Raw genomic sequence first — 461,373 nt, forward strand, 5'->3', positions numbered from 1 at the left:
GGCGAGACCAAGCAGGTCAGCGCCGAGACGACGTTCGACGTCGACATCAAGGACCTGGCGACCCTGCGCGAACAGGTGCGGCGGATCGCGGAGGGCGCGCACAAACGGCTGGTCAAGGCCGAGCGGGTGGCCCGCACGGTGGTGATCAAGCTGCGGCACACCGACATGCACACGGTCACCCGCTCCGAGACGATCTCCGCGCCGACGGACGACCTGGCCGAGCTGTCCGCGACGGCGGAGCGGCTCCTGCTGGACCCGGCGGAGTTCGGCGGCATCCGCCTGGCGGGCGTCGCCTACAGCGGCCTTTCGGTACCGCACCAGGACGCGCTCTTCACCCTGGCCGCCCCTTCGGCGGTCTCGACGTCGACTGTGGTTCCCGCGGCTGCCCCGCCACCACCGCCCTCAACGTGGCGCCAGGGCGACGACGTCGTCCACAAGGAGCACGGCACGGGCTGGGTCCAGGGCGCCGGCCACGGCCGGGTGACAGTCCGCTTCGAGCACCGCACCTCAGGTCCGGGCGCCGCCCGTACGTTCCCCCAGGACGACCCGGCCCTCCGCCGCGGCGACCCCGGCGACTGCCTGCTGTAGCTGTCCGTGAAGGCCACATTGAGGGACTCAGAGTCCCTCAATGTGGCCTTCACGGACTGGGGACCTACTCGGCTGAGCAGCCTTGGAGTTTGGCGATTTCCTGGCCGGCTAGGAGGAAGGCGCCTACGCCGTAGGCGGCGGTGTCGTTCGGACGGGCCGTGGCGGGGCGGTCGCCGACGCCCTGGACGTAGCCCACCAGGCCGCTCGGCTGCAGGGCCTTCGTCGAAAGGGCCGTCCAAGCCTTGTCGACCACCGGGCGGTAGTGCTTGGCGTCGAGGATGCCCGCGTTGACGCCCCAGCCGATGCCGTAGGCGAAGAACGCCGTGCCGCTGCTCTCCGGGCCGCCGTGGTCGAACGGGTTCAGCAGGTCCGAGTTCCAGAAGCCGTCACGCCGCTGCAGCAGGGACAGCGAGAACGCCATCTTCTTGTACACCCGCAGGTATTCCGCGCGGTGCGGGTCCGTGGCGGGCAGGGCCTGCAGCACCTTCGTCAGCGCCGCCAGGGCCCAGCCGTTGCCGCGGGACCAGAACACACCCGAGCCGGTGAACCGCGCGTCGCGGTACCACAGACCGGTGAACTCGTTGAACAGCTTGTGCTCCGACGACTTGAACAGCTTGTCCATCGCGTCCACATAGGACGGATCCTGATCGATGACGCTCATCCGCGCGAACGACGGCATCGCCATGTTCAGCGCGTCGACGTAGTTCCAGTAGTCCTTGTGCCCAGCGTTCACCGAAGCGACCTCGTCCTTGATCCGGGTGCGGATCGAGTCGAGCGAGATCTCCGGGTGGAAGTACGTGTAGAGGTCCAGGTACGCCTCGCCGGCGGCTTGATCGTCCGGGAAGAACGGCCGGTTCGGGTCCTGCGGCAGCTGGTAGTTCGCCGCCTCCGCCCAGGGGAGCGTCTTGTGGTTGGACTGGCCGGTGGTCCGGACCAAGGCGAGGTTGCCGACGTGGAACGTCGCGTTCTGCCAGTCGATCGCGTCGAGGTTCGTGCCGTTGGCGACCCAGTAGTTGCCGGCGGAGACCATCTGGTCCGCGACGGCGCAGTCCGCGGCGGCCGCGGTGGCGGCCGGCGCCGTCAGCAGCCCGCCGGTCAGCGCCACGGCCGCGAGCACGCCGAAGCCACGAATTCCCGGGAAACGCATGGAAGCGTCCTCCTCAGCAGGTCATGGCGGCGGGTGGGTCGCAGCGAGTGTTCAGGGTTCCCGCTGGACGTGTCAAGGTGCCGGTGAGCGGTACGGCGCAACGGTTTGCAGCAGCCGGCGCGACGCGGCTTCGGCCCCGTCGGCGTTCTTCGCCAGCACCAGCGTGAGCACGCGGGAGTGCGCGACGAGCTCCAGCGGCTCGCCGTGCGCCCGCAGCGCCGCGACGACGGGCACCTGCAGCTGCGCGATGAGCGCGTTGCCGGAAGCGCGGATCAAGGCCGCGTGGAACTCCGAGTCGGCGTCGTGGAAGGCCGCGGTGTCCTGGCGTTCCACCGCGTCCGCCATCAGCTCGTAGGCCGCGGCCATGGCCGAGAGCTCGCCCGGGCGCCGGTGGTGCGCGGCCAGCCGGGCCGCCTGCGGCTCGATGGTCAGCCGCAGCTCCAGCAGCTCGTGCAGGTGCTCGCGGCCGTCGGGCCCGTTGACGCGCCACGCGATGACGTCCGGGTCGATCGCGTCCCACGACTCGGGTGGCAGCGTCCACGTGCCGACGCGCGGCCGTGCGGTCACCATGCCCTTCGACTCCAGCACGCGCAGCGCTTCGCGGACCACCGTCCGGGATGCGGAGAAGCGGCGTCCGAGCTCCTCGGGGACGAGCGGCTGCCCGTCCCCGAGGACGCCTTCGACGATGAGCCTGCCCAGCTCGTCCACTATCCGGGCGTGGAGGTTCACCGCTATTCGGGCAGGCCGACGCGGCGCTCTCCGCTGCGCAGCTGCTGCAGCACGACCGCGATCACCAGCAGGGCGCCGTGGGCGACGTTCTGCCAGAACGGGTTGATGCCCAGCCCGGACATGCCGTTGTCGAGCACACCCAGGATGATCACCGCGAGCACGGTGGAGATGATCGACCCGCGCCCGCCCTTGAGCATCGTGCCGCCCAGCGCGGCGCCGGTGACGGCCTGCAGCTCCAGGCCCTCGGACCCGGACACCGGCTGGCCCGAGCCGGTGCGCGCGGTGATCAGGACACCCGCGACCGCCGCGACCACGCCGGCCAGGGCGTAGACGCCGATGATGTACCGGTTGATGTTGATGCCGGCCAGCCGCGCGGCGGTGTCGTTGCCGCCGATCGCGTAGACGTTGCGGCCGATGTCGGTGTACTTCAGCAGGAAGTGCAGGATCGCCGCGACGATCAGGAACACCCACACCAGCGACGGCAGGCCGGCGATCGCGCCCTTGGCCAGGAAGATGAACAGGTCGTCACCGCCGGTGTAGCCCTGCGACTTGCCGTCCGAGATGACCTGCGCGATGCCCTTGTACGTGGCCAGCATGGCCAGCGTCGCGACCACCGGGTTGACCCGGCCGAAGATGATGATCATGCCGTTGACCAGGCCGCAGAGGATGCCGACGCCGACCGCGGCGAGGATGCCGACCTCCGCGTTGCCGCTGGAGGTGAACACCATCGCCGAGACGACCGAGGCGAGCCCGGCCATCGAGCCGACCGAGATGTCCAGCGCGCCCAGGATGATCACCAGGGTCTGCACCAGCGCGAGCAGCCCCATGATGGTGATCGCGCTGCCGATCAGCAGCAGGTTGTTGGTGCGCAGGAAGTTGTCGTTCAGGATGCTCAGCAGGATGATCAACGCGATCAGCGTGATGATCAGGCTCGAGTTCTGCACGCCGATGCCGGTCAGCACCCGGCGGACCACCGAAGGCTGCTGCGGCGCCGCGGGCTCCGAGGACATGGCTTTCTCCTGCGTCGGGGTACTCATGCGCCGATCTCCTGCTGCTCTTCTACTGCGGGTTCGGTTTCGGGGATGGCGAGGGTCAGCACGGCTTCCTCGGTCGCGTCGGCACTGGCGATCTCGCCGGCCAGCCGCCCGGCGCGCATCACGAGGATGCGGTCGGCCAGCGTCAGCACCTCGGGCAGGTCGGACGAGATGACCAGCAGCGCGATGCCCTCCGCGGCGAGGCCGTCGATGATCCGGTAGATCTCGGCCTTCGCGCCGACGTCGACACCGCGGGTCGGCTCGTCGAGGATGAGCAGCTTCGGCCGCCGCGCGAGCCACCGCGCGAGGACGGCCTTCTGCTGGTTGCCGCCGGAGAGCTTGCGGATCTCCTGCTCCATCGACGGCGTCCGCACGCGCAGCTCGCGGATGTACTCCTCGACGAGCGCACGCTCCTTCGCGCGCTTCACGACGCGGAAGCGGCGAAGGCGGTCGAGGACCGAGATGGAGATGTTGTCGCGGACGGATCGCTGCATCAGCAACGCGTCCGTCTTGCGCTCTTCGGGAGCGAAGCCGATGCCCGCCTTGACGGCGACGCCGGGATTGCCCGCGCGCAGCCGTTTCCCGGCCAGCTCGACGGTCCCGGAGCGGATCGGCAGGTCACCGACGATCGCGCGGGCCAGCTCGGAGCGCCCGGCGCCGACCAGCCCGGCCAGGCAGACGACCTCGCCCGCGCGGACCTGCAGCGAGATGCCGGTGACGTCGTCGGTCGTGACGTCGTCCAGCTTCAGCACGACGTCGCCGGTGTCCTGGGTGACCCGGCGTTCGAGCGCCGAGAGGTCGCGGCCGATCATCATCCGGACCAGGCTGGCCTCGTCGGTCTCCGCGGCCTGCTGGACGCCGACGAGCTTCCCGTCGCGCAGCACCGCGACGCGGTCGGCGAGCCGGAAGATCTCCTTCATCCGGTGCGAGACGTAGACGACCGCGACGCCGTTGTCGCGCAGCCGCCCGATCAGCCGGAACAGCGCGTCCACCTCGTGCTCGGACAGCGACGACGTCGGCTCGTCGAAGGCGATCACCTTCGGCGGGGTGGCCGCGGTGAGCACCCGGAGGATCTCGACGATCTGCCGTTGCGCGGCCGAGAGCGCGACGCCGAGCGTCGCCGGGTTGAGCACGCCTTCGAAGCCGTACTCGGCGAGCGCGTCCTGGGTCGCCTTCAGCAGCGTGCGGCGGTTGAAGACCCGTGCCTTGGCCGGGAGCTCACCGACGAAGACGTTCTCCGCGACGGAGACGTGCGGGATGATTTCGGGTTCCTGGTAGATCACGCGCACCCCGGCGGCCATCGCCGCGCGCGGGGTGTCGAAGGTGATCTCGGTGCCGTCGAGCAGCATGCGGCCGTCGTCGGGGCCCTGGTCGCCGGAGAGCACACGCAGGAGCGTCGACTTGCCGGCGCCGTTCTCGCCCATCAGCGCGAGCACCTCGCCGGAGCGGAACTCCAGGGAGACGTCGTCGAGGGCGGTGACCCCGGAGAAGCGCTTGCCGATGCCCTCGACGGCGAGCGCGGGAGCAGAGCTGGACATGATCGCCCTTCGAGCGGTGGAACCCGCGTCCGGCACTTTCACGTGAAAGTGCCGGACGCGGGAGTTCGGTCAGGTGCAGTTGACGCCGGCCTGCTTGTAGTTGTCCTTGTTGACGATCGTGGTCTTCGCGATCGTCTCCGCGGGCAGCGCCTTGCCGTTCTTCACCTTGTCCACCAGCACCTGGATCGCCGAGCGGCCGACCTCGGCGCCGGAGATGTAGAGCGCGGACTTGTTGCCGGTGTCCTTGCCGGCCGCCCAGTCCTTGCAGGTGAGGTACGCGCCGAGCCCGACGCCGATGATGTTGTTCGCCGCGACGCCGGAGTTGGCCAGCGCGGTCACGACACCGGTCTCGTTCTCGTCGTTGCAGCCCCAGACCACCCAGTGCTTGACACCCGGGTTGGAGCCGATCACCGCGCCGGAGCGGTTCTGCGCGTCGACCGGCGAGTTGTCGGTGCCGACGTCGATCACCGGGATCTCGGCGCCCGCGGCCTTGGCGAACGCCGTCTTCGCGGCGCCGACGCGGTCGGTGCAGACGGTGAGGTCCTGCTTGTAGGCGCTGATGATCTTCGTGTCGGCGGCGGCCCAGCCGGCGGCCTTGAACAGCTTCCCGGCCTCGGTGCCGACCGAGTCGCCCATCTGGCTGCCGTTGAAGCCGACGAACGGGGCCGGCGCGCCGCTGCCGTCCTTGATGATGTCGTCGGAGGCGATGATCGGGATGCCCGCGCCCTTCGCCTTGTCGATCACCTGCGGGCCGATGGCCTGGTCGGGGACGACGATGGCGACGCCGTTGGCGCCCTGCGCGACCGCGGCGTCCAGCTCGGTGATCGCCTTGTTGGCGTCCTGGCCGAGGTTGACGACCTTGAGCTCGACGCCGAGCTCCTTCGCCTTCTCCTGCGCCCCCTGCGCCTGCTCGACGAAGTACTGCTGGTCACCCTGTTTCTGCAGGTAGTAGAGGGTGATCTTGCCGTTGGCCGGCGCCTGCTGCGAGGCGGGTGCTTCGGTCTTGCCGGAGGAGCAGGCGGCCAACATGACACCAGCAATCAAACAACAACCAACAACGCTCCAGGTCCGTGACCTGTGCGGGTATGTGGACATCGAGTGCTCCCATGGGGGCCGTGGATGAGTGTTGCGGGCGCGTGAACGCCGTGTGACTGGTATTACAAGACACTCGTTCGTGGGACGTCAAGGAGGTTCTGCCAGGCAGTTAGCGGAGCGAGATCTACTCTGTGTGATCGACCGACTCCGGGGACTCCGCCATTTATCGTATTATTTAGCGTCCAACCTGGGCGTTGACCGGTTTCTGTCTTGTGCGAGTGCGCTGATCGGTGTTGTCGACTGTTGCGCTGGTTCCTGTGTATCGGCGCCCGCGTAATGCCGGATTCGCCCGACTGGGAGGATGGCCCGACGACGACCACTTGGGGGATCGATGTCGCGTACGAGCCGCAGCGCCGCCGCGCTCGCCGGTGCCGCTCTACTGCTGGCCGCCTGCAGCAACCCGCCGCAGCAGGGCCCGGCGCCGACGCCGTTCCCGGAGTCTTCGGACGCGTCGAGCGCCGCGCCGGCCCCCGACGGCTCGTTCACGGTCGTCGCGACCGGCGACGTCCTGATCCACCCGGCGCTGTCGGACCAGGCCGAGGCCGACGGGCACGGCAAGTTCGACTACCGTCCGTTGCTGGCCGGGATCAAGCCCCTCATCTCCGGCGCCGACCTCGGCATCTGCCACCTCGAGACGCCGCTGGCGCCCGAGGGCGGGCCGTACAGCGGGTACCCGTCGTTCAGCGCGCCGCCGGAGATCGCGGCCGCGATCAAGGACACCGGCTACGACACCTGCTCGACGGCGTCCAACCACACGATCGACCAGGGTGCCGACGGCGTGAAGCGGACGCTGGACGCGCTCGACGCGAACGGCCTCGAGCACACCGGCTCGGCCCGGTCGGCCGGCGAGGCGGCGAAACCGCTGATCCTGGACGTCCACGGCGTCAAGGTCGCGCAGATCTCCTACGCGTTCGGCTTCAACGGGATCAAGGTGCCGTCCGGGAAACCGTGGCTGGCCAACCAGATCGACGTCGACGACGTGCTGGCGGCGGCGCACAAGGCCCGCGAGGCCGGCGCGCAGGTCGTGATCGCGAGCCTGCACTGGGGCGTCGAGTACCAGCACGACGCGACGGCCGAGCAGCGCAGTCAGGCCAAGAAGCTGCTGGGGTCGGCGGACATCGACCTGATCGTCGGGCACCACGCGCACGTGGTGCAGCCGTTCGAGAAGGTGGGGGACAAGTGGGTGGCCTACGGCCTCGGCAACAGCGTCGCCCGCCACTCCGACCCGCGCGGTGACACGGAGGAGGGCGCGGCGGCCCGGTTCCGCTTCGTCCGCGACGGCGACCGCTGGAAGGTCGACAAGGCCGAGTACGTCCCGACCCTGATCAAGCTGGACGCCCCGATCCGCCTTCTCGACTTGTCGACATCCCCGGCGTCAGCGCAGGTCACCAAGGCCCTGTCCGACACGGACAAGAACGTCCTGGCCCTGGGCGCCGACAAGGACGGCCTCACCCGCCCCGGAAAACCGTGATCAGAGGGTCGACACGCGTGATTGAGGAGTCGACACGCGTGATTGGAGGGTCGACACGGGCCATGGGCATCGTGTCGACTCTCCAATCACGTGAGTTGGCGTTCTGATCACGCGAGCTGACCCTTCAATCACACCCTCAGTGGGTGCGTGTGGTGACCAGGCGGGCCAGGGTGGTGAGTTCGGCGGCCGGGCGCGGGGCCGGGTTCACCGCGGACAGGTCGCGCAGCGCCTTGGCCAGCAGGGCTTCCGCTTGGGCTTGGCTCCACTGGCGGCCGCCGGCCTCGTCGACGAGGAAGGCCGCGCGGGCCAGTGAAGTCTCGTCGAGCGGGTCTTTTCCGGCGTAGAGCTGGAACAGCTCGGCGCCGGCGGGCGTGCCGGAGCACAGGGCCGTCACCACCGGCAGGGACTTCTTGCGGTTCTGCAGGTCCGAGAACACCGGCTTGCCGGTGACGGCCGGGTCGCCCCAGATGCCGAGCAGGTCGTCGATGTGCTGAAACGCCAGGCCGATCGACCGGCCGAACGCGCCGAACCGCTCCGCGACGTCCGGCTCGCTGCCCGCCGACAACGCCCCCAGCGCGCACGCCGCGCCCAGCAGCGCCGCCGTCTTGCCCTCCGCCATCCGGACGCACTCGCCGGGGGTGACGTCGTCGCGCTGCTCGAAGTCGAGGTCCGCGGCCTGGCCGTCGAGCAGGTCGAGCACCCCGGCCGACAGCAGCCGGGTGCTCGGCGGCCCGCTCGGCGCGAGGAGCTCGAACGCCAGTGACAGCAGCGCGTCCCCGGCGAGCACGGCGGCGCCGGTGCCGAACACCGTCCACGCCGTCGGGCGGTGCCGCCGGGTCGTGTCGCCGTCCATGACGTCGTCGTGCAGCAGCGAGAAGTTGTGCACCAGCTCGACCGCGACGGCGGCGGCGACCGCGTCCGCGGGGTCACCGCCCGCCGCCTCCGCGCACAGCAGCACGAGCGCCGGCCGCAGCGTCTTGCCGCCGTCGGCCTCGATCGGCTCGCCGTTCTCGTCCCACCAGCCGTAGTGGTACCCGGCGATCCGGCGCATCGACTCCGGCAGCCGCTCGGCCGCCGTCCGCGTCGCCGGGTCGACGAGCCCCTTGCTCCAGGCCAGGACGTCCGTGAGAGACCGGGCCGCTGTCCGCGTGTCCAAGGTCGTCATCAGCGCCCGACCTCGACGTCGCCGAGCACGCCGAGCGCGTCCGGCACCAGCACGGCCGCCGAGTGGTACGCGCTGACCAGGTACGACGTCACCGCGCGTTCGTTGATGCCGAGGAACCGCACGTTCAGGCCCGGCTGGTACTCGTCCGGCAGCGACGCCGGGCGCAGCCCGATCACGCCGGCGTCGTCCTCGCCGGTGCGCATCCCGATGATCGACGTCGTCCCGGCTTCGGTGACCGGGATCTTGTCGCTCGGCAGGATCGGCACACCGCGCCACGCGCTCACGCGCCGGCCGTCGAGGACCGTCGTCGCCGGGTAGATCCCGCGGGCGGTGCACTCACGGCCGAACGCCGCGATCGCGCGCGGGTGCGCCAGGAAGAACCGGGTCTTGCGGCGCCGCGTGAGCAGCTCGTCCAGGTCGTCCGGGGTGGGCGGCCCGGTGCGGGTGGTGATCCGCTGCTTGAGGTCCGCGCTGTGCAGCAGCCCGAACTCGGTGCTGTTGATCAGCTCGTGCTCCTGCCGCTCCCGCAACGCCTCCACGGTGAGCCGCAGCTGCTGCTCCAGCTGGTTCATCGGCTGGTTGTAGAGGTCGGTGACGCGGTTGCTGACGCGCAGGATCGTCTGCGCCACGGCGAGGTCGTACTCCCGCGGCGACGGGTCGTAGTCGACGTAGGTGCCGGAGAGGATCGGCTCGCCGTCGTGGCCCGCGGACAGGTCGATGCTCGCCTCACCCCGGGCGTTCTGGGGTTTCTTCTCCTGCCGTGACGACTCGGCGACGTGCGCTCGCAGCGACTCGGAGCGGCCGTTGAGCCGGGCGTACGCGGCCGCCGGGAGGATCAGCGCGATGACGCGGGTCTTGGCGCGGGCGGTGAACTTCCACGTCGTGTCGTCGCGGGCGAGCAGGTCGGCGCCGAAGTGGTCGCCGTCGGTGGCGGTGCCCAGCAGCGTCTCGTCGCCGTACTCGCCGCGGCCGTGCTGGGTCACCTTGCCGTGCGCGATGAGCACCAGCGTGTCGAGCGGCTCACCGGCGGTGGTGATCGTCGCGCCCGGCTCGTACTCGCGTTGCTCGAAGGCGTCGGCCAACGCGGACAAAGCCTGCTCGTCGGCGAACCCGCGCAGCAGCTCGAGCTCGGTCAGTTCCGCGGGCACGACCTGGACGCGCGCGCCGGTGTTGAAGAAGCTGAGCTTGCCGTCGCCGATCGTGTAGGTCAGGCGGCGGTTGACGCGGTAGCTGCCGGCCGGGACCTCGACCCACGGCAGCTGCGAGAGCAGCCACCGCGGGGTGATGCCGCGCATCTGCGGGAGCGACTTGGTGGTCGTGCTGAGCGTGCGGGCCGCTTTGGTGCCGAGTGACAGCTGCGGCGGCGCCGGTTCTTCCGTGACGGTCAAGGTTTCACGCGCCGTTCGGGTTCGGGAGCTTCAGGGGGACGGACGCCCGCGAGCTTCGGCACGATCCGGGCGGCGGCCGTGCCCAGGCCCGTCGGGCCGAAGGCCGACGGGGGGAGGCCGGAGCCCGGACGCGGGGGCTCCGCGTCCGGCTTCCGGGGTGGCGTGGCGGGTTCGGGCATCAGCCCTCCCGGCCGATCTCGGCGCTCTCCAGCACGGCGAGCGCGTCCGGCACGAGGACGGCGGCGGAGTAGTAGGCGGACACGAGGTAGGAGATGATCGCCTGCTCCGAGACGCCCATGAAGCGGACGTTCAGGCCCGGCTGGTACTCGTCCGGCAGCCCGGTCTGGTGCAGCCCGACGACGCCCTGGGCCTGCTCGCCGGTGCGCATCAGCAGGATCGAGCTGGTGCGGGTCTCGGTGACGGGGATCTTGTTGCACGGCAGGATCGGGATCCCGCGCCACGCCGGCACCTGGTGCCCGCCCATGTCGACGGCGTCCGGGTAGATCCCGGCCTTGCTGCACTCGCGGCCGAACGCGGCGATCGTCTTCGGGTGGGCCAGGAAGAACCCGGGGTCCTTCCACACCAGCGAAAGCAGGTCGTCGAGGTCGTCCGGGGTCGGCGGGCCGGTGCGGGTCGGGACGCGCTGGGCGAAGTCGGCGTTGTGCAGCAACCCGAAGTCGGTGTTGTTGATCAGCTCGTGTTCCTGGCGCTCCCGCAGGGCTTCCACGGTCAGGCGCAGCTGCTGCTCGATCTGGTTCATCGGCTGGTTGTAGAGGTCCGCGACGCGGGAGTGCACCCGCAGCACGGTCTGCGCGACGCTGAGCTCGTACTCCCGCGGCGCGCTGTCGTAGTCGACGAACGTGCCGGGCAGGGCCGGCTCGCCGTCGTGGCCGGCGGAGAGCGTGATCTCGGCTTCACCGTGGTCGTTGCGGGCCGAGGCGCCACCGGCGACGAAGGCGTCCAGGTGCGCCTGCAGGGTTTCCGAGCGGTCCCGGATCTCCTGGAACGCCTGCCGCGGCAGGCTCAGCACGGTGCACCGGGTGACGGCCTTCGCCGTGAACTCCCAGATCCCGTCGCCGCTGATCAGCGTGCCTTCACCGAAGTAGTCGCCGTCGGCCATCGTGCCGAGCACCGTCTGGTCGCCGTAGGCGCCGGTGCCGACCTTGGTGATCTTGCCGTGGGCGATGAGGAAGACGTGGTCGGCCTGGCTGCCGAACTCGACGAGCGCGTCACCCGGCTCGTACTCGTGCTGGCCGAAGCGGCCCGCCAGCTCGTTGAGGACCTCTTCGTCGTCGTACCCGCGCAGCGGCGCCAGTTCGCCGAGCTCCGGCGGGATCACGCGGACCTCGGCGCCGGTCGTGGTGAACGTGACCCGTCCGTCGCCGACCGAGTAGCTCAGCCGCCGGTTGACGCGGTACGCGCCGCCGGAGACCTCGACCCACGGCAGCAGCTTCAGCAGCCACCGCGACGAGATGCCCTGCATCTGCGGGACGGACTTCGTCGTCGTCGCCAGGGTCCGGGCCGCGGCCCGGCCGAGGCTCAGAGGTGCCTGTTCCGCGGTCGCGGAGTCCACCGGGTCGGTGACAGTCACAGCGAGAACCACCCAATCGTTCGGAGTCGGTGCGCGTCCGCCAGGGGGCGCGCGGAGTTGTGACCTGCGATTTCTCGTTAATGTGCGGGTTGATGGCGCCGCGAAATCAACATAGCAACCGGGCGGTGCCACACAATGACACGATCGGGTCACCGGGATATTCACCGGGCCGCTGTCCGCCCATTCCGGACATCGCCTGCCACGCCTGGTCACGGCGGGTGCCCGCGCGTCACTCGGTCGGGAAAGTTCCCTGCTCGTCAGGGGAATTCGCAGTAGCCCGGCGAGGTTGTGGTACTCGCCGCAGACGCGGTCCACTGGGCCGAACCGGCGATATTCGGAGGCCGGGTGCGGCCACCCGGATGATTCTCACAATGCTAAGTTGTCCGCCCGGAAATGGGTGACTAACTTGAGCGGGTCCCGGTCGCGGAATTCACCGGGTGGCTCGTCCCGCGTTCGGCGGGTGAAAGGACTCGGATGAACATCTTCCTGGCCGGCAGTCTGTGGGTGGTCGGCGCGGCGCTCGTCGGTGCCGTGATCGGGTACCTGGTCCGGCGCTTCGGCTGGGACGAAGGGCGGGCCGACAACAACGACGCGGCCGGCCAGGTGTTCACCATCGTCGGCGGGCTGCACGCGGTGCTCATGGCCTTCGTGCTCATCTCGCTCTACGACTCGGTCGGCGGCGCGGCCCAGGACGCGCAGACCGAGGCCGACAGCGTCGTGGCGGCGACCTGGGCGGCCGACGCGCTCCCGGCCGACACCGCGGACCGCGTCCGCCAGCTCGCCGTCGCCTACTCGCAGACGGTCGAGAAGGAGGAGTGGCCGCGCCTGGCCGACGGCGGCGAGATCCCGGCCACCGGCTGGTCGCAGCTGGACCAGATGCGCAAGGCCGTCGCGGCCGCCGAGGTCGACGGCGACTGGCAGATCGACCGCAAGACCGAGGCGAGCAACCAGCTCTGGTCGGTGTACCAGTCCCGCACCCAGCGGCTGAACAACGCCGGTGGCGGCGGGGTCGGCGCGGTCGTCTGGTTCGCGCTCATCCTCGGCAGCATCATCACGGCGATCCTGCTGCCCAACCTCTTCGGCGGCACCCGGCTCGCCGCGCACATCATCATCGTGTCCACCCTGGCCGGCACGATCACGTTGCTGCTGTTCGCGATCTACCAGCTGCAGAACCCGTTCAGCGGCGGCGCGAGCATCCCGCCGGACGCGTTCACCGCGGCGCTGAAAAGGCTGGCTTGACCGGCGGGAGGGCCCGCTGGGCGGCGATGCTCGGCGTCGCCGCGGTGGTTTCGGCTTTGCTCGCGGCGACGGGGTGGCTCGCGCCCGCGTCGCCGAAGCGCCCAGTGGCCCAGGAGCGGAACGGCTGCACGATCCTGCAGGCCGAGAACCAGCGCAGCGGCGCGCCGACGACCCTGCGGCTGCTGTCCCTGCCCGACGGCCTGACGAAACGGCTGACCGAGGTCGGGTACTGGATCAACGCGATGGGGTACTCGGCCGCGCAGGACGCCGTGTACGGCGTCGCCGACGGCACCCGCGCCGGCCGCTACCACGACGGTGCGCACGCGGTGCGCATCAGCCGTGACGGCGCGGTCACCGACCTCGGCGTGGTCGGCAAGGCGGGCCCGCGGCGTCCGGTGTGGAGCCAGGTCACCGGCGCCACCGCCGGGGCGATCGCCGGGAACCACTGGTACGTCCGGCAGAACAGCGATCTGTACACAGTGGACATCGACCCGGAGAGCGACGACTACGTGCGCGTCGTGCACCGGACGTCGCTGCGGCCGGTGGCGCTGGCGAACGGCGTCGACGACTTCGCCTACGACCCGGCGGACGGGCTGTTCTACGGCGTCTCGACGTCGTCGCGCGGTGACAACTCGGTGGTCACGCTCGACCCGGCGACGGGGAAGGTCGCGGTGGTCCCGGGGTTGAGCTTCCCGGACGGCGGGGCGTACGGCTCGGTGGTCCTCGGCCCCGGCGTGATCTACGCGACGGCCAACCGCGCCGGGCGCCGGAGCGTGACCTACCGCCTGCCGCGCGACGGCTCGGGACCGGCCGTCGAGCTCTCGAGCGGACCCGCGCTGGCCAGCGGCGACGCGGCCGGGTGCTACTCCGAAGCGACCCCGCCTCCGCCACCCCCGCCACCCCCTCCGCCGCCTCCGCCGACGACCTCGACCACGCCACCCCCGCCGACCACCACCCCGACGACTCCGACGCCGACTCCTACTCCGGAACCGACGCCAACCCCGACTCCGACGCCTCCGGCACCCGAGCCGCCGCCCCCGTCGCAGCCGCCGCCGGTGGAGGAGCCGGTCGCCGTGGCTCCGGCACCGATCCCGCCCCCGACGCCCCGGGACGAGCCCACGCCGGCCGCGCCGCCGCCGACCACGCCGCACGCGCGGCCGACGGAGAAGCCGAAACCGGTGGCGCAGGACACCGGGCTGAGGACGGAGGAGAAACGCCGCTGGGGCCTCACGACGCTGATCCTGGTGCTCGGCGCCGGAGCAGTGGCCGCGGCCCGACGACACCGCTAGGGAACCTGCCGTGTCGACCCCCGAATCACGAGTGTCGACGCTGCGATCACGTGTCGACTTCCCAGTCACGCGTGTCGATTCCCCAGTCACGGGTGTCGACCTCCCAGTCACGGGTGTCGACTCCCCAGTCACGCGTGTCGACCTCCTAGTCACGCGTGTCGACCCGGGGATCACGCGTGGCGACCTCCGGATCACGGGGGTCGGCCCTGTACTCACGTGTCGACCTCGCAGCCCGCGTGTCGACCCGGGGATCACGGGTGTCGACGCTGCGATCACGTGTCGACCTCGCAGTCACGCGAGTCGACCCGGGGATCACGCGAGCCGACTCCGCACTCACGCGTGCCGGTCCTTCAACCACGTGAAGGCCGGGCAGGCACGGCCGGCACGAACCGGCCGTGGTCGTGAGTGGCGATGAGGGTCAGAACACTCGTCACCACTCACGACCGGCCGCCGCGGCAGGCCACCCAGCCGCACCGTTAACGCCACGGCCTCCTCGAAGACGGGCATTGTCCACTTCGGCCACGAAGACTCCTCCTCCGGCGCAGTCACGCGCCGGAGGAGGAGAAACCGATGAAGCGGGTACGAATCGCCCTGGTGGCCACGGTCCTGGCGCTGCCACTGGCCGCCGCCGGGCCGGCGGCGGCGGCGTCGGCGTCGGCGCACGAGCACGGGCCGCGGGCGAAGGACGACCACTACCGCGTCCGCGCGGGGCACGCCCTGCAGGACACCGTGCTGGGCAACGACCACGACGCCACCGCCGTGGTGCGGCACACCGCGGCCGCGCACGGCACCGTCACGATCGGCGCCGACGGCACGTTCCACTACACCCCGGCGCCCGGCTTCCACGGCCGTGATTCCTTCACCTACACCGTTTCCGACGCCGTGAAGCTCTACCCGACGAACCTCAAGCCGCTCGCCACGATCGGCGGCGTCCCGATCAAGGGTGGCGCCTACGGCTCCGCGCTGACCCCGGTCCCCGGCGAGCGGGACGAGTTCTACGGCCTCACCGACCGCGGCCCGAACGTCGACGCGCCCGACGGCGGCAAGATCGAGCCGCTGCCCGCGTTCACCCCGGCCATCGGGAAGTTCCGGCTCCGTGACGGGAAAGCCGTGCTGGAGCGGACGATCCCGTTGCGCGCCAAGGACGGCACGCCCTACAACGGCCAGGTCAGTCCGCAGGCCGACACCGGCGAGAAGATCGTCGACCTGAACGGGAACGTCCTGCCGAAGTCGGCGAACGGGTACGACTCCGAAGGCCTCGTGGCGCAGAAGGACGGCACGTTCTGGGTGTCCGACGAGTACGGCCCGTTCATCACGCACTTCGGCCGCGACGGCCGGGCGATCGAGCGGCTCTCGCCGTACGACGGTTCGCTGCCCGCCGAGCTGAAGTACCGCGTGCCGAACAAGGGCATGGAGGGTCTCGCGCTGACCCCGGACGGCCGGACGCTCGTCGGCGTCATGCAGTCCGCGCTGCAGCAGCCGGACCTGACGAAGAAGCCGGGCAACGTCACGACGCTGCGGATCGTCACCGTCGACCTGCGGACCCGCGCCACGCACGAGTACCTGTACCTGCTGGACGACCCGGACACGACGGGCACCGCGGTCAGCGAGATCACCGCGCTGTCGGCCACCCGCTTCCTGGTCGACGAGCGGGACGGCGCGCTGGAGCCGGGCGCGTTCAAGAAGCTCTTCGAGATCGACCTGTCCGGCGCCACCGACGTCGGCCCGCGGGCCGCGGGTTACGACGCCGTCAAGGGCGGGGTGCTCGTCGGCGGCAAGAGCATCGACGCCTACGTCGGCAAGGACACCACGGCCGAGGCGACCAAGGACCTCGCCGCGGCGGGGATCACGCCGGTGAGCAAGAAGCTGCACCTGGACCTCGGCGCGCTGGTCACCACGCTGGACCCGAGCGGCGGCTTCTTCGGGCACGACAAGGTCGAGGGGGTCGCCACCACCGACGGCGGCCGGACCCTGGTGATCAGCAACGACAACGACTTCGGCATCGACGGCGTCACCAACGCGGGGCCGCCGTACGCGCTGCACGTCAAGACGCTGCCGGCCGGCCGCCAGGACGACGGCGAGTACCTCGCGGTCGACACGACCCGGCTCCCGGCGGTGACCAGCACCGCGACGGTCACCATCGACGTGCGGTAGTGCTCAGTACTTGAACTGGTCGACGTTGTCGGCGGTGATGAGCAGCGGATCGCCCAGCAGGACGGTCTTCGACGTGACGTCGTACTTCACCGCCGGCAACTCCAGGCTCACCTTGTTGACCGGGCTCAGCGGCTTGCCGTCGGCGACCTGCTTCGCCGTCCAGGCGGTCAGCCAGCCGAGCGACTCGACGTTCCACAGCACCGACTGGGAGCACGAGCCGTCGAGCAGGTACGGCTTGATCGACTGCGGCGTGCCGACGCCGACGGTGAAGACCTGGCCGATCTTCGCCGCGTCCTTAACGGCCTTCGCGACGCCGGGAGCCGACGTCGTGCATTCGCCGACCAGGCCGGTCAGGTCGGGGTGGCGGGCCATCAGCTCCCTGGCCATCGTCGTCGCGGTGGCCTCGTCCTCCCCGGCGTAGACGGTCTCGACGAGCTGGGCCTTGGGGTAGTGCGCGGCCGCGTACTCCTTCTGGACCGAGATCCAGGTGTTGAGGTTCGCCGCGGCCGGGCCGCACGACACGATCGCGTACTTGCCGGTGCCGCCGGTCTTCGCCATCAGCGCGTCGGTGACCGCGGCGCCGATGCCCTCGGCGGTGGCCTGGTTGACGAACACCTCACGCTGCGTGCCGGGCGCGTCGGTGTCGGCGGTGAGCACGTGGATGCCCTTCGCCCGGGCTTCGGCGATCACCGGCGCCAGCGCGGCGGGGTCGTTCGGGGCGACGACGATGACGTCGACCTTCTGGGTGATCAGGGAGCGCAGGATCGTCACCTGCGCGGCCGGGTCGACGGTCTTCGGGGCGCTTGTCGTCCACTGCACGCCCAGCTGCTTCGCCGCCTCCGCGCCGCCGCTGGTCATCGCCTGGAAGTAGGGGATGCCGTCGATCTTGGGCACGAACGCGATCCGCGTCGGCGCGGCCGCGGGGGAGTCGCCCAGCTGTTCCGAGCAGCCGCCGAGCGCGAGCGCCGCACCCAGCAGCAACGTCGCGACCAGCCGGAACGTCTTCGTCGGCCCTCGCATCCCCACCCATTCCTCACGGCTCTCGAACGGTCTGCGCACGGTGGAGACCCACGGCGAACGTAGGGCTCCGCGTAACTGTGGTCAACGGGATGTGCGCAAAGGGTTACGGAAGTGAGTTCTACATTGTGGGTTTCCGGCGGGAAGACACCGGGTGGTTGCGGCCCGCCCGGGTGTGACCGGTATGACTGGCCGTACGTACCCCCCAGGGGTATGGTCGCTGGCATGAGCGAACAGCACGGGGCTTCGTGGGCGACCGCGGTTCAAGCGACGTTGCACTGCCTGACCGGCTGTGCCATCGGTGAGGTGCTCGGCATGGTCCTGGGCACGGCGTTCGGCCTGCACAACGCGGCGACGGTGGTCCTGTCGATCGTGCTGGCCTTCGTCTTCGGCTACGGCCTGACGATGCGCGGCGTGCTCAGGTCGGGCCTGGACCTGGCGGCGGCGTTCAAGGTGGCGCTGGCCGCGGACACGGTGTCGATCGCCGTCATGGAGGTCATCGACAACACGGTGGTCGTGGCGATCCCGGGGGCGATGGACGCGGGGCTGGCCAGCGCGCTCTTCTGGCTGTCGCTGGTGCTCTCGCTGGCGATCGCGTTCGTGGTCACGGTGCCGGTGAACAAGTGGATGATCGGCCGCGGGCTCGGGCACGCGAAGGTGCACGCCCACCACCAGCACTGACGCACTCGGGGAGGTGGCGGCCTCCCCGGTCGTGCGGCTACAGGCTGGACAGGTCGACCGCGCGGTCGACCTTGGCCCGGTCGAGCACCCGCAGGACGCCTTCCAGCAGGTAGTAGTCGGCGTACGGGAGCGAGATCTCGACGCCGTCCTCGGCCGGGCGGTTGCGGGTGCAGCGCGCGACACTCGCTTCGGCCCGCGTCGACTTCGTCGTCAGGCACGTCCGGGACGTCGCGGCCAGGATCCGCAGCGCGCTGTCGCGGTACTGCGTGCGGTGCGTCTGCTCGGCCAGGTCGAGCAGGCCGCACGCCATGATCACGCCGGCGGAGGCGTCCTTGACGTCGTTCGGCGCCTGCGGGGCGAGGTAGTCCCACACCGGCACGTTGTCCGGCGTGAGCTTGGACAGCGCGTAGTCCGCGAGCCGCCGGGCCGTCGTCAGGAACTCCTTGTCACCCGTGCGCCGGTAGATCGTGGTGAACCCGTAGACACCCCACGCCTGCCCGCGCGACCAGCACGAGGTCGGGCTGTAGCCCTGCACGGTGTTCGGCCCGATCGGCGCGCCGGTGACGGGGTCGAAGTCGAACACGTGCGGCGTCGAGCCGTCCGGGCGCACGAAGTTGTTCTGCGCCGTCTTCGCGTGCGCGATGGCGATGTCGAGGTACTGCCGGTCCCCGGTCTGCTTGCTCGCGAAGGCCAGCAGGTCGAGGTTCATCATCGTGTCCATGATGACGCGGCCGGCGTCCTTGGGATCGGTCAGCGCGCCCCAGGCACGGATGAACTTCCCGGCCGGGTTGTAGCGCTTGATCAGCGACGCCGCGGCCTGAACCGCACCCGCCTTCCACTTCTCGTCGCCGGTGAGCCGCCACGCGGTGACCCACGACGGGTAGAAGAGGAAACCGAGGTCGTGTGTTCCGGTGTCGAACTGGCGCGGCGCGAGTTTGTCCGCGGACGCCAGCGCGAGCGTCTTGAATTGTTCGTCACCGCTGTGCAGGTACGCGAGCCACAACTGACCGGGCCAGAATCCGCCGACCCAGTCGCCATTCTGCGAATAAGCCCATTTCTCGAACTTCGTCCCGGTCGGAAACGCGGTGACCCCGGGGGCCACCGCGCGGAGTTTGGCCACCGCGTAATCGGCCGCTTGGCGGAGCGTCCGGGTGACGGATGCCTGGTCGGAGACATCAAGGGCGGCCGCGTTCGCGGCCGTGGAGGTGCTGGCGCTCACCGCCACCGCGGCACCGGCCGCGGTGGTCAGCAGGGTTCTCCGGGTAACGCTCACAGGTGCCCGCCATTCCGTGTGGGGAAATGCTCCAGGTGCCGGAAGTTTTACACAACGGACACGTGGTTGTACACCCGGCGGATAGTCGTTCACGGTTGTGAATTGATGTCCCGGAGAGCGGAATACATTAGGCCGTTCACGACGGTGGCAGGTGCCAGGGGAACCCGTCCGGATCTGCGAGCGCCCGTGCGGTGAGGGCCTCGTCGTCGTGGCCGTGGACGTCGTCCAGGAACGGGAAGTCGTGCGGGGTCACGGTGAACTTGGCGGCCGGCCGCACCGGCGCCGGGCTGGCGGCCTGCACCGACCGGACCTCGCCGTTCGGAGGCTCCAGCGCGAAGGTGCCGGACGGCAGCAGGTACACCGTGCCGGTCCGCCACGGCCGCCGCGCCAGCGCGGGCGCGCTGATCGAGAAGTGGTACCGCGCGCCGCTGTCCGTGTGCACACACCCGTTGCACATCGAGAGGCGCACGTGCTCGCGGTCGAGGATCGCGTAGAAGATCGGCCAGAGCCCGTCGGCCGCCGCGTACACCGCGTGCTGGGCCCCGAATTCGGTCAGGTCCCGCGGGCTGCGGGGCGTGAACTCGGTGATGCCCGGATTGCCCGAACCGTGCAGCACGTGGTCGCCGCGATCGGCGACGTGGCAGAGGAACTGCCAGATCGGTGCGTCGAGGCGGTACTCGGCGGGGCGGTCCGGACCGTGCGCGAGGGCGCGCTCCAGGACGTCGTCGAACTGGTCGCGCAAGGCCGCCGGCGTCGGCACGCTCGGCCGCGGCAGCCAGTAGTCGAGGTCCACCGTTTCGACCTTAACGGCTGGGGAAAACGGCGAAGGCCCGGCGGGGGAGGCCGGGCCTTCGCGTTATCGCGGGGATGAGGGCAGTCAACCACGCGATGATCAGGGCTCTCTCGAGCCGCGGTGTGCGCTCAGCAGAGCGGGGCGACCGGGCTGTCGGAGCCGGTCTGCAGGTAGGTGTCCGACACGTAGTGGCCGGGGCCGATGCGGTCCCAGATGTTGCTGGTGCCGAACTTGCCGGTGACGGTGTCGCCCGTGACGTAGCACTCGATGGTCACCTTGGCGTAGTTCGCCGCGAGGCCCTTGATCGCCGCCGACGTGCTCGCGCTCGCCCGGACGTTCATCGGGTCGCCCGCCGTGCTGACCACGCCGGTCGGGCCGGAGCCGGTCCACAGGTAGGTGACGTTCACGTAGCCGTTGTCGGACATGCCGAGGCCGTCCCAGAAGACGCCGTCGGCGAGGTCGATGCCGGCCGGGTTCTGCACGGTGCGGCCGGAGTCGTCCTTCTTGCCGTTGTAGCCGTCGAGGTAGGCGGCCTGCGCTTCGGGCTTGCCCTGCGGCAGGTCCTTGAACTCCGAGCGGACCGACGCCGGGTTCCAGTAGTCGTCACGTTCGTTCCACGGACCGATCTCCCACACCGGCGCGTACTCGCACTTGCTGCCGTCGGTGCGGCACACCCGCGCGGTGTAGTTGCCGGTTCCCTTGGGGGACACGGACTTCCCCGACGGGAACGAGACGAAGTGGTCGTGGCTCACGATCTTGTGGCCGTTGGCGGTCGTGCCGCCGACCAGGCCCTCGCGGGTGCCGTAGACCTTGTAGGTCGACGCCGTCGTCGCGGCCAGCGCGTTGACCTGCGGGGCGGAGTCCGCGCTGAGCGCGACGTTCCGGACCGCCGGGCGCACGCCGTCCGTGGTGCTGTGCAGGCTGATCCGCACCTGGACCGAGCCGACGGTCGCCCCCAGCGTCGTGCCCGCGGGTGTCCACTCCGTCCAGTCGTTCACGCCGGTCCGGCCGCGGACGTCGACCTCGACGCTCGTGCCCTTCGGGGTGTCGGCGGTCAGCGCCGCGCTGACGCGGTTGGCCGGGGCGCCCAGCGCGTGCTCCGCGAGGAGCAGGCTGCCTTCACTGCCCGCGAACACCCGCGCGGTTCTGTGCCACGCCGCGTCGGCCAGCGTGAGCGTCCCGCCCGCGCCGGTGACGTTGACGTCGTCGCTGTCCACAGTGGACAAGTCGGCGGTCCAGCTTCCCGTCGCCGCGGCCGTCGCGGCCTGGGCGGGGGCTCCGGCCAGCGCCGTGACCGCACCCGCGGCCAGAACCACCGCGGTCACGCGGCCGGTCTTCCTGATCCGGATCATCGCCGGACTCCCTTCGCACTCGTTCACTCGAACGTGGCGAAGACTGCCGGGGCGCCATACATGATCCGTACAAAACCGCTCAAGCCCGAGCCGCGAACGCCATGAGGGGCACCCTCAGGGACAAACAAGCCCTGAAGGTGCCCCTCATGGCGTTCGCCGGGAGCTCAGGCGGAGACGGTGTGCGGCGGCTCCGAAGACGGCGCGGCCGGCGCGGCGGTGTCCGTGGGACGCGCGGACAGTTCGCGCCAGATCGCCAGCGCGCGTTCCGAATACGTCCGCGACCGCTCCGGCTGCGCCAGCGCCCGGTGCAGCTCGCCGAGCAGCTGGGACACCTCCGCCTCCGAGCGGCGGTCGCCGTTGCGGCGGTGCACCGACAGCGAGTTCACCAGCAGCAGCTGCGCGTGCGCGAAATCGCCGCTGTGCAGGCACAGCTCGCCGAGGTTCTGGTTCGCGTAGCCGACGCAGTGGTCGTCGCCCAGCTCGGTGAAGATCGCGATGGCCTGGTCGACGTGCTCGCGGGCCGCCGCCAGGTCGCCCTGGTGCTGGTGGAGCAGGCCAAGCCGCTTGAACGCGTGGGCCTCGCGGTGCCGGTCGCCGATCGCGGCCGCCAGCTCGAGTGCGTCGGTGAACCAGCGCTTCGCCGCCGCGTAGCAGCCGCGCGACATCCAGACCGCGCCCGCGCTGATCCGGGCCACGGCCTCGCCGTGCGGGTCGTCCGCCTCGGCGAACAGCTTCAGCGCCTCGTGACAGTGGTCGAGCGCGCGGTCGTCCGCACCCTCGATGCGCAGGATCGTGGCGAGCCCGGTCAGCGCGATGCCGACCCCCTGGGCGTCGCCGACCCGCTCGAACAGCGCCCTCGACTCCTCGAACGCGACCCGGGACTCGGCGTATTCGTCCTGGTAGAGCAGGTACTGGCCGAGGTTGCGCTGGACGATCGCCTCGGCGCGCAGCGAGCCGGTGCGCCGGGCCGACGCGAGGGCGATGGTGTGCGTGCTGTGCCAGTCGTCCTGGTGGCCGCGCAGGTCGAAGTACGGCGTCAGCGCGGACGCCAGCTGCCAGGCCAGGTCGTCGAACCCGTGCTCGGCGGCCAGCGAGACCGCCGCGACGCTGGTGTGCCGTTCGGCCGCGAACCACGCCGCGGTCTCGTCCGGCAGGACGTCGGCGGGCAGCTGCGGCCGGGGCAGCTCGTCGTCGCAGTACATGCCGAAGAAGTGGAGCGGCATCCGCCGCGCCGCTTCGAGGGCGAGCGCGAGGTAGCCCTCCAGCACCCGCCGGAGCCCGGCGCGCGTCTTCGCGGCGTCACTCTGCTCCGCGAGCTCCACGGCGTACACGCGCAGCAGGTCGTGCAGCCGGTAGCGCGGCTGCCCGGCGGAGTCGGACCCGACCAGCTCGACGAGGTGGCCGTCGACCAGGACGTCGAGCACGTCGTCGGCTTCCCGGCGGCCCAGCACCGCGGCGACCGCCCACGCCGGGAACTGCACCGGCCCCAGCAGCCCGAGCCCGCGGAACGCCGTCGCCGCCGACATCGGCAGCAGGTCGTAGGACAGGGTCACGCTCGCGCGGACGGCGAGGTCGCCGACGCGCAGCTCGTCGAGGCGCCGGCGCTCGTCGCGCAGCCGGTCGGCCAGCAGCCGCAGCGTCCAGCCCGGCCGGTGGGTGAGCTTCGCGCCGGCCACCCGGATGGCCAGCGGCAGGTGCCCGCACTGGCGCAGGATCGCCGCGGCGCTCTCCGGCTCGGCGGCCACGCGCTCGGCGCCGACGATGCCCTCCAGCAGCCGCGCGCCCTCGGCCTCGGGCAGCAGGTCGACGTCCACCGGCTTCGCCCCGGCGAGCCCGGGCAGCCGGAGGCGGCTGGTCACCAGCACCGCGCACGCTCCGGCGCCGGGCAGCAGCGGGCGCACCTGGGCGGCGCTGCCGGCGTCGTCGAGCACGACGCACATCCGGCGCCCGGCCAGCCGGGAACGCAGCAGCGCGGCGCGTTCGGCCAGCTCGCGCGGCAGGCCGGCGTCCGGGATGCCCAGTGCGTGCAGCAGTTCGGCGAGCACGCCCATCGGCGCCCGCGGCGACGACGACGTGCCGGCCAGGTCGACGTGCAGCTGCCCGCCGGGGAAGTCGTCGCGCACGGCGTGGGCGACGCGGACCGCGACCGCCGACTTGCCGACGCCGGGGGCGCCGGACAGCACGATCACCGCGGGATTGCCCGAGTCCGCCCGCTCCCGCATCAGCGCGACGACCTCGCGGATGACGTCGTCGCGGCCGGTGAAGTCCGGCAGGTCGAGGGGCAGCTGGCAGACCGGGGCGACGTCCGCGGGGCGCGTGGCCGGCCCGCTCTCGGACACCACCAGCGTCGCGCGCAGCTCCCGCAGCCGGGCGCCGGGTTCGGCGCCGAGCTCCTCGCGCAGCACCCGCTCGGCCGATTCGTACGCCTCGACGGCGTCGGCGGTCCGGCCCGCGGCGCGCAGCGCGACGATCAGCTGCGCCCACAGCTCTTCCCGCAGCGGGTGTTCGGTGACCAGGCCGCGCAGCTCGGCGACGGCCTCGCCGCAGCGGCCGAGGTCGATCCGCGCGCGCAACCGCTGTTCCTGCACGGAAAGCCGCAGCTCGGCGAGCCGGGCGACGGTCGCGCCCCAGCTATGGTCGTGGGGGAGTCCTTCGAGGACTTCGCCGCGCCACAGGGCATCGGCGCGGTCGAGCACCTTGAGCGCGCTCTCGGCGTCCCCGCGGTCGAGCGCTTCCTGCGCCTCGCCCGCCGACGCGGTGAACGCGAGGTGGTCCAGTTCGGCGGGCGACGCGGTCAGCAGGTAGCCGGAGGCCCGGCTGCTGATCCGCTCGCCGAGGTCGGGGTCGATCTCGGCGAACCGTCTTCGCAGCGAATGGACGTACGTCCGGATGTTCGCCGCGGCCGAGCGCGGCGCCGAATCCGGCCACAGGACCTCCACCAGCACGTCGGTCGACACGACGACGTTCGGCTGCAGCGCCAGGGCGGCCAGCAGCAGCCGGGGCTTCGGCCCGCCGAGCGGGATCACCCGCCCGGCGGCGGTGACCTCCAGCGGACCGAGGACGCGGATGGTAAGCGAGGTGGCCTCAACCTGCCCGATGAGTTCCCCCATGCCCGGATGTTATTTCTCCACCACCTCGGCCGATAGATCCATTCGGAGTGTCTGTACGCAGGTCCAGGCCTTTGTACGAGACGTGTACGGCCCGAAGTCACGCTGCCGCCATGAAGCGTTTGAACCTCCGGCGTAGCGCCGGGATCGGGGTCGTCCTCGCGGCGGTCGCCACGCTCGCGGTCGGCGGTGCGGTGGAGGCGTCCGCCGCGGCGACCGGCACCGTCAAGACCGCGGGTGACCCGCTGAACGTCCGCCGGGCGCCCACCGCGAGCGCCACGGCCGTCAAGACCGTCGCGAACGGCGCGTCGGTGACCATCGACTGCCAGACCGTCGGCGCGTCCGTGACCGGGACCTACGGCACGAGCACGTTGTGGGACTACGTGCCCGCGCTCGGCGGCTACATCTCGGACACCTACGTCTACACCGGCTCCGACACGCGGATCGCGCCCGACTGCGGCACCGGCACGGGCAGCGGCCAGTGCGCCGACGCCTGCGCCGGCGAGGGCGTGTACCGCTCGTCCGACTCGCACTTCCTGGTCTACGACACCGACGCCGACGGTTACTCCGCGGTCGTCACGTACTGGCTCAAGGGCGGCGCCGGCCCGTTCTACGTCTGGAACTCCGGCGGTGAGGGCACGACGGTCGACAAGGCCGTGACCGTCGCGAAGGGCGGCTGGGTCTTCTACAAGGTCTGCGTCGCGAACTACACCACCGGCAAGCCGGACCTGAAGTCCTGCAGCGACGGCATCACCGACTTCGCGGCCTGAGCGCGTCTTCCCCTCCCGAAAGGACTTCCGACATGAGTCAGGTCAACCGGCGCCGGGTGCTCCTCGGCGGGCTCGCCGCAGTCACCGCCACCGCGGCTTCGGCGGCGCTGCCGTCGTGGGCGAACGCCCGCACCACCGCGGCCGCGCCCGCCGTCCACGATCCGTTCCAGCTCGGGGTCGCCTCCGGCGATCCGCTGCCCGACAGCGTGGTGCTGTGGACGAGACTCGCGCCCGCGCCGCTCAACGCCGACGGCTTCGGCGGTATGCCCGACGCGACGTACGCGGTCGACTGGGAGATCGCGAACGACGCCGCGTTCAGCTCGATCGTGCAGAGCGGCTCGGTAAACGCGGTCCGCGCGTCCGCGCACAGCGTCCACATCGAACCCGTCGGCCTGCAGCCCGCCCGCGAGTACTTCTACCGCTTCAAGACCTCCGGTTACATCTCGCCGGTCGGCCGGACGCGCACCGCGCCCGCCGCCGGCGCCGCCGTCAACCAGCTCAAGTACTGCTTCACCTCCTGCCAGCACTGGGAGGAGGGCTACTACCACGCGTACAAGGGCGTCGTGGCCGACGACCCGGACCTGGTGCTGTTCCTCGGCGACTACATCTACGAGAAGAAGTCGGGCCGCGCCGCGGCGGAGCGCAACCCGCGCAGCCTGGCCGTCCCCGAGGACACGACCACGCTCGCGCTGTACCGCGCCCGCCACGGCCAGCACAAGACCGACGCCGACCTGCAGGCCGCGCACGCGATCGCGCCGTGGATGGTGGTGTTCGACGACCACGAGGTGATGAACAACTGGAACGGCACCACCTCGCCCGCGTCCACGGCCCGCAAGTCCGCCGGCTTCCAGGCCTTCTACGAGCACACCCCGATCCGGTCCACGGCGAAGCCGAACGGCGCGTCGATCCAGCTGTACCGCCAGTTCGTCTGGGGCAACCTCGCCCGCTTCCACATGCTCGACACCCGGCAGTTCCGCAACGCCCAGGTCGCGGACCCGTCCGGCTCGACCGGGCCGGCGTGCACCGACATGCGCAGCACCTCCCGCAGCATCCTCGGCACCGCGCAGGAGGCGTGGCTGCTCAAGCAGTTCGAGTCGCACCCGACGACGTGGGACTTCCTCGGCCAGCAGGTCTTCTTCGCCACGCGCGACGGCGACGGCAACAAGGCCACCTGCGAGAGCCCCGACTCCTGGCAGGGTTACGAGGCTTCACGCGACCGGATCGCCAAGGGCTGGGTCGACCGGAAGGTGGCCAACCCGGTCGTGCTGACCGGCGACGTCCACCGGCACTGGGCCGCCGACCTGCGCCTGGACTACTTCGACCACAGCGACCCGATCATCGGCTCGGAGCTGGTGACGACGTCGGTGACGAGCAACAGCGACACCGCGACCCCGCCCACCGCGGCGTGGCTGGCGAACAACCCGCACGTCAAGTACTGCAAGGGCGAGCGCGGCTACGTCCGCGTCACGACCACGCCCTCGCAGACGCGGGCGGACTTCATGACGACGTCCGACACCAGCGTCTACGACCCCGCGAAGGTCGTCATCAAGAACGACGCCAGCTACGTAGTGCAAGCGGGGACGCCTGGCCTGCGGAAGGTCTGAGGTCCGGCGCTACGCTGAGTGACGTGACCGATGAACTGGGCCTGCGGGAGCGCAAGAAGCTCCGCACGCGGGCGGCGATCTCGACGGCGGCGATCACGCTCTTCCTGGAGCGCGGGTTCGACGCCGTCGGGGTCGCCGAGGTGGCGCGGGTGGCCGAGGTGTCCAAGCGGACCCTCTTCGCCTACTTCCCGACCAAGGAGGACCTGGTGCTGCACCGGTTCGCCGACCACGAGACGGACGCGGCCGACGTCGTCCGCGCGCGCCGTCCCGGGCAGGGTGCGCTGGCGGCGCTGCGGGAGGCGTTCCTCCGGGGCCTCGAAGAGCGCGAACCGGTGACCGGCCTGTGCGACGCCCCCGAGGTCGTCGCGGTGTTCCGGCTGGTCACCGGCACCCCGGCGCTGGTGGCGCGGCTGGCGGAGTTCAGCTCGGCGGGGGAGGCCGCGCTGGCCGCCGCGCTGGCCGAGGCGGGCGTGCCGGCCCCGGACGCCGAGCTGGCGGCGGCGCAGATCGCGGCCGTCCGCCGGCTGCTGGCGACGGCGAACATGGACGCGGTCGCGGCCGGGATCCCGGCCGGAGAGCGCCATCCGGACGCGGTCGCCGCCGCCGATCGGGCGTTCGTCCTGCTGTCGTCCGGCGTAGGGTTCGCCTAGTGCCCGATTCACGCTGTGGACCATGAAAAATGCACGTTTGCCCGGGACGTCGTAAAGGTAGACTGCGAAAATCCTGACAGGACACCGGAGTCGGCAGGCTCTTCGGTGTCCGTCCCGGTCCGCCGCCGCGGAAACCGGAGCACCTGCCACACCGAACCTCGGGGGACCCGCACCCGGCTGGGGGTGGTGCGGGTCCCCCGGGCATGCCTTGTCCAGCAAGAGGGAAAACGCTTTCCGGTGCCGGGCGGCCCGCCCACCCGCCCCCGACGCGGCTGGGCGGGCCGCCCGTCAGTCTTGTCGGCCTTGTCGGCCCTGTGTGTCCTTTGTGGACATCAGGTCCACGGTCAGCGCCGCGGTCCAGCCGAACGACCGGGCGCCGTGGCCGGTGCCGGTGAACGGGTCCGCGTACTCGGCGAAGCCGGTGCCCGTGGCGGTTGCGACGAGGTCGTCGCGCAGCCACGCGGCCAGCGCGTGCTCACCGTGGTGCAGCAGGCCTTGCCGGACCAGCCAGCCGACGTTGAACCACGACGGCCCGCGCCAGTAGCGGCCCGGGTCGAAGTCCGCCGCGGTCAGGTCGTAGCTCGGCACGCCGTGGACCTGGCCGAGCCGGAAGCGCGGCCCGGTGGCGGTGGCCAGCAGGGCGGGCGCGACGGCCAGGTCCGGCAGCACGAGCGGCAGCAGCCCGGCGCAGGTGTACTCGCGGGTGCGCTCGCCGGTGCGGACGTCGCGGGCGAAGAAGAAGCCGGACGCGCTGTCCCACAACGTTTCCTGCAGCGCCTTGGCGACCCGGGCCGCGCTGTCGCGGTGCGTGGCGGCGGCCGCGGGCAGGCCGAGCACGTCGGCGATCTCGGCCAGCGCCAGCTCGGCGTCGGCCAGCAGCGCGTTGAGGCCCGGGTCTTCGACGGTGAAGCCGCCGTCGACGTCGGCCCAGCGCTCGTCGAGGTAACCGCAGTCGCGGTAGGCCGAGGCCAGCCGGACGTACCGGCCGTAGTCCTCGTCGCTCGGGCGGTCGGCGGCGTGGCCGTGCTGCAGGTCGCGGCGGACGAACCCGGCCGGGTCGGCGGGCGTGACGCGCGAAAGCGGGCCGTCCCACGCCGGGCTGTTGTCCATCCCCGATTCCCACGGGTGCACGATCGAGGCGAGCCCGCGCCCGCCCGCGTCGCGGTAGGTCCGCAGGTATCCGTGCCAGGCCTTGAGCTTCGGGTAGAGCGTGGCGAGGAAGGTCTCGGCGCCGGACCCCGCCGGGTCGGCGCGGTGCACGGCCAGCACAGCACGCGCGTGCACCGGCGGCTGGACCAGCCCGGACGTCCGCCCGGCGCGCCAGAACGCGGGGCCGGGGAAGTACGCCTCGGGCGGGGTGTCCGGGTTGAAGAGGATGTGCGGGACGCGGCCGTCGCGCCACTGCGCGGAGAACAGCGTCACCAGCTCACGCCGGGCGCGCTCGGGCGCCAGGTGGCGCAGGCCGAAGGCGATGAAGGCCGAGTCCCAGCTCCACTGGTGCGGGTAGAGCCCGCGGGACGGCACGGTCGACGCGCCGATCCAGTTGTCGGCCAGGACGGCCTCGGCGGACCCCCATGTTACGTCCATGTGTCCAATCTATCTCCTACTTATGTCTTGTCAATGGACAAAAGTACGTCCTGGGATGATGCGGGCCACAGCGAAGGGGGCCCGGGATGACGACGCCGACCAGCGCCGGAGAGCTGTTGCGGCTGGTCCGGACCGGCCAGGCGACCACGCGGAAAGCCCTGCTCACGCGCAGCGGGCTGTCCCGCTCGACGCTGACCGCGCGGCTGGACCTGCTCCAGTCGGCGGGCCTGCTGGCCGAGGGTGGGCAGGAGGACTCCACCGGTGGCCGCCCGGCGCGGAACCTGAGGTTCGACGACCGGCACGCCGTCGTCCTCGCCGCCAGCGTCGACACGATGCACGCCGAGGTCGCGCTCACCGACCTGTCCGGACGGCGGCTCGCGCACCGCGAGGGCCCGCTGCGGGTCGCCGACGGCCCGGAACCCGTGCTCGGCCGGATCGCGAAGTGGTTCGAGGAGATGCTGGCCGAGGCCGACGTCCCGGTCTGCGGCGTGGGGATCTCCGTGCCGGGGCCGGTCGAGCCGGGCCAGGCGCGGGTCACGCAGCCGCCGATCATGCCCGGCTGGGACTGCTACCCGATCGACGAGTACCTCGGTGAGCGCTTCGGCGCCCCGGTGCTGGTCGACAACGACGCCAACCTGATGGCCCTGGGCGAGCACCGCGCGAGGCACCCGGAGTCGCGCGCGCTGGTCGTGGTCAAGGTGTCCACCGGGATCGGCGCCGGCCTGGTCATCGGCGGCGAGGTGTACCGCGGCGTCGACGGCGGGGCCGGCGACATCGGGCACATCCGGCTGCCGGGCTTCCCCGAGGCCCGCTGCATGTGCGGCTCCGTGGGCTGCCTGGCGGCGGTCGCCAGCGGCGGCGCGCTGGCCGCACGCCTGACCGAACAGGGCCTGCCGACGACGTCGGGCTCGGGCGTCCGCGACCGCATCCTGGCGGGCGAGCCGGCGGCGGTCCGGCTGGCCGAGTTCGCCGGCCGCCAGGTGGGGGAGGTGCTCGCGACGCTGGTGTCGGTGGTCAACCCGGGAGTCCTGGTGATCGCGGGAGACCTGGCCGAGCCGCATTTCGTCGCGGGGGTCCGCGAGGTGCTGTACCGGCGAGCGTTGCCGCGGGCGACGCAGAGCCTGAAGGTGGAGATCGGCGGCACGGGGCTCGCGGTGGCCGGCGCGGTGGCGATGGTGGTGGAGTCGGTGTTTTCCCCGGTGGAAGTGGATCGTCGGCTGGCGGCGCAGGTCTGACGCCTGGTCGGCCGCGCGTTTGGTGGCCGGGTCCGCGAGGTGCTGTACCGCCGGGCGTTGCCGCGCGCGACGCAGAGCCTGAAGGTGGAGATCGGCGGCACGGGGCTCGCGGTGGCCGGTGCGGTGGCGATGGTGGTGGAGTCGGTGTTTTCCCCGGTGGAAGTGGATCGTCGGCTGGCGGCGCAGGTCTGACGCCTGGTCGCCCGCGCGTTTGGTGGCCGGGGTCCGCGAGGTGCTGTACCGCCGCGCGCGACCCAACCCGGCGACAGGCGTCCTGGTGATCGCGGCGACCTGGCCGAGCCGCATTACGTGGCCGTGGTCCGCGAGGTGCTGTACCGTCGCGCCCTGCCGCGCGCGACCCAACCCGGCGACGGCCTAAGTGCCGTCACGGCCGGACTGTCCGGAGTGGACGGAGCGACCGACTTTCGTAGGTGGCGAACGCCCCACCGGCGTGGTCCGTAATACGGCCACGAACCGGACTTACCGCGCATCCGGGATCAATCCTCGCGTATTTCGCAAGACAAATCGGATTTCCGTACCACGGCCCTGACCCCGTGAATTCGCGACCAGATAACGGTTCCGCAAGTACTTCCCCGGAAGCGGAACCCCGATCTAGTCTCGTCCGGTGTTCCAGGTCCTTTACTGGGGGCCGATTCAAAAGAGGGAGATTTCTGTGCGAAGAAGCTCCACCCTGCTCCTTTCGCTCGCGGTGGTGGGTGGTCTCACCGCAGCCATGCCCGCGGCGGCGTCGGCGCAGGGGCGTCAGGACATTCCGCAGTCGCACCCGTTGTGGGCGAACGCGCAGGCGAAGGTCGCCGACACGGCGCCCGCGGCGAAGCTGAGCTTCCGCGTCTACCTGAACCAGCGCGACAACGCCGGTGCCGAGGCGCTGGCCCAGGCCGTGTCCGACCCGGACAGCAAGACCTACCGCCAGTTCCTGAGCACCGACCAGGTGCGGGACCGCTTCGCCGCCAGCGATGCGACTGTCAACGCCGTCAAGGCGTGGCTGACCGGCAGCGGCTTCAGCATCGGTGACATCCCGTCGAACCGCGCCTACGTCGAGGCCACCGGCACCGCCGACCAGACGCAGAACGCGTTCGGCGTCAAGCTGGGCAAGTACAAGGTCAAGGGCCAGACCCTCCGCGCCGCCGACAAGAACCTCTCGGTGCCCGCGAACCTGGCGAGCGACGTGCTCGGCGTCGTCGGCGTGGACCAGGCGACCAACCTGTTCAAGCCGGACCACGCCACCGGCTCCGGGACGCCGTCCGACGTCGCGCCCGGCCCCGGCTTCCGCAACGCGAAGCCGTGCAGCGCCTACTACGGCGAGAAGGTCGACACCACCGACCCCGCCTACAACGGCAAGCACCTGCCGTACGCCCCGTGCGGCTACACCCCGGCGCAGCTGCGGTCGGCCTACGGCGTCGACAAGGTCGGCGCGGACGGCAAGGGCACCACGATCGCCATCGTCGACGCGTTCGCCTCGCCGACCATCTACGCCGACGCGAGCACCTACGCGAAGAAGAACGACCCGCAGCACCCGCTGAAGCAGAGCCAGTTCTCGCAGCACGTCTTCCCGGCGAACCCGGTTCTCGAGCCGCCGGACCAGTGTGACGCGGCGGGCTGGTACGGCGAGGAGACCCTCGACGTCGAGGCCGCCCACGGTCTCGCGCCGGGCGCGAACATCCTCTACGTCGGTGGCGAGTCCTGCGAGGACAACGCCCTCGACGAGGCGCTGAACTACGTGATCGCCGGCCACAAGGCCGACATCGTGTCGAACTCCTACGGCGACACCGGCGAGGACATCCCGGCCGACGAGGTCAAGGTCTTCAACCAGATCTCGCTGCAGGCGGTGCTCGAGGGCATCGGCGTCTACTTCTCCTCGGGCGACAACGGTGACGAGGTCGCGCGCCTCGGCACGCCGTCGCCGGACTTCTCCGCCTCCGCTCCGTGGATCACCGCGGTCGGTGGCACGTCCATCGCGATCGGCAAGGACGGCAAGCGGATCTTCGAGACCGGCTGGGAGACCAGCAAGTCCTCGCTGACCAACGGCGTCTACGGCCCGGCGGCCTACACCAGCGGTTCCGGTGGCGGCACGAGCCGGCTGTTCGCGCAGCCCTTCTACCAGAAGGGTGTCGTGCCGGACGCGCTGGCGAAGAAGAACCAGACCGGGAACGCCAAGGGCCGCGTCGTGCCGGACATCTCGGCGATCGGTGACCCGAACACCGGCTTCCTGGTCGGCCAGACGCAGACCTTCCCGGACGGCGCCTACTACGACCAGTACCGGATCGGCGGCACGAGCCTCGCGTCGCCGGTGTTCGCCGGCATCATGGCGGTGGCCGACAGCTTCGACCACTTCCACCACGGCTTCATCAACCCCGTGATCTACAAGCTGACCTCCCGCACCCCGGCGATCAGCGACGTGAAGCACGTGGACGCCGCAGTGGAGCGTGTCGACTACGCGAACTCGGTCGACGCTTCGGACGGCCTGCTCACCTCGGTGCGCACGCTCGACTACCAGGGTCTGACCATCCACACGACCCCGGGCTACGACGACGTGACGGGTCTCGGCACGCCCAACGGGCTGCTGTTCCTGCTGCTCGTCTAGTCAACTCTCGGTGAAAGGCCCCCTCGCCAGCCTGGCGAGGGGGCCTTTTCATATCGCGGCCCCGAGGTTGCGCAGCATGCCGAGGTCGTCGCGCACGGCCCAGCGTTCGGCGATCTTCCCGTTTTCCAGGCGGTACATCACGGTGAATCCGCGCGCGTAGTCGCCTTCGGGGCATTCGACGCCGAGCAGGCTCCCGCCCGGCCAGTACCCGCCGCGGACGCCGAACCAGACGACGTGATCGCCCTCCGCGACGACCGTCTTCTCGGGCCAGTGCTGCACCGCGAAGTGGCTTTTCCCCTGACTGCTCAGGAATTCCCGGGTGCCCGCGAGCCCGGCGGGCCGGTCCGCCGCGAGGGCGTGGTTGACCAGGTCCGGCGTGCACAGCTCGTCCAGCAGGTCCAGCTCCTGCGTGACGATCAGCGCTTCGAAGCGTTCGACGACCTTCTTGTTCTCCTCGACGCCCATGGCGGTCCTCCGAGATTTGGTGAGAGTGCTACTGTCACCAATATGACCGAGCCTGTCAAGCGGCGGTACGACAACTCGCGACGCCGGGAGCAGGTCCGCGCGACCCGCGCGGCGGTCGTCGAAGCCGCCCACGGGGTTTTCGTGGCCCGCGGTTACCCGGCGGCCACGGTGGACGCCGTCGCGTCGGCGGCCGGCGTGCCGGTGGCCACCGTGTACCGGCAGTTCGGCTCGAAGCGCGGCATCCTCAAGGCGGTGCTCGACGTCGCCTTCGGCGGGGACGACGAGCCGGTCGAGTTCCAGCACCGGCCCGAGGTCCAGGCCGCCTTGACCGACCCCGATCCGGGCGCGCTGCTGGACGCCTTCGCGCGCATCCACACCGGCGTGATGGCGCGCTCGGCGGCGATTCAGCGTGTCCTCGTGGAAGCGGCGTCGATCGACTCGGAGGCGGCGGAGCTGCTGGCCACCGCCCGCGCCCAGCGGCACACGGGACAGTCCCGGATCGCCCGGCGGCTCGCGGACCGCGGCGCACTCGGGATCCCCGAAGAGGAGGCGGCCGACGTCGTGTACCTGCTGATGTCGCCGGACACCCACCGGGTGCTCACGGTCGAGCGCGGCTGGACGGCCGAGCGGTTCGAGGGGTGGCTGGCGCGGGCGTTGCGGGCGCAGCTGCTCAGCCGGCCAGGGGGATGACGGCGCACACCGTCGTGCCCCCGCTGCCGCTGTCGACGCTCAGCTCGCCGCCCAGGGCCTGGACGCGGTCGCGCAGCCCGGCCAGGCCCGAGCCCTGGTCCGCGGACGCGCCTCCGACGCCGTGGTCGGTCACCTCGACCCGCAGCCGGCCGCCGTCCACCGCGATGCGGACGTCCACGTGGTCGGTCCGGGCGTGTTTCAACGTGTTCGTCAGGGCTTCCGACGTCACGTAGTAGGCCGTCGCCTCCACCGCGGCGTCGAGGCGGGGGACCGGGTCCGCCGAGAGCGTCACCCGCATCGGGATCCGGTCGGTCAGCGACCGGACGGCCGCGCCGAGTCCGGCCTCGGTCAGGATCGCCGGCCGGATGCCGCGGGCCAGTTCGCGCAGCTCGGTGATCGCGGTCTGCAGCTCGTCGACCGTGCTCTTCAGCAGCGTGCGGACGTCCGGCGGCAGCTCCGCGCGGCGGTCGGCCAGCCGCAGCAGCAGCACGACGCTGACCAGCCGCTGCTGGGCGCCGTCGTGGAGGTCACGCTCCAGGCGGCGGCGCTCGTCGTCGCCGGCCGCGACGAGCCGGGCCCGCGACGCGCGTACCTCCGCGAGGCGCTGCTCGAGCTCGGCGGTGAGCCGCTGGTTGTCCAGCACCAGCCCGGCGGCCGCGTTGAGCGCGTCGATCGACCGGCTGTCCTTCCACACCTCGTCGTCCTGCACCAGCGCGGCCAGCCCGGTGCCGTCGCGCTCCAGCAGCAGCCGGATCATCTCGGCGTTGCCGACGCGGGCGCGCAGCACGCCGGCCAGGAACGCCAGCGGCCACAGGCAGAACGAGACCCGGTAGATCTGCAGCAGCGGCTCCGAAAGCGGCTGCCCGTCGCCGAGTGCCGTGCCCGCCGCCGACGTCAGCGCGCCGAGCAGGGCGATCGTGATCACCGGGGACAGCAGCCGCCGCTGCGGCAGCCGGCCGGTCAGCCACCGGTACAGCAGCACGACGACCACGCCGGCGCTGATCACCGCGGCCGCCAGGCCGAGGACACGGTCGGCGACGCCGCGGCCGTTGTGGTCGGCGGAGATCGCCAGCAGGTCGCGCGGGTCGTCGCTGAACAGCAGCCCGAGCACGCCCAGCGCGAGCACGACCAGGTACGAGGAGGCCACGAGCAGCCGCTCCCACCGCGACCGCAGCCTGCCGTGCGGGAACGCGAGCACCAGGTGCGCGATCACCGGGCTGGACGCGGCCCGCAGCGGCACGGCGATCGTGTACAGCACCGGGTTCCCGGTGAACTGCAGGTCTTCCAGGAACAACGCGACCCCGACGAGCGCGATGAGCACACCGATCGGATTGGCCGGCCGCCGCACGTGCGCGACCGCGCCCGCCAGCAGGAACAGGAACCCGGTGGTGGTGCTGAGGGCGGTGTCGAGCGCGGCGTGGCTGCCCTCGGCGACCTTGAGCGCCAGCGCGGTAACGCCGAGCCCGAACCCGGCGGTGAGCAGACCGGTCATCACGACGGTCCGGGGGTGCTGCACCACGCGAACCCCTCCCCGGCCGGCTAATCGCTGATTCGCCCGTTCGGGCCGTCGCGTTACACCGAGCGGATGCGCCTTTCGGGTGATCACGACGCCGCCCTCGCGGTGGGGTGGCGGCGCGCTCGTGGCCGGCAGCCGGACGGCCGGTGTGGTGGCGCGCAATCGGACATCGCCCCGCGCTGCTCTTCGCGAGGTGGGTCACCGCGGTGTGGCCGCGCTCGTGGCCGACAGCCGGTCGGCCGCGCCTTGCGGCGGCGTGCGTTGTGGCGCAATCGGACATCGCCCCGCGCTGCACCTCGCGGCAATGGCCCGCCGCGGTGTGGCCGCGCTCGTGGCCGACAGCCGGTCGGCCGCGCCTTGCGGCGGCGTGCATTGCGGCGCGCAATCGGACATCGCCCTGCGCTGCCCCTCGCGGCCGTGCTCGCCGTGATGTGGCGTGCACTCGTGATCGGTGTTCCTGCGCTGGCGCCTGTTGGTCGCTCGCGTCCTGAGGTGGCGTGTGCAGTGACGCAATCGGACATCGCCCTGCGCTGCCCCTCGCGGCCGTGCTCGCCGTGGGGCGGCGGCGTGCACTCGTGATCGGTGATCGTGCGCCGGCGCCTGCTGGTCGGTCGCGTCCTGAGGTGGTGGCGCGCAATCGGACATCGCCCCGCGCTGCTCCCCGCAGCCGTGCCCGCCGCGGTGTGGCGGCGCGCACTCACGGCCGTCACCAGGGCGTCCGCGCCCTAGGGTTGCCTCGATCAGCCGAGTGGAGGCAGGACATGAGCGGACGCGGTCTCGACGCCGAGGTCTTCGGCGGGCGGATGCCCGCCGGGGGTTCGGACCTGGCGATCGAAACCCACGGCATCACCCCGGTCCCGGAGGGCAACCGGTTCGGGCGGCCGTGGCGGCAGTTCAGCGTGTGGTTCGCGCCGAACCTGACGATGACCGCGGTCTTCACCGGCACCCTCGCCGCGTCGCTCGGCCTCGGCTTCTGGACGGGCCTGGTCGCGATGCTCGCCGGCACCGTGCTCGGCTCGCTGCCGGTGGCGTACCTGTCGACCTGGGGCCCGCGCACCGGCACCGGCCAGCTGCCCCTCGCGCGCCTGCCGTTCGGCGGTGGCGTGGTGCTGCCCGGCCTGGTGCAGTGGCTCGGCTCGATCGCCTGGGACGCGCTGGTCGGGCTGTTCGGCGGCGAGGCGCTGGCCGAGCTGACCGGGCTGCCGTTCTGGGCCGCGGTGCTGATCGTGCTGGTGCTGCAGTGCGCCCTCGGCGTGTTCGGCTACGCGCTCATCCACCGCGTGCAGGCCGTGATGAGCGTGCTGCTGGTGCTCGCGTTCGCCGCGCTCGCCGTGAAGGTCCTTTCCGGGCACCCCATCGCGACGGCCGACACCGCGACCGGCGGCGACCACACCGGCGCCGTCGTGCTGTTCTCGACGATCGCGTTGTCGCTGGCGATCTCCTGGGCGCCGTACGCCTCGGACTTCAGCCGCTACCTGCCGGCGGAGACGTCGTCGCGCGGGGTCTTCTGGTTCACGCTCCTCGGGCTGACGGCGTCGTACGCGATCGGCGAAGGTCTCGGGCTCGCACTCGGGACGTCGCTCGGCGACCAGACGGCGACGGGTGTCGCGGCGCTGCTCGGCGGCGGGTTCCTCGGGTCGCTGGCGCTCGCGGTGATCGCGCTCGCGGCGGTGTCGTCCAACGCGATGAACGACTACAGCGGTTCGCTCGCGCTGCAGACCGTCGGCGTCCGGCTGCGGCGCCCGGTGTCGGCGGTGCTCGTCACGGTGCTCGCGTTCGCGCTGATCCTCTGGATGCACAGCGGCGAGCTGGCGGCGAAGTTCCAGAACGTGCTGCTGTTCGTCAGCTACTGGATCCCGCCGTTCCTCGGCGTCGTGCTGCCGGACTGGCTGCGGCGGACCCGCGGTGGCGAGCGCGTCGACGTCCGGGCCGCGACGACTGCGCGTCCCTGGGCCGCCGTCGTGGCGTTCGTCGCAGGCTTCGCGGCGGCGGTGCCGTTCATGAACACCTCGCTCTACACCGGCCCGGTCGCGGCGGTGCTGCACGGCGCCGATCTCGCGTACTACGTCGGGCTCGTCGTTTCGCTGGCAGCGTATTTGCTGCTGCGCGGCCGTCACACCGTTGACCTCAAGTAATGTAGAGGTTCAACGATGGTGTGGTACCCCTGCAAGGAGGAACCATGCCAGTCGCACTGATCACCGGCGCCTCGGCGGGGCTGGGGAAGGCCCTCGCCGCGGCACTGGTGAGTCGCAAGTGGACGGTCATCGGCGACGGCCGGGACGCTTCCGCGTTGACCGCCGCCGCCCGGGAAGCCGGGTTCACACCCGTCCCGGGCGACGTCGCCGACCCGGCCCACCGCGCCGACCTCGCCGCCGCGGCCGGGCCCTCGCTCGACCTGCTCGTCAACAACGCCAGCACCCTCGGCGTCAGCCCGCTGCCGCCACTGCGCCGCTATCCGTTGGCGCAGCTGGAAGACGTCTACCGCGTGAACGTCTTCGCGCCGCTCGCGCTCACCCAGCTGCTGCTGCCCGCCCTGACGAAGACCGGCGGCACGATCGTCGGCGTCAGCTCGGACGCGGCCGTCGAAGCCTACGAAGGCTGGGGCGGTTACGGCTCCGCGAAGGCCGCGCTCGACCAGCTCACCGCCGTGCTCGGCGCGGAACACCCGGACCTGGCCGTGTACGCGGTCGACCCCGGCGACATGCGAACCGCGATGCACCAGCTCGCCTTCCCGGGTGAGGACATCTCCGACCGGCCGCTGCCCGGGACGTCCGTCCCGGCGTTCCTGCGGCTGCTCGACGAACGCCCGGCCAGCGGCCGTTACCGCGCCGCCGACCTGCTGGTGCCCGCATGAGCGTCCGGTTCGACCTGCCCGACGAGCTCTCGGCGTCGGCGCCCCCGGAGGCCCGCGGCCTGGCCCGCGACGAGGTCCGCCTGCTGGTCGCGGACCCGGCCGGGGTGCACCACACCGTCTTCAATGAGCTGGGTGAGCACCTGCGGGCCGGCGACCTGCTGGTCGTCAACACGTCCGGGACGCTGCCCGCGGCGATCGACGCCCGCCGAGGCCGGCAGCAGGTCGTCGTCCACTTCTCGACCGAGCTGGACGACGGCGCGTGGGTGGTCGAGCTGCGCGCGCCCGGCGGCCCGCTGCTCGACGGCCGGCCGGGGGAGCGGCTGGCGCTGCCCGGTGGCGCGTCGCTGACGTTGCTGGCCGGGTACGTGCCGGGGCAGGCGCGGCTGTGGCGGGCTTCGGTGTCCGTCCCGGTGCCCGGGTTGCTGGCCGCGAGCGGACGCCCGATCCGCTACGGCTACGTCCCGCGCGCCTGGCCGCTGGCCGACTACCAGACGGTGTTCGCCCGCGAGCCGGGCAGCGCGGAGATGCCGTCGGCGGCCCGGCCGTTCACCGACGCGCTGGTCACGCGCCTGGTGACCGACGGGGTGCTGTTCGCGCCGCTGCTGCTGCACACCGGGGTGTCGTCGCTGGAGACGGGCGAGCCGCCGCAGGCCGAGCGCTTCCACGTGCCCGCGTCGACCGCGGCGCTGGTCGCGTGGGTCCGGGCCCGCGGCGGCCGGGTGGTCGCGGTGGGCACGACGGCGGCCCGCGCCCTGGAGTCGGCCGCCGACGGACCCACCGAAGGTTGGACGGACCTGGTCCTGAGCCCGGACCGCCCGGCCCGGGTCGTCGACGGCATCGTCACCGGCCTGCACGCGCCGGACGCGTCCCACCTGCTGCTCCTGGAGGCCGTGGCCGGCCCGGAGCTGGTCCAGCGCGCCTACGACGCGGCGGTGGAGCGCCGCTACCTGTGGCACGAGTTCGGCGACGTCTCCCTGCTCCTGCGCCGCTGAAAAGCCGTGAAGGCCACCTTGAGGGACTCTGAGTCCCTCAAGGTGGCCTTCACGGCATTGAACTACTGGCGCGCCGGTTCGCGGGCGTCGTCCTGGCGGCGGGCCCGGTAGAGGCCGGCCACGGCGACGACCGTGATCCCCAGCCCGACGCCGCTGACGATCGAGGCCACCAGGCTCGCCGTGCCGGTCGCCAGGCCGAAGAGCCCGGCCAGGTAGACCGGGATGCACAGGCTCACCGGCAGCCACGTCCGCAGCGCGAACGCGCGGTCCGACGCCAGCCACAGCACCAGCGTCACGGCCGCCGCGGTGACGACCGGGATCGCCCAGACGACCAGGCTCGTCACGGCGTCCATGCCGAGTGACCGGAGCCACTCGAACGACGCCTGGCCCAGCCCGACGAAGAGCACGACCAGCGCCACGCGGATGGTGGCCCCCTGGCCGGTGCGGTGTGCGGTGCTCGTCATGTCATCCCTCCGAATCCGTGGTCACCTCTACCACGTTCGGATGACGCGACCGGTTGCCCGCATTTCGCAATCGGACGATGAGCAGCAGAAACGCCATCGCCGCCGGGACCGAAACGAAGATCAACACGAACAGGTGACCCCGGGACGCCGAGCCGGTGACCAGGCCGGTCAGGCCGAGCACGCTCGTCGGAAGGCACACCCACAGCGGCAGGAACCGCAGCCAGGCGGGCCGCCCCCGTCCGGTGAGCAGCCAGAACAGGCCACCGGCCAGCAGGACGCCGATCGGGACCGTGGCCACCACCCACACCGCGGCCCACTCGCCCAGACCGGCCGTGGTCAGCCAGTCGGCCCCGATCGGCGAGAGCGTCATTAGTGCCCACGCCAAGAGCACCGAGACGATGACGGCCCGGACCTCGTTCGCTGTCTTCATCGGCTCCCCCTCGAAGTCGTCGAGAGCACACGCGCGAGCACCCCCGTCGGTTGCACCTAGGCCCCCGAATCACCGATGTCAAGAAATCTCACCGGATTTCCCGGGATGCGGATGGCTATGCGCCCGGGTGGGTGACCGTGCGAACCTCGCCCCCGACATCGACCCCGCGAAAGGCGACGCTGACGTGCGCACCCACCACAGAACCCGCTTCCTGGCCTCGGCGCTCGTCGCCCTGACCGTCGTGGGCGTGCTCGCCGGCTGTTCCCGTGCCGCGGAGACCGCTGCCCCCGCCGCCAACGCGGGCGCCGCCACCGAGGTCCGCCTCGGGTTCTTCCCGAACGTCACGCACGCCCCGGCGCTGATCGGCGTCAAGAAGGACTTCTTCAAGCAGGAGCTGGGCTCGACCAAGCTCACCACCCAGACGTTCAACGCGGGCCCCGAAGAGGTCAACGCGCTGCTGGGCAACTCGCTCGACATCGCCTACATCGGCTCCGGCCCGGCGATCAACGCCTTCACCAAGTCCAAGGGCACCATCCAGCTGATCTCCGGCGCCGTCTCCGGTGGCGCGCAGCTGGTCGTCAAGCCGGACATCGCGAGCGTCGACGCGCTCAAGGGCAAGAACATCGCCACCCCGCAGCTGGCCAACACCCAGGACGTCGCGCTCAAGAAGTTCGTCGCGGGCAAGAACCTGACCGGCCAGGTCAAGATCACCAACCTGGACAACTCGAAGACGCTCGACGCGTTCAAGAAGGGCGAGGTCGACGGCGGCTGGCTGCCCGAGCCGTGGTCGTCACGGCTGGTCCTCGACGCCGGTGCGAAGGTCCTGGTCGACGAGAAGGACCTGTGGCCCGGCGGCCGGTTCCCGACCACCGTCATCATCGTGCGCAGCCAGTTCCTGCAGGAGCACCCGGACACCGTCCGCGCGATCCTGAAGGGGCAGCTGGCCGCGATCGACTGGGCGAAGGCCAACCCGGCGGACGCGAAGACCGTGGTCAACGGAGCGCTGAAGGAGCTGGCCGGCAGCAGCTTGAGCCAGGCCGTCATCGACCGCGCGTTCTCGAACATCGAGCTCACCAACGACCCGATCCCCGCCGAGTTCCCGCAGCTCGCGCAGGACTCGGTGACGGCGGGCGTGGTGAAATCGGCGGTCGCCCTGAAGGGCTTCGCGGACTTCGGCCCGCTGAACGACGTCCTCAAGGCCCAGAACCAGCCCGCCGTGAACGCCCCCGAACTCGTGAAGTGATCCGGAGAGGCAGCCAACGATGACCACCACCCTCCCGACCGGCCGGAGCAACTACACCGGCGCGACCGCGGTGCGTCTCGACGGCGTCCGCAAGGTGTTCGGCCCGGCCGGCCGGGCGGTGGTCGCGCTGGACGGGGTCGACCTGACGGTCGCGCCCGGCGAGTTCGTCTGCCTGCTCGGCGCGTCCGGCTGCGGCAAGACGACCCTGCTGAACCTGGTCGCGGGCCTGGACGCGCCGTCGGCGGGGGAGATCACGCTCAACACGTCCCGGCCGGCGGTGATGTTCCAGGAGGCCGCGCTGATGCCGTGGCTGACCGCCGCGCGCAACGTCGAGCTGCCGCTGCGGCTGGCCGGGTTCGGCCGGGCCGAGCGCCGGGAAAAGGCCGCCGAGCTGCTGGAACTCGTCCGGCTGACCGGCGCGGGCGCCAAGCGGCCGCACGAGCTGTCCGGCGGCATGCGCCAGCGCGTCGCCCTGGCCCGCGCGCTGGCCGCGACCCTGCGGGTCGGCGGTGATCCGGAGCAGGCGCTGCTGCTGATGGACGAGCCGTTCGCCGCGCTCGACGCCATCACCCGCGACGTCCTGCAGGGTGAGCTGCTGCGCGTCTACCGCAGTACCGGCACGTCGGTGCTGTTCGTGACCCACGACGTGCGCGAGGCGGTCCGGCTCGGGCAGCGCGTGGTGCTCCTGTCGTCGCGGCCCGGGCGGGTCGTGCGCGAATGGACGGACGTGCCGCTGGCCGACGCCGAGGAACTGACCGAAGAGATCACCGGGCACCTGCGAGAGGTGATCAGCACCCATGCCGCAGCTTGACCGGCCGGCCGACGTCGAAGGTCTGGACGCGGTCGGCGCCGGACTGGACTCGCTCGACGCCCCGGTCGGCGACCGCCGTCCGAGCTTCTGGAAGCGGTTCGCCTGGGGGTTCCTGCCGCCGGTGCTCGCGCTGGTCCTGCTGATCGTCGTCTGGCAGCTGCTGTGGGCCGCGGCGTTCTGGCCGGAGGCCCAGCTGCCCGCGCCGCTCGCGGTGTGGGACGAGTTCTGGAGCCGCGTCGTCACCGGCGAGGTGTTCGGGTTCGTCTGGACGTCGGTGCACCGCGCGGCCCTCGGGTTCCTCGCGGGGGTCGTCCTCGGCACGCCGCTGGGCCTGCTCGTCGCGAAGGTCCGCGTGGTACGGGCCGCGATCGGGCCGCTGCTGACCGGGCTGCAGAGCCTCCCGTCGGTGGCGTGGGTGCCGGCCGCGATCCTGTGGTTCGGCATCAACGACGGCGCGATCTACTTCGTCGTGCTGCTCGGCTCGGTGCCGTCGATCGCGAACGGCCTGGTCTCGGGCATCGACCAGATCCCGCCGATCCTGCCGCGCGTCGGCCAGGTGATGGGCGCGGGACGGCTGTCGTCGGCCCGGCACATCCTGCTGCCCGCCGCGCTGCCCGGCTTCCTCGCCGGGCTCAAGCAGGGCTGGGCGTTCTCGTGGCGTTCGCTGATGGCGGCCGAGCTGATCGCGCTGTCCCCGCAGCTCGGCGTCGGCCTCGGCGCGTACCTGAACCAGGGGTCCTCGCTCAACAGCATCGAGACGGTGATCGCGGCGATCTTCCTGATCCTGCTGGTCGGCGTCGGGATCGAGCTGATCGTGTTCCGCCCGCTGGAGCGCTCGGTGCTGCGGGCCCGCGGGCTGACGTCGTCGCTCTAGAAAGTTTTTCGCCCGGCATGTCGAAGCGCCGCTGACGGCGTCGACGTCCCCTTCGCAAGCAGGTCTTGAGCGAAGGAGATGGCGATGGGTGTCGTGGCTGTGCTGGTGGCCTCCGTGGCGGGGTTCGTGGTGAGTTCCGCCTGGTACATGACGTTCGGCAAGGTCTGGGCCGGCCTGAGCACGGCGGCGCTCGAGCGGCCGGCGCCGTGGAAGATGGCCGCGGAGTTCGTCCGGACGCTGCTGCTGGTGACCGTGTTCGCCGGGTTGCTGACCGCGGTGGGCGTCGACGGCGTCACGGGCGCGCTCGGCCTGGCGCTGGTGCTCTGGGCGGGGTTCCCGGTGCTGATCCTGGCCGGATCGGTGCTGCACGAGAACGTGCCGGTGCGGCTGGCCGCCTTGCACGCGGGCGACTGGCTGGTCAAGATCCTGGTCGTGGCCGTGATCGCAGGAGTGTGGCGATGACCGGGGTGCTGCTCGACGGGATCGCGTTCGGCGAGTCCCCGCGCTGGCACGACGGCCGGCTGTGGTTCGCCGACTGGCTGGCCCACGAGATCGTCGCGGTCACGCCGGCGGGGGAGCGTGAGGTCGTGTTCCGCGCGGACTTCCCGACGATGCCGATGTGCTTCGACTTCTCCGGCGGCGACCCCCTGATCATCTCGTCGTCGGAAGGCCTGCTGCTGCGGTTGTCCGAGGACGGCTCCCTGTCCATCCACGCCGAGCTGGGCGGCACGGGCTTCAACGAGATCGTGGTGGCTTCGGACGGCGGCTGCTACGTCAACGGCGGCGGCTCCGACCTGATGGCGCGGGAGGCCTTCCGGCCGGGGGTGATCAAGTACGTCTCCCCGTCCGGCGAGACTCGCGAGGTCGCGGACGGCATCGCGTTCGGCAACGGCATGGCCCTGACCCCGGACGGCGCGACGCTGGTGGTGGCCGAGTCGTACGCGAACCGCCTGACGGCGTTCACCGTGTCCCCGGACGGCTCGCTGACCGACCGCCGCGTGTGGGCGGACCTGGGCGACGGCGTCCCGGACGGCATTGCCCTGGACCCCTCCGGCGCGATCTGGGTGGCGGACGTCCCGGGCAAGTCGTGCACGCGGGTCCGTGAAGGCGGCGAAGTCCTGGACCGGGTGACGCTGGACAGCGGGTGCTTCGCGTGCGCGCTGAGCGAGGACACGCTGTACCTGGTGACCCAGGAATGGCACGGCCTGGACGGCGTCGGGACGGGCCCGCGAACGGGCCGGATCCTGACGGTGCCTATTCCTCGGTAGCCACTTCGAGCGGGAGCTGCTGCAGGGCCTCGAGCACGTCGGGCCGGGCCTCGTCTTCCTCGTAGGCCTCGACGATCTTGACGAACCCCATGAGCAGCCCGCGCATGACGGCCTCCTGCCGGTGCGCCAGCTGGTCGACGGCCTGGTTCACGATCTGCTGAACCTCGGCGATGTGCTCCTCGGGGAGGGTGAAGTCCGCCGTCATGGTGAAGTCGAGCGCCCCTTCGAGCAGCTCGGGATACCCGCTGGCGCCGGGCTCGCCGGTCCCGTCCCGCAGGTTCTGCCGAAGACGGTAGACCGACGCCAGCAGCCCGATGCCGGTCTGCACCAGTTCCGTGTCCTCCATGCGGGGAGCATGACACGCGCTGCCGCCCCACGCCGGACCGGCGAGGGCTACCGGCAGAACACGACCCCGGGCACGCGGCCCGGGGTCGTGTTGTCAGCTGGGAGTACCGCGATCAGCGGCCTCGGCGCCCGCCTGCGCGGGTGCCCGAGCCGCCGGAACGGCCGGCTGCCGAGAACGCGGAGATCGCTTCCTGGCACCGACGCTGATCATGTTGTGGGGAACCGCCCGAAACGAACACGACCCCGGGCACGCGGCCCGGGGTCGTGTTGTCAGCTGGGAGTACCGCGATCAGCGGCCCCGTCGCCCACCCGCACGGGTGCCCGACGAGAACGCCGCCGCGCCGCCGCTGGAACGGCCGGCTCCCGCGGCGGGAGCTCCGCCACGACCGCGGCCGCCGCCGGACTTGCCCGCCGCCGCTGCGGCCGGAGCGCCCGAACGGCGTGCGCCGCCCGAGCCACCGGAACCGCCCGAACCAGCGGGAGCGCCGGAGCGGCGGCCGCCGCCGGAGGTGCGTCGATCAGAGCGAGGCTGCTGGTCGTCGCGGCGTGACTGGGCTGCTGCCGCGCGGGAACGCTCGCCGCCGCGGTTGTCCTTCGGGGTGGCCGGGGCGCCGCGGCGGCCGCGGCCGCCACCGGGTGCCGCGCCCGAGGCCGTGACCTTCTTCGGGCGGTTGTCCACCGGCGGCCGCTGCGGGGACGCCGTGAACGACCGCTCGCCCGGGGCCAGCTCCGCCAGCAGCGGGTGACCCGGGCCGAGCTGGGTGGTGGTCGGCTTGATGCCGGCCTTGCGGGTCAGGTCGCGGACGTCGCGGACCTGCGCGTCGGTCATCAGCGTCACCACCGTGCCGGACGCGCCGGCGCGCGCCGTGCGGCCGGAGCGGTGCAGGTACGCCTTGTGCTCGACGGGCGGGTCGGCGTGGATGACCAGCCGGACGTCGTCGACGTGGATGCCGCGGGCCGCGATGTCGGTCGCGACCAGCGTCTTGGCCGCGCCCGAGGAGAACGCCTCGAGGTTGCGGGTGCGCGCGTTCTGGCCGAGGTTGCCGTGCAGCTCGACGGCCGGGACACCGGACGCCACCAGCTTGCGGGTCAGGGCCTTCGCGCGGCTCTTCGTCCGGGTGAACACCAGCGTGCGGCCCGGCGCCGCGGTGAGGTCGACCAGCACCGGCAGCCGGTGGGTCTCCTCGAGGTGCAGCACGTGGTGCTCCATCGTCGAGACCGGCGACTGCGCCGAGTCGACGCTGTGCGTGATCGGATCGCTCATGAAGCGCTTGACCAGCACGTCGACGCCGTTGTCGAGGGTCGCGGAGAACAGCATCCGCTGCCCGCGCGACGGCGTCGCGTCCATGATCCGCCGCACCTCGGGCAGGAAGCCCAGGTCGGCCATGTGGTCGGCCTCGTCGAGCACGGTGATCTCGATGGCGTCGAGCTTCACGTGCCCGGAGCGCATGTGGTCGGCGAGCCGGCCGGGGCAGGCGACGACGATGTCGACGCCGTCACGCAGCCGGGTGATCTGCGGGTTGGCCGAGACGCCGCCGAAGATGGTGGTCGTCTTCAGGCCGAGCGGCTTGGCCAGCGGCAGGATGGACGCTTCGATCTGCGTCGCGAGCTCACGGGTCGGCGCCAGGATCAGCGCGCGCGGACGGCCGGGCTTGCGCCGCGTCGGGCCCGCCGAGAGGCGCGCCAGCATGGGCAGCACGAAGCCGTAGGTCTTGCCGGAGCCGGTCCGGCCGCGGCCGAGCACGTCACGCCCGGCGAGGGTGTGCGGCAGGGTCGCCGCCTGGATCGGGAAGGGCTCGGTGACGCCCTGTGCGGCCAGCGCGTCCACGATGGTGGTGGGCAGGCCGAGTTCAGCGAAACTGGTCATAAGTGCATGCGGGCGCAGGGGCGCCCTGGTCTCCGTTACCTGAGAAGGGTTGTCCTGCCCGGCGCAGACCGGTCAACGGCCGCGGCGCGTGGTAGTCGACAACAGCAGCGGGCCGAGGCAGAACTGAGCGGCCCGCAAGATCAGTGTACCCAACCGGAGTGACGTACCCCTAGTGAGATTGCCCGCACTCGTGCGCACTTGCTAAGTTACCGGTCGGTAATCAAGGAGGCTCACCCATGCTGCTGAACCCGCACGAGTACGACCCGGCCCACTTCGACGCCGAGACGCGCCGGCTGCTCCGGGCCACCATCGACTGGTTCGAGCAGCGAGGCAAGGCGAAACTGGCCGAGGACTACCACGCGCGGACCTTCTACGCGGACTTCATCGAGTTCGCCGGCAAGGAGGGCCTCTTTTCGACCTTCCTGACCCCGGCCGCGAACGCCGACGGCAACCCGGACAAGCGCTGGGACACCAGCCGCGTCGCCGCGCTGTCGGAAATCCTCGGGTTCTACGGCCTGAACTACTGGTACCCCTGGCAGGTCACGATCCTCGGCCTCGGCCCGGTGTGGCAGAGCGGCAACGACGTCGCCCGCAAGCGCGCCGCGGACGCCCTGGACGCCGGTGGCGTCGGCGCGTTCGGACTGTCCGAAAAGGATCACGGCGCCGACATCTACTCCTCCGACCTGGTGCTCACCAAGGACGGCGACGGCTACCGCGCCACCGGCTCGAAGTACTACATCGGCAACGGCAACGTCGCCCGCACGGTCGCCGTCTTCGGCCGGATCGACGGTGCCGAGGGCCCGGACCAGTACGTCTTCTTCTACGCCGATTCCGAGCACCCGAACTACCACGTGGTGAAGAACGTCGTGCCGTCGCAGATGTACGTCGCCGAGTTCCGGCTCGAGGACTACCCGGTGCACGCCGAGGACATCCTGCACGTCGGCGCCGAAGCCTTCAGCGCCGCGCTGAACACCGTCAACATCGGCAAGTTCAACCTCTGCTTCGGCGGCATCGGCATGGCGACGCACTCGCTGTACGAGGCCATCACCCACGCGCACAACCGCGTCCTGTACGGCAACCCCGTCACCGACTTCCCGCACGTGCGCCGCGAGTTCGTCGAGGCCTACGCGCGGCTGACCGCGATGAAGCTGTTCTCCGACCGCGCCGTGGACTACTTCCGCAGCGCGAACGCCGAGGACCGCCGCTACCTGCTCTACAACCCGATCACCAAGATGAAGGTGACCACCGAGGCGCAGAAGGTGATCGGCCTGGTCGCCGACGTCGTCGCGGCCAAGGGCTTCGAGGCCGACACCTACCTCGCGATGGCGAAGAACGACATCGACGGCCTGCCGAAGCTCGAGGGCACGGTCGCGGTGAACCTCGCGCTGATCGCGAAGTTCATGCCCGCGTACCTGTTCGCGCCGCAGGAGTACGCCCCGGTGCCGACCCGCACCGACGCGGCGGACGACGAGTTCCTCTTCCGCCAGGGCCCGGCGCGCGGCCTGTCGAAGGTCCGGTTCCACGACTGGAAGGCCGCGTACGCGCAGGCGTCGCACATCCCGAACGTCGCGCTGTTCACCGAGCAGGCCGGCGGGCTGCTGGAGCTGCTGACCAAGGCCGCGCCGGACGAGGCCCAGCAGGCCGACCTCGACTTCGGGCTCGCGCTCACCGAGCTGTTCACGCTCGTCGTCTACGGCCAGCTGATCCTGGAGCAGGCCGGTATCACCGGGCTCGACAGCCACGTCGTCGACCAGATCTTCGCGGTCCTGGTGCAGGACTTCAGCGTCGCGGCCGTCGACCTCAACGGGAAGTCGAGCTCGACCGAGGCCCAGCAGGCCATCGCGCTGGCGGCGCTGCGCAAGCCGGTCGTCGACGCCGAGCGCTTCGACGGCGTTTGGGCGCGTGTGCGCGACCTCTCCGGGGCCTACGCTATGCACCCATGATGGCCAGGGAGTACCGGCTGGGAACGCTGCGGAAGACCGTCAACGCGCTGGTGAAGCCGCTGCTCGCGCGCGGCGTGCCGGCCGCGGGCAAGGGCGGCGTCCTGCTGACGACGAAGGGCCGCAAGAGCGGTCTCGAGCGCACGACCCCGGTGAACGTCGTCGAGGTCGGCGGCGAGCGGTGGCTCGTCGCGCCCTACGGCGCCGTCGCCTGGGTGCACAACCTGCGGGCCGACGCCGTCGCCCGGCTCAGCCGTGGCCGCAAGACCGAGACGTGGGAGGTCGAGGAGGCCGACGCCGCGACCGCGGCGCCGGTGCTCCAGGCCTACGTGCGCCAGATCCCGGTCACCGCGCCCTACTTCGACGCCAAGGGCAGCGGCCCGGCCGAAGCGTTCGAGGCGGAAGCCGATCGACACCCGGTGTTCCGGTTGGCAAGATCACGAGCGTGACGCACGAGCTGGCGGCGGAGCTGATCTGGGACGCGTGGCGGACCGGCACACGGCTGGACGGCCTGCCGGAGGCCGCCCGCCCGCGTGACGCGGCGCAGGGGATGGCCGCCCAGGCGGCGCTGGCCGAGCTGGCCGGCCCGGTGAGCGGCTGGAAGATCGCCGCGACCACGGCGTACGCCCAGCAGTACCTCGGCGTGCCCGGCCCGTTGCCGGGCGCGCTGTTCGAGCGGTTCCACCAGCTCGAGGGCACCCCGGTGCCCGCCGACACGATGACGATGGGCGTCGCCGAGCCGGAGTTCGCCTTCCGCATGAAGGCCGACCCCGGCCCGGGGCCGTCGCTGGGCGGGGTGCTCGACGCGGTGGACACGATGTTCCTCGCGCTCGAAATGCCGGACAGCCGCTACACCGACCACCAGCACGCGGGCGGCCCGCAGCTGCTGGCCGACGTCGCGTGCGCGGGCCGGTTCGTCGAAGGGCGGGCGGTCCCGGGCTGGCGCGACCTCGACCTGCCGGGCCACGCGGTGGTCCTGCACGCCGACGGCGCGGAGTTCGCCCGCGGCCACGGCGGCCTGGTCCTCGGCGACCCGCGGCTGGCCCTGCACTGGCTCGCGACGGAGCTGGCCCGCACCGGCCACCGCCTCCGCCCGGGCGACGTGGTGACCACGGGCACGGCGACCACCCCCTGCCCGATCCACGCGGGCGGCCACGTCGTCGCCGACTTCGGCGCGCTGGGCAGCGTCGAAGCGCACTTCGTGTGACGCCGGGGGAGGGTAATTCGCGGGTTCCGGCGCTATCGTCGGCGCGTGGGCGAGCGCGGCAGGCCACGGCACCCCGACCGGCTGACCCCCGCCGAGTGGCGGGTGGTCGATGCGGTGCGCCACGGCCTGACGAACCGTGAGATCGCGCGCCGCCGCGGCACCAGCCCGGACGCGGTCAAGTTCCACGTCGGCAACGCCGTGCGCAAGCTCGGCCTGACCGGGCGCGCGGACCTGCGCGCCTGGCGGGGAGCGCCGGCGGACAGCGCGCTCGCTGGCCGGAGCACCGAGGAGGCAGCCGTGCTGGGACCGATCGGGCAGGTTTCGCGGACCGTTTCCGACCTCGGCCGCGCGAAGGTCTTCTACGGCGACGTGCTCGGGCTGCCGCACCTCTACACGTACGGGGACCTGGCGTTCTACGACTGCGACGGCGTCCGGCTGTTCTTGACGTCGGGCGAGCCGCAGGGCGGGGAGTCGGTGCTGTACTTCGGCGTCCCGGACATCAACGCCGCCTACGACACCCTTCGCGAGCGCGGCGTCGAGTTCCTGGGCGCGCCGCACCTGATCTTCCGGCACGAGTCCGGCGTCGAAGAGTGGATGGCGTTCTTCACCGACCCGGACGGTCACACCACCGCGATCATGGCGCGGGCCGATTCTCGCTAGGGTGATCGGGTGCTGACGATCCGTGCCGGGTTCCTCGTGCTCGCCGTGGTCGTCGGGGCGCTCGACGCGGGGTTCTGGCTGTTCACCCGCGCCCAGCACCAGACGAGCGCGCGGATCGGGTTCCTCGTCGCGTTCGTCCTGCTGCTGGCCCTGCTCGCGGCGAGCGCGGGCCTGGTGCGCTGGGAGGTCGCGGCGCCGCTCGGCGCGGCTTCGACGTCGGGCCTGTTCTTCGTCGGTGCGGCATCGATCTTCAGTGTGGGCATCGGATTCCTGCTGACGGCGGTCGTCGAAGCGGCGCTCGTGCGCGGGATGGTGCTCGACGCGGCGCCGATGGGCTGGCGCGGCGGCACCGGGCTGATCAGCCTGTCGGCGGCCGTGGTCCCGGCGGGGCTGTTCGTGGTGGGTCTGGTCGCGCTGAAGTGAGCCGGAACGCCGACGGGCTCTCCCCGAACTCGGCGCGGAACACCCGGCTGAAGTGCGCGGCGTCGACGAAGCACCAGCGCGCCGCGATCGCCGCGACACTTCTGTTGGCCAGCAACGGATCCCGCAGGTCCCGGCGGACGGCGTCCAGGCGCAGCCGGCGGATGTGGTCGGTGACGGTGTGCGGCTCGTCTTCGAACAGCCGGTTCAGCGTCCGCGGTGACATCCCGTGCGCGGCGGCGACGGTCGCCCGGGACAGCCTCGGGTCGTCGAGGTGGTGCTGGACGTAAGCGAGCACACGGGTGCGCAGCGCGTCCGGGATCTCGTCGACGCTGACGTGCTCGGTGAGCGTGCCGGCCAGCAGGCTGAGCCCGGCGTCGCCGAGGCGGCTCGCCGCGGCTTCGTAGAGGTGGCTGCCCTGGGCGACCGACGCCGAGACGAAGTCGGCGAACACCGCGCCGGGTCCGCTGGTGGCGGTGAAGGCGTGTTCCATCGCGCGGGTGGTGGGCAGGTGCAGGACGTCGCGCGGGAAGGCCATCACCGCGGAGATCCACTCACCCTCGAGCCGCAGCGCGTACGGGCGGCCGGTGTCGTAGAGCGCGAGCTGCCCGGGTTCGACGACGATCTCGCGGTCGCCCTGCACGACCGTCGCGCGGCCGCGGACCTGGACGCACACCTTGAGCAGGTCCGACGGGTTCTGCCGGATCGTCCCGCGCGAGCGGCGGACGACCTGCGGGGTGCCCGCGACGGTGTACACGTGGACGTCGCCGAGCGGGGTCGTGACGACGTCACCCGAAGGCTCGGAACTGTCGAGGCGCTCGGGGAACAGCTCGCTGAACGCGCCGCCGAGCCGCTCCCGCCAGGCCTCGCCGCGGTGGTACACGGGGAAGGTCATGGTGCCGCCCGGGGTCGTCGCTGACCTGATCAGGCTAACACCGTGACCCGCAGAATCAACGCGCTCGCCGTTCGCGTGACCAGGCTGGAAGCTCTGTCGGAACGCGGGAGGAACACATGCTGGACGACGTCGACTGGCGCGGGAAGATCTTTTCGGGCGGCTGGGTGCCGGCCCACGGCGGGACGCTCCCGGTGACCGAACCGGCCACCGGCGACGTGCTCGCCGAGGTCGGGCTGGCCGACGCCCAGGACATCGACAACGCCGTGACGCGGGCTCTTGGGGCCCAGCCCGCCTGGGCGGCGACGCCGGGTCCGGAGCGGGCAGCGCTGCTCCGCAAGGCCGCGCGGGTCCTGGAGGACAACCGCGCCGAGTTCGAGCACTGGCTCGTGCGCGAAGGCGGCGCGATCCCGCCGAAGGCGGCGTTCGAGGTCGACCTGGTGCTGGCCGAGCTGTGGGAAGCGGCGGCGTTGCCGACGCAGCCGTGGGGCCACCTGCTGCCGACCAGCGAGGCCGGGCGCGAGAGCATCGCGCGGCGCATCCCGCTGGGCGTGGTCGGCGTGATCAGCCCGTGGAACTTCCCGCAGATCCTGTCGGTGCGCGCGGTCGCGCCGGCGCTGGCGCTCGGCAACGCCGTGGTGCTCAAGCCGGACGTCAACACGGCGGTCGCCGGCGGCACGCTGATCGCGCGTCTCTTCGAAGCGGCGGGCCTGCCCGACGGCCTGCTGCACGTCCTGGCGGGTGACGCCGAGCCGGGCGCGGCGCTGACGGAGCACCCGGGCGTCGCGGCGATCTCGTTCACCGGCTCGACGGCGGTGGGCCGGCGCGTGGGCGAAGCGGCGGGCCGGACGTTGAAGCGGGTCAGCCTGGAGCTGGGCGGCAACAACGCCCTGGTGATCCTGGACGACGCGGACCTGGACGTCGCCAGCTCGGCCGGCGCGTGGGGCGCGTTCCTGCACCAGGGCCAGGTCTGCATGACGGCCGGGCGGCACATCGTCATGGAGTCGGTGGCGGACGAGTATCTCGATCGTCTGGCGGCCCGCGCGGCGAAGCTCCCGGTGGGCGACCCGTTCACCGGCCAGGTCGCGCTGGGCCCGCTGATCAACGAAAAGCAGCTGTCCAATGTGGACCGGATCGTCACGGAAACGGTGGCCGCAGGCGCTTCCGTTCGTGCCGGCGGCTCTTTCGAGAAGCTGTTCTACGAGCCGACGGTCCTGGCCGGCGTGACGACGTCGATGCCGGCGTTCCGCGAGGAGATCTTCGGCCCGGTGGCCCCGGTGATCGTGGTCCGCGACGAGGACGAAGCGGTAGCGGTCGCGAACGACACGGAGTACGGCCTGGTGGCCGCGATCCAGACGGGCTCGGTGGACCGCGGCCGGGCGGTGGCGGACCGCCTGCGCACGGGCATCGTCCACGTCAACGACCAGACGCTGAACAACGACGCTTACGCGCCCTTCGGCGGCACGGGCGCTTCCGGCAACGGAAGCCGCTTCGGCTCGGGGCACAGCTGGGACGAGTTCACGCAGTGGCAGTGGGTGACCCTGCGGGAACAGGCCCACGGCTTCCCCTTCTGACAGGCTATCGACGTCCATAGCGGTGGAAGTGGTACGGGAGCCACATCTCGAGGAAGGAGGAAAACGGTACGAGAGCGGGGCAGGCACGCATGCTGAACCCCGAAATTCGCACCATACCCGAGCTCGGGCTGCCGAACCGGTCGAACATCGCGATCGTCAGGTCGAAGACGTGGCGCCGCTTCGCCGCGACGACGCCCGCGTGCACAGCGCCGGAGTCGAGAGCTTCCGCGGGAATGCCCCTGTGGATCAGCTCCCCGGCGATGGCCGGAACCACGTTGTTACAGAGGACCGTGATGAGCTTGGGGTTCGGATACAAGTGTGTGTCGGCGCCGGTCCTGCTGACGAACGCCTCCGTGAACGGCAGCAGGACTCGTGGTGTTCCCCACTCGCTCAGCAACTTGGCGAGCGGTTTCGCCGAAGCGCCGGTGAAGTGCAGGTGGGTGGCCAGCAACGCCGACCGCAGGCGTGGCATCGCCACCAGATCTCCGGCCACCTCGTACTCTTTCGTGGTGAAGGGGTACTTGCCGAGCATGTACAGCGCGGAAAACTCCCGGGCTTCGGCTGTCGTGAGGAGCACCGGCGAGCTGTCGGTGCGGGCGCCGGATGGCGGCTGTTCCACCTGGTGCCGCCCGGGAGTTCGGAGCTCAGTCCTTTCGTAGAAGTCGCGTAGCAGATCGGATGCCCGGAGAATGGAGTCGGTTCGCCCCCGGCTCCATTCTCCGACCAAACCCTCCCAATCCTGTGCCAGTAGGCTCATGGCCCTGCGGCAGGCCTGCGAAGGGCCGATCGAACTCGAGAACCTGTCGACGGTGCGTAGCAAGTAGTCCGCCGGTGAATGCGGGGTTGTGGCGCCTCGCGCTCGCGCGAGCGCTGCTTCTTCGCTCCGCGCGGAATCGACCGCGAAGTACTCGTCCAACGTTCGATGACCGGCCGCACCGAAGAACACGGCGGTCGTCCTAGTCCGTTCGGCTGCTTCCCAGTACACCGTCCGCAGCTGCGACTCGGTCAGTTCTCCGAATTCGTGTTGCGCACCGGCGGGCGCGGACCACGCCGCTTCTTCGGTGACGAGGGCACGGACGAACCGGTCGTTCGCGCGGAGGCGATCCCGAGGGGGACTGCGAAACCGCAGCTCCGAGGAGATCTTCGCCGTCTGGGCTTCTTCGTTCACCCACTGCAGATACTCGTCGAGCCCGTTATGGTTCAAGGTCATGCGTGCTCGACCGCAGGGCTGCCCGCGACAAGAACCAGATACTGCCGGCGGAGTCGCGCGGCGAGCCGCCACCCGGCATCGCCGAGGGTGAACCAGCCCGCTGCCAGCGCGGCAGCGAGCAGTGCGAACGCGGTGGCGGTGAGCACGCTGTCCGGGTCCGTGTCGTCCAGCCAGCTCGCCGTGATCCCGAGGTCCCCGACGAACGGGGACAACGACCTGTTGACCACCTCGTCCGTTGAGCCCGGGAACTCATCGCCGCTGCCGGACAGTGGCGCTTCGGACATGGGCGCCTTGGACAGCAAGCGGCCGAGGTCGAGTAGGCAGGAGCGGAGATCCGCTACGGCGGTGCCGATTGCCGGCCCGTCAGGCGCACTGCCGGCACGCGGCGAGTACAGATTTGCCGTCTTGACGACCTTCGAGACGTTCTCGGGTGACATCTCCCGGATCCAGATCCGCGCCCGCCTTCTCCGGGTCTCCCGCAGATCGGAGAAGAACGGCATGTTGAGCGGACCTTGCAGGTCGTGCAGCAGGCGCTGAACGAGCCAGTCGTGCGTGGCGCCGGTCCGACCCGGATGCTGGGCCATCCTCGACGACCGCAGCCCATTGAGCGTCACGCCCCGGTGCTGCCGTGCGTACCAGTCGTCGCGTGCCGCGCCTTTCAGCGAGTGCCGGCGGGCGTCCACGACGAGGTCCGGCTGTTCCGCCAGCCGGTCCATCGCGGCGGCGATGTGGTCCTTTTCTGCGGCCACGGCCGCCATGAATGCTTCTCGTGAGCCGCCGGTCAGGAGAAACCTGTGGAGGGGCGAGAAAGGAGACTCCGTCGAGTGCAGGAGTTCGCCGCCGTCCTCGACCCGGTGGAAGGTGGCCATCAACGAGCTTCTGGGGGACCCGTCCGCCGTCCGGTAGCGGTGGTGGACCACCCGGCTCGCCGAGAAGATCGTGCTGCACGGCCCGTCGAGACCCGCCAGATGCACCACCGTGGGCTCGGCCTCGGCGAGGATCGCGGCTTGTGCTTCGAGTACTTCGTCGACGCGGGCCCCGGTCGGGAAGATGCAGGCGTCTTCGTCACTCCAGACGGATCCGTCCGGTTCCACGAAGCAGTTCCTGAACAGCTTGTTCGTGCCCGGCAGATAGGTCAGCCCCTGGCCGGACGGGCCCTTCACCGTACCGAGAGTCCAGGTGGCGACCACCTTGTACTCGTCGATGAACGGACTATTGTCCAGGTGCAGCGTGTTGTCGCGAGCGACGACATCAAGGGGCTGAGTGTCTTTCGAGCGCAGATCGATGATCTTGACCGGTCCGCCTAGCGCGTACGCGACCACCACGACGTAAAGCGGATGCGCGATGGTTTCCCAGAGGCCGGGACTCCTCATCAGCGGTGTCGACGAGGTGATGTTCAGGTAGCTGTGCAGCGGGCCCCGGCTCCCCTTTGCCTGCATTTCGCCGTCGTACACCCGCCGGAATCGATCGAAGTCCGTCGGCGGGGTGAGGCCGGTCAAGCTGACGGCACCCTCCGCGGCGATGGTCCGGCTCAGCGCGGTCAAGGACTCGCCCGGGAAGAGGCCAGCCAGTTCGGTGCGGAAGTCCTCGTCTGCGCCTGGGCGTGCCAGCTGCCGGTACGACCGCGGCGCGGCCAGCTGGTCGGACGGCACGAGTGGGGTATGACGCAGGGACATCCGCCGTCACCGTCTCATCTTGGGTCGTCCATGTCGATGAAGTGGTCGAGTTCGACCAGCGCGCGGTGGACCTCCGCGACGGAGCTTTCGTCTCCGGCCTGCTGGTAGGCATCTTCGAGCTGCTGCAGGATCACGCGAACCGAGCGCGAGTTGCCCAGCGCTTCCTCTGCACGCCACGCGCGCTCGAGCCAGGTGCAGCCGGTCTCGAGGTTCCCGGATCGCACGCCGATTGTGCCGAGCACGCGCAGGGCGAGCGCACGACCGTAGGCGTTGGCTTCCTCTTCGCAGATCGCCAGGCTCCGCACGCCGAGGGTTTCCGCCCAGGTGAAGTGGTCCAGCTCGACGAGGGCACGAGCCGCGTCGTACAGCCCACGCGCTTCGCGAACAGTGTTTCCGCGGCGCCGGGATTCCTTCGCTGCGCGGAATCCCCATCCGAGGGCTTCGAGGGGTTCGTCCGAGCGAAGGCACAGTTCGGCCATGGCGTGCTGGGTCGACGCCGCCTGGCTCGTGTCACCCAGGGACGTTTCCCGGTTCAGCGCCGCGAGAAGTTCTTCCTTCGCCCGGCCGAGCTGACCGACGTCGGCCAGCGCCCGGCCCAGGCCGCGCCGACACTGGGCCTCCATCGATGGGTCGCCTTCGATCGCGGCCCGGAGCGCGCGTTCTTGGACGGCGAGCGTCTTCGAGACGTCCTGCCGCCAATAGAGGTAGGTGTTGACACACCAAGCGAACCGGGTCGCGAAGGCGTGGTCGCGGGCGTCGAAAGCCTCATCCATCAGGCGAACCATGGACGGGGTGATCGCGCTGAACCAGGCGAGCGCTTCCGGGACCGTGAACCTGATTTCGTTCGCGATGGTCTCCGGTACCTCACCCACGTCGATCGGGTGCCGGTTGGGGTCGATCGTCCGGTCGGCGGCGAAGCAGAGCGCGAGGTAGGTGGTGCGAACCTGCTGGGCGATCCCGGCCAGCAGGTCGTCGTCGAGCACCTGCGCGCGGGTTTCGGTCAGGTACGCCCGGATGATGTCGTGCATACGGTAGTGCCCCGGGCGGACCTCGTCGATCAGGGAAACGAGGCTGAGAGCCCGAAGGTACCGGTCGCAGGTGTACTCGTCGTGGCCGAGGACGAGCCGGAGTACGAGGCTGGACAGCTCGGTTGTCGGCAGCATCGAGGCGACGTAGAGCACGTATTTCGTCTCGGCGTCGAGGTCCTCGACCGACCATGAGACGACCTTCCCGATTTCTATCCCGAGTTCGGCGTCGTCGATGAACCGGAGGGGGGTGTCGCCCGCCTGGATGCCCCGGAGCACGTCCCCGAGGTCCCAGGTGGTGTGCAGCGCGAGCTTGGCCGCGACGATGGCCAGCGCCAGGGGGTGCCCCTCCAGCAGCTCGACGATCCTGGCCGCGGTTCGCGAATCCTTTCCGACGCGGACGAACCCCACTCGTTCTGCGAGGAGTTCGACTCCTTCTTCGACGCTGAGCAGGGGTAGTTTCAGGACGTGGGCCTGGTGATGGACGATCATTTCGGGGATGGCTCTGCGGCTCGTGACGATCAGGCTGGCTCCCATGCCGGGGATCAGTTCTTGGATGTCATCGTAGGACGACACGTTGTCGACGATCACGATGGTTCTCTTCCCGGCTGTCGCGCCGCGAAATGCGTTTCCCCAGCCGGTCTCGTCCGAGAGGTCGGAACCACCGCTTCCGGCCGCCGCTAGGAAGGCGCGCAAGGCGTCCCGGGGTTCCACGTGCGGCGCGTTCGAATAAGCCCGCATGTCGACGAAGAACCGACCGTCGGGATAGTCGTCGAGCCGGGCGTTCGCCCAGGCCAAGGCCAGGGTGGTCTTGCCGGATCCGGCCAGGCCCCAAAGCATGCAGCACCGGGAGCTGTCGGCGGCCATGGCGTCGTCCATCGCCTGGAGTAGGTGGGATCGGCCGATCAGCCTGCCGATTCCACCCGGGAGCATGTGGGGCGGGTCCGGGCGGTTCGCCGCCGAATGGACGTAGATGGGCCCGGACGACCCTACCTGGAGGAGTTGGTTCGCGGCCAGGCGTTTCGCGATATTGCGCGACGTGCTTTCGCCTTCGGAAGTCAAATGGTGATCCCTCCCGCACACGGAGCGAGCGCGGCCGGGTAGACGTCCTCCGCCACGGATCACCGTCCCTTCCCGAAGAAAGCAGACCAAACCGGAGAGGGCGTGTCAACCTGCCGTTCTTCAAGATTTGCACCGGCACCGGTCCCTGGCGGGGCTTGACACCCAATGCCACGAAATGCCACGTCGAGGACTTCGAGTGCCTCGACGTGGCATTTACGGCCTTCGCGTGAGTCCTACTTGCCGAACCCGGCCCGGCGAAGCGCGTCCGCCATCGAGCCACTGCCGCCCGACGACGAGCCGGAGTTGCCACCCCGGCCGCCACCGCCACCGGAGCCTCCACGCTGGCCGCCGCCACCGGAACCGCCCCGGCGCTGGCCGCCACCGCCGCCGCCCTGCTGACCCCGGTCACGACCGCCACCGCCGCCGCCGCGGTTGCCGGACTGAGCGCCCGGCTCGTCGTCCAGGCGCAGCGTCAGCGAGATCCGCTTTCGCGGCACGTCGACCTCGAGCACCTTCACCTTCACGATGTCCCCGGGCTTGACGACCTCGCGCGGGTCCTTCACGAAGTTCTTCGACAGCGCCGAAACGTGGGCCAAGCCGTCCTGGTGCACACCCACGTCGATGAACGCGCCGAACGCCGCCACGTTCGTGACGACACCCTCCAGGCGCATCCCCGGCTTCAGGTCGCCGATCTTGTCGACACCCTCGGCGAACGTCGCCGTCTTGAACGCGGGTCGCGGGTCGCGGCCCGGCTTGTCCAGCTCGGCCAGGATGTCCGTCACCGTCGGGAGGCCGAACGTCTCGTCCACGAAGTCGGCCGGACGAAGTGACGACAAAGTCCGCGTGTTGCCGATCAGCGCGCGCAGGTCCGTGCCCGTCGTGGTCAGGATCCGGCGGACCACCGGGTACGCCTCCGGGTGGACCGACGACGAGTCGAGCGGGTCGTCGCCGTCCGGGATGCGGAGGAAGCCCGCGCACTGCTCGAACGCCTTGGGGCCGAGCCGCGCGACTTCCTTCAGCGCCGTCCGCGAACGGAACGGGCCGTTCGTGTCGCGGTGGGAGACGATGTTCTCCGCCAGCCCGGTCGTGATGCCCGAAACCCGGGTCAGCAGCGGCGCGGACGCCGTGTTGACGTCGACGCCGACCGCGTTCACGCAGTCCTCGACCACCGCGTCGAGCGAGCGGGACAGCGAGACCTCGGACAGGTCGTGCTGGTACTGGCCGACGCCGATCGACTTCGGGTCGATCTTCACCAGCTCGGCCAGCGGGTCCTGCAGCCGCCGGGCGATCGAGACCGCGCCGCGCAGCGAGACGTCCATGTTCGGCAGCTCCGCCGAGGCGAACGCCGACGCCGAGTACACCGACGCGCCCGCCTCGGACACGATCGCCTTGGTCAGCTTCAGCTCCGGGTGCTTCTTGATCAGCTCCTGGGTGAGCTTGTCCGTCTCGCGCGACGCCGTGCCGTTGCCGATCGAGACCAGGTCGACGTGGTGGCGGGCGCACAGCGCCGCCAGCTCGGCGATCGACTGGTCCCACTTGTTGGCCGGCTGGTGCGGGTAGATGACGTGGGTGTCGACGACCTTGCCGGTCGCGTCCACGACGGCCACCTTGACGCCGGTGCGGAAGCCCGGGTCGAGGCCCATCGTGGCGCGGGTGCCGGCCGGGGCGGCGAGCAGCAGGTCGCGCAGGTTGGACGCGAACACGCGCACGGCGTCGTCCTCGGCCGCCTGGCGCAGCCGCATCCGCAGGTCGATGCCCAGGTGCAGGAGGATCTTGGTGCGCCACGCCCAGCGCACGGTGTCGTTGAGCCACTTGTCGCCCGGGCGGCCCTCGTTGGTGACGCCGAACTTCGCGGCGATGCGCGTCTCGAACTGGGTCGGCCCGACCTGCGGCTCGTCGGTGGGCTCGTCCGGCGACATCGTGAGGTCGAGGACCTCCTCCTTCTCGCCGCGCAGCATCGCGAGGATCCGGTGCGAGGGGAGCTTGGTGTAGGGCTCGGAGAAGTCGAAGTAGTCGGAGAACTTCGCCCCTTCCTCCTCCTTGCCGGAGCGGACCTTGGCCACCAGGTGGCCCTGGCCCCACATCTTCTCGCGCAGGTCACCGATCAGGTCGGCGTCCTCGGCGAAGCGCTCGACGAGGATCGAGCGGGCGCCGTCGAGGGCGGCCTGCGCGTCCGGGACGCCCTTGTCGGCGTCGACGAACACCGCGGCCGCGGCCTGCGGGTCCGTGGTCGGGTCGTTCAGCAGGCCGTCGGCCAGCGGCTCGAGGCCCGCCTCACGCGCGATCATCGCCTTCGTGCGGCGCTTCGGCTTGAACGGGAGGTAGATGTCCTCCAGCCGCGACTTCGTGTCCGCGGCGAGGATGGAGGCTTCGAGGGCCTCGTCCAGCTTGCCCTGGCTGCGGATGGACTCGAGCACCGCGAGCCGCCGCTCGTCGAGTTCCCGCAGGTAGCGCAGCCGCTCTTCGAGCGTGCGCAGCTGCGCGTCGTCGAGCATGCCGGTGACTTCCTTGCGGTACCGCGCGATGAACGGGACGGTCGAACCGCCGTCGAGCAGCTCGACGGTGGCCTTGACCTGTCCTTCGCGCACGCCCAGTTCTTCGGCGATCCTCTGCTCGACCGACACGCTCACTGCAACACGCTCCTGCTTCGCCTTCGGTGGATCCGATCCTCACATTCTGCCGTTCCGACCACCCCGACTTTCGGATGGGGCTCCTTGACAACGAGATTGGTCTAGTCCATTTTGTGGTGACCTGCCTCACGACCAGTGGAGGTCGCCCCGTGGTCCCCAAAGCCCGTCTAGCCCTTTTGTCGTTACTTTCCGCGGTCGCGCTGTGTCTCGGCGTGACGTTCGTGCTCGCCGGCAGCGCTTCGGCGGCCAACATCCTCGCCAACCCCGGCTTCGAGTCCGGCACCTCGGGGTGGACGTGCACCGCCGTCCCGACCGCGGTGAGCACCCCGGTCCACAGCGGCAGCCGGGCCCTGAGCGCGACGCCGACGTCGTCGGACAACGCCCAGTGCTCGCAGACGCTCACCGTCTCGGCCAACACCGCCTACAAGCTGTCCGCCTGGGTGCAGGGCAGCTACGTCTACCTGGGCGTTTCCGGATCCGCGACCACCAGCACGTGGACGCCCGGCACCAGCGGCTACTCGCAGCTCTCGCTGAACTTCACGACCGGCGCCAGCACGTCGCTGACGGTCTACCTGCACGGCTGGTACGGCCAGCCGACCTACTTCGCCGACGACGTGAACCTCGACGGCCCGGGCACCCCGCCGCCGACGACGCCCACGACGCCGACCACCCCGACGACCCCCACCACCCCGCCGACCACCACGACTCCGCCGACGACGACCACGCCGCCGCCGACCCAGGGTGACCTGCCCAAGCACGTCCTCACCGGCTACTGGCAGAACTTCTACAACGGCGCGAAGGCCCTCAAGCTGGCCGACGTCCCGACGAAGTACAACATCATCGCGGTGTCCTTCGCGGACGCCACCGGCACGCCGGGCGCGGTGAGCTTCACGCTCGACTCCGGCCTGTCGTCGCAGCTCGGCGGCTACACCGACGCGCAGTTCAAGGCCGACATCCGGACCGTGCAGGCGCGCGGCCAGAAGGTCATCATCTCCGTCGGCGGCCAGAACGGCACGATCAGCGTCGGCGACTCGAACTCGGCGAACAACTTCGCCAACTCGATCAAGTCGCAGATCACGAACTACGGCTTCGACGGGGTCGACATCGACCTGGAGAACGGCGTCAACGCCACCTACATGGGCCAGGCGCTGCGCAGCATCTACAACGGCGGCGGCAAGGTCATCACGATGGCGCCGCAGACGATCGACATGCAGTCCACCGGCGGTGGCTACTTCCAGCTCGCGCTGAACATCAAGGACATCCTGACGATCGTGAACATGCAGTACTACAACTCGGGCACCATGCTCGGCTGCAACGGCAGCGTCTACGCGCAGGGCACGGTCGACTTCCTGACCGCGCTGGCCTGCATCCAGCTGCAGGGCGGGCTGCGGGCCGACCAGGTCGGGCTCGGGCTGCCGGCGTCGTCCCAGGCGGCCGGCGGTGGTTACCAGGCCCCGGCCAACACGGTCTCGGCGCTGAACTGCCTGGCCAAGGGCACGTCGTGCGGCTCGTTCAAGCCGTCGGCGACGTACCCGACGATCCGCGGCGCGATGACGTGGTCGATCAACTGGGACGCGACCGCCGGGTACGCGTTCTCGAACACGGTGTCGGCCGGGCTCGCCGGCCTGCCGTGATGCGAACGCCATGAAGGGGCCCTTCCGGACCTGGTCCGGAAGGGCCCCTTCATGACACCCCCAGCCGCACGCGCAGACCCCCCGGCCGCGCGCCCGTGGCCCCTACACTGCAGGACAGCGTGTGCAGGTTCGTTGCGGAAACGTGGAATCCGCAGGTCGGGGCAGATCCGGGAGGGAGCGCGGTGGTGCGGTTCGGCGTACTCGGCACCCTCGAAGCCGAATCCGGCGGGGCCGCTCTCGACATCGGCCACGCGCGCCAGCGGTACGTGCTGGCGGCGCTGCTGGCCGACCCGAACCGGCCGGTGCCGCCGGACCAGCTCGTCACCCGCGTCTGGGGCGGGAACCCGCCGCACCGCGCGACGGCGACCCTGCGGAGCTACCTTTCACGGCTGCGGGCCGCCGGGTGCGCGATCGACCGCACCGCGCACGGCTACGTGCTGCGGGCCGATCCGGCGTCGGTCGACCTGCACCGGTTCCGGGCGAAGGTGGCCCGGGCGCGGACGGCGGCCGACGACGTCACGGCGGCGGAGCTGTTCGACGAAGCACTGGCGCTGTGGCGCGGGGAGCCGTTCGCCGGTCTGGACTCGCCGTGGCTGGCCGGCGTCCGCGAGGGGCTGGAAGCCGAGCGGCACGCGGCGCGGCTGGACCGCCACGACGTCTCGCTGCGGCTGGGCCGGCACGCGGACCTGCTGGCGACGCTGCCGCAGCTGGCCGCGGCGCACCCGTTCGACGAGCGGCTCGCCGGGCAGCTGATCCTCGCCTACTACCGCAGCGGGCGGCAGGCCGACGCGCTCGCGCACTTCGAAGGCGTCCGACGCCGGCTGGTCGAGTACCTGGGCGCCGACCCCGGGCCGCGTCTGCGTGAGCTGCACCGGCGGATCCTCGCGGGTGACCCGGGGCTGGAGCCGCCGCTCGCCGCACGGCCGGAGGTTCGGACGGGGTCGCTCATGGAGCTGGCCGCCATCCGCGCCGTCGCGACGTTGCTGATCGTGGCGCGCGAAGGGGACTTCGAGGCCGCGGCCTGGCGGGTGCGCAGCACGGCGGACGCGCTGGAGAAGGAGATCGGCGAGCTGGCGGCCGAGATCGGCGGGCCGCTGGTGGTACTCGACGACGGCGACGTCCGGCTGACGGAGCTGGGGGAGCGGCTGCGGACGGGTGCCCGCGCGGGCGTGGCGGAGCTGGCGGCGATCTTCGCCGAGACCCGCGTGTCCGGGCGCCGGATCGCCGGCAGGCTGCGCGTCGGTTACGTCGCGAGCCTCGGCGGCGACCTGGTGAACCGGCTGACGGCGGAGTTCGAGCGCCGGCACCCGGCGTGCCGCGTCAGCCTGACCCCGATCCGCATCGGCGCCCGCTGGAACGAGCACGACCTGCTCGAGGAGGGTGACCTCGACCTGGTGCTGCACTGGGCCCCGGGCGGCGACACGCGGTCGTTCGACCTGCCGAACCTGCGCACGGGCCCGCCGCTGCTGTCCCTGCCCCGGGGCCTGCTGATGCCCGAGGACCACCCGCTGGCGTCCCGCACGACGGTGACCCTCGAGGACATCGCGGACTACCGCCTGCTGGACCCGAGCAAGTCCCTGAACCCGGTGGCCCGCGACGGATGGGCCCCGCCGCGGACGCCGTCGGGCCGCCCCATCCCCCGCACGGACGACGACGTCCCCCAGCTCATCGGCCGCACCCGCATCGGCCCCGAGGACATGCTTTCCCTGGTGGCGCGTGGAATCGGCCTGCACATCACGGTGCTGTCCCTGCTGGAGCGCTACCCGTTCCCGGGCCTGACGGTGGTCCCGGTGACGGACATCCCGCCGATGATCGCGGTCCCGGTGTGGCGAGCGTCGGAGGAGAACGAAGCGATCCGCGAGTACGTCACGGTGACGACGGAGCTGACGGCCGAAACTGTCGGTGACCCCGGATAAACTGGCGACATCGGGGGAGCCGCACGCCCGCCCGCGCTGGTGAACCGGCCTGTCAGGTCACTTGGGCACCAGTGGCAGCCGCAGCGCGCCCGGTGCGTCCGCGGGCACCACGGGACTGCGAGGCGCCACCGCCGCCACCCGCTGGTACTCCGCACCCAGCGAAGGCCGCGGATCCGCGTCACCGTGGTTCGGCCAGAAGGCCATCGCCCGCTCCGCCTGGGCCGTGATCGTCAGCGACGGGTTCACGCCCAGGTTCGCCGAGATCGCCGAGCCGTCCACCACGTGCAACCCCGGATACCCGTACAGCCGCTGGTACGGATCGACCACCCCGGTGGAAGGCGAGTCGCCGATCGCGCAGCCGCCGATGAAGTGGCCCGTGATCGGGATGTTCGCCAGGTCCGTCCACGCGCCCTGCGGGAGGCCGCCGATCTTCTCCGCGACCCGGCGCGTCACCTCGTGGCCCGCCGGGATCCATGAAGGGCTTGGGTCCCCGGCGCCCTGCTTGGTCGTCATGCGCCGGCCGAACAGGCCGCGTTTGGTGTACGTCGTCACGGAGTTGTCGAGCGTCTGCATCACCAGCAGCCCGATCATCCGCTCCGACCAGCGCCGCGGGTTGTGCAGCTTGACGACGTTCCGCCGTTGCCGCCACAGCTCGCGCGCCCCCAGTACCCACCGCCGCTTACCGGTCTGAGCGTCCACCAGGACCGTCGTCATCAGGCCCATGAAGTTGCTGCCGCGCCCGTACCGCACCGGCTCCACGTGCGTCACGGCGTCCGGGTGGATCGACGACGTGATCGCGATACCACGCGTGTAGTCCGTGTCGTCCCGCAGCGACCGCGCGGCCAGGACCGCCTCGGAGTTTGTCCGCGCCAGCAGTCCGAGACGCGGCGACAGCTCAGGCAACGTCCCGTTGTCGCGCAGGCGATGCAGCAGCCGTTGCGTGCCCAGGGAGGCCGCGGAGAACACCACCTGTGACGCGGTGAACGTCCGGCGAGCCCGGCGTCCGGTGCGCACGGTGTCGACCGCGTACCCGCCCTCGATCGGCCGGACGGAAACGGCCGTGGTCAGGGGATGCACCACGGCACCCGCCTTCTCGGCCAGGTAGAGGTAGTTCTTGACGGTCGTGTTCTTCGCGCCGACGCGGCAGCCGGTCATGCACTCGCCGCACAGCGTGCACTTCTGCCGCAAAGGGCCGGCGCCGCCGAAGAACGGGTCCACTCCGGACTGTCCGAAGTAGACTCCGACGGGCGTTCGCTGATAGGTGTGCCCGATGCCCATGTCCTCGGCCACCGACTGCAGCACCCGGTCCGCGGCCGTCGTCGCCGGGTTCTCGACCACGCCGAGCATCCGCTTCGCCTGGTCGTAGTACGGCGCCAGCTCGTCCTTCCAGTCCGTGATGTGCGCCCACTGCGGGTCGGCGTAGAACTTGTCCGGCGGCTCGTACAGCGTGTTCGCGTACACCAGCGAACCACCGCCGACACCCGAGCCGCTCATCACAAAGGTGTTCTTCAGCAGCGTCAGCCGCTGGATGCCGAAACAGCCGAGTTTCGGGGCCCACAGGTACTTCCGCAGCCGCCACGACGTCTTGGCGAACTCGTCGTCGGCGAACCGTCGGCCGGTCTCCAGCACGCCGACGCGGTAGCCCTTCTCGGTCAGCCGCAGGGCGGTGACGCTGCCGCCGAACCCGGAACCGATCACGAGCACGTCGTAGTCCATCACGCCACCACCCGGAAGTCCGCGGGGTCGAGCCGCCGGGTCCGGCGGTCGTATTCGGTGACCAGGCCCGGCCAGTTGGTCGTGACCCGGCCGTCGGCCTGGCGGTACCAGCTCGTGCACGCGCTCCACACGCTGTGGCCCAGCCGCGCCTGCACCTCGTCGTCGTAACGCGCTTCGACCTCGGGATGAACGTCCAGATAGGACACTCCAGGACGCGCCAGTTGCTCCACGGCCTGGCGGATGTACCGGGCCTGCCGCTCGATCATGTAGATGATGGAGCCGGCGCCGAGGTTCGTGTTCGGCCCGTAGACGCAGAACATGTTGGGGAACCCGGGCACGGTGATCCCCAGGTAGGCCCGCGCGCCCCCCGCCCAGGCGTCCTTCAGTGGCCGGCCGTCCAGCCCGCGCACGTCGATCTGCCCGAGGAAGTCGGTCGCGGCGAACCCGGTGCCGTAGACGATGACGTCCGCCTCGTGCTCGACGCCGTCCTCGGTCCGGACGCCGGCCTCGGTGATCTCACTGATCCGCGCCGTCTCGACGCCGACGTTCGGCTGCGCGAGCGCGGGCAGGTATTCGTTGGTGAAGAGGATCCGCTTGCAGCCCAACGGGTAGTCCGGGGTCAGCTTGCCGCGCAGCGCCGGGTCCTTGATGTGCCGGCGGCGCAGCTGCGCGGTCCGGAGCTCGAACATCTTCGCCAGCACGGGGTGGCGCGTCATCGCGTACGTCGCGTACTCGGCGAGCAGGAAGATCCGCAGCCGGCCGAGCAGCTGCGTCGGCGGCAGGTGCTCGAACAGCCAGTGCTGCCAGCCGTGGTAGGTCGGATCCGACTTCGCCAGGACGTACGGCGGCGTCCGCTGGAAGACCGTCACGTGCTTCGCCCGCTTGCGCAGCTCGGGGACGAACTGGACGGCGCTGGCCCCGGTCCCGATCACGGCGACGCGCTTCCCGCGCAGGTCGACGTCGTGGTCCCAGCGCGCCGAGTGGAAGGCGGCTCCCGCGAACCGGTCCCGCCCGGGGATGGCAGGCAGGACCGGCCGCGACAGCTGCCCGACGGCCGGGACGAACACGTCGGCCTCGAACGTCTCGCCGGTCTTGGTCTCGACGCGCCAGACGCCGCCCTCGAACGCGGCCCCGGTGACCTCGGTGCCGTACCGGATGTGCGGCTCGAGGCCGTACTTCGTGATGACACCGCGCAGGTAGGCCAGGATGTCCGGCTGGTACGAGAACCGCTTGGGCCAGCGCGGGTTCGGTTCGAAGGAGAACGAGTAGAGCGGCGACGGGATGTCGCAGGCGGCACCCGGGTAGGTGTTGTCCCGCCAGACCCCACCGGGCTCGGCCGCGCTCTCCAGGATGGTGAAGTCGGTGAACCCGGCGCGCTTGAGCTCGATGGCGGTGCCGATGCCGCCGAACCCGGTGCCCACGATCAGCACCGACGGCCCCTTCGCCGAACCAGTCATGCTGAAGAAAGCTACCCATCCGGGGCCTGTGACAACAGGACACGAACGGTCACGCGATCGAGATTTCCGGCCACGCGAGGTCGCGTCCGGACGCATCACGCCAGTACGCGCACCTCGTGCGTCTCCGCGCCCGGCTCCGCCCAGCTCAGCAGCCGCGCCGCCGCGCTTTCCAAGGCCTCCAGATCCCGCTTCGGCAGCTTCTCGAACGGCGTCAGTTCCACCACCGCCGCCTTGCGGTCCTTCCGCAGTTCCCACAGGCCGCGGACGTACCCACCCGCTAGAAGCGTTCCCTTGACCAGTCCGTTCTGCGTGATGACGCGCTTGCGGTGCTCGTCGCTGATCACCCGGGTGCGGTCGGCGTACGACAGGATCGTCTGGTCGAACGGCCCCAGCAGCCGCGGCGGCGCCGGGACGTCCTCGTCCGGCACCGTCAGTTCCGGCAGGTCGATCAGTTCGCGGCCGTCCGGGTCGCGGTAGTGGCGCAGGTCCATCTCCGCCGCGACCTCGCCCAGCCGGGTGATGCCCGCCCACGCCTGGACGTCCGCCACCGACGCCGGGCCGAACGCGCGCAGGTACCGCGCGATCAGCGAAGCGGGTGACGGCGCGGGCAGAGGAGCGCCCACCCACTCGTCGAGGCAGGCGTACGTCGTCTGCCCGGCCTTGCCCCAGATCGCCCGCGGCGGGACCTGCACCAGCGGCAGCCGTCCCCGGGCGAGGTGGGTGAGGGACGCCGTCGCGACGTCCGGCCACCGCCGCGCCAGCTCGGCGCCCAGCGCGGTGCTCGACAGCGGTGACTCGGCGAGCAACTCCCGCGCGGCCGCGGCGACGACGTCGTGGTCCAGCCCGGTCAGGGCCGCCGCGTGCAGGGTGTTCTGCTTGAGGTCGCGGTCGTAGAGCCCCTGCACCACCGGCCGCCACGCCAGCGCGTCCGCCGCGGTCACCAGGTGGACCGTGCCGCGCATCAGCGCGATCCGGACCACCCGCCGGCTCTCCAGCAGCTCGGCCAGCTCCTGTGGCTTGAAGCCGTGCAGCCGCGCCCACAGCGCGTAGTACGGCGGGAACGGCGCCTGCGCCTGCAGCCCGGCGAGGTGCTCCACCGCCTCGTAGGCGGACATCTTCGCGCGGCGCAGCAGCAGCTGGCGCTCCAGTGTCGCGCGGTTCAGCGCCCGTCGGCTCAACGTCGTCACAGCGTCACCCTAACGATCACCCCGGACAGTTCCGGTCCTCGATTCGACGCGCCGGAGGCCGTGATCCATACTTCCGGCCATGGCCGAGCTCGCAGCACCCGCCGTCGGGGACTGGGACTTCCCGCGCGGCACCGCGAGCATCGAGCTGATGACCCGGTTCGCCGCCGACCGCGGCCTGGCCGCCGGGCGCCTGCTCTCGGCGACGTCGCTGTCCCCGGACCTGCTCGCCGACCCCGCCGCGCAGGTCGACGCGCGCCAGGAGCTCGCCGTCGTCCGCGCTCTGGCCGCTTTGGACGGTTCGGACGCGGCGGCACTCGAGCTCGGGCGCCGGTACCGCGTCACCACCTTCGGCATCTTCGGGTTCGCCTGCATCAGTAGTCCCACCCTGCGCGACGCGATGCTGTTCGCGCTGCGCTACTTCGACCTGAGCTTCGCGTTCTGCATCCCGCACGTCGTCACCGAGGGCGACCGGATCATCCTGGAGCTGGACGACCGCCGGGTGCCCGCCGACGTCGCCCGGTTCCTGGTGCTGCGCGACCTGTCCGCGATCTTCGCCGTGATGCGCGACCTGCTGCCCGAGATCGCGCTGGACGACCTGAGCTTCCGCCACGAAGCGTCCACAGTGGACGCCTACGTGACGGCGTTCGGGATCGAGCCCCGGTTCGGCGCCGACGCCTGCCGCGCCACCCTCGACCTGGCGTTCCTCTCGCTCCCGCTCCCGCAGGCCAACGAGCAGACCGTCGCGCTCTGCGCCGCGCAGTGCGAGGTCCTCGTCGCCCGCAAGCGGCAGCGGTCCGGGATTTCCCAGCAGGTGCGCGAACGCCTGGTGCGCCTCGGTGGCGTCGACGCCGGGATGGACGAGATCGCCCGCCAGCTCACGCTCAGCACCCGCACCCTGCGCCGGCGCCTGGCCGAGGCCGGGACGAACTACCGCGCGCTGGTCGACGAGGTCCGCCAGGCGCTCGCCGAAGAGCTGCTCGACACCGGCGTGCTGTCCGTCGAGGACGTCGCGTACCGGCTCGGGTACGCCGAGGCTTCGAGCTTCATCTACGCGTTCAAGCGCTGGACCGGGATGACGCCCGCGGCGTTCGCCCGCCGCTTCCGCGCCGCTCGTCAAGCACCGCCGGGTAGGTGAGCTTCAGCAGGTTGAGGATCGAATCGGTGAGGAACACACGCAACGCCGTCCGGTCCAATGTGCCGCGGATGAGCCATTCCCGCGACGCCGCCCGCAGCATCCCGCCGAACGACCGGATCATCGCGCGCAGCTCTTCGCGGCCTTCGGTCACGTCCGTCATCAACGCGGCTTCGAGCACCCGGTCGGCGGCGATCTCGTCGGCCTCCAGCATGATCCGCTCGATCTCCGGGTCGCGGCCCGCCGACTCCGGCCCGATGGCGGTCAGCCAGGCGTCGCGGTTGCGGTCCACGACGTCGATCCAGCGTTCGACGCCGATCGCCAGCCGCTGCTCCATGGTGGTGTCCGGCAGCGCCTCGGTGACCGGCGCCGGCACGATCATCATCTGCCGCACCACTTCCAGGTACAGCTCGCGCTTCCCGCCGAAGTAGTGGTTGATCAGCGGGCGCGCCACCCCGGCCGCGGCGGCGATGTCCGAAGTGGACACCGACGCGTAGCTGCCGGCACCGAAGAGCCGGCGGGCGGCGGCGAGGATCTCGGCGCGCCGCTCGGCCGGTTCGAGCCGACGTCTCCGTGGCCGCGTTCCGCTGGTCATCCGCTCAGCCTCGCCGGGGAGCGGCACGCTGTCAACACGTAGTTGACTTCTCGTCAAGAGAGTGACTCCGGTTGCGGGCAACCGAAGTTTCGCGTCAACGACTGTCGTTACGCAACCGGAACAACCCGCCGGTAACTTCCCGGCGCCGGGACGCGACGAGACGGCAGGGGGTCCGTGTGACCGGGGGTAGGAACAGATGACCGAAGACGGCGCGCCGATCCGGCCGGCCGGACGCTGGGTGAGCGTCCGCCTGCAGCATCGTCACGTCAGCTTCGACGACGCCTTCGAGCCCGACGAGCCGCTGCCCGACGGCGACTGCGCGGACGAGGCTTCCGTGTCCTACTCCGGCATCGTGATCGCCAGCTACGACGAGGGCGCGAAGATCGCCGAGCGCTGGATCCCGCTCGGCGTCGACCCGTCCGAAGCCGACGACGAAGAACTCATCGAGCAGTTGCGGGAAGCCCTTCTCTGGCAAGCGGGGCGCCCGCCCCAGGAAGCGGCCGGCGAGTGACCTAGGACTCCGTGCGCAGGCCTTCGAACGCCACCTTGCACACCGCGTCCGCCACTTCGGTCGCCGACGAGCCGCGCCGCGGTCGGTACCACTCGATCAGCGAGTTGACCATGCCGAAGATGAGCCGCGCGGTCACCGCCGGGTCGACGTCCGGGCGGATGTCGCCCTCGGTTTCCGCCTGCTTCACGAGGTCCGTCACCAGAAGGTCGAATTCGCGCCGTCGGGCCAGCGCGGCGCGCTCCACCTTCGTGTTGCCGCGCACCCGCAGCAGCAGCGTGACGAACGGCAGCCGGTCGGCCAGCACCAGCACGCTGCCGCGCACCAGGTGCTCCAGCCGGTCGACGGCCCGTCCGTCCAGTTCGGTGGCCTCCGCGGCGACGGCGAACAGCCCGTCCAGGGCCCGGTCCACCGACAGCCGCAGCAGTTCTTCCTTGCTGGGCACGTGGTGGTAAATGGCCGACTTCGTGATGCCGAGCTTGCGGGAGAGGTCCTCCATGCTCGTGCCGTCGTACCCGCGTTCGTTGAACAGCTTCACCGCCACCTGCAGCAGTGATTCGAGGTCGTAACCGGGACGCCCGCGCCGGGGTGCCGTCACGGTGTTTCCCGCTGGTCGACGATCCGCCGCATCTTGCCCATCGACCGCTCGAGCGTGTCCGGGTCGACGACGTCCACCGACACCGTCACGCCGACTCCGTCCTTGACGCCCGCGACCAGCGAAGCAGCGGCCTGCTCGCGCGCGGAAGCCGAAGCGTCGTGCCGGGCTTCGACCAGCACGGTCAGGTGGTCGAGGCGCCCGCGGGTGGACCGGACGAGCTGGAAGTGCGGGCTCAGCGCCTCGGTGCGCAGCACGATCTCCTCGATCTGCGTCGGGAAGACGTTGACCCCGCGCAGGATGATCAGGTCGTCGGTGCGCCCGGTGACCTTGTCCATCCGCCGGAACGCCGGCCGCGCGGTGCCCGGGTTCAACGCCGTCAGGTCGCGGGTGCGGTAGCGGATGATCGGCAGCGCCTGCTTGGTCAGCGACGTGAAAATCAGCTCACCGGTTTCACCGCTGCCCAGCACGTTCTCCTCGAAGGGGTCGATCACCTCGGGGAAGAAGTGGTCCTCCCAGATGTGCAGGCCGTCCTTCGTCTCGACGCACTCCTGCGCGACACCCGGGCCCATCACCTCGGACAGCCCGTAGATGTCCACGGCGTCGATCGCGAACCGCTCTTCGATCTCCGCGCGCATCTGCTCGGTCCACGGCTCGGCGCCGAAGATCCCGACCTGCAGGGAACTCGCGCGCGGGTCGACACCCTGGCGCTCGAACTCGTCGAGCAGCGTCAGCATGTACGACGGCGTCACCATGATGATCTCGGGCCGGAAGTCGGTGATCAGCTGCACCTGCCGCGCCGTCATCCCGCCGGACGCCGGAATCACCGTGCAGCCCAGCTTTTCCGCGCCGTAGTGCGCGCCGAGCCCGCCGGTGAACAGGCCGTAACCGTACGCGTTGTGCAGTTTGTGGCCCGGACGGCCGCCCGCCGCGTGGATCGAGCGGGCCATCACCGTCGCCCAGGTGTCGATGTCCTGCTCGGTGTAGCCGACGACGGTCGCCTTGCCGGTCGTGCCGCTGGAGGCGTGGATGCGGCGCACCTGGTCCTGCGGCACGGCGAACATCCCGAACGGGTAGTTCTCGCGCAGGTCCTGCTTGGTGGTGAACGGGAACTTCGCGAGGTCGGAGAGTTCCTTGCAGTCGTCCGGGTGGACGCCAGCCTCGTCGAACTTCTTCGTGTACGCGGGCACGTTCGTGTAGGCGTGCCTGAGTGTCCACTGCAGACGTTCGAGCTGCAGCGCGGCCAGCTCGTCGGCGGAGAGGTTCGCCTCGATCATGCTTCGTCCCGTTTCCCGGAGATGACGCGGCTGCGGCCGCGGAATTCGGCGACGATCTCCGGCCCGGCGGGGGTCTCCCGGTGCACCGTGACGTCGTAGATGCCGTTGCGGCCGTAGCAGGTGCGCTCGGTGGCCGTCGCGACGAGGTGGTCGCCGAGCCGGCCGGCGGCGACGAAGTTGATTTCGGCGCCCGCGGCGACGGTGACCGGGCCGTGGGTGTTGCAGGCGCAGGCGAAGGCGGTGTCGGCGAGCAGGAAGACGTAACCGCCGTGGGCGATGTCGTGGCCGTTGACCATCGACGCGGTGATCGTCATCGTCGCCACCGCGCGCCCGTCGCCCGCCTCGACGAGGTCGATGCCCAGCGCGCGGGACGCCTCGTCGGCAGCGAACATGGTGTGCGCGGCGTTGGTCAATGCACCCTCCGAATTGACTGACCGAATGGACGGTCACCTGGTGGTGCGGCTCAGTAAAGGCAGAGGTCCGGGCCGGTGTCAAGCGCCGGGCCTTCCGATCTCGGCGGCCAGCGGCTACGATGGGAATTACTGAACGTCCGGTAGGTAATTCGGTGGAGAGGTCGGACTCGATGGGTTTGCTGCGCAGCTACGTCTCGGGCGAGTGGCACACGGCGGCGGAAGACGGTGTCCCGCTGCACGACGCCACGACCGGCGAAGAGGTCGCCCGGGTCTCGTCGGCGGGCGTCGACTTCGCGGGTGCCCTGGAGTACGGCCGCCGCGTCGGTGGCCCGGCGCTGCGCGAGCTGACGTTCCACCAGCGTGCCGCGCTGCTCAAGGCGCTGGCGTCGCACCTGCGCGAGCACCGCGAGGAGCTGTACGCACTCTCCGCGAAGACCGGCTCCACGCTGGGTGACTCCAAGTTCGACATCGACGGCGGCATCGGCGTCCTGTTCAGCTACGCCTCCAAGGGCAAGCGCGAGCTGCCGAACGACACCGTCTACGTCGAGGGCAACGTCGAGCCGCTGAGCAAGGGCGGCACCTTCGTCGCCCAGCACATCGCCACTCCGCTGCGGGGTGTCGCGGTCCAGATCAACGCGTTCAACTTCCCCGTCTGGGGCCCGCTGGAGAAGTTCGCCCCGGCGTTCCTCGCGGGCGTCCCGAGCCTGGTCAAGCCCGCGAGCCAGACGGCCTACCTGACCGCGCGGCTGGTCGAGCTGATCGTCGAGTCGGGCATCCTGCCGGAGGGCTCGCTGCAGTTCGTCGCCGGCAGCGTCGGCGACCTGCTCGACCACGTGACCGCGCAGGACCTGGTGTCGTTCACCGGCTCGGCGTCGACCGCGCAGAAGCTGCGCGCGCACCCGGCGATCATCCGCAACGCCGTCCGCTTCAACGCCGAGGCCGACTCGCTGAACTGCTCGATCCTCGGCCCGGACGCGCGTCCCGGCACCACCGAGTTCGACCTCTACGTCAAGCAGCTGACCTCGGAGATGACGGTCAAGGCGGGCCAGAAGTGCACCGCGATCCGCCGCGCGTTCGTGCCCGCCGACCTGCTCGATGACGTCGCGGCGGCCGCGTCCGCGCGGCTCGCGAAGGTGACCGTCGGCAACCCGACGGCCGAGGGTGTCCGGATGGGCGCGCTGGCCAGCCTGGAGCAGCGCGAAGAGGTCCGGCGCTCGCTCAAGGCCCTGCTCGACGCGGGCAGCGTCGTGTTCGGCGACCCGGAGAAGGTCGACGTCGTCGACGCGGACGCCGAGCGTGGCGCGTTCCTCTCGCCGGTGCTGCTGAAGGCCGACCCGGAGCGCTCCGAGCCGCACGAGGTCGAGGCGTTCGGCCCGGTCTCGACGCTGCTGCCGTACACCTCGACCGAGCAGGTCATCGAGCTGGCGGCGCGCGGTGGCGGCAGCCTGGCCGGCTCGATCGTCAGTGCCGACAAGGAGTTCGTGCGTGACGTCGTTCTCGGCGCGGCGCCGTACCACGGCCGGCTGCTGGTCCTGGACGCCGACGACGCCAAGGAGTCCACCGGGCACGGTTCGCCGATGCCGCAGCTGGTCCACGGCGGCCCCGGCCGCGCGGGCGGCGGCGAGGAGATGGGCGGCATCCGCGGCGTGCTGCACCACATGCAGCGCACGGCCGTGCAGGGTTCGCCCGCCGTGTTGAGCGCCGTCACCGGCCGCTGGGTCACCGGCGCGCCGCGCACCGAAGGTGACGTCCACCCGTTCCGCAAGTCCCTGGCCGAGCTGAAGATCGGCGACTCGGTGGTCGCCGGGCCGCGCACGGTCCTGCAGTCCGACGTCGACCACTTCGCCGAGTTCACCGGCGACACGTTCTACGCGCACACCGACCCCGAGGCCGCGGCCGCGAACCCGCTGTTCGGCGGGATCGTCGCGCACGGCTACCTGGTCGTTTCGTTCGCGGCCGGTCTGTTCGTCTCACCCGAGCCCGGCCCGGTCCTGGCCAACTACGGCCTGGAGAACCTGCGGTTCCTGACGCCGGTCAAGGTGGACGACGCGCTGACCGTGACCCTGACCGCCAAGCAGATCACGCCGCGTATCGACCAGGAGTACGGCGAGGTCCGCTGGGACGCCGACGTGACCAACCAGGACGGCGACTCCGTCGCGAAGTACGACGTCCTGACCCTCGTGTCGAAGGAGCAGCCGTGACCGCTGTTGAATCGCTTGAAGAGCAGTTCGAGGCCGTCATCGAGCGCGACCAGCGCATCGAGCCGCGCGACTGGGTGCCCGAGGGCTACCGCAAGACGATGGTCCGGCAGATCGCGCAGCACGCGCACTCGGAGATCATCGGCATGCAGCCCGAAGGCCGCTGGATCACGCGCGCGCCTTCGTTGCGCCGCAAGGCGATCCTGCTGGCCAAGGTGCAGGACGAGGCCGGCCACGGGCTCTACCTGTACTCGGCCGCGGCGACGCTCGGCGCCGACCGCGCGGACCTGACCGACAAGCTGATCACCGGCAAGCAGAAGTACTCGTCGATCTTCAACTACCCGACGCTGACCTTCGCCGACGTCGGCGTGATCGGCTGGCTGGTCGACGGCGCGGCGATCTGCAACCAGGTGCCGCTGTGCCGCAGCTCTTACGGGCCGTACGCGCGGGCGATGATCCGCATCTGCAAGGAAGAATCGTTCCACCAGCGGCAGGGGTACGAGCTGCTGATGACGATGATGAAGGGCACCCAGCAGCAGCGGGACATGGTCCAGGAGGCCGTGAACCGCTGGTGGTGGCCGTCGCTGATGATGTTCGGCCCGCCGGACGCCGACTCGCCGAACACCGCGCAGTCGATGGCGTGGAAGGTCAAGCGCCACACCAACGACGAGCTGCGGCAACGTTTCGTCGACATGTCGGTGCCGCAGGCTTCCGCACTCGGCGTCACGTTCCCGGACCCCGGCTTGAAGTGGAATTCCGAGCGGGAGCACTACGACTTCGGCGCCGTGGACTGGGACGAGTTCAAGAACGTGCTGAAGGGCAACGGCCCGTGCAACACCTCGCGGGTCGCCCACCGGCGTCGCGCCCACGACGACGGCGCGTGGGTCCGGGAAGCCGCCGTGGCGCACGCCGAAAAGAAGGGTTCGCGATGAAGCACGACTGGCCGTTGTACGAGGTGTTCGTCCGGGGCAAGCGCGGGCTGAACCACGTGCACGTCGGCTCGCTGCACGCGGCCGACGACGAGATGGCGCTGCACCACGCGCGTGACCTGTACACGCGGCGCAACGAAGGCGTGTCGATCTGGGTCGTGCGCGCCTCCGACATCACGGCGTCCTCGCCGGACGAGAAGGACCCGTTCTTCGCGCCGAGCGGCGACAAGGTCTACCGGCACCCGACGTTCTACGACATCCCCGAGGAGGTGCCGCACATATGAGTTTCGACAACGTCTACGAGTCGCTGACCGAAGAGAACGACGCCCGCTGGGCGTTCGGCACCGGCTTCGAGGACCCGCTGTCCGGAGTGGACACTTCGGTGCCGTCCGGTGTGGACGGTGCGCAGCTCGCGGCGTACTGCCTGATGCTGGGTGACGACGCGCTGATCTTCTCGCACCGGCTGCAGGAGTGGTGCACGAACGCGCCCGAGCTGGAGGACGAGGTCGCGATCGCGAACATTGGCCTCGACCTGCTCGGCCAGGCGCGGCTGCTGCTGGCGCGCGCCGGCAAGGCCGACGGCTCTTCGCGTTCGGAGGACTCGTTCGCGTTCGACCGCGTCGAAAACGAGTTCCGCAACGTCCGGCTCGCGGAGCTGGGCGGCGGCCACTTCGGCCACCTGATCGCGCGGCTGTTCGTGTTCTCGACGTGGCGCCTGGCGCTGCTGCAGCGGCTGGTGTCGTCGGTGGACCCGGTGCTGGCGGCGATCGCGGACAAGGGCGTCAAGGAAGTCACCTATCACCGCGACTACGCGGGGCAGTGGCTGGTCCGGCTCGGCGACGGCACCCCGCTGTCGCGCGAGCGGATGCAGGAAGGCCTCGACGCGGTCTGGCCGTACGTCGGCGAGCTGTTCCGCACCCACCCGCTCGAGCTGGTGGACGCGGCTTCGCTGCGCCCGGAGTTCGATCTTGTCCTGGACCAGGTGCTTTCCGCGGCGACACTGACTCGGCCTTCTTCCGGTGACATCGCCGGTGTCTCGGGCCGGACGGGCCGCGACGGCGTCCACACCGAACAGCTGGGGTTCCTGCTGGCGGAGCTGCAGAGCGTGGCCCGGGCGATGCCGGACGCGAAATGGTGACCGCCTCTTTGGTCGCTGCCACGGTCACCGACCCCGAGCTGCCGATGCTCACGCTGGCCGACCTGGGCGTGCTGCGCTCGGTGTCCGAAGAGGACGGCCGCGTGGTCGTCGCGATCACGCCGACGTACACCGGCTGCCCGGCGATGGACACCATGCGCGACGACCTGGAGCACGCGCTGGTCGGCGCGGGTTACGCGGACGTCGAGATCCGGACGCAGCTTTCGCCGTCGTGGTCGTCGGACTGGATCACGTCGGAAGGCCGTCGCAAGCTGGCCGAAGCGGGGATCGCGCCGCCGGGCGCGGCACCGCGACGGTCGGGCCCGATCCCGCTGACGTTGTCGGCGCCGGTGTCGGCGGTGCCGTGCCCGCTGTGCGGGTCCGCGGACACGGAGGAGCAGTCCCGCTTCGGCGCGACGGCGTGCAAGGCGCTGCGGCGCTGCCGGTCGTGCCAGGAGCCCTTCGAGCACGTCAAGGAGATCTAGGTGGCGTTTCACCCCTTGAAGGTCGCGGGCATCGCGCGCCTGTGCGACGACGCGGTCGCCGTGACGTTCGACGTGCCCTCCTCGCTGGCCTCGGACTTCGACTTCAAACCCGGCCAGTCGCTGACGCTGCGGCGTTCCGTGGACGGCCGCGACGAGCGCCGTTCGTACTCGATCTGCGCGGCGGCGGGCACGGCGCCGCGAGTGGGCGTCCGCCTGGTCCCGGGCGGGCTGTTCTCGTCGTGGCTGCTGAACGACGTCCGCGCGGGCGACACGATCGAGGTCGCCCCGCCGACGGGTTCGTTCACCCCGGATCTGTCCGAGGGCGGCCACCACGTCCTGATCGCGGCGGGCTCGGGCATCACGCCGGTGCTGTCGATCGTGTCGTCGCTGCTGGCCACGCCGGACGCGACGGTGACGGTGCTGTACGGAAACCGCCGCACGGACACGGTGATGTTCGCGGACGAGCTGGCGGACCTGAAGGACCGCGCGCCGTCGCGCTTGGAGCTGATCCACGTGCTGTCCCGCGAGCCGCGCGAGGCGGAGCTGTTCACCGGCCGCCTGGACGTCCCGAAGCTGCGGCAGCTGTTCGGCTCGCTGGTTCCGGTGTCCGAAGTGGACCACTGGTGGCTGTGCGGCCCGTTCGAGATGGTGACGGGCGCGCAGGAGCTGCTGACCTCGCTCGACGTGCCGCGGTCACGGATCCACCAGGAACTGTTCTACGTCGACACCCCACCGGCGCCGGTGACCCACGACGACCCGGCGGTGGCCGGCGAATCGTCCGAGGTCCGCATCGTCCTGGACGGCCGCTCGTCGACGGTGACGCTGCCCCGTTCGACGTCCGTCCTGGACGGCGCGCAGAAGTTCCGCCCGGACCTCCCGTTCGCCTGCAAGGGCGGCGTCTGCGGCACGTGCCGGGCCCGGGTCACGGAGGGCAAGGTGGACCTGCGCCGCAACTTCGCCCTGGAGGACGCCGAAGTGGCGGCGGGTTTCGTGCTGACGTGCCAGTCCTACCCGGTCTCGGAGACGGTCACGGTGGACTACGACGCCTGAGACCTCCCTGGCTGTCCACAGGCGTCCTCACTTGTGGACAACTCGGCCTTCCAGGCCCGTTTCCCCGGTTCCAGACGGTGGGCGCCAGTAGACTGGACCTGGGGACGCCCCCCTGGGAGTGGCGGGGGAGTTTCGGCGGGGTTCTCGGCGGTGGGCCCAAAAGCATGCGGCGCCTGTCGACGTGGGAGGGGCGCTCGGCCTCGGTGGCGCTGCCGACAGTCGCGTCGGCCAGGACATCGGCTCTGTGGAGAGCGGCCGAAGTGCGCCCAAGCTGTGTGCGGCAGGGCGGTATGGGCGAAACCAGGACCGTCGTCCCGAAGGCCGGCGTCAGAGCATGCGGCGCCGTCGGCGTCGGCGAGCAGGGCCGGGGTCGGCCGGCTCGATCGCGGGGGCCGGCTCCGTGAGGCCCAGCATCTCCGCCGCCAGCTGCTGGGAGCTCGCGAAGGCGCCCGTCGGGACCTCGCGCGCCCGGCGCAGCGCCGACGGGCGGAGGCGGTTGTAGCCGCGGACCGTCACCGGGCGGCGCTGGCGCAGCTCGTACGCCGGCTCTCCTGCCAGCTCCGTCGCCAGCTCGCGGTCGATCAGGATCGTGCCCGGGCGGGCCACCGACGTCAGGCGGGCCGCCAGGTTGACCACCGAGCCGTAGACGTCGCCGAAGCGGTTCAGGACGCGGCCGGACGCCATGCCCGCGCGGACGGCCGGGATGCTCTCGTCCGCGGACGTGCGCTCGGTCAGGGCCAGCGCGATCTCCGCCGCGGCCACCGCCGTGTCGGCGACGAACAGGACCTCGTCGCCGATCATCTTGACCACCCGGCCGTGGTGCTCGGCGATCGTCTCCGTCGCGAGCAGCTCGAACGCGTCGAGCACCCGGCTCAGCTCGTCCTCGTCGATCTGGCGCGTCAGGCGCGTGTAGCCGACCATGTCCACGAAACCGACCACCTGGGTGCGCGTCTCGAGGTTCTCGTCCGGCGCCGCGAACGCCCGGCCGGCGTACGCCGCCAGGTGCCGGCGCCAGACGAAGTTCTGCACCTGCTCGAGCTCCGGCAGCAGCCGGTCGACGAGCCGGGCCACCTGGCGCTCGCTGCGGCCCAGCTCCGGCTGCTCCTTGATCAGCTCGAACAGCATGTCGACCTGCCACTCGGCCAGCCGCGACAGGTGCTGGCCGAGCGCGCGCGTCACCGCCACCTCGATGCTCGGGTCGATCAGCCCCGACTGCACCAGCTGGTCCGCCGTCCGCATCGCTTCGACGTCGGCGTCGGTGAAGACCACCTCGTCGTCGGCGACCGTCGCGAACCCCAGCGCACGCCAGAGCCGGCGCGACCGGTCGTCGGGCACGCCGGCCTTCTCGGCCACTTCGAGCCGGGTGTACTTCCGCCTGCCGCCGAGCAGGATGCGCTCGAGCCGCTGCTGAAGTTCTTCACTCGGATCGGTCACGCTCAGGTCGTGTGGACGATCAGCACGTCCACACCGGACTTGCGCGCCACCTCCGACGGCACCGAGCCGAGGATCCGGCCCGCGATCGTGTTCAGCCCGCGGTTGCCGACCACCAGCAGGTCCGCCTCGCGCTCGTGCACGACCTTGCGCAGCGAGTCGACCGGGTCGCCCTTCACCGCGATGGTGTCGATCTTCTCGGCACCCGCGCGCACCGCCCGGTCCCGCGCGGACTGCAGCGTGTCCTCGGCCGGCGCCGAGCCGACGACCTGGTAGGCCTCGTCACCCAGGACGTCCTGGGCCTTGTCGACGTCGGTCTTGCTGGCCGGGTAGAACGCGCACGCGATGACGAGCGTCGCGCCCGCGTCGCCGGCCACCGCCGCCGCGCGGTCCACCGCCGCGAACGACGACTCCGAGCCGTCCGTGCCCACCACCACGGTCCGATATGCCGCACCCATGCGCAAAACCTCCAGGTGATCCCGCGTGAGCAGGGACGACAGCCGGTCGGAGTCGACCGCGCAGGTTCGTCCGCGCTCGTGTCGGGTGGAAGGTTACTCGCCAGTCGCTTTCTGCGCTCCGCTTGGCCGCGGACTGGGCTTCGGGGCGGGCTTGGGCGTGGGCTTCGCGGCGGGCTTCGGCTTGGGAACGTCCGAGGCCCGGATCCGGATGGTCTCCTCGACGTCGCCCACCGGCTTCGTTTTCCCGGTGTCGGATTCGGCCGCCTGGCGGTCCGGTTTCAGGTCCGCGGCCTTCAGATCGGTCGTGACCTCCGCCGGCACCTTCACGTCGTCGCCCAGGACGGTGTGCGCCTCGGCGAGCACCGCCCGCGCCGCGCGGACCTGCTCGGCCAGCCCGCCACGCACCTTGCGCAGCGAGTCGACACGTTCGTTCGCCTGGGTGATCCGCCGGTTCGACTCCTCGGTCGCCGTCGTGACGCGGCGGCGCGCCTCGTCGGCGGCCTCCGCGAGCCGGGCGTTCGCCTCGTTGAGCGAGTCCTGACGGCGCTTGTTCGCGTCCGCGACCGACTCCCGCTGACGGCGTTCGATCTCGGCCTTCGTGGAGGTCTCCTCCTCGAGGATCTTCGCGCGGATGTCGGCGGCGTCCTGGGTGGCCTCCTGGACGCGGCGCGCGGCCTCGGCCTTGCTCGCGGCCTCCTGCTCGGCCAGCACGCGCATCGCCTCGGTGCGGCGCGAAGCCATCGCGATCTCGAAGTCCTCTTCGACCTTCGTCCGCCGGTCCGACGACTCGGTGTCGAGCTTCGTGCGCGCGGCCTCGGCCTTGTCGGTGATCTCCGTGGCCTCGGCGCGGGCGTCCTCGAGCACCTTGCGGTGCTCCGCCTCCATCTCCTTGCGGCGCAGGTCGAGCTCGGTGAGCAGCTGCTCGTAGCGGGCGCGCATGGCGCTCGCGTCCGTCTCGGCCTTGGCCCGGATGTGGCCGGCCTCGGCCTCGGCACGGGCCCGCGTGTCCGCGGACTCGTCCTGGGCAAGGCGCAGCATCCGCTGCAGCCGCTCCGAGAGGCCTTCGACGCTGGTGGGCGGCTGGGCCAGCCGGTCGACCTGCCCGCGCAGGTCCGCGATCTCGCCGCGCGCGATCTCCAGCTGCCGGGCCAGGTCGCCGGCCTGCGCGATGGCGGCGTCCCGATCCGCGGTGAGCATCTTCAGGTCGGCGTCCAGCCGTTCGAGGTGCTCGTCGACCTGTGCTCGGCTGTACCCGCGCTTCGCCACGTCGAAGCCGGCTCCCAGCGGCACAAGCTCCCGTTCATCGCCAAGGCTCATGCGCCTACCGTAGTCGCAGCCGGGTCACGGAAGGGTGAGCACCCGGGGCCTGCGCCGAAAGTGCCGCCCGATGCGGCGAAAGGATCTTGCCGGATCGGGCCGGATCCGGGTGGATCCCGACGCCGCGATCCGGCTCCCTTCCGTTCAGGCGCCGCGAAAGGCGTTGATCCCGTCGAGGTGCTTCGCGCGCTTCTCCTCGTCGCGGACGCCGAGGCCTTCCTGCGGTGCGAGCGCGAGCACGCCGACCTTGCCCTGGTGCGCGTTGCGGTGGACGTCCAGCGCGGCCTGCCCGGTCTCCTCGAGCGAGTACGTCTTCGACAGCGTCGGGTGGATCAGGCCCTTGGCGATCAGCCGGTTCGCCTCCCAGGACTCGCGGTAGTTCGCGAAGTGGGAGCCGATGATCCGCTTCAGGTTCATCCACAGGTAGCGGTTGTCGTACTGGTGCATGTATCCCGAGGTCGACGCGCAGGTGACGATCGTGCCGCCCTTGCGCGCGGCGTAGACGGACGCGCCGAACGTCTCCCGGCCCGGGTGCTCGAACACGATGTCCGGGTCCTCGCCGCCGGTCAGCTCGCGGATCTTCGCGCCGAGGCGCTGCCACTCCTTTGGGTCCTGCTCGGTGTCGCTCTTCCAGAACTTGTACGCCTCGGCGCTGCGGTCGATGATCAGCTCGGCGCCGAGCTTCCGGCAGATCGCGGCCTTCTCCGGGCTGGACACGACGCACACCGGGATGGCGCCGCCGTTCAGCGCGTACTGCGTCGCGTAGGAGCCGAGGCCGCCCGAGGCGCCCCAGATCAGGACGACGTCACCCTGCTTCATGTCCGCGCCGTTGCGCGAGACGAGCTGGCGGTAGGCGGTGGAGTTGACCAGCCCGGGGGAGGCGGCCTCCTCCCAGGTGAGGTGGTCCGGCTTCGGCATCAGCTGGTTCGCCTTGACCAGCGCGACTTCGGCTAGCCCGCCGAAGTTCGTCTCGAAGCCCCAGATCCGCTGCTCGGTGTCGAGCATCGTGTCGTTGTGCCCGTCCGGGCTCTCCAGCTCGACGTTCAGGCAGTGCGCGACGACCTCGTCGCCCGGCTTCCAGTTGTGCACCCCGACGCCGGTGCGCAGCACGACGCCGGACAGGTCCGAGCCGACCACGTGGTAGGGCAGGTCGTGCCGCTTCGCCAGGGGCGAGAGCTTGCCGTACTTCTTGAGGAACTTGAACGTGGGGATCGGCTCGAAGATCGACGTCCACACGGTGTTGTAGTTGATCGCGCTCGCCATCACGGCGACCAGCGCCTCGCCGGGGCCCAGCTCCGGGACGGGCACCTCGTCCACGTGCAGCGACTTGCGCGGGTCCTTGTCCCGGCTTTCGAGGCCTTCGAACATGTCGACCTCGTCCTCGTGGACGGTCACCCCCCGGTAGCTCTCGGGCACGGGCAGCGAGCCGACCGCGGCGGACTCGCCGTTCAGGATGGCCTGCTGGATCTCGCCGAGCTGCGTCATCGGTTCCTCCGGAAATGGGGGTCAACGGCGTTGGCGGCAGAAATTACTCGCCGGTAACTCTGGCCTGCAACTGTACGAGACGAGCAGCACGATTACACCCTCAACTGTGACGGACCAATCTTGACCGGCTGGCCAGTCAAAGCGGATGATCGAGGTAGGGAACACATCCCGACCAGCAGGATCACCTACGGAGGTGAGCACGAATGAGTGAAGTCTCTACGCGCGCATGGACCCGGCCCCACGACTGGGCCGAGGTCGTCATCGGGGTCGTCGCCGCTCTTTCACCCCTTTGGCTGAGCACGGACAGCACCGTGATGTGGACGATGGTCGTCCTGGGAGCGCTGATCGCCCTCGACGGCCTGGTTTCCCTCGGGGTGCCCGGGGCCGTCTACGGCGAAGGCATCCAGATCGCACTCGGCGTGCTGCTCTTCATCGCGCCGTGGGTGATGGGATACACCGAGTTCAACGGCGCGTCCTGGACGTCCTGGATCGCCGGGGTGCTGACGGTCGTCGCCGGCGCGGCAGCGATGCCGGTCGCGAGCGCCGCGCACCGCACGGCAGGCCAGCACTGAGCGACCAGGAGGCACCGGAATGACCGAGGATTCGGCGAAGGAGCGCATTCTCTGCGCAGCCGAGGCACTCTTCGCCGAATCCGGCTTCGACGCCACCCCGACCTCCCGCATCGCGGAGCGGGCCGGGGTGCCGAAGGGGCTGGTGCACTACTACTTCCGGCACAAGGCGGACCTGCTGACGGCGCTGGTCGAGCGTCTCCCGGACGAACGCATCGAGCCGGCGGTGGTCGTCGTCCCCGGCGACCTGGCCGGCAGCCTGCGGCGGCTCGTCCGCGAACTGGACCACCGCTTCAGCCGGTCACTCGGGCTCTCGCACCTGCTGTGGCGCGAGGCCGACACCCACCACGTCGTCCGCGACGCCCTCCACGAGCGCTTCCAGGTACTGGTGCGCCAGGTCCGCTCGGTGATCCTGGCGGCCACCGGCGGCCGGTTGCCGGTCGTCGACGTGGACCGCGCGTCAGGCCTCCTCGCCCGCGCGGTCAGCCACCGGCACGCGACGGCGAGGCACGCGGAGAACGACCTCCCCGCCGAGTTCGACGGCGAGCTCACCTTCATCGCGGAATCGCTGGCCGCCAAGGTCGCGCCCGCTTAGGGCCGGTGCCGCCGATGGCGACGGCCGGCCCCGAGTTCGGTGGCGTGGGGCGGACGGGCGTGCGCCGACGAACCTTCGCGCCCGGCGTAGCCGCTGCGGTGGCCACCGGCCGCGGTGGCGGCTGACCGGCGGTGCGGGTCACGCTTCCCCGCCCCGCCCCGCCCCGCCCCGCCCCGCCCCGCTTGTGTCACGCGCGCGCAGAGCTTTTCGCGCCGAACCTGTTGTGCCGGAACGGGTGCGCTCAGTGCGCGGAGCCGTCCTTGGCCGGTTCCACCAGTTCGACGAGCACGCCGCCCGCGTCCTTGGGGTGGACGAAGTTCACCCGGCTGTTGGACGTGCCGCGCTTCGCGTCCTGGTACAGCAGGCGCAGGCCCTGGCTGCGCAGGGCGGCCGCCGCCGCGTCCACATCGGACACGCGGTACGCCAGCTGCTGCAGCCCCGGACCGCTCTTCGCCAGGAACTTGCCGATCGCCGAGTCGTCGCGCAGCGGGGCCAGCAGCTGGATCTGCGTCTCCGTGCCCGCCGTGCCGGGCGCGCGCAGCATCGCCTCGCGCACTCCCTGCTCTTCGTTCACCTCCTCGTGCGCCACTTCGAGGCCGAAGTGCGCGCGGTGGAACTCGATGGCCGCGTCGAGGTCCGGGACCGCGATGCCGACGTGGTCGATGGCCGTCACGAACGGCCGCAGGGCGTCATTCATGGAGGCAGGATAGGGGGCCGCGGCCTCGCGGCGAGGCGGAATCGTCGCGTGCCCCGCCTCACACTGGCTCCATCAAGAAGGCACTGCCCCGGGTATGGTCGAACGAACTGCCCATGCGCCGAAGCTTGGAGGACGCCGTGTCCGGTTCCGTGATCCTGGGTGCCGCCCGTACACCGATCGGGCGCCTGCTGGGGTCCCTCAAGGACTTCACGGGCGCACAGCTGGGCGGGGTCGCCATCAAGGCCGCCCTCGAACGCGCCGGGGTCGCCCCGGACGCGGTGCAGTACACGATCATGGGCCAGGTGCTGACCGCCGGCGCCGGCCAGATCCCGGCCCGCCAGGCCGCGGTCGCGGCGGGCATCCCGATGAGCGTGCCCGCGCTGACGATCAACAAGGTCTGCCTCTCCGGCCTCGACGCCATCGCGCTGGCCGACCAGCTGATCCGCGCCGGCGAGTTCGACATCGTGGTCGCCGGCGGCCAGGAGTCGATGACCCAGGCGCCGCACCTGCTGCCCAAGTCCCGCTCCGGCTTCAAGTACGGCGACACGACCCTCGTCGACCACATGGCCTACGACGGCCTCTTCTGCGCCTTCGACCAGGTCGCCATGGGCGCCTCGACGGAGAAGTACAACTCCCGCTACGGCGTCACCCGTGAACAGCAGGACGCGTTCTCGGCGCGCTCCCACCAGCGGGCGGCGGACGCCATCAAGAACGGTTACTTCGCCGACGAGATCGCGGCGGTCTCCATCCCGCAGCGCAAGGGCGACCCGGTCGTCTTCGACACCGACGAGGGTGTCCGCGCCGACACCACGGCCGAGGGCCTCGCGAGGCTGCGCCCCGCCTTCGCCTCCGACGGCACCATCACCGCCGGCTCGGCGTCGCAGATCTCCGACGGCGCCGCCGCCGTGGTCGTCGCCAGCAAGGCCAAGGCCGAGGAGCTGGGCCTGACGGCGATCGCCGAGATCGGCGCGCACGGGGTCGTCGCCGGGCCGGACGCGAGCCTGCACGAGCAGCCGTCGAACGCCATCCTCGCCGCGCTGGCGAAGGAGAAGCTCGCCGCCGACGCGCTCGACCTGATCGAGATCAACGAGGCGTTCGCCGCCGTCGGCCTGGTGTCGACCGACAAGCTCGGCGTCGACCCGGAGAAGGTCAACGTCAACGGCGGTGCCATCGCACTCGGCCACCCCATCGGGGCGTCCGGGGCGCGGCTGGCCGTGCACCTGATCCACGAGCTGCGCCGCCGCGGCGGCGGGCTCGGTGCCGCCGCGCTGTGCGGTGGCGGCGGCCAGGGCGACGCCCTGCTGCTGCGGGTGCCGACCGCGTAGGTGACCGCACCACTCGACCTCGACGACCTGGTCGGCCGCGCGCGGGACGGGCAGCCCCGTGCCGTCGCGCGGCTGCTCTCGCTCGTCGAGGACGCCCACCCCCGCGTCGCGGAGATCGCGCGGGCGCTGACCCCGTACACCGGGCGGGCCCGGATCGTCGGGCTCACCGGACCACCCGGCGTCGGCAAGTCGACTTCGACCTCGGCCCTGCTCACCGCGTTGCGCGCGGAGGGCAAGCGGGTCGGGGTGCTCGCGATCGACCCGTCTTCGCCGTTTTCGGGCGGGGCGCTGCTCGGTGACCGGATCCGGATGACCGAGCACGCCACCGACCCCGGCGTGTTCATCCGGTCGATGGCCACGCGCGGCCACCTCGGCGGGCTCTCGTGGGCCACGCCGCAGGCGGTGCGCGTGCTCGACGCGGCAGGCTTCGACGTGGTGCTGATCGAGACCGTCGGGGTCGGGCAGTCCGAAGTGGACGTCGTGAAGCTGGCCGACACCACCGTGGTCCTGCTCGCGCCGGGCATGGGCGACGGGATCCAGGCCGCGAAGGCCGGGGTGCTGGAGATCGCCGACGTCTTCGTCGTCAACAAGGCCGACCGCGACGGCGCGGACGCCACCGTGCACGACCTCAAGCAGATGATCTCGCTGGCGCGCCGGGAGATCCGGGGACCGAGCTGGCGCCAGCCGATCGTCCGGACGGTCGCGGCCAAGGGGGAAGGTGTCGACGACGTGGTCCGCGCGCTCGCCGACCACCACGCCTGGCTGGTCGCGCACGACGAGCTGGGCCGCCGCCGGGTGGCGCGGGCTCGCGACGAGGTCGAGGCCATCGCGCTGCGGCGGCTGCGCGCCGAGCTGGCCGACCTGCGCGGTGGCGGCCGGTTGGCGGGGGTGGCCGAGCGGGTCGTGGCCCGGGAACTGGATCCCTTCGCCGCGGTCGACGAGCTGATCGCGGACCTGCGCGGCTGACACTCGGCGTCTCTCCCCGCGGATCCGCCGCTCGCGGGCCAAGTCGCCGACGAGTCGGCGGAGCACCGTTAATACTCCTTGCCGCGGAACACTTCTGTGTGTCGTCATGATTCTCCCTTCGCCGTGCGGCGCTTTGCCGCGTGATCGACATCGTGCTCAGGGGGTCCGACAATTTCCGGGGGTCGTTGCCGCGGTTCACCCGACCGGATGACATGGACGACTTTCGCCGGTTATTCCTGTCGGTGCCGCGCCCTAGACTGCGGGACGCTCCGGAACCGGGCGATCACTGGGAGGGCGTGCAGGATGAAGAAAGCACTGGTCACCGCGCTGGCGGTCGGCGCGTTGTTCGCGGCCGGGAGCGGCGTCGCCGCCGCGGACGACACCCCGCCACCGCCGAAGACCACACACGGCCCCTGCGAGTACACCGAGACGCCGGACGAGCCGGCTTCACGGCCGGTGCCGCTGCCGCCCGACCCGCGGCACACCCCGAACCACGGCAAGGTGGACGTCGCGGTCCCGACCAGCCAGGGCGCGCTCCCGCTGCGGCTGGACCGCGCGGAGGCGCCCTGCACCGTGCAGAGCTTCCTGCACCTCGCGCAACACCGGTTCTACGACCACACGGTGTGCCACCGGCTGACCTCGTACCCGACGCTGAAGGTTCTGCAGTGCGGCGACCCGAGCGCGACCGGGGAGGGCGGGCCGGGCTACAAGTACAAGGACGAGCTGCCGGTGGACCTGCCGCCGGCGCCGACCGACCCGACCGGCGCCCGTCGCGTCTACGCGCGAGGGTTGCTGGCCATGGCCAACGCGGGCCCGGCGACGAACGGCTCGCAGTTCTTCGTCGTGTACGGCGATTCCGCGCTGCGACCGGACTACACGGTGTTCGGCACGGTCGGCGCCGCCGGGTTGAAGACGCTCGACAAGGTCGCCGCCGGCGGCATCCAGCCGACCGCCGAGGACCCGGCGCCGGTGGACGGGACGCCGGTCCTGAAGACGGAACTGCTCCGGGTGCGGCCCGACTGCTGGTTCTGACGGGTACCGCGGGCCACCTCGGACGGGGTGGCCCGCGGGCTCGGGACGGGATTGGCCTGGGTGGGCTGGAAGTCGTGCGGTTGGGGTCGGGACTGATGTGGTCGGGGCCGGATGTCGTGTGATGGGGCGCGCGATTGGTGTGATGGGCTGGGAGTCGCGTGATGGGGCGTGGGACTGATGTGGTCGGGGCCGGACGTCGTGTGATGGGCGCCGGATTGGCGTGATGGGGGCCGGAAGCCGCGTGATGGGGCGCGCGACCTGCTTGATGAGGCCCGGAAGTTGTGATGGTGCGCGGGACTGGCTTGGTGAGGCGCGGAAGTTGTGATTGGGCGCGGGATTGGCTGATGGGGGCCGAAACTTGCGTGATGGGGTGCGGGACTGGGTGTGGTCGGGGCCAGGGCGCGTGGTAGGCCGGATTGGCGTGCTGGAGGCCGAGAGTCGCGTGGTTGGGCGCGGGATTGGCTTGCTGGAGGCCGGAAGTCGCGTGATCGGGGCCGGAAGTCGTGTGAGTAGGGGCGGAACTCGCGCGTGGCGGCGGGATTGGCGTGCTCGAAGAGGTATCACGCGTGATTGAACCGGCATCACGTGTGATTGGAGAGGCATCACGTGTGATTGGAGGGTCGACTCGCGTGCTTGGAAGGACGACACGCGTATCTGGGTGGACGACACGTGTGCCTGGAGGGTCGACTCGCGTGCTTGGAAGGACGACACGCGTATCTGGAAGGACGACACGCGTACCTGGGTGGACGACTCGCGTGCTTGGAGGGTCGGGTTGCGTACCTGGGGGGTCGACTCGCGTGCTTGGAGGGTCGGGTTGCGTACCTGGGGGGTCGGCTTGCGTGCCTGGAGGGTCGGGTTGCGTGCCTCGGGAGTCGGGTGGGTGTGGGTGCCTGGGGAGTTGGGGGCGGGGTTAGGTGTTGATTTCCCAGAGGGCCTCTATCAGGGTTTGGACTGCGCTCGCGAAGGCGTGCTTGGGCGGGGCGGCGTAGCCGACTATCAGGCCTCCTGGGCGGTTGGTGTCCATCCAGTAGGTGCCTAGTCCTTCGATGCCGATCGCGCGGCGGCGGCAGGCCGCCAGGGCCTCGGTTTCGGTGGGGCCGTCGGACGGGAGCATCAGCAGGAGGTGCAGGCCCGCCGCTATGCCGTGGGGGCGTACGGAGTCCGGTAGGGCCGTCAGGAGGCGGGCGCGGCGGGAGCGGTACTCCGCGCGGCTGCGGCGGACGTGCTGGTCGTAGCCGCCCGAGTCGATCAACTCCGCTAAAGCCAGCTGGTTCAGGATTGCCGGGCGGGAACCGCTGTCCGCCATGGCTGCGCGGACCGGTTCGACCAAGGCACGAGGCAGGACCAGCCAGGCCAGGCGGAGTGCGGGGGCGAGGGTTTTGCTGGCTGTACCTGCGTAGACGACTCGTTCTGGGGCCAGGGCCTGCAGCGCACCGACCTGCTGGTGGTCGAAGCGGAACTCGCCGTCGTAGTCGTCCTCCACGATCAGGGCGCCCGAGCGGGCCAGCTGTGTGCGGCGGTGCGGGGCCAGCGTGACACCGGTGGGGTACTGGTGCGCCGCGGTGACGACCACTGCCGGACTGTCCAAAGCGGACACGTTGATGCCGTGTTCGTCGACGTCGACGCCGATGACGCGGGAGCCCTGTGCCGCGGCGATGTCGCGGTACATGTGCAGGGACGGGTTTTCGAAGGCCATCTCGTTGACGCCGAGGCCGGACAGCGCCCGCGCCAGGACGGCGATCGCGTGGGAATAGCCGTGGCACACCACGATCCGGGCCGGGTCCGCGACCACTCCGCGGCTGCGCGCCAGGTACGCGGCCAGCGTGTCGCGCAGTTCCGGGGCGCCCAGCTCGGACTCGTAGCCGAACGCCGCCGCGGGGGTGCGCAGCAGCGCGCGGCGGGTCGCGGTGATCCAGGCTTGGCGGGGGAACGCCGTCAGGTCCGGGCGGCCCGGCCGCAGGTCCCAGCGCGGGGCCGGGTCGCGGGGCGCCTGCCGCGGCGCGGACTGGGGGAGCGCGCCCGCCGTCGCGACCCGGGTCGGCGCGCCCTGGGCCGTGCGCAGGTAGCCCTCGGCGGCCAGGTCGGCGTAGACGCGGGTGACCGTGCCGCGGGCGACACCCAGGTCCTGGGCCAGTGCCCGGGTCGACGGCACCGCCGCTCCCGGCTGCCAGCGGCCTTCGCGGATGGCCGCCCGGATCGCCGCGGCCAGGCCGGTGCGCCCGGTCTCCGGCTGCCAGTCGAGGTGGACGTCGAGGCCCGAACTGGTCCACGAATCTGCCATACGACTGGACCATACCCGTGGGCCAGTTCGAGCTAGCGTGGACACCATGACGAAGCGAATCGGACTCGGGCACGCGCCCGAGATCTACAAGGCGATGGCGAACGTGCAGGCCGAGGTGGACAAGGCCGGCGCGAACGCGGGGGTCGACCACAAGCTGATGGAGCTGGTGAAGATGCGCGCGTCGCAGCTCAACGGCTGCGCGTTCTGCCTCGACATGCACAGCCGCGACGCCCTCGAGTCGGGTGAGTCGCCGCGGCGGCTGTTCGTGCTCGACGGCTGGCGCGAGACGACCCTGTTCACCGAGCAGGAGCAGGCCGCCCTCGCCCTCACCGAGGCGATGACCAGGCTGGCCGCGACCCAGAGCGTCCCCGACGACGTCTACGACGAGGCCGTGCGGGTGTTCACCGAGGACCAGTACCGCGCCGTCGCGTGGCAGGTCATCGCGATCAACAGCTGGAACCGGGTGGCCGTCACCAGCCACTCGCCGCTGCCGAAGCGCGACGCGTGAGCGCCGCCGCCTTCAAGGCCCTGCACGTCCCGGGCCAGCCCGTGGTCCTGCCGAACGCCTGGGACGCCGACACCGCGAAGGTCGTCGAGGCGGCCGGGTTCCCGGCGATCGCGACCAGCTCGGTCGCCGTCGCGGCCGCGCTCGGCTTCCCCGACGGTGAGAAGGCGCCGGCCGACGAGATGTTCGCCGCCGCCGCGCGGATCGTGAAGGCCGTCAGCGTGCCCGTCACGGTGGACGCCGAGTCCGGCTACGGCCTGAACGGCGCCGAGCTGGCCGCCCGGCTCCTGGACGCCGGCGCCGTCGGCCTCAACTTCGAGGACACCGACAGCGCCACCGGGCAGGTCCGGCCGGTCGCCGTGCAGGCGGAGCGCATCGCCGCCCTGCGCGAGGCAGCCGGTGACGGCCTGGTGATCAACGCCCGCGTCGACTCCTTCCGCGGCCCGGGCGACCCCCGCGACGCGCTGGCCGGGAACGTCGCCAGGGCGAAGGCGTACTTCGAGGCGGGCGCCGACTGCGTCTACCCGATCTTCCTGCGGACGCCGGACGTGCTCGCGGAGTTCGTGCAGGCGGTCGGCGGTGCGGTCAACGCGCCCGCGTGGCCGGGCAGCCCGGGCATCGCCGGGCTCGCGGAGCTGGGCGTGGCGCGGATTTCGCTGGGTGGCGGCCTGTGGGGCCACACCCGGAAGTTCCTGGCCGACACGCTGGCCGAGGTCGCCAAGGGCCACCTGCCGTACTGACCGGGGAATGGCCGAAGGCCGCCGCGAGGGGATCGGGAACACCCTCGCGACGGCCTTCGGTGTCGGGTGGAGCTAGTGCGAGACGGCCTTCTCGGCACCCGCGCCGGTGAGGGAGCGGACCTCCATCTCGGCGTACTTCTTCTCGTTGTGCTCCTTCGACAGCACCGTGCCCAGCCACCCGAGGAAGAACGCGATCGGGATCGAGACCAGGCCCGGGTTGTCGAGCGGGAACCAGTGGAAGTCGACACCCTGGATCATCGACGCGCTCTTGCCCGTCTTGGCGTCCACCGGCTTCCCCGAAACCGCGGGGGAGAACACGATCAGGATGATCGTGATGGCCAGGCCGCCGTAGATCGACCACAGCGCGCCCTGGGTGTTGAACCGCTTCCAGAACAGCGAGTAGAGGATCGTCGGCAGGTTCGCCGACGCCGCCACCGCGAACGCCAGCGCGACCAGGAACGCCACGTTCTGGCCGTTGGCCAGGATGCCGCCGAGGATCGCGACCGCGCCGATCACCACCGCGGTGATCCGGGCGACCTTGACCTCCGAACCCGGTGTCGCCTTGCCCTTCTTGAGGACGTTGGCGTAGACGTCGTGGGCGAAGGACGCCGACGCCGTGATCGTCAGGCCCGCCACCACGGCGAGGATCGTGGCGAACGCGACCGCCGCGATCAGGCCGAGCAGAACCGGGCCGCCCAGTTCGAGCGCGAGCAGCGGGGCCGCCGAGTTCGCGGCACCCGGCGCGGCCTTGATCTTGTCCGGGCCGACCAGCGCGCCCGCGCCGTAGCCCAGCACCAGCGTGAACAGGTAGAACACGCCGATCAGCACGATCGCCCAGACCACCGAACGACGCGCGTCGCGCGCGGTCGGCACGGTGTAGAAGCGCATCAGCACGTGCGGCAGGCCCGCGGTGCCCAGCACCAGCGCGATGCCGAGGGAGAAGAAGTCCAGTTTGGACGTTCCCGTGGCGCCGTACTGCTTGCCCGGGCCGAGCAGCGCCTCACCGGTCTTGCCGCCCTTGTCGACGGCGGCCTGCAGCAGCGAGGAGAAGTTGAAGCCGTACTTGCCGAGCACCCACAGCGTCATCACCAGCGCGCCGATGATCAGCAGCGCGGCCTTGATGATCTGGACCCAGGTGGTGCCCTTCATCCCGCCGATGAGCACGTAGGCGATCATGATCACGCCGACGATGACGATCACCAGCGACTGGCCGGTCTTGCCTTCGATGCCCAGCAGCAGCGCGACCAGGCCGCCCGCGCCGGCCATCTGGGCCAACAGGTAGAAGAACGACACCACGAGCGTGGACGTCGCGGCCGCGGCCCGCACCGGGCGCTGCTTCATCCGGAACGCCAGCACGTCGCCCATCGTGAACTTGCCGGTGTTGCGCAGCAGTTCCGCCACCAGCAGCAACGCGACCAGCCAGGCCACCAGGAAGCCGATGGAGTAGAGGAAGCCGTCGTAGCCGTAGATGGCGATCGCGCCCGCGATGCCGAGGAACGACGCCGCGGACAGGTAGTCACCCGAGATCGCGATGCCGTTCTGCGGGCCGGTGAACGCGCGGCCGGCGGCGTAGTAGTCCGACGCCGTCTTGCTGTTGCGGCTGGCCCGGAACACGATCACCAGCGTGATGATCACGAACACGCCGAAGATGCTGATGTTCAGGAGCGGGTTGCTGCCTTCGACTCCCGCGGCGAGCGTCTTCATTCCCGCTCCTCCTTTTCGATGTCCTCGCGGATCTTCTCCGCGATCGGGTCGAGACGGCGGTTCGCGTAGCGGACGTAGAGCCCGGTGATCACGAACGTCGAGACGAACTGCAGGAGACCGAAGATCAGGCCGACGTTGACGTTGCCGAACACCTTCGTGCTCATGAAGCCGTGCGCGTAGTCGGCGAGCAGGACGTACAGCAGGTACCAGACCAGGAACAGGGCCGCCATCGGGAAGACGAACCGGCGCAGGCGGCTGCGCAGCTCGCGGAACTCGGTGCTGTTGTGCGCGCGTTCCCAGACGGCGTCAGCCGTTTCCGGGGGTCCGCCCGGTTCCGTCGTGCTCATGGTGCTCCTCGCGGCGTTGCGGAATGTGGTCCGGGTCACCGTAGGGAGGCGTGAGGCTCGCGTGAAGAATCAGCGGTTCAACAGCCTCGCGAGACGACGAACGGTTGACGAACGGTCGCGCGGCCTGGCCGAACGGGGTTCGTCCAGGTGCAGACGGAGCATCGCGGACGTCGCCCAGAGCGGGGGCCGTCCGCGCAGGGAGACCAACGCCATTACGCCGAACGCCAGCGGTACCGACCAGGGTGCCGGTTGCTGCACCAAGATCGCCACCCAGCCGTGCAACTGCGGGCCGGCGAGGGCGAACAGGATCGAGCCGGACGACGCGACGAGCCCGGTCAGCACGCCCGCGATCCCGCCGGCCGCGGTCAGCCGCGGCCACCAGATGCCGAGCACCAGCAGCGGGCAGAACGTCGACGCGGCGACGGTGAAGCCCCACGTGACGAGCACCCCGGCGTCCAGCTCGGCCGAACGCAGCGCCAGCAGCACCATCACCGCGGCGACGCCGAACACCGCGAACCGCAGCCGGCGCAGGCCGCCAGGCACGAGGTCGTGGGCCAGCGCCCCGGACATCACCAGCAGCAGTCCGAGCGACGTTGCCAGGAAGGCGGCGAACGCGCCCGCGGTCAGCAATGCCGTGAACAGGCCTCCGGCCCAGCCACTGTCCACTTGGTACGGCAGGGCGACGACGACGGTGTCGGTCGCGCCCGACAAGTACAGCCCGGGGACCAGGACCCGGCCGAGGACGCCGTAAACGCCGGGGAAGAGGTAGAAGATCCCCAGCAGGGCCACGGTGATCGCGGCGGTGCGGCGCGCGGCGCGGCCGTCCGGGCTGGTGTGGAACCGCATGAGCACGTGCGGCAGGCCCATCGTGCCGAGCATGGTCGCGATGAGCACGGACCACGTGCCCAGCAGCGGATACCCCTGGTCGCCGAGGTCGAGCAGCGGGCGCCGCCAGTCCGGGCCGCCGAGCGGGGCGCCGCCGCGGACCGCCGGGACCGCCGTGCCCTCGCCGAACACGACGACGTCCTGGCTGTGCGCGGTGAATTCCCCCGGTTGCAACGTTTCCGCGAGGTTGTTGCGCCGGACCGCGGTCGGCTCGCGGATGACCATGGTGACGTCGACCTCGAACTTCACCGACGTCTCGCGGGTGAAGTGGGTGAACTCGACGGGGTTCAGCGCGTCGGCCCGGTTGACCGCGCCCGCCTGCAGCACCAGCCAGATCGCCGGGATCAGGAACAGCAGCAGCTTCAGCACGAACTGGAACGCCTGCACGTACGTCGCCGCGCGCATCCCGCCCAGCGCCAGGGTGACGCTGACCGCGGCGCCGGCCAGCACCACGCCGACCCAGTACTGCGTGCCGCCGACCGCGGTGAGCACCAGGCCGGCGGTGCGGAACTGCGGGACGACGTAGATCGTGCCGATCACCAGCACCACCACCGCGGCGAGGCGGCGCAGGGCGGGGGAGTTGAGCCGGGCCTCGGCGAAGTCGGGCACGGTCAGCGCGCCCGAGCGTCGCATCGGCGCCGCGACCAGCACGAGCATCGCGATGTAGCCGGCGGTGAAGCCGACCGGGTACCAGAGCGCGCCGATGCCGTCCTTGACGACGAGCCCGGCGACGCCGAGGAACGACGCCGCCGACAGGTACTCGCCGGACACCGCGGCGGAGTTGACCAGCGGCGAGATCCGCCGGGACGCCACCAGGAAGTCCGACGTCGTGCGCATCGCGGCGACCCCGCGGACGCCGATCAGCAGCGTCACGAGCACGACCGGCGCGACGGCGAGCGCGACCCCCACTAGTCGTCGTCCTCGAGACGCTCGGCCCGGCGCAGCTGCCAGCGCGCCAGCAGGGCCATCGACGGGTACGGCAGGACCGCGATCATCAGCCAGGACAGCGGGATCCCCAGCAACCGCACCGAATCCAGGCCGGGGAAGATCGCGAACACGCCCGGCAGGCCCAGCAGCAGCGCGAACATCAGGACCAGCGCGGGAAGGCCGCTACGGCGTTGCGCCCGGTACAACGCCGTGGCGCGCTGGGTTTCCGCCGGTGGCAAGCGCGGGACCCGCCAGCGGCCGCGCGACCGGCGTCGTGCGTGGGCCAGGCGGGTCTGCGGGCTGGTGACGGCCACCCGCCGGATCCGGCTCATCGCGCGCCCGGCCCGAGCTGGCCGCGCTGGGCGGCTTCGAGCAGCCTGTCGCGCAGGTCGCGGGCGTGGCGCCGGCTGACCGGGACGTCGCCCGCCTCGGTGTGCGCGAGCAGGCCGCCCGCGCTGTCGCTGCGCAGCTCCAGCACCGCGCCGACGGCGAGGAGGAACCCGCGGTGCACGCGGCTGAACCCGGTGCCCTCCCAGTACTCCTCGAGCCGCGAGATCGGCATCCGCACCAGGTGCACGCCGCCGCGCGTGTGCAGCCGGACGTAGTCGCCGTGCGCCTCGACGAAGAGGACGTCGTCGCGGCGGACGTAGCGGGTGCGCCCGCCGGACTCGACCGGGAGCGCGGCCATCGCGTCCGGGGTCGGGCGGCCCGCCGGCGTCGCCATCCGGCCGACCTTCGCGAGCGCCGCGGCCAGCCGTTCGGCACGGACCGGCTTGAGCAGGTAGTCGACCGCGCCGATGCCGTACGCGGTGACGGCGTGGCCGTCGTGCGCCGTGACGAACACGATCACCGGCGGCTCGCTCAGCTTCGCCAGCAGGGACGCCAGTTCGAGCCCGTCGAGGCCGGGCATCGAGATGTCGAGGAACACGGCGTCGAACCGGTCGGCTTGAAGCAGCCTCAACGCCTTCAGCGCGTCACCCGCGCCGACGACTTCGCCGACTTCGGGGGCTTCGCGCAGCATCGTGCACAGCTCGTCCAACGCCGGCGGCAGGTCGTCGACGGCGAGCACCCGCAGGCCCGTCACGGCAGCACCCCCGGCTGGAACCGCGGCACCCGCACGATCACCCGGGTGCCGGCGCCGACTTCGGTCTCGACGGTCAGGCCGTACCAGGCGCCGTAGACGTCCCGCAGCCGTCTGTCCACATTGGCCAGTCCGAGCCCGGCCGGGTCGTCGTCGCCGAGCCGCCCGGCGAGCAGGTCCGCCGCCCGCTTCGGATCCATGCCGACCCCGTCGTCCTCGACGAAGATCACGCAGTCGTTCCCTTCCGCCTGGCCGTGCACCTGGACCAGCCCGGCCTCCGGGCGCGGCTCGATGCCGTGCCGGATCGCGTTCTCCACCAACGGTTCCAGCACGAGGTAGGGCACGGCGACGGCGAGGATCTCCGGCGCCACCCGCACCTGGACGCGCAGCCGTTCGCCGAGCACCGCCCGCTGCAGCGCCAGGTACGTCTCGATCGCGCGGAACTCCTCGGCGACGACGGTGTACTCGCCGTGCCGGGACAGGCTGTAGCGCGTGTAGTCGGCGAAGTCGAGCATCAGGTCGCGAGCGCGGTCGGGGTCCGAGCGCACCAGCGACGCGATGACGGTGAGCGCGTTGTAGACGAAGTGCGGCGACATCTCCGCCCGCAGCGCGCGCAGCTCGGCCTGGGCGGCCTGCTCCGCCGACGCCTCGAGCCGGCCGCGCTCCAGCGCCCGCACGACCAGGTCCGCGGCCTGGCCCGCCACCGAGTCCCGGACGTCGCCGACGACCAGCAGCGCTCCGGCGAGCTCGTCGTGGACGTGCAGCGGCAGCACCAGGACGTCGTCGGCGGAGCCCGGTTCTTCGCTGTGCAGCACGCTGTCGAGCACCGTCGCGACGACCTCGTCCGGCCCGGGACGGCCCGACCACAGCAGCACCCCGGACAGGTCGGTGAGGCCGAGGCCGGGGAAGCCGAACAGCCGCCGCAGGCCGTGGGAGGCGCGGCGGGCGCGGGTGCCGGACAGGCCGTCGCGCAGGTCGTCGGTGATCCGGCGGGCCGCGGCGAGCACCGGCTGCGGGTCGGCGCGCGACGCCGCCCCCAGGCGCAGCACGGTCATCGGGCCTCCCCTCGGCGACGGTGTCCAGGGCAGTAGATCCTACGGTGCCGCCTCCGGGCTAGAGGCTCTCGTCCTGGTCGGCGAGCACCTTGGCGTGCCGCCGGAAGCGGCGCCACGTGCTGTATTCGCCGCTCGCGGGGGCCGGCACCTCGGCCAGGCGGCTCGGGAAGGGCCGGTCCGGCAGCGAGATCCAGCCCGTCGTGCGGGTCTCCTTCACCGCCACCCGCACCGGCCGGAACGTCGTCGGGTCAAGGTCGTCGCTGTGCCGGACGACCTCGTCGTAGAACCAGGCCGACGTGATCAGCGCGAGCACTCCCCGCGACGTCCTGAGCGCCTTCTTCAGCGGAGGTGCCTCCAGCAGCCGGAACGAGTGGTTGATCGCCGGCGCGGTGACGCCGTTGTCGTCGTAGGCGACCTCGCCCGCGTGCAGCGCCATCCGGAGCCGGATCCGCGCCTCGGCGTGGTGGGTCCGGTTGTGGCGGTGCAGCGCCACCGCGAGCGCGTTCGGCAGGAACTCGACGAACGGTCCCTTGGGGATCTCCGGCGGGGCCAGGACGAAGACGCCGTCGCCGCAGTCGTCGGTCCGGCAGCCCGCCCACGGGACACCGGCGTCGTCGAAGGCCCGGCGCAGCGCCCGGTAGAGACCCTCGCGCAGCGCCAGACGGTGGGGCGTGGTCCGGCGCGGGTCGCCGTACCCCTCGACGTCCACCGCGAAGATCGTCCGGTGCACAGCCGGCCGTTCGTACCTCATCGCACCCCTCCCGGCGACTCATGCATGTGCCGATGCATGTGCAGCCACTGTGACGCAAGGCGACCGTCCGGGGGAATGGGTGATGCGGTGAGCGGTTCCCCTGCCACGGTGACCGGCAAGGAGGAGAAAGCCCAGCTCAGAGGCCCCGTGAGAGGTGCGCACACCTCTCACGGGGCCTCTGACGGACCGGACGGTCAGCAGCTCTGCTTGTAGAAGTACTGGGAGTTGGCGTCCATGTCGTCCTTGGTGATCGAGTGCAGCTGGGCGGTGAGGTTCCGCGTCACCGGCTTGCCCTCGAGCGCCGCGACGGCCTGGTCGACACCCTGGGTGCCGATCGCCGCCGGGTCCTGCGCGATGAGGGCCTGGTACTGGCCGTTCTTGAGGCCCTCGACCTCGGACGGGCTGGCGTCGAAGCCGATCAGGTTGACCGCGCCGACCTTGCCCGCGTTGCGCAGGCCGGTCGCCGCGCCCTCGCCCGCGTTGAGGTTGGTCGCGAAGACGCCGATGAGGTCCGGGTTCGACGCCAGCGCCGCGGTCACCTTCGACGCCGCCTGGTCGGGCTCGTTCTGGGTGAACTGGCTGCCGATCGACTTCAGGTTCGGCGTGTTCTTCAGCTCGTCTTCGAAGCCCTTGACGCGGGCGGCCGTCGTCGACGTGCCGGCGATCGTGTCGAGCACCAGCACCGAACCGCTCTTGCCGGCGGCCAGCTTGGCCATGGTCTGGGCGGCGAGCTTGCCGCCCGCGGCGTTGTCGGAGGAGACGGACGACTCCGCGACGCTCGTGTCCTTGAGCGAGGTGTCGACCTCGACGATCTTCGTGCCGCGGGCCTTGACCTGCTGGATCGGCGCGAGCATCGCCGTGTCGTCGGTCGGGGCGATGAGCAGCGCGGCCGGCGGGTTCGTGCCGAGCGCGTTGACGAGCTGGGTCTGCAGCGGCGCGTCGAACTTCTGGGGCGCCTGCGTGGTCAGCTCGTAACCGAGCTTCTTGGCTTCGGCCTGCGCGCCGCACTGCAGCGAGATGTAGAACGGCTCGGCCTGCACGCCCGGGATCAGCGCGAGCTTCTTGGCGTTGGCCGAGTTGGCCTGGCTGCTGCCGCCGCCGGTGTCGCCCACCGTGCCGGAACCGCACGCGGTGAGCAGGGCCGCCGCCGAGGCGAGCGCCCCGGCCGCGACGAGCGTCTTGGTCAAGTTCATCGGAAGCACCTCTTTGTACTCGGGGGAACTCGGGAGTCAGCGGGAGTTGCGTTGACGACGGCGTCGCTGGTCGAACCAGACGGCCGCGATCAGCACCGCGCCGACCGCGATCATCTGCCAGAAGTCCGGGACGCCGGTGATGTTGAAGCCCTTCTTCAGCACCGCCGGGATGAACACGCCGATCACGGTGCCGAGCACCGAGCCGACGCCGCCGAAGAGGCTCGTCCCGCCCATCACCGTGGCCGCGATGGCGTTGAGGTTGTCGCTGGTGTGCCCGGTGATGGTCGTCGAGTTGTAGTAGGCCAGCGACAGGAATCCGGCGAGCCCGGCCAGGACACCGGTCAGCGTGTACACCTTCATCAGGTGCGCGGTGACGCCGATGCCCGCCCGGCGCGCGCCTTCGGCGTTGGAACCGATGGCGAAGGTGTAGCGGCCGAACTTCGTGGTGTGCAGCAGCCACGCGCCGATCAGGGTGATCACCACGGCGATCAGCACCAGGTTCGGGACGACGCCGAACGACGTGCCGTACCCGAGCTGCTTGTTCAGCACGACCGGGACCGTGCGGACGTCGCTGCCGTTGTTGAGCAGCAGTGACGCGCCGAGCGCCGCGCCCATCGTGCCGAGCGTGACGATCAGCGGCGGGATGCCCGCCACCGCGATGAGGAAGCCGTTGACCAGCCCCCACACCGTCCCGGCCAGGATCGCGACGACCAGCCCGACGATGATCACGCCCCAGCCCGCGCCGGCGGCGTCACCACCGGACATCGCCTCCATCGTCTTGCCGCTGACCATGCCGGCGAAGATGAGCACCGAGCCCACCGACAGGTCGATGCCGGACGTGATGATCACGAACGTCATGCCGACCGAGAGCACCAGCAGCACGGCCGTCTCGATGAGCAGCAGCTGGAAGTTGTACACCGTCGGGAACGCGTCCGGCGCGAGCACGCTGAACACGATGATCAGCGCCACCAGCACCAGCGCGATCCAGAACGTGTTGGCGGCGACGAGGCGTTTCCCCAAGGGGCGCTTGGTGAATCCTTCCTCCACAGAGGACTGGATCTCGGGCGCGCTCACGCGGCCTCCTCCTGCACGAGGGCACCGGTCATCGCCGCGACCAGGTCTTCCAGCTTCGTGTCGGGACCGGTGAACCGGGCCACGCGCTTGCCGAGCCGGAGCACCTCGACGCGGTCGGCGACCGACAGCACCTCGGGCATGTTGTGGCTGATCAGCACGACGGCGATGCCCTTGTCGCGCACCTTCTTGATGACGTCGAGCACGCGCTCGCGCTGCACGACGCCCAGTGCGGCCGTCGGCTCGTCCATGAACACGACCTTCGACGCCCAGACGACCGAGCGCGCCACCGCGACGCTTTGGCGCTGCCCGCCGGACAGCGAGCCGATCGGGACGTCGGTGCTCTGCAACGTCACACCGAGGCGCTGGAACTCCTCGATCGCCTGGCGGCGCATCTCGGCCTTGTCCAGCATGCCCAGCTTGCCGAGGAAACCCTTGCGGTGGATTTCCCGGCCCAGGAACAGGTTCGCGGCCGGATCCAGCTCGGGGGCGACGGCCAGGTCCTGGTAGACGGTCTCGATGCCCAGGCGCCGGGCCGTGGTCGGCGAGTCGAAGTGCGCCTCCGCGCCGTCCAAGAGGATCTTGCCCGACGTCGGCTGCTCCGCGCCGGAGAGGCACTTGACCAGGGTGGACTTGCCGGCGCCGTTGTCGCCGATCAGCGCCGTCACCTCACCCGCACGGGCCTGGAACGACGCGCCGCGCAGCGCCTCGACCGACCCGTAGTGCTTCGTCAGGTCGATCGCGTCCAGCAGGATTTCGCTCATCCGGTCCGCCCTTCGAGGGCCGGCGGGCGGCAGCGGATCACCGTCGCGGTGCCGGACAGTTCGGTCTGGCCCGCGTCGAACGGGACGACGAACGTGTCGCCCTTGGCCAGCGCGTGCTCACCGCCGTGCTCGGTGCGCAGGGTGCCCTCGCCGTCGAGGACGACCAGCACCGCGAACGACGGGTCGAGTGACAACGTTGTCATGTTGTTCGTCCGAAGCTGCTCCGCTTGGAAGAACCGCTCCGAGCCGGTGGCCAGCAGATCGACGGTGTCGGCGGTGTCGCCGGCGGTCCGCTTGATGATGGTCTCGAGGCGCTCGGCGTCCCAGCCGGACGTGTCCAGCGCCTCGATCGCGGTGTCGAAGCCGAGCCCGAGGTGGCCCTTCTCCGGCGACGCGAGGAAGTCACGCCACTCGATGGTCAGCGAGAAGTCCGTCGGCTGCTGGAGCTCGACGACGAACACGCCCTCGCCGATCGCGTGCGGCAGGCCGGACGGGATGTAGACGGTGTCGCCCGCGGTCACCGGGACGCTGTTCAGCGCGCCCAGCATCGACGGCACGTCCTGCTCCCGCGTCCACTCGGACACCGTCTGCTTGGAGAGCGTCTCCTTGAAGCCGGGGTAGACGCGCGGGTCGTCGCCGTAGGTGCCGACCACGATCCACGCCTCGGTCTTGCCGAAGTGCGAGTCGAAGTGCTGCTTCGCGAACGCGTCGTCCGGGTGGAAGTGGACGGGCAGCCGCTGGCCCGCGTCGAGGAGCTTGACCAGCAGGCCGGTCGACGTCCCGAGCGCTTCGACGTGCTTCGCGCCGAGCCACGCCGGGGCGTCGGCCTCGACGGCGTCGCGTAGCCAGGCGCCGTTCGGGAGCCGGGTCAGGCCGTTGGTCTCCTGGCCGAACATGGTGCTGACCGAGGCGACCCAGTCCTCCGGGCCGAACTTCTTGTCGGATGAGGCGCCGCGCAGCGCCGCGATGGCGTCGCCCCCGCGGTAGAACTGCGGCGGCTGGTTGGCCGGAAGCCGGATCGGTTCGAGGGTCACGGGGCGACCTCACCGGAACCACGGGCGACGAGATGCACGGGCAGGACTACCTTTCTCGGCGGGGACTGATCTCCTTGGACACGGGCGAAGAGCAGCTCGGCCGCGGCGTGGCCCAGCGCGCTCACGTCGTGCGCGATCACGGTGACGGGCGGGTCCAGCAGGTCCGCCAGCTCGAAGTCGTCGAAGCCGACCATCGCCGGGCGGTACTCGGCGTGGGCCAGCGCGCGCAGCAGGTGCACGGCGACCCGGTTGTTGCCCGCGATCACGGCGGTGGCGGCGTCGGGCCCGTGCAGCAGGCGCTTGACGGCGTCACCGATGAACTCCTGCGTCGGGGTGTGCATGGAGACCAGCGACTCGTCGTAGGAGATCCCGTTGCGCACGCAGCCTTCGCGGAACCCGCGCAGGCGCTCGGCCGCGGTGAAGATGTCCGGGCTGTCGCCGAGGAATGCGATCCGCCGGTGGCCGTGCTTGGCCAGGTGGGTGACGGCTTCGATGGTGCCGCCGAGGTTGTCCACGAGCACGGTGTCGGCGACGATGTCGCCCGCCGGCCGGTCGATGAACACCACGGGCGTGCCCGCGCGCATCTCCGGCACCAGGTAGCCGTGCTGCAGGCCGGCCGGGACGACGAGGATGCCGTCCACCCGCCGCGCGCAGAACTCCAGCACGAGCTCGCGCTCGCGGTCGGAGTTCTCCTCGGACGAGCCGGTGAGCACCTGCCGGCCGAACGACGTCGCGATGCGTTCCACCGCGCGGTTCAGCTCGGAGTAGAAGGGGTTGCCGACGTCCTCGACGATCAGCCCGATGGTCCCGGTGGTCGACCCGCGGCGCAGGTTGCGCGCGCCGAGGTTGCGCCGGAACCCCAGCTGCTCGATGGCCGCCATGACCCGCTCGGCGGTGTCCGGGTGCACCGCCGGTTCGTCGTTGACCACGCGCGAGACGGTCTTGATCGACACGCCCGCCAGCCTGGCCACATCGCTCATCGTGGCCCGGCGGCTTGCGGTGCGCGTGCTGCCGTCCCGGTCCCGGCCGGGTGGAGACAACGTTGTCATAGTGCACGGGATTGAACGCCACGGTCCGGGTGCTTGTCAACGCCCCGGGTGCGGATTGTGCCGATTCGGCTACTGAAGTTGTAGGTCAGACGGCTGATCAGCTTGTCCGGAAGTGGACAGGTGTTGACAGCTCTCTTGACTGTCTCGTGAGCCGCTGCCCAAGGTGGCCCGGTTCGACCGAGCGCGCGACAAGGTTGTCATTCACCGTCCTGGTCGCGCCGATGAGGTGAGAGGCGATGGCGATGGCGCGAGCGCGCTGGAGAGCCGGTTTAACGTTCCTGAGCTTGGCGGTTGTCGCTGCGGTGGCACCCGCGATGCCCGCCGCCGCGGCTCAGGCGACCGATTTCGCGAAGTGGGTCAACCCGTTCGTCGGCACCCGGCCCGGCGGCGAGGACCACGGCACCGGGGGCGGTGCCGGCAACACGTTCCCGGGTGCGGTGGCGCCGTTCGGCATGGTGCAGTGGAGCCCCGACACGGTGAAGTCCCAGCCCGGCGGGTACTTCTACGACGACAACGCGCTGAACGGCTTCAGCCTGACGCACCTTTCGGGAGCGGGCTGTTCGACCTATCAGGACATTCCGTTCATTCCGTACGTCGGTGAGGTGTCGACGTCCCCGGCGACCGACCCTGGGCACTACACGTCGAAGTTCTCGCACGCCAACGAACACGCGACCGCGGGCGCCTACGACGTCACCCTCGACAGCGGCGCGAAGGTCGAGCTGAGCGCGACCCAGCGCACCGGCTCCGCGCGCCTGACCTACCCGGCCGGCGCGTCCTCGACGCTGCTGGTCAACACCTCCGGCTCGGTCAACGGCACCGACGACGCGTCGATCACCATCGGCAAGGACACCATCAGCGGCTGGGCCACCAGCGGCCGCTTCTGCGGCGCGCAGAACAGCTACCGCGTCTACTTCTCGGCCAAGTTCGACACGCCGTTCGAGTCGATCGGCACCTGGAAGAACGGCGCCGTGACACCCGGCAAGTCCGCCGAAACCGGTGGTGCCAAGGCGAAGGTCGCGCAGCCCAACGGCGTCAACGCCTCGATCGCGCGCCCGGCCAAGGCCAAGCAGCAGGACACCACGGTGTCCGGCCCGGGCAGCGGCGGGTACGTCACCTTCGCCAACCTCAACGGCGCGCAGGTGAACGTCCAGGTCGGACTGTCCTTTGTGTCCGTCGACGGCGCGAAGGCCAACCTCAAGGCCGAGAACACCAAGAAGTCGTTCGACACCGTGGCCGCGGCCGCGCGGAAGGCGTGGAACGACCAGCTCGGCAAGATCGCCGTCACCGGCGGCTCCGACGCCGACATGACGACGTTCTACACCTCGCTGTACCACTCGCTGATCCAGCCGAACGTCTTCTCCGACGTGGACGGCCAGTACCCGGGCTTCGACGGGCGGATCCACAAGGCCGACAAGGGCCACGCGATGTACACGAACTTCTCCGGCTGGGACATCTACCGCTCGGAGGTCCCGCTCCTGGCGACGATCGACCCGAAGGAGACCTCGGACATCGTCCGGTCGATGATGGCCTACGCCGAGCAGGGCGGGTCGTGGGACCGCTGGACGGTGGCCAACGACTACACCGGCGTGATGAACGGCGACCCGTACCACATCATCGTGTCCAGCGCGTACGCGTTCGGCGCGCGTGACTTCGACGCCCAGAAGGCGTTGCTGCTCATGATCAAGGGCGCCACCCAGCCGACGCAGGGCTACACCGAGCGGCCGGGCCTGGAGGACTACCAGAAGCTCGGTTACGTGCCGGGTGCCGGCGCGGACACGCTCGAGTACACCAGCGCCGACTTCTCCATCGCCGAGTTCGCGAAGCGGCTCGGGGACAGCGCGACGTACACGACGTTCATGAAGCGCGCGCAGAACTGGCAGAACCTCTACAACCCGGGTACCGGTCACCTGCAGCCGCGCAACGCGGACGGCTCGTTCGCCGGCACCTACGACCCCGCCAGCTCACAGGGCTGGGTCGAGGGCAACGGCGCGCAGTACGAGTGGATGGTGCCCTACGACCTCGGCGGCGTCGTGACGGCGTTCGGCGGGAACACCGCGACCCAGTCCCGGCTGGACACCTTCTTCACCCAGCTGAACGCGGGCACGCAGGAGCCGTACGCCTTCATGGGCAACGAGCCGAACTCCAACGCGCCGTACGTCTACTCGTACGCGGGTGCCCCGGCCAAGACCCAGTCGATCGTGCACCGCTCGATGGACGAGCTGTACAACCCGAACCCCGAAGGCCTGATCGGCAACGACGACCTCGGCCAGATGTCGGCCTGGTACGTCTGGTCCGCGCTCGGTATCTACCCGGAGATCCCGGGCCGCGCCGAGACGCTGCTCGTCACCCCGCGCTTCGAGCACACCGTGCTCACCACCGGCGGTGGCAAGAAGATCACGATCAACGCGCCGGGCACCGGTGACTACGTGGGCAGCCTGAAGGTCAACGGTGGCGCGGCTTCGAAGGCGTGGCTGCCGGAGTCGCTCATCTCCAGCGGCGGCACGCTCGACTACACCCGCTCCGCCACGGCCACCTCGTGGGGCAGCGCCGCGGCCGACGCACCGCCGTCGTTCCGCGAGCAGGAGAAGCCGAGCCTGTCCTTTGTGGACCCGGCCCGCGCGGTGACCCCCGCGGGGTCGACGTCGCAGGCCTCGGTCGGTGTCCAGGACCTCTCCGGGACCGCCCGGACCTGGACCTACAGCGCGGGCAGCGTCGACGGGATCACCTTGACCCCGGCGTCGGGCAGCATCGCCGTGCCGGCGGGCGGCAAGGCGCACGCCGACCTGACGGTGACCGTCCCGGCCGGCCTGGCCGACGGCGCCCGCCGCATCCCGGTGACGTTCTCGTCGCCGGGGGTGGCTTCGACGCAGGCGGTGCTCACGGTGCTGGTCGCGCAGCCGAACAGCTGGCTGGCCACCGTGAACAACGCGGGCATCTCGCCGGACTCCGACTCGTCGGCGGCCAACTTCGACGGCGGCGGCTGGAGCTACTCGGCCGACGCGCTGGCCGCGGCCGGCGCCACCCCGGGTGGCACGGTGACCAGTGACGGCATCAAGTTCACCTGGCCGTCGTTCCCGGCCGGCGACCCCGACAACGCGGTCGCCAACGGCCAGACGGTCAACGTCACCGGCACGGGCACCCGGCTCGCGCTGCTCGGCGCCGGCTCGAACGGCAACGCGCAGGGCACGCTGACCATCAATTACACCGATGGCAGCAAGTCGACGGCGACGATCGGGACGTCCGACTGGACGCTCGGTGGCGGCGGCGCCCAGCCGTCGTTCGGCAACCGGATCGTGCTGTCCACGCCGTACCGCAACGCCGCGGGCAGTGACCCGCAGCCGATCCGCACGATGATCTTCGGCACGGCGCCGATCACGCTCGACGCGGGCAAGACGGTGGCCAGCGTGACACTGCCGTCGAACGTCAGTGGCGGCGTGCTGCACGTCTTCGCCATCGGCATCGGCTGATAGTTCAAAGCCGTGAATGGCCCATTGAGGGACTCTAAGTCTCTCAATGGGCCATTCACGGCTTTTCGTCGTTTCAGGGAGGAAGCTCGATGAGGAGCAAGGTCCTGGCGGGCGCGTTGACGCTCGCCGTCGTGGCGACGGGGGTGAGTCCTGTCGTCGCTTCGGCCTCCGGTGGGGATGCCCTCGACGCCGTGAACACTTTCATCGGCACGCAGGACGAGGGCAACACGTTCCCCGGCGCGTCGGCGCCGTTCGGGATGACGCAGGTCAGCCCCATCACCTCGCACTACGCCGGTTACCGCTACACCGACACCGCGATCCGCGGCTTCGGCCACTTCTTCCTGTCCGGCGCGGGCTGCTGGGAGCAGGGCGGGCTCGTCTCGACGCTGCCGACGACCGGCGAGATCGGGCCCGGCAAGGCGTTCGACACGACCAACCCGGCGACCTTCGACCAGACGAAGTACGCGGCGCCGTTCACCCACGACGGCGAGGTCGGCAAGCCCGGCTACTACAAGGTCCACCTGACCGGCTACGGCGGCGTCGACGTCGAGACGACGGCGGCGACCCGGGCCGGTGCCGAGCGGTACACGTTCGCGAAACCCGGTGACAACAACGTCTTCGTCAACGTCGGGCAGGCCAACGACAAGGAACCGGTGACGGGCAGCAGCATCCGCGTCGTCGACGACCGGACCGTCGAAGGAACCGTGGAGTCGCAGGCGTTCTGCGGCGGCAAGGCCTACACGACGTACTTCACGACGAAGTTCGACAAGCCGTTCAAGGCGTCCGGCACGTGGTCGCCGACCGGCGGCACGCCGGGTTCGCGCGAATCGAGCGGCGGCGCGGGTCTGCGCGGCGCGTGGCTGACGTTCGGCGGCGCGGGCCAGGTCACCGCGACCACGGCGATCTCCCAGGTGGACGCGCAGGGCGCGCGGGTCAACCTGGCCGCCGAGCACATCCGGTCGTTCGACGCGGCGAAGGCCGACGCCCAGCGCACCTGGCGGCGTGAACTGTCCAGTGTGGACATCAAGGGCGGCACGACCGACGACCGGACCGTGTTCTACACCTCGCTGTACCACGCGCTGCTGCAGCCGCTGACGGCGAACGACGCCGACGGCCGCTACTACGGTTTCGACAAGAAGGTCCACCGTGCGGTCGGGTGGACGTACTACGACTTCTTCTCGCTGTGGGACACCTACCGCACGCAGAACCAGCTCCTGGCGCTGCTGAAGCCGGACCGCGCGAAGGACATCGCGAAGAGCATCCTGGCCATCCACGACCAGGGCGGCTGGCTGCCGCGGTGGGCGTACGCGAGCCAGGAGACGAACACGATGACCGGTGACCCGGTCACGCCGTTCCTGGTGGACCTCTGGCGGTTCGGTGCGTTGTCGGGCAACGAAATGCGCGCCTACCAGGCGTTGCTGCAGAACTCGACGCAGATCCCGCCCGCGTCGTCGCCGTTCCAGGGCCGCTCGGGCAACGCGAGCTACCAGCAGGACGGGTTCGTCCAGTACGACCCGGACTTCCCGAAGAAGGGCCAGGACACCGACCCGAACCACGGCGCGTCGGCCACCCTGGAGTACGCGCTCGGTGACTGCTCGCTGTCGATCATGGCGGCGTCGCTCGGCAAGAAGGCCGACGCGGCGGCGCTGGCCGAGAAGGGCCGGACCTACCAGACGCTCTGGGACGAGTCGCAGAGCGACCGCGGCTTCACCGGCTTCTTCCGGCCGAAGGTCGCGGGCGGCGCCTGGTTCACCCCCGCCACCGGGCCGTACACGCCGGAGGGCGAGGACGGCTTCCACGAGGGCACGGCGTGGCAGTACCAGTGGCTGGTCCAGCAGGACGTGCCCGGCCTGGTGCAGCGGATGGGCGGCCCGGCGGCCACCGGACAGCGCCTGGACGACTTCTTCGCCTACGACCACCTGGTGCAGGACCCGGCCAAGGCGGTCCGCGAGGACTGGGTGGTCGGGCCCTACAGCTACTACAACGCCTTCCGCTACAACCCGAACAACGAGCCCGACCTGCATTCGCCGTGGATGTACGCGCTCACCGGGCAGCCGGCGAAGACGTCCGGGGTCGTGCGGGCGGCGCACACGCTGTTCACCAACGCGCCCAACGGCGTCACCGGGAACGACGACCTCGGCACGATGTCGGCCTGGTACGTCTTCAGCGCGCTCGGGCTCTACCCGGCCGTCCCAGGGACTGGGAATTTCGTGCTGAACGCGCCCCGGTTCTCCCGCTCCGTGCTGCACCTGGAGAACGGCCGCGACGTCACGATCAAGGCGCCCGGCGCGGACGGCTCGAAGCTCCAGTACGTCTCGGGGCTCGAGGTCGGCTCGAAGCCGAGTGACCAGGTGTACGTCGGCTTCGAACAGCTGAAGCGTGGCACCACGCTCGACTTCGGCATCACGGAGGACGCCGCGAAGACGACGTGGGCGACGTCACCGTCGTCGGCACCGCCTGCACCCTGCGGGAAGTAGACAGAACGGCCCTCACGACCGTGGTCCAGACCACAGTGGACCACGGTCGTGAGCAGGGTCACGGGCCCCGGTGTTCCGGTGAGGGCCGTCACGCCTCACACTGGTCTCAGCACGTCCGACAGCGCCGTTGACGTCCACAGGCAGTCCGCCTTGGACGGTGCGTCGGACGTTTGTCATGTCACGACCACAGTGTTGTGAAACGACCGCAGTGGTGAGACCCCACAGGAGGAAGAAGTGTCCAGCAAGGCCGCTCTAGTGTTCCGCGTGGCCGCAGTCGCCGAAGCCCTTTCCTGGGCGGCGCTGCTTGTCGGGATGTTCCTCAAGTACGTCGTGCACTCCTCCGGTGAGGGCGGCGTGCCCGTCATCGGCATGGTGCACGGCGTGATCTTCGCCCTCTACGTGGTCGTCTCCCTGTCCGTGGCGAAGCCGCTCGGCTGGCGCCCGAAGACGCTGATCCTCGCGCTGCTCGCGAGCATCCCGCCGCTGTTCACGTGGCTGTTCGAGAAGTGGGCGCTGCGCAACGGCAAGCTCGACGGCCCGCAGCGGCTGACCCACGGTGGTGTCGGCCTGTTCCAGGTCCAGGAACCCGTAGCTGCCTGATCCCGGCATGTGAGAAAGGCCCGCACTTCGGTGCGGGCCTTTCTGTTGTCGGGCGCAGTTGTTATTCGGTGAAGTCGCCAGTCGCTCGGCGCACCTTCGTCAGCAGGTCGGTCAGCTGCTCGGTCTGCCGGTCGGTCAGCCCGCTCAGCCCGAAGTCGATCTCGGTGACCGCCACGGTCGCGGTCTCACGGCGCTTGCGGCCCTCGTCGGTGATCTCGACGAGCGTGGTGCGTCGGTCGGTCGGGTGCGGGACCCGCTTCACGAGCCCGTCGCGCTCCAGCCGGTCGACTATGTTGGTGACACTGGTGGGGTGCAGCTGGAGCCGCTCGCCCATCACCCGCATCGGCAGGCTGGCGCTGCGGGCGAAGGTGAGCAGCACCAGTGCTTCGTACCGGGCGAAGGTCAGGCCGTGCGGCTTGAGCGCGCCGTCCACCGCGGACTGGATGATCTGCTGGACCCGCATCACGCCGGTGACCGCGGCCATGGTGCCGGAAGGCCCGATCCGGGCCTCCCAGAGCTGTGCCGCGCGGGCGATCGGGTCGAACGGCAGCGGACGGTTCATGACACGCGAAGTTACCAGCGGGTACCGGCGAGTGTCGCACGACCGGCGGAAAGAGCAACGAAGAAGGGACTTCCGAGCATGATCGTCGCGTTCAGTGTCAGCCCGTCCGGCGGGGAGCCCGACGGCGGAGTCAGCGAGGCCGTCGCCCGCGCGGTGAAGGTGGTCCGCGAGTCCGGGCTGCCCAACTCGACCAACGCCATGTTCACCAACGTCGAGGGCGAGTGGGACGAGGTGATGGACGTCGTCAAGCGCGCGGTCGAAGCGGCGGGGGAGGGCTCGGCGCGTGTCGGGCTCGTCCTCAAGGCCGACATCCGGCCAGGCTTCGCCGACCAGCTCGAGGCCAAGGTGGACCGGATCGAAGCCCACCTGCGCGAGTCCTGAGGCGACCGGCTAGGGGAGCGGCGGGGTGAAGGCCACGGTCCAGCGGCCTTCCTCGGTCGTCACCGTCAGCGGGTAGCTGAACGGCCGGCCGTCGGCGAGGACACCGTCGACCGTCGCGCGGGTCGGGTCCCGGTCGTCCGGGGCCAGGCGGACCGTGACGGCGTGGACACCGTTGCCGGCCAGCACCGCGACGTAGTCCTTGGCGAAGTCGTCCGCGCCGGAACCGGGGTAGTCGAGCAGGCCGGCCAGGGCGTCGGCGTCGTGCCCGGCGAGCGCGGTGGCGAGCCGGTCGCGCAGCTCGGCGGGGGAGGACGCGCCCGGATCCGGCTCGTGCACGATCAGCAGCGTCACCGCGCCGATCCAGGCGACGGCGGCGGCGACGGACAGTCCCACTTTGATGTCACGCCGGATGTGCACCCGCCGAGCGTGCCGCAGGTGGGCGTTCCTGCCAAGCGGACGGGCCGGGCCACCCGGTGAAACGCTCCGGCGCGCGTGCCAGGATGGAAGCGTGACACAACCACGCGGATCTGCAGCGAAGTCAGCGGCCCTGTCCGCCGCCCTGTCCGGCGCGGTCGACCTGTCCGCGCTCAAGGCCCGCGCCGAAACGGCGCGCCCGCAGCCGGCCACGCCCGCCGGCCCGGCCGGCCCCGGCGGCGAGGGCCCGCCGCCGCGCGCCCCGTCCTCGTCCGAGGCCGTGATCGATGTCACCGAGGCCACGTTCCAGACCGAGGTCGTGGAGCGGTCGCTGCACCAGCTGGTGATCGTCGACCTGTGGGCCGAGTGGTGCGGCCCGTGCAAGCAGCTGTCCCCGGTGCTGGAGCGGATGGCGGGCGAGTCCGGCGGCGCCTGGGTCGTCGCGAAGGTCGACGTCGACGCCAACCCGAGGATCGCCCAGCTGTTCGGCGCGCAGTCGATCCCGACGATCGTCGCCATCGGCGGCGGCCAGCCGGTGGACGCCTTCTCCGGCGCGCTGCCCGAGCCCGAGATCCGCAAGTGGATCAACGCCCTGCTCGAGGCCCTGCGCGACAAGCTCCCGGCGATCCGCGAGGCGGAGGCGGGGGGCGCCGGCCCGGTGGAGGAGCCCGAGGACCCGCGTTTCACGGAGGCGGAAGAGGCCTTCGAGCGGGGCGACTTCGCCGCCGCGCAGGCTGCTTACGAGCGCATCCTGGACGTCGAGCCGGCCAACGAGCTGGCGAAGAACGCGCTGGCCCAGGTCAAGTTCACGGCGCGCGCGGAGGCTGCGGACCCTTCGGCGCGTACGAAGGCCGACGCCGATCCTTCGGATCTGGACGCGCAGCTTGCGGCGGCCGACCTGGACATCGCGGAGAACGAGGTGGAGGCGGGCTTCAAGCGCCTGATCGATGTGGTCCGCCGGACTGCTGGTGATGACCGCAACAAGGCGCGGGAGCACCTGGTGGCGCTGTTCGATCTTTTTGACCCGGCTGATGATCGGGTCATGAAGGCGCGGCGGGATCTGGCTTCCGCCCTGTTCTGAGCCGCCGCTCTGAGCTGCCGTTCTGAGCCGGTGCCGTGAGGGGCACCTTCAGGGACTTAAGAGCCATGAGGGTGCCCCTCACGGCATTCGAGCACTACGCGAAAGGCCCCCACCGCCGGTGGGGGCCTTTTGTGCGATGGCGGGGGCGCGAGTGGACCGTTCGTGCCGCTGGCGTGACGAACGGTCCGTTGGCACCGCGCCAAGGAGGCTGGTCGGGCCGGGGTGCGGGAGGGCGCGAGTGGACCGTTCGCGCCGCGGGGAGCACGAGTGGCCCGTTGGTGCGGGCGCGCGAGGGCACGAGTGGACCGTTGGTGCCGAGGAGAGCGCGAACGGCCCGTTGGTGCCGCGGGGAGCGCGAGTGGACCGTTCGTGCAGGGGCGGGCGAGGGCACGAACGGACCGTTCGTGCGGGGCGCGAGTGGGCCGTTCGCGCCGCGAAGAGCACGAGCGGACCGTTCGCGCCGAAGCGACCAACCGAGCCCCCCCAGACACGAAAAGGCCCCCACCGCACAAGTGGGGGCCTTTCCCAAAGGCGAACCTCAGCCGTACTGCTTCGAGCAGACCGACGACCCCTCGAGATACCCGCGACGCAGCGACTCGACCCGGTCGAAACCGCTGTCCGGGCGCTTGCCGTTGACGTCCGCGGACACCAGGCTCTCCGGCTGCAGCAGGTCCGCGATCGCCTCATCCAGGTCACCCGCCGACAGCCGCAGGTCACCAGGCCGGTTCGTGAACGCCGCCCACGCTCCCACCAGGCATGACGTCCGCAACCCGGCGTTCGGGTTGTCGATCGACGCCCCCACGCCCTTCTGGATGCCCAGCGCGTACCGCGAAGCCACCTCCGAGAACGCCGCGAAGTCGCCCATGCCGCCGGGGTCCTCGCCCTTCATCTCGGCGTCGCGGTCGATCGGCTGGGCCAGCTCGGCCAGCTTGGCGAGGTCGATGCTCACCGTGTTGTCGCCCGGGCAGTACGAAGCCGGGGCCGTCGTGTTGCAGCTGCCGCCGTCGTTGATCTCCGGGGCCGCCACGCCCGCGCCCTTGAAGGCCTCGTCCAGGCTCTTCTTCAGCAGCTCGATGGCCTGGTCGTTGAACTTCGCGTCGCCCTTGCCGGTGTCGCCCTTGTCGAACGGGCGCTCGGTGAGCCGGGACTTGATGTTGTCGGCGTTCATCGCCGCGCACTCCTTCGGGCCCTTCTCGAACCCGGCCTGGAACGCGAACGTGCGGTCGAACGCCGTGCCGTGCGCGCCGCGGTCGGCGGCGCTGGTGCCCGCCTGGTCGCGGATCAGGAACATCGACGCCATCACCTGGTTCAAGCCCTCGGACGTCGACACCTGGTAGTACTTGCTCTTGTCCTCGGCGACCCAGCGGAAGTAGCCGCCGGCGAAGCAGTCGGCCTGCTGCTCCTTCACGACGGTCGGGGTGCTCTTGGTGATCCCGGCCTTGTCGCCGAGCCGGTACTGGACGGCGTGACCGAACTCGTGCGCGAGCACGACGACGACCGACATCGGGCCGAACCGCTTGCGCAGCATCGGCAGCAGCACCCCGCGGTCCCACGCCACCGAGTCGTCGGTCGGGCAGTAGAACGCGTTCACGAGCTTCTTCACGCTGCCGCAGCCGGTCTCCTCGGTGTCGGTCTGCGCGTCGTAGGACAGCAGCGACTTCACCGGCTCGAACTGCACGCCGAAGTCCGACTGCAGCATCTGGCCCCAGTACGTCTGGACGTCGTCGATCGCGGCGGTGGCGAGCTTGTCGTCCTCCCCGCCGTCGGCGTTGCGGACGTCGAGGCTCGGGGTCGGCGCGTCCGGCTTGAGGCCGCTCTCGAAGTGCGTCACCGGCAGCCCGGCGACCGAGCCGGCACCGGTGTCCGCGACCGGCCCGGAGCCACCGCTCTTGCTGCTGCACCCGCTCACGGCGACCGCCGCGACGGCGAGCAGGGCGACCAGCCCGCGTCCCCCTCGGATCATCTTCACGTGCTCCACTCCCGACCTGCGCGTACCCGACGGCCAGGACCATACCCAGGGCTTACGGGGCGTGTGCGCGTAATCCCCGAAGTACTCCCCGAGCAGCGCCGGCGGCGGCCCGATATCGTCGCTGTCCATGCGTGCAGTCCGCCGGTTCACCGTCCGCGCCAGCCTGCCGGAGTCGCTGTCGGGACTCGGTGCGCTCGCCACCAACCTGCGCTGGACGTGGCACCCGCCGACGCGCGACCTCTTCGCGTCGATGGACGCCGAGCTGTTCAACGCCGTCCGCGACCCGCTGCGGATGCTCACCGCACTGCCGCCGGCCCGCCTCGACGAGCTCGCGGTCGACGGCGACTTCCTCGAACGCGCCCGCGTCGCGGCCGTCGACCTGGAGAACTACCTGTCCGAGCCGCGCTGGTACCAGCAGCGTGACGACGCGGACCTGCCGCCCGCGGTCGCCTACTTCTCGATGGAGTTCGGCGTCACCGAAGCCCTGCCGAACTATTCCGGCGGCCTCGGCGTGCTGGCCGGCGACCACCTCAAGGCCGCGTCCGACCTGGGCGTGCCGATGGTCGGCGTCGGGCTGCTCTACCGCAACGGCTACTTCCGGCAGTCGCTGTCGCTCGACGGCTGGCAGGTCGAGCACTACCCGGTGATCGACCCGAACGCCTTCCCGCTGGAGCTGCTGACCGTGGGCGGGCGGCCGGTGCTGATCGGCGTCGCGATGCCGGGCGGGCGCGAGCTGTGCGCGCAGATCTGGCAGGCCCGCGTCGGCCGGGTGCCGCTGCTGCTGCTCGACACCGACACCGAGGCCAACGACGAAGACCTGCGCGGTGTCACCGACCGGCTCTACGGCGGCGACGCCGACCACCGGCTGCGGCAGGAGATCCTCGCCGGGATCGGCGGTTTCCGCGCCGTCCGCAAGTACTGCGAGATCACCGGCCACCCGCAGCCGATGGTGTTCCACACCAACGAGGGCCACGCCGGGTTCCTCGGGCTGGAGCGGGCCCGCGAGATCGTGCAGGCCGACGGCCTCGCGTTCGACGAGGCCATGCCCGCGGTCCGCGCCGGGACGCTGTTCACCACGCACACCCCGGTCAGCGCGGGCATCGACCGGTTCCCGGTGGACCTGGTGCAGCGCTACTTCAGCGACGGGCGCCTGGTGCCCGACATCGACCCGCGGCGGGTGCTCGCGCTCGGCGCCGAGGACAACCCGGGCCTGTTCAACATGGCGCACATGGGCCTGCGGCTGGCGCAGCGCGCGAACGGCGTCTCCCAGCTGCACGGCCGCGTCACGCGCAAGATGTTCTCCCGGTTGTGGCCCGGCTTCGACCACGACGAGGTGCCGATCTCGTCGGTGACCAACGGCGTCCACGGCCCGACGTGGGTGGCGCGCGAGTTGAGCACGCTGCTCGGCCGCGAGTGGGGGCTCGACACCGGCGAAGGGCCGCTGCGCGACGGCGTCTCGGACGCCCAGCTGTGGGCGCTGCGGCGGGAGCTGCGCGAAAAGCTGGTGTTCGAGGTGCGGCGCCGGGTGCGCGCGGCGTGGCTGCAGCGCGGCGCGTCCCCGCTGGAGCTGGGCTGGGTGGACTCCGTGTTCGACCCGGACGTGCTGACCGTCGGGTTCGCCCGCCGCGTCCCGACGTACAAGCGGCTCACGCTGATGCTGCGCGACTCGGACCGGCTGCGCACGCTGCTGCTCGACGAACGACGGCCGATCCAGGTCGTCGTCGCCGGGAAGTCGCACCCGGCCGACGAAAACGGCAAGCAGCTGATCCAGCAGATCGTCCGGTTCGTCGACGGCGCGGACGTGCGGCACCGGATCGTCTTCCTGCCGGACTACGACATGTCGATGGCCCGGTACCTCTACCGCGGCTGCGACGTCTGGCTGAACAACCCGGTGCGGCCGCTGGAGGCGTGCGGGACGTCGGGGATGAAGTCGGCGCTCAACGGCGGGCTCAACCTGTCCATCCGCGACGGCTGGTGGGACGAGTGCTACGACGGCAGCAACGGCTGGGCCATCCCGACCGCGGACGGCGTCGCCGACCCGCTGCGCCGCGACGACCTCGAGGCCGCGGCCCTCTACGACCTGCTCGGCCAGCAGATCGCGCCGCTGTTCTACGACGGTGACGCGGGCGGCGTCCCGTCCGGCTGGCTGTCGATGGTGTGGCACACGCTGGAGACGCTCGGCCCGCGGGTCCAGGCGTCGCGGATGGTCCGCGAGTACGTCGACCACGGCTACCTGCCCGCGTCCCGGACGGTCGCGGCGGCCACCGGTGACGGCTACCGCGGCGCCCTGTCGCTGGCGGACTACCGCACGAAGCTCGAGGTGTCGTGGCCACGGCTGCGGATCTTCGACTCGGAGCTGCAGATCGAGGCGGCCGAGCCGCTGGTGGTGGGCACCGAGGTGACGATCCGCGCGCGCATCGACCTGGCCGGTCTCGATCCGTCCGAAGTGGACATCCAGGCGGTGGTCGGCCGGGTGGGCGACGACGACGAGCTGCGCGACCCGGTCACGGTCCCGATGACCGGCGACGGCATCGGCGCGTTCGCGGCCCGGCTGAAGCTGCCGCAACCGGGCGCGATCGGGTACACGGTGCGTGTCCTGCCGAAGCACGGCCTGCTGGCGACCCCGGCGGAGCTGGCCCGGGTCGTCCTGGCCTGAGCCGTCTGACCTGGAGTTACTCCAGGTCGGGCGAGCCGAAAACCACACCGCGCCGTGGCGCCGCCCGCGTTAGGTTGGGGGCATGCGCTTCGGACTCTTCGTCCCGCAGGGCTGGCGGCTGGACCTGGCCGGCATCGACCCCGCGGACCACTGGAAGACCATGCTCGGCCTCGCGAAGCACGCGGAGGCCGGGCCCTTCGAATCGATCTGGGTCTACGACCACTTCCACACCGTGCCGGTGCCGACCGAGGAGGCCACGCACGAGGCGTGGTCGCTGATCTCGGCCTTCGCCGCCGCGACCGACACCATCCGGCTCGGGCAGATGTGCACCTGCATGGGCTACCGCAACCCCGCCTACCTGGCGAAGGTCGCCGCGACCGCCGACACCATCGCCGGCGGCCGCGTCGAGATGGGCATCGGCGCCGGCTGGTACGAGCACGAGTGGCGGGCCTACGGCTACGGCTTCCCGGGCGCCGGCGAGCGGCTCGGGCAGCTCGACGAGGGCGTCCGGATCATGCGGGACCTCTGGACCACCGGGACGTCCACACTGGACGGCAAGCACTACCAGACCGACGGCGCGATCCTGCGCCCGCTGCCGCCGCAGGAAGGCGGGATCCCGCTGTGGATCGCCGGCGGCGGTGAGAAGAAGACCCTGCGGATCGCGGCGAAGTACGCGAAGTACACCAACTTCGCCGGCGACCCGGAGACGTTCACCCGCAAGTCGGACATCCTCGCGCAGCACTGCAAGGACGTCGGCACCGACTACGACGCGATCGTGCGCTCGGTCAACCACAACGTCGTGATCGGGGAGACCGAGAAGGACGTCCAGGACAAGCTGGCCTGGCTGAAGTCCCACCTCGACAAGTACGCCCCGGCGGAGGCCGCCGAACGCTGGCACGGCAACTTCGTGAACAGCCCGACCACCGGCACGCCGGAGCAGGTCACCGAGAAGCTCGCCGAGATGGGCGCGCTGGGGATGTCGTACGCGATCTTCAACTTCCCCGAAGCCGCCTACGACCGCGCCGGCATCGACCTGTTCACCTCGCAGGTCGCGCCCGCGCTCGCCTGACCGGCGAACCTAGGGAATCGCCGGGCTTCCGCCGGTCTGCACGGGCAGGCCGGCGGACGCCCAGGCTCGGAAACCGCCGTCGAGGTCGGTCGCGCGCGGCAGGCCCAGCCGTTGCAGGTCGGCCGCCGCCAGGCTCGACGAGTAACCCTCGTTGCACAGCACGATCACCGTCGAGTCCGGTGTCACCGCGGGCAGCCGCCACTCGCTGTCCGGCGCCAGCCGCCACTCCAGGTGGATCCGCTCGACGATCACCGCGCCGGGGATCTCCCCCTCGGCCTGCCGGTTCGCGTGCGGCCGGATGTCGACGAGCAGCGCGCCCGCCTCCTGCAGCTCGCGGGCCCGGGCCGGGGCGACCCGGTCCAGGCCGGACCGGGCCTTCTCCAGGAACGAGTCGATGGCGGTCATCGCTGGACGATAGCGGGCAGCGGCGGGATTTCGGCCGGGACGTCGGCGAGCGTCGCGTACTCCCGGGTCGGCACCAGCGGCGGCGAGTACGCGTGGACCGTCGCGGCCGGAGCGTCACCGATCCCGGTGACCTGGTGCGCGCGCCCGGCGCCGAAGCCGAGGCCCTCGCCCGCGGCGTGCGTGCGGCGCCGGACCGGGCCGCCGGGGTAGCGGTACTCCTCGCCGACCTCGCCCTGCAGCACGGTGAACGAACCGGACGCGCCGCCGTGGTCGTGCGGCTTCGTCTGCTGGCCGGGCAGCCACGACAGCAGCCACAGCTCGACGCCGTCGGTCAGGGCCAGCCGGGCCCACCAGCGCTGGTCCTCGTCGAACCGCAGGATGCCCCGCAGGCCCGCGGTCAGCTCGGTGGTCACGGTGGCGGTCAGCTCCGCCAGCTCACGCGGTGTCCAGAGCAGCCGCGACGGGTGCAGCAGCTCGGGCAGCAGCGGGTCGGTCAGCTGCGGGTGGATCTCGACGGCGGGACGGACGATCGAAGTGGTCAACGCGGGTGCTCCTCGGACGCGAAGTGATCGGGACGCGGGGACAGCACGGCACCGGCCGCACGCGTCCGGAATGAGGACGCGACGAGTCAGCGGGGCCGTGCCGGGGTACACCCGGCCGAAGCGACGAGAAGCAGGTCGATCGCGCGGCGGCGCCAGAACGAGCCCCGGGTGACCGGGGGCACGGGCGCGTCTGCCGACATGCTTCGATCCTGCCACAACGGCGCCGGGACCTACACTTCCGGACTGCGCCGTTCCACGTCGTGGACGTCTCCGACCTGCCGGTTCGCCGTCTCACCCGGGCGGGTGCGCACGCGCGCGCGACGGCAGACAGAATGGGGTTCGTGAGCGAGCCGATCCAGCCCAGCGAACTTGACGACCTCGTGGTCCGGATGGCCGGTGTCGGCGTCCGCCGCGGGACCAACGACCTCCTCGCCGGCCTCGACTGGAACGTCGAACTGGACGAACGCTGGGTGGTGCTCGGCCCGAACGGCGCGGGCAAGACCACCCTGCTGCGCCTGGCCGCGGCCGAACTGCACCCGAGTACCGGCGAACTCGACCTGCTCGGCGAGCGCATCGGCAAGGTCAACATCTTCGAGCTGCGCCCCCGCATCGGCTTCACCTCCGCCGCGATCGCCCAGCGCGTCCCGGGCGACGAGCTGGTGAAGGACGTCGTGGTGAGCGCCGGCTACGCGGTCGTCGGCCGGTGGCGCGAGGAGTACGACAAGCTCGACACCGAGCGCGCGACCGAGCTGCTGGGCGCGATGGGCATCGGGCACCTCGCCGACCGCACGTTCGGCACGCTGTCCGAGGGCGAGCGCAAGCGGGCCCTGATCGCCCGCTCCCTGATGACCGACCCGGAGATGCTGCTGCTCGACGAGCCCGCGGCCGGGCTGGACCTCGGCGGCCGCGAGGACCTCGTCGCGCGGCTGTCCGCGCTGGCCCTCGACCCGGACGCCCCGGCCATGGTGCTCGTCACCCACCACGTGGAGGAGATCCCGCCGGGGTTCACCCACGCGCTGCTTCTCCGCGACGGTCACGCGGTCGTGTCCGGCCTCGTCGACGACGTCGTGACCAGCGAGAACCTCTCCAAGACGTTCGACCAGGACCTGGTTCTCGAACGCTCCGGGGATCGCTTCTTCGCCCGCCGTCGCTAGGCTGTCCTTACCCGCCGGTAGCGTGCTGGCAGATCGTCAACGAGGAGGATGGGCGTGGGAGAGTTCGTATCGCTGGAGGTCAAGGACGGCGTCGGCACGATCCGGCTCGACCGGCCGCCGGTCAACGCCCTGAACGCCCAGGTCACCGCCGAGCTGGCGGAGCTGGCCAAAGAGGTCTCCGAACGTGACGACGTCCGCGCGGTGATCCTCTACGGCGGCGAGAAGACCTTCGCCGGCGGCGCGGACATCAAGGAGATGGCCACCCGCACCTACCCGGAGATCGCCAAGTTCGGCGCCACCCTCACCGGCACTCTCGCCGCGATCGCGAACATCCCGAAGCCGGTCGTCGCCGCGATCACCGGGTACGCCCTCGGCGGCGGCCTCGAGCTCGCGCTGACCGCGGACCGCCGCGTCGCCGGCGACAACGTCAAGGTCGGCCAGCCGGAGATCCAGCTCGGTGTCATCCCCGGCGCGGGCGGCACCCAGCGCCTGGCCCGGCTGATCGGGCCGAGCAAGACCAAGGACATCGTCTTCACCGGCCGGTTCGTGAAGGCCGAAGAGGCGCTGGCGCTGGGGATCGTCGACGAGGTCGTCGCCCCCGACGACGTCTACGCCGTCGCCCACCAGTGGGCGTCCCGGTTCGCGAACGGGCCGGCTGTCGCGCTGCGCGCGGCCAAGGCGGCCATCGACGGCGGCCTCGACACCGACCTCGCGAACGGGCTCAAGCTCGAATCGCACCTGTTCGCCGCGCTCTGGGCGACCGAAGACCAGCAGAACGGCATGAAGTCGTTCATCGAGAACGGCCCCGGCAAGGCCACTTTCGAAGGGAAATGACGCCTTGACCGACGTGAACGACCCGGCACCGCACCCGCACGCCACCGCGGAGGAGGTCCAGGCCGCCTGGGCCGACCCCAAGCTCGCGAACGTGCTGTACCACGACTGGGAAGCCGGCACCTACGACGAGAAGTGGTCCATCTCCTACGACGAGCGCTGCATCTCGTACGCGACGGACGTGTTCAACGCCGTCGCGGGTGATGACGGCCAGCCGTACCAGCACGCGATGGAGCTGGGCAGCGGCACCGGTTTCTTCCTGCTGAACCTGATGCAGGGCGGCGTCGCCAAGAAGGGCTCGGTCACCGACCTCTCGCCCGGCATGGTGCAGGTCGCGCTGCGCAATGCCGAGAGCCTCGGCCTCGACGTCGACGGCCGGGTCGCCGACGCCGAGCGGATCCCTTACGAGGACAACACGTTCGACCTGGTGGTCGGGCACGCGGTGCTGCACCACATCCCGGACGTCCAGGCGGCGTTCCGCGAGGTGCTGCGCGTGCTCAAGCCGGGCGGCCGGTTCGTGTTCGCCGGTGAGCCGACCAAGATCGGCGACTTCTACGCCCGCAAGCTCGGCCAGTTCACCTGGTTCCTGACGACCCGGGTGACGAAGCTGCCCGCGCTGAGCGGCTGGCGGCGTCCGCAGGAGGAGCTCGACGAGTCCTCGCGCGCCGCCGCCCTCGAAGCCGTCGTGGACATCCACACCTTCGACCCGTCGGAGCTGGAGTCGATGGCTCGCGGCGCCGGCGCCCAGGACGTCCGCGCGGTCACCGAGGAGTTCGCCGCGGCGCTGGCCGGCTGGCCGATCCGGACGTTCGAAGCCGCGGTGCCGCAGGAGAAGCTGACCGTCCGGTGGCGGCTGTTCGCCTACAAGCTGTGGCTGCGGCTGTCCGCTGTGGACAAGAACCTGCTGGCGAAGGTGCTGCCGCGCGAGCTGTTCTACAACGTGATGATCACCGGGACCAAGCGGCCGTCCTGAGTGGCCTATTCGTTCACCCTCGGCGACGTCGCCTACCTGCGCTCCGGCGCGGGTGAGGCGGCGCTCGCCGAGGTCGCGGCGCGGCCGCTGACCGACCACATCGCCGACGTGGCTGCAGTGCGCCGTCTTATCGGCGAGGAGCACGCGGCCGCGGTGCTGGAAACCGTGCTGCTGCGCCGGAAAGCCGCCGGGAAACTGTCCGGTGTGGACTGGCTGTTCACCTCGGACGCGCTTCAGCAGGCGAGCGCTTCGTTGGTTGCGCGGCACCGGGCTGGGCGTTTGGCCGGCCTCGACGTCCACGACGTCACCTGCTCGGTCGGGGCCGACCTGGTCGAGATCGCCCGGGTGGCGAAGCGCGCGCTCGGGTCCGATGTGGACCCGGTGCGGCTGGCGATGGCCCGGCACAACGGCGCTTCCGCGGGTGTCTCGTTCGGGCTCGCGCAAGCCGACGCGCTGCGGCCGGTGAGCCGCGACGGTGTCGTCGTCGCGGATCCGGCTCGCCGTGATTCGGCCGGACGCCGGGCCTGGAAGCCCGCCGACTTCACCCCGCCCCTCGACGGCCTGGTCGAGGCGTACCCGGGACGCCCGCTGTCCGTGAAGTGCGCGCCCGGCCTCGACTTCGCGATCGCGCCGTGGGCGGACGAGGTCGAGCTGGTGTCCCTCGACGGCCAGGTGCGCGAGTCCTGCCTGTGGCGCGGCCTGGGCACGGGCGTCACCCGGCGGGCGAGCGTGCTGCGCTCGGACGGGACACAGTGGACGGTCACCGACGCCGAACCCGACGAGCTGCCCACGCGGGCGCCGGGAGAGTGGATCGTCGACCCGGACGGCGCCGTCGTGCGGGCCGGGCTCGTCCGTCACTACGCGGCGCGGCACGGGTTGTGGCAGCTGGACGAGCGCATCGCCTACCTGACCGGGGACACGCCACCACCGGGTGTGCGCGCGTTCCGTGTGCTGGAGCAGGGTCCGTACAGCGAAAAGGCGTTGAAGGCCGTCCTCAAGCGACACGACGTCGGACGGCTGGAGATCCTGATCCGCGGCCTGGACGTCGATCCGGACGCGTTGCGTCGCAGGCTGAAACCACGCGGTTCGGCGGAAGCTTCGGTGGTGTTGACGCGGATCGGCCGCGCGCCGGTGGCTTTTGTGTGCCGCGCCGAGCGGGTCTAGGTGAACAGGAACCAACGTAGGGTGGAACTCCGGGTGAACGTGACGTAGGTTCCCTCCGTCGTCACGTCTTCACTGGAGGGTCGCCCGTGTCCGGAAAATGGTCAGGTCTCGTCAAGCTCGCCGCCGCCGCGGCGATCGGTGCCACCGTCGCTTCGGGGGCCACCGCGCTGGCCGGCTCGGACGACGCCACCGCCGCCCGCGCCAAGGAACCGGCCAACATCGGCCAGGTCAAGAACGACGTCAAGGCCTACTACGGCGACTACCTCGACGCCGCCGGCAAGCACCACTACTCCGACACGAGCCGGTTCGTGAAGGACACCAAGAACGTCGTCGCCGACGCGAAGCGGTACCTGCAGCAGCAGCTGGGCCGGGTGAAGAACCCGGCGATCGTGCTGGACGTCGACGACACCTCCGAGGTCACCTACGGCTGGGAGGCCGACAACGACTTCGGCTTCGACCCGGTCAAGCAGCAGCAGGCCATCGACAACGGCACGTTCGAGGTGAACAAGCCGGTGCTGGAGCTGACCAACTGGGCTGCCCAGCACGGCGTGAAGGTGTACTTCCTGACCGGCCGCAACGAGCTGCAGGGCCCGCAGTCGCTCAAGAACCTCGCGAACGAGGGCTACCCGGCGCCGGCCGGCGCGTTCTTCAAGCCGAAGGTGACCGCGCCCGACTACCTGCCGTGCGGCCTGACCTGCAACACCGTCCAGTACAAGTCCGGCACGCGGGCGCACATCGAGGCGACCGGTGCGAAGATCGTGCTGAACGTCGGTGACCAGTTCAGCGACCTCGAAGGCGGCCACGCGCTGCGGCCGATCAAGCTGCCGAACCCGATGTACTACCTGCCCTGACCCGGAATAACGGCCGGGTCCCGGGTGCTGCTCCCAGTACGCGACTTTTCGAGGAGCTGACATGCCGGAGAAGAAGGTGCTGGTCCCGGGCCCGGACCACCCGATCACCGTCGAGCCGACCAAGGCCCGCGTGGTGGTCAAGGCGGGCGGGCGCGTGGTGGCGGACAGCCGCAACGCGCTGACGCTGCAGGAGTCGAACTACCCGGCGGCGCAGTACATCCCGCGGGCGGACGTCGACTTCAGCGTGCTGGAGCGGACCGACCACGAGACGTACTGCCCGTACAAGGGCGACAGCAGCTACTACAGCTTGAACGTCGGTGACGTGAAGGCGGAAAACGCGATCTGGACGTACGAGAAGCCGTACGACGCGGTCGCGCCGATCAAGGACCACGTCGCGTTCTACCCGAACGTCGTGGACTCGATCGAGCTGATCGAGGACTGAGCTGGACCTCGACCTGCTGCGCACGTTCCTCGCGGTTCACCGCGCGGGCTCGCTGACCGGTGCGGCACCGTCGCTGGGCTTGTCCCAGCCGACGGTGACCGCGCAGGTCAGGGCCCTGGAGGAGCAACTCGGGCAGCAGCTGTTCGTGCGGCGCGCGCGGGGCGTGACGCCGACTTCGGTGGCCGACGAACTCGCGGCCCGCATCGCCCCGCACGTCGACGCGCTTTCTTCGCTGACCGTCGGCGAGGCCGACCCCTTCGCCGCGCCGGTCCACCTGGCCGGACCGGCCGAGCTGACGACGGCTCGGGTCCTGCCCGCTTTGGCGGGGCTGGTGTCCGGCGGCCTGAAACTGCGGGTGAGCTTCGGACTGGCCGACGACCTCCTGGCCGGGCTGGTGCAGCGCCGCTACGACCTGGTGATTTCGACGATCCGGCCCCGTGGCCGCTTCACGGCGACTCCGCTGACCGACGAGGAGTTCGTCCTGGTCGGCCCACGCGGCTTCACCGGCGACCCGCGGACGGCGCCCCTCGTGGCGTACGCCGAGGACCTGCCGATCATCCGCCGCTACTGGCGGTCGGTGCTGGGTGTGCGCCCGCCGCCCGGGCCCGCGGTGGTCGTCCCGGACCTGCGCGGTGTGCTGGCGTGCGTGCTCGCCGGGTTCGGCGTCAGCGTGCTACCGCGGTACCTGTGCGCTGCGGAACTGGCGTCGGGTGCGCTGGTCGCCCTGCTGGACCCGGCCGAGCCGCCGATCAACACGCTCTTCGTGGTGACTCGGGTGGAACCCTGCCGGGCCGGGCCCGCGGCAGTGCGGGACGCAGTGCTCGCGGACGCCGCCCGGTGGTGACTCAGCCGGTGTAACCCGCGAAGATCTTCGCGAACTCGTACTTCGCCTGCGGCACGTTGGTGCACTTGTACAGCGCGCCGGTGCACGCGTTGGCGTCGCGGCCGGCTTCCCAGAACGACAGCATGCCCAGGTGGACCGTCTTGGCGAACGCCACCAGCGCCTTCGCGTCCTTCTGGTAGAAGATCTCGTTCTGCGAGTCGTTGACGCCGATCATCGGGGTGACGCCGACCTTCTTCCACGCCGCCGCGTCGCTCAGGCCGTACAGCGACTTCAGCTGCGCCTGCGTGGCCTTGGCCGCGGAAATCGCCTTCGCGCCCTGGTCGCCCGCGCCCTGGTAGTAGTCCATCGCCATGATGTTGACCAGGTCGAGGTTCACCCCGGCGTCCTTGGCGGCCTTGACGACGTTGAGCCCGTTCGCGTCGAGGCCGGTCGGCAGCGCCGGCAGGGTCAGCGAGATCTTCAGCCCCGGGTTGTTGTTCTGCAGCGTCTTCAGCGCCTGCGAGCGGCGCGTGATCGACGTCGGGTCGGCGACGGCCGCGCCCTCGATGTCGAAGTCGGCGTACTTCAGGCCGTACGCCTTGACGACCGCGTCGTACTCGGCCGCGACCTGGGCGGACGTGCTGCACGCCTGGGCCAGCTCGATGCCGGACGCGCCGCCGAAGGAGATCTTGACGTCGCCGCCGGCGTTGCGGATCTTGGTGATCTCGTCCTTCTGCCACGCCGTGCGCGGGTCGTAGGCGCCGAACCAGCTGGCCTTGCAGCCGTAGGAGTTGACGAAGGCGAGCGTGAAGCTCTTGACGCCGCTCGCGGCGGACATCGCCGACAGGCTGGGTGACGGCCACGCCCCCATGTCGACGTAGGGGCCGACCGGGATGGGCGAGCCGGCCGCGGCGCCGGCGGGTGCCGCGAACCCGGTGGCCAGCACGGCCAAACCGCCCAGGGCGGCCAGGATCGGACGGAGACGGGGGAGACGCATGGGGGACCTCCACGACGACGAACGCGGCGGCGGGAATTCCTGTCCTGATTGGTATAGACCATTAATGTGGTCCGGACCATAGGCCGTTCGGGGGCATGACCGCCGGTGACGGGCGGAACCGGCGCCGGAGACCGGTTCCGCCCGTGCTCACGCCGGCGACGTCACGCGCTTGCGGCCCCGGCCGCGCTCCAGCCACCACTGGGCGATCAGGAAGGGGATCACCCAGCCCGTCCACGTCGTGACCCCGGCGATCGCCTGGCCCATCGCCAGCTCGCTGCCGCCGAACGTCGTGTCCAGCTGCGGCGCGAACACGATCGCCCACAGCACGCCCCAGATCCGGTTGCTGATGATGGACATGCACAGCACGAAGCTGCGGATCATCCAGCGCCGGTGGTCGCCGAAGCGCCGGGCCCGCGCCATCCGGTAGCCCTGCACGGTGCAGCCGAACCAGAGCGTCGCGAGCAGGACGTTCGACACCGCCCCGACCGGCCCGAACGCCGCGGCGACCGCGATCGCGAACCCCGCGACGGACGCCGGGATGGCGCCCGCGAAGACGTACACGCGGCCGACGCGGCGGTGCAGCACCGGGTGCTTCTGCCGCAGCCACGGCCAGATCTGCAGCGAGCAGGTCACCATCGCGATGGTCGCGAAGCCGATGTGCGTGACCAGCACCGGGTAGTACCAGCCGATCCCCTCCGGCGGCGGGATCCGCGACTCCGCCGGGTCCAGCCCGAGGTAGGGCGGGAGCGAGTACACCAGGAACACGGTGACCAGCAGCCCCAGCGGGAACACCCACGGGCGCCGCCACCACGGTGTGGCGCGCCGGGCCTCCCCGATCGACGCCGGCTTCTCGGTCGTGGTCATGCCGTCCCCCTGTCTCTTACGGTGTATCCGCACCGTATTGACCAGCGGGAAGCCACGACAATCCTTGCTGTCGACAATGGGGGAGTACCCTGAAACCGTTCTAGGTGTGCGGGGGAAGTGTTCTAGTACGGATCGGGGTGTTCGTGGCCGAACAGGCGCCGTACCTGCGGATCGCGGCGGACCTGCGCCGCCGGATCACCGCCGGTGAGCTGCGGCCCGGCGAGCGGGTGCCGTCCACCCGGTCCCTGGTCCGCGAGTGGGGCGTGGCCATGGCGACCGCGGCCAAGGCGCTGACCGTGCTGGGCGAGCAGGGCTGGGTGCGCGCGGTGCCGGGCAGCGGCACGGTGGTGAGCGACCGGACCCCGCGGAAACCCCCGCTGGGCCGCGCGCGGCTCGTCCGCGCGGCCATCGCGCTGGCGGACGCCGAGGGCCGCGGGGCGCTGTCGATGCGCCGGCTCGCGGCCGAGCTCGGGGTCGGCCCGATGGCGCTGTACCGGCACGTCCCGGACAAGGAAGAGCTGGTGCGGCTGATGGCCGACACCGCGCTCGGCGCCGAGGAGCTGTCCGAACCGGGGCCGGCCGAGTGGCGCCCGCGGCTGGAGCTGGCCGCGAGGACGCAGTGGCGCGCGTACCGGCGGCACCCGTGGCTGGCGCCGGTGATGCTGCACTCGCTGGTGCGGCCGCCGATCGTCGCGAGCGGGCTGCGGCTGGTCGACTGGATGCTGCGGGCGCTGGCCGGCACCGGGCTGCACCGCCGCACGAAGCTGCAGGTGATCATGACGCTCAACGGCTGGGTCGGCGGCCTCGCCGTGAGCCACGCGCTCGAGGTCGAGGCCGAGCTGGACACCGGCATCACCGGCTCCCAGCGGCTCGAGGCCGACATGGCCGCGCTGGTCGGGCACCTGGAGTCGGGCCGGTTCCCGGCGCTCACCGAGACGATCACCGGGCTGAGCGACATCGACCTCGACGAGGCGTTCGAGTTCGGCCTGCGAGTGCAGCTCGACGGGATCGCCGTGCTGCTCAAGCAGTCCTAGACTCGGCGCGATGCGCATCACCACGGAACGGCTCACGCTGCGCCCCTGGTCCGAGGACTTCTTCGACGACCTGTTCGCACTGGCCCAGGTGCCCGAGACGGTCCGGTACGTCGGCACCGGCGAACCGTGGACCCGCGAGTACACCCTCGCCAAGCACCGCGCGGCGCTCGAGCACTGGGCCGAGCACGGCTTCGGCTGGTTCGCCGTGTCGGCGGCACCCGGCTCGTTCGACGGCGTGGTCGCGCTGGTGTGCCGCGACGACGTCGAGTCGGGCATCGGGCATCCGGCGGTGGAGATGGGCTGGTGGATCGCGCGGCCGTGCTGGGGCCGCGGTTACGCGACGGAGGCGACGAAAGCGGTGCGTGACCACGTCTTCGCGTCCGGTTTCGCGGACCGGCTGCTGGCGGTCTACGAGCCGGCGAACGAGGCGTCGGGCCGGGTCGTGGAGAAGCTCGGGTTCACGACGCACAGCACGTTCACCCTCGAGGGACGGCGGGAGCGGCGGGCGGTGCTGGACCGCCCGCGCTGACCCGTCCTACGCCGTCGCGGGAACCGGAACGTCGCCGACCCAGCGGTGGATCGCCTCCGCGAGTCCGGTGTCGTCCGAGCCGGTCGCCAGCCAGGCGACGTGCCCGTCCGGTCGTAGCAGCAGCGCCCGGACGTCCGAAGTGGACCGTGCGGCGACGACGTCGATTCCCGGTGACCACGCGGCGAAGCGTTCGTCTTCGGTCAGATCGAGGAGCACCGGACGTCCCGGGTGCAGCAGGGCGGCGAGGTGCGTTTCGGGGCCCCGCAACGGGATGTCCGGCGCGAGGCGGCCGAGCCACGGGTGATCCCCGGGCTCGTAGCGGGCGTCGAGCCCGGTGATGATCTCGGCCAGCGCGCGGTTGCCGCCCGGGTGCGCGGCGACACGGCGCATCAGGTCGGCCAGCGGTTCCGGCCCCGCCTCTTCGAGCGCGACCTGCGCGCGGGTGTTGGCCAGGATGCGTTCCCCCGCCGGGTGCCGCTCGGTGTGATAGCTGTCGAGCAGGCAGTCCGGCGCGGTCCCTCGCACCGTCGCGGCGAGCTTCCAGCCGAGGTTGAACGCGTCGTCGAGCGCGACGTTGACACCGATCGCGCCGGCCGGCGGGTGGATGTGCGCGGCGTCGCCGGCCAGCAGGACGCGGCCCTCGCGGTAGCGCTCGGCCAGCCGCGCCGCGTCGCCGAACCGCGTCAGCCAGCGCGGGGCGCGCAGCTCGACGTGCCGGCCGAGCACGCTGTCCACTTGGGACTGGAGCCGGTCGAGCGTGACCGGGGTGTCCTTGTCCGCGGGCGGGTCGTCCTCCCGCACGACGATCCGGACGTACCCCGGCCGCGGGATGACGAACAGCGTCCGGCCGTCCGGCCCGGCCGAAACTCCGTACGGCAGCTCGCATTCGACGTCGCCGAGCAGCGCGAACCAGCGGGCGTCGACGCCGGGGAAGCCGATCCCGGCCTGCTTGCGCACGGTGCTGCGCCCGCCGTCGCACCCCACGAGGTACCGCGCGCGGATTGTCCATCCATTGTGGATGACGACGGTGACGCCGTCCTCGTCCTGCGTGAAGCTCTTCAGTTCGTGACCGGGCAGCAGGTCCGCGCCGAGTTCGCGGGCCCGCGCCTCCAGGACCTCCTCGACGCGGGTCTGCGGAATGCCGAGCGAGAACGGGTGGTCGGTGGCGGCGCCGTCGAGCAGCAGCGGCCCCGGCATCCCGGTGGCCGGGGCGTGCGGCACCCGGTGGCCCTCGGCGACCAAGCCCTCGGCCAGCCCGCGCCGGGCCAGCAGGTCGAGCGAGCGCGAGTTCAGGTTGAAACCACGGCAATAGGGCGGCTTTTCCGGGTTCCGTTCGACGATGGTGGTGCGCACGCCGGCGAGCGCGAGCTCCGCGGCGAGCAGCAGGCCGGCGGGTCCGGCGCCGGCGACGAGGACGTCGGTTTCGAGTTCGGGCACGGTCTTCCCCTCAGGAGTGTTCGGGCCAGGGCAGGGAGCCACTGCGGATTTCGGCGGCGGTGTGGCGCGCCCAATGGAGTTCGGCCTGCCACGCGTGCTTGACGTACTCGACCTCGATCATGAACAACCGCGGCGCCCCCTGTCCGACCGTGTCCGCCAGCGCCGTCTCCGCGCCTTCGACCCGTTCGGCGAGGTGGCGGGCGCGTTCCTCCAGGGCGTCGGCGGCCCGCTCCGGGCCGAGCGCGCCGAGGTAGGCCACGGCCGCGACGAACTTCGGGTACTCGTCGACCGGGACGCGCACCAGCTCGTCGAGCCACGCGACGAACTCCTGCCGGCCGAGCTCGGTGTGGGCGTAGACGGTCCGTTCCGGCCGGTTGCCCTCGCGAACCGTCTCGACGGGCTCGATCCAGCGGTGCTTGGCCAGCGACTCCACGGTGTCGTAGAGCGAACCGGGGTTGATCTTGAAGCTGGTGTCCTTGTTGCGTTCGCGCAGCGTGGACGCCATTTCGTACGGATGCATCGGTCGTTCCAGCAGCAGGCCCAGCAGGGCGAGCGCCAGGGTGTTGCGGATCTTGCGGGCTGCCATGGTCTTCAGTCGCTCCCTATTAGTCGGTTCCGACTATACGGGTACGGTCAAGTCAGGACACCGACGTCAAGGAGAACGCATGGCGACCACGACGATCGACACCGAGGCGAAGCTGACGACCCTGATCAACGTCTTCACGGTCGAGCCCGCCCGGCAGCGCGAGCTGGTGGACCTGCTGGCCGAGGCGACCGAAGCGACGATGCGGCACCAGCCGGGCTTCGTCTCGGCGAACATCCACGCCGCCGCCGACGGCACCCGCGTCGTCAACTACGCGCAGTGGGAGAGCGCCGACGCGTTCCGCGCGATGCTCGCCGACCCCGCGTGCCAGGAGCACATGAAGACGGCGCTGGACATCGCGCGGGCCGACCCGCAGCTGTACACCGTCGAGTCGGTGCACCACGCCTGACGTCAGCGCACGTCGAGCGCCGTCACCCCGGAGACGTACCGGCCGCCCTTGACGTCGCCCAGCGGGACGAGCCGCGGCAGCGCGAGCGCGACGCCGTCCTCCACAGTGGACAGCAGCAGCGGACGGCCGCCGGTGGACTCCTCGGCGAGCGTGACCGCGGCGCCGTACCCGTCGTCGCCGACCGCGACCACCGTGGTGTCCGGCCGCGGCAGGACCCCGGCGACCAGCAGGACCAGCCGGAGCGACGGTCCGGTTTCGGTGTGCGTCTGCTGGCCGGTGCCCGAGGAGAAGGTCGCGGTCACGGTGCGGGAGGGCAGCAGCGTCAGCAGCGACGGCGGCAGCGTGACGGACCGGTGCGCGGTCGTGATCCGCACCGCCCGCTCGGCCAACCCGGCGTTGGACACGGCGACCCGCACCGACCGGACGTCGTCCACACGGCGGCTGCGGTCCCGGTCGCCGGGGACGACCAGGTCGACGTCGCGGCCGGTGGTGAGAACGGCCGGGTGGTTGCCGAAGGCCGGGTCGAGCTCCGCGAGGGCGAAGGTGACCGAGCGGTGCGCGGCGCCGGTGACCGTCACGGTCACGCGCAGCGCGGTGTTCTTGCCCGGCGGCAGGACGGGCGCCGCGGCGGTGACCACCTTGGTCAGGTCGACGCCGGTGACCTGCGGATACGTCGTCTCGCCGAGCGCCTTCAGCTGGGCCGTGGTGTAGGACGCCGGAGTCGTCACCGCGCCGTCGACGGTGAGCGTCCGGGTCGACGCCTCGGCGGCGGCGGTCGTCGTCCCGGCGAGCAGCACGGTCGTCAGGGCGAGTACGCGGAACAGCATCCGACCTCCCAGATCCCGCAGATGCGGAGCGAACGCCGCAGTTTAGCCGCTTTCGAGCCATTCCTTGGCGAGCCGTTTCGGCGCCCGGCACAACCACGCTTCGGTCAGCACCTCGTCGAGCGTCGCCACGTCGATGCGGTCGAGCTCGACGAGGATCGCCGGGAAGCCGTTGAAGTGCGGAGTCGTGAAGAACACGGCCGGGTCGTCGGCGATCAGCACGTCCTTCACGCCGACGTCCGGCACGTACGCGCAGAGGACCGGCCCGGCGGGCGCGCGCTCGCCGAGCGCTTCGAGATCGCCCTTGCGCAGCGGGCGTTCCCAGGCGAAACCCTTCTTCCCGACCGACCAGGCCAGGTACCCGCGGCCGTTCTCCTCGGTCACGTCGGGGAGCCCGCGCGCGATCCGGCCGACGTCTTCCCAGCTCGCCACGGACGTCAGGATAATCCGTAGGGTGGCCGCATGACGGGGGAGCTGAGGCGCGCCCGGCTGGGGGTCTCGGTCGTGTTCGCGGTCTGCGGCGCGGCGTTCGCGACCTGGCTGGCCCGGGTGCCGGCGGTGCAGGCGCAGCTGGGGTTGAGCACCGGGCAGCTGGCGACGGGGTTGTTCGGGCTGGCCGCCGGCTCGGTGCTGGCGCTGCTCGGTGCCGGGGCGCTGCTCGCCCGGATCGGCAGCCGCGCGGCCGTCGTGCTCGGTGCGGTCGTGCTGTGCGGCGGCCTGCCGCTGGTCGCGTTCGCCTGGTCGGCGCCGGTGTTCGTCGCCGCGCTGGTCGTGCTCGGCGTCGGCAACAGCCTGCTCGACGTCGCGATGAACGCGCACGCGGCGCGGGTCGAGGAAGGGTACGGCCGGCCGATCTTCGCCGGGTTCCACGCCTTCTGGAACATCGGCGGACTCGCTGGCTCCGGCGTGGACGCGCTGATGGAGGCCACCCACGTCCCGGTGTCGGTGCACTTCCCGATCGCCGGCGTGGTGCTGCTGGCTCTCGCGCTCTGGGCCGCGCGCACGCGGTTCCTCACCGGCGCGGACCGCGGGCAGGGTGAGGCGGCGTTCGCGTGGCCGAGCCGCGCGCTGGTGCCGCTCGGCGTGATCGCGTTCTGCGGGTTCGTCGCCGAAGGCGCGGTCAACAGCTGGAGCGCGGTGTACCTCGCCGACGTCACGGGCGCGGCACCCGCGTTGGCGTCGCTGGGCTATTTCGCGTTCTCGACGACCATGATCGCGATCCGGCTGGTCGCCGACCGGATCGTCGCGCGGACGGGCGCGGTGCGGTTCGCCCGCGTGGCGACGGTGGTCGCGGTGCTCGGGTTCGCCGTGGTCCTGCTCGCGCCGTGGCCGGTCGCGGTGGTGCTGGGCTTCGCGGTGGTCGGGCTCGGCGTGGCCGGGATCGTGCCGATCGCGTGGAGCGTGGCGAGCCGCAAGCAGGCGGACAAGCCGGGCCAGGCCGTGGCCGCGGTGGCCGCCTGCGGTTACCTCGGGTTCCTTGTCGAGCCGGTGCTGGTCGGGGCGCTGGCGACGCGGGTCGGGCTGCACTGGGCGTTGTCGTCGGCCGTCGTGGTGACGCTCGGGATCTTCTTGCTCGCCCCCTCGCTGAGGGAGGCCAGCCGCCGCAGCCCTTCGGCCGACGAAGTGCCCGGCGCCGCGGTGTAGACGAGCAGCCGGTGTTCGTGGCCCGGGACCGCGAGGATCTCGCAGTCCAGCTCCAGCGCCCCGGCCACCGGGTGGACGGTCCGCTTGGTCAGCGTCCGCTGCACCGCGACCTCCCGTTCGGCCCACAGCCGGGCGAACTCCGGGCTCGTCTCCCGCAGTTCGTCCACCAGGGACCGGACCGCCGGATCGGCCGGGTACCGCCCGCCGGCGCGCAGGTCCGCGACGCACAGCCGGGCCAGGTCCAGCCGGTTGCCGGTGATCGTGTCGCCGGTGTCGAACAGCCGCCGCAGCCGGTTGCGGCGGCGCGGCGGCCACGCGGCCGGGTCACCGATCAGCGCGACCAGCATCCGGTTCCAGGCGACCATGTCGAAACCGGCGTCGATCACCATCGCCGGCACGTCGCCGAGGCGATCGAGCAGCCGCAGGACGTTGGCGGGCACCTCGCGCGGCGGGGGCACCGGCGCCGGGCGGGCCAGCCGCCGGAGGTAGGCGTGCTCGTCGCCGGTCAGCCGCAGCGCCCGCCCGAGCGCGGTCAGGACCTGCTCCGACGGCCGTGGCCCGCGCCCCTGCTCGAGCCGCACGTAGTAGTCGACGGAGATCCCGGCCAGCAGCGCGACCTCCGCGCGCCGCAACCCCGGCGTCTGCCGCCGCGGGCCGGGCACCAGCCCGACGTCGGCCGGCCGCAGCCGGTCCCGGCGGCTGCGCAGGAAACTGCTCAGTTCCACACTGTCCACGGTTCCATCATCACCCCGGCCCGGGGTGGTACCGGTTGGCCTACCCCGGCCGGCCGGATCGGGACGAGCCTGGGACGCATGACGATTCTGGTGACCGGAGCCCGCGGGAACGTCGCCCGCGCGCTGGTGGAACAGCTGCTCGACGCGGGGCAGGACGTACGGGCGGCCGGGCGGGACCCGGGCCGCGCCCGGCTGCCCGGCGGTGTCGAGGTGGTCGCGGCCGACCTGTCCCGGCCCGAAAGCTGGGAGGCGGCGCTGAAGGGCGTCACGAAGGTGTTCCTCTACGCCGGGACGGCCGGGCTCGGCGGGTTCCTCGCCCACGCGGGCGGCCTGGCGCAGGTGGTCCTGCTGTCCGCGGCGGGCGCCGATCCGGCGTCGGCGGACGCCATCACCCGCGCCCACGGCGAAGCCGAACAGGCCGTGCGCGACGCGGGGATCCCGGGGACCTTCCTGCGCCCGGTCGGGTTCGCGGCCAACCGGCTGCTGTGGGCCGAGGCGATCCGGTCGGCCGGCGTGGTGCGCGACCCGTTCCCGGACTCGCATTCCGCGTTGATCCACGAAGCGGACATCGCCGCTGTCGCCGCGTGCGCGCTGACGTCGTCCGGGCACCTCGGCGCGGAGTACACGCTGACCGGGCCCGAATCGCTGACCGTGCGGCGCCACGTCGAGCTGATCGGGCTCGCCATCGGCCGTCCGGTGCGTGTCGAACGCCAGGACCTCGACGACTACCGCCGCGAGCTGACGACGGCGTTCGAGGTCCGGGGCCTGGGCACGGTCGGCTCGGCGGATGTCATCGAATCGCGGATCCGGCGGCTGGCGGCGCTGGTGGACCGGCCGCAGCCGACCACGGAAACGGTCCTGGAGGTGACCGGCCGGCCGGCTCGCGGCTTCGACGCCTGGGCCGCGGACCACGCCGCCGATTTCGCCTGAGCGTTCAGGCTTCGTGCTCGCGCAGCAGCCTGAGGACGGCTTTCCTGCTGCCCTCGATCGTCAGGTGACCACTGGCGATGGCGGCGTCGAGATCGGCCGGGTTCTCGAGGAGGGCGTTCAACGTGACCGGATCGGTCCGGACGACGGCGTCCGGCTCCGCGGGTTCGCCCGGCTCGACCGTCAGCCGGCCGGGTTCGGTGCGGACCGTCCACACGCGACTGTCCAGTTCGACGCGGTAGCAAGCGGAACCGCGCGGGCGGGCGGAACCGCGGAGGAACAGCAGCACCGACGTCGCGCCGAGCGTCGCGGGCTCGGGGAGCGGGACGTGCGCGGCCCACGCGCCCAGCGCGAGCACGATCGGCTCCAGCTCGCGGCCCCACGCGGTCAGCTCGTAGACCGTCGAACCCGCGGGCGGCGGCAGTGTCCGGCGGCTCACGACGCCCCGGCCCTCGAGCTCCCGGAGCCGGTCGGTGACCAGGTTCGAACTGGCGCCCGGCAGCGCGCGGCGGACGTCGGAGAACCGTTGCGGCCCCAGCAGAAGCTCGCGCACGACGAGCAGGGCCCACCGCTCTCCGACGACGTCGAGCGCGCGGGCGGTGGCGCACGCGTCCCCGTAGGTGCGGCTGGTCGGCATAGAGCTAATTTACAACGCCGAGGTTGTTTTTAACAACTAGGTTGGCCTACGGTGAGGCTCCGGACGTCGAACGGAAGGACCCGGCCATGGCCGCCCCTGTCGTGCACTTCGAGATCATCGGCACCGACCCGGCGCGCCTGCGCGGGTACTACGGCGAGCTGTTCGGCTGGGAGTACGACACGTCCGGCCCGGTGTCGGACCAGGTGTCCGAGCCGGGCGACTACGGCTTCGTCGAGACGGGCGGCATCCCCGGCGGAGTGGGCGGCGGCACGTCTTTCGCCCGGCAAACCGTGTTCTACGTGGGCGTCCCCGACGTCGCGGCGGCGCTGGAGCAGGCCGAACGCCTCGGCGGCAAGCGCCGCATGGGCCCGGACCGCGCGCCCGGCCGCGACCTGGTCGTCGCCCACTTCACCGACCCGGAGGGCAACCTGATCGGCCTCGCCGGTCCGGCCTGACCGAGGGGCTCAGCGCTCCTCGGCCGTGCCCTGGACGTCGGCGCGGCACGCCTCCAGGAACCGTTCGCCCGCTTCGCTGATCCCGGTCAGCACCCGGTCGAGACTTTCCTTGCGCACCGGCGTTTCCTCGTCGTCCGGTTCGGCGTCCAGTTCGGCGAGCACGGCGTTCACGCCGTTGCGGGCCGCCTTCCACAGCTCCTTGCCGCGGCGGCGGGGTTCGTCGGTGCCGAAGAGCTCCACCTGGTTGTACGCCTTGCGAAGCTCGCCACGGCGTTCGCGCCACCGGGCCTCGACCGTCTCCCGGTTCTTCCGCAGCTCGGGGAACTCCGACCGGATCAGCTGGAACGCTTCCTCGCTCGCCGTCGAGAGGCCCGCGTACGCCTTGACGCGCTCGTCTCGCAGCCAGTTGGCTTGGTCCGCCGCGCGCTTCCGAGCTTCGGTCCGCTCGGTCGCCTTCAGCTTGCGACCCTCCACGAACGTGGTGGTCAGCAGGGTCAGCACCACCCCGCCGAGTGTCGCGCCCACGGTGATCAGCTGCGTGGTCGTCCCCGAGTCCATGCCGGGATCATCCCAGGGCGTCGTACACCGCCTGGACGTACGTGCCGCTGCGGTCGGAGCCGATGATGCCCGGGCCCATCCGGTTCATCATGTACGAGATCGTCAGGCGCCGGTCGAGGTCCGTGATGATCATCGAACCGCCCCAGCCGCCCCAGAAGCAGATGCGGCCGTCCGGGATCCACGGCACCGTCTCGTGCAGCGGCAACCCGTAACCGATGCCCCAGCGCAGCGGGATGCCGAGCCCGAGGTCGACGCCGTTGGCCTGCTCCTCGAAGATCAGGCCGATCGTGTCCGGGCCGAGCAGGCGGACGCCGTCCACCGTGCCGCCCAGCGCGAGTGCCGAGAGGATCCGCGCGACCGAGCGCGCGTTGCCGTGCCCGTTCACCGCGCCGAGTTCCGCGCGGCGCCACGCGGGTGTGTTGGCGACGCTCGCGTCGATGGCCGGGCCGGTCAGCGTCTTGACGATCACGCTGTCCGCGCCCAGCGCTTCGAGGTCGAACTGCGCCGGCGGCGGCGGGACGACGTCGGCGATCCGGCCCCAGTCCGCTTCGGCGGCACCGATCCCGAAGTCCGCGCCCAGCGGCCCGGCGATCTCCTCGGCGACGAACGCCTTCAGCGGCTTCCCGCTCACCCGGCGGACGACCTCGCCGACCAGGTGCCCGAAGTTCGACGCGTGGTAGCCCGAAGCCGTGCCCGGCGTCCACCACGGTGCCTGCGCGGCCAGCCGGGCCGTCGACGTCTCCAGGTCGTAGAGGTCCTCGACGACCGCGGGCTGGTCGAGGCCGGAGACGCCGGACGTGTGCGAGAGCAGGTGCCGGACCTCCACGCCCTCCTTGCCGTTGGCGGCGAACTCCGGCCAGTACCGCGCGACCGGCGCGTGGACGTCGAGGTCACCGCGGTCGACGAGCATCAGGGCGGCCAGGCTGGTCACGGTCTTCGTCGTCGACCAGACGTTGGTGATGGTGTGCTCGTCCCACGCGACGGTGCGGGCCTGGTCGCGGAAGCCGCCCCAGAGATCGGCGACGACCTCGCCGTCGAGGTCGATGACGAGGGACGCGCCCAGCTCGTCGCCGGAGGCCACGTTCTTCTCGAGCGCGGCGCGGACGTCGTCGAAGCGGCTGTCGTGCTTTCCGTGGATTTCGGTCATGCGCCACGCTAATCCCTGACGTCGATGTCAGGGGCAAGCGTGCGAACCGGTTCTACGCGGCGGGCCTGTCGAGCCGGCCGCGACCGCATCGGCGACCTGACGTCGACCCGGGACCGTCTGGAGACGATCATCACGATGTCCCTGGCCGCGGGAAAGCCCTGCGCTATTCCGGGCTGACGTCACGCGCCCGGTCGATGGCCGCCATGTTCTCCTCGGCCCAGTTCCGCAACGCGGCGAGCGGCACTTCGAGCGACCGGCCCAGGTCGGTCAGCCGGTAGTGCACCTTCGGCGGCACCGTCGGCTCCACCCGGCGCGCGACCAAGCCGTCGTCGGTGAGGCTTCGCAGCGTCACCGACAGCATCTTCTGGGAGACCCCCGGCATCCGCCGTTGCAGCTCGGCGAACCGCACCTCGGCCGGGCCGGCCTCGGCCAGCACCTTCACCGCCATCGACGTCCACTTCGTGCCGATCCGGTCCAGCAGCCGCCGCGTCGGGCACTTCGGGTCGAACAGGTCGCCTCGGCCGGAGGGGGTCACCTGGAGCTCACCACCTGTCGTGAAAGTGCCGTCTTGGCTCTTCGGAAGCTGTTACCTACCGTTTGCGGGTAACCAATGGTAACCACCCAGGAGGCAGCGTGCGCGAGTATCGGGTCGAGGCGAACGGCATCAAGATCGCCGTGGCCGACGTCGGCGAAGGGCCCGCGGTCCTCCTGCTGCACGGCTTCCCGCACACCTGGCGGCTCTGGTCCGCGGTCATCCCGCACCTGGCCCGCGACCATCGCGTCCTCGCGCCGGACCTGCGTGGTCTCGGCGCGACCACGCGCGCCACCGGCGGCTACGACGCCGGGAACCTGGCCGCGGACGCCGAAGCGCTCCTCGACGCGCTGGACGTGCCGACGGCGTCCGTCGTCGGCATCGACGCGGGCACCCCGCCCGCGTTCCTGCTGGCGATGCGACGTCCCGAGCGCGTCCGGCGGCTCGTGCTGATGGAGTCGTTGCTGGGCCGCCTGCCCGGTGCCGAAGACTTCCTCGCCGGCGGGCCGCCGTGGTGGTTCGGCTTCCACGCCGTGCCGGGGCTCGCCGAGACGGTGCTGGCCGGGCACGAGGCCGAGTACCTCGGCTGGTTCCTCGACGCGGGCACCCAGGGCCGCGGGGTGCCACCGGAGATCCGCGAGCACTTCGTCGCCGCCTACAGCGGCCGCGAGTCCCTGCGGTGCGCGTTCGACCACTACCGGGCCATGCCCGCCAGCGCCGCGCAGATCGCGGACGCCGTCGCGGCCGGCCGGCTCACGGTGCCGACCCTGGCGATCGGCGCCCACCCGGTCGGCGACACCCTGGCGCGCCAGCTCCGGCCGATCGCCGACGACCTCACGACACGCCTCGTCGAGGACTGCGGTCACATCGTCCCGCTGGACCGTCCGGACGCCCTGGCGCCGCTGCTGACGTCGTTCCTTGACCTCGACCATGCTGGAGCTTCGAGACTGGCCCCATGACGATCTGGATCTGCGGAACCTGCGGGGTCGAGCACCCCGACACCGAACAGCCCCCAGCTGGCACGTGCGAAATCTGCGCGGACGAACGGCAATGGGTACCCGCCACCGGTCAGGTGTGGACGACGCTGGAGAAACTCGCGGCCGACGGGCACGAAGTGGTGCACCAGGAACCGGAACCCGGCCTGCACCGGTTCAACCGCGAACCGCGCTTCGGCATCGGCCAGTGGACGCACCTCGTGCCGACGTCCGAAGGCAACCTGCTGTGGGACCCGCCGAACCACCTCGACCCGAGGCTGGCCGCGAAGATCGAGGAATTGGGTGGCGCGGCCGTGATCGTGGCCAGCCACCCGCACATGTACGGCTCGCAGGTCAGCTGGAGCCACCGGCTCGGGCGCGTCCCCGTGCTGGTGCACGCCGCCGACCGGCGGTGGGTGCGGCGCGAGGACCCGGTGCTGCGGGAGTGGTCCGGCACCGAGCGGATCCTGCCCGGGGTGACGCTCGTCGAGGCGGGCGGCCATTTCCCCGGCGCCGCGGTGGCCCACGTCGAAAACGACACCGGCAACCTGCTGCTGACCGGGGACACGATCGTGCCCGTGGCCGATTCGCGGTGGGTGACGTTCATGCGCAGCTACCCGAACATGATCCCGCTTTCCGCGGGCCTGGTGCGGCGGATCAACGACCGGCTCGAACCGTACGACTTCGACCGCGTGTACGGGCTGCTGGGCGGTGTGGTCCCCGAAGACGCCAAGGGCGCGGTACGCCGCTCCGCGGAGCGCTACATCGCCTGGGTGAGCGGGGTGAACGACCACCTCGCCTGAATGACTATTTCTCCGCCCCCTTCAATTTATAGCCGACCCCGGGGCTTGCGGCAAGGCCGGGGTGATGCCGCAGAATTGCCCGCCGTAAGCCGGAAACAGGGGAAATGGGGATTCTGCGGTGCGTGTTTTGCTGACGACGTGGGGATCACGCGGGGACGTCGAACCGCTGGTGGGGCTCGCGGTGGCGGTGCGGGAGCTGGGTGCGGAGGCGGTGGTGGCCGCGCCACCGGACGAGGATTTCGTGAAACTGCTGGACCGGGCCGGCGTGCCGCTGGTGCCGCTCGGCCCGACGGTGCATTCGGTGGTCGCCGGCCCGAAGCCGCCGACGGGGGAAGACGCGTTCAAGCTCGCTCCGGCACTGGTCGCCGCGCGGTTCGAAACGCTCGGTGCGGCAGCCGAGGAATGTGACGTCTTGGTGGCGACCGGCCTGCTGCCGGCCGGTGCCAGGGACGTGGCCGAAAAGCGGGGCATCCCGTACGTCTATGCGTGTTTCCACATCTTCGGGCTGCCGTCGCGGCGGTTCGCCCCGGGGATGCGGCCGGGCACGCCGCCCGCGGGGGAGGAGACCAGCATCGAGGAACGGTGGGAGCAGGACGCCAAGGCCGTGAACGGGTTGTACGGCCCGGCGCTCAACACCCACCGGGCGGCGATCGGCCTGCCGCCGGTGGACAACGTCCGCGACCACGTCTTCACCGAGCGGCCGTGGCTGGCGGCGGACCCGGCGCTGTGCCCGTCCGAGGGCATGACGAACTTCGACCTCGTGCAGACCGGGGCGTGGATCCTGCCCGACGACCGGCCGCTGCCGGACGGCCTGGAGGCGTTCCTGGACGCCGGCGAACCGCCGGTGTACGTGGGCTTCGGCAGCATGGCCGCGTACGCCCCGGCTGGCATCGCCCGCGAAGCCACCGAGGCGGCCCGCGCGCAGGGCCGCCGGGTCGTGCTCGGCCGCGGCTGGGCCGGGCTGGAGGCGATCGACGACGCCGACGACTGCTTCGTCGTCGGCGAGGTCAACCAGCAGGCGCTGTTCCGCCGGGTGGCCGCGGTGGTCCACCACGGCGGCGCGGGCACCACGACGACGGCCGCCCGAGCCGGCGTGCCCCAGGTCGTGGTGCCCCGGATCGCGGACCAGCCGTACTGGGCCTCCCGGGTGGCCGAGCTGGGCATCGGCGTCGCACACCAGGACCCGGCACCGACCGCCGAGTCCCTGTCGGCCGCGTTCGCCACGGCCCTGGCCCCCGAGACCCGCACGAGGGCCCAGGCCGTGGCCGGCACGATCCGCGACGACGGGGCGACGATGGCCGCGAAGCTGCTTCTGGACTTCGCGGGCTCCTGACCAGATGAGCCGTACCGCGCGCCGGTGGTAGCGCCTGGATCGCGGACCAGCCGTACTGGGCCTCCCGAGTGGCCGAGCAGGGCATCGGCGTGGCGCCTGAGGCGCCCACGCTGACCGCCGATTTCCCGACGGCCGCGTTCGCCACGGCCCAGGCGGTGGCCGGCACGATCCGCGACGACGGGGCGACGATGGCCGCGAAGCTGCTTCTCGACGTCGCGGGTTCCTGACCAGATGAGCCGTACCGCGCGCCGCACCCAGCGGCGCGCGGTACCCGCTCAGACGGGCTCGCCGAACCACCGGGCGAGGTGGTCGTCCAGGCCTCGCTGATCGTCGCCGATCCAGGCGACGTGACCGTCCGGGCGCAGCAGGACACCCGGAACGTCCAGCGCCGCGGTGGGATCCGCGAGGTGGTCGACCCGGTCCGACCAACCGCCGACCGTCAGACGTTCGGTGCGGTCCAGCAGCAGACCACGGCCGCGGTGCAGCAGGTCGTAGAGACGGCCCTGCTTCACGTCGATGTCGCGCAGACGTCGCCCGAGCAGATCGGGGCCTTCGCCGAGTTCGTAACGGATGTCGATCGAAGTGATCTTTTCGATCAAATAGCGGTTCACCTCGTCGAAGTCCATCAGTTCGGTGAGCAGCCTGCGCACGGCCTGCGCGCCCGGTTCGGCGGACATCAGCTCCATCTGGGCCCGAGTGTTGTCCAAGACGTCCGCGGCGACCGGATGACGTTCGGCCTCGTAGGTGTCCAGCAGCGTTTCCGGGGCCCAGCCGCGGACCTGCGCGGCCAGCTTCCAGCCGAGGTTGAAGGCGTCCTGGACGCCCAGGTTGAGGCCCTGCCCGCCGGTCGGCGGATGGATGTGCGCCGCGTCGCCGGCCAGCAGCACCCGCCCGACCCGGTACCGCTCGGCCAGCCGGGTGGCGTCCCCGAAACGCGACAACCAGCGCGGCGAATGCACGCCGAAGTCCGTCCCGGCGATGGCGCGCAGCTGCTGCTTGAAGTCGTCGAGGGTGGGCGGTTCCGCACGGTCGCTGACACCAGCCGCGGGGACCACGACGCTGTAGATCCCTTCACCGAAGGGCCTGAGCCAGAACGGCTTATGGGTCTCGCTGATTTCGGCCACCTTGGCGGCGATTTCCTCCGGCGGCGCCTCCGCTTTCAGTTCGCCCATCAGCGTGTCGGTCCGCGAGGGCTCGCCGGGGAATCCGACGCCGAGCAGTTTGCGCACGGTGCTGCGCGCCCCGTCACAGCCGACGAGATAGCGCGAACGCAGCTGCTCGCCGGTGTCCAGCTCGACGGTCACACCGTCATCGTCCTGCTCGAACCCGGTCACCGCGCACCCGCGCCGGACCTGTGCGCCGAGTTCGATCGCGTGTTCTTCGAGGAGCCGGACGATGACCGGCTGCGGGATGCCCAGCAGGTAGGCGTGCGCGGAATCCAGGCCCGGTGGTACGGGCTTGCCGATGGCCGCGAAGAAACCGGCGGCCGGACGCTTTCTTCCGTGCTCGAGCAGGCCGTCCAGCAGCCCGCGCATGGCCATCAGCTCGAGGCTGCGGATGTGCAGGCCGACGATGCGGACGAACGAAACGGGCTCGGTTTCCTTCTCCAGAACGAGTACCCGTACGTCGTGCAGCCGCAGTTCGGCGGCCAGCATCGCGCCGGCCGGCCCGCACCCGGCGATGATCACGTCGAACACGAGGGGCGAAGAGTCCATGGTGGTGCCTTTCGGGAGTGCCTGGTGGCGGCGCTCCCGGCGACACCTGCGTCAGTCGCCCGGCCGTGACGGCAGAGGGAGCACCCACATCGCTGCTGCGTTCATGGGTCTCACCTCCTCGGGCGGTGTCACGGACGAGTGCAAGCTACCGCCCGAACCACACGCCGTCCAACGCTTTACCGGCCGCGGTGGATCAGGCGGTCGGGCGGCCCGCTCCGGCGTAGTCGTCGCCGTCCTTGCGGTAGGTGTGGACCTGCACGGCCTGCCCGGTCTGCGGCGCGTCGATCATCTGCTGGTTGCCGATGTACAGCCCGACGTGGTGGATCTTCGTCGTCGGCTCGCCGTAGAAGATCAGGTCGCCCAGCTGCGGCTCGGTCACGTGCGAGACGCTGCGGTACTGCGTGTCGGCCGTCCGCATCAGCTTGACGCCCGCGCTCGCGTACGCCGCCGTCGTCAGGCCCGAGCAGTCGAAGCCCGGGTCGTTGCCGCCGGTGCCGTTGCCGCCCCAGATGTAGGGGAGGCCGATCTTGTCGATGGCGAAGTTGACCGCGCTCAGCACCGCCGCGTTCGGCGCGGCCGAGCCCTGGCCGACCGTGCCGTAGACGTTGACCGTCGCCAGCGTCCGGTGCAGGAACAACGGCGCCGACTGCAGCGCGCTCACCGAGTCCCACCAGGTCTGGCCCTGGGAGAGGTCGTGGCCGTCGGCGCACAGCGCGCGGCCGGTGGTCAGCGCGGCGTCGTCGATGTTCTGCACGTCCGGGCTGCTGCCGTTCGCGCTCGCCTTGTACTTGCCCCAGATCGACGGCGACAGCTGCATCGGCCCGGCGGCGTTCGCCGTCGAGACGACCTTGTTGTAGAAGTCGCGCACCTCGACCGTGCCGAGCGCCTGGTCCATCGCGCCGGTCTCGGCGATGTGCCTGCCTTGCGCGCGGCCGTGGTCGGAGGTGACCTTCCCGACCGCCGCCAGCGTCACCCACGACAGGTGGCAGCCCGGGACCTCCTTGGTGAGCGTCACCGTGGCCTTGGCGTAACCGGTCATCGCGCGCAGCGGGATGTCGAGCCACTGGCTGGTCTTGGACGCCCACTCGTCGAACTCGCTCGCCTGCGGCACCTTCGGCTGGGTCGGCGGCGGCGTGGTCGTCTTCGGGACAACCGTCGTGGACGGCGTCGGCGCGGCCGTCGCGGCGGCGTTTTCGGTCGTCTCCTGCTTGGGCGCGAACTGGATGGCGACCACGAGCGCGACCGCGATCACGACCACCGCGGCCACCACGATCCCGGCCTTCCGGCGGTGGGGCGGCCTCGCTTCGATGTCCTTCGGGTCCTCTGTGTCCTCCGGGACGACCACGGGCTCGTCGCTCACCGCGCGGCCCCGGTCAGCCGGTCGAGCACGAAGCCGCGGAGGCCGTCGAGGTCGGTGTCCATCGCGACGTCGATCAGCCGGCCGGGGGAGAACTGCGGATCCTCTTCGCCGAGCCGCCGCCGGTCGACCAGGGTCTGGCCGCGCGCCGGGCCCAGCCCGCAGTCGACGTCGACGCGGTAGGTCTCGGTGTGCAGGATCCCGGGCGAGATCGCCTCGGCGACGGCGACGGCGTCGTGCATGACCATCCGGTCCTCACCGAAGACCCGCGTGTAGTGCCGGCGGTAGGTGGAGGTGAGCCCTTCGAGCGTCGCGCCGACCGTCCCGGACGCGGCGAGCTTCGCCAGCCACTCGGCGTCGACGGCGCAGCGGTGCGTGAGGTCCAGCGGCACCAGCACCACCGGGACGTCCTCCTCGACCAGCACCCGCCGCGCCGCTTCGGGGTCGCTCCAGATGTTGAACTCGGCCGCCGTCGTGCTGTTGCCGAAAGTGACACCACCGCCCATGATCACCAGCCGCGCGATCTTCTCCCGCGCGCCCGGGTGGGCGGCCAGCAGCGCGGCGATGTTCGTCAGCGGGCCGATCGGCGCGATCGTCACGGGCTCGTCGGCCGCCTCGAGCAGCGCGAGCATCAGGCTGACGGCGTCGCGTTCGTCGAGCGGCCGGGTCGCCTCGGGCAGCGTGGCGCCGTGGCCGGACAGGCCGTCGCCGCCGTGGACCTCTTTCGCGTCACGTGGCTTCGAATACACCAGCGGGCGGGCCGCGCCGGCCGCGACCGGCACGTCGGTGCGGCCGAACAGCTCCAGCAGCCGCCGGGCGTTCGCCGTGGTCTTGTCCAGGGGCACGTTGCCGAACACGGTCGTCACGCCCAGCAGGTCGACGTCCGGCGAGACCGCGGCGAGCGCGATCGCCAGCGCGTCGTCGACGCCCGGGTCGGTGTCGATGATCAGCTTCGTGCCCATCCAGCTCCCCTTGCCTGTGAACCCGTCCCGTACACAGGTTACGGTCACCGGCATGACGTCGATGTGGGGTGCGCCCGCTCTTTCGCGGGTGCGGGCCTGGCGGCAGGCACGCCGCGACCCGCGGCAGGCGAAGTTCCTGACCGCCGACTCGCTGCGCTGGGTACTGCGCAACCACGCGTACACGCCCTGGTACCTGGTCCGGTACTACCGGCTGCTCAAGTTCCGCCTCGCCAACCCGCACATCATCCTGCGCGGGATGCTGTTCCTCGGGAAGGACGTCGAGATCCACTGCCGCCCCGGCTACGGGCGACTGGAGATCGGCCGCTGGGTGCACATCGGCGACGGCAACGCCATCCGCTGCCACGAGGGTTCGCTGCGGATCGGCGACAAGTCCGTGTTCGGCCGCCAGAACGTCATCAACTGCTACCTCGACATCGAGCTCGGCGCGGCCACGCTGGTCGCCGACTGGGTGTACATCTGTGACTTCGACCACGTCATTTCGGACATCCACGTCCCGATCAAGGACCAGGGCATCGTGAAGACGCCGGTCCGCATCGGCCCGGACACGTGGCTCGGCACCAAGGTCAGCGTGCTGAAGGGCACCCGCATCGGCCGTGGTTGTGTGCTCGGCGCCCACGCGGTCGTCCGTGGTGACATCCCGGACTACTCGATCGCCGTCGGCATGCCGGCCCGCGTGGTGCGTAACCGCGAAGACGACTACGCCGCCGACACCGCGCGCCGCGAGGCCGTCGCGGACATGGCCCGCAAGGCGAACAAGGCCCTGCAGAAAACTCTCGGCGAGCAGTAGATCCACTCAGGTCGGTCGTCGCCGATCCGGCGATACTGGCCGGGTGGGGGAAGTCCGTACGCTCTGGGCCTCGGTCGTCTTGGCGCTGTGCGCCGTGGGGCTGCTGCTCGTCGTCCCGTTCCTGGTGTTGCAGGGTTCCTGGCGAGCTTTCCGGTGTTCGGCACGAGCTCGTACGAGGGCGACGGCTACCTGACCTGGGCAGCCTGGCTCGGCACGGGACTGCCGCTGATCGGCGTCGTCGTGGCGGCTCTCGGGCGGCGCCGCGGGTGGACGTGGTTCTTCGCGATCTGCCTGGTCGTGGCCGGTGCGAGGTGGGTGGACGACGTCCGCCACGCCCCGCCGCCGTCACCCTCGCCGGAGCCGAGCCACTGCGTCGAACGCAGCGGCGGCGGCAACGAATGCCCGGGCGGCTGACTACTCCTCGAACGTCATCTCGGGCGGCGGCCGGCGGAAGCCGCGGGTGATCGCCGCCAGCACGACGATCCCGATCGCCAGCCAGACCAGGCCGAAGATCAGCGCGATGCCGTCCAGGTTGATCAGCAGCCAAAGATCGACCACGGCGCCGATAGCCGGGAAGACCACCCAGGTCAGCGCACGTTTCCCGGACCGGTCACGCAACCACGTCGCGATCACGCTGACGTTGACGAACGTGAACGCGGTGAACGCGCCGAAGTTGATGAACGACGTCGACGTGCTGACGTCCAAGGCCAGCGCGACCAGCCCGACGAGCCCGGTCAGGACGATGCCGAACACCGGCGTCGCGAACTTCGGCTGCAGCTTGCCGAAGACCCGCGGCAGGACGCCGTCGCGGCCCATCGCGAACATCAGCCGCGACGCGCTCGCCTGCGCGGCGATTCCCGACGCGAACTGAGCCACGACCAGACCGGCGAGGAAGAACGACGCGAAGAGGTTGCCGCCGATCGTGGTCGCGATTTCGAACGCGGCCGACGACTCGTCGGTGAACGAACTGCCCGGGTGCGCGAGCTGGGTGAAGTACGCCAGCACGATGAAGATGCCACCGCCGATCAACGCGGTGAGCAGGATGGCCCGGGGAATCGTCTTGCGCGGCTCGATCGTCTCTTCGGTCAACGTCGTCACGGCGTCGAACCCGAGGAAGGAGTACGTCGCGAGCGCGGCACCGCCGGAGATCGTGCCGAGCGTGGCGCCGGGGTGGAAGAACGGCTGCGTGCTGGCCAGCGGATCCCCGACGTGCAGTACCTGCTTGATCGAAAGAACGACGAAGAAGCCGATCACCAGGATCTGGAACGCCATCAGCACGAAGTTCGCCTTTTCGGCGATCTTGATGCCGAGGACGTTGAGGATCGTCGTCAGCAGGATAAAAGTGATCAACCAGAGCCAATTGGGCACGCCCGGGAACTCGGCCGAGAGGTAGGCGCCGCCGATCAGCCAGATCACCATCGGCAGGAAGAAGTAGTCGAGCAGCACCGCCCAGCCGACGAGGAACCCGGCGCGCGCGTCGACCGCTTTCCGGACGTAGGTGTACGCCGAGCCGGCGACGGGGTGGGTGGCGGCCATCTTCCCGTAGCTGGCCGCGGTGAACAGCATCGCGACCAGGGCGAGCAGGTACGCCGAGGGCACGGTGCCCTCGGTCGTCGTCGCGACGATGCCGAAGGTGCCGAGCACGATCAGCGGCGCCATGTAGGCGAGCCCGAACAGGACGACGCCGGGCAGGCCGAGCCGGCGCTGCAGGGCGGCCGGGGCCGCGGCCGTGGAGGTCATCGGTCGTCTCCTTCGCGTGGACGCCAGCGGTCCGGGTCGATCCGGCCCTGGTAGAGCGGCAGGGGCAGCGGCGCGTCGGCCGGGGTGAACTGCTCCCACATCCGGTTGGTGCCCGCGGTGCCCTCACGGCGAACACGCGCCACCTCGTCGAGGTCGATCGTGTGCGCGAGGACGCCCTCGCCAGGCCCAGACAGCGCGCCGAGGACGTCCCCCTCCGGCCCGACGAGCAGGCTGTCGCCCATGCCGAACGGCCCCGCCGTGTTCACGCTGGCGACGAACACCTGGTTGACGATCGCGTTCGCCCGGGCCAGCACCAGTTCCTGGGCACGGTCGGGGGTAGTGGTCTGGACGGGGTTGAGCACGACCTCGGCCCCCATCCAGGCAAGGTGCCGTGTCACCTCGGGGAACCACGCGTCGTAGCAGATCGAGAAGCCCACTCGCCCCGCGTCGGCCAGATCGGCGACGACGAACTCCTTGCCGGGGTCGTACGGCTCGTGCGGCCGCCACGGGAAGACCTTGCGGTACCAGCCCGCCAGCTCGCCTTGAGGAGAAAAGACCAGGGCCGTGTTGAACAGCTCGCCGTGGTCACCTTCTTCGCAAACGGTGCCCGGCGCGAGCCAGATCCCGAGGTCACCGGCCAGTTCGCCGAGCTGCTTGGTCCGCGGCCCGTGCAGCGGTTCGGCGGCGGCCCGCAGCTGCTCGGTGCGTTTGCCCCCCTCACCGTCGACGCCGCAGAGGTGCAGCTCAGGGAACGCGACGAGGCGCGTGTCCGGAAACCGGCGAAGCACGGTCTCGACCTCGCCCGCGTACTCGGCCAGGGCGCCTCCGGCTGGCCTCGGCGGCGCTTGCACCAGAGCGATGGGCAGTGGTCGCGACATGGACGGAAAATAGTCCATCTTGAACACTTAAACAAGAGTGATCAGGATGAGCAATTTGTGCGGTACGGTCGGTTCATGGCCACGGCAGACCTGGACGCTCCCGCCCTGACCGGCATCCGGCGGCTGTCGGCGCTGGACACGGTCCGCGCCCGGATCGCCCTCGCCGTCGACCTGCGCCTGCTGAAGCCGGGGGAGCGCCTGCCGCCGAACGGCGACATCGCCCGAGCCCTCGGCGTCGCCGAGATCACGGTCCGCCGCGCCCTGGAGACGTTGGCCGAAGACGGCCTGATCGAGCGACGCCGCGGCCGCGGCGGCGGCACCCTGGTCGCCGAGCACCCCCCGGGGAAGCGGGTCAACGAGGTCGTCGCCTACTTCGAGTCGGCCGCCGAGGTCCGCGAGCTGATCGACCACCGCCTGGTGCTGGAGACGGGCTTGGTCCAGCTGGTAGCCAGACGCCGCCTGGACGTCGAGCGCCTCCGGGAGCTGGTCGCCCGGATGGACACGGCGACAGGCTGGGCGGAGTTCCACGAGCTGGACGCGGAGTTCCACCGGACGGTCGCCGCACCCGGCCCGCCGGCCGCGGTCCGCCAATACGAGGCGGTGCTGGTGGAGCTGTACCGGTTCTACTTGCCGTACCCGATGCAGAAGCTGCGCGAGTCCAACGGCGAGCACGCGAAGCTGGTGAAGGCCCTGGCCTCAGGAAACCGCGAGGCGGCGACCCGCATAACCCGCGACCACGTCGGAGGACTGCACCAGACGATGTTCGTCGGCCTGTCCTGACCTGCGTTTTCACCCGTGGTCGAGTGCCGACCACGGGTTCGGGCCGGAAGCGAGCAGGATCGACCCCAGCAGGGCTGTCACCTTCTTCGACACGGGCAAACGAGGGTCAGCGGTTGCGCAGCTGCTCCCGGACCTCCATCAGCGCGAACCCGAGCAGGTTCAGCCCACGCCAGTAGTCCGGCTTGTCCGCGTTCTTCTCCTCGCGCGCGAGGCCGCTGCCCCAGACCAGGTCCTTCTTCGACGCCTCGACGAGCACGGCGTCACCGGTGCCGAGGAGGAAGCGGCGCAGGTCGCGGTGCGCGCCGAACTTGGCGAGGTTGCCGTCCACGACGATGTCGTAGCGGTGCCGCTCCCACGTCTCGTTGTCGTACCCGGAGACCTCGCGGCCGAGCACCTTCGCCGTCTTCGGGTCGGGTGCCTGCCGGATCAGCTCGGCCTTCTCGTGGTCGCCGAACAGCTCGGCCTTGCCCGCCATCATGTAGTGCTCGGCGGACGGGTAGCGGACACCGTCGACCTCGAACGGGTCCACCCACCACTGGCTCAGGCAGCTGGCCGTCGCCCGCCCCGTCTTGGACGGCGCGTGGCCGTAGAACAGCAGGTACTCGGGCTCCGCACCCTCGTGGACCTTTTCGCACAACGCTTCGACACTGCGGACTCCGTCGACCTTCACAACCATCCGCCTAGTGGACCACAGCGCTCACAGCAGGAAGTGGAAGAGGGGGCTCCCGGGCTCGATCCGCTCCACCTGCAGCGGGCTCGCGTCCATCCGGGCGAGCAGTCCGGGCAGGTCGGCCGAGCGCGGGATTTCGATGCCGACCAGCGCCGGGCCCATCTCGCGGTTGGTGCGCTTGACGTACTCGAAGCGCGTGATGTCGTCTTCAGGACCGAGTACCTGCTCCAGGAACCGCCGCAGCGCGCCCGGCTCCTGCGGGAACCCGACCAGGAAGTAGTGCTTCAGTCCTTCGTGCATCAATGAGCGTTCGAGGATCTCGCTGTAGCGGCTGACGTCGTTGTTGCCGCCGGAGACCACGACCACCACGGTCTGGCCGGGCTCGACGTCGACGACCGAGCCGAGAGCGGCCGCGGCGAGCGCGCCCGCGGGCTCGGCGATGATGCCGTCCGACTGGTACATCGCCAGCATCTCGGTGCAGATCGCGCCCTCGACGACCGACGTCAGCTCGGCGCCGCTCTCGCGGATCAGCGGGTAGGTGACGCTGCCGGCGATGCGCACCGCGGCGCCGTCGACGAACGAGTCGAGCTCGGGCAGCCGCACCGGGTGCCCGGCGGAAAGGGCCGCCGCCATGCAGGCCGCGCCCGCCGGCTCGACGCCGACGATCCGGACCTCGGGGTGCCGCTCCCGCAGGAAGCTGCCGACGCCCGCGAGCAGCCCGCCGCCGCCGACTGGCACGACCACGACGTCGGGCACGAAGCCGAGCTGCTCGATCACCTCCAGCGCGACCGTGCCCTGGCCGGCGACGGTCCGGACGTCGTCGAACGCGGGCACCAGCGTCGCGCCGGTGCGCTGGGCGTCCTCGTTGGCGGCCGCGAAGGCGTCTTCGTACGTCTCGCCGACGACGATGACCTCGATGTGCGCGCCGCCGAGCGTCGCGATGCGCTCGCGCTTCTGCCGCGGCGTGGTCCCCGGGACGTACACGCGCCCGTTCGCGCCGAGCCGGCGGCACGCGTACGCGACGCCCTGCGCGTGGTTGCCGGCGCTCGCGCAGACGACGCCGAGCGCGCGCGTCGGGGCGTCGAGCTGGACGATGAAGTTGTAGGCGCCGCGGATCTTGTACGACCGGACGGTCTGCAGGTCCTCGCGCTTCACCCAGACCTGGGCGTCCACCCGGGAAGACAGCCGCGCGCTCGGCTCCAGCGGCGTGCGGGTCACCACCCCGGCCAGCCGCTCGGCGGCCTTTTCGATGGTCGCTGCGGTCACCGTGTCGATGTCGTGCACCTGGGTGAATCTACGACTCCGGCGCCGTACCCGATCCGGCTACCCCTTGGGCACCGCCGGGTACGGCACGAACGTGCTGGTGTTCTCGTCGACCGTGAGCTGCTTGCCGATCGTCGGGAACGCGCGCTGCGAGCAGGCGGGGCGTTCGCAGACTTTGCAGCCCATCCCGATCGGGGTAGCCGCCGCGGGCTCGTCCAGGTCCAGGCCCGTCGAATAAACGAGCCGTCCCGCGTGCCGCAGTTCGCAGCCCAGGCCGACCGTGAACGTCTTTCCCGGGCTGCCGTAACCGCCGATGTTGCGCGACACCGTCCGTGCGATCCAGAAGTAGCTCTTGCCGTCGGGCAGTGTCGCGATCTGCGTCAGGATCTTCCCCGGCTGGGTGAACGCCTCGTAGATGTTCCACAGTGGACAGGCGCCGCCGACGCGGGAGAAGTGGAACCCCGCCGCGGACTGCCGCTTCGACATGTTCCCGGCCCGGTCCACACGCACGAAGGAGAACGGCACCGCGCGGTGCTTCGGACGCTGCAACGTAGACAGCCGGTGGCAGACGGTCTCGAAGCCGACGCCGTAGTGGTCGCACAGCCGCTCGATGTCGTACCGGAAGCTTTCGGCCGTGGCCAGGAACGGTCCATAGGGGAGGATCAGCGCCCCGGCGAAGTAGTTCGCCAGGCCGACGCGGGCCAAGGACCTCGCCGCGGTGCCGGAAAACGCCCACGAGTCCGCCAGTTCGGTGATCAGGTCGTCGTACTCGAGCAGGGCGATCTGTGAGGCCATCCGGAACGCCTGCTGCCCGACGCGCAGGCTCGGCGCGAGCCGCAACGTCCGGCTCAGCGGCTCGTAGCGGTGCTGCTGACCTGCTGCTTCGTCGATGCCGGCGCTGGTCACCTCGACGCCGTAGCGCTGGGAAAGGCAGTCCTTCAACGCCCCGAGTACCTGGCCGCGCCGCAGCGGGATGTCGGCCGCCATCTTCTCGGCGCGTTCGTCCAGCTCGGCGACGTAGTTCTCGCGCTCGTAGAAGAAGTCGCGAACCTCCTCGTGCGGCAACGCCGAGGCCGCGCTGCCGTGCAGGCCCAGGCCGTTTTCGGTGGTCAGCGCGGCGGTGTTCTCGACGGCGTGGCGGTAGCTGCGGTGCAGCTTGACCAGGGCCTGGGCGATCGCCGGCAGGTTCGTCGCCAGCTCGTTGAGCTCGCTCGTGGTCACGTCGACGCCGAGGGACTCGTCGAGCAGCGCCTCCTTGACGTCGGCCACCAGCCGGGACGTGTCGTTGTTGGCGAAGAACTCGGTGTCCACGCCGAACGCCTGCGTGATCCGCATCAGGACGGGCACGGTCAACGGGCGCGAGTTGTGCTCGATCTGGTTGAGGTAGCTCGGTGAGATCTCCAGCACACGGGCGAGGTCGGCCTGGCTCATCGCCCGGCTTTCGCGGAGGTGCCGCAGCCGCGCTCCGGCGAAAGTCTTCTCCATCCGAGGCCGCCTTTCCGGAAGGTTTCCGGTCCTGAACGGTTACGTGAACGGTCAAGAACGCGGATTTTCGTGGCCGTTGCGAACCGGCGATTCGCAACCTTTGCAAGGAGCGTACGTATCCTTCGCACAAATTGGCAAATTGGACGACTGGATCGGATTTCCCCTGGCGTGCAGTGTTCAGGCCAAGCAAGGCGAGCAATCGCAAACTTCGCAACACCGGGAGAGTCCGATGACCGAACAGGCCAAGCAGGCGGCCGCGGAGCTGACCGCGAAGTGGGCGAACGACCCCCGCTGGGCGGGCGTGCAGCGCTCCTACTCGGCCGAGGACGTCGTCAAGCTGCGCGGCAGCGTCGTCGAAGAGCACACCCTGGCCCGCCGCGGCGCGGAGAAGCTGTGGGACCTCCTGCACACCGAGGACTACATCCACGCGCTGGGCGCGCTCACCGGCAACCAGGCCGTCCAGCAGGTCCGCGCCGGCCTGCAGGCGATCTACCTGTCCGGCTGGCAGGTCGCGGCCGACGCCAACCTGGCCGGCCAGACCTACCCCGACCAGAGCCTCTACCCGGCCAACTCCGTGCCGGCCGTGGTCCGCCGGATCAACAACGCGCTGGGCCGCGCCGACCAGATCAACTGGGCCGAGGGCAACACGGACATCGACTGGTACGCCCCGATCGTCGCCGACGCGGAGGCCGGCTTCGGTGGCCCGCTCAACGCGTTCGAGCTGATGAAGGGCATGATCGCGGCCGGCGCCGCGGGTGTGCACTGGGAAGACCAGCTCGCGTCCGAGAAGAAGTGCGGCCATCTCGGCGGCAAGGTGCTGATCCCGACCAAGCAGCACGAGCGCACGCTGAACGCCGCGCGCCTCGCCGCCGACGTCCTCGACGTGCCGACCCTCGTGGTCGCCCGCACCGACGCGCAGGCCGCGACGCTGCTGACCAGCGACGTCGACGAGCGTGATCAGCAGTTCCTCACCGGCGGCCGCACCGCCGAGGGCTTCTACGAGGTCACCAACGGCATCGACCCGTGCATCGAGCGCGGCCTGGCCTACGCCCAGTACGCCGACCTGCTCTGGATGGAGACCTCGAAGCCCGACCTCGAGGTGGCGCGCAAGTACGCCGAGGCGATCAAGGCGAAGTTCCCGGACCAGATGCTGGCCTACAACTGCTCGCCGTCGTTCAACTGGAAGAAGCACCTGGACGACGCCACGATCGCGAAGTTCCAGCGCGAGCTCGGCCACATGGGCTACAAGTTCCAGTTCATCACGCTGGCCGGCTTCCACGCCCTGAACTACTCGATGTTCGACCTGGCGCACGGTTACGCCCGCGAGGGCATGACCGCCTACGTCGACCTGCAGGAGCGCGAGTTCGCGTCGGAGGCCCGTGGTTACACCGCCACGAAGCACCAGCGCGAGGTCGGCACCGGTTTCTTCGACCAGGTCGCGACCGCCCTGAACCCGACCAGCTCCACCACGGCGCTGAAGGGTTCCACGGAGGAAGCCCAGTTCTGACGCACTTCGCGGGCCGGCGGCGACCCCCTGCGCCGCCGGCCCGCGACCCCCACTTCCCTTCCCTGCACAGCTCTGCTCGCGGAGGCACCCCATGGTTGATCGACTGAACTACCGCATCGAGGTCACCGGGCCGGTCGAGGGCCGGTTCGCCGAAATCCTCACCCCGGCGGCACTCGACTTCCTGGCCAAGCTCGACAACACGTTCGCCGGCCGCCGGCGCGAGCTGCTCGACGCCCGCCGCGTGCGCCGCGAGGAGCTGCAGTCGGGGGAGAAGCCGCTCGGTTTCCTGCCCGAGACCCGCCGGATCCGCGACGACGAGTCGTGGAACGTCGCGCCGACCGCGCCGGGGCTGGAGGACCGCCGCGTCGAGATCACCGGCCCGACCGACCGCAAGATGACGGTCAACGCGCTGAACTCCGGCGCGAAGGTGTGGCTGGCGGACTTCGAGGACGCGACGTCGCCGACGTGGAACAACGTGATCGACGGCCAGCTGAACCTGTTCGACGCGATCCGCCGCAACATCGACTTCACCACCGAGGCCGGCAAGCAGTACACGATCGGGGACGACCCGGCGACGATCGTCGCGCGTCCCCGCGGCTGGCACCTGGTGGAGAAGCACATCCGCATCGACGGCCGTCCGGTGTCGGCGAGCCTGGTCGATTTCGGGCTGTTCTTCTTCCACAACGCCCGCCAGCTGCTCGCCCGCGGCGTCGGCCCGTACTTCTACCTGCCGAAGCTCGAGAACCACCTCGAAGCGCGGCTGTGGAACGACGTCTTCCTGCTGGCCCAGCGCGAGCTCGGCATCCCGCGTGGCACGATCCGCGCCACCGTGCTGATCGAGACGATCACCGCCGCGTTCGAGATGGACGAGATCCTCTACGAACTGCGCGAGCACGCCGCGGGCCTCAACGCCGGGCGCTGGGACTACATCTTCAGCATGATCAAGAACTTCGCCGCGCACGGCGCCGACTTCGTGCTGCCGGACCGCGCGCAGGTCACGATGACCGTGCCGTTCATGCGCGCCTACACCGAGCTGCTGGTGCGGACCTGCCACAAGCGCGGCGCGCACGCCATCGGCGGCATGGCCGCGTTCATCCCGAGCAAGGACCCGGAGATCAACGCGAACGCGCTCGATAAGGTCCGCGCCGACAAGGAACGCGAGGCCGGCGACGGTTTCGACGGCTCCTGGGTCGCGCACCCCGGCTTGGTCCCGGTCTGCCGTGAGGTGTTCGACGGCGTGCTCGGCGGCTGGCCGAACCAGCTCGGCAAGCTCCGCGAGGACGTCGACGTCACGGCCGAAGACCTGCTGGACGTCGCCAGCGCCGGCGGCGAGGTCACCGAAGCGGGTGTCCGCGCGAACATCAACGTCGCGCTGCGCTACGTCGACGCGTGGCTGCGCGGCACCGGCGCGGCGGCGATCCACAACCTGATGGAGGACGCGGCCACCGCGGAGATCGCGCGCTGCCAGATCTGGCAGTGGATCCGCAACGGCACGAAGCTCGAGGACGGCACCGCGCTCACCCGCGAGCTCACGGTCGAGTTCCTCGACGACGAGCTGGCGTCGGTCCGCGCCGAACTCGGCGACGGCAACCGCCTCGGCGACGCGTACGAGATCTTCACCGAGACCGCGCTCGGCGAGAAGCTGCCGAGCTTCCTCACCACGGGTGCCTACGCGCGGTACCTCACAGACGCCCGGTAGCAGGGCTCCGACCGTCCCTACCTGACGAGGGGCGGTCGGCACCACACCCTTGTTGGGATGGTGTGGTCCGGAACCGGTCCGACGGCGGTGGCTCCCCGCCGTCGGACCGGTTTCGTTTATTTCGGCGTACCTTCCCGGCATGAGCCTGAGCTTCCCGGGCGAGTCGCCCGAGTACCGCGTCGCGCGCGACAGCCTGCTGGAACGAGAAGTCGCGTTGCGGCGCGAACTCGAGGCGATCGCCGAGCAACGCCGCGACCTGCCGCCTGGCGGTCCGGTGCCCGAGGACTATGTCCTCCAGAGCGACAACGGCGAAGTGCGACTGTCCGATTTGTTCTCTCCGGGCAACGACACTCTGGTCGTCTACCACTACATGTTCCCGCGCGACCCCACCGACGACCGGCCCGGTCCGGCATCGGGAGAAAGCGCGCGGCTGACCCTCGCGCAAGGCCCGTGCCCGTCCTGCACGGCGTTGCTCGACCAGCTCGACGGCGCGATGGAGCATTTTTCGCCACACGCCGACTTCGCCGTCGTCGCGCGAGCGCCCATCGACCACCTGCTGACGTTCGCCGCCGAACGAGGCTGGCGCCGGCTGCGGCTGTTCTCGTGCGCGGGCACCACGTTCAGCCGGGACTACCACGGCGAAGAGACCGACGGCAGCCCGCGGCCGATGCTCAACGTCTTCCACCGCGGCGACGACGGGATCCGCCACTTCTGGGGCTCCGAACTGCTGTACGAGCCGGCCGAACCGGGCCAGGACCCGCGCCACGTCGGGACGATCGAGCCGGTGTGGAACCTGTTCGACCTCACCCCGCACGGCCGTGGTCCGGATTGGGACGAGCAGCTCAGCTACTGCCACGAGTGAGCGGTGCGACCGGCCCGGTCGCACCGCTCACGACGTCACTTCACCGCGTACGCCCGGAGCACGGTCTGCCGCACCGTGTTCCCGCCGTCGTCGGACGCCGTGGCCCGAAGCGAGACGAAACCCTTCGCCGGGTTCCGCACGCAGACCGTCCAGTGGTCACCCGTGCGCGTGACCGCGGCGGGCTGCCACGTGCGGCCGTCGTCGGCGGACGTCTCGACGGTCAGCTTCGTCCCCGTGCCGCCGCCCTGTCGCTCGACGTAGGCCGGGAACGTGAACAGCCGGCCGCCCGGCGTCGTGTTCCGCAGGTCGACAGCGGGGTCGAACCGCGCGGTCAGCAGCGGCAGGGCTTGGCCGTCCGATGCCGACGAGGAGCGGAACGTCCACTCCGCCGAGACGTCCGTCGACAGCGGCCACCAGTCCGCGTGCCGGTGGGCTTCGGCGGTGAGCCGGTACGCGCCGTCGGCGTCCGGCACCGGGATCATCGCCAGCGTCGGTTCGCCCGAAGGCTCCACCGGCACCGCGGCGCCGTCCCGCCACAGACTCACCGAACCGGTGTCCCCGACGAAGGACTCCGGCTTGCGCGGCCGTCCGGCACTGTCGCCGAAAAACGGCAACCACATGTCGAAGACGCCGTCCTTCCGCCACGCCCACGGCCGCGGCGCCTCCCCTGACTGGGTGACGGTCAGGCCGCGCAACGTGGGCCCGGCCACCGCTTTGTTCCAGGCCAGCTGGTACTTCCGGCCCGCCGCCAGGTCGAGTTCCTGGGACAGCTCACCGCGGAGACCGGCCGTCCACACCGATTCCCACTTGCCGGGGGAGTAGTACTCGGACCGCTCCTGCTGCGCGGCGACGGGCTCGGTGTAGCCGTACCCGACCATGCGGCCGAAGAACTCCCGGCCGGCGACGTACCGGACCTCCCCGGGCGCGTTGTCGTAGTAGGACGCGCGCACCTCGGCGAGGTCACGCGTCTTGGGCCGCAGCACCCGCGGCGTCGTGACCTGCCGCTCGACGCCGTCGCCGAGTTCGTAGCGGAAATTCGGCGACGGACGGCTGACCACCGTCGCCGTCGCCCCGCCGGTCTTCGCGAGCGCCGTGAACCGCCGGCCGGTGACGCTCTGCGCGCTCCAGATCGTCGGCAGGGTCAGCGCCGGCAGGCCGCCGCCGAGCACGCTCGCCGCGGTCGTCCCGTCGGACAGCTCGACCATGCCGAGCTTCGCACCGGCGTGCTCGACGTTCGCGAGCCGCTGGTATACCTCGCCGATCGTCACGGTCAGCGGCAGGTGGAGGACGACGAGCTTGCCGTGGGCGTCGATCTTCGCCAGGTCCTCGGGGGTGCCTTCGCCGCCGAACACCACCGGCAGCGTGCTGCGCCCGGCCGGCGCGGCGGACTCCAGCCACACACCCCGGACGTCGAACGGCGTTCCGTCGTCGGCCGACAGCTCCAGCTCCGGCTCGGTGGCGCGCCGCTCCTGGCTGAAGGCGAACGTGCCGGACGACGTGCCCGGCACGGTCGCGGCGAACGCCTGGTCGAAGCGCGGGTCGAGGTCGAACCCGTCGGAGAAGACGCACGAGCAGCTCGTGATCCGGCTCAGCTGCTCGACGGACTGGGTGCCGCCGCGCGCCGCCGGGTTGTCCGGCTCGAGCGACACCGGTTTACCCTCGCGTGCGTCGAAGGTCTGCGTGACGTCGTGGTCGAGGACGAGTTCGGGGTAGCTGATGAAGCTGTGGCTCGGCTCCTGCCCGGGCCGTGGCGTCTCGATGACGGTGTTGACGGCGTAGCGGCCACGCGGCAGCCGGTAGGTGCCCGGGTCAGCCTGGGTGAGTGTGCCGGTGTCGAGGTCGATGAGCGAGATCGGCGGGTAGCCGGTCGGCACCCACGGCTTGCCGTCCCGGTCGGCGAGCCCGATGGTCAGGTTGTACATCTCGTCCTCCTGGCGCACCGACAACGCCGTGCGCGTGGTGACGTCGCCGGCTCGCGCGGTGAGGATCCCGGAGTAGGTGCCGGGGTGGCCGTCCCGCGCCGTCGCGGTCAGCTCGACCGGGGCGCTGCCGCCCGCGGGCACCGTGACCGTGGCCGGGAAAGTGACCAGGCCGTCGGGCACGCCGGCGAGCGAGAGCGCCAGCGTGACCGGCGTGGTGTCGGAGTTGTACCAGGTGACGGTGCTCTTCCCGGTCGTCCCGTGGTTCGGCCACGGCAGGTAGACCGACGCGCCGCCGGTGGCGGTGACCGGCGTGGTCGTCGCGCGGGCGACGTCGACCCGGCCGCTGCCGACCGCCGTGGGCGCGGCGCCGACGTCCTTCGCGGTGCTGGTCAGCGCCGCCTTGAGCCGGTCGCTGGCCCAGTCCGGGTGCTGCTGGGCCAGGATCGCGGCCGACCCGGCGACGTGCGGCGTCGCCATCGAGGTGCCGTCCAGCGTCTGGTAGTAGTCGCCGACGGGCTCGCCCAGCGGCGGGACGCCGGCCGGTCGCGCCGCGGTGATCGACTCGCCGGGCGCGGCGACGTCCGGCTTGACCGCGCCGTCGCCGATCCGCGGACCACGGCTGGAGAACGGGCTGAGAACGTCCTGCTTGGAAACGCTGGCGACGGCGAGCGCCGCGTCGGCGGCGGCCGGGCTCGAGACGGACTCGTCCTGACCGAAGTTGCCCGCGGCGACGACGAAGAGCGTCCCGTACTGGCGCGTCAGCGTGTTCACCGCTTCGGACACCGGGTCGGTGCCGTCGGACGGGCCGCCGCCGAGGCTCATGTTGACGACGCGGGCGTGCGCGTCGGCCGTGGCCCACTGCATGCCGGCCAGCACCTCGTCGAACGTGCCGTTGCCGTCGTCGTCGAGCACCTTCCCGACGGCGAGCGCCGCGTCCGGTGCGACGCCCTTGTACCGCCCGCCGGAGGCCGCGCCGGAGCCGGAGATCGTCGACGCGACGTGCGTGCCGTGCCCGGAACCGTCCGCGACGCTGCCCTTGCCGGTGAAGTCGCGGCTCTGCGCGATCCGGCCGGCCAGGTCGGGGTGCGTGCCGTCGACGCCGGTGTCGAGGATCGCGACCGGCACGTCGCGGCCGGTCAGGCCCGCCTGCCACGCGATGGGCGCGCCGATCTGCGGCACGCTCTGGTCGAGCGTGGCGTGCACCTTGGCGTTCAGCCACACCTTCGCCGCGCCCGCGGACAGCGTCGCGGGAGCGGTGGTGAGCTGGTTCCAGAACGTCGTGGCGTCCGACTTCGGCTCGTCGAGCGCGGTGTAGCCGAGCGTGGTCCGTTTGGCGGCCACGCCGGTGCGGGCGGCGACGGCCGGGCCGGCCTGGCGCACCAGCAGCGGCACGTGCGGGGTGTGCGCGTCGTCGTAGCCCTGACGCAGCAGGCCGGTGACGTTGAAGAGCTGCTCGTCGAGCCGCCCGGCCCGGACAAGCTCGGCAGCGTCGCCCGGGACGACGTACTGGTCGCCGCGGCGGGTGTACTGCCGGATCGGCACCGGACGGCCGCGCCGCGCGGGCAGCACCCGCACGTCCGGGCCACTGACCAGCACCTGGTCGCCGGTGAGCAACGTGATCTTGACCGGTGTCGCGGCCGCGACACCGTCCGGTGCGGCCTCGGCGGCGGGTGCGCCGAGCACGCCCGCGGCCAGCGTCACCGCGAGCACCGCGGTGATCGGTTTTCTCATCGGATCAATCCTCGCTGTCGATGGACTTTCCGCCTTCTGGAACCGGGCCGGCACGAGCGGAAGTTGCCCGCTGACGGAATTAGCGGCCATCCGGGGCAACCCCACCGGCGGCCGACCCGGTTGGACAGAGTGGAAGGCGACGAGGAGGACGAGTGAAACGTTCGGACGAAACGGGGTACCGCGACTACGTCACGGCCCGGATGGAGGTCCTGCGGCGCACCGCGTACCTGCTCTGCCGGGACTGGCACCTCGCGGACGACCTGGTGTCGATCACGATCGGGAAGCTGTACCGGCACTGGCCGCGGGCCCGGCAGATGGAGTTCCTCGACGCCTACGTGCGCCGCATCCTCGTGCGGACGTGGCTGGACGAGAAGGGCCGGGCGTGGCGGCGGGAAGAGCCGTCCGAGACCGTGCCCGAGCCCGCGGTGCTGCCGAGCGACGACGTCGTGGCCCGGCTCGGCCTGCTCGAACTGCTCGACGCGCTGCCGCCGCGGCGCCGGGCGGCCGTGGTGCTGCGCTACTACTGCGATCTCTCCATCGAGGAGACGGCCGAGATCCTCGACTGCTCCGCCGGGACGGTCAAGAGCCAGACCGCGCGCGGGCTCGACACCCTGCGCGTGCTGATCGCCGCGAGCCGGAACTGAGGGAGGGCACATGAGCAAGGAACTGTTCGACGAGGCGATCGGCACCATCCCGCCGTCCACCGTGGACGTCGACGCGGTGCTGGACCGGGAACGCCGCCGCGCGTGGGTCCGCCGGGTGGCGAACCCGTGGACCGCGGCCGCCGCGGGCGTGGCGGCGGTGGCCGTCGGCGCGGCGCTGCTGTTCGTGCCCGGCGGCTCCGGTGGGACGGCAGTGGCGCCCGGTGCGAACGGCACGCCCTCGGCGCCGCCGACCCCCGAATCGTGTGGGATGGACCCGCGGCCGACCGGGCCGCCGCTGGCCCAGAACCCGGCCGTGGTCGCCGCCCGGCTCTCGCCGGTGCTGAAGGCGGCCGTCCAGCAGCGGGTCGCCGCGGGGACACAGCTGACCGCGCACGCCGACGGCGAATACCCGAAGGGGACCCAGCACGGGCCGCTGACCTTCTACCACGTGTTCTCCACTCCGGTGCTGGAAGACGGCGGCGTGTGCAGCGGCGGTGAGGACTACTTCATGGCCGCGGCGACGACGTCCGATGGGCCGCGCAGGGGCAACGTCTGGGCCATGGTGACCCGGCTCGGTGGCGTCAACGGCCCCCCGACCGAGTGTTCCAACCCGCCGAACGACATGACGGGGTCGTGTTCCAAGACGACCGGGCCGCACGGCGAGATCGTCGTCGAATCGACGATGACGAGCCCCGGCGGTCCCACGGTCGACCGCTCGACAGTCACCAAGCCCGACGGGACCGGGGTCATCGTGGAGGCACAGAACGTCGCCGGAAGCGCGAAGCAGGTCGGCGAGCCCGAGATGCCGGCGCCGCCGCTGAGCCTCGCTCAGCTGACGGAGGTGGCGCTCGACCCGGCGCTGACGCTCTACCCCTGAGCGGCCAGGAGGACCTTCGCGGCCGCACGGGCCGTGCTCGCCTCGCCCGGGTCACCGGTGATCGCGGCGAGCACGGTCGCGCCCTCCACCAGCGAGAACAGCTGGTCGGCGACGCCGTGGTCAGGAACCAGACCACGCAGGTAGGCCCGCAGCTCGTCCTTGTGCTTGCGGATCGCGGCGGCGATCCCGGGCGCCGGTTCGCCGAACTCGCCGAACGAGTTGACGAACGCGCAGCCGCGGAAGCCGGGCTCGCGGAACCAGTCGTGCAGCCAGTCGAACACGGCCAGCGGGTCGTCGCCCCGGGCGTGGACGAATTCGCGCAACGACCGCCGCCAGCGTTCGTCGCGGCGCAGGAGGTAGGCCTCGACCAAGTCGTTCTTGGCCGGGAAGCACTGGTAGAGCCGTTTGAGCGAGACGCCGGACCGCGCGCGGACGGCGTCCATCCCGACGGCCTGCACGCCGTGGGCGTAGAAGAGCTCCTCGGCGGCTTCCAGTAGCCGGTCGGTCGCCTCCGTGGGATTCATGTCACCTGCCTCTGGTGCGGAGAATGAGCGTTCTCTACTCTAGCGGCAGGCTGAGAGAACGGCCGTTCTCTCGGTTCCGGTCTCGGAAGGAGCCGTCCATGACCCCGCGCCCGCCGTTCCCGCCGTTCGACGAGGACACCGCCCGCCAGAAGGTCCAGGCCGCCGAGGACGCGTGGAACACCCGCGACCCGGAGCGGGTCTCGCTGGCGTACACGGAGGATTCGGTGTGGCGCAATCGCGACCAGCACGTCGTCGGCCGCGCGCGGATCGTCGAATTCCTGACCGCGAAGTGGGAGCGCGAACTGGACTACGCCCTGCGCAAGGAGCTGTGGGGGTTTCGCGGCAACCGCATCGGCGTCCGCTTCCAGTACGAGTCCCGCAACGCCGACGGCCAGTGGTTCCGCAGCTACGGCAACGAGCTGTGGGAGTTCAGCGACGAGGGCCTGATGCGCCGCCGCGAGGCGAGCATCAACGACGTCCCGATCGCCGAGGCCGACCGCCGCATCTTCGGCCCGCGCCCCGAGTCCGAGCACGGCGTCCTGCTGCCGGTCTTCTAGCCGCTTCCGCCCGCAGCGGAACCACACCCGCCCGCCAGTTTCCGTCGGCATCCTCGGGGTCATGACGGCACCGGCGTTCGGCGGCGAAGTGAGCGAGTACTACCAGCGGTTCCGCCGCGGCTACCCGCCCGAGGTCGCGGACGCCCTGGTCAGCGCGTGTGGTCTCACACGCGACGACGTCGTGCTCGACCTCGGCTGCGGCAGCGGCCAGCTCACCCGGGTCCTGGCGCCGCGAGCCGGTGCCGTGCTGGGCATGGACCCGGAACCGGACATGCTGGCCGAGGCCCGCCGGGCGACGGCCGAGCCCAACGTCACCTGGCTCCTGGGCGCGGACACCGATGTCCCCGCGCTGACCACAGCCCTCGGCCCCGGCCGGCTGGGCGCGGTGACCGTGGCGCAGGCGTTGCACTGGATGGACCACGAGCGGCTGTTCGCGGCGGTGCGCCCGCTCCTACGCCCCGGCGGCGGTGTCGCGGTGGTGACCAACGGCGAGCCGCTGTGGCTGCAGGACACCGCGTGGTCGGCCGCGCTACGACAGGTCCTGTCCGACCACCTCGGCGTACCGCTGCACCGGACGTGCGGCACCGACACGGCGAGCCAGGAGCGCTACCGAGACGCTCTCTCGGCTGCCGGATACGCCGTGGACCTGCGGGTTGTCGAATACTCGGCCACACTCACCGTCGAGGAGATCGTCGGTGGCGTGTTTTCGGCCATGAGCCCGGACCAGCTCCCGGCCCCCGACGCGAGGCCCGAGTTCACCGAGCGCGTCCGGCGCGCGGTCGAGCCCTGCGGCCCGCTGCGTGAACACGTCCAGGTCCGGATTTTGACCGGGGTCCGCTGACGGGCGAATCGGTCACGGTAGGCGATTACGTAGCCGCCCGTGGTGTTCTCCCTATTGTTTCGCCGGGAGGGGGCGCGGATGCTCGCTGCGTGGTGCCCGTCGCGCCACTGCTCCCCGAGGAGTCCCGATGACCAGCAAGTTGAGCGCTGTGCTTGTTTCGCTTGTCGCCCTTTTCGCCTGCGCATCCGTCGCTGCCGCGGCCACGGCCACCCCGTCTGCGCACCCGGACCGCGTCCAGGTCCGCCACTTCTGAGCCGCCCGGTACCTACAGTTCCGGGACGCCGGCCGCGACCGGTTCGAACGCGTTGCCGGTGGCGATCTTCGGCCGGGGCAGTTCCACCGGTTCACCCGGCTTCGCGCGCCGGTAGACCGCGGCGGTCGCCTCGGCGATCCGGCCCCAGTCGAAGTCGGCGGCCAGCCGGGCCTGCGCCGCCTGAGCCCGCCGCGCCGCGGCGTCCGCGTCGTTCAGTACCGCTGTCACCGCGTCGGCCAGGGCACTGACGTCACCTGGGCCGAACGCCAGCCCGGTCTCGCCGTGGACCACGACCTCACCCAGCCCGCCGGCGGTCGACGCCACCAGTGGCGCCTTCGCGGCCGCGGCCTCCAGGGCGACGATCCCGAACGGCTCGTACCGGCTGGGCAGGACCACGGCGTCGGCCGCGGCCAGCGCCGCACGCAGGTCCCGGTCGGACAGGTGTCCGACGAAGTCGACCGCACGCCGCACCCGCAGCTTCCGCGACTGCTCGACGAGCTCGTCGAAGTGCCGTCCTTTTCCGGCCACGACCACTCGCGTGCCGGGGTGGCGCCGCCGGATGCGGGGGAGCGCGGCCAGCAGGTCCTGGACACCCTTCTCCCACTCGAGTCGTCCGAAATAGAGCAACAGCGGCGCCCCGGCCGGGCTGTAGACCTCGCGGGCGTGGGCGATTTCGTCGGCCGGCACCTGCCAGCCGCGTTCCTCGATGCCGTTGTGGATCACCGTGACGTCGTCGGCCTCGAGCTCGAAGAGGTGCGCGACCTCGCGGCGCATGGCCTGCGAGCACGTGATCAGGGCGTCGGCCCGGTTGGCCAGCCACCACTCGACCGAGTGAACTTGCTGGTTCAGCGGGTGCGACAGCCAGCCGGAGTGCCGTCCGGCTTCCGTGGCGTGGATCGTGCCGACGAGCGGCACCCGCGCGGCCTCGGCGATCGCGATGGCCGGATGCGCGACCAGCCAGTCGTGCGCGTGGACGACGTCCGGCTGCCAGCTCCGCAGCAGGTCCTGCGCGGCGCGGACCATGGCGTGCCCCATGGCCAGCGTCCAGGCGACGAGGTCCCGTTCGAAGGTCACGTGCATCGGGTCTTCGGCGACCCGGATGATCCGCACGCCCTCGACGACGCGGTCGGTGCGCGGGTGCGTCCCGGCGTCGGTGCCGGCGGCGTGCCGGCACAGGACGACGACCTCGTGACCCTGCCGGACCAGGTGGCAGGCGAGCGCGTGCACGTGCCTGGCCAGGCCACCGATGGCCACTGGCGGGTACTCCCAGGACAGCATCAGCACACGCATGCGGAGAGGTTACTCGCGAGTCGGAAGTGCCCGGCGGCACCCGGGGAAGCCGACTCACGAGGGATGTCGCTAATGTGACGACGATCACTGGCCGGGTCCGGGATCTCTGCCACCATCGGCCAGGATGACTCCTTCTGAAGACACCGGCTGGCGGCGGCTCGACCCCGTCCTGCCCACCCCGTGGTCCGCCGACGTCGGCCCGGACAACGCGCTGCCCGAGTACCCGCGGCCTCAACTGACCCGGCCTCGCTGGCTGAACCTCAACGGCGTCTGGGAGTACGCGGGCTGGCCGGCGGCCGCGGACGAGCCCCGGCCGTCCGGCTACGCCGAGCGGATCCTGGTGCCGTTCCCGCCGGAGTCGGCGTTGTCCGGAATCGGACGACGCGACGAGGTTCTCTGGTACCGCCGCCTCGTCGAGATCCCGGACGACTGGCGCGGCGACCGCATCCTGCTGCACTTCGGCGCGGTCGACCAGAAGGCCCAGGTCTGGGTCAACAACCAGCTCGTCGTGACGCACGAAGGCGGCTACACGGCGTTCAGCGCGGACATCACCGACGTCCTGCGGTCATCGGACCCGCAGGAGCTGACCGTCCGAGTCGAGGACCGCACGGACATCGAGCCTTTCCCGGTCGGAAAACAGCGCAACACTCCTGGCGGAATTTGCTACACGGCGTCGTCGGGCATCTGGCAGACGGTCTGGCTCGAGCCGGTGCCCGCGGCTCGCGTCGAACGGCTGGACCTGACCCCGGACCTCACCGGCGTGACGGTCTTCCCGCAGGTCACAGGCGGCGACGAGGTCGTGGTCGTCCTTTCGACCACCGAGGGCGAGGTGGCGCGCGGCTCAGGCGGAGCTGGCACGTCGGTGCGTGTGGACGTTCCCGAACCACACCTCTGGACCCCCGACGACCCGCACCTCTACACCCTGGAAGTCCGGCTGCTCGACCATCACGGCGCGGTCCTGGATGAGGTCGGCAGCTACACGGGCCTCCGGACCATCGGCCTGATCCCCGACGCCGACGGCCGCCCGCGGATCGCACTCAACGGCCGGATCACCTTCCTCCACGGCCCGCTCGACCAGGGCTACTGGCCCGACGGCATCTCGACCGCGCCGACCGACGACGCCCTGCGGTTCGACCTCGAAAAGACGAAGGAGCTGGGCTTCAACTTCGTCCGCAAACACGTCAAGGTCGAGCCGGCCCGCTGGTACTTCTGGGCCGACACGCTGGGCCTGGTCGTCTGGCAGGACATGCCGTCCCTGACGGTGTCGTTCGACGGCCCGCCCGGCATCGCGCCGGACCCGGTTCCGCAGGCGCGCGAGCGGTTCGAAGCAGAATTGATCAAAATGATCACGCAGCTACGTGCGGTCCCGTCGATCGTCGGCTGGGTGCCGTTCAACGAGGGCTGGGGCGAGTACGACACGGCCCGTGTCGCGGAATTGGTCAAGTCGCTCGACCCGACCCGGCTGGTGATCGCCAACAGCGGCGTCAACTGCTGCTTCTCCCGCCCCGACGCGGGTGCGGGTGACGTCTACGACGACCACACGTACGTCGGCCCCGGAGAACCGGCGGTCCGCGACGGCCGCGCGATCGTCGACGGTGAGTACGGCGGCCTCGGCCTGGTCCTGGACGACCACCGCTGGCCCGGGCCGCCGAACGCGTACGAGATGACCTCGACGTCGGAACGGCTCACCGAGCGCTACGCGGAGGTGAGCGCCCGCTTGGAGAGAGTGATCGCGGAGCGCGGCCTGTCCGGCGCCGTCTACACCCAGACGACGGATGTCGAAAACGAGGTCAACGGTCTGCTGACGTACGACCGCGAGGTCATGAAGGTCGACCCGGCGATCGTGGCGAAGTGCGCCCGCGCGGTGATCGACGCGGGCTCCGGCTGACTTCGGCAACGTCCCGACGCAGGGTTGCTGCCAGGCTGTCGTCGGACTTCGGCAACGACCAGAGACTCCGCGACCGGTTTGGCAACCTCTGGCCGTGGCTAGGTTTCGGCAACCGCGGCGAGCAGGGCAGCGCGACCGTGGTCGAGTGCCGACAACAACGCGCCTCGCAGCGCTGCCGAGTCCGTCACCGCGCCCGCCTCCACCCGGACCGGGCCCGGCGTCGCCGCGGTGACCGTCTGCCGGATCTCGGCCACCAGTTCCGGACGGCTCCCGGCCGGGCCACCCAGCAGGACCACGTCCGGGTCGACGATGGTGCAGATCGCGGCCACGGCCCGGCCGAGCGTCGCGCCCAGCTGCCGTAGTCGCGAAGCGGCGGCGGCGTCGCCCTCGGCCGCGCGTGAGAGCGTGGTCAGAATCGCGTCCACGTCCAGCGACGGCGCGTCCGACCTGCCGAAACCCTGGCCTGCCAGTGCCTCGGCGAGCGTCGCGCCCGAGCTGTCCAGGTAACCGATCTCGCCTGCCAGACCGTGTGCCCCGCGGACGAGCTGGTCGCCGACGTAGAGACTCACACCGAGCCCAGCGCCGACATAGACGTAGACGAAGCTCTTCGCGTCCCGCGCCGCGCCTTCCCTGCGTTCGGCGAGCGCCGAGAAGTTGACGTCGTTGTCGAGCAGGACGTCCCGGCCGACTTCGCCGGCCCGGATCGTGCCCTCGGGGAACGGCGACCCGGGGAGCGCGACGACCTCGTGCGTCACCGGGTCGACCGGGTTGGCGACCGAGACCGCCGTCGCGCGGATCGGCCCCGGCCCGCCGCTGCTGGCGGCGGCGACGGCGGCACGGACCGCCGTGGTCATCGGGTGACCATCCGGCGCGTGGTGGTCGGCGGCCAGGACCGTGCCGGTCAGGTCGGTCGTCACCGTGCGGATGCCCTGCTGGTTGACCTCCACGGCGACGACCCGGCCGGCGTCCGCGGCCAGTTCGTAGAACGTCGCGATCCGGCCGCGGCGGCCGGTCTGGTCGGTGCCGGTGGCCTGCAGCGCGCCCGCCGTCTCGAGCCGCCGGACGGACTCGGAGATCGTCGGCTTCGAGATCCCGGTGGTCGCGGCCAGCTCGGCGCGCGTGGTCCGGTTGTGGACGAAGACGTGGTCGAGCACCGCGCGGTCGGTCATGGCCCGCAGCATCGCCAGGCGCGGGAGCGGCCGGTCGGGGTCGGACATCGCACCTCTTGTGGCTGGGGACGGACGGGGTTACCGTAGCGAGGACATTCTAGTAAGGAGTCCTAACCAAAAGATCGCGGAGGACACCGATGACCACCACAGAACTGCCGGCGAACATGGCCGAAGCCGTCACGCGGACCAAGAGCGAACTGCGCGCCCGGGTTGGCGACGTCGCCGGCGCGTTCGCCGAAGTCCGGGAGTGGATGCGGCGGGAGGTCGACGCCGTTGCCGCCGACCAGGACGCTTTCCCCGTGGTCCGATTCCACGACATCGCCGACGGGACCGTGCCCCAGCGGACCGTGGACGCCGTCCGGCGGCGAGGCTGTGCCGTCGTCAAGGGCACCTTCGCGCGCGAAACAGCCGAAGGCTGGGACGCCGGGCTCGCTGCCTACCTGGCCGACAACGACTTCGCGGGGACCTACCAAGGCCCGGCCGACGACGTCTTCGCCGGGCTCGCCTCCGGTCAGCCGCAGATCTACCCGGTCTACTGGTCGAAGCCGCAGATCCAGGCGCGCCAGCACGAGAACATGGTCGCCGTCCGGCGATTCCTCAACTCCTTCTGGCGGCACGAGTCCGAGGGTCGCGTCTGGTTCGACCCCGATCGCGACACGGCCTACCCCGACCGCATCCGGCGTCGCGCTCCCGGGTCGGCATCGCTCGGGCTGTCCGCGCACACCGACTCCGGCTCGGTCGAACGCTGGCTGCTGCCCGCGTACCAGCAGGTGTTCCGGCACGTCTTCGCCGGAAACTGGCAGAACTACGACCCGTGGGACGGCGCCCGCCGCACCGACGTGGACGAATTCCCGTCCACCGTCATGTGCTCGGCCTTCCGCACGTTCCAGGGCTGGACGGCGTTGTCGGAAATGCGACCGGGCGACGGCGTCCTGCAGGTGGTGCCGATCCCGTCCGCGATCGCGTACGTCCTGCTTCGCGCGCTCCAGGACGACATCCCCGACGACGACCTCTGCGGCGCCGCCAACGGTCAGGCCCTGCCGGTCAGCGACAAGTACCACGACGACCTGCTGCCGGCACTGACCTCGATTCCCGCCGTCGAACCGGGCGACACGGTCTGGTGGCACGGCGACGTCATCCACGCCGTCGCCGACGGCACCAATCCGGACCGCTGGGGAAACGTCATGTACATCCCGGCGAGCCCGCACTGCGCGAAGAACGCCGCGTACGCCGAAAAATGCGGTCGGGCATTCCTAGCTGGCAAGAGCCCGGGCGATTTCGCGCCGGAAGACTACGAGGTGAACTGGACCGGACGCGCCACCGTCGACGACCTCAACGACGTCGGACGCGCTCAACTCGGCCTGTGAACGTGCCGGGGCGGGAGGCCACCGCCCCGGCACGGCGGAGCCGGGATCTACAGGTGCAACCAGAGTCCCAGGTGGAGACCCAGGATGTTGATGTGCCCGTGGTGATGGTGGTGGCCGACGCACAGCAGGCAGTGGCGAGCCTGGCCGGCCACGTCGGACTGCGGCGCGGCCGAGGCCGTACCCACCGCCGGTCCGGCCAGCAGCAGCCCGAGTGCCACGGGGAACGCGGCCAGCGCGGCCCGGCGTCTGGAGGTGCTCATCGGTGATCCCTTCTCGCACGCTACGACGCCGGAGTGGCGTCGTGAAAAGTATTCGGTGCGGAGCGGGGAAAACGGCAGGCTGATCACCCGCGGTTCGACCGTCCGGATCACGAAAACCGTTTTCAGGCGTGTTTCCGTGATACCCGAACGGCCGCTGGAACCCGTCGATCCGGTGAAATCCGGGGACACCGGGGGAGCGCGCCCCGAACCGCTGTCACGCGGGAAGGGCCGCCTCAATGGCCTTGACGACCGTCTCGTCCTCGGGCTCGGTGCGCGGCCGGAACCGCGCGAGGACCTCGCCGTCGGCGCTGACGAGGAACTTCTCGAAGTTCCACTGGACGTCGCCGGACGCGCCCTCGGCGTCCTCCGTCTTGGTCAGCTCCGAGTACAGCGGGTGCCGCTCGTCGCCGTTGACGTCGATCTTCTCGAACAGCGGGAAGGTGACGCCGTAAGTCGTGGAGCAGAACGTCTGGATCTCCTCCGCGCTGCCCGGTTCCTGCCCGGCGAACTGGTTGCACGGAAAACCGACCACGGAGAAGCCCCGGGCGCCGAATTGCTCCTGCAGCCGCTCCAGGCCGGAGTACTGCGGGGTCAGGCCGCATTTCGACGCGACGTTGACCACCAGCAGCGCCTTGCCGGCCAGCGCACCCAGCGAGCTGTCCTGCCCGTCGAGCGTCTTGACCGGAATTTCGTGGATCCCCATCCGATGGGTCCTCTCTCTAGTATTTGAGCGCCCGGGCGTCGAGGTGCCCGAACGGTCCGTCTTCGACGCGGTAGGCCGCGGCCAGTTCTTCACCCCGCGCGCGGTCGCCGCGGCGCAGCGCCCCGGCCAGCGCGTCGAAGCGTTCGGTGTGCACCGCGGCCCGGCGCCGCGCGTAGTCGGCGGCGGAGTCCTTGGTGACCATGAACGCCCAGTCGCTTTCCAGCGCCAGCATCGCCTCGGCGACGGCCTGGTCGGCGACGGCGTCACGAGCCGTGGTCGGCAGATCGGCGACGAGGTCCAGCAGCCGTTTCTGCAGCGCCGTGTTGGCCTCGACCATGTCCTGGACCTGCTCGCCGTCCCAGACGCGCCAGTCCTTGCCCGACCCCCACGACGACGCGGGCAGGTCGATCGGCGGGCCGACGTGCCCGGCTTCGAGCGCGCCCTTCAGCGTCGTCACGCGGACCCCGGCCTCGGGCAGTGCGCGCAGCACACCCTCCAGCCAGGCCGGTCCTTCGTGCCACCAGTGCCCGAACAGCTCCGTGTCGTACGCGGCGACCACGAGCGACTCGCGACCGTGTTGCCGTTTCAACGACCGCAGCCGCGTGACCACGGTGTCGACGAAGTCCTTGACGTGCAGGCCCAGCACGTCCGCGGCGAGTGCCGGGTCGTACGGCGCCTTGTCCTGCGGCTCGATGGTCTTGCCCGTGACGCGCGACGCCTTGAGGCCGACCTCGTGCGCCCAGGTGTGGAAGTCGCGGTACGCGGCGTGGCCGGGGTAGCCGGCTTTCGGCGACCAGACGCGGTAGGTGACTTCGAGATCGCGGCCGAAGGCGAGGACGTCGCTGTCGCCGACCGGCCGGGCGGCCCAGGTCTCCCCGCGCAGCGACGGGCCGTCGACCATGAACCGCTGCACGCCCGCGGCCGCGTAGTCGTTTTCCAGACCAGGCGCGTAGCCGCACTCCGGCGCCCAAATTCCTTCGGGTCGGGAACCGAGCCGCAACGCCGTGTCGGTGAGCCCGGCGTTCAGCGCGAACTCCCGCACCCGCGGGTCCAGCAGCGGTTGGAACGGGTGGGCCAGCGGCCCGCCCAGCACCTCGATGGTCGAGTTGTCGACCAGGGACCGCAGGATGGGGGAGAAGCCGTGCCGCCAGCGCGTCCCGAGCTCCGCGGCCGCGCGGACCGCAGTTCGGTGCTCGGCCGCGGCCAGCTCACGCAGGATCGGGTCGTCGCGCCACAGCGTCGACGCGTGCTGGGCGCGAAGCTGCCAATGGCCGAGCCAGTCGTGGCAGGCGTGGATGCTGTACGGGTCGTCGAGCTGCGCGGCGAGCACCGGCGTCATGCCGAGTGTCAGCACGTCCCGGCGGCCTTCGGCGGCGAACCGTTCGAGCAGGTCGACCATCGGCAGGTACGAATGCGCCCACGCCTGGTACAGCCATTCCTCGCCGACCGGCCAGGTCCCGTGGTGCGGCAGCCACGGCAGGTGGCTGTGCAGGACGAGACAGAACGTGCCCTCGTAGTCGTCGGTCATCGGCGCACCGCCACGGCGACCAGGTCCAGGCTCGCGTCGAGGTCGTCGCCGTGGATGTCGAAGCCGGTCGCCTCGATCGCGGCGACGTCGGCGAGCAGCGCCTCCGGCCAGACGGCCTGCCCGGGCAGCTCGCCCATGACGACGTCCAGCTGCGCGTCGATGATCGAGCCGCCGTGCCGCTCGTCGAGCGCGCGGACGGCCTTGCCGTGGTGCAGGCCGTGCAGCGTCTCGACCTCGAAACCGGCGTCGGACAGGAGCCCGGCCAGCTCGGACGGTGCCAGCTCGCGGGTGTGGTACGGATTCAGCGGCGTGTCGCTGTCCGGGGTGAAGGTGAGCCGGTTCGGGGTCGTGACCAGCAGTTTTCCTCCTGGCGACAACACCCGCCGGCACTCGGCGAGGAACCCCGCCTGGTCCCAGAGGTGCTCGATGACCTGGAAATTGGCCACGACGTCCACCGAGGCGTCCCGCAGCGGCAGGTACGCCAGGTTCGCCCGCGCGACGGCGACCTCCGGGTAGCGGCGGGCGACGTGCTCGGTCGTCGGCACGTCGTAGTCCAGCGCGAGCACCCGGCGGGCCTTAGTCGCGACGAGCCCCGCGCCGTAACCCTCGCCGCAGCCGGCTTCGAGCACCGTTGCGTCCGCGCAATGGGGGAGCAGCGCGACGTACGCGGCCTCGTGGCGCCTGAACCAATAATTCTCGACGGCGATGCCGGGCACGGTCCGTTCGCCGGTCAGGTGCAGCGCCTCGGCCCGGGTGGCTGGGGTGGTCACGTCCGCGACCCTAGCGGTGTCACGTCCGGCACGGCTGTCTCGTTCCGTCGTCATGCAACGGACCATCACCCGCGTACTCCTCGTGTTCTTCGGCGTCGTCGAGGCCGTGACCGGAATCTGGCCACTCGTCACCCCGGCCGGCTTCTACCAGGACTTTCCCGGCTTCCGCGCCGGCTGGGTCTCGATGGACGGGCCCTTCAACGAGCACCTCCTGCGCGACTTCGGCGGCCTCAACCTGGCCCTCGCGGCCCTGCTGATCGGCGCCGCCGTGATCGGCACCACAGCCGTGGCGCGGCTGGCCGGCGTGGCGGCGCTGCTGTTCGGCCTGCCGCACTTCCTCTACCACCTCGGCCACGTGTCGCATTTCGATCAAATTGATCAGGTTCTCATCATCGCGACGACCGGTCTCGGCGCCGTGGTGCCGATCGTGCTGCTGCTGATCCCCGCACGCCGGGTCAGTCCACCGGCGACACCGTGATGCCGAGCGCGCCCGGGCCGAGGTGCGCGCCGATGACCGTGCTCGCTTCGACGACCATGCTCTCGGCCATCCCGGACACGCGACGCTCGATCTGCCGGCCGATCTCGAGTTCGTGATCGCTGGCGCCGAACCGCGTCACGGCGATGTCGACGCGGAAGCCGCCCGACTTCCGCACCGCGAGGTCGACCATCTTGGCCAGCGCCCGCCGCGTGCCGGGGACGCGGGAGAGTGGCGCGACCTCGCCGTCCTTGACCGTGAGCAGCGGCTTGATGGAGAACGCGGTGCCGACCATCGCCTGCGCGGCGCCGATCCGCCCGCCTCGCCGGAGGTACTCCAGCGTGTCGACGTAGATGAACTCGGTGCTCGTGAAGCACCGGCGTTCGGCGGCTTCGATGACCCGGGCGGCGTCCCCGCCGACGGCGGCCGCCCGGGCCGCGGCGATGGCCGCGAAGCCGAGGCTCATCCCGGTGGTGCGGCTGTCGAGGACGTGCACGGGGATGCGGACCTGCTGGGCGGCCTCCCGGGCCGCGCGGACGGTGTCGGACATCCGGCCGGAGAGGTGGATGCTGACGATGGCGGTGGCGCCCGAGGCGGCGGCCTCTTGGTAGGTCCAGAAGAACGCCCCCGGGTCCGGGGGCGACGTGGTGATCACCTGGCCGGCTCTCATGGTGTCGATGACCTTGCCGCGGTCGAAGCGGTTTTCGTCGTCGAAGTGGCTTCCCATGTTGAGCTGGATCTGCACGACGCCGATGGCCCAGCGGGCGGCGACGAGGTCGGGAAGGCACGAGCTGGAGTCGGTGATGACGGCGATGCGCGCTGGCATGGTGCCGGAGGTTAACCCCTAACGGCCTACTGCGAGTAGGCCGCGGTTGGTCCGATCGGACGAACGGCGGTTCAGGTGGGGTAACCGGTCGACTACCGGGACGATAGTCCCACTAGATTGCGCATCCAGGTGAATGGCGTCACCTCGGCGGGTCCTGGCGGCGGAATGGCCCTAATCTACCGGCCAGTAGAGCACTGACCCGTGGTGCGTCCGCGGGCCACAACCGGGAGGTCGAAGAAGACCCATGACCAACATCGTTGTCCTGGTCAAGCAGGTACCGGACACCTACTCGGAGCGCAAGCTCAGCGGGGCCGACCACACCCTTGACCGTGAATCCGCCGACGCCGTGCTCGATGAGATCAACGAGAAGGCCGTCGAAGAAGCTCTGAAGATCAAGGAAGCCGGCGAGGGCGAGGTCACCGTGATCTCGGTGGGCCCCGACCGCGCGACCGACGCGATCCGCAAGGCGCTGTCCATGGGTGCCGACAAGGCCATCCACGTCTCCGACGAGGCACTGCACGGCTCCGACGCCATCGCCACCGCGAAGGTCATCGCCGCCGCGATCGGCAAGGTCGAGGGCTACGACCTGATCATCGCCGGCAACGAGTCCTCCGACGGCCGCGGCGGTGCTGTCCCGGCGATCCTCGCCGAGCTGCTCGGCCTGCCGCAGGTCACCTACGCGCGTGAGGTCACCGTCGACGGCACGACCATCAAGGCCGTCCGCGAGACCGAGGACGGCCTCACGCACCTCGAGGCGAACCTGCCCGCGGTGGTCAGCGTCGGCGAGAAGATCAACGAGCCGCGCTACCCGTCCTTCAAGGGCATCATGGCCGCCAAGAAGAAGCCGGTCGAGACCTTCACCATCGCCGACCTGGGTGTCGACGCGGGCGAGGTCGGCCTGGCCAACGCCTGGTCCACGGTCACCGAAGCCACGCCGAAGCCGCCGCGTACCGCCGGCGAGAAGGTCGAGGACGAGGGCGACGGCGGCACCAAGGTCGCCGAGTACCTGGTCGGCCAGAAGCTCATCTGACAAGGGTTCGAGGAGGAAGTAGAACAATGGCTGAAGTACTCGTCCTCGTCGACCACGTCGACGGTGAGGTCAAGAAGGTCACGCTGGAGCTGCTGACCGCGGCCCGCGCGCTCGGTGAGCCGTCGGCCGTCGTCGTCGGCCCGACCGGCACCGCGGCCAAGGCCAAGGAGTCGCTGGCCGCGCACGGCGCCGCCAAGGTGTATGTCGCCGAAGGCGACGACGCCGCGAACTACCTGGTCACGCCGAAGGTGGACGTCCTCGCCGCGCTGGCGCAGCAGGCGTCCCCGGCCGCCGTGCTCGTCACCGCCAGCGGTGAGGGCAAGGAGGTGGCCGCGCGCCTGGCCGTCCGGCTCGGCTCCGGCCTGATCTACGACGCCGTCGGCGTCAACGGCGACGGCGTGATCGACCAGTCGATCTTCGGTGGCGCGTTCTCGGTGAAGTCCAAGGCGTCGAAGGGTGTCCCGGTCGTCTCGATCCGCCCGGGTGCCGTGGAGGCCGAGCCCGCCGAGGGCGCGGCGGCCGAGGAGACCGTCGAGATTCCCGCAACCGACGCGGCGAAGGCCACCAAGATCACCGGCATCGAGCCGGTGACCGGCGGTGACCGTCCGGAGCTGACCGAGGCCTCGATCGTGGTCTCCGGTGGCCGTGGTGTCGGTTCGGCGGAGAAGTTCGACGTCGTCGAGAAGCTGGCCGACTCGCTCGGTGCGGCCGTCGGCGCGTCGCGTGCCGCCGTCGACTCCGGCTACTACCCGGCGCAGTTCCAGGTGGGCCAGACGGGCAAGACCGTGTCGCCGCAGCTGTACATCGCGCTCGGCATCTCCGGCGCGATCCAGCACCGCGCCGGCATGCAGACGTCGAAGACGATCATCGCCGTCAACAAGGACGCCGAGGCGCCGATCTTCGAGATCGCCGACTTCGGCATCGTCGGCGACCTGTTCAACGTCGCGCCGCAGCTGACCGAAGCGGTCGAGAAGCGCAAGGGCTGATTCTCGGTCCTGAAGGGCCTTCCGGGACGTCCCGGAAGGCCCTTTGCGCGTCTCCAGGACCTGAGAAGAGCCTGAGAACCCGCAATTAACTGAACGTGCACTAATCGGTCATCGGATGGCACTCTCCGCGGTTTCCTACGCCCGGGTACACCTTGACCATGACGACGTCACAGCTCCTCGTCAGCACTGATCAGGCGGGTTCCGAGCTTCCCGCGGACGCCCCCCGCTACTCCCTTCTCGTCGCCCACGCGAACGACGAAGTGGTCGCGGCGCAGCGGCTGCGGCACCAGGTTTTCGCGGAGGAGATGGGCGCGAAGCTCCATTCCCCGCGCCCCGGTCTCGACGTCGACGAGTTCGACGAGTTCTGCGACCACCTCGTCGTCCGCGACGACAACACGGGCGACATCGTCGGCTGCTACCGGATGCTGCCGCCGGACCGCGCCGTCCAGGCCGGGAAGCTCTACGCCGACAGCGAGTTCGACCTGAGCGCGCTCGACACCCTGCGGCCGTCCCTGGTCGAAACCGGCCGTTCGTGCGTGCACCCCGACCACCGCAGCGGCGCCGTCGTCAGCCTGGTCTGGGCCGGGATCGCCCGGTACATGCTGCTGTCGGGCCACCGCTACCTCGCCGGCTGCGCGTCGGTTCCGCTGGTGGACGGCGGCTCGTTCGCCGCGGGCGTCTGGGACGTCCTGCGCACCAAGCACTACTCGGACGAGGCGACCCGCGTCTCGCCGCTGATCCCGTGGGACACGTCCGCGATCGAGCGCCCGGCGCGGGCCACGCTGCCGCCGCTGATCAAGGGTTACATCCGGCTCGGCGCCAAGGTCCACGGCCCGCCGGCGCTCGACGTGGACTTCGGCGTCGCAGACTTCTTCGTGGTGCTCGACCTGCACAACGTCGACGAGCGCTACCTGAAGTTCTTCCTCGGGGTCCAGGCATGAGCCACTCCTGGATGCCGACGTCGCCCTGTGGCGACGACTGCCTCACCGGCGGCGACCCGTTCGTCGGCCTCCCGCGACGGGTGCTGCGGTTCGTCTCGGCGATCGTGGTCGTCTTTTCGGCGATGCTGGCTTCGCCGCTGCTCCTCGTCGCCCGCGGCCGGGGCCGCGAGCGGCTGGTCCGGCTGATCTTCCACGGCGTGCTGCGCGCCTTCGGCGTCCGGCTGGACATCCGCGGCGGCGACGACTTCCGCACCGCGGCCGCCGGCCGTGGCGCGCTGGTGGTCAACAACCACATCTCCTGGCTGGACATCGTCGCGATCAACGCCCTCCGGCCGATGCGCGCGCTGGCCAAGAAGGAGATCGCGGGCTGGCCGGTGCTGGGTGGCCTGGTCCGCCGCGGCGGCAGCATCTTCCTCGACCGCGAGCGGCTGAAGACGCTGCCCGCCACGATGGCCGAGCTGGCCGACGCACTGCGCTCGGGCTCGCTGGTGAGCGTCACCCCCGAAGGCACCACGTGGTGTGGCCTGGCGTCCGGCCGGTTCACGACCGCTACGTTCCAGGCGGCCATCGACGGCGGTGTCCCGGTACGCCCGATCGCGCTGCGCTACCGCCTCGCCGACGGCCGCGAGACCAGCCGCCCCGCGTTCATCGGGCCGGAGTCGCTGATCGCGTCCCTGCGCCGGGTCGCCGCGCTGCGCGGCCTGGTGCTCGAGGTCCACATCTGCCCGGAGATCGCGCCGGGCCGCGCGGAGACCCGCCACGAACTGGCCGCGCTGGCGGAGGCGGCCGTCCATTCCGCGCTGGGAACGGTCAAGATCCCGGGCCAGCAGCGTCGGCGCACTCCGCGTCCGCAGGCCGCGCCTTCAGCTCCAGCCGCGTCGTCCGATGTGGTGGTTCCCCGGGCCGCAGCCACTCACGCCGCACCCTCCCTGGCTTCGCCTCCCGCGAAGTGATCCGGGGTCTGCCGCCGCGATCCGGCGGCAGGCCCTGGTCGGCTTGCGGACGGGCCTGTTGCCGATATCCGGCGACAGGCCCGTCTCGCGTTCAGCTGACAGCCAGCGTCAGCTTCCCGCCGGGGTGCCCGCCTTCGCTTTCCGTCTGGGCCGCGGCTGCCTCGTCAAGCGGGTAGCTCTTGCCGTGTGCGATGGTGACGCCACGATCGGTCACCCAGCCGGCGACACGTTCCAGGACCTCACGCGACTGCTCACCGCCGCTGGAGAACGTCAGCCCCAGCTCGAACGCCGCGACGTCGGCGATCGTGATGATCCGCTCCTTGGAGCCCAGCAACTCGACCGAATCCGGCAGGACGCCGTGCCCGGACGTGTCGAAGACGGCGTCGACCGAGCCCGACGCGGCTTCGCGGACCCGCTCCACCCAGCCGTCGCCGTAGAGGATCGGGATGACGCCGAGGGACTTCAGGTCGTCGAGGCTCCGGCTACCGCCGGTGCCCAGGACGGTCAGCCCCTTCGCCATGGCGACCTGCGCCGCGAACCGGCCCACGGTGCCGCTGGCACCGTGGATCAGCAGCGTCTCGCCTTCGCGGACCTCGAGCAGGTCCAGGACGCGAAGGGACGTCTCACCGGCGACCGGCAGTGCTACGGCGTCGGCCCACGAAAGGCTCGCGGGCTTCGGCGCAAGCGTTTTCCCCAGGGCATATTCGGCGTAGGACCCGGTCTCGGACCAGCCGAAGACCTCGTCGCCCACGGCGAGGTCGGCGCCGTCACCGACGGCGTCGACAACCCCGGCGACCTCGAACCCGGGGGTGTGGGGGAAGTCGACGGGGAAGTTCTGGGCCATCCCACCGCCGCGGATCTTCCAGTCGAGCGGGTTGATCCCGGCGGCCCGCACAGCCACCCGTACCTGCCCGGGACCGGGCTCCGGCGTCGGAACTTCCGACAGATTCAGGACGTCCGGCCCGCCGTACTCGGCGAAGGTGATAGCTCGCATGGTGTCGTCTGCGCTCCTCGATTCGGGACCTTCGGTGTTCGAATGTCCTCTCCGCAGAGTCAACTCGCCCGGCGGGCACACCGAACCACTCGGACGAGCAGTGTTCACTAGCCGGACGAGCAGGCAGCCGACGTGTGAGCGCGCCTACGTTGGAGCCATGGACGCTTCCTGGTCGGATCCGCGACACGTGCTCGACGTCGTCGAACGGCTGTTGTCGGCGCCGCGCCCCCAGCTGCTCACCCAGTTCTCCATCGAGCTGGGAAGGCTGGTCCCGCACCGGGCCGCGGCGATGCAGACAGGGGACTGCCCGCGCAGCCCGCTCAAGGTCGTCGGCGACCCGGCGATCGCCCAGGCGGTGACGAGCGTCGAGCTGCAGCGGCTGGTCGATCGAGCCGAACCGGGCGCGGCCCTGGTGGTCGACGGCGTCCTGGGCGGTGTCGAACGCCGTCTCGTCCTGTTCGCGTCGTCGCCGCCGGTCGGCCAGGGCGCGGTACTGGTCGTGGTGCCCTCGTCCTCCGAACCGCCGGCCGCCGAGCTGGAGCTGGCCGCCCGGCTGTGGCACATCCTCAGCACGGACGCGGGCCAGCGCGCCACCGACCCGGGCCCTGAGGTCCTGGCCAGCAACCTCGCCGCGGCCGGCGCCCGAGCTCAGGCGATCACCGACCTCGGCCAGACCCACGCGACGACCCTGACGACCCTCCTGGCGGTGCTCCGGTCCGGCCGCCTGCCCGACGCTGCCGCCCGCCGGACCGCGGTCGACCTGGCGGCCGACGCGCTGCTCGAGCTCAAGGGCGTCGTCGACCGCGACCAGGCCTTGTCCGTGGAGCCGGCGGACACGGCGTTCGCCATGCTCAAGGACCAGCTCGCGGACCTGGTCCGGCACACGGACGTCGACATCGACCTGGTCGGCCCGGTCGGCGACGGCTCACTCGCCCAGGACATCGCCCACACCGCCCGGACGTTGACCCGTGGCCTGGTGCTCACGGCCCTGGACCGTCCGGCGACCACGCGCCTGCGGGCGTCCTGGCGCCTGGACGGCTCGGTCGTCCGCATCACGGTCCGCGACGACAACCCCGAGGTCGCCACCGCGGTCCCCGCCGGCGGCCTGACGGAACGCCTCACGACGCTGGGCGGCCACTGGGAGGTCGACGCGGTCCCGGGCTGGGGCACGACGGTCACCGCGGTGCTGCCCCTCGGTGTGGCCGAACCGCCGGAGCTACGCCCGCTCGACCGGCTCAACCCGCGCGAGCTCGAGGTCTTGTCGGGAATCTCCCAGGGCCTGCGTAACCGGCAGATCGCCGAGCAGCTGCAGCTCAGCGAGCACACGGTGAAGTTCCACGTCCGCAACATCCTCGACAAGCTGGACGTCACCTCCCGCGGCGAGGCCGCTGCCCTCGCACGCGACCTGCGCCTGGAGCCGCCGACGCGGTACTCCGCCTGAAATCGGCTTGACCTCCAGGGGGCTGGAGGTTGCAGGCTGCTGATCATGACCTCGACCGTCGACCCCGCACCCGTTCGCCGCAGCGTGCTCTGGAGCGCCGACCACCGGCTGACCACCATCGCGCTGCTCCTCGTGGTCACCCTGGTCGCTTTCGAGAACATGGGCGTCGCGACGGCAATGCCGACCCTGGTCGCCGACCTGCACGGACAGTCGCTGTACTCGTGGCCGTTCACGAGCTTCCTGATCTCGAGTGTGGTCGCCACGGTCCTGTCGGGCCGGATCGGCGATCGCCGAGGCCCAGCACCGGCCCTGCTCGCAGGCCCGGCGCTGTTCGCAGCCGGCCTGCTCGTCGCGGGTACGGCGACCGGCATGCCGACGCTGCTGCTCGGCCGCGCCCTCCAGGGCTTCGGCGCAGGGCTGCTCCTGGTCTCGGTCTCGCTCCTGATCGCGCTGACGTTCACCGACCGCGAGCGTCCGGTGATTTACGCCGCGAACGCCGCCGCCTGGGTTTTGCCTGCGGTCATCGGCCCGTCCGTGGCCGGGTTCCTGACGGTCAGCGTCGGCTGGCGCTGGGTGTTCCTCGGGCTCGTCCCGCTCGTGGTCATCGGCGCGACCATGCTGACGGTGGTCGTCCGCCGTCTGCCCGCGCACGTCCCCGCCACGGGCGGCCCTCGCGCGGGCGTGGTCCAGGCGATCATCGCTGCCCTCGGCGTCGCAGCCCTGACCTGGGCCGCTCAGCACCAGTCACTCCTCGCGCTCGGCTACGGCACGGCCGGGCTGATCGCCCTCGGCTATGCCCTCCGCAACCTGCTGCCGGCGGGGACGCTCACCTCCCGCCGAGGCCTCCCGACGGTGGTCGCCTCCCGGGCGTTGATCGCCGGTGCGTACGCCGGGATGGAGGCATACCTGCCTCTGACGATGAGCGCGGTCCACGGCTACAACCCGGCCCTCGCCGGCCTGCCCCTGACGATCACGGCGCTGGGCTGGTCCGCGGCATCGGCAGCCCAGGGCCGGTACCTCAACTGGTCGAGAGAGGCATCCCTGCGCACCGGCTTCTGGCTCGTCGCCGCCGGCCTGGTCTGCTTCGGTCTGGTCTCGCAGCCCTGGTTCCCAGGCTGGACGGCCTTCGTGGCCTGCGCGGTCGGCGGCGCGGGCATGGGAATCGCGATGCCCGCGATCTCGGTCCTCCTGCTCCGTTACTCGCCCGAGGGCGAACGCGGATTCAACACCTCGGCGATGCAGCTCGCGGACTGGGTCGGCTCCGCGCTGCTTATCGGCCTGGGCGGCGTCCTGCTCGGCTTGGTGGGGTCGGTCGTCAACCCATCGCCGGCGATGGCGCTGCTCACGGTCGCCTTGGTGGGGCTCGCTCTGGTGGGCGTCCGGCTGACCGGGCGCTGGCCGTCGAAGGTGTGACAGCCCACTTCAGGGTCCAGGGTGGGCATCGTCACGCGCTGGAGCGGACTACCCTGAAGGAGCGATGACCTATCTCGACCACGCGGCGACCACTCCGATGTTGCCCGAAGCCATAGCGGCGATGACCGAGGCGCTGTCCACCGTGGGCAACGCCTCAGCGCTGCATTCCTCGGGCCGCCGCGCTCGCCGGATGGTCGAGGAAGCCCGCGAGACGATCGCCGACGCCTTGGGAGCGCGTCCCTCCGAGGTGATCTTCACCGGCGGCGGCACCGAGAGCGACAACCTCGCCCTCAAGGGCATCTATTGGGCCCGCCACGACGAGCAGGAGCAGCGCCGCCGCATCCTGTGCGGTGCCGCCGAGCACCACGCCGTGCTCGACACCGTGGAGTGGCTCGAAGCTCACTGCGGCGCCGAGATCACCCTGCTAAACGTGGACGGACAGGGGCGTGTGTCGCCCGACGTGCTCCGTACCGCTATCGCCACGGAGCCCGAAAGCGTGGCCTTGGCGACTGTGATGTGGGCCAACAACGAGGTCGGCACGATCAACCCGATCCCGGAGTTGGCCGCGATCTGCGCCGAGTTCGACATCCCGCTGCACACCGACGCTGTCCAGGCGGTCGGCGCGGTGCCGGTCGACTTCACCGCCAGCGGTGCTGCCGCGCTCACATTGACCGGCCACAAGCTCGGTGGCCCCTTCGGCGTGGGCGCCCTCCTCCTCGGCCGCGATGTGACCTGCGTGCCCCTGTTGCACGGTGGCGGCCAGGAACGCAGCGTTCGCTCCGGCACCTTGGATGTCCCCGCGATCGTCGGTTTCGCAGCCGCGGTCCGATCCAGCAGCGCTACTCGGGCCGAATACGCGAAGCGTGTCGAGGAACTGCGCGACGGGCTGATCGAGGCGATCCATCGCGAGGTACCCGACGCCGTCCTGAATGGGGGAGAGGGCGAGAGGCTTCCCAGCCACGTCCATTTCACTTTTCCCGGATGCGCCGGCGACAGCCTGCTGATGCTGCTCGATGCCAAGGGCATCGAGTGCTCGACGGGATCCGCTTGCACGGCCGGCGTAGCGCAGCCGAGCCACGTGTTACTCGCCATGGGCGCAGATCCAGCAGCCGCCCGTGGCTCGCTCAGGTTCTCTCTGGGCCACACGTCCACCGCCGCCGACATCGAGGCAGTTGCAGCCGAGATCGGCGGTGTCGTCACACGCGCACGGCAGGCCGGACTCGCCGGAATGCGCAAGCAGACCCAGAAGCAAGAGGTGTAAGGCAATGCGGGTTTTGGCCGCGATGAGCGGAGGAGTGGATTCGGCGGTCGCCGCGGCGCGCGCGGTCGACGCCGGGCACGACGTCGTCGGCGTGCACTTGGCGTTGTCCGCTAAGCCCGGCACTCTGCGAACCGGTTCGCGCGGGTGTTGCACGATCGAAGATTCGCACGACGCCAGGCGTGCTGCGGACATCCTCGGGATCCCCTTCTATATCTGGGATTTCGCGGAGCGGTTCACCGAAGAAGTCGTGGAGACTTTCGTCGGCGAATATGCCGCCGGCCGCACCCCGAATCCCTGCGTCACCTGCAACGAGAAGATCAAGTTCGAAGCTCTCCTCGAAAAGGCGATGGCCCTCGGCTTCGACGCGGTCGCGACTGGTCACTATGCACGCCTGTCCGTGGTGGACGGCGTGCCTGAGCTGCGTCGCAGCGCGGACAGTGGCAAAGACCAGTCCTACGTTCTCGCTTCTCTTACTCCGGAGCAGCTCAGCCACGCGATGTTCCCCCTCGGCGACTCGTGGAAGACCGACGTGCGGGCCGAGGCGGAGCAGCGGGGCCTCTCCGTCGCGAACAAGCCCGACAGCCACGACATCTGCTTCATCCCGGACGGCGACACCAAGAAGTTCCTGGAGAACCGGCTGGGGCAGCGACCCGGCGAGCTCGTCGACGCGGAAACCGGCGCAGTGCTTGGCCAGCACACTGGCGTGCACGGGTTCACCGTCGGTCAGCGTAAGGGGCTTGGTATCGACGCCCCGGCGCCCGACGGCCGTCCTCGCTACGTCCTGTCCCTGGAGCCGGTGTCCGGTTCAGTCAAGGTAGGTTCCGTCGCCGGCCTCGGTATCAATGTGATCGAGGCGGACCGGGCGATCTGGCCCAGCGGTCGTCCGCTGACGGAGCCGACTGAGTGCGTGGTCCAGGTGCGGGCTCACGGTGGAATCGCCGATGCCGTCGCCGACGTGGACTCGGACACCATGACCCTGCAGCTTCGCGAACCTCTGCGTGGGGTCGCTCCTGGTCAGGTTGCCGTGCTTTACCGGCCGGATGCCGAGGGTGGCGACATCGTCCTGGGTAGCGCGAAGATCTCGGGTACGCGCTGAGCTCTGGTCACGTCCTCGGCTTCTTGTGGGATCGACTCGCTCGTCGACGGGTCGGATGCATCGACGGTGGCGTTGTCGAGCGAACGCGGCCGGTCGGTGTCGCGACTTTCACCGTGCCGTCGTGGGCGACCTCGTAGTTCCAACCGGGCTGATCCTTCAGCTTGCGATGACGGGAGCAGAAGGTGACCGGCTGGTACGCGACTACCTCGGCCTCACCTGGTGCTTGAGTCGGTTCGATCCCGCAGCTCTGGGCAGGGCGTGTGCAACCGGGCTGCCGGCACTCTTGGTCCCGGACGCGGATGAACTCGTCGTGGGCCGGATCGAGCGGGTAGCGCGTCGGTGACAGCTCGATCACCTGACCGGTACGCGGGTCGGTGAGAACCCGTCTCAGCGTCGTGCTGGGCCCGCTGATGATGCGACGGGCGACCGATGCCGCGATCGGGCCACGGCCAGCCAACGTTGCCGGTAGGTCGTTCAGGCTCAGGTAGGTGGCCAGATCGACGTGCAAGAACACTTCGGTCCGCGCGGTCGGCCCACCCGTGCCGCTGAGCAACAGGTCCAAGGCGACGTCGGCTCGGAGCTGGTCCAGCGTTCGCGTCTCTCCGGGCGTCTTCAGGGCTCGGGCAGCCTCGTCGATGCGGGCGTAGACGGCGGTCGCCTTCTCGGTCGGAGCGTTGTTGATCGACAAGTGAGTCACGGCGGCGTCTTGGTGGTGCAGACTGAACCGCCGTTCCATGAGTTTCTGCTCAGTGCGGCTCGCGGCGCCCTGCGGGTCGGCTTTCGCGGCGGCGTAGGCCGCTGCCCGGCGGACTTGGGTGGCGTTCCGCCCAGGAACCCGGTCTTCGAGCGCTTCATCGACGACGCGCACGAAGTCGCCGGAAAGCCAAGCCGTGGCGTCCGTGACCTTCATGGCGCGATAGAGGTCCAGCCTGCCGTCGTCCATCAGGTTGAGCATGCGGGGAAGCCGGGCGATCAGCGCGTTGGCTGCGGAAACAATGGCGCTGGCCCGGTGTTCCGTTATGGACAATGCCAACGCCACCTCGGAAGCTGTGCTGGGCGCCCGTCTCCGACGCACGCTGAGGTCGGCGATGGCTCTTAGCTGCAGTGCTTGAAGCTTGGAGATCTCGGCGTCGGTGTTGCGAATCAGGTCGACAACTTGGTCGTCCTTCATGTGTTGCAACGTATCCGGGTCTGCGCGAACGGACCTCAGAACCAACGGAAGGTTGTCGTCGGCGTTCTGGGAATCGGCCGCAGAGTTGAGCTTGCGAAGTGGCTGCGAAGGTGACATGAGTGCGACCGTACGGCAATTTTCAAGGAAATTACCGCGGAGGGCACGAACGGTCCTTTCGCGCCCTCCGTGGCTTGACATGCCTGGGCCAGTTCGGGAATGGTCGGCGTGTGTGGATCGGTTCCGCCCCGCATTGGGGAGTGCAATGACCGACCAATGTCCTATTCGGACAATCAAGCTGAGGGGTCGTTCAGAGCTTCAGCTTGAACCCGGTGTGGGTCGGTTCGAAACCAAGGCGCTCGTAGAATCGGTGTGCCTGTGTCCTGGAGGTGTCCGACGTGAGCTGAACAAGAGCGCACCCGCGTCGCCGCGATTCGTCGATCGCCCACTGGATGAGGTCGGCGCCGAGGCCGGATCCCCGATGATCCGCGCGGATCCGCACCGCCTCGATCTGGCCGCGAAGGGCACCGCGCCTCGCCAAGCCTGGAATCATGGTGAGTTGCAGCGTTCCGACGGCTTGGTCATCAGACACGACGACGACCAGGAGCTGGTTCGGATCCGCGTCGATGTCGTCGAATGCTTGCAAGTACGGGACAAGGTCGGCGGGATCGTCGCGGGCCGCGCCGAGCTGGTCGTCCGCCAGCATGTGCACTATCGCCTCGACGTCGTCGCGCCGTGCTTTGCGGATGGTGTGGTCGGTCACGGCGCCAGTATCACAGTGCGCGGGTGAACCCTTGATAGCTGTGTTCGAACCCGAAGCGCGCGTAGAAGTCTCGCAGGTCGGCGCGGGCGAGGCCCGAGTCCAGGTGGAGGCGGGTACAGCCGCGTCGGCGGGCTTCGTCGATGCCCCAGCTCAAAAGCGCGCTCGTCACTCCTCGGCGGGCGGCGCGGATACCTTCCAGGTGGCCACGGGTCGAGCCGTCCCAGGCCAGCCCGCGCGTCACCGTCAGTTGCGCGGTGCCGACGACGCCGGTGTCGTCCTCCGCTACGACCAGCGTGACGTGCGGGGTGCTCGTGAGTTCGCGAAGTGCGGCTGCCAGCGGTCCACCTGGTGCGTCGAACAGGCGCGCGAGTGCCTCGATGTCCGTCGCCCTCGCGCGTCTGATGACATCCATTGCGCCCAGTATGCAGGAAGTCCTCAGGGCACCGTGTAGTGCCGGACTCCGTCGACCGTCTGCGCGTTCAGTTTGCCTTGCGAAACCAACAGGTCGAGGTGAGCCGCGGTTTCCAGGACGGCGAGCGTCTGGTTGAACGAGTCCATTTCGGACAGCTTGCGGTTGCGGCGGGTCCATCCGGTCCGGTCGGCGGCCTCGAACGCGGTGCTCGCGCCGGCAGCGATCTGCCCGCCCATGGTCTCGAGGCGTTCACGGTGGTGTTCCAGTAGTTCGTCGACCCGTGTGTGCACGCTCTCGGACACCGGACCGTGGGCGGGAAGCATGCGACGGTCAGGCATGGAGCGCACCAGGCGCAGCGAATCCATGAAGTCGTTCAGGGGCAACTCGGCCGGCACCGGCTGGAACCCGATGGACGGGGTGATGTGTGGCAGCACGTGGTCGCCGGAGAACAACAGATCGGCCGTGTCGTCGACGAAGACGACATGTCCGCTCGTGTGCCCCGGGGTGGCGACGATGTCGAACTCGCGTCCAGGCATGATCGATCGGCGGCCTGGTGTCAGCCACTCGTCGGGTGCTTCCCACAGATCGGCTTCCCTGTGGCGCCGATCCGTGCCGAACTCGCGGCCCAGGGCATCGACGACGCCGGCGGCGCCGGCCTGGAACAGGAGGTCGATCTGGGCTTCCATCGGCAGCCGGTCGGGGTTGCCCGAAACCTTCAGTGACGGTTCTTCGTCTTGACCGAGGGCGATCTTCGAACCGAACTCACGGCGGAGCACGACCGCCTGCGAGTAGTGGTCGCGGTGGACGTGCGTCACGAGGAACTCGCTGACGTCGGCGAGCTCGGCACCGATCCCGCCGAGGGCGTCCGCCAGCTGTTGACGGGCCACGTCCAGCGCCCAGCCGGAATCGACCAGGACCAGCTTCTTGCCGTCCGTGACCGCGTAGACGTTCACCGCACGAAGGCCGTCGTTGGGCAGCGGCAACGGGATTCGGTAGACGCCCGCCGACACCTCGTAGATCCCGGGTTCGGTCCAGATCCGGTCGCTGCTTTCCGGCAACGGTTCCACGGTGACCTCCGTCCCGGCGAGACCCCGGCGTCCCGGCCTTTTCTTCACCCTGAGCCGTGCCGGGCCCGCTGTCCACCGGGAGGAGATGAGACGCCGGTCACTAGGTCAGTCGGTGTCCTGCTTCAGGGCGGTGTCGATCGTGAGGGCCGCGGCGACCACCATGCTGGCGAGCGGATCCGGCAGGGGGTGGGGGATCTCGACGACGTAGTTGTCGGCCGTGGTGAAGGCGGCCTTGATGAACCCGCCCCAGGTCTTGGTCACCCGGGCGACCTCGGTGTCGGCGTGGTCCCGGATGGAGAAGTTCCAGGCCCGCCAGTTCTCGGCGAAGATTCCGCCGACCGGACGGCCGTCGACGACGAAGCCGAAGCGGATCTTCCCGAACACGTTCTCCTGGACGATCTCGCCGATCGGGGTCTCGTCGGCTCGGGTGACGAGGAACCGGGACTTGAACACCTTGGCCGGCCGGGTCACCTTCAGCACCGTGCTGTGGTTGGCGTCGCGGACCTCGAACTTGTGTGTCAGGAACTGGTCGTAGTTGGTCAGGAGCCGGATCGCCTTCTTCAGCGTGCTCTGGCCGACCTCGACTACCCCGCCGATGCGGGTGCCGTTCTGGTCGAAGACGCCGAACTCGTTGGCCATCTCGATCAGCTTGGCACGCTGGTTCACCACCAGGACCGGCTCGGTGAACAGCGTCCCGCCGCCGGTCCGCGCACCACCGCGGCCGCGGGTGGCGCGGCCGACCTGGCTCTGGATGCGCGACGGGTCGTGGGCTCGCTCGATGTCCAGCTCGATCGGCTCGGAGTCGCTCGGCGGAGCCTGGTTGGCCGGACGTGTGTTGGCGGTCCAGGCCTGGCCGTCCCACCAGCGATGCAGCCGCGGGTCCCGCGAGTCGGGGTACCAGCCCGGTTGCGGTGGCGAACTCGTCATGACCGGGCAGCCTATCCGCGTGGGCGCGCTCGCGGGCCGGGGAAAGAGAAATGCGTCGAATGTCCGCCTCTACGAGATCCGGTGCGGTGGCCCGGTCGGCGTCGGTGGGTGGTGGTCGACCACAATCCGGGTTGTGAGCGAACGACTTTGGCCCAGCGGGGCCGCGACGGCGATCGGCTCGATGCCCGGCACGGACCCGGCGGAGGCGGCGGCGATCGTGTTCGGCGAGCTGCCGGACTTCCCGCACGTGCCGGAGTTGCCCGCCCGTGGCGTCGGCGCGGACATGCTCGGGCGGACGGCGGCGCTGCTGGTGGACCTGGCCGTCGAGGTCGTACCCAGCGGCTACCGCGTCGCGGCACGGCCGGGGCACGACCACCGCCGAGCAGTCGACCTGCTTCGCTGGGATCTGGACGCGGTGCAGGAAGCCCGCGAGAAGGCCGGGGTCACGCCGCCGGTCTTCAAGGTCCAGCTCGCCGGGCCGTGGACGCTCGGCGCGGGGATCGAGCTGCCCCGCGGCCACCGGGTCCTCACCGACCGCGGCGCGCTGCGTGACTTCACGGCATCCCTGCTCGACGGACTCGCCGAGCACGTCGGGGAGGTCCGGTCCAGGACCGGCGCACCCGTGGTCGTCCAGTTCGACGAGCCGTCGCTGCCCACGGTTCTGGCCGGAGGGCTGTCGACGCCGTCCGGGTACGGGAACGTCGCGGCAGTGCCGGGGCCCGAGGCCCGTGACCTGCTCGCCACCGTCATCGAAGGCGCGCGCACGATCACCGGTCAGCCGGTGATCGTGCACTGCTGCGCCGCGGAACCGCCGCTCGGTCTGCTGCGTGAGGCCGGCGCAGACGCGCTGGCGTTCGACCTCAGGGCACTCGATGGCGCGTCCGCCGCGTTCCTCGACGAGATCGGCGAGGTGTGGGACAGCGGCGCGACGCTGTTCATGGGCGCGATTCCGACAACGGCCCCGTCGGCTCCGTTGAGCTTGAAGGACGTCGGCGAAGCGCCGTTCCGGCTGGCGAGCCGGCTCGGCTTCAACCACAGCGTTCTGGCCGAACGCGCCGTGCCGACCCCCGCCTGCGGTCTCGCCGGTGCGACGCCGGACTGGATGCGCCGGGCTCTCGCGCTGTCCCGCGACCTCGGCAAGGCCTTCGTGGAGCCACCGGAAGGGTGGTGACGGAATCCGGCGACTCGCCGACGTCGGCGTGGCACGCCAAGTAGCGTGGCGGGGAAGCCGACCGAACGAGGATCACCGATAGCCATGCGCCTGTTCCGCCGCAAGAGCACCGCCACCGACCCGCCCGACCCGCGCACCGCGTGGCCGGAGCAGCATGTGCCGGAAGACCCGGCCGTCGCCGCGGAGACGTTCTGGCAAGGCTGGTACGACCTGCTCCCGATGGTCAGCGCGGCGCTCGGCGAGGGCGAGCCGCACCGGGTCGAACACGAGCTCTGCCAGCTGGTCGAGGCTCTGCACCCCCGGCTGCACTTCTCGCTCGAACGTGGTCGCCGGTCGATCTACGCCCTGGTCGTGACCGGCCAGGAGGACCCGGAACTGCGGCCGTTCACCGACGCGTGGCGCGCCGCCGCGCCGCCGGACGACGCCATCTGGGAGTACCACGACTCGGTTCCGCCGGTGCCCGATCCGACCGAGGTGACCGTCAATCTCGGCGAGCACCGGATCTCGCTGGCCGACGTCCGGGTCGTCGCCCAGGTGGAGGACGACGTCGTCGACGTCGCCGTCTTCCACCCCGGCTTCCGGGACCTCGATGAAGCCGCCCGCCAGACCATGACGTTCTTGCCCCTCGACGCCACATTGGGTGAACGACTGGCCGCCGAACGACTACGGCGTGTCGAGACCGCGGAGACCGAGCCGGCGGGTGCGATCACCCTTTTGGAGTTCCGCGAACTGGTTCGCGGGCTCGGCGGCGGGACATCCGAAAATGTCGGTGCCGCCGACTAGGGTTACCACCCGTGAGCAGCACAGACCTTCCCCAGGACCAGATCGCGGCGGTGGACGCCCCGGAGGCCGCCGAGGACGTCACCGACGTCCCGGCCGACGTGCGCGAGCGCCACAGCGCGCTCGCCGAGGAACTGCGCAACCACCAGTTCCGCTACTACGTCCTGGACTCGCCGATCGTCTCCGACGGGCAGTTCGACGAACTGCTCGGCGAACTGCAGGCGATCGAAGACGCGCACCCCGCGCTGGTCACGCCCGAATCGCCGACCCAGCGGGTCGGGGGCACGTTCTCGACCGAGTTCATCGCGCACGACCACCTCGAGCGCATGCTCAGCCTGGACAACGTCTTCGACCAGGACGAGTTCCTGGCGTGGGTGGAGCGTGTCAAGAAGGAGGTCGGCCGGACCGAGTTCCTCGCCGAGCTGAAGATCGACGGCCTGGCGATCAACCTGTTGTACGAAAACGGCCACCTCACCCGGGCGCTCACGCGGGGTGACGGCCGCACAGGCGAGGACGTGACGCTGAACATGCGCACGCTGGAGCAGGTGCCGGAGACGCTCACAGCCACCGAGCAGTTCCCGGTGCCCGCCCTGGTCGAGGTGCGCGGCGAGGTCTTCTTCCGCGTCGAGGACTTCCTCGAGCTGAACGCGAAGATGGTCGAAGCAGGCAAGCCGCCATACGCGAACCCGCGCAACACCGCGGCCGGGTCGTTGCGGCAGAAGGACCCCAAGATCACGAAGGAACGCCGGCTGCGGCTGATCTGCCACGGGCTCGGCAAGCGCGCGGGTTTCGAGCCGCAGCGTCAGTCCGAGGCGTACGACGCGCTGGCCGCGTGGGGCCTGCCGGTCTCGCCGCACAGCAAGGTCCTGACGACAGCCGACGAGCTGACCGAGCACATCGCGTACTGGGGCGAGCACCGCCACGACGCCGAGCACGAGATCGACGGCGTCGTCATCAAGGTCGACCAAGTGGCGCTGCAGCGGCGGCTGGGCACGACGTCGCGCGCGCCACGGTGGGCGATCGCGTACAAGTACCCGCCCGAAGAGGCGATCACCACGCTGCTGGACATCCAGGTCGGCGTCGGCCGCACCGGGCGTGTGACGCCGTTCGCGGTCACCGAGCCGGTCACGGTCGCGGGGTCGACCGTCGCCAGGGCCACCCTCCACAACGGGGAGGAGGTCAAGCGCAAGGGCGTGCTGATCGGCGACCGGATCGTCATCCGCAAGGCGGGCGACGTCATCCCCGAGGTCCTCGGGCCGGTGGTGGACGCGCGCAAGGGCGACGAGCGGGAGTTCGTCATGCCCACCCACTGCCCGGAATGCGGCACGGAGCTCGCCTACCAGAAGGAAGGCGACAAGGACATCCGCTGCCCGAACACCCGGTTCTGTCCGGCGCAGCTGCGGGAGCGGCTCTTCCACCTGGCCGGCCGCGGCGCTTTCGACATCGAGGTCCTCGGTTACGAGGCGGCTGTCGCGCTTCTGGACGCGAGGGTGGTCGCCGACGAGGGTGACGTCTTCGACCTGGACGAGGACAGCCTGGCCGAGGTCGAGCTGTTCCGCACGAAGGCCGGGGAGTTGTCCGCCAACGCGCGAAAGCTGCTCGCCAACCTCGACGTGGCGAAGGAGCGGCCGCTGTGGAAGGTGCTGGTCGCGCTGTCCATCCGGCACGTCGGGCCGACGGCGGCGCAGGCGCTGGCCCGCGAGTTCGGCTCGGTCGAGCGGATCGAGCAGGCCACCGAAGAGGAGCTCGCGGACGTCGACGGCGTCGGCCCGACCATCGCGCGCGCCACCCTGGAGTGGTTCGAAGTCGACTGGCACCGCGAGATCGTCGAAAAGTGGCGACGCTCCGGCGTGCGGATGGAGGAGGAGCGCGACGAGTCGACCCCGCGCAACCTCGAAGGCTTGTCGATCGTGGTGACGGGCTCGCTCGACGGGTTCTCCCGCGACGAGGCCAAGGAGTTCATCATGGCCCGCGGAGGCAAGGCGGCCGGGTCGGTGTCGAAGAAGACGGCGTTCGTCGTCGTCGGGGACGCGCCTGGTTCGAAATACGACAAGGCGGTCCAGCTGAAGGTGCCGGTGCTCGACGAGTCCGGTTTCCGCGTCCTGTTGGAGCGCGGGCCCGAGGCGGCGCAGGAGGTGGCGCTGCCCGCCGGCGACGAGACCGCCGAAGACGAGTCTGGGGAGACGGATGAGTGATGTCGAGATCCGGCCGCCGCGGCCGGAGGAGTACGGCGCGGCGGGCGAGGTCACGGTTCAGGCCTATGACGTCGACGGTCACCTGGCCGGAGACGTCGGGTACGACGCGGAGCTGCGGGACGTCGCGCGCCGGGTCGAGCTGGCCGAGGTGCTCGTCGCCGTCGGCGGGGCGGGGGAGGTGCTCGGCTGTGTGACCATCGTGCAGCCGGGCTCGGCGTACGCCGAGATCTCACGCGCGGGTGAGCTGGAGTTCCGGATGCTCGCGGTGGCGCCGTCCGCGCGTGGCCGCGGTGTCGGGGAGGCGCTGACGAAAGCCGTGCTCGATCGCGCGCGGGCGTCGGGACTCCGGAAGGTGGTGCTGAGCAGCCTCGACGGCATGCACGCCGCGCACCGGCTCTACGAGCGCCTCGGGTTCACGCGCCTGCCCGAGCGTGACTGGCGGCCGTTCCCGCACATCACGCTGATCGCGTACCAAATCGACGTCTGAGCGTGTAGTCGTCGAAAACTGACCGCGGGCTCGGGGTCCTGGTGAATGCGTCGTCGTTTTCGGGCTACGGCGCTCAGCCGTCCAGGACGACCGCGACGATCCCCGCCAGGTGAGCGAGCCGGGCGACCTCGGCGGCGCGGAAGTTCGGCCCGCCGGGGCGGGCCACCAGCAGTGCCTTGCCCGGCTTGCCGAGGGGGGTGGCGGCCAGCTCGGTGCCGAGCTCCTTCCACGTCTCCGGGATCCAGGCCTCCTCGCTGTCGAGCACCGTCGCGCGCTCGAGCGGCAGCCAGGGCAGGTCGGTGATCGGCGTCTCGGGAGCCGCGCTCGACGACGCCAGCCGGACCGCGCCGGTCTCGGCGTGTTCGACGACCATCGCCCAGCCGGCGCGCACGATGCGGGGCACGCCCTCGGCGAGGATGTCGAGACCGGTCTTCGGCCGCGCGGCGATCTCTTCGACGAGTTCGAGCTCACGATGGGTGTCGAGCACACCCGCGTACGGGCGGACCGCGTCCACCTCGACACCTTCGACGCTCTCCGCCGCCGTGATCAGCGCGTCGGGGAGACGGCCCGAGGGGAGCTCGACGACCAGGTCGTCCACGGCCAGGCCGGTACCGCGTTCGACGACGTCCACGCTGAGAATGTCGGCGCCTACCGTGCCGAGGGCCGTGGCGACCGCGCCGAGGGTCCCCGGGCTGTCCGGAAGGAGGACCCGGATCAGGAACGACACCACGCGCCCCTCTCACCTCTGGCGTCCCAGCCTTGCCGTGGGACGCTCGATGCCGGTCGCCGATTGTGACAGACCCACCCGGCCCGCGGGACCCACTGTCCGCCGGGCGGGACGTCGGTGTCGCCGGACGGCACTCGGTTTGCGCCGGGCGTAACCCAGTCGAGTCCGCCCACGCCGCCACCATAGACTTGCAGCTTCCGAGACAACCCGCACAGCACAACCCGGGAGTCACCCGCGTGCCCAACATTTCCCGAGACGAGGTCGCGCACCTCGCGAAGCTGGCCAGGCTGGCCGTGACCGACGACGAGATCGACGTCTTCGCCGGCCAGCTCGACCAGATCCTGGACTCGGTGGCCAAGGTGAGCGAGGTCGCCGCCGAGGACGTGCCGCCGACGTCGCACGCCGTGCCGCTGACGAACGTCTTCCGGCAGGACGTCGTCCGTCCCGGGCTCACGCAGCAGCAGGCCCTGGCCGGCGCGCCGGCCGCCGAAGAGGGCCGGTTCCGGGTGCCGCGGATTCTGGGGGAAGAGCAGTGACCGAGCTGATCAAGCTGACCGCCGCGGAGCTGGCGGAGAAGATCCACACGCGCGAGGTGTCCGCGGTCGAGGTCACCCAGGCCCACCTGGACCGGATCGCTGAGGTGGACGACCACGTCCACGCGTTCCTGCACGTCGACACCGAGGGCGCGCTGGCCGCGGCCAAGGCCGTCGACGAGGGCATCGCCGCAGGTCAGGCACCCGCGTCGCCGCTGGCCGGCGTGCCGCTCGCGCTGAAGGACGTCCTCACCACCGAGGGCATCCCGACGACCTGCGGGTCGAAGACGCTCGAGGGCTGGATCCCGCCGTACGACGCGACCGTGACGCGCAAGCTGCGCGAAGCCGGTGTCGTGATTCTCGGCAAGACCAACATGGACGAGTTCGCCATGGGGTCGTCGACCGAGAACTCGGCGTACGGCCCGACGCACAACCCGTGGGACCACGCCCGCATCCCGGGCGGCTCCGGCGGTGGCTCGTCGGCGTCGATCGCGGCCTTTGAGGCTGCCCTCGCCATCGGCACCGACACCGGTGGCTCGATCCGGCAGCCCGGCTCGGTCACCGGCACCGTCGGCGTCAAGCCGACCTACGGCGGCGTGTCGCGCTACGGGCTCGTCGCTTTTTCGTCGTCGCTCGACCAGGCCGGGCCCTGCGCCCGCACGGTGCTGGACGCCGCGCTGCTGCACGAGGTCATCGCCGGGCACGACCCGATGGACTCGACGTCCATCGACGCGCCGGTTCCGCCGGTCGTCGCCGCGGCCCGGCAGGGTGCCAACGGCGACCTGTCCGGCGTCCGCGTCGGCGTCGTGAAGGAGTTCGGCGGCGACGGCTACCAGCCGGGCGTCCTGCGGTCCTTCGAAGCCGCGGTCGAGCAGCTGCGCGCGCTCGGTGCCGAGGTCGTCGAGGTGTCCTGCCCGCACTTCACCTACGCGCTGCCGGCGTACTACCTGATCGCGCCGAGCGAGTGCTCCTCGAACCTCGCCCGGTTCGACGCCATGCGCTACGGCCTGCGCGTCGCCGACGACGGCACGCACAGCGCCGAAGAGGTCATGTCGCTGACTCGCGAGAAGGGCTTCGGCGCCGAGGTCAAGCGCCGGATCATGCTCGGCACGTACGCGTTGTCGTCGGGCTACTACGACGCGTACTACGGCTCGGCGCAGAAGGTGCGCACGCTGATCACGCGTGACTTCGCTTCGGCGTTTGAGAAGGTCGATGTCCTCGTTTCGCCCACGACGCCGACCACGGCGTTCAAGATCGGCGAGCGCGTCGACGACCCGATGGCGATGTACCTCGCCGACCTGTGCACCATCCCGTCGAACCTGGCCGGCAACGCCGCGATGAGCGTGCCGAGCGGGCTGTCCGACGAGGACGGCCTGCCGGTCGGCCTGCAGATCATGGCCCCGGCGCTCGCCGACGACCGGCTCTACCGGGTCGGCGCCGCCTACGAGGCCGCCCGCGACGCCGCCGCTAGTGGCTCGCTGGTCCACAAGATCCCGGAGCTGGGAGGAACGAAGTGACTGCCGTGGCCGAGTTGATGGACTACGCCGACGTCATCGAACGCTTCGACCCGGTGCTCGGGCTCGAAGTGCACGTCGAGCTGAACACGAACACGAAGATGTTCTGCGGTTGCGCCAACGAGTTCGGCGGCGAGCCGAACACGAAGGTCTGCCCGACCTGCCTCGGCATGCCGGGTGCGCTGCCGGTGGTCAACGGCAAGGCCGTCGAGGGTGCGATCCGGATCGGCCTCGCGCTGAACTGCGAGATCGCCGAGTGGTGCCGGTTCGCCCGGAAGAACTACTTCTACCCGGACATGCCGAAGAACTTCCAGACGTCGCAGTACGACGAACCGATCGCGTTCAACGGCTACCTCGACGTCACGCTCGACGACGGCGAGATCGTGCGCGTCGAGATCGAGCGCGCGCACATGGAGGAGGACACCGGCAAGTCGCTGCACGTCGGTGGCGCCACCGGCCGGATCCACGGTGCCGAGCACTCGCTGCTCGACTACAACCGGGCCGGCGTGCCGCTGATCGAGATCGTCACCAAGACGATCGAGGGCACCGGCGAGCGGGCTCCCGAGGTCGCGCGTGCGTACGTGTCCGCGCTGCGGGACCTGCTGAGCGCGCTCGACGTGTCCGACGTCCGGATGGACCAGGGCTCGCTGCGCTGCGACGCGAACATCTCGCTGATGGCGAAGGACGCGACCGAGTTCGGCACCCGCACCGAGACGAAGAACGTCAACTCGCTGCGCAGCGTCGAGCGCGCGGTGCGCTACGAGATGACGCGGCAGGCGGCGATCCTCGCCGACGGCGGCACGATCAAGCAGGAGACCCGGCACTTCCAGGAGGCCGACGGCTCGACATCGGCCGGCCGCACCAAGGAGACCGCCGAGGACTACCGGTACTTCCCGGAGCCCGATCTGGTCCCGATCGCGCCGTCGCGCGAGTGGGTCGAGGAGCTGCGCGGGACGCTGCCGGAGATGCCGTCCGAGCGTCGCAAGCGGATCCAGCAGGAGTGGTCGCTTTCCGACGAAGCCCTGCGTGACCTGCTGAACGTCGGCGCGGTGGACCTCGTAGCGGCCACGGTCGAGGCCGGCGCGACGCCGGACGAGGCCCGCGGCTGGTGGGTCAACACGCTCGCCCAGGAGGCCAACACCCGCGAGGTCGAACTGGCCGATCTGGCCATCAGCCCGGCGCAGGTGGCCGAGGTCATCGGGCTGGTGACGTCCGGCGAGCTGACGAACAAGCTCGCCAAGGAGGTCGTCCAGGGCGTGCTCGCCGGCGAAGGTTCGCCGCGAGAGGTCGTCGAGAAGCGCGGGCTGAAGGTCGTCTCGGACGACTCGGCGCTGCTCGCGGCGATCGACGAGGCCCTGGCCGGGCAGCCGGACGTCGCGGAGAAGATCCGCGGCGGCAAGGTGGCCGCGGCGGGCGCGATCGTCGGCGCGGTCATGAAGGCGACCAAGGGGCAGGCCGACGCCAAGCGGGTCCGCGAGTTGATCATCGAGCGCGTCGGTTCCTGACCGCTTTCATGACACAGCCGTTTTCCGTCAAAAGCGTCACCTGGCGCGAGTGGCTCGGCCTGGCGGCCGGGCTGCTCGCGCTGGGTTCGACGTTCCTGCCGTGGACCACGCTCAGCACCAACAAGCCGGACATCGAGGACATCCTCTCGACGCTGCCGCACAACGAGGTCGTCCGCGACGCGTGGGACTCGAGCTTCTTCGCCTGGTGCCCGCCACTGCCGTTGCTGCTGGCCGGGTTGGTCGTTGTCGTTTTCGGGCGAGTCCGGAGGGTGCGGATCAGCGGCCTGCCGCACCTGTGGCTGGTCGTCGCCGCGGCGTCGGTGCTGCTGATGGTGATCGGGTGGCTCACGCTGGACTGGGAGTTCGACGCTGACCAGCGCGGCATCTTCGACGCCGCCGGCATCGCCATCGGCCCAGGCTTCGGCCGGTTCCTCGGGATGTTCGCCGCGGTCGCGTCCGGCGTGGTTGCCTTTCTGGACATGCGGGCGATGCGCGCCGAAAGCCGGCAGCCGCGGAAACGTAGTCTGCGCGACAAGAGCCGCTGAACGGCCGAGGTGCCTTCTCGCGGGTAACCGCCGCTGACGCTCGATGAGACGGACCGTGGCGGCTGGCTCGATGACCCGCCAGGGCCCGAGAGGTCGGCTCGTGGGATACCGCGAGTGTGGCTGTACGCACGAGCCGGGAGTCCAGCCAGCACGACAAGAGCCGGCGGCTCGGCCTTTCCATGCCCGTGGACGTCCTTATGGCCCGCGAAACGCCTTGCGCGGCGAGAGCCGGTGATCTCCGGACACAGCTTCTGCGGCAAGTGCCTGGGCCGCCGCGGCCGGTGGATCACGCTCGGGTCAGGTCTCGTCCGTTCCGGTTGTGCGCCAGGCGCTGACAACGTTGACAGTGTAGGGGGCTGTTGCATGAGAAAGCGCTTTCTGCGACGGTCGAAGGGCCCGCGCTGCGGGGAGCGTGGAGTTGTCTGCCGGACGTCGTCGCCGAGGGAGGAGGTCCGGGGTGCCCAACGGAAAGCGCTTACGCGTCGCCGTCGTCGGTGCTGGTGGGATTGCGAAAAGTCACTGGGCTGCTTACGAAGCTCACCGTGACGACGTCGATGTGGTGGCCGTCGCGGATGTTGACGAAACGCGCGCCGCCGCGTTCTGTGCCGAGGCCGTGGGCGCTGCGCCTTATCAGGACCTCGACACCCTGCTTGCCGAGCAGGAGCCCGACCTCGTCTCCGTCTGTACTCCGCCCGGGCTGCACGTCGAGCAGGTCAGAAAGGTGCTCGAGAGCGGGGCCTGGGCGTGGTGTGAGAAACCGCCTTGCCGGTCGCTTGCGGAGTACGACGAGATCGTCGCTGCCGAACGGGAAGGTGGGCCATACGCCGCTTTCGTGTTCCAGCACCGGTTCGGGTCCGCCGCTGGGCACTTCCGGACGTTGCTCGCGGACGGGGAGCTTGGCCGGCCGCTCGTCGCGCACTGCCAGACGACCTGGTACCGCGACGCCGCTTACTACGCCGTGCCGTGGCGGGGGAAGTGGGCGACCGAGGGCGGCGGTCCGGCGATGGGCCACGGGATCCACCAGATGGATCTGCTGCTCCACCTGCTCGGCGACTGGGCCGAGGTGCGGGCGATGACCGCGAGGCTGGCGCACGACGTCGAGACCGAGGACGTCTCCACCGCGCTCGTCCGGTTCGAGTCGGGCGCGCTGGCGACCGTGGTCAACAGCGTGCTGTCCCCGGACGAGGTGAGCCGGATCCGGATCGACTGCGAAAACGCGACGGTCGAGCTCACCCACCTCTACGGCTACCGCGGCAAGGACTGGCGCTACACCCCGGCGCCGCACGTGGTCGCCGATCGGACGACGCGCTGGTCCAGCCCGCCTGACGACGTCGCCAGTTCGCACACCGCCGCATTGGCGCCGGTCCTGGCCGCCTACCGGGCCGGGCGGCGGCCGCCATGTAGCGGAGCGGACGGCCGGCAGGTGCTGGAGCTCGTCGCGGCGCTCTACAAGTCGGCTTTCACCGGAACCGGGGTGCGCCGGGGCGAGATCGTGCCAGGTGATCCCTTCTACCGGTCGATGGCCGGCATCGGTCAACAAGTCGAGAGGGAAGGAGCGCGGGTGTGAGTGCGGCGATCATCGTCACCCATCGGCACGGCGACCACGTCGCCGTCGAAGCCGGCGGGGTCCAGCTGATGTCCTATGTGTACAAGCCCGACCCCGTGGCCTACGAGTCCCGCAAGCCCTACACCCACCCGCTGCGCACCCTGGGCGGGCGGCGCGTCAGCGGGTATCGCCCCGCCGACCACCGCTGGCACAAGGGCCTGCAGATGACGTCGAGTCACCTGTCCGGGCAGAACTTCTGGGGCGGCCACACCTACGTGCCCGGCGATTGGTACCAGGACCTGCCGGAACGCGTCGGCTCGATGCGGCACGACGGGTTCGCCGGCTTCACCGTAGACGGCGATCGGCTGACCTTCACCGAGCAGCTCACCTGGGTCGCCAACAGCGGCGAGGAGTGGGCTCGGGAGCGACGCGACATCGTTGTCCACTCGGTCGAGCCGGACGAGGGAGCCTGGGCGATCGACTGGGCGATCGAGCTGACCAACATCCGCGACACCCCGCTCGAGTTCGGCAGCCCGACCACCGCCGGCCGCGAGATGGCCGGGTACACCGGGCTGCACTGGCGCGGGCCGCGCGACTTCAGCGGCGGCCGCATCCTCGGTCCGGGCGAGCTGGGCGGCGAGGAGATGATGGGCCGGCAGGCGCCCTGGCTGGCGTTTGTCGGTGAACACGACGACGTCGACGCGCATTCGACGCTCGTGTTCGCGCACGCGCCCGAGAACGACGCCGCCATCCACGAATCGCACTGGTTCGTCCGTTCCCGGGACACGCCGACCGTGGCGATCTCGTGGGCCTTCTTCGAGGAATTCGCCCTGCCGCCGGGGGAGAGCTTCGCCTACCGATACCGGGTCGTCGTCGCCGACGGCGCCTGGGATCGCGACCGCGTCACCGGCTATCTCGACACCCACGGGTTCTGAAAGGCAGTCATGGACGAATTCCCCCTTCCGGGTGGTATCGGCGTCTCCCACCTGCGGGCCTACGACTGGGCGGCCGAAGACGGCGTCTGCGGTGGCAGTCCGCACCTGCACCTCGCGTGCACCGAGGCGTACGTCGTCACAGGTGGGCGTGGCGCGGTGCAGACGCTGAGCGTCGGCGGCTACGACGAGACGGCGCTGGAGCCCGGGGTGATCGCGTGGTTCGCGCCGGGCACCGTGCACCGGATGGTGCAGGGCGGGGACCTGCGCGTCACCGTGCTCATGCAGAACAGCGGCCTGCCCGAGGCCGGCGACGCCGTGTTCACCTTTCCGCCCACGGTGCTCGCCGACCCCGCCGCCTACGCCGAGGCCGCGATGTTGCCGAAAACCGACGACGCGGCTCGGCGACGCCGTGACCTGGCGATCCGTGGCTACTTGCCGCTGCGGGAGGCGCTGCTGGACGGCGACTCGGAGCCGTTGCGGGCGTTCCATCGAGCGGCCGTGGCGCTCGTCGCGCCGAAGATCGGGGAGTGGGTGCCGAGGTGGCAGGCCGGGGCGCTGAAGGCGGCCGAACTGACCGGCGCGCACCTCAAGGCGCTCGCCGACGGCGACGGGAGCCACCTCGAACAGTCGGGGGTCCGGGTCGCGACGCCGTCCAATCCCGACGGCTACGGCATGTGCGGCCGGCGCGCCGAATACGACATACCCGGTGTGACCGCGCCGTACGGCGGGGACCCAGCCATCGACGTGGAAGGCCGTAGTTGATGAACCAGACCATCGGAGTGCTGCTCAACGGGGTCACCGGCCGGATGGGGTACCGGCAGCACCTGCTGCGATCGGTACTGGCGATCCGCGAACAGGGCGGGGTGGCGCTGCCGGACGGCACCCGGGTGCAGCTCGAGCCGATCCTCGCCGGGCGCACCGCCGCCAAGGTCAAGGAGCTCGCCGACCGGCACGGCCTGACGGCGTGGACCACCGACGTCGGCTCGGCACTCGACGACGTGCAGATCTACTTCGACGCGCAGCTGACGTCGGCGCGTGAGCCGTCGGTGCGCGCGGCGATCGCCGCGGGCAAGCACGTCTACGCCGAGAAGCCGTTGGCCGAGACGTTGCCGGCGGCGCTGGAACTGGCTGGGCTGGCGCGGGACGCCGGGATCTGTCACGGCGTCGTGCACGACAAACTGTTCCTGCCCGGGCTGCGGAAGTTGCGGCGACTGGTGGATGGCGGCTTTTTCGGGCGGATTCTTTCCGTTCGCGGCGATTTCGGCTACTGGGTGTTCGAAGGCGACTGGCAAGATGCACAGAGGCCCAGTTGGAACTATCGCGCCGAAGACGGCGGCGGGATCGTGCTCGACATGTTCTGCCACTGGAACTACGTGCTGGAGAACCTCTTCGGCCGGGTTGCGGCCGTGACCGCGAAAGCGACCACGCACATCCCGCGCCGGTGGGACGAGCAGGGCGAGGAGTACGCGGCGACCGCGGACGACGCCGCGTACGGCATCTTCGAGCTCGAATCGGGGGCGATCGCGCAGATCAACTCGTCGTGGTCGACGCGGGTGTTTCGGGACGAGCTGGTCGAGTTCCAGGTCGACGGCACCGAGGGAAGCGCGGTTGCCGGGCTGCGGCGGTGCCGGGTGCAGCACCGTTCGGCGACGCCCAAGCCGGTGTGGAATCCGGATCTGCCCGCGACCGAGACGTTCCGCGAGCAGTGGGCCGAGGTGCCGGACAACGTGGAGTTCGACAACGGGTTCAAGGTGCAGTGGGAGGAGTTCGTGCGTGACGTGGTCGCCGGAAGGCAACATCGCTACGACTTCTTCTCGGCCGCGCGTGGGTTGCAGCTCGCCGAGGCCGGGTTGACGTCGTCGGCGGAGGGACGACGGGTCGAGCTGAAGCCGCTGGCCTGACCGGTCGGTGGGGACTGTGCGCCCGTCTCCGGTGAAGCCGGGACCGGCCGTGGCCCGGCGCGGTTGGCGACGTTGTCGTCGAGACGACGACGGGCGTGAACGGGTTGGCGACCACAGGCTGGAACCGGCCGATCGCAAGGTCGGAGGCGTTGTCGGGGAAGTGACGACAACCGCGACTCGCGTCGCCCAGATCAGTCCTTGCCGTTGCCGCCGCCGGAGGTGGACGGCGTGATCAGGACCACCCGGTCGTCGCTCGAGACCGGGGAGCCGCCGTCCTTGTTGACCGTTCCCGCCACGGCCATCTGCGGGTTGATCATGCTGATCCCCGCGAGGCGGCCGTACGTGACCGGCGGTTTGCCCGTCTTGCCGTCGAGGCTGATCGTCGGCTTGCCGCTGACCGCGCCGTCGGCCGTCACCGGAAGGTTCTGGAGGTTGCCGGCCAGGGACGTGCCCACCGAGACCGAGCCGTTGGCGTCGACGAAATCCGCACAACCCGCCACGCCCGGCTTGTCCGTCCACGTCCACGCCGGGGCCGTGAGCGGCCGGCCGGCCTGGACCCGGTACAGGGCGTCCTTGTCGGCGAGCCGGTCGGTGACCCAGACACGGCCGCCGTCGGCCGAGGCGCAGAGGCCGCCGGGGGCGTGGAGGCCCGCGGCCACCGCCAAAGCTCCGCTGGGGTTGCCCGCCGCGGCCTTGCCGGACGTGTCGATCCGCAGGACCTTGCCCGCCAGCGACGCCGGGTCGGCCGCCGCGTTCGGGTTGCCCGCGTCGCCCGTCGCGACCAGGAGAGCACCGCGGTTGTCCGTCGCCAGCGTGCCGCGGTTGCCGGTCGCGCCCTTCGGGATGCCCGTGAGCACCGGCTTCGGCGCCTGGCCCTTCGCGAAGCGGACGACGCGGTTGTCCGCCGCCGTCGTCACGTAAGCGAACACGAGCTGGTCCTCGACGTACGACGGCGAAAGGGCGAGGCCCGTCAGACCGCCGTCGCCGTCCGCCTGGACGTCGAGCTTCGCGAACTCCGTGGCGTCCTTGCCGGCGGTGGCCAGCATGACGCGGCCGCTCTTGCGCTCGCCCGCGAGGGCGCTCGGCGTGGAACCGTCACCCGGCAGGCCGGCCACGGCGGCCACCGTGTCCAGGCAGGTCGCGATCACCGTCTCGTCGAAATCCTTGCAACCCTGCGGCGGCGGGATCGTCGCGGACGGCTGGCCAGGGCGGCTCTGCCTGCCGTCGCCGCCGGAGTCCGCGCCCGGGCCCTGGACCTCGGGGGGTGATTCGGGGCTGGCCACGGGGGCGGGGCTGAACGTCTGGCCCGCCGCGGTGTCGTCGAACCGCGCACAACTGGCGGGCAGCAGGGCGCCACAAGCCAGGATCGCCAGCAGAGCCGACCGGTACGGGGTTCGCATGATCCCCAAGCCTAGGTGCCGGTGCGTGAACCATGGGTGAGTACTCCTCGATTACCGTGGCGATCATGACGCTGACCGTGCTGGTGCCCGACGACGAAGGGCTGTCTGTGCTGGCCGAGGTGCCGCGCGTGCTCCCGGTTCGCTATCAGTGGGGCGAGCCGGTGCCGCCGGAGGCCGGGAAGGCCGAGGTGCTCATCCCCGGCAAGCACCGCGCCGGCGACGAGCTGTGGCGCACGCTGCCGAACCTGAAGCTGATCCAGCTGCTGTCCGCCGGTGCCGAGGACTGGATCGGCAACGTGCCCGACGGCGTCCTGCTCTCCACCTGCCGGGGCGCGCACGGCGGCAGCACCGCCGAATGGGTCGTCGCCGCGCTGTTGTCGATTTATCGCAAGTTCGACGTCTTCGCCGACGCCCGCCGCGAAGGGCGCTGGGCGCGGCAGACGGCCGACACGCTGCAGGGCAAACGCGTGCTCGTCATCGGGGCCGGCGACCTCGGGCAGCACCTGCGGCGCCGGCTGGAGCCGTTCGACGCGCGCTGCACCATGGTCGGGCTGACCGCCCGGGAGGGCGTGCACGGCGTCCAGGAGCTGCCCGGGCTGCTCGGGCTCCACGACGCCGTCGTGCTGATGGTGCCGCTGACCTCGCGCACCCGCGGGATGGTGGACGCCGCGTTCCTGGCCGAGATGCGGGACGGCGCGGTGCTGGTCAACGTCGCGCGGGGCAGCGTCGTGGTCACCGACGCCCTGGTCGCCGAACTGACCACGGGCCGGTTGCGGGCCGCGCTCGACGTCACGGACCCGGAGCCGCCGCCCGCCGGGCACCCGCTGTGGACCGTGCCGGGGCTGCTGCTGACTCCGCACATCGGCGGGACCGTGCGCGGTGTGCGGGGGCGGTCCTACGCCGTCGCCGCGGCCGAGATCGCGCGGTATGCCGGTGGTGAGCTGCCGGACAACCTGGTGCACGGGGAGTACTGAGCGCGGCGCGCTGCCTCGCCAGGCCAGCGCGGATCCCCTACCCTTCGCGCGTGACCAGTGCAGACGACTTCTCGCAGCAGCCCACCAGCCTCCTGTCGGACGTCGAGGACAACGGGCCGGCCAACGATGGTCCCCGCCAGGGCGGGCTGGGGCTCGGCCTGCTGATCCTGCGGCTGGCGCTCGGCGTGACCATGGGCGCGCACGGTCTGCAGCACCTGTTCGGCCTGTTCGGCGGGCCGGGCATCGGCGGGTTCGCGCGGATGCTCGAGACGTTCGGCTACCACAAGCAGACGACCCTGCTGTCATGGATCACCGGCATCACCGAACTCGGCGGTGGGGTGCTCGTGGTCGTCGGGCTGTTCACGCCGCTGGCGGCGGCCGGCCTGCTGGGAGTGGCCGCGAACGCCGTATACGCGAAGTTTCACGGTGGATTCTTCGAGGGACAGGGCCAGGGCTTCGAACTCGAGCTGGTGCTGGGTCTCAGTGCGTTGAGCCTGCTGTTCACCGGGTCCGGGCCGATTTCGCTGGAGCGGAACACGCCGTGGCGTCGACGGCCGCTGCCACTGGGGCTGGTGAGCCTGCTGCTGGCCGCCGCGGCTTCGGTCGTGGTCATCGTGCTGACCCGATAGGGGCTGTGGACAAGTCCTGGTCGCGATCGCGGGCTGTGGACAACTCGGCTGCTGGGCGCGGATTCGTCGGTGGCGGCCGGTAGCGTGGAAAACGGGGGTCCCCCCAGCGCTGGGCTGGGAATTCGGCGGGGAGGGCGCCCGGGGCGTGAGGGGTGGCCGCCCGCGGAACGCGCGAACCCGGCGGGTGAGTAGTCGGTCAGCCGGTGGTCGTGGCCGGTGATGCCGAAGGAGGTCGCGGCGGCGGGACCGGCGATGCCGAAGGTCGCGGCGCCGGGGTCGGCGGCCGCGAAGTCGACTTGATCGAGGAACAAGCCCGGATACTGCGAAGGCCGGTCCCGTTGACCAGGGACGGCCGGCGGCGGGCAGCTCGGCCGCGCGGCTCCGGCGTGGTCCGGAAAGCGCGAAGACCCGCCTCCGTTGGCAAAGGACCGGCGGCTCCGACGTGGTCCAGAAAGGGCGAAGGCCACCCCCCGTTGACCAGGGGCAGCTGGCTGCGCGGCTCCGGCGGGGTCCAGAAAGCGCGAAGGCCGCCCCAGCGGAACCGGGACGGCCTTCGCGCAGCTGAGGGCTTACTTGTTCGGGTCGCGGACCGCGCCCGTGTCGGCCGAGGTGGCCATGCGGGCGTAGGCGCGCAGGGCCGCCGTGATCGGGCGTTCGCGCTCCTTCGGCTGCCAGGGGCGCTCGGAGGTCTCCATCTTCGAGCGGCGCTCCGCCAGGATTTCCGGGTCCACCAGCAGTTCCAAGCGGCGCTCGTGGACGTCCAGGACGATCCTGTCGCCGTTTTCGACCAAGGCGATCAGGCCGCCTGCCGCGGCCTCCGGGGAGATGTGGCCGACCGAGATGCCGGATGAGCCGCCCGAGAAGCGGCCGTCCGTGATCAGGGCGCACTTCTTGCCCAGGCCCGAGCCCTTGAGGAACGCCGTCGGGTGCAGCATTTCCTGCATGCCCGGGCCGCCCGCGGGGCCTTCGTAGCGGATGACCAGGACCTCGCCCGGCTGGATCTCCTTCTTGAGGATCGCCGACACAGCTTCCTCCTGGCTCTCCAGCACCCGCGCCGGGCCTTCGAAGTGCCACAGCTCTTCGTCGATGCCCGCGGACTTGATCACCGCGCCGTTCTCGGCGAGGTTGCCGCGCAGGATGGCCAGGCCGCCGTCCTTCGTGTACGCGTGCTCGACGTCGCGGATGCAGCCGCCCGCCGCGTCCGTGTCCAGGGACGACCAGCGGTTCTCCGTCGAGAACGCCTGCGTCGTGCGGACTCCGCCGGGCGCGGCGTGGAACAGCTCCACGGCAACGTCGGAAGGCGACGAAGCCCGGATGTCCCACGAACCCAGCCAGGATTCGAGGTCGGGGGAGTGCACCGAACGGACGTCGGTGTTGAGCAGGCCGCCGCGGTACAGCTCGCCCAGGATCGCCGGGATTCCGCCGGCCCGGTGGACGTCTTCCATGTGGTAGTCGGAGTTCGGCGCCACCTTGGAGAGGCAGGGGACACGGCGGCCGATCGCGTCGATGTCGTCGATCGTGAAGTCGACCTCGCCCTCCTGGGCGGCGGCGAGGATGTGCAGCACCGTGTTGGTCGAGCCGCCCATCGCCATGTCGAGGGCCATCGCGTTCTCGAACGCCGCCTTCGACGCGATCGAGCGGGGCAGCACCGAGGCGTCGTCGTTTTCGTACCAGGTGCGGCACAGCTCGACGATCGTGCGGCCGGCTTCCTCGAACAGCGCGCGGCGCGCGGCGTGCGTGGCCAGCGTCGAACCGTTGCCCGGCAGCGACAGGCCCAGAGCCTCGGTCAGGCAGTTCATCGAATTCGCGGTGAACATGCCGGAGCACGAACCGCACGTCGGGCAGGCCGAACGTTCGACGATGTCGAGCCCGTCCTCGTCGACCTCGGGGCTCGCCGACGCGGCGATCGCGGTGATCAGGTCGGTCGGGGCCTGCGCGACGCCGCCCACGACGACGGCCTTGCCGGCCTCCATCGGCCCGCCGGAGACGAACACGACCGGGATGTTCAGCCGCATCGCGGCGTTGAGCATGCCCGGGGTGATCTTGTCGCAGTTGGAGATGCAGACGAGCGCGTCGGCCTGGTGCGCGTTGACCATGTACTCGACGGAGTCGGCGATGATCTCGCGCGAGGGCAGCGAGTAGAGCATGCCGGAGTGGCCCATCGCGATGCCGTCGTCGACGGCGATCGTGTGGAACTCGCGCGCGACGCCGCCGGCTTCCTTGACCGCGCCGGCGACGATCTCGCCGAGGTCCTTGAGGTGCACGTGGCCGGGCACGAACTGCGTGTAGGAGTTGGCGATCGCCACGATCGGCTTGCCGAAGTCGCTGTCGGTCATGCCGGTGGCGCGCCAGAGCGAGCGCGCGCCCGCCGCGTTGCGGCCGTGGGTGGTGGTCCGGGAACGGAGAGGCGGCACGGCGAACTCCCAGGTCGGATGGTGGGCCAGGCGGAGGTCGGGGACGCTCCGCAGAAACTGGTCCTACCAATTTAGACCTTCCAGCGAGGCCGCCTCGCCGTGGGGTTACTCGCTGGGTGACGTCTGGGGCTTGGCGGGCTCGACGTCCTGCGCGTCCAGCAGCCCGCTCGGGTCGGCGACCAGGCCCTCGCTCACCAGCGACAACACCGGCAGGTGCCGGGTGCGGACCGTCGGCAGCGGCACCTTCGTGTCGTCCGTCAGCACGGCCTGAACGCGCGCCCGCTTCGTGATCGCCAGGCCCTTCAACGCCGACCACGGCACGTCGCGGTGGCCGAACATCGTGCGTGTCTCCAGGCCCTTGCGGGTCGCGACGGTGCGGGTGCGGATCACGAACACCGCCAGCGCGATCGGGAAGATGTAGAGCCACTGCAGGTACGGGATCTCCCCGAGCGCGATCGGCGTCACGCAGATGGTGAGGAGCGCGATCGCCATGAACGACGTGCGGGGGATGCGGAAGACGGCCTTCCGGCCTTCGTCCTGCTCTTTTTCGGCCACGCCGAAATGGTGCACCGCCCGGCGCGAGCACCGGGAACCGGGTCGGCGCGGACGTGACACGCGCCGCGCCGGTGTCCACCATGCGGACTCACCATCCCGCAGAGTTGACACTTGAGAGACCTTCGGACTAGCGTCACCAGCGTGACACCGCTGACCGGCCTCGTACTTCCCAAGCGCGTCGACGCTTAGGGAAGACTTTCCGCTGCGTCGACGCGCGACCCTCGTGCGACCTTACGGTCGGCGAGGGTTTTTTGTTGCCCGAGGCAAGAGATTCCTGGCCCCACCGCACAAAACCGACCCGAACGAGTGACACCGAGACCCACGAGGCAGACCCGATGACCAGTGCCACAAATCCGACGAAGCCGGGCCCCACGCCCGGCGCGCCCGGAGCACGTCCGAAGCCGGCGCCACCGGCGGGAACCCCGGTGCGCGTCACCGGCGCGCAGTCCCTCGTGCGCTCGCTCGAGGCGGTCGGCGCCGAGGTGGTCTTCGGCATTCCGGGCGGCACCATCCTGCCGGCCTACGACCCACTGCTGGACTCGACGAAGGTCCGCCACATCCTGGTCCGCCACGAGCAGGGCGCCGGCCACGCGGCCACCGGCTACGCGCAGGCCACCGGCAAGGTCGGCGTCTGCATGGCCACCTCCGGTCCCGGCGCGACCAACCTGGTCACCCCGCTGGCCGACGCGAACATGGACTCCGTCCCGGTCGTGGCCATCACCGGCCAGCAGAGCCGGGCGCTGATCGGCACCGACGCGTTCCAGGAAGCCGACATCTGCGGCATCACCATGCCGATCACCAAGCACAACTTCCTCGTCACGGACCCCGCGGACATCCCGCGGACCATCGCCGAGGCGTTCCACCTGGCGTCCACGGGCCGACCCGGCCCGGTCCTGGTGGACATCCCCAAGGACGTGCTGCAGGAGATGACCTCGTTCTCCTGGCCGACCGAGCTGCGGCTGCCGGGCTACCGCCCGACGCTGCGCCCGCACGGCAAGCAGGTCCGCGAAGCCGCGAAGCTCATCGCGAAGTCGCGCCGCCCGGTGCTGTACGTCGGCGGCGGCGTGATCAAGGCCGAAGCGCACGAGCAGCTGAAGGAGCTCGCCGAGCTGACCGGCATCCCGGTCGTCACGACGCTGATGGCGCGCGGCGCGTTCCCCGACTCGCACCCGCAGCACCTCGGCATGCCGGGCATGCACGGCACGGTCGCCGCGGTCGCCGCGATGCAGCGCGCCGACCTGCTGATCGCGCTCGGTGCCCGGTTCGACGACCGCGTCACCGGCCAGTTGTCGTCCTTCGCGCCGGACGCCGCGATCGTGCACGCCGACATCGACCCCGCCGAGATCTCCAAGAACCGCAAGGCGGACGTCCCGATCGTGGGCGACTGCAAGGAGATCATCGGCGAGCTGATCACCGCCGTGCAGTCGGAATTCGACCACGGCGGCAAGCCCGACCTCACCGACTGGTGGACCCAGGCCGAGGACTGGCGCACCAACTACCCGGCCGGCTACGAGTGGCCGGACGACGGGTCGCTGTCGCCGCAGTACGTCATCGAGCGGATCGGCCAGCTCGTCGGCCCGGACGCGGTGTACGCCGCCGGCGTCGGGCAGCACCAGATGTGGGCCGCGCAGTTCGTCAAGTACGAGAACCCGCGCACCTGGATCAACTCCGGCGGCCTCGGCACCATGGGCTACGCGGTGCCCGCGGCGATGGGCGCGCAGTTCGGCGTCCCCGGCACCCCGGTGTGGGCGATCGACGGCGACGGCTGCTTCCAGATGACCAACCAGGAGCTGGCCACCTGCGCCATCGAGGGCGCGCCGATCAAGGTCGCCGTCATCAACAACGGCAACCTGGGCATGGTGCGGCAGTGGCAGAACCTCTTCTACTCGGAGCGGTACTCCAACACCGACCTCGGCACGCACAAGCACCGCATCCCGGACTTCGTGCTGCTGGCCGAGGCGCTGGGCTGCGCCGGCCTGCGCTGCGAGACGAAGGAAGACGTCGACGCGACCATCCGCCGCGCGATGGAGATCAACGACCGCCCCGTCGTGATCGACTTCGTCGTGGGGAAGGATGCCCAGGTGTGGCCGATGGTCGCGGCCGGCACCGGCAACGACGAGATCATGGCGGTCCGGGGCATCCGGCCGCTTTTCGACGACGACGAGGTTTCGGTGGAGACGACCGAGGCCGCCGCCGAAGCCGCTGGGGAAGGTGAGCGCTGAGATGAGCGTCCACACGCTGAGTGTCCTGGTCGAGAACAAGCCGGGTGTGCTCGCGCGCGTCTCGGGCCTGTTCTCCCGACGCGGTTTCAACATCGAGTCCCTCGCCGTCGGGCCCACGGAGAACCCCGAGGTGTCCCGCATGACGATCGTGGTCGCCGTCGAAGAGCTACCGCTCGAGCAGGTGACCAAGCAGCTCAACAAATTGGTCAATGTGATCAAAATAGTCGAGCTGGAGCAGTCGACCGCCGTGCAGCGCGAACTGCTGCTGGTCAAGGTGCGCGCCGACAACACCGTGCGCAGCCAGGTCCTCGAAACCGTCCAGCTCTTCCGGGCCAAGGTGGTGGACGTCTCCCCGGAGGCACTCACCGTCGAAGCCACGGGGACGTCCGACAAGATCGGTGCGCTGCTGCGGATGCTGGAGCCGTATGGCATCCGCGAGCTGGTGCAGTCAGGCATGGTCGCGGTGGGGCGGGGCGCCCGTTCCATCACCGCCACATCACCGCGTTAAAGAAGTAAGTCAGGAAAGGAAGCAGTAACCCCCATGGCAGTGGAAATCTTCTACGACGACGACGCCGACCTCTCGATCATCCAGGGGCGCAAGGTCGCTGTCATCGGCTACGGCAGCCAGGGCCACGCCCACTCGCTGAGCCTGCGCGACTCCGGCGTCGACGTCCGCATCGGCCTGCCCGAGGGGTCCAAGTCGCGGGCGAAGGCCGAGGAGCAGGGCCTGCGTGTGCTCACCCCGGCCGAGGCGTCGGCCGAGGCCGACCTGATCATGATCCTGGCGCCGGACACGAAGCAGCGCTTCATCTACGAGCAGGACATCGCGCCGAACCTCAAGGACGGCGACGCGATCTTCTTCGGCCACGGCTTCAACATCCGCTACGACCTGATCAAGCCGCCGGCGAACGTCGACGTCGCGATGGTCGCCCCGAAGGGCCCGGGCCACCTGGTCCGCCGCCAGTTCGTCGACGGCAAGGGCGTCCCGGCGCTCATCGCGGTCGAGCAGGACGCCACCGGCAACGCGCAGGCGCTCGCCCTGTCCTACGCCGCGGCCATCGGTGGCGCGCGTGCGGGCGTCATCAAGACGACCTTCACCGAGGAGACCGAGACCGACCTCTTCGGCGAGCAGGCCGTGCTCTGCGGTGGCGCGTCCGCGCTGGTGCAGACCGGTTTCGAGGTGCTCACCGAGGCCGGTTACGCCCCGGAGATCGCCTACTTCGAGGTGCTGCACGAGCTGAAGCTGATCGTCGACCTCATGTACGAGGGCGGCATCGCGCGCCAGCGCTACTCGATCTCCGACACCGCCGAGTACGGCGACCTGACCCGCGGCCCGCGTGTCATCTCGCCGGCGGTCAAGGAAGAGATGAAGAAGATCCTCGGCGAGATCCAGGACGGCACGTTCGCCCGCGAATGGGTCGCCGAGGACGAGGCCGGCCGGCCGAACTTCACCAAGCTCGAGGAGCAGGGAAACCAGCACCCGATCGAGGCGACCGGCAAGAAGCTGCGCGACCTGATGTCGTGGGTGGACCGGCCGATCACCGAGACCGCCTGATTTTCACACCGTGAAGGGGACGTCCGGGCCGGGCGTCCCCTTCACTGCGTTCGGTGCCCGGGTGGTTACGCTGGTGGCATGAGTGAGCAGCCGGCCGACGACAAGGCGCACATCCGGCACCACCTGGACTTCACCAAGGCCGAGTGGATCCGCGCCGAGCCCGAAGGCGTCACTCTCGACGAGGTCGTCGAGTACGCGTTCATCCCGCACACCGACGGCGTCACCTACGTCGCGATGCGGAAGTCGACGGAACCGGACGGCACGGTGCTCGTCTTCACCCCTTCGGAGTGGGAGGCGTTCGTGCTGGGCGTCCGCGACGGCGAGTTCGAGCTGCCGGACGCCTAGGAACTCAGGCGCGAGGCCAGCTCCGGGATCTGCCCGGTGTCGCCGGCGATGCCGAGGTGGTCGCCGTAGTCGCGGGATTCGACGATCAGGCCGTCGCGGATCCGCAGGACGAAGATGTTCGCGATCCGCACCGGCCGGCCCGCGTGTTCACCCTGGTAGGCGAACTCGCCGATCAGCACCTCCGGGTCCGTGGTCCGGTAGGTGACCAGGTCCGCCACCGAGAAGCCGGGGTTGAGCTTCTTGCCCGCCTCGAAGTGCTCGCGCAGCTCGTCGCGCGTCCGCACCACGCCCGAGCCCGGCAGGAACGGGTGTGTCACGTGGGTTTCCTCGGCGTAGAGCTCCGGCAGCTCGTCCCACCGCGCGCCCGCGACGCCGAAGACGAGCCGCTCGAACACGCTGTTCGCGCTCTCCGGGGTGACCGGGGAGAGCTCGCGCGGCGGCGCCTGTTCGTAGGCCTTCGGCAGCTGGCCGACGCCGTCGCGGATGGCGGCGAGCCGCAGGTAGTCGTGGTAGTCGCGGGAGTGGATGATCAGGCCGTCGCGGATCCGCAGGACCTGGATGTTGGCCGTGACGTCGGTCTTGCCGGTTTCCGCCGACTCGGCGTCGTAGTCGTATTCGGCGACGATCACCTCGGGGTCCGTGGTCTCGTGGACGACCACGTTCTTGCGCTTGAGCCGGACCATCCCGGCTTGGGGGCCGGTGAACCGCTCGTGGACGGCCGCGCGGCCGGTGATGCGCGTCGGCCGCGGCACGGCCTGGGGATGCTCGACGACGGTGTCCTCGGCGTAGAGCGCGGAAAGCTCGCTGAACCGTCCTTCGGCGATGCCGTCGGACAGCGCGGCGAACACGTCGCGGGGTGTGGTCACAAGGTCCTCCCAGTGGACAAAACGGAGTCTGTAGTCCGTCTTGACGATACGGACTACAGACTCCGGTTGTCTACAGGGAGCGGAGGAGGTCTCGCGCCGCCGGCTCGTCGCAGACCTCCGCCCACTTCTCCGGGGTGCTGTCGAAGAGCGCGTCACGGGCCCCGAGGTCGGCGCCGTTCTCGACCAGGACGCGGATGACGTCGAGCCGGCCGGACTGGGCGGCCAGGTGCAGGGCCGTGACGCCCTCGCCGTGCTGCGGGCCGCCGAACGTGCCGACGTGGTTCACGTCGGCGCCGAGCTCCAGCAGCGTCCGGACGGCGGCGACCCGGCCGCGCGTCGCCGCCCAGGTCAGGGCCGTGCCGCGGTAGACGTCGGCGTCGACCTGGGCGCCGTGCTCGACGAGGGTGCGCAGGGCCTCCGTCCGGTTGCTGCGCGCCGCCCACGAAAGGGCTTCGTTCCTGACCTCGGCGGGGTCGTCGGCCGGGCGCCAGGCCGGGAAACCGCTGTGCGGACGGTAGAAACCCCGGTGCGCGCCGGCGGCCGGATGGCCCGGTTCGAGGAGCTCACCGAGGAGCTCCGCGTCGCCGAGCCCGGCCGCGACGCGCAGGTTGCCCGGCGCCCGGCTGTGCGCGGCCAGCTTGTCCGCGACCTTGCGGTTGCCCCAGAACAGCGCGACGACCAGGGGGGTACCGCCGTCGCCTCGCGCGGACACGTCCGTCGGGGCGCCCGCTTCGAGCAGCATGTCGAGCAGCAGCGGGAGGTTGCTGTAGGTGGCCTGGTGCAGCGGCGTCCAGCCGTGGACGTTGCCGCGCGCGGGGTCGGCGCCGTGGTCGAGGAGGATGCGGCTGAGCCGCTCGTCGCCGGTCGCGCCGGCCATGCCGAGCAGGTCGTTGCCGTTGGTGCCGCGCGCGGTGACGAGGCCGGGAAACTCGCCGAGGAGCCGCTCGAGGGCCTCGGGATCCTTCGCCTCGACCGCGCGGTACGCCCGTGCGAAGGGTTCGCCACTGTCCACAAGTGACTTGACGTGCTCGCGGAGTGCCTTCCAGGAAACGAAACCGTGCTCGCGGGCGACGACCACGCGGGCGCCGTCCCGGGTCAGTGGCTGGCTCCAGCGGTCGAACGGCTCGCGCGCGCCGGGCGTCTCGTCCTCGGCGGACGCGAGCAGGCCGATCGCGCGCCCGGCGTAGTACTCGACGTCCTGGTGGTACGGGTGCTGCAGCGTTTCGCCGTGCTCGGTGACGCGCCGGACGTACGCCTGCAGCTTCGGCCAGCTCGGGAAGCCGTGCTCTCGTGCGATCCGGAACTGCGCTTCGGACAGCTTCACGGCTTCGGCGCGCGCGAGGTCCTTCGCGCGTTTGCGCAGCTGGTCCAGGCTGGGTTTGGCGGGCAAGGTGCCCATGGTGCCTTCCTTCCCTCGTCGCCCGTGGTCCGCCGGCACCGGGCAGGAAAGAAGGTGCGGAGCTGGTGGTGCGGTGCTGCGGGGGTGGGCTCGGCCCTTTCCGCGGACGGGACGCGGCCCTCACCGCGTCCCGCCAGCGTACCCGGCCGGACGACACGCGCACCCCGATGGACGACACGCGTACTCAGGCGGACGACACGCGTACTCGGGCGGACGACACCGCCGATGGCCCGCCGGGCGCCGTGTCGTCCACTCCGGTGCGCGTGTCGTCCAACCCGGTTACGGGAGGAGGTCGGCCAGCCGGCGGTAGGACTTTTCCGTGCGGGCCAGGACCTGGACGCAGACGTGGTCGGCGCCGGCGTCGAGGTGGGCCCGGATCCGGTCGGCCGCGGCCTGCTCGCCGGTCGCGACCAGGGCGTCGACCAGGCGGTCGCTGCCGCCGTCGGCCAGGTCCTCGTCGGTGAAGCCGAGCCGGCGGAGGTTCGACCGGTGGTGCGCGGCGAGCTTCACGTACCCGGCGACGTGCTCGCGGGCCACCTCCCGGGAGCCGTCCAGGACCACGGCCTGCTCGACGGCCAGGTACTTGCCCGGGCCGAGCCGCTCCCGGGCCAGCGCCGTGTGCTCCGGCGGGACGAAGTACGGGTGGGCGCCGTCCGCCCGCTCGGCCGACAGGTCGAGAGCGCGGGGGCCGAGCGCCGCGAGCAGCCTGAGCGGCCGGGGTGACGGCTGCGGCTGCCCGGGCAGCTCGGCCGCGTCCATGCCGTCCAGGTAGTCGCGGATCGCGGCCAGCGGCCGCGGGCCCGGGCGGTGCCCGCCGATGCCCGCGATGAACCGGCCTGGATAGGCCTCGCCCAGCGCCCGGACGGCGCCTTCCGCGGCGAGCGGGGAACGCTGGTCGAACCGGGCGATCCCGGTGGCCACCACGAGGGTCGACGTCGCCGCGAGCAGCAGCGCGGCCTGGGTGAACGCCTCCCGCCCGGCGTACTCGCCGAACCACAGCTGCGTGAAGCCCAGCTCTTCGACCTCGGCGGCCGTCTCGCGCGCGACGCCGATCGGGTCGCCGTCGAAGAACTGCCAGATCCCGACGCTCACCGGACCACCGCCGGCGCCAGCTCGGCCAGGATGTCCACAGTGGAGTCGAACGTGGCCGCGGACGGCGTCAGCAGCACGTGGTCCGCGCCCGCGTCGAGCAGCTCGTCCAGGCGTTTCGCGATGGTTCCCGCGTCACCCCACAGGACGAGGTCGTCGACGAACCGGTCGCTCGGGCCGTTGATGTCGGCGTCGGTGTAACCGAGCCGTTTCCAGCCAGCGAGGTAGGCCTCGATGCGGTGCTCCCGCGAGAGCGCCACCCGCTTCCGGACGCTTTCGCGGGCGTCCTCGCGGGTGCCGAGCAGCACCGTCTGCTGCGGGATCAGCAGCTTGTCCGGCCCGAGGATCTCCCGGGCGTACGGCGTGTGGCTGACGGGCTGGGCGAACGGGTGCGCGCCGTCGGCGTGGTCACGGGACAGCTCCAGCATCTTCGGCCCGACGGCGGCCAGCACCCGCGGAAACGCCACCGGGGAAGGGTTTTCCGCGGCGGCGGCGTCCATTTCGGACAGGTAGGCGCGCATCCGGTCGAGCGGCCGGTACTCCTCGCCGAGCTTCGTGGCCTGGAACCGGTGCCCGACGCCGATGCCGAGCACGAACCGGCCCGGGTGGGCCTGGGCGAGCGTGGCGCCGCCCTTCTCGGCGGTCACCCCGGGCCGGGCCCAGAGGTTGGCGATGCCGGTGCCGAGCACGACGTCCGGCACCGACGCGAGCAGGTCGCCGAAGTGGGCGAACACCTCGCGGCCGCCGGGGCCTTCGCCGCTCCAGACCGAGCGGTAGCCGAGCTCGGCGAGCCGGCGGGTGGCCGCGCGCTCGACGTCGGGCGGCGGGGCCAGCGGGGCACTCGGCAGCCAGGCGCCGATGGCGCCGAGCCGTGCCCGGGTGTCTTCGATCAGGGTCATCCTCGTTCCCTCCAGTAATATGAGGCTGCCTCCGGTTAATATACGGAGGCTACCTCCGATTGGCTACCCGGTAGGCTCGGAAGGGCGATGACTGAAGTCAAGCCGATGCGCGCGGATGCCCGCCGCAACTACGAACGCCTCCTGGAGGAGGCGCAGCGAGCCTTCGCCGAACACGGCGTCGAGGCGTCGCTGGAAGACATCGCCCGCCGGGCCGGCGTCGGCATCGGCACGCTCTACCGGCACTTCCCGACCCGGGACGCCCTGCTCGAGACCCTCCTGCGGGCCCGGTTCGACGGTCAGGCCGAACGGGCGCGTGAGCTGCTCACCGATCCGGCGCCGCTCGAGGCGCTGCAGGCGTGGCTGCTCGGGCTCGGCGACACCACCGGCACCTTCCGCGGCCTGGCCGAGCTGACCGCCGACGCGCTCAACGACGAGACGTCCCGCTTGTACGCTTCGTGCCACGCCATGCGGGACGCGGCGTCCCAGCTGGTGGAACGTGCGAAGGCGGCGGGGGAGCTGCGCGCCGACGTCACCACGCACGAGCTGCTTCTGTTGCTGCACGCGGCATCCTGGGCGGGGCCGCACCTGCCCGGCGACGCGGGCATGCAGCGCCTCCTGGCTCTTGTTTTCGAGGGATTACGGGCGAGTTAACACCATGGGAAGCCAGGACGCGGTCCTGCGCGTTAAACTCCCGCTCGACCGGGGCACAACGACGTGCTGAGACCGTCTGTCACCACAGAGCGTCCTGGAAATGACCAGATAGTGGGAGCCGCATCGTGAGCAAGCCCAGCAAGCCCGTCGTCCTCATCGCGGAGAAGCTCGCCCCCTCCGTGCTGAGTGTGTTCGGTGACGAGGTGGAGGTCCGGCACGTCGACGGCACGGACCGATCCGCGCTGCTGGAGGCGGTGAAGAGCGCCGACGCGCTCCTGGTCCGGTCCGCGACCAAGGTCGACGCCGAGGTCTTCGCCGCCACGACCCAGCTCAAGGTCGTCGCCCGCGCCGGCGTCGGCCTGGACAACGTCGAGGTGCCCGCGGGCACCGAGCGCGGTGTCCTCGTCGTGAACGCCCCGACGTCGAACATCGTCTCCGCCGCCGAGCACGCCGTGGCGCTGCTGCTCTCGGTCGCGCGCCGCATCCCGGCCGCCGACCAGAGCCTGCGCGGCGGCGAGTGGAAGCGCAGCTCGTTCTCCGGCGTCGAGCTGCAGGGCAAGACCGTCGGCGTGGTCGGCCTCGGCAAGATCGGCCAGCTGTTCGCCCAGCGCCTCGCCGCGTTCGACACCAAGCTCATCGCGTACGACCCCTACGTCTCGGCCGCGCGCGCCGCGCAGCTGGGCATCGAGCTCGTCACCCTCGACGAGCTGCTGACCCGCGCCGACGCGATCTCCATCCACCTGCCGAAGACCCCGGAGACCAAGGGCCTCATCGACGCCGAGGCGCTGAAGAAGACCAAGCCGGGTGTCATCATCGTGAACGCCGCCCGCGGCGGGCTGATCGTCGAGCAGGACCTGGCCGACGCGCTGCGCTCGGGTCACGTCGGCGGCGCCGGTGTCGACGTCTTCGTCACCGAGCCGACCACGTCCAGCCCGCTGTTCGAGCTGGAGAACGTCGTCGTCACCCCGCACCTGGGCGCCTCCACAGCCGAGGCGCAGGACCGCGCGGGCACCGACGTCGCCAAGTCGGTGCTGCTGGCCCTGCGCGGCGACTTCGTGCCGGACGCGGTGAACGTCTCCGGCGGCGGCGCGGTCGGCGAGCACGTCCGCCCGTACCTCTCGCTCGTGCAGAAGCTCGGCATGCTGCTCACCGCGCTGAACCCGAAGGCGCCGAGCACGGTCGACGTCGTGGTCAAGGGCGAGATCTCCAGCGAGGACACCGGGGTGCTGCAGCTCGCCGCCCTGCGTGGGGTATTCACCGGCGTGGTCGAGGACCAGGTCACGTTCGTCAACGCGCCGCAGCTCGCCGAGAAGCTCGGCGTCCAGGTGCAGCTGACGACCGAGCCGGAGAGCCCCAAGTTCCGCAGCCTGGTCACCGTCCGCGCGGCGTACGCCGACGGCGCTGCGCTGACCGTGTCCGGTTCGGTCACCGGCCTGGACGAGGTCGAGAAGCTCGTCGAGGTCAACGGCCGCGGCTTCGACCTGCGCGCCGAGGGCACCGTCCTGCTGGTCGAGTACCCGGACCGCCCGGGCGTGATGGGTCGCGTCGGCACGCTGCTCGGCGAGGCCGGCATCAACATCGAGGCCGCGCAGATCAGCCAGACGACCGACGGGTCCGACGCCGTGATGCTGCTGCGCGTCGACCGCCACATCGACGCGCACCTGCTGGAGCCGATCGGCGCCTCGGTGGGCGCGCACACGATCCGCGCCGTCGACCTCGGCTGACGCGCAACGCTCTTTCGAAGGCCCTCTCGTCGGTCCGGCGAGGGGGCCTTCGTGCGTCCGAAGTGGGCAATCACATTCACATAACGGACTCCTTTGCCTACCTAAGTAGGTGTTTTGGGGCATTAGGTTCTCCCCGCGAGGTTGAACCACGCGCCGTCGAGGGCACGGCGCGGTCGCCGTGCTTCACCGTCGGGGGTGCTAGGAGCGGCTGGCAGGTTCGGGTCCAGACCTCGAGTAAGGGGCCGACTCATGAGCAGATCCCGCTTACCCGCCCGCGCCACGACGGCGGCCTTCGCCGTGGTGCTGGCCGCCGCGCTCGGCGCGCCGGTGGCGAGTGCGGCCGACGCACCTCTCGCCGACGGCGTGAGCCCGGCGAAGATCGACGACGCGAAGCTGCAGGGCAAGGTCGCGCCGCGCCTGGCCGCCGCGCAGGGCCGGGTCACGGCGTTCGTCGAGCTGGCCAAGAAGCCCGCCGTCGACGCGTTCACCGACGCGCAGCCGCGGGGCAAGGAACAGGCGAAGCGGGCCGCTCGCGCCGCGAAGGACGACACCGCCGCCGCGGTGACCTCCGTGCTCGGCCAGCTGCGCTCGGCCGGCGCCCAGCCGCAGACCGTCACCCAGACCGCCAACGCCGTCCCCGGCGTGGTCGTCACCGCGGACGCCGCGAAGCTGCGTGAGGTCGCGAAGCGCGCGGACGTCGTTTCGGTGCGCACGGTCGTGCCGAAGACCCGCACCAACGCCAGCGCCGAGCAGCTGACCAACACGCTCGCCGCGTGGCAGCAGACCGGCAAGTTCGGTGACGGTGTCCGCGTCGGCGTCATCGACGACGGCATCGACTACACCCACGCCGACTTCGGCGGCCCCGGCACTCAAGCGGCCTACAAGAGCGTCGACAGCACCAAGCCGACGCCGCTGTTCCCGAGCGCCAAGGTGGTCGGCGGCACCGACCTCGTCGGCGACGACTACGACGCCGCGACGCCCGGCAAGACCACCCCGGCCCCGGACCCGAACCCGCTGGCCTGCGGTGAGCACGGCACGCACGTCGCCGGCACCATCGGCGGCTTCGGCGTCACCGCCGACGGCAAGACCTTCAAGGGCGACTACAAGAAGCTGGACGCCAAGAAGGTCGACGCGATGCAGATCGGCCCGGGCACGGCGCCGAAGTCGCTCCTCTACGCCATCAAGGTGTTCGGCTGCGCGGGCTCGACGAACGTCACCTCGCAGGCCCTCGACTGGGCGCTCGACCCGGACGGCGACGGCGACTTCACCGACCACCTCGACATCGTCAACCTGTCGCTGGGCTCCGACTTCGGGGCGCCGGACGACCCGGACTCGCTGTTCGTGCGCAAGCTCGCCGCGAACAACGTGCTCCCGGTGATCTCCGCGGGCAACGGCGGCGACATCAACGACATCGCCGGCTCGCCCGGCAACACGCCCGAGGCGCTCACCGTCGCCAGCACGCGGGACGCGGGTGTCCTGCGCGACGCCGCGGAGGTCACCGCGCCGGCCGCGGCCAAGGGCCAGAAGACCGGCCAGTACAGCCAGAGCTACACCGGCTACGACACGCTGAACCTGACGGCTCCGGTCGTCACGCTGTCCGCGGCGAACAACGCGGGCTGCGCGGCGTACTCCGCGGCGGACAAGGCGAAGGCGGCCGGCAAGTTCGTCTGGCTCGAATGGGACGACAACGACTCGACCCGCGCGTGCGGGTCGGCCGTCCGGGCCAACAACGCCCAGGCCGCCGGCGCGAAGGGCGTGCTCCTGTCGTCCACTTTGGAGCACTTCAGCGCGGGTATCGCGGGCAACGCGGCGATCCCGATGTTCCAGTTCACCGGCTCCGCGACCGCGCCGCTGCGCGCGTCGCTGACCGCGGGCACGCTGCAGGTGCGCCTGTACGGCACCGGTCGCGCGTCGATCCAGACGTACGACAAGAAGATCGTCGACACCCCGAGCTCGTTCACCTCGCGCGGTACCCGCGGCCCGGCGCTCAAGCCGGACGTGGCCGCCCCCGGTGACACGATCACCTCGGCGTTCCGCGGCAGCGGCAACGGCCGGACCGTGCTGTCCGGCACGTCGATGGCGGCCCCGCACACGACGGGCATCACGGCGCTGGTCCGCCAGTCCCACCCGGACTGGTCGGTCGAGGAGGTCAAGGCGTCGGTGATCGACACCGCCGGCCACGACGTCACCGACGGCGCCGGCCACACCTTCGCGCCGCAGCGCGTCGGCAGCGGCCGGATCGACGCCAAGGCGGCGCTGGACAACCAGGTGCTCGCCTACGTCCAGGACGACCCGGGCGCGGTCAGCGTCAGCTTCGGCACGGTCGAGGCCGGTGGCCCGGTCACGCTGTCGAAGACGATCAAGCTGGTCAACAAGGGTGTCACGCCGGTCGAGTACTCGGTGGCCTACCAGGCGGTCAACGCGCTGCCGGGCGTCGAGTACACAGTGGACACGCCGTCGGTGAAGCTCACGCCGCGCGGCACCGCCAAGGTCAAGGTGACGCTGAAGATCACCGACCCGAAGGCCCTGCGTAAGGTCATGGACCCGACCATGCAGGCCGTCCAGGCCGGGCTCGCCCGCCAGTTCGTCGCGGACGCCTCCGGCCGCGTCGCCTTCACCCCGAAGAGCGGGGCCAAGGTGCCGCTGCGGGTTTCGGTCTACGCGGCGCCGAAGCCGGTGTCGGCGATTTCGACGCCGGCGTCGGTCAAGTTCGCCCCGGACGCCACCCAGGCCGTGCTGAACCTGAGCGGCCGCGGTGTGGACCAGGGGACGGGCGCGCAGCGCTACCGCTCGCTGATCAGCGTGCTCGAGCTGCAGGCGGAGTCCCCGCAGCTGCCCGAGTGCGACGCGGACGTGGTCACCGACTGCACGGTGAACAAGACCGCCAAGGGCGGCGACCTCCGCTACGTCGGCGCGGCGTCCACCGCACCGCTGGCGAAGGCGCAGGGTGAGCCGGAGAACGCGATCCTCGCGTTCGGCCTGTCCACCTGGGGCGACTGGGCGAACATCGGCAGCAACACCTCGCCGTTCGTCGACATCGACACCACCGGGGACGGGCAGCCGGACTTCGAGACCTACGTGACCAAGGCGACGGCGACCGACGTCCTGATCGCGGTCACGGTCGCGCTGACCCCGGGCTTCCCGACCGTCGACATCCAGGCCGTCAACGGGCAGCTCGGCGACGTGGACACGAACGTCTTCGACACGAACGTGATCACGCTGCCGGTTTCGCTGGCCGCGCTGGGCATCGACGCGAACGCCGACACCCACCGGATCTCCTACACGGTGGGCGTCAGCGGCTACTACGTCGCTCCGGGCACGACGAACGGGCTGATCGACTACGTCGGCACGCCGCTGTCGTTCGACGCGCTCGCGCCGGGCTACGCGGTGCAGGGCGGCGGCGACGCCGCGCTGGGCTACGTCGCCAAGCCGGGCACGGCGCTGGTCGTCACCCGGAACGCGGCCTCGGCCGCGGCCGACGGCGCGCTCGGGCTGCTCGCCATCGAACACCACAACGCCGCGGGGAACCGGGCGAACGTGGTCAAGGTGGACGCGGCCCAGGGTGCTCGGCCGGGGAACGAGCGTCAGCCGATCGGGTCGGGCCGCTCGTAGCGGGCCGCAAGATCGATCTGTGCAGGTTCAGGGGCGTCTCCGGCGGGTATCCGCCGGAGGCGCCCCGCTGCTGTTCACCCAATCGGGTGTCTCACCCTGCGGGAGGATGCGGCATAAGGGTGGTGCGGCTACGGCCGTTTGTCTACGGCCGGTAACCTTCCGGCTGCTGGCGTTTTGTTGCGGTGGGCCATCGGTGCGGCCGGTGGCCTGGTCGACGGAGGTGTGTGGATGCGGCTCGCTGTGATCCCAGGAGACGGGATCGGGCCCGAGGTGGTCTCCGAGGCGTTGAAGGTGCTCGGTGAAGTGGCACCGACAGCGGAGATCACGAACTACGACCTCGGCGCCGCCCGATGGCACTCGACGGGCGAGCTGCTCCCGGAGTCGGTGCTCGGCGAACTGCGGCAGCACGACGCGATCCTGCTGGGCGCGGTCGGCGACCCGACGGTGCCGAGCGGCATCCTGGAGCGCGGCCTGCTGCTGCGCCTGCGGTTCGAAATGGACCACCACGTCAACCTGCGCCCGGCGCGGCTGTACCCGGGTGTCCGGGGACCGCTGGCCGACGCCGGTGACGTCGACATGGTCGTCGTGCGCGAAGGCACCGAAGGCCCGTACGCGGGTACCGGCGGCCTGATCCGCAAGGACACCGAGCACGAGATCGCGACGGAGGTCAGCGTCAACACGGCGTTCGGCGTCCGCCGTGTCGTCGCGGACGCGTTCAACCGGGCCGAGGCCCGGCCGCGCAAGCACCTGACGCTCGTGCACAAGACCAACGTGCTCTCGTTCGCCGGGTCGCTGTGGTCGCGGATCGTCGAAGAGGTCTCGCTGGAGCACCCGGAGGTGACGGTCGCCTACTCCCATGTGGACGCGGCGACGATCCACCTGGTGACCGACCCGTCCCGGTTCGACGTCATCGTGACGGACAACCTGTTCGGCGACATCATCACCGACCTCGCGGCGGCGGTCACGGGCGGAATCGGCCTCGCGGCGAGCGGCAATCTGGACATGACGCGCCGCAACCCGAGCATGTTCGAGCCGGTCCACGGTTCGGCGCCGGACATCGCGGGCCAGGGCCTGGCCGACCCGACAGCCGCGGTGCTGTCGGTCTCGCTGCTGCTGGACCACCTGGGCCAGAAGGAAGCGGCGCGGCGCATCGAGGCTTCGGTGGCGTTCGATCTGGCGACCCGGGACCAGGCGTCCCCGGGTGCGACGACGGCGATCGGTGACCGGCTGGCGGCGCTCGTGTCGTCCAACGTGCGCACCGGCTGATAGCTGCGTTCTGCTTGACGGGGAGCCCCGCACCGCTGTTCGGTGCGGGGCTTCTTCGTGCCTGGGGGTGCGAGTGGTGTTCTTGGCTGCGCGAGTGGCCCTCTCGCGCGGGTTTGGTCGCGAGCGGTCCGTTGGTGCTGTTTGTGGTGCGAACGGGCCGTTGGTGCGGGTTGGGGCGCGAGCGGCACCGTTGGTGCTGTCGGCCGCGCGGGTGGCCCTCTCGTGCGGGTTTGGTTGCGTGTGGCCCGTTCGTGCGGTGCTGGGTGTTGCGAGCGGTCCGTTGGTGCTGTTTGTGGTGTGAGCGGGCCGTTGGTGCGGGTTGCGGCGCGAGTGGCCCCTTGGTGCTGTCGGCCGCGCGGGTGGCCCTCTCGTGCGGGTTTAGGTTGTGAGTGGCCCGTTCGTGCGGTGGTGAGTGTTGCGAGTGGTCCGTTGGTGCTGTTTGTGGTGTGAGCGGGGTCGTTGGTGCTGTTCGTGGTGCGAGGGCCGTTGGTGCGGGTTGGGGCGCGAGCGGCACCGTTGGTGCTGTCGGCCGCGCGGGTGGCCCTCTCGTGCGGGTTCGGTTGCGTGTGGCCCGTTGGTGCGGTGCTGGGTGTCGCGAGCGGTCCGTTGGTGCTGTTTGTGGTGTGCGCGGGCCACTGGTGCGGGTTGCGGCGCGAGTGGCCCCTTGGTGCTGTCGGCCGCGCGGGTGGCCCTCTCGTGCGGGTTCGGTTGCGAGTGGCCCGTTCGTACGGTGCGGGGCGTCGCGAACGGTCCGTTCGTGCTGCTTCTGTCGCGAACGGCCCGCCGGTACAGGTCGGGGTGCGAGTGGCCCGCCGGTGCTCTTCGCCGCACGACTGGCCCACTCGCACGGACCTGGCCACGAACGGTCCGTTCGCGACCCTCGTGCCGGTGCGGAACCGCCGGTTGCAAGTTGTCCACAGCACCGCCGTGATGTGGACAACCCCGCCGCAGAACGGTCTTCCGGGCGGTCGTGTCCGTGGGCGCCGATAAACTGGGTGCGGGGCCGGCCCCCAGGGAGTGGCGGGGGATGGTTGCGGGCCGCGTCCCGGATGGTGGGAGCTTGACCCAGGTTGTGGACTTCGGCCGAAACCCTGTGGCATGATGCGACCGTGACCAACTTCGCGATCATTATCGCCGAGCGCGCCGGACGATAGCTCTGCAAGAGCTCCCGGCGCGCAACCTCTCGCACCCCTGCGGGAGGTTTTTTTGTTGCCCAGAAACGACTTGAACCGGCCCGAGGAGAACACCGTGACCCGCAAGGAGCCCGCCGATACCCCCCTCGGCGACGCCTTCCACCTCTACGACACGACCCTGCGCGACGGTGCGCAGCGCGAGGGCATCTCCTACTCCGTCCAGGACAAGCTGGCCGTCGCGCGGCTGCTGGACGAGCTGGGTGTCGGGTTCGTCGAGGGTGGCTGGCCGGGCGCGCTCCCCAAGGACACCGAGTTCTTCGCCCGCGCGGCGAAAGGCGAGCTGAAGCTCAAGCACGCGGCGCTCGTCGCGTTCGGCGCCACCCGCAAGGCCGGCACCACCGCCGACGTCGATCCGCAGGTGCGGGCGCTTCTCGACAGCGAAGCGCCGGTCATCACCCTCGTCGCGAAGTCCGACCTGCGCCACATCGAACGCGCCCTGCGGGTCGACGTCGACGAGGCCTGCGCGATGGTGCGCGACACCGTCCAATTCCTCGTCAAGGAAGGCCGGCGGGTCTTCCTCGACGCCGAGCACTTCTTCGACGGCTACGCGTATTCACCCGAAACCTCACTGAGGATCCTCGAGGCCGCCGGGAACGCGGGCGCCGACGTGCTCGTGCTCTGCGACACCAACGGCGGCCAGCTGCCGCTGGGCCTGGCCGAAACGGTCAGGACCATCAAGGAAAAGACCGGGTTCCGGCTCGGGATCCACTGTCAGGACGACACTTCCTGCGCCGTGGCGAACTCCGTCGCCGCGGTGCAGGCCGGCGTGACGCACGTCCAGTGCACCGCCAACGGTTACGGGGAGCGGGCCGGCAACGCCGACCTCTTCGCCGTGACGGGAAACCTGGTGACCAAGCTCGGCATGGACGTCCTCCCGACCGGAGGCGCCGCCGAACTCACCCGGGTCTCCCATGCCCTTGCCGAAATCGCCAACCTCGCCCCCTACTCCCACCAGGCTTACGTAGGGGCGTCGGCTTTCGCTCACAAGGCGGGACTGCACGCGAGCGCGATCAAGGTGGATCCGTTGTTGTACAACCACATCGATCCGTCTTCCGTCGGCAACGACATGCGGGTACTGGTCACCGAGATGGCCGGCAGGGCCAGCCTCGAGCTCAAGGGACGTGAGCTCGGGGTCGACCTTGCCGGCCGGCCCGAAGCGCTGACGAGCGCCATCACGAAGGTCAAGCGCCTCGAAGCCGAGGGCTGGTCCTTCGAAGCCGCCGACGCCTCCCTCGAACTCCTGCTGCGGGAGGAGGCCGACATCCCGGCCGAGGCGCCGTTCGAGCTCGAGTCCTACCGCGTGGTGCTCGACCACCGCGCCGACGCCGAGGTCGTCTCCGAGGCGACGGTCAAGGTGCACGTCGGCGGCCAGCGCGTCATCGCCACCGCCGAGGGCATCGGCCCGGTCCACGCCCTCGACGCCGCGCTGCGCAAGGCCCTGAGCCCGCACCTGTCCTGGTTGGACAGTGTGGACCTGGCCGACTACAAGGTCCGGATCCTGCAGGGCCACCCCGGCACCGACGCGGTGACCCGCGTGCTGGTCGAGAGCACCGACGGCGAACGCGAATGGACGACGGTCGGGGTGCACGGGAACATCGTCGAGGCCAGCTGGCTGGCCCTCTGCGACGCGCTCGTGCACAAGAGCACGACCGTGGCCTGAGTCACCGGCTGGGCGCACGTAGACTGACCACGTGCGCCTAGCCCGTATTGCTCATCCCGGTGGAGTCGCGTTCGCTTCGGTCGAAGGGGACGGTGACGACGCCCAGGTCCTGGAGATCGCCGAGCACCCGTTCGGCCAGCCCAACTTCACCGGCAAGCGGTGGCCGCTGGCCGACGTCCGGCTGCTCGCGCCGATCCTGCCGTCCAAGGTGATCGCCGTTGGCCGCAACTACGCGAAGCACGCGGCCGAGTTCGGCAACGAGGTGCCCAGCGCCCCGATGCTGTTCCTCAAGCCGTCGACCACGGTCATCGGCCCGAACGCGGCCATCCGCCGCCCGTCCGGCGTCGGCCGCGTCGACTTCGAGGGCGAGCTGGCCATCGTGATCGGCCAGCCGGTGAAGAACGTGCCGGCCGCGCGCGCCGCGAGCGCCATCCTCGGCTACACCGTGGCCAACGACGTCAGCGCCCGCGACCTGCAGAAGTCCGACGGCCAGTGGGGCCGCGCCAAGGGCTTCGACACCTTCTGCCCGCTCGGGCCGTGGATCGAGACGTCGCTCGACGCCTCCGACCTGGCGCTGCGCTCCGAGGTCGACGGCGAGCTCAAGCAGGACGGCCGCACCTCCGACCTGGTGCACAAGATCCCCGAGCTGGTCGAGTTCGTCTCCGGCGTGATGACGCTGCTGCCCGGCGACGTCATCCTCACCGGCACCCCGGAGGGCGTCGGCCCGATCGAGGGCGGCCAGAGCGTCTCGATCACGATCGACGGCATCGGCACCCTGACCAACCCGGTCGAGAGCATTTAACTGCGCCGTTGGTTACTGATCCGACCACAGTCACGGCCGGATGGCTTTCGTGGCAAAGGCCCGTACCGCTGAAGGGCCGGCCTCCTTCTGGTCGGATCAGTAACTGCGAGAAGCCGGCTCCATCGCCCGCCGGGCGAAGGCCGGTGCGTGCTCCGGGCGCAGGCCCAGGCCCAGCAGCCGGGCCGGGACGTACGAAAGCCGCGGGAACCGCGCGAACAGCTTGATCATGGCGGCGGGCGGGCCGTTGCGCCTGCCCGCCATGACCTGCCGGACCACGGTCCCGTGCAGCACCCGCTGCAGCCCCTGCACCAGCAGCGTGGGCAGCAACCGCCGCGCGCGCACCTTCGCCAGGTCGGCCTCGCGGGGGCGGCCGCGCCGCAGCGGCTCGGCCAGCAGCGTCGCCGCCGCGACCGCGTCCTGCACCGCCAGGTTGATGCCGACGCCGCCGACCGGCGACATCGCGTGGGCCGCGTCGCCGATGCAGAGCAGCCCGTCGACGTGCCACTTCTTCAGCAGGTTCAGCCGCACGTCGAGGAACTTGACGTCGTCCATCGTCTTCAGCTCGGGCACCCGGCCGGCGAACCCGGGCAGGATCTCCCGGACGTTCTCCCGGAACGCCTCGATGCCCTGCTTCCGCAGGTCGTCACCCTTCGGGCCGAGGTAGGCGATCTGGAAGAAGTCCGGCCGGGGGAGCGGGATGGCGAAGCGGCGGTCCCGCATCTGCGGCAGCAGCATGCTGTCGACGTCGCCCTCCTCGCGGGAGAGCCGGAACCACCAGACGTCGAACGGGCAGTCGTACTCCCGCGGCACGAGACCGGCCTCGCGGCGAGCCACCGACCACCGGCCGTCCGCGGCGATCACCAGGTCAGCGCGGATTTCCCCGGTCTCCCCGGCCGCCGTGCGGTAGGTGACGCCGACGACGCGGCCCCGCTCGCGGACCAGGCCGGTGCACTCGGTCTCCATCCGCTGGACGAACGTCGGCTCCTTGCGCGCGCTCTCGGCCAGCAGGTCGAGGAAGTCCCACTGCGGCACCATCGCGACGTAGGGGTGCGCCACCTTCAGCCGGCCGAAGTCGGCCAGCTTCATCACCTCGCCGTTCTCCTGCGGGAACCCCGCCGAGCGCATCTCGCTGTGCGGCAGCGCGTCGAACTTCTCGCCGAGCCCCAGCTCGTCGAGCAGCGTGAGCGTCGACGGGTGGACCGTGTCGCCGCGGAAGTCCCGCAGGAAGTCGGCGTGCTTCTCCAGCACCGTCACCTCGACGCCGGCCCGGGCCAGCAGTAGCCCGGTGACCATCCCGGCCGGCCCGCCGCCGATGACGACGCAGCCCGTGCGCTCGGTCATCTCCACCATCTCCCCATCTATTTCATCACCTGTTGAATAAGACGAGGATGCACCCGGCCCGGTCCGTGCGTCAAGCGATGTGGCGACGGATACGCTGATCGGGCTATGAGTGAGACATCGGTGGTTCGCGCGCGCTTCTGTCCTTCGCCGACCGGCACCCCGCACGTCGGGTTGATCCGCACGGCGTTGTTCAACTGGGCCTTCGCCCGGCACAACCAGGGTCAGCTGGTGTTCCGGATCGAGGACACCGACGCCGCGCGTGACTCGCAGGAGTCGTACGAGCAGCTGCTCGACGGGCTGCGCTGGCTCGGCATCGACTGGGACGAGGGTCCCGAGGCCGGTGGCGAGTACGGGCCGTACCGCCAGAGCGAGCGCCGCGCGATCTACGCCGACGTCGCGGCGAAGCTCCTCGAAGCGGGGGAGCTGTACGAGGCGTTCTCGACCAACGAAGAGGTGGAGGCCCGGCGCAAGGCGGCCGGCCTGGACCCGAAGCTCGGCTACGACAACTTCGACCGCGATCTGACCGACGAGCAGCGTGCCGCCTACCGCGCCGAGGGCCGCGCGCCCGTGCTGCGGCTGCGCATGCCGGCCATCGACCTCGCCTGGACCGACCTGGTGCGCGGCGACATCAGCTTCCCGGCCGGCACCATCCCGGACCCGGTGCTGGTGCGGGCCAACGGCGAACCGCTCTACACGCTGACCAACCCGGTCGACGACGCCCTGATGAAGATCACGCACGTGCTCCGCGGCGAGGACCTGCTGCCCTCGACGCCGCGGCAGATCGCGCTGTACGAGGCGCTGCAGCGCGTCGGCGTGGCGGAGTTCACGCCGCAGTTCGGCCATTTGCCGTACGTGATGGGCGAGGGCAACAAGAAACTGTCCAAACGCGACCCTTCGTCGAATCTCTTCAACTACCGCGACCGCGGCTTCATCCGCGAGGGCCTGCTGAACTACCTGGCCCTGCTGGGCTGGTCCATCGCCGACGACCGCGACGTGTTCTCGGTCGAGGAGCTGGTCGAGGCCTTCGACGTCACGAAGGTCAGCGCCAACCCGGCGCGCTTCGACGTCAAGAAGGCCGAAGCCATCAACGGCCAGCACGTGCGGGCCTTGCCCGCGGCCGAGTTCGTGAGCCGTGTCACGCCTTACCTGGTCACCGCGGGGGTTCTGCCGGACTCGCCCAGCGACGAGCAGCTGGCCCGATTGAGCGCGATCGCGCCGCTGGTGCAGGAGCGCGTCACGGTGCTTTCGGACGCGCCTCCCATGGTGCGCTTCCTGTTCGCCGACGAGGAGACGTTCGCGCCGGAAGAGGACGCGGCGGCGAAGAACCTCGGCGAGCCCGCGCAGCCCGTGATCACGGCCGCGCTGTCGGCGCTCGAGGCGCTGCCGTCGTGGGAGACCGCGGCCATCGAGCAGGCGCTGAAAGACGCGCTTGTGGACGGTCTGGGTCTCAAGCCCCGCAAGGCTTTCGCGCCGGTGCGCGTCGCCATCACCGGGCGGACCGTTTCCCCGCCGCTGTACGAATCGATGGAGCTGCTCGGCCGCGACGTCTCATTGGGACGGCTGCGCCGGGCAGTGGTCGGATAACCGAAAGAAGACGGTTCGCCAACTGGGAGTAGAGCGAAAGGGCCGGAACAGGCGAGTCGCAATCACCTCTTTGGCAGCGTCGCGAACGCTGCGGTTGCCCTAGCCTCACTGGGTGGATTTCGCTTTGGCACCCCGGACCCCGTCGCGAACCGCCCCCGCCGAGGCGGCGCCCGAGCCCTGGGCGCCGCCGGCGCTCCGGCTGGTGTGCCTGGACATCGACGACACCCTGATCGACTGCACCGCCGCGATCCGCCGCGTCCTCCACATCCTCACCGGCCGCGGCGATCTCTGGCCGCTGTGGGACCTGATCACCGAAGAGCACGTCGCGCTCGTCGTCGCCGGTGAGATCGACTACCCGACCATGCACGAGCGCCGCACCGGCTGTTTCCTCGCCGAGCTCGGCATCCTCGCCGACACCGAGCAGGTGCTGTCCTTCGAACGGCGCCGCCGGGAACTGCTCGACACCTCATGGCAGCTGTTCGACGACGTTCTCGAGTGCCTGGAGTGGTTGCGCGCCGCCGGTCTCGTGCTCGCCGCGGTGACGAACGCGTCGGGTGTCCACCAGCGTAAGAAAATCGCCGATCTCGGCCTGGCGCCGTTCTTCGACCACGTCGCCATCGCCGGCGAGCTGGGGGTGGCGAAACCCGATCCGGTGATGTTCCACACGGTCTGCCTCGGCCTGGGCTGCGCACCTGCCCAGGCCGTTCACGTCGGGGACAAACTCGACACGGACGCGATCGGCGCCCGCGACGCCGGACTCGGCGCGGTCTGGCTCGACCGCGACGGCATCGCCGAACGCGCCCCGGAAGGCGTCCACACGGTCGCCGGGCTGGCGGAGCTGCCTGAGCTGCTGGTTTCGGAGTACGCGACGATCGGCGTCCCCGCCCAGCGTCGAACTGACACCCCCGCGTTCACCGTCCGGAACGGCGTGCTCTAGTATTTCCTCTCGTGCGGTGCTGAACCGGCCTGGTTGGTCTGGTCGGCGAAGTACCTCACTGGGGTATGGTGTAATTGGCAGCACGACTGGTTCTGGTCCAGTTAGTCTAGGTTCGAGTCCTGGTACCCCAGCTGCGGAGAGTGACCCCCCTGCAGAGCGAGTAATCGCCTCTGGTAAGTTCTCTCCAGCAAGAAAAACAGAAAAGCCCCTGGGAAACCAGGGAAGTTCCTAAGCCCCCGTCGTCTAGCGGCCTAGGACGCCGGCCTCTCACGCCGGTAGCGTGGGTTCGAATCCCATCGGGGGTACTAGCAGTTACCACGCAAGCCTCGTTGACCATTGGTCAACGAGGCTTTTTGCGTCGGTGACGTCGAGGCGGGGTTCGCTGCCAGGTGGAGGAGCGCCTCCGGCTGATCGAAGCCGGCCGGAGAACTTCGCCGCATCGCTGTTTTCGGGATCCTGCCCCGCAAAGCGGCCCGGCCGCCGGCTCGTACCGGCCGATCGTCAGAAGCATTCTCGCGTACAGACACAAGCGACGTCCACGCGAAGATCGTTCGCGTGCTGGGCCTGGCTCGCGACGAGTTGACCTTGGCGGAGTTCGAGAAGCACGGGCGGACACAGCCGCGGGCAGGCCCGGAACCATTCCCCGGGCCCGCCCGCGGCCGGCGGTCAGGTCAGCCAGCCGCGCTGGGCCGCGCGCATGCCTGCTTCGAAGCGGCTCTTCGCCGCCAGGCGGTCCATCAGGTCGGCCATCATGCGGCGGACCGTTCTCAGCGACAAGCCCAAGCGGCGGGCGGCCACCTCGTCGGTCATGCCGTGGGACAGCAACGACAACAGTGCTCGCTCCTGGCCCGTCAGGCCTTCGTCGTCCCGGGTGCGGCCGGCGCCGAACGGCGACGCGCTGTACCAGAGCTGCTCGAAGTACGCCCTCATCAGCGCGACGATGCCCGGCGTGGTGATCTGGATCGCGCCCTGGCGGGTGTTGTCCGCGTCGAGCGGGACCAGGGCGGTTTCCCGGTCGACCAGCAGCAGCCGGGCGGGCAGAGTCGGCTGGGTGCGGACCTCACCGCCGTGCTCCACGAGCCAGTCGACGTACTTCTGCGTGCGCGCGTCGTTGCGCGCGCTGTCCAGATAAACGGTCCGGATGGCCACCCCGCGTGATAGCGCGGCTTGGTTGAGCGGCATTCCGGCATTGATGCTCGCCTCGGACTGGGCGCCGCCGGGCATGAAGGAAAGGCATTCCTTGCTGGCCCGGCTCGCCAATACCTCGATACGGCGCTGGATCTCGTCGATTCCGACCAATTCGTCCGGTCCGAGAGACGGCGCGGTCTCCTGGAGTCCGGCGATCAGGTCCGAGACCGCGGCGTGACTTTCGGCCAGTTCCAGCTGGCTGCGTTGCAGTTGTGCCTGGCGCATTTGCACCAGGGAAAGCAGCCCGAACTCGGGATCGACGGCGCGCAGCGCGTCGGGGTTCTCCCGGGAGGGCCGGACCAGTGCGAGATCGGCCAAACGGTCAAGTGTCGTGCGTACTTGTTCTTCGGACAGACCCAGCGACGCGACCAGATCAGCGACACCCCAATCACGGTGCGCGACCATGGTTCGGTAGACCAATTCGCCGGTTGCGTCCACCCCCAGTGGCTTCAGCATGGAAAGCTGCGACCCCCAGTCTCTGCTCCCTGCTCTGTAACCCCCTCCGGGTTGGAGCGTACACGGTGGTTAACACCCCGACCAGTGACGTACCCGGTGGTCGGAGGCTGTTCGGGGCCGCTCTGGCACCAAGGTGCGAGGTCATTTGGTGCCACCCCGGACCCCTTCCGGGACACCCGCGGCCCGAGCCAAGCTGTTGTCAGCGAAAGCCGAACAACACACTGGGGATGCATCATGAACGTTCAAGAAATCGCACAGCCGGCCGAGACTCCCGACGGTTTCGACTGGGACACCATCAAGAACATCATCAGCGGGCTGGCCTTCGGCTGCCCCTAGTCATGGAGACTGCCCGTGTACATGGCAAGCGTCACACTTGCCGCGTCGGGCGAGGCCACACACCGTGAGTTGGACCCGCACCTGCTGGTGGACCTGCTCTGGGCGCTCGCCGAACCAGGGCTGGGAATCGAACACATGCGTGTCGCCACCAGCCCGGGTCGCATAGAAGTCGTTTTCTTCTCCACCGCACCGGACGCACATTCGGTCGCGGTCACCGGAATTCATCTCTGCGAAACCGCCACGTCATCCGCCCCGCAATTACGGGGCTGGTTCGTCGTGCCGCTCGCCGGGAATGAGGGGCCTGGTCTGCAATGAAGTTCGTCCACCATCGAGCCGAAATGTCCATTTTAGGAGAAATGTACGACGGTGTCGTGCAGGGCAGGGGCCGGGTCGCCCTCATCGGCGGCCCGGTCGCCAGCGGGAAGACCAGCCTGCTCGGCAGGCTGGCCGACCACGCCCTGGACTCCGGCGCCGTCGTCCTGCAGGCCATCGCGTCCGACTCCGAGCGGGACCTCCCGTTCGGGGTGCTCGGGCAGCTGGTGCAGAGCCCGGCGGTCCCGGCCGGGATGGCCGACGAGTTCGCCGCCCTCCTCGAGAACGGCGTAACCACCCTCGCGGGTGATCCGAACGCGGCGCGGCAGCACACGTCACGGGCGGTGGCCACCGCGGTGCTCAAGCTGTCCCGCACGGCGCCGGTGGTGCTGGTCGTCGACGACCTGCACCACGCCGACGAGGACTCGCTGCACTGCCTGCTCTTCCTGATGCTGCGCATCCGGACCGCCCGGATCCTGGTCGCTCTGGGGGAGCGCACCAGCGACCGGTCGGTCGGCCCGGCGTTCCACGCCGAGCTGGTGCGGCTGCCGCACTGCCGCCGCATCCGGCTGACCACCCTGCCCGCGGACGGTGTGGTCGAGCTGGTCACCGGGGAGCTGGGCATCGACGCCGCCCGGTTGCTGGCGCCCGGCTACCACGAGCTCACCGGCGGCAACCTGCTGCTGGTGCACGCCCTGCTGGAGGACCACCGCACCGCGGGCGGCCCGGCCGAGCCGTCGCCGGGCTTCGCCTTCCGCAACGCGGTCCTGAGCTGCCTGCGCAGCAGTGATCCGCTAGCGCTGGACCTGGCCGCGGCGGTCGCCGTGCTGGGCGACGCCGGACGGGCCGCCGACCTGGCCGGGGCCGGCGCGGACGAAGCGGTCCGCGTGCTCGGCGACCTCGAATCCGCCGGCATCCTGAGCGGCGGCCGGTTCCGGCACCCGGCCGGCGCGGCCGCGGTGCTGGAGGCGATCGAACCGGGCCGGCGGGCCCAGCTGCGCCGCCGGGCCGCCCGGCTGCTCTACGAAGAAGGCGCCGACAGCCGCAGCGTCGCGGAAATGCTGGTCGCCTCCGAAGACCTCGACGAGCCGTGGGTCGCCACCGTGCTCCGCACCGCCGCGGAGCAGGCGCTGGCCGAGGACGACGTCGAAAAGGTCGTCCGCTACCTCGAACCGGTGAGCCGGCTGGGCGACGACGCCCAGCGGGTCGCCGTCACGACTTTGCTCGCCGACGCCGAATGGCGGGTCTCGCCGGTCGCGGCCGAACGCCGGATCCGCGCGCTGACCGCCGACCTCGGGGTCGCCGCGAGCGCCCCCGGGCCACTGCGTCACCTGCTGTGGCACGGCGAAGCCGAGGAAGCGGTCGAGGGGTTCGGCAAGCAGATCGAAAACACCGGCATGTCGCTCGACGCCGAGGCGCTGTGCCTGTCGGTCGCGTGCACCCATCCGGCACTGGCGAAGCGGCTGCCGGTCCCGGCCCGGCCCGCCGGCACCCGCCCGGTGCCCAGCGGCACGGTCGTCGACACGCAGTGGCGCTCGGCCCGCATCCTGAGGGCGGTCCTGCGTGGCCGTTTCGGGGACAACGTCGTCGTCGCGGTCGAGCAGATCCTGCAGAGCACCCGGCTGTCGGACGCCACGGTCCAGCCGTTGACCTTCGCACTGCGGGCCCTGATGTACGCGGGCAGCACCGACCGCGCTCTGCCGTGGTGCGAACGACTGCTGGAAGAGGCGGCCAAGCGGCGCGCCCCGGCGTGGCAGGCGGTGTTCAGCGCGCTGCGGGCGGAGATCGCCGTGCGGCAGGGTGGTCTCCCGGCCGCCTTGGAGCACGGCGCGAAGGCCCTCGCGCTGATCTCCGCGCCGAGCTGGGGCGTGGCGATCGGGTCACCGCTGGCGAGCCTGATCCTGGCGCGCACCGAGATGGGTGCGCACGAGGAGGCCGAGGCGCTGCTCGCCCAGCCCGTGCCGGCCGCGATGATGCGGACCGTGCACGCGCTGCCGTACCTCTACGCCCGCGGCCGGCACCACTTGGCCACGGACCAGGTGTACGCGGCGCTGCGGGACTTCATGGCGGCCGGTGAGCTGATGACGGCGTGGGGCATCGACCTGCCTTCGCTGGTCCCGTGGCGGGCCGGCTGCGCCGAGGCGTACCAGCGGATCGGCGACCGGGCGAAGGCCGCCGAACTGGTGGACGCCCAGCTCAACCTGGTCAGCGACAGCAACGCCGCCGCACTCGGGGCGACGCTGCGGGTACTGGCGAACACCCACGAGCTGGCCGACCGGCCGCCGATGCTCAAGAAGGCCGTCGACGAGATCCAGGCCGGCGGCGACCGGCTGGAGCTGGCGAAGGTGCTGGCGGACCTGGGCCGCACGCACCACGAGCTGAACGAGACCAGCCGCGCCCGGATGGTGGTCCGCCGCGCCTGGCACGTCGCCCAGGACTGCCGGGCCGACGCCGTGTGCCGGGAGCTGCAGCCGCACATGTCCGCCGAGGACCTCAAGCCGGCGGCCGAACCCGGCGACACGGACCGGCTCGCGCTGCTGACCTCGGCCGAGTACCGCACCGCCGCACTGGCGCGGCACGGCTACACCAACCGCGAGATCGCGCGGAAGCTGTTCATCACGGTGTCCACTGTGGAGCAGCACCTGACCCGCACCTACCGGAAGCTGAAGGTCGGCAACCGCGCCGACCTGCCCGCGGGGCTCGAGCCGTCCATCGCCGGTACGGCTTGACCGTGGCCCACCGCCACCACCCGAAAGTCCGTGAAGGCCACATCGAGGGACATAGAGTCCCTCGATGTGGCCTTCACGGCTTTGAGCGGTCGGCGGGTGGAGTGTCAGCGGGACGCGGTTTCGGCGTACGTCTCCAGCTTGTCCGCGGCGGTCCGGGTACCCCCGGCTTCACGGACACGGTGGCTCTCCGCGCGCAGCCGCGCGTGCAGCGCGTCGTCGGCCAGCACGGCTTCGACGGCCTCGCGCAGGCTCTCCGGCGTGACCTCGTCGCGGTCCAGGGCCCGGCCGAGGCCCAGCTCGGCGATCCGCCGCGCCACGACGTCCTGCTCGGGCATCTGCGGCACCGCGACCAGCGGCGTGCCGAAGTACAGCGACTCCATCGTGCTGCCCATCCCGGCGTGGCAGACGAACGCCGACGCGTGGCGCAGCACGGAAAGCTGCGGGACCCGGGCGTGCACCTCGACGTTCGGCGGCAGCTCGCCGAGCTCGGACACCGGCACGCGGTCGCCGATCGCCATCACGACGTGCACCGGCCGGCCGGCGAAGGCGGCCACGCAGGCGCGGAAGAAGCCGGGACGCAGGTTGTGGGCCGTGCCGAGCGAGACGTAGACGATCGGCAGCTCGGTCTCCGGCGGCGTCCAGTCACCCTGGAACCCACGCTCGGACAGGCACGGCCCGACGAAGCCGAAGCGCTCGTCGAAGGTGTCGCCGGCGTACTGGAACTCGCGGGTCAGGAAGACCAGCCGCGGCTCGTCCGGCTCGCCGCGCGTGATGTCCTCGGGGGTGACGTCCTCGAAACCGTTGTGGGACAGGAAGTCGGTGAACTCGGCGCGGAACGCGGCGGTGGCCGGGTGCTCGGCGGCCACGCCGGCGATGCGCTCGGCCTCTTCGGCCACGGAGTACTCGGTGTTGGCGGCGAAGGTCGGGAACAGCTCCAGCGTCGGCCGGTCCCAGCGGCGGCCGAGCATCCGGGCGAGCGGGTACATCGTGACGTCGTAGGCGATGACGTCCGGCAGGTCACCGTCGAAGTGCGCCAGCAGCGCCGGCGCCAGCTGCGCGCTCTCGCGCAGCAGGATCAGCGGCAGCCAGGCGACGTCGTCGGCGGTGACCTTCTTGCCGGGGTGGGTCGAGGTGAGCGTGGTGTCGACGACGAGGACGTCGGCGCCGGCGGCCCGCAGGGCGGGCGCGAACTCGGCGGTGGCGGCGTAGGTGACCCGGTGGCCACGGCCGACGAGCTCGGCCACGACCGCGATGGTGGGGTTGACGTGCCCGTGGGCGGGGATGGTGACGAACGCGAAATGGCGGGACATGGTCTGCTTCCTTTTCGGAGGTTTCGTCCGGATCACCGGCGGGCGGGGCGGGGTGGTTCAGGCGGCGACGGCGCCGGTCGCGGCGCTCTTCTTCTTGTCGCCGATCAGGCCGGTGCGCTGGCCGTAGACCTGGCCGAAGATCTGCAGGCCGATGAAGAGCACGGCGTACTGCGCGCCACCGAGGCCCGGGACCAGGTCGACCGGCAGGGTGTAGGCCATGACGCCGCGGACCACGGCGTCGAGCACGAGCGCGATGCCCCAGGCGGCGGTGACGACGCGCATGCCGTGGCGGAAGCTCTCCGAGGTGGCGAAGCGGTGGGTCCAGGTGTCTTCCGGCGTCTTCGCCTTGGCGTCGGCGATCGGCCGCGCGGCCTCGTAGATGAACGGGCGGTTCGTGCGGAGTGTGCCGAGCAGCCAGAGGCCGGCGACGGCGGTCAGCCAGCCGTCCTTGGCCAGCAGGAACCGCTCGCTGCCGGTGAGGAACGACGCGGCGACGCTCAGCACCAGGATGGTCAGGGTGAACAGCGCCAGGCCGCCGACCTTGCGGGTCCGCACGACCTGCCAGATCACGTGGAGCAGGGGCGCGGCGCCGCCGGCGAGCAGGGCGAGCAGCTGGTCGACGCCGGCGGCGCGGAGGCCGTAGTAGAGGGCGATCGGGGCGACCAGGTCGACGACCAGGTTGGTCACGATCGCGCCGGCTGCGCTGGTCTTCGGGGCGGTGGTGGTCATCGGGTTCTCCCAGGTCGTCGGTGGTGTGTTTCCAACGTAGAAGCCAGTGGATCTCGTAAGAACCCCTCTTCTACCCCGACCGGGGTGGAGTTTTCTTTATGCGGGCAGGGGTGGTATCCGTCTCCGCCCGGACACACTCCGTGAGTCAGACTGACCGGGTGGGCACGCCCGGAGGAGGTACCGACATGAGTGACACGGCGGTCGCCGTGGGCGCACCCGTGGCCACCCGGCTGCGGCAGGCGCCGCGGGACCTCGCGCGCGGCGCGGCGCTCGGCCTGCTCAACGTGGGGGAGGCGGCGCTCGCGGTCGCCACCCTGCTTTCGCTGGTGCTGTGGTTCGGGCTCGGCATGTTCCCGCTGTTCCTGCTGGTCACGGTGCTGATCCGGCGGATCGCGAACACCGCGCGCGAGCTGTCCGGACGCTGGTCCGGGGTGCCCGTGGCGGTGCCGTACCGGCCGCGGCCGCGGCTCGAGCGCACCGAGCACGGCTGGTACTGGAGCGGGAAGGACTACCACAAGCGCCGCTGGTTCGCGGCGGTCTCGCTGCGCGTCCGCTGGATCTGGGGTGACCCGGCGACCTGGCGCGACCTGGCCTGGCTGCTGGCCGACCCGGTGGTCGGCGGCGCGCTCGCGCTGTTCCCGGTGCTGCTGGTGCTGGCCGGGCTGACCGCGGTGGTGCTGGCCGTGGGCCAGGCGGCGGGGATCGTCGGCGAGCTCTCGTGGCTGGGTGGCACCGAGGTGCCACTGCAGATCGCCGTCGGGCTGGCGTGCGTCGCGGCCGGGGTGGCCTTCGCCGGCCCGCTGCTGCGGCTGCGCGGCGAATGGACGTCCCTGCTGCTCAAGCCGGGACGCCGTGGGAAGCTCAACGACCGCGTCCAGCAGCTGACCCGCACCCGCGCGGACGCGCTGGCCACGCAGGCCGCCGAGCTGCGCCGCATCGAGCGCGATCTGCACGACGGCGCCCAGGCGCGGCTGGTCGCGATGCGGATGAAGCTGGCCGCGCTGTCCCAGTTCATCGACCGCGACCCGAGCCGGGCCAAGGAGCTGGTGACCGAGCTGCGGGACTCCTCGAGCAAGGCCCTGCAGGAGCTGCGGGACCTGGTGCACGGCATCCACCCGCCGGTGCTCGCCGAGCGCGGGCTCCGCGACGCGCTGCGGGCGTTCGTGCTGGACCTGCCGCTGGACGCGACCATGGACATCGAGCTGCCCGGCCGGTTCGAGCCGGCGGTGGAGGCGGCGGTGTACTTCAGCGTGTGCGAGGCGCTGGCCAACGTCGTCAAGCACGCCGAAACCCGGGACGTCACCGTGCGGCTGCGGTTCGCCGACGGGCTGCTGACCGGCGCGGTGATCGACGAGGGCCGCGGCGGTGCCGATCTTGCCGCCGGGTCCGGGCTGCGCGGGATCACCCAAAGGCTCGAAGCCTTCGACGGTAGTCTGAGCGTCGTCAGCCGGCCCGGCGGACCGACCCGCGTGAGTTTGGAGATCCCGTGCGCGTTGTGCTCGCCGAAGACCTCGCTCTCCTAAGGGACGGCTTGACACTGCTGCTGCAGTCGCACGGTTTCGACATCGTCGCCGCGGTGGAGACCGGGCCCGAGCTGCTGAAGGCGCTGCTGGAGCACCGCCCGGACGTGGCCGTGGTCGACGTCCGGCTGCCGCCGAGCTTCACCGACGAAGGCCTGCAGGCCGCGCTGGCCGCGCGCAAGCAGGTGCCCGGGCTGCCGGTGCTGGTGCTGTCCCAGCACGTGGAACAGTTGTACGCCAACGAACTCCTGCAGGACGGCGCCGGTGGCGTCGGCTACCTGCTGAAGGACCGCGTCGGCGACGCCGAGGAGTTCGTCGAGGCGGTGCGGCGGGTCGCGGCCGGCGGCACGGCGATGGACGCGACGGTGATCGCGAAGCTGCTGGCGCGCCAGGCGCGCAACGAGCCCTTCGAGACGCTCAGCCCGCGCGAGCGCGAGGTGCTGGAGATGATGGCCGAGGGCCGGTCCAACGCCGGCATCGCGCAGAGCCTCAACTTCAGCGACGGCACGGTCGGCAAGCACATCTCGAACATCTTCACGAAGCTGAACCTGCCACCGTCCAACGACGACAACCGTCGGGTGCTCGCGGTGCTGACCTACCTCAACCGCGGCAAGGCCGTCTGACCCAGCCTTCCTCCTCGAGGGTTCGGTGCCAGTTCCATGCCGTGAGGGGCACCTTCAGGGCATTGCGCTGGGGCGGGAGCGCGGTGACGGCGAGCGCTGTCAACGGACCTCGAGGTTTGTCGATGGAGCTTTCTGGACATCCAGCGTCCCGAATCCTCCATCGACACAACTTCAACGCGGCAAGGCCGTCTGACTCAGTTTCCCCTCGGGGTTCAATGCCGTGAAGGGCACCTTCAGGGACTGGACGTCCATGAGGGGCACCTTCAGGGCGTTACGCCGGAGCGCGAGCGCCTTCCGCCCTCGGGGTTCGAGGGTGTTTTCCCTTGTCCCGCAGGGTGACGTGCAGGGTGCCTAGGGGCCCCGCTAGGGGTTTCTGGCCTGGTCAGGGCTCAGTAGCGTTTTGCCTGTTCACGACGAACGTCGGGCGTTCGCACGCCGCGTGACGGGCTCGTCGCGGCAGCTCCCGCCCGTCCGCGATCTGTGGAGGACTCGCCTTGTCCAAGCTTGAGTTCGGCATCGCGATCGTCGGAATGGCCTGCCGCCTGCCCGCCGCGCCGGGACCGGGGGCGTACTGGGACCTGCTGCGCCACGGCCGGCACGCGGTCACCGAGACCCCGCCCGAGCGCTGGACCGGGCCGGACGATGCTCCGGGCACCGGCTTCGGCGCCTTCCTCGACGACGTGGACGGCTTCGACGCCGCCTTCTTCGGGATTTCCCCGCGCGAGGCCGCGGTGATGGACCCGCAGCAGCGGCTGATGCTGGAACTGAGCTGGGAGGCCCTGGAGGACGCCGGCCTGCCGCCGTCCCGGCTCGACGGCGAGAACGCGGGCGTCTTCTTCGGCGCCATCTGGGACGACTACGCCCACCTGCTCACCGAGCACGGCGTCAGCACCCAGCACTCGCTGACCGGCTCGCACCGCGGCGTGATCGCCAACCGCGTCTCCTACACCCTCGGCCTGCGCGGGCCGAGCCTCGTTGTCGACAGTGGACAGTCGTCGTCGCTGGTCGCGGTCCACCTGGCCTGCGAAAGCCTGCGCCGCGGCGAATCCGCGGTGGCGCTCGCGGGCGGGGTCAACCTGAACCTGATCGCCGACAGCGCGGTCGGCGCGTCCCGCTTCGGCGGACTGTCGCCGGACGGCCGCTGCTTCACCTTCGACGCCCGCGCCAACGGGTACGTGCGCGGTGAAGGCGGCGGCCTGGTCGTGCTGCGCCCGCTCGCCGACGCCCTCGCCGACGGCGACCGCGTCTACGGCGTCATCCGCGGCACGGCCGTCAACAACGGCGGCACCGCGGAAACCCTGACCACACCGAGTGAATCCGCGCAGCGCGAGGTGCTGCGGCTGGCGCACGAACGGGCCGGCACCGAGCCGGGTGACGTCGAGTACGTCGAGCTGCACGGCACCGGCACACGCGTCGGCGACCCGATCGAGGCCGCCGCGCTCGGCGCGGTGATCGGCACGGCCCGCGCGGACGGCACACCGCTGCTCGTCGGTTCGGCCAAGACCAACGTCGGCCACCTGGAAGGCGCCGCGGGCATCACCGGGCTGCTGAAGGCGGCGCTGTGCCTGTGGCACGGCGAGATCACGCCGAGCCTCAACTTCGCGACGCCCAACCCGGACATCCCCCTCGACGCGCTGAACCTGCGCGTGACGACCGAGCCGACGTCGTGGACCGGCCCGCACCGGCTGGCCGGGGTCAGCTCGTTCGGCATGGGCGGCACCAACTGTCACGTCGTTCTCGCCGCGGCCCCGGCACCGGTGCGCCGGGCCACCGGCGGGGACCCGCTGCCGCTGGTACTGTCCGCCCGGTCGCCGGAAGCGCTTGCCGCGCAGGCGAAATCGCTGTGGGACGAGCTGGCCGCGCACGATCCGGTCGACGTCGGGTACTCCCTGGTGACGACGCGCGCGTCCCTCGAGCACCGCGCGGTGGTCGTGCCGGACGGCGATCTCGCGGGAGCGCTCGACGTCCTCGCCGCGGGCGGTTCGTCACGGTCGGTCGTCCGAGGGTCCACCCGCGACGCGCGTCCGGTGGCGTTCCTGTTCTCCGGTCAGGGCAGCCAGCGAACCGGTGCGGGACAAGGGCTTTACGCGACCGAGCCGGTCTTCGCCGCCGCGCTGGACGACGTCTGCGCCCGCCTCGACCGCCACCTCGACGTGCCGCTGCGCGACGTCCTGTTCGAGCCCACGGAACTCCTCGACCGGACCCGGTACACGCAATCGGCGTTGTTCGCCCTCGAAGTCGCGTTGTTCCGGCTGATGGAAAGCCGCGGTGTGCGTCCGTCCGTCCTCATCGGACACTCCGTCGGCGAGTTGGCCGCGGCCCACGTCGCCGGGGTGCTGTCCCTCGACGACGCGGCCGAACTGGTGGCCGCACGCGGGCGCTTGATGGACGCGTTGCCGGGCGGGGGAGCGATGCTCGCCGTCGAGGCCACCGAAGCGGACGCGCTTTCCGTCCTGACTCCCGCGGTGTCGATCGCCGCGGTCAACGGGCCGCAGGCGGTCGTGCTGTCCGGAGACGCGGATGCCATCAATGCGCTGGCTAACCACTTCGCCGGGCTGGGACGCAAGACCAAACGTCTCACGGTGAGCCACGCGTTCCACTCGCCGCACATGGACGCGATGCTCGACGATTTCTTTGCGGTCGCCGAGACGATGACCTATCAAGAGCCGCGGATCCCGATCGTCTCCGGCCTCACCGGCCGCATCGCCACCGCCGAACAGCTCGCCGACCCGGGTTACTGGACGCGGCACGTGCGCGAGGCGGTCCGTTTCGCCGACGCCGTAGTCACGGTCGGCGACGCCGTGTTCGTCGAGCTGGGCCCGGACGGCGTGCTGTGCGCGATGGCCCGCGAGAGCGTCTCCGGCACCTTCGCCGCCGCGCTGCGCCGGGACCGCGACGAGACGTTCACCTTCCACCACGCCCTGGCGCAGCTGCACGTCCACGGCGCCGACGTCGACTGGACCGCGGTCTACGGCGACCGCGGCAACCGTGTCGACCTGCCGACCTACCCGTTCCAGCGCGTCCGGCACTGGTTCGACGGCCCCGCACGCACCGCGGCCCCCGCTGCCGAGCGGTCGTGGGCGCAGAGCGTCGCGGACCTGCCCGCCGCCGAACGCGACCGCCGGCTCGGCGACGTCGTCCGCGCGGGTGTCGCGCTGGTGCTCGACTACGCCGGGGCGAACGACGTCGACGCGGACCGGACGTTCAAGGAGCTCGGCATCGACTCGCTCACCGCGGTCGAGCTGCGCGACCACCTCGGCCAGGTGACCGGCCTCCGGCTCGGCAGCGGCGTGCTGTTCGACCACCCGACACCGGCCGCGCTCGCCCGGCACCTCGAAACCGAGCTGTCCGGCGCTCCCGAGGCCGCCGCGGAGACTGTGGCCACGAGCGACGAGCCGATCGCCATCGTGGCGATGAGCTGCCGTTACCCCGGCGGCGTCCGGACCCCCGAAGACCTGTGGCGGCTGGTCACCGAGGGTGTCGACGCGATCGGTGACTTCCCGGCGGACCGCGGCTGGGACCTCGACGCGCTCTACGACCCCGACCCGGAACACGCCGGCACGACCTACGCCCGCGGCGGCGGGTTCCTCGACGGTGTCGCGGACTTCGATCCGGCTTTCTTCGGCATTTCGCCGCGAGAGGCCGTCGCGATGGACCCGCAGCAGCGGGTGCTGCTGGAGCTGACCTGGGAGGCGTTCGAACGCGCCGGCCTCGACCCGGCCGCGCTGCGCGGCACGTCCACCGGGGTTTTTGTCGGCGCGATGGCGACCGACTACGGCCCGCGGCTGCACGAGGCGGCCGGCGGCGCCGACGGTTACCTGCTCACCGGTACCACCGGCAGCGTCGTCTCGGGCCGGCTGGCCTACACGTTCGGCCTCGAAGGACCTGCCGTCACCGTCGACACGGCGTGCTCGTCGTCGCTGGTCGCGCTGCACTGGGCGGCCCAGGCCCTGCGCGCCGGCGAGTGCTCGCTGGCCCTGGCCGCCGGGGCCGCGGTGATGTCGCGGCCCGGCATGTTCATCGAGTTCTCGCGCCAGCGCGGCCTGTCCGCCGACGGCCGCTGCAAGGCGTTCTCCGCTGCCGCGGACGGCACCGGCTGGGCCGAGGGCGCCGGAGTCCTGGTGCTGGAACGGCTTTCCGACGCCCAGCGCCACGGCCACCAGATCCTGGCCGTGCTGCGCGGTTCTGCGGTCAACTCGGACGGCGCGTCCAACGGTCTCACCGCCCCCAACGGCCCTTCGCAGCAACGGGTCATCCGCCGTGCGCTCGCCGCTTCTGGACTGTCCACTTCGGATGTCGACGCCGTCGAGGCGCACGGCACCGGGACGACACTGGGCGACCCGATCGAGGCCGACGCGCTGATCGCGACGTACGGCCGAGACCGCGAGACGCCGCTGTGGCTGGGGTCGTTGAAGTCCAACATCGGGCACACACAGGCGGCCGCGGGCATCGGCGGCGTGATCAAGATGGTCCAGGCCCTACGCCACGGCGTCCTCCCGCGCACCTTGCACGTGGACGAGCCGACCCCGCACGTCGACTGGTCCGCCGGGACCGTCGCCTTGCTCGCCGAGGAACGGCCGTGGCCGGAGACCGGCCGCCCGCGCCGGGTCGCGGTGTCGTCGTTCGGGGTAAGCGGCACCAACGCCCACGCCGTGCTCGAACAGGCACCGCCGACGGACGCTCTCGAGTCGCACGCTGGACCTGCACCGGTCGTCCTGTCCGCCCGAACCGACGGTGAACTCCGGGACCAGACCAAGAACCTGCTGGCCTACCTGACGAACACGACGGTGTCCGATGTGGACATCGCGCACACCCTGACGTCGACGCGGGCGAGGTTCCCCCAGCGCGCCGTGCTGCTCGGCACCAACCTCCGGGAGCAGCTCGCCACACTGGCAGAGGGCGGCAGTTCGCCCGATGTAGTCATGGGTTCGGTGCGCGGCTCCGGACGGACGGCGTTCGTCTTCCCAGGCCAGGGTTCGCAGTGGGCCGGGATGGCCGTCGAGCTGGCCGAATCGTCGCCCGCGTTCGCGGCGCGACTCGGTGAGTGCGCGGACGCGCTGGCGTCCCATGTGGACTGGTCGCTGCTCGACGTCCTCCGGAGTGTCGAAGGTGCGCCGGGGTTCGATCGGGTCGACGTGGTCCAGCCGGTGCTGTGGGCGGTGATGGTTTCACTGGCGGCGCTGTGGCGTGCGCACGGTGTCGAGCCGTCCGCTGTGGTCGGTCACTCCCAGGGTGAGATCGCCGCCGCCGTCGTCGCGGGAGCATTGTCGCTTGAGGACGGTGCGCTGGTCGTCGCGTTGCGCAGCAAGGCGATCCTCGCGCTGGCCGGCCGCGGTGGCATGGTCTCGATCCCGTTGCCGTACGACGAAGCGACCGCGCTGATCGACGACCGGATCTCCGTGGCGGCGGTCAACGGACCGCGCTCCACTGTCGTCTCGGGTGATGCCGACGCGCTCGACGAGCTGATGGATCGTTGTGAGGCCGGGGAAATCCGGGCCAAGCGGATCCCGGTGGACTACGCGTCCCACTCGGCGCACGTCGAGTCCCTGGAAACCGAGCTGCTGGACGTCCTGGCCCCGATCCGGCCGCGCGCCGCGGAGGTGCCGTTCTACTCGACGGTCACCGGCGACCCGCTCGACACGACCGTGATGGGCGCCCGGTACTGGTACGAGAACCTGCGCAACACGGTCCGGTTCGAGGCGGTCGTGCGCCAGCTTGCCGAGCGCGGCCACTCGGTGTTCGTCGAGTGCAGCCCGCACCCCGTCCTCACCATCGGCGTCCAGGACACTGTGGACGAACTCGGCGTGGACGCGGTCGCCGTCGGCACCCTGCGGCGCGACGACGGTGGCCCGGCCCGGTTCCTGAACGCGCTGGCGCAGGCCCACGTCTGCGGCGCGACCCCGGACTGGAGCACGGTGCTGCCCGGCGGCCGGGTCGTCGAAGACCTGCCGACCTACCCGTTCCAGCGCCAGCGCTTCTGGCTCGAAGCCGCCGCCGGCGCGGGTGAGCTGTCCTCGGCCGGGCTGGGCGAGGCCGGGCACCCGCTGCTCGGCGCCGCCGTCCGGCTCGCCGGCACCGGTGGCCTGCTCTACACCGGGCGGCTGGCCCAGCGGACCCACCCGTGGCTGACCGACCATGCGGTGTTCGACACCGTGCTCCTGCCCGGGACCGCGTTCGTCGAACTGGCGTTGCGCGCGGCCGAGGACACCGGCTGTGACGCGCTCGAAGAGCTGACCCTCGAAGGCCCGCTGCTCCTGCCGGAGCGCGGCGCGGTCACCGTGCAGGTCGCGGTCGCGCCGTCCGACGACGACGGCCGCCGCGCGATCACCTTCCACTCCCGCCAGGACGACCACGGCGACTGGACCCGCCACGCGACCGGCGTCCTCGGCACGTCGGCATCGGCCGGTACCGCGCTGACCGCGTGGCCGCCCGAGGCCGAGCCGATCGACGTCGACGCGCTCTACCAGGACCTCGCGGACGCCGGGTTCGGCTACGGCCCGGTGTTCCAGGGCCTGCGCGCGGCCTGGCGGTCCGGCCGGGACGTCTACGCCGAGGTGGTCCTGCCGACCGACGACGCCGCCCGGTTCGGGCTGCACCCGGCCCTGCTCGACGCCGCGCTCCACGCCGCCGGGCACGACGTCCTGATCGGCGCAGATGGCACGAGCAGCATCCCGTTCTCCTGGCGCGGCATCACGCTGCACCGCACCGGCGCGGCCGCGTTGCGCGTCCGGCTGACCGTGGGCGAGGGAGAGCTGGCGCTCGCCGTCGCCGACGAGACCGGTACGCCGGTGGCCACAGTGGACTCCCTGCTGCTGCGGCCGCTGACCCGGACCCTCACCGGTGCCGCACCCGACTCACTGTTCCGGGTGGACTGGACCGAACTCGAACCGTCCGAAGCGGACTCCACCGTCCTTTGGTGTGACGATCTCGACGAGCTGGAAACACCGGAAGGGTTTGTCGTCATCCGGATCGCGCCGGAGTCAGACGAGCTGGTGGAGCGCACCCACACGGCCGCCGCCCGCGCGCTGGACCTGGCCCGGCGGTGGACGTCCGACGAGCGCTTCGCGGCGGCCAAGCTGGTGCTGCTGACCTCGGGTGCCCGGGCGGACGACCCGGCGGGGGCGGCGGTCTGGGGCCTGCTCCGCGCGGCGCAGTCCGAGCACCCCGGCCGGTTCGTGCTCGCCGACGTCACCCCGGCCGAGGAAGGCCTCCTGCCGCGGGCGCTCGCCACGGGGGAGCCGCAGCTCGCCGTGCAGAACGGCACGACGTACGTGCCGCGGCTGCGCCGGGTCAAGCCCGCCGAGGGTGACCTGCCGGTGTTCGACGGCACGGTCCTCGTCACCGGCGGCACCGGCACCCTCGGCGCTCTGCTGGCGGAACACCTGATCACCGCGCACGGCGTCCGCAAGCTGGTCCTGACCAGCCGGAAGGGGCTGGACGCGCCGGGTGCACCGGAGCTGGCGACGCGGTTGCGCGACCTCGGCGCCGACGTCACGATCGCCGCCTGCGACGCCGCCGACCGCGCGGCGCTGGCCGGCCTGCTCGACGCGCTGCCCGACCTCACCGGCGTGGTCCACGCGGCCGGGGTGCTCGACGACGGCGTCCTCGCCTCGCTGACCCCCGAGCGGCTGGCCGCTGTGCTGCGGCCGAAGGTCGACGCCGCCGTCCACCTGGACGAGCTGACCGCGGACCGGCCGCTCACGGCGTTCGTGCTGTTCTCCTCGGTGGCCGCGACGCTCGGCACCGCCGGGCAGGGCAACTACGCCGCCGCCAACGCCTTCTTGGACGCGCTCGCCGCGCGGCGCCGGGCCCGCGGCCTGGCCGGCACCGCGCTGGCCTGGGGTTTCTGGGCCGAGCGCAGTGGCATGACCGGGCACCTCGCCGACGCCGACCTGAGCCGGATGACCCGATCCGGCGTGGGCGCGCTGCCCAGCGTCGAAGGGCTCGCGCTGTTCGACGTCGCGCTGCGCCAGGCCGACGCCACGCTCGTCCCGGCCCGGCTGGACCTGGCCACACTCCGGGCGCGCGCCGGCGGGGACGTCCCGCCGCTGCTGCGGGAGCTGATCCGGACCCGGTCCCGCCGTGCCGACGAGCAGGTGGACACCGCGTCGCTGGCCGGCCGCCTGGCGACGGCCCCCGACGCGGACCGGTCGCAGCTGGCGCTGGACGCCGTGCTGGCCGAGACCGCGACCGTGCTCGGGTTCGCCTCGGCCGCGACGATCGACGGCGACCAGGCGTTCAAGGAGATCGGCTTCGACTCGCTGACCGCGGTCGAGCTGCGCAACCGGCTCACCGCGGCCCTCGGCCTGCGCCTGCCGGTGACGCTGATCTTCGACCACCCGACCCCGCGCGCGCTGGCCGGCTACGTGCTGACCGAGCTGGCGCCGGCCGCACCGGCGGTGTCGGACCTGCCGGTGCTGGCGCAGCTGGACCACCTGCGCGGCGCACTGTCCACGGTGGACTCCGGCGACCCCGACCGCGTGCGGATCACCGCCCGGCTGCGGGCCCTGCTGGCCGAATGGACCGAAGACGAGCACCCGGCGGACGACGTCGAGATCGACACCGCCGACGACGATGCGATGTTCGCGCTGATCGACAGCGAACTCGGGACTGTGTGAGGGATGGGCGACATGCCGACGGGCTGGGGTGAGCTGAATGTCCACTGAGGACAAGCTGCGGGACTATCTCAAGCGGGTGACCACCGATCTCCGGCAGGTCCGGCGGGAGCTGCGCGAGGAGCGGGAGCGTGACGCCGAACCGATCGCCATCGTCGGGATGAGCTGCCGCTATCCCGGCGGCGTCCGCTCGCCCGAAGACCTGTGGGAGCTGGTCGACGAGGGCCGGGACGCCGTGGGCGCCTTCCCTGAGCGGCGCGGCTGGGACCTCGGCGAGCTGTACCACCCGGACCCCGACCACGCGGGCACGTTCTACGCCCGCGAAGGCGGGTTCCTGCACGACGCCGACGAGTTCGACGCCGAGTTCTTCGGCATCTCGCCCCGCGAGGCGCTGGCGATGGACCCGCAGCAGCGCCTGCTGCTCGAGGTCTCGTGGGAGGCCCTGGAACGCGCGGGCATCCCGCCGGAGTCGGTGCGCGGCACCCGCGCCGGGGTGTTCGCCGGCGTGATGTACCACGACTACGGCTCCCGGCTGCCGCACGCGCCCGCCGACGTCGAGGCCTACCTCGGCAACGGCAGCGCGGGCAGCGTCGCGTCCGGTCGCGTCGCCTTCACCCTCGGCCTCGAAGGGCCCGCGGTCAGCGTCGACACGGCGTGCTCGTCTTCGCTGGTCGCGCTGCACCTGGCCGGGCAGGCCCTGCGGTCCGGCGAGTGCACGCTCGCGCTCGCCGGCGGCGTCGCCGTGATGTCGACAACCGCGACGTTCATCGAGTTCTCCCGCCAGCGCGGGCTCTCCGCCGACGGCCGCTGCAAGCCGTTCGCCGCCGCCGCGGACGGCACCGGCTGGGCCGAAGGCGCCGGGATGCTCGTGCTGGAGAAGCTGTCCGACGCACAGCGAAACGGGCACCGCGTGCTCGCCGTGGTCCGCGGCAGCGCGGTGAACTCCGACGGTGCGTCCAACGGCCTGACCGCGCCGAGCGGCCCCGCGCAGCAGCGGGTGATCCGGCAGGCGCTGGCCAACGCGCGGCTCACACCGTCCGAAGTGGACGCCGTCGAGGCGCACGGCACCGGCACGACCCTGGGTGACCCGATCGAGGCCCAGGCCCTGATCGCCACCTACGGCCGTGAGCGTGAGACGCCGCTCTGGCTCGGGTCGCTGAAGTCCAACATCGGGCACAGCCAGGCCGCCGCCGGTGTCGGCGGCGTCATCAAGATGGTCATGGCCATGCGCCACGGCGCGCTGCCGCGGACCCTGCACGTCGACGCGCCGACACCGCACGTCGACTGGTCCACCGGGGCCGTCGAGCTGCTCACCGAAGCCCGTCCGTGGCCCGAGGCCGACCGGCCGCGCCGCGCCGCGGTGTCGTCGTTCGGGGTCAGCGGCACGAACGCGCACGCGGTGCTGGAGCAGGCGCCGGTCGTCGAGACTGTTACTTCTGGTGCTTCCGGTGTCGTGCCGGTCGTGCTGTCGGCCCGGACGGCGGAAGCGCTTACCGAGCAGGCCGCCCGGCTCGCCGAGCGGCTGGCCGACCCGGACGTCGAACTGGGCGATTTCGCCTGGTCGCTGGCGACGACTCGCGCGGCGCTGCCGGAGCGGGTCGCGTTCGCGGCCTCCGGCAGGGAAGAGGCCCTCGACGTCCTGGCCGGTCTGGGACGCGGCGACGTCGTGCCGTCCGTGGTTCGTGGTTCGGCCCGTGGCGGCGTGAAGTCCGTGTTCGTCTTCCCCGGCCAGGGCTCGCAGTGGGCCGGCATGGCCGTCGGGCTGCTCGACGAATCGCCGGTGTTCGCGGCCCGGATGACTTCATGTGAAGCAGCCCTTGCATCCTTTGTGGACTGGTCGCTGACGGACGTCCTGCGGGGCGTTGAAGGTGCACCCGGGTTCGACCGCGTCGACGTCGTGCAGCCGGTGCTGTGGGCGGTGATGGTCTCCCTGGCGACGCTGTGGCGGTCGTACGGCGTCGAGCCGTCCGCCGTGGTCGGCCACTCGCAGGGCGAGATCGCGGCGGCGGTCGTCGCCGGCGCACTGTCCCTCGAGGACGGTGCCCGCGTGGTCGCCCTCCGCAGCAAGGCGATCCTGGCGCTCGCCGGGCGCGGTGGCATGGTCTCGATCCCGCTGCCGCACGACGAAGTCGCCGCGCTGATCAACGACCGGATCTCGATCGCGGCGGTCAACGGGCCGCGCTCGACCGTCGTCTCCGGGGATGCGGACGCGCTCGACGAGCTGATGGACCGCTGCGCGGAACGCGAAATCCGCGCCAAGCGGGTCCCGGTGGACTACGCGTCGCACTCGGCGCACGTCGAGTCCCTGGAGGCCGAGCTCCTCGACGTGCTCGGCCCGATCCGGCCCCGCACGTCCGAGATCCCCTTCTACTCCACGGTCACCGGCGAGCCGATCGACACCACGATCGTCGGCGCCCGCTACTGGTACGACAACCTCCGCAACACGGTCCGGTTCGAGGACGCCACCCGCGCGCTGCTCGCCCGCGGGCACTCGGTGTTCGTCGAATGCAGCCCGCACCCGGTGCTGACCATCGGCCTTCAGGACACTGTGGACGATCTCGGCGTTGCGCTGGGCACGCTCCGGCGGGACGAGGGCGGCCTCCGCCGGTTCCTGACCGCGCTGGCCGACGCCCACGTCCGCGGCATCTCGCCGGACTGGGCGAAGGTGTTCGGCGGCGGCCAGGCCGTCGACCTGCCGACCTACGCCTTCAAACGTGACCGCTACTGGCTCGACGCCCCCGCGCCGACCGCGGGCGGCTCGGACGGCGGGTTCTGGGACGCGGTCGACCGCGCGGATCTCGACCTCGGACTGCCGGAGGACACCCTCCGCGACGTGCTGCCCGCGCTCGCCGCGTGGCGTCGTCGTCACCTTGACTCGTCCACCGTGGACAGCTGGCGGTACCGCGTCACCTGGGAGCCGGTCGACGTCGAACGCACCAAGCTCTCCGGCGTCTGGCTGGTGCTGGGGGAGGACGGCCTCGGTGTCGCCGACGCGCTGGCCGCGCACGGCGCTGACGTCCGCCGTGAGCCGACGGACGAACCGCTGACCGGGATCGTCTCTCTCGTAGGCGACGGCCGAGAAGCGCTCGCCGCGACGACGAAGCTGCTGCAGGCTGATCTTGAAGCTCCCTTGTGGACGCTCACCTCCGGCGCGGTCACCACCGGCCGCGGCGACCGGGTGCGGCACCCCGACCAGGCCCTGACCTGGGGCTTCGGCCGGGTCGCCGCGCTGGAGCAGCCGGACCGCTGGAGTGGTCTGCTCGACCTGCCGGAGACCCTCGACGAGCGGGCCGCGGCCCGCCTGGCCGCGGTGCTGGCCGGGACCGATGAGGACCAGCTCGCCGTGCGCGACTCCGGCGTCTTCGCCCGCCGGCTCGTACGGGCCAAGGCACGCCCGGCCGCCGACGGCTGGCAGCCGCGCGGAACGGTGCTGGTCACCGGCGGTACCGGTGCGCTCGGCGGCCAGGTCGCCGAGTGGCTCGCCGCGAACGGCGCCGAGCACCTCGTGCTCACCAGCCGCAGCGGCGCGTCCGCACCGGGTGCCGAAGAGCTGCGCGCCAAGCTGACCGCACTCGGGGTCGACGTGACGATCGCCGCGTGCGACGTCGCCGACCGCGACGCCCTCGCCGCGCTGCTCGACGGCCTGGACCTGACCGCGGTGGTGCACACCGCCGGCGTCCTCGACGACGGCGTCATCGCGTCCCTGACCGACGACCGTTTCGACGGCGTCCTGCGCCCCAAGCTCGACGCGGCCCTCGCGTTGCACGAGCTGACCGGCGACCTCGACGCGTTTGTCCTGTTTTCCTCTTTCGCGGGCACGGTCGGCAACGCGGGCCAGGCCAACTACGCCGCCGCGAACGCGTTCCTGGAGGCCCTCGCCGAGCAGCGCGCGGCCGACGGGCTCCCGGCCACCGCGATCGGCTGGGGCCACTGGGCGGGCGGCGGCCTGGCCGACGACACCCTGCGCGGCGACCGCCTCCGCCGCGACGGCCTCGTCGCGATGGACCCCGCGCTCGCCGTCACCGGCATCACGCGAGCGATCGAGCAGGGTGACACCGTCTCGGTCGTCGCGGACGTCGACTGGGACCGGTTCGTCCCAACCTTCACCGCGTCCCGGCGCAGTCCCTTGCTCGGCGGCTTCGCACCGTCCACAGCAGAAGCTCCGGCCGGGTTCGCCGGGCAGCTGGCCGCGCTGACCGGCGCCGACCGCGAGCGGTTCCTGCTCGACCTCGTGCGGGCCCACGTCGCGGGCGTGCTCGGGCACGGTTCCCCGAGTGCGATCGAGCCGCGCCGCGCGTTCCGTGAGCTGGGTTTCGACTCGCTGACCTCGGTCGAGCTGCGCAACCGGCTCAGCGCCGCGACCGGGCTGAAGCTGCCCGCGACCGTCGCGTTCGACCACCCGACTCCGGCAGAGCTGGCCGCGATGCTGGGCGGCGAGGCGGGGGAGAGCGACTTCGCGCCGGTCGTCAAGGCCGTGGCCGACGACCCGATCGCCGTCGTCGCGATGACCTGCCGCTACCCCGGCGGGGTCGACAGCCCCGAGGACCTGTGGGAGCTGCTGGCCGCGGGCCGGGACGCGATGGCGCCGTTCCCGGCCAACCGCGGCTGGGACCTCGACGCGCTCTACGACCCGGATCCCGACCACAAGGGCACCTGCTACGCCCGCGAGGGCGGATTCCTTTACGACGCCGACAAGTTCGACGCCGGCTTCTTCGGCATCTCGCCCCGCGAAGCCCTGGCGATGGACCCGCAGCAGCGGCTCCTGCTGGAGACGTCGTGGGAGCTGTTCGAACGCGCCGGAATCGACCCGGACTCCTTGCGGGGCAGTGAAACCGGGGTGTTCGTCGGGACCAACGGCCAGGACTACGCACCCGGCCTGCACGAATCGCCGGAAGGCGTCGAGGGCTACCTGTTGACGGGCAACGCGGCCTCGGTCGTCTGCGGCCGCGTCGCCTACACCTTCGGGCTCGAGGGCCCCGCGGTCACGGTGGACACGGCCTGCTCGGCGTCCCTGGTCGCCCTGCACCTCGCGACGCGGGCGCTGCGCAACGGCGAGTGCTCGCTGGCCCTGGCCGGCGGCGCGACGGTGATGTCCAAGCCGGGCGCGTTCGTCGAGTTCTCCCGCCAGCGCGGCCTTTCCGCCGACGGCCGCTGCAAGGCGTTCGCCGCGGGGGCCGACGGCACCGGCTGGGGTGAGGGTGTCGGCCTGATCCTGCTGGAGCGCCTGTCGGACGCGCGGCGCAACGGCCACCGCGTCCTCGCCCTGCTGCGCGGCAGCGCGGTGAACTCCGACGGCGCGTCGAACGGCCTGACCGCCCCGAACGGCCCGTCGCAGCAGCGCGTCATCCGGCAGGCACTGGCCGACGCCGGCCTGGCACCGTCCGATGTGGACGCCGTCGAGGCGCACGGCACGGGAACCTCACTGGGCGACCCGATCGAGGCGCAGGCCCTGATCGCGACCTACGGACGGAACCGCGCGGACGCGCCGCTGTGGCTCGGCTCGGTGAAGTCGAACCTCGGGCACACGCAGTCCGCGGCCGGGGTGGCCGGCGTCATCAAGATGATCCTGGCGATGCGCCACGGCGTGCTGCCGAAGACGCTGCACATCGACGAGCCGACCCCCGAGGTCGACTGGAGCGCCGGCACGGTCGCGCTGCTCACCGAGACGACCCCGTGGCCCGACACCGGCCGCCCGCGCCGCGCGGGTGTCTCGTCGTTCGGCATCGGCGGCACCAACGCCCACGTCGTCCTGGAAGCGCCCCCGGCTCTCGAAGCTCCCGATGAGTCCCTTGAGGACGGTCCGGTCGTACTCTCCGCACGGTCGGCACCGGCCCTGCGTGCGCTGGCGGCCCGGCTGGCCGCGCACGTCACCGCGTCGCCGGACCTTTCCCCGGCTCAGCTGGGGCACGCGCTGAGCACCACCCGAGCCGCGCACCGGCACCGGGCCGCGCTGGTCACCGCCGACCGGACCGAACTGCTGGCCGGGCTGACCGCACTCGCCGAGGGGGCGGCTTCCGTGCCCACGGGCGAGGCTTCGGAGGGACGGCGGATCGGGTTCCTGTTCACCGGCCAGGGCAGCCAGCGGCCGGGGATGGGCCGGGACCTGTACCGCGAGTTCCCGGTGTTCGCCGACGCGCTCGACAACGTCTGCGCGCACCTCGACGCCCACCTGGACCGGCCGCTCAAGGAGGTCATGTTCGCCGAGGCCGGCGCCCTGCTCGACGGGACCGCCTACACCCAAGCCGCGCTGTTCGCGCTGGAGGTGGCCCAGTTCCGGCTGTCCGAGCACTGGGGCATCACCCCGCATCAGCTGCTCGGCCATTCGATCGGCGAGCTGGCCGCGGCACACGTCGCGGGCGTGCTCTCACTGGCCGACGCCGCGACGCTGGTCGCCGCGCGCGGCCGTCTCATGCAGGCGCTGCCGTCCGGCGGTGCGATGGTCGCGATCCAGGCCACCGAAGACGAGATCACGCCGCACCTGTCGGATGCGGTGGCCGTCGCCGCGCTGAACGGTCCGAACTCGACGGTCGTCTCCGGTGACGAGGCTGCCGTAAAAGCCGTGGCGGAACACTTCGCGGACCGCAAGACCAAGCAGCTGACCGTGAGCCACGCCTTCCACTCGCCGTTGATGGACCCGATGCTGGACGAGTTCCGCGGGATAGCGGAGTCGCTGACATACGGTCAGCCGGTCATCCCGATCGTCTCCAACGTCACCGGCGAACCGATCACCGAGTTCGACGCGGACTACTGGGTCCGGCACGTCCGTGGCGCCGTCCGGTTCCTCGACGGCGTCCGCACGCTGGAAGCGTCCGGCGTGGACACGTTCGTCGAACTCGGACCGGACGGCGTGCTCACCGGGATGGCCCAGGACTGCGTGACCGGACCCGCGGTGTTCGTGGCCGCGCAACGCCGTGACCGCGAAGAACCGTTCGCGCTGCGGACCGCCCTGGCGACGCTGTTCGTCGCAGGAGCCGAGCCCGACTGGGCGGCGGTTTTCGGCGGGAAACGTTCGCTGCTAGACCTGCCCACCTACCCGTTCCAAGGCGAGCGGTTCTGGCTCGAAACCACCGCACCCCGCGCCACCAAGACGTCCACTGTGGACACCTGGCGCTACGGCGTCGCCTGGCGCCCGATCGACGAGCCGCTGCCCGGCGACCTCGGCGCGTGGCTGGTGGTCGTCCCGCCGGGGGAGACGAACGACCCGGCGATCGACGCGCTCGCCAAAGCCGCGTCGGTGACCGTGCTCGAAACCGACGACACCGATCGCGAGACCCTGACCATCCGCCTGGCCTCGCTCGATGACGTCGACGGCGTGCTCGCCCTCGGCGGCCTCGGCCCGCAGGTGACGACGACGCTGCTGCAGTCGCTCGGCGACGCGGGCATCGACGCACCGCTGTGGGTCGCGACCCGCGGCTCCGTCGCCACCCACCCGGCCGACCGGGTGTCCCACCTGGACCAGGCCATGCTGTGGGGCCTCGCCCGCACCGCCGCCCTCGAGCACCCGCGCCGCTGGGGCGGGCTGATCGACCTGCCGGAGCACTTCGACGACCGGACCGCCGCCCTCTTAACCGGGATCCTGACCGGCAGCACCGGCGAGGACCAGGTCGCGGTCAGGGCGAACGGCCTGTTCACCCGCCGCCTGACCCCGGCCCGGCCGGGACGCGGTGAGGTTGACTGGGCTGCCGCCGGTCCGGTGCTGGTCACCGGCGGCACCGGCGCGCTCGGCTCGGCCGTCGCCCGCTACCTGGCCGGGCAGGGCGTCGAACGACTCCTGTTGATCAGCCGTCGCGGTCCCTCCGCCCCGGGCGCGGACGCCCTCGAAACCGAGCTGACCGGCCTCGGCGCCGACGTCACCATCGCCGCGTGCGATGCCGGGGACCGCACGCAGCTGGCCGCGTTCCTCGCCGACCACCCGGTCGGCGCGGTGGTCCACACCGCCGGTGTGCTCGACGACGGTGTGCTCGACGCGCTGACCGCCGACCGGTTCACCGACGTCCTGCGGGCAAAGGCGACCGCCGCCGCGAACCTGCACGAGCTGACCGGCGACTTGAGCGCGTTCGTGCTGTTCAGCGCGTTCGCCGGGACGGTCGGCAACGCCGGCCAGGCGTCCTACGCCGCGGCGAACGCCTACCTCGACGCGCTCGCCGAACAGCGCCGCGCGGACGGCCTGCCCGCCACCTCGATCGCCTGGGGCGCTTGGGCCGGGGAGGGCATGGCCGCCGGCGCCGTCGGCGACCGGCTCGGCCGCGCCGGGTTCACCGCGATGGACCCGCGGGTCGCCGTCACCGCGCTGGGTGTCGCCGAACCGTCCGCGCTCGTCGCCGTCGCCGACATCGACTGGCCGGTCTTCGCGCCCGGGTTCACGGCGTCGCGGCCCAGCCCGCTGCTGGCCGACCTCGCGCCACAGCCGGAAGTGTCCACGGTGGACGAACGTGGGTTCGCCGAGCGGCTGGCCGCCGTGCCGGACGCCGAACGCACCCGGCTGCTGGAGGACCTCGTCCGCGAGACCGCCGGCCTGGTGCTCGGGCACACCGGCGCGATCGAACCCGCCCGGCCCTTCAAGGAGCTGGGCTTCACCTCACTGTCCGCGGTGGAGCTGCGCAACCGGCTCGACGCGGCGACCGGGCTGTCCCTGCCCGCGACGCTCGTGTTCGACCACCCGACCCCGCGGGCACTGGCCGCACACCTGCGGGCCGAGCTGATGCCGGCACAGGGCCCCGGCCCGGTGTCCCTTTTGGACGAACTGGACCGGCTGGAGGCGGCGCTCGCCGCGCTCGGCCCGGACGAGCTGGCTGACCTGGCCCCCGACGACGAGACCCGCACCCGGATCGGCACCCGGCTGAAAGACCTGGGCACCGCCTGGCACCAGGCCGCGGACGTCCCCGCCGCCCTCGGCGACGAGCTGGACGACGCGACCGACGACGAGATCTTCGCGCTGATCGACAAGAAGTTCGGCACCTCGTGACCGAGGCGGCCCGGCGTACCCACGAACTGCGACAGGACTGAACATGGCGAACGAGCAGAAGCTGCGCGAATACCTCAAGCGGGTCACCCGTGACCTGCAAGAGGCGCAGGACCGCTTGCGGCTGGCCGACGAGAAGGCCAGGGAACCGATCGCGATCGTCGGGATGAGCTGCCGGTTCCCCGGCGGTGTCCGCAGCCCCGAGGACCTGTGGGAGCTGCTGGACACCGGCGGCGACGCGATCGGCGGGTTCCCGGCCGACCGCGGCTGGGACCTGCCCGGGCTGTACCACCCGGACCCCGACCACGCGGGCACCTGCTACGTCCGCGAGGGCGGGTTCATCTCCGGCGCGGACCGCTTCGACGCCGGGTTCTTCGGGGTGTCACCGCGGGAAGCCGTGGCGATGGACCCGCAGCAACGGCTGCTGCTCGAGCTTTCGTGGGAGGCGTTCGAGCGCGCCGGGGTGGATCCGGACAGCGTGCGCGGCAGCCGGGCCGGGGTCTTCGTGGGCACCAACGGCCAGGACTACGCGGGCATCGTCGACAGCGTCGCCGACGAGATCGAGGGCTACCTGGCCACCGGCAACTCGGCCGCGGTGGTCTCCGGCCGGCTCGCTTACAGCTTCGGGCTCGAGGGTCCGGCGATGACGATCGACACCGCGTGCTCGGCGTCGCTGGTGGCGCTGCACCTCGCGGTCCAGGCGCTGCGCACCGGCGAGTGCTCGCTGGCGCTGGCCGGTGGCGTCACGGTGATGTCGACGCCGCGGGCGTTCGTCGAGTTCTCCCGCCAGCGCGGGCTTTCCCCGGACGGCCGGTGCAAGGCGTTCGCCGAGGGCGCCGACGGCACCGGCTGGGGCGAGGGTGTCGGCATGCTGCTCGTCGAGCGGCTCTCGGACGCCCAGCGGCTCGGCCACCCCGTGCTCGCGGTGATCCGCGGCAGCGCGATCAACCAGGACGGCGCGTCCAACGGCCTGACCGCGCCGAACGGCCCGTCGCAGCAGCGCGTGATCCGCCAGGCGCTGGGCAACGCGAAGCTGCGTCCGTCCGATGTGGACACCGTCGAGGCGCACGGCACCGGCACGGTGCTCGGTGACCCGATCGAGGCGCAGGCCCTGCTGGCCACCTACGGCCAGGACCGGCCGGGCGACCCGCTGTGGCTCGGCTCGGTGAAGTCGAACATCGGGCACACCCAGGCCGCCGCCGGCGTGGCCGGCATCATCAAGATGGTCAAGGCCCTCGAACACGGCGTGCTCCCGCAGACCCTGCACGTCGACCAGCCGTCGTCCCACGTGGACTGGAACTCGGGCGCGGTGTCGCTGCTCACCGAGCGGACGCCGTGGCCGGAGACCGGACGCGCCCGCCGCGGTGCGGTCTCCGCGTTCGGCGTCAGCGGCACGAACGCGCACATCATCCTGGAGCAGGCGCCGGAGGCCGAGCCGGTGTCCGCCGAGCCGGGTCTCGTCGGCGGTGCCGTGCCACTGGTGCTGTCCGGCCGTACCCCCGCCGCGCTGGCCGAGCAGGCCGCGCAGCTGCGCACCTACCTGGCCCGCTACCCGGACGCCGACCTGACGTCGGTGGGCCGGGCGCTCGCCGTCTCGCGGGCCGCCCTGGAACACCGGTCCGCGTTCCTGGCGGCCGACCACCAGGAAGCGCTTACCGCCCTCGACGCGGCCGCTCGCGGCGAGCTGGGCACCGGGACCGCGCGCGGTGACGTCAAGTCCGTCTTCGTCTTCCCCGGTCAGGGCTCGCAGTGGGTCGGCATGGCCGTCGAGCTGATCGACGCGTCGCCGGTGTTCGCCGCGCGGATCGAGGAATGCGCGGCGGCGCTGTCGTCCCATGTGGACTGGTCGCTGCTCGACGTCCTCCGGGGCGTGGAGGGTGCGCCGGGGTTCGACCGGGTGGACGTCGTCCAGCCGGTGCTCTGGGCGGTCATGGTTTCGCTGGCCGCGCTGTGGCGTGCGCACGGTGTCGAGCCGTCCGCCGTCGTCGGGCACTCGCAGGGTGAGATCGCGGCCGCGGTCGTCTCCGGCGGACTGTCGCTTGAGGACGGCGCGCTGGTTGTCGCGTTGCGCAGCAAGGCGATCCTCGCACTGGCCGGCCGGGGCGGCATGGTGTCGGTGCCGCTCGGGCACGACGCCGTCGTCGAGCTGGTCGCGGCCTGGGACGGGCGCCTGTCGGTGGCCGCGGTCAACGGCCCGCGCTCCACCGTCGTCTCCGGCGACGCGGACGCGGTGGACGAACTCGTCGCGCACTGCACTGAACGCGACGTCCGAGCCAAGAAGATTCCGGTCGACTACGCGTCGCACTCCGCACACGTCGAATCCCTGGAAACCGAACTCCTCGACCTGCTCGCGCCGATCCAGCCTCGTCAGGCCGACGTGCCGTTCTACTCGACGGTGACCGGCGAGCCGATCGACACCACCGGACTGGACGCCCGGTACTGGTACGAGAACCTCCGCAACACCGTCCGGTTCGAGCCGGTCACCCGGGAACTCATCGCCCGCGGGCACTCGGTGTTCGTCGAGTGCAGCCCGCACCCGGTGCTGACCGTCGGTGTACAGGACACCGTCGACGACCTCGGCGCGGACGCGACGGCCGTCGGCACGCTGCGCCGCAACGAAGGCGGCGCGGACCAGTTCCTCGGCGCGCTGACGCAGGCCCACGTGCACGGCGCGACGCCCGACTGGGCGCACACGTTCGGCGTGCTGCCCGCGCCGGAGCACGACCTGCCGACCTACCCGTTCCAGCGTGAGCGGTTCTGGCTGGAGGAGGACCCGGACGCCGTTGCGCCGGTCACCGTCTCCGAACCCGAAGCCCGGTTCTGGTCCGCGGTGGACTCCGGCGACGTCGACGCGCTCGCGCGGACCCTCGCCGTGGACGACGGCGCCGTCGGGGCACTTCTGCCCGCCTTGTCGTCCTGGCGGCGCCAGGAGCAGGAGCGCTCCGAACTGGACTCGTGGCGCTATCGTGTCACCTGGAAGCCGTTGCCGGAGCGCAGAACCACCCCGAACGGGATCTGGATCATCGTCGTCCCGGAGACCGGCGAAATCCCCGCGCTCGAAGGCACCACGGTCGTGCCGGTGGTCGTCGACGCCGCCACGATCGACCGAGCCACGCTGGCCGAGCTGCTGCGCGACGCCTGCCCGGACGCAGTGCCGTCCGGTGTCGTCTCGTTCCTCGCGGCCGACGACCGGCCGCACCCCGAGTACCCCGCCGTGCCCGCGTTCGTGGCCGGCACGCTGACCCTCGTCCAGGCCCTCGGCGACGCCGGGATCGACGCTCCACTGTGGATCACCACGCACGGCGCGGTCTCGGTCGACCCGGCGGACGCCCTGACGCACCCGCACCAGGCTCTGCTGTGGGGCCTCGGCCGGGTGGTCGCCCAGGAACACCCCCAGCGCTGGGGCGGCCTCGCCGACCTGGCCGGGGCCACCGACCTGCGCGGCCTCGCCGGGGTGCTCGCCGCGAGCGACGGTGAGGACCAGATCGCGCTGCGCGCGGCCGGGGCGTTCGCGCGCCGGCTCGTCCGCGACCCGAGCCACGCCCGGCCGCCGGCCACGCGGCAGTGGCGTCCCGAAGGAACGGTGCTGGTCACCGGCGGGACCGGGGCGCTCGGCGGGCACGTCGCCCGCTGGCTCGCCGGGGCCGGGGCCGAGCACATCCTGCTGACCAGCCGCCGGGGCCTCGACGCCCCAGGCGCGCCGGAACTGGAAGCCGAACTCGTCGCGCTCGGTGCCCGGGTCACCACCGCGGCCTGCGACGTCGCCGACCGCGACGCGCTGGCCGCCTTGATCGGATCCGTGCCTGACCTCACCGCGGTGGTCCACACCGCAGCCGTGCTCGACGACAACATCCTGGACGAGCTGACCGTCGAGCAGTACGAGCGCACCCTGCGCGTCAAGGTCACCGCCGCGGTCAACCTCGACGAGCTGACCCGCGACCTCGACCTGTCCGCGTTCGTCCTGTTCTCCTCGTTCGCCGGCACGTTCGGCCTGGCCGGGCAGGGCAACTACGCGCCGGGTAACGCTTTCCTCGACGCGCTCGCCGAGCGGCGGCGTGCGCTCGGCCTGCCCGCGACGTCACTGGCCTGGGGCCACTGGTCCGGCGGCGGTATGGCCGAAGGTGTCGTCGAAGAGGTCCTGCGCCGCCGCGGTAGCGCGGACATGGCGCCGGACGTCGCGATCGGCGCCGTCCAGCAGGCGCTCGACCACGACGACACGTTCCTGGCCATCGCGAACATCGACTGGGACAAGTTCGTGCCCGCGTTCAGCGCCGGCCGCGCCCGGCCGCTGATCAGCGAGATCCCGGAAGCGGCCGCGATCCTGGCCGCCAAGCCGGCCCTCGCGGCCGAAGCTCCGACCGGGCTGGCCGCGCGCATCGCCGGACTGTCCGAAAAGGACCAGCACACGGCCGTGCTCGAGGTCGTGCTCGGCCAGGCGGCCGGCGTGCTCGGGCACGCGTCCGCCGACACGATCGACGCCGGGCTCGCCTTCCGCGACCTCGGGTTCGACTCGCTGACCGCGGTCGACTTCCGCAACCGGATGACCGCGGCCACCGGGCTGAAGCTGCCCGCGACCCTGGTGTTCGACTACCCGACGGCCGACGTCCTGGCCCGTCACATCCGCGGCGAACTGGCCGGTGCCGCCCCCGCGCCGACCACTGCGGTGGCCGTGGCCACCACGACCGACGAGCCGATCGCCATCGTGGCGATGAGCTGCCGGTTTCCCGGCGGCGTCCGCAACCCGGACGACCTGTGGAACCTGGTCTCCGGCGGCGGTGACGCCATCGGGCCGTTCCCGGCCGACCGCGGCTGGGACCTGGCCGCCCTGTACAACGCCGACCCCGACGCGGCCGGCACCAGCTACGTCCGCGAGGGCGGTTTCCTCGACGGCGCCGCCGACTTCGACCCCGCGTTCTTCGGGATCAGCCCGCGCGAGGCGATGGCGATGGACCCGCAGCAGCGGCTGCTGCTGGAGACGTCCTGGGAGGCGGTCGAGCGCGCCGGAATCGACCCCGCGACGCTGCGGGGCAGCCGGTCGGGTGTGTTCGTCGGCCTGACCTACCACGACTACGGCACCCGGCTGCACGCGTCCGACGAGGACGTCGAGGGCTACTTCGGCACCGGCAACACCGCGAGTGTCGCGTCGGGCCGGATCTCCTACACCCTGGGCCTCGAAGGCCCCGCGGTCACTGTGGACACTGCTTGTTCGTCCTCTTTGGTCGCCCTGCACCTCGCCGCTCAGGCGCTGCGCAACGGCGAGTGCGAGATGGCGCTCACCGGCGGTGTCGTCGTGATGTCGACGCCGGAGATGCTGGTCGAGTTCAGCCGCCAGCGCGGCCTGGCCGCCGACGGCCGGTGCAAGGCGTTCGGCGCGGCCGCCGACGGCTTCGGTTCCGGCGAGGGTGTCGGCATGCTCGTGCTGGAGCGCCTGTCGGACGCCCGCCGCCACGGCCACCCGGTGCTCGCCGTGGTCCGCGGCAGCGCGGTCAACCAGGACGGCGCGTCCAACGGCCTCACCGCCCCCAATGGCCCCTCGCAGCAGCGGGTCATCCGCCAGGCACTGACCGGCGCCGGGCTCGCACCGTCCGATGTGGACGCCGTCGAGGCGCACGGCACCGGCACGTCGCTGGGTGATCCGATCGAGGCGCAAGCCCTGATCGCCACCTACGGCGCCGAGCGTGCGGGCGACCCGCTGTGGCTCGGCTCGATCAAGTCCAACATCGGCCACACGCAGGCCGCCGCGGGGGTCGCCGGCGTGATCAAGATGGTCCTGGCGATGCGCCACGGCCTGCTCCCACAGACCCTGCACGCGGACGAGCCGTCGCCGCACATCGACTGGAGCGAAGGCACGGTCGCGCTGCTCACCGAGGCCACGCCGTGGCCGGAGACCGGACGGCCCCGCCGTGCGGGTGTCTCGTCGTTCGGCATCAGCGGGACGAACGCGCACGTCATCCTCGAGCAGGCCGACGAGCCGGAGGTGGGCGAGGACATCGCGGCGCCGTCGATCGTGCCGCTCACCCTCTCGGCCAAGACCGAGGACGCGCTGTACGCGCTGGCCGGGCGGCTGCACACGCACCTGGCCGAACACCCGGACGTCGTGCCGGCGGACGTCGCCGTGTCGCTGACCACGCGAGCGCGGTTCGAGCACCGCGGGGTTGTCGCCGGTGCGGACCGGGATGAGCTGCTCGACGGCCTGGCCGCGCTGGCCGCCGGAGCCGGGATTTCCGGCACGGCCACGGCCGGAGCGTCGGCGTTCCTGTTCAGCGGGCAGGGCAGCCAGCGCGCCGGGATGGGGCGTGAGCTGTACGACGCGTTCGGTGTGTTCGCCGACGCCATGGACGAGGTCTGCGCCGGGTTCGAGGCGCACCTGGACCGGCCGCTGCGGATGGTCATGTTCGCCGACGCCGGGTCGCCCGATTCAGCCCTGCTGGACCAGACGAGCTACACCCAGGCCGCGCTGTTCGCGCTGGAAGTAGCGCTTTACCGGCTCTTCGAGCACTGGGGCGTGACACCCGACTACCTGGTCGGCCACTCGATCGGCGAGCTGGCGGCCGCACACGTCTCGAACGTCCTGTCGCTGGCCGACGCCGTCAAGCTGGTCGCGGCACGCGGACGTCTCATGCAGGCGCTGCCGTCCGGTGGTGCGATGGTGGCGATCCAGGCCACCGAGGCCGAGGTCACGCCACACCTGTCGGACCGGGCGGCCATCGCTGCCCTCAACGGTCCGATGTCGACGGTCATCTCGGGTGACGAGTCCGAGGTGCTCGCCGTGGCGGCGCACTTCGCCGACCGCAAGACCAAGCGCCTCACCGTGAGCCACGCGTTCCACTCGCCGCTGATGGACCCGATGCTGGCCGAGTTCCGCGAGATCGCCGAAACACTGTCTTACCGTCCGCCGGTTATCCCGATCGTCTCGAACGTCACCGGCGAACTGGTCACCGAGTTCGACGCCGACTACTGGGTCCGGCACGTCCGCGACGCGGTCCGTTTCCTCGACGGGATGCGCACCCTCGAAGCCGCCGGTGTCACGACCTACGTCGAGCTGGGCCCGGACGGCGTGCTGTCCGCGATGGCCCAGGACTGCGTGTCCGGCGGTACCTTCGCCGCGGCCACCCGCCGGGGACGCCCCGAGCCGCAGGCCGCCGTCACGGCGCTGGCCCAGGCGTACGTCCGCGGTGTGGCGGTCAGCTGGGACGCCGTCCTCGGCGGCGCCGGCACCCGCGTCGAACTGCCCACCTACCCGTTCCAGCACCGGCGCTTCTGGCCGCGTGAGCGTGCCGTCGAGGCGGTCGTCGATCCGATCGAGGCCGGGTTCTGGGCCGCGATCGAGTCCGGTGACCTCAACACCGTCTCGGACACCCTCGACCTGCCCGCCGACGCGCTGACCGACCTCGTCCCGTCGCTGGCGGGCTGGCGCCGTCGCCGCCTCGCCGCGTCCACAGTGGACAACTGGCGCTACGGCACGGACTGGGCCCCGCTGAACCTCGACGGCCGTCTCACCGGCGACTGGCTGCTGCTGACCCCCGAGACCGGGCACGACCTGGTCGACGACGTCGATTCCGCGCTGACCGCGAACGGCTCGACCGTGCGCCGGATCGTGGTGACCGACCGTGACGCGCTGGCGACGCAGATCCGCGTCGCGCTCGCCGAAGCCCCGGCCGCCGGGGTGCTTTCCCTGCTGGCCCTGGGTGACGCCGGTCTGCCGGACACGGTCGTCGCCCTGCGGGCGCTCGCCGAGGCGGGCTCCGACCTGCGGCTCTGGACCGTCACGTCCGGGGCCGTCACCTGCGGCGAAGCCCTGCGTGACGCCGACCAGGCGCAGGTCTGGGGCCTCGGCCGGGTCGCCGCGCTGGAGCAGCCGCAGCGCTGGGCCGGCCTGCTCGACCTGCCCGAACGGCTCGACGCGCGGACCGGCACCCGGCTGGCCGCGGTGCTGGCCGGCGGGCACGACGAAGACCAGGTCGCGGTCCGGGACCACGGCGTCTTCGGGCACCGGATCGTCCGCTCGACCGATGCTCCGGCCGCCGACTGGCAGCCCACGGGCACCGCGCTGATCACCGGCGGCACCGGCGCGCTCGGCGCCCGCGTGGCCCGCCACCTGGCCGGACGCGGCGTTGAGCACCTGGTGCTGACCAGCCGTCGCGGCCTCGACGCACCCGGTGCCGCCGACCTGCGAGACGAACTGACCGCGCTCGGCGTCTCCGTCACCATCACCGCCTGCGACGCGGCCGACCGTGACGCCCTCGCCGTGGTCGTCGCCGCCATCCCGGCCGAGCACCCGCTGACCACGGTGGTCCACACCGCCGGCGTGCTCGACGACGGTGTGGTCGACTCGCTCGACGCCGACCGGTTCGCCACGGTCGCGCGGGCCAAGGTCACCGCCGCCGGGCACCTCGACGCGCTCACCCGCGACCTGCCCGTCACCGCGTTCGTGCTGTTCTCCTCGACCGCCGGGGTGTTCGGCGCGGCCGGCCAGGGCAACTACGCCGCGGCCAACGCCGGGCTCGACGCCCTCGCCGAACGCCGTCGCGCCGACGGCCTGCCCGCGACGTCCATCGCCTGGGGTGCCTGGGCGGGCAGCGGCATGGCCACCGACGACGGCGTCAGCGAACGCCTGCGCCGCGGCGGTGTCCCGCAGATGGACCCGGAGCTGGCCCTGTCCGCTTTGGACCGTGCGGTCGCCTCGGACGCGGCGACGGTCTGCGTCGTCGATGTCGACTGGGCGAAGTTCGCCCCCGGCTTCACCGCCGCGCGGCCGAGCCCGCTCATCGGTGACCTCCCGGAGGTCCGTGCGCTCAAGTCCACAGTGGACGACGCGCGACCCGAATCGCTCGCCGAGCGGATCGCCGGGCTGCCCGAAACCGAACGGCGGCTGCTGGTCGTCGACTTCGTCCGCGGCGGTGTCGCGGCGGTGCTCGGCCACGCCGGGATCGCCGACGTCCCCGAGAACAAGGCGTTCACCGAGCTGGGTTTCGACTCGCTCACCGCGGTCGAGCTGCGCAACCGCCTCACCGCGGCCACCGGCCTGACCCTGCCCTCGACCCTCGTTTACGACCACCCGACACCGACCGCGCTGGCCGAGCACCTGTGTGCGGAGCTGTCCGGCGAGACCGCCGGGGAGGTCGTGCGGGCGCACGCGGCCGAGGACGACGACCCGATCGCCATCGTCGCGATGAGCTGCCGCTACCCCGGCGGCATCCACTCGCCCGAGGACCTCTGGCGGATGATCGTCGACGGCCGCGACGCCGTCTCCGAACTGCCCGGCGACCGCGGCTGGGACTTCGACGCGCTGTTCGGCGGCGGCCTGGGCGCCTCCGCCGCGCGGCACGGCGCGTTCCTCTACGAAGTCGCCGACTTCGACGCCGGGTTCTTCGGCATCTCGCCGCGCGAGGCGCTGGGCATGGACCCGCAGCAGCGGCTGCTGCTGGAGACGTCGTGGGAGGCCTTCGAGCGCGCCGGCATCGACCCGAAGTCGGTGCGTGGCCAGGAAATCGGCGTGTTCGCCGGGACCAACAGCCAGGACTACGCCACGCTCCTGCAGAGCTCCGGCGAGGACGTCGAGGGTTACCTGGCCACCGGCAACGCGGGCAGTGTGGTGTCCGGCCGGCTGTCCTACACCTTCGGCTTCACCGGCCCGGCGGTCACCGTCGACACCGCGTGCTCGTCTTCGCTGGTCGCGCTGCACCTCGCCGCGCAGTCGCTGCGTTCGGGTGAGTGCTCGCTGGCACTCGCCGGCGGTGTCGCCGTGATGGCGACGCCCACCACGTTCGTCGAGTTCTCGCGCCAGCGCGGCCTCGCCGAGGACGGCCGGGTCAAGGCGTTCGCCGCCGCGGCCGACGGCACGGGCTGGGGTGAAGGCGCCGGCATGCTGCTGCTGGAACGGCTTTCCGACGCCCAGCGCAACGGCCACCAGGTGCTGGCCGTCGTGCGCGGCAGCGCGATCAACCAGGACGGCGCGTCCAACGGCATCACCGCCCCCAGCGGCCCGGCCCAGCAGCGTGTCATCCGCCAGGCGCTGGCCAACGCGGGTCTGTCCACTTCGGACGTCGACGCCGTCGAGGCGCACGGCACCGGCACGACCCTCGGCGACCCGATCGAAGCCCAGGCGCTGATCGCCACGTACGGCACCGACCGGGAGACGCCGCTCTGGCTCGGCTCGGTCAAGTCGAACATCGGGCACACCCAGGCCGCCGCGGGTGTCGGCGGGATCATCAAGATGGTCCTCGCGATGCGTCACGGCGTCCTGCCGCAGACCCTGCACGTCGACGAGCCGACCCCGCACGTCGACTGGTCGGCCGGCACCGTCCGGCTGCTGACCGAAGCCACGGCCTGGCCGGAGACCGGACGCCCGCGCCGTGCCGGTGTCTCGTCGTTCGGGTTCAGCGGCACCAACGCGCACACGATCATCGAACAGGCGCCGCCCTCGGAAGACATCGTCGCGCCGGAAGCGCTGCCCGCGCTCGTGCCGGTGGTGGTGTCCGGTGCGGACGAAGACGGTCTTCGCGCCCAAGCGCGTCGTTTGGCCGCGCACTTCGACGAATTCGAGCCGGCCGAAGCCGCTGCCGCGCTCGCCGTCACCCGCTCCGCGCTGGAGCACCGTGCCGGATTCCTGGCGACGAGCCGGGAGGACCTGCTGGCCGGGCTCGCCGCCGTCGCCCGGGGCGAGGGTGTGCACGGCACCGCGACCGGCGGGGGCCTCGCGTTCCTGTTCACCGGTCAGGGCAGCCAGCGGCTCGGCATGGGCCGGGAGCTGTACGAGACCTATCCGGTGTTCGCGGCCGCGTTCGACGAGATCCGCGCCGCGTTCGACTTCGACCTCGACGGCGGTGACCTCGACCAGACGCAGTACGCCCAGGCGAACCTGTTCGCGCTGGAAGTCGCCCTGTTCCGGCTCTTCGAGTCCTGGGGGGTGCGGCCGGACTTCCTGGCCGGTCACTCGATCGGCGAGCTGGCCGCCGCGCACGTCGCGGGGGTGTTCTCGCTGACGGACGCGGTGAAGCTGGTCTCGGCCCGTGGCCGTCTCATGCAGGCGCTGCCGACTGGTGGCGCGATGGTCGCGCTGCAGGCGACCGAGGACGAGGTCACGCCACGCCTGTCGGAATTGGTGAGCATCGCCGCGCTCAACGGCCCGGCGTCCACTGTGATTTCCGGCGACGAAGCCGCCGTGCTGGCGGTTGCCGAGCAGTTCAGTGACCGCAAGACCAAGCGGCTCACGGTGAGCCACGCGTTCCACTCGCCGCGCATGGACGCCATGCTCGACGACTTCCGCGCGGTGGCCGAGACCCTGACCTTCCACGCGCCGAGCATCCCCGTTGTGTCCACTGTGTCCGGTGAACTGGCGACCGGCCTGACCGACCCGGGTTACTGGGTGGACCAGGTCCGCGGCACGGTCCGGTTCCTCGACGCGATGCACACGCTCGCCACCCGCGGCGTGACCACGTTCCTCGAACTCGGCCCCGAGGGTGTGCTCACGGCGGCGGGCCAGGACTGCGTGACCGGCGACTTCACCGCCGCGCTGCGCGGCGGCCGCGCCGAGACCGTGTCGGTCCTGACCGCGCTGACCGAGGCTCACGTCCACGGCGCCGACGTCGACTGGACATCGGTCTTCGCAGGCGTCCCGACGCGGCGCGTCGAACTGCCGACGTACGCCTTCCAGCGACGGCGTTACTGGCCGGAGCAGCCGGACGCCGTCGTCACGGCGGGGTCGGCGAGCCCGGCCGAAGCCGAGTTCTGGACCGCGGTCGAGAACGCCGACTTCGCCGCCGTCACCGGCACCCTGGCCCTGGACGGCGACCAGCCGCTCAGCGCCGTGCTGCCTGCCCTCTCCGCCTGGCACCGGCAACAGCGCGTCGAGTCCGTTGTGGACGGCTGGCGCTACCGCGTCACCTGGCAGCCGGTGACCGACCTCGCGGCCCCCGTGCTGCGCGGCACCTGGCTGGTCGTCGGCGACGCCGAACACCCGCTGTGCGGCGCGCTCACCCGCGCCGGGGCCGACGTCGTCGTCACCGGCGGCGAGATTCCCGCGGACACCGCGTTCGACGGCGTCGTCTCGCTGCTCGGCACCGACGACCGGCCGCACCCCGAGCACTCGGGCGTCACGCTCGGCGCCGCCGCGAACCTCACGCTGGTGCGTGCGCTGGGCGAAGCCGGGATCGATGCTCCCTTGTGGATGGTTACGCGCGGCGCGGTCTCGACCGGCCGCGCCGACATCCTCGGCTCGGCGTCCCAGGCGCTGGTCTGGGGCATCGGCCAGGTCGCCGGCCTGGAGCTGCCGCACCGCTGGGGCGGCCTGCTCGACCTGCCCGCGGAGCTGGACGACCGGGCCCTCGCCCGGGTCGCCGGCGCCCTGGCCGGCACCGAAGACCAGGTCGCGGTCCGCGGCTCCGGCGTCTACGTGCGCCGGCTCGTGCCCGCGCCGCTGCCGGCCGGGAGCACGTTGTGGACCCCGCGCGGCACCGTGCTGATCACCGGAGGTACCGGTGCACTGGGTGCGGAAGTCGCCCGCTGGGCGGCCGCGGGTGGTGCGGAACGGCTGGTGCTCACCAGCCGTGCCGGACTCGCCGCACCGGGCGCCGAAGCGCTGCGCAACGAACTCGCCGAGTCCGGTGTGGACGTCGTGATTGCCGCGCTGGACGTCACCGATCGGGACGCGCTGGCCACGCTCGTCGCCGAGTACCCGGCCGACGCCGTCGTGCACGCGGCGGGTGTCGAATGGGCGACGCCACTGGACACTGTGGACGTCACCGGGTTCGCCGAGGTGCTGTCCGCCAAGGTGACCGGCGCCGCCAACCTGGACGCCGTGCTCGGTGAGTCCGAGTTGGACGCTTTTGTGCTCTTCTCGTCGATCTCGGGCATCTGGGGCTCGGGCGGGCAGGCCGCCTACGCGGCGGCGAACGCCTACCTCGACGCCCTCGCCCAGGCCCGGCGAGCACGCGGGCTGGCCGCCACCGCCGTGGCGTGGGGCCCGTGGGGCGGCGGTGGCATGGCCGCCCGCGGTGACGCGATCGACCAGCTGCGACGCCGCGGCCTCGAGCCGCTGGCACCGGCCTCGGCGATCGCCGCGCTCGGCCGCGCGGTCGGTGCGGACGAGTCCGCCGTCGTGGTCGCCGACGTCGACTGGGCCAAGTTCGCCCCGGCGTTCACCGCGGCCCGGCCGCGGCCGCTGCTCGACGGCGTTCCCGAGGTGCGACGTGTCCTCGCCGAATCCACTGTGGACACCGTGTCCGCCGACGTCTCCGAGCTGGCCGGCCGCCTGGCCGGGCTGGGGGAGGCCGAGCAGGACCGCCTGCTCGTCGACCTGGTCCGGACCGAGGCCGCCGCGGTCCTCGGCCACACCGGCACCGACGCGGTGGTGCCCGGCCGCGCCTTCAAGGAGCTCGGGTTCGACTCGCTGACCGCCGTCGAGCTGCGCAACCGGCTCACCGCGGCGACCGGCATCCGGCTGCCCGCGACGCTGGTCTTCGACTACCCGAACGCGACCGTCCTGGCCGGACACCTGCGCACCGAACTCACCGGTGGCCAGGAGACCGTGGGTACTGACATCGTGTCCGTGGTGGCCGACGATCCGATCGCGATCGTGGCCATGAGCTGCCGTTATCCCGGTGGCGTCCGGTCGCCGGAGGAGCTGTGGCGCCTCGTCGCCGACGGCGTCGACGCGGTCGGCGACTTCCCGGCCGACCGCGGCTGGGACCTGGGCGCGCTGTTCGACCCGGACCCGGACAACACCGGCACCAGCTACGCCCGCACCGGCGGGTTCCTCGACGGTGTCGACGGCTTCGACGCGGCATTCTTCGGGATCAGCCCGCGTGAAGCCCTCGCCATGGACCCGCAGCAGCGGCTGCTGCTCGAGACGACCTGGGAAGCCTTCGAGCGAGCGGGGATCGACCCGCACGCGGTGCGCGGCAGCCGGACCGGCGTGTTCGCCGGGACGAACCTGCAGGACTACGGCACGCTGCTGACCGGGCAGCCCGGCCTCGAAGGGCACCTGGCCACCGGCAACGCGGCCGCGGTCGTCTCCGGCCGGCTGTCCTACACCTTCGGGCTCGAAGGCCCGGCGGTCACAGTGGACACCGCGTGCTCGTCTTCGCTGGTCGCGCTGCACCTCGCGGCGCAGGCCCTGCGGGCGGGGGAGTGCTCGCTGGCCCTCGCGGGCGGCGTTGTCGTCATGTCGACACCGAACGCGTTCATCGAGTTCAGCCGCCAGCGCGGGCTGGCCGAGGACGGCCGGTGCAAGCCGTTCGCCGAGGCCGCCGACGGCACGGGCTGGGGTGAAGGCGTCGGCATGCTCCTGCTGGAGCGGCTGTCCGATGCGCGGCGCAACGGGCACCCGGTCCTGGCGATCGTGCGCGGCAGCGCGATCAACCAGGACGGCGCGTCCAACGGCCTGACCGCACCCAACGGGCCTGCGCAGCAGCGCGTGATCCGGCAGGCGCTGACCAGCGCCGGTCTGTCCACATCGGACGTCGACGCGGTCGAGGGGCACGGCACCGGCACGACGCTGGGTGACCCGATCGAAGCTCAGGCGCTGCTGGCCACCTACGGCGCCGACCGCACCGGTGAGCCTTTGTTGCTGGGCTCGCTCAAGTCCAACATCGGCCACACCCAGGCCGCCGCGGGGGTCGGCGGGATCATCAAGATGGTCCAGGCGATGCAGCACGGGCTGCTGCCGAAGACGCTGCACGTCGATGAGCCGTCGTCCAAGGTGGACTGGGCCGCGGGCGCGGTCGAGCTGCTGACCGACTCGCGCGCATGGCCGACGGTGGACCGCCCGCGACGTTCCGCGGTGTCGTCGTTCGGCATGAGCGGCACCAACGCCCACGTCGTCCTCGAGCAGGCGCCCGAGGTCGTCGAGGCGGAGCGCGTGCCCGCCGGCGAGCCGGCACCGTGGGTGCTCTCCGCCCGCGACGCCGACGCCCTGCGTGACCAGGCGATCCGTCTCCAGACCCGGCTCGACGGCGCGGACTGGGAGGTCGACGACGTCGCCTTCTCGCTCGCCACCTCCCGCGCCCGGCAGGAGCACCGCGCGGTGCTGACCGGGGACCGGGCCGAGCTGCTCGCCGCCCTCGGCGCACTGGGCCGCGGTGAACCCGCCGCGCAGCTGGTGACCGACGTCGTCGCCGACGGCGCGACCGCGCTGCTGTTCACCGGTCAGGGCAGCCAGCGAGCGGGGATGGGCCGTGAGCTGTACACGGCGTTCCCGGTGTTCGCCGACGCTCTGGACGCGGTGTGCGCGGAGTTCGACACGCACCTGGACCGTCCACTCCGGACAGTCGTGTTCGAGGACTCGGTTCTGCTCGACCAGACCGCCTACACCCAGGCCGCGCTGTTCGCGGTCGAGGTGGCGCTGTTCCGGCTGGTGGAGAGCCTGGGCGTCCGGCCGGACTTCCTGGTCGGCCACTCGATCGGCGAGCTGGCCGCCGCCCACGTCTCGGGCGTGCTGACGCTGTCCGACGCCGTCACGCTGGTCGCCGCGCGCGGCCGGTTGATGCAGGCGCTGCCCACCGGCGGCGCGATGGTGGCGATCCAGGCCACCGAGGCCGAGATCACGCCACACCTCTCGGACCGGGTGGCCATCGCCGCCCTGAACGGCCCGACCTCGACGGTGATCTCGGGTCACGAAGCCGACGTTCTGGCGGTCGCCGCGCAGTTCACCGAGCGCAAGACCAAGCGCCTGACCGTGAGCCACGCGTTCCACTCGCCGCTGATGGACCCGATGCTGGACGAGTTCCGCAGCGTTGCAGAGTCGCTGTCCTACGGCCGGACGGTCATCCCGATCGTCTCGAACGTCACCGGCGAGCTGGTGACCGAGTTCGACGCCGAGTACTGGGTGCGGCACGTGCGCGAAGCCGTCCGGTTCGTCGACGGCATGCGGACCCTCTCCGCCGAGGGCGTGACCAGGTTCGTCGAGCTGGGCCCGGACGGTGTGCTGTCCGCGCTCGGCCAGGACTGCCTGGACGAGCCCGCCGTCTTCGCCGCCGTCCTGCGCGGCGACCGGCCGGAACGCCGGACCCTGCTCACCGCCCTCGCCACCGTTTACACCCACGGCGCGGACGTCGACTGGGCCGCGCTGACCACCGGCGCGCGCCGGATCACCCTGCCCACGTACGCCTTCCAGCGGACCCGCTTCTGGCCGACGCCGACCGTGGCGGGCCGGGGCGCCGCCGCCGGGCTGGGCCTGGACGCGGCCGGGCACCCGATGCTCGGCGCGGCCGTCTCGCTGGCCGGTGGTGACGGCGTGCTGTTCACCAGCAGGCTGTCGACGCTGACCCACCCGTGGCTGGCCGACCACGCCGTGCACGGCACCGTGCTCGTGCCCGGCACCGGCCTGGTCGAACTGGCCGTCCGCGCCGGGGACCAGGTCGGCTGTGACCACCTCGAAGAGCTCACCCTGCAGGCGCCGCTGGTGCTGCCCGCCGACTGCGGCGTGCAGCTGCAGGTCACCGTGGGTGAGCCGGCCGCGGACGGCCGCCGCGAGGTGACCGTCCACTCGCGACCGGAAGGCACCACGTTCGGCCACCCGTGGACGACACACGCCACCGGTCTGCTCGGCACCACCGTCACGGCACCGCCCGCCGAGCTGGCCGAATGGCCACCGGCCGGCGCCACGGCGCTGGAGACGTCACGGCTCTACGACGACCTCGCCGGAGCCGGGTTCGGTTACGGCCCGGCGTTCCGCGGCCTGCGGTCCGCTTGGCAGCTCGGTGACGACGTCTACGCCGAAGTCTCGCTTGAGTCCGAAGTGGACGAGTCGTTCGGGTTGCACCCGGGTCTGTTCGACTCGGTGCTGCACGCGATCGGCCTGAGCGGCCGGCTCACCGGTGAGGGCACGGGCATTCCGTTCGCCTGGACCGGCGTCACCCTGCACGCTTCGGGCGCGTCCGCGCTGCGGGCCAAGCTGTCCCCGTCCGGCAGCGGCGTCTCGCTCGAGCTGTTCGACGCCGCCGGTCAGCCGGTCGCGACGGTCGATTCTCTCGTGCTGCGCCCGGTCTCGGCCGATGCGCTCGACACCGCCCGGACCGAGTCGATGTTCCGCCTGGAGTGGACTTCGGTCCAGCCGTCCGGGACGGCCGAGATCGTTCACCTCGACCGGCTCGGCGACACCCGGCCCGAGTTCGTGCTGACCACAGTGGACGCCGAGGACTCGGCGGCCGGGGCTCACGAAGCCGCGCACCGGACCCTGGCGCTGGTCCAGGAGTGGATCGACGGGGCCGACGAGGCGAAGCTCGTGCTGGTCACCCGCGGCGCGGTCGCCGTCCGGCCCGAGGACGACGTCCCCGGCCTGGCCGCTTCCACCGTGTGGGGCCTGGTCCGGTCGGCGCAGTCCGAGAACCCGGACCGCCTGGTCCTGCTGGACACCGACGACACCTCAGCCGAAGCCGTAGCGGCTGCCCTGGCGACCGGCGAACCACAGCTGGCCCTGCGCGCGGGGGAGACGTACGTCCCGCGCCTGGCCCGGGCCGCGCTCCCGGTGACCGAAGAGTCCACTCTGGACGCCAACGGTACGGTGCTGGTCACCGGCGGTACCGGTGCGCTCGGCTCCTTGTTCACCCGCCACCTGGTCACCCGCCACGGCGCGCGGCACCTGCTGCTGCTCAGCCGTCGCGGTGGCGCCGCCGAAGGGGCGGACGCCCTGGCCGCGGAACTCGCCGAACTGGGCGCCGAAGTCCGGTTCGCGGCCTGTGACGCCGCCGACCGCGACGCCCTCGCCGCGGTCCTCGCGGCGATCCCGGCCGAGCACCCGCTGACCGCCGTCGTGCACACCGCCGGTGTGCTGGACGACGGCGTCGTCGGCACGCTCACCCCCGAGCGGATCGACACCGTGCTGCGGCCGAAGGTCGACGCGGCGCTCAACCTGCACGAACTCACCACCGACCTGACCGCGTTCGTGCTGTTCTCCTCGGCCTCCGGCGTGTTCGGCGCCGCCGGCCAGGCGAACTACGCGGCCGCCAACGTGTTCCTCGACTCCCTGGCCGCGCGCCGGCGTGCGGCCGGACAGCCGGCGACGTCGCTGGGCTGGGGCCTGTGGGCCGACGGCGGCAGCATGGCCGGCGGCCTCGGCGAGGCGGACCGGCGGCGGATGGACCGTGCCGGCGTCGCCGCGCTGACCGCGGACGAAGGTGTCGCGCTGTTCGACGCCGCGCTCGCGTCCGGCGAGGCCGCGCTGGTCCCGATGCGGATGGACGCCGCGGCCCTGCGCGACCCGGGCACCACGGTGCCCGCCGTGCTGCGCGGTCTCGTCCGGACCACCACCCGCCGGGTGGTGACGGCCGAGACCGTCGCGAGTGGCTCGGCGCTGGCCGACCGGCTGTCCACGATGGACGAAACGGAACGCGAGCGCACCCTGCTCGGCGTGGTCCGCCAGACCGTCGCGGCCGCCCTTGGTTATGACTCGGCTGACGCCGTGGACGCCGGGAAGGCGTTCAAGGAGCTTGGCTTCGACTCGCTGACCTCGGTCGACCTGCGCAACCGCCTCAACACGGCCACCGGCCTGCGGCTGCCCGCGACCCTGGTGTTCGACTACCCGAACGCGACAACGCTCGCCGCGTACCTGCGCACCGAGCTGCTCGGCGCGGCCGAGCCGGTCACGGTGGCGCCGGTCCGCGCGGTGGACGTCGACGAGCCGATCGCCATCGTGGCGATGAGCTGCCGCTACCCCGGCGGCATCCGCGGACCGGAGGACCTGTGGCGGCTGGTGTCGACCGGCGCCGACGCGATCTCGCCGTTCCCGGTCAACCGCGGCTGGGACCTGGAGAAACTGTTCCACCCCGAGCCCGGCCACAGCGGCACGAGCTACGCCCGCGAGGGCGGCTTCCTGCACGAGGCGGACGAGTTCGACGCCGAGTTCTTCGGCATCTCCCCGCGTGAGGCGCTCGCGATGGACCCGCAGCAGCGGCTGCTGCTCGAGACGTCATGGGAGGTCTTCGAACGTGCCGGCATCGCGCCGGAAGCGTTGCGGGGCAGCCGGACCGGCGTGTTCGCCGGCCTGATGTACCACGACTACGCCGCGCGCCTGCCGGAGATCCCGGAGGAGGTCGAGGGTTACCTCGGCACCGGCAACGCGGGCAGTGTCCTTTCCGGACGGCTGGCCTACACCTTCGGGCTCGAAGGCCCGGCCGTCACGGTGGACACCGCGTGCTCGTCTTCGCTGGTGGCCCTGCACCTCGCGGCACAGGCCCTGCGCAACGGCGAGTGCGAAATGGCGCTGGCCGGCGGTGTCACGGTGATGTCGACGCCGACGACCTTCGTCGACTTCTCCCGCCAGCGCGGCCTCGCCGCCGACGGCCGCTGCAAGTCGTTCGCCGAGGCGGCGGACGGCACCGGCTGGTCCGAGGGTGCCGGTCTCCTGCTGCTGGAACGACTTTCCGACGCCCGCCGCAACGGCCACCAGGTCCTCGCGGTGGTCCGTGGCAGCGCGATCAACCAGGACGGCGCGTCGAACGGCCTGACCGCCCCGAACGGCCCGTCGCAGCAACGCGTGATCCGCCAGGCCCTTGCCTCGGCCGGACTGTCCACTTCGGACGTCGACGCCGTCGAGGCGCACGGCACGGGCACCACCCTGGGCGACCCGATCGAGGCCCAGGCCCTGCTGGCCACCTACGGCGCCGAGCGTACCGGTGACCCGCTGTACCTCGGCTCGATCAAGTCCAACATCGGCCACAGCCAGGCCGCCGCGGGAGTCGCCGGGATCATCAAGATGGTCATGGCCATGCGGCACGGTGAGCTGCCGGCCACCCTGCACGTGGACGAGCCCTCGCGGCACGTCGACTGGGAAGCGGGTGCGGTCGAGCTGCTCACCGAGCGGACCCCGTGGCCGGAGACCGGACGACCGCGGCGTGCCGCGGTGTCGTCCTTCGGCATCAGCGGCACCAACGCGCACACGATCATCGAGCAGGCCCCGGACTTCGCCGAGCCGATCACGGGGGAGAAGCCCGCGATCGCGACGCCGTTCGTGCTGTCGGCACGCGACGCGGACTCCCTGCGCGAGCAGGCGTCGCGTCTGCACGCCGTCGCCACCGAGCAGGACGCGCTCGACGTCGCCCACTCGCTGGTGACCACGCGCAGCCGGATGCCGCTGCGTGCGGTGGTGCCCGGTGCGGACCGCGACGAGCTGCTGCGCGGCCTGGCCGCGCTGGCCGCCGGGGAATCCGGCGGTGTCGTGACGGGTGCGGTGTCGCCGGGCTCGCTGGCGTTCCTGTTCACCGGCCAGGGCAGCCAGCGCCTCGGCATGGGCCGTGAGCTGTACGAGACCTACCCGGTCTTCGCGACGGCGTTCGACGAGATCCGTGCGGAGTTCGACTTCGACGTGGCCTTTGACACCGACGAGCTGCACCAGACCCAGCACACCCAGGCGGCGCTGTTCGCCCTGGAAGTAGCACTGTTCCGCCTCTTCGCGCACTTCGGCGTCCGGCCGGACTTCGTGGCCGGGCACTCGATCGGTGAGCTGGCCGCGGCGCACGTCGCCGGCGTGTTCTCGCTGGGCGACGCGGTCAAGCTGGTGTCGGCGCGGGGTCGCCTCATGCAGGCACTGCCGACCGGCGGCGCGATGGTCGCGATCCAGGCGACCGAGGACGAGATCACGCCACACCTGTCGGACTCGGTGAGCATCGCGGCGCTCAACGGCCCGATGTCCACTGTGGTCTCCGGCGACGAGGACGCCGTGCTGGCGGTCGCGGCGCAGTTCGCGGACCGCAAGACCAAGCGCCTTACCGTGAGCCACGCGTTCCACTCGCCGCTGATGGACCCGATGCTCGAGGAGTTCCGCGCGGTCGCGGAGACTTTGACGTTCGCCGAACCGCGCATCCCGATCGTGTCCACTGTGGATGGCGACCCGACGTCGCCGGACTACTGGGTGGACCAGGTCCGCGGCGCCGTCCGGTTCCTCGACGCGGTACGCACGCTGGAAAGCCGCGGTGTCACGACGTTCGTCGAACTGGGCCCGGACGGTGTGCTGTCCGCGCTCGGCCAGGAAATCGCCCCGGCCGCGACGTTCGTCCCAGCCCTGCGCAAGGGCCGGACCGAGCCGGAGACGCTGCTCACGGCGCTGGCCGAGGTCGACGTCCGCGGTGCCGACGTCGACTGGACTCGCCTGTGGGCCGGGTCGGGGGCGCGCACGATCGACCTCCCGACCTACGCCTTCCGTCGTCGCCGCTACTGGCTGCACAGCGCGGCGTCCGCCGCGGACGCCTCCGGCCTCGGGCTCGGCAAGGCCGACCACCCGCTGCTGGGCGCGTCGGTCGAGCTGGCCGAAGGCGACGGCCTGCTCTTCACCGGGCGGCTGTCCGCGCAGACGCACCCGTGGCTGGCCGAGCACGCGGTGCACGGCGTCACCGTGCTGCCGGGGACGGCCTTCGTCGAGCTCGCGATCCGCGCGGGTGACGAGGTCGGCTGCGACCGCCTCGAAGAGCTGACGCTCGAAGCGCCGCTGGTCATCCCGGCGCAGGGCGGCGTCGCCGTCCAGATCACCGTCGGCGCGGCCGACGCTTCCGGGCGCCGGACCCTGTCCGTCCACTCGCGACCGGACGGCGAACCGTGGGTCCGCCACGCCGGTGGTGTGCTTGCCGCGACCGGTGCCCCGATCCCGGCGACCCCGGCCGAGTGGCCGCCTGCTGGCGCCGAGGCCGTCGACGTCACCGAGCTCTACGACGGCCTGCTGTCGGCCGGCCTGGCCTACGGCCCGCTGTTCCAGGGCCTGACCGCGGCCTGGCGCCGTGGCACCGAGGTGTTCGCCGAGGTCAGCCTGCCCGAGGACGCCGAACTCTCCGGGTTCGGCCTGCACCCGGCGCTGCTCGACGCGGCCCTGCACGGCATCGGCCTCGGCGCGCTCCCGGCCGAGGGCGGCGCGCGCCTGCCGTTCGTCTGGTCCGGCGTCTCGCTGCACGCGTCCGGCGCCCGCGCCCTGCGTGTCCACCTGGCCGCGACCGGTGCCGAGGCGGTGTCGGTGCACGTCGCCGACCCGGCCGGGGCGCCGGTGTTCTCGGCCGACTCCCTGGTGCTGCGACCGGTTTCCGCTGGTCAGCTCGCCGGCGGGGTCGCACGAAGCTCGCTGTTCCAGCTCGACTGGACAACTGTCCCGACGCCGGAGACGGCTGTCCCGGACGGCTGGCCGGAGGTTGACGGCTTGGTCGTCGCGCCGGTCGCCGACGCCGCGTCCGCGCTCGACGTGGTCCAGACGTGGCTGCCGACCGAGTCGACGGTCGTCGTCGTGACCCGCGACGCCGATCCGGCCGCCGCGGCGGCCCACGGCCTGGTCCGCTCGGCGCAGGCCGAGCACCCGGGCCGGTTCGTCCTGGTCGACCTGGACGCGACGGCCGGTCCCGCGGAGCTGCACGCCGCGGTGGCCACCGGCGAACCGCAGATCGCGGTCCGCGACGGTGTGCTCACCGCACCCCGGCTCGCGCGGGCCGCGCTGTCCGAAACGGACGTCCACTTCGGAGACGGCACCGTTCTCGTCACCGGCGGCACCGGGGCGCTCGGCGCGCTGTTCGCCGAGCACCTGGTCACCCGGCACGACGTCCGCGACTTGCTGCTCACCAGCCGCCGCGGCGCGGAGGCGCCCGGCGCGCCCGAACTCGTCGAACGGCTGGAGAACCTCGGCGCGTCGGTGACGCTCGCGGCCTGCGACGTCGCCGATCGTGACGCTCTCGCGGCCCTGCTGTCCGGCCACCGGGTGACCGCGGTCGTGCACAGCGCCGGTGTCCTCGACGACGGCCTCGTCGAGTCCCTGACGCCCGAACGCCTCGCGGCCGTGCTGGCCGTCAAGGCGGACGCGGCGCAGAACCTGCACGACCTGACCACCGACCTCGACGCGTTCGTCCTGTTCTCCTCGGTCGCCGGCACCTTTGGCGGCGCGGGGCAGGCGAACTACGCCGCGGCCAACGCCTACCTCGACACGCTCGCCGAGCAGCGGCGTGCGGCCGGACTGCCGGCGACGTCGCTGGCCTGGGGCCTGTGGGACGGCGGCATGGCGGGCAGCCTCAGTGAGGCCGACGTCGCCCGGCTGGTCCGGGCCGGCACCGCCCCACTGTCCACAGAGGACGGACTGGCGCTGTTCGACGCGGCGCTGGCGACGGACCGCGCGGTCCTGCTGCCGGTGCACCTCGACCCGGCGGCCATCCGCGCCGCCACCGGCGAGGTCCCGCCGCTGCTGCGGGGCCTGGTCCGCGCACCGGCACGGCGGGTCGCGGCGACGACCGGCGCGGCCGGGGCGTTCGCCGACACCCTGTCCGGGCTGGCCGCCGACGAGCAGCTCGAGAGGCTGGTCACGCTGGTCCGCGGCGAGGTCGCGGGCGTGCTCGGCTACGACTCGGGTGACGAGGTCGACCCGGCCAAGGCGTTCCGCGACGCCGGGTTCGACTCGCTGACCGCGATCGAACTGCGCAACCGCCTGCACGCGGCCACCGGCCTGCGGCTGCCCGCGACGCTGGTGTTCGACTACCCGACCCCGGACGCGCTCGCCGGGCACGTCCACACCGAACTGTTCGGCGGCGAAGAAACCGTCGAGGTCGTCGCGGCCACCGGGTCCGACGACCCGATCGCCATCGTCGCGATGAGCTGCCGGTACCCCGGCGGCGTCACGACACCCGAGCAGCTGTGGAACCTCGTCGCGGCCGGCGGGGACGCCATCACGACGTTCCCGGACAACCGCGGCTGGGACCTCGACGCGCTGTACCACCCGGACGCCGACCACCCCGGCACCAGCTACTCGCGCGAAGGCGGGTTCCTGCACGACGCGGGCGGCTTCGACCCGGTGTTCTTCGGGATCTCGCCGCGCGAGGCGGTCACGATGGACCCGCAGCACCGGTTGCTGCTGGAGACGTCGTGGGAGGCCTTCGAACGGGCCGGCATCGCGCCGGAAGCGTTGCGCGGCAGCAAAACCGGCGTCTTCGCCGGCGTGATGTACCACGACTACTCCGCGCTGCTCGACGGCGCGGACGAGGACTACGAAGGCCACCTCGGCACCGGCAACGCGGGCAGCATCGCCTCCGGCCGGGTCGCCTACACCTTCGGGCTGGAAGGCCCGGCGGTCACGGTGGACACCGCCTGTTCGTCCTCTTTGGTCGCGCTGCACTGGGCGCTTCAGGCGCTGCGCAACGGCGAATGCACCATGGCGCTCGCCGGTGGTGTCACGGTCATGGCGACGCCGAACGCGTTCATCGAGTTCTCGCGCCAGCGCGGCCTCGCCGCCGACGGCCGCTGCAAGGCGTTCTCCGCCGACGCCGACGGCACCGGCTGGTCCGAAGGCGCGGGCATGATCCTGCTGGAGCGTCTCTCCGACGCGCAGCGCAACGGCCACCCCGTGCTGGCGGTCGTCCGCGGCAGCGCCATCAACCAGGACGGCGCATCGAACGGCCTGACCGCGCCGAACGGTCCCTCGCAGCAGCGGGTGATCCGGCAGGCGCTGGCCAACTCCGGTCTCGCACCGTCCGATGTGGACGCCGTCGAGGCGCACGGCACCGGGACGTCGCTGGGCGACCCGATCGAGGCCCAGGCGCTGCTCGCGACCTACGGTGCCGAGCGCACCGGCGACCCGCTGTGGCTCGGCTCGCTCAAGTCGAACATCGGGCACAGCCAGGCCGCCGCGGGTGTCGGTGGCGTGATCAAAATGGTCATGGCGCTGCGCAGCGGCGAACTGCCCAAGACGCTGCACGCCGACGAGCCGTCGCCGCACGTCGACTGGGCGTCGGGCGCGGTCGAGCTGCTGACCGAGGCGCGGGCCTGGCCGGTGACCGGACGGGCGCGCCGCGCGGCGGTGTCGTCGTTCGGGTTCAGCGGCACCAACGCCCACGCGATCATCGAGCAGGCCCCGGAACCCGCACCGAAACCGCAGGTCCCGGCGCCGGCGGTGGTCCCGCTGGTGCTGTCGGCGAAGTCGCCGGCGGCGCTGGCCGAGCAGGCCGCGCGACTGCGTGAGCACCTGTCGGCTGGGTTCGAACCGGCGGACGTCGCGGCTTCGCTGCACGTCCGCACGCGGTTCGAGCACCGGGCCGTCATCACCGGCACCGGCCCCGACGAGCTGCTGACCGGCCTGGCCACGGCCGAGGCCGTCGAAGCCGGGACGGGCGGGACGGCGTTCCTGTTCACCGGCCAGGGCAGCCAGCGGCTCGGCATGGGCCGCGAGCTGTACGCGACGTACCCCGCGTTCGCGACGGCCTTCGACGCGATCGCCGCCGAACTCGATCTCGACGGGGACATCGACCGGACGCAGTACACCCAGGCGACCCTGTTCGCCCTGGAAGTCGCGCTGTTCCGGCTCTACGAGTCGTGGGGCCTGCGGCCGGCCGTGCTGGTCGGCCACTCGATCGGCGAACTGGCGGCCGCGCACGTCGCGGGCGTGCTGTCCCTGTCCGACGCCGTGACGCTGGTGTCGGCGCGCGGCCGGCTCATGCAGGCGCTGCCGGAAGGCGGCGCGATGCTGGCGATCCAGGCCACCGAGGACGAGATCACGCCACACCTCTCGGACGCGGTGAGCATCGCCGCGCTGAACGGCCCGGACTCGACCGTGATCTCCGGTACCGAGAAGGCCGTGCGGGCGGTCGCGCGGAAGTTCAAGGGGCGTAAGACCAAGCGGCTCAAGGTCAGCCACGCGTTCCACTCGCCGCTGATGGACCCGATGCTCGACGAGTTCCGCGGTATCGCCGAGTCGCTGTCGTACGGTCGGCCGGTCATCCCGGTCGTCTCGAACGTGACCGGCGAGCTGGTCACAGCGTTCGACGCGGACTACTGGGTGCGGCACGTCCGGGAGGCCGTCCGCTTCCTCGACGGCATCCGCACGGCCGCGGCCCAGGGCGTCACGACGTTCGTCGAGCTGGGCCCGGACGGCGTGCTGTCCGCGCTCGGCCAGGAGATCGTCCCCGGCGCGTCCTTCGTCCCGGCCCTGCGCAAGGGCCGGCCGGAGGCGCTGACCGCGGTCACCGCTCTCGGGACCGCGCACGCCCACGGCGCCGACGTCGACTGGGCCGCCGTCCTCGGCGGCGCCGGGCAGCACGTCGACCTGCCGACCTACGCCTTCCAGCGCGAGCTGTACTGGCCGAAGCCGGGCACCCGCACCGGGGACCTGACCGCGGCCGGCCTCGGCGCGGCGGACCACCCGCTGCTGGGTGCGGCGGTCGCCCGGGCCGACGACGGTGGGTTCCTGCTCACCGGGCGGCTCTCGCTCAAGACCCACCCGTGGCTGGCCGAGCACACCGTGCGCGACGTCGTCGTGCTGCCCGGGACGGCCTTCGCCGACCTGGCGCTGCACGCCGGCGAACCGGCCGGCTGCGACCGTGTCGAGGAACTGGTCCTCGAAGCGCCGCTGGTCGTTCCGGCTGACGGCGTGGTCGTCCAGGTCTCGCTCGGTGCGGAAGACGAGTCGGGCCACCGCTCGCTCGTCGTGCACTCCCGCGTCGGCGACGCACCCTGGGTGCGGCACGCCACCGGGGAACTGGCTCCCGGCGCGGTGGCCGCGACGCCGTTCGCGGCCGAGTGGCCGCCGTCCGGTGCCGAACCGGTCGACGTCTCCGCGCTGTACGAAGGCCTGCTGGCGGGCGGGCTCGGTTACGGCCCGGTCTTCCAGGGCCTGACCACGGCCTGGCGACGGGACGGCGAGGTGTTCGCCGAGGTCACGCTGCCGGAAGACACCGACGTCACCGGGTTCGGCCTGCACCCGGCGCTGTTCGACGCGGCCCTGCACGGGGTCGGGCTCGGCGCGTTCGTCGAGGACACCGGCACGGCGCGGCTGCCGTTCAGCTGGGCCGGCATCACGCTGCACGCCACCGGCGCCCGCACGCTGCGGGTCCGGCTGGCGGCCGCGGGCGCCGACGCGGTGTCCGTGCACGCCGCCGACACCGCCGGCGAGCCGGTGCTGTCGGTCGAATCCCTTTCCCTGCGCCCGGTTTCGGGTGTTCCGGTCGACGACGTCGTCCGCCAGTCGCTGTACACAGTGGACTGGACGGCCGTCGCCGTACCCGGCGGCACCGACCCGGACACCCCGGTGCTGCTGGTGCCGCGCGGGGAAACGCCGGACGAGGTCCGCGCGGCCGTGCACCTCGTGCTCGACGCGCTCCAGCGGCAGGCCGACCTGGACGGCCGGCTGGCCGTCGTCACCCGCGGCGCGGCCGCGGTGCTGGCCGGCGACGCCCCGGACCTCGCCGGTGCCGCCGTCTGGGGCCTGGTCCGCGCGGCCCAGGCCGAGCAGCCCGGCCGGTTCACGCTGGTCGACCTCGACGCGGCGGCCGACCTGGCCGAGCTTCCGGGCGTACTGACCTCCGGCGAACCGCAACTCGCCGTTCGCGGCGGAGCAGTGCTCGCGCCGCGGCTGGCCCGGGCCGCGGTCGCGGACCACGAGCCCGCGGCGTTCGACGGAACGGTGCTGGTCACCGGCGCGACGGGCGCGCTCGGCGCGGTCTTCGCCCGCCGGCTCGCCGAACACGGCGCGCGGCACCTGCTGCTGGTCAGCCGGTCCGCCACCGCGGACTCCCTCTCCGACCTGACCGCCGAGCTGACCGAATTCGGCGCGGACGTGACCGTCGCGGCCTGCGACGTCGCGGACCGGGACGCCCTGGCCGCACTGCTGGCCGAGCACCCCGTGACCGGCGTCGTGCACGCGGCCGGGGTCCTCGACGACGGCGTGCTGGCGTCGCTCACCCCCGAGCGCGTCGACGCCGTGCTGCGACCCAAGGTCGACGCCGCGTGGAACCTCCACGAGCTGGCCGGCGACGCCTCCCTGTTCGTGCTGTTCTCCTCGGCTTCCGGGGTGTTCGGCGGCGCGGGCCAGGGGAGCTACTCGGCCGCGAACGCCTACCTGGACGCGCTGGCGCACCGCCGGCACGCGGCCGGGCAGGCCGCGACCTCACTCGCGTGGGGCCTGTGGGCCGGCGACGACAGCATGGCGGCCGACCTGGCCGAGGCCGACCTGCGGCGGATGTCCGCCGCCGGCATCGGCGCACTGTCCACCGAGGACGGCCTGACGCTGTTCGACGCCGCGCTGTCCACAGGGGACGCCGCATTGGTGCCGGTCCGGCTGGACCTGGCCGCGATCCGGGCCCGGGGTGCCGTGCCGTCGCTGCTGCGGGGGCTGGTACCCACGCCGAAGCGGCGGGCGGCGGTCTCGACCGTCACCGCGTCGCTGGAGCAGCGCCTCGGTGCCCTCGACGCTGCCGAGCGGGAACGGGCGCTGTCCGACCTGGTCCGGACCGAAGTCGCGCAGGTGCTCGCGTTCGCTTCGGCGGACGCGGTCGGCGCCGCTCGGACGTTCACCGAGCTCGGCTTCGACTCGCTGACCGCGATCGAACTGCGCAACAAGCTGCACACGGCGACCGGCCTGCGGCTGCCCGCCACGCTGATCTTCGACTACCCGACCCCGGACGCGCTGGCCGCGTACCTCGCGGACGAACTGTTCGGAGTGGATGGTCCGGCCGAGGTCAACACCGTGTTGTCGGTGGACGAACCGATCGCCATCGTCGCGATGAGCTGCCGGTTCCCCGGCGGCGTCACGACCCCGGAAGAGCTGTGGGACCTGGTCGCCGGGGGAGTGGACGGCATGACGCCGTTCCCCGTCGATCGCGGCTGGGACGTCGAAGGGCTGTACCACCCGGACCCCGACCACGTCGGCACGAGCTACGCCCGCGAGGGCGGGTTCCTGCGCGACGCGGCGAACTTCGACCCCGAGTTCTTCGGCATCTCGCCGCGGGAAGCGGTCACGATGGACCCGCAGCACCGATTGCTGCTGGAGACGTCTTGGGAGGCCATCGAACGCGCCGGCATCGCGCCGGAAGCGTTGCGGGGCAGCCGGACCGGCGTGTTCGCCGGGATCATGTACCACGACTACGCCAACCTGCTCGAGGCCGCGCCGGAGGACTACGTCGGCCACCTCGGCACCGGCAACGCGGGCAGCGTCGCCTCCGGCCGCGTGTCCTACACCTTCGGGCTTGAGGGCCCGGCGGTGACCATCGACACCGCGTGCTCGTCGTCCCTGGTCGCCCTGCACTGGGCGGTCCAGGCCCTGCGGCACGGCGAGTGCACGATGGCCCTGGCCGGTGGTGCCACGGTGATGGCGACGCCGGGCGCGTTCCTGGAGTTCTCGCGCCAGCGCGGGCTTTCGGCCGACGGCCGCTGCAAGGCGTTCTCCGCCGACGCCGACGGCACGGGCTGGTCCGAGGGCGCGGGCATGATCCTGCTGGAGCGTCTCTCCGACGCGCAGCGCAACGGACACCCGGTGCTGGCGGTGGTCCGCGGCAGTGCGATCAACCAGGACGGTGCGTCCAACGGTCTCACCGCGCCGAACGGCCCGTCGCAGCAACGCGTGATCCGCCAGGCCCTCGCCGACGCCGGTCTGTCCACTTCGGACGTCGACGCAGTGGAGGCGCACGGCACGGGCACGTCGCTGGGCGACCCGATCGAGGCGCAGGCGCTGCTCTCGACCTACGGTGCCGAGCGTGCGGGTGACCCGCTGTGGCTGGGCTCGCTCAAGTCCAACATCGGGCACAGCCAGGCGGCCGCCGGTGTCGGCGGTGTGATCAAGATGGTGCAGGCGCTGCGCAACGGCGTCCTGCCGAAGACGCTGCACGTCACCGAGCCGTCACCGCACGTCGACTGGGCGTCCGGCGCGGTCGAGCTGCTGACCGAGACGCGGGAGTGGCCGGACACCGGCCGGACCCGCCGTGCGGGCGTGTCGTCGTTCGGGTTCAGCGGCACCAACGCCCACGTGATCATCGAGCAGGCGCCGGTGACCGCACCGGTCGAGGTGCCGGCTCCGGTCGTCACCCCGCTGGTCTTCTCGGCGCGGACGCCGGAAGCCCTGCGGGAGCAGGCCGAACGGCTGCGCACGGCGCTGACCACAGTGGACGCCGTCGAGGTGGGTTCGGCGCTCGTCACCCGGCGCTCGCTGTTCGAGCACCGCGCTGTCGTCCTCGACCCGGCCGGTCTGGCGGGGCTCTCCGGTGCCATCACCGGTGAGGCCACCGACGGCGGCACGGCGTTCCTCTTCACCGGGCAGGGCAGCCAGCGGGCCGGCATGGGCCGTGAGCTGTACCAGGCGTTCCCGGTGTTCGCGGCGGCGTTCGACGCGGTGCGGGCCGAGTTCGACTTCGACCTCGACGGCGGTGACGTCGACGAGACGCAGTACGCCCAGGCAAACCTGTTCGCGCTGGAAGTGGCGTTGTTCCGGCTCTTCGAGAGCTTCGGCGTCACACCCGGCTCGCTGGCCGGGCACTCGATCGGCGAGCTGGCCGCCGCCCACGCGGCCGGGGTGTTCTCCCTGACCGACGCGGTGCGGCTGGTCTCCGCCCGGGGTCGCCTCATGCAGGCGCTCCCCGCCGGCGGCGTGATGGTCGCGATCCAGGCGACCGAAGCCGAGATCACGCCACACCTGTCCGACCGTGTAAGCATCGCGGCCCTCAACGGCGACGAGTCCACTGTGGTCTCCGGCGACGAGGACGCGGTGCTGGCCATCGCCGAGCAGTTCAAGGGCCGCAAGACCAAGCGGCTCACCGTGAGCCACGCGTTCCACTCGCCCCACATGGACGCGATGCTGGACGGCTTCCGCGCCGTCGTCGAGACGGTGACCTACCACGAGCCGCGGATCCCGCTGGTCACCACCGGCGGCACGGCCGAACCGTCCACCCCGGACTACTGGGTCGGCCAGGTCCGCAACGCCGTCCGGTTCACCGACGCGATCCGGACGCTGGAAGCCCGTGGTGTCACGACGTTCGTCGAGCTGGGCCCGGACGGCGTGCTGTCCGCGCTCGGCCGCGAACTCCTGCCGGACGCGATCTTCGCGCCCGCGCTGCGCAAGGGCCGTCCCGAGCCGGGCACCCTGGTCACAGCGCTCGCCGAGGCGCACGTCCACGGCACGGCCGTCGACTGGACGGCCCTGTACCCGGTGGCCGCGCGGGTCGACCTGCCGACCTACCCGTTCCAGCGGGTGCGGTACTGGCCGCGGCCGGGCAACGCCACGGGCGACGCCACCGGTCTCGGCCTGGGTGCGGCGGAACACCCGCTGCTCGGCGCGGCGGTCAGCCGCGCCGACGGTGACGGGTTCCTGCTCACCGGCCGGCTGTCCACGCAGACCCACCCGTGGCTGGCCGAGCACGCGGTGGGCGGCGCGATCCTCGTGCCGGGCACGGCGTTCGTCGAGCTCGCGGTGCGCGCGGCCGACCTCGCCGGGTGCCGTCAGGTCGAGGAGCTGACCATCGAGGCCCCGCTGGTGCTCCCGGAGCGCGGCGCGGTGCAGGTCCAGCTGTGGGCCGGCGCGGCGGACGCGGCCGGGCGCCGCGAGCTGACGCTGTACTCGCGGGCCGAGGACGCGGCCGACCTGCCGTGGACCCGCAACGCCGGCGGCCTGCTCGCCGCCGACGCCCCGGCGGTCCCCGAGACGCTCACCGAGTGGCCGCCCGCCGCGCAGCCGGTCGACGTCGGCACGCGGTACGACGACCTGGCCGCCGCCGGCTTCGGTTACGGCCCGGCGTTCCAGGGCCTGACCGCGGCCTGGCAGCGTGACGGCGAGGTGTTCGCCGAGGTCAGCCTGCCCGAGGACGTCGAGGTCACCGGCTTCGGCGTGCACCCGGCGCTGCTCGACGCGGCGCTGCACGCGGTCGGCCTGGGCGACCTGCTCGACGACGACCGGGCCCGCCTGCCGTTCTCGTGGGCGGGTGTCGGCCTGCATGCCGAAGGGGCCCGCACGCTGCGGGTCCGGCTGGCGAAGGCAGGTCCGGACGCGGTGTCGCTGACCGCCACCGACGAGTCCGGCGCGGTTGTGGTGTCGGCCGAGTCGCTGGTGCTGCGCCCGATGGCGATGGAAGACGTCGCGAAGCGGCCCGAGTCGCTGTTCCGCATCAACCTGGTGGAAGTCCCCGGTGGACAGTCCACAACGGACTGGGAGGTGGACGACCAGACCGGCACGGGAGACACTCCGGACGACGTCCGCGCGGCCACCCACCGCGTCCTGGGCGTCCTGCAGGACTGGCTGACCAAGCCGGAAGACGCACGGCTCGCGATCGTCACGCGGGGCGACAGCCTCGCCGCGGCCGCCGTCCACGGCCTGGTCCGCTCGGCCCGTACCGAGCACCCGGACCGGTTCGCGCTGGTCAGCCTGGACGTCGAAGCCGGACCCGAGGACCTGCGGGCCGCGCTGACGTCCGGCGAGCCCGAGGTGACGGTCCGCGACGGCAAGCTGTACGCGCCGCGGCTGGCCCGGGCGACGGTGTCCGCACCGGCGTTCACCACCGACGGCACGGTCCTGCTCACCGGCGGCACCGGCGCGCTCGGCGCCGCGGTGGCGGAGTACCTGGTCACCGAATGCGGTGTCCGGCGGCTGGTGCTGACCAGCCGCCGTGGCCCGGCCACCCCGGGCGCCGCGGAACTGCGGAACGCCCTGGTCACCGCCGGTGCCGAGGTCGACATCGTGGCCTGCGATGCGGCCGACCGCGACGCACTGGCCGCGCTGCTGGCCGGGATCACCGACCTCAAGGCCGTGGTGCACGCGGCCGGTGTCCTCGACGACGGCGTGCTGTCGTCGCTGACGCCCGAGCGGCTCGACGCGGTGCTGCGGCCGAAGGTCGACGCCGCGTGGAACCTCCACGAGCTGACCTCGGACCTCGACGCGTTCGTGCTGTTCTCCTCCGCGGCCGGCGTGTTCGGCGGCGCGGGGCAGGGCAACTACGCCGCCGCAAACGCTTTCCTCGACGCACTGGCCACCCGGCGCCGAGCGGCCGGGCTGCCCGCGACGTCGCTGGCCTGGGGCCTGTGGGCGACCGGCACGAGCATGGCCGGGCACCTCGGCGACACGGACCTGGACCGGCTGGCCGGTGCGGGTGTCGCCGCGCTGTCTACTGAGGACGGTCTTGCGTTGTTCGGTGCCGGTCTGTCCGGAGAGGACGCCGTGCTGGTGCCGATCCGGCTGGACCTCGCCGCCGTGCGGGCGTCCGGCCAGGTGCCGCCGCTGCTGCGCGGCCTGGTGACCGCCCCGCTCCGGCGGACCGCGGTCGCCGTCACCGGCTCGCGGCTGAGCCAGGACGGGATCCTCGACCTGGTCCGCGACGAGGTCGCCGCGGTGCTCGGGTTCGCCTCGGCCGCCGCCGTCGGCGCGACCCGGGCGTTCACCGAGCTCGGTTTCGACTCGCTGACCGCGATCGAGCTGCGCAACCGGCTCAACGCGGCCACGGGGCTGCGGCTGCCCGCGACGCTGATCTTCGACCACCCGACGCCGTCGGCCCTGGCGGAAGAGATCGTCGGACGCCTGTTCGGCGTCGAAGAGGAGGCCGTCGCCGAGGTGGTGGCGCGGGACGACGAACCGATCGCCATCGTGGCGATGAGCTGCCGCTTCCCGGGCGGCATCACCAGCCCCGAGCAGCTGTGGGCGCTGGTCGAGTCCGGGCAGGACGCGATCGGGCCGATGCCCGCGGACCGCGGCTGGGACCTCGACGCGCTGTACGACCCCGACTCTGCGCGCCCGGGGACGAGCTACACCCGCCACGGCGGATTCCTGCGTGACGTCACCGAGTTCGACCCCGAGTTCTTCGGGATCAGCCCGCGTGAGGCGCTCGCCATGGACCCGCAGCAGCGGATGCTGCTGGAGACGTCGTGGGAGGTCTTCGAGCGGGCCGGGATCGACCCGGATGCCGTGCGCGGCAGCCGGACCGGCGTGTTCGCCGGCCTGATGTACCACGACTACGTCAGCCTCCTCGAGCGTTCGAAGGACGACGTGGCCGGGCACCTCGGCACCGGCAACTCGGGCAGCGTCGTCACCGGGCGGCTGTCCTACCACTTCGGACTCGAGGGCCCGGCGGTCACGGTGGACACCGCGTGCTCGTCTTCGCTGGTGGCGCTGCACCTCGCGGCGCAGGCCCTGCGCAACGGCGAGTGCACGATGGCCCTGGCCGGCGGCGTCACGGTGATGTCGACGCCCGCCGCGTTCATCGAGTTCAGCAAGCAGCGGGGGCTTTCGCCGGACGGCCGATGCAAGGCGTTCTCCGCGGACGCCGACGGCACCGGCTGGGCCGAAGGCGCCGGCATGATCCTGCTGGAACGGCTGTCCGACGCTCAGCGCAACGGGCACCCGGTGCTCGCCGTCGTGCGCGGCACCGCGATCAACCAGGACGGCGCGTCCAACGGCCTGACCGCGCCGAACGGCCCGTCGCAGCAACGCGTGATCCGCCAGGCCCTCGCCGACGCCGGTCTGTCCACTTCGGACGTCGACGCGGTCGAGGCGCACGGAACCGGGACGTCGCTGGGCGACCCGATCGAGGCACAGGCGCTGCTGGCCACTTACGGTGCCGACCGCACCGGTGACCCGCTGTGGCTCGGCTCGCTGAAGTCGAACCTCGGCCACAGCCAGGCCGCGGCCGGCGTCGGCGGCATCATCAAGATGGTCATGGCGATGCGGCACAGCACCCTGCCGAAGACGCTGCACGTCTCCGAGCCGTCGGGGCACATCGACTGGACCGCGGGCGCGGTGGAACTGCTCACCGAGGCCCGGCCCTGGCCGTCGGTGGACCGGCCGCGCCGCGCGGCGGTGTCGTCGTTCGGGTTCAGTGGCACCAACGCGCACACGATCATCGAGCAGGCACCGGCCTCTTTCGAGGTTCCCGCAGGCAAGGACGTCCTGGTCCCGCTGGTGCTTTCGGCGAAGACCGCCGACGGCGTCCGCGCCCAGGCGGGTCGTCTGCTGGAGCTGTTCGAAGTCGACCCGCCGCGCATGACCGATGTGGCACTTTCGCTGATTCAGTGCCGCCACCGGATGGAGCACCGGAGCGTTCTGCTCGCCCGGGACGCCGACGAGGCCCGCACGGGTCTCGCCGCGCTGGCCGCGGGCGAGCCCGCCAACGCCGTGCACGGCCTGGCGGGCACCGGGAAGGTCGCGTTCGTCTTCCCGGGCCAGGGTTCGCAGTGGCCGCGGATGGCCGTCGAGCTGCTGGAGACCTCCCCGGTCTTCGCCGCGCGGATGGCCGAATGCGCCGAGGCGCTGGCGCCGTTCGTCGACTGGTCGCTGCTGGACGTCCTGCGTGCGGCGGAACCGCTGGAGCGCGTCGACGTCGTCCAGCCCGCGCTGTGGGCGATGATGGTCTCGCTGGCCGCGGTCTGGCGCCACCACGGCGTCGAGCCGGCCGCGGTGGTCGGCCACTCGCAGGGTGAGATCGCCGCAGCGGTCGTCGCGGGTGCACTGTCCCTTGAGGACGGTGCGCTGGTGGTCGCGTTGCGCAGCAAGGCGATTCTCGCGCTGGCCGGACGCGGTGGCATGGTCTCCGTGCCGCTCCCGCCGGAGGAGGTCGCCGCTTCGCTTGAGCCGTGGGGCGACCGGATCTCGATCGCCGTCGTCAACGGGCCGCGGGCGACCGTGGTCTCGGGTGACGCCGACGCCCTGGACGAGTTCCTCGCCCGCTGCGAGGAGCAGGAGATCCGGGCCAAGCGGATCCCGGTGGACTACGCGTCCCACTCGGCGCACGTCGCGTCCCTAGAGACGGAACTCCTGGACGTGCTAGCCCCGGTGCGCCCGCGCCCGGCGGCGATCCCGTTCTACTCGACGGTGACCGGCTCACTGCTCGATTCCGGCCTCGACGCCGGGTACTGGTACCGGAACCTGCGCCAGACGGTGCGCTTCACCGACGCGATCGAGGCACTGGCCGGGCACGGCCACGACGTGTTCGTCGAGGTCAGCCCGCACCCGGTGGTCGCCACCGGCCTGCAGGACATCCTCGAGGACGCGGGTGTGCCCGCGACGGTCACCGGCACCCTGCGCCGAGACCAGGGCGGCTTCGCCCGGGTGCTCACCTCGCTCGCCCAGGCCCACACGGGCGGCGCGCAGGTGGCGTGGGACACCGTGTTCAGCGGTGGTCGGCGGATCGACCTGCCGACCTACGCCTTCCAGCGCAGCCGCTTCTGGCCGGAACTGGCCGAGACGGTCGTTTCGGGTGACGGGTTCGCCGACAGCTCCTTCTGGGACGCCGTCGACAGCGACGACCCGGCCGCCGTCGCGGCCGCGTTGGAGATCGACGGCACCGACGAGGAGACGTTGCGGGCCGCGCTGCCTGTGTTGTCGACCTGGCGCCGCAACCGCCGCGACAAGTCCACTGTGGACAAGTGGCGGTACCGGATCGCCTGGACTTCGCTGGACATCTCGGCCGCGGAGTTGGACGGCGACTGGCTGGTGCCGGTCCCGGCAGGTGCGCACGCCGAGATCGAGGCGGTCACCGCGCTGCTGACCGCGCATGGTGCCCGGCCGCACGTGGTCCCGGTGGAACCGGGCACCTCGGCCGAGGAACTGGCTGCGTTGCTGGCTGCCCATGGTGCACGCACGGTCGCCGACGGCGGTCTGGCGGACGAGTCGGCCACGCCGGCCGCTGACAACGGCCCGTCGGGCGATGCGGTCACCTCGGCCGCTGACGGTGCCGAGCTGGGCACAGATGCCGAGGCGCTGCAGGTCCGCGGTGTCCTGTCCCTCCTGGCGCTCGACGAGCGCCCCGACCCCGAGCACCCCGTCGTCCCGGCCGGGCTCGCGCTGACCGCCGCACTCATCCGGGCACTGGACGGTGTCGCGGCTCCGCTGTGGCTCGCCACTCGCGGTGCCGTCTCCGCAGGCCGGTCCGACCGGCTGACCTCGGCCGTCCAGGCGCAGGTCTGGGGCCTCGGCCGGGTCGCCGGGCTGGAGCACCCCGAACGCTGGGGTGGCCTGCTCGACCTGCCGGAAGACCTCGACCCGCGGGCCTCGGCCCGGGTGGCCGCGGTGCTTGCCGGCACCACGGACGAGGACCAGGTGGCGGTGCGCCCGTCCGGCGTCTTCGCCCGCCGCCTGGTGCGCGCTCCGCTCGCCGAGCGGCCGGCGATCACCGGCTGGACTCCGCGTGGCACGGTGCTCGTCACCGGTGGCACCGGCGCGGTCGGCGCGCAGATCGCGCGCTGGCTGGCCCGGCACGGCGCCGAGCACCTGGTGCTCACCAGTCGCCGCGGTCTCGACTCGCCTGGCGCACAAGAGCTGGTCGAGGAGCTGACCGGGCTCGGCGCCCGGGTCACCGTCGACCCGTGCGACGTCGCCGACTTCGAGTCGGTGCGACGCCTCACCGCCGAGCACCGGTTCACCGCGGTGCTGCACGCCGCCGGGGTCGGGGTCTCGCCGCCGCTGGCCGAAACCGGCGCCGCCGACCTCGCGGTCAACGCGGCCGCCAAGGTCGCGGGCGCGGTCAACCTCGACCGGGCGCTCCAGGACACCGAGCTGGACGCGTTTGTGCTCTTCTCCTCCAACGCCGGGGTCTGGGGCGGCGGTGGCCAGGGCGCGTACGCCGCGGCCAACGCCTTCCTCGACGCCTTCGCCGAACAGCGCCGCGCCCGCGGTGCCCAGGCCACCTCGGTGGCCTGGGGCGCGTGGGCCGAGGGCGGCATGGCCGAAGGCGAGGCCGGCGAGCAGATGCGCCGGCGGGGGCTGCGGCCGATGGCGCCGGAGCTGGCGATCTCGGTGCTGCAGCAGGCCCTCGACGCCGACGAGACGTTCCTCGCGGTGGCCGACGTGGACTGGGCGAAGTTCGCGCCCGCGTTCACGGCGCTGCGAGCGCGTCCGCTGATCGCCGACCTGCCCGAAGTGTCCGCTTTGGACACCGCGGCAACCGAACCGGTCCACAGTGGACTGGCTGGACGACTTGCCGAACTGCCTTCGGCAGAACGCAAGCGCGTCCTGCTCGACCTGGTCCGCGGCGAGGCGGCCGCGGTGCTCGGGCACACCGGCACCGACGCCGTCCCGCCCGCCCGGGCGTTCCGTGAGCTGGGCTTCGACTCGGTCACCGCGGTCGAGGTGCGTACTCGCCTGGTCGCGGCCACCGGCCTCAAGCTGCCCGCGACCCTGGTGTTCGACTACCCGACCCCGCTCGACCTGACCACGTTCCTGCTGGGCGAGCTGCTCGGCGCCGAGCCGGAGACGACCACGACCGCGGTCGTCACCACCGGGTCCGACGAGCCGATCGCGATCGTCGCGATGGGCTGCCGGTTCCCCGGCGGCGTCCGCTCGCCCGAGGACCTCTGGCGGCTGGTCGCGGCCGGTGACGACGCGATCGGGCCCTTCCCGGCCGACCGCGGCTGGGACCTGGACTCGCTGTACCACCCGGACCCGGAGCACGCGGGCACGACCTACACCAAGGAAGGCGGTTTCGTCCACGACGCCGGCGAGTTCGACCCCGGCCTGTTCGGGATCAGCCCGCGCGAAGCCCTGGCGATGGACCCGCAGCAGCGGCTGCTGCTGGAGACGTCGTGGGAGGTCTTCGAGCGCGCCGGCATCGACGTGCGGACCCTGCGCGGCACCCGGACGGGTGTGTTCCTCGGCGCGGCGGCCTCCGGGTACGGCGCGGGCGCCGGTGAGCTGCCCGACGGCGTCGAGGGCCACATGCTGACCGGCAACGTCGGCAGTGTCCTTTCCGGACGGCTGGCCTACTCCTACGGGCTCGAGGGCTCGGCGGTCACGCTCGACACCGCGTGCTCGTCGTCCCTGGTCGCGCTGCACTGGGCGGCGCAGGCCCTGCGGTCCGGCGAGTGCTCGATGGCTCTCGCCGGCGGTGTGGCCGTGATGGCCGACCCGGGCGGGTTCGTCGAGTTCGCCCGGCAGCGCGGCCTGGCCGCCGACGGCCGGTGCAAGCCCTTCGCCGAGGCGGCGGACGGCACCGGCTGGTCCGAGGGTGTCGGCCTGCTCCTGCTGGAGCGGCTGTCCGACGCTCGGCGCAACGGGCACCAGGTCCTGGCGGTCGTGCGGGGCTCCGCGGTGAACTCCGACGGTGCGTCCAACGGCCTCAGCGCCCCCAACGGTCCCGCGCAGCAGAAGGTGATCCGCCAGGCGCTGGCCAACGCCGGACTGTCCACATCGGACGTCGATGTGGTGGAAGCGCACGGCACCGGTACCCGGCTCGGCGACCCGATCGAGGCGCAGGCGCTGCTGGCGACCTACGGCCGCGACCGGTCCGAGCCGCTGTGGCTGGGTTCGCTGAAGTCCAACATCGGGCACACGCAGTCCGCGGCGGGTGTCGCGGGTGTGATCAAGATGGTCCAGGCCATGCGGCACGGGGTGCTGCCGGCCAGCCTGCACGTCGACGAGCCGTCGACCCAGGTCGACTGGACGGCCGGTGCGGTCGAGCTGCTCACCGCGGCCCGCCCGTGGCCGGAGACCGGTGCGCCGCGCCGGGCCGGGGTGTCCGCGTTCGGTGTCTCCGGCACCAACGCGCACGCGATCATCGAGGCCGTTCCCGCCGAGGAACCGGCCGCGGTGGTCGAGTCGCCGCTGCCGGTGCCGATCGTCCTTTCCGGACGGACGGCCACCGCGCTGCGGGCCCAAGCGGCTTCGCTGGCCGCCGCGGATACAGCGGACCTGGACGCCTTCGGGTACGCCCTGGCCACGACCCGGTCCGCGCTCGACCACCGCGCGGCCCTGCTGGCCACCGATCACGACGGCCTGCGGACGGCGCTGACCGCGCTGGCCGAGGACGGCACGGCCCCCGGCGTGCTGAGCGGGGTCGCCCGCGACCGCGGGCAGCTGGCCTTCCTCTTCACCGGCCAGGGCAGCCAGCGGACCGGTATGGGGCGCGAGCTGTACAACGCGTTCCCGGTCTTCGCCGACGCGCTGGACGCGGTGTGCGCCGAGTTCGACGCGCACCTCGACCGTCCCTTGCGGACAGTGCTGTTCGAGGACGGCGAGCCACTGGACCGCACCGGCTATACCCAGGCGGCGTTGTTCGCCCTGGAAGTGGCGCTGTTCCGGCTCTTCGAGCACTTCGGGTTCCAGCCGGACTTCCTGGCCGGGCACTCGATCGGCGAGCTGGCCGCGGCGCACGTCGCCGAGGTCCTCTCGCTGGCGGACGCGGTGACGCTGGTCGCCGCCCGCGGCCGGTTGATGCAGGCGCTGCCGGAGGGCGGCGCGATGATCGCCATCCAGGCGACCGAAGCCGAAATCACGCCACACCTGTCGGACGCGGTGAGCATCGCCGCGCTGAACGGCCCGGACTCGACGGTCGTCTCCGGCGAGGAAGACGCCGTGCTGGCGGTCGCGGCGCAGTTCGGTGACCGCAAGACCAAGCGGCTGGTCGTGAGCCACGCGTTCCACTCGCCGCTGATGGACCCGATGCTGGCCGAGTTCCGGGCCGTGGCGGAGACGCTGTCCTACGCGGCGCCGACGGTCCCGGTCATCTCGAACGTCACCGGTGAGCTGATCACCGAGTTCACCGCGGACTACTGGGTGCGGCACGTGCGTGAGGCGGTGCGGTTCGCCGACGGCGTCCGGACGCTCGCCGCGAGTGGCGTCTCGGTGTTCGTGGAGCTGGGCCCGGACGGCGTGCTGTCCGCGATGGCCCAGGCCAGCGCCGACGGCGAGTTCGTCCCCGCCCTGCGGGCCGGCCGGGCCGAGCCCGAGGCACTGCTGACCGCGGTGCTCGGCGCGCACGTCCACGGCGTCGAGCCGGACTGGGCCGCGGTGTTCGGCACCGCCGCCCGGCGCCGGGTCGACCTCCCGACGTACCCGTTCCAGCGGCAGCGCTTCTGGCTGCAGACGGGCGCGGGCGGCGACGTCACGGCCGCCGGTCTCGGCGCCACCCGGCACCCGCTGCTGCGGGCGGCCGTGGCCCGGGCCGACGGGGACGGGTTCCTGCTCACCGGGCGCCTGTCCGCGCAGCTCCTGGGCGGTGCGGCACCGGGTTCGGTGTTCGCCGAGCTGGTCTCGCGGGCCGCGGACGAGGCGGGCTGCGGGCTGGTCGAACGGCTGTCCGTCGACGCGCCGCTCGTGCTCCCCGAGCGTGGGGCGCTCCAGCTGCAGGTGTGGGTCGGCGAGCCGGACGGCTCCGGCCGCCGGGACGTGACCGTCCACTCGCGACCGGAAGACGGTGGCACGTGGGTCCGGCACGCCGAAGGTGTGCTCGGGGTCGTGCTGCCGAAGGTTCCCGAGTGGACGGACGAGGACGTCGTCGAGGTGTCGCTGCCGGAAGGTGTCGAGCCCGGGCGGTTCGGCCTGCACCCGGCGCTGCTCGACGCGGCGTTCGGCGGCCTTTCGCCGGTCGCCCTGGCCGGGTTCGCGCTGCACGCCTCGGGTGCCCGTGACCTGCGGGTCCGCCTGACGGACCTGGGTGACGACACGGTTTCGCTGCACGCGGTCGACGCGGAAGGCACGGCCGTGGTCACCGCCGACGCGGTGACGCTGCGGCCGACGGAGTCCGTCAAGACCGTCGACTCGCTGTTCCGCATCGACTGGGTGCCCGTCCAAGCGGGCCCGATCGGTGAGGTGAAGGAGGTCTACCAGGTGCCGGAAGGCGAGTCGCCGGAGGACGTCCACCGGATCGTCGCCGACGTGCTCGCGAAGCTGCAGACCGGCGAGAACCTGGTCGTCGTGACGCGGGGTGCGGCCGGGCCGGACGCCGGTGCCGATCTCGCGGGTGCCGCGGTCTGGGGCCTGGTCCGTTCGGCGCAGTCCGAGCAGCCCGGCCGGTTCGTGCTGGTCGACACCGATGACACGGAGGCGGTGGCCGCGGCCGTCGCCACCGGGGAACCGCAGGTGGTCGCCCGCGACGGGAAGCTGTTCGCACCGCGGCTGGTGCGGGCGGCCGTCGCGGCCGAAGCGCAGACGCTCGGCGAGGGCACAGTCCTGGTCACCGGCGGCACCGGCGCGCTGGGTGCCGAGCTGGCGAAACACCTGGTCGCGACCCAGGGCGTGCGCAAGCTGGTGCTCACCAGCCGCCGCGGGCCCGACGCGCCGGGCGCGGCCGAACTGGCCGAAGAGCTGGTCGCCGCGGGTGCCGAGGTGGACGTCGTGGCCTGCGACGTCGCCGACCGCGAAGCCGCGGCGGCCCTGCTCGACGGGATCACCGACCTCACCGCCGTGGTGCACACCGCGGGTGTGCTCGACGACGGCGTGCTGGCGTCCCTGACGCCGGAGCGCGTCACCACCGTGCTGCGGCCCAAGGTGGACGCGGCCTGGCACCTGCACGAGCTCACCGCCGGCCGGGAGCTGACGGCGTTCGTCGTCTTCTCCTCGGCTGCCGGGGTGCTCGGCGGGGCCGGGCAGGCGAGCTACGCGGCGGCGAACGTGTTCCTCGACGCGCTGATGCAGCGCCGCCGGAACACCGGGCTGCCCGGGACGTCGCTGGCCTGGGGCATGTGGTCCGGCGCCGGCAGCATGGCGGCCCGGCTCACCGCCGCGGACCTGCGGCGGATGACCGAAGCCGGGATCGGGGTCCTGTCCGTCGCGGACGGCATGGCGTTGTTCGACACGGCGGTGTCCACAAGGGACGCCGTGCTCGTGCCGATCAAGTTGGACCTGCCTGCCCTGCGGGCAAGTCTCACCGGTGAAGTGCCGCCGATGCTGCGCTCCCTGGTGACCGTCCCGCGTCGCCGGGCGGAAGTGTCCACAGTGGAACGTCCCAAGCGACGCGACACCCGGGCAATGCTCGACCTGGTGCGCGCCGAGGTGGCGGCCGTGCTCGGCTACCGCTCGGCCGCCGAGGTCGAACCGGACCTGCCGTTCCGCGAGCTGGGCTTCGACTCGCTGACCGCGGTCGAGCTGGCCAAGCGGGTCAGCGCGGCGACGGGGCAGACGCTGCCCTCGACGCTCGTGTTCGATTACCCGACCCCGGCCGTGCTCGCCGCGCACCTGCGCGGCGACGAGGCGGACGACGTCATCACGCCGACCGCGACCGACGACGACCCGATCGCCATCGTGGCGATGAGCTGCCGCTTCCCGGGTGGCGTCACGACGCCGGAAGACCTGTGGCGGCTGGTGTCGGAGGGCACGGACGCGATCACGCCGTTCCCGGCCGACCGCGGCTGGGACCTGGACGCGCTCTACAACCCGGATCCCGACCACAGCGGCACGTGCTACATCCGCGAAGGCGGCTTCCTGGCCGGTGCGGGCGAGTTCGACCCGGCGTTCTTCGGGATCAGCCCGCGGGAAGCGCTGGCGATGGACCCGCAGCAGCGCCTGCTGCTCGAGATCACCTGGGAGGCGTTCGAGCGGGCCGGGATCGACCCGCAGTCGGTGCGCGGCAGCCGGACCGGCGTGTTCGCCGGCACCAGCGGCCAGGACTACGGCACACTGCTCGCCGGCACCGAGGAGGCCGAGGGTTACCTGGCCACCGGCACCGCGGCGAGCGTCGTCTCCGGCCGGCTGTCCTACACCTTCGGGCTCGAAGGCCCGGCGGTCACGGTCGACACGGCGTGCTCGTCTTCGCTGGTGGCGCTGCACCTCGCGGCGCAGGCGCTGCGGGCCGGTGAGTGTTCGCTGGCGCTGGCGGGCGGCGTGATCGTCACGTCGACGCCGGGGGTGTTCGTCGAGTTCTCGCGGCAGCGCGGGCTCGCGATGAACGGCCGCTGCAAGTCCTTCGCCGAGGCCGCCGACGGCACCGGGTGGGGTGAAGGCGCCGGAATGCTCCTGCTGGAACGGCTTTCCGACGCCCGGCGCAACGGTCACCCGGTGCTCGCGGTGGTCCGCGGCAGCGCGGTCAACCAGGACGGCGCGTCCAACGGCCTGACCGCGCCGAACGGTCCCTCGCAGCAGCGGGTGATCCGCCAAGCCCTGTCCGCCGCCGGTCTGTCCACTTCGGACGTCGACGCGGTCGAGGCACACGGCACCGGCACGAAGCTCGGCGACCCGATCGAGGCGCAGGCCCTGCTGGCGACCTACGGCCAGGACCGGGAGACGCCGTTGCTGCTGGGCTCGCTGAAGTCCAACATCGGGCACACGCAGGCGGCCGCCGGGGTGGCCGGGGTGATGAAGATGGTGCTGGCCATGCAGCACGGGCAGCTCCCGAAGACGCTGCACGTCGACGCGCCGTCGTCCCAGGTGGACTGGACGGCGGGGGCGATCGAGCTGCTGACCGAGCCGCGCGCGTGGCCGGAGACCGGTCGTGCGCGCCGGGCCGGTGTCTCGTCGTTCGGCGTGAGCGGCACCAACGCGCACGTCGTCATCGAGCAGGCTCCGGAATCCGTGGCCCTGCCGGATGTGCAGGGCCCGGCCGTGGTCCCGGTCGTGCTCTCCGGCCATGACGCCGCCGCGCTCGCCGCGCAGGCGTCCCGGCTGCGTGACCACGACGGCGAACCGGCGGAGCTGGCCTACGCGCTGGCCACCACCCGGTCCGTCTTCGAGCACCGCGCCGTGGTGCTCGCGGGTGACCGCGACGAGCTGCTCGCCGGGCTGGACGCGGTCGCGTCCGGCGCCCCGGCGGCGGGTGTCACGAGCGGGGAGGCCCGGCCGGGCGGCCTGGCGTTCGCCTTCTCCGGGCAGGGCAGCCAGCGGGCCGGCATGGGCCGCGAGCTGTACGAGGTGTACCCGGTGTTCGCCGCGGCGCTCGACGAGATCTGTGCCGCGTTCGACTCCCGGCTGGACAGTCCACTGCGGACGGTCATGTTCACCGAGAACGACCTGCTCGACCGCACGGTGTACACCCAGCCCGCGCTGTTCGCCCTGGAGGTGGCGCTCTTCCGGCTGCTGGAGAGCTGGGACGTCCGGCCGGACGTCCTGGTCGGCCACTCGATCGGCGAGCTGGCCGCGGCGCACGTCGCCGGGGTGCTGACCCTGGCCGACGCCGTCGAGCTGGTCGCCGCGCGCGGCCGGCTGATGCAGGAGCTGCCTTCGGGCGGCGCGATGGTCGCGGTCCAGGCGTCCGAAGAGGAGGTTCTGCCGTTGCTGGCGGGCTTCGAGGACGTCGTCGGGATCGCCGCGGTCAACGGCCCGGCCGCGGTGGTCATCGCCGGGGACGAGGAACCGGTGGCCGAGGTCGCGGCGCGGCTCGCCGCGCTGGGGCGCAAGACGAAGCGGCTGACCGTCAGCCACGCGTTCCACTCGCCGCGGATGGAGCCGATGCTGGCCGAGTTCGCCGCGATCGCGCAGCGGCTCGACTACCACGAGCCGACCGTGCCGCTGGTGTCCACCTTGACCGGTGCGCCGGTCACGGCGGACGAGTTCCGCACGGCGGACTACTGGGTGCGGCACGTCCGCGCGGCGGTCCGCTTCGCCGACGGCATCCGCGCGGTGTTCGCCGCCGGGGTGTCCACTGTGGTCGAACTGGGCCCGGACGGGGTGCTGACGGCGATGGCGCAGGACTGCGCCGCGGTCGACGGCGGCACGCCCGTGGTGGTGCCGGCGCTCCGCCGTGGCCGTCCCGAGGCGGAGGCCCTACTCACCGCGGTGGCCGCGGCTCACGTCAACGGCGTCGCCGTGGACTGGGCGGCGCTGTTCACGCCGGGCCGGGTGGTCGCGCTGCCGACCTACCCGTTCCAGCGCGAGCGCTACTGGCCGGAGCCGGTGGCCGCACCCGCGCCGCGGGACGCCGCCGAGGACCGGTTCTGGGCGGCCGTCGAGCGCGAGGACGTCGACGAGCTGGCCGGGACACTCCCGGCGGGTGTCGACCGCGCGTCGCTCGGCACGCTCCTGCCGGTGCTGTCCGGGTGGCGGCGGCAACGCCGTGAACTGTCCACACTGGACGACTGGCGGTACCGGGTGTCCTGGACCGCGGTGGCCGAACCGGAGCCGCCGCTGTTCACCGGCGGTTGGCTGGTCGTCCTGCCGGAAACGGAGGTCGCGTGGTGCGGCCAGGTCGTCGAGGCGCTGCGGACGCACGGCGCCGAGGTGCGCACGGTCCGCGGCACCACTGGTTTGGTCACGGACGGCCTCCCGCTCGCCGGGGTGCTCTCGCTGCTGGCCGTGGACACGCGGCCGCACGCGGAGCACGGCATGGTCGCCACCGGCGTCGCGGGCACCCTGGAGCTGATCCAGGCGCTCGGCGCGGCGGGGATCAACGCTCCCTTGTGGACGGTGACGCGGGACGCGGTGTACGGCGACCACGTCGACATCGCCGGCGCCGAGGTCTGGGGTCTGGGCCGGGTCGCGGCCTTGGAACACCCGGACCGCTGGGGTGGCCTGATCGACCTGCCCGCGGTGCTGGACGACCGCGTCGCCGCACTGCTGGCGGGCGTGCTCGCCGGGGACGGCGCGGAGGACCAGCTGGCGGTGCGGGCCGATGGCGTCTTCGCCCGGCGCCTGGCGCGGGCGCCGTTGCCCACGACGTCGGCCGAGCCGTGGCAGCCACGCGGCACGGTGCTGGTCACCGGCGGCACCGGTGGTCTCGGTGCGCGGATGGCGCGGTGGCTGGCCGAGCACGGCGCCGAGCACCTGGTGCTGGTCAGCCGGCGCGGCCCGGCCGCGCCGGGCGCCGACGAGCTGCGGGCCGAGCTGGTCGCGACCGGCGTCGAGGTCACCGTCGCCGCGTGCGACGTCGGGGACCGGGACGCGCTGGCCGCGCTCGTCGGCGGGCTGGACGCCCCGGTGCGCGCGGTCGTGCACGCCGCGGGGGTCAGCCAGGGCACGCCGATCGCGGCGAGCAGCGTCGCGGAGTTCGCCTCCGTGGTGGACGCGAAGGTGACGGGCGCGCTCGCGCTGGACGAGCTGTTCGGCGAGCTGGACGCGTTCGTGCTGTTCTCGTCGGTCGCGGCGACCTGGGGTGGCAGCGGCCAGTCCGGGTACGCGGCGGCGAACGCGGCCCTCGACGCCCTAGCGCAGCGGCGGCGGGCGGCCGGCCTGGCCGCGACGTCGATCGCGTGGGGCCCGTGGGGTGGCGGCGGCATGGCGGCCGAGGGGGAGCACGAGGAGCAGCTGCGTCGCCGCGGCCTCCCCGCGCTCGATCCGAACCTGGCCGTCGCGGCGCTGACCCAGGCCGTCGACCACGGCGAGGCGGCCGTCACGGTGGCCGACGTCGACTGGGCGAAGTTCGCACCCGGCTTCACCGCGCTGCGGCCGAACGCGTTCATCGCGGACCTGCCGGAGGTGCGGGCGGTCCTCGAGGTGGAGGTCGCCGAGGAGGCCGACACCGGCGCCGAGCTGCGCGGCAAGCTCGCGGAGCTGGACGAGGCCGGCCGGCGGCGGACGCTGCTGGAGCTGGTCCGCACCGACGTCGCGCTGGTGCTCGGGCACCGCGGCACGGCGGCGGTGGGGCCGGACAAGGCGTTCACCGAGCTGGGCTTCGACTCGCTGACCGCGGTCGAGCTCCGCAACCGGCTGACCGCCGGGACCGGGCTGAAGCTGGCCGCGTCGCTGGTGTTCGACTACCCGACCCCGCAGGACCTGGCCGCGCACCTGGGCCGGGAGCTGGGCGGCGAGGACGGCGTCGCGTCGGTGTTCGGCGAGCTGGACCGGCTGGAGGCCGTGCTGTCGGCGGCCGCCACCGACGAGCTGACCCGCGCCAAGGTCAAGGTCCGCGTCCAGGCGCTGCTGGCCAAGTGGGAGAACGAGGAGGCGGTGGACAGCCCGGCGAGCGTCTTCGACGGCGCGTCCGACGAGGAACTGTTCGAGTTCATCAACAAGGACCTGGGCCGCTCCTGACCCTCGTCGCACCCGGCCCCGGGACGCCTCGCGAAAGCGCGGCGTCCCGGGGCTTTTCCGTTTCGCGCCGGGACGAGGCAAGCCGCCGCCCGGAACGGCCGCCGTGCTGCCCGGAGTTTGTGGCTGAGCCGTGTCGGCCGTTCCGGGCCTGTGTCCGCCGCTCTGGGCAGTGTTCGCCCTTCCGGTACGCGGCCTCGCCGGCTACGGCGACACAGCGGCGTCCCGGGGCTTTTCCGCAGGTCGGAGCCGGGTTCGACTAGGGGCCTAGGGGGTCGCTAAGGGTTGTCGCGGGAGTCTGCCGATTCATAGGTTTCCCTGGCACCGGTTCGTCGGCGCAGCGCTGTGACCACAGGAAACAGGGAACGCGCGCACCGAACGAAGCCGGGGGACGCAGACACGGCGACAAGTGAGGTGTGCGGCGATGGCCGATGAGGCGACGCTCCGTGACTATCTGAAGTGGGTCACCGCCGACCTGCACCAGACTCGGCAGAAACTGCGCAGCCTCGAGGACCGGACGCAGGAACCGATCGCCGTCGTCGCGATGAGCTGCCGGTACCCCGGCGGCGTGCGGACCCCCGAGCAGCTCTGGGAGCTGGTGTCGGAGGGGCGCGACGTCATCGGCCCGTTCCCCGAGGACCGCGGCTGGGACACCGACGCCGTCTTCGACCCGGACCCCGACCACAGCGGCACCACCTACGCCAACGAAGGCGGCTTCCTCGCCGAAGCCGGCCGGTTCGACGCCGCGTTCTTCGGCATCTCCCCGCGCGAAGCGCTCGCCATGGACCCGCAGCAGCGGCTGCTGCTCGAGACGTCGTGGGAGGCCTTCGAGCGCGCCGGGATCGTCCCCGCTTCGCTGAAGGGCACCCAGTGCGGGGTCTTCGTCGGCACCACCAGCCACGACTACGCGACGCTGCTCGCCGACGCGCCCGAAGGCGTCGAAGGGCACGTCGCGACCGGCAGCGCGGCGAGCGTCTTCTCCGGCCGGGTCGCCTACAGCTTCGGGCTGGAAGGCCCCGCCGTCACCGTCGACACCGCGTGCTCGTCGAGCCTGGTCTCGCTGCACCTCGCCGCGCAGGCCCTGCGCCGGGACGAGTGCTCGCTCGCGCTGGCCGGCGGCGTCACCGTGATGTCGACGCCGGGCGCGTTCGTCGAGTTCAGCCGCCAGCGCGGCCTCGCGCCGGACGGCCGCTGCAAGGCGTTCGACGCCGCCGCCGACGGCACCGGCTGGGCCGAGGGTGTCGGCATGCTGCTGCTGGCCCGGCTGTCCGACGCGCGTCGCCTCGGGTACCCGGTGCTCGCGGTGGTGCGCGGCACGGCGATCAACTCCGACGGCGCGTCCAACGGCCTCACCGCGCCCAACGGCCCGGCCCAGCAGAAGGTCATCCTGCAGGCGCTGGCCAACGCGCGGCTGTCGGCCGGGCAGGTCGACGCCGTCGAGGCGCACGGCACCGGCACCTCGCTCGGCGACCCCATCGAGGCCCAGGCGCTGCTCGCCACCTACGGCCAGGACCGCCCGGACGGGCGTCCGCTGCTGCTCGGCTCGATGAAGACCAACATCGGCCACTCGCAGGCCGCGGCCGGGGTCGGCGGCATCATCAAGATGGTCCAGGCCATCCGGCACGGCGTCCTGCCCCAGACCCTGCACGTCACCGAGCCCACCCCGCACGTCGACTGGGCGGCCGGCGCCGTCGAGCTGCTCACCGAGGCACGGACCTGGCCGGAGACCGGCGAACCGCGCCGCGCGGCCGTCTCGTCGTTCGGCATGAGCGGCACGAACGCGCACGCCATTATCGAGCAGGCTCCCGAGCCGGAGGAGGCCCCCGAGGCACCTCAGGCGCCCGTCGGCGGCACCGTGCCGCTGCTGCTGTCCGGTCGTACCGAAGCCGCGCTGACCCGGCAGGCTGAGGTCCTGCGTGAGCACCTCACCGCGCACCCCGAACTGTCCCTTGTGGACGCCGCCCGCACGCTCGCCACCACGCGGGCGGCCTTCGAACACCGCGCCGTCGTGGAAGCTTCCGACCGGGACGCGCTGCTGTCCGCTTTGGACGATCTGACGACGGCCACCCGGGCCGCGGTCACCTCCGCCGGCCGGACCGCCTTCGTCTTCCCCGGCGCCGGTGCGCAGTGGGAGGGCATGGCCCGTGAGCTGATGACGGCGTCCCCGGTCTTCGCCGCCCGGATGCGCGAGTGCGCGGCCGCCCTGGCGCCGCACGTCGACTGGTCGCTGCTCGACGTCGTCGCCGGTGCCGAGGACGCACCGTCCGAAGTGGACCGGGTGGACGTGCAGCAGGTGGTGCTGTGGGCCGTGATGGTCTCGCTCGCCGAGGTCTGGCGGGCGCACGGCGTGACCGCCGACGCGTATGTCGGGCACTCCCAGGGCGAGATCGCCGCGGCCGTCGTCGCGGGCGCTCTGTCCCTCGAGGACGGTGCGCTGATCGTCGTGACGCGCAGCCGCCTGGTCCTGAGCCTGGCCGGCCGGGGCGGGATGCTGTCCGTGGCGCTGCCGCAGGCCGACGTCGAGGCCCTGATCGCCGGCGGCCCGCTGTCGATCGGCGCGATCAACGGTCCCACCAGCACGGTTGTCTCCGGTGACGTCGGTGCGCTCGACGAGCTGCTCGCCCGGTGCGAGCGCGACGGCGTCCGTGCCAAGCGGGTCGCCGTCGACTACGCCGCGCACTCGGCCCAGCTGGAGGAGCTGCGCGAGGAGTTCGAACGCGCCGTCGCCCCGGTCCGCCCGCGCGCCACCGACGTGCCGTTCTACTCGACCGTCACCGGCGAGCGGATCGACACCACCAACCTCGACGTTCGGTACTGGTTCCGCAACCTGCGCGAGACCGTGCGGTTCGACGGCACCGTCCGCGTCATGCTCGCCGAAGAGATCAGCGCGTTCCTCGAGGTCGCGCCGCACGCGGTGCTCACCGTGGGGCTGCAGGAGACCTTCGAGGACGAAGGCGTCGAGGCGGTCGCGCTGCGGACCCTGCGCCGCGGCGAAGGCGGCCTCGCGCGGTTCCACCTGTCGCTGGCCGAGGCGCTGGCCGGCGGGGTCGTACCCGACTGGGCCGTGCTGTACGGCACCGGCGAGCGCGCCGACCTGCCGACCTACGCCTTCGAGCCCAGCCGGTTCTGGCCGGACGTGTCCGCGATCCGCACCGGCGACCTCGGCTCGGCCGGGCTCGGCGCGGCCGCGCACCCGCTGCTCGGCGCCACCGTCGCGCTGGCCGACGGCGACGGCTTCCTGTTCACCGGCCGGCTCTCCGCGCACACCCAGCCGTGGCTGGCCGACCACGCCGTCGGCGGCACGATCCTGTTCCCCGGCACGGCTTTTGTCGAGCTGGCGGTGCGCGCGGGGGACCAGGCCGGCTGCGACCGGCTGGCCGAGCTGACCCTCGAAGCGCCGCTGGTGCTGCCCGCGCGCGGCGGCGTCACCCTGCAGGTGACGGTCGGTGCCGGCGACCCGCGGACCATCGAGTTCTACTCCCGGCCCGCCGACGCCGCCTTCGACGAGCCGTGGACGCGGCACGCCACCGGCACCCTCACGACGTCCGGCACCCCGGCGCCCGCCGACACCGTGACCTGGCCGCCGGAAGGCGCGCAGGTGGTCCCGGTCGACGGCCTCTACGACGCCTTCGCCGCCGCGGGTTTCCAGTACGGGCCCGCCTTCCGCGGCCTGCACGCGGCCTGGCGCTCCGGTGACGACTTCTACCTCGACGTCCGCCTGCCCGACGCGGTCAAACCGACCGCCGGGCGGTTCGGCCTGCACCCCGCCCTGCTCGACGCCGCGCTGCACGGCGTCGGCCTGACCGGGTCCGCGCGCGGGCTGCTGCCGTTCTCCTGGAACGGGGTGACGCTGTTCGCGGCCGGCGCCGACGCGATCCGCGTCAAGCTGAGCCCGGCCGGGCAGGACACCGTCTCGCTCGACGTCGCCGACCAGAGCGGCCGCCCGGTCGCCGCGGTCGAGTCGCTGGTCCTGCGTCCGGTCGACGCCGCGGCCATCGGCGACGCCGGCCGGGTCCGGGACGCGCTGTACCGGGTGGACTGGCCGGAACTGCCGCTGTCCGTTGTGGACGGTTCGGCGACCTGGGCGCAGCTCGGCACGCCACTGGGCGGCTCGGTCGCCTCCTGGGCCGACCTCGGCGCTCTCGCCGCGTCGAGTGACGGCGGGGCGCCGGACTTCGTCGTGGTCTCCCCGGGTGGGGGCGACGGGCTCGCGGCCGCCGCACACAAGGCCGCGCAGGACACCCTCGACCTGGTGCAAGCTTGGTTGGCGGAGCCCAAGTTCGACCGCTCTCGCCTGGTCTTCGTGACTCGCGGCGCGCTCGGCCCGGACGGCAGCGGCGACCCCGCCGCGGCGACCGTCTGGGGCCTGCTGCGCGTGGCGCGTTCGGAGCACCCGGGTCGCTTCGCCGTCGCGGACCTCGACGCCGTCACGCCGGACAACTTGCTCGATCTGCTCCCGGCCGCGCTCGCCGCCGACGAGGCCGAGCTGGCCGTACGGGACGGCGTCGCGTACGCCCCGCGCCTGGCACGGCACACCGTGTCCGATGTGGACGACACGGTGTTCGGTCCGGACGGGACGGTCCTGATCACCGGCGGCACCGGCACCCTCGGCGGGCTGGTGGCCCGCCACCTCGTCGCCGAGCGCGATGTCCGGAAGCTGCTGCTCGTCGGACGTCGTGGCCTCGCCGCCGACGGCGCCGCCGAGCTGGCGGAAGAGTTGACCGCGCTGGGTGCCGACGTCGAGATCGCGGCGTGCGACGTCGCCGACCGCGACGCCCTCGAAGCGCTGCTGGCGCGGACCGAAGACCTCACGGCGGTCGTGCACACCGCGGGTGTGCTCGACGACGGGACCGTGGAGTCCCTGACCCCCGAACGCCTGGCCGCCGTGCTGCGCCCGAAGGTTGACGCCGCCGCGGACCTCCACGAACTCACCGCCGGCCTGCCGCTGCGCGCGTTTGTGCTGTTCTCCGGCGCCGCCGGGACCTTCGGCGGCCCGGGGCAGGCCAACTACGCCGCCGCCAACGTCTTCCTCGACGCCCTGGCCGCGCACCGGCGCGCCGCCGGGCTGCCCGCGACGTCGCTGGCCTGGGGCCTGTGGGCGCAGGCGTCCGGCATGACCGGTCACCTCGACGACGGTGACCTCGGGCGGATGAGCCGCGGCGGCATCGAGCCGCTGCCCACCGAAGACGCCCTCACCCTGTTCGACCTGGCCACCGGCGGTGACGACGCCCTGCTCGTGCCGGTCCGGCTGGCCGCCTCGACGGCGAAGCCGGGCTCGGTGCCGGCGCTGCTGCGCGGGCTCGTCCGTGCTCCGGCTCGCCGCGCGGCGGCCGGTGCCGCCGAGGACGAGTCCCTGCTGCGCGAACGGCTGAGCGGGCTCGGCGAGGCCGAGGTCGAGCAGCAGCTGCTCGACCTGGTCCGGACGACCGCGGCCGCCGCGCTGGGCCACGCGTCCGCCGACGAGGTGCGCGACGGCAAGCCGTTCAAGGACCTCGGCTTCGACTCGCTGACCGCGGTCGACCTCCGCAACCGCCTCAACCTCGCGACCGGCCTGCGGCTGCCCGCGACCCTCGTGTTCGACCACCCGACGCCGCTCGCGCTGGCCCGGCACGTGCGCGGGGAGCTGTTCGGCACCGGCGAGATCGTGCCGGTCCGGCGAGCCAAGTCCACTGTGGACGACACGGACGACCGGATCGCCATCGTCGCGATGAGCTGCCGTTACCCCGGCGGCGTCCGGACGCCGGAAGAGCTGTGGCAGCTGGTCTCCTCGGGCACCGACGCCATCGGCGCGCTGCCCGCCGACCGCGGCTGGGACCCCGAGCTGCTCTACGGCCAGGACCCGGACGGTGACGGCACCCGCTTCGCCCGCGAAGGCGGTTTCCTCTACGACGCGGCCGATTTCGACCCGGAGTTCTTCGGCATCAGCCCGCGTGAGGCGATGGCGATGGACCCGCAGCAGCGGCTCTTGCTGACCACGACGTGGGAGGCCTTCGAGCGCGCCGGGATCGACCCGGCGGCCGCGCGCGGCTCCCGGACCGGCGTGTTCGCCGGCGTGATGTACCACGACTACGGCTCCCGGCTCTACGCCTCGGACGGCCTCGACGAGTACAGCGCGCACCTCGGCAACGGCGGCGCGGGCAGCATCACGTCCGGCCGCATCGCCTACACCTTCGGGCTCGAAGGCCCGGCCGTCACCATCGACACGGCCTGCTCGTCGTCGCTGGTCGCGCTGCACCTCGCGGCGCAGGCCCTGCGCACCGGCGAGTGCTCGATGGCGCTGGCCGGCGGCGTGTCCGTGATGAACACCCCGACGATCTTCATGGAGTTCCTGCGCCAGCGCGGGCTCGCCGAGAACGCGCGGTGCAAGTCGTTCGCCGACGGCGCCGACGGCACCGGCTGGGGCGAGGGCGTCGGCATGCTGTTGCTGGAACGGCTTTCCGACGCGCGCCGCAACGGGCACCCGGTCCTCGCGGTGGTGCGCGGCAGCGCGGTCAACCAGGACGGCGCGTCCAACGGCATGACCGCGCCGAACGGCCCGGCCCAGCAGCGGGTGATCCGCCAGGCGGTCGCCGCGGCCGGCCTCGAACTGTCCGATGTGGACGCCGTCGAGGCGCACGGCACGGGCACGTCACTCGGTGACCCGATCGAGGCGCAGGCCCTGCTGGCCACCTACGGCCGCGACCGCGCCGGGGAACCCCTGTGGCTGGGCTCGATCAAGTCCAACTTCGGCCACACCCAGGCCGCGGCCGGTGTCGCCGGGATCATCAAGATGGTCATGGCGATGCGGCACGGCACACTGCCGAAGACGCTGCACGCCGAGCGGCCGTCGACCCGGATCGACTGGGCGGACGGCGCGGTCGAGGTGCTGCGCGACACGCGCGACTGGCCGGAGACCGGCCGTCCGCGCCGCGCCGGGGTGTCGTCGTTCGGCATCAGCGGCACCAACGCGCACGCCGTGCTGGAGCAGGGCGACCCGGCGCCCGAGACGTCGGTCCCGGCCGACGGTCCGGTGGCCTGGGTCCTTTCCGGACGGACCGAAGCCGCGTTGCGCGGCCAGGCTTCCCGGCTGCTGGAGCACGCCGAAGCCGGGCACCCCCACGACATCGGCCGCGCGCTGGCCACCGCGCGCACCGCCTTCGACGTCCGCGCCGCGGTTGTCGGCGAGGACACCGGCGAGCTGGTCCGCGGCCTGACGGCGCTGGCCGGGGGAGCGGCGGCCGCGAACGTCGTCCGCGGCTCGGCGGCCGGCGTCGCGCCCGCGTTCCTCTGCACCGGCCAGGGCAGCCAGCGCCCGGGCATGGGCCGTGACCTCTACGACGTCCACCCCGAGTTCGCCGCCGCGCTCGACGCGGTGTGCGCGGAGTTCGACGCCTACCTGGACCGGCCGCTGCGGATGGTCATGTTCGCCGAGGCGGGCTCGTCCGACGCCGGTCTCCTCGACCGCACCGCGTACGCGCAGCCGGCGCTGTTCGCCCTGGAAGTCGCGCTGTACCGGCTCTTCGAGCACTGGGGTGCACGGCCGAGCCACCTGCTCGGCCACTCCGTCGGCGAGATCGCCGCCGCGCACGTCGCCGAGGTGTTTTCCCTGGCCGACGCGGTCAAGCTCGTCGCGGCGCGCGGCCGGCTGATGGACGCGCTGCCGTCGGGTGGGGCGATGGTCGCGATCCAGGCGACCGAGGCCGAGGTCTCGGTACATCTGTCGGACGGGGTGACCGTCGCCGCGATCAACGGCCCTTCCTCGACGGTCGTCTCGGGTGACGAGTCCGAGGTGCTGGCGGTGGCCGCGCAGTTCGCCGAGCTGGGCCGCAAGACGAAGCGCCTGGCCGTGAGTCACGCGTTCCACTCGCCGCTCATGGAGCCGATGCTCGACGAGTTCCGCGGGATAGCGGAGTCTCTGTCCTACGGTCGGACGGTTGTCCCGATCGTCTCGAACGTCACCGGTGAGCTGATCACCGAGTTCGATGCCGACTACTGGGTGCGGCACGTTCGTGAGGCCGTGCGGTTCGCCGACGGCATGCGGACATTGGAGGCCCGCGGGGTCACGACGTTCGTCGAGCTGGGCCCGGACGCCGTGCTCACCGCGATGGGCCCGGACTGCCTGGAGGGCACCGGCACCTTCGCCGCTGCCCTGCGCGAAGGACGGCCCGCCGCCCGGACGACGCTGACCGCGCTCGCCGCCGCCCACACCGGTGGTGCCCGGGTGGACTGGTCCGCCGTCTTCGGCCCCGCCGCCCGTGTCGACTTGCCGACTTACGCCTTCCAGGAACAGCGCTACTGGCTCGACGTCCCGGCTGTCTCCGCGACCGGCCCGGCCGACGAGGGCGAGGCCCGGTTCTGGGACGCCGTCGAGCGCGAGGACGTCGAAACGCTGGCCGGCACCCTGACCCTGCCCGAGGGCGAGGTCGGTCCGGTCGTCTCCGCGCTGTCGGCGTGGCGCCGGTCCCGCACCGAACTGTCCACTGCGGACTCGTGGCGCTACCGCGTCACCTGGCAGCCGCTGCCCGCGGCCGCGAACCGGGTCGGCGGCACCTGGCTGCTCGTCGCCCCGGACGGTGAGGAGGAGATCCTCGCCGCGGTCGTCGACACCTTGACCGAGGCCGGCGCCGAGACGCGGATCCTGCGCGTCCCGGTCGCGGCCGACCGCCCGATCTTCACCGAACTGCTGGGCGAGGTCTTCGCGGAGGGTCCGGTCTCCGGTGTCCTGTCGCTGCTCGCCACGGCCGAGCCCGGCGCGAACGCCGGGGTTCCGGACGGCGTCGCGGCGACCGCGGCGCTGGCCCAGGCCCTCGGCGACGTGGCCGCCACGGCCCGGTTGTGGCTGGTCACCCGGGGTGCGGTGGCCGTCGGCCGGGCCGACCGCCCGACCGGGGACCGGCGGCACTTCGCCGCCCAGGCCGCCGTGGCCGGGCTCGGCCGCGCGGTCGCGCTCGAACACCCCGATCGCATCGCCGGGAGCGTCGACCTCCCGCAGGACCTCGACGCCCGCGCCCTGCTGCGGCTGCCCGGCGTGCTGGCCGGGCTCGGTGCCGAAGACCAGATCGCGGTCCGCGCCAACGGCCTCTTCGCCCGCCGCCTCACCCGCGCCACCGGCCGTGACGGCGTCTGGACGCCGCGCGGGACCGTGCTGGTCACCGGCGGTACCGGCGCGCTGGGTGCCGAGGTCGCCCGCTGGCTCGCCGCGAACGGCGCGAGCAAGCTGGTGCTCACCAGCCGCCGCGGCCCGGACGCTCCGGGCGCCAGGGAGTTGCGCGCTGAACTGTCCGATGTGGACGTCGAGATCGTCGCCTGCGACATCGCGGACCGCGACGACGCGGCCGCGCTGGTCGCCCGTTTCGAGTTCGACGCCGTCGTCCACGCGGCCGGGGTCGCCCAGGCCCAGGCCTTCGAGGAGATGTCCCCGGCCGACCTGGCCGACGTCGTCACCGCGAAGGTTGCCGGGGCCATCCACCTCGACGAGCTGCTGGGCGAGCTGGACGCCTTCGTGCTGTTCTCCTCCATCGCCGGCACCTGGGGTGGCGCCGGTCAGTCGGCCTACGCCGCCGGAAACGCTTTCCTCGACGCCCTCGCCCAGGCCCGTCACGCCGCCGGACTGACCGCGACGTCCGTCGCGTGGGGCCCGTGGGCCGAGGCCGGGATGGCGACCGGCGACGCCGCCGAGCACCTGCGCCGCCGGGGTGTGACGCCGATGGCGCCGCGGTTCGCGGTCGCCGCGCTGGCCCGCGCGGTCGCCGGGGACGACCCGGTGGTCACGGTCGCCGACGTCGACTGGACGCGCTTCGCGCCCGGGTTCACCGCGGCCCGGCCCAGCCCGCTGCTGGGTGAGCTGCCCGAGGTCCGGGCGGCGCTGGACAGCCGGCCTGCCACTGAGTCCGCCGAGCCCGCCGTGCGATCGGCGCTGCGCAGCCGGCTCGCCGGGGCGTCCGCTTCGGAGCGTTCGGCCGTCCTGCTGGAACTCGTGCGTCACCAGGTCGCCGGGGTGCTCGGCTACGCCGGGACCGACGCCGTCGAGCCCGGCCGGGCCTTCCGCGAACTCGGGTTCGACTCGGTGATGGCCGTCGAGCTGCGTGACCTGGTCGAATCCGCGACCGGCCTGCGGCTGCCCGCGACGCTGGTCTTCGACCACCCGAGCCCGCTGGCGCTCGCCGACCTGCTCGCCGCCGAGCTGTTCGACGAGTCCGCTGTGGACGAGGTCGTCGAGTCCGCTGTGGACGGCACCGAGCCGATCGCGATCGTCGCCATGAGCTGCCGCTTCCCCGGTGGCGTCCGCACTCCCGAGCAGTTCTGGGAGCTGCTGCGCGCCGGCGGTGACGCCGTGTCGGACTTCCCCGCCGACCGCGGCTGGGACACCGAAGCGATCTACGACCCCGACCCGGACAACCAGGGCACGAGCTACTCGCGCTCGGGCGGTTTCCTCGACGGCGCCGAGGAGTTCGACGCGGCGTTCTTCGGGGTCAGCCCGCGTGAGGCCCTCGCCATGGACCCGCAGCAGCGGCTGCTGCTGGAGACGTCATGGGAGGTCTTCGAACGGGCCGGCGTCGACCCGCGCACGGTGCGGGGCAGCCGGACCGGCGTCTTCACCGGCACCAACGGCCAGGACTACGTCAACCTGCTGATGGCCTCGGTCGAGGCGATGGAGGGCCACGTCGCCACCGGCAACGCCGCGAGCGTGGTGTCCGGGCGGCTGGCCTACAACTTCGGGCTCGAGGGCCCGGCGGTCACCGTCGACACCGCGTGCTCGTCTTCGCTGGTCGCGGTGCACCTCGCCGCCCAGGCTCTGCGGTCCGGCGAGTGCTCGCTGGCCCTGGCCGGTGGCGCGACGGTGATGGCGACCCCGGCGGCGTTCATCGAGTTCTCCCGCCAGCGCGGCCTCGCCGTCGATGGCCGCTGCAAGGCGTTCGCCGACGCGGCCGACGGCACCGGCTGGGGCGAGGGCGCCGGCATGGTGCTGCTGGAACGGCTTTCCGACGCCCGCCGCAACGGCCACCCGGTGCTCGCCGTGCTCCGCGGCTCCGCCGTCAACTCCGACGGCGCGTCCAACGGCCTGACCGCGCCGAACGGCCCGTCGCAGCAACGCGTGATCCGCCAGGCGCTCGCGGCCGCCGGTCTGTCCACCTCGGACGTAGACGTCGTCGAGGCGCACGGCACCGGCACCCAGCTGGGCGACCCGATCGAGGCGCAGGCGCTGCTCGCGACCTACGGCCGTGACCGCGAGCGTCCGCTGTGGCTCGGTTCGGTCAAGTCCAACATCGGGCACACCCAGGCCGCGGCCGGGGTGGCCGGGCTGATCAAGATGGTGCTCGCGGTCGAGCACGGCGTGCTGCCGCAGACCCTGCACGTGGACGCGCCGTCGTCCCATGTGGACTGGTCGGCGGGGTCGGTCGCGCTGGTGACCGAGCCGACGCCGTGGCCGGAGACCGGTGCGCCCCGCCGGTTCGGGCTCTCGTCGTTCGGCATGAGCGGCACCAACGCCCACGCGGTCTTCGAGCAGGCCCCGCCGCCGGAAGCGGTGGAGGCGCCGGAGACCGAGCTGTCGACGGCCCCCTTCGTCCTGTCCGCCCGCAACGCCGACGCTCTGCGTGACCAGGCTCAGCGCCTGCGCGCCCAGCTCGACGACCAGCCGGAACTCGGCCTCACCGGCCTCGGCGCCGCGCTGGCGGGCACCCGCGCCGTCCACGAACACCGCGCGGTCGTGCTCGCCGGTGACCGCGCCGCCCTGCTCGACGGGCTCGGCGCGCTGGCCCGCGGCGAGTCGTTCGCCGGCCTGATCGAGGGGACGGCGCCGGCGACCGGCCGGACCGCGTTCCTCTTCACCGGCCAGGGCAGCCAGCGGGCCGGGATGGGCCGCGAGCTGTACGAGGCGCACCCGGTGTTCGCCTCGGCGCTGGACGCCGTGTGCGCGGAGTTCGACACCCACCTCGACCGTCCACTGCAGACGGTCATGTTCGGCGAACCCGAGCTGCTCGACCGGACCGAGTACACGCAGCCCGCGCTGTTCGCGCTGGAGGTGGCGCTGTTCCGGCAGCTGGAGCACTTCGGTGTCCGGCCCGACTTCCTGGCCGGGCACTCGATCGGCGAGCTGGCCGCGGCGCACGTCGCCGGGGTCCTCTCGCTGGCCGACGCGGTGACGCTGGTGGCCGCGCGCGGACGTCTCATGCAGGCGCTGCCGACCGGCGGCGCGATGCTGGCGATCCAGGCCACCGAGGACGAGATCACGCCACACCTGTCGGACGCGGTGAGCGTCGCCGCGCTGAACGGCCCGAACTCGACCGTCGTCTCCGGCGACGAGGCCGCCGTAGAAGCCGTGGCGGAGCACTTCGCCGACCGCAAGACCAAGCGCCTGACCGTGAGCCACGCGTTCCACTCGCCGCTGATGGACCCGATGCTGGCGGAGTTCCGCAGTATCGCGGAGTCGCTGTCTTACGGCCGGCCGGTCATCCCGATCGTGTCGACCGTCACCGGCGAGCCGGTGCCGGAGTTCGACGCCGGCTACTGGGTCCGGCACGCTCGCGACGCCGTCCGGTTCCTCGACGGCGTCCGCACGCTGGAGGCCGCGGGCGTCACCCGCTTCGTCGAACTGGGCCCCGACGGCGTCCTGTCCGCGATGGGCCAGGACTGCGTCACCGGCGACGCCGTGTTCACACCGACCCAGCGTGCTGGCCGCCCGGAGGAGTCTTCGCTGCTCGGCGGGCTGGCGACGGCGTTCGTCCACGGCACCCCGGTCGGCTGGTCCGCCGCGTTCCCCGGCCCGGTGGCGCGGGTCGCCCTGCCGACCTACGCCTTCCAGCGCCGGCGCTACTGGCCGACACTGCGGGCGGCCGTCACCGGCGACCCGTCGGCCCTCGGTGTCGCCGCGGCCGGCCACCCGCTGCTCGGCGCGGCCGTCGCGACCGCCGGCGACGACGGGTTCCTGCTGACCGGACGCCTTTCCGTCCGGACCCACCCGTGGCTCGCCGAGCACCGGGTGCGCGGCACGATCCTGGTGCCCGGCACCGCGTTCGTCGAGCTCGCCGTGCGGGCCGGGGACGAGGCCGGCCACGACCGGATCGAAGACCTGACCCTGCACGCCCCGCTGGTGCTGCCCGAGGACGAGGCGGTCGACGTCCAGGTCCGCGTGGGCGAGACCGACGAGCGGGGTCTCCGCCCGCTGACCGTCCACGCCCGCGTGGCCGGTGGCGGCGAATGGACCCTGCACGCCGAAGGCGCGCTCGGGACGGCCGCGGCCGCACCGTCCGACGGCCTGGCCGTCTGGCCTCCGGTCGGTGCCGAACCCATTGACGTCAGCGGTCTGTACGACGGGATGACCGAAGCCGGGTTCGGTTACGGCCCGAGCTTCCGCGGCCTGTCCGCGGCGTGGCGGACAGCCGCCGAGATCTACGCCGAGGTCGCGCTGCCGTCCGGGACCGCGGAGTTCGGCCTGCACCCCGGGCTGCTCGACTCGGCCCTGCACGCGCTCGCCCTCGGCACCGGCGACCAGCTCGCCCAGCCCGGCGAGCGGCCCGGCAGGCTGCCGTTCGCGTGGACCGGCGTCACGCTGCACGCCGCCGGCGCCGCGAAACTGCGCGTCCGGCTGACCCCGTCGGGTGACGACGCCGTGTCTCTGCTGGTCGCGGACGCGTCCGGAGCGCCGGTCGCCACCGTCGAATCCCTGGTGCTGCGCCCGGTTTCGGCCGTGGCGGACGCCGGTCCCGCGGCACCCGAGTCGCTGTACCGGCTCGCCTGGACGCCGTTCCCGAAGCCGGACGCGGTCGCCGTCGCGGTCCCGCTCAGCGAGGTCGACGACACGGTGCCCGATCTGGTCGTGGCCGACGCGAAGACCATCACTGAAGTCTTGGAGCTGGTCCAGAGCTGGATTTCCGAAGAACGCTACGCCGACGCGAAGCTGGTGCTGCGGACCCGCGGCGCGGTGTACACCGAGGCACCGGATCCGGCCATCGCCGCCGTCTGGGGCCTGGTGCGGTCCGCGCAGGCCGAGCACCCCGGCCGGTTCGTCCTCGTCGACGCGCCCGACGGCGAGTCGCTCGACGCGGCTCTGGCCACCGGCGAACCGCAGGTCGCGGTCCGGGGCGGGGACCTGTTCGTCCCGCGGGTCACGCGGGGTGGCGGGGCGCTGCAGCCGCCGTCCGGTGACCGCGCCTGGCGGCTCGACACCCGGGCCAAGGGCACCCTGGACAACCTCGTCCTGGTGCCCAGCGCGGAGGCCGTCGCGCCGCTGGCCGGCCATGAGGTCCGGGTCGGCGTCCGCGCCGCCGGGCTCAACTTCCGCGACGTGCTGAACGCGCTGGGCATGTACCCCGGTGAGGCCGGGCTGCTCGGCATCGAAGGCGCCGGTGTGGTGCTGGAGGTCGGCGCCGACGTGACCCGGCTGGCCCCGGGCGACCGCGTGATGGGCCTGCTCGCCGGCGGGTTCGGCCCGGTTTCGGTGTCCGACAACCGTTATCTGGTCCCGATTCCCGACGGCTGGAGCTTCGAGCAGGCCGCGTCCGCGCCGATCGTGTTCCTGACCGCGTACTACGCGCTGAGCCAGCTCGGCGCGCTGCAGGCCGGTGAGCGCGTGCTGATCCACTCCGCCGCGGGTGGCGTCGGCATGGCCGCCGTCCAGCTCGCCCGGCACCTCGGCGCCGAGGTCTTCGGCACCGCGAGCCCCGGCAAGTGGGACGTCCTGCGCGGGATGGGCCTGGACGACGCGCACATCGCCAGTTCCCGCACGCTCGAGTTCGAGCAGGCGTTCGGTGGCGGGATGGCCGTCGTGCTCGACGCGCTGGCCGGCGAGTTCGTCGACGCGTCGCTGCGCAGCACCGCGCCCGGCGGGCGGTTCCTCGAGATGGGCAAGACCGACGTCCGGGACCCGGCGCAGGTAGCCGCCGCACACGACGTCCGCTACCAGGCGTTCGACCTGATCGAAGCCGGGCCGGACCGGATCGCCGAGCTGTTCGCCGACGTCCTCGCGCTGTTCGCGAGCGGCGCGCTCGAACCGCTCCCACTGTCCACCTGGGACGTCCGGCACGCGCCGGAGGCGTTCCGCCACCTCAGCCAGGCCAAGCACGTCGGCAAGGTCGTGCTGCGGATCCCGCGGCAGCTCGACCCGGCGGGCACCGCGCTGATCACCGGCGGCACCGGGGCCCTCGGGCGCCTGGTGGCCCGGCACCTCGTAACCACGCACGGCCTCAAGCACCTGCTGCTGCTCAGCCGCAGCGGTGGCGCCGAGGACCTGGTCGAGGACCTGGCCGGGCTGGGCGCGGAAGTCACCGTCAAGGCGTGCGACGTCACCGACGGCGCGGCGCTGGGCGCGGTGCTCGGCACCATCCCCGCCGAGCACCCGCTCACCGCCGTCGTGCACACCGCCGGCGTCCTCGACGACGGCACCGTCGAATCCCTCACCCCCGACCGCCTCGACACCGTGTGGGCGCCGAAAGCCCTTGCGGCCCAACGCCTGCACGAGCTGACCGCGGACGCCGACCTGGCCGCGTTCGTGCTGTTCTCCTCGGTCGCCGGCACGTTCGGCAACGCCGGGCAGGCCAACTACGCCGCGGCCAACGTGTTCCTGGACGCCCTCGCCCAGCGGCGCGTGGCGGCCGGCCTGCCCGCGACGTCGCTGGCCTGGGGCCCCTGGGCGGGCGGCGGCATGCTCGGCAGCCTGACCGAGGCCGACGTGCGCCGGATGACCCGCGGCGGGATCCCGCCGCTGACCGCGACTGAAGGCCTGGCGCTGTTCGACGCGGGCCTGGCCTCGGCCGAACCGGCGCTGCTGCCGGTGCGGCTGGACCTGGCCGCGCTGCGGGCCCGCGCCGCCGGCGGCGGGGTGCCGACCGTCCTCAACGGACTGATCCGGCACCGCGCCCGCCGGAGCGCCGAGAACTCCGCCGCGGGCGGGGCCGCACTGAAGACGCGCCTGGCCGCGATGTCCGAAGTGGAGCGTGAGCAGCTGCTCACCGAGACGGTCTGCGGCGAGGTCGCCGCGGTGCTCGGCCACCTCTCGGCGGCCGAGGTCGACCCGGCCCGGCCGTTCAAGGAGCTCGGGTTCGACTCGCTGACCTCGGTCGAGCTGCGCAACCGGCTCAACGCCGGCACCGGCCTGCGGCTGCCCGCGACGCTGGTGTTCGACCAGCCGACCCCGCTGGAGCTGGCCCGGTACCTGCGCGAAGCGCTGCTGGACGAGCCCGTCGCCGCGGCCCGCCCGGCCGTGCTCGGCGAGCTGGACCGGCTCGAAGCGCTGCTGCTGGCGCCCGGCCACGACCAGGCCGAGCACCCCCGGATCACGCTGCGGCTGCAGAGCCTGCTCGCGAAGTGGAGCGACGCGCACCGGAGCGCGGACACCGCCGACGCCGAGCTCGAGTCGGCCACCGGCGACGACATCTTCGAGCTGCTCGACAAAGAACTGGGCATGTCGTGAACCCCCGCCCGAGCCCCCGTTCCCCCCGCGTCCCCGAGGTGACTTCGAATGCCTGACGAAAGCAAGTACCTCGAGTACTTGAAGCGGCTCACGGCCGACCTGCGCACCGCCCGCCGGCAGCTGCGCGACGTCGAGGAGCGGGACACCGAGCCGATCGCCGTCGTCGCGATGAGCTGCCGTTTCCCGGGCGGCGTGCGCAGCCCGGAGGACCTGTGGGAGCTGGTCACGACCGGCGGTGACGCGATCTCGGACTTCCCCGGCGACCGCGGCTGGCAGCTCGAGCCCGGCCCCGGAGGACGGGTCCCGCAGGGCGGTTTCCTCTACGACGCACCGAAGTTCGACGCCGGGTTCTTCGGCATCAGCCCGCGAGAGGCGCTGGCCGTCGACCCGCAGCAGCGGGTCCTGCTCGAGGTCGCCTGGGAGGTGTTCGAGCGGGCGGGCATCCCGGCGGACGCCGTCCGCGGCTCGGACACCGGCGTTTTCATCGGCGCCGCGTCCTCGCAGTACGGCGCGGGCAGCGGTGCGGAGCTGGCGGGTCTCGCGGGGCACCTGCTCACCGGCAACGCGACCAGCGTCGTCTCCGGGCGCCTGGCCTACACCTTCGGGCTGGAAGGCCCGGCGGTCACAGTGGACACCGCGTGCTCGTCTTCGCTGGTGTCACTGCACTTGGCGGTGCACGCGCTGCGCACCGGCGAGTGCTCGATGGCGCTGGCCGGCGGCGTGACCGTGATGGCGCACCAGGGCACGTTCGTCGCCTTCGACAGCCAGCAAGGGCTTTCTCCGGACGGGCGCTGCAAGGCGTTCGCCGGCGCGGCCGACGGCACAGGCTGGGCCGAGGGCGCCGGAATCATCCTGCTGGAACGGCTTTCCGACGCCCGCCGCAACGGCCACGACGTCCTCGCCGTCGTGCGCGGCACCGCGGTCAACTCCGACGGCGCGTCCAACGGCCTGACCGCCCCGCACGGCCCGTCCCAGCGCCGGGTCATCCGCCAGGCGCTGGCCAACGCGCGGCTGTCCGCCGCGCACGTCGACCTGCTCGAGGCGCACGGCACCGGCACGAAACTGGGCGACCCGATCGAGGCCCAGGCGCTGCTCGCCACGTACGGCCAGGAGCGCGAGCCGGGCCTGCCGCTGTGGCTCGGTTCGCTGAAGTCGAACCTGGGCCACGCCCAGGCCGCGGCGGGTGTCGGCGGTGTGATCAAGCTGGTCGAAGCGCTGCGGCACGCGAAGATGCCGCGCACCCTGCACGTCGACGAGCCGACCCCGCACGTCGACTGGGCCTCGGGCGAGGTCGAGCTGCTCACCGAGGAACGCGACTGGCCGGAGACCGGACGTCCTCGCCGCGCCGCGGTGTCCGGCTTCGGGATCAGCGGCACCAACGCGCACGCCATCCTCGAGGAAGCTCCGCCGGAACCGGTCGCCGAAGACACAGAAGACGTCGTTGTCCTCCCGCCGCGCGCCCTGCCGTCGCCACTGCCGGTGCTGGTGTCCGCCCGCAGCGCGGAGGCCCTGCGCGCGCTCGCCGGGGACTTCGTCACCCACCTGACCGCCCGTCCCGAGCTGCGGCTCGCGGACGTGGCGTTCTCGGCCGCCGCCGGTCGCTCGTCCTTGGAGCACCGCGCCGTCCTGCTCGCCGACGACCGGGACGCGCTGCTCACCGGCCTCACGGCGCTGGCGGCCGACACCCCCGCGCCGGGCCTGGTCCGCGGGGTCACGGCCGTGCGCGGCCGCCTGGCGTTCCTCTTCACCGGTCAGGGCAGCCAGCGGGCCGGCGCCGGGCGCGAGCTGTACACCGCGTTCCCGGAGTTCGCGTCCGCGGTCGACGAGATCTGCGCCGCGTTCGAGTCCTGCTTGGACCGTCCACTCAAGACGATCTTGTTCGACGAGACCGGTCTGCTGGACCGGACCGAGTACACCCAGGCCGCGCTGTTCACCCTCGAGGTGGCGCTGTTCCGCCTGCTGGCGCACTTCGGCGTCACACCGGACTTCCTGGTCGGCCACTCGATCGGCGAGCTGGCCGCCGCGCACGTCGCCGGGGTCTGGTCCCTCGCTGACGCGGTGACCCTGGTCGCCGCGCGTGGCCGCCTGATGCAGGCGCTGCCGTCCGGTGGCGCGATGGTCGCGATCCAGGCGACCGAAGACGAGGTCACCCCGCACCTGACCGGCCGGGTGAGCATCGCGGCGGTCAACGGTCCCGAGGCGATCGTCGTCTCCGGTGACGAAGACGCCGTCCTCGCGGTCGCGGAGCAGTTTGCCGATCGCAAGACCAAGCGCCTGACCGTGAGCCACGCGTTCCACTCGCCCCGCATGGACGGCATGCTGGACGAGTTCCGCGCCGTCGCGGCGAGCCTGACGTACCGCGCGCCGGTCATCCCGATCGTCTCGAACGTCACCGGCGCCCCGGCCACCGCGGCCGAGCTGGCCGACCCGGAGTACTGGGTGCGGCACGTCCGCCAGGCCGTCCGGTTCGCCGACGGCATGCGCACGCTGACCGCGAAGGGCGTCACGACGTTCCTCGAGCTGGGCCCGGACGGCGTGCTGTCCGCGCTCGGGCGCGAGTCCGCCGGCCCGGACGCGGTGTTCGCCGCCGTGCTGCGGGCCGGCCGCCCGGAGCCCGGCTCGGCGCTGGCCGCACTCGCCGCCGTCCACGTGCACGGCGTCGCCGTGAACTGGCCGGTGCTGTTCGAGGGCACCCGGCGCGTCGAGCTGCCGACCTACCCGTTCCAGCGGGAGCACTACTGGATCGAGCCGAGCGGTTCGGCGCCGGCCACCACCGCCGAGGACGCCGGGTTCTGGCAGGCCGTCGAAACCGGCGACCCGGCCGCGCTCGCCGCCACGCTCGACCCGGGCAACACGGATCTGGCGTCGTCGCTGGGGGACGTCCTGCCCGCACTGGCCTCCTGGCGCGACCGCCGCCGCGAAGAATCCACTGTGGATGGCTGGCGGTACCGGATCTCCTGGACGCCCCAGTCGATCGCGGCCGCCGAGCTGTCCGGCACTTGGCTGGTCGTCGGTGCGCCGGAGGCACACGGTGACGCCGTCGTCGAGGCCCTGGCCGCGCACGGCGCGCGGGTCCGCTGGATCGCCGACGCAAGCGAGCTTCCCGATGAGTCGTTCACCGGCGTGCTCTCCCTGCTCGCCCTCGACGAGACCCCCGACTCCGCGCACCCCGGCCTCACCACGGGGCTGACCAGCACAATCGAGCTGATCCAGGCCCTCGGCGCGACCACGCCGCTGTGGCTCGCCACCTCCGGCGCGGTCGCCACCGGCCGCGCCGACCGGCCCGTCTCCCCGGTCCAGGCGCAGGTCTGGGGCCTGGGCCGGGTGCTCGGCCTGGAGGAGCCCGGCCGCTGGGGCGGGCTCGTCGACCTCCCGGCCGAGCTGGACGCCCGCGCCGGCGCCCGGCTGGCCGCGGTGCTCGCCGACGCCGGTGAGGACCAGGTCGCCGTGCGCGCCAGCGGAGTTTTCACCCGCCGCCTGGTCCGGGCCCCGGCGACGCCGGTGCGCTCCTGGGCCCCGCGCGGCACCGTGCTGATCACCGGCGGCACCGGCGCGCTGGGCGCGCAGGTCGCCCGCCGCCTCGCCGTCACCGGCGCGGAACGCCTGGTGCTGACCGGCCGCCGCGGCCTCGATGCCCCGGGCGCGGCCGAGCTGCGTGACGAACTCACCGCGCTCGGCGTGGACGTCGTCGTCGCGGCCTGCGACGTCGCCGACCGTGACGCCCTGGCCGCGCTGCTCGCCGAACACCCGGTGACGTCGGTGTTCCACGCCGCCGGCGCGACCGGATCGGCGCCGCTGCACGAGACTTCCCTCGCCGGGTTCGCGGAGCTGGTACGCGCCAAGGTGCTCGGCGCGACCCACCTCGACGAACTGGTCGGCGAGGTTGACGCCTTCGTCCTGTTCTCCTCCATCGCCGGGGTCTGGGGCAGTGGCGGTCAGGCCGCCTACGCGGCGGCGAACGCTCACCTGGACGCCCTGGCCGAGCAGCGCCGTTCGCGCGGGCTGGCCGCGACCGCGATCGCCTGGGGCCCGTGGGCCGGGGGCGGCATGGTCGAGGGTGACGGTGAGCAGCAGCTGCGCCGCCGCGGCCTGCCGCCGATGGCTGCCGAACCGGCCCTCGCCGCGCTGGCCGGCGCGCTCGACGGTGACGAGACCACAGTGACCGTCGCCGACGTGACCTGGGCGTCCTTCGCGCCCGGGTTCGCCGCGGCCCGCCCGCGTCCGTTGCTCGCCGAGCTGCCCGAGGCGGTCGCCGCGCTGACCGGCGGGCCCGCCCGCACCGAGTCCGGCGCGGGTGCCGAACTTCGCGCCCGGCTCGCCGCGCAACCGTCCGAAAAGGACGCTCTCGAGGTGCTCGCCGGGATCGTCCGCGCCGGGGTTGCCGCCGTGCTCGGGTTCACCTCGGTGGCCGACGTGCGTGACGACCGGCCGCTGGCCGACCTCGGGTTCGACTCGCTCACCGCGGTCGAGCTGCGTGACCTCCTGGCCACCGAGACCGGGCTGAACCTGCCCGCGTCGCTGGTGTTCGACCGGCCGACGCCGGAGCTGCTCGCCGCGCACCTGCACGCGGAGCTGATTGGTGACGCGCCCGTGGCCACCGTGGTTACGACGTCCACTGTGGACGACCCGATCGCGATCGTGGCGATGAGCTGCCGGTACCCCGGCGGTGTCACCTCGCCCGAGGACCTCTGGCGCCTGGTCGAGGGCGGCGTCGACGGCATCGGCCCGTTCCCGGCCGACCGCGGCTGGGACCTCGATGCGCTGTACGACCCCGACCCGGACAACCCGGGCACCAGCTACACCCGCGAGGGCGGGTTCCTGCCCGCGGTCGGCGGGTTCGACGCGGCCTTCTTCGGCATCTCGCCGCGGGAAGCGCTGGCCATGGACCCGCAGCAGCGGGTGCTGCTGGAGACCGCGTGGGAGGCGTTCGAGCGCGCGGGCATCAACCCGCGTTCGGTGCGCGGCAGCCGGTCCGGCGTGTTCGTCGGCTCGAACGGCCAGGACTACGCGGCCCTGCTGATGCGCTCCGGCGACGCCGGTGAGGGCTACCTCGCCACCGGCAACGCCGCCGCCGTCGTGTCCGGCCGGCTGGCCTACACGTTCGGCCTTGAAGGACCCGCGCTGACCGTCGACACGGCGTGCTCCTCGTCGCTGGTCGCGCTGCACCTGGCCGCTCAGGCCCTGCGCAACGGCGAGTGCGAACTGGCTCTCGCGGGCGGTGTCACGGTGATGACGACGCCGACCGCGTTCGCCGAGTTCTCCCGCCAGCGCGGCCTCGCCGCCGACGGCCGCTGCAAGTCCTTCGCCGCCGCGGCCGACGGCACCGGCTGGGGCGAGGGCGCCGGACTCCTGCTGCTGGAACGGCTTTCCGACGCACAGCGCAACGGCCACCCGGTGCTCGCGCTCGTCGCCGGCAGCGCGGTCAACTCCGACGGCACGTCCAACGGTCTCACCGCGCCCAACGGCCCGGCCCAGCAGAACGTGATCCGCCAGGCGCTCGGCGCGGCCGGGCTCACGACGTCCGATGTGGACACCGTGGAGGCGCATGGCACCGGCACCGTGCTCGGCGACCCGATCGAGGCGCAAGCCCTGCTGGCCACCTACGGCCGCGACCGCGACGGCGAACCGCTGTGGCTGGGCTCGCTGAAGTCGAACATCGGGCACACCCAGGCCGCCGCCGGCGTCGGCGGCGTGATCAAGGCCGTCCTCGCGATGCGGCACGGCGTCCTGCCGCGCACGCTGCACGTCGACGAGCCGTCCCCGCACGTGGACTGGGCGTCCGGCGCGGTCGAGCTGCTGACCGAGGCGCGGGCCTGGCCCGAGACCGGACGTCCGCGCCGCGCCGGCGTGTCGTCGTTCGGCGTCGGCGGCACCAACGCCCACACGATCATCGAGCAGGCCCCGGCCACTGAGCCCTCTCCGGAACGAGGTGCGCAGCCGTCGCTGGCCCCGGTCGTGCTGTCCGCCCGCACGCCGGAAGCGCTTCGGGCACAGGCCGCGGCGCTGACCGTTGACGCCGATCTCGGCGACCTCGCGTTTTCCCTGGCCACCTCTCGGGCGGCGCTCGAACACCGCGCTGTCGTCACCGGCGAGACCGCCGAGGACGTCGAGCGCGGCTTGCGCGCGCTGGCCGAGGACCGCTCCGACGCCGCCCTCGTCCGTGGTGAAGCGGGCGGCGGGCTGGCGTTCCTGTTCACCGGTCAGGGCAGCCAGCGGGCCGGGATGGGCCGTGAGCTGTACGAAGCCCACCCGGTGTTCGCGGACGCCTTGGACGCGGTGTGCGCGGAGTTCGACACCCACCTCGACCGTCCATTGCAGAGGATCTTGTTCGACGACTCCGACCTGCTGGACCAGACCGCGTACACCCAGGCCGCGTTGTTCGCGGTCGAGGTCGCGCTGTTCCGGCTGGTCGAGTCCTGGGGCCTGCGGCCGGACTTCCTGGCCGGGCACTCGATCGGCGAGCTGGCCGCGGCGCACGTCGCCGGGGTCCTGTCGCTGGCCGACGCGGTGACGCTGGTCGCCGCTCGGGGGCGCTTGATGCGGGCCCTGCCGTCGGGTGGCGCGATGGTCGCGATCCAGGCGACCGAAGACGAAGTCACTCCGCACCTGACCGAGCGCGTGAGCATCGCCGCGCTCAACGGTCCGAACGCGACGGTCGTCTCCGGCGACGAGGACGCCGTGCTGGCGCTCGTCGCCGAGTTCAAGGACCGCAAGACCAAGCGGCTGACCGTGAGCCACGCGTTCCACTCGCCGCTGATGGACCCGATGCTCGACGAGTTTCGTGCGGTCGCCCGGTCCCTGACGTTCGCCCCGCCGCGGATCCCGATCGTCGCCGGGGACGTCACCGACCCGGAGTACTGGGTGCGGCACGTCCGCGACGCCGTCCGGTTCGCCGACGGCATGAGGACCCTGGCCGACCGCGGCGTCACGACGTTCCTGGAGCTGGGCCCGGACGGCGTGCTGTCCGCGATGGGCCAGGACTGCGTCGCCGAGGGCACGTTCGCGCCGCTGCTGCGGTCCGGCCGCCCGGAGCGCGACACCGTCGCGACCGCGCTGGCCACGGCGTACGCGCACGGCGCGAAGATCGACTGGACCGGTCTGTTCGCGGGCTCCGACGTCCGCCGGATCGACCTGCCCACCTACCCGTTCGAGCACACGACGTTCTGGCCCGAGCCCGCCGCCTTGCAGACCGCGGCCACCGAGGACGCCGGGTTCTGGCAGGCCGTCGAAACCGGGGACGCGGACGCGCTCGCCGCGACCCTCAACCTGCCCGCCGGCTCGCTCGCCGACGTCCTGCCCGCCCTCGCCGGCTACCGTCGCCGCGGCCAGGAGAGGTCCACTGTGGACTCCTGGCGTTACCGCGTCGACTGGCTGCCGGTGCCGTCGGACACGACCCCGGAGCTGTCCGGCCGCTGGCTGCTGGCCGGGCCCGACGCTCTTGGCGTCACCACCGCCCTCACCGCGCACGGCGCCGAGGTCGAGCCGCTGACCGCGGAAGCGCTCGAAGGCCCGGTCACCGGGATCGTCTCCCTGCTCTCGCTCGACGAGCGGGACGGCCTCGCCGCGACGCTGGACCTGGTCCAGACCCTGGCCGCCCACGAGGTCGCCGCCCCGCTGTGGCTGGTCACCTCGGGCGCGGTCGGCACCGGCCGCGCCGATCGGCCGCGCAGCGCCACCCAGGCGATGACCTGGGGTTTCGGCCGCGTCGTCGGCCTGGAGTACCCGCAGCACGGCGGCGGCCTGATCGACCTGGACACCACGCTGGACGAGCGCGCCGCCACCCGGTTCGCCCGGGTGCTGGCCGACGGGACCGAGGACCAGGTCGCGATCCGCGCCACCGGTGTCTTCGGCCGCCGCCTCGCGCACGCCGCCCCCGCCACCACCGACTGGACCCCGCGCGGGACCGTGCTCATCACCGGCGGCACCGGCGCGCTCGGCGCCCACGTCGCCCGCCACCTCGCCGCCGAGGGCGTCGAGCGGCTGGTGCTCACCAGCCGTCGCGGCTTGGACGCGCCGGGCGCGGCCGAGCTGCGTGACGAACTCGCCGAGTCCGGTGTGGACGTGGTCGTCGCGGCCTGCGACGTCGCCGACCGCGACGCCCTCGCCGCGCTGCTGGCCGAGCACCCGGTCAACGCCGTCGTGCACGCGGCCGGCGCGGGCGACCCGGCCCGGCTCGCCGACCTGACGCGGGACGGGCTCGCCGCCGTCGTCGAGGCCAAGGTCGCCGGCGCGGCGAACCTCGACGAACTGCTGTGGGACACCGAACTCGACGCGTTCGTGCTGTTCTCGTCCATCGCGGGCGTGTGGGGGAGTGGCGGCCAGGCCGCCTACGCCGCCGCCAACGCCTACCTCGACGCGCTCGCCGAGCAGCGCCGCGCCCGGGGTGTCACCGCGACCGCGATCGCCTGGGGCCCGTGGGCCGAAGGCGGCATGGTCGGCGCCGACGCCGAGGCCGACCTCCGCCGTCGCGGACTTCCGGCGCTCGCCCCCGAACTCGCCGTCACCGCCTTGACCTGCGGCGACACCGCCGTTGTGGTCGCCGACGTCGACTGGGCCCGGTTCGCGCCGGGCTACCAGCTGGCCCGGCCGCGGCCGCTGATCGCCGACCTGCCCGAGGTCCGCGCCCTGGACACGGCCCCGGCCGCCGGGGACCGGCCGGCGCTGGTCGCCCGGCTGGCGCCGCTGGCCGCCGCCGAACGGCAGCGTGCGCTGCTGGACGTCGTCCGCGCCGAGGCCGCGCTCGCGCTCGGCCACACCGGCCCGGACGCCCCGGCCGCCGTGCCGCCCGCCCGCGCGTTCCGCGACCTCGGCTTCGACTCGCTCACGGCGGTCGACCTGCGCACCCGCCTGGCCACCGCGACCGGCCTCCGGCTGCCCGCGTCGCTGGCCTTCGATCACCCGAACTCCGAGGCGCTGGCCCGGATGCTCGACGGCGAGCTGTTCGGCACCGTCCACAGTGGAACCGAGACGCCGGTCGCGGTAGTGAACGACGACCCGATCGTCGTCGTCGCGATGAGCTGCCGCCTGCCCGGTGGCGTGCGCAGCCCGGAAGACCTCTGGGACCTGGTCGCTTCCGGCGGCGACGCGGTCACCGAGTTCCCCGCCGACCGCGGCTGGGACCTCGGCGCGCTCTACCACCCGGACCCCGCCCACCCGGGCACGTCCTACGCCCGCACCGGCGGGTTCCTGCACGACGCGGGCGACTTCGACCCGGCGTTCTTCGGCATCAGCCCGCGTGAAGCGCTTTCGATGGACCCGCAGCAGCGGCTGCTGCTGGAGACGTCGTGGGAGGCGTTCGAACGGGCCGGCATCCCGGCGGAGGCCCTGCGCGGCAGCCGGACCGGCGTGTTCGTCGGCTCGAACAGCCAGGACTACGCGACCCTGCTGATGGTCGCGCGGCAGGACGCCGAGGGCTACGTCGCCACCGGCAACGCCGCGAGCGTCGTGTCCGGCCGGCTCGCCTACACCTTCGGGCTGGAGGGCCCGGCCGCGACGATCGACACCGCGTGCTCGTCTTCGCTGGTCGCGGTGCACTGGGCCGCGCAGGCGCTGCGGGCCGGCGAGTGCTCGCTCGCCCTGGCCGGCGGTGCCCTGGTGATGGCCACCCCCGGCACGTTCATCGAGTTCTCGCGCCAGCGAGGCCTCGCCGCGGACGGCCGCTGCAAGGCGTTCGCCGACGCGGCCGACGGCACCGGCTGGGGTGAGGGCGCCGGAATGCTCTTGCTGGAACGGCTTTCCGACGCCCGCCGCAACGGCCACCCCGTCCTCGCGGTGCTGCGGGGCTCGGCGATCAACTCCGACGGCGCGTCCAACGGCCTGACCGCGCCCAACGGCCCGGCGCAGCAACGCGTGATCCGCCAGGCTCTCGCCGCGGCCGGTCTGTCCACTTCGGACGTCGACGTCGTCGAGGCGCACGGCACCGGCACCACGTTGGGCGACCCGATCGAAGCGCAGGCCGTGCTCGCCACCTACGGCCGTGACCGCGACGGCGAGCCGCTGCTGCTGGGCTCGCTGAAGTCGAACATCGGGCACACCCAGGCCGCCGCCGGTGTCGCCGGGATGATGAAGATGATCCTGGCGATGCGGCACGGCACGGTGCCGAAGACCCTGCACGTCGACGCGCCGTCGTCCCAGGTGGACTGGACGGCCGGCGCGGTCGAGCTGGTCACCGAGGCCCGCCCGTGGCCCGAGGTGGGCCGTGCGCGCCGCGCCGCCGTGTCGTCGTTCGGCATGAGCGGCACCAACGCGCACGTGGTGCTGGAGGAGGCGCCGCCGGCCGACCAGGCGCCTGTGGTCACCGTGCCGATGGCGCCGTGGACGCTGTCCGCGCACACCGCCGAGGCCCTGCGCGAGCAGGCGGCCCGGCTGCTGACCCACCTGGACACCGACGGCTGGGAGCCCGCCGACGTCGCGTATTCGCTGGCCACGACCCGGTCCCGGCAGCCGCACCGCGCGGCCGTGCTCGGCACCGATCGTGAGACCCTGCTGGCCGGGCTCGCCGCGCTGGCCGCGGGCGAGCCGTCGGCCCTCACCGGCGTCGCCGGGGAAGGCCGGCTGGCGTTCCTGTTCACCGGCCAGGGCAGCCAGCGGGCCGGGATGGGCCGTGAGCTGTACGCGGCGCACCCGGTCTTCGCCGACGCGCTGGACGCGGTCTGCGCGGAGTTCGACACGCACCTGGACCGTCCACTGCGGACTGTCCTCTTCGAAGACTCCGGGCTGCTGGACCAAACGGCCTACACCCAGGCCGCGCTGTTCGCGCTCGAGGTCGCCCTGTTCCGCCTGGTGGAGCACTACGGTCTCCGTCCCGACTTCCTTGCCGGACACTCGGTCGGCGAGCTGGCCGCGGCGCACGTCGCCGGGGTCCTGTCGCTGGCGGACGCGGTGACCCTGGTAGCCGCGCGCGGCCGTCTCATGCAGGCGCTGCCCTCGGGCGGGGCGATGGTCGCGATCCAAGCGACCGAGGACGAGGTCACCCCGCACCTGACCGAGCGCGTGAGCATCGCCGCGCTCAACGGCCCGATGTCCACTGTGGTCTCCGGCGACGAGGACGCGGTGCTGGCCGTCGCGGCGCGGTTCGCCGACCGCAAGACCAAGCGGCTCATGGTGAGCCACGCGTTCCACTCGCCGCTGATGGACCCGATGCTCGACGAGTTCCGCGCGATCGCCGAAACCCTGACCTACGCCGAGCCGAAGATCCCGATCCTCGCCGGTGACGTCACCGATCCCGGGTACTGGGTGCGGCACGTCCGCGAGGCCGTCCGGTTCGCCGACGCCATGCGCGCCCTGGAGGCGGCCGGCGTCACGACGTACGTCGAGCTGGGCCCGGACGGCGTGCTGTCCGCGATGGGCCAGGACTGCGTCGCCGACGCCGTCTTCGCCCCCGTGCTGCGGGGCGGCCGTCCCGAGGAGCAGGCGTTCGCCCACGCCCTCGGCCAGGCGCACGTCCGCGGTCACGCCCCGGACTGGGCCACCGTCCTGGCCGGCGCCCGCCGGATCGACCTGCCCACCTACGCTTTCCAGAACCGCCGCTACTGGCCGGAAGTCGAGCTGCCGAACGGTTTCGAGGCCACTTCGGGTGACGCCGAGTTCTGGAGCGTCGTCGAGGCCGACGACGTCACCGCGCTCGCCGAGACCCTGGCCATCACCGAGCACGACGCCGAGACGCTGCTGCCCGCGCTGGCGAGCTGGCGCCGGTCCGGCCAGGAGACGTCCACTGTGGACTCCTGGCGGTACCGGATCACCTGGCAGCCGCTGACCGACCTGCCCGCGCCGGTGCTGTCCGGCACCTGGCTGCTGCTGGCCCCCGCCGGCCACCCGCTGTCCGGGGTGCTGACCCGCTACGGCGCGGACACCGTCGTCGTCGAGCCCGCGGCCCGCGAGGCGCTGGCCGTCGAGATCGCCGGTGCCGTCTGGGAACGCGAGATCACCGGCGTGCTTTCGCTGGTCACGGCCGACGACCCGGCCACCGCGTCCGCGCAGCTGCTCGACGTGCTGCGGGCGCTGGGTGACGCCGACGTCGCCGCGCCGCTGTGGGTGGCGACCGAAGGCGCCGTCTCCACCGGGCGCGCCGACCGCGTCCGTGCCGCCGGTCAGGCCGCCGCGTGGGGCCTGGGCCGGGTGGCCGGCCTCGAGCTGCCGCAGCGCTGGGGTGGGCTCGTCGACCTGCCGGAGGTGCTCGACGAGCGGGCCGGTGCCCGCCTCGCCGGGGTGCTGGCCGGCGCCGAGGACCAGGTCGCCGTCCGCGGCTCGGGGGTCCACGTCCGCCGTCTCGTCCGCGCCGAGAAGTCCGCAAAGGACGTCTGGACGCCGCGGGGCACCGTGCTCGTCACCGGCGGCACTGGCGCCCTGGGGGCGCAGGTCGCCCGCTGGGCCGCGGAAAACGGCGCCGAGCGGCTCGTCCTGACCAGCCGTTCCGGGCTCGCCGCGCCGGGTGCCGAAGCCCTGCGTGACGAGCTCGGCGTCGACGTCGTGATCGCCGCCTGTGACGTCACCGACCGCGACGCCGTGGCCGCCTTGATCGCCGAGTACCCGGTGGACGCCGTGGTGCACGCGGCCGGGGTCGACCGCCCGACACCACTGGCCGACGGCGACACCGCCGAGTTCGCCGACGTCCTGGCGGCCAAGGTCGCCGGGGCGGCGAACCTCGACGCCGTGCTCGGCGAGACCGCGCTCGACGCGTTCGTCCTGTTCGCCTCGATCTCCGGGACCTGGGGTTCCGGCGGTCAGGGCGCGTACTCCGCCGCCAACGCCTACCTCGACGCGCTGGCGCAGTCCCGCCGCGACCGCGGCCTGACCGCGACCGCCGTCTCGTGGGGCCCGTGGGACGGCGGCGGCATGGCCTCGCGCGGTGACGCCGCCGACCAGCTGCGCCGCCGCGGTCTTGAGCCGATGTCCGCGACGCTCGCCGTCCGCGCGCTGGCCAACGCCGTCGGCGCGGGCGAAACCGCGCTGGTCGTGGCCGACGTCGACTGGGCGCGGTTCGCGCCGTCGTTCGCCGCGGCCCGCTCGCGTCCGCTGCTCGACACTATCCCCGAGGTCGCCGCCGCACTGGCCGGTGACGAAGAGACCGCCGAGACGTCCGAGTTCGCCCGGCAGCTGGCCGGACTGGCCGTCGCCGAGCGCGAGCGGGTGCTGCTGGACCTGGTGCGCACGCACGCGGCCGCGGTGCTCGGCCACTCCGGCGTCAGCGAGGTCGAACCCGGGAAAGCCTTCCGCGAGCTGGGTTTCGACTCGCTCACCGCGGTCGAGCTGCGCAACGCCCTGGGCACCGCGACCGGCCTGCGCCTGCCCGCGACGCTCGTGTTCGACCACCCGACGCCGTCCGTGCTCGCCACGCACCTCGCGACGCAGCTGCTCGGCGGCGAGGTCGTCGCGCGGGCCGCGGTCAGCACCGTGCGCGACGCCGACGACCCGATCGTGATCGTGGCCATGAGCTGCCGGTACCCTGGAGGCGTCCGCTCGCCGGAGGACCTCTGGCGGCTGGTGGCGCAGGGCCGTGACGCCGTGTCCGAGATGCCCGGCGACCGCGGCTGGGACCTCGACGCGCTGTACGACCCGGACCCCGAGAGCGAAGGCACGTCCTACGCCCGCGAAGGCGGCTTCCTGCACGACGTGGCCGAGTTCGACGCCGGTTTCTTCGGTATTTCGCCGAGGGAAGCGCTCGGCATGGACCCGCAGCAGCGGCTGCTGCTGGAGATCACCTGGGAGGCGTTCGAACGCGCCGGGATCGACCCGAAGTCGGTGCGCGGCACCGAGGTCGGCGTCTTCGCCGGCACCAACAGCCAGGACTACGCGGCGCTGCTGATGGCCGCGCCGCAGGGCGCCGAGGGGCACGTCGCGACCGGTAACTCCGCCAGCGTCGTCTCGGGCCGGCTCGCCTACACCTTCGGGCTGGAAGGCCCGGCCGTCACGGTGGACACCGCGTGCTCGTCTTCGCTGGTCGCGCTGCACCTCGCGGCGCAGGCCCTGCGCAACGGCGAGTGCTCGCTGGCTCTGGCCGGCGGCGCGCTGGTGATGGCCACCCCGGGCACGTTCGTCGAGTTCTCGCGCCAGCGCGGCCTCGCCCCGGACGGCCGCTGCAAGGCGTTCGCCGCGGCCGCCGACGGCACGGGCTGGGGCGAGGGTGCCGGGATGCTGCTGCTGGAGCGGCTGTCCGACGCGCGCCGCCACGGTCACCCGGTCCTCGCCCTGGTCCGCGGCACGGCGATCAACCAGGACGGCGCGTCCAACGGCCTCACCGCCCCCAGCGGCCCGGCCCAGCAGCGTGTCATCCGGCAGGCACTGGCCAACGCCGGCCTGGCTGCTTCGGACGTCGACGCCGTCGAGGCGCACGGCACCGGCACGGTGCTCGGCGACCCGATCGAGGCCCAGGCGGTGCTCGCGACCTACGGGCAGGACCGGTCCGAGCCCTTGTTCCTGGGGTCGCTGAAGTCGAACATCGGCCACACCCAGGCGGCCGCGGGTGTCGGCGGGATCATCAAGATGGTCCAGGCGATGCAGCACGGGGTGCTCCCGAAGACCCTGCACGTCGACGAGCCGTCCCCGCACGTGGACTGGACTGCGGGTGCGGTCTCGCTGCTGACCGAGGCACACGACTGGCCGTCGGTCGACCGGCCGCGACGCGCGGCGGTGTCGTCGTTCGGCATGAGCGGCACCAACGCGCACGCCGTGATCGAGCAGGCGCCGGACTTCACGCCGGAGTCGCAGCCGGTCGGCCGGGTGCCGTTGCTGGTGTCGGGTACCGACACCGAGGCCGTCAGGGCGCAGGCCCGCCGGTTGCTCGCACACTGGGACGCCGCTCCGCAGGTCGCGCCGGCCGAGCTGGCCGCCGCGACGGCGACCACCCGGGCCGCGCTGCCGGCCCGCGCCGCGCTCCTGGCCACCGGCCGGGACGAGCTGCGCGCCGCCCTCGGCGCTCTCGGCCGCGGCGAGGCCGGGGTCTCGACGGTGACCGGCACGGCGTCCGGCGGCCGGCTGGCGTTCCTGTTCACCGGCCAGGGCAGCCAGCGCGTCGGGATGGGCCGTGAGCTGTACGCGGCCCACCCGGTCTTCGCCGACGCCCTGGACGCGGTGTGCGCGGAGTTCGACACGCACCTGGACCGTCCACTCCGGACGATCGTCTTCGAGGACTCGGTTCTGCTGGACCAGACCGCCTACACCCAGGCCGCGCTGTTCGCGGTCGAGGTCGCCCTGTTCCGGCTGCTGGAGCAGTGGGGTCTGCGACCGGACTTCCTGGTCGGCCACTCGATCGGCGAGCTGGCCGCGGCCCACGTCGCCGGTGTGCTGTCCCTGACCGACGCGGTGACCCTGGTCGCCGCGCGAGGCCGCCTGATGCAGGCCCTGCCGTCCGGCGGCGCGATGGTCGCGATCCAGGCCACCGAGGCCGAGGTCGCGGGATATCTGTCCGACCGCGTGACCATCGCGGCGTTGAACGGCCCGACCTCGACGGTCATCTCCGGTGACGAGTCCGAGGTGCTGGCGGTGGCGGCGCACTTCGCGGACCGCAAGACCAAGCGGCTCACCGTCAGCCACGCCTTCCACTCGCCGCTGATGGACCCGATGCTGGACGAGTTCCGTGCGGTCGCCCGGTCCCTGACGTTCGCCCCGCCGCGGATCCCGATCGTCGCCGGCGACGTGACCGACCCGGAGTACTGGGTCCGCCACGTGCGCGAGGCCGTCCGCTTCGTCGACGGCATGCGGACCCTGGACGCGGCCGGGGTCACGACCTACCTCGAGCTGGGCCCGGACGGCGTGCTGACCGCGCTCGCCCAGGACTGCGTGACCGGCGGGGTGTTCGCCCCGGTCCTGCGGGGTGACCGTCCCGAGGAGGACGCGCTCATCGTGGCCGTCGCGACCGCACACGTCCACGGCGTATCGCCGGACTGGACGGCCGTGGCCGGTGGCCGTGGTGGCCATGTCGAGCTGCCGACCTACGCGTTCCAGCGCCGTCGTTTCTGGCCCGAGGCCGCGGCCCCGGCCGCACCCGTGGCCGGGACCGAAGCCGAGCGCGAGTTCTGGACCGCGGTGGAGAACGCCGACCTCGGCCGCCTCACCGGCACCCTCGCCCTCACCGGTGACGAGCCGTTCAGCGAGGTCCTTCCCGCGCTGTCGGCGTGGCGTCGGCAGCAGCACACCGAGTCCACAGTGGACGGCTGGCGCTACCGGACGACCTGGCAGCCCTGGACGGACCTCGGCGAGCCTGCGCTGTCCGGCACCTGGCTGGTTTCCGACGGCGACCCGGCCGTGGCCGACGCCGTGACCAGGGCCGGCGCGGACGTCGTCCGGATCACCCTGGACGAGACCCTCGCCGCGCAGCTCGCCGACGTCGGCGAGGTGGCGGGCGTGCTCGCGGTGCTCACCGAGGACGACGACCTCGCGATGCCGGCCAGCCTGAAGGCCGCGCTGACCGCGGTGCAGGCCGGCGTCGACGCCCCGCTGTGGGTGCTGACCAGCGGCGCCGTGTCGACCGGCCGGGCCGACCGGCTGCGCAGCGTCAGCCAGTCAATGGTCTGGGGCCTCGGCCGCGTCGCCGCGCTCGAACTGCCCCAGCGCTGGGGCGGGCTGATCGACCTGCCCGAGGACTTCGACGAGCGCACCGGCGCCCGCCTCACCGCGATCCTCAACGGCGGCAGCGAGGACCAGGTCGCCGTCCGCGGCTCCGGCGTCTACGTGCGCCGCCTCGTCCGGGCCCCGCGACCGGCCACCGCATCCTGGACCCCGCGCGGGACCGTCCTGGTCACCGGCGGCACCGGCGCCCTGGGCGCGGAGGTCGCCCGCTGGGCAGCCGCGAACGGCGCCGAGCGGCTGGTCCTCACCAGCCGCCGCGGCCTCGAAGCGCCGAGTGCCGCACAGCTGCGCGACGAACTCGCCGAGTCCGGTGTGGACGTGGTGATCGCGGCCTGCGACGTCGCCGACCGTGACGCCGTCGCCGCGCTGCTGGCCGAACACCCGGTGGACGCCGTGGTGCACACCGCGGGTGTCGACCTGCCGACCGATCTGACCACTGTGGACACCGAAGCGTTCGCCGATGTGCTGTCGGCGAAGGTGCTCGGGGCGGCCCACCTGGACAGCCTCGTCGGAGACGTCGACGCGTTTGTCCTCTTCTCCTCGATCTCCGGCGTGTGGGGCGCGGGCGGGCAGGCCGCCTACTCCGCCGCCAACGCCTACCTGGACGCGCTCGCCCAGTCGCGCCGCGACCGCGGGGTGCCGGCCACGGCCGTCGCCTGGGGGCCGTGGGCCGGTGGCGGCATGGCCTCACGCGGTGACGCGACGGCGCACCTGCGTCGCCGCGGTGTCACGCCGATGCGTCCGGAGGCGGCGATCGCCGCGCTTTCCCAAGCTGTGAACCAGGAACCGGCCGTGGTCGTGGCCGATGTGGACTGGACGCGGTTCGCGCCGTCGTTCGCCTCGGTCCGTCCGCGTCCGCTGCTCGACGGGGTGCCCGAGGCCCGGGCCGCCCTCGCCGCGGCCGAGGCCGGGCCGGTGACCGGCGACGACAGCTTCCGCACCCGGCTGGCCGGCCTGGGCCGCGCCGAACAGGACCGGACGCTCGTCGCGCTGGTCCGGGCCGAGGCGGCCGCGGTGCTCGGGCACGACGGCGCCGCGGCGATCGAGCCCGGCCGGGCGTTCAAGGACCTCGGCTTCGACTCGCTGACCGCCGTCGAACTCCGCAACCGGCTCACCGCCGCGACCGGCGTCCGGCTGCCCGCGACCCTCGTCTTCGACCACCCGAACACCACCGCGCTGGCCGCGAGCCTGCGGGCGAGCCTGGTCGGCGAGACGGCGACCGCGACCGTCGAGACCGTGTCCACTGTGGACGACGACCCGATCGCCATCGTGGCGATGAGCTGCCGTTACCCCGGTGGCGTGCGGTCGCCGGAAGACCTCTGGCACCTGGTCGCCGACGGGGTCGACGCGGTGAGCGAGTTCCCCGCCGACCGCGGCTGGGACCTGGGCACGCTCTACGACCCGAGCCAGGAAGCGCCCGGCACGAGCTACGCCAAGGAAGGCGGGTTCCTGCGCGGCGCGGCGGACTTCGATCCGGCGTTCTTCGGGATCAGCCCGCGCGAGGCCCTCGCCATGGACCCGCAGCAGCGGCTGCTGCTGGAGACGTCGTGGGAGGCGTTCGAGCGCGCGGGCATCCCGCCGGAGGCCTTCCGCGGCAGCCGGACCGGCGTGTTCGCCGGCACCAACAGCCAGGACTACGCGGCGCTGCTGTTCGGCGCGGCGGAGAACACCGAGGGGTACGTCGCCACCAGCAACGCGGCGAGCGTCGTCTCCGGCCGGCTGTCCTACACGTTCGGCCTGGAAGGCCCGGCGCTGACCGTCGACACGGCCTGCTCGTCGTCGCTGGTCGCGGTGCACCTCGCGGCCCAGGCGCTGCGGCAGGGCGAGTGTGAGCTCGCGCTGGCCGGCGGTGTCCTGGTGATGGCCACCCCGGGCACGTTCATCGAGTTCTCCCGCCAGCGCGCGTTGTCGGCGGACGGCCGCTGCAAGGCCTTCGCCGAGGCCGCCGACGGCACCGGCTGGGGTGAAGGCGTCGGCATGCTGCTGCTGGAGCGGCTGTCCGACGCGCAGCGCAACGGCCACCCCGTTCTGGCGATCGTCCGGGGGAGTGCGATCAACCAGGACGGTGCGTCCAACGGCCTGACCGCGCCCAACGGTCCCGCGCAGCAGCGTGTGATCCGTCAAGCGCTGACGAGCGCCGGTCTGTCCACTTCGGACGTCGACGCGGTCGAAGGTCACGGCACCGGTACCACCTTGGGTGACCCGATCGAGGCTCAGGCGTTGCTGGCCACCTACGGCCAGGACCGTGAGACGCCATTGCTGCTCGGGTCGTTGAAGTCCAACATCGGGCACACCCAGGCGGCCGCCGGTGTCGGCGGGATCATCAAGATGGTCCAGGCGATGCAGCACGGTGTGCTGCCGAAGACACTGCACGTCGACGCGCCCTCGTCCGAAGTGGACTGGAGCGCCGGTGCCGTCGAGCTGCTGACCGAGGCCCGCGAGTGGCCGTCGGTGGACCGCCCGCGCCGCGCCGGGGTGTCGTCGTTCGGCATGAGCGGAACCAATGCCCACGTCATCCTCGAACAGGCCCCCGAAACCCCGGAGGCCACTGCCTCGGAGACGCGGCCGGTGCTCCTGCCCTGGGTGCTGTCCGCTCGCAGTGCCCCGGCGCTGCGAGCCAGGGCTGCCGAACTGGTCGCCGACGTCGATCCGCTGGACCTCGCGCACGCTCTCGCCACCCGGCGCGGCGTGCACGAGCACCGCGCGATGATCGTCGCGCCGGACCAGAAGGCACGGCTCACCGCGCTGACCGCACTCGCCGCCGGTACCTCCGCACCCGGTCTCGTCGAGGGCACGGTCGGCACCGGATCGCTGGCGTTCCTGTTCACCGGGCAGGGCGCGCAGCGCGCCGGGATGGGCCGGGAGCTGTACGCGGCGCACCCCGCGTTCGCGGCCGCGTTCGACGCCGTCTGCGCTCACCTCGACCAGCACCTGGATCGTCCACTGCGGACGGTCGTGTTCGCCGCGCCCGGGACGGACGAAGCCGCGCTGCTCGACAACACCGGTTACACCCAGCCCGCGCTGTTCGCGCTCGAAGTCGCGCTGTACCGGCTGCTCGAGAGCTTCGGCGTGACGCCGGGCTTCGTCGCCGGGCACTCCATCGGCGAGCTGGCCGCGGCGCACGTCGCCGGGGTGTTCGACCTGGCCGACGCGGCCGCGCTGGTGGCGGCTCGTGGCCGGCTGATGCAGGCCCTGCCGACCGGTGGCGCGATGGTCGCGATCCAGGCGGCCGAGGACGAGGTCGTCCCGCTGCTCACCGGCGGCGTCGCGATCGCCGCGGTCAACGGTCCACGAGCGACGGTCGTGTCCGGCGACGAGCAGGCCGTGCTCGACCTGGCCGCCGGGTTCGGGGCCACCGGGCGCAAGACCCGGCGGCTCACCGTCAGCCACGCCTTCCACTCGCCGCGGATGGACCCGATGCTGGCCGAGTTCCGGGCCGTCGCCGAACGTGTCACCTACGCGCCGCCGCGGATCCCGCTCGTGTCCACAGTGACCGGTGAGCCGGCCACCGAACTCGGCGCGGACTACTGGGTCGGCCAGGTCCGCGAGGCCGTGCGCTTCGCGGACGCCGTCCGCACCCTGGAGACGGCCGGCGCGACGACGTTCGCCGAGATCGGCCCGGACGGCGTGCTCAGCGCGATGGCCGCGGAGTCGTTCACCGGCGTGACCGAGGACCCGGTGGTGACGCCGGCTCTGCGCGGCGACCGGCCCGAGGCCGACGCGTTCGCCGCGGCCCTGGCGCGGCTCTACGTCCGCGGGTTCGCCCCGGACTGGGACGTCGTCTTCGCCGGCACCGCGCCGCGCCGGGTCGACCTCCCGACCTACCCGTTCCAGCACGCGCGCTTCTGGCCGACGCCCGCGCCCGCTCCGGAGAAGGCGTCCACCGGGGACGACGAGTTCTGGACGGCCGTGCGGCAGGGTGACCTGTCGACGCTGCCGGGCTTCCCCGCACACGCGCTGGCAGAGGCGCTGCCCGCGTTGTCCGAATGGCACGAAGGCCGGCAGGAACAGTCCAAGGTGGACTCCTGGCGCTACGGCGTCCGCTGGGTTCCCTTCGAGACCACCGCCTCGCCGGTGCTGAAGGGGACGTGGCTGGTCGTCGGCGTGCCCGGTGACGAGCGCACCGCCTCGGTGGCCGACGCGCTGGAGACGCACGGCGCAAAGGTCGTCGGCGTCGACGTCGACCCGAATGCGGCGTTCGCCGACCAGCTGCTGCTCGCGACCGCCGGTCACGACTTCGCCGGGGTGCTCTCGCTGCTCGGCACCGCCGAGGGCGTGCACCCGGACCACCCGGTGCTGCCCACGGCGGTGGCCGGCACGGTCACGCTGGTCCAGGCCCTGGCCGAAATCGGGCTCGACGCTCCCTTGTGGATCGTCACCCGCGACGGCGTCGACCGGCCGGAACCGGCGCAGGTCTGGGGCCTCGGCCGGGTCGTCGCGCTGGAGTACCCGCAGCGCTGGGGCGGCCTGGTCGACCTGCCGGAGCGGTTCGACGACCGCGCCGCGACCCGCCTGGCCGCGGTGCTCGCGGGTGACCGCGACGGGGAGGACCAGGTCGTGATCCGGCCGTCCGGGACGCTGGCCCGCCGGCTGGAACGGCGGCCGCGCACCGGCACCGGCACCTGGACCCCGCGCGGCACGGTGCTCGTCACCGGCGGTACCGGCGCGCTCGGCGCCCGGGTCGCGCTGTGGCTGGCGAAGAGCGGCGCGGAGCACCTGGTCCTGACCAGCCGCCGGGGCGCGGACGCACCCGGTGCGGCCGAACTGACCGCCGGGCTCACCGAGCTGGGAGCCCGGGTGAGCGTGGTCGCCTGCGACGTCGCCGACCGCGACGCCGTGGCGAGCCTGGTCGCCGAGTACCCGCCGGACGCCGTCGTGCACGCCGCCGGACTGGACGTCCCGGTGCCGCTGCCCGAGGTCACGCCCGCGCTGTTCGCGCAGGTCCTGGCCGGGAAGGTGTCCGGCGCGCGGCACCTGGACGAGCTGCTCGGCGACACCCCGCTCGACGCGTTCGTGCTGTTCTCCTCGATCTCCGGGATCTGGGGCAGCGGCGGCCAGCCGGCCTACGCGGCGGCCAACGCGAGCCTCGACGCGCTCGCCGTGTCGCGGCACGCCCGGGGCCTGGCGGCCACCGCGGTCTCGTGGGGCCCGTGGGCCGAGGGCGGCATGGCGCAGGGCGCGCCGGAAGAGCACCTGCGCCGTCGCGGCCTGCCCGCGATCGCGCCGGACGCGGCGATCACCGCGCTCGGGCAGGCCCTCGCGGACGGCGACCCGCAGCTCACCGTGGCCGACGTCGACTGGGCGCGGTTCGCCCCGGCGTTCTCGGTGAGCCGGGCGCGGCCGCTGCTGACCGGCGTGCCGGAGGCGGCGAAAGCCATGGCACCGGCCGAAGAGCCGGTGACGGGCGGTGAAACCGCTTTCAGCCGGCTGCTCGACGGCGCTCCGGCGTCCGAGCGGCAGGACGCGCTCACCGGCGCGATCCGGCGCGAGGCCGCGGCCGTGCTGGGCCACACCGACGGCGTCGAGCAGGTCGGCCCGAACCGGGCGTTCCGCGAGCTCGGTTTCGACTCGCTGACCGCGGTCGAGCTGCGCGACCGGCTCGCCACGGCCTCCGGGCTGCGGCTGCCGGCGACGCTGGTCTTCGACTACCCGACACCGGCCGCGCTGGCCGCGCACCTGCTGGACGGATTGGCTCCGGACGCGAGTTCGTCGCTGCTGGACGAGCTGGAACGGCTGGAGACGGCGCTGGCCACGGCCGACGTCCCGGCCGGTGTGGACGAGCTGCACGGCGCGGTCGCCACCCGGCTGCAGGCGGTGCTGGCGCGCTGGAACGACCGCCGCGCCGCCGAGCCGAAGGTGACCGCCGCGCAGCAGCTGAGCGACGCGAGCGCGGACGAACTCCTCGAATTCATCGACAACGAGCTGGGGATGTCATGACGGGCACGAACCGTCCACTGGGGAATGAGGGGCAGGCCTGACATGGCGACCGAAGAAAAACTGGTGACCTACCTCAAGAAGGTCACCGCGGATCTGCACGAGACCCGGCAGCGCCTGGCCGCGGCCGAGTCGGCCGACACCGAGCCGATCGCCGTCGTCGCGATGAGCTGCCGGTACGCCGGCGGCGCCGACACCCCCGAGGCGTTGTGGCAGCTCGCGGTCGACGAGACCGACGCGATCACGCCGTTCCCCGGCGACCGCGGCTGGGACCTCGACGCGATCTACGACGAGGACCCCGACCACCAGGGCACCAGCTACGTCCGTGAGGGCGGTTTCCTGGACCGCGCCACCGAGTTCGATCCGGCGTTCTTCGGGATCAGCCCGCGTGAGGCGCTGGCGATGGACCCGCAGCAGCGGCTGCTGCTGGAGACGTCGTGGGAGGTGCTCGAGCGCGCCGGGATCGACCCGAAGTCGTTGCGCGGCAGCAAGACCGGCGTGTTCGCGGGCACCAACATGCAGGACTACGCGACCCTGCTGCTGCTCGCCCGCGACGGCATGGAGGGCCACCTCGGCACCGGCAACGCGGCCAGCGTCGTCTCCGGCCGGATCGCCTACACCCTCGGCCTGGAGGGGCCGGCGGTCACCGTGGACACCGCCTGTTCGTCCGGCCTCGTCTCGCTGCACCTGGCCGTGCAGGCCCTGCGCAACGGCGAATGCGGGCTGGCGATGGCGAGCGGTGTCGCGGTGATGTCGACGCCGGGCGCGTTCGTGGAGTTCTCGCGTCAGCGCGGGCTGGCCGTCGACGGCCGCTGCAAGGCGTTCGCCGAGGCCGCCGACGGCACCAACTGGGGTGAAGGTGTCGGTGTCTTGCTGCTGGAACGGCTTTCGGACGCCCAGCGCAACGGCCACCCGGTCCTCGCGGTCGTTCGCGGCTCGGCGGTCAACTCCGACGGCGCGTCCAACGGCCTGACCGCCCCCAACGGCCCCGCGCAGCAGCGGGTGATCCGGCAGGCCGTGACGTCCGCCGGGCTCGCACTGTCCGATGTGGATGTCGTCGAGGCGCACGGCACCGGCACCGCACTGGGCGACCCGATCGAGGCGCAGGCGCTGCTGGCCACCTACGGCCGGAACCGGCCCGCGGGACGGCCGTTGTGGCTCGGCTCGCTCAAGGCGAACATCGGGCACACGCAGTCCGCGTCCGGCATCGCCGGCGTGATCAAGATGGTGCAGGCGATGCAGCACGGCCTGCTGCCGAAGACGCTGCACGTCGACGCGCCGTCGTCCAAAGTGGACTGGACGGCCGGTGAGGTCGAGCTGCTCACCGAGGCGCGGCCGTGGCCGGAGACCGGTGCGCCGCGCCGGGCGGCGGTCTCGTCGTTCGGGATGAGCGGGACGAACGCGCACGTCGTGCTGGAGCAGGCGCCGGTGTCCGAACCGGCCGCTGCCCGGCCGGCGGAAGAGCCGAAGCTGCGTCCGTGGGTGCTCTCCGCCCGCAGTGGCACGGCCTTGCGCGAACTCGCCGCGTCGCTGCGCGGCCAGCTGGACGCCGACGTCCGCCTCGATGACCTCGGTCACTCGCTGGCCGTCACCCGGATCGCGCACGAGCACCGGGCGGTGCTCGTCGAGGCGGACCGCGCCGGGTTCGCCGACGCCTTGGCTGCCCTGGCGGAGGACGTCGAACGTCCCGGCCAGGTCCGCGGCACGGTGTCCGACGGCAAGCTGGCCTTCCTCTTCACCGGCCAGGGCAGCCAGCGGGTCGGCGCGGGTGCCGAGCTGTACCGGACGCAGCCGGTGTACGCGGCCGCGTTCGACGAGGTCCGCGCCGCGCTGGACGTCCACCTCGACCGTCCTCTCGCGACAGTCCTGGACGACGCCGAGCTGCTCGGCCGGACCGCATACACCCAGCCCGCGCTGTTCGCTGTCGAGGTTGCGCTCTACCGCCTCGTCACCCACCTCGGGCTGCAGCCGCGGTTCCTGCTCGGCCACTCGGTCGGTGAGCTGGCCGCCGCGCACGTCGCCGGCGTGCTGTCGCTCGCTGACGCCGCTGAGCTGGTCGTCGCGCGTGGTCGCCTGATGCAGGCGCTGCCCTCCGGCGGCGCGATGGTGGCGATCCAGGCGACCGAGGCCGAGGTCACGCCACACCTGTCGGACGCGGTGAGCATCGCCGCGGTGAACGGCCCGAACGCGACGGTCATCTCGGGTGACGAGGACGCGGTGCTGGCGGTCGCGGAGCAGTTCGCCGACCGCAAGACCAAGCGGCTCACCGTGAGCCACGCGTTCCACTCGCCGCTGATGGACCCGATGCTCGACGAGTTCCGCGGTGTTGCCGAGTCGCTGTCCTACGGTCAGCCGGTTGTCCCGATCGTCTCGAACGTCACCGGTGAGCTGGTGACGTCGTTCGACTCGGACTACTGGGTGCGCCACGTGCGTGAGGCCGTCCGCTTCCTCGACGGCATCCGCACCCTGCGCGCCAACGAGGTCGACACCTTCCTCGAGCTGGGCCCGGACGCCGTGCTGTCGGCGATGGGCGCCGACTGCGTCGACGCTTCCTTCAGCTCGGTGCTGCGTGCGGACCGGCCGGAGGAGCGCACCCTGCTGACCGCGCTCGCCGAGGTCCACGTGCGCGGCCCGGTGCCCGACTGGGCCGCGCTGCTGCCCGAGGGCCGCCGCGTCGAGCTGCCCACCTACCCCTTCCAGCGGTCCGTCTACTGGCCCGAACTCGCCACCTCCGGCCCCGGCGACCTCACCTCCGCCGGGCTGAACGCCGTTGAGCACCCGCTGCTGGGGGCCGCCGTCGGGCTGGCCGATGGTGACGGTTTCCTGTTCACCGGACGGCTTTCGCTGCGTTCGCACCCGTGGCTGGCCGAGCACCGGGTGTCCGGCTCGGCCGTGCTGCCCGGCACCGCGTTCGTCGAGCTGGCCGTCCGCGCCGGGGACCAGGCCGGCTGTGACCACCTCGAAGAGCTGACCCTGCAGGCCCCGCTGGTGCTGCCCGAGACCGGCGGCGTCGCCGTCCAGCTCGCCCTCGGCGCGCCCGACCACGACGGCCGCCGCAGCCTGACCGTCCACTCGCGACTCGACGACGAGCCGTGGACGCTCCACGCCTCCGGCATCCTGGCCACGACAGCAGAGTCCACTCAGGACGAACTTGCCGAGTGGCCTCCGGCGGACGCGGAGCCGGTCGACCTGACCGGTTTCTACGACCGGACCGCCGAGCGCGGCTTCGGCTACGGCCCGGTCTTCCGCGGCCTGAAGACGGCCTGGCGGCGCGGCGACGACGTGTTCGCCGAGGTCGCGCTGCCCGCCGGGACGGACGCCGCGCCGTTCGGGTTGCACCCGGCGCTGCTCGACAGCGCTCTCCACGCGGTCGGCCTGGGCCGCTTCCTCACCGAGACCGGTGGCGGCAGCCTCCCGTTCGCGTGGACCGATGTCCGGCTGCACGCCACCGGTGCGTCCGCGCTGCGGGTCCGGCTGAGCCGGGCCGGGACCGACGCCATCACGCTCACCCTGGCCGACGCCGAAGGGCGCCCGGTCGCCTCGATCGGGTCCCTGGTGCTGCGGCCGGTGTCGGCCGAGCAGATCGCGGCCGCCCGGACCCGCGGGCACGACAGCCTGTTCCGGGTCGACTGGACGGCCGTCCCGGTCACCCCGGCGCGGCACGAGTACGTCGTCATGGGCCCGGACGAGCTGGGTCTTGGCGGCGCCGTCGAGCTGGGCGACGACGTGCCGGAGGTGGTCGTCGCCGGGTTCGCCGGGGACGACGCCGCGGAGCGGGCGCTGGCCGTGCTCCAGGAGTTCCTCACCGACGCGCGGTTCGACGAGTCCGCGCTGGTCGTGGCCACGCGGGGCGCGGTGCCGGTCGGCGAGGCGGGCGTCACCGACCTGGCCGCCGCGCCGGTCTGGGGCCTGGTGCGGTCCGCGCAGTCGGAGAACCCCGGCCGGTTCTTCCTGGTCGACCTGGACGCGGCCGCGGGCATCGGCGACCTGGTCGCGGCGGCCGCCACCGGCGAGCCGCAGACCGCCGTGCGAGATGGCGGCGTGCTCGCCCCGCGCCTGGCGCGGGTCGCCCGCGACGACAACCCGGCGTCCGAACTGGACCCCGAAGGCACGGTCCTGATCACCGGCGGCACCGGCGCGCTGGGCAAGCTGTTCGCCCGGCACCTCGCCGAGCGGCACGGCGTCCGGCACCTGCTGCTGCTCAGCCGCCGCGGCGCCGACGCCGACGGCGCGGCCGAGCTGGCCGCCGAGCTGGGGGACCGGGTCACCTTCGCCGCCTGCGACGTCGCGGACCGCGACGCCCTCGCCGCGGTGCTGGCCGCGATCCCGGCCGCGCACCCGCTGACCGCCGTCGTGCACACCGCCGGCGTGCTCGACGACGGCGTCATCTCCGCGCTCACCCCGGAGCGGCTCGCGACGGTCGCCCGCCCGAAGGCCGCCGCCGCGCTGAACCTGCACGAGCTGACCGCGGACGCCGACCTGCGCGCGTTCGTCCTGTTCTCGTCCGCCTCCGGCATCACCGGCAGCGCCGGGCAGGCCAACTACGCGGCCGCCAACACCTTCCTCGACGCCCTCGCCGCGCACCGCCGCGCCCAGGGCCTCCCCGCGACGTCGCTGGCCTGGGGCCTGTGGGCGGCGGGCGGCAGCATGGCCGCGTCGCTGGACGACGCCGACCGCGCCCGGATGAGCCGCGCCGGCGTGCTGGCGCTTTCCGCCGAGCAGGGCACCGAACTGTTCGACACCGCTCTGTCCACATCGGACGCTGTCCTGATCCCGATGCGGATCGATCCCGCCGCCCTGCGAGCCGAGGCGTCCACCGGCGCGCTCGCGCCGATCATGCGCGGGCTGGCCGGGGTGCCCGTCCGCCGCGTGGTGGACACCACCGCGGCCGCCTCGACGCTGGGCTCGCGGATCGCCGAGCTGTCCACGGCCGACCGGGAAACCGCGTTGCTGGACCTGGTCCGGACGCAGGTCGCGCTGGCCCTCGGGCACGCCGACGCCGGCGAGATCGAGCCGGGACGGGCGTTCAAGGACCTCGGGTTCGACTCGCTCACCGCGGTCGACCTCCGCAACCGGATCGCCGCCGCGACCGGCCTGCGGCTGCCCGCCACCCTCGTGTTCGACCACCCGAACCCGGCCAAGGTCGCCGGGTACCTCGGCACCGAACTGTCCGGCGGCCCGAGCCGCGCCCGCGTCACCGTGACGACGTCCGGCAGCGACGAGCCGATCGCGATCGTCGCGATGAGCTGCCGTTACCCCGGCGGCATCACCAGCCCGGAAGACCTGTGGCGGCTGGTGCTCGACGGCGGTGACGGCATCTCGCCGTTCCCGTCCGACCGCGGCTGGAACCTCGACGCGCTGCACGACGTCGACCCGGATTCCGCCGGCACGTCCTACGTCCGGGAAGGCGGTTTCCTGCACAACGCGGGTGAGTTCGACCCGGCCTTCTTCGGCATCAGCCCGCGCGAGGCCCTGGCCATGGACCCGCAGCAGCGGCTGCTGCTGGAGACGTCGTGGGAGGCGTTCGAGCGCGCCGGGATCCCGGCGGAGTCCGTGCGCGGCACGCGGACCGGCGTGTTCGCCGGCGTGATGTACCACGACTACGCCTCGCGGCTGCACTCGATCCCGCCCGGCGTCGAGGGGTACCTCGGCACCGGCGGGTCGAGCAGCATCGCGTCCGGCCGCGTCGCCTACACCTTCGGACTCGAGGGTCCGGCGGTCACGGTGGACACTGCTTGCTCGTCGTCGCTGGTCGCGCTGCACTGGGCGGCCAAGGCGCTGCGCTCGGGCGAGTGCGAGCTGGCGCTGGCCGGCGGTGTCACCGTGATGTCGACGCCGGGGGCGTTCGTCGAGTTCAGCAAGCAGCGCGGGCTCTCGTTCGACGGCCGGTGCAAGTCGTTCGCCGCCGCGGCGGACGGCACCGGCTGGTCCGAGGGCGCGGGCATGCTGCTGCTGGAGAAGCTGTCCGACGCGCGCCGCAACGGGCACCCGGTGCTCGCCGTGGTCCGCGGTTCGGCGCTGAACTCCGACGGCGCGTCCAACGGCCTCACCGCGCCGAGCGGGCCCGCGCAGCAGACGGTGATCCGGCAGGCGCTGGCCGAAGCGCGGCTCGCACCGTCCGATGTGGACGTCGTCGAGGCGCACGGCACGGGCACCACGCTGGGCGACCCGATCGAAGCCCAGGCGCTGCTGGCGACCTACGGCGCCGAGCGCACCGGCGAGCCGCTGTGGCTCGGGTCGTTCAAGTCGAACGTCGGGCACACGCAGGCCGCGGCCGGTGTCGGCGGGATCATCAAGGTCGTCATGGCGATGCGCCACGGCATCCTGCCGCGCACGCTGCACGTCGACGAGCCGACCCCGCACGTCGACTGGGCGTCCGGCGAGGTGGAGCTGCTCACCGAGCAGCGGGCGTGGCCCGAGACGGGCCGGCCGCGGCGCGCGGCGGTGTCGTCGTTCGGGGTCAGCGGGACCAACGCGCACACGATCATCGAGCAGTACCCGGAGCCAGTCTCGGCCGCCGCTCCGGCGTTGATGCCGGTGGTGCCGTGGGTGCTTTCGGCCAAGACGCCGGAGGCGCTGCGCGGGCAGGCCGCGTCCCTTTTGGACTTCCTGGGCGAGGAAAACGCCGCCGACGTCGGGTTCTCGCTGGCGACCGGGCGGGTCCGCTTCGCACACCGCGCGGTCGTGACCGGCGCGGACGTCGCCGAGCTGCGCACCGGGCTGGAAATGGTCGCGCGCGGTGAGTCCGGCGCGGTCGCCGGCGGTGGGCTGGGGTTCCTGTTCACCGGCCAGGGCAGCCAGCGGGCCGGGATGGGCCAGGAGCTGTACGCGGCCTACCCGGTGTTCGCGGCGGCGTTCGACGAGATCGCCGCCGGACTGGATCTCGACGGCGACGTCGACCAGACCCAGTACACCCAGGCGGCGCTGTTCGCGCTGGAAGTGGCGCTGTTCCGGCTCTACGAGTCGTGGGGCCTGCGGCCGGACGTGCTGGTCGGCCACTCGATCGGCGAGCTGGCTGCGGCGCACGTCGCGGGAGTCCTCTCGCTCGCGGACGCCGTGACGCTGGTGTCCGCGCGGGGACGGCTCATGCAGGCGCTGCCGCCGGGTGGCGCGATGGTGGCTTTGCAGGCGACCGAGGCCGAGGTTTCGGTACATCTGTCCGACCGGGTGACCATCGCCGCGCTGAACGGCCCGGCGTCCACCGTCATCTCGGGTGACGAGGACGCCGTGCTGGCGGTCGTGGAGAGGTTCACCGATCGCAAGACGAAGCGGCTGGTCGTGAGCCACGCGTTCCACTCGCCGCTGATGGACCCGATGCTCGAGGAGTTCCGCGGTGTTGCGGAGTCGCTGTCTTACGGCAAGTCGCTTGTCCCGATCGTCTCGAACGTCACGGGTGAGCTGATCACCGAGTTCGACGCGGACTACTGGGTGCGGCACGTGCGGGAGGCCGTGCGGTTCCTCGACGGCGTCCGCGCGGCGGCGGCCCGGGGTGTCACGACGTTCGTCGAGCTGGGGCCGGACGGCGTGTTGTCGGCGCTGGGCCAGGAGATCGTGCCCGGCGCGACGTTCGTCCCGGCCCTGCGCAAGGGCCGTCCCGAGGCGCACACCGCGGTGGCGGCGCTCGGCGTCGCCCACGCGACCGGCGCCCCCGTCGACTGGGCCGCGCTGTTCGACGGTGCCCGTCGGGTCGACCTGCCCACTTACGCCTTCGAGCGCAGCTGGTTCTGGTTGCACGCCCCGGTCAGCGCTGCCGACGTCGCGGCCGCGGGCCTGGTCGCGACCGGGCACCCGCTGCTCGGCGCGGCCGTCGAACTGGCCGAAGTGGACAGTGTGCTGTTCACCGGACGGCTGTCCGTGGCCGCCCAGCCGTGGCTCGCCGAGCACCAGGTGCACGGCGCGATCGTGCTGCCGGGCACCGCACTCGTCGAGCTGGCCCTGCGGGCCGGCGCCGACCTCGGCTGCGCCCGGATCGAAGAACTGACCCTGCAGCAGCCGATCGTCCTGCCCTCCGACGGCGAGGTCACGGTGCAGCTGACCCTCGGTGCCGCCGTCGGCGACCGCCGGTCGCTGGCCGTCCACTCGCGGATCGGCGGGGAGCCGTGGGCCCGCAACGCGAGCGGCACCCTGGTCCCGGAGAGCGTGACACGAGTGTCCGATGTGGAGTGGCCGCCCGCTGGGGCCGAGCCCGTCGACGTCACCGGGCTTTACGACGCGCTTTACGCCACCGGTCTCGGTTACGGCCCGGCGTTCCAGGGCCTGCGGGCCGCCTGGCGCCGTGGCGGCGAGGTGTTCGCCGAGGTCGCGCTCGACGCCGACGTCGAGTCGTCGCGGTTCGGGGCGCACCCGGCCCTGCTCGACGCGGCGCTGCACGGCATCGGTCTTGGTGTGCTCGACGCCGACGGGGCACGGCTGCCGTTCTCCTGGTCGGGCGTCTCGCTGCACGCCACCGGTGCGTCCGCGCTGCGGGTGCGGCTGGCCGCGGCGGGCACCGGCGCCGTCTCGATCGAGGCGGCCGACCCCGCCGGGCAGCCGGTGCTGAGCGTCGACTCCCTGGTCCTGCGCCCGGTCCAGGCCGCGCAGCTCGCCGGGGACTCGCTGCCGCTGTACAAGGTGGACTGGACGGCCGTCGCCGCCGGTGCCGAGCCCGACCCGGCCGCCTACACCGTGGTGACCGACCTCGCCGAGCTGACCGAGGTGACCCCGGCCGTGGTGGTCGAGGTGTCCGAAGTGGACCGGACGCTGGCACTGGCCCAGGAATGGCTGGCCGACGGGCGGTTCGCGGAGTCCGCGCTGGTCGTGGTCACCCGCGGCGCGGTCGCCGCCGGGCCGGACGACCGGATCACCGATCTCGGCGCGGCCGCGTCGATCGGCCTCATCCGCACCGCGCAGACCGAGAACCCGGGCCGGTTCACCCTGGTCGACGCCGGTGACGCCGACGTCGCGGCGATCCTCGCGGCCGCCGGGAGCGGTGAGCCGCAGACGGCGATCCGCGCAGGCAAGGTGCTCGCGCCGCGCTTGGCCGTGGAGACCACGGGTACGCCGGTGACGTTCCGGCCCGACGGGACCGTCCTCATCACCGGCGGCACCGGCGCGCTCGGCTCGCTGTGCGCCCGGCACCTGGTCACCGCGCACGGCGTGCGGAACCTGCTGCTGGTCAGCCGCCGTGGCATCGACACCGGGCTCGGCGACGAGCTGCGGGAGCTGGGCGCCGAGGTGACGTTCGCGGCCTGCGACGTCGCCGACCGTGACGCTCTCGAAGCGCTGCTGGCCGAGCACCCGGTGACCGCCGTCGTGCACACCGCCGGTGTCCTCGACGACGGCGTCCTCGGCTCGCTGACTCCCGAGCGGCTGGCCGCGGTGCTGCGCCCGAAGGCGGACGCGGCGCTCAACCTGCACGAACTGACCGAAGACCTCGACGCGTTCGTGCTGTTCTCCTCGGCCGCCGGGGTGTTCGGCGGCGCGGGCCAGTCGGCCTACGCCGCGGCCAACAGCTACCTCGACGCCCTCGCCGCGCACCGCCGTGAGCTGGGCGAATCCGCCACCTCGCTGGCCTGGGGCCTGTGGGCCGAGACCGGCGGCATGGGCGGCACTCTCGACGAGGCCGACCTGCGACGGCTGGAGTCGTCCGGGGTCGCCGCACTGTCCACCGAGGACGGTCTCCGCCTGTTCGACGCCGGTCTGGCCGCCGAGCAGGCCCAGGTCGTGCCCGTCCGGCTGGTGCTCGACGTCCTGCGAGCGCAGGCCGCCGCGAGCGGGACGGTGCAGCCGCTGCTGCGCGGCCTCGTGCGGACCCCCGCCCGCCGCGCCGCCGCGGTCGCCGAACCCGGTTCGCTCGCGGCGCGGCTGGCCGCGGCCGAGGACCGGGACGCGCTGGTGCTCGACGTCGTCCGCGCGGAGGTCGCCGGCGTGCTCGGCCACACCACGCCGGATGCGATCGGCGCGCGCACGGCGTTCACGGAGCTCGGCTTCGACTCGCTGACCGCGATCGAGCTGCGCAACCGGCTCAACGCGGCCACCGGGCTGCGGCTGCCCGCGACGCTCGTTTTCGACTACCCGACCCCGGAGGTCCTGGCCGGGTTCCTCGCCGGTGAACTGCTCGGCACGCAGGCCCAGACGGAGACTGTGGCTGCGGCGTCCCATGTGGACGAACCGATCGCGATCGTTGCGATGGCCTGCCGGTACCCCGGCGGCGTCCGGTCGCCGGAGGAGCTGTGGCGCCTGGTCGAGACCGGCGGTGACGCCGTCTCGGAGTTCCCCGCCAACCGCGGCTGGGACCTCGCCTCGCTCTACGCCGAGGACCGCGGCCAGGCCGGCACGAGCTACACCCGCCACGGCGGGTTCCTGCACGACGCCGACCAGTTCGACCCGGGGTTCTTCGGGATCAGCCCGCGCGAGGCGCTGACCATGGACCCGCAGCAGCGGCTGCTGCTCGAGACGTCCTGGGAGGCGTTCGAGCGGGCCGGCATCAACCCGCACGCGGCCCGCGGCAGCCGCACCGGCGTGTTCGCCGGCGTGATGTACAACGACTATTCCGCGCTGCTGCACACCGTTCCGGAGGGCGCCGAGGGTTACCTGGGCACCGGGACGTCCGGCAGTGTCGCGTCCGGCCGGGTCGCCTACACCCTCGGGCTCGAAGGCCCGGCGGTCACCGTGGACACGGCCTGCTCGTCTTCGCTGGTGGCGCTGCACCTGGCGGCGCAGGCGCTGCGGCAGGGTGAGTGCGAGCTGGCGCTGGCCGGCGGGGTCGCGGTGATGTCGACCCCGGCCGCGTTCATCGACTTCAGCCGTCAGCAGGGCCTGGCCGAGGACGGCCGCTGCAAGGCGTTCGCCGCCGCGGCGGACGGCACCGGCTGGTCCGAAGGTGCCGGAATGCTGTTGCTGGAAAGGCTTTCCGACGCCCGGCGCAACGGCCACCCGGTGCTCGCGGTCGTCCGCGGCACCGCGGTCAACTCCGACGGCGCGTCCAACGGCCTGACCGCGCCGAACGGTCCCTCGCAGCAGCGAGTCATCCGCCAGGCGCTCGCCAACGCGCGGCTCGCGCCGTCCGATGTGGACGCCGTCGAGGGCCACGGCACCGGCACGGTCCTCGGCGACCCGATCGAGGCGCAGGCCCTGCTCGCGACCTACGGCGCCGAGCGTGCCGGCGAGCCGCTGTGGCTGGGTTCGCTGAAGTCCAACATCGGGCACAGCCAGTCGGCGGCCGGCGTGGGCGGCGTGATCAAGATGGTCCAGGCCATCCGCCACGGCGTGCTGCCGAAGACGCTGCACGTCGACGAGCCGTCGCCGCACATCGACTGGTCGGCCGGCGCGGTCGAGCTGCTCACCGAGCAGCGGGCGTGGCCGGAGACCGGACGTCCGCGCCGCGCGGCGGTGTCGTCGTTCGGGTTCAGCGGCACCAACGCGCACACGATCATCGAGCAGGTCCCGGCCGCGGCGGAGCCGCCGGTCGAGGACGCCACCGGGCCGCACCCGTGGGTGCTCTCGGCCCGCGAGCCGCAGGCCCTGCGCGACCAGGCGCAGCGGCTGCGGGCCCACCTCGACGCTCACCCGGAGCTCGGCCTGGCCGAGATCGGCCGGGCCCTGACGGACACGCGGGCGTCGTTCGACCACCGCGCCGCCGTCGTCGCCGACGACCGGGACGGCTTCCGCGCCGGGCTGGGGGTGCTGGCCCGCGGCGAGCACGCACCGTCCGTTGTGGAGGGTGAGGTGACGACCGGCGGACTGGCCGTGCTCTTCACCGGGCAGGGCAGCCAGCGGGCCGGGATGGGCCGCGAGCTGTACAACACCTACCCGGTGTTCGCGGCCGCGCTGGACGCCGTGTGCGCGGAGTTCGACGGTCCACTCCGGACGGTCGTCTTCGAGGACGCGGAAGCGCTCGACCGCACCGAGTACACCCAGCCCGCGCTGTTCGCGCTGGAAGTCGCGCTGTACCGGCTGTTCGAGTCGTGGGGTCTGCGGCCGGGTCACCTGCTCGGCCACTCCGTCGGCGAGATCGCGGCTGCCCACGTGGCGGGTGTGTTGCCACTGGCGGACGCGGTGAAGCTGGTGTCGGCGCGCGGTCGCCTGATGCAGGCGCTGCCGTCCGGCGGTGCGATGGTCGCGATCCAGGCCACCGAGGACGAGGTTTCGGGATATCTGTCGGACCGGGTGACCATCGCCGCGCTGAACGGCCCGGCGTCCACGGTCATCTCGGGCGATGAGGACGCCGTGCTGGCCGTGGCCGAGAAGTTCGCGGACCGCAAGACCAAGCGGCTGGTCGTGAGCCACGCCTTCCACTCGCCGCTGATGGACCCGATGCTCGAGGAGTTCCGCGGTATAGCGGAGTCGCTGTCCTACGGTCAGCCGGTTGTCCCGATCGTCTCGAACGTCACCGGCCAGCTGGTGACCGAGTTCGACGCGGAGTACTGGGTCACCCACGTCCGGGCGGCCGTCCGGTTCACCGACGGCGTGCGCGAGCTGGCCGCCCAGGGCGTCACGACGTTCCTCGAGCTGGGACCGGACGCCGTCCTGACGGCGCTGGCCCAGGAGAGCGCTACCGGCACCTTCGTGAGCGCGCTGCGCTCGGGGCGGCCCGAGCCGCTCGGCGCGGTCACCGCGCTGGGCACCCTCCAGGTGCGCGGGCACGTCACCCGGCCGTTCGGCCCGGCGACGACCCGGCCGGTCCCGCTGCCGACGTACGCCTTCCAGCGGCAGAGCTTCTGGCCGTCGGCGGGGGCGCCGAGGCCGGGTGACGCGAGCGCGTTCGGCCTCGCCCCGGGCGGTCACCCGCTGCTCGGCGCGACCGTCGCGCTGGCCGGGGGCGAAGGGCTCGTCGCGACCGGCGTGCTGTCGACGCGGACCCACCCGTGGCTCGCCGACCACGCCGTCCAGGGCGTGATCCTGTTGCCGGGCACCGCCTTCGTCGAGCTCGCGCTGCGGGCCGGTGACCAGGCCGGCTGCCCGCGGATCGAGGAGCTGACCCTGGAGACGCCGCTGGTCCTGCCCGAGCAGGGCGGTGTCGCGGTGCAGGTCGGCGTCGGCGCGCCGGACGCGTCCGGCCGACGCCCGGTGACCGTCCACTCGCGACCGGAGAACACCGAGGACCCCTGGACGCGGCACGCGGCCGGAACACTCACCCCCGAGCCGGGACCGGCCGCCGCGGACCTCAAGGCCTGGCCGCCGGAAGCCGAGAAGGTGCCCCTCGACGGCTGGTACGAGGCCTTGGCGGGCGCCGGATTCGGGTACGGCCCGGCGTTCCAGGGCCTACAGGCCGCCTGGCGGCGCGACGGTGAGGTGTACGCCGAAGTCGAACTCGCCGAGGAGACCACCGGGTTCGGGCTGCACCCGGCCCTGCTCGACTCCGCGCTCCACGCGGTCGGGCTCGGCACGCTGGTCGAGGACACCGGCACCGGCCGCCTGCCGTTCTCCTTCACCGGCGTCGGGCTGCACGCGACCGGGGCGTCCCAGCTGCGTGTGCGGCTGAGCGGCGCCGGCCAGGACGCGGTCCGGCTGGACATCGCGGACGCCACCGGCGCCCCGGTTGCCACGGTCGACGCCCTGGTGCTCCGCCCGGCCGGACGGGTCGCCCCGGCCCGCTCGGGTTCGCTGTTCCAGCTGGGCTGGTCCGGCGTCCCGCTGGCCGCGCAGCAGCCCGGCACCTGGGCGATCGCCGGTGCCGACCCGGCGCTGGCCGACGCCCTGCAAGCCACCGGCGTGGAAGTCCGCGAGTACGAAGACTTCCTCTCCTTCACCGACGACGACGCCGCGGCCCCGGACGTCCTGGTGCTGCCGTGCGAGGCGGGCCCGGCCGACGCCGGTGCCGTGCGGCTGGCCGTCTTCCGTGCGCTGGCCCAGGCCCAGGCCGCTCTGGCCGACGACCGGTTGCTGGACACGAAGATCGTCTTCCGGACCCGGCACGCGGCCGGTCCGGACGTCGAAGACCTCGCGAACGCCGCGGTCTGGGGCCTGCTGCGGTCCGCGCAGTCGGAGTACCCGGACCGCCTGGTGCTGGTGGACGCCGACGACCAGGACGCGTCACTGCGCGCCCTACCCGCCGCGCTCGCCACCGGCGAGCCGCAGCTGATGCTCCGCCGGGGCGTCGCGAGCGCACCACGGCTCGGCCGCGCCGAACCCTCCGTCGAGGGGCTCGCGTCCCTCGACCCGGCCGGAACGGTGCTGGTCACCGGCGCCACCGGCGCGCTGGGCGGGCTGTTCGCCCGGCACCTGGTCACCGCGTACGGCGTGCGGAGCCTGCTGCTGGTCAGCCGCCGCGGTACCGACACCGGGCTCGGCGACGAACTGCGCGAGCTGGGCGCCGAGGTGACGTTCGCGGCCTGCGACGTCGCCGACCGCGATGCCGTGGCGGCGCTGCTGGCCGGACATCCGGTGTCCGCGGTGGTGCACACCGCGGGTGTCCTCGACGACTGCACGTTCGCGGGGCTCGATCCCGACCGCCTTGACGTCGTGCTGCGGCCGAAGGTCGACGCCGCGCTGAACCTGCACGAACTGGCCGGGGACGTCGACGCGTTCGTCCTGTTCTCCTCCGCGGCGGGCACGATGGGCAATGCCGGCCAGGCGAACTACGCGGCGGCAAACGCTTTCCTCGACGCGCTGGCCACCCACCGGCGGGCCCAGGGCCTGCTGGCGACGTCGTTGGCCTGGGGCCTGTGGGCGACCGAGGGCGGCGGCATGGGCGCCGACGCCGACGTCAAGCGCATGTCCCGCGGCGGCGTGGCCGCGCTGACCGAGGACGAAGGCCTGGCGCTGTTCGACGCCGCGCTGGCCTCCGGCGAACCGGCGTTCGTGCCGATGCGGCTCGACACCGGGCTGGTCCAGGCACGGGCGGCGACGCACGGGGTGCCCGCGGTCCTGCGTGGCCTGGTCCGGGCGCCGGCCCGCCGCGCGGCGGCCGAGGCGGACCCGGCGGCCGCGGTGCTCGCCGCACTGTCCGGAGTGGACGGTACGGAACGGATCGCGCTGCTGCTGGATCTGGTGCGGTCACAGGCCGCGGCCGTGCTCGGGCACAGCGGGCCGGAGGCGATCGTCCCCGGCCGCGGGTTCCTCGAGCAGGGCTTTGACTCGCTGACCGCGCTGGAACTGCGCAACCGGCTCGGCACCGCGACCGGCCTGCGCCTGCCCGCGACGCTGCTGTTCGACCACCCGAGCCCGGACGTCCTCGCCGCGCACCTGGCCGGGGAGCTGGGGGCCGCCGACGCGGCGGGCCCGGCGCCGGTGTTCGCCGAGCTCGGCCGTCTGGAGACGGCGCTCGGGGACGCCCTCTCCGGACTGGACGACGGCGACCGGGCCGGGCTCACCGCCCGGCTGCAGGCGCTGCTCGGCCGGTGCGCACCGGCGGCGTCCGGAGTGGACGAATCGGTCTCGCGGCTCGGTTCGGCCAGCGACGACGAGATCTTCGACTTCATCGACAACCAACTCGGCATCTGAACGGGACACAGCCATGGTGAACGAAGAGAAGCTCCGCGATTACCTCAAGCGGGTGACCGCCGACCTGGCCCAGACCCGGCAGCGGCTGCAGGAGGTCGAGGCCGAGCCGATCGCGATCGTCGCGATGAGCTGCCGGTACCCGGGCGGGATCACGAGCCCGGAAGACCTCTGGCGGCTCGTCGAGTCCGGTGTGGACGGTGTGTCGCCGTTCCCGCGCGACCGCGGCTGGGACGTCGAGAAGCTGTACCACCCGGACCCCGACCACCCCGGCACGTCGTACTCGGCCGAGGGCGGGTTCCTGCACGACGCGGCCGAGTTCGACCCGGCGTTCTTCGGGATCAGCCCGCGTGAGGCGCTGGCCATGGACCCGCAGCAGCGCTTATTGCTGGAGACGTCGTGGGAGGCGTTCGAGCGGGCCGGGATCGACCCGGTTTCGTTGCGGGGCAGCCGAACCGGCGTCTTCGCCGGGGTGATGTACCACGACTACGCGTCGCGCCTGCCGGCCGTACCCGAGGGCGTCGAGGGTTACCTCGGGACTGGCAGCTCGGGCAGCGTCGCCTCGGGCCGGGTGTCGTTCACCTTCGGGCTGGAGGGCCCGGCGGTCACCGTCGACACCGCGTGTTCGTCCTCTTTGGTCGCGATGCACTGGGCGTGCCAGGCGCTGCGCCGCGAGGAGTGCACGATGGCGCTCGCCGGCGGCGTGACGGTGATGTCCACCCCGGCCGCGTTCATCGACTTCAGCCGCCAGCGCGGCCTGGCCGCCGACGGCCGCTGCAAGGCGTTCTCCGCCGACGCGGACGGCACCGGCTGGGCCGAGGGCGCCGGAATGCTGCTGCTGGAACGGCTTTCCGACGCCCGCCGCAACGGACACCCGGTGCTCGCGGTGATCCGGGGGAGCGCGGTCAACTCCGACGGCGCCAGCAGTGGGCTGACCGCGCCCAACGGCCCGTCTCAGCAACGCGTGATCCGCCAGGCGCTGGCCGACGCGCGACTGTCCACAACGGACATCGACGCCGTCGAAGCGCACGGCACCGGCACCAAGCTCGGCGACCCGATCGAAGCGCAGGCGTTGCTCGCGACCTACGGCGCCGAGCGCGCCGACGAGCCGCTGTGGCTGGGGTCGTTCAAGTCCAACATCGGGCACGCGCAGGCCGCGGCCGGTGTCGGCGGCGTGATCAAGATGGTTCAGGCCATCCGCCACGGGGTCCTGCCGCAGACGCTGCACGTCGGCGAGCCGTCGCCGCACATCGACTGGTCCGCCGGGGCAGTGGAGCTGCTCACCGAGCAGCGTGCGTGGCCGTCGGTGGACCGGCCGCGGCGGGCGGCGGTGTCGTCGTTCGGGTTCAGCGGCACCAACGCGCACACCATCATCGAGCAGGCGCCCGCGGAGGAGCCCGCCGCACCGTCGCGAGTGGACGTTCCGGCGGTGCCGCGGGTCGTGTCGGCCCGTTCGCCGGAGGCCTTGGACGCACAGGTCGAGGCGATCCGCGAGCTGACGGCGGACCCCGCCGACGTCGCCCACGCGCTGGCGACCGGCCGGGCCGCGCACGAACACCGCGCGGTGCTCGTCGGCGACACCACCGTCACAGGTGTTGCGGGGGAAGGGAAACTGGCCCTGCTGTTCACCGGGCAGGGCAGTCAGCGGATCGGCATGGGGCGTGAGCTGTACGCCGCGTACCCGGAGTTCGCGGCCGCGTTCGACGCCGTCTGCGAGCGGCTCGAACTGGACCGCGACGTCGTCTTCGGCGACGACGCCGAGCGGCTGGACCGGACCCGGTACACCCAGGCCGCGCTGTTCGCGGTCGAGGTGGCGCTGTTCCGGCTGGTCGAGCACTGGGGCCTGCGGCCGGACGTCGTGATCGGGCATTCGATCGGGGAGATCGCCGCCGCGCACGTCGCCGGGGTGCTCTCGCTCGACGACGCCGCCAAGCTCGTCGCGGCGCGCGGGCGGCTGATGCAGGCGCTGCCCGAGGGCGGCGCGATGGTGGCCGTCCAGGCGTCCGAGGCCGAGGTGATCCCGCACCTGACCGACCGGGTGGCGGTCGCCGCCGTGAACGGTCCGACGTCGACGGTCATCTCCGGTGACGAGGACGCGGTGCTCGCCGTCGTCGCGCACTTCGCCGAGCGCAAGACCAAGCGGCTCACCGTCAGCCACGCGTTCCACTCGCCACTGATGGACCCGATGCTCGCGGAGTTCCGCGCGGTCGCGGAGTCGCTGACCTACCACGAACCGCGGATCGCCATGGTGTCCACAGTGGAACTCGGCGCGCGGGTGACCGACCCTGAGTACTGGGTGCGCAACGTCCGCGAGACCGTCCGATTCGCCGAAGCCGTGACCGCCGCGCACGAGGCCGGGGCCCGCACGTTCGTCGAGCTGGGTCCGGACGGTGTCCTGTCCGCGCTCACCTCCCAGTCCGTCGAAGGCGTCCAGGCGCTGCCCGGGTTGCGTGCCGGCCGTCCCGAGCCCGAGACCGCCGTGGCCGCACTCGGCCTGGCCTGGGCGAACGGCGCGCCCGTCGACTGGACGCGGCTTCTGCCCGGCGACCACGCGCGGGTCGACCTGCCCACCTACCGCTTCCAGAAGGAGCACTTCTGGCTGTACCCGGCGCGGACCTTCACCGGCTCGGCCAGCGGCTTCGGCCTCGGCCCGGCCGACCACCCGCTGCTCGGCGCCGCGGTCGGCGTCGCCGGGGCCGACGGTGGCCTGCTGCTCACCGGCCGGCTCGCGCTGGACAGCCACCCGTGGCTGGCCGAGCACGCCGTCGGCGGCGTCGTGCTGCTGCCCGGGACCGCGTTCGTCGAGCTCGCGGTGCGGGCCGGCGACCAGGTCGGCGCGCGGAGCGTCGAGGAGCTGACGCTGCACGCGCCGCTGGTGCTGCCCGAGCGGGACGCCGTCCACGTGCAGGTGTGGGTCGGCACCGCGGACGAGCAGGGCCGCTACCCGCTGACCGTCCACTCGCGACTCGAGAGCGCGCTCGCCGACGAGCCGTGGACCCAGCACGCCGAAGGCACCTTGGCCACGGCCGAGATCCCGGCCGAGCCGCTGGGGGAGTGGCCGCCGACGGGCGACGCGATCGACCTGTCCGGTCACTACGCCGCGCTCACCGAAGCCGGCTTCGGTTACGGGCCGTTGTTCCAGGGCCTGCGCGCGGCCTGGCGCCGCGGTGAGGACGTCTACGCCGAGGTCGTGCTGCCCGACGAGCGCGCGGCCGCCGGGTTCGCGCTGCACCCCGCGCTGCTCGACGCCGCGCTGCACGCCATCGGGCTCGGCACGTTCGTCGAGCCGGGTCGTGCGCACCTGCCGTTCGCCTGGTCCGGCGTCGCGCTGCACGCCACCGGTGCGACCGAGCTGCGCGTCCGACTGTCGTCCACTGTGGACGGCGTCTCGCTGACCGTCGCCGACGGCAGTGGTGCGCCCGTCGCGACCGTGTCGTCCCTGGCCCTGCGCCCGCTGGCGAGTGTCGAACGCGGCACCGACGCGCTGTTCGGCGTCGACTGGGTGCCGGTGCCCGCCGAGACGACCGTCGACGGCCGCTGGGCGCTGCTGGGCCCGGACGCCGGGCTGGACGTCGAGCGCTACAACGACTTCCTCGACCTGGACGAGGACCTGGAGGTCGCACCGGACGTGCTGGTGCTGAACCTCACCGGCGACGTCCACGAGCGCGGGCACCTCGCCCTGGCGCTGCTGCAGACCCTGCTCACCGATGCCCGCTTCGACGAGACGTCCCTGGTCGTGCTCACCCGCGGCGCCGCGGTGCTGCCCGGCGAGGACGTCACCGACCTCGCGGGTGCGGCCGCCGGCGGGCTCGTCCGGTCGGCGCAGGCCGAGCACCCGGGCCGTATCGCGCTCGTCGACACCGACGGCTCGGTCGCGCTGAACATCGCCGTTTCCGCTGGTGAGCCTTATGTCGCCGTGCGCGGTGGCCGGGTTCTCGCGCCGCGGCTGACCCGCGTGAGCGCGTCCGGTGGGACGTTCGCTGGGCTCCGGCCCGACGGCACGGTGCTGGTCACCGGGGCCACCGGCGCGCTCGGCAGCGCGGTCGCGCGGCACCTGGTCACGACCCACGAGGTCGGGCGGCTCTTGCTGACCAGCCGTCGCGGGCCGGACGCGCCCGGCGCGTCCGAGCTGGTGGCGGAGCTGCGGGAACTGGGCGCCGAGGTGACCTTGGCCGCGTGCGACGTCGCCGACCGTGCCGCGCTGGCTGCGTTGCTGGCCGAGCACCCGGTGACCGCGGTCGTGCACGCCGCCGGGGTCCTCGACGACGGGGTGCTGTCGACGCTGACGGCCGACCGTTTCGACGCCGTCCTGCGCCCGAAGGCGGACGCGGCGCTTAACCTGCACGAGCTGACCGAAGACCTCGACGCGTTTGTCCTGTTCTCTTCGGCCGCCGGGGTCTTCGGCAACGCCGGCCAGGGCAACTACGCCGCCGCAAACGCTTTCCTCGACGCCCTCGCGGCCCACCGGCGCGCCCAGGGGCTGGCGGCGACGTCGCTGGCCTGGGGCCTGTGGGACGACGGCATGATCGACGGCGCCGACGTCGGCCGCCTGGGTCGCGGCGGCGTCGCCGCACTGTCCACCGAGGACGGACTGGCGCTGCTCGACGCGGACGCCGGGCGGGCCCTGGTCGTGCCGATCCGCCTGGACCTGGCCGGCATCCGGGCCGGCGGGGACGTCCCGCCGCTGCTGCGCGGGCTGATCCGCACGACCACCCGGCGGACCGCGGCGGCCGGGCAGACCGGCTCGCCGCTGGCGCGCAAGCTCGCCGCCACGCCCGAGGCCGACCGTGAGGCCCTGGTGCTGGCGACGCTGCGCACGCAGATCGCCGCGGTGCTCGGGCACGCGGCCGCCGACGACGTCGACGTCACCCGCACCTTCGGTGACCTCGGGTTCGACTCGCTGACCGCGGTCGAGCTGCGCAACCGGCTGGGCGCGGCCACCGGGCTGCGGCTGCCCGCGACGCTGATCTTCGACTACCCGACCCCGGCCGCGCTGGCCGGGCAACTGCGGACCGACCTGCTCGGCGAGGTCGCCGAGGCCGAGGCGGTCACCGCGAAGACCGGCGTCGACGAGCCGATCGCGATCGTCGCGGCCGCCTGCCGCTACCCCGGCGGGGTGCGCAGCCCGGAGGACCTCTGGGACCTGGTGCGCGACGGCCGGGACGCGATCTCGGCGTTCCCGGACGACCGCGGCTGGGACGTCTCCGGGCTCTTCGGCGGCGACCCGGATCGCGAGGGGAGCAGCCACGCCTCGGAAGGCGGGTTCGTCTACGACGCGGGTGAGTTCGACCCGGCGTTCTTCGGGATCTCGCCGCGTGAGGCGATCGCGATGGACCCGCAGCAGCGGCTGCTGCTGGAGACGTCGTGGGAGGCCTGCGAGCGCGCCGGGATCGACCCGACTTCCCTGCGCGGCAGCAAAACTGGCGTGTTCGCCGGGGTGATGTACCACGACTACCTGTCCCGGCTGCCCGCGGTTCCGCCGGGTGTCGAGGGTTACCTGGGCACCGGCGGGTCCGGCAGTGTCGCCTCCGGCCGGGTGTCCTATGTGCTCGGTCTGGAGGGCCCCGCGGTCACCGTCGACACGGCGTGTTCGTCGTCGCTGGTCGCGGTGCACCTGGCCGCGCAGGCCCTGCGTTCCGGCGAGTGCACGATGGCGCTGGCCGGTGGTGTGACGGTGATGGCGACGCCGGGTGCGTTCGTCGAGTTCAGCCGTCAGCGCGGGCTCGCTTCGGACGGTCGCTGCAAGGCGTTCTCGGCCGACGCGGACGGCACGGGCTGGGCCGAGGGCGCCGGCGTGCTGCTGCTGGAGCGGCTGTCGGACGCGCAGCGCAACGGCCACGAGGTGCTCGCCGTGGTGCGGGGCAGCGCGATCAACCAGGACGGCGCGTCCAACGGCCTGACCGCGCCGAACGGCCCGTCGCAGCAACGCGTGATCCGCCAGGCCCTCGCCGACGCCGGACTGTCCACTTCGGACGTCGACGTCGTCGAGGCGCACGGCACCGGGACGTCGCTGGGCGACCCGATCGAGGCCCAGGCACTGCTGGCCACCTACGGCGCCGAGCGCGCCGGTGAGCCGCTGCTGCTGGGCTCGGTCAAGTCGAACCTGGGGCACACGCAGGCCGCGGCCGGGGTCGCCGGGATCATCAAGGTGGTTGAGGCGATGCGTCACGGTGTGGTGCCGCGGACGCTGCACGTCGGCGAGCCGACCCCGCACGTCGACTGGTCGGCCGGTGCGGTCTCGCTGCTGACCGAGCAGCAGGCCTGGCCGTCGGTCGACCGGCCGCGGCGGGCGGCGGTGTCGTCGTTCGGGTTCAGCGGGACCAACGCGCACACGATCATCGAGCAGGCACCCGTCGAGCCTTCGCGTGTCGTCCCGGGTGTGGACCGTGCGGTGCCGGTGGTTGTCTCCGGCCGTACCGACGCGGCGCTGCGCTCGCAGGCACGACGGTTGCGTGACCACTTGGTGGGCACGGACTTCCGCGTGGCCGACGTTGCGTTTTCGCAGGCCACCACGCGGACGTTGCACGAGCGTCGGGTGGTGCTGACCGCCGACGAGCCTGGAGCCCTGCTGGACGCTTTGGGTGGTGTCGAGACCGGGACGACTGCTGGTGGTCTGGCGTTCCTGTTCACTGGGCAGGGTAGCCAGCGGGCCGGGATGGGCCGTGAGCTGTACGACGCGTTCCCGGTGTTCGCTTCCGCGCTGGATGCGGTGTGTGCCGAGTTCACTTTGGACACTCCCCTCAAGACGGTTCTGTTCGAAGTGAACTCGCTTCTTGACCGTACCGACTACACCCAGGCCGCGTTGTTCGCGCTTGAGGTGGCGCTGTCCCGGCTGTTCGAGAGCTGGGGTGTCAAGCCTGGTCATCTGGCCGGGCACTCGATCGGTGAGATCGTCGCCGCGCACGTCGGCGGGGTGCTGTCGCTGGCGGACGCGGTGACGCTGGTCGCCGCTCGGGGCCGGTTGATGCAGGCGTTGCCTTCGGGCGGCGCGATGGTGGCTTTGCAGGCGACCGAAGCCGAGGTTTCGGTATATCTGTCCGACCGGGTGACCATTGCTGCACTGAACGGACCGGACTCGACGGTCATCTCGGGTGACGAGGCCGAAGTGCTGGCCGTGGCGGCCCACTTCGCGGATCGCAAGACCAAGCGGCTGACCGTGAGCCACGCGTTCCACTCGCCGCTGATGGACCCGATGCTGGACGAGTTCCGCGGTGTTGCGGAGTCGCTGTCTTACGGTAAGTCGGTTGTCCCGATCGTCTCGAACGTCACCGGTGAGGTGATCACCGAGTTCGACGCGGACTACTGGGTGCGGCACGTTCGTGAGGCCGTGCGGTTCGTCGATGGTGTTCGCACGCTGGAGGCGGCCGGGGTCACGACGTTCGTGGAGCTGGGGCCGGACGGCGTGCTGTCCGCGATGGCCCAGGACACCGTGGACGTGACGGCCGTTCCGGCGCTGCGCAAGGGTCGCCCGGAGACCGCCTCGGCGGTCACCGCGCTCGGCGCAGCGATCGCCGCGGGCGCCACCCCGGACTGGACAGCGGTGTTCGCCGGGACCGGGGCGCGTCGAGTTTCTTTGCCGACGTACGCCTTCCAGCGGGAATGGTTCTGGCTGCACCCGCCGGCGATGGTCGGCGACGTGGCTTCCGCGGGCCTCGGTGCTGCCGGGCATCCGCTGCTCGGCGCCAGCGTCGACCTGGCGGGTGACGACGCCGTCGTGTTCACCGGGTTGCTGTCGCGGCGGACCCACCCGTGGCTTGCCGACCACGCTGTGGGGGGCACCGTGCTGCTGCCCGGCACGGCGTTCGTCGAACTGGCCCTGCGGGCCGGTGACCAGGTCGGCTGCGACCGCGTCGAGGAGCTGACGCTCGCCGCGCCGCTGGTCCTGCCTGAGCAAGGCGCGGTGCAGCTGCAGCTTTCCGTCGGCGCACCCGGGGAGTCCGGGGTCCGGGAGCTCACGCTGCACTCGCGCACCGGGGACGGCGAGCCGTGGACCGTGCACGCCACCGGTGCCCTCGCGAGCGGCGCGCCCACTCCGGAGATGCTCACCGAGTGGCCGCCCGCCGACGCCGAATCCGTTGCGGTGGAGGGGATCTACGACGACCTCGCGCTGGCCGGGTTCGACTACGGCCCGGCGTTCCAGGGCCTGCGGGCGATCTGGCGGGACGGCGAGGACGTCTACGCCGAGGTCGTCCTGCCCGACGAGGCCGAGGCGACGGCGTTCGGCCTGCACCCGGCGCTGCTCGACGCCGCGTTGCACGCGATGTCGCGGGGGACCGCGGGCACCGGGGGAGACGGCGGGCCGCGCCTGCCCTTCTCCTGGTCCGGCGTCTCCCTGTACGCCACCGGCGCCACGGCCCTGCGGGTCCGGCTGCGCCCGGCCGGCGCCGACGCGATCGCACTCGACGTCACCGACCACGCCGGTACGCCGGTCGCCCGCGTCGAGTCGCTGGTGGTGCGGCCGCTCGCGCTGCCGTCCGGGGGGAACGTCGAGTCGCTGTTCCGGATCGCCTGGCAGCCGGTTGCTCCGGTCGCTCATGGCGTCCGGCAACTCGCCCTGCTCACCGCCGACCCGGCCGCGGCCGAGGCGATCGGCGCGGTGGCGTACGAGACCTTCGTCGACGTCCTCGACGACGGCGGCCCGGCGCCGGACACGCTGATCGTGCCGGTCACCGGCGGGCTCACCGCCGCGGCCGCGCACGAAACCACCGGGTTCGCATTGGCCCTGGTCCAAGCGGTGCTCGCGGACGAGCGGTTCGCCGCGACCCAGCTGGTGCTGCTCACCCGTGGCGCGGTCGCCGCGGCCGAGGGTGACACCGTGCCGGACCCGGCCGCCGCCGCGGTCTGGGGCCTGATCCGCACCGCGCAGTCCGAAGAGCCCGGCCGGTTCCGGCTGGCCGACCTCGACGACGACGTCGAGTCCTCGAAGGCACTGGCCGGAGCGCTGGCCACCGACGAGCCGCAGCTGGCCGTGCGTGCCGGGGACGTCTTCGCGCCGCGGCTGGCGCGGGTACCGCGGCCGGAGGCTGAGCTGCAGTTCCGGCCAGGCGGCCGGGTGCTGCTCACCGGCGCGACCGGCGCGCTCGGCCGGGTGCTCGCGCGGCACCTGGTCACCGCGCACGACGTCCGGGACCTGCTGCTGCTCAGCCGTCGGGGTGCGGACGCCTCGCTCGCGGCCGAACTCTCCGGATTGGGCGCCGACGTGCGGATGCTCGCCTGCGACGTCGCCGATCGCGACGCGCTGGCCACCGTGCTGGCGGAGCACCCGGTGACCGCCGTGGTGCACGCGGCCGGCGTCCTCGACGACGGCGTGCTGTCGGCGCTCACCCCCGAGCGGGTCGGCGCGGTGCTGCGGCCGAAGGTCGACGCCGCGGTCAACCTGCACGAGCTCACCGGCGACCTCGACGCGTTCGTCCTGTTCTCCTCCGCGGCCGGCGTGTTCGGCAACGCGGGCCAGGGGAACTACGCCGCCGCCAACACCTTCCTGGACGCGCTGGCCGCACACCGGCGCGCCCGTGGGCTGCCGGCGACGTCGCTGGCCTGGGGGCTGTGGGACGACGGCATGGGCGAGGGCGCCGACGTCCGGCGCCTGAACCGGGGCGGGGTCGCCGCACTGTCCACAGAGGAGGGTCTGACGCTGTTCGACACCGCGGTCGCGACCGGCGACCCGGCGCTCGTGCCGGTCCGGCTCGACCTCGCCGCGGCCCGCGCCCAGGGTGAGGTACCCGCGTTGCTGCGGGGCCTCGTCCGGGCGCCCGCGCGGCGCGGCGCGGACGTCTCGGCGGGGGCCGGGGCGGCGCTGACCGCGCGGCTGTCGACCGCGTCGCCGGAGGACCGCGAGCGGATCCTGCTGGACCTGGTCCGCGGGCAGGTCGCCGCGGTGCTGGGGCACGCGGACGCCGGCCTGGTCGAACCGGACCGGGCGTTCAAGGAGCTCGGGTTCGACTCGCTGACGGCGGTGGAGCTGCGCAACCGGCTGGCCGCGGTCACCGGGCTGCGGATGCCCGCGACGCTGGTGTTCGACCACCCGACCCCGCTGGACCTGGCCGCGCGGCTCGCGGCCGACCTGGCCCCGGACGGCACCGCCGCGGTCACCGCGCTACTGGCCGAGCTGGACCGGCTCGGCGCCGCGCTGACGCAGGTCGTGCCGGACGAGTCCGGCCGCGCCCGGATCGCCGGACGGCTTCGGGGCCTGGCGTCGGCTTGGGACGGGGCGGAACCGGAAGAGGAGAAGTCGGTCGCCGAGGACCTGGAAGTGGCTTCGGACGACGAGATCTTCGACTTCATCGGCAAGGAGTTCGGTATCTCATGACCACGCGACTCACCACCGCCAACGGACGGCACACCGCCGGAAACGGCCAACACGCTGCCGGGAGCGGCCGACTCGCCGATGGGATCGGCCGACGCACGGCCCGGGGTGGCCGACCCTTCGACGGCGAACACGCCAACCGGATCGGCCGACACACCACCGCCAACGGCCCACACGCTGACGCGATGGGTCGACCCGCCGACGGGTTCGGCTGTCGCACGGGCCGGGGTGGCCGACTCGCCGGTGGGATCGGCCGACGCACGGCCCGGGATGGCCGACCCTGCGACGGGATCGGCGAACACGCCAACCGGACCGGCCGACTCACCACCGCCAGAGGCCGACACGCTGACGCGATGGGTCGACCCGCCGACGGGTTCGGCCGTCGCACGGGCCGGGGTGGCCGACCCGCCGAGGGGATCGGCGAACACACCACCTGGACCGGCCGATCCGCCGACGGGATCAGCTGCCGCACTGTCCGGGGTGGCCGACCCGCCACCCGGGGCGGCGAACACGCCGCCCAGATCGGCCGATTCGCCATCTGGGGCGGCCAACTCGCCGACCGGGGCGGTCAACACGCCGCCCAGATCGGCCGGCTCGCCATCCGGAACGGCCAGCACGCCGACCAGTTCGGCCAACGTGCCGAGGCAAACGACTGGCACGCCGGGGCTGGGGCCCGGCGACACACAGACTTCGACGGTTCGACGCTGAGGGGCGCGCTGACATGACCGAACAGAACGACGACAAACTCAGGTACTTCCTCAAGCGGGTGACCGCGGACCTGCACGAGACGCGCCGCCGGCTGCGTGAGGCCGAGGCCGGGGCTCAGGAGCCGATCGCGATCGTGGCGATGGGGTGCCGGTATCCCGGTGGGGTGCGGACGCCCGATGACCTGTGGCGCCTGGTCGCCGAGGGCCGGGACGGGGTCAGCGGGTTCCCCGCCGACCGGGGCTGGGACCTCGACGCGCTCTACGACGACGATCCCGACGCCGCGGGCACGAGCTACACCCGTGAGGGCGGGTTCCTGCACGACGCCGCGCAGTTCGATCCCGAGTTCTTCGGGATCTCGCCGCGCGAGGCCGTCGCGATGGACCCGCAGCAGCGGCTGCTGCTGGAGACGTCGTGGGAGGCCTGCGAGCGCGCCGGGATCGACCCGACTTCCCTGCGTGGCAGCAAAACCGGCGTGTTCGCCGGAGTCATGTACCACGACTACGCGACGCGGCTGCTGGCCGTGCCCGAAGGCGTCGAGGGTTACCTGTCCACCGGCACCGCGGGCAGCGTCGTCACCGGCCGCGTCTCCTACGCGCTCGGTCTCGAGGGCCCGGCGGTCACCGTGGACACGGCGTGCTCGTCTTCGCTGGTCGCGGTGCACCTGGCCGCGCAGGCTCTGCGCAACGGGGAATGCACGCTCGCCCTGGCCGGCGGCGTCACGGTGATGGCGTCCCCGGGCGCGTTCGTCGAGTTCAGCCGCCAGCGCGGGCTCGCCTCCGACGGCCGCTGCAAGGCCTTCTCCGCCGACGCCGACGGCACCGGCTGGGGTGAGGGCGCCGGCGTGCTGCTGCTGGAGAAGCTGTCCGACGCCCGCCGCAACGGTCACCCCGTGCTCGCGGTCGTCCGCGGGTCCGCGGTGAACCAGGACGGTGCGTCCAACGGCCTCACCGCGCCCAACGGTCCCTCGCAGCAACGCGTGATCCACCAGGCGCTGGCGAACGCCGGACTGTCCACTTCGGACGTCGACGTCGTCGAGGCGCACGGCACCGGCACCCAGCTGGGCGACCCGATCGAGGCCCAGGCCCTGCTCGCGACCTACGGCCAGGACCGCACCGGCGACCCGCTGCTGCTCGGCTCGATCAAGTCGAACCTCGGCCACACCCAGGCCGCGGCCGGCGTCGCCGGGATCATCAAGATGGTCGAGTCCATGCGCCACGGCGTCCTGCCCAAGACCCTGCACCTGGCCGAGCCGACCCCGCACGTCGACTGGGAGTCCGGCGCCGTCGAGCTGCTCGCCGAGGAGCGCGAGTGGCCGGACGTCGACCGCGCTCGGCGTGCCGGGATCAGCTCGTTCGGGTTCAGCGGCACCAACGCGCACGTGATCGTCGAGCAGGCCGAGCCGGCCGAGGCAGACGAGCCCACCAATGACGGACGTCGGGTTCCGCTGGTCGTCTCGGGCCGGTCCGACGCCGCCCTGCGCGCCCAGGCCGCACGCCTGCGCGAGCACCTCGAAGAGTTCGACGTCACCGAGGTCGCCTACTCGCTGGCCACCACCCGGACCCTGCACGAGCACCGCGCGGTCGTCCTCGCCGACGAACCCGGTGAGGTCCTCGAAGCCCTCGACGCGATCGCCGCGGGGGAGCCCGGTGCGATCACCGGCGTCGCCGGTGCGAAGACCGCGTTCCTCTTCACCGGACAGGGCAGCCAGCGTGTCGGCATGGGCCGCGAGCTGTACGCCGCCCAGCCCGTGTTCGCCGAGGCGCTGGACGCGGTGTGCGCCGAGTTCGGGTCCCGGTTGGACGCTCCACTCAAGACGGTCCTGTTCAACGACCCCGACCGGCTGCTGGACAAGACCCGGTACACCCAGGCCGCGCTGTTCGCCGTCGAGGTCGCGCTGTTCCGGCTGTTCGAGCACTTCGGCGTCACGCCGGACTTCCTGATCGGGCACTCGATCGGCGAGGTCGCGGCCGCGCACGTCGCGGGCGTGCTGGACCTGCCGTCGGCGGTCGCGCTGGTCGCCGCGCGCGGTGAGCTGATGCAGGCGCTGCCCGAGGGCGGTGCGATGGTGGCGATCCGGGCCACCGAAGACGAGATCACCCCGCTGCTGACCGGCGCGGTGAGCATCGCCGCGCTCAACAGCCCGTCCTCGACCGTGATCTCGGGGGACGACGCCGCCGTGCTGGCCGTCGCCGACCACTTCACCGCGCTGGGCCGCAAGACCAAGCTGCTCACGGTCAGCCACGCCTTCCACTCGCCGCGCATGGACGCGATGCTGGAGGACTTCTACGCCGTCGCGGAAACCCTGACCTACCACGAGCCGCGCATCCCGGTCGTGTCCAATGTGTCCGGACGCCTGGCCACCGCCGAAGAGCTGGCCGACCCGGACTACTGGGTGCGCCACGTCCGCCGCGCGGTGCGGTTCGCCGACGGCGTCCGCACGCTCGAGGAACGCGGCGTCACGACGTTCGTCGAGCTGGGCCCGGACGGCATCCTCTGCGCGATGACGCAGGAGTGCCTGACGGGTGTCGTCACCGCCGTCCCCGCGCTGCGGGCGGGCCGCGACGAAGAGACCACCGTGCGGCACGCGCTCGCCGCGGCCATCGCGGCCGGGGCGTCGCCGGACTGGTCCGCGCTCTTCGCCGGGATCACCCCGAAGCGGGTCGACCTGCCGACGTACCCGTTCCAGCGGGCGCGGTACTGGCTCGACGCGCCGGAGATGCCCGCCGGCGCGGCCTTCGGCGCCACGAACGCGCTGGAGTCCGCCTTCTGGGCCGCGGTCGACCGCGGTGACCTGGGCGAACTGGTCGCGACGCTGGCCGTCGACGCCGACGACCCGCTGAGCGCGGTGCTGCCCGCCCTGTCGGCGTGGCACAGCCAGGCCGCCGAAGAGTCCACTGTGGACGGCTGGCGGTACCGGATCGCGTGGAACCCGCTGCCGGAAACGGCCGGGACCCCGCAGGGCACCTGGCTCGTCGTCGTCCCCGAGGGCGTCGAGACCGGCTGGCCCGAGGCGCTGTGCAAGGCCGGGGTTGACGTCCGGGTCGTGACCGGGATCGACCAGAACACCGAACCGGTCGACGGCGTGCTGTCCCTGCTGGCGCTGGACGAGCGTCCGCACCCGGACGCCGCCTCCGTCCCCACGGGACTCGCGGCCACCGCCGAGCTGATGCGGGACCTGGGCGACACCCCGCTGTGGATCGCCACCGCCGGTGCGGTCGCGCCGGTCTCGTCCGCGGCCCAGGCCGCGGTCTGGGGCCTGGGCCGGGTGTTCGGCCTGGAGCGGCCGGAACGCTGGGGTGGCCTGGTCGACCTGCCAGCCGAGGTCTCCGACCGCGCCGCCGCCCGGCTCGCCGCCGTGCTGACCGGCACCGAGGACCAGGTCGCCGTGCGCGACAACGGCGTCCTCGCGCGACGGCTGGTGCCCGCGCCCGCCGCGGGGACCGTCTCGCGTCGCCAGGGCTGGCGGCCGGACGGCGCGACCGTCCTGATCACCGGCGGTACCGGGGCGATCGGCGCGCACGTCGCGCGCTGGCTCGCCACCGCCGGCGCCGCGCACGTCGTGCTCACCAGCCGTCGCGGCGCGGATGCCCCGGGTGCGGCCGAGCTGGCCGCCGAGCTGACCGAGCTGGGCACCCGGGTCACCGTCGCGGCCTGCGACGCCGCCGATCGCGACGCCCTCACCGCGCTCGCCGCGAGCCTGGACGGCCCGGTCACCGCGGTCTTCCACGCGGCCGGCCTCGGCGAGACCGGTGCCGTCGAGGACCTGGTCCTCGACGACCTGGCCCGGATCGCCACGGCCAAGATCACCGGCGCGCAGGCACTCGAAGACGTCTTCCCCGAGCTGGACGCGTTTGTCCTGTTCTCCTCCAACGCGGGGGTCTGGGGCGGCGGTGGCCAGGGCGCGTACGCCGCGGCGAACGCCTACCTCGACGCCTTCGCCGAGCAGCGCCGCGCCCGGGGGCTCAAGGCCACCTCCATCGCGTGGGGGGCCTGGGCCGACGGCGGCATGGCCGAGGGCGAGGCGGGGGAGCAGATGCGCCGCCGCGGGGTCCCGGCCATGGACCCGAAGCTCGCGATCGCCGCGCTGCGCCAGGCCTTGGAGCGCGACGAGACGTTCCTGGCCGTCGCCGACGTCGTCTGGGAGCGGTTCTTCCCGGCGTTCACCGCGGCCCGGCCGCGGCCGCTGCTGGACGAGCTGCCCGCGGTCCGCGCGCTGCGGGCGGCGGCCGAGCAGGCCGCCGCCGAGCGCACCCCCGAGGCGTCCGCGCTGCACGCGCGGCTGAGCGGGATGTCGGCCGCCGACCAGGAGGACCTGCTCGTCGACCTGATCTCGCAGCACGCCGCCGCGGTGCTCGGCTTCGCCGGAGCCGAGGGGCTCGGCGCGCAGAAGGCGTTTCGCGAGCTCGGGTTCGACTCGCTGACCGCGGTCGAGCTACGCAACCGGCTCACGGCCGTCACCGGCCTGACCCTGCCGACGACGCTGGTGTTCGACTACCCGTCCCCGCGGGTGCTCGCGGAGTTCCTGCGGGCCGAGGTGCTCGGGGTCGCGGCCGACGCGGCGCAGGTCACCGCGGTCGGGGCCACCGACGAGCCGATCGCGATCGTCGCGATGGCCTGCCGCTACCCGGGCGGGATATCGACGCCGGAGCAGCTGTGGGACCTCGTCGCCGAGGGCCGCGACGCGATCTCGACGTTCCCCGACAACCGCGGCTGGGCGCTGGACGCGCTGTACGACGACGACCCCGAGTCCTCCGGCACCAGCTACACCCGCGAAGGCGCGTTCCTGCACGAAGCGGGCCTGTTCGACGCCGGGTTCTTCGGCATCACCCCGCGTGAGGCGCTCACCATGGACCCGCAGCAGCGACTGCTGCTGGAGATCGCCTGGGAGGCGCTGGAACGCGCCGGGATCGACCCGGAAGCCCTGCGCGGCAGCCGGTCCGGCGTTTTCGTCGGCGGCGCGACGCAGGACTACACGTCGGTGCTGGCCGGCAGCACGGCGAACGCCGAGGGCTACATGCTGACCGGCACGTCGTCCAGCGTGATGTCCGGCCGGATCGCCTACACGCTCGGCCTGGAGGGCCCGGCGGTCACCGTGGACACGGCGTGCTCGTCGTCGCTGGTCGCGCTGCACTGGGCGGTGCAGGCGCTGCGCAGCGGCGAGTGTTCGATGGCGCTGGCCGGCGGTGTGCAGGTGATGCCGACGCCGGGCCCGTTCGTCGAGTTCTCCCGCCAGCGCGGGCTGGCCAAGGACGGCCGCTGCAAGCCGTACGCGTCCGCCGCCGACGGCACGGCCTGGGGTGAGGGCGCCGGGATGCTCGTCGTCGAACGGCTTTCCGACGCTCGCCGCAACGGGCACCCGGTGCTGGCGATCGTCCGGGGCAGTGCGATCAACTCCGACGGCGCGTCCAACGGCCTCACCGCGCCGAACGGTCCCGCGCAGCAGAAGGTGATCCGCCAGGCCCTCGCCAACGCCGGTCTGTCCACTTCGGACGTCGACGTCGTCGAAGGGCACGGTACGGGCACCACCCTCGGTGACCCGGTGGAGGCACAGGCCCTGCTGGCCACCTACGGCCGGGACCGGTCCGAGCCCCTCTGGCTTGGTTCGCTCAAGTCCAACATCGGGCACACGCAGGCCGCGGCCGGTGTCGGCGGCGTGATCAAGATGGTCCAGGCCATCCGGCACGGGGTGCTGCCGCGCTCGCTGCACATCGACGAGCCGACCCCGCACGTCGACTGGGCTTCCGGCGCGGTCGAACTGCTCGCCGAGGAACGGGCCTGGCCGGAGACCGGCCGCCCGCGTCGCGCCGCCGTGTCGGCGTTCGGCGTCAGCGGCACCAACGCGCACGCCATCATCGAAGCGCCGTCCGAAGTGGACATCGAGGGTGCCGAACCGTCTTACCGGGGCTCGATTCCCTGGGTCCTGTCCGCGCGGACGGAAGGCGCGCTGCGGGCCCAGGCCGCCCGCCTGGCCACCGTGGACGGCCACCCGGTCGACGTCGGCCACGCGCTGGCCACCACGCGGTCGGTGTTCGAGCACCGCGCGGTCGTGCTGGGCAACGACGCCGCCGAGCTGAAGGAGCGGCTCACCGCGCTGGCCGGCGGCATCGCCGGGCACGGCGTCGCACAGGGCTTCGCCCGCGGCGAGCGGCCGGTGTTCGTGTTCCCCGGCCAGGGTTCGCAGTGGCCGGGCATGGCCGTCGAGCTGCTGGAGACCGAGCCGGCGTTCGCCGCGCGGATGGCCGAGTGCGCCGCCGCGCTGGCCCCGTTCGTCGACTTCCAGCTCCTCGACGTCGTCCGCGCGGCCGAGCCGATCGAGCGGGTGGACGTCGTGCAGCCGGTGCTGTGGGCGATCAACGTCTCGCTGGCCGAGGTCTGGCGCGCCTACGGCGTCCGCCCGGCCGCGGTGATCGGCCACTCGCAGGGCGAGATCGCGGCGGCCGCCGTCGCGGGAGCACTGTCCCTTTCGGACGCCGCCCGGGTCGTGGCCCTGCGCAGTCAGGCGATCCTGGCCCTGTCGGGCCGCGGCGGGATGGTCTCGCTCGCGCTTTCCCGCGCCGGTGCGGAAGAACTCTTGGCCGGGTGGACCGGGCGGATCTCGGTCGCCGCGGTCAACGGCCCCGAGGCGACCGTCGTGTCCGGGGACGCCGACGCGCTCGACGAACTGGTCGAGCACTGCCGCGGCCAGCACATCCGTGCCCGCCGGATCGCGGTCGACTACGCCTCGCACTGCGTGCACGTCGAGGCCATCGAGGACGAGCTGCTGCGGCTGCTCGCCCCGATCCGGCCGAAGGACACCGAAACGGTGTTCCACTCCACGGTCACCGGTGGCCCGGTCGAGACGTCCACTTTGGACGCCGCGTACTGGTACCGCAACCTGCGCCGGCAGGTCCGGTTCGAGGAGGTCACCCGGGCGCTGCTGGCGCTGGGCCACGAGTCGTTCGTCGAGGTCAGCGCCCACCCGGTACTGACCGTCGGGATCCAGCAGACCATCGACGACGCCGGCTCGACGGCCACCGTCAGCGGCACCCTGCGCCGCGACGAGGGCGGCCGCGACCGCATGCTGCTCGCGCTGGCCGAGGCGTTCGCGCACGGTGTCACCGTCGACTGGGCCGCGGTGTTCGACGGCTCCGGCGCCCGCCGCGCCGACCTGCCGACCTACGCCTTCCAGCACGAGCACTACTGGCCGGAGCCGGCCGCGCCCGCGTTCGCGGACGTGTCGTCGGCCGGGCTGGGTGCCGTCGCGCACCCGCTGCTGGGTGCCGCGGTCGGGCTCGCCGAGAACGCCGGCTACCTGTGCACCGGCCGGATCTCCCGGCAGACGCACCCGTGGCTGGCCGACCACGTCGTCGGCGACACGGTGCTGCTGCCCGGGACCGCGTTCGTCGAGCTGGCCATCCGGGCCGGCGACCAGTCCGGCTGCGGCCGGCTGGACGAGCTGACCCTGCACGCCCCGCTCGTGCTGCCGGAGACCGGCCACGTGCTGATCCAGATCGTCGTCGGCGAGCCGGACCCGAACGGCCTGCGCGCGCTCACGGTCTACTCGCGGGACGAGCACGCGCTGGATGAACACGGGTGGACGCGGCACGCGTCCGGGCTGCTCGGGTCCGGCGCCTCGGAGTCCGAAGTGGACACCGAGTGGCCGCCCGCCGGTACCGAAGTGGTGTCGCTGGACGGTTACTACGACGTCATGGCCGACCACGGGTTCGCCTACGGCCCGGTGTTCCAGGGCCTGACCGCCGCCTGGCGGCGTGACGGCGAGGTGTTCGCCGAGGTCACGCTGCCCGACGGCGCCGACGCGGCCGCCTTCGGCCTGCACCCGGCCCTGCTCGACGCCGCCGTCCAGGCCGCCGGGCTGGGGCTGGTCGAGGGCGGGCACCTGCCGTTCGCCTGGACCGGCGTCACCCTGCACGCTTCCGGCGCCGCTTCGCTGCGGGTCCGGCTCGCGCCCTCCGGAGCTGACGGCCTCGCGCTGTCGGCGTCCGACCCGGCGGGCCGGCCGGTGGTGACGGTGGAGTCGCTGGTGCTGCGGCCGATGTCGGCCCCGGCGCGCTCGTCCGCCGCGGACTCGCTCTTCCGCGTCACCTGGACCGAGGTCCCGGTCACCGAACAGGCGCCGTCGGTGGCGGTGCTCGGCGAAGACCCGTTCGGCCTGGCCGGCGCGTTCGGCGCGGCCTGCCACGACACGCCGAACGCCCTCGCCGAGGCCGACCAGCCCGAGCTGGTGCTGGTCAGCTTCGCGGCGGACGACGTCCGGGCGAACGCCGGGCGCGCGCTGAAACTGGTGCGCGGCTGGCTGGCCGACGAGCGCTTCACCGGACGCCTGGTGCTGGTCACGCGCGGCGCCGTCGCGATCGAGGGCGAGTCGCCCGACGTCGCCACCGCGGCGGTCTGGGGCCTGCTCCGCTCGACGCAGTCCGAGCACCCGGGCCGGTTCCTGCTGCTCGACCTCGACCCGGCGGGTGACATCCCGGCGGGTGCGCTGACCGGCGACGAGCCGCAGCGAGCGCTCCGCGGCGGCCAGGTCCTGGTGCCGCGCCTGGCGCCGGCCGAGTCCACTGTGGACGTCCTGGGTGACGAGGGCACGGTGCTGGTCACCGGGGCCACCGGCACGATCGGCTCGCTGCTGGCCCGGCACCTGGTGACCGGGCACGGCGTCCGCCGCCTGCTGCTGACCGGCCGTCAGGGCTGGGCGGCGCCGGGCGCGCCGGAGCTGGCAGCCGAGCTGACCGAGCTGGGTGCCGAGGTGACCATCGCGGCCTGCGACGTCGCCAACCGCGACGCGCTGGCCGAGCTGCTCGCCGGGGTGCCGGACCTGACCGCGGTGATTCACGCGGCGGCGGTCCTCGACGACGGCGTCGTCGAGGCGCAGACCGAAGAACGCCTCGACACCGTGCTGCGGCCCAAGGCGGACGCGGCGCTGCACCTGGACGAGCTGACCGCGGACCGCGACCTGCGCGCGTTCGTGCTGTTCTCCTCGGCCGCCGGGCTGCTCGGCAGCGCCGGGCAGGCCAACTACGCCGCGGCCAACGCCGTGGTCGACGCCCTGGCCCTGCGCCGGCGCGCCGAGGGCAAGCCCGCGGTCTCGCTGGCCTGGGGCTTCTGGGAGGAGCGCAGCGCGCTCACCGGCGAGCTTGACGACGTCGACGTCCGCCGGATGAGCCGCGGCGGCGTGGCCCCGCTGTCGTCGGCGCAGGGTATGGCCTTGTTCGACGCGGCGATCGGTTCGCCGGACGCGCTGGTCGTGCCGATGCGGCTCGACGTTCCGGCGCTGCGCAAGCAGGCCGCGGCCGGGATGATCCCGCCGGTCATGCGCGGCCTGGTCCGCGCGCCCGGCCGGCGGACGGCGGTGCTCGCCGGTGCGGCCCAGGTCGACTCGGTCGAAGCGCGGCTGGCGGGCCTGCCCGCCGCCGAGCGGGCGGCATTCCTGCTGGACCTGGTCCGCGGCCAGGCCGCCGCCGTCGCCGGGCACGCCTCGGCCGAGGCGGTCGACCCGGACCGCGCGTTCCGCGAGCTGGGCTTCGACTCGCTGACCGCGGTCGAACTGCGCAACCGGCTCGGCGCGGCCACCGGCCTCCGGCTGCCCGCGACGATGGTCTTCGACTACCCGGCACCCGCGGCGCTGGCCGCCGAGCTCGACCGCCGGCTGGCCGGTGCGGTCCGGACCGGGCCGGTGGCCCGCAAGGCGGCCACGGCCGACGACCCGGTCGTGATCGTCGGCATGGGCTGCCGGTACCCGGGCGGCGTGCGCGGCCCGCAGGACCTGTGGCGGCTGGTTTCCGAGGGCACCGACGCGATTTCGGTGTTCCCGGCCGACCGCGGCTGGGACGTCGCCGGGCTGTTCGACGACGACCCGGACAACCAGGGCACGTCGTACGCCCGTGAAGGCGCTTTCCTGTACGACGCGGGCGAGTTCGACGCGGCCTTCTTCGGCATCTCGCCGCGCGAGGCGATCGCGATGGACCCGCAGCAGCGGTTGCTGCTGGAGACGTCGTGGGAGGCCTTCGAGCGCGCCGGGATCGACCCCGGCACGTTGCGCGGCAGCCGGACCGGCGTCTTTGCCGGCGTGATGTACCACGACTACGCGACTTCGCTGGCTTCCGTGCCGGAGGGCGTCGAGGGTTACCTCGGCACCGGCACCTCGGGCAGCGTCGCGTCCGGGCGGCTGTCCTACACCTTCGGGCTCGAGGGTCCGGCGGTCACGGTCGACACGGCGTGCTCGTCGTCGCTGGTCGCGCTGCACCTCGCGGCGCAGGCCCTGCGGTCCGGCGAGTGCGAGCTCGCGCTGGCCGGCGGCGTCACCGTGCTGGCCACGCCGAACGTGTTCATCGAGTTCTCCCGCCAGCGCGGCCTGTCCTCGGACGGCCGGTGCAAGTCGTTCGCCGACGCCGCCGACGGCACGGGCTGGGGCGAGGGCGCCGGCATGCTCCTGCTGGAGCGGCTGTCGGACGCGCGGCGCAACGGCCACGAGGTGCTCGCGGTCGTCCGCGGCACGGCGGTGAACCAGGACGGCGCGTCCAACGGCCTCACCGCACCGAACGGTCCCGCGCAGCAGCGGGTGATCCGCCAGGCGCTCGAGACGGCCGGTCTGTCCACTTCGGACGTCGACGCCGTCGAGGCGCACGGCACCGGCACCAAGCTGGGCGACCCGATCGAGGCCCAGGCGCTGCTGGAGACCTACGGCCAGGACCGCTCCGGCGAACCGCTGCTGCTGGGGTCGCTGAAGTCCAACATCGGCCACACCCAGGCCGCGGCGGGCGTCGGCGGCATCATCAAGATGGTCGAGGCGCTGCGTCACGGCGTGCTGCCCAAGACGCTGCACGTTGACGCGCCGTCGTCCCAAGTGGACTGGACGGCGGGCGCGGTCGAGCTGCTGACCGAGGAGCGCGCGTGGCCGGAGACCGGCCGCCCGCGCCGGGCCGGCGTCTCGTCGTTCGGCGTGAGCGGCACCAACGCGCACGCGATCATCGAGCAGGCGCCCGTCGTCGCAGTGCCCGAGGAGTCCACTGAGGACTCGAAGGTGCTGCCGTGGCTGATCTCCGGGCGGACCGCCGACGCGCTGCGCGAGCAGGCGGACCGGCTGGCCGCGCGGGTGACCGGGGAACCGGAGCTGTCCGCCGCGGCGGTGGCTCGCACCCTGGCCGCGCACCGCGCCACCTGGGAGCACCGGGCCGTCGTGCTCGGCGCGAGCCGCGCGGAGCTGCTCGACGGCGTCCGCGCCGTGGCTGACGGCGTCGACGGCCCGGGCGTCCTGCGCGGGACGGCGGGGCACGCCGGGGCGGTGGCCGTGCTGTTCTCCGGGCAGGGCAGCCAGCGGGCCGGCATGGGCCGTGAGCTGTACACGACCGAGCCGGTGTTCGCCGCCGCGTTCGACGACGCCTGCGCGGCGCTGGACCGGCACCTCGACCGTCCACTGAAGACGATCATCGAAGAGCCGGACCTGCTCGACCGCACCGGCTACACGCAGCCGGCGCTGTTCGCGATCGAGGTCGCGCTGTACCGGCTGGCCGAGCACGCGGGGCTGCGCCCGGCGTACCTGCTCGGGCACTCGGTCGGCGAGATCACGGCCGCGCACGTCGGCGGGGTGCTGTCCCTGGCCGACGCGGCCGAGCTGATCACCGCCCGCGCCCGGCTGATGGAGGCGCTGCCCGCGGGCGGCGCGATGGTCGCGCTGCAGGCCGGTGAGGACGAGGTCCACCCGCACCTGGGTGACGGCGTCGCGATCGCCGCGCTCAACGGCCCGGAGTCCACTGTGGTCTCCGGTGACGAGGACGCCGTGCTCGCGGTGGCCGAGCACTTCCGCGGTCTCGGCCGCAAGACCAAGCGGCTGAGCGTCAGCCACGCGTTCCACTCCGCGCGGATGCAGCCGATGCTCGAGGAGTTCCGCGCGGTCGCGGAACGCCTGTCGTACGGGCCGCCGGTGGTGCCGATCGTCTCGAACGTCACCGGCGAGCTGCTCACCGAGGTGGACGCGGACTACTGGGTCCGGCACGTCCGGGCCGCGGTCCGGTTCGCCGACGGCGTCGCCGCCCTGCACGACCTGGGCGTCCGGACGTTCGTCGAGCTGGGACCGGACGCGCCGCTGTCCGGCCTCACCCGCGAGTCGCTCGACCACGACCCGGCGGTCCTGGCCGTCCCGGCCCTGCGGGGCGACCGGCCGGAGCCGGCCGCGTTCGCCGCGGCGCTGGCCGCGCTGCACGTCCGCGGCGTCCGGCTCGACTGGACGGCGCGGGCCGCGGGCTGGAGCGCGGGCCGGGCGGACCTGCCCACCTACGCCTTCCAGCGGGAGCACTACTGGCTGCGGGCGGAGGCGCCCGCCGCCGTCGTCGCGGCGCCGGACTCGGCGTTCTGGGCCTCGGTCGAACGCGCCGACGCCGGTGCGCTGGCCGAAGCGCTGAACGTCGGCGAGGACGGCCGCGCCGCCCTCGACACCGTGCTCCCGGCGCTGTCCGCGTGGCACCGTCGTCGCCGGACCGAGTCCACTGTGGACAGCTGGCGGTACCGCACCGAATGGCACTCGATCCCCGAGCCGGCCGGTGGCGTCACCTCGGGCACCTGGCTCGTCGTGGCGCCCGCCACGCACGCCGAGGACGAGCGCGTCGCCGGTGCCGTGCGGCTGCTCGAAGGTCTCGGCGCGACCGCGGCCGGGGTGGCGCTGGACGACACCGACGCCGACCGCGACCTGCTCGCGGGTGGCCTGCGCACGGTGCTCGACGGCCCGGTCGGCGGCGTGCTTTCGCTGCTGTCGCTCGACGAGACGCACGGGCTCGCGCTCAGCACGGCGCTGGTCCAGGCCCTCGGCGACGCCGGGGTCGAGGCGCCGCTGTGGTGCCTGACCAGCGGTGCCGTCCGGACCGGGACGTCCGACGCGGTGCCCACGGCGGGCCCGGCCCAGGTCTGGGCGCTCGGCCAGGTGGCCGCGCAGGAGTACCCGCACCGCTGGGGTGGTCTGCTCGACCTGCCTGGCGCGCCGACGGCCGCGGACTGGCGCCGCGTGGGCGCGGTGCTCACCGGCGGTGGCCGTGAGGACGAGGTCGCGGTGCGGCCGGCGGGCGTGCTCGCCCGGCGCCTGGTCCGCGCGCCGATCGGCGACGCGGGCACCCCGTGGACGCCGGAGGGCCCGGTACTGCTGACGGGCGCGGTGTCGGAGTCGGTCGAGGCCTGGCTCACCGGCCTGGGCGCCGAGCCGACCCGGGACGTCACGGCGGGCGCTCGCACGGTCGTCCACCTCGTGACGCCGTCCTCGCCCGCGCCGCTGGACACGCTCACGCCGAGCGCGTTCGAAGCGGCTGTGCAGGAACAGATCGCCGAAGCACTCGAAGTCGGCGAGGACGTCGAGGCGTTCCTGGTGCTCGTGCCGGGTGCGTGCGTCTGGGGCGGGGCGGGTGTGGCGGTCGACGCCGCGGCCGGCGCCCGGCTCACCGCGCTCGCCCAGCAGCGGGGCGCCGGAACCCTGTGTGTTGCCACCGGGCCGTGGGAGGGCACGCCGACTACGCCCGGTGTGGCGCCGCTCGACCCGCGGCTCCTGCTGGCCGCGGTGCGGGCCGCGGCGGGCCGGGGTGAGCGCGGGCTCGTGCTGGCCGACGTCGACTGGGCGGCCGTGGCCCCCGGGCTGCGGGCCACCCGGCCGGCCGCGTTCCTGGACGTGCTGGCCCCGGTCGTCGAGGCCAAGCCGGAACCGGCGCGCCTCGGCGCGCTGGAGGGACTCGGCTCGGCGACCGGCGCCGAGCGCGTCGAGATCCTGCTCGGCGTCGTCCGGGAACAGGCCGCGTTCGTGCTCGGCCATCGTTCGGCGGACGCCGTCGAGGGCGACCGCGAGTTCCTCGAACTCGGGTTCGCCTCGCTCACCGCGGTCGAGCTGCGCAACCGGCTCACCGAGCTGACCGGCCTCGACCTGCCGCCGGCGCTGGTCTACGAGTTCGGCACCCCGGCCGCGCTGGCCGGGTACCTGGCGGAGCGGCTCGAAGGCGTGTCGTCCGTGGAACCGGCCGCGAGCACGCTGGGCACGCTGTTCAAGCAGGCTTGCGCCCAGGGCAAAGCGGGTGACTTCGTCAGCATGCTGATGACGGCGTCGCAGTTCCGGCCCACCGGCGCGCCCGCCGCGTCGCTGGTGCGGCTGGCGCCGGAGACCGCCGAGCCGAGCCTGATCTGCGTCCCGTCGATGACCGCCATCTCCGGCCCGCACCAGTACGCCGGGATCGGCGCCGCGCTGCGCGGCGTGCGCGGGGTGTCGGCGCTGACGGTGCCCGGGTTCGGGACCGGGGAAGCACTTCCGGACTCGGCGGACGCCGCGGCCGACCTGCTCGCCGACGCCGTCGCCGAGCGGGCCGGCGACGGTCCCTTCGTGCTGGCCGGGCATTCGTCGGGGGCGGTCCTCGCCCACGCCGTGACCGCGCGGCTCGAACAGCGCGGCCTGCGCCCGGCGGCCCTGGTCGTCCTCGACGGTTACGCGCCGGGCGGCGAGGGGATCGACGAACTGCTGCCCGGGCTGATGGGCGGCATGGCCGACCGCGACGGCCGGTACGCCCCGGTCGACGACGACCGGCTCACCGCGATGGGCGCCTATTTCCGGCTGTTCGAACAATGGCGCGCCCCCGAAGTCACCATTCCGGTACTGCTCGTCACCGCCGCCGAGCCGATGCCGGAATGGCCCGCCGAAGGCTGGCGGTCGAAGTGGGTTTCCGTCACCACCGTGGCGGAGGCCGAAGGCAACCACTACACGATGCTGGAAGAGCACGCCGAGGTCGTCGCCAAGCAGGTCAACGACTGGCTGGTCCAGCTCTCCTGAACACCCTGCCCTGCCGGAGATCTCGCACCCCTAGGGTCTCCGGTAGGGGTTAATGACCTGGGGGTCGTCCATTTAGGCTTGACGCGAATTCCTGATTACTGGGGAGCAAGCAATGAATGATTTCACCGAATGGCGAATCCTGAAGAACGGCGCGAAGAACGACTTCGTGCTCGCGGTCGACTTCTATTCCCCCGGCCGCTCCGAAGCGACGTTCTCCGACCTGGCGCCGGCGCTGAGCGTGCCCAGCACGGTCTGGGAGACGATGCAGCCGGAGCCGGGCACCGAGGAGAACATGACCGGTGACGACTACCTGAACCGGTGGCTCGACGCACTGCCCGACGGCGAGATCCGCGGCGTGCTCGGGTTCTGCGTCGGCGGCGTCTACGCCTCGGCGCTGGCCCGCCGGATCGGCGAACGCCGGGGCAAGCAGCCCGCGGTCGTCATGTTCGACCCGGAACCGGTCAGCTCGATCGTGCTGTACTGGCAGTTCCACAAGCTGCTGGACAAGCTCGTCGGCGTGCTGACCCCGCAGGAGATCGAGGAGTCCAAGGCCTCGGGCTTCGCGGAGGCCGAGGGCGCCGACGACCTCGTGGTGCTCGGCGACTCGCTGATCAAGCTCTACCGCGAGGTCGGCCACGTCGGCCTCGGCCGGCTCGGCCTCAACGAGTCGCGCCGCAACGAGATGATGAGCTGGTTCGACGCCTACGTGCACTACCTCGTCGGCGCGACCCAGGTCGAGACCGCCGCCGACCTGAGCACCTGCACCGTGATCAACTCCGACGCCCCCGCGGACGGCCGCCACCTGGCCGGCGCCGAGCTTTCCTTCGACCTCGACCGCCACGACCTGCTTCGCCGCTCCGCGGTGGCCGAAGCCGTGTCGGGCCTGCTGAAGTAGGAGAAACCACGATGCGCACGTTCACCGGCAAGGGCCCGGGCGAGGACGTCGAAGTACCGGCGAGAGCCGGCGTCACGCCCAAGGAAGAGGCGCTGTGGCTGCTGGACCGGCTGGTCCCGGGCAGCGGCGTCAACACGGTCGCGGTGCGGTTCGAGGTGCCGGTCGCGCTGGACCCGGCGGTGCTCGCGGAAGCGGCGCGGCTGGTCCAGCGGCGGCACCACGGGCTGCGCCGGATCTTCCACGACGAGGGCACCAGCCTCACCGCCGAGGTGCTGCCCGCGTCCGCGGTCACGCTCGACGTGTCTACTGTGGACACGACCCGGGAGCTGGTGGACGCGCAGGTCGCCGGGTTCGCGGCCGCGCCGCTCGAGATCGGCGGGACGCCGCCGATCCGGCTGGCGCACTTCCGCTGCCCGGACGGCGACGTGGTGTGCGTTTCGGCGCACCACCTCGTCTTCGACACCATTTCCGCCGCCGTCTTCTTCACCGAACTGGCGAAGGCCTACGAGGCGCTGGCCGTCGGGCGCTCGTGCCCGGCCGTGCTGGCGGGCGAGGTCCGCGCCACCCCCGACGTCGTGCCGACCGAGACCGGGATCGCCTACTGGCGCGAACACCTCACCGGGTTCGACGCCACCGCTCTCGAGCTCTCGGTCGGCACGCCCGAGCCGTCCGGGTCCGTCCTGGACGGGGACTTCACCGAGCACCGCCTCTCCCGCGAGGCTCTCGCCGCGCTCGACCGCCTGCGGCGTGAGCTGCGGGCCCCCGACGCGGTCGTCCACATGGCCGCCTACTACCTGCTGCTGGCCCGGCACGGGGTCGGGCCGGACCTGGTCGTCGGCACGCCGGTCAACACCCGGCCGCCGCACGCCCAGTCCGCCATCGGCTACCACGTGAACGTGCTCCCGCTGCGGGTGGGCGTCGAGTTCGGCGCCGGTTTCGCCGACCTCGTCGCCCGCACCCGCTCGGTGTACTTCGACGCGCTGGCGCACGCCGACGTCCCGGTCGACCTGCTGCTCCCGGAGCTGCCGCGGGCGAGCTCCGACTGGCGCAGCACGATCTTCCGGCACCTGTTCAACTACCAGCCGGGCGGCGGGCTGCCGCGCTTCGGCATCGGCGGGGTGCACACCCGGCCGGTCAGCGTCGAGAACGGCACCAGCAAGTTCGACCTGGAACTGGTGGTGCAGGCGGACGCGGACGCCACCGTCCTCAAAGGACGGTACGCGACCGGTTCGCACACCCGTGCCGACGTCGAGGCGCTGCTGCGGCGTTACGACGCGCTGCTCGTCGCCGCCGGCGCCGACGCGCAGCGGCCGGTGGGGCAGCTGCCGCTGTTCAGCCCCGCCGACCGGGCCGTGGTCGACGCGGCCAACAAGACCCGGCGGCCGACTCGGGCGCGCACGGTCCTCGAGGCGGTCGCCGATCACGCCGCCACCCAGCCGGGCGCCGTCGCCGTGCGCGACGGCGACCGGGCGGTGACCTACCGCGAGCTGTGGCTCACCGCGCAGGCCACCGCCGACCTGCTGCGCGGCCAGGGCGCCGGACCCGGCGAGGTCGTCGGGCTCGTCGGCCGGCGCGGCGCCGAGCTCGTCGCGGCGGTGTTCGGCTGCTGGCTGATCGGCGCGGCCTACCTGCCCATCGACCCCGACCACCCGGCGCAGCGCGTCGAGCACCAGCTCACCGACTCCGGGGCCCGGGTGCTGCTGGCCGGCGAAGGCGTCACCCTCGATCTCGCGGGCCGGACCGTGTTGCCGCTGCCCGGCATCACGGCCGACGGACCGTCCATTCCGGACACCCTCGTCGTGGAAGGCGACGAGGCGGACAACGCGCCCGCGTACCTGATCTACACCTCGGGGTCGACCGGCAAGCCCAAGGGCACGGTGCTCGCGCACCGCAATCTCGCCAACCTGGTCACGCACTTCCAGGCCGAGACCGGGCTGGGGCCGGGCGACGGCGGGCTGTGGATGACGACGTTCGCGTTCGACATGTCGGTGATGGACCTGTTCCTGCCGCTGTACGCCGGGGCGACGCTGGTCGTCGCGCCGGACGAGGCCCGCACCGACGGCAAGTCGCTGCGCGCGGTGCTGACGGACCACCGGGTCGACTTCATGCAGGCGACCCCCACGACGTGGCGGCTCGTCCTGGACGACGTCGCCGACCTCCTGGCCGGGGTCAAGGTCGTCTGCGGCGGCGAGCCGATGCCGCCCGCGCTGTTCCGGCGGCTCGTGGCCACCGGGTGCGAGCTGCGCAACCTCTACGGCCCGACCGAGACGTGCGTCTGGTCCACCGCGGCGCGGCTGACCTCGCCGGACGACGCCGTCGTCGTCGGCAGGCCGATCCGCAACACCACGGTGTTCATCGCCGACGGCGCCGGGCGCGAGCTCCCGCCGGGGGTGCACGGCGAGCTGTGCATCGCCGGCGGCGGCGTCGCGATCGGCTACCACAACCGGCCCGAGCTGACCGCGGACAAGTTCCGCGAGCACCCGGTGCACGGGCGCTTCTACCGCACGGGCGACCAGGGCCGCTGGCGTCACGACGGTGCACTGGAACTGGTCGGCCGGGTCGACCGGCAGATCAAGCTGCGCGGCAACCGGATCGAGCTCGGCGAGGTCGAAGCCGTGCTGGCCGAGCACCCGGAGGTGTCGGGTGTCGCGGTCGTCCTGGTGGGCGAGCCGAGCGCGGGCGGCATCCTGGTGGCGTTCGTCGAAGGGCCGGACTCACCGGGGCTGGCCGATCGCCTCTGGCAGCACGCCCGGGCGGAGCTGCCCCGGGCCGCCGTCCCGCACGAGTTCGTCACCATCGACCGGCTGCCCACCACGGTGACGGAGAAGATCGACTACCCGGCCCTGACCCGCCTGGCCGCCGACCGGCGCACCGAGGCGGGGCAGGAACCGGGCTCCCCGGCCGCCGACGGCGACCTGCTGGACACGCTGATCGGCCTGTGGGCCGGCCTGCTGGGCCGCCAGGACGTCGCGGCGGACACGAACTTCTTCGTCGTCGGCGGGCACTCCCTGCTCGGCGTCCAGCTGGTGCAGCACGTCGAGGACCTGACGGGCGTGGGGCTGAAGCTCACGGACGTCTTCTCGATGCCCACCCCGGGCCAGCTCGCGGACCACGTCCGCGACCTGCTCCGGACCCCCTGACCACCCTCCCCCCTCGGACCCCGGCGCGCCCCTCCGCGCCGGGGTCCCTCCCTTTTTGCCCCGGGTACAGCGAAATGCCGTGAAGGCCACCTTGAGGGACTCAGAGTCCCTCAAGGTGGCCTTCACGGCATTTGGGCGCGGGAGGGTCAGGCGGTGACCGGGAAGGCGTGCAGGCCGCGGATGAAGGGGGACGTCCGGCGCGTCAGCTCGCCGGCTCGCTGCAGGGTGGGGAAGCGTTCCTGCAGCACGCGGAACGCGACGTCGCCCTCGAGGCGGGCCAGCGGGGCGCCGACGCAGTAGTGGATGCCGCTGGAGAACGAGATGTGGTCCGGGCCCGACGTGCGTCGCAGGTCGAAGACGTCCGGGCGGTCGAAGGCCTCCGGGTCGCGGTTGCACGCGCCGGTCAGGATGGTCACCTGGCTGTCGACCGGGATGCGCTTGCCGCCCAGCTCGACCTCCTCGTGCGCGAACCGCGCCTGCATCAGCACCGACGTGTCGTAGCGCAGCGCCTCCTCGACGGCCTTCGGCGCGAGGTCCGGTTCGGCGCGCAGCAGGTCCCACTGCTCGGGGTGCTCCAGCAGGGCGAGTGTGCCGTTGCCGATCAGGTTGACCGTGGTCTCGGTGCCGGCCAGCGACAGCATCCCGCACATCGCGACCAGCTCGTCCGCGGTCAGCTTGTCGCCGTCAACCGACCGCAGCAGCCGGCTGACTAGGTCGTCGCCCGGCTCGACGACGCGCATCGCGAGCAGCTCGGTGAACAGCGCCGTCATGCCGTCGACGGCGTCCTGCAGCCGCTTGGCCTCCTCGAGCGAGACGACGCCGTCGAGCACCAGGCTCAGCCCGGCGGCGAGCTCGTCGAACTCCGCCTGGCGCGATTCCGGAATTCCGAACAACGTCGCGATCACCGCGCACGGAACGCGTTTCGCGTATTTCTCCATGAGATCGAACGGCTTGCTGGAATCGACGTCGTCGAGCAGTTCACGGCACGCCCGTTCGATATCCGGGCGCAGCGCCCCGATGGTCTTCGGGCTGAATGCCGGCATCGCGAGTTTCCGCAGCCGGGTGTGTTCCGGCGGGTCCATCGCGAGGAAGGAATTGTCGAACGTGGACGTGCCCTGCGGCCAGTAACCGCCGAGCGTGCGGCGGCCGAACCGGCGGTCGCGCAGCACGCTGTCGGCGATGTCGCGGCCGAGCACCGCGTAGATCCCGATCCGGCTCTTCTGCACCGGCCCGCGGGCCCGCATCTGCGCATACACCGCGTACGGGTCCTCCGGGCCGAGCATCAGCGTGGCGATCCGGTCGCCCAGCGCGCCGAGCGAGGTCAGCCCGGCCCGCGCGGTGCGGAGCTGGGCCTCCAGGTCGCTGTCGGTCGATGTCGTCATCGGCTCTTCCCTCGGCTCGGAATTGCTTTTGCTGCCCGGGGTGGTTAGTCTGATTCGGCCGGTTTGGTCGACTTGGCAGTTGGCTGCCACCTTATTTGCGCGACACGCCGATTCGTAACCCCTATGCCCACCCTTATCCGGGGGCACGAACTGTTCAGTTGTGCCGCGTTCTCTTTTCCCCGTCCGGCCGCTACGCTGTGCCCGGTAAAGCGCGGCCGGCGGGCCGCCCGAACCATGGGGATGATCCACGTGCCTACGATCGACGAAAGTGCACCCGCGCTCCGGCTGTCCGGGTTGCGCAAGAGATTCGGCCGGAAGGTCGCGGTGGACGGGGTCGACCTCGCCGTGCCGAAGGGTTCGTTCTACGGCCTGGTCGGGCCCAACGGAGCGGGCAAGACGACGTCACTCTCGATGGCCGTGGGCCTGCTCCGCCCGGACGCCGGCGCGTCGCACATCTTCGGTGTCGACGTCTGGGCCGACCCGGTGCACGCCAAGGCCCTCGTCGGCGTGCTGCCCGACGGCATGTCGCTGCCCGAGCGCCTCACCGGCCGCGAGCTGCTGACCTACCAGGGCCTGCTGCGCGGGCTGCCCGAAGCGCAGATCGACGAACGCGCGAGCGAGCTGCTGGAGGTCCTCGAGCTGACCGAGGCCAACCGCACCCTGGTGATCGACTACTCCACCGGCATGCGGAAGAAGATCGGCCTCGCGACGGCGCTGCTGCACGCGCCCAAGCTGCTGGTGCTGGACGAGCCGTTCGAAGCGGTCGACCCGGTCTCCGCGGCCACCATCCGCACGATCCTGCAGCGCTTCGTCGCCTCCGGCGGCTCGGTCGTGTTCTCCAGCCACGTGATGGCGCTGGTCGAGCAGCTCTGCGACCACGTCGCGGTGATCGCCCGCGGCCAGGTCGCCGCGTCCGGCCCTGTGGACGAGGTCCGCGCCGGCCGCGGCCTCGAAGACGTCTTCGTCGAGCTCGTCGGCGCCCGCACCGGGGGGATGGAGGGGCTGGCGTGGTTGGCGTCCTGATCCGGATGAAGCTGGCGGTGCTGCGCCGCTCGATGAGCGGGCAGCGCGCGGCCAGCATGCTCGCGGGCGGGTCGATCGGCCTGGTCCTCGCGATCGGCACGCTCGTGGTCGGGTTCTCGCACTTCGGCTCACCCGAAACCGCGGTCGCGGTGCTGTCGCTGCTGCTCATGGTGTGGACGCTGGGCTGGCTGTTCGGCCCGATGCTCACCGGTGGCGACGCGGTGCTGCGGCTGGAGTACTTCACCCTGCTGCCGATCCGTCCCCGCACGCTGGCCATCGGCATGGTCGGCGCCGGGTTCGTCGGCATCACGCCGGTGGTCGCGCTGGTCGCGTTCGCCGTGCTGATCGTCTACGGCGCGCACCTCGGCCTGGTCGCGGCGCTGGTCGCGATCCCCGCCGTGCTGCTGCAGCTGTGGTTCGTCGTGGTGCTGTCGAAGGTCGGCATGCAGGCGCTGGGCCGGCTGGTCCGGTCGCGCTTCGGCTGGGAGCTCTCGTCGCTGGTCGTCGGGTTCGTACTGGGCCTGCAGAACACCGGCTGGATGGACATCGGCCTGGCGATCCGCACGTTCAGCGGCGGCTGGGCCGACGGCGGCGGCATCGTGCTGCGGATCCTCCCGTCGAGCTGGGCGGTCGTCGCGGTGGACGCGGCGGCCAAGGGCAACTGGGGCACCGTCGCGCTCTCGCTGGGCGGCCTCGCCGTCCTGGGCGCGGTGCTGTTCTTCGTGTTCTCGGCACTGCTTTCGCGCCAGCTGGTCCGGGGCCTCTCGGACGGCGGCGCGACGCAGACCGGCGGCGACAGCCTGGCCAGTAAGCGGATCCTGCCGGGCGGGCCGTTCGGTGGCGTGCTGGGCAAGGAACTGCGGCTGTGGGTCCGCGACCTGCGCCGCGCCCGGTTCCTGAGCATCGCGCTCTGGGCGGGCCTGTTCAGCGGGCTGTTCCCGCTGCTCGACGGCAACACCGTGATGCTGCCGTTCGCGGGCGTGATCACCGCGCTGTTCGCCGGCGCGCTGTCGGCGAACGTCTACGGCCTCGACGCCGGCGCGCTGTGGCTGACCCTGGTCGCCCCGGCGTCCGAACGGGTCGACGTCCGCGCCCGGCAGGTCGCGTGGCTGCTGCTGGTCGCCGTCCCGGTGCTCGTGCTGACCGCGTTGCTGACGCTGGTCAGCGGGCAGGGCTGGGCGTGGCCGTGGGTGCTGGCCGTGCTGCCGGCGATGCTCGGCGGGGCGGCCGGACTGGTGCCGCTCGTCTCGCTGGTCGGCGTCGCGCCGTTCCAGGACCGCCCCGGCGGCAACCCGATGGACGGCTTCACCGACGAGAGCGGCGACCAGGTCCGGCTGAAGATCTTCGGCATGCTGTTCGGCCAGATCCTGCTGGCCGTGCCGGCCGCGGTCGTCGTGCTGATCGGGTTCCGCACGGACAACACGCTGCTCGGCTGGGCGGGTGTCGCGGCGGGCCTGCTGACCGGCGCGTTCTACTACTGGCTGTTCGGCCGGCTCGCCTACCGCCGCTTGGAGAAGGCGGGCCCGGAGATCCTCGACCTGATGCGCAAGGGCGTCCGGGCCGAGGTCAAGGTCTCCGCCGACGAGCTGGAGGAGGGCGAGCAGGAGGAGCCGGAGAAGAAGGACGACCTCAGCGGCCCCCAGAACGCCTTGGTCGCGCTGTTCGTCCTGCTCGGTGTCCTGCTGGTGATCCCGCAGGGGTTCGTGTCGCTGGGCCTGAGCTTGTTCGGCGCGACGCTGCCGGGCTGGTTCCTGGTCGCCCACGTGCCGTCCGGGCTGCGGGTGCTGGTGGCCATCGGCTCGATCGTCCTGGGCGCCTGCTCGTTCGGCATGGTCGTGCTGATGCACCGCGTCGCCGCCAAGCGCAAGGCGGAAGAGCAGGCGGCGGAGGAAACCGAAGAGCCGGAAGAGGAAAAGGAGAACGGCCGCGAGCACGCGGCGGCCCGCTGAACGCACGGCAAAGGCCCGGCTCACTCGGTGAGCCGGGCCTTTTCGCGGTTCAGCGGGGGTGACGGAAGCGGATGTTGCCCGCGGTCACCTTGCAGTGCGCGCGCAGCACCGGCCGGCCGGGCTCGGGCGGCGCGGTGACCTTGTTCGTGATGTCGCCGGCGCCGGTCTCCATGGCTTCGAACACCAGGGACCAGCCGCGCGGGACGATGACGAGGATGGTGCCCCAGCCGCAGTCCAGGTTCAGCGTGACTTCCCGGTGCGGGCACGTCGCTTCGCTGAAGTCGATCCGGACGTCGCCGGAGGAGCACTTGGCGTCGATGCGGCTCGGCACGTCCCACGGGCCGGTGCGCTTGACGTCGCCCATGCCCGCCTTGAGCACCAGCGGCGGCGTCTCGATCGCGGCGAGCGGTGCCTCGTGGGCGGCGGGCAGGTCGGCGAGCAGCGGCGCGAGGTCGCCGCGGGTGCGCGCGGCCGCCGCCGCGGCCGAGCGCTGGGCGAACTCTTCGAGTTCCAGCATGCCTTGGCCGAGCGCGTCCTGCAGCAGGCGCGCGGCGCGTTCTCTGTCCACATGGGACACACGGAGTACGTCTTGGTCGCTCATGTTTCCACGCTAACCAGCGGGGAAGAGCGAGGGCACCCCTACTTATCGGGTGCGGCTCGTCCAGGAACCCGGCGGGGTGTACCCCGCTGCGCGGCGCCACGGTGCGGGAGCGGGCGGAAGGTCCCGCTTCGGGCGTTTCACGCTGCCCAGCGCGCCGAAGACGGCGAGTACCGCGGCCAGCTCCTCGTCGTCCGGGAAACCGCTCGACACGGTGAGGAAGAGGTCGCTCATACCGGCGGGTTCCCGTGCTTGCGCGCGGGCTGCGCGGAGTACTTGGCCCGCAGCACCGCGAGCGCCTCGATCAGGACCGGCCGGGTCTCCGCGGGGTCGATCACGTCGTCGACCAGGCCGCGCTCGGCGGCGTAGTAGGGGTGCATCAGCTCGGTCCGGTACTCCTGGATGCGCTGCCGGCGCGCCTCTTCCGGGTCGTCCGCCGCGGCGATCTCGCGCCGGAACACGACGTTCGCTGCCCCCTCGGCGCCCATCACCGCGATCTCGTTGGTGGGCCAGGCGAACGACAGGTCGCAGCCGATCGAGCGGGAGTCCATCACGATGTACGCACCGCCGTAGGCCTTGCGCAGGATGACCTGAACCCGCGGGACGGTCGCGTTGCAGTAGGCGTAGAGCAGCTTCGCGCCGTGCCGGATGATCCCGCCGTGTTCCTGGTCGCGGCCGGGCAGGAACCCCGGCACGTCGACCAGCGTCACGAGCGGGATGCTGAAGGCGTCACACGTCTGGACGAACCGCGCGGCCTTCTCCGACGCGTGGATGTCCAGGACCCCGGCGAAGGACGACGGCTGGTTGGCCACGATCCCGACGACCTCGCCTCCGAGCCGCGCGAGCCCGCACAGGACGTTCGGCGCCCAGCTCGCGTGCACCTCGAAGAAGTGCCCGTAGTCGACGATCTCCTCGATGACCTCGCGCATGTCGTAGACGCGGTTCGCGTCGACCGGCACCAGCTCCAGCAGCGCCGGGTTCGGCCGGTCCACCGGCTCGCCGGGCGGCATCGACGGCGGCAGCTCGCGGTTGTTCGACGGCAGCATCGAGATCAGGTGCCGGACCTCTTCGAGGCACTCTTCCTCGGTGTCGTAGACGAACCCGGCCGCGCCGGACACCCCGGCGTGCACGTCCGCGCCGCCGAGCTGCTCGTGGGTGATGTCCTCGCCGGTGACCGAGCGGACGACGTCCGGCCCGGTGATGTACATCTGCGCGATGTCACGGACCATGAACACGAAGTCGGTCAGCGCGGGGGAGTAGGTCGCGCCGCCGGCGCACGGGCCGAGCATCACGCTGATCTGCGGGATCACCCCGGACGCCTTGACGTTGCGCCGGAAGATCCCGCCGTACCCGGCGAGCGCGGCGACACCCTCCTGGATCCGCGCGCCCGCACCGTCCGAAAGGGACACCAGCGGCGCGCCGGCGGACTCGGCGAGGTCCATCAGCTTGTGGATCTTCGCCGCGTGCGCCTCGCCGAGCGAGCCGCCGAAGATCCGGAAGTCGTGGGCGTAGACGAACACGCGCCGGCCGAAGACCTTGCCCCACCCGGTGACCACGCCGTCGGAGTAGGGCCGCCGGTCCTCGAGCCCGAAGCCGGTGGCGCGGTGGCGCCGCAGCTGCTCGATCTCGTGGAAGGTGCCCTCGTCGAAGAGCAGGCCGATCCGTTCCCGCACGGCGAGCTTGCCCTTGGCGTGCTGCTGGTCGGTCGCGCGCTGGGAAGGTGACACGGCGTGCGCCCGCAGCTCGGCCAGCTCGGCGACCTTGGCCTCGATGTCGAGCGACGGCAGGTCACCGACAACGAAATCTTCGGTGGCGGTCATGACTCACCCCATCGTGTTATTTCGGCGGGTTCCCCTCGCGGCCGGATGCCGGTTCCCGGTAAGTCATTCAAACCGGCGGGCATCGTCCAAACCAGCACGTCGGCCCCCTGTCTGCCGCTCCCGGCCCCCAGAACCCCTCATCCGGAACCTAGGGGTCGACCCGCGCGCGCCCGTTTGACAGATTCGGTGCTGTAAGCCGATATCTGGAAGGACCGGCCATGACGCTCTCCCTGGACAGCCAGCTGTGGATCCGGCGGTTCCACCCGGCCCCGGCCGCGAAGGCCCGCCTGGTCTGCTTCCCGCACGCCGGGGGCTCGGCGAGCTACTTCCACCCCGTGTCGTCGGCGCTCTCGCCGTCGGTCGAGGTGCTCGCCGTCCAGTACCCGGGCCGCCAGGACCGCCGTAACGACCCGCTGGTGGACGACCTGTTCGTGCTCGCCGACCAGCTGACCGAGATCCTCGCCGCCGAGCCGGGCCCGCTGGCGTTCTTCGGCCACAGCATGGGTGCCAGCCTCGCCTTCGAGGTCGCCCGCCGCCTGGAAGCCCGCGGCACGCGGCTGCTGGGCCTGTACGTCTCCGGCCGCCGCGCCCCCTCGGCGTTCCGCGACGAGCGTTACCACCTGGAAAGCGACGACGGCCTGCTCGCCGAGGTCAAGCGCCTGAGCGGCACGGACGCCAAGGTCCTGGAGGACGACGAGATCATCCGCATGGTCCTGCCGGCCCTGCGCAACGACTACAAGGCCGCCGAGACCTACCGCTACCGCCCGGGCCCCGACGTCAGCTGCCCGATCCTGGCCCTGATCGGCGACCACGACCCGAAGGTGACGACCGACGAGGCCCGCCAATGGGCGACGCACACGTCGGGCGCGTTCGAGCTGCGCACGTACCCGGGGGCGCACTTCTACCTGAACGAGCACCACGCTTCCGTCAACCGCCTGATCGCCGCTCGGCTGGCCTGAACCGGTCCAAGGCGGACGCGGGAAAGTGGACCATCCACGGGCCGCCCGCGCGGCTTAACGTGGGGTTCATGACCAACTCCGTGCTCACCATGCTGGAGTCACAGGCTCCGTCCATTCCGGACGGAGCCCACGTGATGACCGCCACGATCGAGCTGCCGCCCGGGGACTCGGGGACGCCGCCGCACCGGCACTCCGGGCCTGTCTTCGGGTACATGCTCGACGGGGAGATGATCTTCGAACTGGAAGGGGAGCCCGAACGCGTCATCAAGGCGGGTGAAGCGTTCTGGGAACCCGGGGGTGACGTGATCCACTACCAGGCCGCGAACAACCTCGCCGACGCCTGGAGCCGGTTCGTCGTGGTGATGCTCTGCGCGCCCGGCCAGGAGATGCTGACGCTGGTGGGTCCCGACGAGCTGGCCGCGCGGGGACGATGATGCGGATCTTCCTCGCCGGTGCGTCCGGCGCCATCGGCCGCCGCCTGGTTCCCGCCCTCGTCGCCCAGGGGCACGAAGTCGTCGGGCTGACCCGGCGTGCCTCCGCTCAGGTCGAGGCGATGGGCGCGACCGCCGTCGTCGGTGACGTGTACGACGCTGCCGGGCTTGCGGAGGTCGTCCGCGCCGCGCGGCCGGACGTCGTCGTGCACCAGCTGACCGACCTGGGCGCGGGTGATCGCGCGGCCAACGCGAGGGTGCGCACGGCCGGCACGCGCAACCTGGTCGACGCGGCCCTGGCGGCCGGTGTGCGGCGGATCGTCGCGCAGAGCATTGCGTGGGCCTACGAGCCGGGTGCCGCGCCCGCGGCCGAGGACACGCCGCTCGACCTCGGCGCCGGGCCCGAACGGCTCGGCACCGTCGAGGGGATCGTGTCGCTCGAGGCCGCGGTCGCCGAGCTGCCCGAGTGGGTCGTGCTCCGCTACGGCACGCTGTACGGGCCGGGCACCTGGTACGAGCGCGGTGCGCTGATGGCGCGGCTGGCCCAGGACGGGAAGCTGCCTGCTACCGCTGACGTCTCCAGCTTTGTCCACGTCGATGACGCCGCTTCGGCTGCCGTCGCGGCTTTGAGTTGGCCGACGGGGGCGGTCAATGTGTGTGATGACGAGCCTGCTGCGGGTCACGACTGGGTGCCGGTGTTCTGTGATGCTGTTGGTGCGCCGGGACCCGAGCTGGTTGTGGGGGAGCGGGCGGGCTGGGCTCGGGGTGCTGACAACGGTCGTGCGCGGAAGCTGGGCTGGGAGGCCGGGATGTCGTGGCGGGACGGGTTCGCCAGGGTTTGAATGCGGCGTTGCCAAGCAGCTCGGCCAAAGCCAGTACGGGGCGCCTGGCGTGTCGCGGCGGAGTGGGCTGGACTCGTGATGCTGCCAACGGCCACGCGGAAGCTGGCTGCGAAGCCGGGTCGGGTTCGCCAGGGTCTGATCGCGGTGTCGCTGAGCAACGCGTCCAAGGCGGGTCGCCTGGCGTGTCGCGGCGGTGCGGGCTGGGCTCCTGATACTGCCAACGGCCGCGCGGAAGCCGGGTCGTCTTGGCGGGACGGGTTCGCCGGGAGCTGATCATGGCGTCGACAAGCAGTTCGGTAACCGCGCGCCGAAGCCGGGCCGTTCTGGCGCCGGGATTACCAGGCCTTGATCGCGGCGTCGCCGAGCAACTCGGCCAAGGCATCCAACGCCGGTCGCCAAGCGTGCTGCGGTGGGGTCGCGTAACCGATGATGAGCCCCGCCTCAGGACGATCAGGGGAGTGCCAATACCCCGCCGCGTTGATGCCCTGCAGCTGCAACCCTGCCGCGAGACCCGCGTCGATCACGCGCTTCTCCTCCTGCCGCGAAGCCAGCGGCAAGAGGGCGTGCAACCCGGCCGGAACACCGTCTAGCGGGACGTCGGTGACCGTGGCCAGCCGGTCGGCCAGCTCGGCACGGCGCCTGCGGTAGGCCTGGCGAGCCCGGCGGACGTGCCGGTCGTAGTCGCCGCGCTCCAGCAGGTCGGCGATCGCCAGCTGGGCCGGGGTGCCGACCGTGGCCCCGGTGGCGGCGACGGCGTCCAGGACCGGGATGCGCAGGCGTTCGGGTACCACCAGCCAGCCGAGCCGCAGCCCGGGGGCGAGCGTCTTGCTGGTGCTGCCGGCGAAAACCACGTGCTCGGGCGCCGCGGCCTGCAGAGCGCCGACGGGCTGCTCGTCGTAGCGGAACTCGCCGTCGTAGTCGTCCTCGATGACGATGCCGTCGTGCTCCCGTGCCCAGTCTATGAACGCGGTTCGCCGGGCTGGGCTCAGGACCACGCCGCGTGGGTGCTGGTGGGCGGGCGTCAGCAGCGAGGCTCCCGCGCCGTCGGGGACGTCGGCGCCGTGGGAGTCGACGGACAGGGGCACCGTCGACAGGCCGGCCGCGCGGATCACCGTCCGGTGGTGGACCAGCCCGGGGTCTTCGGTGGCGATCGTGCGGACGCCCAGGCCGTGCAGCGCGCGCGACAACAGCGCCAGGCCGTGGGTGAAGCCGCTGGTGACCACGACCGCGGCGGGGTCCGCGCGGACGCCCCGGGCGCGGGAGAGGTACGTCGCGACGGCGTCGCGCAGCACCTTCAGCCCGGCCGGATCGCTGTAGTCCAGGGCTTCCCGGCTCGCCGCCGCCAGCGTGCGCTTGACGCTGGCGGCCCACAGCGTGCGCGGGAACAGGCCGAGGTCCGGCCGGCCGGGGCGCAGGTCGAAGACGGGACGCGACAGCGTCTCGAACCGCCGGACCGGCAGCATCGAAGTGTCCGCTACCCGAGTCCCCGAGCCGGTCGCGCTGACGAGCCAGCCCTCGGCCACGAGCTGGGCGTACGCCTCGACGACGGTGCCCCGCGCGATCCCGAGGTCGTCGGCGAGGCTGCGCGTGCCGGGCAGCCGGGTCCCGGCCGGCAGCCGCCCGGAGCTGACGGCCTCCCGCAGCGCCGACTCGATGGTCCGCGCCCTGGCCCCGGTCCCGGCGACGTCGAGGTGCAGGTCGACACCGAGCACACCCTTGCCCACCGCTCACCTCGCCTCCGAACGCACGCCGGTGAGCCCATTGTCCACGACGGTCACTCGAAGAACTTGAGGCTCCAGCCGGTGTCGGTGGTCGCGCCCGGGACGTTGGCCCGGCGGTAGGTCGTCGAGCCCCACCAGCAGAACGTGCCGCTGTACCAGTACCGGTTCGCCCACGAGTACGGCGTTCCCTTGGGCACGGCGTGGAACGCCAGCGGGAACTTCGGCCCGGCGGGCGGGCTCGTCGCGATGTCGCCGTTCAGCAGGACGAAGCTGTGGCTGCCCGGGCCGTCGACGTGGAGCGTCGGGTCCCAGCCGGCCATCATCGTCTCGCGGTGGGAGCCGAACAGGCAGCCGTTCGCCTTGTACCAGTCCCAGACGTACGTCGGGTCGCCGCCGGCGCGCAGCCGGATCTCGGAAATGCAGTACTGGTCGCTCCAGCTGCCGTTGGCCGAGTAGGTGATGTGCAGCTGGCCGCTGGGGTCCTTGAGCGGCGCGGGTGCCTCGTTGATGAACGGGTTGCCCACCACCCGTTCCCAGCTCTCGCGCGGCTGCGAGATGACGTATCGCGCGCCCGTCGGGGTCGTCGGGCTGCTCATCCGGGCGATGTAGAGGTTCTGCTCGACGTTCGTGTCGCCCGCCCAGCCCGACCACACGAACCAGCGCTGCCCGCCGAAGGTGAACATCGTGCCGTCGATGGCCCACTTGCCGTCGGGCAGCGCGAGCTGCGTCTCCGCGGAGTACCCGCTGTCGGCGGCGGCGGAGCTGATCACGTACATCCGGTGCGCGTTCCCGGTCCCGGCCGAGAAGTAGATGTAGTACCGGCCGCCGTCGACGACGATCTCCGGCGCCCACACCTCGCCGCGGCCGCGGGTGTCCGACCAGACCTGCCGGGCGGGCGCGCTCGCCGCGGCGTCGGGGGAGGAGCCGGCCCGGACGGCGATCCCGCCACCGGTGGACTGCGCGGCGAAGTAGGTGGAGCCGACACGCAGCACGCTCGGATCGGCGGCGCGCAGGCTCGTCTGCCCGGCTTCGGCGGCGGTTGGCGGGAGCAGGCAGGCGACGGCCGCGAGCAGGACGACGGCGGCGCGGTGGAGGATCCGTTTCATGGCCACATCCCCGGGTCAAGACGGAAGGTCCGATGCTCGCCCGCCGCTAGCACCCGCCGGTAGGGCCGGGAGATCTTGCTCGGTTCAGCCGGGGCGAAATTGGTCTGTTCCAGTGACCGTCACGCGCTAACCTCGGCGCCATGGCCCGCTTTCCGCTCGATCCCGAACTCGCCGCCGTCCTTTCGCAGCTCGATGGCCGGGTGCCGGTCGGGATGACGATCGACCAGCTGGAGCACTTCCGCGCGCTGCCGTTCCCGTCCATCGCGGACCAGATCGGCGACCGGCCGGTCCGGTGCACCGACCACGTGATCCCGGTTACGGCGGTGCGGAGATCGTCGTCTCGGTGATCGCCCGCGAGGACCACGAACGGCCCGGCCCGGGGATCTACCACGTGCACGGCGGCGGCATGGTCATGGGCGACCGGTTCGCCTCGGTGCACCCCCTGATCGACTGGGCGGTGAAGCACGACGCCGTCGCGGTCACCGTCGAGTTCCGGCGCGCGCCCGAGCACCCCGATCCCGTTCCTGTCGAAGACTGTTACGCAGGCCTTCAGTGGATGACCGCCCACGCCGGCGAACTGGGCTTCGCCCCGGGGCGCCTGGTGATCTTCGGGGGCAGCGGCGGCGGCGGACTCGCCGCCGGGACCACGCTGCTGGCCCGCGACCGCGGTGGCCCGGCACTGGCCGGACAGCTCCTGCAGTGCCCGATGCTCGACGACCGGAACGAGACGGCGTCGGCACACGAGTACGACGGCGTCGGCGTGTGGGACCGGACGAGCAACCTGACGGCTTGGACCGCGCTCCTGGGCGACCGGCGTGGCACGGACGACGTCTCGCCGTACGCCGCGCCCGCCCGGGCGGGCGACCTGAGCGGCCTGCCGCCGACGTTCGTCGACGTGGCCGCGGGCGAGGTGTTCCGTGACGAGGCGGTCGCCTTCGCGAGCGCGATCTGGGCCGCGGGCGGCGAAGCGGAACTTCACGTGTGGGGCGGCGCGTTCCACGGCTTCTACGACATCGCCCCGGATTCGGCGGCGGCCCGGGCCTGCGTCGCGGCGCGGGAATCCTGGCTGGAACGGTTGCTCGCGAGGTCGGCGAACGACGTGCTCAGCTGAGGGACCCGGCCTGCAGGCGTTCGAGCACGTCCTGCACGATCCGCCGCGCGGGCTGGATGAGGACGGCGGGGACGACGAACACCGCCACCCACATCACCGTGCCCACGGCGTTGGAGACGTCGACCGCGTGCGCGATCCCGCTGTCCGGTGCGGTGTAAAGGATGTATGCGCGGACGGCACCGGCGCCCACCATGAGCACGCCGAGCGTGGCCGTGAGCAGCCGCTGCCACAGCCGGTAGCGCGGCTCTTCCGACCACGCGAGAGCGAACGCCCTCTTCCGGGCCGGGTCGCCGAAGCTCGCCATCGATGCCGCGGTCGTGTGGGCGAGCGGCTCGCGCCGGACGAGCGTCACGAGGCAGAACACACCCCCGACCAGGATGTAAGCCACCTCGCGCAGGGCCGCGACGCGGGGGCTCTGCGTCGCCAGGGAAACCGTGATCGTCACCGCCAGCTCGGCGAGCACCAGCAGTCCCATCAGGTCGATCCGGCGCCGGCGGATCGTGACCGCCACCGCGACGGCGCCGACCGCGAGCGCCGGGATCACGAGCGACCGGAAGACGTCTACGCCGAAGGCGCGCAGGAGGTAGTAGAGGCCGAACGAAAGCACGATTTCCAGCAGAGCCGTCAGCAAGCCGGGCTTGGGCGTCATGATCAGTCCTTTCGCGGAACGAAATAGGCGTCCCAGGCGAGCGTCCCCGCGGCGAGATCGGCGGACACCGCGCGCACCCACTCCAGCTCGGCCGTGGTGACCGCGTGGGTGTACTCGTGTTCGAGCAGGTGCACCCGGGGGACGTGGTGTTCGGCCGACGCGGTCAGCACCGCCCGCGTCGCGGCGAGGCGGCGATCGAGTTCCGCCGCCCGCAGGTCCAGCTGCGTCCGGACGTCGCCGGAGTCGAGCAGGTGGAGGAACGACACGACAGCGGGAAACAGCGGGAACTCCGCGGCCGGCACGGCGACGGTCTCCCGCAGGCCCGCCAGCAGGGTTTCGCGGCCGGACGCGGTCAGCGCGTAGACCGTCCGCTCGGGATGACGCGTGTCGCGCTCGACCGCGTGGACCTCGACGAGGTCGTCGCGCACCAGGCGGTCGAGGGCGGCGTGGAGGCCGGAGCGGTTGCGGACGTTGACGACCATGTCGACGCCGCGTTCCTTGACCAGCTGCTGCATCCGGTACGCGTGCATCGGTTCCTCGGCCAGCAGGGCCAGGACCGCGACCGCGATCGGGGAAAGGTGTCCGCGTGGTGCCATAGTACGTACTGTACTAGAATGTGTCGGACTATGCACGGCGTGAGAGAGGCCGGACGCCTGAGGCGCCCGGCCCTCGTCACCTCAATTCGCAGCGCGCCGGCGGGTCCACAGCAGCAGGGAACCGCCCGCGGCGAGGAGCGCGAGGCCCCAGTAGACGCCCGTCAGGCTCACGCCGGTCGACGCGAGGTTGTCCGGCCGGAACGCGACGTCCGGGACCAGGTTCGTCCCCGAACCGCCGGGAGCGCCCGGGCCGCCCGGGTTGCCGGCGGGCGGGAGGGTCGCGCAGCTCGCGGCGAGCGTGACCGTCGGCTCGTCGAGCGCGTCGCCGGCCTGGTAGAAGCCCGCGAAGGCGTCCGAGCTGGTCAGGGCCGCCTTGATCGCCGACACCGTGAGCGTGCCCGCGTCCGGGGTCGTGGTGGCCGTGGCCAGGTCGAGGTTCGCCAGCGCCACGCCCGGTTTGCTCACCGGCGGCGACGGCGCGCCGGCGGTCGTCTTCAGCTCGACGTCCGCGTAGAGCGTGCCCTTGCCCTGGGCGACCGTGAGCTTCGGGTTGGCCAGCACCAGTGTGAAGAAGTGCGCCGGGTAGCTGAACGCGACCTGGCCGCCGAACTGCGCGGTGAACTCACCCGCCGCCGTGTACTGCCCGCTGCCGAGCGGGAAGCGGTACGCGCCGGTCGGGATCGGCTTTCCCGCGACCTCGTCGACGTTCGTGACCTCCGCGCCGCCGGACGCGGTGATCGTGTTGCCCGTGCCGCCGCCGACGTAACCGCGGAAGCTCTTCTTGAAGCCCCACAACAGGTTTCCCTGCGTGAGCGCGCCGGGGGAGAGGACACAAGCCGGGGGCGGTGTCGTCGAGGTGGGCGGCGGCGGCGTGGTCGTCGACGTCGGCGGTTCGGTGCCGCCGATCTTGCCGGGGAAGACGAGCTTGCCCGCGTCGAGGTCCGTCGCGGCCGGGTAGAACCCGGCGAACGCGGCTGCGCCCGCCTCGGTGAGCGTGGCCGTCTCGATGTCCGCGACGACGTTGTCACCGTCCTGCCGCGGCGCTGCTTTGAACTTCAGGTCCGCGAAGTCCACTTCGGACGGCGCTCGCACCTGTTCGGGCGCGGTCTTGGTGCCGTAGAAGGAGTAGCCGACGGTCGCGCTCAGCTTCCCGGTGCCGTCACCGGCGAACGTGACCTTCGGGTTGGACAGCTCGAAGTTCCAGATCAGGTGCGGTTCCAGCGTGAACGTGACGCGGCCGCCGAAGGCGACCGATCCCTGGCCGGTCTTCCCGTCCCAGGTGGACGTCCCGGCCGGCCAGCGGTAGGGGGACGGCGTGGCGGTGGCGCCGCGGTCGGCCGTCGCCGTGCCGCCGAACCGCTCGATGTAGGAGCGCCAGGTCTGCTTGAGACCCCAGTCCAAGCCGGTCGTGGACGCGGGTGGCGGGTCGCCGACGCCGGTGAACTTCAGCGCGGTCGTGCTGTCCCAGGTCAGGTCCGGGGTGTCCCAGCCGAACACGTACACGCTGAACGGCTGCGTCGCGGCGTTGTAGGTCGTGCCGGCCGAGGTGTACTCGGCCTTGACCGGGACGGTCAGCTCCCAGCTGCCGTCGGCGTTCAGCGGGATCTGGACGCCGACGGCGTCCTTCTTGACCAGCTTGCTGACCTGGAAGCCGGTCGCGGTGCGGGCCCGGACGTCGTCCTTGGCCGGGCCGACGCGGACGCCGAACCCCTTGCCGTCGTTGGCTTCCGGGGCGAACCCGGTGCCCTTGACGGTGATCGACGTGCCCGCCGGGTCCAGCCCGGCGGCGGGCGTGACGGTGACGGCGGGGGTGGTCGCGGCCGAGGCCGGTGGCGCGCCGAGCGCGCCCAGCACCGCCGCGGCCAATGCCACGGCGGCCCATCTTCGCAGGTTCACGAGTCGGTTCCTTCCTGATCGGGGGAGCTCCCGCGGCGGCGCCGCAGGAGGGGTGGGACGGTGAGCGCGGCCACCGTCACCAGCAGGGCGACGGCGGCCACCACCCACCACAGCGCGGTGCGCGGCGCCGGGGCTTCGGCGGCCGCCGGTTGCGGAGTCGGGGTCGAGACCGGGCTCGGTGACGCGATCGTCGGCGAAGCGACCGTCGGTGATGTGACGGCCGGCGACGCGACTGTCGGTGTTGGACTGTCGCTTGTGGATGGAGGAGCAGCGGTGACCTTTGCGGGGACGGCGAAGCTGACCGGGGTGAAGGTCTCGTTGTTCGCGTTGACCACGCCGTGCGCGCCGACCGTGATCAGTCCACAGCGGACGGTGAGGCAGTCGACGTCGACGACCTTGCCGTCGCGGTCGGTCGAGCGGAACCGGGCGCCGGGCACCACGAGCTGCGTGCTCCACGTGCCGTCGGCGGACAGCTGCCCGCCGTTGGCCGAGGACGCCGTGTCGCTGCCCGGGAACGCGACGAACCGCTGGAAGCCGCGGTTGTCCTTGCTCTCCTTGTCCGGCACGTACCGGTAGGTCGCGCCCGCGGCGCCGCCCTTGCTCGGCTGCCAGGCGCCGTCCGCGACCCAGCCGAACAGCACGTAGATCCCGCCGTACCCCTTCGGGACGGACTGGAACCCGCTGCCGCGCAGGGTCAGCGTGGTCGCGTAGCCGGGGTCGGCGGTGGCCGGGGACACCTGGACGCGCGCCCCGGCGGCCTGCGCCGGGGACGCGTTCGCCAGCAGCAGCCCGGCCACCAGCACACTCGCAGCGGATCTGCGCATCAACTCTCCTTCGCCGATCGATAAGGCAGGACAACGGGCCGTCCGGTCCTGGGGTGCGGGAACACCTCGACCGGGTGGCCGTAGACGTCGCTCAGCACGGGTTCGGTGAGCACCTCCTCCGGCGGGCCGAGCGCGGCGAGCGAGCCGTCCCGCAGCAGGGCGACGCGGTCCGCGTGCGCGGCGGCGAGCCCGAGGTCGTGCAGCACGACGAGCACGGCGTCCCCCTGCCCGGCGCGCTGCGCGGCCAGCGTCAGGACCTGCTCGGTGTGGCGCAGGTCGAGGGCCGCGGTCGGCTCGTCGAGCAGCAGCAGCCCGGCGTTCTGCGCGAGGACGCGGGAAAGGGCGGCGCGCGCCTGCTCACCGCCGGACAACGTCGTGAACCGGCGCTCGGCGAAGCCGCCCAGGTCGGTCGCCGCGAGGGCGGCGTCGACGGCGGTGTCGTCGTCGGCCTCGGCCGGGGTGCGCCGCCACGGCGCCCGGCCCATCCGCACCACCTCGGCGACGGTGAAGGGGAACGTCACGGCGTTCTGCTGCGGCAGCACCGCCCGGCGGCGCGCCAGTTCCGCGAGCGACCAGGACGTCAGGTCGGCGCCGTCGATCCGGACGGTCCCCGCGTCCGGCGTCAGGTCCCCCGCCAGCAGGGACAACGCCGTCGACTTGCCCGCGCCGTTCGGCCCGGCCAGCGCCAGGACCTCACCCGGCCGGACGTCGAGGGAGACGTCGCGCACCAGGGGTTGGCCGTCGATCGTGTAGGTGACGCCGACGAGTTCGGCTGCGGCGCTCACGCCCAGCCTCCCGACCGGCGCCGGGTGCGCAGCAGGAGCCAGAAGAAGAACGGCCCGCCGACCAGTGCCGTGAGGATGCCGATCGGCAGGTCGGCGTAGTCGAACAGGGTGCGCGCGGCGAGATCGGCGACGCCGAGCAGGAACGCGCCGGCCAGCAGCGACGCCGGGACCAGCACGCGGTGCCCGGGCCCGGTGACCATCCGCACACCGTGCGGCACGATCAGGCCGACGAACCCGATGATCCCCGAGTAGGACACGGCCGCCGACACCATCAGCGCCACCACGACGATCCCGGTCGTGCGCAGCGCTTCGACGTTCACGCCGAGGTGCCGGGCCGGGCGCTCGCCGAGCGCGAGCAGGTCGAGCCGCCGCGCGAGCATCAGGGACACGACGACGCCGACGGCCATCAGCGGCAGCACCGACCAGACGTACGGCCAGCGCGCCGAGGCCAGCGAACCCAGCTGCCAGAACACGATCTGCTCGCGCGCGGCCTGGTCGCCGGAGAACATCAGGAACGCGATCACCGCGCTCGCCACGGCGTTGACCGCGACGCCGGTGAGGATGAGCGTGACCACCTCGGACCGGCCACGGGAGCGCGAAAGGCCGTAGACGGCGAGTGTCGTCAGCAGGCCGCCGGCGAACCCCAGCGCAGGGGTCGTGAAGGCGCCGAGGAAGGCCCAGCCGGCCACAATGGACAGACTGGCGCCGACCGCGGCCCCGGCGGAAACGCCGACGACCGCGGGCTCGGCGAGCGGGTTGCCGAACAGGCCCTGCATCAGGGCCCCTGACACGCCGAGCACACCGCCGACGAGCAAAGCGAGCACCACGCGGGGAAACCGGACCTGCCAGAGCGTCCCTTCGGCGAACGGGTCGGGCAAGCCGGACCCGAGCCCGATCCGGTGCAGCAGCGACGCGACGACGTCGGAGAGCGGGATGCCGAACTGGCCGACCCCGGCGGACACGCACGCCACGACCACCGTGGCGATACCGAGTCCGGTGAACAAAGCGGTGACGCGGACCGGACGGCTCATCCGGCCGCCCCCGGCGCGTAGAGGGCGCGGGCCAGTGCGTCCAGGACACCGGGTGTCTGCGGTCCGAAGCTGAGGATCTGGCTGTCGGCCATGTCGACGAACCGGCGGTGCAGCCCGGCCGGCGTCTGCGCGACGCCCGGAACCTGCAGCAGGCCTTCGGGTCCGCCGACCGATTCGAGGCCCTTCGTCATGACGAGGATCACGTCCGGCCGGGCTTTGATCAGCGCTTCCGGGTTCACCGGGCGCATTCCCTCGACACCGGCCTCACTCGCGACGTCGACCGCGCCGAGGGCGGTGATCAGCGAGTCGGCGCCGGAGCCGCGACCGAACAGGTAGTACACGCCGGCCTGGCCGCGCAGGTAAAGGAAGACTGTGCGTAGCTTTTGTGCCGGGTCGGACGGGGCCAGCCGGGTGATTTCGGTGCGCTTGGCGGTGATTTCGCCGGTCAGCCGGTCAGCAAGGTGTTGCCCGGCTTCGGGGACGCCGAGCGCGGCGGCGGCGTCGTGGACGAGCGTGCCGACGTTGTCGAGCGAGCGCCGGGAATCCAGGACGACCACGGGGATCCCGGAGTCGCGCAGCTGGAGCACCGCGTCCCACGGGCCGAGGGTGGTGTCGGTCAGCACCACGGACGGGCGCAGCGCGAGGATCGCTTCGGCGTTGAGCTGGTGTCCGTTGCGCGTGACCAGCGGAAGTTTCCGCGCGGCGGGGAAACCGGTGGAGACGTCACGCCCGACGACGTGATCACCCAGGCCCAGGCCGAAAACCGTCGCGGCGAGCGTGCCGGCCATGTCGAAAGCCAGGATGCGGCTGGTGTCCGTGACGGTCACTTTCGTGCCCTGGTGATCGGTGACGGTGACGGGCAGGTGCTGCGCGGGCGGCGCGGCGGTGATGTCCGGCTGGGTGAGCACGGCGGTGCCGGGACCGGTCCGCGCCTTCGGATCCGGCACCGGCGTCAGCGCGGCGAGTGGTGCGACGGGCCCGCTCGCCGGGACGGAAGTCGTTGGCAGCACGGAACATCCGGTCACCACGGTGAGCACGACGGCAGCGAGGAGCAACCCCCTTGACAACATTAGGTAAGCCTAACCATATTACCAACTGGATAGGTAAGGCTTACCTAATCCTGTTACCCCGTCGTGATCGAAGGGACGATCCCCGTATGTCGAAGAGATCCACCGTGCTCCGCGCCGCGCTGGTCACCGCCACCGCCGCGGCGGCCGCCACCGCGCTCGCCGCACCCGCGTCCGCCGCCGGCGGCTCGGCCACCCACAACGGCTTCACGCTCACCGCGTCCAACGCCACCGGCCTCGCCGCCGCGGGCGAGACGGTCACGGTGACGGGCAGCGGCTTCAGCGCGCTGAACGGGTATTACGTCGCGCTGTGCGCGGTGCCCGAGGACTACAGCTACGGCACGAAGCCCAGCCCCTGCGCGGGCGGCGACGGCCAGGGCGGCACCGGCGTCGGCCCTTCGGCGTGGGTGACCAACTCGCCGGGCGGCACGTCGACGATCGCGGCGAACGGCACGTTCACGACACAGATCCGTGTGGTGCGGGCCGGAAGTGGCTTGGACTGCGGCGACCCGTCGGTGACGTGCGCGATCGTCTCGCGCCGTGATCACCTGTCGGCCAACGACCGTACCGCCGACGTCTTCATCCCGGTGACGTTCTCCTGATCCACCGCTGCCGCGCCGCTTCGGTGTCCGCCGAAGCGGCGCGGCAGTACCGTCGACCCCATGACCGAACTGCAGGTGATCGCCCGGCACACGATCGCGCCGGGCCAGGAAGACGAAATCCGCGCCTTCTACCCGAAGCTGGTGGAAGCCGCGCTCACCGAACCCGGCTGCCTCGCCTTCGAGGCCTACCACCGGCTTGACGACGCCCGGGAAGTCGTCCTGCTCGAGCGTTATGCCTCGCGCGAAGCCTTCGACGTCCACCGGGAGACCAGCCACTTCAAGGAGCTGGTCCTCGGCGAGATCGTGCCGCGGCTCGCGCACCGGGTCGTCGAGACCTACGACGTCGCGGACTGAGCGATGACCGGCCTGACCTTCGGGTTCTCGCTCGTGCCGACGCTCGACATCGGGGCGCACCGCGAACTGGCGCTGGCGGCGGAGGACCACGGGCTGGAGCTGCTCGGCATCCAGGACCACCCGTACGTCCCGGCGTACCTGGACACCTTCGTGGTCGCCGCCGCGCTGCTGTCGGCCACCGAACGGATCCACGTGTTCCCCGACGTCGCGAACCTCCCGCTGCGCCCGCCGGCGATGCTGGCGAAAACCGCGGCGGCCCTCGACATCGTGTCGGGCGGCCGGTTCGAGCTCGCCGTCGGCGCCGGCGGTTACTGGGACGCCATCGGCCGCCTGGGTGTTGAACGCCGTTCGCCCGCGGAAGCGAACGCGGCCCTCGAGGAAGCGTTCGCGATCATGCGCGCGGTGTGGGGCACCGGCGGCGCGATCCACCGGCACGGCACGCACTACACGGTCGACGGGCTGGAACCCGGCCCGGTGCCCGCACACCCCATCGAGCTGTGGACGGGCGCCCAGGGCCCGAAGGCCCTAGCGCTCACGGGCCGCATCGCCGACGGCTGGGCGGCACCGATCCCGTCCTACCTCCCGTACGAGAAGTGGACGCCGGCGCACACGATCCTCGACGAGGCGGCGACCGCTGCGGGCCGCCGGCCGGAGGACGTGCGGCGCATCGCCCAGGTGGTCGGCACTATTACCGACACTTTGGGGGAACTCCAGGTCGAGCACGGCTCGGCACCGGCGCGGGGAACGGCGGAGCAATGGGCGGACTGGCTGACGCGGCTCGCGGAGTCGTTCACGAGCTTTGTGTTCTGGCCGGAGGAGCAGAGCCTGGATCAGGTGGTCCGCTTCGCGCGTGACGTGGTCCCGCTGGTGCGCGCGGCGGTGTAGCGGGGCGGGGTCGGCTTGTGCCTCGCGGGAGACAGGGCTGGGCCAGGTGGTCTGCTTCGCGGGTGATGTGGTTCCGCTGGTGTAGCGACACGGGTTGGCTGGTGCACCTGCCTTGTGTTCTGGTCGGAGGCGGTGTCTGGGCTAAGTGGTCCGCTTCGCGTGATGTGGTCCGGCTGGTGTCGCGGCGCGGGTTGGCTGGTGCAGCTGCTTGGTGTTCTGGCTGGAGGGCAGTGTCCTGGCCAGGTGGTCGGCTCCGCGGGTGAGGTGGTCCCGCTGGTGCAGCGACACGGGTTGGCTGGTGGTGGAGCACTGGTGCACCGGCCTTGCGTTCTGGCAGGAGGGCCGTGTCCGGGCCAGGTAGTCGGCTCGGTACGTGATGTGGTCCGGCTTGCGTCGCGGCGCGGTCTGGCTGGTGCACCTGCTAGGCGTTCTGGCAGGAGGGCAGTGTCCAGGCCAGGTAGTCGGCTCCGCGGGTGATGTGGTCCCGCTGGTGTAGCGACACGGGTTGGCTGGTGGTGGACCGGCCTTGTGTTCTGGCCGGAGAGGCAGCGGCTGGGCTAGGTGGTCGGCTCGGTGCGTGATGTGGTCCGGCTGGTGTCGCGGCGCGGGTTGGCTGGTGCACCTGCTTGGCGTTCTGGCAGGAGGGCCGTGTCCGGGCTAGGTGGCCTGCTTCGCGGGTGATGTGGTTCCGGCGGTGTAGTGGCCTGTCCGGGGCGGGGTGGCTGGTGCGACTCACGGTGGAGCAGTCGTCACCGGCCTCGTGTTTTGGCCGGAGAGGCAGTGTCTGGGCTAGGTGGTCCTGTGGTTCCGCTGGTGTAGGGCGCGGCCGGGGTGAGTTGGCGGGTGCGGCTTGGTGCACCTGCTTGGTGTTCTGGCAGGAGAGGCAGAGCCTGGGCTAGGTGGTCGGCTTCGCGCGTGACGTGGTGCCGCTGGTGTAGCGGCGCGCGCGGCTTGGCTGGTGGTGGAGCACTGGTGGACCGGCCTTGTGTTCTGGCAGGAGAGGCAGCGTCTGGGGGCCAGTTGGTCGGCTCCGCGCGTGGTGTGGTCCGGCTGGTGTCGCGGCGCGGGTTGGCTGGTGTGTTCTGGCTGGAGGGCAGGGTCTGGGCCAGGTAGTCGGCTCCGCGCGTGACGTGGTGCCGCTGGTGTAGCGGCGCGCGGGCTGGTTAGTGGTGCACCGGCCTTGTGTTCTGGCCGAAGGCCGGTGTCTGGGCCAGGTGGCCGGCTCCGCGCATGACGTGGTCCGGCTGCTGCTCTGGCCGGATAAGCAGTGCCCGGGCCAGGTGGCCTGCCTCGCGCGCGATGTGGTCCGCTGCTGTAGCGGCAGGGCCGGTGAGGCTCACGGCCGCGGCTTCGGGTCCTGGCCAGAGGAACAGGGCCCGGACCAGCTGGTAGCGGCCCGGTCAGGGATTGCCGATAGGCGGGCTGCCAATTGTTCGGCGGACCGTGTGGTGGCTGTGTGGCCCGATCCGATTCCGGGTTCTCCGCCCGTTTGGAACGAGTCCGTTATTGGGCCCGTGCGAATGTCTCGCGAATGCCCGATGTCCGGGATGGGACCCAGGGACCCGGCCGGCCCCGGGAATGCGGAAGGGCCCCGCACCAGTGGTGCGGGGCCCTTCCGGCGTCAGAAGCTACTTCACTTCTTCTTGGCAGCCGACGTGCGCTTGGCCGGGGCCTTGGCAGCGGCCGGCTTCTTGGCGGCGGCGGTCTTGGTGGCGGCCGGCTTGGCGGCCGCCTTCGCCCGCGTGGTGGTCGCCTTGGCGGCGGTGGCCTTGGCCGGAGCCTTGGCCGCGGTCTTCGGGGCCGCCTTGGCCGCGGTCGCCTTGGTCGCGGTGGCCTTGGCGGCCGGCTTCGCCGCGGTGGCGCGGGTCCGCGTGGCCGTCGCGCGGGCGGTGGCCGGCTTGGCCGCTGCCGCGCGCGGGGTGGTGGCCCGCGTGCTGGTGGTCTTGGCCGGGGCAGACGCCTTGGCGACAGCCGCACGAGTGGTCGTGCTGGCCGCGGTGGCGCGCTTGACCGGGGTGGCCTTGGGCAGCTTCTTCGTGCCGGAGATGACGTCCTTGAAGGTGGTACCGGCGCGGAAGGCGGGCACGTTGGTCTTCTTGACGCGGACGGCCTCGCCGGTGCGCGGGTTGCGAGCGGTGCGGGCCGCGCGGGCACGCTTCTCGAACACGCCGAAGCCGGTGATGTTCACCTTCTCGCCCTTGTTGACCGTCCGGATGATGATGTCCACCAGACCGTCAACGGCCTGCGAAGCCACCTTCTTGTCGCCCAGACGCTCCGACAGCGCCTCGATCAGCTGGGCCTTGTTCGTCATTCCAGTCCTCCATAGTGGAACTACTCGTACACGGCCCATCTCGGCCGACACTGCACACGGTATTACCAATACCGCACAAAATCCAACTGGGGGTCGAAATATTTCCTTGTACGGGGGCGGGTTCCGCCCCTCCGGCGGCCCTCTCCCAACCCGGGCCGGAACGGGCCCGGGATGCCGACCATGGCCCTGAGCAGGCAAAACCCGGTTCCGGTGTCGTCCACAGTGGTCGTCCATATAGGACCGGCGGGGCTTCTCAAGACTTTTTGGCCGACACGCCGAAGAGGGCGCGTCGGGCGTGTGTCGGATGCCACGCCGGCCCCGATCCCGCGCTGCGATCGGGGATCGCGGGCCCTCCGGCGGCCTCCGCGCAGCCCCGCGGAAGGGCCCGCGGAGGCCTCGCGGCACCCCCGAAACGCCCCTCGGGACGCCGCTTAGCCCTGGAGCCAGGCGGAAGTCCGGGCGGCGGCCGGGTGGTGGCCGGGTGGTGGCCGGGTGGAACCCGGGCGAAAGCCGTGGCGGCGGGCGGTAACGCCGTGCCCCGCCCGGACGACCTTCCCGGCGAACGGGGCACCGCCCGAAATGCCTGTGGTGACTAAAAGATCTTCTCCGAAGGGTGAACTCACTCGTTCGGCCCAGCCGTGGCGTGCGGTGACGTCCCCGGTACCGCGGGAGCCGCAACGCCGTGTTGGCCGTGGCCACGGAGTTCCGGCGGGCTAGTCTGCGGCCGGAGGAAGCGCCGGGCGGACAGGGAGAACCGTGGACCAGGAGACTCTCACCACCGTGGTCGGACGGGTGGCGGGCACCGAGGATTCGACGCCGCTGCAGTTCTGCGTGGCCATCGATCCGGATGCCTATCTGCAGCTCGACGACGTCGTCGTGACACGGCGGGACCTGCCGGGGCGCGGCGAAGTCGTCTCCTACGGGGTGGTGACGCAGGTGAGCGCGCGGCACGAAGGCGCCAGCTTCGGCAGCGACGTCTTCCTGATCTCGGACGGGGTCCTGCCCGCGCAGGTGCAGGAGATCGCCGAGATCGCCACCACCCGCGTGGAGCCCGAGTGCTACGTGCCGCCGCGGCCCGGCGCCGTGGTCTCCCGTGCCGTGGGGGAGGATCGCGCGCAGGCGCTGTACTTCGACAACATGACGCGGCAGGTGCCCGTCGGCCTGGGCCGTGACGGCGAACCCGTGTACCTCAACCTGGACTTCCTCGACGGGACGCGGGGTGCGCACGTCAGCATCAGCGGTGTCTCCGGCGTCGCCACGAAGACGTCGTTCGCGTTGTTCCTGCTGCACTCGATCTTCCGCGGCGGCGCCCTGTCCAACGCCCACAACGCCAAGGCCCTGGTGTTCTCGGTCAAGGGCGAGGACCTGCTGTTCCTCGACACCCCCAACATCCACCTCGACGCGAAGCTGCAGGAGGAGTACGCCAAGCTGGGCCTGCCCGCGGAGCCCTTCGCCTCGGTCGGGTTCTACGCGCCGCCGACCCCGTCGGACACCACGGGGAAGCCTTACGTCACCGGGCGGACCTCCGGCGTCGGTGCCTTCTGGTGGACCATCGCGGAGTTCTGCGCGACCGACCTGCTGCCCTACGTCTTCGCCGACGCCGAGGACGAGCGCAACCAGTACACGATGGTCATCCACCAGGTCGCGAACCGGTTGCGGCTGGACAGCACCCCGGCCGGGAAGGACGGCGCCGCCAACGTCGACGGCGTGCTGTGCCGCACCTACGCCGAGCTGATCGACGTCGTCTGCGACCGCGTCACCGACGAGGAAACCCGCGCGAGCTGGGCGGGTGCGGTCACCGGCGCGGGCACGGTCAACGCGTTCATCCGCCGCCTGCGCTCCAGCCAGCGCGCGCTCAACGGCCTCATCCGCGGCGACCTCACCGATCACGCCGCCCGCAAGCTGTCCACGGAGAACCAGCAGGTGACCGTGGTGGACATCCACAACCTCGTCGAGCGCGCGCAGCGGTTCGTCGTCGGCGTGACGCTCGCGGCGGAGACCGCGCGCAAGGAAGCGGCCGGCCCGGGCGGGCTGCTGTTCACGATGCTGGACGAGCTCAACAAGTACGCGCCGCGCGAAGGCAGCAGCCCGATCAAGGAAGTCCTGCTGGACATCGCCGAGCGCGGCCGCTCCCTCGGTGTGATCCTGATCGGCGCGCAGCAGACCGCGTCCGAGGTCGAGCGCCGGATCGTCAGCAACAGCTCGATCCGGATCGTCGGCCGGCTCGACGCCGCGGAGGCTTCGCGCCCCGAGTACGGGTTCCTCCCGGCCAGCCAGCGGGTCCGCGCGACGCTCGCGACGCCCGGCACGATGTTCGTGAGCCAGCCGGAGATCCCGGTGCCGATCGCGGTCGGCTTCCCGTTCCCGGCCTGGGCCACGCGGCTTTCCGAGGCGGGAAAAATACCGTCGACCACCGCCGGTGCGAAGAACGCCGATCCCTTCGCGGGCCTGCCGACGCGCGGCGACGACCCGTTCGGCGACGACCCGCCGCCGTTCTGAGCTCCCTTCACCCGCTGGCCACAGGCGAAGAACGGAAGGACGTCGCGTGAAGTTCCTGCACACCTCCGACTGGCACATCGGCAAGACGCTCAAGGGCCGCAGCCGCCTGGACGAGCAGCGTGCCGTGCTCGGCGAGATCGTCCGGATCGCGCGGAAGGAGGCCTTCGACGCCATCCTCGTCGCCGGTGACCTCTACGAGACGTCGGCGCCGTCGGCCGCCGCGCAGGAACTCGTGGTGCGGGCCCTGATGGCGCTGCGCGAAACCGGTGCCGAGGTCCTGGCGATCGCCGGGAACCACGACCACGCCGCGACGTTCGAGGCGTACCGGCCGCTGCTGCGGGCCGCGGGCATCCAGCTCTCCGGCGACCCGCGCCCGGCCGCGGACGGCGGCGTCTTCTCGTTCGACGCCCGTTCGACGGGTGAGCGCGTCAACGTCGCCGTGCTGCCCTTCCTTTCCCAGCGCTACGCGGTGCGTGCCGCCGAGCTGCTCACCGGCACGCCGGCGGACAACGTCGGCCACTACGACCAGCGCGTGCGCGACATCCTGGAGCACCTCAAGTCCGGTTTCACCGACGGCGCCGTCAATCTCGTCATGGCGCACCTGACGGTGACCGGCGGCGCGATGGGCGGCGGGGAACGCGCGGCGCAGTCCATCTTCGAGTACCACGTGCCGGCGACGGCGTTCGGTGCCGATCCGCACTACGTCGCGCTCGGGCACCTGCACCGCCGCCAGTCGCTGCCCGCGGCCTGCCCGGTGCACTACAGCGGCGCGCCGATGCCCGTCGACTTCGGCGAGCAGGACAACACGAGCGTGGTGCTGGCGGTGGAAGTGACGCCGGCCACTCCCGCGAAGATCACCGAAATCCCGCTGACGTCGGGGCGGAAGCTGCGGACCGTCCACGGCACGGTGGCCGAACTCGTCGGCCGCGCCGCGGAGTTCGGCGAGGACTACCTGCGGGTCTACGTCCGGGAAGCGACCAGGGCCGGGCTGCGCGAGGAGATCCAGGAAGCCCTGCCGAACGCGCTGGAGATCCGCATCGACCCGGAGTTCGCGGCGCCGATCACGGCGTCGGGCAGCGAACGCGCGGTGGCGGACCGGTCACCGGGTGAGCTGTTCGCCTCCTACTGCGAGGAACGCACGGTGGACGACAAGAGGGTGCAAGCGCTCTTCGCGCGGCTGCACGACGACGAGACGAGCGGGGTGTGACATGCGACCGGTACTGCTGGAGATGACCGGCTTCGCGTCGTTCCGCGAGAAGACCGAAGTCAGTTTCGAGGACACGGACTACTTCGCGCTCGTGGGGCCGACCGGCGCCGGCAAGAGCACCGTCATCGACGCGCTCACCTTCGCCCTCTACGGTTCCGTGGCCCGCTGGGACCACGAGGGTCTCGTGGCGCCCGCGCTGGCCCCGACGGCCAACCGCGCCACCGTGCGGCTGGTCTTCGACGCGGGTGGCATCCGCTACCACGTGGTGCGGGAAGTCCGGCGCAGCGGCGGCAAGAAACCCACGGTCAGCGTCAAGAACGTCCGCCTGGAACGGCTCGCCGACAACGCCGCGCTCGGCGGTCCGGACGACGAGGCCGACGCGATCGCCGCGGACTCCGAGGTCACGCCGGCGATCGAACGTCTGCTCGGGTTGACGTTCAAGCACTTCTGCACCTGCGTGGCGCTGCCGCAGGGCGACTTCGCGGAGTTCCTGCACGCCAAGGCCGCCGACCGGCAGAAGATCCTCATCAAGCTGCTGGGCCTGGAGGTCTACGAACGGATCGGCCGCCGCGCCAACGTGACCGCGGAGCAGCAGGCCCAGCGCGCGAAGGTGCTGGAAGAGCAGCTCGGCAGTTACGCCGATGCCACCGAGGAAGCCGTCGAAACGCTGGCCGCGCGCATGACCGCGCTGGCCGAGCTGGACGCGCGGGTCGAGGCGGCGCTGCCGGGGTTGACCGACGCGACCCGCGCGCACGACGAAGCACGGCAGCTCGTCACCACGCTGACGCGGGAGCTGGCCGTCCTCGACGCGCTGGAACGCCCGGACGGCGTCGAGGATCTCGAGTCCCGCCGCCGGACCGCGGCGGACGCGGCCACCGCCGCGCGAACCACTCTTGACACAGCGGAAACGGCGGACGAGGCGGCCCGCGCCGCGCTGGCCGCCGCGCCCGCCCGGGGTGAGCTGGAGCGGATCCGCGCCGCCCGCACGGAACTCGCCGACGCCGAAGCCGCCCTTCCCGGCCTGGAGAAAGCCGCGAAGGCGGCATTGCAGGCGAAGGAGGCTGCAGCTGTCACCGTGGTCGAAGCCGTGTCCCTCGTCGACACAGCGCGCAAGACCCGTGACACGACGGCCCGGGCGGCCGAGAACGCCGCTGCCGAAGCCGCGCGCGTCCGCGGGGAACGGGACCGGCTGGCCGGGGTGCGGCCGCCGGCGGACCTCGGTGACCTGTCCGCGGAGTCGGCGCGCGTCGCGAAGCGCGTGACGGACGCGGCTTCCCGGCTGACCGCGGCCGAGACCGCCGACGCCGAAGCGCGTGCCGCGCTCACCGCCCAGCCGGACGGCGCCGCGCTCACCGCGGCCCGTACTGACGCCCGCACCCTTTATACGGTGTGCGAGACCCAGCGGAAGGCCCTGCCGGAGCAGGCGGCCCGCCGGACCGAACTCGACGCGGCGCGGGTGGCTTTCACCGAGTCCGACACCGAACTCGCCGCGGCCCGGACCGCGGTGTCCGAGGCCGAACGCGCCGGGCAGGCGCTGGTCCTGCGGGCCGGGCTCGCCGTCGGGCACCCGTGCCCGGTGTGCGAGCAGGAAGTCTCGGCCGTGCCGGCGCACGACGGCCACGCGCACCTCGCCGAAGCCCGCGAGCGCCAGGACAAGGCGGAGAAGCGGCGCGCGGCGGCCGAAACCGCCGTCCGCAAGCTGGAACGGGCCGTAGACCGCGACGCCGACCAGTCCGTTTCGGCGGCCACGCAGGCGGAAGAACTGCGGGTGGCCCTCGCGGACGTCGAAGGCCCGCCGGAATCGGCGTTGCTGCGGCGCCCGGTCGAGGCCGGTTTTTCCGAGCAGGACTTCACCGATCTCATCACCGCCGTGCGCGAGCGGGGGGAGTGGCTGTCCGCGACGCTCGACGCCCGCGCCCGGGTCATCGAGGCCGCGCGCGCCGCGGACGCGGAACTGGCGGCCGCCCGCGCCGAACGCACGCAGGCGCAGCGCGACGCCGATGTAGTGGAGAAGTCGGCCGTGGCGGCGCGGGAAGCGCTGCGCGCGGCGCGGGATCCCCTGGTGGAGCTGGGGGTGCCCGCGGTCGACGCCGAAGACGTCGCAGCGGGCTGGCAACGTCTCACCGCCTGGGCGGCTTCGGCGCTCGAGGAACGGCGTACCGCGTTGGGCGCGCTCGAAGCGGCCGCCGAGGCCGCGGGTAAAGAGGCCACCGTCGCGGCGGACGACCTCGCCTCGGCCGAGCGGGCCGCGGAAACCCGCCGCACGCAGGCGAACGACGCGGGCCTGGCCGAGCAGTCGGCGCGGTCCCGGCAGGAAACGACCACTCGGCGGCGGGACGAACTGGTCGTGACGCTGGCCGAAGCGCCGTCCGCCGACGTCGTCACCGCGCAGCTGGCGCAGGTCGCTTCGCTCGAACAAGCCGCGCGCGCGGCTGACGCGGACCTGCGCAAGGCGCGTACCGCGGCGAAGCAGGCGGCCGACGGCCAGGCGAGCGTCGTCAAGGAAGTCGAGGCCGAGCGGCAGAAACTGTCCCGTGCCCGCGATCCGCTCGTCGGTTTCGGCGCCCCGCCGATCGACGGCGAAAGCCTCCTGGACGCGTGGACGACGTTGACCAACTGGGCGGCCGGGCAGTCGAAAGATCGCCGGAACCGGCTGGCGGGGGCGGAGACCGCCGAGGGTACGGCCGCGGAAGCGTTGCGCGAGGCCGAACAGCAGGTCGCCGACGACGTCACCGCGCTCGGGGTCGCGCTGCCCGCGGGGCCGGTGCGCGACCGGGTGCCGGTCGCGCTGGCCACCGCGCGCGCCCGCGCCGAGGCCGACCACACGGAGATGCGGCGGCGGGTGGCCCACGTCGAGGGCCTGCGCGGCGACATCGCGGGCGCGGAGTCCGAGTCGCAGGTCGCGAAGCTGCTCGCGGATCTCCTGCGCTCGGACAAGTTCCCGCGCTGGCTGATCGCCGGGGCGCTCGACACGCTGGTCGCCGAGGCGTCCGCGTCGCTGCTGGAGCTGTCCGGCGGGCAGTTCGAGCTGACCCACGACAAGGGCGACTTCCTGGTGGTGGACCACAACGAGGCCGACGCCCGCCGCCCGGTGAAGACGCTGTCGGGCGGGGAGACGTTCCAGGCGTCGCTGGCCTTGGCGCTGGCGCTGTCGTCCCAGCTCGGCGCGATGGCCGCGGCCGGCGCGACCAAGCTGGAGTCGATCTTCCTCGACGAGGGTTTCGGGACGCTCGACGAGGCGACCCTCGACGTCGTAGCGTCCACATTGGAGAACCTGTCCGCCTCCGGCACCCGGATGGTCGGCGTGATCACCCACGTGCCGGCGCTGGCCGAGCGCGTGCCGGTGCGGTTCCTGGTCACCCGGGACGGCAGCGGCTCGCACATCAGCAGGGAGGGCGCATGACCGCGGTGGCGGGGATGAGCTTCAACATCGACGCCTGGGACCCCGGTTACGGCAGCTCGATGGAGGCCGAGGAGCTCGCCCGGTCGCAGGCCGAGGTCGAGCTCGACGTCGAGGTCCCGGTGGCCGAGTGGGCGCCGATCGACCCGTCGCCGGTGCCGTCGCCGCCGGACGCGGTGCTGTTCGTGGACGGCGTCCGCCGCATCGACGCCCGCGTCTGGATCGACGACCCGGAGGGGGCGAACTCCGCGTCCATCGGGATCTGCGCGTCCTACGCGGCCGGGGTGGTCTGCTGCTGCGCGGGCCGGGCGCACGTCGTCGGCGCCAACGTCCGGCGCGGGCTGTTCACCGTCGCGCCGGAGGCCGCCGGGATCGAGACCTCGGCCGGGCGGTACGAGGCGTTCCGCGCGACGGCCAAGGACGACAAGCCCCTCGCCGTGGTGCTGTCGTCGGCGCTGCAGAGCGAGCTGGCCGACGTCGAGCTGGCGACGGCCGAGGAGGCTCGCCGGACGATCGCCGGGCACGTCGGGCACGACCTGCTCGTCGTCGACGGGCCGCTGAGCGGCCGCACGCACCTGCCCCGGGCCGTCGGGTTCATCAAGAGCCACCAGACGACGTACCTGCCGGGTGAGCTCAACGCCATGGTCGGCGAGCTCGGCCCGCACCAGCGCACGCCGGTGTTCCTGATGGGCACGACGTGGGTCCGGCACTCGTGGTACCTGCGCCTGCCCTCGGCCGGCGGCCCGCCGTGGTCGGGGGTGGTGCGCGTCGAAGCGGCGCCGCACCTCGCGCGCGAAGACGTGACGGACCTGGCGAACGTCACGCAATCGGTGCTGGGGCGGTTCGCGTCGGTCCCGTACAAGGACTCGCGGGCGCCGCAGAACCTGTACCCGATCGCCGGCCTGGAGCGCGACCTGCGGCACCGGCTGGGCGACCAGCAGTTCGTCTACCGGGCGCTGCGGCTGGCCGCGTCACGCTGAGGCCCCGGGACGGCCGCCTGGGGAACGGCCGGTCCCGGGGGGTCCTTTGTGGAGGGTCAGCTCAGTGACCCGTCCCCGGTCTGCGGCGCGCCGGCCGGCTTGACCGCGACCTGCGGCTTCGCCGGCTTGGCGGGCTTGGACGTCGTGGTCGACGGCGGCTTCGGCTTCGTGGTCGGCGGCTTCGGCTTGGTCGTCGTGGTGGTCGGCGGCGGGGTGCCCAGGATGGTGAACGACCCGGTGGCGACCCGGCCGTCGGAGCACGTGAACGTCGCCGTGTACTTGCCCGGAATCTTGATCGCCGTGGTGTGGCCGCCGGCGCGGCCGAAGTTGCCACCTTCGGTGAACTGCAGCGGTGTGGCGAACCCCTTCGACGTGACCGCCGTGCGCGGGCTGCAGCCGTTGCCGATCGCCGCGTGGGTCTCCGCGTCGATCCGACCGCCCGGCTCGACCTGCTGGGTGATTCCCCAGCTGACCTCGTCAGCGGCACTCGCCGGAGCCGTCAGCGTCAGCGCCGCCGCGCCCACCACCATTACGCCGATCAGTGTTTTCTTGACCATCCCGCGTCCTCCCTCGTTCCTCGCCTCCTCCACGCTTGAGCCGGGGAAACGGTTGAGTCCCGGGAATGTTCATGTACGTGAACAACTATCGAGTCTATGTTTTGGTGCCACGTATGCGTTACCTTCTGCCCGGCTTTGGTCCCGTTCAGTGGCGAGGGAGACTCGATGCGTTACGGCCGACTGGTTCTTGCCTCGCTGCTGGGGCTTTCGCTGACGGTCCCGCTCACCGGGATGGCCGCCGCTCAGCCGTGGCGAGACGCCCGGCAGTCGCCCGATCGCCGCGCCGCCGAACTGGTCGCGGCGATGACGCTCGACGAGAAGATCTCCCAGCTGCACCTGCAGCCCGACGCCGAGCACCAGCGGTTCGTGCCGCCCATCCCGCGTCTCGGCGTCCCCGGTTTCCGGATCGCCAACGGCCCGGCCGGCATGGGCCCGGCCGACGACAAACCGCAGAAACCGGCGACCGCGCTGCCCGCCACGATGGCGCTGGCGTCGACGTTCGACACCGACGTCGCGCGCCGCTACGGCCGGCTGATCGGCAACGAGACCCGGGCGCTCGCGCACAACGTGTCCGAGGCGCCCGACATCAACATGGCCCGCGTCCCGCGCAACGGCCGGACCTTCGAGGGCATGGGGGAGGACCCGGTGCTCGCCGGGGCGATCGCCACCGCCGACATCCGCGGCATCCAGGAGAACGGCACCATCGCCGAGGTCAAGCACTACGCGGCGAACAACCAGGAGACGCAGCGGCAGAGCGTCGACGAGCACATCGACGAGCGCACGCTCAACGAGATCTACCTGCCGCACTTCGAGCAGGCCGTCACCGAAGGCAAGGCCGGGTCGGTGATGTGCGCCTACCCGAAGATCAACGGCGTGTTCACGTGCGAGAACCCCGCGCTGCTGCAGGGAAAGCTGCGGGACGACTGGGGCTTCAAGGGGTTCGTGCAGTCGGACTGGGGCGCCGCGCACAGTACCGTCGGCTCGGCGGACGCGGGCATGAACCTCGAGATGATCGACGGCACCTGGTACGGCGACAAGATGAAGCAGGCCGTGCTCGCCGGGCAGGTCACCGAGCAGCGCGTCGACGAGCTGCTGCTGCCGCGGTTCCGGACGATGTTCGCCTTCGGCCAGTTCGACCACCCGCCGGTGCTCACGCCGCTGCCGACCGCCGAGCACGACGCGGCCGCGAAGCAGTTCGCCGAGCGCGGCATGGTGCTGCTGCGCAACGAACACGCGCAGTTGCCGCTCGACTCCTCTTCGGTGCGCTCGATCGCCCTGGTGGGGCCGTTCGCGACCCAGGCCAAGACCGGCGGTGGCGGCAGCTCCGCCGTCATCCCGACGTCCACAGTGGACCCGTTGGCGGGCCTCCAGCAGCGGGTTCCGGGTGCCTCGGTGACGCTCGACGACGGCAGTGACCCGGCGCGCGCGGCCACGCTGGTGGGTGCGTCCGACGTCGCGATCGTGATGGTGGGCGACAACGAAGCGGAGGGCAAGGACCGCCCGAGCCTGGCGCTGGAGGGCAACCAGGACGCGCTCGTCGCGGCGGTCGCCGCGGCCAACCCGCACACGGTGGTCGTGGTGAAGAGCGGCGGCCCGGTGCTCATGCCGTGGGCGTCGTCGGTGCCCGCGATCCTGCAGGCCTGGTACCCCGGGCAGCAGGACGGCGCGGCGGTGGCCGGGGTGCTCTTCGGTGACAGCAACCCGTCGGCGAAGCTGCCGATCACGTTCCCGGCGGCGGACGCGGACACCCCGGCGAACACACCCGAGCAGTTCCCCGGCGTCAACGGTGTGGCCACGTATTCGGAGGGATTGCAGATCGGCTACCGCTGGTTCGACGCGCAGGGCAAGACCCCGCTGTTCCCGTTCGGCTACGGCCTGTCGTACACGACGTTCGCCTTCTCGGGCCTGTCGGTCCGCAACACCGGCGACGGCGCGACGGCGACGTTCACGGTCCGCAACACCGGCCGCCGCGCGGGCGCCGAGGTCGCGCAGCTGTACCTGGGCTTCCCGGCGGCGGCGGGCGAGCCGCCGCGCCAGCTCAAGGGGTTCGAGCGGGTCCAGCTCGCGCCGGGGCAGTCCCAGCGCGTGACGATCCACCTGGACCAGCGCGACTTCTCGATCTGGGACAAGGCGTGGACCCCGGTCCACGGCGCCTTCACGGTGCAGGTGGGCGACTCGTCACGGTCACTGCCGCTGCAGGCGTCGCTGCGACGATGATGGCCGGGTGACGTACTTCGGGATCGAAGGCTACGAGCCGCAGTGGCTCGACGGCCGCCGCGCGATCACGGCGGCCCACGGCACGCGGCTCGCGTCGCTGCGGGGCCGCCGGCTCGACCACGCGTGGCTCGGCTGGGACCTCGACGAGGACGAGTGGTTCACGCAGTGCCCGGTGCTGTTCGACTTCGCGGGCGAGCAGGTCGAGCTGAGCCACCAGAAGTTCACGGACTTCTCGATCACCTGGAACACGGTCGACCCGATCGGCAGGCGCAGCTGGGAGTCCGAAGGCGAGCCGCCGTTCCGCCTCGCCTGGCGCGAGGACGCCGACCCGGACCTGGCCGCGGTGCGGGGTCGCGAGCTGCGCTCGGTGGAGCTGGTGGAATGGGCCGGAAAGGGCGCGGACCCGGGCCACGGAATGGTGGCGGTCCGTTTCGCCTTCGACGGTGGCGCGGTCGTGGTGGCCAACGCGCTGGACGAGAACACCCTGGAGTTCGGCGACCCGGATCCCGCCTATCGGATCCACCCGCTGCCACCGTCCTGAGGTGCCGACCCGCGGCCCCCTCGACTCCCCGGCTTCCGCACCTTCGTCGATGGAGGATCCCGGACATTGGGCGTCCAGAATCCTCCATCGAAGGCCGCCGGCCGGCCCAGCCGCACCAAGGGACACCCGGTTGCGGCGAGGCCGGCACCCGCGGACCGCGACGGCCAACACACCGGGTGTGCCGGCCGTCTCGGCTGAACACCCGCTACATCTTGCAGCCGGGGGCCGTCGCGGTGGCGAGGAGCAGGTCCTGCGACTCCGCCAGCGGGGCCACCGGGTCGTAGGTGCCGTCGAGGTCCTGCTGGGCCTTCTCGACCGCGTCGGCCGCCGGGGTCTGGGAGGCCTCGTCGCCCGGCTTGGCGCCGTCCAGGGCGGTCTTGGCGTGGGCCGCGCGGTCGCGGGACGTCGTGAACTTCCCGAGGAACGACGTCCGGACCGTCTCGGCCAGCGGGACCGGCGCCGCCGGGAGCGCCGTCAGCTTGTCGACCACTTCGCCCGTTCGCGCCGCGAAGGCGCCCAGCTGGGCGCTGAGGGCCTTCTGGGCTTCCGCGACCGACTTCGGCTGTGGCTGGCCCGGCTGGGACTCGGCGTTGGTGCGCTTGCGGTAGCCGTTGACCGCGGAACAGAACCCGTCCACCCAGCTCACCACGGCCGGATCCGCCGTCGGGGCCGGCGGGATCGAGACCGGCGCGGTCACCGTCACCGGTGGTGGCGCGGCCGTCCCGGAACCGGAACACGCGGTCAGTGTCAGGCCCACGGCCAGCAGGCCCACAGCGAACTTCATGATTGCCCCCTCGCGGCGATCTTTGACGCGTACACGCGCGAAGAGGCCGAATGGTTGCATCTCAGGCGGCGAGCGGTTCACCCAGGGCGAGCCGGCCGCCGTCGGTCAGCTCCGCGGGCGCCCACTGCCCGACGGCGACGGCCGGGCCCAGCGCCGGCCGGATCAGCCCGGCCCGGGCCAGGTCGTGCGCGGTCGCCTGGTCGCAGCACGGCAGGCCGTCGATCCGCAGGTCGGGCTCGCAACTGCAGGTCAGCTCGGCCCGTCCGGCCCCGACGGCCCGCAGCATGGCGAGCGCCCGGCGGTTCAGCGTGGTGGACATGGTGTTCCCCCTCCATGGTTCCGACGGGAAGGAGACGTGACCGCCGTCACCGAATACGCCACCGCCGTCAGGTTCCCCCGAACGGTGCACACGCGGCGTGCTGAGATGGAGGTCATGACGGACCAGATCGGCGACCCGGCGGTGCGCGCGTTCATCGACGCGCTGAACGCGGGCGACCGCGCGGCGTTCCAGGCTTCCCTGACCCCGGACGCGACGATGTCGGACGACGGCACCGAGCGCGACCTCGGCGAGTGGACCGAGCGGGAGATCTTCTCCAGCCAGGGCCGGCTCGACGTCGATAAGGCGGACGACGACGGCCGCGCGTTCGTCGCGAACTACTCGAACTCGACGTGGGGCGCGATGCGCACCCGCTGGAAGTTCACCGTCCGCGACGGCAAGGTCGCCCGTTTCGAGACCGGCCAGGCGTAGCCCGAAATGCCGTGAAGGCCACCTTGAGGGACTCAGAGTCCCTCAAGGTGGCCTTCACGGCGTTGTGTGACTCCTGGGGCAGGAGGGGCGTCAGAGACGCTCTTGGAGCGCGTCGGCGGCCGCGAGGAGGTCCGCGGCCCAGCGGGCGCCCGGCTTGCGGCCGATGCGCTCGATCGGGCCGGACACCGACACCGCCGCCACCACCGTGCCGGCGGAGTCGCGGACCGGCGCCGAGATGCTCGCCACACCCGGCTCGCGCTCGGCGACGCTCTGGGCCCAGCCGCGGCGGCGGACTTCCAGCAGCGTGCGCTCGCCGAAGACGGCGTCCGCGAGGATCGTGCGCTGGGTGTGCGGATCCGCCCAGGCCGCCAGCACCTTCGCACCCGAGCCGGCCGTCATCGGCAGCCGGGAGCCCACCGGGACCGTGTCGCGCAGGCCGGACGGCGGTTCCGCGGTCGCGACGCACACACGCTGAACGCCGTCACGCCGGTACAGCTGCACGCTTTCGCCGGTGACGTCACGCAGTTTCGGCAGGACCACGCCGGCGGCGTCGAGCAGCGGATCGGTCGAGCCGCCCGCGAGCTCGGCCAGTGCCGTGCCCGGGCGCCAGCGCCCGTCCGGACCGCGGCGCAGCAGGCGGTGCACCTCGAGACCGACCGCGAGCCGGTGCGCGGTCGCCCGCGGCAGACCGGTCCGCGTGCACAGTTCCGCCAGTCCGCAGGGGTCGTCGGCCACCGCCTGCAGAACGGCCACTGCTTTGTCCAGTACTCCGATACCGCTATGCTGTCCCACGACCCGATACTAGCGTCCCGCACTTTGGGAAGTCCAGCATCTGGGAAAACCCTGAACTCGAGCTGCGCCCCTCCTTCGCGGCTCGCACCAGTTCCGCAGGTGTGCGCCCGAGTTCCACCACCACAACAGACAGACCGTGGAAGGAGCCGGAGATGACCAGCGCGACCGGCAAGGCCCGCACGCTCGCGGAGAAGGTGTGGGAAAGCCACCTCGTGCGCCGAGGGGAAGGCGCCGAACCGGACCTGCTCTACATCGACCTCCACCTGCTGCACGAAGTGACCAGCCCACAGGCCTTCGACGGCCTCCGGCTGGCCGGGCGGCCGCTGCGCCGCCCCGACCTCACCATCGCGACCGAGGACCACAACGTCCCGACCGTGGACATCGAGCTCCCCATCGCCGATCCGGTCTCGCGCACGCAGGTCGACACCCTTCGCCGCAACTGCAAGGAGTTCGGTGTCCGGCTGCACCCGATGGGAGACGCCGAGCAGGGCATCGTGCACGTCATCGGCCCGCAGCTCGGCCTGACCCAGCCCGGGATGACCGTGGTCTGCGGCGACAGCCACACCTCCACGCACGGCGCGTTCGGCTCGATCGCCTTCGGCATCGGCACGTCCGAGGTCGAGCACGTCATGGCCACCCAGACGCTGCCGCTGCGTCCATTCAAGACGATGGCGATCACGGTCGACGGTGAGCTGCGCCCCGGCGTCACGGCCAAGGACGTCATCCTCGCGGTGATCGCGAAGATCGGCACCGGCGGTGGCCAGGGCTACATCCTGGAGTACCGCGGCAAGGCCATCGAGGCCCTGTCGATGGAAGCCCGGATGACCGTCTGCAACATGTCGATCGAGGCCGGCGCCCGCGCCGGGATGATCGCCCCGGACGAGACGACGTTCGAGTACCTGAAGGGCCGCGCGCACTCGCCGAAGGGCGCCGACTGGGACGCCGCGGTCGAAAACTGGCGGCAGCTGCGCACGGACGACGGCGCCGAGTTCGACGAGGAGGTGCACCTCGACGCGAGCGCGCTGACGCCGTTCGTGACCTGGGGCACCAACCCCGGCCAGGGCCTCCCGCTGGGTGCCGCGGTGCCCGACCCGGAGCAGATCCCGGACGAGAACGACCGCGTCGCCGCCGAGAAGGCCCTGTCCTACATGGATCTCAAGCCCGGCACGCCGCTGCGGGAGATCTCGGTCGACACCGTCTTCCTCGGCTCCTGCACCAACGGCCGGATCGAGGACCTGCGCGCCGCGGCCGAGGTGCTGCGCGGCCGGAAGGTCGCGGACTCCGTCCGGATGCTGGTCGTCCCCGGCTCGATGCGGGTGCGCAAGGCCGCCGAAGAGGAGGGCCTCGACACGGTCTTCACCGCCGCGGGCGCCGAGTGGCGGCAGGCCGGCTGCTCGATGTGCCTCGGCATGAACCCGGACCAGCTGAAGCCGGGCGAACGCAGCGCGTCGACGTCCAACCGCAACTTCGAGGGCCGGCAGGGCAAGGGCGGCCGGACGCACCTGGTCTCGCCGCTGGTCGCCGCCGCGACGGCCGTGCGCGGCACGCTCTCGTCCCCGGAAGACCTCGTCCCCGCCTGACCTCCCGAGAGGAGCTCCCACCATGGAACCGTTCACCCAGCACACCGGCGTCGGCGTCCCCCTGCGCCGGTCCAACGTGGACACCGACCAGATCATCCCGGCGGTCTACCTCAAGCGGGTCACCCGGACCGGCTTCGAGGACGGCCTGTTCGCCGCCTGGCGCGGCGACGAGCAGTTCATCCTCAACCAGGAGCCGTTCAACGCGGGCAGCGTGCTCGTCGCCGGGCCCGACTTCGGCACCGGGTCGTCCCGTGAGCACGCCGTCTGGGCGCTGATGGACTACGGCTTCCGGGCCGTCGTCTCCGCCCGCTTCGCCGACATCTTCCGCGGCAACTCCGGCAAGGGCGGCCTGGTGGCCGCCCAGTGCGAGCAGCACGACGTCGAACTGCTCTGGAAGCTGCTCGAAAACGAGCCCGGCACCGAGGTCACGGTGGACCTCGAGACCAAGACCGTGCGGGCCAAGGACTTCACCGCGCCGTTCCAGATCGACGACTACGTCCGCTGGCGGCTGCTCGAAGGACTCGACGACATCGCTCTCACGTTGCGCCATGCCGGTGAGATCGACGCCTTCGAGACGACCCGTCCGTCCTGGAAGCCGACGACCACGCCGATCGCCGCGAGCTAGTCCGGATCAAAGGCGGGATCCCTTGCCCGGCAAGGGATCCCGCCTTTTTCGTGTCGCGGCCGGCGGACGTTCGACGCGTGGCGGAACCCGCCTCGGGGCAAGGGAAAGAGCCGGTGGGACGTCTGGAGTTTGTGCTGCGTTGGTAATACCGTGTCCTTCAGCCGGCCGACGTGGCCGTTGCTCCTCCCGGGAGGACTTGATGGCGAACAAGGCTCAGCTGATCGAGGCGCTGTCGGAGCGCTTGGGCGACAAGAAGGTGGCTTCGCAGGCGGTCGACGGTCTGGTCGACATCATCATCCGGACGGTCAACAAGGGCGAAAAGGTCAACATCACCGGCTTCGGGGTGTTCGAGAAGCGCGCCCGCGCGGCCCGCACCGCCCGGAACCCGCGTACCGGCGAGGCGGTGCGGGTCAAGAAGACCAACGTGCCGGCGTTCCGTGCGGGGACCACCTTCAAGGACGTCGTTTCGGGTGCGAAGAAGCTGGCCAAGGCCGCGCCGGTCAAGCGCGCCACCGCGGCCGGAACGACGACTCGCGCGTCCGTGGCCAGGGCGTCTGCCCCGGCCAAGACGACCAGCACGCGGGCCACCACACCCCGTGCGGCGGCGGCGAAGCCCGCCACCGCCCGCGCGACGGCGACGCGGACCCGCACCACCGCGGCGAAGCCGGCCACCACCCGCACGGCGGCGAAGCCCGCCGCGGCCAAGACGACGGCGACCAGGACCACCAAGGCCGCACCGGCGAAGCCGGCGGCGGCCAAGACCACCACGGCCCGCAAGCCCGCCGCTCGCACCGCGGCGGCGAAGACGACCACGGCGGCGAAGACCACCACCGCCCGCAAGCCGGCCGCGGCCAGGACCACGGCGGCGAAGGCTCCGGCCCGGCGGACATCGACCGCGGCCAAGAAGAGCTGACCCGCACCCGGCGAAGTTTTCCCAGGCAGGGCCCCGCGCAGCCAAGCGCGGGGCCCTGCCTGCTTCGCTCCCCGGTGTGCCAGAAGCAATCCCGCCCGGACCGGTCGGCCCACGTACCCAGAGAGTCGGCTCGCGCACCCGGACAGTCGGCTCGCGTACCCAGGGAGTCGGTTCACGTACCCAGGGAGTCGGCTCGCGTACCCAGGGGGTCGGTTCATGTGCCCAGAAGGTCGGTTCACGAACCGACGGTCCGGGTACGCGAGCCGACCCTTCCGGTACGTGGCCGACTGTCCAGGTACGCGAACCGACTGTGCAGGTACGTGAGCCGACCCTTCCGGTACGTGAGCCGACTGTCCGGGTATGCGAGCCGACCCTTCCGGTGCGTGAGTCGACTGTCCGGGTACGCGAACTGACCCTTCCGGTGCGTGAGTCGACTGTCTGGGTACGTGAGCCGACCGTTCCGATACGTGGGCCGACTGTCCAGGTACGCGGACTGACCCTTCCGGTACGTGAGCCGACTGTCCGGGTACGCGAACTGACCCTTTCGATGCGTGAGCCGACCCCTTCCGGTGCGTGAGGTGGCAGGGCGGGTGCGTGGGCCGGGAATGTGAGCGAGATTCGGGTACGCGAGCCGATCGTTCGGTTGCCGCACAAGAGTTACTCACGGGCACGAGTCCTTTCCCGAAAGGAAGCCGCGTACGGCCACCCGGGTTACTCTGCGGCGCCGGGACCGGTTCCGCCCAATTTCGCAAAGTTGCTTGAGCGCCCGGCCGAGTGGTGCCACGCTGCGGTTCTCGGGATCCGCGTCCGGCGGGGCCCGGCGCTAGGCGAACCTGGGGGCGACCACCATCGACATCCGGCTTCTCGGTTCCTTCCAGGTGCTCGTCGACGGTTCGCCGGTCCTGCTGACCAGTTCCCGCCAGCGCGCGCTGCTCGCGACACTCGCGCTGTCCGCGGGCCGCCTGGTCTCGATCGACACCCTCGCGCGCGGGGTGTGGGGAGAAGCGCCACCCGCGCACATCCGGGGCAGCCTGCAGACCTACGTCATGCGGCTGCGCCGGCTCTGCGGCGAGGACACCGTCGTGACCGAGCCGGAGGGGTACCGGCTGGTCGTGGACCCGTCCCGGGTGGACGCCCTGCGGTTCCTGCGCACCCTGGACCAGGCCGCGGCCACCACCGGGCCCGCGCCGCGGCGCGCCCTGCTCACCACCGCGCTCGACGCTTGGGCCGGCACGCCGCTCGAAGGTGTCGGATCACCCACGCTGACCGCCGAATGGGGGCCGCTGCTGACCGAGCGGTACCTGTTCGCCGTCGAGCAGCGGATCGACCTCGACGGCGGCCTCGTCCCGGACGCGCGGCTCATCGCCGAGCTCACCGACCTCGTCTCGCAGCATCCGCTGCGGGAATCCTTGTGGGAACGGCTGGTGCGCGCCCTCGCCCGCTCCGGGCGCCGAGCCGAGGCCCTGTCCCGCTACGCCGGGCTCCGCGCGCTGCTGGCCGACGAGCTCGGTGTCGAACCCGGCGAGGACCTGCGCCGCCTGCACGCCGAGCTGCTCGCCGCCGACGCCGAACCCGCCGCCCGCACCGAAGTCCCGCGGCAGCTGCCCTTCGACGTCGCCGGGTTCACCGGCCGCGGCGCCGAGCTCGCGGAGCTGGACCGGCTCCCGCCCGGTGGCGCGTCCGGTGTCGTCGTCATCGAAGGCACCGCCGGTGTCGGCAAGACGTCGCTGGCCGTGCACTGGTCCCACCGCGTGCGCGACCGGTTCCCCGGCGGCCAGCTGTTCCTCGACCTGCGCGGGCACTCCGCGGGCACCCCCGTCACGACGGAGACGGCGCTGGCCGGTTTCCTGCGCGCGCTCGGCGTCCCGCCCGAGACGTGGCCTTCCACAGTGGAGGAACGCTCCGGGCTGCTGCGCAGCAGGCTGGACGGCAGCCGCACGCTGATGCTGCTCGACAACGCCCGCGACGCCGACCAGGTCCGCCCGCTGCTGCCCGGCGCCGGCAACCTCGTCGTCGTGACCAGCCGCAACCAGCTGCGCGGCCTGGTCGCCCGCGACGGCGCCCGCCGCATCGCGCTGCGCTCCTTCGACGACCGTGACGCCGAAGCGCTGCTCGCCGGGAGCGTCGGGCCGCAGCGCATCGCCGCCGAACCCGGCGCCGTCGCGGAGCTCGTCCAGCTCTGCGGCCGGCTCCCGCTGGCGCTGGCGCTGGCGGGCGAACGCGCGTCGCGCCTCTCCGGGGTTTCGCTGGCGGGGATCGTCGAGGAGCTGCGCGACCAGAAGCTGCGGCTCGACACCCTGCGCGACCCGCAGGATGCCGGCACCGACCTGCGCGCCGCGTTCTCGTGGTCCTACAAGGCGTTGCGCCCGGCCGCCGCCCGGTTCTTCCGGCTGCTGGGCCTGCACCCCGGCCTGGCCTTCAGTCTCTCGTCGGCCGCCGCGCTCGCCGGCGCCGACCTGCGCGAAGCACGTGAGCTCGCCGACCAGCTCGCCGCCGCGCACCTGCTCAACCAGCCCGGCACCGACCGCTACCAGTTCCACGACCTGCTGCGCGTCTACGCCGCCGAGCTCGTCGAGACGGAAACGACCACGACGGAACGGGAGGCGGCGCTGCGGCGGCTCGTCGACTGGTACCTCGCCAGCGTCGCCGAGGCCAACAAGCTCGTCCGCCCCGACCTGCTCACCGACGACATCACGCTCGACCCGGCGCCGGTCGCGGCCGTCCGGTTCGCGCAGCACGAGGACACGATCGCCTGGTACACCGCCGAACGCCCGGCGCTGACCGCACTCGTCGGCCTCGCCGCGGACCGCGGCTGGGTCGCGCACGCGTGGAAGCTCGCCTGGCTGCTGCGCGGGTTCTTCGCCGAACGCCACGACCGCGACGACTGGATCGCGACGGCCGGCGTCGCCGTCACCGCGACCCGCGACGCGGGGGACAACACCGGTCTCCAGTACAGCGCCAACAACCTCGGCTCGGCCTACCTGCGCACCCTCCAGCCCGACAAGGCCCTCGAAGCGCTGGAAGAAGCGCGAACGGCGTCCGAGACCGGGAACGACACGGCGCTGACCGTCGCGATCCTGTCCAACCTGTCCGGTGCCTACTACGTCCGCGCCGAGTACGCCGAGGCCGAGCGCTACGCCCTCAAGGCCGTCGACCTCGCCCGCGACCGCGGCCAGCGCACCTTCGTCCCGCACGCGCTGCTCAACGTCAGCGCCAGCCGCATCGGCCTGCACGACTACGACCACGCCGCCGAAGCCGCCCAGGCCGCGCACGAGGCCTTCGCCGAACTCGGCGACCGCTACCACGCGGCGCTCGCGCTGGGGAACGTCGCCGAGGCCCTCGAAGGCGCCGGCAGACACGACGAAGCGGAGAAGGCGGGGCTCGACGCCCTCACCGAGCTGAAGGAGCTCAACGCCGACTACGGCACCATCGACGTCCAGATCACGCTCGGGCGGCTCAAGCACCGCACGGGCCGGGCGCGCGAGGCCGGCACCCACTGGGCCGAGGCGCTGGCCGTCAGCCAGCGCCTCGGAGATCCCCGGGTCCCGGAGATCCAGGCACTGCTGGCCACGGTGCCACCAGACGAGCCCCCGGCGAAGGACGCGCCGTACCCCTAGCCCGGCGCGGCCCGGCGGGGGACCGGAACCAGTACACCAACATCCACTGTCACGGCGCTGTCTTCGAGGTCCCATACGCCCCAATGTGGCGTTCGCTGCGTCCAACGCACCCAATGCCACATTGGGGCGCTCGGGCTCAGTGGCGGCTGGGAGCCGGGGCGGGCAGCGCGCTCGCGTGGTAGTCGGCCGCCACCAGGATCGGGCCGTCCTCGGCCGTCGGGGGGCGGAACGACAGGACCCAGAACGAGCCCTTCTTGCTCGGCACGACACCGCCGCGCGCCGCGCTCAGCTCGACGCCGTCGCGGTCCGCCAGGACGCTCACCAGGTCCGGGATCACGCCGCCCTGGCTGGCCACGACCGGGGTCCCGCCGTCACCGGCGATCGCCAGCAGGCGCGCCACCCCCAGCACCGGGTCCGGCCAGTAGCCCTCTTCGGAGAAGAGCGGCTCGTGCCGCACCTCGGTGCCGATGTCCTCGGCGATCCCGCGCACCGTCTGGACGCACCGCAGCCGCGGCGCCGAGAGCACCCGGTCCGGGGCGGACAGCGCCAGCACCCGCCGCAGCCCCGCCGCCTGCCGCAGCCCGGCTTCCGACAGCGGCCGCAGGTCGTCGTCGCCGCTCCAGCCGTCGCGCTTGCCCGCCTTCGCGTGCCGCACCAGCAGCAGGGTCGTCAGCCCGGCCGGCAGCTGGCAGAACACGCGCAGCACCCGCACGTCCTCGTGCCGCGTCAGCAGTTTCTCGGCCGCGGTCGGTTCCAGCCAGCGCAGCTCGTCGACCTCGTCGTTCTCCTCGAACTCGCCGGACACCGCTTCGGCGCTGAAGTAGTCGACGGTCTTCGGGACCGTGCCGGACCCGTGCTTCGCCGGCACGTCGTAGGAGGTCCGGGCCACGTACCGGCCCAGCACCGCGCGGAACCCGGTCTCCTCACGGACCTCCCGCACGGCGGCCTCGGCCGTCGTCTCGCCCGGATCGAGCTTTCCCTTCGGCAGCGACCAGTCGTCGTACCGCGGGCGGTGGACCAGGGCGACCTCGACCGCCCTCCCGGCGAGGCGCCACAGGACCGCGCCGGCCGCCCGTACCTCCTGGGTCATCCGGCGGCCCCGTGCAGCTTGGCGAGTTCGAGCTGGTGATCACGCACGCGCGAGCCCTCGGCCGGGGACGGCGCCCATTCGCCGCTCTCGGTCAGCACCCAGCAGCGGGTCTCCGGGTCCAGCGCGGACTCGAAGATGTCGTCGAGCTGGCGCGTCAGCTTCGGGTCCTTGACCCGCACCAGCGCTTCGATCCGCCGGTCCAGGTTGCGGTGCATCATGTCCGCGCTGCCGATCCAGTGCGTGCCGCCGGCGCGGAAGTTGAAGATCCGCGAGTGCTCCAGGAACCGGCCGAGGATCGACCGGACGTGGATGTTCTCGGACAGGCCTTCGACACCGGGCTTCAGCGTGCAGATCCCGCGCACCACGATCTCGACCGGGACGCCGGCCTGCGACGCGTGGTAGAGCGCGTCGATGATCTGCTCGTCGACCAGCGAGTTGCACTTGATCCGGATCCCGGCGTGCTGCCCGGCCCGCGCCAGCTCGATCTCCTCGCCGATCGCGCGGACGATGCCCCGCCGGATGCCGTGCGGCGAGGTGAGGATCGTCCGGTAGGTGTCCTGGCGGGAGTAGCCGGTGAGCACGTTGAACAGGTCGGTGACGTCCGCGCCGATGCTCGGGTCGGCGGTGAACAGGCCGATGTCCTCGTAGAGCCGCGCGGTCTTCGGGTTGTAGTTGCCGGTGCCGATGTGGCAGTAGCGCCGGATGGTCGAGCCCTCCTGGCGCACGATCATCGACACCTTGCAGTGCGTCTTCAGCCCGACCAGGCCGTACACGACGTGCACGCCCGCACGCTCCAGCGTGCGCGCCCAGGTGATGTTGGCCTGCTCGTCGAACCGCGCCTTGATCTCGACCAGCGCGACGACCTGCTTGCCCGCCTCGGCGGCGTCGATCAGCGCGTCGACGATCGGGGAGTCGCCCGAAGTCCGGTACAGGGTCTGCTTGATCGCGAGGACCTTCGAGTCGGCCGCGGCCTGCTCGATGAAGCGCTGCACGCTCGTCGAGAACGAGTCGTACGGGTGGTGCACCAGCACGTCACCCTCGCGCAGCGTCGCGAAGACGCTCTTCGGCGTCTCGCGCTCGCCGAACGCCGGGTGCGTCGCCGGCACGAACGGCCGGTCCTTGAGCTCCTTGCGGTCCACCCCGGACAGCTGGTGCAGGCAGGTCAGGTCGAGCAGGCCGGGGACCTCGACGACGTCGGCCGGGTCGACGTCCAGCTCGCGCAGCAGCAGCTCGAGCATGTGCTCGCTCATGTCCTGCGCGACCTCGAGGCGCACCGGCGGGCCGAACCGGCGCTGGGCCAGCTCGCGCTCGAGGGCCTGGAGCAGGTCTTCGTCGCGGTCCTCGTCGACCTCGAAGTCGGCGTTGCGGGTGACGCGGAAGACGTGGTGCTCGGTGACGTCCATCCCGGTGAACAGCTCGCCCAGGTGCGCCGCGATCAGCTCTTCCAGCGGCAGGAAGGTCGCGGTGCGGCTGGTCCGCTCGTTTTCGACGCGCATCAGCCGGGGCACGTTGCTGGGCACCTTGACCCTGGCGAAGCGCTCGGTGCCGCCTTCCGGGTCCCGGACCGTGACGGCCAGGTTGAGCGAAAGGCCGGAGATGTACGGGAACGGGTGCGCGGGGTCGACGGCCAGCGGCGTCAGCACCGGGAAGATCTGCTCGGAGAAGTAGCTGGACAGGCGCAGCTGGTCGGCACCGGCGAGGTCGGCCCAACCGACGATCCGGATGTCGTGCTCGGCCAGCAGCGGGCGCAGGCCCTTCTCGAACGCGCCGGTCTGCTGCTCGACCAGGTCCTGGTTGCGCTTGGCGATGTAGTCCAGCTGCTCGCGCGGGGTGAGCCCGTCCGCGCTGCGGACCAGCAGGCCGGTCTCGTCGCGGCGCTTCAGGCCGGCGACGCGGACCATGTAGAACTCGTCCAGGTTGGACGCGAAGATCGCGAGGAACTTCGTGCGTTCGAGCAGCGGCTGCGACTCGTCCTCGGCCAGCGCGAGCACGCGGGCGTTGAAGTCCTGCCACGAGAGCTCACGGTTGAAGTACCGGTCGTCCGGCAGCGTCTCGACGGCGCTCGGCGCGGCGGTGACGGCCGGCGGCGCCGACGGGATGGCACGGAACTCCTCGGCCCCGCGCGCGTTGCCCTGCGCGGAGCTGCGGCGGCGAGGGGTCGCCGCGGCGGGAGTGCTCTTGCGGACTCTCGCTTTCCCGGCCGTGGCACGGGCGGCGGTGTCGCGCGCGGTGGACTTCGACGGGACCTTCTTCGCCGCGGCCGGCTTGGCCGCGGTGGTCTTCTTCGCCGTTTCGGATCCGGTCGCCGGGTTCCGTCGCCTCCGCGGTGCGGGCGTGCCGCCGTCGTCTGTGCTCACCGAGCCCATTCTTCACTAAGAGAGACGGATTTGCTCCGGACGTGGTGAAGGTCAGATGAACACCTCACCCGGGCGTGGCACAGGGTTCGCCGAACCGGGCGGCGGTGTGTTTCCCGACACCCAGGGTCCGGACATGGGCGAGGTCTTCGGGCGTGTCGACGTCACTGCGCAGCGAGGGGAGTTCCCCGCGCAGGGCCACCGCTCCCGAGGCCTGGTGCGCCCGCGCGGAACCCGGCCCGAACCGCGGGTCCAGCGGTGCCCCGGGGGCGGCCAGCAGCAGGGTGGTGCCGGTGCCCTGCCGGTCGGCGACGAAGGCGCGGCGTCCCGCCGCTTCGGCCAGCGCGGCGGAGAGGTCACCGGCGCGCAGGGCGGGGAGATCGGCTTGCAGGGCGCCTATCTGTCCGCCCGGGTCGTCTGCTCTCAGCAGGGTGGCGCCACGGCGGAAGGCAGCGTTGAGGCCTTCGCCGCTTTCACCGACGATCTCGATCCCGAGGTCCCGGAGCTCGGCGACGGCCGCCGGATCGGCGGCGACGAGCAGCACCCGCCGCACCCGGGCGGTCGCGACGACCGCGGCGAGCGTGTCGGCGGCGAGCGCCAGTACCAGCGCGGGGTGCCGGTCCGCCTCCACGGCGCCACGCAGCCGCGACTTCCCGTCGCGGGGGTGTTTCATCGGTACGACCAGGTCCACGTCCACCCGTCCATCTTTACCCGAAACGCGGGCCGCCGGGGCAGGGACGGGGTGGTTGTCCACAGGTTCGCGGTGTTGTGGACAACTCGGGGGATGGGGTGGGCTGGGGCGGGGGTTTTGTCGGGGTCGGCCGGTAGCGTTGAGACGGGGTGGCCCCCAGGGAGGGTGGGCTCTGTCTGGGGGGCGGGTCGGCGCGGGGAAATGGGCCTGGTGCTGGGGATTTGCCGATCGTTGGGCTACCGGGGGGGCGAGTCGCGGCTCTGGTGTTGGTGAGGGGAGCGCGGCCGTCGCGGCGCGGGCGGGTTGTTCACAGTGCGGCTGGTCGTGAGTGTTCAGAGGGGGTTCTGGTGAAGCTGAATTTGCCGACCAACGCCTCGTGCTGGTCGCGGCCTCAGCGGGTGCCGACCTCGCCGCAACCGGGCCGCGGACCGGGCCAGTAGGTGACCAAATACTGGTCCGCCTAACCCGACTGAACACTCACGACCCCGAGCCGCTCGAGGAGCCGTTCCACCTGGGGTCCCGTCCCCTGAGCCACCCTCCCTGGACTGCTCCGACCCCGGGGCGGCAGGATCAAGGGCGGACGTGAGCTCGTGGAGGAGGAAGACTGTGGCCCGGCGTGAAAAGGGCGGCTTCTGGGTGGGACTCGCCGCCGTACTGTTCTACCCGCTGACCGCTATCGGGCGGCGGGTGTACGCCGGGAACGAGAAGATTCCCCGGCAGGGGCCCGCGCTGCTGGTGATGAACCACATCTCGCACCTCGACCCCGTCGTCGACGCCGTGTTCGTGCACCGGCAGAAACGCGTGCCGCGCTTCCTCGGCAAGGAGTCGCTGACCCGGACGCCGATCTTCGGGAAGATCTTCGTCGGGGCCGGGCAGATCCCCGTCTCGCGCGGGTCGGCCGCGGCCGGCGACAGTCTCAAGGCCGCGCACGACGCCCTCGCGGCGGGCAAGCTCGTCGTCATCTACCCCGAGGGCACCATCACCAAGGACCCGGCCGGCTGGCCGAAGGAGTCCTTCACCGGCGCCGCCCGGCTCGCGCTGCAGAACGACGTCCCCGTCATCCCGATCGCGCGCTGGGGCACCAGCCAGATCTTCAACGGCTACACGAAGAAGTTCACGCCGTTCCCGCGCAAGACCATCACGCACTCCGTCGGCGACCCGCTGGACCTGTCCGCCTACCGCGACGGCAACACGCGCAGCGCGTCGAAACTGCGCGAGGTCACGAAGGTGATGATGGACGACGTGACCCGGCTGCTCGGGGAGATCCGGCACGAGGAACCGCCGTCGGCGAAGCCGGGGGACCCCGCCTGATGCGCGCCGACGTCCAGCGGGTCACCGTGCTCGGGGCCGGTTCGTGGGGCACCGCCTTCGCGAAGGTCCTCGGCGACGCCGGGCGCGACGTCACCATGTGGGCGCGCCGGGAGCAGGTCGCCGCGGACATCCGCGAGCGGCACGCCAACTCCGCGTACCTGCCCGGTGTCGGCCTGCCGGACCGCATCACCGCGACCGCCGACCCGGCCGAGGCCCTCGACGGCGCCGATGCCGTGGTGCTGGCCGTGCCGAGCCAGAGCCTGCGGGCGAACCTCTCGGAGTGGCGCCCGCTGCTGCCGGCCGACACGATTCTCGTCAGCCTCGCCAAGGGCGTCGAACTCGGCACGCTCAAGCGGATGAGCGAGGTGATCGCCGAGATCGCCGGAATCCCGGCCGGCGAGGTCGTCGTCGTCACCGGGCCGAACCTGGCCAAGGAGATCGCCGCCGGGCAGCCGTCGGCGTCCGTGCTCGCCTGCGCCGACCACGAGCGCGCGGTCGCGATCCAGCGCGCCAGCGCCAACTCCTACTTCCGGCCGTACACCAACACCGACGTCGTCGGCTGCGAGCTGGGCGGGGCGTGCAAGAACGTCATCGCGCTGAGCACCGGGATGGCCGCGGGCCTCGGCCTCGGCACGAACACCATGGCGACGCTCATCACCCGCGGCCTGGCCGAGATGGCCCGGCTCGGCGCGAAGCTCGGCGCGGACCCGCTGACGTTCGCCGGGCTCGCCGGGGTCGGCGACCTGGTCGCGACGTGCTCGTCGCCGCTTTCGCGCAACCGGACGTTCGGGGAGCGCCTCGGCCGCGGCGACACGCTGGAGCAGGCCCAGGCCGCCGCCGGCGGGCAGGTCGCCGAGGGTGTCATGTCGTGCTCGTCGATCCGGGCGCTCGCCCAGAGCCTCGGTGTCGACATGCCGATCACGGACGCGATGCACCGCGTCTGCCACGAGGGCGTCGACCCGCGCCAGGCCGGCGCGGAACTGCTGGGGCGCTCGCAAAAACACGAGTGGTCCTGACCCTTCCGGCGCGTACCGCCCGGATGCTGGGAGTCGCTTGACCGGTCGCCGGGCGGCTGGGAGATTGTGCGTCATGTTCGCGCACACCATGACCGAGTCGCGGGGTCGTCACGACCTCCGCGCCGTCGTGTGCGCGTGTCGCTGTTGTCGGTGAACCCCGCCCCGGCCCAGCTCGACACCCCTTTCTCCCGTGAGGACCCTCATGTTCGCCGTCCCGGACAACACCCTGCTGCGTCCCGAGAACCCCGCGCTGCGCCACCCCGTGCGCGTCGCGCTGGAGGTCGCCGCCGACCGTGACCAGTGGCGCCACCTGCTGCGCTACGACCCGGACGAGCGGTTCGCGACGCTCGTCTCGAAGGACGAGCAGCAGGAGGTCTGGCTGATGAGCTGGCTGCCGGGCCAGCGCACCGACCTGCACGACCACGCGTTCGCCAGCGGCGCGTTCACCGTGGTCGGCGGGCACCTGACCGAGGCGGTGGCCCGCCGCGCCCCGGACGGCCGCGCGATCACCGAGCTGCACTCGCTGGTGGCCGGGCAGTCGCGGGTGTTCGGCCCGGGGTACGTGCACGAGGTCCGCAACGAGGGCCCGGACCCGGCCGTCTCGATCCACGTCTACCGCGACGCGGCGCGCGCGATGCGCCCGTACCACCTGGACCCGCTCAGCGGCCCGATCCCCGGCTGACCGACCTGCCGTGAAGGCCACCTTGAGGGACTCAGAGTCCCTCAAGGTGGCCTTCACGGCACTTGGCCAGCGTTAGTCGAGGTCGCCGCGCAGGCGGAACTCGTGCTCGATGCGGGGGCGGTCGGCGCCGGCGGCCAGCAGGGTGTGCAGCAGGATGCGGGCCTTGCGGACGTCGAGCCAGCCCGCCATCGTCGCGCCCAGCGCGATCAGGCTGGACTCCGAACCGCGGAAGCCGTACGTCGAGCGCAGGGTGGGGCCCGCGCCCGTCCGGGACGCGACCACCACCGGCATCCGCGAAACCAGGCGTTCGACGACGTCGGCCGTGCCCTCGGAGACGTGCCCGACGCCCGTCGCGGCCAGCACGACCCCGCGCACGCGCGGATCCGCGGCGATCAGCTCCAGCACCGCGCCCGAGTCGTCCAGACCGGACTCGACCACCGGCACCAGCCCGCCGAAGTCACGACCGTCCAAAAAAGGCGGCCGCGGCGGCGACGGGTGGAACCAGTGCACCGCCTGCTCGACGACCATGCCGAGCGGCCCGGCGGGCGCCGACGAAAACGCTTCCACGTGGCTCGTATGCGCCTTCCGCACCCACCGCGCCGCGTGGACGTCGTCGTTCAACGTCACCATCGCGCCCCGCCCGCGACTACGCGGATCGGCCGCGATCGTCAGGGCGTTGCGCAGGTTCGCCGGGCCGTCCGGGCTGAGCAGGCCCGGGTTGCGCATCGCGCCGGTGACGACCACCGGGGTCTCCGACGGCCAGCACAGGTCCAGGAAGTACGCCGTCTCCTCGAGGGTGTCGGTGCCCTGGACGACCACAAAACCGTCGGCTTCCTGGGCTAGGCCCCAGTCGCGGCACCGGAGCAGCGTCGCGAAGTCCATCGACGCGCTGCCGATGGCGGCCAGCGTCTCGGCCCGCACGTCGAACGACAGGTCGCCGACGCCGTCGAGCAGTTCCGCCGCACCGAACCGCGGCACCGCGCCGCCGGAACCGCTCGAAGGGGCCATCGAGATGGTGCCGCCGAGGGTGGCGACCGCGATCAGGGTCACTTGACCGCCTGCAGGGTGTAGCTTGCCGCGATCCGCTCGGGCGTGTCCTTCATCCGCCACTCGTCGACGGCTTCGTCGTGCACCATCTGGCCCGGGATCGCGTTCCACGGCACGCTGTCGTGCTCGGTGAGCCCGGTCAGGGTCAGGCCGTTGTCCAGCAGCGCGGTGACGATCTCGCCGAGGGAATGGGCCCACTCGTGGGTCACCGTGGACGTCAGTTTGCCGTCGACCTGGACGTAGGTGCCCGGATCGTCGAACACCAGCGGTTCGGCGTGCTCGAAGTACGAGTAGCGCGGCACCGCCGGGTCCTGGGTCTCGTCCAGGCTCGCCAGCATCGGGTGCATCTCCCGGATGAACAGCCGCCCGCCCGGCCGCAGCAGACCGGCCACGACCTCGGCCCAGCGCGCCACCGAAGGCAGCCAGCACAACGCGCCGATCCCGGTGTAGACCAGGTCGAAGCTCTCCGCGCCCAGCACGGAGACGGCGTCGTAGACGTTGGCCTCGTGGTAGTCGACGTCCGCGCCCGCCGCCGTGGCCAGCCGCCGGGCCTCGGCCAGCGCCGCGCCCGAGAAGTCGAGCCCGGACACCCGCGCGCCGAGCCGGGACAGTGACACCGTGTCCGTGCCGAGGTGGCACTGCAGGTGCACCGCGCGCAGCCCGGTGATGTCGCCCAGCCGCGGCCGGTCGAACCGCACCACGTGGCTGAGGTACGCCGGATCCGCGGCGAAGTCGGCGAAGTTGTAGTCCGGCGACGCCGCGTGCAGCGGCGCGCGCTCGTCCCAGTTGGCCTTGTTCACCCCGAAAGAGGCAGCGAAGGAGTCCGTCACGACGTCGCCTCGCGTTCGGCCTTGCTGCGCAGCACGCAGAACTCGTTGCCCTCGGGGTCGGCGAGCACGGCCCAGCCGGTGCCGTCGTCGTTGCGCCGGTCGTGGACGAGCGAAGCGCCCAGCCCGATCAGGCGCGCGACCTCCTCGTCACGCGGCACGTCCGGCTGCAGGCACAGGTGGAGGCGGTTCTTCACCGTCTTCGGCTCGGGCACTTTCAGGAACAGCAGCGTGGTGCCGTCGGTCAGCTCGAAGCCGACCTCGTCGTCACCCGGCCGGTCCTCGTCCGGGATCGGTTTCCCGGTGACCTGGCTCCAGAACTGGCAGAGGGTGTACGGGTCGGCGCAGTCGACGGACACGTTCAGCACGGCGGAAGGCATGACCCGAGTCTGGCCGAGGGGCCGGGGCGGTGCGACCGGTTTTGGCGGACGCCGTCACGAAGCCAGCAGGAGTCCCGCGGTCCGGTGCATGCGGCGGCTGTCGTCGACGATGAGGATCTCGCAGCCCGGCCGGTCAGCCGCCCACGTGATGCCCTCGGCGCCCATCGCGAACGCCGCGGTGGCCAGCGCGTCCGCGGTGACCAGGTCGCCGGCCACGATGGTGACGCTCATCAGGCCGGTCGCCGGGGTGCCGTCGCGGCCGTCGAGGATGTGCGAGCCGCGTTCGTAGGCCGCCGACGTCGCGATGGCGCCGTTGCGCGACTCCAGCACCGCGCACACCGCGAGGGGCTGCTCGGGGTGGCGGACGCCGACCCGCCACGCGCGCCCGAGTTCCGGCTCGCCGGCGGTGACGACGTCGCCGCCCGCGTTGAGGCAGAACGTCGTGACGCCCTCGGCCTTGAGCATGTCGGCGGCGCGCTGCACCGCCCAGCCCTTCACCACCGCGCACGGGTCGAGGCCGCGGCCGGGCAGCCGCGCGCGGAACGCGCCGCCGGAGAGCTGCTCGTAGTACGCGCAGAGCTCCAGCACCTCGATCAGGTCGTCGCTCAGCTCCCCGGCCGGCAGCTCGCCGCGGTCGTACCGGCTGACCTCGCTGTCCTCCTTGAACGGGCTGAACCGGGCGTCGACGTCACGGAACCAGGCGAAGACGTCGTCGACGACCTCGGCGAAGTCCCCCTCGTCCCGCAGATCGAGGGAGACCGGCAGGCCCATCACCTGTTCCACGCGGTTCGTCATCGGTTGCCCCGAGCGTCGATGGCGGCCTGCAGCGACGTCTTGTACGACTCGCTCGTCTCGGTCGCGCCGGTCACGGTGTCGATCTTCGCGCTCTGCGCCTTGATCGCCTCTTCCTGCAGCTTCGGCAGGGCGGTGAGGGCCCGGCCGCCGTCCGGCGCCTGCAGCAGGGTGATCGCGGCCATCCGGGAGCCGGTGAAGGTCACCTGGACCTGCACGGTCCCGTAGGTGCTCCACTCGGGCGTGCCCTGGGTGGTCACCGTCGCATCAGCACTGTCCGGAGTGGACGAAGGCGGCGGTGCCGACGACGAGGTGCCCCCGGTCGGGCCACCGGCCGATGTGGACGGTGCCGACGGTGCTGTCGAGGTCGGCTTGGGGACCGATGTGGACGGTGCGACGACGGCGGGCGGTGCCTGGGCGGCGGCGTTCTGCACCGGCGGCCCGGGTTCGAACCGCCAGACCGCGATGAACCCCGCGATCGACAGCGCGACGACGAAGATGGTTCTCTTCACAACGTCCCCCTAGGCCGCGAGGCTGAAGCGTTCGGCGTGGACCTGGGCCTTGGGTACGCGCAGCTCCCGCAGGCTGCGCAGCACGGCCGACGTCATCCCGGGCGGGCCGCAGACGAACACGTCCCGCTCGTGCACGTCCGGCACCATCATGTGCAGGTTCGCCGGGCCGAGCATCGTGCCGCGGGGGCCGACCGCCTGGTCGGGTCCGGTGAGGACACTCACCATCGCGCCGCGGGCCTTGGCCAGCGCGTTCAGCTCGGGCAGCAGCACCGCGTCGGCCTGGGTGCGCACCCGGTACAGCACGACGACGTGGCCTTCGATGTCCTCCAGCAGCGCGCGGATCGGCGTGATCCCGACCCCGCCCGCCACGAGCAGCGCGTCGGGGCGCTGCTGGTGGATCGTGGTGAACGCGCCGTACGGGCCTTCGGCGAACACCCGCGTCCCGATGCGGAGGCTGCGCAGCGACGCACTGGAGTCGCCGAGCGCCTTCGCGGTCAGGCGCAGCGTGCGGCCGTCGGGCGCCGCGGACAGCGAGAAGGGGTTGGCCTGGTACCAGCGGTCCTTGGTGAGGAACCGCCACAGGAAGAACTGACCGGCGCGGGCCGGCATCCGGTCGAGGTGCTTGCCGGTCATGTAGACCGAAACCACGTCCGGGGACTCGGAAACCACGGCGGTGACCCGCAGCCGGTGGCGCAGGTTCCGCCACAGCGGCAGCAGCACGCGCCCGGCGAGCACCGCGGTGCCGGCCCCGAGCCAGAGCGTCCACCAGTAGCCCTTCGCCATCGGCGAGCCGGCGAACGACGTGCCGAGCGCGATCTGGTGGGTGAAGGCGAGGAAGACCGCCGCGTAGGTGTAGAGGTGGATGAAGTGCCACGTCTCGTAGGCCAGCCGGCGCCGCGCGAACTTCGCCGACGCCGCCCCGACGATGAGGATCACCGCGAACGCGACCAGCGCGCGCAGGATGCCCTCCAGCTCGTTGGCCATGTCCACCAGCTCGTCGACGACGCCGTGGCTCTCGACCTCGGCGTACCCGAAGACGATGAACACGAGGTGCGCGAGCAGCGTCCACAGGATCGTGAAGCCGGTCCAGCGGTGCCACGTCGTGAGCCGGTCCATGCCGATCCGCCGGTCCAGCCAGGGCAGCCGGGCCACCAGCAGCAGCTGGAACGCCATCGTGAGCGCGCCGTACAGCCCGGCCAGCCTGCCGATGCTGATCAGCACGTTGGGCGAGAGGCCGGCCTGCGCGAACAGGACGGTCGCGGCGGCCACGTTGGCGCCCAGGATGAGGAAAAGGCCGGATTTCGCGGCGATCCGGGGGCGGATCGCCGGGCGCGTGGCCTCGGCGGTCTGCGTCATGCTGGTCACACGGATCCCCCTCGGGTTCGGTTCACGAAGGCCAGCCTCGCCACCGAGCCTGTGGCGAGTCTGGGTGCCGGCTGTCGGGTTGCTGTCGGCCGCCGCCACCGGTCGCCGCCCGCTCGCGTGCCGGGAGAAGATGGGGTGGTGCAGCCCTCCGAACCCGTGCGCCTGCTCGTCGTCGACGACGAGCCGCACATCGCCGACCTCGTCGCCACCGTCGCCCGGTACGAGGGCTGGCAGGCGGTCACGGCCGGTTCCGGCCGGGCCGCGCTGAGCGAGGCGGCGGCGTTCGCGCCGGACATCGTGGTGCTGGACCTGATGCTGCCCGACCTCGACGGCTTCACCGTGCTGGACCGGCTGCGCGAGAACGGCAGCGCGGTGCCCGTGGTGTTCCTCACGGCCAAGGACGCGACGTCGGACCGGATCGCCGGGCTCACCCGCGGGGGTGACGACTACCTGGTGAAACCGTTTTCCGTCGAGGAGCTGATGGCGCGGCTGCGCGCGGTGCTGCGCCGCACGACGGGCGCCGCGCTCCCGGCCGCGGCGCGCGGGGCCGTGCTGCGCGTCGGGGACCTGACGCTGGACGAGGACACCCGCGAGGTCCGCCGCGGCGACCAGGCTCCCGCCGAGCTGACGCCGACCGAGTACGAGCTGCTGCGCTACCTCATGCGCCGCTCTCCGTCGGTGCTGACGAAGGCGCAGATCCTCGACCACGTCTGGGAGTACGACTTCGGCGGCCGGTCCAATGTGGTCGAACTGGTCATCTCGCATCTGCGGCGCAAGATCGACGCGGGCTCGGGCGAACCGCTGATCCAGACCGTGCGCGGCGTCGGGTACGTCGTGCGCCAGGTCAGCCGGTGAAGCGCACGGCCCGCCGGTGGTACGAGGCCTGGCAGCGCACCCGGCTCGGCACCCGCATCACGCTCGGCCTCGGCGCACTCGCCCTGGTCGTGTTCGCCGCGGTCGGCGTCACGACGGTCGGGATCATGCACGGCTACCTCGACCGGCGCCTCGACGAGCAGCTGTCCAAGAGCCAGAACACCCAGCTGCCGACGCTGCGCGAGACGCACGGCTCGCCGCAGTCGGTGTACTCCTGGTATTCGGCGCTGTACTCGGTGCGTGACGGCGTCGCGACGCCCGAGCCGGGCGGGATGCTGCCCGGTGACGCCCAGCAGCTCGCGAAGATCGCCGCCGACGCGGCCTCGGGCGACGTCACCCGCAACATCTACCTGCACGACGACGGGCCGTACCGGGTCCGCGCGTGCCCGGTCGACACCGATTCGGTGCTGCTGAGCGCCGCACCGCAGGGGGATCTCAACGGGACGGTCCGGCAGCTGGTCTGGGTCGAGGTGGGCGCGTTCGCGTTCGCGCTGGCGGTGCTCGTGGTCGTCGGGCGGCTGGTGCTGCGCCGCGGCCTGCGCCCGCTGGCCGACATGGCCGGCACCGCGCACGACATCGCCTCCCACGACCTCACCGCGAACCCCGCCCTGCCGGCGCGGGCGTCGGGCAGCGGCGGCGGTGTCGAGGTCGAGGAGCTGCGGACGGCGTTCAACGTGATGCTGGCGCACATCGACACGTCACTGGCGGCCAAGACCGAGGCGAACGACCGGCTGCGCCGGTTCGTCGCCGACGCGTCCCACGAACTGCGCACGCCGCTGACGTCGATCCGGGGTTACGCCGACCTCTTCCGCTACGCGGCCGCGAACGAGCCCGCGGAACGCGAGGCGCACCTGACGAAGATCCGCGAGGAGACGGCGCGGATGACCGTGCTCGTCGACGACCTCCTGCTGCTGGCCCGCCTCGACGCGCGGGCGGCCGAGACGCCGTTGCGTCCCGAGAGGACGGACCTGGCCGAGCTGGCCGGCGACGCGGCGGACGCGTTCACCGCCGGCCGGCCCGACCACCCGCTGACGACGTCCCTGGACCCGGCGCTGGTCGACGCCGATCCGCTGCGGCTGCGGCAGGTGCTCGACAACCTGCTGGCCAACGCGGCCGTGCACACGCCGCCGGGCACCGCGGTGCACGTCGCGGTGGCGGTCGAAGGCGCCGAGGCCGTCGCCCGGGTCACCGACGCCGGGCCCGCCGCCATTGCGCCGGCCGACCGGGAGCGGATCTTCGACCGGTTCTTCCGCGTCGACGACTCCCGCACCCGCTCGGGCGGCGGCACCGGCCTCGGCCTGTCGGTGGTGCAGTCCCTGGTCACGGCGCACGGCGGCACGGTCTCCGTGGAGTCCGTGCCGGGCCGCACGACGTTCGCGGTCAGGCTTCCGCTGGCTCGCTGACGCGGTCGTAGTAGGCGATGATCACGCCCTTCGTCGTCGGGACGCTGCGGGTGAGCGTGAACTCGGTGTAGGGCGCGGGATCGGCGAACAGGCGCAGGCCGCCACCGAGGGTCAGCGGGTGGATCAGCAGGGCGTAGTGGTCGATCAGCCCGGCCGCGTGCAGCGCGTGCACGAGCGAGGCGCTGCCGATGACCGACAGGTCGTTGCCGGGGGTGGCCTTCAGCTCGGCGACCGTCTTGGCCGCGTCTCCCGGCAGCAGCACGGAGTTCTGCCACTTACCGGCGTCGTCCAAAGTGGTCGAGGCGACGTACTTGGTGGCGGCGTTCAGGTGCGTGGTGAACGGGTTGCCGTCCGTCTGCCCGGCCCAGGCGCCGATGAAGTCCTCCCAGGTGCGGCGGCCGAACAGCATGTCGCCGGGCTTGCCCATGCCGCGGCTCATCTCCTGGGCGAGGACCTCGTCCTGGTAGCGGCCGCCCCAGCCGCCGTGGGTGAAGCCGCCGCGGGTGTCCTCGTCGGGCCGGCCGAGGCTCTGCACGACGCCGTCGAGGGTGACGTTCATGGTGACGCTGATCGCGCGCATGGGGTTCCTTCCGCTGGGTTCCTCTGTCGCCGCCTATACGAACGGCGACCGCGCGGATCGACAGCGTCCTACTCGCGATCGGCGACGTGCGCCGGAATCACCCAGCCGGGGGAGAGGTCGGCCGACGGCTCGGGCTCGCCGAAGACCGTCCGCACCGGCAGCACCCCGGCCCACGCGGTGTCCGCGCCGACGTCGCCCGGCTCGTCGTCCGGGCCCTCGGCGCGCATCTTCACCGACGCCTCGGCGAGGTCGAGGGCGAGCACGCTGACCGCGGCGAACTCCTTCGGGTTGACGTCGCGTGCGTGCTCCCACGAACCGGGCGCGAGGTGGTCGGTGAGCACCTTGAGGCCGTGCATCTTCGCTTCGGCGCCGGTGACGAGCTTGGCCTTCCCGAGGATGACCGCGCTGCGGTAGTTCATCGAGTGGTTGTTCACCGACCGCGCGTAGACGATGCCGTCGAGCAGGGTGACCGTGACGCAGACGTCGAGGTCCTGCGACGCCGTGCGGAGGCTCGCCGCGCCGGTGGATCCGTGCAGGTAGAGCGTGTCGCCGTCGCGGCCGTAGCCGGTGGGCAGGACCAGCGGGACGCCGTCGCGGACGACGCCGAGGTGGCAGATCAGGCCGTCGTCCAGGACGGCGTGCAGCACGGCGCGGTCGGTGACGGCCCGGTGCTTCTTGCGGCCGAGCGTGGTGCGAGGCGTGGTGGAGAGCATGCGACCAGCGTCTCTCCGGCAGTGGCATCGGAAAACGGCCACTTCTCGTACACTTGGGAAGTCCACTTAGGGAGGTCCCGTGACCCACGCCGACACCGCGCTGCCGGTCAGCCTCGACCGCGCGTCCGTCACGCCGCTGGCCGTCCAGCTGGCGGACGCGCTGCGCGAGGCGGCCGCGTCCGGGCACCTGCGCGGCGGCGACCGGCTCCCGTCGACCCGCGCGCTGGCCGGCCGGCTCGGCGTCAGCCGCACCGTGACGTCGGCCGCGTACGAGCAGCTCCACGCCGAGGGCTGGATCGCCGGGCGGCACGGCTCGGGGACGTATGTGACGACGCCGCCGTCGTTCTCGGCCTCGGAGGTCCCGGCGCCCACTGTCCCGGCGCCCGACGCCGAGCCGCCGTCACTGCTGGACCTCGGCCCGGGCACGCCGTGGGCGGCCGGGCTGGATCGCGCGGCTTGGCGCCGGGCCTGGCGCGCCGCGGCCGACCCGGACCCGCTGATCCGCGCCCACCGCGCGGGCCTGCCGGAGTACCGCGCGGCGGTGTCCGAGCACCTGCTGCGCCACCGCGGCCTGGCCGCCGGTTCGGTGCTGGCCACCGGCGGCACGACCGCGGCGGTCGTCGAGCTGGCCGCGGCGGTGCTGGAGCGGGGCGACGTCGTCGCCGTCGAAGAGCCCGGTTACCAGCGCGCGGTGCAGGCGTTCTTGCGGGCGGGCATGCGGGTGGTCGGGGTGCCGGTGGATCTCGAAGGGTTGCGGCCGGAGGCGATCCCGGTGGGCGCGCGGGCGGTGTACTGCTCGCCGGCGCACCAGTACCCGATGGGCAGCAGGCTGAGCGCGGCGCGGCGGGTTTCGCTGGTCGAGAGGGCGCGTTCGGACGGGATGCTGGTCATCGAAGACGACTACGACGGCGAACTGCGCTTCGACGTGGCGCCGCTGCCGATGCTGGCTTCCTTGGCGCCCGACGTGGTGGCGCACCTGGGGACGACGTCGAAGATCCTGACGCCGACGCTCGGCGCGGGCTGGATGGTGGCCCCGGAGGCGATCACGTCGGCGGTGCTGGCGTACCGCGATCTGACGGGCACGCGCCCATCGCCGGCGGGGCAGCGGGTGCTGTACGAGTTCGCGCGCAACGGCGACCTGGGCCGTCACCTGCGCAAGATCCGCCGCGAGATGGCGGAGCGCCGGACGCTCTTGGCGGGGGCCTTGGCTTCCGCGGGCATCCCGGTCCGCGGCGACGACGCGGGGGCGCACCTGGTGGTGCCGTTCCCGTCGGCTTCGGTGGAGGCGTCGGTGATCGCGGTGGCGGAGCGGCGGGGGATCCGGCTGGACGGCCTGGCGCGGCACTTCGCCGGGGTGCCGACGGCGCACGGGGTGGCGATCGGCTACGCGGGCTGTACGCGGGAGGCGTTGGTGGCGGCGTTGCCGACGCTGGTGTCGGTGCTGCGCTGACTTTGCCGACGGTCGGTTCGCCCGCTCACCGCATCGCCACGCTGACCCACCTCTCGCGAGTTCCGCCCTCAATCACGCGAGTGCCTGTCATTGGTCACGGGTGTGGTCTCTCCGACCACGTCTGATGGTGCCGGGCTGCCGTCCAGCTCGGGCCCGGGGTTGTCCACAGCCCGGCCGTGTTGTGGACAACTGGGCCCTGGCGAGGGCTTTTCCCGGGTTTCGTCGGAGTGGACCGATACGCTGGAAGCGGGGCCGGTCCCCCGGAGAGGGCGGGGGCTGCTTTCCGGAGGTTGTCCGGCGGCGGGCGCACTTGCGCCTCGAAGTACCAGACGTGCCACCGGCCGCCGGGGTTGCGTTCGGCGCGGGGAACGTCTCGCCCGCCGCACGGGGCTGGGCTGTTCGCCGAGGTCACCGGGTACGGTGGCTCACCATGAGCGAGAAGATCCGGGTGGCGGTCGTGTTCGGCGGGCGCAGCAGCGAGCACACCATCTCCTGCCTGTCCGCGGGCAGTGTCCTGGGGAACCTCGACCCGGAGCGGTTCGAAGCCGTGCCGGTCGGCATCACGCGCGAGGGCCGCTGGGTGCTCGGCACCGGGGACTCCGCGCAGCTCGCCATCCGCGGCCGTGAACTGCCGTCGGTCGACGACGGCAAGGGGCTCGTGCTCGCCGGTGATCCCTCCAGCCAGGGGCTCGTCGCCGTCGAGCCGGGCCGCGAAAGCGAGCTGCTGTCCCAGGTGGACGTCGTCTTCCCGGTGCTGCACGGCGCCTTCGGCGAGGACGGCACCATCCAGGGCCTCCTCGAGCTCGCCGGCATCCCGTACGTCGGCCCGGGGGTGCTCGCCAGCGCGGCCGCCATGGACAAGGAGACCGCGAAGAAGCTCCTTGCCGCGGAAGGACTTCCGGTCGGCACCTTCGCCGCGCTCCGCCGTGGACAGTCCACTTTGGACGACGCCGACCGCGCGAAGCTCGGCCTGCCGGTGTTCGTGAAGCCGTCGCGTGCCGGGTCCTCCGTCGGCATCAGCCGCGTGACGTCCTGGGACGACCTCGGTGCCGCCATCGAGCTGGCCCGCGCGACCGACCCGAAGGTCCTCGTGGAGGCGGCCGTCGTCGGCCGCGAGGTCGAGTGCGGCGTGCTCGAATTCCCGGACGGCCGCGTCGAAGCGTCGCTCCCGGCCGAGATCCGCGTCCTGTCCGAGGACGAAAACGCCTGGTACGACTTCGAAACCAAGTACCTGGGCGACGACGCCGAGCTGGACATCCCGGCCAAGCTCGACGACGCCGTCACCGAGAAGCTCCGCGCCATGGCCGTGCAGGCCTTCCAGGCGCTCGACTGCCAGGGCCTCGCCCGCGTCGACTTCTTCGTCGGCGCCGACGGCGAGCCGAGCATCAACGAGGTCAACACGATGCCCGGCTTCACGACGAAGTCGGCCTACCCGAAGATGTGGGAGGTCACCGGCGTCGACTACGCGACCCTGCTGACCACGCTCATCGAGACGGCGATCGCCCGGGGCACGGGTCTCCGCTAGCCGAACCGCAGCGGCCGCGGTGGCAGCTTCGCCGCGACCGCGTCCGAGATCTGCTGCAGCGGGCCCGTTCCAGCGCTGTCCGGCACCGTGAGCGCCGAGTAGACCTCACGGTCCACGACGTACCACGTCGACGCGCCCTCGCCGGTGACCTGCAGCCACTGGACGCCGTTCACCAGCCTCAGCTGGGCCGTCGGGGTCAGCTCCGGCGGACGTCCCAGCCCGCATCGGAGCACCAGCGGGTCGTCCGTGCCCCACGCCACCGTCGCGGGCGGGGCCGGCTCGGCCAAGGCACGCAGCGCGAGCTGCGAGCCGTTCGACGTCAGCTCGGACGGCACCGCGCCCAGCAGCGTCTTGCACGCCGGGGACGCGGCCTGCGGCGCGGGCACGGGGACCAGCGGCAGCGGGCCGGCCGCGGGATCCGCGGAACGCTGGGTCAGGGCGAAGACGGCGACGGCGACCGCCAGGGCCACGGCGAGCGCGGCCGCCGTGACGAGCACCACTCGTGGTGGCGCGCCGGTGTCGGATTCGGGCACCGGACCACTACACCACTGGCGTCGTTTCGGGGGGTCTGGGGGGTCGTCCCCCCAGGAATGTCACTGCTCAGAGATGCACGACCGGGCAGGTCAGGGTCCGCGTGATGCCTTCCACGTTCTGCACCTTGGCGACCACGAGCTGGCCCAGCTGGTCGACGCTGTCGGCGGCCGCGCGGACGATCACGTCGTACGGTCCGGTGACATCCTCCGAACTGGTGACGCCGGCGATGCTGGAGATCTCGGCCGCCACCGCGGCCGCCTTGCCGACCTCGGTCTGGATGAGGATGTATGCGTGGACCACGGCGCGCCCTTTCGTCGGGATCGATCGGCTCAGGGTAGGAACTGAGGAGCAGGAACGTTCACAGCAACGTATCTGCAGCTCACGCAAAAACATAGGGCATCCGACTATCGGTGATCGATCTTTGTCCCGGTGGAGAAAGCAGAGGTGACGGGTGTCACCGAACGACGTCACGGTCGCCGAGACCGGGGAGTTCGAGCTCATCAGAGCCGTCACGGAAGGGCGGCGTCAGCCACCGGGCACGCTGCTCGGTCCCGGCGACGACGCCGCCGTCATCGCCGCCCCCGACGGCCGCGTGGTCGCCAGCACCGACGTCCTGGTGCAGGGGGTGCACTTCCGGCTCGACTGGTCCAGCCCGGAGCACGTCGGGCGCAAGGCCGTCGCGGTCAACCTGGCCGACATCGCCGCCATGGGCGCCACCCCGACGTCGGTGCTCGTCGGCATCGCCTGCCCGCCGGACACCCCGCGCGAGGTCGTCACCGCGCTGGCCGACGGTATGTGGGCCGAGGCCGAGCGCGCCGGCGTCGGCGTCTCCGGCGGCGACATGGTCCGCGCCGACCAGCTCGTGATCAGCGTCACCGCGCTCGGTGACCTCGGCGACCGCGAACCGGTGACGCGCTCGGGCGCCCGGCCCGGCGACGTCGTCGCGGTCTGCGGGAAGCTCGGCTGGGCCGCCGCGGGCCTGGCCGTGCTCGGGCGCGGCTTCCGGTCGCCGGTCGGGGTCGTCAACGCCCAGCGCGCCCCGGAGCCGCCGTACGAGGCCGGCCCACGCGCCGCGCTCGCCGGGGCCACGGCCATGATCGACGTCTCCGACGGGCTGCTGGCCGACCTCGGGCACATCGCCGAGGCGTCCGGCGTCGGCATCGACGTCCGCACCGCCGACCTCGACGTCCCGGCCCGGCTCACCGAAGTCGGCGCGGCGCTGGGCGCGGACCCGCTCGACTGGGTCCTCACCGGCGGCGAGGACCACGCGCTCGTGGCGACCTTCCCGTCGTTCGCTGAACTGCCGGAGGGCTGGCGCACCATCGGCGTCGCGACCATGCCGGACTCGGGAATCACCGTGGACGGCAAGCCTTCCACGCGAGAAGGCGGTTGGACGCACTGGCGCTGAACTAGGCTGTGCGGATGTGAGAATCGTTCCGGTCCCCTACGACCATTCCGACGCGGCCAAGCTCATGGCCGCGGTGCAGCAGGTGTACGTCGAGCGCTACGGCGACGAAGACGCCACCCCGATGAACCCCGAACAGTTCGACCCGCCGCAGGGCCTGTTCCTCGTCGGCTACCAGGGCGAGGAAGCCGTCGCCTGCGGGGCGTGGCGCGCCCACGACGGCCCGGCCCCCGACTTCCAGGACGGCGACGCCGAGTTCAAGCGCATGTACGTCGCCGATTCCGCGCGTGGCCGCGGCTTCGCGCGGATGATCCTCTTCGAACTCGAGCGCACGGCGGCCCTGTCCGGCCGCAAGCGCGCGGTGCTGGAGACCGGCACCAAGCAGCCGGAGGCGATCGCGCTCTACGCGTCCTCGGGCTACGTCGAGATCCCGAAGTTCGGCGTCTACAAGAACGAAGAGTCGAGCCGGTGTTACGGCAAGGACCTCAGCGGGGCGTGAGCTTCAGCAGGGCGGCCGCGTGCGGGCGCAGCGACGCGGACACCGCGGTGCCCACATCCCGGTGAGCCCACAGGTCCCGGACGTTCCAGGAGCCCGGGACCGTCGCGGACACCGTCGCGGTGGTGGTGCCGGTGTTGAGCAGCACCACCGCGAACCCGCCGCCGGTCAGCGGTTTGCCCCACACCTGGTAGCCGGGGCCGGCCGTCAGCTGACGGCCCTGGCCGGCCGCGAAGTCCTGGTCGACGGCGATCGCCTCGGGGTTGCCCAGCGTCGCGAGGTCGTCGTCGCTCAGCTTCGCCGGATCGGTCCCGGCGAACAGCGGCGCGTTCAGCACCGCCCAGACGCTGAAGTGGGCGCGGGCCTCGTCCGCGGTCAGCGTGCCGTTGCCGACCTGCAGCATGTCCGGGTCGTTCCAGCCGCCGGGCGAGCCGCTGTGGACGGCGACGGCGGCCTGCTGGTCGATCGTCGCGAGCACCGAATCCCAGGTCGGGGTCAGGTCGTAGGTGGTGCGCCACAGGTTCGCCACCGGCCGCGCCCAGGTCCACGGGCTCGAGACGCCGTATTCGGAGATCGCGTAGACGATCGGGCGGGGGAGCGCGGCCAGCTCGTCGCGCATCTTCTCGAACGCCGCCCGCCGGTCGAGGCCGTCGACGGTGTCGGCGTTGCACCAGTCGTACTTGAGGTAGTCGACGCCCCAGCGGTCGAACGTCTCGGCGTCCTGCCGTTCGTGGCCCAGCGAGCCGATGCCGGACGCGGGGTAGGCGTCGTTGGCCATCGCGCAGGTCCGGCTGCCCGGCACGGCGTAGATGCCGAACAGCAGGCCGCGGGAGTGCACGTAGTCGGCGAGGTCGGCGATGCCGTGCGGGAACCGGGTGGGATCCGCCTGCAGCGAGCCGTCGGCGGCGCGCGCGGGGGCCTGCCAGCAGTCGTCGACGACGACGTAGCGGTACCCGGCGTCGCGCAGGCCGTCGTCCGCGAGCGCGTCGGCGGCCTTCTTGACGACGTCTTCGGTGAGGTCGTAACAGCGGACCTGGTTCCAGCTGTTCCAGCCCATCGGCGGCGTCGTGGCCAGGCCGTTCGCCAGCGCGGGCGCCGCCGCGACCGGCACGCTCAGCAGCCAGGTCGCCGCGACGAGGAGGAGCACGAGGAGCGTGCTTCTCGGACGGGTGTGCTGCGCCGGGTCGATGTCGTGATCCAATCGCATGGCACGTGAAACCGCAGTTGCCGAGCCGACCGGAAGCAGGCCGGCCCTTGAGCGACACGCAACCGGTCCTACGAAAGCCATCGGCCGTGGCTGTAGTCGGATTGGCAACGAACGACACAGCACCGGGAGGCGGCATGCCGATCTACGCGCTCGGTTCGCTCGAACCGACGATCCACCCCGACGCCTACGTCCACCCGGACGCGACGGTCATCGGCGATGTCCGGATCGCGGCCCACGCGTCGGTGTGGCCGCAGACCGTGTTGCGCGGCGACCACGGGTACATCGAGATCGGCGAGCGCTCCAACGTCCAGGACGGCTGCGTCGTGCACTGCACCGAGCGGCACCCGACGATCCTCGGGCCGTCGTCCGCGGTCGGGCACGCGGTGCACATCGAGGGCGCGACGATCGGCACCGGCTGCCTGATCGCGTCCGGTTCGGTGGTGCTCAACGGCACGGTCGTCGAGGACGGCGGCATGGTCGGCGCCGGCGCGGTGCTGTCGTACGGCTCGTACGTGAAGACCGGTGAGATCGCGCTCGGCGTGCCCGGGAAGACGCGGGAGAACACGTCGTTCAGCGCGGAGAACATCGCGCTCGTGGTGGATTCGTACGTCGAGCGGGGCAAGCGGTTCCGCGCCGAGCTGCGGCGGCTCGACCCGCGCGAGTGACGGCGGCCACGGCCGGTAAGCTCGCCGCCCGTGACCGGACGCCCGTTGCAGGAAATCGTCGAGGCAGGCTGGGCCGAGGCCCTCGAACCGGTGGCGCCGCAGGTCGCCGCGATGGGGGAGTTCCTCCGCGCGGAGATCGCCGCCGGCCGGACCTACCTCCCGGCGGGTGAGCACGTGCTGCGAGCGTTCAAGCAGCCGTTCCACGACGTCCGGGTGCTGATCGTCGGCCAGGACCCGTACCCGACGCCGGGGCACGCGGTGGGCCTGAGCTTCTCGGTGGCGCCGGACGTCCGGCCGATCCCGAAGAGCCTGGTCAACATCTACAAGGAGTACGCCGAGGACCTCGGCCACCCGCTGCCGGCCAACGGGGATCTGACGCCGTGGGCCGACCAGGGTGTCCTGCTGCTCAACAGGGCGCTGACGGTGCAGCCGGGCAAGTCGAACTCGCACCAGGGCAAGGGCTGGGAAGACGTCACCGAGCAGGCGATCAAGGCCCTCGCGGCCCGGTCGGAGCCGATGGTGGCGATCCTCTGGGGCCGCAACGCCCGCAACCTGCGCCCGATGCTCGGCGAGGTGCCGTGCATCGAGTCCGCGCACCCGAGCCCGCTCTCGGCGCACAACGGTTTCTTCGGGTCGCGCCCGTTCAGCCGGGCGAACCAGCTGCTGGAACAGCAGGGCGCGGCGCCGGTCGACTGGAAGCTCCCGTAGGTTCGGTGTCCGGATCGGGGTGACGGCTCCGACCAGGGGGAAACCTTTGGAGGAGAAATGAACGTCACATCGGCCGACGGCACGTCCATCGCTTTCGACCAGCGCGGCACGGGAGCGCCGATCATCCTGGTCGGGGGCGCGTTCAACGACCGGACGACGGTCGGCGGCCTGGCCGAGGTTCTTGCTGCGGACTTCACGACCATCGCGTACGACCGGCGAGGCCGTGGGGACAGCGGGGACACCCCGCCGTACGCGATGGAGCGGGAGATCGAGGACATCGCGGCGCTGATTCTCGAGGCCGGGGGCTCGGCGTCGGTCTTCGGGCACTCGTCGGGCGCGGTGCTGGCTTTGGAGGCGGCCGCTGCGGGCCTGCCGATCGAGAAGCTGGTGGCGTACGAGCCGCCGTACGCGCCCGATTCGGACCAGCGCGACGACGTCACGGAGAAGGTGCGCGCGCAGATCGCGGCGGGCGACCGCGACGCCGCGGCGGCGACGTTCCTCGAGGTCGCGGGCACCCCGCCGCAGGTGATCGAGGGGATGAAGCACGCCCCGGTGTGGGGGTGGTTCACGTCCCTGGCGCACACGCTCCCGTACGACCTGGCGATCTGCGGCCCGGGCGCCCGCCCGCGCAAGGACAACCTGGCCCGCATCACGGCCCCGACACTGGTCATCGGCGGCGGCGCGAGCCCGGAGAAGCTGCAGACGGGAGCCCGCATCGCGGCGTCGTCGGTGCCGGGCGCTCGCCACGAGACGTTGGACGGGCAGGACCACGGGGTGCTGCAGCACCCGGAATCCCTGCGCGACCTGCTGGTGGAGTTCTACAAGTAGCCCGCAAGTCCGTGAAGGCCACATCAAGGGACTCAGAGTCCCTCGATGTGGCCTTCACGGACCACGGCTGTCCGGGCGCACAAAAATGGCGGGTGCTCCGGAGAGCACCCGCCATTTCCGAACTCTTCTCGCCTCAGCCGCGAACGACCTTGCCCGCCTTGATGCACGAGGTGCACACGTTCAGGCGCTTGCGCTGGGAAATACCCACCTTGGCGTGAACGGTCTGGATGTTCGGGTTCCACCGGCGGTTGGTACGCCGGTGGGAGTGCGAGACCGACTTGCCGAAGCCGGGTCCCTTGCCACAGACGTCGCACACGGCAGCCACGTCGAACTCCTTTGGATCTGGGTCATAGAGATGAGCCCAGATGCACTGGGCAACTCGACCATAGTAACCAGTGGCCCAGCCGGGTTCCGCACGGGGTCGATACGCTCGCCCCGGGAACGACGAGGAGGTCACGGGGTGCGGGTGCTGGACGCGGCGGCGGTGTCGGCCTGGGCTGCGGGTTGTGTGCACAGCCTGGCGAGCCTGCGGCCGGCCATCGACGGGATC

The 461,373-nt window shown here is 72.1% G+C and carries 294 protein-coding genes, 2 tRNA genes and 2 pseudogenes (2 of these 298 only partly in view); 164 read left to right on the top strand and 134 right to left on the bottom strand.

Annotated elements, in window-relative coordinates; translation table 11 throughout:
• Nucleotides 1-588, top strand: the 3' end of a protein-coding gene (locus ACIOD2_RS22895) for a DNA polymerase IV (RefSeq protein ID WP_400541286.1). Its footprint begins 720 nt before the window's first position; 588 of the gene's 1,308 nt are visible here — the last part of the coding sequence; its start codon lies off the left edge, out of view; it ends in the stop codon at nt 586-588.
• A 64-nt stretch (nt 589-652) separates the two neighbouring features.
• Here ACIOD2_RS22895 and ACIOD2_RS22900 read toward each other — a convergent pair whose 3' ends face one another.
• The 5 genes from ACIOD2_RS22900 to ACIOD2_RS22920 form a co-directional block, all read right to left on the bottom strand.
• The gene (locus ACIOD2_RS22900) at nt 653-1,735 is read right to left on the bottom strand and encodes a glycoside hydrolase family 88 protein (protein ID WP_400541289.1); all 1,083 of its coding nucleotides are present in this window, start codon (nt 1,733-1,735) and stop codon (nt 653-655) included.
• A 72-nt stretch (nt 1,736-1,807) separates the two neighbouring features.
• A complete protein-coding gene (locus ACIOD2_RS22905; protein ID WP_400541292.1) occupies nt 1,808-2,464 on the bottom strand; it encodes a FadR/GntR family transcriptional regulator in 657 nt (218 codons plus the stop codon).
• A gap of 2 nt (nt 2,465-2,466) precedes the next feature.
• A complete protein-coding gene (locus tag ACIOD2_RS22910) occupies nt 2,467-3,501 on the bottom strand; it encodes an ABC transporter permease (RefSeq protein ID WP_400541295.1) in 1,035 nt (344 codons plus the stop codon).
• Entirely contained in the window at nt 3,498-5,036 is a 1,539-nt protein-coding gene (locus ACIOD2_RS22915) for a sugar ABC transporter ATP-binding protein (RefSeq protein ID WP_400541298.1), read from the bottom strand. The genes ACIOD2_RS22910 and ACIOD2_RS22915 overlap by 4 nt, the downstream gene beginning before the upstream one ends.
• Before the next feature lie 69 nt (nt 5,037-5,105).
• Entirely contained in the window at nt 5,106-6,080 is a 975-nt protein-coding gene (locus ACIOD2_RS22920; protein WP_400541301.1) for a substrate-binding domain-containing protein, read from the bottom strand.
• 382 nt (nt 6,081-6,462) lie between these two features.
• Between ACIOD2_RS22920 and ACIOD2_RS22925 the strand changes: the two genes are divergently transcribed.
• The gene (locus tag ACIOD2_RS22925) at nt 6,463-7,602 is read left to right on the top strand and encodes a CapA family protein (RefSeq protein ID WP_400541304.1); all 1,140 of its coding nucleotides are present in this window, start codon (nt 6,463-6,465) and stop codon (nt 7,600-7,602) included.
• Between the two features lie 136 nt (nt 7,603-7,738).
• Here the strand turns inward: ACIOD2_RS22925 and ACIOD2_RS22930 are convergent, their stop codons facing one another.
• From ACIOD2_RS22930 to ACIOD2_RS22940, 3 genes are all read right to left on the bottom strand, one after another.
• Nucleotides 7,739-8,767: a family 2 encapsulin nanocompartment cargo protein polyprenyl transferase gene (locus ACIOD2_RS22930; RefSeq protein WP_400541307.1), complete on the bottom strand. Its 1,029-nt coding sequence runs from the start codon at nt 8,765-8,767 to the stop codon at nt 7,739-7,741.
• Complete coding sequence (locus tag ACIOD2_RS22935; RefSeq protein ID WP_400541310.1) at nt 8,767-10,155, bottom strand: family 2B encapsulin nanocompartment shell protein; 1,389 nt, start codon at nt 10,153-10,155, stop codon at nt 8,767-8,769. Before ACIOD2_RS22935 ends, ACIOD2_RS22930 begins: the two co-directional genes overlap by 1 nt.
• 178 nt (nt 10,156-10,333) lie before the next feature.
• Nucleotides 10,334-11,746 carry a family 2B encapsulin nanocompartment shell protein gene (locus ACIOD2_RS22940; protein WP_400541313.1) on the bottom strand — a complete coding sequence of 471 codons (1,413 nt, stop codon included), beginning with the start codon at nt 11,744-11,746 and terminating at the stop codon, nt 10,334-10,336.
• Between the two features lie 474 nt (nt 11,747-12,220).
• On the opposite strand from ACIOD2_RS22940, the gene ACIOD2_RS22945 reads away from it, so the two are divergent.
• The 3 genes from ACIOD2_RS22945 to ACIOD2_RS22955 all read left to right on the top strand — a co-directional run bounded on the left by ACIOD2_RS22945 (nt 12,221) and on the right by ACIOD2_RS22955 (nt 16,428).
• On the top strand, nt 12,221-12,985 hold the full coding sequence (locus tag ACIOD2_RS22945; RefSeq protein WP_400541316.1) for a hypothetical protein: 765 nt from the start codon (nt 12,221-12,223) through the stop codon (nt 12,983-12,985).
• Nucleotides 12,982-14,274, top strand: a complete 1,293-nt coding sequence (locus tag ACIOD2_RS22950) for a DUF6923 family protein (protein WP_400541319.1) — start codon at nt 12,982-12,984, stop codon at nt 14,272-14,274. Before ACIOD2_RS22945 ends, ACIOD2_RS22950 begins: the two co-directional genes overlap by 4 nt.
• Nucleotides 14,275-14,844: 570 nt before the next feature.
• Nucleotides 14,845-16,428, top strand: a complete 1,584-nt coding sequence (locus ACIOD2_RS22955; protein ID WP_400541322.1) for an esterase-like activity of phytase family protein — start codon at nt 14,845-14,847, stop codon at nt 16,426-16,428.
• Nucleotides 16,429-16,431: 3 nt separating this feature from the next.
• Here ACIOD2_RS22955 and ACIOD2_RS22960 read toward each other — a convergent pair whose 3' ends face one another.
• Nucleotides 16,432-17,448: an autoinducer 2 ABC transporter substrate-binding protein gene (locus tag ACIOD2_RS22960; protein ID WP_400541325.1), complete on the bottom strand. Its 1,017-nt coding sequence runs from the start codon at nt 17,446-17,448 to the stop codon at nt 16,432-16,434.
• A gap of 222 nt (nt 17,449-17,670) precedes the next feature.
• Here ACIOD2_RS22960 and ACIOD2_RS22965 point away from each other — a divergent pair, with 222 nt between their 5' ends.
• Nucleotides 17,671-18,126 (top strand): DUF4396 domain-containing protein, encoded by a 456-nt coding sequence (locus ACIOD2_RS22965; protein WP_400541328.1) that lies wholly within the window; start codon nt 17,671-17,673, stop codon nt 18,124-18,126.
• Nucleotides 18,127-18,163: 37 nt separating this feature from the next.
• Here ACIOD2_RS22965 and ACIOD2_RS22970 read toward each other — a convergent pair whose 3' ends face one another.
• From ACIOD2_RS22970 to ACIOD2_RS22985, 4 genes are all read right to left on the bottom strand, one after another.
• Nucleotides 18,164-19,399, bottom strand: a complete 1,236-nt coding sequence (locus ACIOD2_RS22970) for a glucuronyl hydrolase (RefSeq protein WP_400541331.1) — start codon at nt 19,397-19,399, stop codon at nt 18,164-18,166.
• Between the two features lie 136 nt (nt 19,400-19,535).
• Nucleotides 19,536-20,192 carry a hypothetical protein gene (locus tag ACIOD2_RS22975; protein ID WP_400541334.1) on the bottom strand — a complete coding sequence of 219 codons (657 nt, stop codon included), beginning with the start codon at nt 20,190-20,192 and terminating at the stop codon, nt 19,536-19,538.
• Between the two features lie 128 nt (nt 20,193-20,320).
• Entirely contained in the window at nt 20,321-21,544 is a 1,224-nt protein-coding gene (locus tag ACIOD2_RS22980; RefSeq protein ID WP_400541337.1) for a hypothetical protein, read from the bottom strand.
• A 164-nt stretch (nt 21,545-21,708) separates the two neighbouring features.
• Nucleotides 21,709-24,654: a BTAD domain-containing putative transcriptional regulator gene (locus ACIOD2_RS22985; RefSeq protein WP_400541340.1), complete on the bottom strand. Its 2,946-nt coding sequence runs from the start codon at nt 24,652-24,654 to the stop codon at nt 21,709-21,711.
• Between the two features lie 110 nt (nt 24,655-24,764).
• Between ACIOD2_RS22985 and ACIOD2_RS22990 the strand changes: the two genes are divergently transcribed.
• Genes ACIOD2_RS22990 through ACIOD2_RS23000 form a run of 3 tightly spaced genes read left to right on the top strand, consistent with a single transcriptional unit; the run spans nt 24,765 to nt 27,675 of the window.
• Nucleotides 24,765-25,421 (top strand): hypothetical protein, encoded by a 657-nt coding sequence (locus tag ACIOD2_RS22990; protein ID WP_400541343.1) that lies wholly within the window; start codon nt 24,765-24,767, stop codon nt 25,419-25,421.
• Nucleotides 25,422-25,453: 32 nt separating this feature from the next.
• Nucleotides 25,454-27,025 (top strand): alkaline phosphatase D family protein, encoded by a 1,572-nt coding sequence (locus tag ACIOD2_RS22995; RefSeq protein ID WP_400541346.1) that lies wholly within the window; start codon nt 25,454-25,456, stop codon nt 27,023-27,025.
• 23 nt (nt 27,026-27,048) lie between these two features.
• Nucleotides 27,049-27,675 carry a TetR family transcriptional regulator gene (locus ACIOD2_RS23000; protein ID WP_400541349.1) on the top strand — a complete coding sequence of 209 codons (627 nt, stop codon included), beginning with the start codon at nt 27,049-27,051 and terminating at the stop codon, nt 27,673-27,675.
• A 288-nt stretch (nt 27,676-27,963) separates the two neighbouring features.
• Here the strand turns inward: ACIOD2_RS23000 and ACIOD2_RS23005 are convergent, their stop codons facing one another.
• Entirely contained in the window at nt 27,964-29,262 is a 1,299-nt protein-coding gene (locus ACIOD2_RS23005) for an MGH1-like glycoside hydrolase domain-containing protein (protein ID WP_400541352.1), read from the bottom strand.
• 86 nt (nt 29,263-29,348) lie between these two features.
• Here ACIOD2_RS23005 and ACIOD2_RS23010 point away from each other — a divergent pair, with 86 nt between their 5' ends.
• The 3 genes from ACIOD2_RS23010 (at nt 29,349) to ACIOD2_RS23020 (ending at nt 33,102) form a co-directional block, all read left to right on the top strand.
• Nucleotides 29,349-30,497 carry an ROK family protein gene (locus ACIOD2_RS23010; protein WP_400541355.1) on the top strand — a complete coding sequence of 383 codons (1,149 nt, stop codon included), beginning with the start codon at nt 29,349-29,351 and terminating at the stop codon, nt 30,495-30,497.
• Between the two features lie 39 nt (nt 30,498-30,536).
• Nucleotides 30,537-30,689 carry a hypothetical protein gene (locus tag ACIOD2_RS23015; protein WP_400541358.1) on the top strand — a complete coding sequence of 51 codons (153 nt, stop codon included), beginning with the start codon at nt 30,537-30,539 and terminating at the stop codon, nt 30,687-30,689.
• A 481-nt stretch (nt 30,690-31,170) separates the two neighbouring features.
• Nucleotides 31,171-33,102, top strand: coding sequence for a protease pro-enzyme activation domain-containing protein (locus tag ACIOD2_RS23020; protein WP_400541361.1), 1,932 nt, complete (start codon nt 31,171-31,173; stop codon nt 33,100-33,102).
• 48 nt (nt 33,103-33,150) lie between these two features.
• Here ACIOD2_RS23020 and ACIOD2_RS23025 read toward each other — a convergent pair whose 3' ends face one another.
• A complete protein-coding gene (locus ACIOD2_RS23025; RefSeq protein WP_400541364.1) occupies nt 33,151-33,567 on the bottom strand; it encodes an ester cyclase in 417 nt (138 codons plus the stop codon).
• Between the two features lie 42 nt (nt 33,568-33,609).
• Here ACIOD2_RS23025 and ACIOD2_RS23030 point away from each other — a divergent pair, with 42 nt between their 5' ends.
• Nucleotides 33,610-34,257, top strand: a complete 648-nt coding sequence (locus ACIOD2_RS23030; protein ID WP_400541367.1) for a TetR/AcrR family transcriptional regulator — start codon at nt 33,610-33,612, stop codon at nt 34,255-34,257.
• On the opposite strand, the gene ACIOD2_RS23035 is transcribed toward ACIOD2_RS23030, so the two are convergent.
• The gene (locus tag ACIOD2_RS23035) at nt 34,238-35,749 is read right to left on the bottom strand and encodes a sensor histidine kinase (protein ID WP_400543189.1); all 1,512 of its coding nucleotides are present in this window, start codon (nt 35,747-35,749) and stop codon (nt 34,238-34,240) included. The genes ACIOD2_RS23030 and ACIOD2_RS23035 overlap by 20 nt on opposite strands.
• Nucleotides 35,750-36,534: 785 nt before the next feature.
• Between ACIOD2_RS23035 and ACIOD2_RS23040 the strand changes: the two genes are divergently transcribed.
• Genes ACIOD2_RS23040 through ACIOD2_RS23050 form a run of 3 tightly spaced genes read left to right on the top strand, consistent with a single transcriptional unit; the run spans nt 36,535 to nt 39,619 of the window.
• Nucleotides 36,535-37,908 carry a purine-cytosine permease family protein gene (locus tag ACIOD2_RS23040; RefSeq protein WP_400541370.1) on the top strand — a complete coding sequence of 458 codons (1,374 nt, stop codon included), beginning with the start codon at nt 36,535-36,537 and terminating at the stop codon, nt 37,906-37,908.
• 44 nt (nt 37,909-37,952) lie between these two features.
• Nucleotides 37,953-38,627 carry an SDR family NAD(P)-dependent oxidoreductase gene (locus ACIOD2_RS23045; RefSeq protein ID WP_400541373.1) on the top strand — a complete coding sequence of 225 codons (675 nt, stop codon included), beginning with the start codon at nt 37,953-37,955 and terminating at the stop codon, nt 38,625-38,627.
• Complete coding sequence (locus ACIOD2_RS23050; protein WP_400541376.1) at nt 38,624-39,619, top strand: S-adenosylmethionine:tRNA ribosyltransferase-isomerase; 996 nt, start codon at nt 38,624-38,626, stop codon at nt 39,617-39,619. Before ACIOD2_RS23045 ends, ACIOD2_RS23050 begins: the two co-directional genes overlap by 4 nt.
• 62 nt (nt 39,620-39,681) lie before the next feature.
• On the opposite strand, the gene ACIOD2_RS23055 is transcribed toward ACIOD2_RS23050, so the two are convergent.
• Nucleotides 39,682-40,083, bottom strand: coding sequence for a hypothetical protein (locus ACIOD2_RS23055; protein ID WP_400541379.1), 402 nt, complete (start codon nt 40,081-40,083; stop codon nt 39,682-39,684).
• A 1-nt stretch (nt 40,084) separates the two neighbouring features.
• Nucleotides 40,085-40,513: a hypothetical protein gene (locus ACIOD2_RS23060; RefSeq protein ID WP_400541382.1), complete on the bottom strand. Its 429-nt coding sequence runs from the start codon at nt 40,511-40,513 to the stop codon at nt 40,085-40,087.
• A 184-nt stretch (nt 40,514-40,697) separates the two neighbouring features.
• Between ACIOD2_RS23060 and ACIOD2_RS23065 the strand changes: the two genes are divergently transcribed.
• The 5 genes from ACIOD2_RS23065 (at nt 40,698) to ACIOD2_RS23085 (ending at nt 44,709) form a co-directional block, all read left to right on the top strand.
• Nucleotides 40,698-41,756, top strand: a complete 1,059-nt coding sequence (locus tag ACIOD2_RS23065) for an ABC transporter substrate-binding protein (RefSeq protein WP_400541385.1) — start codon at nt 40,698-40,700, stop codon at nt 41,754-41,756.
• Nucleotides 41,757-41,775: 19 nt separating this feature from the next.
• Nucleotides 41,776-42,567: an ABC transporter ATP-binding protein gene (locus tag ACIOD2_RS23070; protein WP_400541388.1), complete on the top strand. Its 792-nt coding sequence runs from the start codon at nt 41,776-41,778 to the stop codon at nt 42,565-42,567.
• Nucleotides 42,554-43,441 carry an ABC transporter permease gene (locus tag ACIOD2_RS23075; RefSeq protein ID WP_400541391.1) on the top strand — a complete coding sequence of 296 codons (888 nt, stop codon included), beginning with the start codon at nt 42,554-42,556 and terminating at the stop codon, nt 43,439-43,441. The genes ACIOD2_RS23070 and ACIOD2_RS23075 overlap by 14 nt, the downstream gene beginning before the upstream one ends.
• An 84-nt stretch (nt 43,442-43,525) precedes the next feature.
• Complete coding sequence (locus ACIOD2_RS23080; RefSeq protein ID WP_400541394.1) at nt 43,526-43,903, top strand: DUF1761 domain-containing protein; 378 nt, start codon at nt 43,526-43,528, stop codon at nt 43,901-43,903.
• Nucleotides 43,900-44,709: an SMP-30/gluconolactonase/LRE family protein gene (locus tag ACIOD2_RS23085; RefSeq protein ID WP_400541397.1), complete on the top strand. Its 810-nt coding sequence runs from the start codon at nt 43,900-43,902 to the stop codon at nt 44,707-44,709. Before ACIOD2_RS23080 ends, ACIOD2_RS23085 begins: the two co-directional genes overlap by 4 nt.
• Here the strand turns inward: ACIOD2_RS23085 and ACIOD2_RS23090 are convergent.
• Together ACIOD2_RS23090 and ACIOD2_RS23095 are read right to left on the bottom strand one after the other, a co-directional pair.
• Nucleotides 44,696-45,055 carry a hypothetical protein gene (locus ACIOD2_RS23090; protein WP_400541400.1) on the bottom strand — a complete coding sequence of 120 codons (360 nt, stop codon included), beginning with the start codon at nt 45,053-45,055 and terminating at the stop codon, nt 44,696-44,698. The two genes, ACIOD2_RS23085 and ACIOD2_RS23090, sit on opposite strands and share 14 nt — an antisense overlap.
• Before the next feature lie 288 nt (nt 45,056-45,343).
• Nucleotides 45,344-46,921 carry a DEAD/DEAH box helicase gene (locus ACIOD2_RS23095; protein WP_400541403.1) on the bottom strand — a complete coding sequence of 526 codons (1,578 nt, stop codon included), beginning with the start codon at nt 46,919-46,921 and terminating at the stop codon, nt 45,344-45,346.
• A gap of 236 nt (nt 46,922-47,157) precedes the next feature.
• On the opposite strand from ACIOD2_RS23095, the gene ACIOD2_RS23100 reads away from it, so the two are divergent.
• From ACIOD2_RS23100 to ACIOD2_RS23120, 5 genes are read left to right on the top strand one after another with little or no spacing between them, the layout of a single operon-like run.
• Nucleotides 47,158-48,864, top strand: coding sequence for an acyl-CoA dehydrogenase (locus ACIOD2_RS23100; RefSeq protein ID WP_400541406.1), 1,707 nt, complete (start codon nt 47,158-47,160; stop codon nt 48,862-48,864).
• The gene (locus tag ACIOD2_RS23105) at nt 48,861-49,310 is read left to right on the top strand and encodes a nitroreductase family deazaflavin-dependent oxidoreductase (protein WP_400541409.1); all 450 of its coding nucleotides are present in this window, start codon (nt 48,861-48,863) and stop codon (nt 49,308-49,310) included. The genes ACIOD2_RS23100 and ACIOD2_RS23105 overlap by 4 nt, the downstream gene beginning before the upstream one ends.
• Complete coding sequence (locus tag ACIOD2_RS23110; protein ID WP_400541412.1) at nt 49,307-50,068, top strand: 2-keto-4-pentenoate hydratase; 762 nt, start codon at nt 49,307-49,309, stop codon at nt 50,066-50,068. Before ACIOD2_RS23105 ends, ACIOD2_RS23110 begins: the two co-directional genes overlap by 4 nt.
• Before the next feature lie 45 nt (nt 50,069-50,113).
• On the top strand, nt 50,114-50,728 hold the full coding sequence (locus ACIOD2_RS23115) for a VOC family protein (RefSeq protein WP_400541415.1): 615 nt from the start codon (nt 50,114-50,116) through the stop codon (nt 50,726-50,728).
• A gap of 9 nt (nt 50,729-50,737) precedes the next feature.
• A complete protein-coding gene (locus ACIOD2_RS23120) occupies nt 50,738-51,151 on the top strand; it encodes a hypothetical protein (RefSeq protein ID WP_400541418.1) in 414 nt (137 codons plus the stop codon).
• Here the strand turns inward: ACIOD2_RS23120 and ACIOD2_RS23125 are convergent.
• On the bottom strand, nt 51,087-52,043 hold the full coding sequence (locus ACIOD2_RS23125; RefSeq protein WP_400541421.1) for a helix-turn-helix domain-containing protein: 957 nt from the start codon (nt 52,041-52,043) through the stop codon (nt 51,087-51,089). The two genes, ACIOD2_RS23120 and ACIOD2_RS23125, sit on opposite strands and share 65 nt — an antisense overlap.
• A gap of 116 nt (nt 52,044-52,159) precedes the next feature.
• Between ACIOD2_RS23125 and ACIOD2_RS23130 the strand changes: the two genes are divergently transcribed.
• Nucleotides 52,160-53,614 (top strand): benzaldehyde dehydrogenase, encoded by a 1,455-nt coding sequence (locus ACIOD2_RS23130; RefSeq protein ID WP_400541424.1) that lies wholly within the window; start codon nt 52,160-52,162, stop codon nt 53,612-53,614.
• Nucleotides 53,615-53,618: 4 nt separating this feature from the next.
• Here the strand turns inward: ACIOD2_RS23130 and ACIOD2_RS23135 are convergent, their stop codons facing one another.
• The 4 genes from ACIOD2_RS23135 to ACIOD2_RS23150 all read right to left on the bottom strand — a co-directional run bounded on the left by ACIOD2_RS23135 (nt 53,619) and on the right by ACIOD2_RS23150 (nt 61,217).
• Nucleotides 53,619-54,824, bottom strand: a complete 1,206-nt coding sequence (locus tag ACIOD2_RS23135) for a hypothetical protein (protein WP_400541427.1) — start codon at nt 54,822-54,824, stop codon at nt 53,619-53,621.
• Nucleotides 54,821-56,476, bottom strand: coding sequence for a hypothetical protein (locus ACIOD2_RS23140; protein ID WP_400541430.1), 1,656 nt, complete (start codon nt 56,474-56,476; stop codon nt 54,821-54,823). Before ACIOD2_RS23140 ends, ACIOD2_RS23135 begins: the two co-directional genes overlap by 4 nt.
• A gap of 38 nt (nt 56,477-56,514) precedes the next feature.
• Entirely contained in the window at nt 56,515-58,404 is a 1,890-nt protein-coding gene (locus tag ACIOD2_RS23145; protein WP_400541433.1) for an NB-ARC domain-containing protein, read from the bottom strand.
• A gap of 416 nt (nt 58,405-58,820) precedes the next feature.
• Nucleotides 58,821-61,217, bottom strand: coding sequence for a Tex family protein (locus tag ACIOD2_RS23150; protein ID WP_400541436.1), 2,397 nt, complete (start codon nt 61,215-61,217; stop codon nt 58,821-58,823).
• A gap of 149 nt (nt 61,218-61,366) precedes the next feature.
• On the opposite strand from ACIOD2_RS23150, the gene ACIOD2_RS23155 reads away from it, so the two are divergent.
• Complete coding sequence (locus ACIOD2_RS23155) at nt 61,367-62,851, top strand: chitinase (protein ID WP_400541439.1); 1,485 nt, start codon at nt 61,367-61,369, stop codon at nt 62,849-62,851.
• A 185-nt stretch (nt 62,852-63,036) separates the two neighbouring features.
• Nucleotides 63,037-64,767 carry a BTAD domain-containing putative transcriptional regulator gene (locus ACIOD2_RS23160; protein ID WP_400541442.1) on the top strand — a complete coding sequence of 577 codons (1,731 nt, stop codon included), beginning with the start codon at nt 63,037-63,039 and terminating at the stop codon, nt 64,765-64,767.
• A 57-nt stretch (nt 64,768-64,824) separates the two neighbouring features.
• On the opposite strand, the gene ACIOD2_RS23165 is transcribed toward ACIOD2_RS23160, so the two are convergent.
• The 3 genes from ACIOD2_RS23165 to ACIOD2_RS23175 form a co-directional block, all read right to left on the bottom strand.
• The gene (locus ACIOD2_RS23165; protein WP_400541445.1) at nt 64,825-66,483 is read right to left on the bottom strand and encodes a GMC oxidoreductase; all 1,659 of its coding nucleotides are present in this window, start codon (nt 66,481-66,483) and stop codon (nt 64,825-64,827) included.
• The gene (locus tag ACIOD2_RS23170; protein ID WP_400541448.1) at nt 66,483-67,940 is read right to left on the bottom strand and encodes a flavin-containing monooxygenase; all 1,458 of its coding nucleotides are present in this window, start codon (nt 67,938-67,940) and stop codon (nt 66,483-66,485) included. The genes ACIOD2_RS23165 and ACIOD2_RS23170 overlap by 1 nt, the downstream gene beginning before the upstream one ends.
• A 95-nt stretch (nt 67,941-68,035) precedes the next feature.
• Nucleotides 68,036-69,127, bottom strand: a complete 1,092-nt coding sequence (locus tag ACIOD2_RS23175; protein ID WP_400541451.1) for a winged helix DNA-binding domain-containing protein — start codon at nt 69,125-69,127, stop codon at nt 68,036-68,038.
• A 79-nt stretch (nt 69,128-69,206) separates the two neighbouring features.
• On the opposite strand from ACIOD2_RS23175, the gene ACIOD2_RS23180 reads away from it, so the two are divergent.
• Complete coding sequence (locus ACIOD2_RS23180) at nt 69,207-70,262, top strand: AraC family transcriptional regulator (protein ID WP_400541454.1); 1,056 nt, start codon at nt 69,207-69,209, stop codon at nt 70,260-70,262.
• Here ACIOD2_RS23180 and ACIOD2_RS23185 read toward each other — a convergent pair.
• Nucleotides 70,183-70,854, bottom strand: coding sequence for a TetR/AcrR family transcriptional regulator (locus ACIOD2_RS23185; protein ID WP_400541457.1), 672 nt, complete (start codon nt 70,852-70,854; stop codon nt 70,183-70,185). The two genes, ACIOD2_RS23180 and ACIOD2_RS23185, sit on opposite strands and share 80 nt — an antisense overlap.
• A 196-nt stretch (nt 70,855-71,050) precedes the next feature.
• On the opposite strand from ACIOD2_RS23185, the gene ACIOD2_RS23190 reads away from it, so the two are divergent.
• Complete coding sequence (locus ACIOD2_RS23190; RefSeq protein WP_400541460.1) at nt 71,051-71,365, top strand: hypothetical protein; 315 nt, start codon at nt 71,051-71,053, stop codon at nt 71,363-71,365.
• A 1-nt stretch (nt 71,366) separates the two neighbouring features.
• Here ACIOD2_RS23190 and ACIOD2_RS23195 read toward each other — a convergent pair whose 3' ends face one another.
• From ACIOD2_RS23195 to paaI, 3 genes are read right to left on the bottom strand one after another with little or no spacing between them, the layout of a single operon-like run.
• Nucleotides 71,367-71,960 (bottom strand): TetR/AcrR family transcriptional regulator, encoded by a 594-nt coding sequence (locus tag ACIOD2_RS23195; protein ID WP_392761466.1) that lies wholly within the window; start codon nt 71,958-71,960, stop codon nt 71,367-71,369.
• Nucleotides 71,957-73,234 (bottom strand): phenylacetate--CoA ligase PaaK, encoded by a 1,278-nt coding sequence (gene paaK / locus ACIOD2_RS23200; protein ID WP_400541464.1) that lies wholly within the window; start codon nt 73,232-73,234, stop codon nt 71,957-71,959. Before paaK ends, ACIOD2_RS23195 begins: the two co-directional genes overlap by 4 nt.
• A complete protein-coding gene (paaI, locus tag ACIOD2_RS23205) occupies nt 73,231-73,626 on the bottom strand; it encodes a hydroxyphenylacetyl-CoA thioesterase PaaI (protein ID WP_400543192.1) in 396 nt (131 codons plus the stop codon). The genes paaK and paaI overlap by 4 nt, the downstream gene beginning before the upstream one ends.
• A 191-nt stretch (nt 73,627-73,817) precedes the next feature.
• Here paaI and paaZ point away from each other — a divergent pair, with 191 nt between their 5' ends.
• Genes paaZ through paaE form a run of 6 tightly spaced genes read left to right on the top strand, consistent with a single transcriptional unit; the run spans nt 73,818 to nt 79,444 of the window.
• Entirely contained in the window at nt 73,818-75,848 is a 2,031-nt protein-coding gene (gene paaZ, locus ACIOD2_RS23210; RefSeq protein WP_400541467.1) for a phenylacetic acid degradation bifunctional protein PaaZ, read from the top strand.
• Nucleotides 75,845-76,777, top strand: a complete 933-nt coding sequence (gene paaA / locus ACIOD2_RS23215) for a 1,2-phenylacetyl-CoA epoxidase subunit PaaA (RefSeq protein ID WP_400541470.1) — start codon at nt 75,845-75,847, stop codon at nt 76,775-76,777. Before paaZ ends, paaA begins: the two co-directional genes overlap by 4 nt.
• On the top strand, nt 76,774-77,058 hold the full coding sequence (gene paaB, locus ACIOD2_RS23220; RefSeq protein WP_323332469.1) for a 1,2-phenylacetyl-CoA epoxidase subunit PaaB: 285 nt from the start codon (nt 76,774-76,776) through the stop codon (nt 77,056-77,058). Before paaA ends, paaB begins: the two co-directional genes overlap by 4 nt.
• Nucleotides 77,055-77,912, top strand: a complete 858-nt coding sequence (gene paaC / locus ACIOD2_RS23225) for a 1,2-phenylacetyl-CoA epoxidase subunit PaaC (protein ID WP_400541474.1) — start codon at nt 77,055-77,057, stop codon at nt 77,910-77,912. The genes paaB and paaC overlap by 4 nt, the downstream gene beginning before the upstream one ends.
• Nucleotides 77,906-78,394, top strand: a complete 489-nt coding sequence (gene paaD / locus ACIOD2_RS23230; RefSeq protein WP_400541477.1) for a 1,2-phenylacetyl-CoA epoxidase subunit PaaD — start codon at nt 77,906-77,908, stop codon at nt 78,392-78,394. Before paaC ends, paaD begins: the two co-directional genes overlap by 7 nt.
• Nucleotides 78,395-79,444 (top strand): 1,2-phenylacetyl-CoA epoxidase subunit PaaE, encoded by a 1,050-nt coding sequence (gene paaE, locus ACIOD2_RS23235; protein WP_400541480.1) that lies wholly within the window; start codon nt 78,395-78,397, stop codon nt 79,442-79,444. It begins immediately after the preceding gene.
• 327 nt (nt 79,445-79,771) lie between these two features.
• Here paaE and ACIOD2_RS23240 read toward each other — a convergent pair whose 3' ends face one another.
• The 4 genes from ACIOD2_RS23240 to ccrA all read right to left on the bottom strand — a co-directional run bounded on the left by ACIOD2_RS23240 (nt 79,772) and on the right by ccrA (nt 84,135).
• Nucleotides 79,772-80,878, bottom strand: coding sequence for an adenylate/guanylate cyclase domain-containing protein (locus ACIOD2_RS23240; RefSeq protein WP_400541483.1), 1,107 nt, complete (start codon nt 80,876-80,878; stop codon nt 79,772-79,774).
• Nucleotides 80,879-80,880: 2 nt separating this feature from the next.
• Nucleotides 80,881-81,333 carry a universal stress protein gene (locus ACIOD2_RS23245; RefSeq protein WP_392761446.1) on the bottom strand — a complete coding sequence of 151 codons (453 nt, stop codon included), beginning with the start codon at nt 81,331-81,333 and terminating at the stop codon, nt 80,881-80,883.
• Nucleotides 81,334-81,426: 93 nt separating this feature from the next.
• Nucleotides 81,427-82,623, bottom strand: a complete 1,197-nt coding sequence (locus ACIOD2_RS23250; RefSeq protein WP_400543195.1) for a chromosome segregation protein — start codon at nt 82,621-82,623, stop codon at nt 81,427-81,429.
• Between the two features lie 171 nt (nt 82,624-82,794).
• Complete coding sequence (gene ccrA / locus ACIOD2_RS23255; RefSeq protein ID WP_400541487.1) at nt 82,795-84,135, bottom strand: crotonyl-CoA carboxylase/reductase; 1,341 nt, start codon at nt 84,133-84,135, stop codon at nt 82,795-82,797.
• 203 nt (nt 84,136-84,338) lie between these two features.
• Here ccrA and ACIOD2_RS23260 point away from each other — a divergent pair, with 203 nt between their 5' ends.
• A complete protein-coding gene (locus tag ACIOD2_RS23260; protein WP_323332483.1) occupies nt 84,339-84,707 on the top strand; it encodes an SPW repeat protein in 369 nt (122 codons plus the stop codon).
• A gap of 19 nt (nt 84,708-84,726) precedes the next feature.
• Complete coding sequence (locus ACIOD2_RS23265) at nt 84,727-85,299, top strand: TetR/AcrR family transcriptional regulator (RefSeq protein WP_400541491.1); 573 nt, start codon at nt 84,727-84,729, stop codon at nt 85,297-85,299.
• Between the two features lie 241 nt (nt 85,300-85,540).
• On the opposite strand, the gene mce is transcribed toward ACIOD2_RS23265, so the two are convergent.
• Nucleotides 85,541-85,996: a methylmalonyl-CoA epimerase gene (gene mce, locus ACIOD2_RS23270; RefSeq protein WP_323337399.1), complete on the bottom strand. Its 456-nt coding sequence runs from the start codon at nt 85,994-85,996 to the stop codon at nt 85,541-85,543.
• A 137-nt stretch (nt 85,997-86,133) separates the two neighbouring features.
• Between mce and ACIOD2_RS23275 the strand changes: the two genes are divergently transcribed.
• From ACIOD2_RS23275 to ACIOD2_RS23285, 3 genes are all read left to right on the top strand, one after another.
• Nucleotides 86,134-87,321 carry an acetyl-CoA C-acetyltransferase gene (locus ACIOD2_RS23275; protein ID WP_400543198.1) on the top strand — a complete coding sequence of 396 codons (1,188 nt, stop codon included), beginning with the start codon at nt 86,134-86,136 and terminating at the stop codon, nt 87,319-87,321.
• Nucleotides 87,322-88,287 carry a methylmalonyl Co-A mutase-associated GTPase MeaB gene (meaB, locus tag ACIOD2_RS23280; protein ID WP_400541495.1) on the top strand — a complete coding sequence of 322 codons (966 nt, stop codon included), beginning with the start codon at nt 87,322-87,324 and terminating at the stop codon, nt 88,285-88,287. It abuts the gene before it with no gap.
• A gap of 303 nt (nt 88,288-88,590) precedes the next feature.
• Complete coding sequence (locus tag ACIOD2_RS23285) at nt 88,591-89,319, top strand: peptidylprolyl isomerase (protein WP_400541498.1); 729 nt, start codon at nt 88,591-88,593, stop codon at nt 89,317-89,319.
• 910 nt (nt 89,320-90,229) lie between these two features.
• Here ACIOD2_RS23285 and ACIOD2_RS23290 read toward each other — a convergent pair.
• Nucleotides 90,230-91,600, bottom strand: coding sequence for a PLP-dependent aminotransferase family protein (locus ACIOD2_RS23290; protein WP_400541501.1), 1,371 nt, complete (start codon nt 91,598-91,600; stop codon nt 90,230-90,232).
• 46 nt (nt 91,601-91,646) lie between these two features.
• Here ACIOD2_RS23290 and ACIOD2_RS23295 point away from each other — a divergent pair, with 46 nt between their 5' ends.
• Together ACIOD2_RS23295 and ACIOD2_RS23300 are read left to right on the top strand one after the other, a co-directional pair.
• Nucleotides 91,647-92,108 carry a carboxymuconolactone decarboxylase family protein gene (locus ACIOD2_RS23295; RefSeq protein ID WP_400541504.1) on the top strand — a complete coding sequence of 154 codons (462 nt, stop codon included), beginning with the start codon at nt 91,647-91,649 and terminating at the stop codon, nt 92,106-92,108.
• Nucleotides 92,105-92,845 carry an isocitrate lyase/phosphoenolpyruvate mutase family protein gene (locus ACIOD2_RS23300; protein ID WP_400541507.1) on the top strand — a complete coding sequence of 247 codons (741 nt, stop codon included), beginning with the start codon at nt 92,105-92,107 and terminating at the stop codon, nt 92,843-92,845. Before ACIOD2_RS23295 ends, ACIOD2_RS23300 begins: the two co-directional genes overlap by 4 nt.
• A gap of 72 nt (nt 92,846-92,917) precedes the next feature.
• Here the strand turns inward: ACIOD2_RS23300 and ACIOD2_RS23305 are convergent, their stop codons facing one another.
• From ACIOD2_RS23305 to ACIOD2_RS23360, 12 genes are all read right to left on the bottom strand, one after another.
• Nucleotides 92,918-94,549 (bottom strand): cation acetate symporter, encoded by a 1,632-nt coding sequence (locus tag ACIOD2_RS23305; RefSeq protein WP_400541510.1) that lies wholly within the window; start codon nt 94,547-94,549, stop codon nt 92,918-92,920.
• A complete protein-coding gene (locus ACIOD2_RS23310; RefSeq protein WP_400541513.1) occupies nt 94,546-94,896 on the bottom strand; it encodes a DUF485 domain-containing protein in 351 nt (116 codons plus the stop codon). The genes ACIOD2_RS23305 and ACIOD2_RS23310 overlap by 4 nt, the downstream gene beginning before the upstream one ends.
• Nucleotides 94,897-94,965: 69 nt before the next feature.
• Nucleotides 94,966-96,690 carry a cation acetate symporter gene (locus ACIOD2_RS23315; protein ID WP_400541516.1) on the bottom strand — a complete coding sequence of 575 codons (1,725 nt, stop codon included), beginning with the start codon at nt 96,688-96,690 and terminating at the stop codon, nt 94,966-94,968.
• On the bottom strand, nt 96,690-97,040 hold the full coding sequence (locus tag ACIOD2_RS23320; RefSeq protein ID WP_400541519.1) for a hypothetical protein: 351 nt from the start codon (nt 97,038-97,040) through the stop codon (nt 96,690-96,692). Before ACIOD2_RS23320 ends, ACIOD2_RS23315 begins: the two co-directional genes overlap by 1 nt.
• Entirely contained in the window at nt 97,037-97,792 is a 756-nt protein-coding gene (locus tag ACIOD2_RS23325; RefSeq protein ID WP_400541522.1) for a LytR/AlgR family response regulator transcription factor, read from the bottom strand. Before ACIOD2_RS23325 ends, ACIOD2_RS23320 begins: the two co-directional genes overlap by 4 nt.
• Nucleotides 97,789-98,844, bottom strand: a complete 1,056-nt coding sequence (locus ACIOD2_RS23330; protein ID WP_400541525.1) for a sensor histidine kinase — start codon at nt 98,842-98,844, stop codon at nt 97,789-97,791. The genes ACIOD2_RS23325 and ACIOD2_RS23330 overlap by 4 nt, the downstream gene beginning before the upstream one ends.
• Nucleotides 98,845-98,902: 58 nt before the next feature.
• A complete protein-coding gene (locus tag ACIOD2_RS23335) occupies nt 98,903-99,595 on the bottom strand; it encodes a hypothetical protein (RefSeq protein ID WP_400541528.1) in 693 nt (230 codons plus the stop codon).
• Between the two features lie 194 nt (nt 99,596-99,789).
• Nucleotides 99,790-100,788 (bottom strand): ABC transporter substrate-binding protein, encoded by a 999-nt coding sequence (locus ACIOD2_RS23340; RefSeq protein ID WP_400541531.1) that lies wholly within the window; start codon nt 100,786-100,788, stop codon nt 99,790-99,792.
• 36 nt (nt 100,789-100,824) lie between these two features.
• On the bottom strand, nt 100,825-101,862 hold the full coding sequence (locus ACIOD2_RS23345) for an ABC transporter permease (protein WP_400541534.1): 1,038 nt from the start codon (nt 101,860-101,862) through the stop codon (nt 100,825-100,827).
• Nucleotides 101,859-102,623, bottom strand: a complete 765-nt coding sequence (locus ACIOD2_RS23350; RefSeq protein WP_400541537.1) for an ATP-binding cassette domain-containing protein — start codon at nt 102,621-102,623, stop codon at nt 101,859-101,861. Before ACIOD2_RS23350 ends, ACIOD2_RS23345 begins: the two co-directional genes overlap by 4 nt.
• Entirely contained in the window at nt 102,620-103,657 is a 1,038-nt protein-coding gene (locus ACIOD2_RS23355) for a class I mannose-6-phosphate isomerase (RefSeq protein WP_400541540.1), read from the bottom strand. Before ACIOD2_RS23355 ends, ACIOD2_RS23350 begins: the two co-directional genes overlap by 4 nt.
• Nucleotides 103,654-104,637, bottom strand: a complete 984-nt coding sequence (locus ACIOD2_RS23360) for a LacI family DNA-binding transcriptional regulator (RefSeq protein ID WP_323337544.1) — start codon at nt 104,635-104,637, stop codon at nt 103,654-103,656. The genes ACIOD2_RS23355 and ACIOD2_RS23360 overlap by 4 nt, the downstream gene beginning before the upstream one ends.
• A gap of 311 nt (nt 104,638-104,948) precedes the next feature.
• Between ACIOD2_RS23360 and ACIOD2_RS23365 the strand changes: the two genes are divergently transcribed.
• The 3 genes from ACIOD2_RS23365 to ACIOD2_RS23375 all read left to right on the top strand — a co-directional run bounded on the left by ACIOD2_RS23365 (nt 104,949) and on the right by ACIOD2_RS23375 (nt 111,250).
• A complete protein-coding gene (locus ACIOD2_RS23365; protein ID WP_400543202.1) occupies nt 104,949-108,173 on the top strand; it encodes a GH92 family glycosyl hydrolase in 3,225 nt (1,074 codons plus the stop codon).
• Nucleotides 108,174-108,262: 89 nt separating this feature from the next.
• On the top strand, nt 108,263-110,650 hold the full coding sequence (locus ACIOD2_RS23370) for a GH92 family glycosyl hydrolase (RefSeq protein ID WP_400541543.1): 2,388 nt from the start codon (nt 108,263-108,265) through the stop codon (nt 110,648-110,650).
• Between the two features lie 234 nt (nt 110,651-110,884).
• The gene (locus ACIOD2_RS23375) at nt 110,885-111,250 is read left to right on the top strand and encodes a DUF3817 domain-containing protein (RefSeq protein WP_400541546.1); all 366 of its coding nucleotides are present in this window, start codon (nt 110,885-110,887) and stop codon (nt 111,248-111,250) included.
• 61 nt (nt 111,251-111,311) lie between these two features.
• Here ACIOD2_RS23375 and ACIOD2_RS23380 read toward each other — a convergent pair whose 3' ends face one another.
• Complete coding sequence (locus ACIOD2_RS23380) at nt 111,312-111,812, bottom strand: MarR family winged helix-turn-helix transcriptional regulator (protein ID WP_400541549.1); 501 nt, start codon at nt 111,810-111,812, stop codon at nt 111,312-111,314.
• 78 nt (nt 111,813-111,890) lie between these two features.
• Between ACIOD2_RS23380 and ACIOD2_RS23385 the strand changes: the two genes are divergently transcribed.
• Nucleotides 111,891-112,193 (top strand): thiamine-binding protein, encoded by a 303-nt coding sequence (locus ACIOD2_RS23385; protein WP_323337435.1) that lies wholly within the window; start codon nt 111,891-111,893, stop codon nt 112,191-112,193.
• A gap of 9 nt (nt 112,194-112,202) precedes the next feature.
• Here the strand turns inward: ACIOD2_RS23385 and ACIOD2_RS23390 are convergent, their stop codons facing one another.
• On the bottom strand, nt 112,203-112,610 hold the full coding sequence (locus ACIOD2_RS23390; protein WP_400541553.1) for a hypothetical protein: 408 nt from the start codon (nt 112,608-112,610) through the stop codon (nt 112,203-112,205).
• 91 nt (nt 112,611-112,701) lie between these two features.
• On the opposite strand from ACIOD2_RS23390, the gene ACIOD2_RS23395 reads away from it, so the two are divergent.
• Nucleotides 112,702-113,688 carry a tetratricopeptide repeat protein gene (locus ACIOD2_RS23395; protein ID WP_400541556.1) on the top strand — a complete coding sequence of 329 codons (987 nt, stop codon included), beginning with the start codon at nt 112,702-112,704 and terminating at the stop codon, nt 113,686-113,688.
• A 538-nt stretch (nt 113,689-114,226) separates the two neighbouring features.
• Here the strand turns inward: ACIOD2_RS23395 and ACIOD2_RS23400 are convergent.
• A complete protein-coding gene (locus tag ACIOD2_RS23400; protein WP_400543205.1) occupies nt 114,227-115,651 on the bottom strand; it encodes a neutral zinc metallopeptidase in 1,425 nt (474 codons plus the stop codon).
• A gap of 133 nt (nt 115,652-115,784) precedes the next feature.
• Between ACIOD2_RS23400 and glgP the strand changes: the two genes are divergently transcribed.
• Both glgP and ACIOD2_RS23410 read left to right on the top strand, forming a co-directional pair.
• Complete coding sequence (glgP, locus tag ACIOD2_RS23405) at nt 115,785-118,313, top strand: alpha-glucan family phosphorylase (protein ID WP_400541559.1); 2,529 nt, start codon at nt 115,785-115,787, stop codon at nt 118,311-118,313.
• Nucleotides 118,314-118,395: 82 nt separating this feature from the next.
• Entirely contained in the window at nt 118,396-119,382 is a 987-nt protein-coding gene (locus tag ACIOD2_RS23410; RefSeq protein WP_400541562.1) for an LLM class F420-dependent oxidoreductase, read from the top strand.
• 9 nt (nt 119,383-119,391) lie between these two features.
• Here the strand turns inward: ACIOD2_RS23410 and ACIOD2_RS23415 are convergent, their stop codons facing one another.
• The gene (locus tag ACIOD2_RS23415; protein ID WP_400541565.1) at nt 119,392-119,787 is read right to left on the bottom strand and encodes a rhodanese-like domain-containing protein; all 396 of its coding nucleotides are present in this window, start codon (nt 119,785-119,787) and stop codon (nt 119,392-119,394) included.
• Nucleotides 119,784-120,329, bottom strand: a complete 546-nt coding sequence (locus tag ACIOD2_RS23420) for a cysteine dioxygenase (RefSeq protein ID WP_400541568.1) — start codon at nt 120,327-120,329, stop codon at nt 119,784-119,786. Before ACIOD2_RS23420 ends, ACIOD2_RS23415 begins: the two co-directional genes overlap by 4 nt.
• 332 nt (nt 120,330-120,661) lie before the next feature.
• Here ACIOD2_RS23420 and ACIOD2_RS23425 point away from each other — a divergent pair, with 332 nt between their 5' ends.
• The 7 genes from ACIOD2_RS23425 to ACIOD2_RS23455 all read left to right on the top strand — a co-directional run bounded on the left by ACIOD2_RS23425 (nt 120,662) and on the right by ACIOD2_RS23455 (nt 126,588).
• The gene (locus ACIOD2_RS23425) at nt 120,662-121,483 is read left to right on the top strand and encodes an ABC transporter ATP-binding protein (protein ID WP_323337447.1); all 822 of its coding nucleotides are present in this window, start codon (nt 120,662-120,664) and stop codon (nt 121,481-121,483) included.
• Nucleotides 121,484-121,537: 54 nt separating this feature from the next.
• On the top strand, nt 121,538-122,317 hold the full coding sequence (locus ACIOD2_RS23430) for an enoyl-CoA hydratase-related protein (RefSeq protein ID WP_323337449.1): 780 nt from the start codon (nt 121,538-121,540) through the stop codon (nt 122,315-122,317).
• A 4-nt stretch (nt 122,318-122,321) separates the two neighbouring features.
• On the top strand, nt 122,322-123,287 hold the full coding sequence (locus tag ACIOD2_RS23435) for a class I SAM-dependent methyltransferase (protein WP_400541572.1): 966 nt from the start codon (nt 122,322-122,324) through the stop codon (nt 123,285-123,287).
• Nucleotides 123,288-124,451 (top strand): class I SAM-dependent methyltransferase, encoded by a 1,164-nt coding sequence (locus tag ACIOD2_RS23440; protein ID WP_400541575.1) that lies wholly within the window; start codon nt 123,288-123,290, stop codon nt 124,449-124,451.
• A gap of 86 nt (nt 124,452-124,537) precedes the next feature.
• Nucleotides 124,538-125,302: an HAD family acid phosphatase gene (locus tag ACIOD2_RS23445; RefSeq protein ID WP_400541578.1), complete on the top strand. Its 765-nt coding sequence runs from the start codon at nt 124,538-124,540 to the stop codon at nt 125,300-125,302.
• Nucleotides 125,303-125,363: 61 nt separating this feature from the next.
• Nucleotides 125,364-125,744, top strand: a complete 381-nt coding sequence (locus tag ACIOD2_RS23450) for a DUF427 domain-containing protein (RefSeq protein ID WP_400541581.1) — start codon at nt 125,364-125,366, stop codon at nt 125,742-125,744.
• 16 nt (nt 125,745-125,760) lie between these two features.
• Nucleotides 125,761-126,588 carry a LysR family transcriptional regulator gene (locus ACIOD2_RS23455; RefSeq protein ID WP_400543208.1) on the top strand — a complete coding sequence of 276 codons (828 nt, stop codon included), beginning with the start codon at nt 125,761-125,763 and terminating at the stop codon, nt 126,586-126,588.
• Nucleotide 126,589: 1 nt separating this feature from the next.
• Here the strand turns inward: ACIOD2_RS23455 and ACIOD2_RS23460 are convergent, their stop codons facing one another.
• Together ACIOD2_RS23460 and ACIOD2_RS23465 are read right to left on the bottom strand one after the other, a co-directional pair.
• Complete coding sequence (locus ACIOD2_RS23460) at nt 126,590-127,564, bottom strand: chitinase (protein WP_400541584.1); 975 nt, start codon at nt 127,562-127,564, stop codon at nt 126,590-126,592.
• 147 nt (nt 127,565-127,711) lie between these two features.
• On the bottom strand, nt 127,712-128,428 hold the full coding sequence (locus ACIOD2_RS23465) for a DUF2306 domain-containing protein (RefSeq protein WP_400541587.1): 717 nt from the start codon (nt 128,426-128,428) through the stop codon (nt 127,712-127,714).
• A gap of 137 nt (nt 128,429-128,565) precedes the next feature.
• Here ACIOD2_RS23465 and ACIOD2_RS23470 point away from each other — a divergent pair, with 137 nt between their 5' ends.
• Together ACIOD2_RS23470 and ACIOD2_RS23475 are read left to right on the top strand one after the other, a co-directional pair.
• Nucleotides 128,566-129,462, top strand: coding sequence for a TetR/AcrR family transcriptional regulator C-terminal domain-containing protein (locus ACIOD2_RS23470; protein WP_400541590.1), 897 nt, complete (start codon nt 128,566-128,568; stop codon nt 129,460-129,462).
• A 10-nt stretch (nt 129,463-129,472) separates the two neighbouring features.
• The gene (locus ACIOD2_RS23475; RefSeq protein WP_400541593.1) at nt 129,473-129,991 is read left to right on the top strand and encodes a GNAT family N-acetyltransferase; all 519 of its coding nucleotides are present in this window, start codon (nt 129,473-129,475) and stop codon (nt 129,989-129,991) included.
• Nucleotides 129,992-129,997: 6 nt separating this feature from the next.
• Here ACIOD2_RS23475 and ACIOD2_RS23480 read toward each other — a convergent pair whose 3' ends face one another.
• Complete coding sequence (locus tag ACIOD2_RS23480) at nt 129,998-131,428, bottom strand: FAD-dependent monooxygenase (RefSeq protein ID WP_400541596.1); 1,431 nt, start codon at nt 131,426-131,428, stop codon at nt 129,998-130,000.
• Nucleotides 131,429-131,438: 10 nt separating this feature from the next.
• On the bottom strand, nt 131,439-132,014 hold the full coding sequence (locus ACIOD2_RS23485) for a PadR family transcriptional regulator (RefSeq protein ID WP_400541599.1): 576 nt from the start codon (nt 132,012-132,014) through the stop codon (nt 131,439-131,441).
• A 79-nt stretch (nt 132,015-132,093) separates the two neighbouring features.
• Here ACIOD2_RS23485 and ACIOD2_RS23490 point away from each other — a divergent pair, with 79 nt between their 5' ends.
• The gene (locus tag ACIOD2_RS23490; protein WP_400541602.1) at nt 132,094-132,420 is read left to right on the top strand and encodes an antibiotic biosynthesis monooxygenase family protein; all 327 of its coding nucleotides are present in this window, start codon (nt 132,094-132,096) and stop codon (nt 132,418-132,420) included.
• A 2-nt stretch (nt 132,421-132,422) separates the two neighbouring features.
• Here the strand turns inward: ACIOD2_RS23490 and ACIOD2_RS23495 are convergent, their stop codons facing one another.
• Both ACIOD2_RS23495 and ACIOD2_RS23500 read right to left on the bottom strand, forming a co-directional pair.
• A complete protein-coding gene (locus tag ACIOD2_RS23495; protein ID WP_400541605.1) occupies nt 132,423-133,247 on the bottom strand; it encodes a hypothetical protein in 825 nt (274 codons plus the stop codon).
• A gap of 42 nt (nt 133,248-133,289) precedes the next feature.
• Complete coding sequence (locus tag ACIOD2_RS23500; protein WP_400541608.1) at nt 133,290-133,676, bottom strand: MmcQ/YjbR family DNA-binding protein; 387 nt, start codon at nt 133,674-133,676, stop codon at nt 133,290-133,292.
• 30 nt (nt 133,677-133,706) lie between these two features.
• Here ACIOD2_RS23500 and ACIOD2_RS23505 point away from each other — a divergent pair, with 30 nt between their 5' ends.
• Nucleotides 133,707-134,888, top strand: a complete 1,182-nt coding sequence (locus ACIOD2_RS23505) for an MFS transporter (RefSeq protein ID WP_400541611.1) — start codon at nt 133,707-133,709, stop codon at nt 134,886-134,888.
• A gap of 11 nt (nt 134,889-134,899) precedes the next feature.
• Here the strand turns inward: ACIOD2_RS23505 and ACIOD2_RS23510 are convergent.
• A pseudogene (locus ACIOD2_RS23510) lies at nt 134,900-135,622 on the bottom strand (helix-turn-helix transcriptional regulator); the annotation flags it as partial.
• Nucleotides 135,623-135,700: 78 nt separating this feature from the next.
• Here ACIOD2_RS23510 and ACIOD2_RS23515 point away from each other — a divergent pair.
• Nucleotides 135,701-136,552 carry an SDR family oxidoreductase gene (locus tag ACIOD2_RS23515; protein WP_400541614.1) on the top strand — a complete coding sequence of 284 codons (852 nt, stop codon included), beginning with the start codon at nt 135,701-135,703 and terminating at the stop codon, nt 136,550-136,552.
• 4 nt (nt 136,553-136,556) lie between these two features.
• On the opposite strand, the gene ACIOD2_RS23520 is transcribed toward ACIOD2_RS23515, so the two are convergent.
• A complete protein-coding gene (locus tag ACIOD2_RS23520; RefSeq protein ID WP_400541617.1) occupies nt 136,557-137,186 on the bottom strand; it encodes a winged helix-turn-helix transcriptional regulator in 630 nt (209 codons plus the stop codon).
• Between the two features lie 86 nt (nt 137,187-137,272).
• Between ACIOD2_RS23520 and ACIOD2_RS23525 the strand changes: the two genes are divergently transcribed.
• Nucleotides 137,273-137,641, top strand: a complete 369-nt coding sequence (locus ACIOD2_RS23525) for a VOC family protein (protein WP_400541620.1) — start codon at nt 137,273-137,275, stop codon at nt 137,639-137,641.
• Between the two features lie 9 nt (nt 137,642-137,650).
• Here the strand turns inward: ACIOD2_RS23525 and ACIOD2_RS23530 are convergent, their stop codons facing one another.
• The 3 genes from ACIOD2_RS23530 to ACIOD2_RS23540 all read right to left on the bottom strand — a co-directional run bounded on the left by ACIOD2_RS23530 (nt 137,651) and on the right by ACIOD2_RS23540 (nt 139,881).
• Nucleotides 137,651-138,199: a hypothetical protein gene (locus ACIOD2_RS23530; protein ID WP_400541623.1), complete on the bottom strand. Its 549-nt coding sequence runs from the start codon at nt 138,197-138,199 to the stop codon at nt 137,651-137,653.
• 7 nt (nt 138,200-138,206) lie between these two features.
• A complete protein-coding gene (locus ACIOD2_RS23535; protein ID WP_400541626.1) occupies nt 138,207-139,346 on the bottom strand; it encodes a serine hydrolase domain-containing protein in 1,140 nt (379 codons plus the stop codon).
• A gap of 163 nt (nt 139,347-139,509) precedes the next feature.
• Nucleotides 139,510-139,881 (bottom strand): winged helix-turn-helix transcriptional regulator, encoded by a 372-nt coding sequence (locus ACIOD2_RS23540; RefSeq protein WP_400541629.1) that lies wholly within the window; start codon nt 139,879-139,881, stop codon nt 139,510-139,512.
• A 98-nt stretch (nt 139,882-139,979) separates the two neighbouring features.
• Here ACIOD2_RS23540 and ACIOD2_RS23545 point away from each other — a divergent pair, with 98 nt between their 5' ends.
• The 4 genes from ACIOD2_RS23545 (at nt 139,980) to ACIOD2_RS23560 (ending at nt 143,215) form a co-directional block, all read left to right on the top strand.
• Entirely contained in the window at nt 139,980-140,837 is an 858-nt protein-coding gene (locus tag ACIOD2_RS23545; protein WP_400541632.1) for an alpha/beta fold hydrolase, read from the top strand.
• Complete coding sequence (locus ACIOD2_RS23550; RefSeq protein ID WP_400541635.1) at nt 140,834-141,655, top strand: MBL fold metallo-hydrolase; 822 nt, start codon at nt 140,834-140,836, stop codon at nt 141,653-141,655. The genes ACIOD2_RS23545 and ACIOD2_RS23550 overlap by 4 nt, the downstream gene beginning before the upstream one ends.
• Nucleotides 141,656-141,773: 118 nt before the next feature.
• Complete coding sequence (locus ACIOD2_RS23555) at nt 141,774-142,988, top strand: glycosyltransferase (protein WP_400541638.1); 1,215 nt, start codon at nt 141,774-141,776, stop codon at nt 142,986-142,988.
• Nucleotides 142,989-143,077: 89 nt separating this feature from the next.
• On the top strand, nt 143,078-143,215 hold the full coding sequence (locus ACIOD2_RS23560; RefSeq protein WP_400541641.1) for a hypothetical protein: 138 nt from the start codon (nt 143,078-143,080) through the stop codon (nt 143,213-143,215).
• A gap of 48 nt (nt 143,216-143,263) precedes the next feature.
• Here the strand turns inward: ACIOD2_RS23560 and rox are convergent, their stop codons facing one another.
• From rox to ACIOD2_RS23575, 3 genes are all read right to left on the bottom strand, one after another.
• Entirely contained in the window at nt 143,264-144,703 is a 1,440-nt protein-coding gene (gene rox, locus ACIOD2_RS23565) for a rifampin monooxygenase (RefSeq protein ID WP_400541644.1), read from the bottom strand.
• Between the two features lie 193 nt (nt 144,704-144,896).
• Nucleotides 144,897-146,012, bottom strand: a complete 1,116-nt coding sequence (locus ACIOD2_RS23570; protein ID WP_400543211.1) for an NlpC/P60 family protein — start codon at nt 146,010-146,012, stop codon at nt 144,897-144,899.
• 47 nt (nt 146,013-146,059) lie between these two features.
• Nucleotides 146,060-147,022 (bottom strand): nucleoside hydrolase, encoded by a 963-nt coding sequence (locus ACIOD2_RS23575; protein WP_400541647.1) that lies wholly within the window; start codon nt 147,020-147,022, stop codon nt 146,060-146,062.
• Between the two features lie 52 nt (nt 147,023-147,074).
• Here ACIOD2_RS23575 and ACIOD2_RS23580 point away from each other — a divergent pair, with 52 nt between their 5' ends.
• Together ACIOD2_RS23580 and ACIOD2_RS23585 are read left to right on the top strand one after the other, a co-directional pair.
• The gene (locus tag ACIOD2_RS23580) at nt 147,075-147,830 is read left to right on the top strand and encodes an acyltransferase (RefSeq protein WP_247061820.1); all 756 of its coding nucleotides are present in this window, start codon (nt 147,075-147,077) and stop codon (nt 147,828-147,830) included.
• 153 nt (nt 147,831-147,983) lie between these two features.
• Nucleotides 147,984-148,244, top strand: a complete 261-nt coding sequence (locus tag ACIOD2_RS23585; RefSeq protein ID WP_400541651.1) for a hypothetical protein — start codon at nt 147,984-147,986, stop codon at nt 148,242-148,244.
• Here ACIOD2_RS23585 and ACIOD2_RS23590 read toward each other — a convergent pair whose 3' ends face one another.
• Both ACIOD2_RS23590 and ACIOD2_RS23595 read right to left on the bottom strand, forming a co-directional pair.
• Nucleotides 148,245-149,570 (bottom strand): APC family permease, encoded by a 1,326-nt coding sequence (locus tag ACIOD2_RS23590; RefSeq protein ID WP_400541654.1) that lies wholly within the window; start codon nt 149,568-149,570, stop codon nt 148,245-148,247.
• Nucleotides 149,567-150,448 carry a carbon-nitrogen hydrolase family protein gene (locus ACIOD2_RS23595; RefSeq protein ID WP_400541657.1) on the bottom strand — a complete coding sequence of 294 codons (882 nt, stop codon included), beginning with the start codon at nt 150,446-150,448 and terminating at the stop codon, nt 149,567-149,569. Before ACIOD2_RS23595 ends, ACIOD2_RS23590 begins: the two co-directional genes overlap by 4 nt.
• Before the next feature lie 75 nt (nt 150,449-150,523).
• Here ACIOD2_RS23595 and ACIOD2_RS23600 point away from each other — a divergent pair, with 75 nt between their 5' ends.
• The gene (locus ACIOD2_RS23600) at nt 150,524-151,228 is read left to right on the top strand and encodes a FadR/GntR family transcriptional regulator (RefSeq protein WP_400541660.1); all 705 of its coding nucleotides are present in this window, start codon (nt 150,524-150,526) and stop codon (nt 151,226-151,228) included.
• 106 nt (nt 151,229-151,334) lie between these two features.
• Here the strand turns inward: ACIOD2_RS23600 and ACIOD2_RS23605 are convergent, their stop codons facing one another.
• The 3 genes from ACIOD2_RS23605 to ACIOD2_RS23615 are packed head-to-tail and all read right to left on the bottom strand — an operon-like array spanning nt 151,335 to nt 154,646.
• Nucleotides 151,335-151,904 carry an NADAR family protein gene (locus ACIOD2_RS23605; RefSeq protein ID WP_400541663.1) on the bottom strand — a complete coding sequence of 190 codons (570 nt, stop codon included), beginning with the start codon at nt 151,902-151,904 and terminating at the stop codon, nt 151,335-151,337.
• Nucleotides 151,905-151,925: 21 nt separating this feature from the next.
• A complete protein-coding gene (gene ilvA / locus ACIOD2_RS23610; protein ID WP_400541666.1) occupies nt 151,926-153,182 on the bottom strand; it encodes a threonine ammonia-lyase IlvA in 1,257 nt (418 codons plus the stop codon).
• 39 nt (nt 153,183-153,221) lie between these two features.
• Nucleotides 153,222-154,646, bottom strand: coding sequence for a short-chain fatty acyl-CoA regulator family protein (locus ACIOD2_RS23615; protein ID WP_400541669.1), 1,425 nt, complete (start codon nt 154,644-154,646; stop codon nt 153,222-153,224).
• 229 nt (nt 154,647-154,875) lie between these two features.
• Here ACIOD2_RS23615 and aceA point away from each other — a divergent pair, with 229 nt between their 5' ends.
• The 3 genes from aceA (at nt 154,876) to ACIOD2_RS23630 (ending at nt 158,714) form a co-directional block, all read left to right on the top strand.
• Nucleotides 154,876-156,153, top strand: a complete 1,278-nt coding sequence (gene aceA, locus ACIOD2_RS23620; RefSeq protein WP_247061830.1) for an isocitrate lyase — start codon at nt 154,876-154,878, stop codon at nt 156,151-156,153.
• Between the two features lie 91 nt (nt 156,154-156,244).
• A complete protein-coding gene (aceB, locus tag ACIOD2_RS23625) occupies nt 156,245-157,852 on the top strand; it encodes a malate synthase A (RefSeq protein ID WP_400541673.1) in 1,608 nt (535 codons plus the stop codon).
• 139 nt (nt 157,853-157,991) lie between these two features.
• A complete protein-coding gene (locus tag ACIOD2_RS23630; RefSeq protein WP_400541676.1) occupies nt 157,992-158,714 on the top strand; it encodes a DUF899 family protein in 723 nt (240 codons plus the stop codon).
• A 35-nt stretch (nt 158,715-158,749) separates the two neighbouring features.
• Here the strand turns inward: ACIOD2_RS23630 and ACIOD2_RS23635 are convergent, their stop codons facing one another.
• On the bottom strand, nt 158,750-162,367 hold the full coding sequence (locus tag ACIOD2_RS23635; protein ID WP_400541679.1) for a S8 family serine peptidase: 3,618 nt from the start codon (nt 162,365-162,367) through the stop codon (nt 158,750-158,752).
• Between the two features lie 152 nt (nt 162,368-162,519).
• On the opposite strand from ACIOD2_RS23635, the gene ACIOD2_RS23640 reads away from it, so the two are divergent.
• A complete protein-coding gene (locus tag ACIOD2_RS23640; protein WP_400541682.1) occupies nt 162,520-163,011 on the top strand; it encodes a SigE family RNA polymerase sigma factor in 492 nt (163 codons plus the stop codon).
• Between the two features lie 10 nt (nt 163,012-163,021).
• Nucleotides 163,022-163,888: a hypothetical protein gene (locus tag ACIOD2_RS23645; protein WP_400541685.1), complete on the top strand. Its 867-nt coding sequence runs from the start codon at nt 163,022-163,024 to the stop codon at nt 163,886-163,888.
• Here ACIOD2_RS23645 and ACIOD2_RS23650 read toward each other — a convergent pair.
• Complete coding sequence (locus tag ACIOD2_RS23650) at nt 163,879-164,412, bottom strand: TetR/AcrR family transcriptional regulator (RefSeq protein WP_392761274.1); 534 nt, start codon at nt 164,410-164,412, stop codon at nt 163,879-163,881. The genes ACIOD2_RS23645 and ACIOD2_RS23650 overlap by 10 nt on opposite strands.
• A gap of 98 nt (nt 164,413-164,510) precedes the next feature.
• On the opposite strand from ACIOD2_RS23650, the gene ACIOD2_RS23655 reads away from it, so the two are divergent.
• Both ACIOD2_RS23655 and ACIOD2_RS23660 read left to right on the top strand, forming a co-directional pair.
• Nucleotides 164,511-164,969 carry a nuclear transport factor 2 family protein gene (locus ACIOD2_RS23655; RefSeq protein ID WP_323337524.1) on the top strand — a complete coding sequence of 153 codons (459 nt, stop codon included), beginning with the start codon at nt 164,511-164,513 and terminating at the stop codon, nt 164,967-164,969.
• Between the two features lie 61 nt (nt 164,970-165,030).
• Nucleotides 165,031-165,810 (top strand): class I SAM-dependent methyltransferase, encoded by a 780-nt coding sequence (locus tag ACIOD2_RS23660; RefSeq protein WP_400541689.1) that lies wholly within the window; start codon nt 165,031-165,033, stop codon nt 165,808-165,810.
• Nucleotides 165,811-166,075: 265 nt separating this feature from the next.
• On the opposite strand, the gene ACIOD2_RS23665 is transcribed toward ACIOD2_RS23660, so the two are convergent.
• The gene (locus ACIOD2_RS23665) at nt 166,076-167,353 is read right to left on the bottom strand and encodes a glycosyltransferase family 4 protein (protein WP_400541692.1); all 1,278 of its coding nucleotides are present in this window, start codon (nt 167,351-167,353) and stop codon (nt 166,076-166,078) included.
• 124 nt (nt 167,354-167,477) lie between these two features.
• Here ACIOD2_RS23665 and ACIOD2_RS23670 point away from each other — a divergent pair, with 124 nt between their 5' ends.
• Nucleotides 167,478-169,241, top strand: coding sequence for a glycoside hydrolase family 2 protein (locus tag ACIOD2_RS23670; RefSeq protein ID WP_400541695.1), 1,764 nt, complete (start codon nt 167,478-167,480; stop codon nt 169,239-169,241).
• Between the two features lie 98 nt (nt 169,242-169,339).
• Here the strand turns inward: ACIOD2_RS23670 and ACIOD2_RS23675 are convergent, their stop codons facing one another.
• Nucleotides 169,340-170,458 carry an ROK family protein gene (locus tag ACIOD2_RS23675; RefSeq protein WP_400541698.1) on the bottom strand — a complete coding sequence of 373 codons (1,119 nt, stop codon included), beginning with the start codon at nt 170,456-170,458 and terminating at the stop codon, nt 169,340-169,342.
• 89 nt (nt 170,459-170,547) lie between these two features.
• On the opposite strand from ACIOD2_RS23675, the gene ACIOD2_RS23680 reads away from it, so the two are divergent.
• A complete protein-coding gene (locus ACIOD2_RS23680) occupies nt 170,548-171,777 on the top strand; it encodes a YbiU family protein (RefSeq protein ID WP_400541701.1) in 1,230 nt (409 codons plus the stop codon).
• A gap of 47 nt (nt 171,778-171,824) precedes the next feature.
• On the opposite strand, the gene ACIOD2_RS23685 is transcribed toward ACIOD2_RS23680, so the two are convergent.
• From ACIOD2_RS23685 to ACIOD2_RS23700, 4 genes are all read right to left on the bottom strand, one after another.
• Entirely contained in the window at nt 171,825-172,037 is a 213-nt protein-coding gene (locus tag ACIOD2_RS23685; protein ID WP_400541704.1) for a hypothetical protein, read from the bottom strand.
• 214 nt (nt 172,038-172,251) lie between these two features.
• Nucleotides 172,252-172,740, bottom strand: coding sequence for a glutathione peroxidase (locus ACIOD2_RS23690; protein WP_400541707.1), 489 nt, complete (start codon nt 172,738-172,740; stop codon nt 172,252-172,254).
• A gap of 16 nt (nt 172,741-172,756) precedes the next feature.
• Complete coding sequence (locus ACIOD2_RS23695) at nt 172,757-174,268, bottom strand: 1,4-alpha-glucan branching protein domain-containing protein (protein WP_400541710.1); 1,512 nt, start codon at nt 174,266-174,268, stop codon at nt 172,757-172,759.
• Nucleotides 174,265-175,038: a class I SAM-dependent methyltransferase gene (locus ACIOD2_RS23700; protein ID WP_400541713.1), complete on the bottom strand. Its 774-nt coding sequence runs from the start codon at nt 175,036-175,038 to the stop codon at nt 174,265-174,267. The genes ACIOD2_RS23695 and ACIOD2_RS23700 overlap by 4 nt, the downstream gene beginning before the upstream one ends.
• A 52-nt stretch (nt 175,039-175,090) precedes the next feature.
• Here ACIOD2_RS23700 and ACIOD2_RS23705 point away from each other — a divergent pair, with 52 nt between their 5' ends.
• Nucleotides 175,091-175,516 (top strand): hypothetical protein, encoded by a 426-nt coding sequence (locus ACIOD2_RS23705; protein WP_400541716.1) that lies wholly within the window; start codon nt 175,091-175,093, stop codon nt 175,514-175,516.
• On the opposite strand, the gene ACIOD2_RS23710 is transcribed toward ACIOD2_RS23705, so the two are convergent.
• Nucleotides 175,494-176,339, bottom strand: coding sequence for a DegV family protein (locus tag ACIOD2_RS23710; protein WP_400541719.1), 846 nt, complete (start codon nt 176,337-176,339; stop codon nt 175,494-175,496). The two genes, ACIOD2_RS23705 and ACIOD2_RS23710, sit on opposite strands and share 23 nt — an antisense overlap.
• Before the next feature lie 244 nt (nt 176,340-176,583).
• Here ACIOD2_RS23710 and ACIOD2_RS23715 point away from each other — a divergent pair, with 244 nt between their 5' ends.
• From ACIOD2_RS23715 to ACIOD2_RS23730, 4 genes are all read left to right on the top strand, one after another.
• Nucleotides 176,584-177,369: an electron transfer flavoprotein subunit beta/FixA family protein gene (locus tag ACIOD2_RS23715; RefSeq protein WP_400541722.1), complete on the top strand. Its 786-nt coding sequence runs from the start codon at nt 176,584-176,586 to the stop codon at nt 177,367-177,369.
• Between the two features lie 26 nt (nt 177,370-177,395).
• The gene (locus ACIOD2_RS23720; RefSeq protein WP_400541725.1) at nt 177,396-178,355 is read left to right on the top strand and encodes an electron transfer flavoprotein subunit alpha/FixB family protein; all 960 of its coding nucleotides are present in this window, start codon (nt 177,396-177,398) and stop codon (nt 178,353-178,355) included.
• A gap of 158 nt (nt 178,356-178,513) precedes the next feature.
• The gene (locus tag ACIOD2_RS23725) at nt 178,514-179,296 is read left to right on the top strand and encodes a GNAT family N-acetyltransferase (RefSeq protein WP_400541728.1); all 783 of its coding nucleotides are present in this window, start codon (nt 178,514-178,516) and stop codon (nt 179,294-179,296) included.
• Nucleotides 179,293-180,249 (top strand): lysophospholipid acyltransferase family protein, encoded by a 957-nt coding sequence (locus ACIOD2_RS23730; RefSeq protein ID WP_400541731.1) that lies wholly within the window; start codon nt 179,293-179,295, stop codon nt 180,247-180,249. Before ACIOD2_RS23725 ends, ACIOD2_RS23730 begins: the two co-directional genes overlap by 4 nt.
• Nucleotides 180,250-180,340: 91 nt before the next feature.
• Here the strand turns inward: ACIOD2_RS23730 and ACIOD2_RS23735 are convergent, their stop codons facing one another.
• Nucleotides 180,341-181,243, bottom strand: coding sequence for an NADP-dependent oxidoreductase (locus tag ACIOD2_RS23735; RefSeq protein WP_400541734.1), 903 nt, complete (start codon nt 181,241-181,243; stop codon nt 180,341-180,343).
• Nucleotides 181,244-181,400: 157 nt separating this feature from the next.
• Here ACIOD2_RS23735 and ACIOD2_RS23740 point away from each other — a divergent pair, with 157 nt between their 5' ends.
• The 4 genes from ACIOD2_RS23740 to mnmA all read left to right on the top strand — a co-directional run bounded on the left by ACIOD2_RS23740 (nt 181,401) and on the right by mnmA (nt 186,454).
• Entirely contained in the window at nt 181,401-182,684 is a 1,284-nt protein-coding gene (locus ACIOD2_RS23740) for a LuxR C-terminal-related transcriptional regulator (protein ID WP_400541737.1), read from the top strand.
• A gap of 45 nt (nt 182,685-182,729) precedes the next feature.
• Complete coding sequence (locus ACIOD2_RS23745; protein WP_400541740.1) at nt 182,730-184,097, top strand: MFS transporter; 1,368 nt, start codon at nt 182,730-182,732, stop codon at nt 184,095-184,097.
• A gap of 64 nt (nt 184,098-184,161) precedes the next feature.
• Complete coding sequence (locus ACIOD2_RS23750) at nt 184,162-185,358, top strand: cysteine desulfurase family protein (RefSeq protein ID WP_400541743.1); 1,197 nt, start codon at nt 184,162-184,164, stop codon at nt 185,356-185,358.
• 4 nt (nt 185,359-185,362) lie between these two features.
• Nucleotides 185,363-186,454: a tRNA 2-thiouridine(34) synthase MnmA gene (gene mnmA, locus ACIOD2_RS23755; RefSeq protein ID WP_400541746.1), complete on the top strand. Its 1,092-nt coding sequence runs from the start codon at nt 185,363-185,365 to the stop codon at nt 186,452-186,454.
• A gap of 7 nt (nt 186,455-186,461) precedes the next feature.
• Here the strand turns inward: mnmA and ACIOD2_RS23760 are convergent, their stop codons facing one another.
• The 5 genes from ACIOD2_RS23760 to ACIOD2_RS23780 all read right to left on the bottom strand — a co-directional run bounded on the left by ACIOD2_RS23760 (nt 186,462) and on the right by ACIOD2_RS23780 (nt 190,791).
• Entirely contained in the window at nt 186,462-187,742 is a 1,281-nt protein-coding gene (locus ACIOD2_RS23760; protein WP_400541749.1) for a DUF222 domain-containing protein, read from the bottom strand.
• Between the two features lie 190 nt (nt 187,743-187,932).
• Nucleotides 187,933-188,385: a GNAT family N-acetyltransferase gene (locus ACIOD2_RS23765; RefSeq protein ID WP_400541752.1), complete on the bottom strand. Its 453-nt coding sequence runs from the start codon at nt 188,383-188,385 to the stop codon at nt 187,933-187,935.
• 10 nt (nt 188,386-188,395) lie between these two features.
• Entirely contained in the window at nt 188,396-188,797 is a 402-nt protein-coding gene (locus ACIOD2_RS23770) for a GNAT family N-acetyltransferase (RefSeq protein ID WP_400541755.1), read from the bottom strand.
• A gap of 23 nt (nt 188,798-188,820) precedes the next feature.
• Complete coding sequence (locus ACIOD2_RS23775; protein WP_400541758.1) at nt 188,821-189,864, bottom strand: MBL fold metallo-hydrolase; 1,044 nt, start codon at nt 189,862-189,864, stop codon at nt 188,821-188,823.
• Between the two features lie 105 nt (nt 189,865-189,969).
• Nucleotides 189,970-190,791 carry a phospholipid scramblase-related protein gene (locus ACIOD2_RS23780; protein ID WP_400541761.1) on the bottom strand — a complete coding sequence of 274 codons (822 nt, stop codon included), beginning with the start codon at nt 190,789-190,791 and terminating at the stop codon, nt 189,970-189,972.
• Between the two features lie 133 nt (nt 190,792-190,924).
• Between ACIOD2_RS23780 and ACIOD2_RS23785 the strand changes: the two genes are divergently transcribed.
• From ACIOD2_RS23785 to ACIOD2_RS23800, 4 genes are all read left to right on the top strand, one after another.
• Nucleotides 190,925-191,962 (top strand): methionine synthase, encoded by a 1,038-nt coding sequence (locus ACIOD2_RS23785; protein WP_400541764.1) that lies wholly within the window; start codon nt 190,925-190,927, stop codon nt 191,960-191,962.
• Nucleotides 191,963-192,046: 84 nt separating this feature from the next.
• Nucleotides 192,047-192,745, top strand: coding sequence for a hypothetical protein (locus tag ACIOD2_RS23790; protein ID WP_400541767.1), 699 nt, complete (start codon nt 192,047-192,049; stop codon nt 192,743-192,745).
• A gap of 11 nt (nt 192,746-192,756) precedes the next feature.
• Complete coding sequence (gene ligA, locus ACIOD2_RS23795) at nt 192,757-194,937, top strand: NAD-dependent DNA ligase LigA (protein ID WP_400541770.1); 2,181 nt, start codon at nt 192,757-192,759, stop codon at nt 194,935-194,937.
• Nucleotides 194,930-195,424, top strand: a complete 495-nt coding sequence (locus ACIOD2_RS23800; RefSeq protein ID WP_400541773.1) for a GNAT family N-acetyltransferase — start codon at nt 194,930-194,932, stop codon at nt 195,422-195,424. Before ligA ends, ACIOD2_RS23800 begins: the two co-directional genes overlap by 8 nt.
• A gap of 73 nt (nt 195,425-195,497) precedes the next feature.
• On the opposite strand, the gene ACIOD2_RS23805 is transcribed toward ACIOD2_RS23800, so the two are convergent.
• Complete coding sequence (locus ACIOD2_RS23805) at nt 195,498-196,151, bottom strand: amino acid-binding protein (RefSeq protein ID WP_323331948.1); 654 nt, start codon at nt 196,149-196,151, stop codon at nt 195,498-195,500.
• 236 nt (nt 196,152-196,387) lie between these two features.
• On the opposite strand from ACIOD2_RS23805, the gene gatC reads away from it, so the two are divergent.
• The 8 genes from gatC (at nt 196,388) to ACIOD2_RS23845 (ending at nt 204,630) form a co-directional block, all read left to right on the top strand.
• On the top strand, nt 196,388-196,687 hold the full coding sequence (gene gatC / locus ACIOD2_RS23810; protein ID WP_247061885.1) for an Asp-tRNA(Asn)/Glu-tRNA(Gln) amidotransferase subunit GatC: 300 nt from the start codon (nt 196,388-196,390) through the stop codon (nt 196,685-196,687).
• The gene (gatA, locus tag ACIOD2_RS23815) at nt 196,684-198,201 is read left to right on the top strand and encodes an Asp-tRNA(Asn)/Glu-tRNA(Gln) amidotransferase subunit GatA (protein ID WP_400541777.1); all 1,518 of its coding nucleotides are present in this window, start codon (nt 196,684-196,686) and stop codon (nt 198,199-198,201) included. Before gatC ends, gatA begins: the two co-directional genes overlap by 4 nt.
• Complete coding sequence (gene gatB, locus ACIOD2_RS23820) at nt 198,198-199,703, top strand: Asp-tRNA(Asn)/Glu-tRNA(Gln) amidotransferase subunit GatB (RefSeq protein ID WP_400541780.1); 1,506 nt, start codon at nt 198,198-198,200, stop codon at nt 199,701-199,703. The genes gatA and gatB overlap by 4 nt, the downstream gene beginning before the upstream one ends.
• An 8-nt stretch (nt 199,704-199,711) precedes the next feature.
• Nucleotides 199,712-200,248, top strand: coding sequence for a hypothetical protein (locus ACIOD2_RS23825; RefSeq protein WP_400541783.1), 537 nt, complete (start codon nt 199,712-199,714; stop codon nt 200,246-200,248).
• 457 nt (nt 200,249-200,705) lie between these two features.
• The gene (locus tag ACIOD2_RS23830; protein ID WP_400541786.1) at nt 200,706-201,815 is read left to right on the top strand and encodes a Gfo/Idh/MocA family protein; all 1,110 of its coding nucleotides are present in this window, start codon (nt 200,706-200,708) and stop codon (nt 201,813-201,815) included.
• Complete coding sequence (locus ACIOD2_RS23835; protein ID WP_400541789.1) at nt 201,812-202,729, top strand: PmoA family protein; 918 nt, start codon at nt 201,812-201,814, stop codon at nt 202,727-202,729. The genes ACIOD2_RS23830 and ACIOD2_RS23835 overlap by 4 nt, the downstream gene beginning before the upstream one ends.
• 9 nt (nt 202,730-202,738) lie before the next feature.
• On the top strand, nt 202,739-203,491 hold the full coding sequence (locus ACIOD2_RS23840; protein ID WP_400541792.1) for a cupin domain-containing protein: 753 nt from the start codon (nt 202,739-202,741) through the stop codon (nt 203,489-203,491).
• Complete coding sequence (locus ACIOD2_RS23845) at nt 203,491-204,630, top strand: Gfo/Idh/MocA family protein (protein ID WP_400541794.1); 1,140 nt, start codon at nt 203,491-203,493, stop codon at nt 204,628-204,630. Before ACIOD2_RS23840 ends, ACIOD2_RS23845 begins: the two co-directional genes overlap by 1 nt.
• Before the next feature lie 191 nt (nt 204,631-204,821).
• Here ACIOD2_RS23845 and ACIOD2_RS23850 read toward each other — a convergent pair whose 3' ends face one another.
• Nucleotides 204,822-206,030: a PQQ-dependent sugar dehydrogenase gene (locus ACIOD2_RS23850; protein WP_400541796.1), complete on the bottom strand. Its 1,209-nt coding sequence runs from the start codon at nt 206,028-206,030 to the stop codon at nt 204,822-204,824.
• Nucleotides 206,031-206,095: 65 nt separating this feature from the next.
• Between ACIOD2_RS23850 and ACIOD2_RS23855 the strand changes: the two genes are divergently transcribed.
• Nucleotides 206,096-207,004: a 2-hydroxyacid dehydrogenase gene (locus ACIOD2_RS23855; RefSeq protein ID WP_400541798.1), complete on the top strand. Its 909-nt coding sequence runs from the start codon at nt 206,096-206,098 to the stop codon at nt 207,002-207,004.
• A 50-nt stretch (nt 207,005-207,054) separates the two neighbouring features.
• On the top strand, nt 207,055-207,633 hold the full coding sequence (locus tag ACIOD2_RS23860; protein WP_400541801.1) for a DoxX family membrane protein: 579 nt from the start codon (nt 207,055-207,057) through the stop codon (nt 207,631-207,633).
• A gap of 569 nt (nt 207,634-208,202) precedes the next feature.
• On the opposite strand, the gene ilvD is transcribed toward ACIOD2_RS23860, so the two are convergent.
• Together ilvD and ACIOD2_RS23870 are read right to left on the bottom strand one after the other, a co-directional pair.
• Entirely contained in the window at nt 208,203-210,047 is a 1,845-nt protein-coding gene (gene ilvD / locus ACIOD2_RS23865) for a dihydroxy-acid dehydratase (RefSeq protein WP_400541804.1), read from the bottom strand.
• 105 nt (nt 210,048-210,152) lie between these two features.
• Nucleotides 210,153-210,602, bottom strand: coding sequence for a PH domain-containing protein (locus ACIOD2_RS23870; protein ID WP_400541807.1), 450 nt, complete (start codon nt 210,600-210,602; stop codon nt 210,153-210,155).
• A gap of 425 nt (nt 210,603-211,027) precedes the next feature.
• On the opposite strand from ACIOD2_RS23870, the gene ACIOD2_RS23875 reads away from it, so the two are divergent.
• The 4 genes from ACIOD2_RS23875 to ACIOD2_RS23890 all read left to right on the top strand — a co-directional run bounded on the left by ACIOD2_RS23875 (nt 211,028) and on the right by ACIOD2_RS23890 (nt 214,724).
• Nucleotides 211,028-212,824 carry an acetolactate synthase large subunit gene (locus ACIOD2_RS23875; protein WP_400541810.1) on the top strand — a complete coding sequence of 599 codons (1,797 nt, stop codon included), beginning with the start codon at nt 211,028-211,030 and terminating at the stop codon, nt 212,822-212,824.
• Nucleotide 212,825: 1 nt separating this feature from the next.
• A complete protein-coding gene (gene ilvN / locus ACIOD2_RS23880; protein WP_003080760.1) occupies nt 212,826-213,332 on the top strand; it encodes an acetolactate synthase small subunit in 507 nt (168 codons plus the stop codon).
• Between the two features lie 33 nt (nt 213,333-213,365).
• The gene (ilvC, locus tag ACIOD2_RS23885) at nt 213,366-214,379 is read left to right on the top strand and encodes a ketol-acid reductoisomerase (RefSeq protein ID WP_323331932.1); all 1,014 of its coding nucleotides are present in this window, start codon (nt 213,366-213,368) and stop codon (nt 214,377-214,379) included.
• A 78-nt stretch (nt 214,380-214,457) separates the two neighbouring features.
• Nucleotides 214,458-214,724, top strand: coding sequence for a DUF397 domain-containing protein (locus tag ACIOD2_RS23890; protein ID WP_400541816.1), 267 nt, complete (start codon nt 214,458-214,460; stop codon nt 214,722-214,724).
• Here the strand turns inward: ACIOD2_RS23890 and ACIOD2_RS23895 are convergent.
• The 4 genes from ACIOD2_RS23895 to ACIOD2_RS23910 form a co-directional block, all read right to left on the bottom strand.
• A complete protein-coding gene (locus tag ACIOD2_RS23895; RefSeq protein ID WP_400541819.1) occupies nt 214,721-215,590 on the bottom strand; it encodes a nuclear transport factor 2 family protein in 870 nt (289 codons plus the stop codon). The genes ACIOD2_RS23890 and ACIOD2_RS23895 overlap by 4 nt on opposite strands.
• Nucleotides 215,591-215,660: 70 nt before the next feature.
• On the bottom strand, nt 215,661-216,989 hold the full coding sequence (locus ACIOD2_RS23900; protein WP_400541822.1) for an ankyrin repeat domain-containing protein: 1,329 nt from the start codon (nt 216,987-216,989) through the stop codon (nt 215,661-215,663).
• Nucleotides 216,990-217,268: 279 nt separating this feature from the next.
• Nucleotides 217,269-218,081: a TIGR03620 family F420-dependent LLM class oxidoreductase gene (locus ACIOD2_RS23905; protein WP_400541825.1), complete on the bottom strand. Its 813-nt coding sequence runs from the start codon at nt 218,079-218,081 to the stop codon at nt 217,269-217,271.
• Nucleotides 218,078-218,977: a TIGR03620 family F420-dependent LLM class oxidoreductase gene (locus tag ACIOD2_RS23910; RefSeq protein ID WP_400541828.1), complete on the bottom strand. Its 900-nt coding sequence runs from the start codon at nt 218,975-218,977 to the stop codon at nt 218,078-218,080. The genes ACIOD2_RS23905 and ACIOD2_RS23910 overlap by 4 nt, the downstream gene beginning before the upstream one ends.
• Nucleotides 218,978-219,064: 87 nt before the next feature.
• Here ACIOD2_RS23910 and ACIOD2_RS23915 point away from each other — a divergent pair, with 87 nt between their 5' ends.
• The 6 genes from ACIOD2_RS23915 (at nt 219,065) to ACIOD2_RS23940 (ending at nt 229,885) form a co-directional block, all read left to right on the top strand.
• Entirely contained in the window at nt 219,065-219,628 is a 564-nt protein-coding gene (locus tag ACIOD2_RS23915; RefSeq protein ID WP_400541831.1) for a TetR/AcrR family transcriptional regulator, read from the top strand.
• Between the two features lie 125 nt (nt 219,629-219,753).
• Complete coding sequence (serA, locus tag ACIOD2_RS23920; protein ID WP_400541834.1) at nt 219,754-221,352, top strand: phosphoglycerate dehydrogenase; 1,599 nt, start codon at nt 219,754-219,756, stop codon at nt 221,350-221,352.
• Between the two features lie 249 nt (nt 221,353-221,601).
• The gene (locus tag ACIOD2_RS23925) at nt 221,602-224,964 is read left to right on the top strand and encodes a S8 family serine peptidase (protein WP_400541837.1); all 3,363 of its coding nucleotides are present in this window, start codon (nt 221,602-221,604) and stop codon (nt 224,962-224,964) included.
• A 228-nt stretch (nt 224,965-225,192) separates the two neighbouring features.
• On the top strand, nt 225,193-226,230 hold the full coding sequence (locus ACIOD2_RS23930; RefSeq protein WP_323331923.1) for a 3-isopropylmalate dehydrogenase: 1,038 nt from the start codon (nt 225,193-225,195) through the stop codon (nt 226,228-226,230).
• 1,248 nt (nt 226,231-227,478) lie between these two features.
• A complete protein-coding gene (cimA, locus tag ACIOD2_RS23935; protein WP_400541840.1) occupies nt 227,479-229,083 on the top strand; it encodes a citramalate synthase in 1,605 nt (534 codons plus the stop codon).
• Nucleotides 229,084-229,114: 31 nt separating this feature from the next.
• Complete coding sequence (locus ACIOD2_RS23940; protein WP_392761124.1) at nt 229,115-229,885, top strand: fumarylacetoacetate hydrolase family protein; 771 nt, start codon at nt 229,115-229,117, stop codon at nt 229,883-229,885.
• Between the two features lie 96 nt (nt 229,886-229,981).
• On the opposite strand, the gene ACIOD2_RS23945 is transcribed toward ACIOD2_RS23940, so the two are convergent.
• Complete coding sequence (locus tag ACIOD2_RS23945) at nt 229,982-231,226, bottom strand: FAD-dependent oxidoreductase (RefSeq protein WP_400541845.1); 1,245 nt, start codon at nt 231,224-231,226, stop codon at nt 229,982-229,984.
• A gap of 105 nt (nt 231,227-231,331) precedes the next feature.
• On the opposite strand from ACIOD2_RS23945, the gene gltX reads away from it, so the two are divergent.
• From gltX to ACIOD2_RS23965, 4 genes are all read left to right on the top strand, one after another.
• Nucleotides 231,332-232,810, top strand: coding sequence for a glutamate--tRNA ligase (gene gltX, locus ACIOD2_RS23950; protein WP_400541848.1), 1,479 nt, complete (start codon nt 231,332-231,334; stop codon nt 232,808-232,810).
• A 202-nt stretch (nt 232,811-233,012) separates the two neighbouring features.
• Nucleotides 233,013-233,747, top strand: a complete 735-nt coding sequence (locus tag ACIOD2_RS23955; protein ID WP_392761494.1) for an HAD family hydrolase — start codon at nt 233,013-233,015, stop codon at nt 233,745-233,747.
• 59 nt (nt 233,748-233,806) lie between these two features.
• Nucleotides 233,807-233,878: transfer RNA gene (locus ACIOD2_RS23960), tRNA-Gln, on the top strand.
• Nucleotides 233,879-233,979: 101 nt separating this feature from the next.
• Nucleotides 233,980-234,052, top strand: a tRNA-Glu gene (locus tag ACIOD2_RS23965).
• A gap of 361 nt (nt 234,053-234,413) precedes the next feature.
• Here the strand turns inward: ACIOD2_RS23965 and ACIOD2_RS23970 are convergent.
• A complete protein-coding gene (locus tag ACIOD2_RS23970) occupies nt 234,414-235,391 on the bottom strand; it encodes a LuxR C-terminal-related transcriptional regulator (protein WP_323331884.1) in 978 nt (325 codons plus the stop codon).
• A 351-nt stretch (nt 235,392-235,742) separates the two neighbouring features.
• Between ACIOD2_RS23970 and ACIOD2_RS23975 the strand changes: the two genes are divergently transcribed.
• Nucleotides 235,743-236,042 carry a hypothetical protein gene (locus tag ACIOD2_RS23975; RefSeq protein ID WP_400541851.1) on the top strand — a complete coding sequence of 100 codons (300 nt, stop codon included), beginning with the start codon at nt 235,743-235,745 and terminating at the stop codon, nt 236,040-236,042.
• Entirely contained in the window at nt 236,039-238,768 is a 2,730-nt protein-coding gene (locus tag ACIOD2_RS23980; protein ID WP_400541853.1) for an AAA family ATPase, read from the top strand. The genes ACIOD2_RS23975 and ACIOD2_RS23980 overlap by 4 nt, the downstream gene beginning before the upstream one ends.
• A 104-nt stretch (nt 238,769-238,872) precedes the next feature.
• Here ACIOD2_RS23980 and ACIOD2_RS23985 read toward each other — a convergent pair whose 3' ends face one another.
• Nucleotides 238,873-240,078: a macrolide family glycosyltransferase gene (locus ACIOD2_RS23985; RefSeq protein WP_400541856.1), complete on the bottom strand. Its 1,206-nt coding sequence runs from the start codon at nt 240,076-240,078 to the stop codon at nt 238,873-238,875.
• A 57-nt stretch (nt 240,079-240,135) separates the two neighbouring features.
• Nucleotides 240,136-240,807 carry a VC0807 family protein gene (locus ACIOD2_RS23990; protein WP_400541859.1) on the bottom strand — a complete coding sequence of 224 codons (672 nt, stop codon included), beginning with the start codon at nt 240,805-240,807 and terminating at the stop codon, nt 240,136-240,138.
• Nucleotides 240,808-240,992: 185 nt separating this feature from the next.
• On the opposite strand from ACIOD2_RS23990, the gene ACIOD2_RS23995 reads away from it, so the two are divergent.
• The 12 genes from ACIOD2_RS23995 (at nt 240,993) to ACIOD2_RS24050 (ending at nt 391,967) form a co-directional block, all read left to right on the top strand.
• Nucleotides 240,993-242,330: a histidine kinase gene (locus ACIOD2_RS23995; protein ID WP_400541862.1), complete on the top strand. Its 1,338-nt coding sequence runs from the start codon at nt 240,993-240,995 to the stop codon at nt 242,328-242,330.
• Nucleotides 242,294-242,950, top strand: a complete 657-nt coding sequence (locus ACIOD2_RS24000) for a response regulator transcription factor (RefSeq protein WP_323331878.1) — start codon at nt 242,294-242,296, stop codon at nt 242,948-242,950. Before ACIOD2_RS23995 ends, ACIOD2_RS24000 begins: the two co-directional genes overlap by 37 nt.
• A 494-nt stretch (nt 242,951-243,444) precedes the next feature.
• Nucleotides 243,445-251,568, top strand: a complete 8,124-nt coding sequence (locus tag ACIOD2_RS24005; protein WP_400541866.1) for an SDR family NAD(P)-dependent oxidoreductase — start codon at nt 243,445-243,447, stop codon at nt 251,566-251,568.
• Between the two features lie 37 nt (nt 251,569-251,605).
• On the top strand, nt 251,606-260,530 hold the full coding sequence (locus ACIOD2_RS24010; RefSeq protein WP_400541869.1) for a type I polyketide synthase: 8,925 nt from the start codon (nt 251,606-251,608) through the stop codon (nt 260,528-260,530).
• Nucleotides 260,531-260,573: 43 nt separating this feature from the next.
• Complete coding sequence (locus ACIOD2_RS24015; RefSeq protein WP_400541872.1) at nt 260,574-307,826, top strand: type I polyketide synthase; 47,253 nt, start codon at nt 260,574-260,576, stop codon at nt 307,824-307,826.
• 421 nt (nt 307,827-308,247) lie between these two features.
• Entirely contained in the window at nt 308,248-324,213 is a 15,966-nt protein-coding gene (locus ACIOD2_RS24020; RefSeq protein ID WP_400541875.1) for a type I polyketide synthase, read from the top strand.
• Between the two features lie 48 nt (nt 324,214-324,261).
• Entirely contained in the window at nt 324,262-346,716 is a 22,455-nt protein-coding gene (locus tag ACIOD2_RS24025) for a type I polyketide synthase (RefSeq protein WP_400541878.1), read from the top strand.
• Between the two features lie 42 nt (nt 346,717-346,758).
• Nucleotides 346,759-362,136, top strand: coding sequence for an SDR family NAD(P)-dependent oxidoreductase (locus ACIOD2_RS24030; RefSeq protein WP_400541881.1), 15,378 nt, complete (start codon nt 346,759-346,761; stop codon nt 362,134-362,136).
• A gap of 16 nt (nt 362,137-362,152) precedes the next feature.
• Nucleotides 362,153-372,442 (top strand): SDR family NAD(P)-dependent oxidoreductase, encoded by a 10,290-nt coding sequence (locus tag ACIOD2_RS24035; protein WP_400543215.1) that lies wholly within the window; start codon nt 362,153-362,155, stop codon nt 372,440-372,442.
• 718 nt (nt 372,443-373,160) lie between these two features.
• Nucleotides 373,161-387,932, top strand: a complete 14,772-nt coding sequence (locus ACIOD2_RS24040) for a type I polyketide synthase (protein ID WP_400541884.1) — start codon at nt 373,161-373,163, stop codon at nt 387,930-387,932.
• 112 nt (nt 387,933-388,044) lie between these two features.
• Nucleotides 388,045-388,827 (top strand): hypothetical protein, encoded by a 783-nt coding sequence (locus tag ACIOD2_RS24045; protein ID WP_400541887.1) that lies wholly within the window; start codon nt 388,045-388,047, stop codon nt 388,825-388,827.
• 11 nt (nt 388,828-388,838) lie between these two features.
• Nucleotides 388,839-391,967, top strand: a complete 3,129-nt coding sequence (locus ACIOD2_RS24050) for an amino acid adenylation domain-containing protein (RefSeq protein ID WP_400541890.1) — start codon at nt 388,839-388,841, stop codon at nt 391,965-391,967.
• Between the two features lie 146 nt (nt 391,968-392,113).
• Here the strand turns inward: ACIOD2_RS24050 and ACIOD2_RS24055 are convergent, their stop codons facing one another.
• Nucleotides 392,114-393,349 (bottom strand): cytochrome P450, encoded by a 1,236-nt coding sequence (locus ACIOD2_RS24055; RefSeq protein WP_400541893.1) that lies wholly within the window; start codon nt 393,347-393,349, stop codon nt 392,114-392,116.
• Between the two features lie 249 nt (nt 393,350-393,598).
• On the opposite strand from ACIOD2_RS24055, the gene ACIOD2_RS24060 reads away from it, so the two are divergent.
• Complete coding sequence (locus tag ACIOD2_RS24060) at nt 393,599-394,372, top strand: ABC transporter ATP-binding protein (RefSeq protein ID WP_392769129.1); 774 nt, start codon at nt 393,599-393,601, stop codon at nt 394,370-394,372.
• Nucleotides 394,357-396,321: a hypothetical protein gene (locus ACIOD2_RS24065; protein WP_400541896.1), complete on the top strand. Its 1,965-nt coding sequence runs from the start codon at nt 394,357-394,359 to the stop codon at nt 396,319-396,321. The genes ACIOD2_RS24060 and ACIOD2_RS24065 overlap by 16 nt, the downstream gene beginning before the upstream one ends.
• 49 nt (nt 396,322-396,370) lie before the next feature.
• On the opposite strand, the gene ACIOD2_RS24070 is transcribed toward ACIOD2_RS24065, so the two are convergent.
• The 3 genes from ACIOD2_RS24070 to ACIOD2_RS24080 are packed head-to-tail and all read right to left on the bottom strand — an operon-like array spanning nt 396,371 to nt 398,739.
• On the bottom strand, nt 396,371-396,922 hold the full coding sequence (locus ACIOD2_RS24070; protein WP_400541899.1) for a DUF1707 domain-containing protein: 552 nt from the start codon (nt 396,920-396,922) through the stop codon (nt 396,371-396,373).
• A gap of 42 nt (nt 396,923-396,964) precedes the next feature.
• Complete coding sequence (locus ACIOD2_RS24075) at nt 396,965-397,153, bottom strand: acyl-CoA carboxylase subunit epsilon (RefSeq protein ID WP_400541902.1); 189 nt, start codon at nt 397,151-397,153, stop codon at nt 396,965-396,967.
• Nucleotides 397,150-398,739 carry an acyl-CoA carboxylase subunit beta gene (locus ACIOD2_RS24080; RefSeq protein ID WP_400541905.1) on the bottom strand — a complete coding sequence of 530 codons (1,590 nt, stop codon included), beginning with the start codon at nt 398,737-398,739 and terminating at the stop codon, nt 397,150-397,152. Before ACIOD2_RS24080 ends, ACIOD2_RS24075 begins: the two co-directional genes overlap by 4 nt.
• A gap of 218 nt (nt 398,740-398,957) precedes the next feature.
• Between ACIOD2_RS24080 and ACIOD2_RS24085 the strand changes: the two genes are divergently transcribed.
• The 3 genes from ACIOD2_RS24085 (at nt 398,958) to ACIOD2_RS24095 (ending at nt 400,971) form a co-directional block, all read left to right on the top strand.
• Complete coding sequence (locus tag ACIOD2_RS24085) at nt 398,958-399,698, top strand: thioesterase II family protein (RefSeq protein WP_400541908.1); 741 nt, start codon at nt 398,958-398,960, stop codon at nt 399,696-399,698.
• Between the two features lie 68 nt (nt 399,699-399,766).
• Nucleotides 399,767-400,132, top strand: coding sequence for a cupin domain-containing protein (locus tag ACIOD2_RS24090; RefSeq protein ID WP_400541911.1), 366 nt, complete (start codon nt 399,767-399,769; stop codon nt 400,130-400,132).
• Nucleotides 400,132-400,971 (top strand): NAD-dependent epimerase/dehydratase family protein, encoded by an 840-nt coding sequence (locus tag ACIOD2_RS24095; RefSeq protein WP_400541914.1) that lies wholly within the window; start codon nt 400,132-400,134, stop codon nt 400,969-400,971. Before ACIOD2_RS24090 ends, ACIOD2_RS24095 begins: the two co-directional genes overlap by 1 nt.
• 335 nt (nt 400,972-401,306) lie before the next feature.
• On the opposite strand, the gene ACIOD2_RS24100 is transcribed toward ACIOD2_RS24095, so the two are convergent.
• The gene (locus ACIOD2_RS24100; protein WP_400541916.1) at nt 401,307-402,695 is read right to left on the bottom strand and encodes a PLP-dependent aminotransferase family protein; all 1,389 of its coding nucleotides are present in this window, start codon (nt 402,693-402,695) and stop codon (nt 401,307-401,309) included.
• A 50-nt stretch (nt 402,696-402,745) separates the two neighbouring features.
• Nucleotides 402,746-403,798 carry a glycoside hydrolase family 43 protein gene (locus tag ACIOD2_RS24105; protein ID WP_400541919.1) on the bottom strand — a complete coding sequence of 351 codons (1,053 nt, stop codon included), beginning with the start codon at nt 403,796-403,798 and terminating at the stop codon, nt 402,746-402,748.
• 140 nt (nt 403,799-403,938) lie between these two features.
• On the opposite strand from ACIOD2_RS24105, the pseudogene ACIOD2_RS24110 reads away from it, so the two are divergent.
• Nucleotides 403,939-404,909 (top strand): annotated as a pseudogene (locus tag ACIOD2_RS24110) (alpha/beta hydrolase fold domain-containing protein).
• Here ACIOD2_RS24110 and ACIOD2_RS24115 read toward each other — a convergent pair.
• The 7 genes from ACIOD2_RS24115 to ACIOD2_RS24145 form a co-directional block, all read right to left on the bottom strand.
• On the bottom strand, nt 404,902-405,558 hold the full coding sequence (locus ACIOD2_RS24115) for a VC0807 family protein (RefSeq protein WP_400541922.1): 657 nt from the start codon (nt 405,556-405,558) through the stop codon (nt 404,902-404,904). The pseudogene ACIOD2_RS24110 and the gene ACIOD2_RS24115 sit on opposite strands and share 8 nt — an antisense overlap.
• A 2-nt stretch (nt 405,559-405,560) precedes the next feature.
• Complete coding sequence (locus ACIOD2_RS24120) at nt 405,561-406,154, bottom strand: PadR family transcriptional regulator (RefSeq protein WP_400541925.1); 594 nt, start codon at nt 406,152-406,154, stop codon at nt 405,561-405,563.
• 81 nt (nt 406,155-406,235) lie between these two features.
• A complete protein-coding gene (locus ACIOD2_RS24125; RefSeq protein WP_400541928.1) occupies nt 406,236-408,050 on the bottom strand; it encodes an HtaA domain-containing protein in 1,815 nt (604 codons plus the stop codon).
• Nucleotides 408,047-408,874, bottom strand: a complete 828-nt coding sequence (locus tag ACIOD2_RS24130; RefSeq protein ID WP_400541931.1) for a hypothetical protein — start codon at nt 408,872-408,874, stop codon at nt 408,047-408,049. The genes ACIOD2_RS24125 and ACIOD2_RS24130 overlap by 4 nt, the downstream gene beginning before the upstream one ends.
• Nucleotides 408,874-409,659: a heme ABC transporter ATP-binding protein gene (locus ACIOD2_RS24135; RefSeq protein ID WP_400541934.1), complete on the bottom strand. Its 786-nt coding sequence runs from the start codon at nt 409,657-409,659 to the stop codon at nt 408,874-408,876. Before ACIOD2_RS24135 ends, ACIOD2_RS24130 begins: the two co-directional genes overlap by 1 nt.
• A complete protein-coding gene (locus ACIOD2_RS24140; protein ID WP_400541937.1) occupies nt 409,656-410,690 on the bottom strand; it encodes a FecCD family ABC transporter permease in 1,035 nt (344 codons plus the stop codon). Before ACIOD2_RS24140 ends, ACIOD2_RS24135 begins: the two co-directional genes overlap by 4 nt.
• Nucleotides 410,687-411,760, bottom strand: coding sequence for an ABC transporter substrate-binding protein (locus ACIOD2_RS24145; protein ID WP_400541940.1), 1,074 nt, complete (start codon nt 411,758-411,760; stop codon nt 410,687-410,689). The genes ACIOD2_RS24140 and ACIOD2_RS24145 overlap by 4 nt, the downstream gene beginning before the upstream one ends.
• 86 nt (nt 411,761-411,846) lie before the next feature.
• Here ACIOD2_RS24145 and ACIOD2_RS24150 point away from each other — a divergent pair, with 86 nt between their 5' ends.
• The 3 genes from ACIOD2_RS24150 to ACIOD2_RS24160 are packed head-to-tail and all read left to right on the top strand — an operon-like array spanning nt 411,847 to nt 413,598.
• Nucleotides 411,847-412,359 (top strand): hypothetical protein, encoded by a 513-nt coding sequence (locus tag ACIOD2_RS24150; protein ID WP_400541947.1) that lies wholly within the window; start codon nt 411,847-411,849, stop codon nt 412,357-412,359.
• Nucleotides 412,360-412,419: 60 nt separating this feature from the next.
• Nucleotides 412,420-412,713 carry a putative quinol monooxygenase gene (locus tag ACIOD2_RS24155; RefSeq protein ID WP_400541950.1) on the top strand — a complete coding sequence of 98 codons (294 nt, stop codon included), beginning with the start codon at nt 412,420-412,422 and terminating at the stop codon, nt 412,711-412,713.
• A gap of 3 nt (nt 412,714-412,716) precedes the next feature.
• Nucleotides 412,717-413,598: an LLM class flavin-dependent oxidoreductase gene (locus tag ACIOD2_RS24160; protein WP_400541953.1), complete on the top strand. Its 882-nt coding sequence runs from the start codon at nt 412,717-412,719 to the stop codon at nt 413,596-413,598.
• Between the two features lie 1,633 nt (nt 413,599-415,231).
• Here the strand turns inward: ACIOD2_RS24160 and ACIOD2_RS24165 are convergent.
• Complete coding sequence (locus ACIOD2_RS24165) at nt 415,232-415,909, bottom strand: HU family DNA-binding protein (RefSeq protein WP_400541956.1); 678 nt, start codon at nt 415,907-415,909, stop codon at nt 415,232-415,234.
• 756 nt (nt 415,910-416,665) lie between these two features.
• Between ACIOD2_RS24165 and ACIOD2_RS24170 the strand changes: the two genes are divergently transcribed.
• From ACIOD2_RS24170 to ACIOD2_RS24185, 4 genes are read left to right on the top strand one after another with little or no spacing between them, the layout of a single operon-like run.
• Entirely contained in the window at nt 416,666-418,408 is a 1,743-nt protein-coding gene (locus ACIOD2_RS24170; protein ID WP_400541960.1) for an ATP-binding protein, read from the top strand.
• A gap of 46 nt (nt 418,409-418,454) precedes the next feature.
• A complete protein-coding gene (locus ACIOD2_RS24175; protein WP_400541963.1) occupies nt 418,455-419,615 on the top strand; it encodes an exonuclease SbcCD subunit D in 1,161 nt (386 codons plus the stop codon).
• A gap of 1 nt (nt 419,616) precedes the next feature.
• Complete coding sequence (locus ACIOD2_RS24180) at nt 419,617-423,018, top strand: AAA family ATPase (RefSeq protein WP_400541966.1); 3,402 nt, start codon at nt 419,617-419,619, stop codon at nt 423,016-423,018.
• The gene (locus tag ACIOD2_RS24185) at nt 423,015-423,995 is read left to right on the top strand and encodes a hypothetical protein (protein WP_400541969.1); all 981 of its coding nucleotides are present in this window, start codon (nt 423,015-423,017) and stop codon (nt 423,993-423,995) included. The genes ACIOD2_RS24180 and ACIOD2_RS24185 overlap by 4 nt, the downstream gene beginning before the upstream one ends.
• Nucleotides 423,996-424,051: 56 nt before the next feature.
• Here ACIOD2_RS24185 and ACIOD2_RS24190 read toward each other — a convergent pair whose 3' ends face one another.
• On the bottom strand, nt 424,052-424,552 hold the full coding sequence (locus ACIOD2_RS24190; protein WP_400541972.1) for a hypothetical protein: 501 nt from the start codon (nt 424,550-424,552) through the stop codon (nt 424,052-424,054).
• Nucleotides 424,553-424,717: 165 nt separating this feature from the next.
• Between ACIOD2_RS24190 and ACIOD2_RS24195 the strand changes: the two genes are divergently transcribed.
• Both ACIOD2_RS24195 and ACIOD2_RS24200 read left to right on the top strand, forming a co-directional pair.
• Nucleotides 424,718-426,769 (top strand): glycoside hydrolase family 3 C-terminal domain-containing protein, encoded by a 2,052-nt coding sequence (locus ACIOD2_RS24195; protein ID WP_400541975.1) that lies wholly within the window; start codon nt 424,718-424,720, stop codon nt 426,767-426,769.
• Nucleotides 426,770-426,776: 7 nt separating this feature from the next.
• Nucleotides 426,777-427,310 (top strand): hypothetical protein, encoded by a 534-nt coding sequence (locus ACIOD2_RS24200; RefSeq protein ID WP_400541978.1) that lies wholly within the window; start codon nt 426,777-426,779, stop codon nt 427,308-427,310.
• A 205-nt stretch (nt 427,311-427,515) separates the two neighbouring features.
• Here ACIOD2_RS24200 and ACIOD2_RS24205 read toward each other — a convergent pair whose 3' ends face one another.
• Entirely contained in the window at nt 427,516-428,094 is a 579-nt protein-coding gene (locus ACIOD2_RS24205) for a hypothetical protein (RefSeq protein ID WP_400541981.1), read from the bottom strand.
• A 61-nt stretch (nt 428,095-428,155) separates the two neighbouring features.
• Nucleotides 428,156-428,413: a hypothetical protein gene (locus ACIOD2_RS24210; protein WP_323331844.1), complete on the bottom strand. Its 258-nt coding sequence runs from the start codon at nt 428,411-428,413 to the stop codon at nt 428,156-428,158.
• 114 nt (nt 428,414-428,527) lie between these two features.
• Here ACIOD2_RS24210 and ACIOD2_RS24215 point away from each other — a divergent pair, with 114 nt between their 5' ends.
• The gene (locus tag ACIOD2_RS24215) at nt 428,528-428,842 is read left to right on the top strand and encodes a nuclear transport factor 2 family protein (RefSeq protein WP_400541984.1); all 315 of its coding nucleotides are present in this window, start codon (nt 428,528-428,530) and stop codon (nt 428,840-428,842) included.
• Nucleotides 428,843-428,932: 90 nt separating this feature from the next.
• On the opposite strand, the gene ACIOD2_RS24220 is transcribed toward ACIOD2_RS24215, so the two are convergent.
• Nucleotides 428,933-429,634, bottom strand: coding sequence for an IclR family transcriptional regulator (locus tag ACIOD2_RS24220; protein ID WP_051183801.1), 702 nt, complete (start codon nt 429,632-429,634; stop codon nt 428,933-428,935).
• Nucleotides 429,635-429,786: 152 nt separating this feature from the next.
• Between ACIOD2_RS24220 and leuC the strand changes: the two genes are divergently transcribed.
• The 4 genes from leuC (at nt 429,787) to ACIOD2_RS24240 (ending at nt 436,369) form a co-directional block, all read left to right on the top strand.
• Complete coding sequence (gene leuC / locus ACIOD2_RS24225) at nt 429,787-431,214, top strand: 3-isopropylmalate dehydratase large subunit (protein WP_400541988.1); 1,428 nt, start codon at nt 429,787-429,789, stop codon at nt 431,212-431,214.
• A 22-nt stretch (nt 431,215-431,236) separates the two neighbouring features.
• Nucleotides 431,237-431,839, top strand: a complete 603-nt coding sequence (gene leuD / locus ACIOD2_RS24230) for a 3-isopropylmalate dehydratase small subunit (protein WP_400541991.1) — start codon at nt 431,237-431,239, stop codon at nt 431,837-431,839.
• 199 nt (nt 431,840-432,038) lie between these two features.
• The gene (locus tag ACIOD2_RS24235) at nt 432,039-432,752 is read left to right on the top strand and encodes an HU family DNA-binding protein (RefSeq protein WP_400541994.1); all 714 of its coding nucleotides are present in this window, start codon (nt 432,039-432,041) and stop codon (nt 432,750-432,752) included.
• A gap of 878 nt (nt 432,753-433,630) precedes the next feature.
• The gene (locus tag ACIOD2_RS24240; RefSeq protein WP_400541997.1) at nt 433,631-436,369 is read left to right on the top strand and encodes a BTAD domain-containing putative transcriptional regulator; all 2,739 of its coding nucleotides are present in this window, start codon (nt 433,631-433,633) and stop codon (nt 436,367-436,369) included.
• Nucleotides 436,370-436,505: 136 nt separating this feature from the next.
• Here the strand turns inward: ACIOD2_RS24240 and ACIOD2_RS24245 are convergent, their stop codons facing one another.
• From ACIOD2_RS24245 to cofC, 3 genes are read right to left on the bottom strand one after another with little or no spacing between them, the layout of a single operon-like run.
• Entirely contained in the window at nt 436,506-437,459 is a 954-nt protein-coding gene (locus ACIOD2_RS24245; protein ID WP_400542000.1) for an NUDIX domain-containing protein, read from the bottom strand.
• Nucleotides 437,456-439,825 carry an RNA degradosome polyphosphate kinase gene (locus ACIOD2_RS24250; protein WP_400542002.1) on the bottom strand — a complete coding sequence of 790 codons (2,370 nt, stop codon included), beginning with the start codon at nt 439,823-439,825 and terminating at the stop codon, nt 437,456-437,458. The genes ACIOD2_RS24245 and ACIOD2_RS24250 overlap by 4 nt, the downstream gene beginning before the upstream one ends.
• Nucleotides 439,826-439,880: 55 nt before the next feature.
• Nucleotides 439,881-440,510: a 2-phospho-L-lactate guanylyltransferase gene (gene cofC, locus ACIOD2_RS24255; protein WP_400542004.1), complete on the bottom strand. Its 630-nt coding sequence runs from the start codon at nt 440,508-440,510 to the stop codon at nt 439,881-439,883.
• 600 nt (nt 440,511-441,110) lie between these two features.
• On the opposite strand from cofC, the gene ACIOD2_RS24260 reads away from it, so the two are divergent.
• The 3 genes from ACIOD2_RS24260 to ACIOD2_RS24270 all read left to right on the top strand — a co-directional run bounded on the left by ACIOD2_RS24260 (nt 441,111) and on the right by ACIOD2_RS24270 (nt 443,513).
• On the top strand, nt 441,111-441,815 hold the full coding sequence (locus tag ACIOD2_RS24260) for a lysophospholipid acyltransferase family protein (protein ID WP_400542007.1): 705 nt from the start codon (nt 441,111-441,113) through the stop codon (nt 441,813-441,815).
• Entirely contained in the window at nt 441,815-442,831 is a 1,017-nt protein-coding gene (locus ACIOD2_RS24265) for an NAD(P)H-dependent glycerol-3-phosphate dehydrogenase (protein WP_400542010.1), read from the top strand. Before ACIOD2_RS24260 ends, ACIOD2_RS24265 begins: the two co-directional genes overlap by 1 nt.
• 202 nt (nt 442,832-443,033) lie before the next feature.
• Nucleotides 443,034-443,513 (top strand): cysteine dioxygenase, encoded by a 480-nt coding sequence (locus ACIOD2_RS24270; RefSeq protein WP_400543218.1) that lies wholly within the window; start codon nt 443,034-443,036, stop codon nt 443,511-443,513.
• 72 nt (nt 443,514-443,585) lie between these two features.
• Here ACIOD2_RS24270 and ACIOD2_RS24275 read toward each other — a convergent pair whose 3' ends face one another.
• Genes ACIOD2_RS24275 through ACIOD2_RS24300 form a run of 6 tightly spaced genes read right to left on the bottom strand, consistent with a single transcriptional unit; the run spans nt 443,586 to nt 448,427 of the window.
• A complete protein-coding gene (locus ACIOD2_RS24275; RefSeq protein WP_400542013.1) occupies nt 443,586-444,563 on the bottom strand; it encodes an asparaginase in 978 nt (325 codons plus the stop codon).
• Entirely contained in the window at nt 444,560-445,390 is an 831-nt protein-coding gene (locus ACIOD2_RS24280) for a class I SAM-dependent methyltransferase (RefSeq protein WP_400542016.1), read from the bottom strand. Before ACIOD2_RS24280 ends, ACIOD2_RS24275 begins: the two co-directional genes overlap by 4 nt.
• A complete protein-coding gene (locus ACIOD2_RS24285; RefSeq protein WP_400542019.1) occupies nt 445,387-445,767 on the bottom strand; it encodes a VOC family protein in 381 nt (126 codons plus the stop codon). The genes ACIOD2_RS24280 and ACIOD2_RS24285 overlap by 4 nt, the downstream gene beginning before the upstream one ends.
• Nucleotides 445,768-445,821: 54 nt before the next feature.
• Nucleotides 445,822-446,562 carry an FAD:protein FMN transferase gene (locus ACIOD2_RS24290; protein ID WP_400542022.1) on the bottom strand — a complete coding sequence of 247 codons (741 nt, stop codon included), beginning with the start codon at nt 446,560-446,562 and terminating at the stop codon, nt 445,822-445,824.
• The gene (locus ACIOD2_RS24295; protein WP_400542025.1) at nt 446,559-447,071 is read right to left on the bottom strand and encodes an FMN-binding protein; all 513 of its coding nucleotides are present in this window, start codon (nt 447,069-447,071) and stop codon (nt 446,559-446,561) included. Before ACIOD2_RS24295 ends, ACIOD2_RS24290 begins: the two co-directional genes overlap by 4 nt.
• A gap of 9 nt (nt 447,072-447,080) precedes the next feature.
• Nucleotides 447,081-448,427, bottom strand: coding sequence for a ferric reductase-like transmembrane domain-containing protein (locus ACIOD2_RS24300; RefSeq protein WP_400543221.1), 1,347 nt, complete (start codon nt 448,425-448,427; stop codon nt 447,081-447,083).
• 147 nt (nt 448,428-448,574) lie between these two features.
• Here ACIOD2_RS24300 and ACIOD2_RS24305 point away from each other — a divergent pair, with 147 nt between their 5' ends.
• The gene (locus ACIOD2_RS24305) at nt 448,575-449,291 is read left to right on the top strand and encodes a response regulator transcription factor (protein ID WP_400542028.1); all 717 of its coding nucleotides are present in this window, start codon (nt 448,575-448,577) and stop codon (nt 449,289-449,291) included.
• The gene (locus ACIOD2_RS24310; protein ID WP_400542031.1) at nt 449,288-450,712 is read left to right on the top strand and encodes a sensor histidine kinase; all 1,425 of its coding nucleotides are present in this window, start codon (nt 449,288-449,290) and stop codon (nt 450,710-450,712) included. Before ACIOD2_RS24305 ends, ACIOD2_RS24310 begins: the two co-directional genes overlap by 4 nt.
• Here ACIOD2_RS24310 and ACIOD2_RS24315 read toward each other — a convergent pair.
• Nucleotides 450,690-451,292, bottom strand: a complete 603-nt coding sequence (locus ACIOD2_RS24315) for a dihydrofolate reductase family protein (protein WP_400542034.1) — start codon at nt 451,290-451,292, stop codon at nt 450,690-450,692. The genes ACIOD2_RS24310 and ACIOD2_RS24315 overlap by 23 nt on opposite strands.
• Before the next feature lie 68 nt (nt 451,293-451,360).
• The gene (locus tag ACIOD2_RS24320) at nt 451,361-452,005 is read right to left on the bottom strand and encodes a pyridoxamine 5'-phosphate oxidase family protein (RefSeq protein WP_400542037.1); all 645 of its coding nucleotides are present in this window, start codon (nt 452,003-452,005) and stop codon (nt 451,361-451,363) included.
• 79 nt (nt 452,006-452,084) lie between these two features.
• Between ACIOD2_RS24320 and ACIOD2_RS24325 the strand changes: the two genes are divergently transcribed.
• Both ACIOD2_RS24325 and ACIOD2_RS24330 read left to right on the top strand, forming a co-directional pair.
• Nucleotides 452,085-453,455 (top strand): PLP-dependent aminotransferase family protein, encoded by a 1,371-nt coding sequence (locus ACIOD2_RS24325; protein WP_400542039.1) that lies wholly within the window; start codon nt 452,085-452,087, stop codon nt 453,453-453,455.
• A 430-nt stretch (nt 453,456-453,885) separates the two neighbouring features.
• On the top strand, nt 453,886-454,980 hold the full coding sequence (locus tag ACIOD2_RS24330) for a D-alanine--D-alanine ligase family protein (protein ID WP_400542042.1): 1,095 nt from the start codon (nt 453,886-453,888) through the stop codon (nt 454,978-454,980).
• On the opposite strand, the gene ACIOD2_RS24335 is transcribed toward ACIOD2_RS24330, so the two are convergent.
• Nucleotides 454,977-455,513: a DUF3515 domain-containing protein gene (locus tag ACIOD2_RS24335; protein WP_400542045.1), complete on the bottom strand. Its 537-nt coding sequence runs from the start codon at nt 455,511-455,513 to the stop codon at nt 454,977-454,979. The two genes, ACIOD2_RS24330 and ACIOD2_RS24335, sit on opposite strands and share 4 nt — an antisense overlap.
• A 67-nt stretch (nt 455,514-455,580) precedes the next feature.
• A complete protein-coding gene (locus ACIOD2_RS24340; RefSeq protein WP_155545137.1) occupies nt 455,581-455,814 on the bottom strand; it encodes an Lrp/AsnC ligand binding domain-containing protein in 234 nt (77 codons plus the stop codon).
• 151 nt (nt 455,815-455,965) lie between these two features.
• Here ACIOD2_RS24340 and ACIOD2_RS24345 point away from each other — a divergent pair, with 151 nt between their 5' ends.
• Nucleotides 455,966-456,922, top strand: a complete 957-nt coding sequence (locus ACIOD2_RS24345; protein ID WP_400542050.1) for a thiamine-phosphate kinase — start codon at nt 455,966-455,968, stop codon at nt 456,920-456,922.
• Between the two features lie 16 nt (nt 456,923-456,938).
• The gene (locus ACIOD2_RS24350; protein WP_400542053.1) at nt 456,939-457,418 is read left to right on the top strand and encodes a GNAT family N-acetyltransferase; all 480 of its coding nucleotides are present in this window, start codon (nt 456,939-456,941) and stop codon (nt 457,416-457,418) included.
• Here ACIOD2_RS24350 and ACIOD2_RS24355 read toward each other — a convergent pair.
• Nucleotides 457,405-458,562 carry a glycoside hydrolase family 27 protein gene (locus ACIOD2_RS24355; protein ID WP_400542056.1) on the bottom strand — a complete coding sequence of 386 codons (1,158 nt, stop codon included), beginning with the start codon at nt 458,560-458,562 and terminating at the stop codon, nt 457,405-457,407. The two genes, ACIOD2_RS24350 and ACIOD2_RS24355, sit on opposite strands and share 14 nt — an antisense overlap.
• A 194-nt stretch (nt 458,563-458,756) precedes the next feature.
• Here ACIOD2_RS24355 and ACIOD2_RS24360 point away from each other — a divergent pair, with 194 nt between their 5' ends.
• Genes ACIOD2_RS24360 through ACIOD2_RS24370 form a run of 3 tightly spaced genes read left to right on the top strand, consistent with a single transcriptional unit; the run spans nt 458,757 to nt 460,823 of the window.
• Nucleotides 458,757-459,287 (top strand): gamma carbonic anhydrase family protein, encoded by a 531-nt coding sequence (locus ACIOD2_RS24360; RefSeq protein ID WP_323331817.1) that lies wholly within the window; start codon nt 458,757-458,759, stop codon nt 459,285-459,287.
• 30 nt (nt 459,288-459,317) lie between these two features.
• A complete protein-coding gene (locus ACIOD2_RS24365) occupies nt 459,318-459,995 on the top strand; it encodes a uracil-DNA glycosylase (protein WP_400542061.1) in 678 nt (225 codons plus the stop codon).
• Between the two features lie 57 nt (nt 459,996-460,052).
• The gene (locus tag ACIOD2_RS24370) at nt 460,053-460,823 is read left to right on the top strand and encodes an alpha/beta fold hydrolase (RefSeq protein ID WP_400542068.1); all 771 of its coding nucleotides are present in this window, start codon (nt 460,053-460,055) and stop codon (nt 460,821-460,823) included.
• Nucleotides 460,824-460,956: 133 nt separating this feature from the next.
• On the opposite strand, the gene rpmB is transcribed toward ACIOD2_RS24370, so the two are convergent.
• Complete coding sequence (gene rpmB, locus ACIOD2_RS24375) at nt 460,957-461,148, bottom strand: 50S ribosomal protein L28 (RefSeq protein WP_247062089.1); 192 nt, start codon at nt 461,146-461,148, stop codon at nt 460,957-460,959.
• Between the two features lie 135 nt (nt 461,149-461,283).
• Between rpmB and ACIOD2_RS24380 the strand changes: the two genes are divergently transcribed.
• On the top strand, nt 461,284-461,373 hold the beginning of the coding sequence (locus ACIOD2_RS24380; protein WP_400542073.1) for a DAK2 domain-containing protein. It continues 1,485 nt past the right edge of the window; 90 of the gene's 1,575 nt are visible here — the first part of the coding sequence; its start codon is at nt 461,284-461,286; its stop codon lies beyond the right edge, outside the window.

This window comes from Amycolatopsis sp. NPDC088138 (genome assembly GCF_044741685.1).
GTDB lineage: Bacteria > Actinomycetota > Actinomycetes > Mycobacteriales > Pseudonocardiaceae > Amycolatopsis.

Excerpts from the sequence above, each read along its gene's own strand:
- ACIOD2_RS23915 (WP_400541831.1), top strand. The coding sequence starts at position 219,065 with ATGACTGAAGTCAAGCCGATGCGCGCGGATGCCCGCCGCAACTACGAA.
- ACIOD2_RS23290 (WP_400541501.1), bottom strand. The coding sequence starts at position 91,600 with ATGGCAGATTCGTGGACCAGTTCGGGCCTCGACGTCCACCTCGACTGG.
- ACIOD2_RS24030 (WP_400541881.1), top strand. The coding sequence starts at position 346,759 with ATGGCGACCGAAGAAAAACTGGTGACCTACCTCAAGAAGGTCACCGCG.
- ACIOD2_RS23370 (WP_400541543.1), top strand. The coding sequence starts at position 108,263 with ATGAGGAGCAAGGTCCTGGCGGGCGCGTTGACGCTCGCCGTCGTGGCG.
- ACIOD2_RS23460 (WP_400541584.1), bottom strand. The coding sequence starts at position 127,564 with ATGCGTCTCCCCCGTCTCCGTCCGATCCTGGCCGCCCTGGGCGGTTTG.
- ACIOD2_RS23130 (WP_400541424.1), top strand. The coding sequence starts at position 52,160 with ATGCTGGACGACGTCGACTGGCGCGGGAAGATCTTTTCGGGCGGCTGG.
- ACIOD2_RS23525 (WP_400541620.1), top strand. The coding sequence starts at position 137,273 with ATGGCCGCCCCTGTCGTGCACTTCGAGATCATCGGCACCGACCCGGCG.
- ACIOD2_RS23005 (WP_400541352.1), bottom strand. The coding sequence starts at position 29,262 with ATGGACGTAACATGGGGGTCCGCCGAGGCCGTCCTGGCCGACAACTGG.
- ACIOD2_RS23305 (WP_400541510.1), bottom strand. The coding sequence starts at position 94,549 with ATGAAGACGCTCGCCGCGGGAGTCGAAGGCAGCAACCCGCTCCTGAAC.
- ACIOD2_RS23845 (WP_400541794.1), top strand. The coding sequence starts at position 203,491 with ATGAACCAGACCATCGGAGTGCTGCTCAACGGGGTCACCGGCCGGATG.
- ACIOD2_RS22900 (WP_400541289.1), bottom strand. The coding sequence starts at position 1,735 with ATGCGTTTCCCGGGAATTCGTGGCTTCGGCGTGCTCGCGGCCGTGGCG.
- ACIOD2_RS24265 (WP_400542010.1), top strand. The coding sequence starts at position 441,815 with ATGCGCGCCGACGTCCAGCGGGTCACCGTGCTCGGGGCCGGTTCGTGG.
- ACIOD2_RS23165 (WP_400541445.1), bottom strand. The coding sequence starts at position 66,483 with ATGGACTACGACGTGCTCGTGATCGGTTCCGGGTTCGGCGGCAGCGTC.
- ACIOD2_RS23285 (WP_400541498.1), top strand. The coding sequence starts at position 88,591 with ATGAAGAAAGCACTGGTCACCGCGCTGGCGGTCGGCGCGTTGTTCGCG.
- ACIOD2_RS24210 (WP_323331844.1), bottom strand. The coding sequence starts at position 428,413 with ATGTCCACCACGCTGAACCGCCGGGCGCTCGCCATGCTGCGGGCCGTC.
- ACIOD2_RS24040 (WP_400541884.1), top strand. The coding sequence starts at position 373,161 with ATGACCGAACAGAACGACGACAAACTCAGGTACTTCCTCAAGCGGGTG.
- ACIOD2_RS23740 (WP_400541737.1), top strand. The coding sequence starts at position 181,401 with ATGGACGCTTCCTGGTCGGATCCGCGACACGTGCTCGACGTCGTCGAA.
- ACIOD2_RS23515 (WP_400541614.1), top strand. The coding sequence starts at position 135,701 with ATGACGATTCTGGTGACCGGAGCCCGCGGGAACGTCGCCCGCGCGCTG.
- leuC (WP_400541988.1), top strand. The coding sequence starts at position 429,787 with ATGACCAGCGCGACCGGCAAGGCCCGCACGCTCGCGGAGAAGGTGTGG.
- ACIOD2_RS24105 (WP_400541919.1), bottom strand. The coding sequence starts at position 403,798 with ATGAAACGGATCCTCCACCGCGCCGCCGTCGTCCTGCTCGCGGCCGTC.
- ACIOD2_RS23415 (WP_400541565.1), bottom strand. The coding sequence starts at position 119,787 with ATGACCGCCATCGACTCGTTCCTGGAGAAGGCCCGGTCCGGCCTGGAC.
- mce (WP_323337399.1), bottom strand. The coding sequence starts at position 85,996 with ATGAATGACGCCCTGCGGCCGTTCGTGACGGCCATCGACCACGTCGGC.
- ACIOD2_RS23265 (WP_400541491.1), top strand. The coding sequence starts at position 84,727 with ATGACCGAGGATTCGGCGAAGGAGCGCATTCTCTGCGCAGCCGAGGCA.
- ACIOD2_RS23070 (WP_400541388.1), top strand. The coding sequence starts at position 41,776 with ATGACCACCACCCTCCCGACCGGCCGGAGCAACTACACCGGCGCGACC.
- ACIOD2_RS23850 (WP_400541796.1), bottom strand. The coding sequence starts at position 206,030 with ATGCGAACCCCGTACCGGTCGGCTCTGCTGGCGATCCTGGCTTGTGGC.
- ACIOD2_RS23145 (WP_400541433.1), bottom strand. The coding sequence starts at position 58,404 with ATGGACGACGCCATGGCCGCCGACAGCTCCCGGTGCTGCATGCTTTGG.
- ACIOD2_RS23095 (WP_400541403.1), bottom strand. The coding sequence starts at position 46,921 with ATGACCAGTTTCGCTGAACTCGGCCTGCCCACCACCATCGTGGACGCG.
- gltX (WP_400541848.1), top strand. The coding sequence starts at position 231,332 with ATGAGTGAGACATCGGTGGTTCGCGCGCGCTTCTGTCCTTCGCCGACC.
- ACIOD2_RS23245 (WP_392761446.1), bottom strand. The coding sequence starts at position 81,333 with ATGGGTGCGGCATATCGGACCGTGGTGGTGGGCACGGACGGCTCGGAG.
- ACIOD2_RS23575 (WP_400541647.1), bottom strand. The coding sequence starts at position 147,022 with ATGGGCACGAAGCTGATCATCGACACCGACCCGGGCGTCGACGACGCG.
- ACIOD2_RS23425 (WP_323337447.1), top strand. The coding sequence starts at position 120,662 with ATGGGGTTCGTGAGCGAGCCGATCCAGCCCAGCGAACTTGACGACCTC.
- paaI (WP_400543192.1), bottom strand. The coding sequence starts at position 73,626 with ATGTTCGCTGCCGACGAGGCGTCCCGCGCGCTGGGCATCGACCTCGTC.
- ACIOD2_RS24020 (WP_400541875.1), top strand. The coding sequence starts at position 308,248 with ATGGCCGATGAGGCGACGCTCCGTGACTATCTGAAGTGGGTCACCGCC.
- ACIOD2_RS24095 (WP_400541914.1), top strand. The coding sequence starts at position 400,132 with ATGCGGATCTTCCTCGCCGGTGCGTCCGGCGCCATCGGCCGCCGCCTG.
- ACIOD2_RS23985 (WP_400541856.1), bottom strand. The coding sequence starts at position 240,078 with ATGTCCCGCCATTTCGCGTTCGTCACCATCCCCGCCCACGGGCACGTC.
- ilvN (WP_003080760.1), top strand. The coding sequence starts at position 212,826 with ATGAGCGTCCACACGCTGAGTGTCCTGGTCGAGAACAAGCCGGGTGTG.
- aceB (WP_400541673.1), top strand. The coding sequence starts at position 156,245 with ATGGTTGATCGACTGAACTACCGCATCGAGGTCACCGGGCCGGTCGAG.
- ACIOD2_RS23760 (WP_400541749.1), bottom strand. The coding sequence starts at position 187,742 with ATGTCACCTTCGCAGCCACTTCGCAAGCTCAACTCTGCGGCCGATTCC.
- ACIOD2_RS23670 (WP_400541695.1), top strand. The coding sequence starts at position 167,478 with ATGACTCCTTCTGAAGACACCGGCTGGCGGCGGCTCGACCCCGTCCTG.
- ACIOD2_RS23055 (WP_400541379.1), bottom strand. The coding sequence starts at position 40,083 with ATGACGAGCACCGCACACCGCACCGGCCAGGGGGCCACCATCCGCGTG.
- ACIOD2_RS24085 (WP_400541908.1), top strand. The coding sequence starts at position 398,958 with ATGACGCTCTCCCTGGACAGCCAGCTGTGGATCCGGCGGTTCCACCCG.
- ACIOD2_RS24155 (WP_400541950.1), top strand. The coding sequence starts at position 412,420 with ATGACCGAACTGCAGGTGATCGCCCGGCACACGATCGCGCCGGGCCAG.
- ACIOD2_RS23990 (WP_400541859.1), bottom strand. The coding sequence starts at position 240,807 with ATGACCACCACCGCCCCGAAGACCAGCGCAGCCGGCGCGATCGTGACC.
- ACIOD2_RS24070 (WP_400541899.1), bottom strand. The coding sequence starts at position 396,922 with ATGAGCGACCAAGACGTACTCCGTGTGTCCCATGTGGACAGAGAACGC.
- ACIOD2_RS23715 (WP_400541722.1), top strand. The coding sequence starts at position 176,584 with ATGACCAACATCGTTGTCCTGGTCAAGCAGGTACCGGACACCTACTCG.
- ACIOD2_RS23770 (WP_400541755.1), bottom strand. The coding sequence starts at position 188,797 with ATGGATGTCATCAGACGCGCGAGGGCGACGGACATCGAGGCACTCGCG.
- ACIOD2_RS23060 (WP_400541382.1), bottom strand. The coding sequence starts at position 40,513 with ATGAAGACAGCGAACGAGGTCCGGGCCGTCATCGTCTCGGTGCTCTTG.
- ACIOD2_RS24090 (WP_400541911.1), top strand. The coding sequence starts at position 399,767 with ATGACCAACTCCGTGCTCACCATGCTGGAGTCACAGGCTCCGTCCATT.
- ACIOD2_RS23550 (WP_400541635.1), top strand. The coding sequence starts at position 140,834 with ATGACGATCTGGATCTGCGGAACCTGCGGGGTCGAGCACCCCGACACC.
- ACIOD2_RS24130 (WP_400541931.1), bottom strand. The coding sequence starts at position 408,874 with ATGCGCAGATCCGCTGCGAGTGTGCTGGTGGCCGGGCTGCTGCTGGCG.
- ACIOD2_RS23520 (WP_400541617.1), bottom strand. The coding sequence starts at position 137,186 with ATGCCGACCAGCCGCACCTACGGGGACGCGTGCGCCACCGCCCGCGCG.
- ACIOD2_RS23750 (WP_400541743.1), top strand. The coding sequence starts at position 184,162 with ATGACCTATCTCGACCACGCGGCGACCACTCCGATGTTGCCCGAAGCC.
- ACIOD2_RS23680 (WP_400541701.1), top strand. The coding sequence starts at position 170,548 with ATGACCACCACAGAACTGCCGGCGAACATGGCCGAAGCCGTCACGCGG.
- ACIOD2_RS23650 (WP_392761274.1), bottom strand. The coding sequence starts at position 164,412 with ATGAATCCCACGGAGGCGACCGACCGGCTACTGGAAGCCGCCGAGGAG.
- ACIOD2_RS22990 (WP_400541343.1), top strand. The coding sequence starts at position 24,765 with ATGAAGCGTTTGAACCTCCGGCGTAGCGCCGGGATCGGGGTCGTCCTC.
- ACIOD2_RS22995 (WP_400541346.1), top strand. The coding sequence starts at position 25,454 with ATGAGTCAGGTCAACCGGCGCCGGGTGCTCCTCGGCGGGCTCGCCGCA.
- ACIOD2_RS23725 (WP_400541728.1), top strand. The coding sequence starts at position 178,514 with ATGACGACGTCACAGCTCCTCGTCAGCACTGATCAGGCGGGTTCCGAG.
- ACIOD2_RS23645 (WP_400541685.1), top strand. The coding sequence starts at position 163,022 with ATGAGCAAGGAACTGTTCGACGAGGCGATCGGCACCATCCCGCCGTCC.
- ACIOD2_RS23400 (WP_400543205.1), bottom strand. The coding sequence starts at position 115,651 with ATGATCCGAGGGGGACGCGGGCTGGTCGCCCTGCTCGCCGTCGCGGCG.
- ACIOD2_RS23495 (WP_400541605.1), bottom strand. The coding sequence starts at position 133,247 with ATGCTGTTCCGCGTACTCGCCCTGACGACCGTGCTGCTCGCCGGGACG.
- ACIOD2_RS24370 (WP_400542068.1), top strand. The coding sequence starts at position 460,053 with ATGAACGTCACATCGGCCGACGGCACGTCCATCGCTTTCGACCAGCGC.
- ACIOD2_RS23630 (WP_400541676.1), top strand. The coding sequence starts at position 157,992 with ATGAGCCTGAGCTTCCCGGGCGAGTCGCCCGAGTACCGCGTCGCGCGC.
- ACIOD2_RS24160 (WP_400541953.1), top strand. The coding sequence starts at position 412,717 with ATGACCGGCCTGACCTTCGGGTTCTCGCTCGTGCCGACGCTCGACATC.
- ACIOD2_RS23790 (WP_400541767.1), top strand. The coding sequence starts at position 192,047 with ATGCGCCTGTTCCGCCGCAAGAGCACCGCCACCGACCCGCCCGACCCG.
- ACIOD2_RS23105 (WP_400541409.1), top strand. The coding sequence starts at position 48,861 with ATGATGGCCAGGGAGTACCGGCTGGGAACGCTGCGGAAGACCGTCAAC.
- ACIOD2_RS23450 (WP_400541581.1), top strand. The coding sequence starts at position 125,364 with ATGCCGGAGAAGAAGGTGCTGGTCCCGGGCCCGGACCACCCGATCACC.
- ACIOD2_RS24025 (WP_400541878.1), top strand. The coding sequence starts at position 324,262 with ATGCCTGACGAAAGCAAGTACCTCGAGTACTTGAAGCGGCTCACGGCC.
- ACIOD2_RS24055 (WP_400541893.1), bottom strand. The coding sequence starts at position 393,349 with ATGACGACATCGACCGACAGCGACCTGGAGGCCCAGCTCCGCACCGCG.
- ACIOD2_RS23485 (WP_400541599.1), bottom strand. The coding sequence starts at position 132,014 with ATGGCAGCCCGCAAGATCCGCAACACCCTGGCGCTCGCCCTGCTGGGC.
- paaK (WP_400541464.1), bottom strand. The coding sequence starts at position 73,234 with ATGATCGAGGCGAACCTCTCCGCCGACGAGCTGGCCGCGCTGCAGCTC.
- ACIOD2_RS23475 (WP_400541593.1), top strand. The coding sequence starts at position 129,473 with ATGCGCATCACCACGGAACGGCTCACGCTGCGCCCCTGGTCCGAGGAC.
- ACIOD2_RS23135 (WP_400541427.1), bottom strand. The coding sequence starts at position 54,824 with ATGACCTTGAACCATAACGGGCTCGACGAGTATCTGCAGTGGGTGAAC.
- ACIOD2_RS23910 (WP_400541828.1), bottom strand. The coding sequence starts at position 218,977 with ATGACCCTGATCGAAGACACCCGGGCACGGCTCGGCGCCATCGGCGCC.
- ACIOD2_RS22930 (WP_400541307.1), bottom strand. The coding sequence starts at position 8,767 with ATGACGACCTTGGACACGCGGACAGCGGCCCGGTCTCTCACGGACGTC.
- ACIOD2_RS23730 (WP_400541731.1), top strand. The coding sequence starts at position 179,293 with ATGAGCCACTCCTGGATGCCGACGTCGCCCTGTGGCGACGACTGCCTC.
- ACIOD2_RS23635 (WP_400541679.1), bottom strand. The coding sequence starts at position 162,367 with ATGAGAAAACCGATCACCGCGGTGCTCGCGGTGACGCTGGCCGCGGGC.
- ACIOD2_RS23340 (WP_400541531.1), bottom strand. The coding sequence starts at position 100,788 with ATGAACTTGACCAAGACGCTCGTCGCGGCCGGGGCGCTCGCCTCGGCG.
- ACIOD2_RS23365 (WP_400543202.1), top strand. The coding sequence starts at position 104,949 with ATGGCGCGAGCGCGCTGGAGAGCCGGTTTAACGTTCCTGAGCTTGGCG.
- ACIOD2_RS23925 (WP_400541837.1), top strand. The coding sequence starts at position 221,602 with ATGAGCAGATCCCGCTTACCCGCCCGCGCCACGACGGCGGCCTTCGCC.
- ACIOD2_RS24250 (WP_400542002.1), bottom strand. The coding sequence starts at position 439,825 with ATGGGCTCGGTGAGCACAGACGACGGCGGCACGCCCGCACCGCGGAGG.
- ACIOD2_RS24290 (WP_400542022.1), bottom strand. The coding sequence starts at position 446,562 with ATGACGAACCGCGTGGAACAGGTGATGGGCCTGCCGGTCTCCCTCGAT.
- ACIOD2_RS24185 (WP_400541969.1), top strand. The coding sequence starts at position 423,015 with ATGACCGCGGTGGCGGGGATGAGCTTCAACATCGACGCCTGGGACCCC.
- ACIOD2_RS23840 (WP_400541792.1), top strand. The coding sequence starts at position 202,739 with ATGGACGAATTCCCCCTTCCGGGTGGTATCGGCGTCTCCCACCTGCGG.
- ACIOD2_RS24205 (WP_400541981.1), bottom strand. The coding sequence starts at position 428,094 with ATGAAGTTCGCTGTGGGCCTGCTGGCCGTGGGCCTGACACTGACCGCG.
- paaD (WP_400541477.1), top strand. The coding sequence starts at position 77,906 with ATGGTGACCGCCTCTTTGGTCGCTGCCACGGTCACCGACCCCGAGCTG.
- ACIOD2_RS24015 (WP_400541872.1), top strand. The coding sequence starts at position 260,574 with ATGGCGAACGAGCAGAAGCTGCGCGAATACCTCAAGCGGGTCACCCGT.
- ACIOD2_RS23170 (WP_400541448.1), bottom strand. The coding sequence starts at position 67,940 with ATGACTGGTTCGGCGAAGGGGCCGTCGGTGCTGATCGTGGGCACCGGG.
- ACIOD2_RS23030 (WP_400541367.1), top strand. The coding sequence starts at position 33,610 with ATGACCGAGCCTGTCAAGCGGCGGTACGACAACTCGCGACGCCGGGAG.
- ACIOD2_RS24045 (WP_400541887.1), top strand. The coding sequence starts at position 388,045 with ATGAATGATTTCACCGAATGGCGAATCCTGAAGAACGGCGCGAAGAAC.
- ACIOD2_RS24315 (WP_400542034.1), bottom strand. The coding sequence starts at position 451,292 with ATGCGCGCGATCAGCGTCACCATGAACGTCACCCTCGACGGCGTCGTG.
- ACIOD2_RS23010 (WP_400541355.1), top strand. The coding sequence starts at position 29,349 with ATGACGACGCCGACCAGCGCCGGAGAGCTGTTGCGGCTGGTCCGGACC.
- ACIOD2_RS23350 (WP_400541537.1), bottom strand. The coding sequence starts at position 102,623 with ATGAGCGAAATCCTGCTGGACGCGATCGACCTGACGAAGCACTACGGG.
- ACIOD2_RS23190 (WP_400541460.1), top strand. The coding sequence starts at position 71,051 with ATGACCGAAGACGGCGCGCCGATCCGGCCGGCCGGACGCTGGGTGAGC.
- aceA (WP_247061830.1), top strand. The coding sequence starts at position 154,876 with ATGACCGAACAGGCCAAGCAGGCGGCCGCGGAGCTGACCGCGAAGTGG.
- ACIOD2_RS24050 (WP_400541890.1), top strand. The coding sequence starts at position 388,839 with ATGCGCACGTTCACCGGCAAGGGCCCGGGCGAGGACGTCGAAGTACCG.
- ACIOD2_RS23535 (WP_400541626.1), bottom strand. The coding sequence starts at position 139,346 with ATGACCGAAATCCACGGAAAGCACGACAGCCGCTTCGACGACGTCCGC.
- ACIOD2_RS24330 (WP_400542042.1), top strand. The coding sequence starts at position 453,886 with ATGAGCGAGAAGATCCGGGTGGCGGTCGTGTTCGGCGGGCGCAGCAGC.
- ACIOD2_RS23595 (WP_400541657.1), bottom strand. The coding sequence starts at position 150,448 with ATGTCGCGACCACTGCCCATCGCTCTGGTGCAAGCGCCGCCGAGGCCA.
- ACIOD2_RS23780 (WP_400541761.1), bottom strand. The coding sequence starts at position 190,791 with ATGACGAGTTCGCCACCGCAACCGGGCTGGTACCCCGACTCGCGGGAC.
- ACIOD2_RS23580 (WP_247061820.1), top strand. The coding sequence starts at position 147,075 with ATGACGTCGATGTGGGGTGCGCCCGCTCTTTCGCGGGTGCGGGCCTGG.
- ACIOD2_RS23050 (WP_400541376.1), top strand. The coding sequence starts at position 38,624 with ATGAGCGTCCGGTTCGACCTGCCCGACGAGCTCTCGGCGTCGGCGCCC.
- ACIOD2_RS24190 (WP_400541972.1), bottom strand. The coding sequence starts at position 424,552 with ATGGTCAAGAAAACACTGATCGGCGTAATGGTGGTGGGCGCGGCGGCG.
- ACIOD2_RS23745 (WP_400541740.1), top strand. The coding sequence starts at position 182,730 with ATGACCTCGACCGTCGACCCCGCACCCGTTCGCCGCAGCGTGCTCTGG.
- ACIOD2_RS23410 (WP_400541562.1), top strand. The coding sequence starts at position 118,396 with ATGCGCTTCGGACTCTTCGTCCCGCAGGGCTGGCGGCTGGACCTGGCC.
- ACIOD2_RS23890 (WP_400541816.1), top strand. The coding sequence starts at position 214,458 with ATGAGTGAGCAGCCGGCCGACGACAAGGCGCACATCCGGCACCACCTG.
- ACIOD2_RS23385 (WP_323337435.1), top strand. The coding sequence starts at position 111,891 with ATGATCGTCGCGTTCAGTGTCAGCCCGTCCGGCGGGGAGCCCGACGGC.
- ACIOD2_RS23695 (WP_400541710.1), bottom strand. The coding sequence starts at position 174,268 with ATGACCGACGACTACGAGGGCACGTTCTGTCTCGTCCTGCACAGCCAC.
- ACIOD2_RS23125 (WP_400541421.1), bottom strand. The coding sequence starts at position 52,043 with ATGACCTTCCCCGTGTACCACCGCGGCGAGGCCTGGCGGGAGCGGCTC.
- ACIOD2_RS23710 (WP_400541719.1), bottom strand. The coding sequence starts at position 176,339 with ATGCCAGCGCGCATCGCCGTCATCACCGACTCCAGCTCGTGCCTTCCC.
- ACIOD2_RS24195 (WP_400541975.1), top strand. The coding sequence starts at position 424,718 with ATGCGTTACGGCCGACTGGTTCTTGCCTCGCTGCTGGGGCTTTCGCTG.
- ACIOD2_RS23490 (WP_400541602.1), top strand. The coding sequence starts at position 132,094 with ATGGCGACCACGACGATCGACACCGAGGCGAAGCTGACGACCCTGATC.
- ACIOD2_RS24320 (WP_400542037.1), bottom strand. The coding sequence starts at position 452,005 with ATGCTCTCCACCACGCCTCGCACCACGCTCGGCCGCAAGAAGCACCGG.
- paaC (WP_400541474.1), top strand. The coding sequence starts at position 77,055 with ATGAGTTTCGACAACGTCTACGAGTCGCTGACCGAAGAGAACGACGCC.
- ACIOD2_RS23800 (WP_400541773.1), top strand. The coding sequence starts at position 194,930 with ATGAGTGATGTCGAGATCCGGCCGCCGCGGCCGGAGGAGTACGGCGCG.
- ACIOD2_RS23075 (WP_400541391.1), top strand. The coding sequence starts at position 42,554 with ATGCCGCAGCTTGACCGGCCGGCCGACGTCGAAGGTCTGGACGCGGTC.
- ACIOD2_RS23945 (WP_400541845.1), bottom strand. The coding sequence starts at position 231,226 with ATGACCGAGCGCACGGGCTGCGTCGTCATCGGCGGCGGGCCGGCCGGG.
- ACIOD2_RS23085 (WP_400541397.1), top strand. The coding sequence starts at position 43,900 with ATGACCGGGGTGCTGCTCGACGGGATCGCGTTCGGCGAGTCCCCGCGC.
- ACIOD2_RS23090 (WP_400541400.1), bottom strand. The coding sequence starts at position 45,055 with ATGGAGGACACGGAACTGGTGCAGACCGGCATCGGGCTGCTGGCGTCG.
- ACIOD2_RS24075 (WP_400541902.1), bottom strand. The coding sequence starts at position 397,153 with ATGAGCGACCTCTTCCTCACCGTGTCGAGCGGTTTCCCGGACGACGAG.
- ACIOD2_RS23380 (WP_400541549.1), bottom strand. The coding sequence starts at position 111,812 with ATGAACCGTCCGCTGCCGTTCGACCCGATCGCCCGCGCGGCACAGCTC.
- ACIOD2_RS23980 (WP_400541853.1), top strand. The coding sequence starts at position 236,039 with ATGAAGTTCGTCCACCATCGAGCCGAAATGTCCATTTTAGGAGAAATG.
- ACIOD2_RS23720 (WP_400541725.1), top strand. The coding sequence starts at position 177,396 with ATGGCTGAAGTACTCGTCCTCGTCGACCACGTCGACGGTGAGGTCAAG.
- ACIOD2_RS24150 (WP_400541947.1), top strand. The coding sequence starts at position 411,847 with ATGTCGAAGAGATCCACCGTGCTCCGCGCCGCGCTGGTCACCGCCACC.
- glgP (WP_400541559.1), top strand. The coding sequence starts at position 115,785 with ATGCGTGCAGTCCGCCGGTTCACCGTCCGCGCCAGCCTGCCGGAGTCG.
- ACIOD2_RS23590 (WP_400541654.1), bottom strand. The coding sequence starts at position 149,570 with ATGACCTCCACGGCCGCGGCCCCGGCCGCCCTGCAGCGCCGGCTCGGC.
- ACIOD2_RS22980 (WP_400541337.1), bottom strand. The coding sequence starts at position 21,544 with ATGATCCGGATCAGGAAGACCGGCCGCGTGACCGCGGTGGTTCTGGCC.
- paaB (WP_323332469.1), top strand. The coding sequence starts at position 76,774 with ATGAAGCACGACTGGCCGTTGTACGAGGTGTTCGTCCGGGGCAAGCGC.
- ACIOD2_RS24120 (WP_400541925.1), bottom strand. The coding sequence starts at position 406,154 with ATGGCACCACGCGGACACCTTTCCCCGATCGCGGTCGCGGTCCTGGCC.
- ACIOD2_RS23360 (WP_323337544.1), bottom strand. The coding sequence starts at position 104,637 with ATGAGCGATGTGGCCAGGCTGGCGGGCGTGTCGATCAAGACCGTCTCG.
- ACIOD2_RS24180 (WP_400541966.1), top strand. The coding sequence starts at position 419,617 with ATGCGACCGGTACTGCTGGAGATGACCGGCTTCGCGTCGTTCCGCGAG.
- ACIOD2_RS22985 (WP_400541340.1), bottom strand. The coding sequence starts at position 24,654 with ATGGGGGAACTCATCGGGCAGGTTGAGGCCACCTCGCTTACCATCCGC.
- ACIOD2_RS23995 (WP_400541862.1), top strand. The coding sequence starts at position 240,993 with ATGAGTGACACGGCGGTCGCCGTGGGCGCACCCGTGGCCACCCGGCTG.
- ACIOD2_RS23735 (WP_400541734.1), bottom strand. The coding sequence starts at position 181,243 with ATGCGAGCTATCACCTTCGCCGAGTACGGCGGGCCGGACGTCCTGAAT.
- ACIOD2_RS23185 (WP_400541457.1), bottom strand. The coding sequence starts at position 70,854 with ATGACCAGCGGAACGCGGCCACGGAGACGTCGGCTCGAACCGGCCGAG.
- ACIOD2_RS23660 (WP_400541689.1), top strand. The coding sequence starts at position 165,031 with ATGACGGCACCGGCGTTCGGCGGCGAAGTGAGCGAGTACTACCAGCGG.
- ACIOD2_RS24140 (WP_400541937.1), bottom strand. The coding sequence starts at position 410,690 with ATGAGCCGTCCGGTCCGCGTCACCGCTTTGTTCACCGGACTCGGTATC.
- ACIOD2_RS23655 (WP_323337524.1), top strand. The coding sequence starts at position 164,511 with ATGACCCCGCGCCCGCCGTTCCCGCCGTTCGACGAGGACACCGCCCGC.
- ACIOD2_RS23705 (WP_400541716.1), top strand. The coding sequence starts at position 175,091 with ATGCAACGGACCATCACCCGCGTACTCCTCGTGTTCTTCGGCGTCGTC.
- ACIOD2_RS24235 (WP_400541994.1), top strand. The coding sequence starts at position 432,039 with ATGGCGAACAAGGCTCAGCTGATCGAGGCGCTGTCGGAGCGCTTGGGC.
- ACIOD2_RS23180 (WP_400541454.1), top strand. The coding sequence starts at position 69,207 with ATGGCCGAGCTCGCAGCACCCGCCGTCGGGGACTGGGACTTCCCGCGC.
- ACIOD2_RS24215 (WP_400541984.1), top strand. The coding sequence starts at position 428,528 with ATGACGGACCAGATCGGCGACCCGGCGGTGCGCGCGTTCATCGACGCG.
- ACIOD2_RS23320 (WP_400541519.1), bottom strand. The coding sequence starts at position 97,040 with ATGAGCCGGATCCGGCGGGTGGCCGTCACCAGCCCGCAGACCCGCCTG.
- ACIOD2_RS23675 (WP_400541698.1), bottom strand. The coding sequence starts at position 170,458 with ATGTCCGACCCCGACCGGCCGCTCCCGCGCCTGGCGATGCTGCGGGCC.
- ACIOD2_RS23295 (WP_400541504.1), top strand. The coding sequence starts at position 91,647 with ATGACGAAGCGAATCGGACTCGGGCACGCGCCCGAGATCTACAAGGCG.
- ACIOD2_RS24360 (WP_323331817.1), top strand. The coding sequence starts at position 458,757 with ATGCCGATCTACGCGCTCGGTTCGCTCGAACCGACGATCCACCCCGAC.
- ACIOD2_RS24270 (WP_400543218.1), top strand. The coding sequence starts at position 443,034 with ATGTTCGCCGTCCCGGACAACACCCTGCTGCGTCCCGAGAACCCCGCG.
- ACIOD2_RS23600 (WP_400541660.1), top strand. The coding sequence starts at position 150,524 with ATGGCCACGGCAGACCTGGACGCTCCCGCCCTGACCGGCATCCGGCGG.
- ACIOD2_RS23100 (WP_400541406.1), top strand. The coding sequence starts at position 47,158 with ATGCTGCTGAACCCGCACGAGTACGACCCGGCCCACTTCGACGCCGAG.
- paaZ (WP_400541467.1), top strand. The coding sequence starts at position 73,818 with ATGGGTTTGCTGCGCAGCTACGTCTCGGGCGAGTGGCACACGGCGGCG.
- ACIOD2_RS22955 (WP_400541322.1), top strand. The coding sequence starts at position 14,845 with ATGAAGCGGGTACGAATCGCCCTGGTGGCCACGGTCCTGGCGCTGCCA.
- ACIOD2_RS23855 (WP_400541798.1), top strand. The coding sequence starts at position 206,096 with ATGACGCTGACCGTGCTGGTGCCCGACGACGAAGGGCTGTCTGTGCTG.
- ACIOD2_RS24245 (WP_400542000.1), bottom strand. The coding sequence starts at position 437,459 with ATGACCCAGGAGGTACGGGCGGCCGGCGCGGTCCTGTGGCGCCTCGCC.
- ACIOD2_RS24165 (WP_400541956.1), bottom strand. The coding sequence starts at position 415,909 with ATGACGAACAAGGCCCAGCTGATCGAGGCGCTGTCGGAGCGTCTGGGC.
- ACIOD2_RS23605 (WP_400541663.1), bottom strand. The coding sequence starts at position 151,904 with ATGGTTGTGAAGGTCGACGGAGTCCGCAGTGTCGAAGCGTTGTGCGAA.
- ACIOD2_RS23930 (WP_323331923.1), top strand. The coding sequence starts at position 225,193 with ATGCGGCTCGCTGTGATCCCAGGAGACGGGATCGGGCCCGAGGTGGTC.
- ACIOD2_RS24115 (WP_400541922.1), bottom strand. The coding sequence starts at position 405,558 with ATGACGCCCAAGCCCGGCTTGCTGACGGCTCTGCTGGAAATCGTGCTT.
- ccrA (WP_400541487.1), bottom strand. The coding sequence starts at position 84,135 with ATGACGCAGCTCGGCGAGATCCAGCAGGCCATCCTGAACGGCGAGTCC.
- ACIOD2_RS23615 (WP_400541669.1), bottom strand. The coding sequence starts at position 154,646 with ATGGAGAAGACTTTCGCCGGAGCGCGGCTGCGGCACCTCCGCGAAAGC.
- ACIOD2_RS24145 (WP_400541940.1), bottom strand. The coding sequence starts at position 411,760 with ATGTTGTCAAGGGGGTTGCTCCTCGCTGCCGTCGTGCTCACCGTGGTG.
- ACIOD2_RS24080 (WP_400541905.1), bottom strand. The coding sequence starts at position 398,739 with ATGACCGCCACCGAAGATTTCGTTGTCGGTGACCTGCCGTCGCTCGAC.
- ACIOD2_RS23465 (WP_400541587.1), bottom strand. The coding sequence starts at position 128,428 with ATGACCACGACCGAGAAGCCGGCGTCGATCGGGGAGGCCCGGCGCGCC.
- ACIOD2_RS23970 (WP_323331884.1), bottom strand. The coding sequence starts at position 235,391 with ATGCTGAAGCCACTGGGGGTGGACGCAACCGGCGAATTGGTCTACCGA.
- leuD (WP_400541991.1), top strand. The coding sequence starts at position 431,237 with ATGGAACCGTTCACCCAGCACACCGGCGTCGGCGTCCCCCTGCGCCGG.
- ACIOD2_RS23040 (WP_400541370.1), top strand. The coding sequence starts at position 36,535 with ATGAGCGGACGCGGTCTCGACGCCGAGGTCTTCGGCGGGCGGATGCCC.
- ACIOD2_RS23665 (WP_400541692.1), bottom strand. The coding sequence starts at position 167,353 with ATGCGTGTGCTGATGCTGTCCTGGGAGTACCCGCCAGTGGCCATCGGT.
- rox (WP_400541644.1), bottom strand. The coding sequence starts at position 144,703 with ATGGACTCTTCGCCCCTCGTGTTCGACGTGATCATCGCCGGGTGCGGG.
- ACIOD2_RS22960 (WP_400541325.1), bottom strand. The coding sequence starts at position 17,448 with ATGCGAGGGCCGACGAAGACGTTCCGGCTGGTCGCGACGTTGCTGCTG.
- ACIOD2_RS23260 (WP_323332483.1), top strand. The coding sequence starts at position 84,339 with ATGAGTGAAGTCTCTACGCGCGCATGGACCCGGCCCCACGACTGGGCC.
- ACIOD2_RS23685 (WP_400541704.1), bottom strand. The coding sequence starts at position 172,037 with ATGAGCACCTCCAGACGCCGGGCCGCGCTGGCCGCGTTCCCCGTGGCA.
- ilvC (WP_323331932.1), top strand. The coding sequence starts at position 213,366 with ATGGCAGTGGAAATCTTCTACGACGACGACGCCGACCTCTCGATCATC.
- ACIOD2_RS22910 (WP_400541295.1), bottom strand. The coding sequence starts at position 3,501 with ATGAGTACCCCGACGCAGGAGAAAGCCATGTCCTCGGAGCCCGCGGCG.
- mnmA (WP_400541746.1), top strand. The coding sequence starts at position 185,363 with ATGCGGGTTTTGGCCGCGATGAGCGGAGGAGTGGATTCGGCGGTCGCC.
- ACIOD2_RS23335 (WP_400541528.1), bottom strand. The coding sequence starts at position 99,595 with ATGAGGTACGAACGGCCGGCTGTGCACCGGACGATCTTCGCGGTGGAC.
- ACIOD2_RS22945 (WP_400541316.1), top strand. The coding sequence starts at position 12,221 with ATGAACATCTTCCTGGCCGGCAGTCTGTGGGTGGTCGGCGCGGCGCTC.
- ACIOD2_RS23310 (WP_400541513.1), bottom strand. The coding sequence starts at position 94,896 with ATGAGCACGACGGAACCGGGCGGACCCCCGGAAACGGCTGACGCCGTC.
- ACIOD2_RS23330 (WP_400541525.1), bottom strand. The coding sequence starts at position 98,844 with ATGACCGTGCTGCGCCTGGGGGCGGCGTCGCGCGCCGACCCGCAGCCG.
- ACIOD2_RS23505 (WP_400541611.1), top strand. The coding sequence starts at position 133,707 with ATGACGGGGGAGCTGAGGCGCGCCCGGCTGGGGGTCTCGGTCGTGTTC.
- ACIOD2_RS22925 (WP_400541304.1), top strand. The coding sequence starts at position 6,463 with ATGTCGCGTACGAGCCGCAGCGCCGCCGCGCTCGCCGGTGCCGCTCTA.
- ACIOD2_RS23690 (WP_400541707.1), bottom strand. The coding sequence starts at position 172,740 with ATGGGGATCCACGAAATTCCGGTCAAGACGCTCGACGGGCAGGACAGC.
- ACIOD2_RS24300 (WP_400543221.1), bottom strand. The coding sequence starts at position 448,427 with ATGACGCAGACCGCCGAGGCCACGCGCCCGGCGATCCGCCCCCGGATC.
- ACIOD2_RS23080 (WP_400541394.1), top strand. The coding sequence starts at position 43,526 with ATGGGTGTCGTGGCTGTGCTGGTGGCCTCCGTGGCGGGGTTCGTGGTG.
- ACIOD2_RS24010 (WP_400541869.1), top strand. The coding sequence starts at position 251,606 with ATGTCCACTGAGGACAAGCTGCGGGACTATCTCAAGCGGGTGACCACC.
- ACIOD2_RS23045 (WP_400541373.1), top strand. The coding sequence starts at position 37,953 with ATGCCAGTCGCACTGATCACCGGCGCCTCGGCGGGGCTGGGGAAGGCC.
- ACIOD2_RS23825 (WP_400541783.1), top strand. The coding sequence starts at position 199,712 with ATGACACAGCCGTTTTCCGTCAAAAGCGTCACCTGGCGCGAGTGGCTC.
- ACIOD2_RS23900 (WP_400541822.1), bottom strand. The coding sequence starts at position 216,989 with ATGGGCACCTTGCCCGCCAAACCCAGCCTGGACCAGCTGCGCAAACGC.
- ACIOD2_RS24285 (WP_400542019.1), bottom strand. The coding sequence starts at position 445,767 with ATGCCTTCCGCCGTGCTGAACGTGTCCGTCGACTGCGCCGACCCGTAC.
- ACIOD2_RS22965 (WP_400541328.1), top strand. The coding sequence starts at position 17,671 with ATGAGCGAACAGCACGGGGCTTCGTGGGCGACCGCGGTTCAAGCGACG.
- ACIOD2_RS23035 (WP_400543189.1), bottom strand. The coding sequence starts at position 35,749 with ATGACCGGTCTGCTCACCGCCGGGTTCGGGCTCGGCGTTACCGCGCTG.
- ACIOD2_RS22915 (WP_400541298.1), bottom strand. The coding sequence starts at position 5,036 with ATGTCCAGCTCTGCTCCCGCGCTCGCCGTCGAGGGCATCGGCAAGCGC.
- ACIOD2_RS23530 (WP_400541623.1), bottom strand. The coding sequence starts at position 138,199 with ATGGACTCGGGGACGACCACGCAGCTGATCACCGTGGGCGCGACACTC.
- ACIOD2_RS23025 (WP_400541364.1), bottom strand. The coding sequence starts at position 33,567 with ATGGGCGTCGAGGAGAACAAGAAGGTCGTCGAACGCTTCGAAGCGCTG.